This window comes from Luteibacter pinisoli, assembly GCF_006385595.1.
In the GTDB taxonomy this organism is placed as follows: domain Bacteria; phylum Pseudomonadota; class Gammaproteobacteria; order Xanthomonadales; family Rhodanobacteraceae; genus Luteibacter; species Luteibacter pinisoli.
This window is the reverse complement of sequence record NZ_CP041046.1, coordinates 1-455398: the sequence shown is the minus strand read 5'-3', so window position 1 is coordinate 455398 and position 455398 is coordinate 1. Positions and strand designations below refer to the sequence as shown.

412 protein-coding genes, 2 tRNA genes and 6 pseudogenes (1 of these 420 cut by a window edge) are annotated in these 455398 nt (G+C 66.0%); 181 read left to right on the top strand and 239 right to left on the bottom strand.

Annotated elements, in window-relative coordinates:
- On the top strand, positions 1 to 676 hold the 3' portion of the coding sequence (gene tal, locus FIV34_RS02065; RefSeq protein ID WP_139979180.1) for a transaldolase. The gene continues 281 nt to the left of window position 1, outside the view; 676 of the gene's 957 nt are visible here — the last part of the coding sequence; its start codon lies beyond the left edge, outside the window; its stop codon occupies positions 674 to 676.
- Between the two features lie 58 nt (positions 677 to 734).
- Here the strand turns inward: tal and FIV34_RS02060 are convergent, their stop codons facing one another.
- The 7 genes from FIV34_RS02060 to rpoH all read right to left on the bottom strand — a co-directional run bounded on the left by FIV34_RS02060 (position 735) and on the right by rpoH (position 11006).
- A complete protein-coding gene (locus FIV34_RS02060; RefSeq protein WP_139979178.1) occupies positions 735 to 2132 on the bottom strand; it encodes a coniferyl aldehyde dehydrogenase in 1398 nt (465 codons plus the stop codon).
- A 26-nt stretch (positions 2133 to 2158) separates the two neighbouring features.
- On the bottom strand, positions 2159 to 3589 hold the full coding sequence (locus FIV34_RS02055; RefSeq protein WP_139979176.1) for an efflux transporter outer membrane subunit: 1431 nt from the start codon (positions 3587 to 3589) through the stop codon (positions 2159 to 2161).
- Positions 3576 to 4751: an efflux RND transporter periplasmic adaptor subunit gene (locus tag FIV34_RS02050; protein WP_139979174.1), complete on the bottom strand. Its 1176-nt coding sequence runs from the start codon at positions 4749 to 4751 to the stop codon at positions 3576 to 3578. The genes FIV34_RS02055 and FIV34_RS02050 overlap by 14 nt, the downstream gene beginning before the upstream one ends.
- On the bottom strand, positions 4741 to 7944 hold the full coding sequence (locus tag FIV34_RS02045) for an efflux RND transporter permease subunit (protein WP_139979172.1): 3204 nt from the start codon (positions 7942 to 7944) through the stop codon (positions 4741 to 4743). The genes FIV34_RS02050 and FIV34_RS02045 overlap by 11 nt, the downstream gene beginning before the upstream one ends.
- Positions 7945 to 8038: 94 nt before the next feature.
- The gene (locus tag FIV34_RS02040) at positions 8039 to 9409 is read right to left on the bottom strand and encodes a sensor histidine kinase (protein ID WP_139979170.1); all 1371 of its coding nucleotides are present in this window, start codon (positions 9407 to 9409) and stop codon (positions 8039 to 8041) included.
- Positions 9387 to 10067: a response regulator transcription factor gene (locus FIV34_RS02035; RefSeq protein ID WP_139979168.1), complete on the bottom strand. Its 681-nt coding sequence runs from the start codon at positions 10065 to 10067 to the stop codon at positions 9387 to 9389. The genes FIV34_RS02040 and FIV34_RS02035 overlap by 23 nt, the downstream gene beginning before the upstream one ends.
- Before the next feature lie 78 nt (positions 10068 to 10145).
- Positions 10146 to 11006: an RNA polymerase sigma factor RpoH gene (rpoH, locus tag FIV34_RS02030; RefSeq protein ID WP_139979166.1), complete on the bottom strand. Its 861-nt coding sequence runs from the start codon at positions 11004 to 11006 to the stop codon at positions 10146 to 10148.
- Positions 11007 to 11312: 306 nt separating this feature from the next.
- Between rpoH and FIV34_RS21450 the strand changes: the two genes are divergently transcribed.
- Entirely contained in the window at positions 11313 to 11726 is a 414-nt protein-coding gene (locus FIV34_RS21450) for a type II toxin-antitoxin system PemK/MazF family toxin (protein ID WP_139979164.1), read from the top strand.
- A gap of 185 nt (positions 11727 to 11911) precedes the next feature.
- Here the strand turns inward: FIV34_RS21450 and ung are convergent, their stop codons facing one another.
- From ung to FIV34_RS02000, 5 genes are all read right to left on the bottom strand, one after another.
- Complete coding sequence (ung, locus tag FIV34_RS02020) at positions 11912 to 12613, bottom strand: uracil-DNA glycosylase (RefSeq protein WP_139979162.1); 702 nt, start codon at positions 12611 to 12613, stop codon at positions 11912 to 11914.
- Positions 12610 to 13449, bottom strand: a complete 840-nt coding sequence (locus FIV34_RS02015) for a response regulator (protein WP_246058727.1) — start codon at positions 13447 to 13449, stop codon at positions 12610 to 12612. Before FIV34_RS02015 ends, ung begins: the two co-directional genes overlap by 4 nt.
- Before the next feature lie 14 nt (positions 13450 to 13463).
- Complete coding sequence (gene ftsX / locus FIV34_RS02010) at positions 13464 to 14444, bottom strand: permease-like cell division protein FtsX (protein ID WP_139979160.1); 981 nt, start codon at positions 14442 to 14444, stop codon at positions 13464 to 13466.
- Complete coding sequence (gene ftsE / locus FIV34_RS02005; RefSeq protein WP_139979159.1) at positions 14441 to 15118, bottom strand: cell division ATP-binding protein FtsE; 678 nt, start codon at positions 15116 to 15118, stop codon at positions 14441 to 14443. Before ftsE ends, ftsX begins: the two co-directional genes overlap by 4 nt.
- 81 nt (positions 15119 to 15199) lie before the next feature.
- Positions 15200 to 16936: a DEAD/DEAH box helicase gene (locus FIV34_RS02000; RefSeq protein WP_139979158.1), complete on the bottom strand. Its 1737-nt coding sequence runs from the start codon at positions 16934 to 16936 to the stop codon at positions 15200 to 15202.
- Positions 16937 to 17359: 423 nt separating this feature from the next.
- Here FIV34_RS02000 and trxA point away from each other — a divergent pair, with 423 nt between their 5' ends.
- From trxA to FIV34_RS01985, 3 genes are all read left to right on the top strand, one after another.
- Positions 17360 to 17686, top strand: coding sequence for a thioredoxin TrxA (trxA, locus tag FIV34_RS01995; RefSeq protein ID WP_139979157.1), 327 nt, complete (start codon positions 17360 to 17362; stop codon positions 17684 to 17686).
- A gap of 155 nt (positions 17687 to 17841) precedes the next feature.
- A complete protein-coding gene (rho, locus tag FIV34_RS01990; RefSeq protein WP_139979156.1) occupies positions 17842 to 19671 on the top strand; it encodes a transcription termination factor Rho in 1830 nt (609 codons plus the stop codon).
- 183 nt (positions 19672 to 19854) lie between these two features.
- Positions 19855 to 21228 (top strand): glutamate--cysteine ligase, encoded by a 1374-nt coding sequence (locus FIV34_RS01985; RefSeq protein ID WP_139979155.1) that lies wholly within the window; start codon positions 19855 to 19857, stop codon positions 21226 to 21228.
- A gap of 64 nt (positions 21229 to 21292) precedes the next feature.
- On the opposite strand, the gene FIV34_RS01980 is transcribed toward FIV34_RS01985, so the two are convergent.
- Positions 21293 to 22714 (bottom strand): OmpP1/FadL family transporter, encoded by a 1422-nt coding sequence (locus FIV34_RS01980; protein ID WP_139979154.1) that lies wholly within the window; start codon positions 22712 to 22714, stop codon positions 21293 to 21295.
- 229 nt (positions 22715 to 22943) lie between these two features.
- Between FIV34_RS01980 and FIV34_RS01975 the strand changes: the two genes are divergently transcribed.
- Complete coding sequence (locus FIV34_RS01975) at positions 22944 to 23246, top strand: YcgL domain-containing protein (RefSeq protein WP_139979153.1); 303 nt, start codon at positions 22944 to 22946, stop codon at positions 23244 to 23246.
- A gap of 89 nt (positions 23247 to 23335) precedes the next feature.
- Positions 23336 to 26773 carry an ankyrin repeat domain-containing protein gene (locus tag FIV34_RS01970; RefSeq protein ID WP_139979152.1) on the top strand — a complete coding sequence of 1146 codons (3438 nt, stop codon included), beginning with the start codon at positions 23336 to 23338 and terminating at the stop codon, positions 26771 to 26773.
- Between the two features lie 21 nt (positions 26774 to 26794).
- On the opposite strand, the gene FIV34_RS01965 is transcribed toward FIV34_RS01970, so the two are convergent.
- From FIV34_RS01965 to FIV34_RS01930, 8 genes are all read right to left on the bottom strand, one after another.
- Positions 26795 to 28603, bottom strand: a complete 1809-nt coding sequence (locus tag FIV34_RS01965) for a monovalent cation:proton antiporter-2 (CPA2) family protein (RefSeq protein ID WP_139979151.1) — start codon at positions 28601 to 28603, stop codon at positions 26795 to 26797.
- 87 nt (positions 28604 to 28690) lie between these two features.
- On the bottom strand, positions 28691 to 29680 hold the full coding sequence (hemB, locus tag FIV34_RS01960; protein WP_139979150.1) for a porphobilinogen synthase: 990 nt from the start codon (positions 29678 to 29680) through the stop codon (positions 28691 to 28693).
- A gap of 80 nt (positions 29681 to 29760) precedes the next feature.
- On the bottom strand, positions 29761 to 30531 hold the full coding sequence (locus tag FIV34_RS01955) for a heme ABC transporter ATP-binding protein (protein ID WP_139979148.1): 771 nt from the start codon (positions 30529 to 30531) through the stop codon (positions 29761 to 29763).
- Positions 30528 to 31565, bottom strand: a complete 1038-nt coding sequence (locus tag FIV34_RS01950; RefSeq protein WP_246058726.1) for a FecCD family ABC transporter permease — start codon at positions 31563 to 31565, stop codon at positions 30528 to 30530. The genes FIV34_RS01955 and FIV34_RS01950 overlap by 4 nt, the downstream gene beginning before the upstream one ends.
- The gene (locus FIV34_RS01945) at positions 31562 to 32398 is read right to left on the bottom strand and encodes a heme/hemin ABC transporter substrate-binding protein (RefSeq protein ID WP_139979146.1); all 837 of its coding nucleotides are present in this window, start codon (positions 32396 to 32398) and stop codon (positions 31562 to 31564) included. The genes FIV34_RS01950 and FIV34_RS01945 overlap by 4 nt, the downstream gene beginning before the upstream one ends.
- Positions 32395 to 33468, bottom strand: coding sequence for a hemin-degrading factor (locus tag FIV34_RS01940; protein WP_139979144.1), 1074 nt, complete (start codon positions 33466 to 33468; stop codon positions 32395 to 32397). The genes FIV34_RS01945 and FIV34_RS01940 overlap by 4 nt, the downstream gene beginning before the upstream one ends.
- A 12-nt stretch (positions 33469 to 33480) precedes the next feature.
- Positions 33481 to 35796, bottom strand: a complete 2316-nt coding sequence (locus FIV34_RS01935; protein ID WP_170207491.1) for a TonB-dependent hemoglobin/transferrin/lactoferrin family receptor — start codon at positions 35794 to 35796, stop codon at positions 33481 to 33483.
- 146 nt (positions 35797 to 35942) lie between these two features.
- Positions 35943 to 37037: an ABC transporter ATP-binding protein gene (locus FIV34_RS01930; RefSeq protein WP_139985611.1), complete on the bottom strand. Its 1095-nt coding sequence runs from the start codon at positions 37035 to 37037 to the stop codon at positions 35943 to 35945.
- A gap of 228 nt (positions 37038 to 37265) precedes the next feature.
- Between FIV34_RS01930 and glk the strand changes: the two genes are divergently transcribed.
- Entirely contained in the window at positions 37266 to 38303 is a 1038-nt protein-coding gene (gene glk / locus FIV34_RS01925) for a glucokinase (protein WP_139979140.1), read from the top strand.
- Between the two features lie 54 nt (positions 38304 to 38357).
- On the opposite strand, the gene FIV34_RS01920 is transcribed toward glk, so the two are convergent.
- From FIV34_RS01920 to secB, 4 genes are all read right to left on the bottom strand, one after another.
- On the bottom strand, positions 38358 to 38864 hold the full coding sequence (locus FIV34_RS01920) for a hypothetical protein (RefSeq protein ID WP_139979138.1): 507 nt from the start codon (positions 38862 to 38864) through the stop codon (positions 38358 to 38360).
- A gap of 103 nt (positions 38865 to 38967) precedes the next feature.
- The gene (locus tag FIV34_RS01915) at positions 38968 to 41979 is read right to left on the bottom strand and encodes a DEAD/DEAH box helicase (RefSeq protein WP_139979136.1); all 3012 of its coding nucleotides are present in this window, start codon (positions 41977 to 41979) and stop codon (positions 38968 to 38970) included.
- A gap of 121 nt (positions 41980 to 42100) precedes the next feature.
- Positions 42101 to 43138, bottom strand: coding sequence for an NAD(P)H-dependent glycerol-3-phosphate dehydrogenase (locus tag FIV34_RS01910; protein ID WP_139979134.1), 1038 nt, complete (start codon positions 43136 to 43138; stop codon positions 42101 to 42103).
- Positions 43139 to 43144: 6 nt separating this feature from the next.
- Positions 43145 to 43636 carry a protein-export chaperone SecB gene (gene secB, locus FIV34_RS01905; protein WP_139979132.1) on the bottom strand — a complete coding sequence of 164 codons (492 nt, stop codon included), beginning with the start codon at positions 43634 to 43636 and terminating at the stop codon, positions 43145 to 43147.
- Between the two features lie 310 nt (positions 43637 to 43946).
- On the opposite strand from secB, the gene rpmB reads away from it, so the two are divergent.
- Positions 43947 to 44183, top strand: a complete 237-nt coding sequence (gene rpmB, locus FIV34_RS01900; protein WP_139979130.1) for a 50S ribosomal protein L28 — start codon at positions 43947 to 43949, stop codon at positions 44181 to 44183.
- Positions 44184 to 44195: 12 nt separating this feature from the next.
- Entirely contained in the window at positions 44196 to 44360 is a 165-nt protein-coding gene (gene rpmG, locus FIV34_RS01895) for a 50S ribosomal protein L33 (RefSeq protein WP_139979128.1), read from the top strand.
- Between the two features lie 119 nt (positions 44361 to 44479).
- On the opposite strand, the gene FIV34_RS01890 is transcribed toward rpmG, so the two are convergent.
- Positions 44480 to 45673 (bottom strand): DesA family fatty acid desaturase, encoded by a 1194-nt coding sequence (locus FIV34_RS01890; protein ID WP_139979126.1) that lies wholly within the window; start codon positions 45671 to 45673, stop codon positions 44480 to 44482.
- Positions 45674 to 45908: 235 nt separating this feature from the next.
- On the opposite strand from FIV34_RS01890, the gene FIV34_RS01885 reads away from it, so the two are divergent.
- The 5 genes from FIV34_RS01885 to mutM are packed head-to-tail and all read left to right on the top strand — an operon-like array spanning position 45909 to position 50063.
- Positions 45909 to 46640, top strand: coding sequence for an ABC transporter ATP-binding protein (locus FIV34_RS01885; protein ID WP_139979123.1), 732 nt, complete (start codon positions 45909 to 45911; stop codon positions 46638 to 46640).
- The gene (locus tag FIV34_RS01880) at positions 46637 to 47392 is read left to right on the top strand and encodes an ABC transporter permease (protein ID WP_139979121.1); all 756 of its coding nucleotides are present in this window, start codon (positions 46637 to 46639) and stop codon (positions 47390 to 47392) included. The genes FIV34_RS01885 and FIV34_RS01880 overlap by 4 nt, the downstream gene beginning before the upstream one ends.
- Positions 47392 to 48738, top strand: coding sequence for a GldG family protein (locus tag FIV34_RS01875; protein WP_139979119.1), 1347 nt, complete (start codon positions 47392 to 47394; stop codon positions 48736 to 48738). Before FIV34_RS01880 ends, FIV34_RS01875 begins: the two co-directional genes overlap by 1 nt.
- Before the next feature lie 2 nt (positions 48739 to 48740).
- On the top strand, positions 48741 to 49208 hold the full coding sequence (locus FIV34_RS01870; RefSeq protein WP_139979117.1) for a hypothetical protein: 468 nt from the start codon (positions 48741 to 48743) through the stop codon (positions 49206 to 49208).
- 42 nt (positions 49209 to 49250) lie between these two features.
- A complete protein-coding gene (gene mutM / locus FIV34_RS01865; RefSeq protein WP_139979114.1) occupies positions 49251 to 50063 on the top strand; it encodes a bifunctional DNA-formamidopyrimidine glycosylase/DNA-(apurinic or apyrimidinic site) lyase in 813 nt (270 codons plus the stop codon).
- A gap of 10 nt (positions 50064 to 50073) precedes the next feature.
- Here mutM and FIV34_RS01860 read toward each other — a convergent pair whose 3' ends face one another.
- Positions 50074 to 50847: a hypothetical protein gene (locus tag FIV34_RS01860; protein WP_139979111.1), complete on the bottom strand. Its 774-nt coding sequence runs from the start codon at positions 50845 to 50847 to the stop codon at positions 50074 to 50076.
- Entirely contained in the window at positions 50844 to 51497 is a 654-nt protein-coding gene (locus FIV34_RS01855) for a thymidine kinase (RefSeq protein WP_139979109.1), read from the bottom strand. Before FIV34_RS01855 ends, FIV34_RS01860 begins: the two co-directional genes overlap by 4 nt.
- Before the next feature lie 148 nt (positions 51498 to 51645).
- Here FIV34_RS01855 and FIV34_RS01850 point away from each other — a divergent pair, with 148 nt between their 5' ends.
- The 4 genes from FIV34_RS01850 (at position 51646) to FIV34_RS01835 (ending at position 56446) form a co-directional block, all read left to right on the top strand.
- Positions 51646 to 52755 (top strand): DUF262 domain-containing protein, encoded by a 1110-nt coding sequence (locus tag FIV34_RS01850; RefSeq protein ID WP_139979107.1) that lies wholly within the window; start codon positions 51646 to 51648, stop codon positions 52753 to 52755.
- Positions 52752 to 53471 (top strand): HEPN domain-containing protein, encoded by a 720-nt coding sequence (locus FIV34_RS01845; RefSeq protein ID WP_139979105.1) that lies wholly within the window; start codon positions 52752 to 52754, stop codon positions 53469 to 53471. Before FIV34_RS01850 ends, FIV34_RS01845 begins: the two co-directional genes overlap by 4 nt.
- A gap of 72 nt (positions 53472 to 53543) precedes the next feature.
- Positions 53544 to 54332: a hypothetical protein gene (locus tag FIV34_RS01840; protein ID WP_139979103.1), complete on the top strand. Its 789-nt coding sequence runs from the start codon at positions 53544 to 53546 to the stop codon at positions 54330 to 54332.
- A 119-nt stretch (positions 54333 to 54451) separates the two neighbouring features.
- A complete protein-coding gene (locus FIV34_RS01835) occupies positions 54452 to 56446 on the top strand; it encodes a UvrD-helicase domain-containing protein (RefSeq protein ID WP_139979101.1) in 1995 nt (664 codons plus the stop codon).
- A gap of 4 nt (positions 56447 to 56450) precedes the next feature.
- Here FIV34_RS01835 and FIV34_RS01830 read toward each other — a convergent pair whose 3' ends face one another.
- Positions 56451 to 57470, bottom strand: a complete 1020-nt coding sequence (locus FIV34_RS01830) for an AI-2E family transporter (protein WP_139979099.1) — start codon at positions 57468 to 57470, stop codon at positions 56451 to 56453.
- A gap of 51 nt (positions 57471 to 57521) precedes the next feature.
- On the bottom strand, positions 57522 to 58538 hold the full coding sequence (locus FIV34_RS01825; RefSeq protein ID WP_139979097.1) for an AI-2E family transporter: 1017 nt from the start codon (positions 58536 to 58538) through the stop codon (positions 57522 to 57524).
- Between the two features lie 146 nt (positions 58539 to 58684).
- Here FIV34_RS01825 and FIV34_RS01820 point away from each other — a divergent pair, with 146 nt between their 5' ends.
- The 7 genes from FIV34_RS01820 to FIV34_RS01790 all read left to right on the top strand — a co-directional run bounded on the left by FIV34_RS01820 (position 58685) and on the right by FIV34_RS01790 (position 70471).
- Entirely contained in the window at positions 58685 to 59596 is a 912-nt protein-coding gene (locus FIV34_RS01820) for a 5'-nucleotidase, lipoprotein e(P4) family (protein ID WP_139979095.1), read from the top strand.
- A gap of 244 nt (positions 59597 to 59840) precedes the next feature.
- On the top strand, positions 59841 to 60809 hold the full coding sequence (locus tag FIV34_RS01815) for a hypothetical protein (RefSeq protein ID WP_139979092.1): 969 nt from the start codon (positions 59841 to 59843) through the stop codon (positions 60807 to 60809).
- A 17-nt stretch (positions 60810 to 60826) separates the two neighbouring features.
- Positions 60827 to 63436, top strand: coding sequence for a glycerol-3-phosphate 1-O-acyltransferase PlsB (plsB, locus tag FIV34_RS01810; RefSeq protein ID WP_246058725.1), 2610 nt, complete (start codon positions 60827 to 60829; stop codon positions 63434 to 63436).
- Positions 63437 to 63546: 110 nt separating this feature from the next.
- Positions 63547 to 66747, top strand: coding sequence for a dermonecrotic toxin domain-containing protein (locus tag FIV34_RS01805; RefSeq protein WP_139979088.1), 3201 nt, complete (start codon positions 63547 to 63549; stop codon positions 66745 to 66747).
- 53 nt (positions 66748 to 66800) lie between these two features.
- Entirely contained in the window at positions 66801 to 67550 is a 750-nt protein-coding gene (gene ubiE / locus FIV34_RS01800) for a bifunctional demethylmenaquinone methyltransferase/2-methoxy-6-polyprenyl-1,4-benzoquinol methylase UbiE (RefSeq protein ID WP_139979086.1), read from the top strand.
- A 67-nt stretch (positions 67551 to 67617) separates the two neighbouring features.
- Positions 67618 to 69468 carry a M1 family metallopeptidase gene (locus tag FIV34_RS01795; protein WP_139979084.1) on the top strand — a complete coding sequence of 617 codons (1851 nt, stop codon included), beginning with the start codon at positions 67618 to 67620 and terminating at the stop codon, positions 69466 to 69468.
- A 1-nt stretch (position 69469) separates the two neighbouring features.
- Complete coding sequence (locus FIV34_RS01790) at positions 69470 to 70471, top strand: alpha/beta fold hydrolase (protein ID WP_139979082.1); 1002 nt, start codon at positions 69470 to 69472, stop codon at positions 70469 to 70471.
- Between the two features lie 34 nt (positions 70472 to 70505).
- Here the strand turns inward: FIV34_RS01790 and FIV34_RS01785 are convergent, their stop codons facing one another.
- From FIV34_RS01785 to ttcA, 4 genes are all read right to left on the bottom strand, one after another.
- A complete protein-coding gene (locus FIV34_RS01785; protein ID WP_139979079.1) occupies positions 70506 to 71273 on the bottom strand; it encodes a M48 family metallopeptidase in 768 nt (255 codons plus the stop codon).
- Between the two features lie 73 nt (positions 71274 to 71346).
- Entirely contained in the window at positions 71347 to 72255 is a 909-nt protein-coding gene (locus FIV34_RS01780) for a recombination-associated protein RdgC (RefSeq protein WP_139979077.1), read from the bottom strand.
- 76 nt (positions 72256 to 72331) lie between these two features.
- Positions 72332 to 73519: an amino acid aminotransferase gene (locus tag FIV34_RS01775; RefSeq protein WP_139979075.1), complete on the bottom strand. Its 1188-nt coding sequence runs from the start codon at positions 73517 to 73519 to the stop codon at positions 72332 to 72334.
- Positions 73520 to 73554: 35 nt separating this feature from the next.
- Positions 73555 to 74427, bottom strand: a complete 873-nt coding sequence (ttcA, locus tag FIV34_RS01770) for a tRNA 2-thiocytidine(32) synthetase TtcA (protein ID WP_139979073.1) — start codon at positions 74425 to 74427, stop codon at positions 73555 to 73557.
- Between the two features lie 101 nt (positions 74428 to 74528).
- Between ttcA and FIV34_RS01765 the strand changes: the two genes are divergently transcribed.
- Positions 74529 to 74735, top strand: coding sequence for a YdcH family protein (locus FIV34_RS01765; protein WP_139979071.1), 207 nt, complete (start codon positions 74529 to 74531; stop codon positions 74733 to 74735).
- A gap of 14 nt (positions 74736 to 74749) precedes the next feature.
- Positions 74750 to 75334: a GNAT family N-acetyltransferase gene (locus FIV34_RS01760; RefSeq protein WP_139979069.1), complete on the top strand. Its 585-nt coding sequence runs from the start codon at positions 74750 to 74752 to the stop codon at positions 75332 to 75334.
- 3 nt (positions 75335 to 75337) lie between these two features.
- Here the strand turns inward: FIV34_RS01760 and FIV34_RS01755 are convergent, their stop codons facing one another.
- The 4 genes from FIV34_RS01755 to FIV34_RS01740 are packed head-to-tail and all read right to left on the bottom strand — an operon-like array spanning position 75338 to position 79186.
- Positions 75338 to 76357, bottom strand: coding sequence for an HlyD family secretion protein (locus FIV34_RS01755; protein WP_139979067.1), 1020 nt, complete (start codon positions 76355 to 76357; stop codon positions 75338 to 75340).
- 11 nt (positions 76358 to 76368) lie between these two features.
- Positions 76369 to 76566, bottom strand: a complete 198-nt coding sequence (locus FIV34_RS01750) for a DUF1656 domain-containing protein (protein ID WP_139979065.1) — start codon at positions 76564 to 76566, stop codon at positions 76369 to 76371.
- On the bottom strand, positions 76556 to 78682 hold the full coding sequence (locus FIV34_RS01745) for an FUSC family protein (protein WP_139979062.1): 2127 nt from the start codon (positions 78680 to 78682) through the stop codon (positions 76556 to 76558). The genes FIV34_RS01750 and FIV34_RS01745 overlap by 11 nt, the downstream gene beginning before the upstream one ends.
- 12 nt (positions 78683 to 78694) lie before the next feature.
- Entirely contained in the window at positions 78695 to 79186 is a 492-nt protein-coding gene (locus tag FIV34_RS01740) for a MarR family winged helix-turn-helix transcriptional regulator (RefSeq protein WP_139979060.1), read from the bottom strand.
- A gap of 202 nt (positions 79187 to 79388) precedes the next feature.
- On the opposite strand from FIV34_RS01740, the gene FIV34_RS01735 reads away from it, so the two are divergent.
- Complete coding sequence (locus FIV34_RS01735) at positions 79389 to 79919, top strand: hypothetical protein (protein ID WP_139979058.1); 531 nt, start codon at positions 79389 to 79391, stop codon at positions 79917 to 79919.
- Between the two features lie 23 nt (positions 79920 to 79942).
- Here FIV34_RS01735 and FIV34_RS01730 read toward each other — a convergent pair whose 3' ends face one another.
- The 3 genes from FIV34_RS01730 to FIV34_RS01720 all read right to left on the bottom strand — a co-directional run bounded on the left by FIV34_RS01730 (position 79943) and on the right by FIV34_RS01720 (position 82300).
- A complete protein-coding gene (locus FIV34_RS01730; protein ID WP_139979056.1) occupies positions 79943 to 80587 on the bottom strand; it encodes a dihydrofolate reductase family protein in 645 nt (214 codons plus the stop codon).
- 71 nt (positions 80588 to 80658) lie between these two features.
- Positions 80659 to 81555 (bottom strand): SDR family oxidoreductase, encoded by an 897-nt coding sequence (locus FIV34_RS01725; protein ID WP_139979054.1) that lies wholly within the window; start codon positions 81553 to 81555, stop codon positions 80659 to 80661.
- A gap of 1 nt (position 81556) precedes the next feature.
- Positions 81557 to 82300, bottom strand: a complete 744-nt coding sequence (locus tag FIV34_RS01720; protein WP_139979052.1) for an SDR family oxidoreductase — start codon at positions 82298 to 82300, stop codon at positions 81557 to 81559.
- 118 nt (positions 82301 to 82418) lie between these two features.
- On the opposite strand from FIV34_RS01720, the gene FIV34_RS01715 reads away from it, so the two are divergent.
- Positions 82419 to 83330 carry a LysR family transcriptional regulator gene (locus tag FIV34_RS01715; protein ID WP_139985609.1) on the top strand — a complete coding sequence of 304 codons (912 nt, stop codon included), beginning with the start codon at positions 82419 to 82421 and terminating at the stop codon, positions 83328 to 83330.
- Position 83331: 1 nt separating this feature from the next.
- Here FIV34_RS01715 and FIV34_RS01710 read toward each other — a convergent pair whose 3' ends face one another.
- Positions 83332 to 83748: a DUF4156 domain-containing protein gene (locus FIV34_RS01710; RefSeq protein ID WP_139979050.1), complete on the bottom strand. Its 417-nt coding sequence runs from the start codon at positions 83746 to 83748 to the stop codon at positions 83332 to 83334.
- 92 nt (positions 83749 to 83840) lie between these two features.
- Positions 83841 to 86741, bottom strand: coding sequence for a M16 family metallopeptidase (locus tag FIV34_RS01705; RefSeq protein ID WP_139979048.1), 2901 nt, complete (start codon positions 86739 to 86741; stop codon positions 83841 to 83843).
- Between the two features lie 262 nt (positions 86742 to 87003).
- On the opposite strand from FIV34_RS01705, the gene FIV34_RS01700 reads away from it, so the two are divergent.
- The 8 genes from FIV34_RS01700 to FIV34_RS01665 all read left to right on the top strand — a co-directional run bounded on the left by FIV34_RS01700 (position 87004) and on the right by FIV34_RS01665 (position 92389).
- Positions 87004 to 87204 (top strand): hypothetical protein, encoded by a 201-nt coding sequence (locus FIV34_RS01700; protein WP_139979046.1) that lies wholly within the window; start codon positions 87004 to 87006, stop codon positions 87202 to 87204.
- Positions 87205 to 87211: 7 nt separating this feature from the next.
- Positions 87212 to 87676 carry a tRNA (cytidine(34)-2'-O)-methyltransferase gene (locus FIV34_RS01695; protein ID WP_139979044.1) on the top strand — a complete coding sequence of 155 codons (465 nt, stop codon included), beginning with the start codon at positions 87212 to 87214 and terminating at the stop codon, positions 87674 to 87676.
- 51 nt (positions 87677 to 87727) lie between these two features.
- A complete protein-coding gene (locus FIV34_RS01690) occupies positions 87728 to 88396 on the top strand; it encodes a ubiquinone biosynthesis accessory factor UbiJ (RefSeq protein ID WP_139979042.1) in 669 nt (222 codons plus the stop codon).
- Positions 88393 to 90042 (top strand): ubiquinone biosynthesis regulatory protein kinase UbiB, encoded by a 1650-nt coding sequence (gene ubiB / locus FIV34_RS01685; RefSeq protein ID WP_139979040.1) that lies wholly within the window; start codon positions 88393 to 88395, stop codon positions 90040 to 90042. Before FIV34_RS01690 ends, ubiB begins: the two co-directional genes overlap by 4 nt.
- Before the next feature lie 7 nt (positions 90043 to 90049).
- Entirely contained in the window at positions 90050 to 90778 is a 729-nt protein-coding gene (locus FIV34_RS01680) for a pseudouridine synthase (protein ID WP_139979038.1), read from the top strand.
- A gap of 72 nt (positions 90779 to 90850) precedes the next feature.
- Positions 90851 to 91273 carry an alternative ribosome rescue aminoacyl-tRNA hydrolase ArfB gene (arfB, locus tag FIV34_RS01675; RefSeq protein WP_139985607.1) on the top strand — a complete coding sequence of 141 codons (423 nt, stop codon included), beginning with the start codon at positions 90851 to 90853 and terminating at the stop codon, positions 91271 to 91273.
- Complete coding sequence (locus FIV34_RS01670) at positions 91270 to 91857, top strand: 1-acyl-sn-glycerol-3-phosphate acyltransferase (protein ID WP_139979036.1); 588 nt, start codon at positions 91270 to 91272, stop codon at positions 91855 to 91857. The genes arfB and FIV34_RS01670 overlap by 4 nt, the downstream gene beginning before the upstream one ends.
- Positions 91858 to 91894: 37 nt before the next feature.
- Complete coding sequence (locus FIV34_RS01665) at positions 91895 to 92389, top strand: hypothetical protein (RefSeq protein ID WP_139979034.1); 495 nt, start codon at positions 91895 to 91897, stop codon at positions 92387 to 92389.
- A 4-nt stretch (positions 92390 to 92393) separates the two neighbouring features.
- On the opposite strand, the gene FIV34_RS01660 is transcribed toward FIV34_RS01665, so the two are convergent.
- Positions 92394 to 93419 carry a LysR family transcriptional regulator gene (locus FIV34_RS01660; RefSeq protein ID WP_425462905.1) on the bottom strand — a complete coding sequence of 342 codons (1026 nt, stop codon included), beginning with the start codon at positions 93417 to 93419 and terminating at the stop codon, positions 92394 to 92396.
- 137 nt (positions 93420 to 93556) lie between these two features.
- On the opposite strand from FIV34_RS01660, the gene aceB reads away from it, so the two are divergent.
- Together aceB and aceA are read left to right on the top strand one after the other, a co-directional pair.
- Positions 93557 to 95155, top strand: a complete 1599-nt coding sequence (gene aceB / locus FIV34_RS01655) for a malate synthase A (RefSeq protein WP_139979032.1) — start codon at positions 93557 to 93559, stop codon at positions 95153 to 95155.
- A gap of 22 nt (positions 95156 to 95177) precedes the next feature.
- Positions 95178 to 96467 carry an isocitrate lyase gene (gene aceA, locus FIV34_RS01650; RefSeq protein WP_139979030.1) on the top strand — a complete coding sequence of 430 codons (1290 nt, stop codon included), beginning with the start codon at positions 95178 to 95180 and terminating at the stop codon, positions 96465 to 96467.
- A 13-nt stretch (positions 96468 to 96480) separates the two neighbouring features.
- On the opposite strand, the gene FIV34_RS01645 is transcribed toward aceA, so the two are convergent.
- Positions 96481 to 98268 carry a cation:proton antiporter gene (locus tag FIV34_RS01645; RefSeq protein ID WP_139979028.1) on the bottom strand — a complete coding sequence of 596 codons (1788 nt, stop codon included), beginning with the start codon at positions 98266 to 98268 and terminating at the stop codon, positions 96481 to 96483.
- A 318-nt stretch (positions 98269 to 98586) separates the two neighbouring features.
- Between FIV34_RS01645 and FIV34_RS01640 the strand changes: the two genes are divergently transcribed.
- Positions 98587 to 99168 (top strand): DUF6338 family protein, encoded by a 582-nt coding sequence (locus tag FIV34_RS01640; RefSeq protein ID WP_139979026.1) that lies wholly within the window; start codon positions 98587 to 98589, stop codon positions 99166 to 99168.
- 143 nt (positions 99169 to 99311) lie between these two features.
- Here the strand turns inward: FIV34_RS01640 and FIV34_RS01635 are convergent, their stop codons facing one another.
- From FIV34_RS01635 to ubiK, 3 genes are all read right to left on the bottom strand, one after another.
- Entirely contained in the window at positions 99312 to 100256 is a 945-nt protein-coding gene (locus FIV34_RS01635) for an alpha/beta fold hydrolase (RefSeq protein WP_139979024.1), read from the bottom strand.
- Positions 100257 to 100344: 88 nt separating this feature from the next.
- Entirely contained in the window at positions 100345 to 101844 is a 1500-nt protein-coding gene (locus FIV34_RS01630; protein WP_139979022.1) for a YifB family Mg chelatase-like AAA ATPase, read from the bottom strand.
- Positions 101845 to 102026: 182 nt separating this feature from the next.
- The gene (gene ubiK / locus FIV34_RS01625; protein ID WP_139979019.1) at positions 102027 to 102281 is read right to left on the bottom strand and encodes a ubiquinone biosynthesis accessory factor UbiK; all 255 of its coding nucleotides are present in this window, start codon (positions 102279 to 102281) and stop codon (positions 102027 to 102029) included.
- Between the two features lie 179 nt (positions 102282 to 102460).
- Between ubiK and glnK the strand changes: the two genes are divergently transcribed.
- Entirely contained in the window at positions 102461 to 102799 is a 339-nt protein-coding gene (gene glnK, locus FIV34_RS01620) for a P-II family nitrogen regulator (RefSeq protein ID WP_139979017.1), read from the top strand.
- 6 nt (positions 102800 to 102805) lie between these two features.
- Here glnK and FIV34_RS01615 read toward each other — a convergent pair whose 3' ends face one another.
- Positions 102806 to 103357 (bottom strand): CcdC protein domain-containing protein, encoded by a 552-nt coding sequence (locus tag FIV34_RS01615; protein WP_246058724.1) that lies wholly within the window; start codon positions 103355 to 103357, stop codon positions 102806 to 102808.
- Between the two features lie 121 nt (positions 103358 to 103478).
- A complete protein-coding gene (gpmA, locus tag FIV34_RS01610; protein WP_139979015.1) occupies positions 103479 to 104219 on the bottom strand; it encodes a 2,3-diphosphoglycerate-dependent phosphoglycerate mutase in 741 nt (246 codons plus the stop codon).
- Between the two features lie 148 nt (positions 104220 to 104367).
- Here gpmA and FIV34_RS01605 point away from each other — a divergent pair, with 148 nt between their 5' ends.
- Positions 104368 to 105018, top strand: a complete 651-nt coding sequence (locus FIV34_RS01605) for a DUF4097 family beta strand repeat-containing protein (protein WP_139979013.1) — start codon at positions 104368 to 104370, stop codon at positions 105016 to 105018.
- Positions 105019 to 105021: 3 nt separating this feature from the next.
- On the opposite strand, the gene hemF is transcribed toward FIV34_RS01605, so the two are convergent.
- Positions 105022 to 105924 carry an oxygen-dependent coproporphyrinogen oxidase gene (gene hemF / locus FIV34_RS01600; RefSeq protein WP_139979011.1) on the bottom strand — a complete coding sequence of 301 codons (903 nt, stop codon included), beginning with the start codon at positions 105922 to 105924 and terminating at the stop codon, positions 105022 to 105024.
- A gap of 90 nt (positions 105925 to 106014) precedes the next feature.
- Positions 106015 to 106716 carry a YdcF family protein gene (locus FIV34_RS01595; RefSeq protein WP_246058723.1) on the bottom strand — a complete coding sequence of 234 codons (702 nt, stop codon included), beginning with the start codon at positions 106714 to 106716 and terminating at the stop codon, positions 106015 to 106017.
- Between the two features lie 117 nt (positions 106717 to 106833).
- Between FIV34_RS01595 and FIV34_RS01590 the strand changes: the two genes are divergently transcribed.
- Genes FIV34_RS01590 through FIV34_RS01575 form a run of 4 tightly spaced genes read left to right on the top strand, consistent with a single transcriptional unit; the run spans position 106834 to position 111218 of the window.
- A complete protein-coding gene (locus FIV34_RS01590) occupies positions 106834 to 108036 on the top strand; it encodes a beta-ketoacyl-[acyl-carrier-protein] synthase family protein (protein ID WP_246058722.1) in 1203 nt (400 codons plus the stop codon).
- A complete protein-coding gene (locus FIV34_RS01585) occupies positions 108033 to 108833 on the top strand; it encodes a beta-ketoacyl synthase chain length factor (protein WP_139979009.1) in 801 nt (266 codons plus the stop codon). Before FIV34_RS01590 ends, FIV34_RS01585 begins: the two co-directional genes overlap by 4 nt.
- Complete coding sequence (locus FIV34_RS01580) at positions 108830 to 109600, top strand: glycosyltransferase family 2 protein (RefSeq protein ID WP_139979007.1); 771 nt, start codon at positions 108830 to 108832, stop codon at positions 109598 to 109600. Before FIV34_RS01585 ends, FIV34_RS01580 begins: the two co-directional genes overlap by 4 nt.
- A gap of 22 nt (positions 109601 to 109622) precedes the next feature.
- The gene (locus FIV34_RS01575; RefSeq protein ID WP_139979005.1) at positions 109623 to 111218 is read left to right on the top strand and encodes an NAD(P)/FAD-dependent oxidoreductase; all 1596 of its coding nucleotides are present in this window, start codon (positions 109623 to 109625) and stop codon (positions 111216 to 111218) included.
- Between the two features lie 7 nt (positions 111219 to 111225).
- Here FIV34_RS01575 and FIV34_RS01570 read toward each other — a convergent pair whose 3' ends face one another.
- Genes FIV34_RS01570 through FIV34_RS01555 form a run of 4 tightly spaced genes read right to left on the bottom strand, consistent with a single transcriptional unit; the run spans position 111226 to position 113246 of the window.
- Positions 111226 to 111681, bottom strand: a complete 456-nt coding sequence (locus FIV34_RS01570) for a hotdog family protein (protein WP_342777371.1) — start codon at positions 111679 to 111681, stop codon at positions 111226 to 111228.
- Positions 111674 to 112624, bottom strand: a complete 951-nt coding sequence (locus tag FIV34_RS01565) for a lysophospholipid acyltransferase family protein (protein ID WP_139979003.1) — start codon at positions 112622 to 112624, stop codon at positions 111674 to 111676. The genes FIV34_RS01570 and FIV34_RS01565 overlap by 8 nt, the downstream gene beginning before the upstream one ends.
- Entirely contained in the window at positions 112621 to 112929 is a 309-nt protein-coding gene (locus FIV34_RS01560) for an ApeI family dehydratase (RefSeq protein ID WP_139979001.1), read from the bottom strand. Before FIV34_RS01560 ends, FIV34_RS01565 begins: the two co-directional genes overlap by 4 nt.
- A gap of 44 nt (positions 112930 to 112973) precedes the next feature.
- Complete coding sequence (locus FIV34_RS01555) at positions 112974 to 113246, bottom strand: phosphopantetheine-binding protein (RefSeq protein ID WP_139978999.1); 273 nt, start codon at positions 113244 to 113246, stop codon at positions 112974 to 112976.
- Positions 113247 to 113421: 175 nt separating this feature from the next.
- Between FIV34_RS01555 and FIV34_RS01550 the strand changes: the two genes are divergently transcribed.
- Positions 113422 to 114414 carry a chorismate transformation FkbO/Hyg5 family protein gene (locus FIV34_RS01550; protein WP_246058721.1) on the top strand — a complete coding sequence of 331 codons (993 nt, stop codon included), beginning with the start codon at positions 113422 to 113424 and terminating at the stop codon, positions 114412 to 114414.
- Here the strand turns inward: FIV34_RS01550 and glmU are convergent.
- The 12 genes from glmU to queD form a co-directional block, all read right to left on the bottom strand.
- Positions 114411 to 115787: a bifunctional UDP-N-acetylglucosamine diphosphorylase/glucosamine-1-phosphate N-acetyltransferase GlmU gene (gene glmU, locus FIV34_RS01545; RefSeq protein ID WP_139978997.1), complete on the bottom strand. Its 1377-nt coding sequence runs from the start codon at positions 115785 to 115787 to the stop codon at positions 114411 to 114413. The two genes, FIV34_RS01550 and glmU, sit on opposite strands and share 4 nt — an antisense overlap.
- Positions 115788 to 115875: 88 nt before the next feature.
- On the bottom strand, positions 115876 to 116958 hold the full coding sequence (locus tag FIV34_RS01540) for an AsmA family protein (protein WP_139978995.1): 1083 nt from the start codon (positions 116956 to 116958) through the stop codon (positions 115876 to 115878).
- Between the two features lie 103 nt (positions 116959 to 117061).
- Entirely contained in the window at positions 117062 to 117487 is a 426-nt protein-coding gene (locus tag FIV34_RS01535; protein ID WP_139978993.1) for a F0F1 ATP synthase subunit epsilon, read from the bottom strand.
- Positions 117488 to 117530: 43 nt separating this feature from the next.
- Positions 117531 to 118943, bottom strand: coding sequence for a F0F1 ATP synthase subunit beta (gene atpD, locus FIV34_RS01530; RefSeq protein WP_139978990.1), 1413 nt, complete (start codon positions 118941 to 118943; stop codon positions 117531 to 117533).
- Positions 118944 to 119014: 71 nt separating this feature from the next.
- Complete coding sequence (gene atpG, locus FIV34_RS01525; protein WP_139978988.1) at positions 119015 to 119923, bottom strand: F0F1 ATP synthase subunit gamma; 909 nt, start codon at positions 119921 to 119923, stop codon at positions 119015 to 119017.
- 74 nt (positions 119924 to 119997) lie between these two features.
- A complete protein-coding gene (gene atpA / locus FIV34_RS01520; protein ID WP_139978986.1) occupies positions 119998 to 121548 on the bottom strand; it encodes a F0F1 ATP synthase subunit alpha in 1551 nt (516 codons plus the stop codon).
- A gap of 58 nt (positions 121549 to 121606) precedes the next feature.
- Positions 121607 to 122140 (bottom strand): F0F1 ATP synthase subunit delta, encoded by a 534-nt coding sequence (locus FIV34_RS01515; protein WP_139978983.1) that lies wholly within the window; start codon positions 122138 to 122140, stop codon positions 121607 to 121609.
- 2 nt (positions 122141 to 122142) lie between these two features.
- A complete protein-coding gene (locus FIV34_RS01510) occupies positions 122143 to 122613 on the bottom strand; it encodes a F0F1 ATP synthase subunit B (RefSeq protein WP_139978981.1) in 471 nt (156 codons plus the stop codon).
- Positions 122614 to 122694: 81 nt separating this feature from the next.
- A complete protein-coding gene (gene atpE, locus FIV34_RS01505; RefSeq protein WP_139978979.1) occupies positions 122695 to 122982 on the bottom strand; it encodes a F0F1 ATP synthase subunit C in 288 nt (95 codons plus the stop codon).
- An 82-nt stretch (positions 122983 to 123064) separates the two neighbouring features.
- Positions 123065 to 123904, bottom strand: a complete 840-nt coding sequence (gene atpB, locus FIV34_RS01500; RefSeq protein WP_139978976.1) for a F0F1 ATP synthase subunit A — start codon at positions 123902 to 123904, stop codon at positions 123065 to 123067.
- Between the two features lie 3 nt (positions 123905 to 123907).
- Complete coding sequence (locus tag FIV34_RS01495) at positions 123908 to 124237, bottom strand: ATP synthase subunit I (RefSeq protein ID WP_139978974.1); 330 nt, start codon at positions 124235 to 124237, stop codon at positions 123908 to 123910.
- 319 nt (positions 124238 to 124556) lie between these two features.
- Positions 124557 to 124910, bottom strand: a complete 354-nt coding sequence (gene queD / locus FIV34_RS01490) for a 6-carboxytetrahydropterin synthase QueD (protein WP_139985593.1) — start codon at positions 124908 to 124910, stop codon at positions 124557 to 124559.
- A 212-nt stretch (positions 124911 to 125122) separates the two neighbouring features.
- Here queD and FIV34_RS21085 point away from each other — a divergent pair, with 212 nt between their 5' ends.
- A complete protein-coding gene (locus tag FIV34_RS21085; protein WP_211352691.1) occupies positions 125123 to 125740 on the top strand; it encodes a response regulator transcription factor in 618 nt (205 codons plus the stop codon).
- Between the two features lie 60 nt (positions 125741 to 125800).
- Here FIV34_RS21085 and FIV34_RS01480 read toward each other — a convergent pair.
- Positions 125801 to 125877: transfer RNA gene (locus tag FIV34_RS01480), tRNA-Met, on the bottom strand.
- A gap of 140 nt (positions 125878 to 126017) precedes the next feature.
- Here FIV34_RS01480 and FIV34_RS01475 point away from each other — a divergent pair.
- From FIV34_RS01475 to FIV34_RS01440, 8 genes are all read left to right on the top strand, one after another.
- Positions 126018 to 126569 carry an RNA pyrophosphohydrolase gene (locus FIV34_RS01475; protein WP_139978972.1) on the top strand — a complete coding sequence of 184 codons (552 nt, stop codon included), beginning with the start codon at positions 126018 to 126020 and terminating at the stop codon, positions 126567 to 126569.
- Between the two features lie 88 nt (positions 126570 to 126657).
- Complete coding sequence (locus tag FIV34_RS01470) at positions 126658 to 126864, top strand: (2Fe-2S)-binding protein (RefSeq protein ID WP_139978970.1); 207 nt, start codon at positions 126658 to 126660, stop codon at positions 126862 to 126864.
- A 102-nt stretch (positions 126865 to 126966) separates the two neighbouring features.
- Positions 126967 to 127449, top strand: coding sequence for a bacterioferritin (gene bfr / locus FIV34_RS01465; RefSeq protein WP_139978968.1), 483 nt, complete (start codon positions 126967 to 126969; stop codon positions 127447 to 127449).
- Positions 127450 to 127569: 120 nt separating this feature from the next.
- Positions 127570 to 128319, top strand: coding sequence for a DUF6776 family protein (locus tag FIV34_RS01460; protein WP_139978966.1), 750 nt, complete (start codon positions 127570 to 127572; stop codon positions 128317 to 128319).
- The gene (locus FIV34_RS01455; protein ID WP_139978964.1) at positions 128300 to 128728 is read left to right on the top strand and encodes a bactofilin family protein; all 429 of its coding nucleotides are present in this window, start codon (positions 128300 to 128302) and stop codon (positions 128726 to 128728) included. Before FIV34_RS01460 ends, FIV34_RS01455 begins: the two co-directional genes overlap by 20 nt.
- 39 nt (positions 128729 to 128767) lie before the next feature.
- A complete protein-coding gene (erpA, locus tag FIV34_RS01450) occupies positions 128768 to 129151 on the top strand; it encodes an iron-sulfur cluster insertion protein ErpA (RefSeq protein WP_246058720.1) in 384 nt (127 codons plus the stop codon).
- Positions 129152 to 129164: 13 nt separating this feature from the next.
- Positions 129165 to 130151 carry an NAD(+) diphosphatase gene (nudC, locus tag FIV34_RS01445; protein WP_246058719.1) on the top strand — a complete coding sequence of 329 codons (987 nt, stop codon included), beginning with the start codon at positions 129165 to 129167 and terminating at the stop codon, positions 130149 to 130151.
- 46 nt (positions 130152 to 130197) lie between these two features.
- On the top strand, positions 130198 to 131064 hold the full coding sequence (locus FIV34_RS01440; protein WP_139978962.1) for a beta-lactamase induction protein: 867 nt from the start codon (positions 130198 to 130200) through the stop codon (positions 131062 to 131064).
- 9 nt (positions 131065 to 131073) lie between these two features.
- On the opposite strand, the gene FIV34_RS01435 is transcribed toward FIV34_RS01440, so the two are convergent.
- The 7 genes from FIV34_RS01435 to FIV34_RS01405 all read right to left on the bottom strand — a co-directional run bounded on the left by FIV34_RS01435 (position 131074) and on the right by FIV34_RS01405 (position 141293).
- Entirely contained in the window at positions 131074 to 132948 is a 1875-nt protein-coding gene (locus tag FIV34_RS01435; protein ID WP_139978959.1) for an MFS transporter, read from the bottom strand.
- 48 nt (positions 132949 to 132996) lie between these two features.
- On the bottom strand, positions 132997 to 134280 hold the full coding sequence (gene purD, locus FIV34_RS01430; RefSeq protein ID WP_139978957.1) for a phosphoribosylamine--glycine ligase: 1284 nt from the start codon (positions 134278 to 134280) through the stop codon (positions 132997 to 132999).
- Positions 134281 to 134318: 38 nt separating this feature from the next.
- Positions 134319 to 135677 (bottom strand): AMP-binding protein, encoded by a 1359-nt coding sequence (locus tag FIV34_RS01425; RefSeq protein ID WP_139978955.1) that lies wholly within the window; start codon positions 135675 to 135677, stop codon positions 134319 to 134321.
- A 17-nt stretch (positions 135678 to 135694) separates the two neighbouring features.
- Entirely contained in the window at positions 135695 to 136264 is a 570-nt protein-coding gene (gene tsaC, locus FIV34_RS01420; protein WP_139978953.1) for an L-threonylcarbamoyladenylate synthase type 1 TsaC, read from the bottom strand.
- A gap of 1 nt (position 136265) precedes the next feature.
- On the bottom strand, positions 136266 to 138788 hold the full coding sequence (locus FIV34_RS01415) for a DNA topoisomerase I (protein ID WP_139978951.1): 2523 nt from the start codon (positions 138786 to 138788) through the stop codon (positions 136266 to 136268).
- A gap of 96 nt (positions 138789 to 138884) precedes the next feature.
- Positions 138885 to 140024, bottom strand: a complete 1140-nt coding sequence (gene dprA, locus FIV34_RS01410) for a DNA-processing protein DprA (protein WP_139978949.1) — start codon at positions 140022 to 140024, stop codon at positions 138885 to 138887.
- A 114-nt stretch (positions 140025 to 140138) separates the two neighbouring features.
- Complete coding sequence (locus tag FIV34_RS01405) at positions 140139 to 141293, bottom strand: LysM peptidoglycan-binding domain-containing protein (RefSeq protein WP_139978947.1); 1155 nt, start codon at positions 141291 to 141293, stop codon at positions 140139 to 140141.
- Between the two features lie 207 nt (positions 141294 to 141500).
- On the opposite strand from FIV34_RS01405, the gene def reads away from it, so the two are divergent.
- The 3 genes from def to rsmB are packed head-to-tail and all read left to right on the top strand — an operon-like array spanning position 141501 to position 144259.
- A complete protein-coding gene (def, locus tag FIV34_RS01400; RefSeq protein WP_139978945.1) occupies positions 141501 to 142004 on the top strand; it encodes a peptide deformylase in 504 nt (167 codons plus the stop codon).
- A 3-nt stretch (positions 142005 to 142007) separates the two neighbouring features.
- Positions 142008 to 142952 (top strand): methionyl-tRNA formyltransferase, encoded by a 945-nt coding sequence (gene fmt, locus FIV34_RS01395; RefSeq protein ID WP_139978943.1) that lies wholly within the window; start codon positions 142008 to 142010, stop codon positions 142950 to 142952.
- Positions 142949 to 144259 carry a 16S rRNA (cytosine(967)-C(5))-methyltransferase RsmB gene (gene rsmB, locus FIV34_RS01390; protein ID WP_139978941.1) on the top strand — a complete coding sequence of 437 codons (1311 nt, stop codon included), beginning with the start codon at positions 142949 to 142951 and terminating at the stop codon, positions 144257 to 144259. The genes fmt and rsmB overlap by 4 nt, the downstream gene beginning before the upstream one ends.
- Here rsmB and FIV34_RS01385 read toward each other — a convergent pair.
- The gene (locus tag FIV34_RS01385; protein WP_139978939.1) at positions 144229 to 145356 is read right to left on the bottom strand and encodes a glycosyltransferase family 4 protein; all 1128 of its coding nucleotides are present in this window, start codon (positions 145354 to 145356) and stop codon (positions 144229 to 144231) included. The two genes, rsmB and FIV34_RS01385, sit on opposite strands and share 31 nt — an antisense overlap.
- 158 nt (positions 145357 to 145514) lie before the next feature.
- On the opposite strand from FIV34_RS01385, the gene FIV34_RS01380 reads away from it, so the two are divergent.
- The 4 genes from FIV34_RS01380 to FIV34_RS01365 all read left to right on the top strand — a co-directional run bounded on the left by FIV34_RS01380 (position 145515) and on the right by FIV34_RS01365 (position 150147).
- Positions 145515 to 146771: an O-antigen ligase family protein gene (locus FIV34_RS01380; protein ID WP_246058718.1), complete on the top strand. Its 1257-nt coding sequence runs from the start codon at positions 145515 to 145517 to the stop codon at positions 146769 to 146771.
- Positions 146772 to 146774: 3 nt separating this feature from the next.
- Positions 146775 to 147773: a glycosyltransferase gene (locus tag FIV34_RS01375; protein WP_139978937.1), complete on the top strand. Its 999-nt coding sequence runs from the start codon at positions 146775 to 146777 to the stop codon at positions 147771 to 147773.
- A 113-nt stretch (positions 147774 to 147886) separates the two neighbouring features.
- Positions 147887 to 149827, top strand: coding sequence for an ArnT family glycosyltransferase (locus FIV34_RS01370; RefSeq protein WP_139978935.1), 1941 nt, complete (start codon positions 147887 to 147889; stop codon positions 149825 to 149827).
- Entirely contained in the window at positions 149824 to 150147 is a 324-nt protein-coding gene (locus tag FIV34_RS01365; RefSeq protein WP_139978933.1) for a hypothetical protein, read from the top strand. The genes FIV34_RS01370 and FIV34_RS01365 overlap by 4 nt, the downstream gene beginning before the upstream one ends.
- On the opposite strand, the gene FIV34_RS01360 is transcribed toward FIV34_RS01365, so the two are convergent.
- Positions 150122 to 151027: an LpxL/LpxP family acyltransferase gene (locus tag FIV34_RS01360; RefSeq protein WP_139978931.1), complete on the bottom strand. Its 906-nt coding sequence runs from the start codon at positions 151025 to 151027 to the stop codon at positions 150122 to 150124. The two genes, FIV34_RS01365 and FIV34_RS01360, sit on opposite strands and share 26 nt — an antisense overlap.
- Positions 151028 to 151084: 57 nt before the next feature.
- Here FIV34_RS01360 and dtd point away from each other — a divergent pair, with 57 nt between their 5' ends.
- From dtd to FIV34_RS01340, 4 genes are all read left to right on the top strand, one after another.
- Positions 151085 to 151528: a D-aminoacyl-tRNA deacylase gene (dtd, locus tag FIV34_RS01355; protein ID WP_139978929.1), complete on the top strand. Its 444-nt coding sequence runs from the start codon at positions 151085 to 151087 to the stop codon at positions 151526 to 151528.
- Positions 151529 to 151708: 180 nt separating this feature from the next.
- Positions 151709 to 153574, top strand: coding sequence for an RNA polymerase sigma factor RpoD (rpoD, locus tag FIV34_RS01350; RefSeq protein ID WP_139978926.1), 1866 nt, complete (start codon positions 151709 to 151711; stop codon positions 153572 to 153574).
- 99 nt (positions 153575 to 153673) lie between these two features.
- Positions 153674 to 154123, top strand: a complete 450-nt coding sequence (locus FIV34_RS01345) for a helix-turn-helix transcriptional regulator (protein WP_139978924.1) — start codon at positions 153674 to 153676, stop codon at positions 154121 to 154123.
- Between the two features lie 31 nt (positions 154124 to 154154).
- The gene (locus tag FIV34_RS01340) at positions 154155 to 154565 is read left to right on the top strand and encodes a VOC family protein (protein ID WP_139978922.1); all 411 of its coding nucleotides are present in this window, start codon (positions 154155 to 154157) and stop codon (positions 154563 to 154565) included.
- 17 nt (positions 154566 to 154582) lie between these two features.
- Here FIV34_RS01340 and FIV34_RS01335 read toward each other — a convergent pair whose 3' ends face one another.
- From FIV34_RS01335 to FIV34_RS01320, 4 genes are read right to left on the bottom strand one after another with little or no spacing between them, the layout of a single operon-like run.
- Complete coding sequence (locus FIV34_RS01335; protein ID WP_246058717.1) at positions 154583 to 155011, bottom strand: DUF2894 domain-containing protein; 429 nt, start codon at positions 155009 to 155011, stop codon at positions 154583 to 154585.
- Positions 155001 to 155651, bottom strand: coding sequence for an OmpA family protein (locus FIV34_RS01330; protein ID WP_139978917.1), 651 nt, complete (start codon positions 155649 to 155651; stop codon positions 155001 to 155003). Before FIV34_RS01330 ends, FIV34_RS01335 begins: the two co-directional genes overlap by 11 nt.
- Positions 155648 to 157870, bottom strand: a complete 2223-nt coding sequence (locus FIV34_RS01325) for a DUF802 domain-containing protein (RefSeq protein WP_139978915.1) — start codon at positions 157868 to 157870, stop codon at positions 155648 to 155650. The genes FIV34_RS01330 and FIV34_RS01325 overlap by 4 nt, the downstream gene beginning before the upstream one ends.
- Entirely contained in the window at positions 157863 to 158546 is a 684-nt protein-coding gene (locus tag FIV34_RS01320; protein WP_246058716.1) for a DUF3348 family protein, read from the bottom strand. Before FIV34_RS01320 ends, FIV34_RS01325 begins: the two co-directional genes overlap by 8 nt.
- Before the next feature lie 168 nt (positions 158547 to 158714).
- Here FIV34_RS01320 and FIV34_RS01315 point away from each other — a divergent pair, with 168 nt between their 5' ends.
- Positions 158715 to 159245 (top strand): hypothetical protein, encoded by a 531-nt coding sequence (locus FIV34_RS01315; protein WP_139978911.1) that lies wholly within the window; start codon positions 158715 to 158717, stop codon positions 159243 to 159245.
- 34 nt (positions 159246 to 159279) lie between these two features.
- Positions 159280 to 159355, top strand: a tRNA-Ile gene (locus FIV34_RS01310).
- A 128-nt stretch (positions 159356 to 159483) separates the two neighbouring features.
- Here FIV34_RS01310 and FIV34_RS01305 read toward each other — a convergent pair.
- The 3 genes from FIV34_RS01305 to FIV34_RS01300 form a co-directional block, all read right to left on the bottom strand.
- Positions 159484 to 159966 (bottom strand): hypothetical protein, encoded by a 483-nt coding sequence (locus FIV34_RS01305; RefSeq protein ID WP_139978909.1) that lies wholly within the window; start codon positions 159964 to 159966, stop codon positions 159484 to 159486.
- 220 nt (positions 159967 to 160186) lie between these two features.
- Entirely contained in the window at positions 160187 to 160654 is a 468-nt protein-coding gene (locus FIV34_RS21080; protein ID WP_211352689.1) for a LamG domain-containing protein, read from the bottom strand.
- 43 nt (positions 160655 to 160697) lie between these two features.
- Positions 160698 to 162488: an arylsulfatase gene (locus FIV34_RS01300; RefSeq protein WP_211352688.1), complete on the bottom strand. Its 1791-nt coding sequence runs from the start codon at positions 162486 to 162488 to the stop codon at positions 160698 to 160700.
- A 243-nt stretch (positions 162489 to 162731) separates the two neighbouring features.
- Between FIV34_RS01300 and FIV34_RS01295 the strand changes: the two genes are divergently transcribed.
- Complete coding sequence (locus tag FIV34_RS01295; protein ID WP_139978907.1) at positions 162732 to 163586, top strand: bile acid:sodium symporter family protein; 855 nt, start codon at positions 162732 to 162734, stop codon at positions 163584 to 163586.
- A 21-nt stretch (positions 163587 to 163607) separates the two neighbouring features.
- Here the strand turns inward: FIV34_RS01295 and FIV34_RS01290 are convergent, their stop codons facing one another.
- The 4 genes from FIV34_RS01290 to FIV34_RS01275 all read right to left on the bottom strand — a co-directional run bounded on the left by FIV34_RS01290 (position 163608) and on the right by FIV34_RS01275 (position 168413).
- Positions 163608 to 165827 carry an arylsulfatase gene (locus FIV34_RS01290; protein ID WP_246058715.1) on the bottom strand — a complete coding sequence of 740 codons (2220 nt, stop codon included), beginning with the start codon at positions 165825 to 165827 and terminating at the stop codon, positions 163608 to 163610.
- A 276-nt stretch (positions 165828 to 166103) separates the two neighbouring features.
- Positions 166104 to 167288: a hypothetical protein gene (locus FIV34_RS01285; protein ID WP_139978903.1), complete on the bottom strand. Its 1185-nt coding sequence runs from the start codon at positions 167286 to 167288 to the stop codon at positions 166104 to 166106.
- Position 167289: 1 nt separating this feature from the next.
- Positions 167290 to 167712: an ExbD/TolR family protein gene (locus FIV34_RS01280; protein ID WP_170207490.1), complete on the bottom strand. Its 423-nt coding sequence runs from the start codon at positions 167710 to 167712 to the stop codon at positions 167290 to 167292.
- Complete coding sequence (locus FIV34_RS01275) at positions 167709 to 168413, bottom strand: MotA/TolQ/ExbB proton channel family protein (RefSeq protein ID WP_170207489.1); 705 nt, start codon at positions 168411 to 168413, stop codon at positions 167709 to 167711. The genes FIV34_RS01280 and FIV34_RS01275 overlap by 4 nt, the downstream gene beginning before the upstream one ends.
- 177 nt (positions 168414 to 168590) lie before the next feature.
- Between FIV34_RS01275 and FIV34_RS01270 the strand changes: the two genes are divergently transcribed.
- The 7 genes from FIV34_RS01270 to FIV34_RS01240 all read left to right on the top strand — a co-directional run bounded on the left by FIV34_RS01270 (position 168591) and on the right by FIV34_RS01240 (position 176210).
- Entirely contained in the window at positions 168591 to 170234 is a 1644-nt protein-coding gene (locus FIV34_RS01270) for a multicopper oxidase family protein (protein ID WP_139978897.1), read from the top strand.
- A 180-nt stretch (positions 170235 to 170414) separates the two neighbouring features.
- Entirely contained in the window at positions 170415 to 172451 is a 2037-nt protein-coding gene (locus tag FIV34_RS01265) for an alkaline phosphatase family protein (protein WP_139978895.1), read from the top strand.
- 74 nt (positions 172452 to 172525) lie between these two features.
- Positions 172526 to 172960 carry a DUF3617 domain-containing protein gene (locus tag FIV34_RS01260; RefSeq protein WP_139978893.1) on the top strand — a complete coding sequence of 145 codons (435 nt, stop codon included), beginning with the start codon at positions 172526 to 172528 and terminating at the stop codon, positions 172958 to 172960.
- 76 nt (positions 172961 to 173036) lie between these two features.
- Positions 173037 to 173225, top strand: a complete 189-nt coding sequence (locus tag FIV34_RS01255; RefSeq protein WP_170207488.1) for a DUF3606 domain-containing protein — start codon at positions 173037 to 173039, stop codon at positions 173223 to 173225.
- A 202-nt stretch (positions 173226 to 173427) separates the two neighbouring features.
- Entirely contained in the window at positions 173428 to 175008 is a 1581-nt protein-coding gene (locus tag FIV34_RS01250; RefSeq protein ID WP_139978889.1) for a Gfo/Idh/MocA family protein, read from the top strand.
- 384 nt (positions 175009 to 175392) lie between these two features.
- Entirely contained in the window at positions 175393 to 175941 is a 549-nt protein-coding gene (locus FIV34_RS21155) for a P-loop NTPase family protein (RefSeq protein ID WP_246058714.1), read from the top strand.
- Positions 175942 to 175982: 41 nt separating this feature from the next.
- Positions 175983 to 176210 (top strand): DUF3820 family protein, encoded by a 228-nt coding sequence (locus FIV34_RS01240; protein WP_139985569.1) that lies wholly within the window; start codon positions 175983 to 175985, stop codon positions 176208 to 176210.
- A 16-nt stretch (positions 176211 to 176226) separates the two neighbouring features.
- Here the strand turns inward: FIV34_RS01240 and FIV34_RS01235 are convergent, their stop codons facing one another.
- Positions 176227 to 177297, bottom strand: coding sequence for a LacI family DNA-binding transcriptional regulator (locus FIV34_RS01235; RefSeq protein ID WP_246058713.1), 1071 nt, complete (start codon positions 177295 to 177297; stop codon positions 176227 to 176229).
- A gap of 296 nt (positions 177298 to 177593) precedes the next feature.
- On the opposite strand from FIV34_RS01235, the gene FIV34_RS01230 reads away from it, so the two are divergent.
- The 11 genes from FIV34_RS01230 (at position 177594) to FIV34_RS01180 (ending at position 189493) form a co-directional block, all read left to right on the top strand.
- A complete protein-coding gene (locus FIV34_RS01230; RefSeq protein WP_139978887.1) occupies positions 177594 to 178784 on the top strand; it encodes a Gfo/Idh/MocA family protein in 1191 nt (396 codons plus the stop codon).
- A complete protein-coding gene (locus FIV34_RS01225) occupies positions 178781 to 179986 on the top strand; it encodes a nucleoside permease (RefSeq protein WP_139978885.1) in 1206 nt (401 codons plus the stop codon). Before FIV34_RS01230 ends, FIV34_RS01225 begins: the two co-directional genes overlap by 4 nt.
- Positions 179987 to 180002: 16 nt before the next feature.
- On the top strand, positions 180003 to 180875 hold the full coding sequence (locus FIV34_RS01220; protein WP_139978883.1) for a sugar phosphate isomerase/epimerase family protein: 873 nt from the start codon (positions 180003 to 180005) through the stop codon (positions 180873 to 180875).
- A gap of 11 nt (positions 180876 to 180886) precedes the next feature.
- The gene (locus FIV34_RS01215; protein ID WP_139978881.1) at positions 180887 to 182578 is read left to right on the top strand and encodes a GMC oxidoreductase; all 1692 of its coding nucleotides are present in this window, start codon (positions 180887 to 180889) and stop codon (positions 182576 to 182578) included.
- An 11-nt stretch (positions 182579 to 182589) separates the two neighbouring features.
- Positions 182590 to 183180, top strand: coding sequence for a gluconate 2-dehydrogenase subunit 3 family protein (locus tag FIV34_RS01210; RefSeq protein WP_139978878.1), 591 nt, complete (start codon positions 182590 to 182592; stop codon positions 183178 to 183180).
- A 1-nt stretch (position 183181) separates the two neighbouring features.
- A complete protein-coding gene (locus FIV34_RS01205; RefSeq protein ID WP_139978876.1) occupies positions 183182 to 184237 on the top strand; it encodes a sugar phosphate isomerase/epimerase family protein in 1056 nt (351 codons plus the stop codon).
- Positions 184234 to 185145 carry a hydroxypyruvate isomerase family protein gene (locus tag FIV34_RS01200; RefSeq protein ID WP_139978873.1) on the top strand — a complete coding sequence of 304 codons (912 nt, stop codon included), beginning with the start codon at positions 184234 to 184236 and terminating at the stop codon, positions 185143 to 185145. Before FIV34_RS01205 ends, FIV34_RS01200 begins: the two co-directional genes overlap by 4 nt.
- Positions 185142 to 185915 carry a 3-keto-disaccharide hydrolase gene (locus tag FIV34_RS01195; protein WP_246058712.1) on the top strand — a complete coding sequence of 258 codons (774 nt, stop codon included), beginning with the start codon at positions 185142 to 185144 and terminating at the stop codon, positions 185913 to 185915. The genes FIV34_RS01200 and FIV34_RS01195 overlap by 4 nt, the downstream gene beginning before the upstream one ends.
- 83 nt (positions 185916 to 185998) lie before the next feature.
- On the top strand, positions 185999 to 186352 hold the full coding sequence (locus FIV34_RS01190) for a BlaI/MecI/CopY family transcriptional regulator (protein WP_139978870.1): 354 nt from the start codon (positions 185999 to 186001) through the stop codon (positions 186350 to 186352).
- Positions 186352 to 187911 carry a M56 family metallopeptidase gene (locus FIV34_RS01185; RefSeq protein ID WP_139978868.1) on the top strand — a complete coding sequence of 520 codons (1560 nt, stop codon included), beginning with the start codon at positions 186352 to 186354 and terminating at the stop codon, positions 187909 to 187911. The genes FIV34_RS01190 and FIV34_RS01185 overlap by 1 nt, the downstream gene beginning before the upstream one ends.
- Before the next feature lie 31 nt (positions 187912 to 187942).
- The gene (locus tag FIV34_RS01180; protein ID WP_139978866.1) at positions 187943 to 189493 is read left to right on the top strand and encodes a serine hydrolase domain-containing protein; all 1551 of its coding nucleotides are present in this window, start codon (positions 187943 to 187945) and stop codon (positions 189491 to 189493) included.
- Here FIV34_RS01180 and FIV34_RS01175 read toward each other — a convergent pair.
- Entirely contained in the window at positions 189414 to 193880 is a 4467-nt protein-coding gene (locus FIV34_RS01175) for an autotransporter domain-containing protein (RefSeq protein WP_139978864.1), read from the bottom strand. The genes FIV34_RS01180 and FIV34_RS01175 overlap by 80 nt on opposite strands.
- Positions 193881 to 194053: 173 nt before the next feature.
- On the bottom strand, positions 194054 to 194419 hold the full coding sequence (locus tag FIV34_RS01170) for a winged helix-turn-helix transcriptional regulator (RefSeq protein WP_139978862.1): 366 nt from the start codon (positions 194417 to 194419) through the stop codon (positions 194054 to 194056).
- A gap of 59 nt (positions 194420 to 194478) precedes the next feature.
- Here FIV34_RS01170 and FIV34_RS01165 point away from each other — a divergent pair, with 59 nt between their 5' ends.
- On the top strand, positions 194479 to 195276 hold the full coding sequence (locus tag FIV34_RS01165; RefSeq protein WP_139978860.1) for an SDR family oxidoreductase: 798 nt from the start codon (positions 194479 to 194481) through the stop codon (positions 195274 to 195276).
- Between the two features lie 13 nt (positions 195277 to 195289).
- Here the strand turns inward: FIV34_RS01165 and FIV34_RS01160 are convergent, their stop codons facing one another.
- The 12 genes and pseudogenes from FIV34_RS01160 to FIV34_RS01105 form a co-directional block, all read right to left on the bottom strand.
- Positions 195290 to 196270, bottom strand: a complete 981-nt coding sequence (locus tag FIV34_RS01160; RefSeq protein WP_139978858.1) for a J domain-containing protein — start codon at positions 196268 to 196270, stop codon at positions 195290 to 195292.
- Positions 196257 to 197819 carry a glycoside hydrolase family 30 protein gene (locus FIV34_RS01155; protein WP_139978856.1) on the bottom strand — a complete coding sequence of 521 codons (1563 nt, stop codon included), beginning with the start codon at positions 197817 to 197819 and terminating at the stop codon, positions 196257 to 196259. Before FIV34_RS01155 ends, FIV34_RS01160 begins: the two co-directional genes overlap by 14 nt.
- Positions 197820 to 197882: 63 nt before the next feature.
- Positions 197883 to 198322, bottom strand: a pseudogene (locus tag FIV34_RS01150) (SRPBCC family protein).
- Positions 198323 to 198361: 39 nt separating this feature from the next.
- Positions 198362 to 198769, bottom strand: coding sequence for a cupin domain-containing protein (locus tag FIV34_RS01145; RefSeq protein ID WP_139978854.1), 408 nt, complete (start codon positions 198767 to 198769; stop codon positions 198362 to 198364).
- Positions 198770 to 198853: 84 nt separating this feature from the next.
- The gene (locus FIV34_RS01140) at positions 198854 to 199576 is read right to left on the bottom strand and encodes an SEL1-like repeat protein (RefSeq protein ID WP_139978852.1); all 723 of its coding nucleotides are present in this window, start codon (positions 199574 to 199576) and stop codon (positions 198854 to 198856) included.
- Between the two features lie 116 nt (positions 199577 to 199692).
- Entirely contained in the window at positions 199693 to 201120 is a 1428-nt protein-coding gene (locus tag FIV34_RS01135) for an efflux transporter outer membrane subunit (RefSeq protein ID WP_139978850.1), read from the bottom strand.
- Entirely contained in the window at positions 201117 to 202004 is an 888-nt protein-coding gene (locus FIV34_RS01130) for an HlyD family secretion protein (protein WP_139978848.1), read from the bottom strand. Before FIV34_RS01130 ends, FIV34_RS01135 begins: the two co-directional genes overlap by 4 nt.
- Entirely contained in the window at positions 201997 to 202209 is a 213-nt protein-coding gene (locus FIV34_RS01125; RefSeq protein WP_139985563.1) for a DUF1656 domain-containing protein, read from the bottom strand. The genes FIV34_RS01130 and FIV34_RS01125 overlap by 8 nt, the downstream gene beginning before the upstream one ends.
- Before the next feature lie 8 nt (positions 202210 to 202217).
- Positions 202218 to 204254 (bottom strand): FUSC family protein, encoded by a 2037-nt coding sequence (locus tag FIV34_RS01120; RefSeq protein WP_139978846.1) that lies wholly within the window; start codon positions 204252 to 204254, stop codon positions 202218 to 202220.
- 4 nt (positions 204255 to 204258) lie between these two features.
- Positions 204259 to 204720, bottom strand: coding sequence for a MarR family winged helix-turn-helix transcriptional regulator (locus FIV34_RS01115; RefSeq protein WP_139978843.1), 462 nt, complete (start codon positions 204718 to 204720; stop codon positions 204259 to 204261).
- A gap of 30 nt (positions 204721 to 204750) precedes the next feature.
- Positions 204751 to 205116, bottom strand: coding sequence for an MliC family protein (locus FIV34_RS01110; protein ID WP_139978841.1), 366 nt, complete (start codon positions 205114 to 205116; stop codon positions 204751 to 204753).
- Positions 205113 to 205880, bottom strand: coding sequence for a bestrophin-like domain (locus FIV34_RS01105; RefSeq protein WP_170207487.1), 768 nt, complete (start codon positions 205878 to 205880; stop codon positions 205113 to 205115). The genes FIV34_RS01110 and FIV34_RS01105 overlap by 4 nt, the downstream gene beginning before the upstream one ends.
- Before the next feature lie 174 nt (positions 205881 to 206054).
- On the opposite strand from FIV34_RS01105, the gene FIV34_RS01100 reads away from it, so the two are divergent.
- From FIV34_RS01100 to FIV34_RS01085, 4 genes are read left to right on the top strand one after another with little or no spacing between them, the layout of a single operon-like run.
- Positions 206055 to 207056, top strand: coding sequence for a FecCD family ABC transporter permease (locus FIV34_RS01100; RefSeq protein WP_139978837.1), 1002 nt, complete (start codon positions 206055 to 206057; stop codon positions 207054 to 207056).
- 5 nt (positions 207057 to 207061) lie between these two features.
- Complete coding sequence (locus tag FIV34_RS01095; protein ID WP_139985561.1) at positions 207062 to 207838, top strand: ABC transporter ATP-binding protein; 777 nt, start codon at positions 207062 to 207064, stop codon at positions 207836 to 207838.
- A complete protein-coding gene (locus tag FIV34_RS01090) occupies positions 207835 to 208707 on the top strand; it encodes a cobalamin-binding protein (RefSeq protein WP_211352686.1) in 873 nt (290 codons plus the stop codon). Before FIV34_RS01095 ends, FIV34_RS01090 begins: the two co-directional genes overlap by 4 nt.
- A gap of 54 nt (positions 208708 to 208761) precedes the next feature.
- Complete coding sequence (locus FIV34_RS01085) at positions 208762 to 211371, top strand: response regulator (RefSeq protein WP_139978835.1); 2610 nt, start codon at positions 208762 to 208764, stop codon at positions 211369 to 211371.
- A 4-nt stretch (positions 211372 to 211375) separates the two neighbouring features.
- Here FIV34_RS01085 and FIV34_RS01080 read toward each other — a convergent pair whose 3' ends face one another.
- Positions 211376 to 212224, bottom strand: coding sequence for a class I SAM-dependent methyltransferase (locus tag FIV34_RS01080; RefSeq protein ID WP_139978833.1), 849 nt, complete (start codon positions 212222 to 212224; stop codon positions 211376 to 211378).
- 34 nt (positions 212225 to 212258) lie between these two features.
- Entirely contained in the window at positions 212259 to 214169 is a 1911-nt protein-coding gene (locus FIV34_RS01075) for an LTA synthase family protein (RefSeq protein WP_139978831.1), read from the bottom strand.
- 130 nt (positions 214170 to 214299) lie between these two features.
- Here FIV34_RS01075 and FIV34_RS01070 point away from each other — a divergent pair, with 130 nt between their 5' ends.
- A complete protein-coding gene (locus FIV34_RS01070; RefSeq protein ID WP_139978829.1) occupies positions 214300 to 214920 on the top strand; it encodes a YrbL family protein in 621 nt (206 codons plus the stop codon).
- On the opposite strand, the gene FIV34_RS01065 is transcribed toward FIV34_RS01070, so the two are convergent.
- The gene (locus FIV34_RS01065) at positions 214917 to 216614 is read right to left on the bottom strand and encodes an ArnT family glycosyltransferase (RefSeq protein ID WP_139978827.1); all 1698 of its coding nucleotides are present in this window, start codon (positions 216612 to 216614) and stop codon (positions 214917 to 214919) included. The genes FIV34_RS01070 and FIV34_RS01065 overlap by 4 nt on opposite strands.
- A 236-nt stretch (positions 216615 to 216850) precedes the next feature.
- Between FIV34_RS01065 and FIV34_RS01060 the strand changes: the two genes are divergently transcribed.
- From FIV34_RS01060 to FIV34_RS01050, 3 genes are read left to right on the top strand one after another with little or no spacing between them, the layout of a single operon-like run.
- Positions 216851 to 217414, top strand: coding sequence for an RNA polymerase sigma factor (locus FIV34_RS01060; RefSeq protein WP_246058711.1), 564 nt, complete (start codon positions 216851 to 216853; stop codon positions 217412 to 217414).
- Entirely contained in the window at positions 217411 to 218430 is a 1020-nt protein-coding gene (locus tag FIV34_RS01055; RefSeq protein WP_139978825.1) for a FecR family protein, read from the top strand. Before FIV34_RS01060 ends, FIV34_RS01055 begins: the two co-directional genes overlap by 4 nt.
- Positions 218431 to 218457: 27 nt before the next feature.
- On the top strand, positions 218458 to 220935 hold the full coding sequence (locus FIV34_RS01050; protein WP_139978823.1) for a TonB-dependent siderophore receptor: 2478 nt from the start codon (positions 218458 to 218460) through the stop codon (positions 220933 to 220935).
- On the opposite strand, the gene FIV34_RS01045 is transcribed toward FIV34_RS01050, so the two are convergent.
- The 6 genes from FIV34_RS01045 to cyoA (FIV34_RS01020) all read right to left on the bottom strand — a co-directional run bounded on the left by FIV34_RS01045 (position 220923) and on the right by cyoA (FIV34_RS01020) (position 226792).
- Complete coding sequence (locus FIV34_RS01045; protein ID WP_139978821.1) at positions 220923 to 221846, bottom strand: DUF535 family protein; 924 nt, start codon at positions 221844 to 221846, stop codon at positions 220923 to 220925. The genes FIV34_RS01050 and FIV34_RS01045 overlap by 13 nt on opposite strands.
- Before the next feature lie 34 nt (positions 221847 to 221880).
- A complete protein-coding gene (locus FIV34_RS01040) occupies positions 221881 to 222654 on the bottom strand; it encodes an SURF1 family protein (protein ID WP_139978819.1) in 774 nt (257 codons plus the stop codon).
- A complete protein-coding gene (gene cyoD / locus FIV34_RS01035) occupies positions 222651 to 223052 on the bottom strand; it encodes a cytochrome o ubiquinol oxidase subunit IV (protein ID WP_139978817.1) in 402 nt (133 codons plus the stop codon). Before cyoD (FIV34_RS01035) ends, FIV34_RS01040 begins: the two co-directional genes overlap by 4 nt.
- Complete coding sequence (gene cyoC, locus FIV34_RS01030) at positions 223049 to 223624, bottom strand: cytochrome o ubiquinol oxidase subunit III (RefSeq protein ID WP_246058852.1); 576 nt, start codon at positions 223622 to 223624, stop codon at positions 223049 to 223051. Before cyoC (FIV34_RS01030) ends, cyoD (FIV34_RS01035) begins: the two co-directional genes overlap by 4 nt.
- 52 nt (positions 223625 to 223676) lie before the next feature.
- Positions 223677 to 225650, bottom strand: a complete 1974-nt coding sequence (gene cyoB, locus FIV34_RS01025; protein WP_211352753.1) for a cytochrome o ubiquinol oxidase subunit I — start codon at positions 225648 to 225650, stop codon at positions 223677 to 223679.
- Positions 225651 to 225715: 65 nt separating this feature from the next.
- Complete coding sequence (gene cyoA, locus FIV34_RS01020; protein WP_246058710.1) at positions 225716 to 226792, bottom strand: ubiquinol oxidase subunit II; 1077 nt, start codon at positions 226790 to 226792, stop codon at positions 225716 to 225718.
- Positions 226793 to 226929: 137 nt separating this feature from the next.
- On the opposite strand from cyoA (FIV34_RS01020), the gene FIV34_RS01015 reads away from it, so the two are divergent.
- Positions 226930 to 228282 (top strand): MFS transporter, encoded by a 1353-nt coding sequence (locus FIV34_RS01015; RefSeq protein WP_139978810.1) that lies wholly within the window; start codon positions 226930 to 226932, stop codon positions 228280 to 228282.
- Between the two features lie 58 nt (positions 228283 to 228340).
- On the opposite strand, the gene FIV34_RS01010 is transcribed toward FIV34_RS01015, so the two are convergent.
- The 5 genes from FIV34_RS01010 to hmpA all read right to left on the bottom strand — a co-directional run bounded on the left by FIV34_RS01010 (position 228341) and on the right by hmpA (position 232774).
- Entirely contained in the window at positions 228341 to 229327 is a 987-nt protein-coding gene (locus tag FIV34_RS01010; RefSeq protein ID WP_139978807.1) for an NAD-dependent epimerase/dehydratase family protein, read from the bottom strand.
- A 10-nt stretch (positions 229328 to 229337) separates the two neighbouring features.
- Entirely contained in the window at positions 229338 to 229883 is a 546-nt protein-coding gene (locus tag FIV34_RS01005) for a DUF2058 domain-containing protein (protein WP_139978805.1), read from the bottom strand.
- Positions 229884 to 230100: 217 nt separating this feature from the next.
- Positions 230101 to 230646: a fimbrial protein gene (locus tag FIV34_RS01000; protein ID WP_139978803.1), complete on the bottom strand. Its 546-nt coding sequence runs from the start codon at positions 230644 to 230646 to the stop codon at positions 230101 to 230103.
- 235 nt (positions 230647 to 230881) lie between these two features.
- The gene (locus FIV34_RS00995; RefSeq protein WP_139978801.1) at positions 230882 to 231514 is read right to left on the bottom strand and encodes a TMEM175 family protein; all 633 of its coding nucleotides are present in this window, start codon (positions 231512 to 231514) and stop codon (positions 230882 to 230884) included.
- A 78-nt stretch (positions 231515 to 231592) separates the two neighbouring features.
- On the bottom strand, positions 231593 to 232774 hold the full coding sequence (hmpA, locus tag FIV34_RS00990; protein WP_139978799.1) for an NO-inducible flavohemoprotein: 1182 nt from the start codon (positions 232772 to 232774) through the stop codon (positions 231593 to 231595).
- A gap of 153 nt (positions 232775 to 232927) precedes the next feature.
- Between hmpA and norR the strand changes: the two genes are divergently transcribed.
- The gene (gene norR / locus FIV34_RS00985) at positions 232928 to 234475 is read left to right on the top strand and encodes a nitric oxide reductase transcriptional regulator NorR (protein WP_139978797.1); all 1548 of its coding nucleotides are present in this window, start codon (positions 232928 to 232930) and stop codon (positions 234473 to 234475) included.
- Here norR and FIV34_RS00980 read toward each other — a convergent pair.
- Positions 234472 to 235866, bottom strand: a complete 1395-nt coding sequence (locus tag FIV34_RS00980) for a sugar porter family MFS transporter (protein ID WP_139978795.1) — start codon at positions 235864 to 235866, stop codon at positions 234472 to 234474. The two genes, norR and FIV34_RS00980, sit on opposite strands and share 4 nt — an antisense overlap.
- Positions 235867 to 236190: 324 nt before the next feature.
- Here FIV34_RS00980 and FIV34_RS00975 point away from each other — a divergent pair, with 324 nt between their 5' ends.
- The gene (locus FIV34_RS00975; protein WP_139978793.1) at positions 236191 to 236952 is read left to right on the top strand and encodes a GAF domain-containing protein; all 762 of its coding nucleotides are present in this window, start codon (positions 236191 to 236193) and stop codon (positions 236950 to 236952) included.
- Here FIV34_RS00975 and FIV34_RS00970 read toward each other — a convergent pair.
- The 5 genes and pseudogenes from FIV34_RS00970 to FIV34_RS00955 form a co-directional block, all read right to left on the bottom strand.
- The gene (locus tag FIV34_RS00970; RefSeq protein WP_139978791.1) at positions 236949 to 237371 is read right to left on the bottom strand and encodes a VOC family protein; all 423 of its coding nucleotides are present in this window, start codon (positions 237369 to 237371) and stop codon (positions 236949 to 236951) included. The two genes, FIV34_RS00975 and FIV34_RS00970, sit on opposite strands and share 4 nt — an antisense overlap.
- A gap of 56 nt (positions 237372 to 237427) precedes the next feature.
- Positions 237428 to 237829: pseudogene (locus tag FIV34_RS21445) on the bottom strand (methyl-accepting chemotaxis protein); the annotation flags it as partial.
- A gap of 150 nt (positions 237830 to 237979) precedes the next feature.
- Positions 237980 to 238681: pseudogene (locus FIV34_RS21440) on the bottom strand (PAS domain-containing protein); the annotation flags it as partial.
- 162 nt (positions 238682 to 238843) lie between these two features.
- Positions 238844 to 241102 (bottom strand): penicillin-binding protein 1C, encoded by a 2259-nt coding sequence (pbpC, locus tag FIV34_RS00960; RefSeq protein WP_139985552.1) that lies wholly within the window; start codon positions 241100 to 241102, stop codon positions 238844 to 238846.
- 112 nt (positions 241103 to 241214) lie between these two features.
- Complete coding sequence (locus tag FIV34_RS00955; protein ID WP_139978787.1) at positions 241215 to 247238, bottom strand: alpha-2-macroglobulin; 6024 nt, start codon at positions 247236 to 247238, stop codon at positions 241215 to 241217.
- A 330-nt stretch (positions 247239 to 247568) separates the two neighbouring features.
- Between FIV34_RS00955 and FIV34_RS00950 the strand changes: the two genes are divergently transcribed.
- Genes FIV34_RS00950 through FIV34_RS00930 form a run of 5 tightly spaced genes read left to right on the top strand, consistent with a single transcriptional unit; the run spans position 247569 to position 251654 of the window.
- Complete coding sequence (locus FIV34_RS00950; protein WP_139978784.1) at positions 247569 to 248627, top strand: HWE histidine kinase domain-containing protein; 1059 nt, start codon at positions 247569 to 247571, stop codon at positions 248625 to 248627.
- A gap of 40 nt (positions 248628 to 248667) precedes the next feature.
- The gene (locus FIV34_RS00945; protein WP_139978782.1) at positions 248668 to 249096 is read left to right on the top strand and encodes a YciI family protein; all 429 of its coding nucleotides are present in this window, start codon (positions 248668 to 248670) and stop codon (positions 249094 to 249096) included.
- A gap of 19 nt (positions 249097 to 249115) precedes the next feature.
- Positions 249116 to 249556, top strand: a complete 441-nt coding sequence (locus FIV34_RS00940) for a VOC family protein (protein WP_139978780.1) — start codon at positions 249116 to 249118, stop codon at positions 249554 to 249556.
- A 10-nt stretch (positions 249557 to 249566) separates the two neighbouring features.
- Positions 249567 to 250337, top strand: coding sequence for a YciI family protein (locus FIV34_RS00935; protein ID WP_139978778.1), 771 nt, complete (start codon positions 249567 to 249569; stop codon positions 250335 to 250337).
- A gap of 51 nt (positions 250338 to 250388) precedes the next feature.
- On the top strand, positions 250389 to 251654 hold the full coding sequence (locus FIV34_RS00930; RefSeq protein ID WP_246058708.1) for an RNA polymerase sigma factor: 1266 nt from the start codon (positions 250389 to 250391) through the stop codon (positions 251652 to 251654).
- On the opposite strand, the gene FIV34_RS00925 is transcribed toward FIV34_RS00930, so the two are convergent.
- The 6 genes from FIV34_RS00925 to modA all read right to left on the bottom strand — a co-directional run bounded on the left by FIV34_RS00925 (position 251644) and on the right by modA (position 256394).
- Positions 251644 to 252120, bottom strand: a complete 477-nt coding sequence (locus FIV34_RS00925; protein ID WP_139978774.1) for a T6SS immunity protein Tdi1 domain-containing protein — start codon at positions 252118 to 252120, stop codon at positions 251644 to 251646. The two genes, FIV34_RS00930 and FIV34_RS00925, sit on opposite strands and share 11 nt — an antisense overlap.
- Positions 252121 to 252148: 28 nt before the next feature.
- On the bottom strand, positions 252149 to 253300 hold the full coding sequence (locus FIV34_RS00920; RefSeq protein ID WP_139978772.1) for a serine hydrolase domain-containing protein: 1152 nt from the start codon (positions 253298 to 253300) through the stop codon (positions 252149 to 252151).
- Complete coding sequence (locus tag FIV34_RS00915; protein WP_139978769.1) at positions 253297 to 254205, bottom strand: lysylphosphatidylglycerol synthase transmembrane domain-containing protein; 909 nt, start codon at positions 254203 to 254205, stop codon at positions 253297 to 253299. Before FIV34_RS00915 ends, FIV34_RS00920 begins: the two co-directional genes overlap by 4 nt.
- Positions 254206 to 254303: 98 nt before the next feature.
- Positions 254304 to 254969, bottom strand: coding sequence for a sulfate/molybdate ABC transporter ATP-binding protein (locus tag FIV34_RS00910; protein ID WP_139978767.1), 666 nt, complete (start codon positions 254967 to 254969; stop codon positions 254304 to 254306).
- The gene (gene modB, locus FIV34_RS00905; RefSeq protein WP_139978765.1) at positions 254966 to 255640 is read right to left on the bottom strand and encodes a molybdate ABC transporter permease subunit; all 675 of its coding nucleotides are present in this window, start codon (positions 255638 to 255640) and stop codon (positions 254966 to 254968) included. Before modB ends, FIV34_RS00910 begins: the two co-directional genes overlap by 4 nt.
- Before the next feature lie 7 nt (positions 255641 to 255647).
- Positions 255648 to 256394: a molybdate ABC transporter substrate-binding protein gene (modA, locus tag FIV34_RS00900; RefSeq protein WP_139978762.1), complete on the bottom strand. Its 747-nt coding sequence runs from the start codon at positions 256392 to 256394 to the stop codon at positions 255648 to 255650.
- 143 nt (positions 256395 to 256537) lie between these two features.
- Between modA and FIV34_RS00895 the strand changes: the two genes are divergently transcribed.
- The 5 genes from FIV34_RS00895 (at position 256538) to FIV34_RS00875 (ending at position 263385) form a co-directional block, all read left to right on the top strand.
- Positions 256538 to 257524 (top strand): HlyD family secretion protein, encoded by a 987-nt coding sequence (locus FIV34_RS00895; RefSeq protein ID WP_139978760.1) that lies wholly within the window; start codon positions 256538 to 256540, stop codon positions 257522 to 257524.
- Positions 257521 to 258948 carry an efflux transporter outer membrane subunit gene (locus tag FIV34_RS00890; protein WP_139978758.1) on the top strand — a complete coding sequence of 476 codons (1428 nt, stop codon included), beginning with the start codon at positions 257521 to 257523 and terminating at the stop codon, positions 258946 to 258948. Before FIV34_RS00895 ends, FIV34_RS00890 begins: the two co-directional genes overlap by 4 nt.
- A complete protein-coding gene (locus FIV34_RS00885) occupies positions 258945 to 260564 on the top strand; it encodes an MFS transporter (RefSeq protein ID WP_170207486.1) in 1620 nt (539 codons plus the stop codon). Before FIV34_RS00890 ends, FIV34_RS00885 begins: the two co-directional genes overlap by 4 nt.
- Positions 260565 to 260707: 143 nt before the next feature.
- Complete coding sequence (locus FIV34_RS00880) at positions 260708 to 261037, top strand: DUF2946 family protein (RefSeq protein ID WP_170207485.1); 330 nt, start codon at positions 260708 to 260710, stop codon at positions 261035 to 261037.
- 47 nt (positions 261038 to 261084) lie between these two features.
- Positions 261085 to 263385, top strand: a complete 2301-nt coding sequence (locus tag FIV34_RS00875) for a TonB-dependent receptor (protein WP_139978752.1) — start codon at positions 261085 to 261087, stop codon at positions 263383 to 263385.
- 6 nt (positions 263386 to 263391) lie between these two features.
- On the opposite strand, the gene lanKC is transcribed toward FIV34_RS00875, so the two are convergent.
- The 6 genes from lanKC to FIV34_RS00850 all read right to left on the bottom strand — a co-directional run bounded on the left by lanKC (position 263392) and on the right by FIV34_RS00850 (position 272351).
- Positions 263392 to 266064, bottom strand: coding sequence for a class III lanthionine synthetase LanKC (gene lanKC, locus FIV34_RS00870; protein WP_139978750.1), 2673 nt, complete (start codon positions 266062 to 266064; stop codon positions 263392 to 263394).
- 87 nt (positions 266065 to 266151) lie between these two features.
- Positions 266152 to 266283, bottom strand: coding sequence for a hypothetical protein (locus tag FIV34_RS21315; RefSeq protein ID WP_281286826.1), 132 nt, complete (start codon positions 266281 to 266283; stop codon positions 266152 to 266154).
- 145 nt (positions 266284 to 266428) lie between these two features.
- Positions 266429 to 267829 (bottom strand): sensor histidine kinase, encoded by a 1401-nt coding sequence (locus tag FIV34_RS00865; protein ID WP_139978747.1) that lies wholly within the window; start codon positions 267827 to 267829, stop codon positions 266429 to 266431.
- Between the two features lie 12 nt (positions 267830 to 267841).
- Positions 267842 to 269224: a sigma-54-dependent transcriptional regulator gene (locus FIV34_RS00860; protein WP_139978744.1), complete on the bottom strand. Its 1383-nt coding sequence runs from the start codon at positions 269222 to 269224 to the stop codon at positions 267842 to 267844.
- 11 nt (positions 269225 to 269235) lie between these two features.
- Positions 269236 to 271590, bottom strand: coding sequence for an ABC transporter permease (locus tag FIV34_RS00855; protein ID WP_139978742.1), 2355 nt, complete (start codon positions 271588 to 271590; stop codon positions 269236 to 269238).
- Positions 271587 to 272351 (bottom strand): ABC transporter ATP-binding protein, encoded by a 765-nt coding sequence (locus FIV34_RS00850; protein ID WP_139978740.1) that lies wholly within the window; start codon positions 272349 to 272351, stop codon positions 271587 to 271589. Before FIV34_RS00850 ends, FIV34_RS00855 begins: the two co-directional genes overlap by 4 nt.
- A gap of 276 nt (positions 272352 to 272627) precedes the next feature.
- On the opposite strand from FIV34_RS00850, the gene FIV34_RS00845 reads away from it, so the two are divergent.
- The 6 genes from FIV34_RS00845 (at position 272628) to FIV34_RS00820 (ending at position 281714) form a co-directional block, all read left to right on the top strand.
- Positions 272628 to 273374, top strand: coding sequence for a BUD32 family EKC/KEOPS complex subunit (locus tag FIV34_RS00845; protein ID WP_139978738.1), 747 nt, complete (start codon positions 272628 to 272630; stop codon positions 273372 to 273374).
- Between the two features lie 95 nt (positions 273375 to 273469).
- Complete coding sequence (gene bglX / locus FIV34_RS00840; RefSeq protein WP_139978736.1) at positions 273470 to 275647, top strand: beta-glucosidase BglX; 2178 nt, start codon at positions 273470 to 273472, stop codon at positions 275645 to 275647.
- Positions 275648 to 275671: 24 nt separating this feature from the next.
- Complete coding sequence (locus FIV34_RS00835; protein ID WP_139978734.1) at positions 275672 to 276448, top strand: 3-hydroxybutyrate dehydrogenase; 777 nt, start codon at positions 275672 to 275674, stop codon at positions 276446 to 276448.
- 112 nt (positions 276449 to 276560) lie between these two features.
- Entirely contained in the window at positions 276561 to 278231 is a 1671-nt protein-coding gene (locus FIV34_RS00830; RefSeq protein ID WP_139978732.1) for an alpha/beta fold hydrolase, read from the top strand.
- A gap of 17 nt (positions 278232 to 278248) precedes the next feature.
- Positions 278249 to 279907, top strand: a complete 1659-nt coding sequence (locus FIV34_RS00825; protein WP_139978730.1) for an alpha/beta fold hydrolase — start codon at positions 278249 to 278251, stop codon at positions 279905 to 279907.
- A 142-nt stretch (positions 279908 to 280049) separates the two neighbouring features.
- The gene (locus FIV34_RS00820) at positions 280050 to 281714 is read left to right on the top strand and encodes an alpha/beta fold hydrolase (protein WP_170207484.1); all 1665 of its coding nucleotides are present in this window, start codon (positions 280050 to 280052) and stop codon (positions 281712 to 281714) included.
- Between the two features lie 6 nt (positions 281715 to 281720).
- On the opposite strand, the gene FIV34_RS00815 is transcribed toward FIV34_RS00820, so the two are convergent.
- Complete coding sequence (locus FIV34_RS00815) at positions 281721 to 282911, bottom strand: OprO/OprP family phosphate-selective porin (protein ID WP_139978726.1); 1191 nt, start codon at positions 282909 to 282911, stop codon at positions 281721 to 281723.
- Positions 282912 to 283123: 212 nt separating this feature from the next.
- Complete coding sequence (glnA, locus tag FIV34_RS00810; protein ID WP_139978724.1) at positions 283124 to 284536, bottom strand: type I glutamate--ammonia ligase; 1413 nt, start codon at positions 284534 to 284536, stop codon at positions 283124 to 283126.
- Between the two features lie 274 nt (positions 284537 to 284810).
- On the opposite strand from glnA, the gene FIV34_RS00805 reads away from it, so the two are divergent.
- The 4 genes from FIV34_RS00805 to acpA all read left to right on the top strand — a co-directional run bounded on the left by FIV34_RS00805 (position 284811) and on the right by acpA (position 289241).
- Positions 284811 to 285305 carry a YcxB family protein gene (locus tag FIV34_RS00805; RefSeq protein ID WP_170207483.1) on the top strand — a complete coding sequence of 165 codons (495 nt, stop codon included), beginning with the start codon at positions 284811 to 284813 and terminating at the stop codon, positions 285303 to 285305.
- Positions 285302 to 285646: a hypothetical protein gene (locus FIV34_RS00800; protein WP_139978720.1), complete on the top strand. Its 345-nt coding sequence runs from the start codon at positions 285302 to 285304 to the stop codon at positions 285644 to 285646. Before FIV34_RS00805 ends, FIV34_RS00800 begins: the two co-directional genes overlap by 4 nt.
- Positions 285647 to 285719: 73 nt before the next feature.
- Positions 285720 to 287543 carry a family 43 glycosylhydrolase gene (locus FIV34_RS00795; RefSeq protein ID WP_139978718.1) on the top strand — a complete coding sequence of 608 codons (1824 nt, stop codon included), beginning with the start codon at positions 285720 to 285722 and terminating at the stop codon, positions 287541 to 287543.
- 24 nt (positions 287544 to 287567) lie between these two features.
- Entirely contained in the window at positions 287568 to 289241 is a 1674-nt protein-coding gene (gene acpA, locus FIV34_RS00790; protein ID WP_139978715.1) for an acid phosphatase, read from the top strand.
- A gap of 15 nt (positions 289242 to 289256) precedes the next feature.
- Here the strand turns inward: acpA and FIV34_RS00785 are convergent, their stop codons facing one another.
- The 3 genes from FIV34_RS00785 to FIV34_RS00775 are packed head-to-tail and all read right to left on the bottom strand — an operon-like array spanning position 289257 to position 293719.
- Positions 289257 to 290810 (bottom strand): DHA2 family efflux MFS transporter permease subunit, encoded by a 1554-nt coding sequence (locus FIV34_RS00785; RefSeq protein WP_139978713.1) that lies wholly within the window; start codon positions 290808 to 290810, stop codon positions 289257 to 289259.
- 3 nt (positions 290811 to 290813) lie between these two features.
- Positions 290814 to 292208, bottom strand: coding sequence for an HlyD/EmrA/EmrK family protein (locus FIV34_RS00780; RefSeq protein ID WP_139978711.1), 1395 nt, complete (start codon positions 292206 to 292208; stop codon positions 290814 to 290816).
- Positions 292205 to 293719: an efflux transporter outer membrane subunit gene (locus tag FIV34_RS00775; RefSeq protein ID WP_139978709.1), complete on the bottom strand. Its 1515-nt coding sequence runs from the start codon at positions 293717 to 293719 to the stop codon at positions 292205 to 292207. Before FIV34_RS00775 ends, FIV34_RS00780 begins: the two co-directional genes overlap by 4 nt.
- A 130-nt stretch (positions 293720 to 293849) precedes the next feature.
- Here FIV34_RS00775 and FIV34_RS00770 point away from each other — a divergent pair, with 130 nt between their 5' ends.
- Both FIV34_RS00770 and FIV34_RS00765 read left to right on the top strand, forming a co-directional pair.
- Positions 293850 to 294644, top strand: coding sequence for an undecaprenyl-diphosphate phosphatase (locus FIV34_RS00770; RefSeq protein WP_211352685.1), 795 nt, complete (start codon positions 293850 to 293852; stop codon positions 294642 to 294644).
- Positions 294645 to 294658: 14 nt separating this feature from the next.
- Positions 294659 to 296230, top strand: coding sequence for a winged helix-turn-helix transcriptional regulator (locus FIV34_RS00765; RefSeq protein ID WP_170207482.1), 1572 nt, complete (start codon positions 294659 to 294661; stop codon positions 296228 to 296230).
- A 17-nt stretch (positions 296231 to 296247) separates the two neighbouring features.
- Here FIV34_RS00765 and FIV34_RS00760 read toward each other — a convergent pair whose 3' ends face one another.
- The 4 genes from FIV34_RS00760 to FIV34_RS00745 form a co-directional block, all read right to left on the bottom strand.
- Positions 296248 to 298401, bottom strand: a complete 2154-nt coding sequence (locus tag FIV34_RS00760) for a T6SS phospholipase effector Tle1-like catalytic domain-containing protein (RefSeq protein WP_139978703.1) — start codon at positions 298399 to 298401, stop codon at positions 296248 to 296250.
- Between the two features lie 612 nt (positions 298402 to 299013).
- Positions 299014 to 300690, bottom strand: coding sequence for a type IV secretory system conjugative DNA transfer family protein (locus FIV34_RS00755; protein WP_139985550.1), 1677 nt, complete (start codon positions 300688 to 300690; stop codon positions 299014 to 299016).
- A 166-nt stretch (positions 300691 to 300856) separates the two neighbouring features.
- Complete coding sequence (locus FIV34_RS00750; protein ID WP_139978701.1) at positions 300857 to 301987, bottom strand: serine hydrolase domain-containing protein; 1131 nt, start codon at positions 301985 to 301987, stop codon at positions 300857 to 300859.
- A gap of 87 nt (positions 301988 to 302074) precedes the next feature.
- Positions 302075 to 303058, bottom strand: a complete 984-nt coding sequence (locus FIV34_RS00745) for a LysR family transcriptional regulator (protein ID WP_139978699.1) — start codon at positions 303056 to 303058, stop codon at positions 302075 to 302077.
- Positions 303059 to 303255: 197 nt separating this feature from the next.
- Here FIV34_RS00745 and FIV34_RS00740 point away from each other — a divergent pair, with 197 nt between their 5' ends.
- Genes FIV34_RS00740 through FIV34_RS00720 form a run of 5 tightly spaced genes read left to right on the top strand, consistent with a single transcriptional unit; the run spans position 303256 to position 310739 of the window.
- Positions 303256 to 304455, top strand: coding sequence for an efflux RND transporter periplasmic adaptor subunit (locus FIV34_RS00740; RefSeq protein ID WP_139978697.1), 1200 nt, complete (start codon positions 303256 to 303258; stop codon positions 304453 to 304455).
- A 6-nt stretch (positions 304456 to 304461) separates the two neighbouring features.
- Positions 304462 to 307650: an efflux RND transporter permease subunit gene (locus FIV34_RS00735; protein ID WP_139978695.1), complete on the top strand. Its 3189-nt coding sequence runs from the start codon at positions 304462 to 304464 to the stop codon at positions 307648 to 307650.
- Positions 307651 to 307653: 3 nt separating this feature from the next.
- Positions 307654 to 309087, top strand: a complete 1434-nt coding sequence (locus FIV34_RS00730; RefSeq protein WP_139978693.1) for an efflux transporter outer membrane subunit — start codon at positions 307654 to 307656, stop codon at positions 309085 to 309087.
- Positions 309084 to 309857 carry an SDR family NAD(P)-dependent oxidoreductase gene (locus tag FIV34_RS00725; RefSeq protein ID WP_139978691.1) on the top strand — a complete coding sequence of 258 codons (774 nt, stop codon included), beginning with the start codon at positions 309084 to 309086 and terminating at the stop codon, positions 309855 to 309857. Before FIV34_RS00730 ends, FIV34_RS00725 begins: the two co-directional genes overlap by 4 nt.
- A 39-nt stretch (positions 309858 to 309896) precedes the next feature.
- Positions 309897 to 310739 carry a class I SAM-dependent methyltransferase gene (locus FIV34_RS00720; RefSeq protein ID WP_139978689.1) on the top strand — a complete coding sequence of 281 codons (843 nt, stop codon included), beginning with the start codon at positions 309897 to 309899 and terminating at the stop codon, positions 310737 to 310739.
- Here the strand turns inward: FIV34_RS00720 and FIV34_RS00715 are convergent.
- The 9 genes from FIV34_RS00715 to FIV34_RS00675 all read right to left on the bottom strand — a co-directional run bounded on the left by FIV34_RS00715 (position 310726) and on the right by FIV34_RS00675 (position 316528).
- Positions 310726 to 311892, bottom strand: a complete 1167-nt coding sequence (locus FIV34_RS00715) for an AI-2E family transporter (protein ID WP_139978687.1) — start codon at positions 311890 to 311892, stop codon at positions 310726 to 310728. The two genes, FIV34_RS00720 and FIV34_RS00715, sit on opposite strands and share 14 nt — an antisense overlap.
- Complete coding sequence (locus FIV34_RS00710) at positions 311889 to 312206, bottom strand: hypothetical protein (protein ID WP_139978685.1); 318 nt, start codon at positions 312204 to 312206, stop codon at positions 311889 to 311891. The genes FIV34_RS00715 and FIV34_RS00710 overlap by 4 nt, the downstream gene beginning before the upstream one ends.
- Positions 312207 to 312210: 4 nt before the next feature.
- Positions 312211 to 312696 (bottom strand): ABC transporter ATP-binding protein, encoded by a 486-nt coding sequence (locus FIV34_RS00705; RefSeq protein ID WP_139978683.1) that lies wholly within the window; start codon positions 312694 to 312696, stop codon positions 312211 to 312213.
- 25 nt (positions 312697 to 312721) lie between these two features.
- On the bottom strand, positions 312722 to 313144 hold the full coding sequence (locus FIV34_RS00700) for an ElaB/YgaM/YqjD family protein (RefSeq protein WP_139978680.1): 423 nt from the start codon (positions 313142 to 313144) through the stop codon (positions 312722 to 312724).
- A gap of 56 nt (positions 313145 to 313200) precedes the next feature.
- Entirely contained in the window at positions 313201 to 313365 is a 165-nt protein-coding gene (locus tag FIV34_RS00695; protein ID WP_139978678.1) for a DUF1328 domain-containing protein, read from the bottom strand.
- 113 nt (positions 313366 to 313478) lie between these two features.
- Positions 313479 to 314132, bottom strand: coding sequence for a YbhB/YbcL family Raf kinase inhibitor-like protein (locus FIV34_RS00690; RefSeq protein WP_139978676.1), 654 nt, complete (start codon positions 314130 to 314132; stop codon positions 313479 to 313481).
- Positions 314133 to 314183: 51 nt separating this feature from the next.
- A complete protein-coding gene (locus FIV34_RS00685; RefSeq protein ID WP_139978674.1) occupies positions 314184 to 315185 on the bottom strand; it encodes a YheT family hydrolase in 1002 nt (333 codons plus the stop codon).
- Complete coding sequence (locus tag FIV34_RS00680) at positions 315182 to 315982, bottom strand: lysophospholipid acyltransferase family protein (RefSeq protein ID WP_139978672.1); 801 nt, start codon at positions 315980 to 315982, stop codon at positions 315182 to 315184. Before FIV34_RS00680 ends, FIV34_RS00685 begins: the two co-directional genes overlap by 4 nt.
- 36 nt (positions 315983 to 316018) lie before the next feature.
- Positions 316019 to 316528: an Lrp/AsnC family transcriptional regulator gene (locus FIV34_RS00675; protein ID WP_139978670.1), complete on the bottom strand. Its 510-nt coding sequence runs from the start codon at positions 316526 to 316528 to the stop codon at positions 316019 to 316021.
- Positions 316529 to 316667: 139 nt separating this feature from the next.
- Here FIV34_RS00675 and phhA point away from each other — a divergent pair, with 139 nt between their 5' ends.
- Both phhA and FIV34_RS00665 read left to right on the top strand, forming a co-directional pair.
- Positions 316668 to 317555, top strand: coding sequence for a phenylalanine 4-monooxygenase (gene phhA / locus FIV34_RS00670; RefSeq protein WP_139978668.1), 888 nt, complete (start codon positions 316668 to 316670; stop codon positions 317553 to 317555).
- A 69-nt stretch (positions 317556 to 317624) separates the two neighbouring features.
- Positions 317625 to 317870 (top strand): hypothetical protein, encoded by a 246-nt coding sequence (locus FIV34_RS00665; protein ID WP_139978666.1) that lies wholly within the window; start codon positions 317625 to 317627, stop codon positions 317868 to 317870.
- Positions 317871 to 318120: 250 nt separating this feature from the next.
- Here the strand turns inward: FIV34_RS00665 and FIV34_RS00660 are convergent, their stop codons facing one another.
- The 7 genes from FIV34_RS00660 to FIV34_RS20890 form a co-directional block, all read right to left on the bottom strand.
- Complete coding sequence (locus FIV34_RS00660) at positions 318121 to 318828, bottom strand: SGNH/GDSL hydrolase family protein (RefSeq protein WP_139978664.1); 708 nt, start codon at positions 318826 to 318828, stop codon at positions 318121 to 318123.
- 19 nt (positions 318829 to 318847) lie between these two features.
- On the bottom strand, positions 318848 to 319549 hold the full coding sequence (locus FIV34_RS00655) for an RES family NAD+ phosphorylase (RefSeq protein WP_139978662.1): 702 nt from the start codon (positions 319547 to 319549) through the stop codon (positions 318848 to 318850).
- Positions 319546 to 319947, bottom strand: coding sequence for an MbcA/ParS/Xre antitoxin family protein (locus FIV34_RS00650; protein ID WP_139978660.1), 402 nt, complete (start codon positions 319945 to 319947; stop codon positions 319546 to 319548). The genes FIV34_RS00655 and FIV34_RS00650 overlap by 4 nt, the downstream gene beginning before the upstream one ends.
- 50 nt (positions 319948 to 319997) lie before the next feature.
- Positions 319998 to 321731, bottom strand: coding sequence for a DUF885 domain-containing protein (locus FIV34_RS00645; RefSeq protein ID WP_139978658.1), 1734 nt, complete (start codon positions 321729 to 321731; stop codon positions 319998 to 320000).
- A gap of 98 nt (positions 321732 to 321829) precedes the next feature.
- Entirely contained in the window at positions 321830 to 322534 is a 705-nt protein-coding gene (locus FIV34_RS00640; RefSeq protein WP_139978655.1) for a helix-turn-helix transcriptional regulator, read from the bottom strand.
- Positions 322535 to 322603: 69 nt separating this feature from the next.
- Entirely contained in the window at positions 322604 to 323242 is a 639-nt protein-coding gene (locus FIV34_RS00635) for a glutathione S-transferase family protein (protein ID WP_139978653.1), read from the bottom strand.
- A gap of 37 nt (positions 323243 to 323279) precedes the next feature.
- A complete protein-coding gene (locus FIV34_RS20890) occupies positions 323280 to 323456 on the bottom strand; it encodes a hypothetical protein (RefSeq protein ID WP_170207481.1) in 177 nt (58 codons plus the stop codon).
- Between the two features lie 134 nt (positions 323457 to 323590).
- Between FIV34_RS20890 and FIV34_RS00630 the strand changes: the two genes are divergently transcribed.
- Together FIV34_RS00630 and FIV34_RS00625 are read left to right on the top strand one after the other, a co-directional pair.
- Positions 323591 to 324616 carry a class 1 fructose-bisphosphatase gene (locus FIV34_RS00630; RefSeq protein ID WP_139978651.1) on the top strand — a complete coding sequence of 342 codons (1026 nt, stop codon included), beginning with the start codon at positions 323591 to 323593 and terminating at the stop codon, positions 324614 to 324616.
- Positions 324617 to 324638: 22 nt separating this feature from the next.
- Positions 324639 to 325571 carry a patatin-like phospholipase family protein gene (locus tag FIV34_RS00625; protein WP_139978649.1) on the top strand — a complete coding sequence of 311 codons (933 nt, stop codon included), beginning with the start codon at positions 324639 to 324641 and terminating at the stop codon, positions 325569 to 325571.
- Here the strand turns inward: FIV34_RS00625 and FIV34_RS00620 are convergent, their stop codons facing one another.
- Positions 325572 to 326156 (bottom strand): TetR/AcrR family transcriptional regulator, encoded by a 585-nt coding sequence (locus FIV34_RS00620; RefSeq protein WP_139978647.1) that lies wholly within the window; start codon positions 326154 to 326156, stop codon positions 325572 to 325574. It abuts the gene before it with no gap.
- 204 nt (positions 326157 to 326360) lie between these two features.
- On the opposite strand from FIV34_RS00620, the gene FIV34_RS00615 reads away from it, so the two are divergent.
- Positions 326361 to 327788, top strand: coding sequence for a glycoside hydrolase family 19 protein (locus tag FIV34_RS00615; RefSeq protein ID WP_139978645.1), 1428 nt, complete (start codon positions 326361 to 326363; stop codon positions 327786 to 327788).
- Here the strand turns inward: FIV34_RS00615 and FIV34_RS00610 are convergent.
- Together FIV34_RS00610 and FIV34_RS00605 are read right to left on the bottom strand one after the other, a co-directional pair.
- Entirely contained in the window at positions 327785 to 328774 is a 990-nt protein-coding gene (locus tag FIV34_RS00610) for a glycoside hydrolase family 43 protein (protein WP_139978643.1), read from the bottom strand. The genes FIV34_RS00615 and FIV34_RS00610 overlap by 4 nt on opposite strands.
- A 90-nt stretch (positions 328775 to 328864) precedes the next feature.
- On the bottom strand, positions 328865 to 330982 hold the full coding sequence (locus FIV34_RS00605; protein WP_170207480.1) for a TonB-dependent siderophore receptor: 2118 nt from the start codon (positions 330980 to 330982) through the stop codon (positions 328865 to 328867).
- Positions 330983 to 331127: 145 nt separating this feature from the next.
- On the opposite strand from FIV34_RS00605, the gene FIV34_RS00600 reads away from it, so the two are divergent.
- The 3 genes from FIV34_RS00600 to FIV34_RS00590 are packed head-to-tail and all read left to right on the top strand — an operon-like array spanning position 331128 to position 333252.
- Complete coding sequence (locus tag FIV34_RS00600) at positions 331128 to 331445, top strand: hypothetical protein (protein WP_139978638.1); 318 nt, start codon at positions 331128 to 331130, stop codon at positions 331443 to 331445.
- The gene (locus tag FIV34_RS00595; RefSeq protein WP_139978636.1) at positions 331442 to 332989 is read left to right on the top strand and encodes a PepSY-associated TM helix domain-containing protein; all 1548 of its coding nucleotides are present in this window, start codon (positions 331442 to 331444) and stop codon (positions 332987 to 332989) included. The genes FIV34_RS00600 and FIV34_RS00595 overlap by 4 nt, the downstream gene beginning before the upstream one ends.
- Positions 332986 to 333252 carry a DUF3325 domain-containing protein gene (locus FIV34_RS00590; protein WP_139978634.1) on the top strand — a complete coding sequence of 89 codons (267 nt, stop codon included), beginning with the start codon at positions 332986 to 332988 and terminating at the stop codon, positions 333250 to 333252. The genes FIV34_RS00595 and FIV34_RS00590 overlap by 4 nt, the downstream gene beginning before the upstream one ends.
- Here FIV34_RS00590 and FIV34_RS00585 read toward each other — a convergent pair.
- Positions 333233 to 333919 carry a M24 family metallopeptidase gene (locus FIV34_RS00585; RefSeq protein ID WP_139978632.1) on the bottom strand — a complete coding sequence of 229 codons (687 nt, stop codon included), beginning with the start codon at positions 333917 to 333919 and terminating at the stop codon, positions 333233 to 333235. The two genes, FIV34_RS00590 and FIV34_RS00585, sit on opposite strands and share 20 nt — an antisense overlap.
- 21 nt (positions 333920 to 333940) lie before the next feature.
- Positions 333941 to 334996, bottom strand: a complete 1056-nt coding sequence (locus tag FIV34_RS00580; protein ID WP_170207479.1) for a CDP-glycerol glycerophosphotransferase family protein — start codon at positions 334994 to 334996, stop codon at positions 333941 to 333943.
- Positions 334997 to 335061: 65 nt separating this feature from the next.
- On the opposite strand from FIV34_RS00580, the gene FIV34_RS00575 reads away from it, so the two are divergent.
- Positions 335062 to 335829, top strand: a complete 768-nt coding sequence (locus FIV34_RS00575; RefSeq protein ID WP_139978627.1) for a glycosyltransferase family 2 protein — start codon at positions 335062 to 335064, stop codon at positions 335827 to 335829.
- On the opposite strand, the gene FIV34_RS00570 is transcribed toward FIV34_RS00575, so the two are convergent.
- A complete protein-coding gene (locus FIV34_RS00570) occupies positions 335826 to 336893 on the bottom strand; it encodes an NAD(P)H-dependent flavin oxidoreductase (RefSeq protein WP_139978625.1) in 1068 nt (355 codons plus the stop codon). The genes FIV34_RS00575 and FIV34_RS00570 overlap by 4 nt on opposite strands.
- 168 nt (positions 336894 to 337061) lie before the next feature.
- On the opposite strand from FIV34_RS00570, the gene FIV34_RS00565 reads away from it, so the two are divergent.
- Both FIV34_RS00565 and FIV34_RS00560 read left to right on the top strand, forming a co-directional pair.
- Entirely contained in the window at positions 337062 to 338807 is a 1746-nt protein-coding gene (locus tag FIV34_RS00565) for an FAD-binding oxidoreductase (RefSeq protein ID WP_139978623.1), read from the top strand.
- A gap of 146 nt (positions 338808 to 338953) precedes the next feature.
- Entirely contained in the window at positions 338954 to 341158 is a 2205-nt protein-coding gene (locus FIV34_RS00560; protein ID WP_170207478.1) for a TonB-dependent receptor, read from the top strand.
- 102 nt (positions 341159 to 341260) lie between these two features.
- Here the strand turns inward: FIV34_RS00560 and FIV34_RS00555 are convergent, their stop codons facing one another.
- Together FIV34_RS00555 and FIV34_RS00550 are read right to left on the bottom strand one after the other, a co-directional pair.
- Positions 341261 to 341629, bottom strand: a complete 369-nt coding sequence (locus tag FIV34_RS00555; protein WP_170207477.1) for a DUF3052 family protein — start codon at positions 341627 to 341629, stop codon at positions 341261 to 341263.
- Positions 341630 to 341640: 11 nt separating this feature from the next.
- Complete coding sequence (locus FIV34_RS00550) at positions 341641 to 341967, bottom strand: hypothetical protein (protein ID WP_139978617.1); 327 nt, start codon at positions 341965 to 341967, stop codon at positions 341641 to 341643.
- 128 nt (positions 341968 to 342095) lie between these two features.
- On the opposite strand from FIV34_RS00550, the gene FIV34_RS00545 reads away from it, so the two are divergent.
- On the top strand, positions 342096 to 343211 hold the full coding sequence (locus FIV34_RS00545) for an FAD binding domain-containing protein (RefSeq protein ID WP_139978615.1): 1116 nt from the start codon (positions 342096 to 342098) through the stop codon (positions 343209 to 343211).
- Positions 343212 to 343229: 18 nt separating this feature from the next.
- On the opposite strand, the gene FIV34_RS00540 is transcribed toward FIV34_RS00545, so the two are convergent.
- Positions 343230 to 343793, bottom strand: coding sequence for a CGNR zinc finger domain-containing protein (locus tag FIV34_RS00540; protein ID WP_139978613.1), 564 nt, complete (start codon positions 343791 to 343793; stop codon positions 343230 to 343232).
- Positions 343794 to 343904: 111 nt separating this feature from the next.
- On the opposite strand from FIV34_RS00540, the gene FIV34_RS00535 reads away from it, so the two are divergent.
- Positions 343905 to 344774: an alpha/beta fold hydrolase gene (locus FIV34_RS00535; RefSeq protein ID WP_139978611.1), complete on the top strand. Its 870-nt coding sequence runs from the start codon at positions 343905 to 343907 to the stop codon at positions 344772 to 344774.
- Positions 344775 to 344777: 3 nt separating this feature from the next.
- Here FIV34_RS00535 and FIV34_RS00530 read toward each other — a convergent pair whose 3' ends face one another.
- Positions 344778 to 345518, bottom strand: coding sequence for an SDR family oxidoreductase (locus tag FIV34_RS00530; RefSeq protein WP_139978609.1), 741 nt, complete (start codon positions 345516 to 345518; stop codon positions 344778 to 344780).
- A gap of 97 nt (positions 345519 to 345615) precedes the next feature.
- Here FIV34_RS00530 and FIV34_RS00525 point away from each other — a divergent pair, with 97 nt between their 5' ends.
- On the top strand, positions 345616 to 346506 hold the full coding sequence (locus tag FIV34_RS00525; RefSeq protein ID WP_139978607.1) for an AraC family transcriptional regulator: 891 nt from the start codon (positions 345616 to 345618) through the stop codon (positions 346504 to 346506).
- Here the strand turns inward: FIV34_RS00525 and FIV34_RS00520 are convergent.
- Positions 346442 to 347161: a DNA-3-methyladenine glycosylase family protein gene (locus FIV34_RS00520; protein WP_139978605.1), complete on the bottom strand. Its 720-nt coding sequence runs from the start codon at positions 347159 to 347161 to the stop codon at positions 346442 to 346444. The genes FIV34_RS00525 and FIV34_RS00520 overlap by 65 nt on opposite strands.
- Positions 347162 to 347178: 17 nt before the next feature.
- Positions 347179 to 347976: an SDR family NAD(P)-dependent oxidoreductase gene (locus tag FIV34_RS00515; RefSeq protein ID WP_139978603.1), complete on the bottom strand. Its 798-nt coding sequence runs from the start codon at positions 347974 to 347976 to the stop codon at positions 347179 to 347181.
- 120 nt (positions 347977 to 348096) lie between these two features.
- Between FIV34_RS00515 and FIV34_RS00510 the strand changes: the two genes are divergently transcribed.
- Positions 348097 to 349038, top strand: a complete 942-nt coding sequence (locus FIV34_RS00510) for a GlxA family transcriptional regulator (protein ID WP_139978601.1) — start codon at positions 348097 to 348099, stop codon at positions 349036 to 349038.
- On the opposite strand, the gene FIV34_RS00505 is transcribed toward FIV34_RS00510, so the two are convergent.
- The 3 genes from FIV34_RS00505 to dmeF form a co-directional block, all read right to left on the bottom strand.
- Positions 349035 to 351410: a DNA polymerase II gene (locus FIV34_RS00505; protein WP_139978599.1), complete on the bottom strand. Its 2376-nt coding sequence runs from the start codon at positions 351408 to 351410 to the stop codon at positions 349035 to 349037. The two genes, FIV34_RS00510 and FIV34_RS00505, sit on opposite strands and share 4 nt — an antisense overlap.
- An 82-nt stretch (positions 351411 to 351492) precedes the next feature.
- Positions 351493 to 352398: an SDH family Clp fold serine proteinase gene (locus FIV34_RS00500; protein ID WP_139978597.1), complete on the bottom strand. Its 906-nt coding sequence runs from the start codon at positions 352396 to 352398 to the stop codon at positions 351493 to 351495.
- Between the two features lie 358 nt (positions 352399 to 352756).
- Entirely contained in the window at positions 352757 to 353728 is a 972-nt protein-coding gene (gene dmeF / locus FIV34_RS00495) for a CDF family Co(II)/Ni(II) efflux transporter DmeF (RefSeq protein ID WP_139978595.1), read from the bottom strand.
- Positions 353729 to 353791: 63 nt separating this feature from the next.
- Between dmeF and FIV34_RS00490 the strand changes: the two genes are divergently transcribed.
- From FIV34_RS00490 to FIV34_RS00475, 4 genes are all read left to right on the top strand, one after another.
- On the top strand, positions 353792 to 354064 hold the full coding sequence (locus FIV34_RS00490) for a metal/formaldehyde-sensitive transcriptional repressor (RefSeq protein ID WP_139978593.1): 273 nt from the start codon (positions 353792 to 353794) through the stop codon (positions 354062 to 354064).
- Between the two features lie 108 nt (positions 354065 to 354172).
- Positions 354173 to 355408: a flavin monoamine oxidase family protein gene (locus FIV34_RS00485; protein WP_211352684.1), complete on the top strand. Its 1236-nt coding sequence runs from the start codon at positions 354173 to 354175 to the stop codon at positions 355406 to 355408.
- 41 nt (positions 355409 to 355449) lie between these two features.
- Positions 355450 to 356247 carry a hypothetical protein gene (locus tag FIV34_RS00480; RefSeq protein WP_139978589.1) on the top strand — a complete coding sequence of 266 codons (798 nt, stop codon included), beginning with the start codon at positions 355450 to 355452 and terminating at the stop codon, positions 356245 to 356247.
- A gap of 15 nt (positions 356248 to 356262) precedes the next feature.
- Entirely contained in the window at positions 356263 to 357294 is a 1032-nt protein-coding gene (locus FIV34_RS00475; RefSeq protein ID WP_139978586.1) for a hypothetical protein, read from the top strand.
- 16 nt (positions 357295 to 357310) lie between these two features.
- Here FIV34_RS00475 and FIV34_RS20885 read toward each other — a convergent pair whose 3' ends face one another.
- The 6 genes from FIV34_RS20885 to FIV34_RS00450 form a co-directional block, all read right to left on the bottom strand.
- A complete protein-coding gene (locus FIV34_RS20885) occupies positions 357311 to 357466 on the bottom strand; it encodes a hypothetical protein (RefSeq protein WP_170207476.1) in 156 nt (51 codons plus the stop codon).
- Positions 357467 to 357892: 426 nt separating this feature from the next.
- On the bottom strand, positions 357893 to 358546 hold the full coding sequence (locus FIV34_RS00470; protein WP_139978584.1) for a DUF3800 domain-containing protein: 654 nt from the start codon (positions 358544 to 358546) through the stop codon (positions 357893 to 357895).
- Positions 358547 to 358696: 150 nt separating this feature from the next.
- Positions 358697 to 360445 (bottom strand): MOSC and FAD-binding oxidoreductase domain-containing protein, encoded by a 1749-nt coding sequence (locus tag FIV34_RS00465; protein ID WP_139978582.1) that lies wholly within the window; start codon positions 360443 to 360445, stop codon positions 358697 to 358699.
- 82 nt (positions 360446 to 360527) lie between these two features.
- A complete protein-coding gene (locus FIV34_RS00460; protein ID WP_139978580.1) occupies positions 360528 to 362006 on the bottom strand; it encodes an efflux transporter outer membrane subunit in 1479 nt (492 codons plus the stop codon).
- A gap of 13 nt (positions 362007 to 362019) precedes the next feature.
- A complete protein-coding gene (locus FIV34_RS00455; protein WP_139978578.1) occupies positions 362020 to 363516 on the bottom strand; it encodes a DHA2 family efflux MFS transporter permease subunit in 1497 nt (498 codons plus the stop codon).
- Complete coding sequence (locus FIV34_RS00450) at positions 363516 to 364586, bottom strand: HlyD family secretion protein (protein WP_246058707.1); 1071 nt, start codon at positions 364584 to 364586, stop codon at positions 363516 to 363518. The genes FIV34_RS00455 and FIV34_RS00450 overlap by 1 nt, the downstream gene beginning before the upstream one ends.
- Positions 364587 to 364659: 73 nt before the next feature.
- Between FIV34_RS00450 and FIV34_RS00445 the strand changes: the two genes are divergently transcribed.
- Together FIV34_RS00445 and mug are read left to right on the top strand one after the other, a co-directional pair.
- Complete coding sequence (locus FIV34_RS00445) at positions 364660 to 365289, top strand: TetR/AcrR family transcriptional regulator (RefSeq protein WP_139978576.1); 630 nt, start codon at positions 364660 to 364662, stop codon at positions 365287 to 365289.
- Positions 365286 to 365795, top strand: a complete 510-nt coding sequence (gene mug / locus FIV34_RS00440; protein WP_139978574.1) for a G/U mismatch-specific DNA glycosylase — start codon at positions 365286 to 365288, stop codon at positions 365793 to 365795. Before FIV34_RS00445 ends, mug begins: the two co-directional genes overlap by 4 nt.
- Positions 365796 to 365798: 3 nt before the next feature.
- Here the strand turns inward: mug and FIV34_RS00435 are convergent, their stop codons facing one another.
- The 7 genes from FIV34_RS00435 to FIV34_RS20880 all read right to left on the bottom strand — a co-directional run bounded on the left by FIV34_RS00435 (position 365799) and on the right by FIV34_RS20880 (position 370840).
- Positions 365799 to 367529 (bottom strand): sensor domain-containing diguanylate cyclase, encoded by a 1731-nt coding sequence (locus FIV34_RS00435; protein ID WP_139978572.1) that lies wholly within the window; start codon positions 367527 to 367529, stop codon positions 365799 to 365801.
- Positions 367530 to 367654: 125 nt separating this feature from the next.
- A complete protein-coding gene (locus tag FIV34_RS00430; RefSeq protein ID WP_139978570.1) occupies positions 367655 to 368284 on the bottom strand; it encodes a hypothetical protein in 630 nt (209 codons plus the stop codon).
- On the bottom strand, positions 368284 to 368658 hold the full coding sequence (locus FIV34_RS00425; protein WP_139978567.1) for a DUF2750 domain-containing protein: 375 nt from the start codon (positions 368656 to 368658) through the stop codon (positions 368284 to 368286). Before FIV34_RS00425 ends, FIV34_RS00430 begins: the two co-directional genes overlap by 1 nt.
- Positions 368655 to 369410, bottom strand: coding sequence for a hypothetical protein (locus FIV34_RS00420; protein ID WP_139978565.1), 756 nt, complete (start codon positions 369408 to 369410; stop codon positions 368655 to 368657). Before FIV34_RS00420 ends, FIV34_RS00425 begins: the two co-directional genes overlap by 4 nt.
- A 189-nt stretch (positions 369411 to 369599) precedes the next feature.
- Entirely contained in the window at positions 369600 to 369959 is a 360-nt protein-coding gene (locus tag FIV34_RS00415; protein WP_139978563.1) for a toxin-antitoxin system YwqK family antitoxin, read from the bottom strand.
- The gene (locus tag FIV34_RS00410) at positions 369952 to 370527 is read right to left on the bottom strand and encodes a hypothetical protein (protein WP_139978561.1); all 576 of its coding nucleotides are present in this window, start codon (positions 370525 to 370527) and stop codon (positions 369952 to 369954) included. Before FIV34_RS00410 ends, FIV34_RS00415 begins: the two co-directional genes overlap by 8 nt.
- Before the next feature lie 151 nt (positions 370528 to 370678).
- On the bottom strand, positions 370679 to 370840 hold the full coding sequence (locus FIV34_RS20880; protein ID WP_170207475.1) for a hypothetical protein: 162 nt from the start codon (positions 370838 to 370840) through the stop codon (positions 370679 to 370681).
- Positions 370841 to 370970: 130 nt separating this feature from the next.
- Between FIV34_RS20880 and FIV34_RS00405 the strand changes: the two genes are divergently transcribed.
- The gene (locus FIV34_RS00405) at positions 370971 to 371558 is read left to right on the top strand and encodes a nucleotidyltransferase family protein (protein ID WP_139978559.1); all 588 of its coding nucleotides are present in this window, start codon (positions 370971 to 370973) and stop codon (positions 371556 to 371558) included.
- Positions 371559 to 371572: 14 nt separating this feature from the next.
- Here FIV34_RS00405 and cyoD (FIV34_RS00400) read toward each other — a convergent pair whose 3' ends face one another.
- From cyoD (FIV34_RS00400) to cyoA (FIV34_RS00385), 4 genes are read right to left on the bottom strand one after another with little or no spacing between them, the layout of a single operon-like run.
- The gene (gene cyoD, locus FIV34_RS00400) at positions 371573 to 371899 is read right to left on the bottom strand and encodes a cytochrome o ubiquinol oxidase subunit IV (RefSeq protein WP_139978557.1); all 327 of its coding nucleotides are present in this window, start codon (positions 371897 to 371899) and stop codon (positions 371573 to 371575) included.
- A complete protein-coding gene (cyoC, locus tag FIV34_RS00395) occupies positions 371896 to 372516 on the bottom strand; it encodes a cytochrome o ubiquinol oxidase subunit III (protein WP_139985546.1) in 621 nt (206 codons plus the stop codon). Before cyoC (FIV34_RS00395) ends, cyoD (FIV34_RS00400) begins: the two co-directional genes overlap by 4 nt.
- Before the next feature lie 7 nt (positions 372517 to 372523).
- On the bottom strand, positions 372524 to 374521 hold the full coding sequence (gene cyoB / locus FIV34_RS00390) for a cytochrome o ubiquinol oxidase subunit I (protein ID WP_139978554.1): 1998 nt from the start codon (positions 374519 to 374521) through the stop codon (positions 372524 to 372526).
- Positions 374522 to 374558: 37 nt separating this feature from the next.
- Positions 374559 to 375485 carry a ubiquinol oxidase subunit II gene (gene cyoA, locus FIV34_RS00385; protein WP_211352682.1) on the bottom strand — a complete coding sequence of 309 codons (927 nt, stop codon included), beginning with the start codon at positions 375483 to 375485 and terminating at the stop codon, positions 374559 to 374561.
- A gap of 195 nt (positions 375486 to 375680) precedes the next feature.
- On the opposite strand from cyoA (FIV34_RS00385), the gene FIV34_RS00380 reads away from it, so the two are divergent.
- Entirely contained in the window at positions 375681 to 376100 is a 420-nt protein-coding gene (locus tag FIV34_RS00380) for a YidH family protein (RefSeq protein ID WP_211352681.1), read from the top strand.
- Positions 376101 to 376109: 9 nt separating this feature from the next.
- Here FIV34_RS00380 and FIV34_RS00375 read toward each other — a convergent pair whose 3' ends face one another.
- From FIV34_RS00375 to FIV34_RS00355, 5 genes are all read right to left on the bottom strand, one after another.
- On the bottom strand, positions 376110 to 377468 hold the full coding sequence (locus FIV34_RS00375; RefSeq protein WP_139978550.1) for a TolC family outer membrane protein: 1359 nt from the start codon (positions 377466 to 377468) through the stop codon (positions 376110 to 376112).
- Between the two features lie 162 nt (positions 377469 to 377630).
- Positions 377631 to 378086, bottom strand: coding sequence for a hypothetical protein (locus tag FIV34_RS00370; RefSeq protein ID WP_139978548.1), 456 nt, complete (start codon positions 378084 to 378086; stop codon positions 377631 to 377633).
- Between the two features lie 23 nt (positions 378087 to 378109).
- Positions 378110 to 379600, bottom strand: coding sequence for an efflux transporter outer membrane subunit (locus tag FIV34_RS00365; protein ID WP_139978546.1), 1491 nt, complete (start codon positions 379598 to 379600; stop codon positions 378110 to 378112).
- Positions 379600 to 382800: an efflux RND transporter permease subunit gene (locus FIV34_RS00360; protein ID WP_139978544.1), complete on the bottom strand. Its 3201-nt coding sequence runs from the start codon at positions 382798 to 382800 to the stop codon at positions 379600 to 379602. The genes FIV34_RS00365 and FIV34_RS00360 overlap by 1 nt, the downstream gene beginning before the upstream one ends.
- Before the next feature lie 24 nt (positions 382801 to 382824).
- Positions 382825 to 383973 (bottom strand): efflux RND transporter periplasmic adaptor subunit, encoded by a 1149-nt coding sequence (locus FIV34_RS00355; protein WP_139978542.1) that lies wholly within the window; start codon positions 383971 to 383973, stop codon positions 382825 to 382827.
- Positions 383974 to 384142: 169 nt separating this feature from the next.
- On the opposite strand from FIV34_RS00355, the gene FIV34_RS00350 reads away from it, so the two are divergent.
- Positions 384143 to 384640, top strand: a complete 498-nt coding sequence (locus FIV34_RS00350; protein ID WP_139978540.1) for an OsmC family protein — start codon at positions 384143 to 384145, stop codon at positions 384638 to 384640.
- An 11-nt stretch (positions 384641 to 384651) separates the two neighbouring features.
- Here the strand turns inward: FIV34_RS00350 and FIV34_RS00345 are convergent, their stop codons facing one another.
- From FIV34_RS00345 to FIV34_RS00335, 3 genes are all read right to left on the bottom strand, one after another.
- Positions 384652 to 386142, bottom strand: a complete 1491-nt coding sequence (locus FIV34_RS00345) for a hypothetical protein (protein ID WP_139978538.1) — start codon at positions 386140 to 386142, stop codon at positions 384652 to 384654.
- Positions 386143 to 386250: 108 nt separating this feature from the next.
- A complete protein-coding gene (locus FIV34_RS00340) occupies positions 386251 to 386985 on the bottom strand; it encodes an SDR family oxidoreductase (RefSeq protein ID WP_139978535.1) in 735 nt (244 codons plus the stop codon).
- Positions 386986 to 387077: 92 nt separating this feature from the next.
- Positions 387078 to 387932 (bottom strand): NmrA family NAD(P)-binding protein, encoded by an 855-nt coding sequence (locus tag FIV34_RS00335; RefSeq protein WP_139978533.1) that lies wholly within the window; start codon positions 387930 to 387932, stop codon positions 387078 to 387080.
- Between the two features lie 142 nt (positions 387933 to 388074).
- Between FIV34_RS00335 and FIV34_RS00330 the strand changes: the two genes are divergently transcribed.
- Positions 388075 to 388986, top strand: coding sequence for a LysR family transcriptional regulator (locus FIV34_RS00330; RefSeq protein WP_139978531.1), 912 nt, complete (start codon positions 388075 to 388077; stop codon positions 388984 to 388986).
- Between the two features lie 15 nt (positions 388987 to 389001).
- On the opposite strand, the gene FIV34_RS00325 is transcribed toward FIV34_RS00330, so the two are convergent.
- Both FIV34_RS00325 and FIV34_RS00320 read right to left on the bottom strand, forming a co-directional pair.
- Entirely contained in the window at positions 389002 to 389400 is a 399-nt protein-coding gene (locus tag FIV34_RS00325; protein WP_139978529.1) for a hypothetical protein, read from the bottom strand.
- A 117-nt stretch (positions 389401 to 389517) separates the two neighbouring features.
- A complete protein-coding gene (locus FIV34_RS00320) occupies positions 389518 to 390399 on the bottom strand; it encodes a LysR family transcriptional regulator (RefSeq protein WP_211352680.1) in 882 nt (293 codons plus the stop codon).
- Between the two features lie 197 nt (positions 390400 to 390596).
- Here FIV34_RS00320 and FIV34_RS00315 point away from each other — a divergent pair, with 197 nt between their 5' ends.
- Positions 390597 to 391526 carry a pyridoxamine 5'-phosphate oxidase family protein gene (locus FIV34_RS00315; RefSeq protein ID WP_139978525.1) on the top strand — a complete coding sequence of 310 codons (930 nt, stop codon included), beginning with the start codon at positions 390597 to 390599 and terminating at the stop codon, positions 391524 to 391526.
- Here FIV34_RS00315 and FIV34_RS00310 read toward each other — a convergent pair.
- Complete coding sequence (locus tag FIV34_RS00310; protein ID WP_139978523.1) at positions 391504 to 392511, bottom strand: zinc-dependent alcohol dehydrogenase family protein; 1008 nt, start codon at positions 392509 to 392511, stop codon at positions 391504 to 391506. The two genes, FIV34_RS00315 and FIV34_RS00310, sit on opposite strands and share 23 nt — an antisense overlap.
- Positions 392512 to 392623: 112 nt before the next feature.
- Here FIV34_RS00310 and FIV34_RS00305 point away from each other — a divergent pair, with 112 nt between their 5' ends.
- Positions 392624 to 393460: a LysR family transcriptional regulator gene (locus FIV34_RS00305; protein WP_211352679.1), complete on the top strand. Its 837-nt coding sequence runs from the start codon at positions 392624 to 392626 to the stop codon at positions 393458 to 393460.
- A gap of 18 nt (positions 393461 to 393478) precedes the next feature.
- On the opposite strand, the gene FIV34_RS00300 is transcribed toward FIV34_RS00305, so the two are convergent.
- Both FIV34_RS00300 and FIV34_RS00295 read right to left on the bottom strand, forming a co-directional pair.
- Positions 393479 to 393922, bottom strand: coding sequence for a DUF4265 domain-containing protein (locus tag FIV34_RS00300; RefSeq protein WP_139978519.1), 444 nt, complete (start codon positions 393920 to 393922; stop codon positions 393479 to 393481).
- Positions 393923 to 394003: 81 nt separating this feature from the next.
- A complete protein-coding gene (locus FIV34_RS00295; RefSeq protein WP_139978517.1) occupies positions 394004 to 394897 on the bottom strand; it encodes a LysR family transcriptional regulator in 894 nt (297 codons plus the stop codon).
- 161 nt (positions 394898 to 395058) lie between these two features.
- Between FIV34_RS00295 and FIV34_RS00290 the strand changes: the two genes are divergently transcribed.
- The 5 genes from FIV34_RS00290 (at position 395059) to FIV34_RS00270 (ending at position 399925) form a co-directional block, all read left to right on the top strand.
- The gene (locus tag FIV34_RS00290) at positions 395059 to 395847 is read left to right on the top strand and encodes an enoyl-CoA hydratase/isomerase family protein (RefSeq protein WP_139978515.1); all 789 of its coding nucleotides are present in this window, start codon (positions 395059 to 395061) and stop codon (positions 395845 to 395847) included.
- 36 nt (positions 395848 to 395883) lie between these two features.
- The gene (locus FIV34_RS00285) at positions 395884 to 396864 is read left to right on the top strand and encodes an alpha/beta fold hydrolase (protein WP_139978514.1); all 981 of its coding nucleotides are present in this window, start codon (positions 395884 to 395886) and stop codon (positions 396862 to 396864) included.
- Entirely contained in the window at positions 396861 to 397562 is a 702-nt protein-coding gene (locus FIV34_RS00280) for an FMN-dependent NADH-azoreductase (protein WP_139978512.1), read from the top strand. Before FIV34_RS00285 ends, FIV34_RS00280 begins: the two co-directional genes overlap by 4 nt.
- 21 nt (positions 397563 to 397583) lie before the next feature.
- Positions 397584 to 398690 carry an epoxide hydrolase family protein gene (locus tag FIV34_RS00275; protein ID WP_139978510.1) on the top strand — a complete coding sequence of 369 codons (1107 nt, stop codon included), beginning with the start codon at positions 397584 to 397586 and terminating at the stop codon, positions 398688 to 398690.
- 200 nt (positions 398691 to 398890) lie between these two features.
- A complete protein-coding gene (locus FIV34_RS00270; RefSeq protein ID WP_246058706.1) occupies positions 398891 to 399925 on the top strand; it encodes an acyltransferase family protein in 1035 nt (344 codons plus the stop codon).
- Between the two features lie 31 nt (positions 399926 to 399956).
- Here FIV34_RS00270 and FIV34_RS00265 read toward each other — a convergent pair whose 3' ends face one another.
- The gene (locus FIV34_RS00265; RefSeq protein WP_246058705.1) at positions 399957 to 401849 is read right to left on the bottom strand and encodes a CocE/NonD family hydrolase; all 1893 of its coding nucleotides are present in this window, start codon (positions 401847 to 401849) and stop codon (positions 399957 to 399959) included.
- A gap of 45 nt (positions 401850 to 401894) precedes the next feature.
- The gene (locus tag FIV34_RS00260; protein WP_139978504.1) at positions 401895 to 402212 is read right to left on the bottom strand and encodes an EthD family reductase; all 318 of its coding nucleotides are present in this window, start codon (positions 402210 to 402212) and stop codon (positions 401895 to 401897) included.
- Positions 402213 to 402420: 208 nt separating this feature from the next.
- On the opposite strand from FIV34_RS00260, the gene FIV34_RS00255 reads away from it, so the two are divergent.
- The gene (locus tag FIV34_RS00255; protein WP_139978502.1) at positions 402421 to 403278 is read left to right on the top strand and encodes a LysR family transcriptional regulator; all 858 of its coding nucleotides are present in this window, start codon (positions 402421 to 402423) and stop codon (positions 403276 to 403278) included.
- Positions 403279 to 403310: 32 nt separating this feature from the next.
- Here the strand turns inward: FIV34_RS00255 and FIV34_RS00250 are convergent, their stop codons facing one another.
- Both FIV34_RS00250 and FIV34_RS00245 read right to left on the bottom strand, forming a co-directional pair.
- Positions 403311 to 403532, bottom strand: a complete 222-nt coding sequence (locus FIV34_RS00250) for a helix-turn-helix domain-containing protein (RefSeq protein ID WP_139978500.1) — start codon at positions 403530 to 403532, stop codon at positions 403311 to 403313.
- Between the two features lie 8 nt (positions 403533 to 403540).
- Entirely contained in the window at positions 403541 to 404038 is a 498-nt protein-coding gene (locus FIV34_RS00245) for a DUF2975 domain-containing protein (protein ID WP_139978499.1), read from the bottom strand.
- Positions 404039 to 404163: 125 nt separating this feature from the next.
- Here FIV34_RS00245 and FIV34_RS00240 point away from each other — a divergent pair, with 125 nt between their 5' ends.
- A complete protein-coding gene (locus FIV34_RS00240; RefSeq protein ID WP_139978497.1) occupies positions 404164 to 405492 on the top strand; it encodes a pepsin/retropepsin-like aspartic protease family protein in 1329 nt (442 codons plus the stop codon).
- On the opposite strand, the gene FIV34_RS00235 is transcribed toward FIV34_RS00240, so the two are convergent.
- From FIV34_RS00235 to FIV34_RS00205, 7 genes are all read right to left on the bottom strand, one after another.
- The gene (locus FIV34_RS00235) at positions 405479 to 405790 is read right to left on the bottom strand and encodes an EthD family reductase (protein ID WP_211352677.1); all 312 of its coding nucleotides are present in this window, start codon (positions 405788 to 405790) and stop codon (positions 405479 to 405481) included. The two genes, FIV34_RS00240 and FIV34_RS00235, sit on opposite strands and share 14 nt — an antisense overlap.
- A complete protein-coding gene (locus FIV34_RS00230; protein WP_211352676.1) occupies positions 405787 to 406566 on the bottom strand; it encodes an SDR family oxidoreductase in 780 nt (259 codons plus the stop codon). The genes FIV34_RS00235 and FIV34_RS00230 overlap by 4 nt, the downstream gene beginning before the upstream one ends.
- Before the next feature lie 6 nt (positions 406567 to 406572).
- On the bottom strand, positions 406573 to 407103 hold the full coding sequence (locus FIV34_RS00225) for a VOC family protein (protein WP_139978495.1): 531 nt from the start codon (positions 407101 to 407103) through the stop codon (positions 406573 to 406575).
- Positions 407104 to 407156: 53 nt separating this feature from the next.
- Complete coding sequence (locus FIV34_RS00220; RefSeq protein WP_139978493.1) at positions 407157 to 408005, bottom strand: alpha/beta fold hydrolase; 849 nt, start codon at positions 408003 to 408005, stop codon at positions 407157 to 407159.
- Between the two features lie 2 nt (positions 408006 to 408007).
- Positions 408008 to 408832, bottom strand: coding sequence for an oxidoreductase (locus tag FIV34_RS00215; RefSeq protein ID WP_139978491.1), 825 nt, complete (start codon positions 408830 to 408832; stop codon positions 408008 to 408010).
- Positions 408829 to 409683, bottom strand: a complete 855-nt coding sequence (locus tag FIV34_RS00210) for an NAD(P)-dependent oxidoreductase (RefSeq protein ID WP_139978489.1) — start codon at positions 409681 to 409683, stop codon at positions 408829 to 408831. The genes FIV34_RS00215 and FIV34_RS00210 overlap by 4 nt, the downstream gene beginning before the upstream one ends.
- Before the next feature lie 124 nt (positions 409684 to 409807).
- The gene (locus FIV34_RS00205) at positions 409808 to 410446 is read right to left on the bottom strand and encodes an MlaA family lipoprotein (RefSeq protein WP_211352675.1); all 639 of its coding nucleotides are present in this window, start codon (positions 410444 to 410446) and stop codon (positions 409808 to 409810) included.
- A gap of 320 nt (positions 410447 to 410766) precedes the next feature.
- Between FIV34_RS00205 and FIV34_RS00200 the strand changes: the two genes are divergently transcribed.
- Both FIV34_RS00200 and FIV34_RS00195 read left to right on the top strand, forming a co-directional pair.
- The gene (locus FIV34_RS00200) at positions 410767 to 411477 is read left to right on the top strand and encodes a response regulator (RefSeq protein ID WP_139978484.1); all 711 of its coding nucleotides are present in this window, start codon (positions 410767 to 410769) and stop codon (positions 411475 to 411477) included.
- Positions 411477 to 412859, top strand: coding sequence for a sensor histidine kinase (locus FIV34_RS00195; RefSeq protein WP_139978482.1), 1383 nt, complete (start codon positions 411477 to 411479; stop codon positions 412857 to 412859). The genes FIV34_RS00200 and FIV34_RS00195 overlap by 1 nt, the downstream gene beginning before the upstream one ends.
- Positions 412860 to 412885: 26 nt before the next feature.
- On the opposite strand, the gene FIV34_RS00190 is transcribed toward FIV34_RS00195, so the two are convergent.
- Positions 412886 to 413722: a PA0069 family radical SAM protein gene (locus FIV34_RS00190; RefSeq protein ID WP_342777388.1), complete on the bottom strand. Its 837-nt coding sequence runs from the start codon at positions 413720 to 413722 to the stop codon at positions 412886 to 412888.
- A 523-nt stretch (positions 413723 to 414245) separates the two neighbouring features.
- Here FIV34_RS00190 and FIV34_RS00185 point away from each other — a divergent pair.
- A complete protein-coding gene (locus tag FIV34_RS00185) occupies positions 414246 to 414755 on the top strand; it encodes a DUF417 family protein (RefSeq protein WP_139978478.1) in 510 nt (169 codons plus the stop codon).
- 19 nt (positions 414756 to 414774) lie between these two features.
- Here the strand turns inward: FIV34_RS00185 and FIV34_RS00180 are convergent, their stop codons facing one another.
- The 3 genes from FIV34_RS00180 to FIV34_RS00170 form a co-directional block, all read right to left on the bottom strand.
- Positions 414775 to 415314, bottom strand: a complete 540-nt coding sequence (locus FIV34_RS00180) for a carboxymuconolactone decarboxylase family protein (RefSeq protein ID WP_139978476.1) — start codon at positions 415312 to 415314, stop codon at positions 414775 to 414777.
- A gap of 225 nt (positions 415315 to 415539) precedes the next feature.
- Positions 415540 to 416514 carry a zinc-binding dehydrogenase gene (locus FIV34_RS00175; RefSeq protein WP_139978474.1) on the bottom strand — a complete coding sequence of 325 codons (975 nt, stop codon included), beginning with the start codon at positions 416512 to 416514 and terminating at the stop codon, positions 415540 to 415542.
- A gap of 198 nt (positions 416515 to 416712) precedes the next feature.
- A complete protein-coding gene (locus FIV34_RS00170; RefSeq protein ID WP_211352674.1) occupies positions 416713 to 417384 on the bottom strand; it encodes a CGNR zinc finger domain-containing protein in 672 nt (223 codons plus the stop codon).
- A 110-nt stretch (positions 417385 to 417494) separates the two neighbouring features.
- Here FIV34_RS00170 and FIV34_RS00165 point away from each other — a divergent pair, with 110 nt between their 5' ends.
- Genes FIV34_RS00165 through FIV34_RS00155 form a run of 3 tightly spaced genes read left to right on the top strand, consistent with a single transcriptional unit; the run spans position 417495 to position 421815 of the window.
- The gene (locus tag FIV34_RS00165; protein WP_139978472.1) at positions 417495 to 418118 is read left to right on the top strand and encodes a TMEM175 family protein; all 624 of its coding nucleotides are present in this window, start codon (positions 417495 to 417497) and stop codon (positions 418116 to 418118) included.
- A 46-nt stretch (positions 418119 to 418164) separates the two neighbouring features.
- A complete protein-coding gene (locus FIV34_RS00160) occupies positions 418165 to 418878 on the top strand; it encodes an alpha/beta hydrolase (RefSeq protein ID WP_139978470.1) in 714 nt (237 codons plus the stop codon).
- A gap of 24 nt (positions 418879 to 418902) precedes the next feature.
- Positions 418903 to 421815 carry a sensor histidine kinase gene (locus FIV34_RS00155; RefSeq protein ID WP_139978468.1) on the top strand — a complete coding sequence of 971 codons (2913 nt, stop codon included), beginning with the start codon at positions 418903 to 418905 and terminating at the stop codon, positions 421813 to 421815.
- A gap of 17 nt (positions 421816 to 421832) precedes the next feature.
- Here FIV34_RS00155 and FIV34_RS00150 read toward each other — a convergent pair whose 3' ends face one another.
- Positions 421833 to 422459, bottom strand: a complete 627-nt coding sequence (locus tag FIV34_RS00150; protein ID WP_425462904.1) for a response regulator transcription factor — start codon at positions 422457 to 422459, stop codon at positions 421833 to 421835.
- A gap of 566 nt (positions 422460 to 423025) precedes the next feature.
- Here FIV34_RS00150 and FIV34_RS00145 point away from each other — a divergent pair.
- The 4 genes from FIV34_RS00145 (at position 423026) to FIV34_RS00130 (ending at position 426389) form a co-directional block, all read left to right on the top strand.
- The gene (locus tag FIV34_RS00145; RefSeq protein ID WP_139978464.1) at positions 423026 to 423874 is read left to right on the top strand and encodes an alpha/beta fold hydrolase; all 849 of its coding nucleotides are present in this window, start codon (positions 423026 to 423028) and stop codon (positions 423872 to 423874) included.
- Between the two features lie 113 nt (positions 423875 to 423987).
- Positions 423988 to 424761, top strand: coding sequence for an SDR family oxidoreductase (locus tag FIV34_RS00140; RefSeq protein ID WP_139978462.1), 774 nt, complete (start codon positions 423988 to 423990; stop codon positions 424759 to 424761).
- A 58-nt stretch (positions 424762 to 424819) separates the two neighbouring features.
- Positions 424820 to 425791 carry an AraC family transcriptional regulator gene (locus tag FIV34_RS21435; RefSeq protein WP_139978460.1) on the top strand — a complete coding sequence of 324 codons (972 nt, stop codon included), beginning with the start codon at positions 424820 to 424822 and terminating at the stop codon, positions 425789 to 425791.
- Positions 425792 to 425804: 13 nt separating this feature from the next.
- A complete protein-coding gene (locus FIV34_RS00130; protein WP_170207474.1) occupies positions 425805 to 426389 on the top strand; it encodes a helix-turn-helix domain-containing protein in 585 nt (194 codons plus the stop codon).
- Positions 426390 to 426480: 91 nt separating this feature from the next.
- Here FIV34_RS00130 and FIV34_RS00125 read toward each other — a convergent pair whose 3' ends face one another.
- The gene (locus tag FIV34_RS00125; protein ID WP_139978456.1) at positions 426481 to 426984 is read right to left on the bottom strand and encodes an HPP family protein; all 504 of its coding nucleotides are present in this window, start codon (positions 426982 to 426984) and stop codon (positions 426481 to 426483) included.
- A gap of 188 nt (positions 426985 to 427172) precedes the next feature.
- Between FIV34_RS00125 and FIV34_RS21430 the strand changes: the two are divergent.
- The 3 pseudogenes from FIV34_RS21430 to FIV34_RS21420 all read left to right on the top strand — a co-directional run.
- Positions 427173 to 427688, top strand: a pseudogene (locus FIV34_RS21430) (cupin domain-containing protein); the annotation flags it as partial.
- Positions 427662 to 428048 (top strand): annotated as a pseudogene (locus FIV34_RS21425) (helix-turn-helix transcriptional regulator); the annotation flags it as partial. The pseudogenes FIV34_RS21430 and FIV34_RS21425, both read left to right, overlap by 27 nt.
- Before the next feature lie 3 nt (positions 428049 to 428051).
- Positions 428052 to 428141: pseudogene (locus FIV34_RS21420) on the top strand (hypothetical protein); the annotation flags it as partial.
- A gap of 49 nt (positions 428142 to 428190) precedes the next feature.
- Here the strand turns inward: FIV34_RS21420 and FIV34_RS00115 are convergent.
- The 3 genes from FIV34_RS00115 to FIV34_RS00105 all read right to left on the bottom strand — a co-directional run bounded on the left by FIV34_RS00115 (position 428191) and on the right by FIV34_RS00105 (position 430969).
- Positions 428191 to 428727: a carboxymuconolactone decarboxylase family protein gene (locus tag FIV34_RS00115; RefSeq protein ID WP_139978452.1), complete on the bottom strand. Its 537-nt coding sequence runs from the start codon at positions 428725 to 428727 to the stop codon at positions 428191 to 428193.
- 147 nt (positions 428728 to 428874) lie between these two features.
- Positions 428875 to 429804 carry an MBL fold metallo-hydrolase gene (locus FIV34_RS00110; RefSeq protein ID WP_139978450.1) on the bottom strand — a complete coding sequence of 310 codons (930 nt, stop codon included), beginning with the start codon at positions 429802 to 429804 and terminating at the stop codon, positions 428875 to 428877.
- A gap of 49 nt (positions 429805 to 429853) precedes the next feature.
- On the bottom strand, positions 429854 to 430969 hold the full coding sequence (locus FIV34_RS00105; RefSeq protein ID WP_211352673.1) for an NADH:flavin oxidoreductase: 1116 nt from the start codon (positions 430967 to 430969) through the stop codon (positions 429854 to 429856).
- A gap of 130 nt (positions 430970 to 431099) precedes the next feature.
- Between FIV34_RS00105 and FIV34_RS00100 the strand changes: the two genes are divergently transcribed.
- The gene (locus tag FIV34_RS00100; RefSeq protein ID WP_139978448.1) at positions 431100 to 431981 is read left to right on the top strand and encodes a LysR family transcriptional regulator; all 882 of its coding nucleotides are present in this window, start codon (positions 431100 to 431102) and stop codon (positions 431979 to 431981) included.
- Between the two features lie 185 nt (positions 431982 to 432166).
- Positions 432167 to 432661, top strand: coding sequence for a YkgB family protein (locus FIV34_RS00095; RefSeq protein ID WP_139978446.1), 495 nt, complete (start codon positions 432167 to 432169; stop codon positions 432659 to 432661).
- 73 nt (positions 432662 to 432734) lie between these two features.
- Here the strand turns inward: FIV34_RS00095 and FIV34_RS00090 are convergent, their stop codons facing one another.
- The 3 genes from FIV34_RS00090 to FIV34_RS00080 all read right to left on the bottom strand — a co-directional run bounded on the left by FIV34_RS00090 (position 432735) and on the right by FIV34_RS00080 (position 437082).
- Entirely contained in the window at positions 432735 to 433817 is a 1083-nt protein-coding gene (locus FIV34_RS00090) for a PA0069 family radical SAM protein (protein WP_139978444.1), read from the bottom strand.
- 112 nt (positions 433818 to 433929) lie between these two features.
- Positions 433930 to 435594: an MFS transporter gene (locus FIV34_RS00085; protein WP_139978442.1), complete on the bottom strand. Its 1665-nt coding sequence runs from the start codon at positions 435592 to 435594 to the stop codon at positions 433930 to 433932.
- Between the two features lie 12 nt (positions 435595 to 435606).
- Positions 435607 to 437082: a hypothetical protein gene (locus FIV34_RS00080; protein ID WP_246058704.1), complete on the bottom strand. Its 1476-nt coding sequence runs from the start codon at positions 437080 to 437082 to the stop codon at positions 435607 to 435609.
- A gap of 172 nt (positions 437083 to 437254) precedes the next feature.
- Here FIV34_RS00080 and acs point away from each other — a divergent pair, with 172 nt between their 5' ends.
- Both acs and FIV34_RS00065 read left to right on the top strand, forming a co-directional pair.
- On the top strand, positions 437255 to 439195 hold the full coding sequence (acs, locus tag FIV34_RS00070; RefSeq protein ID WP_139978438.1) for an acetate--CoA ligase: 1941 nt from the start codon (positions 437255 to 437257) through the stop codon (positions 439193 to 439195).
- Positions 439192 to 439860, top strand: coding sequence for a response regulator transcription factor (locus FIV34_RS00065; RefSeq protein ID WP_139978436.1), 669 nt, complete (start codon positions 439192 to 439194; stop codon positions 439858 to 439860). Before acs ends, FIV34_RS00065 begins: the two co-directional genes overlap by 4 nt.
- Here FIV34_RS00065 and FIV34_RS00060 read toward each other — a convergent pair whose 3' ends face one another.
- Positions 439861 to 443340 carry a hybrid sensor histidine kinase/response regulator gene (locus FIV34_RS00060; RefSeq protein ID WP_139978434.1) on the bottom strand — a complete coding sequence of 1160 codons (3480 nt, stop codon included), beginning with the start codon at positions 443338 to 443340 and terminating at the stop codon, positions 439861 to 439863.
- Positions 443341 to 443385: 45 nt separating this feature from the next.
- Between FIV34_RS00060 and FIV34_RS00055 the strand changes: the two genes are divergently transcribed.
- Together FIV34_RS00055 and FIV34_RS00050 are read left to right on the top strand one after the other, a co-directional pair.
- Positions 443386 to 444009 (top strand): 4'-phosphopantetheinyl transferase family protein, encoded by a 624-nt coding sequence (locus FIV34_RS00055; protein ID WP_139978432.1) that lies wholly within the window; start codon positions 443386 to 443388, stop codon positions 444007 to 444009.
- Between the two features lie 142 nt (positions 444010 to 444151).
- Entirely contained in the window at positions 444152 to 444895 is a 744-nt protein-coding gene (locus tag FIV34_RS00050; RefSeq protein WP_139978430.1) for a pyridoxine 5'-phosphate synthase, read from the top strand.
- A 54-nt stretch (positions 444896 to 444949) separates the two neighbouring features.
- Here the strand turns inward: FIV34_RS00050 and FIV34_RS00045 are convergent, their stop codons facing one another.
- The 9 genes from FIV34_RS00045 to dnaA all read right to left on the bottom strand — a co-directional run bounded on the left by FIV34_RS00045 (position 444950) and on the right by dnaA (position 455398).
- A complete protein-coding gene (locus FIV34_RS00045; RefSeq protein WP_072323403.1) occupies positions 444950 to 445357 on the bottom strand; it encodes an ExbD/TolR family protein in 408 nt (135 codons plus the stop codon).
- A gap of 5 nt (positions 445358 to 445362) precedes the next feature.
- Complete coding sequence (locus FIV34_RS00040; protein ID WP_072323402.1) at positions 445363 to 445776, bottom strand: ExbD/TolR family protein; 414 nt, start codon at positions 445774 to 445776, stop codon at positions 445363 to 445365.
- Between the two features lie 19 nt (positions 445777 to 445795).
- The gene (locus tag FIV34_RS00035; RefSeq protein WP_139978427.1) at positions 445796 to 446542 is read right to left on the bottom strand and encodes a MotA/TolQ/ExbB proton channel family protein; all 747 of its coding nucleotides are present in this window, start codon (positions 446540 to 446542) and stop codon (positions 445796 to 445798) included.
- Between the two features lie 54 nt (positions 446543 to 446596).
- Complete coding sequence (locus FIV34_RS00030; protein WP_139978425.1) at positions 446597 to 447259, bottom strand: energy transducer TonB; 663 nt, start codon at positions 447257 to 447259, stop codon at positions 446597 to 446599.
- A 192-nt stretch (positions 447260 to 447451) separates the two neighbouring features.
- Positions 447452 to 448750, bottom strand: a complete 1299-nt coding sequence (locus FIV34_RS00025) for a tetratricopeptide repeat protein (protein WP_139978423.1) — start codon at positions 448748 to 448750, stop codon at positions 447452 to 447454.
- 283 nt (positions 448751 to 449033) lie between these two features.
- Positions 449034 to 451475 carry a DNA topoisomerase (ATP-hydrolyzing) subunit B gene (gyrB, locus tag FIV34_RS00020; RefSeq protein WP_139978421.1) on the bottom strand — a complete coding sequence of 814 codons (2442 nt, stop codon included), beginning with the start codon at positions 451473 to 451475 and terminating at the stop codon, positions 449034 to 449036.
- 64 nt (positions 451476 to 451539) lie between these two features.
- Complete coding sequence (gene recF, locus FIV34_RS00015; protein WP_139978420.1) at positions 451540 to 452619, bottom strand: DNA replication/repair protein RecF; 1080 nt, start codon at positions 452617 to 452619, stop codon at positions 451540 to 451542.
- Positions 452620 to 452707: 88 nt separating this feature from the next.
- The gene (gene dnaN, locus FIV34_RS00010; protein ID WP_139978418.1) at positions 452708 to 453808 is read right to left on the bottom strand and encodes a DNA polymerase III subunit beta; all 1101 of its coding nucleotides are present in this window, start codon (positions 453806 to 453808) and stop codon (positions 452708 to 452710) included.
- A gap of 213 nt (positions 453809 to 454021) precedes the next feature.
- Positions 454022 to 455398 (bottom strand): chromosomal replication initiator protein DnaA, encoded by a 1377-nt coding sequence (dnaA, locus tag FIV34_RS00005; RefSeq protein ID WP_139978415.1) that lies wholly within the window; start codon positions 455396 to 455398, stop codon positions 454022 to 454024.

The window sequence follows — 455398 nt, the reverse complement described above, 5'->3', positions numbered from 1 at the left end:
CACCGAAGTGGACGCCCGCCTCTCCTTCGACACCACCGCCTCCATCGCCAAGGCCAAGCGCCTGCTCGGCATGTACAAGGACGTCGGCGTCGACCCGAAGCGCGTGCTGATCAAGCTCGCCTCCACCTGGGAAGGCATCCGCGCTGCCGAGCAGCTGCAGAAGGAGGGCATCAACTGCAACATGACGCTGCTCTTCAGCTTCGAGCAGGCCGTGGCCTCCGCGGAAGCCGGCGCGTTCCTGATCTCGCCGTTCGTCGGCCGCATCTTCGACTGGTACGTGGCCAACACGGACAAGAAGACCTACGCACCGGAAGAAGACCCGGGCGTGCAGTCGGTCCGTCGCATCTACGATTACTACAAGACCCACGGCTACAAGACCATCGTGATGGGCGCCAGCTTCCGCAACATCGGCCAGATCCAGGCCCTTGCCGGTTGCGATCGCCTCACCATCGCGCCGGAACTGCTCAAGCAGCTGGACGAAACCACCGCCGACCTGCCGGTGGCCCTGAAGGACAACGGCAAGAAGGCCGAGCCGCCGGCGGAGAAGCTCACCGAGGCGAAGTTCCGCTGGGGCCATAACGAAGACGCGATGGCCACCGACAAGCTCGCCGAAGGTATCCGCAAGTTCGCCGTCGACCAGCGCAAGCTGGAGCAGCTGCTCGGCGCGAAGCTCTAAGCGTTACGCACTCGCTGCACGATAAAAAGGGCCCCTCGGGGCCCTTTTTTTATGTACTTCAGCGCTTCAGCTTGAATGCAAGCACGCGCTCGATGGCCTTGCCGTACGGCGGCCGTAGCATCGCCGTGATATCGAAGCGCGACTGCCGGTACACCGCGCGCGCATGGCTGAAGGTACGGAAGCCCTCGACGCCGTGGTACGCGCCCATGCCCGACGGGCCAATGCCGCCGAACGGCAGGTTGTCCTGGGTGAGGTGGACCACGGTGTCGTTGATCGTGACGCCACCGGCCACGATGGTGGCCAGCACATGTTCCTGGTCCGCACGGCCGTTGCCGAAGTAGTAGAGGCTCAGGGGGCGCGCGTGCCTGTTCACGTAGGCGATGGCGTCATCCAGGCGGCCATACGGCACGATCGGCAGGATCGGACCGAAGATCTCCTCGCGCAGCACGGCCATGTCGTCCGTCGCATGCAGCACCGCCGTCGGCGGCATGCGTCCGCCGTCGGGCACGTCATCGGCGCGATGCAGCGGACGGACGGTGGCGCCTTTCGCACGCGCCTCCTGCAGATAGCCTTCCAGCCGCGCGCGATGGCGGTCGTTGATGATCGACGTGTAATCGGGATTACCGCGCAACGTGGGGAACATGATGCCGACGTTCCGGGCCAGCGCATCGACGAAGGCATCCACCGAGCCTTCCGGTACCAGCGCATAGTCCGGTGCGACGCAGATCTGCCCGGCGTTGAGCGTCTTGCCGAACAGCAGCCGCCGCGCAGCGAGGTCGAGATCGGCATCGCGACCGATGATCGCCGGCGACTTGCCGCCGAGCTCCAGCGTCACCGGCACCAGGTGCTCGGCCGCGGCGCGCATCACGTGCTTCGCCACCGAGGTGGCGCCGGTGAACAGCAGGTGGTCGAACGGCAGCGCGGAGAAGGTTTCCGCCACCGTCTGGTCGCCGGTGACCACCGCGACTTCGGTCTCGTCGAACGCCTCGGCGATCATCGCCTGCATCAGCGCCGACGAGCACGGCGTGAATTCCGAGGGTTTGATCATCGCGCGGTTGCCCGCGGCAAGGATGCCGGCGAGCGGCGCGAAGGTGAGATTGAAGGGGAAATTCCACGGCGCGATAACGCCGACCACGCCCTTCGGCTGGTAGTCCACCCATGCGCGTGCGCCGAGCAGCGCCAGCGGTGCGGGCGACACGCCGCGGTGGTCGCGGCGCATCCAGCGGCGCACGTGCTGCTTCGCGTGCTTCAGTGGCTCGATCGAGGCGACGATGTCGCTCACCAGCGAACCCTGGCGGGAGCGGTGGCCAAAGTCGGCGCTCAGGGCATCGGCGATATCGTCGGCATGATCGACGAGCGCACCGATCGCCCGGTCCAGGCGATCGATGCGCAACGCGGCGGGCGGGGTGCCGTCACGTTGATGGGCGGCACGCTGGCGGGCAAGGAGTAGGTCCATGCCCCGATCATAAGGGATCGCCGCGATCAGGCCTGGGCGGGTGCCTGCCAGCCGCCGCCGAGGGCCCGGATCAGCGCCACGCTGGCCCGCAGCTGGCGGGTTTCCAGGTCGATGACGCTGCGGCGCGCATCCAGCGCTGCCGTCTGTGCCTGCACCACGTCGAGGTAGCCGACGGCGCCCTCGCGGTAGCGGTTGAGCGACAGGTCCACCGAACGCTGTGCCGCATCGGCGGCGGCCTGCTGGTCCACCAGCGCCGCGCCGAGGTCACGCAGCAGGGTGAGGTTGTCTTCCACCTGGGCGAAGGCATTCAGCACCACGTCGCGGTACTTGGCACCCGCCTCGTCGGTCGCGGCTTTCGCCGATTCCACCGCGGCCTTGCGGCGGCCACCGTCGAACACGTTGAGCAGCACGGTCGGGCCGAGCGCCCAGAAACGGTTCGGCGCCGTGGCGATGTTGCCCCACTGGGCGCTCTGCCAGCCGCCCTGGCCATCCAGCGTGATCTGCGGGAAGAAGGCCGAACGGGCAACGCCCACGCGGGCATTCGCCGCCGCGGTGCGACGCTCGGCGGCGGCCACGTCGGGGCGACGCTGCAGCAACGCGGAAGGCACTTCCAGCGGGATGGTCGGCACCTTCATGGCGTCGTCCTTCGTTTCCAGCGTGAAGCTGGACGCGCTGTCGCCGACCAGCACCGCGATGGCATGCAACACGACCGCACGCTGCGCCTGGGCCTGGGTCAGCTGCGACTTCGCGTTCGACAGCTGGGTCTGCGCACGAGCTACGTCGAGGCCGGAGGCAATGCCGCCTTCGTGGCGCGACTGCGTCAGCTGCAACGCACGCGAGAAGGCGTCGATGCTCTCGGTCAGCACCTTGATCTGCCGATCCTGTCCATGGAGCTGCAGGTAGCTGTCGGCCAGCTGCGCCTGCAGGCTCAGCTGCGCCTGCGCGAGGTCACCCTGCGCCGCCACCTCTTCGGCGGTGCCGGCCGCGACGCTGTCGCGCACGCGACCCCACAGGTCCACTTCGTAATCGAGCTGGCCACCGAGGGTGTACGAGTTGTAGTACGCCGGCGACGTGGCGCCGCGCAGCGGCTTGGTATCGGATTCGCGGTTACGCGTGGCGTTGCCGTTCAGACCGAAGGTCGGGAACAACCCCGCGCGCACCTGCTTCGTGAAGGCTTCCGCTTCCTGGTAGTGGGCATAAGCGGCGGCCAGCGTGGCGTTGTTCTTCAGCAGGCGGCCCTGGAGATCATCCAGGCGGGCGTCGCTGTACAGCGTCCACCACGATGCCTTGTCCAGGTGGTCGGCGGGCTGCGCTTCCACCCACGGCGAATCGGTGTTCGCAAACTGCGGCGCCACCGGCACCTCGGGTGCCTTGTACGTCGGCGCCATGGAGCAGGCCGCGAGACCCATCGACAGCACCAGGCCGGCGACGAGCCGCAAGGATTCAGGCCTTGGCATGGTCGCCGCCTTCCTTCTTCGCCGGGGTGACGCGCACGGTGTCGCCGTTGGCGAGGCCATCGGGCGGGCTTTCGATCAGGCGGTCGCCCTCGGCGATACCCGCCGCGAGCTGCACCGTCTTGCCGAAGTCCTGCGCGATGGTGACGTCCTTGAACGTGACCTTGTTCTGCGCATCGACCACGGCGACGCGCAGGCCGCTGCCGTCGTAGACCAGCGCGCTGGCCGGCACGCGGAACAGCGCGGCATTGGCCGGCAGGTCGAAGGTGACGCTGGCATAGCCGCCCGGGAGCAGCTGGCCGTTTTCGTTGTCCACGGCCACCTGGACCAGCGTGGTACCGCTGGCGGCGTTGATCGACGAGGAGCTGGATTCCACCTTGCCTTCGAAGGTCTTGCCCGGGTATTCCGGCACGGTGAGCTTCACCGTCGCGCCCTGCTTGATCGACGGCGCGTAGTTCTGCGGCACGTTCACGTACATGCGCAGCTTGTGCGTATCGGACACCACGAACAGTTCCTGGCCACCACCGCCGGCATTGATCAGCGCGCCGGTGTCGGTCTCGCGCGCCGTGACCACGCCGTCGAACGGCGCGACCAGCTTCGCGAAGCCCTTGGTCGCCTGGATGCGCTCAAGGTTGGCCTGTGCCGCCTGTGCCAGGGCACGCTTGGCGTCGTAGTCGCCGGTCTTCTCGTCCACTTCCTGCTTGGACACCGAATCCGAGTCGCGCATGGACTGCCAGCGCTTCGCGGTGGTCTGCGCCAGCGCTTCGTTCGCGCGTGCGCTGGCGAGGTCCGCCTTGGCCTGCAGCAGCTGCTGGTCGAGGTCGGGCGTTTCGATTTCACCGAGCACGTCGCCGGCCTTCACCTTCTGCCCGATGTCGTACTTCCACGACTTCAGGTAGCCGCTGGTGCGCGCGTAGATCGGTGCGCGCGCATACGCCTGGAGGCGGCCGGGCAGGTTCAGGTCACCACCGCCCTGACCGCCCTCGGGCTTGACCAGGGTGACGCTGGGGATGGCCTGCTCGTCCGTCCACTGGCGCAGGTTGCGCGACTCGTTGGCGCGCGTGGCGACGCCGGCCACGACGATGGCAAGCACGACGATCGCGGCGATGATGCCGGCGACGCGAAGGCGGCGCGGCTGGGGGGTGTGCAGCGTATCAGGCGACATGGACGGGCTCTCCGGAAGCGTTCGCCGGGGTTTTCGACGTATGGCCACGACGGCCATGGATGATGCTGAAGACCACGGGCACGAACAGCAGCGTGGCCGTGGTAGCGAAGATGAGGCCACCGATGACCGCGCGGCCGAGCGGTGCGTTCTGCTCGCCGCCCTCGCCCATGCCCAGGGCCATCGGCAGCATGCCGATGATCATGGCCAGTGCGGTCATCAGCACCGGGCGGAAGCGGACGAAGCCGCCTTCGGAGGCCGCGAGGAAGGCGTCACCGGTTTCGGCGAGGCGCTCGCGGCAGAAGCTCACCACCAGGATGGAGTTGGCCGTGGCCACGCCCATGCACATGATGGCGCCGGTGAGTGCGGGCACGGACAGCGTGGTGTGCGTGGCGAACAGGATCCAGATGATGCCGGCGATGGCGGCAGGCAGCGCGGTGACGATCACGAACGGATCGGCCCACGACTGGAAGTTCACCACGATCAGCAGGTAGATCAGGACGATGGCACCAAGCAGGCCGAGGATCAGGCCGGTGAAGGCGCTGTTCATCGTCTGCACCTGGCCGAGCAGCGCGGTGCTGGAGGCCTTCGGCAGTTCCTTCGCATGCGCCTCCAGGATCTTCTGGATATCCGCGGCAACGCCGCCCAGGTCGCGATCCTGCGTGGTGGCGAAGATCTCCACCATCGACTGGATGTTGTACTGGCTGGCCACCGTGCTGCTGGTGGTACGCGTGAACGAGGCCAGGCCACCGAGGATCTGCGAACCGGACGCACCGGCGCTGGGACTGATCGGCACGTTGGCCAGGTCAGGCAGCGTATCGATGGCGTACTGAGGCGTCTGCATCACGATGGGGTACGACACGCCGTTCTGCGGGTTCAGCCAGAAGGTGGGAGCGATCTGGCTGGAACCGGCCAGGTTCACGCCCAGGCTGTTGGTCACGTCACGCTCGGTGATGCCCACCTGCTGCGCGCGGCTGCGATCCACGTCCACGTTGAAGGTGGGGCTGGCCTGCGACTGCTGGATACGGGCATCGACCACGCCCGGCACGCGGCGGATCTCGCGCAGCAGCGTGGAGGCGTACTTGAAGTTGGCCGCGACATTGGGACCGCGGATCTGCAGGTCGATCGGCGCGGGCGAACCGAAGTTCAGGATCTGGCTGATGATGTCCGCCGGCGGAAACGAGAACGTCGCGGTCGGGAACAGCCGCGGCAGCTTCTCGCGCAGTTCGCGGACATAGTCGGCGGTCGGCTTGTGGTCTTCCTTCAGGGAGATCTGCAGGTCGCCGTCGGCCGAACTGACCGTACCGGTATTGTTGTACGTGTTGTTGATGCCCGACGAGGACAGGCCCATGTTGTCGACGACGGTGCCAAGCTCATCGGCCGGGATGATCCGGCGCACTTCCTTGGTGATGTCGGCGAACATGTTGGCCGTCTCTTCCACGCGGGTGCCGACCGGCGCACGGACGTGCATCAGGATCTGGCCCGAGTCCACCGACGGGAAGAAGTTCTTGCCGAGCATGGGCACGAGCGCGAACGACGCCACGACGAAGACCAGGAAGCCGATGACGAACGGCTTGCTGTTGCGCAACGCCAGCTCGAGCAGGCCGTGGTAACCCTGGCGAAGCGCTTCGAAACGCTTCTCGAAACCACGCTGGAAGCGGACCAGCGGGTTGCGCGAGACCTTGCCGTGTTCGCCGTGCGGATCATCCAGCGAATGCGGATGGAGCAGGTATTTCGCCATCGTCGGCACCAGGGTGCGCGAGAGGATGAACGAACAGATCATCGAGAACATCACTGCTTCGGCCATCGGCACGAAGAGGAAGCGCGCGACGCCTTCGAGGAAGAACATCGGCACGAACACGATGCAGATGCACAGCAGCGAGACGAAGGCGGGCGTCACGATCTGCGCCGCGCCGTCGAGGATCGCGGTCTCGACGTCCTTGCCGTGCTCCAGGTGCCAGTTGATGTTCTCGATGGTCACCGTCGCATCGTCGACCAGGATACTCACCGCGAGCGCCAGGCCACCCAGCGTCATGATGTTGAGGGTTTCGCCGAAAGCCGACAGCATCGCGATCGCGCCAAGGATCGCCAGCGGGATCGACGTGGCGATGATGACGGTGGAGCGCCAGCTACCGAGGAACAGCAGGATCATGAGGCTGGTCAGCGCCGCGGCGATGACGCCTTCGCGGGCCACGCCGGCAATGGCCCCGCTGACGAACAGCGACTGGTCACCGATGGGGTTGATCTTCAGGTTCTCGGGCAGCGCGTCCTTCATGGACTTCACGCGGTCCTTGATGCCCTGGATGATCGCCAGCGTCGACGCGGAGCCGTTCTTCAGCACGGTCATCAGCACCGAGCGGTTGCCGTCGACGTGCACGATGTTGGTCTGCGGCGGCGAACCGTCGCGGACGTGGGCCACGTCGCGAATGAACACGGTGGCCCCGTTGACGACCTTCACCGGCAGGTTACCCAGCTCGTCGACCACCGAGGGCGAGTTGTTGAGCTGCAGGGTGTACTCGAAATCGCCGATCTTCTGCGTACCCACCGGCGTGATCAGGTTCTGCGCGGCCAGGGCGTTGGCCACGTCCTGCGCCGACAGCCCGCGCGCCTGCAAGGCCGCCGGGTCGATATCGATCTGCACCTGGCGGGTCTTGCCGCCGAACGGGAACGGAATCGCCGCGCCGGCCACCGAGGTGAGCTGCGGGCGGATGATGTTCAGGCCAAGATCCGCCAGGTTCTGTTCCGTCAGGCCATCGCCCGACAAGGCCAGCTGGATGATCGGCACCGTGGACGCGCTGTAGTTGAGGATCAGCGGCGGCGTGGTGCCCGCCGGCAGCTGCTTCAACAGCGTCTGCGCCACCGCCGTCACCTGCGCATTGGCGGTGCGGATATCCACGGTGGGCTGGAAGAAGATCTTGACGATGCCGAAGCCATTGATCGAGTTGGCCTCGATGTGCTCCACGTCGTTCACCGTCGTCGTGAGCACGCGCTCAAACGGCGACGACACGCGGCCGACCATCTGGTCGGGCGGCAGGCCGGTGTACTGCCACACCACCGCGATCACGGGGATCTTGATGTCGGGGAAGATGTCCGTCGGCGTACGCATCGCCGACAGCGGACCGACGATGAGGATCAGCAGGGCGAGGACGACGAAGGTATACGGCCGCGAAAGAGCGATCCGGACGATGCCAATCATGGGGGGACGGTTTCCGAGCGCGATGTTGCGTCGCGGCGAAGTTTGCGCCCGTGCGTTCCTGCGGCGTAGTTAAGATTTATTTAGGCGTATTCGGCTAGACCGCCGGACAGGTCACCGAGAACACCGCGCCACGCTCGTTTCCGCCCACGGCCATCGAGTATCCGTGCAGGCGCACGATGGCGCTGACGATGGCCAGGCCCAGCCCACAGCCCGGTTTCGTCCGCGTCTCGTCGCCGCGGTAGAACCGGCGGAAGACGTGGTCGCGCTCGGCCACGGGGATGCCCGGGCCGGTGTCGGCGATGTCGATGCGCGCGTCGCCCGTGGGGTCCGTCAGCGCCACCATCCGGATGGCACCGCCGTTCGGGGTGAACTTGATGGCGTTGCCCACCAGGTTGGCGAAGGCTTCGAACATCAGCTGCGGGTCGCCGCGCAGCGCGGGCAGCGCGCCGACATCCAGCTCGAACACCTGGTGGCGGTCCTCCGCCAAGGGCGCGTAGAAGTCGTGGACGTTCTTCAGCACCACGCCCAGGTCCATGGTCTCGAAGCAGGCGCTGCGCTGGCGGTCTTCCAGCTCGGACACGCGCAGCAGCGCGCGGAACCGCGCCAGCACCGTGTCGATCTCTTCCACCGCGGCCTCCAGCTGTTCGCCCTCGGCACGGCCGTCGAACTGCTGCTGGATGCGGTAGAGCCGCGTACGCATGCGGGTGAGCGGCGTGCGCAGGTCGTGGGCGATGTTGTCGGTCACGCCCTTCACTTCGCCGAGCAGGCGCTCGATCTCGTCCAGCGTGGTGTTCACCGTGCCGGCGAGCATGTCCACCTCGTCACCGGCCCGCGTCACCGGCAGGCGCACGCTGAGGTTGCCCTCGCGGATCGGCTCCATGGCTTGCTGGATCTGCCGGATGCGGCGCGCGGGGCGGCGCGCGATGAGGATGCCACCGAGCAGGCCGGGCAGCAGGGTGAGCGAGAGCCCCCACAGCGCGCCACGGCGGATGATGGCGCCGAGGCCGTCGATGGTGGCACTTTCCTTCACCACGACCAGGCGCTCGCCATTGGGAAGCGTGCTCGCGAGGCCACGGGAACGGCGCGGCGACTCACCCGGGTGGTCTTCCACCTGCGCGGCCACGGCGCGGACGATGCCGTCCTCGTCCAGCCCCGCCGGGATCTTCGAGATGTTGCCGGCGAGGCGCCGGCCCTGTGCGTCGAACAGGCCCGCCGCCATGAAGCCGGTGGCGTCGATGGCGCTGGCGGCGTCCACCGTGTCGTTGAGGCGGCGCGGGTCCGTGCGCTCGAGATAGTGCACGCGGGCGGCGAGCATGCCGTCCACCACGTTGGTGAGGTAGCGCGAGGATTCCCACTGGACGACGCCCAGCAGCACCACGCACCAGATGGCGAACAGCGCGCCATAGATGAGGATCAGGCGCGAGGTGGCGGAACGCCAGGCGTCAGTCAGTGCGCGCAAGGACATACCCCGAGCCGCGCACCGTACTGATGAGCGGCACCTGGCCCGCGCCGTCGATCTTGCGGCGAAGGCGGCCAATATGGACATCGATCACGTTGGTGCCCGGATCGAAATGGAAACCCCAGACGTGCTCGAAAATCATCTGCCGGGTCACGACCTGGCCCGCGTTGCGCATCAGGAACTCGAGCAGCCGGAATTCGGTGGGGAGGAGCGTGAGCGCCTGGCCGTCGCGCAACGCGTTGTGCTTGACCAGGTCCAGCTCGAGGTCTTCCACCCGCAGGCGCGTTTCGTGCGCCGCGGGCCGGCGGCGGCGCAGCAGCACTTCGGCACGGGCGGCGAGCTCGTCGGGCGAAAAGGGTTTGGTGAGGTAATCGTCGCCACCGGCGCGCAGGCCGCGCACACGCTCGTCCACGTCGGACAGCGCGCTGATCATCAGCACCGGGGTATCCACCGAGCGCTTGCGCAGTTCGGAGACCACGTCGATGCCGTCCATGCCCGGCAGCATGCGGTCGAGGGTGATGATGTCGTAGCCATCGGCCAGCGCGCGGGCCAGGCCCTCGCGGCCGTTCGCCACCCAGTCGGCCTGGAGGCCATGGGCGCCGAGCTCCGCGACGATATCGCGGGCGGTGACTTCGTCATCTTCGATGACCAGGGCCCTGGGCATCCTCTTACTCCACGGTTCGGGACAACGGAAAACGGCCCCACGCGGGGGCCGTTCCGGATCTTACGCCGTTCGTCGCGATCAGGCGGCGATGGCGACGCGCATCTTCTTCATGGCATTCGCCTCGATCTGGCGGATGCGCTCGGCCGAGACGCCGTACTCGTCAGCCAGGTCCTGCAGGGTGGCCTTGTTGTCTTCGGCCAGCCAGCGGCGCTGGATGATGTCGCGCGAGCGGGCATCGAGGTTGGACAGGGCCGAGCTCAGGGCACCCATCTGGTTGCTCGAGGCGTCGGCTTCGGCCAGGTTGTCGTACGGGTCGGCACCTTCGTCGACCAGGAACGCGGCCGGGGCCGGCTTCTCGTCGTCATCGGCGTCGGCCGGGGCTTCAAAGCCCACGTCACGGCCCGACAGGCGCGATTCCATCTCGCGCACGGTGGCTTCCGGCACGCCCAGGTCCTGGGCGACGACGCGCACTTCTTCCGCGTTCATCCAGCCAAGGCGCTTCTTGCTCTTGCGCAGGTTGAAGAACAGCTTGCGCTGGGCCTTGGTGGTGGCGACCTTCACGATGCGCCAGTTGCGCAGGATGAACTCGTGCATTTCGGCACGGATCCAATGCACCGCGAAGCTGACCAGGCGGACGCCCTGGTCCGGATCAAAGCGCTTCACCGCCTTCATCAGGCCGATGTTGCCTTCCTGGATCAGGTCGGAGAGCTGCAGGCCATAACCGTTGTAACCGCGGGCGACATGCACTACGAAACGCAGGTGCGACATCACCAGCTGGCGGGCGGCGTCGAGGTCGGCGTCGTCGTGGAAGCGGCGCGCTAGCGTCTGCTCCTCGTCAAGGCTGAGCACCGGGATGCGATGGACGGCCGCGATGTAGGAATCCAGACTGCCAACGACGCTCGGTAGCCCGTAGTTACGGGTGGCGAGGGCTTGTGACATGTGGAGCCTCCTGAAAGTGTCGGTGCAGGTTAGCAGTCCCATGGTGGGAGTGCTAACCCCTGCCGAAGTTCAAATTGGTTAGCTGTACTCAATGGTACAGAAATAGCCCCGGGATGTCCAGTGGGACCCCAGGGGCGTATTCAGGAGGCAGAAGGGCAACCGGAGTCCCGGCCGCCGGCGAAGCCTGTAGGTGCCCGCCATACAAGGAAAATGGGGGCCAGCCCTCGAAAAAAAAGGGCGTCCGCCTACGCGAGGTAGCCGCCACCACCGGCATTCGCCCTGCGCCCCGGTTCCTACGCTTGCTCCATGCCTTTTCACTACCCACCCCCACCAGGGACCGTGCTGATTTGCCGGTTTCCACCCCCAGGCGCTACCCCCACTGGTGAAATGACGAAGACCCGCCCGGTCATCGTGGTTAGCCGGCGACTGAAGGGCCGACCCGGCCTGGTAAGCATCGTGCCGGTAAGCATGACCGCCCCGCGGCAGGAGGCTCGATGGCATGTGCGCGTTCCCGCCGAGGCCATGCCGCCGGGTTGGGGGGAGCGCGAGGGGAGCCGGTGGGCCAAGTGCGATATGGCGATGGTCGTGAGCCTTGAGCGACTTTCTCAAGCGCGCACACAGGCGAAGCGTGGCGCACCCTTCTCGCCACTATCGCGCGTCGATGAGGCGACGCTCTACGAAATACGTAAGGCTTTGTCGTTCGTGTTCGAACTCAGCTGAAAGCAACCCGTGTGCGCTTGCATGTTGGGCGCCCAACAATTAACTTCAAAGCGTCTGTCGGCGGCAACGCCGATTTCGAAGACCTCAATGCAGTGCTTGGTCGCGATTGAGGCGGGCCGGAACATGATGACAAGTGATCCGGTTGCTACTTAGCCCGCGCGCTTCGGCCGCGGGCTTTTGTCTTTTCAGGCGTGGAGTTCAGCGCGTGGCGGCAGCGACCAGTCGATGGGCGCTTCGCCGCGCGACTCAAGGTAGGCGTTGGCCATGGCGAAGTGCCCGCAGCCCATGAACCCGCGATGCGCGGATAGCGGCGAGGGATGCACGCTGCGCAGGATGCAGTGGCGCTTGCCGTCGATCAGCTGGCCTTTCTTCTGCGCGTGGCTGCCCCAGAGCATGAAGACGAGGCCTTCGCGTTCGCGGTTGAGCGCATCGATGGCCGCGTCGGTGAAGCCTTCCCAGCCACGACCCTGGTGCGACGCCGCCTGCCCGGCTTCCACCGTGAGCACGGCATTGAGCAGCAGGACACCACGATCCGCCCACGGCGTGAGGCAGCCATGGTCCGGACGCGGGATGCCGAGGCAGCTCTCGATTTCCTTGAACATGTTCTGCAGCGACGGCGGGACACGTACGCCCGGCCGCACGGAAAAACTCAGGCCATGCGCCTGATCCGGGCCGTGGTACGGATCCTGGCCGAGGATGACGACACGCACGGCATCGAACGGCGTGTGGCCGAATGCGTTGAAGATATCGGGGCCGGGCGGATAGATGACCTTGCCGTGCGCCTTCTCGTCGCGAAGGAACGCCGACAGCGCCAGCATCTCCGGGCGATCCAGGTAATCGCCGATGCGCTCCTTCCAGGAGCTCTCCAGGCGTACGCGATCGTTCAAGCGTCGGCCTTTCCGCGCAGATGCAGGGCCACGCGAAGCTGGAACAGCAGCTTCGTGATCAGCAGCTTTTCTTCCACGGGTTTTTCGACAAGATCATTCGCACCGGCGCGCAACAGCGCGGCCTGGTTCGCGGGGTTTTCGTCGCCCGTCATGATGAGCGTGGGCAGCTTGCCCTTGCCGTAGCCGAACTCGTTGCGAATGCGCTCCACCAGATCGCCACCGGTGAGCTCGCCCTTGAGGCTGACGTCGGTGAGCACGACATCCGCCCCCATCCGGCCCTCGGCCTTCGCTGCACGCAGGAATTCGATGGCATCTTCCGCGCTGATCACGTGATGCACGGTGAGGCCGTACTTCTCCATCATGCGGCGCGTGGCCAGCGCGACGACGCGGCTGTCTTCCACGTACAGCACTTCGCCTTCGGCGCCGCCTTCCGGCCGTACGTAGCCGCGAATGAATTCCGCGAGCGCGCCGAAGCCGAGCGACTTGTCGAAATAGTCGGTGACGAATTCGCCCAGCTCACGGCGATGCAGGCGCTGCTCCACGTCGCCGGAAACAACGACGATGGGCATGTAGATCTGCGGCGCCGATTCGCGCACGAAACGTGCGAGGTCGAGGCCATCCATGTCCGGAAGGCGCAGCGCCACGGTAACGAAGTCGAACACGCCGCGCTGCAGCTCGGCCTGCGCTTCGGCACCCGTGCTGACGCCAATGATTTCCACGCCGGGCACTTCGGCGGACACCACGCGCGAAATCAGCTGGCGCACGACCTTGGAGCCGTCCACCAGCAGGATGCGCGGCGTAGCGCCGGCGACGCCTGATCCGATATGCGATGCCACCCCCTGGCCTCCCCTTAACCCGCTGCCGCGCGGCGTATCTGGCGTGCGCTGACCAGCCGCGCACCCAGCCACCCGAGAACCGCCGACGCGACCGGCACGGAAAGAAGCAACCACGCCGGCAGGCCGCCGAACGCGACGCTGCCGTCATAGGCCGCGGCCAGGCGGCCGACGGGGCCCGCCATGGCCAACTCGATCGCCACGGCAAGTACCACGGCGAGAATGCCTGCGAGCAGGCCCAGCCAGATGCCGGTGTAGAGATAAGGCCGGCGTACGAACGGCCGGCTGGCGCCGATCAGCAGCAACACGCCGATTTCCTCGGCGCGGCTCTGGATGTCGACGCGGATGGTGTTGCCGACCACCAGCAGTGCCGCGATGCCGAGGAGCAGCGCCAGCATCGTGGTCGCGCGGGCGCCGACGCCGACGATCGCGTCGAGGCGCTGGCGCCAGGCGCCGGTGTCCTGGACCATGTCGACGCCTGGCAGGGCCTTCATCGCTTCAACGAGCCGGCTTGCATCGTCGGCGGAAAGCGTGGGCTTCGGCTGCACCGAAAGCACATAAGGAAGCGGGTTCTCGTCCAGCGACTGCAGGGCGCCGGAGAAGCCCTGCACCTCGGCCAGCTCGGCCAGGCCGTCCTTCGGCGTGCGAATGACGATGTCCTGCACCTCGGGGCGCCCGCGCAGGGCCGACGCCGCCGTTTCGGCCATCGCCGCATTCTGGCCCGGCTTCATGAAGGCACTGATGGTCTGGTTGCGGCCGAGCGCATCGCCCATCCGCTCCACGTTGCCAAGCAGGAGGTAGAACGCGAGCGGCAGGGCCAGGGCCACGCCCATCACGGCCACCGTCAGCAGGGTGCCGAGCGGACGCGAGGCCAGGCGGCGCCAGCTGATCGACAGGCTCCAGGCATGGTGCTCGCGCCAGGCACCGATGTGGCGCGGCGTCGTGCGGCGGGTCTTCTCCGGCTCAGGCGCCTTGCGCGGCTCACGGACGGCGTTCATACCACCTCCGTCGCGGGCACGTCGGCCACCAGCTTGCCGTGGTCGAGGACGACAACGCGTTTCTTCATGCGCTTGATCAGCATCAGGTCGTGGCTGGCGACGAGGACGGCCGTCCCTACGGCCTGGAATTCGGCGAACAGGCCCATGATTTCCATGGCCAGCTGCGGGTCGAGGTTGCCCGTGGGCTCGTCGGCGATGAGCACCGCCGGCTTGGCCACGATGGCGCGGGCGATGCCCACGCGCTGCTGCTCACCCGTGGAGAGGGTACCGGGCAGCTGCTTCTCGTAGCTCAGCAGGCCGACCTTCTCCAGCGCGGCGCGCACGCGGCGCGAGCGCTCGGTCGCCGTCACGCCGGCGATGACCAGCGGCAGTTCGACATTGGCGAAGACACTGCGGTCCATCAGCAGGCGATGGTCCTGAAATACCATGCCCAGCTTGCGGCGGACCCGGGGGATGTCGGCGGAGCGGACGGTGTTGAGCTTCTGCCCGTCGAGGGTGACCACGCCATTGGTGGGCCGCTCGATCATGGCCAGCAGCTTGAGCAGGGTGCTCTTGCCGGCCCCGGAATGCCCGGTGACGAACGCCATCTCGCCGGCGCCCACCTGGAAAGAGACATCCGTAAGGGCCTGGTGGTCGCCCTCGTATCGTTTGCTCACCAGGTCGAAACCGATCACCGCGTTACCCGTTGGTCCGTGAAGCCTAGAGGATAAGGTATGCGGCGGGTATTTGCGGTGGTCGGTTTCGCGGTTCCTGGCTTATCGGCCGCCGAAGATGCGACCCAGGCGACGGAAGAAGCCTTCCTTCTTCACCGGGGCGGCGGCGGGGGCCGGCGTGGCGGCCGGTCGCGAGGCAGCCACATGGCGCGACGGACGGCGGTTCGGGTTGGCGGCGCCCTCGGCGCCGGCCGCGCGCGGCGCAGCCGATGCGCCCGCATCCTGGATCCGCACCGGCGTGCCCTCGGCCCCACCCTCGCGGCTACCGCGGCCACGACCACCACGGCGGCGGCGCTTCTTCGGCGCGGCACCGACGGCGGCCATCGCTTCGGCGGCCGGCAGGTCGGCCACGGTCTCGGCGACGACGACGGTGGTGACCGGCACCTCGGTCGAGGTCACGGCCGGCTTGTCCTGGCGCGGCGGACGACGCTCACGCGTGCCCGAACGCTCACCCTGGCGCGAACCCGAACCCGAACGGGAGCCCGAACGCGGACCACCCCGGCCACCCTTCTCCGGCGGCGCGCCACGGGTCGGCACGTGGCCACCGGTGTCGTTCGGGTCGTCGATTTCATCCTGCACGCCGTCGGCACGCGGACGCGGGGCCGGCATCACCAGCATCCGCGCGTCGATCGACGCCGCGGGGATCTTCTGGTTGATGTAGGTCTCGATGTCCGGCAGGCCCATCGCATAGAGGTCGCAGGCGAAGCTGATGGCGTCGCCCTCGGCGCCCAGGCGCGCGGTGCGGCCGATGCGGTGGACGTAGTCCTCGGCATCCTGCGGCAGGTCGTAGTTGAAGACGTGGCTGACGGCCGGGATGTGCAGGCCGCGGGCGGCCACGTCCGTGGCGACCAGCAGGTCGATCTGGCCGTCCTGGAAACGCTGCAGCAGCTTCTGGCGCTTCACCTGCGGCACGTCGCCGGAAATGGCGCCGACGCGGAAGTTATGGCGCTTCAGGCGATCCGTGATGCGCTCGGCGGCGGCCTTGGTGTTGACGAAGATGATGCTGCGCTCGGCCTTGCTCTCTTCAAGCAGGTTGAGCAGCAGGGGCATCTTCTCTTCCTTGGACGGGAAGTAGACCACCTGGCGGACGCGGTCGGCGGTGACGTTCTCGGTCTCCACGACGAGCTTTTCCGCTTCGTGCATGTGCTCGTAGGCCAGCTCGAGCACGCGATGGCTCAGGGTGGCGGAGAACAGCAGCACCTGGCGCTGCTCACGCGACGGCAGGCGGCGGAAGATGAAGCGCACGTCCTTGATGAAGCCAAGGTCGAACATGCGGTCGGCCTCGTCGATCACCATCACTTCGACGCTGCCGAAACCGAAGACGTCCTGCTTGTAGTAGTCCAGCAGGCGGCCCGGCGTGGCGATGATGATGTCGCAGCCGTCGCGGAGCTGCTGGCGCTGCTTGTCGTAGTCCACGCCGCCGTAGATCAGGGCGCTGCGCAGGCCGGTGGCCTTGCCGATGGTCTGGAAGTCCTTTTCGATCTGGATGGCCAGCTCGCGGGTGGGCGCGATGATCAGGGCGCGCGGGTCGGAATCCTTGCGGCCGGGCTGGGCCGGGTTCTTCAGCAGGCGGTCCATCAGGGCCACGAGGAAGGCGAAGGTCTTGCCGGTGCCGGTCTGCGCCTGGCCCGCCACGTCGCGGCCGGTGAGCGCGACCGGGAGGGTCAGCGCCTGGATGGGCGTGCAGCGGGTGATGCCGGCGGTGGCGAGGCCCTGGTGGAGCAGCGGATGAAGGTCGAGGTTTTCGTAGAAGACGTCGGTAAGTACGGTCTGGGACATGGATGGGCCTGGAATCTTGCGTCGCAGGTACGCGACGCCGTCCCTGCGGCAAGGAATGCACCACGGGACGGGTGGTTGGTCCGGCAGGCGGCACGGGAGGGTCGCGGCTGCCGGTTTGCTAGCCCGGCGGCCTGTCGACGCGCCCGGCGCACGATTGGCCGGAGGCGGGAGGTGGCCGGTACGACGGTTCCCGCTGGCATAGCTGAACCGGCTCGATGAACCGGTTTACCTATGTCAACGGAAACCACCCGCCGGCACCTTGAATAGCTTGAATCGCGCCCCTAGTTGGGTTGGAATGAGGGCCATCGGCTGATATAGCCACGACCTTCGGTTCCGGTTGGACCCGCGACATGGGGCTCCTAAGTGTAGCCGATGCCAGCGTCGCGGTCGTCAACCCCCTTAACACCCCGATTGGAGACCACGGTGAGCGACAAGATCACCCATACGAGCGATGCCGCCTTCTCGAAGGACGTCCTCGAATCCGACACCCCCGTCCTGCTCGATTTCTGGGCGGAATGGTGCGGCCCCTGCAAGGCGATCGCGCCCGCCCTCGAGCAGCTTGCCGATGAGTACCAGGGCAAGGTGAAGATCGTGAAGATCAACATCGACGAGAACCAGCAGACCCCGCGCCAGTTTGGCATCCGCGGCATCCCCACCCTCATGGTGTTCAAGGATGGCAAGGTTGCCGGCACCCAGGTCGGTGCCGTGAACAAGGGCGTGCTCGCCCAGTTCATCGATAAGTCCATCTGATATTTGCTCCACCCCTCCGAGCCACCGCGTGAGGCGCTTTACCTTGCGCCTCACGCGATGCTAGGCTCTAGGCGTTCGCCCCGGGACACCCCGCTGTCCCCCCAGCCGCGAACCCTCCCACCTCTTCTTCCAACGGCGCCCCGTGAGGTTTGCCCGTGTCCGATATCGAAACGAAAGATTCCAACGACGCCAAAGGCGCCGGCGACCAGCCTGCGACCGAGCCGCGTCCCCGCACGCGCCGCAAGGCGCCAGCCGCCGCCGCACCCGCGGTAGAGACGAGCGCCCCGCCGCCGGCTCCCGCGCCTGCCCCGGCGCCCTCCCCGCCCACGCCTCCACCCCTGCCGCCCGCACCGGCGCCGCAGGCGGAGCTCCAGCTCAGCAACAACCACCCGTCCAGCGAAGCGCGCCAGCCGCAGGAGCCCCGTGAGGGCGGCCAGCAGCAGGGCCAGGGCGGTCAAGGCAACCAGGGCCAGGGCAACCAGGGCCAGAACAACACCCAGGGCGGCGGCAACGCCGGCGAGCGCCGTGAGCGTGAAGGCCGCGGCCGTCGCCGCCGCAACGACCGCAACGACCGGCCCGAGCGCAACGACCGCCCGCAGCAGCAACAGCGCCAGGGTGGCGGTGGTGGCAACGGTGGTGGCAACTACCAGCACCAGCGCAATAACAACAATGGCTATCCGGTCGACGACGACGAGAACGCCGACGCCGGCAGCAACGATCGCCTGATCAACCTCACCGAACTCAAGCGCAAGAACTCCATCCAGCTCCTGGAGTTCGCCGAGTCGCTGGGTATCCGCGAGGGCGTCGCCCGCCAGCGCAAGCAGGATGTGGTGTTCAACATCCTCAAGGCCCACGCCCGCTCGGGCGGCGGCATCTGGGCCGAAGGCGTGCTCGAGATCCTGCAGGACGGTTTCGGCTTCCTGCGCTCGGCCGACGAGTCCTACCTGGCCGGCCCGGACGACATCTACGTCTCACCCAGCCAGATCCGCCGCTTCAACCTGCGCACCGGCGATTACATCACCGGACGCGTGCGCCACCCGAAGGAAGGCGAGCGTTACTTCGCCATGCTCAAGGTGGACGACATCAACGGCGACCCGCCGGAAGCGTCGAAGAACAAGCTGCTGTTCGAAAACCTCACCCCGCTGTTCCCGCGCAAGGCGTTCAAGCTCGAGCGCGGCAACGGGTCCACCGAGGACATCACCGGCCGCATCCTCGACCTGGTGGCGCCGATCGGCCGCGGCCAGCGTGGCCTCATCGTTTCCCAGCCGAAATCCGGTAAGACGATGATGCTGCAGAACATCGCGCAGGCCATCCAGTACAACCATCCCGACGTCCACCTGATCATGCTGCTGATCGATGAGCGCCCGGAAGAAGTCACGGAAATCGCCCGCACGGTGCGCGCCGAGGTCATCAGCTCCACCTTCGATGAGCCGGCCGTCCGCCACGTGCAGGTCGCCGAGATGGTCATCGAGCGCGCCAAGCGCCTGGTCGAGCACAAGCGCGACGTCGTGATCCTGCTGGATTCGATCACCCGCCTGGCCCGTGCCTACAACACCGTGGTGCCCAGCTCCGGCAAGGTGCTCACCGGTGGCGTGGACGCCAACGCCCTGCAGCGCCCCAAGCGCTTCTTCGGCGCGGCCCGTAACGTCGAGGAAGGCGGCAGCCTGACGATCATCGCCACGGCGCTGACCGACACCGGCTCCAAGATGGACGAGGTGATCTACGAGGAGTTCAAGGGCACCGGCAACATGGAAGTGCACCTGTCCCGCCGCATCTCGGAAAAGCGCGTTTACCCGGCCATCGACATCAACCGCTCCGGCACCCGCCGCGAAGACCTGCTGATCGAGCCGGACATGCTTGCCAAGATCTGGATCCTGCGCAAGCTGCTCCACCCGATGGACGAACTGGCCGCCATGGAGTTCATGCTCGACAAGATGAAGAACACCAAGTCGAACGACGAGTTCTTCAACTCGATGAAGCGCTGAAGTCCAGTAATGGCACGTTGAGAAGGCCGCCCCTCGGGGCGGCCTTTTTTCTTGCGCCGAAACGCACGCGGGCGTCACCGGCTTTTGTTACGCTCGCCGGCGGGCATGGCACCTTTTCCCGGGCGGCATGCGCCCCCATGTGGGGCGGCTACGGCCCCTGCCGTCCACTGCCAAGGAAGTTTTGTGTCCATTCCCAGCGCCGCCAAGAGCACGCCCATCGGTGACCGGCACGACCTGGTCGCCAACCTCGCCGAGGGCGAAAAGCCGCGCGAAGCCTGGCGCATCGGTACCGAGCACGAAAAGTTCGGCTTCTATACCGACGACCTTACCCCGCCCCCCTTCGAAGGCCCGCGCCCGGGCATCCGCGCCATCCTCGAGGGGCTGGCCGAGCGCTATGACTGGGACATCGCCCGGGAGGGCGAGACGCCGGTCGCGCTGACCAAGGGCAAGGCCAACATCACCCTGGAACCCGCGGGCCAGCTGGAGCTCTCCGGCGCGCCGCTGGTGTCCATCCACGAGACCTGCGACGAAGTCAGCACCCACCTGAAGGAAGTGCGCTCGGTGGCCGACGAGTTCGGCATCGGCTTCCTCGGCATGGGTTTCCAGCCGAAGTGGCGCCGCGACCAGATGCCGTGGATGCCCAAGGGCCGCTACAAGATCATGCGCGAGTACATGCCCAAGGTCGGTTCGCTCGGCCTGGACATGATGACCCGCACCTGCACCGTGCAGGTGAACCTGGACTACGCCACCGAAGCGGACATGGTGAAAAAGTTCCGCGTGGCGCTGGCCCTGCAGCCGATCGCCACCGCACTCTTCGCCAATTCGCCGTTTACCGAAGGCAAGCCGAACGGCTTCAAGTCGTTCCGCTCGCACGTGTGGACGGATACCGACGCGGACCGCACCGGCATGCTCGACTTCGTGTTCGAGGAAGGCTTCGGCTACGAGCGTTACGTCGATTACATCCTCGACGTGCCGATGTACTTCAGCTATCGCGATGGCAAGTACGTCGACCTGTCGGGCCAGGATTTCCGCAAGTTCATGCGTGGCGAACTGCCGGCACTGCCGGGCGTGAAGGCCAACATGAAGGACTGGGCGGATCACCTCACCACGGCTTTCCCCGAGGTGCGCCTGAAGCAGTACCTGGAAATGCGCGGCGCCGATGCCAGCCCGTGGAACCAGCTGTGCGCGCTGCCTGCCTTCTGGGTAGGCCTGCTGTACGACGACGTCGCACTCGACGCGGCGTGGGACCTGGTGAAGGATTTCAGCAAGGCCGAACGCCACGCCCTGCGCGATGGCGTACCGAAGGAAGCGCTGCACCTGAAGTTCCGCAACCACACGATGCGTGAGCTGTCGCTCGAGGCACTGAAGATTGCCGACCACGGTTTGAAGCGTCGCAACGTCGGCCGCCGTTCGGACGGCGCCAACGAATCGATCTACATCGAACCGCTGCTGGAGATCGCGCTGTCGGGCAAGACGCAGGCAGACACCAAGCTCGAGCAGTTCCACGGCAAATGGAACGGCAGCGTGGATCCGGTGTTCAGCGAATACGCCTATTGATCGCATAAAAAAACCTCCCCGTCGCCGGGGAGGTTTTTTTTCAGCACCTGTTCGCGTTAAGCGATCAGAACTGGTACTTGGCCGACAGGCTGAGCAGGTTGCCCTTGTCGTCGTTCTCGCCGACCAGGGTATCGCCCGTTGCGCTGGCGACGCCGTTCATGTGCGCCTTGTTGACGAAGATGTGCGCGTAGCCGGCGTTGATCTCGAACTTCTCCGACACCTTGTAGCCCATACCGAAGGCGAGCCACTTGCGGGTCGAATCCGGCACGCGCGGGGAGCGGGTGTCAGCGTAGGTCGGGGTGGTGTCGATCGCCACACCGCCTCGCAGGGTCAGCTTGTCGCTGAGGTAGTACTCACCACCGACCGAGGCGAACCAGGTATTGCGCCAGTTGTAGGCTTCCGAGGTCGGCGGCTGGTTCGGGTTGGCGTAGGTCACCGTCAGGTTCTTGAACGAATCCCACTTGGTCCACGACAGGTCCATACCCAGGCCGAACTTCTCGTCCTGGTGCCAGAAGCTGGCGGTGGCCACGGCCGGGGTTTCGAAACCGGCGTTGCCGTCGGTGTGGGTAAACGGTGCCTGGCCCTGGAACAGGCTGGCGATCGCCGGGTTGGACAGCAGCGCCGCGGCGTTGGCCGGGACGGTGAAGTTACCGGTGCCTTCCAGGTGATGCTTGATGGCGCTGCGGTAGTTCAGCGCGAAGCGATCCTGCGCGGTGAGCTTCCAGATACCGCCGAGCTGCCAGCCGTAGGCCCAGTCGTCACCCTTGATCTTGGCGACGCCGTCGGTGCCGGCCGGCACGACGGTGTTGATCAGGCGGGCGTAGGTCGGGGCGGCGACGGCGGGAATGGCGCCGGCGGCGACACCCTGCTGCAGCACGCCGAGCGCGGCGCTGTTGTAGTTGATGGCGCTGGTCAGCTCAGCCGTCGTCTTCTGCGCAATGAAGCTGGCGCCGATGGCGAAGTCGTCGGTGACGTCAAACGAGGCCGACAGCGTGGCGTCGTACGACTTGAAGTCGGACTTGATGGCGTTGTAACGGCCCTTCCAGTCGCTGTCGTAGTCGGTCTTGAAGCCGAACGGGGCGGTCAGGCCGAGGCCGATGTGGACGCGGTCGCCCACCTTGGACGCGAAGTACAGCGCCGGGACCGGGATGGTGGTGCCGGCGTCGCCGCCGTTGCCGCCGGAGATCGGGCGGCCCTGCGCGTCCGTGGACGTGCCGTGGAACTTGGTGCTGAAGTTGATGCCGGTGACGTCGGCCTGGAAGGTGTTGCCTTCCAGCAGCGACATGGCGGCCGGGTTGTTCACGATGACGGAGGCATCGTCACCGGCGGCGGCCGAACCGGCGAAAGCGCGGCCCAGGGCCTTGGCGCTGTTTTCCTTCAGCTGGAAGGCGCTGGCGTGAGCGGCCTGCGGAGCCACGAGCGCGCCGGCGATCGCCAGCGAAAGGGCGGCGACGGCCAGCGGGCGGGTGTGAAGTTTGATCTGCATGCGGAGCGGCTCCTGCTTATTGTTCTGACGGGATCGAACGGGGCGGAAAACGGAAAAGTTAGCCGTTTTCATACGCGCGTTTAACAATCTGGGGTGGAACTCTGGACGACTTGACCAAGTTTTTGCAAGTGTCGATGCAACAAACCTGAAACACCCCACACTTTCCGGCCCATCCCCCCGCCCCGGATCCGGTAGACTGGACGACCGAGCCGCCGCGAGACCTGCCGTCATGCACTGCTACGTCTACGCCAGCCTGCGCAAGCCCGACACCTATGTGTGGCTTTCCCGCCGCGAGGGCTTCGATGCCCTGCCCGAACCCCTCGTCCTCCTGCTCGGCGAACTGCGCTTCGTGCTTGAAGTCCAGCTCACCGCCCAGCGCCAGCTCCCGCACGAGGACACTGAGATCGTGCTCAGCCACCTGGCGGACCAGGGCTGGCACCTCCAGGCGCCGCCCAACGAGACCCTCAGCGTCTGCAACCAGCCCAACCTCAATCGCGAGATTGACCCGGATGCCTCGCTCGTCCGTGCCTGAGTTGCCGGAAGTGCACATACGCGAAACGTGGAAGCCGGGTTAACGTCGCGTTACCGCGCAGCCTTTGCGCGGTCCGTATACTCGCGCGCATGGCCAATCCCAAACGTCGTCGACCGCCGCTGATCAAGGCGCTGCCCTGGTTCCTCCCCGCCCTTGCTGCTGTCGCGTGCGCCGGCCTCACTGCCTCACCGCTGGCCCTGATTCCCCTGCTGCTCGCCAACGCGCTGGCCATGGCGGCGGTGTGCCACGCCATTGGGTTTGATCCCGAGCCGAATTACCTGCGCACGGCGCTGCGCCGCGGCTCGGCGTACGTGGTCATGTTCACCATGTACACCTTCCTGGTGTTCGTCCTGGTGGCGTGGCCGCTGCTGAAGCTGACGCAGGCACCGAGCCTGGGTGCGGCACTCCTCCTCGCCGCGACGCTGGTGGTGGCGCTGGGCGCCCTCTGGCGCATGTGGCCGGCGTTCGGGCTGGTGTACCTGTGGGACGACGCCTATCCCGAGACCACGGGCGATGGCTCGTGGATCTTCACGGCCATGGCCCGCTCCTTCAGCTTCGGCCGCCACCTGTCGGCCGAAGAGCGCTTCTTCACCCATTTCGTCCCCGCCGCGCTGGGCCTGCTCGTGCTGGCCTTCTGCGCCGTGGCACTGTCGGGCCTGTACGGCGTGTTCCCGTCGGAAATGCGCATCGCCGCCCTGGCGATCTACGCCGTCGTGCTGTTGCCGGCCTGCTCGCTGCTGATCGCCAACCGCACCCTGCGTGCATTGCTCTGCGACCGCCGCGGCCATATCCGTACCGCGCGCGCCGAAACCCGCCAGGAGCCGGTGATCAACGACGCGCACATCGTGCCGACGCCGGTGCCGATCCCGGAACTGTCGAGCGAAGAGCGCCAGCCGGAAATCCGCGATGGCGCCCTGCTCGCCGCGATTCGCGCCGGTGACGTCGCTCGCGCCGTCGCGCTGGTCGAGGCTGGTGCCAACCCGAATACCGATGCCGAGCCGGGCGATCGCGATCAGCGCCCGGTGCTCACCCTGGCCGCGTTGTCGGCGGATACGCGCCTGCTGCGCGCGCTGATCGCCCGCGGCGCCGAAGTGAACCGCACGCACCACGGTGTCACCGCCCTCATCGCCGCCTGCCGCGATAGCTGGCACGGCCGCCCGGATGCCGTGCTCACCCTGCTGGCCAATGGCGCGAACGCGTCGGCCACGGATGCCGAGGGCAACACCGCGCTGCACGGCGCGGTGCTCAGCGCCGAGCCCACCGTGGCCGCCATGCTGCTCGATGCCGGTGCCACCGTCGATGCGGTAAACGCCGCCGGTGAGACATCACTGACCATCGCCTGCCGGGCAGCGAACTGGGCGCTGGCCCGCTTCCTCCTCGAGCACGGCGCGAAACCCGCGCCTGTCGGTGCCGAGCCGGCACTGGTCGCGGCGGCGGGCATCGCCGATGACGACGCGGAAGGCATCAAGGTGCTGCTGCGGCACAAGGCACCGGTGAACGCGGTCAGCGCCCACGGCCGTACCGCCCTGGTGACGGCCGCGGCCGAAGGCCACGAACAGATCGCACGGGCCCTGCTCCAGGCCCACGCCAACCCCAACCTCGCGGACCGGCATGGCACCACGGCGCTGATGGAGGCCTCGCGCGCGGGCGCCAGCGGCATCGTGCAGATGCTGGCCGAGGCGCAGGCCGACCCGACGCCGCGCGACAGCCACGGCCGCAACGCCCTGACCCTGGCCTGCCAGTCGCCGCGCGCCCAGGCCGCCACCGTGCGCGCCCTGCTCGCCATGGGCGCACAGCCGAAGGAAGCGGCGGCGGACGGCCGTAGCGCACTCGACCACGCCGCCAGCGGCGGCCGCTGGGATTTCGTCGCCCTGCTTGATCCGGGCACGCCGTTGCCGACCTCGCTCAGTGAGTCGGTGCTTCCCGAGGCCGGTGCCGATTCGCCGCTTCACCTGCACGACGCGCTGCGCTTCGGCCACTGGGCGGTGGCCTCCACGTTCTCGGCGAAGGTGCGCGAATGGCCCGCCGCCGAGCTGGCGGCGCTGTACATCGACCTCGCCAGCCCGGGGTTTGATGCCGCGCGCGCGTGGCTGTTCGACCATGGCCTGTCCGCCGAAGCGCGGCTCGCGCCGCCGGCCGACGAACCGGAAGGCACGCTGGGTCGTCGCCTCTTCGACGCCCTGCTTCCGCAGCTCCCGCAGTCCGCCGAGGCGCTGCTCCAGCTGATGCGCGCCGGCGCCACACCGGCGGGCGCGGGCCTGCTTGGCCAGGCCATCTGCCGGCTGGACGGTGCCGACGAACACCTCGCGCTCGCCATGCTCGAGGCGGGTGCCGATCCCTTCGGCGCCGACGCGCGCGGCCGCACCCCGGTGCACATGGCCGCGGCGACGGGCCGTGCCCGCCTGCTTGGCGCGCTGCTCGCACGCGGCCTTGACCCGAACGTGCGCGACGCCGGCGGCCGCACGCCGCTGCACGCCGCGCTGGAACACGATGGCGACGCGCTGCCGCTCGTCCGCCTCCTGGTCACCCACGGCGCCGACCCGGAAGCCGCGGACGTCAACGGCGAGACCCCGTATGGCCTCGGCATCGGCCACGGCGAGGTGGAACGCTGGTTGAGCTGGCCGCTGTGGCCGCTACCGGGCCGCACGCTGGTGGCCGCCGACCTGCCGGCCGCCGCGGCCGCGGGTGATACGCAAGCCGTGGACCGCCTGCTTGAACTCGGCTTCGATGTCGATACGCGCGATGCCCAGGGCGCCACCGCGTTGCTGCGCGCCGCGGGCGCCGGCCAGGTCGACGTGGCCGCACACCTGCTCGATGCCGGCGCCGACCCGGCGGCGAGCGCCGCCTCGGGCGTGACGCCGCTCGCCGCCGCCGTGAACGCACGTCGCGATGCCGTCGTCGAACGCCTGCTCGCACGCGGCGTCGCCGTGGACCAGCGTCTTCCCGGCGAAACCACGGCACTGATGATCGCCGCCGCACTGGGTTATCCCGACATCGTCGAACGCCTGCTTGCCGCAGGCGCGGACACCGCCGCCGAGGATGCGCACGGCCACACCGCGTTGCACGCCGCGGCGCAGTACTGCTTCGGCAGCAGCGACAGCCTGCGTGCGCGTCGCCTGCTCGACCTCGTGATCGGCAAGGGTGCCGACGTGAACAAGGCCGACAAGGACGGCGCCACGCCGCTGCTGCTGTTGCTCGGTGCACACATGCGGCCGGGCACCGTCGCCGATGCGACGCATCTCGGTGCGCTGGTGCCGGTGTTGCTCGATGCCGGCGCGAAGATCGAACACGCGGACCACCGCGGGGTCAGCGCCCTGCATGCCTGCGCGATGCACGCACTGTTGGCGCCGGCACGCGTCCTCCTGCAGCGCGGCGCCAACCGCAACGCGGCCGACGCCTTCGGCCGTACGGCGGGCGACGTCGCACGGCACCTGGGCTACGTGGATATCGCACACGAGCTCGGTGTACGCGCCAACGCGATCCCCAGCGTGCGTCAAACCCTGCGCCAGCCCGCCCAGCCGGACTGAAGCCGCACACGCTCCGGCGGGTTACTTCTCGTCGGAGCGCTCGCGCTCTTCCTGCGCATCGGCTTCGAAAAGGTGCTGCAAGTCGTTCAGCGCATCCTTCGAACTCTGCACCAGCGCCGCGTCATCGTCATAGACCAGGTACTGCGAACGCAGCACCTGCTCGTCGAGCTTGCGGAAGCGGGCGATGCGCGCCTCGACCACCTCGGGTGCCATGTCCAGCGATTCCAGCACGTGCCGCGTCATCATCAGGCTCGAATAGAACGTCTCGCGCACCGGGTCCTCGACACCGATATCCATCAGCCGGAACACGTGCTGGCGGTTGCGCGCGCGGGCCACGATCTTCAGGTGCGGGAACTGGCGACGCACGAGACGCGCGGTACGCAGGTTCGCTTCCGGGTCGTCCGTGGCCAGCACGAACACCTCGGCCTTGTCCGCCTGCGCGGCACGCAGCATCTCGGGTCGGCCCGGATCGCCGAAAAACAGTGACGTGCCACCGAAGCGGCGCGAGGTCTCCACCTGCTCCACCGAGCTTTCCAGCGCGACGAACGGAATGCCCTGCGCGCGCAGCACGCGGGCGACGATCTGGCCCATGCGGCCGAAGCCCGCGATGATGACCCGCGGCGCGTCGGTTTCGATGTGGTCGAATTCACGATCCGGCTTGCGCGCGCGTTCGTGCACCAGCCGCGCGGCCAGCAGCACCAGCAGCGGCGTGAGCGCCATGGAAAGCGAAATCGCCATCACCATCAGGCCGCGCTGCGGCTCGGTGATGATGCGCTGCTGCTGCGCAAGGTTCAGCACGACGAAGGCGAATTCGCCGCCGCTGGCCAGCACGGCGGCCAGGCGCACGGAATCGGCGTTGGTCAGCCCGCCGACCAGTCGCCCCAACGGCACGATCAGCACCGCCTTCACCGCCAGCAGCGCGGCCACAAGGCCGATGACCACCAACGGCTGCGCGTAGAGCAGCTGCAGGTCCACGGACATGCCGACGCTGATGAAGAACAGGCCCAGCAGCAGGCCCTTGAACGGTTCGATATTCGATTCGAGCTCGTGGCGGTATTCCGAATCCGCCAGCAGCAGGCCGGCGAGGAAGGCGCCGAGCGTGCTGGAGATACCGGCCAGCTCCATCAGCCACGCGGTGCCCATGACCACGAGGAGCGCCGTTGCCGTCGACACCTCGGTGCTTTTCGCCCGCGCGACGAAGCGGAACACGTGGCGCAGCACCACCCGGCCGCCGATGATCACGCCGATGATGGCGCCGACGACGCGGACGATACCCATGATGTCCGGCGCATGCGTATCGCGCGCCAGCGCGCCGCCTAGCAGGGGGACGGCGGCGATCAGCGGGATGGCGGCCAGGTCCTGGAACAGCAGGATGGCGAATGCCTGGCGCCCGTAGGCGGTGCCCGCTTCCTTGCGCTCGGCCAGGATCTGCAGGCCAAAGGCCGTGGACGACAAGGCCAGGCTGCCGCCGACGATGACCGCCGCCCGCCAGGTGAGCCCAAAGAGGTAGTAACCGATGGCACCCAGCGCAAGGGCGCAGACGATGACCTGCAAGGTGCCGCTGCCGAACACGGCGCGGCGCATCACCCACAGGCGTGACGGCGACAGCTCCAGGCCGATGACGAACAGCATCAGCACCACGCCGAAATCGGAGATGGTGGCGACGCCCGCCGTATCGGCGACCAGCCCGAGCACCGAAGGCCCGATCACCACGCCCGCCAGCAGGAAGCCGAGCACGGCGCCGAGACGGAAGCGTTTGGTCAGCGGGACGGCAATCACCGTCGCCAGGAGGAAGACGACTGCCGTCTCGAGAAAGTGATGTCCGTCCATCCCATGGCTCCCGAGAATCGAGTCGGGATTATGTCATGGGCCTGTCGACTCAGTTTGGACAAAACACCTGCGTGGCCCGGATGCCGTTCAGCCCTTGAGCCAGCGTGCGACGTCGATCGCGAAATAGGTGAGGATCGCATCCGCCCCGGCACGCTTCATCGCCACCAGCGACTCCAGCACCACGGCCTTTTCATCGAGCCAGCCGTTCTGCGCGGCCGCCTTGATCATCGCGTACTCGCCGCTCACCTGGTAAACGAAGGTCGGCGCGCCGAAGGTTTCCTTCACCCGGCGGACGATGTCCAGGTACGGCAGGCCCGGCTTCACCATCACCGCATCGGCGCCTTCGGCCAGGTCGAGCTCCACTTCTCGCAGGGCCTCGTCGCTGTTGCCGACGTCCATCTGATAGGTGTGCTTGTTGCCCTTGCCCAGGTTGGCGGCGGAACCGACGGCATCGCGGAACGGGCCGTAGAAGCTCGATGCGTACTTCGCCGAATACGCGAGGATCCGCGTGTGGATATAGCCGGCGCTTTCCAGTGCGTCGCGGATCGCGCCGATGCGCCCGTCCATCATGTCCGACGGCGCGACGAAATCCATGCCGGCCTCGGCCTGGGCCAGCGACATCCGGATCAGCGCTTCAACGGTGGGCTCGTTCATCACGTAGCCGTCGTCATCGATCAGGCCGTCCTGCCCGTGCGTGGTGTACGGGTCCAGGGCGACATCACCGATGAGGCCCAGCTCCGGGAAGCGCTTCTTCAGCTCGCGCGTGGCGCGCTGGAACAGGCCCTGCGGGTTCCACGCCTCGCGGGCGTCTTCGGTTTTCACCGAGCCATCCACCGAGGGAAACAGCGCCAGCGCCGGGATGCCCAGGGCCACGCATTCCGCGCCCAGCTTCACCAGTTCGTCGATGGACAGGCGCTCGACGCCCGGCATGGACGGCACCGGCTGGCGCACGCCCTCGCCGTCGACGACGAAGGCGACCATGATCAGGTCGGCGGGGGTAAGGACGGTCTCGCGCATGAGTGCGCGGGAAAAAGCGTCGCGGCGCATGCGGCGCATACGGACGGCGGGAAAGGTCATGGGACGTGCCTGCTCGTGTGGCGATCCGCCCATTTTACGCCCCGCGCGGCGGCGGCGGGGCGGCAGGTCGTCGCAGGGGCTCAGGCGGCGTCGATGCCGAAGGAACGGCCCAGGGCGATACCGTAGATATCCGAGAGCAGCGCCGTATCCATGGCCTCGGCCGGCGGCCCATGGCGCAGCAGGCTCCCGGCCCCGAGCACCGCTACCTCATCCGCATAGCGTGCCGCCAGGTTCAGGTCATGCAGCACGGCGATGACGCCCAGGCCTTGGGCGGCGCAGGCCCTCGCGCGGCGGAGGATGAAATGCTGGTGGGCGATGTCCAGGCCTGCCTCCGGTTCGTCGAGCAGCAGCCACGCGCCGTCACGACCTCCGTCCCCTACCTGGGCGAGCACGCGTGCCAGCTGCACGCGTTGCTGCTCACCGCCGGACAACGCGGTATAGCGACGGTCACGCAGCTCCCAGGCATGCGCGGCACGCAGGGCGCCTTGCGTGATCGCCTCGTCGCGCGTGGCGTCGGCGGCATGCGGGCTGCGCCCAAGCAACACCACTTCGTGCGCCGTGAAACCAAAGCCGAGGTCCACGCGCTGCGAGAGCATCGCGCGACGCCGGGCCAGGGCGCGGGGATCCCATGCCGGCAGGACTTTGCCATCGAGCATCACGCGGCCGCTCGCCAGCGCCACGCGGCCGGCCAGCGCACCCAGCAGCGTGCTCTTCCCGGCGCCATTCGGGCCGACCAGCGCCAACAGGCGCCCCGGGGTGGCGGTGAGCGACACGTCGCGCAGGATCGTCCGTCCTTCGCGAACGACGGCCGCGCGTTCGGCGACCAGATGGCCATGCTTCGATACATTCACGGGACGAACTCCGAGCCGCGGCGGCGCAGGAGCAACCAGAGGAAGAACGGCCCGCCGACGAGGGCCGTCAGCACGCCGATCGGCAACTCGCCCGGGGCGACCACGGTGCGCGCCAGCGCGTCGGCGGCCACGAGCAGGATGGCACCGCCCAGGGCCGACGCCTGCAGCAGGAAGCGGTGGTCGGGGCCGTAGGTCATGCGCAGCAGGTGTGGCACGACCAGGCCGACGAAGCCGATGACGCCGGTAAAGGCCACCGACGCACCCACCGACAGCGCGACGAGGGCGACGAGCAGGGGCTGCAGGCGTTCGGGACGAAAGCCGAGCAACGCGGCCTCGCCTTCGCCGAGCAACAACGCGTTCAACGCTGCCGCCGCACGCGGCAGGCACAGCAGCGGCAGGACGATCCACGGCGCGACGATGGCCAGCCGCGACCAGCTCGCCCCGCCCAGGCTGCCCAGCGACCAGAACGTCAGGTCGCGGAGCTGGTTCTCGGTGGCGAGGTAGGTCAGCAAGCCCACGCCCGCCATGGCGATGGCATTGATCGCCACGCCCGCCAGCAGGAGGTTGGCCACGCCCGGGCGACGACGCCCGATAAGAAACACCAGCGTGGTGGCCACGAGGCCACCGACGAAGGCCGACGCCGCGATGATCCACGAGCCGGCCTGGCCACCGAGCACGATGGCAGCCACCGCGCCGACGGCCGCCCCGGCGGAGACGCCGATCAGGCCCGGGTCCGCGAGCGGATTGCGGAACAGCCCCTGCATCGTGCTGCCGCCGGTCGCCAGCGCGGCACCCACCGCCACCGCGAGCAACAGGCGCGGCAGGCGCAACGAGAGGATGACGTTGTCGTCGCCGCGCGCGGCGGCGCCACCGAGCCAGCGCAGGAGCGCACCGGCGACGTCGGCAGGCGCCACGGCGATGGCGCCGCGCATCAGGCTCCATGTCGCCGTGGCGACGAGCAGCAGCACCAGCATGCCGAGCACCGCCCGGTGGCCGCTGCGGCGCCGCGGCAACGACGCGGCCACGCTATTCACGGATGTGCCCAGCGCGCTTGCAGGGCGGCGGCGCTTTCCGCGGTGCGCGGGCCGAAGCCGAGCAGGGCCTGGCCTCCGACGAAGACGATGCGCTTCGCCTTGCCGGCCGGCGTATCCGCCACGCCCGGCATCGCCAGCACGCCGTCGATGCCACCCACCGCATCGCTGCGTTCCTTCATCAGCAGGATGACATCGGGTGCCATGGCCACGAGCGATTCGGGCGACACCGCCTTGTAGCCCGGCACATCCGAGGCGGCGTTGACGCCACCCGCCAGCACGATGGCGCGATCCGCCGCCGTGTCCTTACCCGCCGCCATCGGGCTGCCCTGCCCCGTCGACATGAGGAACACCGCGCGCGGGTGCGTCGGCATGGCCGCCACGGCCTTCGCTAGCGCCGCAAAACGCGCACTCACCTGCGCTGCCAGCACACCGGCCTCTTTGGCGTGACCGGTGAGCTCGCCGATCCGGCGGATCTTCGCTTCGATATCGGCCGCCGAGCGCGACACCGGCAGCGTCTCCACACGTACGCCCGCGCCGCGTATCTGCTCCATCGCCGTCACCGGCCCCGCATCATGCGTGGCAAGGATGAGGTCGGGGCGCAGGGCGAGTACGCCTTCAGCACTCAGTTGGCGCACATAGCCCACGTCCGGCAGCGCGTGCGCGGCCTCGGGCCACGTACTGGTGCTGTCGACGGCGACCAGTTGATCCTGTGCATGCAGGGCGTAGACGGTTTCGGTGACATCGCCGCCGAGCGACACGATGCGCGTGGCGGCGGTCGCCAGGCAGGGCGCGACCAGGAGCGTCGCGGTGACCAGGAAGCGCCACGCGTTCATGCCGCCACCTCCGCCGTCGCCAGCAAGGCGCGCCAGTCATCCCGCTCGGGAATACCCGGCTTGCGCTTGCTGAATACCTGGACGATCTGCGTGCCGTCGGCCGCATACAGCTCCAGCGAGGTGACGACGCCTTCGGGCACGGGCTTGGTCACCACCCAGCTACTGACGATGGCGTCGGTGCGCAGGTGCAGGTTGAAAGCCGGGTCCATGACGTTGAGCCAGGGGCCGGCCGTGACGATGTTGCTGACCGGACCGGTGTGGATCTGCACGACGCCAGGCGAGCCGACGAACACCATCAACGGCACGGCTTGCGCTGATGCACCGTCGAGCACGGTGCGCATCGCACCGTTATCGAGTTTCGTCGCAAATTCGCTGCCGACAACGCGCAGCGCCTGTGGGCGGGTGACCTTGTGTTTCCTCAACAGCGCGAAGAAATCATGCGGATCACGCAGGGCACGCCAGTGCTCGCGCAACGACTCAACGTCGATCGCCTCGTCAGCCAGCCGCTCGGGAAGCGGCGCTTCGACGCTGACGATGTCGATCAGCGGTGACTGCACGGCCGCCGTGTAGCGATGCAGCAACGCGCGCCACGCCGAACGATTCGTCTCCTCGGTGAGGTACACCTTGTGCACGGCCGTGCCGTCACCGTCGAAGAACTGCAGGCTCTCGAGCTCGCGACCACGTGAGGTTTCCTTGACGGCAAAACCATAGCGCCAATGCTTGAGGAACAGGCGCAGGTCGATGTCCCCGGCCAGCACGATACCCATGGCGCCACCGATGTCGACCTGGTCGTACTGTCCCGTCTTCTCGTGCACGCAGTAGGCATTACGCGTGAGTGCCATCACCTTGCCCAGCGCGGGCAGGTCACGGATCAGCGCGGGCAGCTCGCCTTCCAGGCGGGTCACGCCATCACCGACACGGCTGGCGACGAGCGCGCCTTCGCTGACGCCAAGGCGCAGCGCGGCATCCCGTGCACGCAGGCCGGGTTCGGTTTCGCGAAGGTGGCGATAGCCGTTGAGCAACGCCGGGATGTCGATGCGCGGCGTGCTGGCGGTCTGGATATCCTGCATGGCAAGGCCTCCTCAGAAGGTGTAACGGGCGGATACGACGAGGGCGCGACCCGGCATCGTCAGGCGCTCGATCTGCGCGTTGCGCGCCTGGGCGTCGTCGATGCCGCCGCCGGTGGCGACATTGGTGAGCACGCCGCCATGCAGCGAGCCCCAGTCCCAGTACTTGCGGTCGGCGATGTTGGTGACGCCGGCCATCAGCTCCAGCGGCTCCCACGGCTTCCAGTGCGCGTAGAGATCCAGCGTGGCGTAGCCCGGCGCGCGGAACGTGGTGTCGTCGTCGAGGCGCGACTTGCGCTTCACGCCCTTGCCGATCAGCTCCGCGCCCCAGGCCTTCGCGTCGTACGCGATACCCAGCGTGGCGGTGAGCGGATCGACGCTGTTGAGCGGCGACCAGCCGCCTTCGTAGGTTTTCTTGTCGCCCTTCGACGCGGCGAGGTTGCCCTCCACGCGCCAGCCCTGCAGCGTGTCCGTGAGCGCGCCGAGCATGAGGCCGCCGGAGGCCTCGACGCCCTTGATCGTCGCCTTCGGGAAATTCACCGACTGCATGACGATGAGCAGGTTCTGGTTCACCGCCCACTGCGGCCATTCGCTGCGCGGGAGGGTGAAGCCGCCATAGATGAAGTTGCGGTAACGGTTGTAGTACGCGCTGGCACTGAAGTAGCCCAGGTCGCCATTGCCGCGCACGCCTATCTCGATGCCCTTGCTCGTCTCCGGCTTGAGGTTGGGATTCGGCACGATGCCGTACAGGCGCGCGGTGCCCCAGGCCACGGCGAGTTCGTTGTACAGCGGCGGACGGAAGCCCTGGCTGTAATTGCCGAACAGCTCGACGTTATCGGTGACCGACCAGGTGACGCCCAGCTTCGGCGAGAAGCGGTTTTTTTTCACGTCATCGAGGCCTTCCTGCACGAACGAGCTCTGGTAGTACGGATCGTCCTGGTCCGGCTTGAACGCGTAGTGATCCCAGCGCACCCCGGGGGTAATGCGCAGGCGGCCGTCCATCAGGTCGATCTCGTCCTGCGCGAACACGGCATAACGGTCCGTGTCATTGCGCGGGAAGAAACGCAGCGGGTAGTTCTCCGGCATGTACGGCGAGCTGCTGGAGGTGATGCCCGTGGCGACGTTGGTACCCTGCCCGCCCAGCTGGCCGGTGGGCGTGGTGCGCGATGCTTCCACGCCGTAGGTAATGTGCTGCCGCACGCTGCCCGAGTCGATCGTCTTGCCCAGGGTCAGGTGGCCGCCGAACAGCTTCTCCTGCAGGTCGCTGAGGTACAGGCGATCGTAGGTGGCGGCGCGGCTCGGCACGTTGGCCAGCGTGCGAGTCTGCGACTCAGTCTCGGACTCCTGCCAGTACGCATCCCACTCGAGCGTATCGGCGATGCCTAGGTGGATGGTCGGGAAACGCTGGCCCACCGCCACGCGCTGGCGCGTGGCGCGATCATTCGCCGTGTCGGTCAGCAGTTTCGTGGTGCCTGACTGGCCGACGGCGCTGAGGACGTTGGTATCGACGTTGTTGCGGTAGAAATCCGCCGTGACGCGATCCTCGCGGCCGCTGGCCGCCACATGCACGTACTTCGCCAGCAGGCTGGTGGTGTTCTGGGTCAGCGGATCCGGGCGGGTGCGGGTGAAGTCCTGCGTCGCCACATCGCCCTTGTTGCCGAGGTCATGGCCTTCGATGTGGTTGGCGACGATGACCAGCCCGTTATCCGGGCGGCCGCCGGCCAGGGTCAGCGAGGTGCCGAGCGAACGGTCGGCGCTGTCGTAACGCTCGCGCACGGAGACGTAGGTGTCCTTGCCGTCACGCAGGTAGTCGGCCGGATCCTTCGTGGTGTAACGCACCGTGCCGCCGAGCGAATCCGACGGGTTCAGCGCGGACGCCGGGCCGCGCGAGATCTCCACCGACTTCAGCGTATCCGGATCGACGAAGCTGCGGCCGGCGCGCATGCCGGTGGTCGAGAAACCGAACGAGCTGGACGCCGGCACGCCATCGGTGAGGATGGACACGCGGTTCCCATCGAGGCCACGGATGTTGTAGCTGTCGAGACCCCAGCGCCCGGCCGTGCCGACGACGGACACGCCCGGCTCGTACTTCACGAGGTCGCGGATGTTGGCCACGAGATGGCGGTCCATCTTCTGGCGATCGATGACGGTGACCGTGGCCGGCACGTCGAAGCGCAGCGATGAGCCAATCGCGGTGACGGTGATGCGCGGCAGGTCGTCGGCCGTGGTGGCCGGCGCCGCGGCGGGTGCATCGGCAGCGTGCGCGGCGGTCGCGCAAAACAGTGCCGCGCCGACAGCAGCGGCGAGGAGGTTCTTCCTGGTTGTGAACACGTGGATCGTCCTTCGCTAGGACGCACCGCAACGGCGGTGCGCATCGGGAGCTTGCGAAGGAGGAACGTGCCTCCGGGCTGGCGGCCGGGGTTATCGGGGCGCCTAGCTTATTGCGAATGGATCGCATTCGCAATATAGGAAGATACTCAGACGTCGATACGGTTCGTCGACGCTGGATCGAAGAAATGCAGGCGCTCCTGGTGGAAGCCCAGGCCCACATCCGTACCCGGCTGGATCAGCGACTGCGGCGGTACGCGCGACACCAGTTCGTCGTTGCCATGGCGCATGTTGAGGAACACCTCGTTGCCCACTGGCTCGACGACTTCGACATGCGCGCGCAAACGCTCTTCAATGCCTGCGTGGTCGCCGACGGTGAGGAGGTCTTCGGGGCGCACGCCGACGATCAACGGCTTGTCGACATACGCGGCCAGTGCCGGGGCATCCACGCCGAGCGCGATGCTGCCGTCCTTCATTACCAGGCGCAGTCCATCCTCGCGACGCAGCGTGCCGTGGAACAGGTTCATCGCCGGGCTGCCGAGGAAGCCGGCCACGAAGAGGTTCACCGGCTTGTTGTAGAGATTCATCGGCGTGTCGAGTTGCTGGATGACGCCGCCGTTGAGCACCACGATGCGCTGGCCCAGCGTCATCGCCTCGATCTGGTCGTGGGTGACGTAGACCATCGTGGCGCCGACGCGGCGATGGATCCGGGCGATTTCCACGCGGGTGGACAGACGCAGCTTCGCATCCAGGTTGGACAGCGGCTCATCGAGCAGGAACACCGACGGGTCGCGCACCAGGGCGCGGCCCAGGGCGACACGCTGGCGCTGGCCGCCGGAAAGCGCCGCCGGGCGATGATCCAGGCGCTCGTCCAGGCCGAGCATGTCCGAGGCCGTGGCCACGCGGCGATCAATCTCCGCCTTGTCCACGCCACGCAGGCGCAGGCCAAAGCCGAGGTTCTCGCGCACCGTCATGTGGGGGTAAAGCGCGTAGTTCTGGAACACCATGGCGATGTCGCGGTCCTTCGGGGCCACGTCATTCACCACGCGGTCGCCGATGCTCAGGCTGCCGCCGGTGATCGATTCCAGGCCGGCGATCATCCGCAGCAGCGTGGTCTTGCCACAGCCGGACGGGCCGACGAGGACGAGCAGCTCGCCGTCGGCGATCTCGAAACTCGCTTCCTTCAGGGCCACGTGGCCGTTGGGGTAAACCTTGCGCACCTTGTCGAGGCGGACCGCTGCCATCATCACTCTCCGGAACCAGGCGCCTCGGGCCAGTCAGGCGAAGCCTGCCATTGATCCGGACGATGGAGTATTCTGCCAACGTAATCGTTTACGTCAAAGTGTCGCCTTCCACGGCCCCATCTAGGACTCCCCGGCCGTGTCAATGGAGTGAAGAGCAAACCGTCACTAGACGACAGCCCCCGCAAGAGGCACCCTTGCGGGCTTCCGTGACACGACAGGTTTCCCATCATGGCCAACGTTAGCGCTGCGGCGCCGACCCTGCTCGCCGACCTCGGCGGCACGAACGTCCGGTTTGGTATCGCCCACCCGGAACAGGACAACCCCCTGGTTCAGGAAAGCATCCGCCGCTACCACGTCAAGGATTACGCCTCGCTGGCCGACGCCGCGAAGCAGTATTTCAAGGAAACCGGCCATGAGGCGCAGCGCGCCATCATCGCCGCCGCCGGCCGCATCGATAACGGCGAAACGGTGAAGGTCACCAACAACCCCTGGGCCATTTCCGCGAAGAAACTCGCCGGCGACCTGGACCTGGAGTGGGTGCACCTCGTGAACGACTTTGCCGCGCAGTCGATGGCGGTAATGCTGATGAACGACACCAAGGACGCCGAAGGCCACCAGGACCTGGTGCCGGTCGGCTCGGTTGCCGTCCCGAAAATCGGCGCGAAGGAAGAGCAGACTTTTGTGGTCGTCGGCCCGGGTACTGGCCTTGGCGTGGGCGGCCTGCTGATCCGCGGTGACAAGGTCAGCGTATTGCAGACCGAAGGCGGCCACGCCGGCTTCGCCGCGCACAGCGCCGAAGACATCGAAATCCTGAAGGTGCTGAACCTGCGTTACGGCCGCGTCTCGAACGAGCGCCTGATCAGCGGCGGCGGCCTGGTGAATCTCTACGACGCCATCTGCGAAATCTCCGGCCAGAAGCCTGAAGAAGGCATCACCCCGGAGATCATCACCAAGCGCGCCACCGACGGCACCTGCGCCATGTGCCAGCGCGCCGTCGAGACCTTCGCCGGCATCTTCGGCAGCGTCGCCGGCGACCTGGTGCTGACCCTCGGCGCGTGGGACGGCGTGTACCTCACCGGCGGCATGACCCCGATCCTGCTGCCCTGGATCCAGAAGCATTTCCGCGAGCGTTTCGAGGCCAAGGGCCGCTTCCGCGACACCATGGAAGCCGTGCCCACCCAGGCGATCATGAACCCGGAACCGGGCCTGATCGGCGGTGCCGCCCTCGCCATCGTGGAAGCCGGCGGCACGCCGCTGCGTCGCTGAGCCCCTCCAGGCCGCGCACGGTGCCTTCAGGCACCCTGCGCGGCAGACGCCTCGTCAGGTGTCGGGCGACTCCGGGTGCGGAGTAAGCGAGAGGGTTTCCAGACAGCTCGGCGCCTCCTGCGGAAAGCTGAAAGCCAACTGGCCCCAGTCACCGAAGGCAGACCACACCGTTCGCTGCGGCCCATGCGGTGTGGGTGGCTGGGTGATCACAAGGCCGGGATAGTGCCGTTGCACCTCGGCACGACTGACACAGCGGCCGTCGACTCGCCCCTGCGCCACGATGACGTTGTCGTCGACATCCACCCGGATCTCCGAATCGACGATCGCCACCGTCGACGACAGCCGCAACGCCCCACCCGACCAGCTCGCCACTCCCAGGCCACCCGCCACGTCGCTCACTTTGCGCGCCCGAGCGGGCCGCACGGCGCGGAGTTCGGCACCACCACGCACGCCAGCCGCCGCCATTTCCGATAGCTGACGCCAGAGCGCGGGATCAGCGACTTCTGCAAGTGGAACAGCAGGCGCCTGAGTCGCCAGAGCAACCGCTAACCAACGTTTCATTCTGTCGCTCTTTTGCCAGCGCCCGACGCGCTCGCCGATTATTTCAATCGGTCTGGGCGTCCGTCTTGAGAAACGAGGACATCGTGCGCTTTTTAGTCGACGATCAGGCCGACGGCGCGAGCAACGCGTCGAGGTCGCTTTCGTCGAAGCTCAAGCGTTCGCGCGTGCCGCCGCCTTCGAGTACGGCATCGGCGAGTTCGGCCTTGCGGGCCTTGAGTTCTTCGATGCGTTCTTCGACGGTGCCTGCCGTGATCAGGCGATACACGAAGACCGGCTTGTCCTGCCCGATGCGGTGGGCGCGGTCGCTGGCCTGTGCTTCGGCAGCGGGGTTCCACCACGGGTCGTAGTGGATGACCGTGTCGGCGGCGGTGAGGTTGAGGCCGACGCCACCGGCCTTCAGCGAAAGCAGGAACAACGGCACGTCGCCATCCTGGAAACGCTGCACGGGCTCGGCGCGATCGCGCGTCTCGCCGGTGAGCGTGACGTAGCTGAGGCGGCGGCGGTCAAGTTCGCTGGCGATGAGCTTGAGCATCTCGGTGAACTGACTGAAGAGCAGCACGCGGCGGCCCTCGGCCAGCAGCGCCGGCAGCATGTCCATCAGCAGTTCGAACTTCGCCGACTCGCGCACGCCACGCGCGGCCTCGAGCTTTACCAGGCGCGGATCGCAGCAGACCTGGCGCAGCTTCAGCAGCGCATCGAGCACGACGATGCCGCTGTGCGCGATGCCGCGCTGGGCGATGACCTCGCGCAGCTCTTCGGCCAGCGACAGGCGCAGGCTTTCATAGAGATCGCGCTGGCGCGGCTCCATGACGACGCGGCGGGTGATTTCGGTTTTCGCCGGCAGCTCGGACGCCACCTGGGCTTTCGTGCGACGCAGGATGAACGGTGCGATGCGCCGGTTGAGGCGCTCCTGCACGGCGGTGTCCTGGTGCTTTTCAATCGGTGCGCGGTAATGCCGGCGGAACGCGCCTTCATCACCCAGCAGCCCCGGCACGGCGAGATCGATCTGCGACCACAGCTCGCCGAGGTGGTTTTCCAGCGGCGTACCGGTGAGGCACACGCAACGCGGGATCTTCAGCGCCAGCAACGCGCGGCGCGCCTGCGTGCGCGGGTTCTTCACCTGCTGCGCTTCGTCGAGCACCACCAGCGAGAACGGCTGCTTCTTCAATGTTTCCACATCGCGCGGGAGCAGCGCGTAGGTGGTGAGGATGACGTCGTTCTCGGCCATGCGCGTGAAGGTTTCCGCGCGCTGCGGACCATGCAGTGCAAGCACGCGCAGGCTCGGCGCAAAGCGCGCCACTTCGGACACCCAGTTCGGCACCAGGCTGGTCGGCACCACGACAAGCGCGGGCGCTTCCAGCTGGCCGCTCTGCTTCAGCGCGAGCAGATGCGTGATGAGCTGCAACGTCTTGCCCAGGCCCATGTCGTCCGCGAGGACGCCACCCGTGCCGGCTTCGGCGAGCGCATTCATCCAGCGCAGGCCGTCGCGCTGGTAGCCGCGCAGCTCGGCGTTGAGGCCGTCGGGAATCGCATCGCTCGCGCGTTCACCGGCTTCGCGCAGGCGACGGGTGAAACCGCGCAGGCGCTCCGGTGCTTCGAACGAACCGCCGCTGGGCAGCGCCTGCACCAGCTCTTCAAGGCGGCCGGCCTGCACGCGCGGCAGGTGCAATTGCTGGCGCGGCTTCTCGAGGTATTCGGCGAGCGGCGCCAGCAGGTCGCGCAGTTCTTTCAGGCGCACGGGCACGCGGCGACGATCGTCCACCGGCGCGTACCACACGGAATCTTCCGCCTCGCCCGGCATCGGGCTGAGGCTGAGCTGGTGCTCGGCGAGCGCCTGCGCCACGGCGGGCAGCAGGTTCACGCGGCGACCTTCCACCTCGATACCGATTTCGAGGTCGAACGCGCGGTCGGCGTCGTCTTCGCGGGCCTGGCCATACCAGTGCACCGGGCCTTCGAGCACTTCAAACGGGAAGCTGGGTGCGTAGTCGAGCAGGAAGCCATCGGCTTCGAGCTTCGCGCGCAGCGCCAGCCAGCGGGCCGGCGTATTCACTTCGAGCGCGCCAGCGTAGCCCTTGCCGGGGAACAGCCACGCATCCTCGGGCAAGGTATCGGCCATGTCCCACGGCAGGCCCTCGGTATCCACGGCCGGATTCAGGCCCACGGATTCGAGGTTCTCCATGCTGGCGAGTTCTTCCGCACGACGGCGGGTGATCTCCAGCAGCACGCCATTGCGCACGCGACGCACGAGCGGCTCGCCACCACGGCCCGGCAGGCGCTCGCCCGCGTAGTCGAAGGACAGGCGGCCGTAGGCGAGCGGCGGGGTGCCGGCCGCGAGGCGGGCGTGACGGGTCAGCGCGTGCAGGGTGAGCACCGGGCGCGGCGAGACTTCCGCACGGCGCATTTCGGCGAACACCTGGGGCGCGGGTACGCGCGAGCCCATGCCGGCGTCGCCGATGCTCGTGGCAAACACGGCCGTGCTCTCCGGCGGCAGCGGCGGCAGGTCGAGCCAGGCGCTTTCTACCGGGTCGCTTTCCAGCAGGCCGACCTCGGCATGCTCGGCATCGAGGAACCACAGCGTGCCCACGCGGAACAGGCGCTGGCTGGGTGCCACATCGGGCAGCAGCTTCTGGCCACCATCCTTTTCCACGTTCCAGCGCCACTTGAGCGGGCGCGCCTCGCCACGCGACAGGCGCAGGCCAGCGACGCCACCGAAGAAGCACGGCGCTGCGCCGAGCACGTCGGCCAGCAGCTGGTCGCCCAGCGGGCCGGCGAAGCGGGCGTAGCTGCGGCTCTTGCGCAGGGTCTGCGGCAGGCCAAGCACGGTAGCGGCAAGGCGCTTCTCATCGACGGTGAGAGCGGATTCGGGGAGGTGGCGCGCATCCAGCGGGAGCGGCCGGGTGAACCGGCCATCATCGCCCTGCGTGAGCAGGACAGGGGCGACATCCAGGCGCGCGGCCGGCTCGTGGTCATCATTGATGCCCTCGAGGAAGAAACCCAGGACCGTGCGGTCCGTCGAAGGAGCCTTGGGCGTGATCCCGCCGAGGGCGCGTTGCCACGCCACCGGGAGTTCGCCTGCCGGTGCGGCTCGCCTGCGCTTGTCGTCCGGTTGATGCATCCGTGTCGGTCTCGTCTGCGCGACCAAAACAGGAAGCTTAGCAAAGGCGAGGTGACGTGCCCGTAGGACTTTTTACCCGGGACCGGCCCGGTTCAGCGAGCCGGGCGGCAGGCCGGCGCCCTCAGGCGCGCCGGTTGGCGAACAGGTCCACCGGGTACTCGGCCTTCTGCTCGCGGCCCATGAGCTGGCGCACGCCCTCTTCCGGGGTGACTTCGCCGTGCAGCACGGCGCGGACGGCGGCGGAAATCGGCAGGTCGAGGCCATGGAAACCGGCCAGGCGGGCCACTTCATCGGCCGTCACCACGCTTTCCACCACCTGGCCGATCTGGCGAACGGCCTCCTGCAACGGGATGCCCTTGCCCAGGGCCAGGCCCAGGCGGCGGTTGCGGGAGAGGTCGCCGGTGCAGGTGAGCACCAGGTCGCCGAGGCCCGCCAGGCCCATCAGCGTCTCGGCGCGGGCCCCCAGGGCCACGCCCAGGCGCAGCATCTCGTTCATGCCGCGGGTGATCAGGCCGGCGCGGGCGTTGAGGCCCAGCTCCATGCCGTCGGCCACGCCGGTGGCCACGGCCAGCACGTTCTTCATCGCCCCGCCCAGCTCGGCGCCGAGGATGTCGTTGCCGGTGTAGGCGCGAAAATTCGGAGCGTGCAGCAGGACCGCCAGCTCCTTGCCGAAGGCCTCGTCCGTGGCATGCACGGTGACGGCGCTGGGCAGGCCGGCGGTCACCTCGCGGGCGAACGACGGCCCGGTGACCACCGCGGCCGGGTGGCCGGGCAGCTTTTCGTTGACCAGCTCATGCAGGAAACGGCCCGTGCCCGTCTCGAAGCCCTTGGTGGCCCAGGAAATACGGGCACCGGGGTCGAGCATCGGGATGATCTCGTCCAGCACGGACGCGAAGGCGTGGCTGGGCACCACGATGAGCACGATGCCCGCGCCGCGCACGGCAGTGGCGAGATCGGCCTCGTAGCCCAGTTCCGGCGGGAGATCCAGGTCGGGCAGGTAGCGCAGGTTACGCCGCGCCGAGGCCATCTCGGCCAGGGCGTCGGCGTCACGCCCCCACAGGCGCGTGGGGACGTCGTTGCGCGCCAGCAGGGCAGCCAGTGCGGTGCCCCATGACCCGGCGCCAAGGACGGCGACGGTGGGTCGGGAAGGCGCGGTCACGTGGGCTTAGCTGTTGAGCGTGTGAGTACCGGCGCCTTCGACCTGCTGGCGCTGCTGCTCGGCGTACAGGGCGTCGAAGTTGATCGGCTGCAGGAGGAACGGCGGGAAGCCACCTTCCTGGATCATGGCCGAGACCATCTGGCGACCGTACGGGAACAGCAGGTTCGGGCAGTAGGAGCCGAGGATGCCGTCGCGGTCTTCATCGGTGAAGCCACCGATGCCGAAGATGCCGGCCTGGTGCACTTCGGCCAGGTACGCCGTGCGCTCGCCCAGGGCGCAGGTGAGCGTGAGCGAGAGGACCACTTCGTACAGGTCGTTGCCGAGGTCGACGGCCTTGTGGCCCAGGTTCAGCTGGACCTGCGGCTGGGCTTCCGTCTCACCCATTTCCTGGAAGATCTGCGGGGCGTTGGGGGCTTCGAACGAAGCGTCCTTCACGTAGATCTTCTGCAGCACGAGCTGGGGCTGGCCGGCCTGGCCGTTGGCGGTGATGTCTGCCATGGGTCTGTTCCTCGAAAATTGCGTCGTTGGGTGTGGATTCACGCCAGCGGCGCGAAAGCCGGGATTGTTTCACACAACCCGGGCAAGCGCACATCCGGCTTGCGTGAAGCGGTAGGAATCTGGGAGAATGCCCGGCTTCCCTATGCCAACCCGATTCGTCGGGCAGGTCCGTCACGCGACGCGGGCCTCGAACTGGCGGAAGCGCTCCATCTCCAGCCATCGCGTGGCGCCCCTGTTTCCACGGGTTGCGCTGCTGGGCCGATGCCACCCTGGCCAAAGGGTGGTCTAACAGAATCTATAAGGAGGCCCCATGGCCCGTAGATGCCAAGTCACCAACAAGGGTGTGCAGACCGGTAACAACGTCTCGCACGCGAACAACAAGACCCGTCGCCGCTGGTTGCCGAACCTGCACGAGCGTCGCTTCTGGGTCGCCAGCGAAGGCCGTTGGGTCAAGCTGCGCGTTTCGAATCATGCCCTGCGCACCATCGACAAGAACGGCATCGAAGCCGTGCTGGCCGACCTCCGTGCCCGTGGCGAGAAGATCTAAAGGAGTCTGACAATGGCTGGCAAGCGCGACAAGATTCGCCTGATCTCCTCCGCGGGTACCGGGCACTTCTACACCACGGACAAGAACAAGAAGAACACGCCGGAAAAGATGGAGATCAAGAAGTACGATCCCGTCATCCGCAAGCACGTGATGTACAAGGAAGGCAAGATCAAGTAATTGATCTTCGAAAGACCCGCCGAAAGGCGGGTTTTTTTTCGCCTGCACACCGCGGGCGATGCAAAAAAAAAGACCCGCCGGTGAGGCGGGTCTTTTCGTTTCCGGGCGGGTAGCGAGGATCAGGCGCCGACGGCGGAGTAACCCTTCAGCCGCTGCGCGAACTGCTGCAGCGAACGGATGCCGCTTTCTTCCGCTTCGTGGATCCACTGCTGCAGGGCGTTGAGCGCCTTGTCTGCACCACGCTCTTCCATCAAAGCCACCAGGCGGGCGCGGAAATCGCACACCGTCTGCAGGGCCGGACGATTGGCCAGCGCGGCCTGCATGCGCTCGCGGGCATCGTTGTCGAGCCAGCGGCCGCCGTCAGCCAGCGCACGACGCATGCGGCGCGGAATGGCCTTCATGCGGTCGCCCGCCTGGCCCACTTCCTCGCGCATCGTCGGCAGGATGACGTTGCGGTAGTAGTCCGTGGTGGCCTGGAAACGCAGCGTCAGCACGCCCTTCAGCGTTTCGGCGTCCGGCAGGTGCACGTTCGGGCGGATGTTCAGCGTCGGCGCGACGCGCAGCACCTTCGCCAGGCGAACGGCGCGCAGGGAACAGATCGCCGCCCAGCCAATATCGAACTCCCACTTGCGCAGGGCGAACTTCGCCGAGCTCGGGAAGGCGTGGTGGTTGTTGTGCAGCTCTTCGCCACCGATCCAGAAGCCCCACGGCGAGATGTTCGTCGCGGTGTCGCTGCTTTCGAAGTTGCGGTAGCCCCACCAGTGGCCGATGCCGTTGACGAAGCCGGCGGCCCAGAACGGGATCCAGAGCATCTGGATGGCCCACAGGGCCATGCCGATCACGCCGAACAGCGAGACATTGATGATGGCCATCAGCACGGGCCCCCAGTACGGGTGCTTGCCGAACAGGTGGCGCTCGAACCAGTCTTCCGGCGTACCGCGGCCGTATTTCTCCATGTCGGCCTTGTTGTAGCTGGCCTCACGGTAGAGGGACACACCGTCCAGGAACACCTTCTTGATGCCGAAGATCTGCGGGCTATGCGGATCTTCCTCGGTCTCGACCTTGGCGTGGTGCTTGCGGTGGATAGCCACCCACTCCTTCACGACCATACCGGTGGTCAGCCACCCCCAGAAACGGAAGAAACCGTTGAGGGTCCAGTGGAAATCGACGCCGCGATGGGTTGCGCTGCGGTGGTAGTACAGCGTCACCGTGAAAATGGTGAGCTGGGTGACCACGAGCATATAGACCACCATCTCGCCCCACGTAGCGCGGGTGAGGCCGTTGGCCAGGAAGTCGAGCACCGTGTCGAACATCGAGTCGTTACCGCCAGGGTAGTGAAGGGGATGTACAAGATGCAGTTTATATGCGGCGTTCCATACCCACCAGCACGGGACGCGGCAAATTGTGAAGCCCATGGTTGTGTGTATTGGCGCGCTTTCCGCACAATCGCCCGATGACCGCGACCCGCCCTGTTCAGCCATGTGAAACCGTCCGCGCACGATGCGCGCAGGATCCTGCGCGTTGGGCGCCGATCGGCGATTTAGGCGCATGATGACGCCAGCTTTGCTGAATGTCGCAGGCGTTTCGCGACGCCGCGCTGGCCGCCCCGCCGTCACCGACGTCTCGTTTTCGCTGAACCGGGGCGAAGTGCTCGGCCTGCTCGGGGTCAATGGGGCGGGTAAATCCACCACCCTGCAGATGCTGGCAGGTGCCCTGGCACCCGATTCGGGCACCATTACGCTCGATGGCCGCGACTTTGTGTCAGCGCCCGGCATCGCCCGGCAGCTGATCGGCTGGCTGCCGGAAAGCGCGCCGCTGTGGCCTGAACTCACCGTCGAGGAACACCTGCAGGCCTTTTCGGCCCTGCGTGGCGCCTCGAAGCGTGATGCCCGGGCCGCCGCGGGCCACATCATCAACCGCCTGCAGCTGGGCGACCTGCGCCGCCGCCTCGCCGGCGTGCTGTCGCAGGGCCAGCGCCAGCGCCTTGGCCTGGCCTGCGCCCTCGTCCACGAGCCGGCCCTCCTTATCCTCGACGAGCCCGCCAACGCGCTGGATCCGGTGCAGGTGGGTGAACTGCGCAAGCTGATCCGTGAGCGCGCCGCCGCGGGCACCGCCGTCATTCTCTCCACCCACGTCCTGGGTGAAGTGGTGGCGGTATGCGACCGCGTGGCCATCCTTCACGAGGGCCGCCTGCGCCACGATGCGCCGCTCGCTGGCGAAGCCGGCGGTAAGGCCCTCGAGTCCACGTTCTTCACCATCGCCACGGGAGCGGCCGCATGAGCCTCGCCGCCGTGACCCGCCTCGAACTTCGCCGCCTCGCCGTGCGCCCACTGGCCTGGGCGCTGGCCGCCCTGACCATCGCCTGGCTGGCGTGGACCTTCGTCCTTGGCCTGGGCCAGTTCCTCGGCGCGCAGGTGAAGCTGGCCGCCGTGGCCGACGCCCCGGGGTTCACCGACCTCGTCGCCATCCCCCTGCTGGCCGAGCTGATCAAGCTTTCCTTCCTCGTCGTGCCCCTGATGACGATGTCCCTGCTGGCCGGCGAACGCCGCACGGGCACCCTCGCCCTGCTCGCTTCCACGGGCCTGGCGCCGTGGCGCATCGTCATCGGCAAGTACCTGGCCGTGCTGGCATGGCTGGGACTCTGGCTGCTGGCGACCCTGGCCATGCCGCTGATCGTCGGCACGGGCGGCACCGCCGACTGGGGCAAGCTCGCCGCGGCGACCCTGGGCACCGCGCTTGCGCTGGCCACCCTCGCGGCCATCGGTGTCGCGTGCTCGGCGGCGACCGCCTTCCCCGCCATCGCCGCCGCCATGGCGCTGATCATCACGCTCGCGCTGTGGACCATCGACCGCGGGGCGCAGGCCGCTGGCGTCAGCGGTGGCTTCCTCGACTGGATGGCGATGGCCACGCATTTGCAGAATCTCCTGCGCGGCCTGGTCACCTCGGTGGATGTCGTGTGGTTTCTCCTGATCACGGCGCTCGCGCTGATCCTTGCCATCCGCCGCCTCGGCGCCGACCGGGAGCGCCAGTGATGCGCCGTTTTGATCGCTGGCTCGTCGTGCTGGGGCTGTTCGTTGCCGCAGGCTGCCTGGGCTTCCTGAGTTCGCGCCATGTGTGGACCGCCGACTGGACCCGCGGCGCGCGCGCCAGCCTCGCACCCGAAAGCGTCGCGGTCCTGGCGAAGCTGCCCGGCGAGGTCCAGGTGGTGGGCTACCTCTCGCCCACCGGCCCGCTGCGCGAGCAGACCGCCGCGGTGATCGAACGCTATAGCCGCGCGAAGCACGACCTCGTGCTGTCCTTCGTCGATCCGGACAAGGATCCGGCCGCGTCGCGCCAGCTCGGCATCGCCGGCGACGGCGCCCTGCTCATCCGCTACAAGGGCCGGGAGGAACGCGTCGAAAGCCCGATCAACGAGCGCAACCTCTCCAACGCGCTGGAGCGGCTCGCACGCGGCGCCGATCGCATCGTGGCGTTCGTCACCGGCGATGGCGAGCGGCAGGGCGACGGCATCGCCAATGCCGATCTCGGCGTGTTCATGCGCCAGATGGAGCGTCGCGGCCTGCGCGCCGTGCCGCTGAATTTCAGCCAGACGCAGGGCGTACCCGAGCACACCGACCTGGTGGTGCTGGCCAGCCCGACTTCCGCACTGCCGGCACCGGCCGTGGCGGCGCTGGTCGATTACATCCATGGCGGCGGCAACCTGCTGTGGCTGACCGAGCCGGGAAATGACGACCTGGGCACGGGCGCGCTGGCGGATGTGCTTGGCGTACGCGTGCTGCCGGGCGTACTGGTGGACGGCCAGGGCAGCACGCTCAACGTGAAGGACCCACGCATCGTCGTCGAGGCGGAGTACCCCTTCCACGCGATTACCCGCGCGTTCCGCGACACCACGCTGTTCCCGCAGGTGTCGGCGCTGGCCCAGGTCTCCGACCACGACTGGGCCGTCGTGCCGTTCCTGCGTTCCGGCGCGCGCAGCTGGACCGCGTTTGGCGGCATCGACAACGCCTCGCCTTCCACCATCGCCTTTCATCCGGAAGCTGGTGAACTCAAGGGTCCGCTGGACTTTGGTTTCGCGCTGAATCGTCTCTCGCCCAGCCCCGATAAAAGCGAGCAGCGTGCGGTGGTGATCGGCGACGGCGATTTCCTCTCCAACACCTACGTCGGCAACGGTGGCAACCGCGCCCTCGGCGAGCGGCTGTTCAACTGGCTGCTCGGCGACGACGTGCTGGTGGACCTGCCGGCCCGTGGCGCCCCGGATCGCGTGATCAACGTCTCGCAGGATGGCCTCACGGCGCTCACGTTCGGTTTCCTGGTGGCGCTGCCCGTGTTGCTGCTGGCGGCCGGTGGCTTCATCGCCTGGCGCCGGCGGAGGCGTTGAGCATGCGCGCGCGAATCATCGGCATCGTCGTACTGCTGGCGCTGATCGGTGCGGTGGCGTGGCAGATGCATGCCGACACCGCGGAGCTGCGCGCCCACACGCTCACCAACCTTGACCCCGTCGACGTGAAGCGCATCGACCTGACGATGAAGGGCGTGGCGCCACAGCATTTCGAGCGCAGCGGCGACGGCTGGACCGGCGTCGACCAGGGCCGGCCGGCGGATCTTGCGCTGCTGGCCGAAACGCCCGTGGCCGAATGGAAGCCCGCCAGTGACTTCGACCTTGCCAAGCTGGGCCTGACACCCCCGCTCGCCGTGCTGACCCTCGACGACACCCGCATCGAATACGGCGACATGGCCGCGCTGGGCCGCCAGCGCTACGCCCGCGTCGGCAACCGCATCGCGTTCATTCCCGCGCAGGCCCTGCCGCGCGCCCCGCGCACCAAGGCCCTGCCCACCGACCCGATGTGAGCCGCGCTTGCCCCGGGCGCCGGATAACCCCACATTCCGTGCATGCCCGAATTACCTGAAGTCGAAACCACCCGTCGCGGGATCGCGCCCCATATCGAAGGCCGGCGCGTCACGGGCGTGGTCCTGCGCCGCCCCGACCTGCGCTGGCCGATCCCCCGGGAAGTGGCCGAGCTGCTGCCGGGCCAGGTGGTCGACAGCGTCGATCGCCGGGCGAAATACCTGCTGCTGAACACCAGCGCGGGCACGGCCCTGCTGCACCTGGGCATGTCGGGCATGCTGCGCGTGTTGCCTGCCGATACGCCCATTGCGAAACACGACCATGTCGATATCGCCTTCGATACGGGCAGCGTGCTGCGCTTTACCGATCCACGCCGCTTCGGTGCCTTGCTGTGGCAGATGCCGGGCGAAACGCACGAGCTGCTCGAGGGCATTGGCCCCGAGCCGCTGACCGACGACTTCGATGGCGAGCGCATGTACCAGCTCTCGCGGGGACGCACGGCACCGGTAAAGACCTTCCTGATGGACAACGCGGTGGTCGTCGGCGTCGGCAACATCTACGCCAGCGAAGCGCTGTTCGCGGCAGGTATCGATCCACGCCGCGCGGCGGGCAAGGTATCGCGCGAGCGTTACCTGCGACTCGCGCAGGAAGTGAAGCGCATCCTCGCGCTGGCCATTAACCGTGGCGGCACCACGCTACGCGACTTCCTCGCGCCCGACGGTGCGCCGGGCTACTTCTTCCAGGAACTGTTCGCGTACGGCCGCGCAGGCGAGGCGTGCAAGGTGTGCGGCACGCCGATTCGCGTGGTGACGCTGGGACAGCGGGCGTCGTTCTATTGCCCGCACTGCCAGCGCTGACGCCCGACGATCAATCGGGCCAGCGCATCGCCGCGTGGGAATTGTTGAACGTCGGGTCGGTCTCGTCACCGCTCAGCGCGACGATAAGGCCACCGTTCACGCCATCGACTTCAACGGCCTGCCCGTCTTCGAAATGCGTACCCAGCGCACCGAGGTCGACGAAGCGCTCGGCGAGCGCGCCGGCGTAATCGATCAGGCTGTCGGGCACGTTGGTAAGGCTCACATCGGGGCGGCCGAACTTGCGCATGCCGCGCGTGCGGATCCACGAGCGTCCCGGGGTCGCTTCTGGGCTGCACAGGATCAGCACGTGGTGGCGCGTCGGTGCGCCGCCGTCCACCAGGTAATGCTCACGCCAGGCGGCCGCGTCGAACAGGGTGAGGATCTGCGGGTCGATGACCACGCTGCCACCCACGTCGGTGAGGGCCGCGACCACGCCGAGCGTGTCGCGCAGGTAGTCCAGGCTGTCCTGGTCCGGGAAGCGGCCGCGGATCGCCATGACGTGAGGGGCGGCCTTCGCCTTCGCGTAGGCTTCGGGGCTGTCCTCGCGGAGCAGGTCGCCGAGCGCACCGTCCAGCGGGTAGCCTTCCCAGCGCTTCAGCACGGCGTTCTGGAAGCGGCGCATTTCCACACCCTCCGGAAGGCCCGGGCTGCCGTACTTAATCGAGGGGATGGCCACATCCTCGGGAAAGCTGCCGAACACGAAGAACAGCAGCACGCCGTGCTCGTCGCTGGGCTGCCAGTGGGGGCGCGGCCAGCTGGCGGCGGTAGTCGTCGTCTCGGTCACGCGTCGTTTCCTTCGGTCGGTTCGGTTTCACCCAGCGGCAGCACGGATTGCTGCAGCTCGATACGGCCTTCGCCGGCGGTGATCGTCTTGAACTCCGCGCGGCTCACCGAGACATAGCGGTCGTTGCCGCCGATCTCAACCTGCGGGCCCTGGGTGACGGCGCGGCCGTGTTCATCCACGCGGACCACCATGGTGGCCTTCTTGCCCGAATGGCAGATCGTCTTGATCTCGTCGAGATTGTCCGCCCAGGCCAGCAGGTAGCGACTGCCCTCGAACAGCTCGCCCATGAAATCCGTGCGCAGGCCATAGGCCAGCACGGGGATATGCAGGCGGTCCACCACGTCGGTGAGCTGCCAGACCTGGTTCTTGCTCAGGAACTGGGCTTCGTCCACCAGCACGCAGTGCAGGGGGCCGCGGGCCGCGATATCGCGCTCCACCACGGAAAAGATGTCTTCGTCGCCCGCGAAGCGCATGGCGCGGGCCTGCAGGCCAATCCGCGAGGCGACGATGCCTTCCCCGTAGCGGTTGTCCAGCGCCGGGGTGAGAATCAGGGTCCGCATGCCACGCTCGTGGTAGTTGTGAGCGCTCTGCAGCAGGGTCGTGGTCTTGCCGGCGTTCATCGCCGAATAATAGAAATACAGCTTGGCCATGCCTTGGATTCCAGCTTTCCAGCCACCCATGGTACCGGCCAAGCGTCATGTGGCCTAGCCCAAAAACTGACGCCAGCGCACTAATGCGAGGTATAGCGACTACGGGTAAGCTAGCTCGCCAAACAATCCATCAGGGAGGGGGAACCCCATGGCATCAAAGAAAATATTCAGTCAGGACCAAGAGACGCTCGCTGACGCCCTCTTTCCGTCCGAGCCCGAGGAGGAACTGGAGGAAGCAATACTATCCATTCCCCCGGAAAGGCGCGTCTTGCGTACTGAGCAATACGACTTTTCCGTTTCGACGCTAGTCGCAATGATGGATAAGAAAGAAGTCACGGTCCCGAACTTTCAGCGGCGGTATGTGTGGAGCGACCGCCAAGCCTCTCGCTTGGTAGAGTCGCTCATAATCCAATGCCCCATCCCGGTCATCTATCTCAATCAAGAGAGAGATGAGACATTTTCGGTGATCGACGGCAATCAGCGATTGAATAGCTTGAAGCGATTCCTTGCCGATGAATTTGCCCTCACAGGAATGACTAGTTATCCAGAGCTCAGCGGACTGTACTGCTCACAGCTTGACAAGAGAATCTTCCGACATGTGAACAATCGAGTCCTTCGGTGCACTGTCATCCTCAAAGAGACACATCCCCAGGTCAAGTTCGACGTATTCGAGCGGCTGAATTCCGGTGCCGTCGCGCTAACGCGCCAAGAACTCCGGCACGGCCTCTATTACGGCCCTCTCTTGAAGGCCGCGTCTTCTGTCGCGAAGGAACTGCAACTTCAAGCGCATTTCGGTGGACGCAAAGATAAGCGCATGAAAGCCGAGGAACTCGTAATTCGCTTCTGGGCACTCGTAAGCGGCATTGGCGCCTACGAAAAGCCTCTCGCGACGTTCATATCGAGCTATGCCGAAAACAACCGTAACGTCGCTGACGATAAAATCGAGGAGCTCGTGGATACAATTAGACGAGCTCATGCGAGGGCTGTCGAACTGTTTGGCGCAAGTTCGTTCGCCTATGCCAAGGATGGTCGCGCGAGATTTAATGCCGCAGTATTTGACGCTCAGATGATTTCGTGCTCCCGCCTTACTGAAGCCCGATACATCGAACTTGGCAAGAGAAAAGCGAAGGTCCGAGCCGCATTCGACGCACTTCAGAATGACAATGACTTCTCGCGTAGCGTGACGCTAGCAACGAGCGACAAGGCGGCTTTGCAAGGAAGAATCCACAAAGTTTCAGCGCTTCTGAAAAGCCTATGAGCTACAGGCACAGCAGGGCGCGACGCGCGTTTCAGCTGCAGATAAGTCAGTCATTGACTGAGCTCATGCCTCTGTACAGACACGCCCGGAGTTATGGGGGAGGCGAATCCAGGCTTCTGGCTGCTTACTACGTATTCGCCTTCGCTCAATTTGAACAGTACGTCAAAAGCCTCGTCGAAGACCTCATTGCTGCGATCGTTCATGCGAGCCCTGCTCTTGATCGGGTACCAGACTTGATGCTTGGCTACATTCTTCACAAGAGTGAGAACCTAGGACGCGGTTATCGCAAATTTGGTTTCGCCGAGGACGAAGGCGCGTTGCTCGAATCCGTCGCCGCCGCTGCGCGCAAAGTCGCGCAATGGGGGCAAGCAAGCCAGCTTCAGACTCAGCTCGAAACGGCTTCGTTCCTCGAAAAGAAGAAATACCCATCCCCGAAGAATCTGCCTCAGTTGTTTCGGAGACTTGGCGTGCGGGCAATTTGGCCAGTCATAAACTCCGCCGGGAAGATGAATGGTGAATTGATGCTTACATCGTTGAATGATCTCCGAACTGGGATCGCCCACGAGGGCCGTGTCCCTCCTGGATTCAGCCTCTCCGACTTCAAGGGCCGTATCGACCAAATGGAGCGATTCGTCGCAGCTCTAGATCGAGGCATATCAAAATATTACTGTGGCGTAGTAATGCCAAGATCAGTGTGGAACAGTCAGATGTCATAGGTACGAACGGGCTGATGAGGCCACGCGAGACCGTTTCACAAACCCTCCAATTGACTCAGCAAGGCTCACGCCGTGAAGGCCAAATTCCTAAACATCGACGCTTGGGCCGCAACTCTTGCTTCGGTGACATTCGCTACCACGTGCGTCGCGTTCGCCCTACTGCGCGGCGCCGGCTTTTTGAAACTTAGTGGCACAGCTCCATCGGCCTCGGAACTCAACCTAATTGGTGGCTTTCTTGGCGGGATTTTTGCGCCCCTAGCGCTGTTGTGGGCTGCGCGCTCGTTCTTTCTTCAACGGCAACAGCTGATCGCCACGATGTCAGCGATGACCGAGCAAGCTGAGCTGCTGCGAGCTGCAAATGCAAACCAAATCGCACAGCTTGCAACACTTGAGCATCACCGAGCTGAAGATAAGCGTGCGAATGAGGATCAGACAGCGCCACGTCTTTCGCTCAGGAGTATCACGAATGAATGGTCTGAGGAAAAAAAAGCAACGCGCTTTGCCACAGAAATTATAAACGTCGGATCGCTGGCGCTCGGATACCGGATCCGGATCTATACAAAGGCGCTTGTGGATGGAAAGGCCATCACTGTATTTACGTATGAGACGGCTGTACCGTTACGCCCGGATGAATCCATCGAAATTGATGTTTACTTGAAAATCGCTTCGGAACCAGAGCTTCGGCGGAATGGATTCACATGTGAGGTAGTATCCATGCGGACGGACCAGAGAACAGCGCTCCAGACATTCTCCACTAACGACTTGTTGAATTATTTCGAGCCAGAAACCTTTGAGCCCGTGTCAAAAACGCACAGCTTTCGCCTACCCCCTTTCAGCCGACGCGGCGCGGGCGGACGGTAGCCTGCACGTCCGATGGCCAGCCAACCACCGTCCGATATTCTGCTTGGAGCTCAACGATTCGCCTGCGTCGGCCATTTTTCTTGGTACCATTCTGGCGCCCGTCGCGCTAGCCACCCCTAATGCTTAACCCTCAACAACACGCGGCTGTCGAGTACTGCGACGGCCCCCTCCTCGTGCTCGCTGGCGCCGGTTCCGGCAAGACCCGCGTCATCACGGAAAAAATTTCCCACCTGATCTCGCGCCGCCATCTGGCCGCGGAGAAGATCGCCGCGATCACCTTCACCAACAAGGCGGCGAAGGAAATGCGCGAGCGCGTGGGCAAGCTCATTTCCGACGAGTCGGCACGCGCACTCACGGTGTGCACGTTCCACGCACTCGGCCTGAAGTTCCTGCAGATCGAGCACGAGCGCGCGCAGCTGCGCCGCGGCTTCTCGGTCCTGGACGCGGACGACAGCGCCAACATGATCAAGGAGCTTTCGCCCAAGGGCGTGAAGCCGGACGTGATCCAGGGCATCCGCAACCTCGTGGGCAAGGCCAAGAACGCCGGCATGACCCCCGACGAGGCGATGGCCAGCGCGCGCACGGCGCGCGAGATGGAAGCCGCGTCGATCTACGACCTTTACCAGCGCCGCCTCGCCGCGTTCAACGCGGTGGACTTCGACGACCTGATCCGCCTGCCGCTCAGCATCCTCGAAGGCGATGCGGACGCGCGCGCCATCTGGCAGGAGCGCCTGCGCTACCTGCTGGTGGACGAATACCAGGACACCAATGACGCGCAGTACCGCCTGCTCAAGGCGATTGCCGGGCCGAAGGCACGCTTCACCTGCGTGGGTGACGACGACCAGAGCATCTACGCCTGGCGCGGCGCGAACCCGGAAAACATCGACCAGCTCGGCCGCGATTTCCCGCAGCTGAAGGTGATCAAGCTGGAGCAGAACTACCGCTGCGCCAAGCGCATCCTGCGCGCGGCCAACCAGCTCATCGCCAACAATCCGCACGTGCACGAAAAGAAGCTGTGGAGCGACCACGTCGAAGGGCCGCCCATCCGTGTCATCGAGTGCAAGGACAACGACCACGAGGCGGAAAAGATCGCCTCCATCGCATCGAGCCTGCACGAAAAATTCAAGGACAAGGGCTGCCGCTGGGATGACTTCTGCATCCTGTATCGCGGCAACTTCCAGGCGCGCCCCATCGAAAAGGCGCTGCGCCTCGCCCGCGTCCCGTACCACCTCAGTGGCGCGCTGTCGTTCCTGGACCGCGCGGAGGTGAAGGACATCCTCAGCTACCTGCGCCTGCTCACCAACCCCACGGACGACGCGGCGTTCCTGCGCATCGTCAACGTGCCCAAGCGTGAGATCGGCTCGACGTCGCTGGAGAAACTCGGTGAGATGGCGCAGGCGCGCAACGCCTCGCTGATGGACGCGGCGCGCAGCGACAGCGCGCTGAAGAACATTTCCGCACGCCCGGCCTCGGCGCTGGCCAGCTTCGCCCGCCTGATGGACGAACTGCGCAGCCACGCCGTGCACGAAAGCGCCGCCGACCTCGTGGCCACCGTGATCGAAAAGACCGGCTACGGCGCGCACGTGGCGGCCACGACCACCGACGAGGTACTGCGTGAGCGGCGCATGGGCAACCTGCGCGAGCTGATCGACTGGTTCCGCGCCATGGGCCGTGACGGTGGCCGCACGGGTGATATCGCCCAGCAGCTGGCCCTGCTCAGCCACGCCGACCGCGACGACCCGGGCAACGCGCTGCGGATGATGACGCTGCATTCGGCGAAAGGCCTGGAGTTCCGCTTCGTCTTTATCGTGGGTTGCGAAGACGGCACCCTGCCGCACGAAGGCGCGATCGACGAAGGCCGGCTGGATGAAGAACGCCGGCTGATGTACGTGGGCATCACCCGCGCCAAGGAGATGCTGACGTTGTCGTTCTCGGCGCGCTCGCGCAAATACGGCGAAGTGCTGAACAACGACCCCAGCCGCTTCCTCGACGAACTGCCGGGCGACGACCTGCACTGGGACGGACAGAATCCCGAGGCCGACGCCGAGGTGAAGAAGGAAACCGCCGAATCGCACATGGCGCGCATCCGCGCCATGCTGGCCGGGAACGGCTGATCGCTCAGATCAGCTGTTCGGCCTCGAGCTCGCTCTTCAGGTACGCGTAGTAGATGGGGCCAGCCACCAGGCCGGCGAGGCCAAAGGCCGCCTCGAACACCAGCATCGCGGTCAGCAACTCCCACGTGCGCGCGCGGATCTGGCCGCCGACGATGCGCGCGTTGAGGAAGTACTCCAGCTTGTGCACGACGATCAGGAAGCCGAGGGCGGCAACGCCCACCCAGAGGCTTACCGACAGCGCCGCGATCGTCACCAGGGTGTTGGAGATCAGGTTGCCCACCACCGGCAGCAGGCCGACGACGAAAGTCACCAGCACCAGCGTTTTCGCCAGCGGCACGTGCACGCCGAACAGGGGCAGCGCGATGAGCAGGAAGCCGGCCGCCAGCGCGGTATTGATCGCCGAGATCTTCAGCTGCGCGAAGATGATGTTGTGGAAGGCATCGGCCAGGCGCGAGGCGCGCATGGAAAGCTCGAACGCCAGCGGGCGCGACGGACGGCCACCGCTGCCGTGCGATACCGCCACGATGGCGCCGAGCACGAGTCCGATGAGGATGTGCGCGAACACGCGCGCCGCGGTGGTTCCCATCAGCCGCAGGTCCCCGGAATGCTCGTGCGCCCAGCCCATGCCCTGCGAGCGGAAGTCCGCGAAGCTGTCGGGCAGGTTGGTGGTGATCCACGCGGGCAGCTGCTCGTGCGCCTTGGTCAGCAGGGGCAGCAGCTTTGTGTCCCACAGTTCCTGCGGGTCGCCCAGGTCGCGGCGATAGAAGCTGAGGCCGCCGACGACGATCAGCACGATGGCACCCACCACCACGACCGTGACCACGCCCACGGCAATCAGGCGGGCCCGTTCACCGGGGATGGCGCGGCGGATCAGGGGCGTCATCGCCTCCACCACCTCGTACACCAGCAGGCCGGCGAGCAGCGCGGAGATGAGATGGAGCATGAGCACGCCCCACAGGGCCAGCGCGGCGAGGCCGTAGCTGACGAGGCGAACCACGCGGGAATCGGCCGGCGTGCGGACCATGCGGACACTCCTTTGAAACGTGGGCGGATTCCAGCAGCCGGGCGATGAACGCTAGATCAAGCGTTCCGCTTCCAGTTCAGCCTTGATGTAGGCGTAGAAGATGGGGGCAGCCACGAGGCCGGGCAAGCCGAAGGCCGCTTCGAACACCAGCATGGCCACCAGCAGCTCCCACGCGCGGGCCCGGATCTGCCCGCCGACGATGCGCGCGTTGAGGAAGTATTCGAGCTTGTGGATCAGGATCAGGAAGGCCAGCGCCCCCAGGCCGACGTACAGGCCCACCGAGAGGCCGACGATGGTGATGAAGGTGTTCGAGATCAGGTTGCCGATGACCGGCAGCAGGCCAACGATGAAGGTGATCACGATGAGCGTCTTGGTCAGCGGCAGGTGCTGGCCGAAGAGCGGCAGCACCACCACGAGGAAGATGGCCGTGAAGGCCGTGTTTACGAGCGAGATCTTGATCTGCGCGAACACGATGTTGTGGAAGGCGTCGGCCAGGCGGGCGCAGCGCAGGCCGAGTTCCGCGGCAAACGGACCGATCTGGTGCGTGGGACGCGCGCGACTGAGGGCGACAAAGGCACCCAGGATCAGGCCCAGCAGGATGTGCACGAGCACGCGGGCCGCTTCCTTGCCGGCAAGCTGCAGCGTTACCGCGTGGGAGCGCGCCCATTCGAGGGCGGTGACGCGCAGCGCGTCGACGCTTTCGGGCAGCATGCCGACGATGGCGGGGGGCAACTGCCCACGGGCACGGTCGACCATCGGCATCAGCTTGTTCTGCCACAGGTCCGCCGGGTTGCCGATCTCCATGCGGAAAAAGCTCACCGCGCCGAGGATCAGCAGGGTGAGAAGCCCGACGACCACCACGCCCACCAGGGCGACCGCGAGGATGCGGGCGCGCTCGCCGGATATCCGGCGTCCCATCAGCGGGGCCACGGAGACCACGACCTCGTACACCAGCAACCCCGCCAGCAGTGCGGGAAGCAGGCGCAGGAACATCACCAGCAGGAGCGCGACACCGGCGAGGATGTAGCTGGCGATGCGCACGGCGCGGGTCCGGGTCTCGGCGTCCATGGAGGGCCTTATCGAAGATCAGGCCGCAGTCTGTCAGTACACGGGGTGCACGCGCCATAGGCGTGCCGCCGTCGTCACGCTGTCGTAAACTGCCGCCACAATCGCCGGCCCTCGGGCACAGGCGCCCGATTTACCCAGGGAATCCCATGATCAAGTTCGCCCCGGCTGCGCTCGCCGCCGCCCTCGTCCTCGCTGGCTGCGCCTCCGCGCCGCATGCGCCGGTAGCCGCCGCGCCGGCCGCACAGGCCGCCCCGGCCGCCGAACCGGCGGCGAAGGGTCCCGCCGCGGACGACAACCTGAACGCCGTGCTCTGGGCGCAGACGTCGAACGAACATGACCTGATCTACATCCAGACCTACCGCGACGCGCAGGAGAAACTTCTCAAAGCGAAGGCCGACGCGACGTGGGACGCCCTGGCCAAGGACGACCGCGAAGCGCACCCCGCGCTGAAGGGCCTGAAGCCGGCCGTGGTGCTCGACGTGGACGAGACGGCGCTGGACAACTCGCCGTACCAGGCGCGCCTGATCCGCGCCGGCGGTGAGTACAACGAAGCCGAATGGGCGGCGTGGTGCCAGGAAGGCGTGGCGAAGCCGATGCCAGGCGCCGTCGCCTTCACGAAGTTCGCGGCGGACCACGGCATCGCCGTCATCTTCGTCTCCAACCGCGCGAAAGACCTCAACGACGTGACGCTGGAGAACCTGCGCAAGGCGGGCTTCCCGGTCGCCGGCAAGGAATCCTTCCTCGGCCTGGGCACCTTCGTTGAAGGCTGCGAGCAGGCGGGCACCGAAAAGGGCTGCCGCCGCCAGCTGATCGCCAGCAAGTACCGCGTGCTGATGCAGTTCGGCGACCAGATCGGCGATTTCGCCAACGTCTACGGCAATACGGCCGAGGGCCGCGCCAAGGCCATGGCGCCGTACACGGCCTGGATCGGCGAGCGCTGGTTCGTCCTGCCCAACCCGACGTACGGTAGCTGGGAGCCGGCGCTGTTCGACAACGACTACACCTTGCCGCGCGAAGAACGCCGCCAGAAGAAGATCGGCGCACTACGCACCCAGTAAATTCAGTAGGTTAGGCGTAGTTTTGTGACGTATTGCTTTAGCAATGTCGTCCAACTATCATCTGCCTCGCCAACACCTGCGGTGCCAAAAGCAATGCAGGCAAGGCCATTTCCCTTGCCGGCTTCGGGCCGGATGACCCCGTGAGACCTTCCGTCTCCGGGGTTTTTCTTTATCCGGGGTCACTTGCCGCCCAGCCGCGCGCCTCGTAACCTCGCCTCCCCCGCTCCTCGCGGACGATGAAGCCATGATGCGCAAATTCCCCAAGGCCTGGGCGCTGTTGTTGGTGCTGGCACTGGTTGCGGGATGCAACCGGCACAAGGAAGCGCCGGGCACGCCGGGAGGCGGTTCGCCCGAGGACGCCGTGCGCGAGTCGCTGGAACTGATCCGCGATGGCAAGTTCGACATGTTCTGGCAGCACGCCCTGCCCCCGGCGGATTTCGCCGCGCTGAAGGCTGACTGGCCGCGGCGCAACGCGGCCGAAGAACCGATCAACGACGATGACCGGGCCAAGTTCGAGAACGGCGTGAAACGCCTGACCGAGCCGGATGCCGAAAAAAAGCTCTACGCCGACCTGCGCCCCACGCTCGTGCGCTTCGACCGCGAGTACAAGGACCAGATGCCGTTGCTGACCGGCGTGGCCCAGTCCATGGCGCTGACCGCGATCGAGCAGGCGAAGGACCTCACCATCCCCCAGAAGCGGCAGCTGCGCGAGGCGGTCAACGTCATCGCGCCCTGGGCGCAGACGGTGGCATGGGGTGACCAGGACAAGGCTAAGCAAGCCATCGGCGTCCTGGTGGATGCTTCCCGCAAGGCGCACCTGACCACGCCCGAAGCGCTGCACAGCATGGACTTCAACCAGTCCATGACGGCGTACGCCGCGATGTGGACGGGGCTCAAGGGCTTCTTCAATGTCTACGGGCTGTCCCTCGACAAGACGTTCGAGTCGATCAGCATCGATACGCTGGAAAACACGGGCGGCACCGCCCATGTGACGATCACCTATACGTTGCTGGACAAGCCGATCCAGACCGACGCCACCCTCGTCCTGCTCGATGGCCGCTGGTATGACAGCGACCTGCTGCAGAGCGTGCGCAACCAGCACGTCAAGCTGAATCCGCCTCCGTCCGCACCGGTGCCAGCGCCTGCCAGCACCGCCCCGGCGCCGACCGCCGACCGCGCGGCCGCGCCGGTCGCGGCCGCGAAGCCCCACTAAGGCCGTACAATCCCACGATGTCCGAATTACCGATGAGTGCGGATCCGCACGTCCATGTCGCCCGCTCCCCGTGGTGGTTCAAGCTGCTGGGGCGCCTGCTCGAGCCCTGGGTGCGCATCAAGCGTGATCCGGCCGAGCCGGCCGGGCTGCTCAGGAGCGGTGCGGCGGTGTGCTACGCCATCGAGCGCGACGGTACGTCGGATGCGCTGATCCTTGAGCGCGCCTGCCGCGAGGCCGGCCTGCCCAGCCCGATGCAGTTGCTCGAGCTGCCGGGGCGCCGCCGGCGCTCGGTGTTCTCCCTCAGCCGCCAGCACGGCTGGCTGTTCGGCCGCACGGATTCCCGTGGGCCGAAGGAACCGATCGGGCAGATGATCCGGGCGATCGAGGCCGACCCGGAACGCGATATCCAGGTCATCCCGGTATCGATCTACGTAGGCCGCGCGCCCAACCGCGAAAGCGGCTGGTTCAGCGTGCTGTTTGCCGAGAACTGGCTGGTGGTCGGCCGCTTCCGCCGCATGCTGGCGCTGCTGCTCAACGGCCGCGACACGGTGGTGCATTTCTCCGAGCCGGTGTCGCTGCGCACGGTGCTTTCCGAATCGCAGGGCCTCACCAGCGAGCGGCTGACCCGCAAGATCGCCCGCGTGCTGCGCACCCACTTCCGGCGCATCCGTGCGGCGGTGATCGGCCCGGATCTTTCGCATCGGCGCACGGTGGTGGATGCCGTGCTGAATGCGCAGCCGGTCCGCGATGCCGTGGCCGCCACGGCGAGCAAGGAAAACATCAGCCACGCCAAGGCCGAGCGACGCGCGCGCGACTTCGCCCTGGAAATCGCGGCGGATTACTCGCATCCCGTGGTGCGCTCCACGTCGTTCCTTCTGTCCAACTTCTGGAACAAGCTGTACGACGGCATCGCCATGCATCACTTCGACAAGGTGCGCGCCGCCGCGCCCGGCCATGAAGTGATCTACGTGCCCTGCCACCGCAGCCACACCGACTACCTGCTGCTGTCCTACCAGCTGCATCACTCCGGCGTGGTGCCACCGCATATCGCCGCGGGCGTGAACCTCAACCTCCCGGTCGTCGGCCCGATCCTGCGTCGCGGCGGTGCGTTCTTCCTGCGCCGCAGCTTCAAGGGCAACGCCATGTATTCGGTGGTGTTCAACGAATACCTCGCGCAGCTGGTCGACCGCGGCGTGCCGCTGGAGTACTTCATCGAAGGTGGGCGCTCGCGCACGGGCCGCCTGCTCGCGCCACGCGCCGGCATGCTGGTCATGACGCTGCGCGCCTTCCTCCGTGCGCCGCGCCGGCCCGTGCTTTTCCAGCCGGTGTACATCGGTTACGAAAAGCTGATGGAGGGCAAGTCGTACGTGGGCGAGCTCACCGGCAAGCCGAAGGAAAAGGAATCCCTGCTGGGCCTGATCCGCGGCCTGAAGGTGCTGCGCCAGCGCTACGGGCACGTCACGCTGAACTTCGGTGAGCCGATCCTGCTGACCCCGATGCTCGATGCCGCCGCGCCCGACTGGCGCGAGACCACCTCCGAGGCCGACAGCAAGCCGGAGTGGCTCAACAGCGTGGTGGACGACCTGGCCGAAAAGATCCAGGTCAACATCAACCGCGCCGCGGACGTGAACCCGATCAACCTGCTGGCGCTGGCGATCCTGGCCACGCCCAAGCATGCAATGGCCGAGAACGACCTGCTTGCGCAGCTGGAACTCACCAAGTCGCTTTTCCAGGAGCTCCCCTACTCCGACCGCGTGACGCTGACGGCGATGAATCCGCAGGGCATCATCGCTTACGGCGAGCAGATGCAGTGGATCCGCCGCGTGCGCCATCCACTTGGCGACGTCCTTGTCACGGAGGGCGAGCAGGCGGTGCTGCTGTCCTACTTCCGCAACAACGTGCTGCACCTGAATGCGGCAGCGGCCTGGGTGGCAGCGTGCTTCCTCAACAACCGGCGCATGTCACGTTCGTCGGTGATTCGCCTGGGCAAGATCATCTATCCGTTTATCCAGGGCGAGCTTTTCCTGCCGTGGGATGACGAAGGGTTTGCGAAGCAGGTGCAGGACACCATCGAGTTCTTCGTACGCCGCGGCATCCTTGAGGCCTCGTCGGAAGGCCGCGTGCTCGAGCGGGGCCCGGGCCAGGACGATGGGGCCTACCAGCTGCGCGTGATCGCGCGCAGCATGCTGCAGGCGTTCGAGCGCTACTACATCGCCATCGCGGCGCTGGTGAAGAACGGGCCGCACACCATGTCGGCCGGCGAGCTGGAAACCGCGTGCACGCTGACCGCGCAACGCCTGGGCATGCTCAACGAACTGTCGGCACCCGAGTTCTTCGACAAGGCCCTGTTCCGCGGTTTCATCCAGAAGCTGCGCGAAGCGAAGGTCGTGTGGACCGACGACAACGGCAAGCTCGATTTCGCCGAGGCGCTGGAGGACATGGTGCGCGATGCCAAGGTCATCCTCGCGCGCGAAGTGCGTCATTCGATCCTGAAGATCACGCCGGGCGGCGACAACGAGCGCGACCTCGATGCACGGCCGCCGAGCGATCCGGGCGAAACCACCGCGGAGTCGTTGCACGATCGCCACGTCGCCAACGAACACCAGCGACACCACGGCGAGCACTGACGTCACGGCAGGGGAATCCCCTACACGACCCATCGGTTGGCCACTGACAGACCCGGCCTGATCCCGGCGCTACGTTTTGCGTAGGAGTTTCCCCACGCAAAGGAGAGCGCATGGATGCCATGCCACCGCAGGCGCCGCCTGCACACACGTCGGCCGCCCACGAGGTTGCCGCCACCGCCTTCAACCAGCTGGTCGACATCCACCGGTGGGCCCAGGGCGAGCTAGCCAGCATGCCGGCCCTGCCCACCCAGGCCGATAAGCAGGCGCACGATCCGTTTATCGCTGAACTGCGCGCCTGGTGGTCCGACGAACGCCGCGCGAGGTTCTCGGGCCGCCTGTCCGCCACGCTCGGGCAACTCGCCGTGCTGCGCGGCGAAGATGGCACGCTCGATAGCCGCGCCGTCGGCATGGTGCAAGCGCTGGCATCGTCGCGTGGCGGCGCGCTGCCAGGGCACCTCGAGGTGAGCGAACTGGTATTCGGTCAGGTGCCTTACGCCGGGGCCCTGGTGCTGCAGGACATCGCACAACGCGGCGACGTGCTGCTTTTCACCGCTGACAACGGCTGGGAATCCTTTGCCGATGCCCATGCATTACTTGCCACCGTCGAACAGCGCGCACGCCAGCGCATGGCCGATGACGGCCGGCTCCCCGGCATCTCACTCGCGCAGGTCTACCGCGACGGCCGGGGGCCGTGGGTGTCGATGCGCGCGGTGCAAGGTGAGCCTTTCGACCATTACGTAAGTCGCGTGGCCAGCCTGCAGGAAGCGAAAGTGACGCAGGGCTGGGTCGAGGCGGGCATGGCGGCCGAGGGAGGACGGCAAAGCGGCCGCTTCGCCGACGCGATGGGCCGTGCACTCGACCTCGCGGTGCTGTTCGATATCGAATCCCTGCTGGCCGCACGCCACGCCCGGCTGGTGACTGCCGTGAACGAGGCGCGCCTTGCACAGGTGCCCCGGGACGTGGCGGACGCATGGCGCGAGGCCGAGGACGATTACGCCGACCTGCTACGGGTCACCACCGAACACGACGCGCCACCTCCGGGACTGGTCGAGTACGCTTCCGGCGCGATCACGGCACGCCTGGCCACGATGGGCGTGGTGCAGGCCGCCGAAGAGATCCGCGTACGGGCGGACTATAACGGCGATCTCGCAAGGCGCGCGCAATCACTGCGAACCCTGTTCGAGGGAATGCCGGTGGTCTACTTCAACCTGCTCGACCTGGCTTACCAGAACATCTCCGCGTTCGACAAGGTCCGCTTGCAGGCCGTCGACAGCGAGGGCAAGGAGATTGCCGCGCTGCACGACATGGCAGTCCGTCAACTGATCCGCCGCAGCGACATCGCCACGAACTACCAGGGCCTGCTTCAGGAGCACTTCCGCACTGGCGCCGAAGCGGACACGCGCCGCAACGGCGCGGCTGCCACGTTCCTGGCGCGCATGCGCCTGCATGCCGCGGAGGCCAGGCTGGGCTACTTCCTTCCAGGCGCGCCAAGCATGTTCCTGGACGACCACGCGCAGCGTGGGTTCCGCTGGGTGGAGGCCGTGCTCGACGCCCCGGTAGCGGCGAAGCGCCGCAAAGTGGAAGGCCATGCCATCGTGGCGCGCCACGTCATGTACGAGGGGACACCGGTCAGCGGCATCCTGGAAATCGGCGTGCAGCGTATCGAATCCGTGCCTACCATCGTGCTGTATACACCCGATGCCCCCGATGGACGGGCGTTCCGCGAATTCAGAAGCCGTGGCGAGGCAGCCCGACGGTTTTTCTATAACCCCGCGTTCCGCGAATACCTCCTGGATCGCCTGCCTAACGAGTTCGCGGTGCCGTCGCCTAGCGGCAACACGCGCCGCTTTACCGGCGATACCCGTGCCAACTGGGTGCTCGGCAGCGGCAACGAAGCCGGCTACACGATGACGGCGGCGCCCTTCACACAGGCCGATATCACCGGGGATGTATCCCATGCGCTGGTCGAGGTCGGTGTCCAGCAGGCGGTTCGCAATGTCGCCACCTTCAGCCGTGCGGCGAATGAGGCCGACTGGGCGTGGCTGGTGGGATGGCCGCGCGACCTGATGTTCGACAACCTCGTGGTCAATACCGCCAAGGCCGCACTTTACGCGCCCGCGCATGCCGCACAGGCCGCATGGCGCATGTACGACAACATCAAGGCGGGCGACCACGCGCGCGCCTTCGTCGATTTCACGGACTTCTACGTCGCCTCCCTGGGCGTGGTCTCGCCGCACCTGATCGGGCGAGGTATCGGCCAGGCCATCGTCTCGGCACGCTTCCGCCAGGGCACGCGGCTGGTCGAGGGCACACCGGTACGGCAACCCACCGTGGTGTTCGAAGCGAAATACGAGGCCCATGGCTTGCCCAGAGGCCGTGGCGTCATCGATGCCGACGGGCTGCGGGTCATCGATGGCCAGCGATACCTGCAACACGATGGCAAGACCTACGCCGTTCGCTTTGACGCGGACTACGGCACGTGGCGCCTGGCACGCCCGGGCCGCCCCCAGGGATGGGGCCCCGCCATTGAACGTACGGCGGCGGGCACCTGGGGCTACCACCGGGTCGGTCTGCGCGGCGGCTCGGGGCGGGGCGCCGGCCGCGGCGTGCAGGAAGCCCGGCTGTACGACGACTACACGGCTGAACTGGAGCGCGCCTTCCCCGACCCCGTTGAGCGCGAGCTGGTGACGGCGCGCATGCGCGATGAACTGTCTGGCCGGGCAGGCGGCACGGGCCTGACGCCAACCCAACGCGCCGGCTGGGACCGTGCCAGCTGGCAGGCCCATGCCCGGGCGCGGGACCGTGACCTGGGCCACCCCGCGCAGCGGGCGCCGCTCGACCTCAGCCACCAGGCACCAGGAGCCATCCAGGTCATTGACCCGGCAGCGGCGCCGGCCGAGCTATGGTTCTATGGCAATCGCCCTTTCAGGCACAGCAACCTGATTCGCCGCCTGGGGAACCAGGGGTACGAAAATTACCAGGCGAGCCTGCGTACGGAGTGGCTGGATGCCGGCTTTCACGGCGTGCCCGTCACCACCACTACACCGGCCGGCCGGCTGGCCCAGATCAGCGCGGAAGTCGGCACCCACCTCGCTCCCGGGAGCGCGTTCGCGGTGCGCATCGATCCCCGGTCTCTCCTGGCCCGGCTCCCCCACCTGAATCGCGGCCCGAGCGCGGAACTGGTCTCCGTTCAGACCGGATCAGGACCACGGCTCTACCTGCGCCCTCGAGGCGACAGCCCGGGGAATCTGCATGTGGGCAGAAATGAATTCGACGTGTTCAACCGCCTGCGAGATTACCAGGGCCATTGACGCCCACCGCCCCACGCTCGCGGGCAGGCCCCATCCCCGGTAACATCGGCCGCATGGATACGCAAAAAACCACGCACTTTGGCTTCCGCGAGGTCGCCCTGGCCGACAAGCAGAAGCTCGTCGGCCAGGTCTTCACCTCGGTTGCGGGCAACTACGACCTGATGAACGACCTGATGTCGTTCGGCATCCACCGCCTGTGGAAGCGCCACTTCGTGGCCGTCAGCGGGGTGCGCCGTGGCGACCGCGTGCTCGACCTGGCTGGCGGCACGGGCGACATCGCTGCGCTGCTCAAGCCGGTCGTCGGCGACGAGGGTGAGGTGGTGGTGGGCGACATCAACGCCGCCATGCTCGGCGTCGGCCGCGACCGCCTGACCGACCGCGGCCTGGTTTCGGGCCTGCGCTGGGCGCAGATGAACGCCGAGGCCCTGCCCTTCCCGGACAACAGCTTCGACGCCGTCACCATCGCCTTCGGCCTGCGCAACGTCACCGACAAGGACAAGGCGCTGGCGGACATGCACCGGATCCTCAAGCCGGGTGGCCGTGCCCTCGTGCTGGAGTTCTCGAAGGTGCAGAGCCCGCTGCTTTCGAAACTTTACGACGTGCATTCCTTCAAGATCCTGCCCCGCCTGGGCCGGCTGTTTGCGAATGACGCCGACAGCTACCAGTACCTGGCCGAGTCGATCCGCAAGCACCCGGACCAGGACACCCTGAAGGGCATGATGCTGGCCGCCGGCTTCGGCCACGTCGAGGTGCGCAACCTCACCAGCGGCATCGTCGCGATCCACCGCGCCTACAAGGTCTAAAGGGTCCCCGACGGCGCCGTCCGGCGGCGGGTGGCATACTGGGCACTTCCCTCCACCGGAAGTCCCCATGCGTCTGCTACCCGTTGTCGCCGTCACCATGGCGTTCCCCGTCGCCGCCTTCGCCGCCGATCCGCACTCGTACGCCCAGCCGGACGTGGTCCGGGTGAGCCACCTCGACCTCGACCTCAAGGTGGACTTCGGCAAGAAAGAGCTGGCCGGCAACGCGACGCTGAAGCTGGACTGGAAAGACGCGAAGGCGAAGGACCTGGTCCTCGACACGCGCGACCTGAAGATCGCCAGCGTCGACGCGGTGGATGCCTCGGGCAAGGCCACGACCCTGAAGTTCGCGCTCTCGCCGCGCGACAAGGAGCTCGGCTCCAAGCTGACCATCCAGGCACCGGCCCACCCGGCCAGCGTGCGGATCACCTACACGACCGTGCCGGAAGCGTCGGGCCTGCAGTGGCTCACGCCGGAACAGACGGCGGACAAGAAGCAGCCCTTCATGTTCTCGCAGTCCGAATCCATCCATGCGCGCTCCTGGGTGCCGCTGCAGGATTCGCCTGCCATCCGCTTTACCTACGACGCGCATGTCAGCGCGCCGAAGGACGTGCGCGTGGTGATGAGCGCCATCAACGACGCGAAGCATCCGCTCAATGGCGACTTCACCTTCGACCAGCCACACCCGATCCCGTCGTACCTGCTGGCCATCGCCGCGGGCGACATCGCGGTGAAGGAAACCGGCCCGCGCAGCGCGGTGTATGCGGAGCCCAGCGTGGTCGGCAAGGCCGCGCACGAATTCGAAGACACCGAAAAGCTGATCGCCACCACCGAGCAGCTGTACGGCCCGTACGCCTGGGGCCGTTACGACATCCTCGTGCTGCCGCCGTCGTTCCCGTTCGGTGGCATGGAAAACCCGAACATGACGTTCGCCACGCCCACCGTGCTGGTCGGCGACAAGAGCCTGGTGTCGCTGGTATCGCATGAACTGGCGCACTCGTGGTCCGGCAACCTGGTGACCAGCGCCGCGTGGCGCGATATCTGGCTCAACGAAGGCTTCACCACCTACGTGCAGGGCCGCATCACCGAGGCCGTGTACGGCAAGTCGCTGGCTGACGAAGAAGCCCTGCTCTCCGCACGCGAACTGCAGAAGACCATCGGCGACATGCCGGCTAACACGCAGAAGCTCACGCCGGACGCACGTGGCGTCGGCGCAGACGATTCGCTGTCGTCGGTCGCCTACGACAAGGGCTCGTGGTTCCTGCGTACGCTGGAGCAGCGCTTCGGCCGCGAGACGTTCGACGCTTACCTGAAGGGCTACTTCGCGCACTTCGCTTTCCAGAGCATCGACACCGACACGATGTTTGCGTACCTGAAGGCCAACCTGCTCGACAAGAACCCGGGCAAGATGAGCGAAGCGGAAGCGCGCGCGTGGATCTGGCAGCCGGGTATCCCGAAGGATGCGCCGCTGCCCACCTCGGCTCGCTTCGACAGCATCGACCAGCAGCGCACCGCCTTCCTCGCCAATAAGCTCGACGCCGCCAAGCTCGACGCGAAGGGCTGGAACACGCAGGAGTGGATGTACTTCCTGGACCGCATGCCGGACGTGCCGCCGCTCGACAAGATGAAGGCCCTGGATGCCGCATGGCACCTCACCGGCACGCCTAACGCCGAGATCGGTATGCGCTGGTACGCGCACGCGATCGCCGCGGGCGACAAGGACGTGTGGACCGCTGCCGCCGAGCACATGACCCGCATCGGCCGCCTCTACCTCACCACGCCGGTGTACAAGGCCTTTGCCCGCACGCCGGAAGGCCTCGCGTTTGCGAAGAAGACCTACGCCACGGCGAAGGCCGGTTACCACCCGATGACCCAGCAGGCGGTGGAAGGCATCCTCGCCGGCAAGTCGAAGAAGAAGTGACATGGCGAACACCCCCGCTCCCGTAACACCCTCGACCGCTCGCCCGCTCTGGCAGCGCCTGCTCCTGCGCCGCCTGAAGTTCCTCATCGTGGTGGCCGTGGTGCTCGGTGCCGGCGCGGGCCTGGTCTATCTCCTGGCGCCTCAGCTGCTGGTCAAGGCAGACGCGGCGCGCATGGCGATGCAGGCGCACGTCGACAAGCGAACCGTCGTCGCCGGTGACACCACATGGTCGTACTACGAAGGTGGCCAGGGCCCGACCATCGTGCTGCTGCACGGTTTCGCCGCCAACAAGGAAAACTGGCTGGAGATGGCCAAGGGCCTGACCGACCATTTCCACGTGGTGATCCCGGACCTGCCCGGCTGGGGCGAGTCATCGCGCAACGAAGGCGGCGATTACGGCGTGCCCGCGCAGGCGGCACGGCTGGAGGCCTTCGCCCAGGCGGCGGGCCTGCAGCATTTCCTTCTGGTCGGCCAGTCCATGGGCGGCGCGATCGCCGGCGTCTATGCGGCCGACCACCCGGAGCGCGTCGCTGCGCTCGCGCTGATGAGCTCGCTGGGCCTGACGTTCAAGGAGAACGACTTCGTCCGTGACGTGAAGGCCGGCAAGGATCCGTTCCTCTTCAGCAACCGCGAGGAACTGGAGACGCTGCTGGCACGCATCTTCACCAAGCCACCGCACCTGCCGGGCCGCATCGAAGACGCGCTGATCCGTCGCAACGTGGCCGATCGCGCGTTCATCGAGCGCACCTTCGCCGAGCTGAAGCAGCCGGAGCAGGCCTTCGCGCTGGATCCGGTGCTGGCGAAGCTGCAGATGCCCGTGCTTGGCATCTGGTGCCACGACGACAAGATCATCGACGTGTCGGCGCTGGACACGATGCGCAACGGCCTGAAGAACGCACCGTCCATCGGCGCCACCGTGCTCAACGGCTGCAACCATATGCCGATGCTGGAAAAGCCGGACGAAACCGCGAAGATCATCACCGGCTTCGCGCTCGCGCACTGATCCCGCCCGCTGATCGGGAGACGTCGCCGACGCGTCAGTCGGCGACGTCGGCGATCAGGCGATCAAGCTGCGCTTTCAATCCACTGCCGTGCGCACGCAACCACGTGCGCTGTTCCTTGTGCTCGGGAAGGATGCTTTCCACCCAGTGCCAGAAGCGCGGCGAGTGATTGCGCACTTTCAGATGGCATAGCTCGTGGACGAGCACGTAACGCAGCGCCGCCGGCGGTGCGAGCGCCAGGGCGAGGTCAAGGTTGATGCGGTCGCGCGTATCCAGGCTGCCCCACAGGCTTTTCAGCGGGCGGATGCGTAGCGCGGTGGGTGCCGCATTGATCAGCGGGATGTAGCCCGGCAGCCAGCGCGAGACATCCTTGCGGATCTGCGCTTCGAAGAACGTGGCCAGCAAACCGCGCGCCACCAGCAACTGGCGGTGATGCGGGCCGGGCAGCACCAGGGTGAGGCCACCTTCGTCGTGCTGCACGCGCGGGTACGGGCCTTCGGCCCAGTCCAGGGTGACCTCTTCACCGCGGAACGGAAACTGCGTCGGCACGCCTACCTTCAGCGCCGGCAGCGGCTCGGCATCCATGTGGAATTCGCCGAGCTTCTGCTCCAGCCAGTCCGCGTGATGACGCAGGAACGCCGTCATCTGCGCCACGTGCGTTCCGTTCGGATACGTCAGCCGCGCGCCCTTCGGTGTCACCGTCAGGCGCAAGCGGCGCGCACGCGGGTGGGCCGACTTCAGCACGCGTATCGTGCCGCCCGTCGGCGTCGCCAGTTCCAGCCAGTCGCCTTGCTCTAATGTCATGTTGCCAGTCTCAGAACCGATCCCGACCAACATCCCACTCCGGCGTATCAACCATCGCGACCGGCCCGACGGATCACTCCGGGCGCGGCAGCTTGAACCACTCTTCCATCTTGGCCAGCAGGCGCTCGTACTCCAGCGCCATCAGGGCAAAGTTGGCGTCCATTTCGGCGGCGGCGCTCTCGGGGCTGTCGGTCTGCTCGTCCAGCACCACGTCCGTGAACTTGATTTTACGCAGGATCAGGTCCTCACCAAGTACAAAAGAGATGCGGTCGTCGAAGACCAAACCAAGCTGGAACACCTGTTTTCCCGTGCGCAGGTGCTCCCGGATCTCATCGGTGTCGAGATCCTGCCGGCGGCAGCGGGCGATGGCGCCAGAGGCCGTGGCCGGGTCGCGCAGCTCGCACTCGTCGCCCAGGGCCAGGCCGGCGGGCAGTTCACCGGTGGCGACCCAGTGGGTCATGAGAATCCGCGGCGACTCTTCCGGCGCCAGGGGCACGGCCGGGAAGCTGCCGAGGGCCTCGCGGACTTGGCTCAGGGCATTCTCAGCCGACTTGCGACTGGAGGTATCCAGCACGAACCAGCCGTTCTTCTTGTCGGCGTAAGCCTTCATCCGCGAGCTGCGGACGAACGCGCGGGGGACGAGCTCGTTAAGCACGTCATCCTTGATCTTCTTGCGCTCGCGACCACCGATCTTGCGGCCTTCCTCGTCGACGATCTTCTGCACGCGGTTGGCGACTTCATCGTTGACCACCGAGGACGGCAGCAACTTATCTTCGCTGCCGACGGTGACCATCGTGTTGCGGGCCACGTTATGGGTCAGGCCTTCTTCGTTACGGCCCAGCGGCGATACGAAGCCACGTGCCGACAGCTCCATCGGGCCGACCGGGCGCAGGCGATGCTCCGGCAGTACCTCATCGAGGCGGTCGAGGTCGGTGGCAACGGAATCAGAGAAACGGAAAAGCGTCAGGTTACGAAAAAACATGTATCGATGATTCTCATGCAAAGGGGTGACCGTGGCAGGCGCGAGGCGCCCGCCGGCGGGAAAGTCGATGGGTGGATCAGACCACGCTCTTGATCGCTTCGGCGACCCGGTCAATGTTCCTGTCGTTCAGCGCGGCAACGCAGATGCGGCCGGTGCCGACGGCGTAGATGCCGAACTCGTCGCGCAGGCGGTCCACCTGGGCGCTGGAGAGGCCCGAGTAGGAGAACATGCCGCGCTGGCGTTCGATGAAACCGAAATCGCCGGCACTCGCGAGCCGCTCGACGAGGCCGCGACGCATCGCGCGGATGCGCTCGCGCATCTCGCCCAGTTCGGTTTCCCAGGTGGCGCGCAGGTCGTCGTGGTTCAGCACCGCGGAGACCACGGCCGCGCCGTGCGTCGGCGGGTTGGAGTAGTTGGTGCGGATAACGCGCTTGAGCTGCGACTGCACGCGCACGGCTTCGTCATGCGAGGCGGTGACGATGGACAGCGCACCCACGCGCTCGCCGTACAGCGAGAACGACTTCGAGAACGAGCTGGCGACGAAGAACGGCACGTCGGCTTGCGCGAAAAGGCGCACGGCCACGGCGTCCGCTTCGATGCCATCACCGAAACCCTGGTAGGCGATATCGAGGAACGGCACGAGGCCGTGCGTGCGGACGGCCTCGATCACGCGCTTCCAGTCCGCCTCGGCGAGGTCGACACCGGTGGGGTTGTGGCAGCACGCGTGCAGCACCACGACGGCGCCCTTCGGCAGCGCGGCGAGACCCTTGAGCATGGCGTCCACGTCCACGCCGTGCGTGGCGGCGTCGTAGTACGGGTAGTCGACGACGTTGAAGCCCGCGGACTCGAACAGCGCGCGATGGTTCTCCCAGCTCGGGTTGCTGATCGCCACCGGCACGTCGGGGTTCAGGCGCTTCAGGAAATCGGCACCGACTTTCAGTGCGCCGGTGCCGCCGAGCGCCTGCGCGGTCACCACGCGACGATCCGCGAGCAGCGGCGACGCCGCGCCGAACAGCAGCTTCTGCACGGCGCTGTCGTACAGCGCGATACCGTCGATGGGCAGGTAGCCGCGCGGCAGCTGGGCTTCGAGGCGAGCTTTTTCGGCTTCGCGCACGGCGCGCAGCAGCGGGACGTGGCCGTTGGCGTCGTAGTACACGCCCACGCCGAGGTTCACCTTGTCCGCGCGCGTATCGGCGCCGAAGGCTTCGTTAAGGCCAAGGATCGGATCGCGCGGGGCGAGTTCGACAGCGGAGAACAGGGTCATGATCGTCAGGCCTTGAAGCGGTGGAAGGGAAAGTGTCAGTCGTTGTCGTCGGCGGCGTCGCTACCGCCAAGCCATGCATGCGTGTCAGCGCGCGCCGCGCCTTCGCGTGCGCCGAGGCCCGCGAAGTCGAACAGGTGTCGATCCATCAGCTGCGACGGCGCGATGTTACCCAGCGCCCGGAACATCGTCTCGCTGCGCCCCGGGTGGCTTTTTTCCCAGTCGGCCAGCATGCGCTTGACCACCTTGCGCTGCATGTTTTCCTGCGAGCCACACAGGTTGCAGGGAATGATGGGAAACGCCTTCGCCTCGGCAAAGGCCTCGATGTCATCCTCGCGGCAGTACGCCAGCGGGCGGATGACCACGTGCTTGCCGTCGTCCGACTGCAGCTTGGGCGGCATGGCTTTCAGGCTGCCCTGGTAGAACATGTTCAGGAAGAACGTGCCGAGGATATCGTCGCGGTGGTGGCCCAGCGCGATCTTGGTCACGCCGTTGTCCGACGCCCACTGGTACAGCGCGCCGCGGCGCATGCGCGAGCACAGGCTGCACATCGTCTTGCCCTGCGGGATCACCCGCGTGACGACGCTGTACGTATCCTGCTCGATGATGTGGAACGGGACGCCGCGCCCGGTCAGGTATTCCGGAAGCACGTGCGCGGGGAAATCCGGCTGCTTCTGGTCCAGGTTCACGGCGATCAGCTCGAAGCGCACCGGCGCCTTCGCCTGCAGCGAGAGCAGGATGTCGAGCATGGTGTAGGAGTCTTTGCCGCCGGACAGGCACACCATCACCTTGTCGCCGTCCTCGATCATGCCGTAGTCGGCAATGGCCTGGCCGGCCTGGCGGCGCAGGCGCTTGGCCAGCTTGCCGGCTTCGTAGGTCTGTTTGCGGGTGGTGTCAGGGATGGCGGACATGCTGCGGGGTGCTACGGAAGGGACGAGCCTCCTATTGTAGCCGCTGCGGGCTGCCCCGCCGGGGGGTAAACTTCCCGCTTCCCTCCCCGCCGGCCGTCGCCATGCAGGTTCAGGATTCCACCCAGCTATCCCAGCGCCTCGCCGAGCTCAAGGTAGAGCACCGCGATCTCGACGCTGCGATTGAGCAGCTCGCCCTGGCCATCGGCCGCGACGAGGTCCAGCTCACCCGCCTCAAGAAGCGCAAGTTACTGTTGAAAGACACGATTGCCCGCATCGAAAGCCGCCTGATCCCCGACCTGGACGCCTGAACGGAGCCCTTCGCATGGCCGATCGCCTGGAAAACGCCTGGGTCACCCTGGAACCCATGGCCCTGTCCCACGTGCCCGCCCTGGAGCAGGCCGCCGCCGATGGCAACCTGTGGGACCTCTGGTTCACCACCGTGCCCGCCCCGGGCCAGATGACCGCCTACGTCGAAAAGGCCCTGCGTGGCGAGGTCGAAGGCCGGATGGCGCCATGGGTGGTGCGTGAGAACGCCAGCGGGGACATCGTCGGCACCACGCGCTACTACGACATCACGCCCGACCCCTACCGCCTGGCCATCGGCTATACCTGGTACGCGAAGCGCTGGCAGCGCAGCCATCTGAACACGGCGTGCAAGCACCTGCTGCTGGATAACGCGTTCCAGAACCTGGGCGTGGTGGCGGTGGAATTCCACACCGACGCCTATAACCAGGATTCCCAGCGCGCCATCGAACGGATCGGCGCGAAGCGCGAGGGCATCCTGCGCGCCCACAAGCGCCGCGAAGACGGCTCGCTCCGCGATACCGTCTGCTACAGCATCCTCGCCACCGAATGGGCTGACGTGGACAAGTGGCTCCAGCTCCGCCTCAAGCGGCTGGCAAAGTAGCGTTTACCGCGCCGCGACCTGCTCGGGGTGCGACGGACGCACCACCAGTGTCGCGGTCATGCCGGCCGCCAGCATCGTGCCCTGCGGCAGGTGGTCGGCGTCAATGTGCACGCGCACCGGGACACGCTGGGCCAGGCGCACCCAGTTGAAGGTCGGGTTCACGTCGGCCAGCAGGTCGCTACCGGTCGGGTTGTCGGCATCCGTGATACCGCGGGCGATGCTTTCCACCGAGCCCTTGAGGCGCACGCCGCCGCTCATCAGGCGAATGTCCACCGGATCGCCGATACGCAGGCCCGGCAGCTTGGTTTCTTCGAAGTAGCCGTAGATCCAGTACGAATGGCTGTCGATCAGCGCCAGCCGTGCGGTGCCGGCGCTGGCGTAATCACCCACGCGCACGTCCAGGTTGGTGACGTAGCCATCCACCGGGGCCAGCACCTCGGTGCGGTCCAGGTTGAGCTGGGCGGAAGCGACTTCCACCTGCGCCTGCGCCACGGCCGCCAGCGCCTGTTCCTGCGCGGCGCTCGCCTGCTTCGTGCTCGCCTGCGCGGCCTGCCAGCCGGCCTTCGCGGCATTCGCCGCCGCCATCGCGTTGGCCTTGTCTTCCGCCGAGATCACGTTGTTGATCAGCTTCTGCCGGCGATCGGACTGCGCCTGGTACATCTCGAAGTTGGAGCGGCTTTGCAGCGCGCTCGCGGACGCCGCATTGATGCTCGCACCCGACGCCCGCGCGGCCGCTTCGGCGGCATGCAGGTTGGCCTTCGCCTGGTTCAGCGCGTTCACGTAGCGCGCCTTGTCGACGACGAAGAGCAGGTCGCCCTTCTTCACCGTCTGGTTATCGACCACGCGCACGTCGGTGACCAGCCCGGCGACGTCCGGTGCGATCCGCACGATCTCGGCGCGCACGCGGCCATCGCGGGTCCACGGCGAATACATGTAGTGCTTCCACAACGCGTGCCCGATCAGCGCGGCAACGACGATGACCGCCGCGGTAACGGCGAAACGGATGACGGTAGCGAGTTTCATGACGGCATCACTCAGGTAAGAAACAGCGCAAACGCGCCGAAGACACAGACGAACACGGCCAGGCGAAACAGCGGCGGATGCCACACGAGGCGATAGAGGCCGAAGCGGCCCGCCAGCGTGTCCAGCAGCCACAGCGCCGCGAGGGCCAGGACAAAGAGGACGAGCAGCCCCGGAACCAGGGCGTCGCCGAGCGCGATCTCACGAGGCATGGACGATCTCCTTGGCAAGCGGAGCAGAGGGCATGTACGCGGCGAGGACGGACTCCCCATCGAGCAGCGCCATGCGAACGAGGTGAAGGTGTTCCAGCAGGTGGGCCTGCCCGCTGTGTTCACCCACGCTGGCGATGGCCGTGGCCACCGCATCGCGGGCAAGCAGGTAACCGGCGGGGTCCGGCTTTTCATAGAAGCGCGCCAGCGTGCGCAGCGCTTCCCGCAGGTACGGCAGCAGGGTGGACGGCACGTCGCGGCGCGCCATGTCGTGGCGCAGTTCGATAAGCGCACGGCCGGTTTCATGGACGGCCAGCGCCCACGCGATCAGCGCACGCGAATCCGCGCTGCCCGGCTGGGTCTGCGCGACCACCTGGCTGACCAGGTCGTGGTTCACGCTTTCAAAGCGATGACGCAGGCCCGGCAGCGGCGCCTCCGCGGCCAGCGCCACCTGCCCACGCAGGCGGGCGAGCTGGCGGCGGCGCAGCCAGGCGCTGCCAATGGCCGGCGGAATCACCACGAACGACACCGCCGCGGCACCGAGGCCCACCACCTGGGCGATGGCATCGTTGATGAAGTGCACGGGATCGTACGTCTGCACATTCTTCAACGACAGGATGTACGCCAGGCCCATGGCCCAGCCCAGGCCGAACGAGCCCAGCCGGCGGCTCATCATCATGACCAGGCCGATGGCCAGGAACGGGGCGATACCCGCGACGAGCAAGCCGTAGCCGTCCATCTGGGTCAGCACGAAGAACTCGCAGACGAAGCCAGCCGCCATGCCGCACAGGTAGCCGAGCATGACGATCCAGGTCACGCGCGTGGGATTGGGCGTCGTCGCGAACAGGCCGGCGAACACCGTGGCCAGCAGCATCGCGCTGGAGCCCATGGGCCACGCGCTGCCGATCCAGAACAGGCCGAGCACGAGCATCGTCAGCGTCGTGCGGAACGTCGCCAGGCCGGCGCCGAGCCAGTCGTTGCCGCGATCAAAACGCACGCGTTCCGCGGATCCTCCGATGACGCGCGGTGCCTGCAGCGAGGCCGCTGAATCGACATACGCATGCAGTTCGTCCACAAAGCGCATGAGCAGGGACGCGCCAGTGTCGTAGTCGCGAAGATCCTGCGCATCGTCCATCGTCGCGCGCAGGGTCGGCAAATGGTTGCGCATGGCGGTGCGTGCATCGGCCAGCCGCGGCAACAACACGCGCGCCGCGATGCCCGCTTCCACCGGCACGTGGAGCGCATCGCCAATTGGCGCGTACAGCCGGATCAGCGTCTCGGCGGCGCGATCGCGCTTCGCCCGCTTCAGGCGATTCACCAGGTGATGCAGCGACTGGAAGCTGGTGGAGGCCGCCATGAAGCGCTGGTTGAACAGGCGCAGATGGTTGCTGCGCGAGCGCGCTTCCGCGTCCTCGAAGATCACCGAACTGCGCAGGTCTTCCAGCGCCACGGCGTCACGCACGAAGCGCAGGTGCGCCGTCTCCATGGCTTCGCGCGGCATGCTGCCCTCGGTGGCGCCGCGCACGAATTCGAGGAAATGGGCGAATTGCTCGCGCGCCGAGCGGCGGAGCACGTCGCGCATGCGGCTGGGGAAGACCACGTCGTTCACCACGCCGCTGACCAGCAGGCCGAGCAGCACTTCGGACAAACGGGCCACGGCCGAATCGAACACGCCGGGTGGGTTGTCGATGACGGGCACGGCCACGATGGCGGCCGTGTAACCGCCCAGCACGAACGCGTACGACTTGAAGTTGCGGTAGAGCGTGGCGCCGCCCGCGCAGATGCCGATCCACAGCGAGAGGGCCAGCAGGAACAGGTCGCGTTCCTGCGGGAACGCCGCGACGATGCCCACCGCCGCGGCGGCGCCGCCCACGGTGCCGATGGCGCGGTAAAAGCTCTTCGCCAGCACCATGCCGGACTGCCGGTTGGCAACGATGATCGTGGTCAGCATGGCCGTGGACGGCGCAGGCAGGCCAAAGCGCATGGCCAGCCAGCCGGCGGCGAAGAACGCGATCAGCGTCTTCACCACGAACAACCAGATGGACGCCTCTTCGCGCAGCGTCTCGACCACGACGTGGCGCGTATCAGGCACGGCAGCGGGAGCGACGACGGCGGACATGACGGTGCTCGCTTACTCCCCGAACCCGGCCAGCATTTTTTTCAGCAGGCCCTCGAGGAGGCCCTGCTCGCTGGGGGAAAGATTGCGCGTCTGCCGGTGCAGCAGCGTGACGATGTCCGGGAGGAAGCTCTGGATCAGGTCCAGGCCCGCCGGGGTGAGCTTCAGCTCCACCTTGCGGCGGTCATCCTCGCTGGCCGCACGGGCGATGTAGCCCATGTCGCACAGGCGCGTGGTCAGCCGGGTGACGTTGGCCGATTTTTCGCCAGCGGCGTCAGCCAGTTGCGAGGGGTTGAGCGCGTTGTCCGGGGCGCCGTACAGCATCATCAGGATGTTGTACTCGGGATGGTTCAGGCCGTAGGCCTTCATCACGCCATTGGCCTGGTCGTGCACCTCTTTGTAGATGTGCTTGACCAGGCGCACCAGCACGGCCGGTTCCCGGGGGAAGGCCGGGTACTTGGCGATGGTGTTGTGGATCCGCGCTTCGGTGGGGGCGAACTCGCTCATGGGGTCTGGCCGTTGGCTGGTTACCTCATAAGTATATAGTTCATTTCTGTATATTCAATAAGCAGACGAATAGGGGTGTGACGGTTTTCGGCAAGGCGTTGCGCCGCAACGTCTACGGGCTAAAACGATCCACCCGAAAGGAATTGCGCACGGCCCCAGCACCCCCGATACTTTGCGGCGGGGAAATTCAGGAAGAACCGAAATGACGAAGAACGACGGCCGCGCCTTGGTGCTCGCCTCCGTGATCAGCCTGGCAGCCTGCACCAACGGCCCACCGGTGAAGACCCTACGGACCCCCGAACACGCAGACACCATCACGCTGACTGAACCCACGACCTACACCGTGCTGACCGGCCTCTTTGGGAACGTTCCGTGGAGCTATACGCTCCAACCCGGCACCTACGTCGCCGAGAAGGAAGACAATGCCGGCACCTACTTCCGTGGCCCGGCCGCCTCGGTGGCCGTGCATATGGGCAACGCCAAGGGGCCGACCTGGCCGCATGTCGGTGGCATCTGGGTCCCCCGCAATGGCGCTGCGTCGCCGCGCGCCTACCACTATGGCGGGGATGCCGGTTCGTCCGCCGACGTCGACCAGGTGGGCGGTGCCGTCGGACACCTGTTCCTGGCAGCCGCCAACAAGGCGGAGGCAGGGAAGATCGAGCTGGATCCGATCCCCACCGATCCGGCGTTCGCCACTGCCGTCCGGGCACACCTCCACCCGGCTGCCAGGTAGCGTATCGGGCGCCGCCGGGGGTTCTACCCTCGCGCCAGCACCACGTGCGTCGCACGCTCGGTCGGCACGTGTTCGATGGTCTTGTAGCCCATCGCACGCAGGTCGAGGCCGGCGAACAGGGCTTCGCCCTGCCCCATCACCACGGGGGCGATGGCGAGGTGCATTTCGTCCACGTGGCCGGCTTCGATGTACTGCCTTGCCGTGGCGACGCCGCCGCCGATCTTGATGTCCTTGTCGCCTGCCGCCTCGCGCGCACGGCGCAGGGCTTCCTCGATGCCCTCGGTGACGAAATGGAAGGTGGTGCCGCCTTCCATCTCGATGGAGTCACGCGGATAGCGGGTAAGGATGAATGTGGGGGCGTGGTACGGCGGGTTGTCGCCCCACCAGCCTTTCCATGCGTCGTCCGGCCATTCGCCACGAATCGGGCCGAACATGTTGCGGCCGAGGATGAATGCGCCGAAGCCGTCCATCGCGCGATAGGCGAAGTCGTTATCCGGCCCCGTCTCGCCGCCTTCCTTGCCGACCATCTCGTGGAACATGCGGGTGGGAAAGAACCACTGGAAGATGCTCGGGCCGTTCTCACCCAGCGGGTTTTCCAGGCTCTGGTTCGGACCGGCCGCGTAGCCGTCCATGGACACGTTGAACCCTGCGATGCGCACCTTCGACATAAAAGCTCCCTGAGCGGCTGCGAGGGGGCAGCCGCTCAGGGAGTATAAGCGCCGTCGCGCGTTGTGCGCCGCTAGGCGATGCGCGGCGCCAGCAGCTCGTTGATTCCCGCGCGGTAGAACAGCTCGCGTCGCACGCGGTCGGCCACGCCATTCACGATCTCGGCGCCGTCCTGCGACGGATCCACGTGCACGCGGAAGGGACGCTTGCCGAACGGCATGCCGACGACTTCGACAATCTTTGTAGCAACCTCGCCGGCATCGGCGTCGGCCGGCTCCAGGGCGGCAAGGCCCTTGAGGATGCGGTCGGGCATCCCCGCGTACGGGCCATCCATGTATTCCGCTTCCGTCGTGGCGTCGGCCGGCTTGCCCGAGTGGGCAAAGTGGTTGGTGCCCTTGGTGAACGCACCAGGCACCATGATCGAGGTCTCGATGCCCCAGCGCGTGAGCTCACCGGCGTAGCTGACCGCCAGCGAATCCATGGCCGCCTTCGCGGCGAAATACGGGGCGAGGAATGGCGGCGTGCCACCGCGCGTGCTGCTGGACGAGACCCATAGCAGCAAGCCCCTCCCCTGCTTGCGCATCACCGGCAGGGCGGCGCGATTCACCCGCTGGGTACCAAGCACGTTGACGTCGTAAAGCTGCGCGTACTGCTCGGCGGTGAATGCTTCGGCCGGGCCAAACACCATGTGCCCCGCATTGTGGATGAGCACGTCGAGCCGGCCAGCTTCGCGCAATACGGTGTCGACGGCGGCCTTCGCGGAGTCGTCCGAGGTCACGTCGAGTTCGACGACGCGCAGGTCGACGTTGCGCTCGCGTGCTTCGGCGCGCACGGCATCGGCCTGCGTGGCGTTGCGCCCTGCGATGTCGCGCATGCTCGCGTAGACGGTATGGCCGGCATCGGCCAGGGCGCGCGCCGTGAGCAGGCCAAAGCCGCTCGAGGCGCCCGTGATGAGGATGGTCTGTTTCATGTCAGATGATCCCACCGTTGGCGCGCAGCACCTGGCCGTTGATCCATGCACCGTCGGGACCGGCCAGGAAGGCGACGGCCGCGGCGATGTCGTCGGGGGTACCCAGGCGCTCGAGCGGGGCCAGCCTGGCCAGGCGGTCGACCAGTTCGTCGGACTTGCCGGTGAGGAACAGGTCGGTGGCGGTCGGGCCGGGGGCGACGGCATTCACCGAGATCTGGCGGCCACGCAGTTCGCGCGCCAGCACCACGGTGGCCGCTTCGATCGCGGCCTTGGTCGCGGCATACGGACCGTACGACGGCTGCAGCAGGCCCACCACGCTGGAGGAGAAGTTGATGACGCGACCGCCGTGGCGCAGGCGCTTCGCGGCCTCGCGCATCGTGTTGAAGCTGCCTTTGACGTTCACGTCGAAGAGGCGGTCGAACTCGTCGTCCTTGAACTCGGCCACGGTGGCCAGGTTCATGATGCCGGCATTGTTCACCAGCACGTCCACGCCGCCATACACCTGCTCGGCCGCATCGAACAGGCGGCGGGCATCGGCCGCTTTCGAGACATCGGCCTGGGCGCTGATCGCCTTGCCGCCCGCCGCGACGATCTCATTCACCACCGCTTCGGCGGCCTGGGCGCTGCCGGCGTAATTGACCACCACGGTGAAGCCGTCCTGCGCCAGCCGCTTGGCGACCGCCGCGCCGATACCACGCGAGGCGCCCGTCACGATGGCAACCTGGTTGTTTGCTTGCTCGTTCATTTCGATCCTCCGGTACCGGCGGAGTGCCGGCTTGGAGGGAAGCATGCGCGTTGTCGGCGGAAGGATAATCCGGCTAGATTAGGCTTCTCTATTCGTTCCGGTGGAACAATCCATGACCATGGACCGTTTCGACACCATGCGGCTGTTCGTGAGGATCGTGGAGCGGCGCAGCTTCACGGCCGCCGCGGCGGATCTGGACCTGCCCCGGTCGACCGTCACCCAGGCCATCAAGCGGCTGGAGACCCGGCTGGGGGTGCGCCTGCTCCAGCGCACCACCCGGCAGGTCAGCCCCACCCTGGACGGCGAGGCCTACCACCGCCGTTGCGTGGCCATCCTCGCCGACGTGGAAGACGCCGAAGCCGGCTTCACCGATGCGCGCCCCTCGGGCCTGCTGCGCGTCGACATGCATGGCGTGCTGGCGCGCACCTTCGTGCTGCCGGCACTGCCCGGGTTCCTGGCGGAGTACCCCGGCTTGCGCGTGCATGTAGGCGAAGGCGACCGCTGGGTGGATCTCGTGCGCGAGGGCGTGGACTGCGTGCTGCGCGCAGGGGATCTTTCCGACAGCAGCATGGCCGGGCGCCGCATCGCGATGTTGCGCGAGGTCACGATCGCCAGCCCGGCGTACCTGGAACGGCATGGCGTGCCGCGCACGCCGGACGATCTCGAGGGCCACCAGGCCATCGGCTTCTTCTCAAGCGCATCAGGAGCGACACTGCCGCTGGAATTCGTCGTGGGCGGCACGGTGCGCACCGTGCAACTGCCGTCGACGGTCACCGTGACCGGTGCGGAAACCAACACGGCGCTGGCGAAGCTCGGCCTGGGCCTGACCCAGGTGCCGTACTACAACGTGGCGGGGGATATCGCCGCGGGGCGGCTGGTCGAGGTGCTGCAGGCCTTTCCGCCGACGGAAACACCGGTATCCCTGCTTTACCCACACAACCGGCAGCTCTCGCCGCGCGTGCGTGTGTTCATCGACTGGGTGGCATCCACCTTCGCCGCGCGTGCGGGCGAAGGGGTGCGCATGCTGTGACTCAGTTCTTCAGCGGGACCGTTTCGAAACCGGCCTGTGGCGTCGTGGTCTGCGACGGCGGAGGCGGTGCGTTGTTGCCCTGCGGGCCCACGACGCGGCTACCACAGGTGTAAGCGCCCCAATCCTGCGAACCATCGCGCGGCTCGCCCAGCGGCTTCACCGTATCGGCGCCCAGCTTGGCGGCTTCGTTGCGCGCCAGCACTTCCAGTTCATCGCGCACCTTCAGGTCGCTGCGATCCACCGGGCCAACGCGGCTGGTGACCGAGACGCTCACCTTGCCCTGGTCTTTGCAGCTGCCGACATCGCCGTTCCACGCCGTGCGCACGTTACGCGCCTTGTCGTCGAGCTTGATGCCCCAGTCGCAGGCACTGAGCGCCAGCGTGGCGAGGGGGATGAGGAGAAAGACGGCTTTACGCATGGGTGGCTCCGGGGGGATGTCGCGTTCGGGGCACATGCTAGCCCGATGAAGGCGAAGGCGCGATGAGAATCCTCATCGCGCCTTCGCATCAGTCACTTGCCAGCCGGTTTCGCGGCCGCCGGTGCCGCCTTCGCCGGGGCTTTCGCCGGCGACTTCGCGGGCTTGCCGTCGGCATCGATCACTTCGACGGTGCCCAGGTTCAGGGCGCGCACCGGGGCTTCGATCTGGCGCAGGTCGCCGACGATCACCCAGGTAAGCGCATCCGGCTTCATCACCGCGGACAACGCGGTTTCCGCCGTTTTCTGGTCCACCGCCTCGATGCGCGGCTTCAGCGTCTGCACGTAGTCGTCGGGGCGCCCGTAGATGAGGATGCCGTTCATGGCACCCAGCACGGACGACGCGGTTTCGAAGCTACCGGGCAGGGCACGCACGCGCTGCTCACGAATCTTCGCAATCTCGTCGGCGGTCAGGGGCCGCGAGCCGATCACCTCACGCGCTTCCTTGAGAATCTCCGCAGCAGACTCGGCCGTCTTGTCCGTCTGCACCGGGGCGTACAGCAGCACCGGACGCTGGCCCTGGGCATCGGTCAGGATGCTGCCGGCGCCATAGGCCCAGCGCTTGTCCTCGCGCAGGTTCATGTTGAGGCGCGAGGTGAAGCTGCCGCCGAAGGCCCCGTTGGCGATGCCGAGGGCGAGGGCGTCATCCGCCTTCGTGGAGGGCGCGAGCAGGCCCGCCAGCACGAGCGACTGCGACGCATCGGTGCGGTTGATGAGGTACACGCGCGGCTTGGTCTGCACCGCCACCGTGCCGATGTTCTTCTTCGGCACGGCCGTGGCCGGGGCTTTCCAGTCACCGAACGCGGCATCCAGCTGCGGCAGGATCGCCGCCAGCGTGGTGTCGCCCGCGACGAGGATGCGGACGTTGTCCGGGCGCAGGTAGTCGCGCTGGAACGCGGCCAGGTCCGCCGCCGTCAGCGAAGCAATCGCCTTCTCCGTGCCGCTGCCGGTGAAGGGGATGCCGTAGGCGTGGTTCTTTCCGTATAGCAGCGGCGGCAGCGAACGCAGGGCGATGCCTTCCGGCTCGGTCTTTTCCTGGGCGATGCCGGCGATCCACTGGCCGCGCACGCGCTCGATGTCATCGGCCTTGAACGCCGGGTTGCGGACGATATCGGCGAACAGGTCGAGCGAGGGCTGCAGGTCACTGTTCAGGGCATTCAGCGCGACGCTGCAGGTGTCCAGCGAGCAGCTGGCGCCGACGATGGCGCCGAGGCGCTCCTTGCGACGTGCCACTTCGACGGAATCCAGCGACTTCGTGCTCTCCTCGAGCAGCTGCGAGGTAAAGCTGGCGGTGCCGAGCTTGCGCCCCTGGTCGGCGGCGTAGCCCGCATCGAACAGCAGTTGCACGTGGGTCACCGGGATGGTGTGGCGTTCGGCCAGCACCACTTCGATACCGTTCTTCAGCTTGCCGCGCTGCAGTTTCGGGAACGAGAGGTCCGGGAAGGTATCGACCGACGGCACGCCGCTGGCGCGATCCACCTGGGACTTGGCGACGGTGTAGGTCTTTGCCGCCGGCAGCACGGCCGCGGGTCGGCCGCTCGCATCCGCGAGGCCCTTCACCGCCTTGTCTTCCGCGGCCGGATCGAAGCCGGGTGCCGCGGGAAGGATGGTCAGCGTGTAGCTGCCCTTGCCGAGCCAGGTCTTCGACGTGGAAAGGATCGAGGCCACGGTGGCGGCATCGGCACGCTGGAGGTCTTTCTTGTAGGCCTCGGGATCGTTCCGGTACACCTGGCCTTCGGCGAGGATCACGGCCTTGCCGCCGCGGCCGCCGACCTTCTCCAGGCCACGGACGAAGCCGGCGCGATTGGTGACCTTGGCGCGGGCCAGCTCATCATCGGTCGGCCCCTTGGCGAGGAAGTCGTTCATCACCTCGGCGACGGCGGCTTCCACCTTCTTCGGGTCGACGCCCTTCTTTACGTCCACCTGCAACTGCACCTGGCTGGCCAGGGCAAACGGCGAGATGCCGATGCTGACGTCGTCGGCCAGCTTGTCCTGGTAAACCAGGCGCTGGTACAGGCGCGAGGTCTTGCCGCCGCCGAGCACGGTGGTGGCGAGGTCCAGGCCCACGGCGTCGTCGGTGCCCAGCTGCGGGGCGATCCACGTGCGCACGATGCGGGTCTGTGCCACCTGGTCGTGCTGCACGGCGCGGGTGTCGGCGGCCAGCGGCGTGATCCACGCCTGCTGGCGCGGCACCGGCGGGCCGGCCGGAATGTCACCGAAGTACTTCTCGGCCTTGGCCTTCGCCTGGGCGACGGTGATGTCACCGGCCAGCACCAGGGTGGTGTTAGCGGCGCCGTAGTAATCGTTGAACCACTTCTTCACGTCGGCCAGCGACGCGGCATCCAGGTCGGCCATGGAGCCGATGGTGTCGTGGTGGTACGGGTGGTTCGCCGGATACGTGTTGACGAGGATGTTCTCGTCCACGCGCCCGTAGGGACGGTTTTCGTCCTGGCGCTTTTCGTTCTGGACCACGCCGCGCTGGGTATCCAGTTCCTTCTGGCCGATGGCGCCCAGCAGGTGGCCCATGCGGTCCGATTCCATCCACAGGGCCATGTCGACGGCCGTGGTCGGCACGGTTTCGAAGTAGTTGGTGCGGTCGAACCAGGTGGTGCCATTGAGGTCGGTGGCGCCGGCAGGCTCGAACGGCTTGAAGTACGTGCCCTTGTGGTTCTCCGAGCCGGAGAACATCAGGTGCTCGAAGAGATGCGCGAAGCCCGTCTTGCCTACCGGCTCATCCGCCGACCCCACGTGGTACCAGACGCTGACCGCGACGATGGGCGCCTTGTGGTCTTCGTGCACGACGACGGTGAGGCCGTTGGGCAGCTGGAAGCGGGTGTAGGGGATATCGGGGATGGCGTCGGTGGAGGTGGATGCCGCCGAGGCAGCACCGACGACGGTCATCATCCCTGCGGCTAGCAGGGCGAGGCGTTTCTTCATGCACGGCTCCTCAGGGCCTTCATGGCCCGTCACTCCCTGAGGCTAGCCGTTGCGGTCCATCGGACGCAATGCGCAACAAAACACGTGACCGGACGGTGTCCGCCCGCGGCGCCCGGGTGTCCGCGGACACTGTGGGGAATCAGAACGACCTGACAAACCTCATACGAATCAGCTGATTGCCGCCTCTAAAAGCATGGCACGGGGTTTGCGTTACTAGACACGCCCCGGGGCACCCGCCCCACCCATCAAAGGAACCGATGTCATGAAACACGAACTCCTCGTCCTGCGTAGCCTGCTGGTGGCCTCGATGCTGGTCTGCGGCCTGATCCTCGGCAACATCCTCACCTACCAGGGCAACCCGGTGCAGCTGGCCAGCAAGGGTGTCGTCGGTTCGGCCACGGCCGCCGCCAGCGGTTGCGCCCTGCCCCCGGATGGCATCGTTTGCCCGCGCGCGGCGTCATAATGGGGGCATGCCCCACGTCATCCTGTTTCGCCCCGAGATTCCGCCCAACACCGGTAACGTGATCCGTCTGTGCGCCAACACCGGCGCGACGCTTCACCTGATCCGCCCGCTTGGCTTCGAGCTGGACGACACGCGGTTGCGCCGCGCGGGCCTGGACTACCACGAGTTCGCCCCGGTCGCCGTGCACGACGACCTCGCCACCTGCTTTGCCGCCCTTGGCCAGCCCCGCGTCTTCGCGTTCTCCACGCGTGGCCGCCACCTGCATACGGACGTGACCTACGCCGAGGGTGATGCGCTGCTGTTTGGCTGCGAGACGGCGGGCCTGCCCGACGACGTGCTGGACGCCATCCCGGAACCGCAGCGCATCCGGCTGCCCATGCGCCCGGGCAACCGCAGCCTCAACCTCTCCAACGCGGTGGCGGTGGCGGTGTTCGAGACCTGGCGCCAGGCGGGCTTTGACGGCGCGGGCTAGCCGCGACATCACGGATACGTCGCGTGGAGGGTCACCGGCTACAATCGGTGCATGACCCCCGACCGCTCCCCGGCCGACGCTGGCCCCAACCGCTTCCTGCCCCGCCCCCTGCGCGTCCTTGCCGGCCGTGCCATGGAGGCCGCGCTTAACCGCGCCGTCGATCTCGACCCGGATACCCGCAGCCGCCTCGACGTGCTCGACGGTCGCAGCGTGCAGGTCCATCTTTCCGGCCCCGAGCTGGCGCTTAGGATCAGCGTGGAGAAGGGCCGCCTGCGGGTGGGCCCACCGGAAGATGGCGGGAGCCTGCGCGTCACCGCGTCTCCCGGCAGCCTGCTCGCCATGGCGATGCGCCGCGACGATGACGGCGTGGCCCCCGGCAAGGTCGATATCGCCGGCGACGCGGAACTCGCCCGCCGCCTGGAGCGCCTCGCGCGCCAGTACGCCCCCGACGTGGAGGAAGCCTTCGCCAAGACCTTCGGCGACACCCTCGGCGTGGCGCTGGCCAAGGCCCTGCGCGAAGGACTGGCGCATGCACGCGAGTCCGGCCGGCACCTTGTGGAAGACGGCGCCGACTGGCTGCGCGACGAAGGCCGCGTGGCCGTGGCACCGGGCGAGGTCGACGCCTTCCTCGATGGCGTGGATACCGTGCGCGAACGCACCGAGCGCCTGGAAGCACGCCTTGCCCGGCTGGAGCGCACGCTGAAGGGGAACCGGGCATGACGCCGCTGCGCCTTGTCCCGCGCCTGCTGCGCGTTGCCGCCATCCTGTTGAAGTACCAGCTCGACGAGCTCGTCGAGGGTGCCCACCTTTACCGGCCGTTGAAGCTGGTGCGTCCGTTCTTCCCCGGCACGCCGGTGGATGTGCGCGGACTGCCTCGCGGTGCGCGCCTGCGCCTGGCGCTGACCGAGCTCGGCCCGATCTTCGTCAAGGCCGGACAGGTGCTGTCGACACGCCGCGACCTGGTACCTGCCGACGTCGCCGATGAACTGGCCCTGCTGCAGGACCAGGTGCCGCCGTTCCCCGGCGCGGAAGCACGCGCGATTGTGGAGCGCGAACTGCGTGCCCCGGTCGCGACGCTTTACGCGTCCTTCGACGAAACCCCGCTGGCCTCCGCCTCGATCGCCCAGGTGCATGCGGCGACGCTGCACGACGGCCGCGAGGTGGTGGTCAAGGTGCTTCGCCCCGGCATCGACAAACGCATCGCGCGCGACATCGCCCTGCTGCATTCGCTCGGCGAACTGGCCCAGCGCTGGCACCCCAACGCCGACAAGATCCGCCCGCTGGAAGTGGTGGCGGAAGTGGAGAAGATGCTCGACAACGAGCTGGACCTGCAGCGCGAAGGCGCCAGTGCCAGCCTGCTCCGTCGCAACTTCGCCAGCGGCGTCGACCTCTATGTGCCGGAAGTGATCTGGGACCTGAGCACCCAGGGCGCGCTGACGCTTGAGCGCGTGCGCGGCGTGAGTGCGGATGACATCGCCGCCATCGATGCCGCCGGACTCGATCGCAAGTACCTCGCCGAGAAGGGCGTGCGCCTGTTCTACGAGCAGGTGTTCCGCGACAACTTCTTCCACGCCGACGCGCACCCGGGCAACATCTGGGTGGATACCGCCCGCGTGGACGAGCCGCGCTTCATAGCGCTGGATTTCGGGATCATGGGTTCGCTGCCCGAAGCCGACCAGTACTGGCTCGCCGAGAACTTCATCGCCCTGTTCGAACGCGACTACGCGCGCATCGCGCAGCTGCACGTCGCCGCGGGCTGGATGCCGTCGACCATCCGACTGGATGAGCTCGAAGCGGCCGTGCGTACCGTGTGCGAGCCGTACTTCACGCGTCCGCTCTCGCAGATCTCCATCGCCGAGCTGGTGGTGAAGCTCTTCCAGACGGCGCGCCGATTCGAACTCACCCTGCAGCCGCAGCTGATCCTGCTGCAGAAGACGCTGCTGAACATCGAAGGCGTCGGCCGCATGCTCGATCCGGAGATCGACATCTGGGCCGTGGCGCACCCGGTGCTTCGGCGCATCCTGCGCGAGCGTTACAGCCTGCGCTCCACGCTGCGCGACGTACGCCGCCGCCTGCCGGAGTGGATCCACACCGCGCCCCGCGTGCCGGAGCTGGTGCGCGACGCACTGCGTCAGGTGGCGAGCGGTGAGCGCCGCGAGATCGCGGATCCGCGCGCGTTGCTGCAGGCCCACGAGGAAGCGCGGCGCACCCGCCGCTTGCTGGCCTGCGGGATGCTCGGCTCCTCGCTGCTTATCTGTGCCGCGCTCGTCGGCACGCTGGCGCCGCGTGGCCTGTGGCCGGCGGTGGTCGCCGCCGTGCTCGGCGTCGTGGCCTTCCTGGCCGGCTGGCCGCGCCGGAACGCCTGAACCCCGCATGCTTGAGATTCTTTACCAGGACGACGACATCGTCGCCGTCAACAAGCCCGCAAACCTCGCGGTGCATCGTTCCAAGTTTGTGGGCCCGGATGATGCGTTCCTCATCGACCTGCTCCGCGAGCAGGTCGATGGGCGCCTGCACCTGGCCCACCGGCTGGACCGTGCGACATCCGGCGTCCTGCTCGTTGCCCGCTCATCGGAAGTCGCCAGCCTGCTCGGTGAGCAGTTCATGGGCCGCACGGTGAGCAAGCGGTACCTCGCCGTGGTGCGTGGATGGCCCGACCCCGAAGAAGGCACCATCGACTACGCCCTGCCCGGCTCCCGCGATACCGGCCCACGCCGCGAGGCCAGCACCGACTACCGCCGTCTCGCCACGGTTGAGGTCGACATCCCGCTGGGCCGCTACGACAAGCAACGCTACGCGCTGATGCTGGCCGAACCGCGCACGGGCCGTTTCCGCCAGATCCGCAAGCACTTCGCTCATATCCATCATCCGATCGTCGGCGACAGCCAGCACGGCCGCGGCGACCACAACCGCCTGTTCAAGCAGCACTTCAGTTCGCACCGGCTGTTGCTGCATGCGGAGAGGCTGACGTTTACCCACCCCCGAACGGGCGCCGACCTGGCGATCAGCGCGTCGATCGATGACACGATGCAACGGGTTTTTTCCCGATTCGGCTGGACCGACGCGCTGGGTGCGGTGGGCATCTCAGCGGCTTCGTCCTAGGTCTCTCGCCACCCGCGCAGCTTGCAGCGCGTCATGACCCTTACCGTCACGCTGCTAGAATCCGCTTCCATCATGCTTACCGTCACGCCTTCCATCACGATTTCCGAGACCGAACTGGTCGAGCGCTTCACGCGCGCCGACGGCCCCGGTGGCCAGCACGTCAACCGGACGGAAAGTGCCGTGGAGCTTCGTTTTGACGTCGCCAGCTCGCCCTCGCTGCCGGACGAGGTGCGCGAGCGCCTGCTGGCGCGCCGCGATCGCCGGATGACCGACGCCGGCGTGCTGGTGATCCAGGCGCGCCGCTTTCGCGACCAGGCGCGTAACCGCGACGATGCCCGCGAGCGCCTGGTGGAGATCATCTTTGCGGCGACGCTCGTGCCGAAGAAGCGCCTGGCCACCAAGCCGACGCGCGCCTCGAAAGAGCGCCGCCTGGTAGGCAAGGCCCAGCGCAGCCAGACCAAGCGCACGCGTTCGCGCGACTGGAGCCGCGAGTGAACGGCGAGCCGTCCAGTCTCACGCCGAATGTCCCGCGGCTACCTGACTCACGATTCCGGCGCCTCTGCCGCTGGGCGATAAAGCGCACCGGCTGGCGCCTCGTCGGCGAACTACCGAATGAGAAAAAGCTGATCCTGATCGGCGCACCGCACTCGTCCTATTGGGACGGCGTGTACGGCTTGCTGATGCTCCAGGCCATCCGGCTGGATCTCGGCGTGATGATCAAACGCGAAGTGCTCGACGGCCCGCTCGGCCCCATCGTGCGCTGGCTGCGCCTCATCCCGATCGACCGCAAGGCGGCTACGAACATCGTTGACCAGATGGTCCAGCGCTTCGACGCCAGCGACAAGCTCTGGCTCGGCATCACCCCGGAAGGCACGCGTAAGGCAGTGAAACAATGGAAGTCCGGCTTCCTCCGCATCGCCCGCGCGACCAACGTGGCGATCCAGCCGGTCTTCATCGACTATCCGACGAAGACCTTCACGCTCGGCCCGCTCGTGCACGCCACCGACGATCCCGAGGCCGACATGGCCCGCATCCGCGCCATGTTTGCTGGATATCACGGAAAGCATCGCGACGCCTGATCAGCCAGCGCCATGCATGACGCCGACCCGGTAATCCATGGGCGCTGATATCCCTACACGCAGCGACGAAGAACCCCTACATAATGTTCCGTCGCGTACCGGCATCGTGCTCTCTTTAAGGGAGTCACACCAGATGCGCTTCCCATCGCTACCGCTTCTCCATGCGAAAATTCCGCGAACCTACAGCGGGCTGTCGCGCGAATCTCGTGCGCAAATCGACGGCATAAACGTCCGGAATGTTCGACCTAGCCAGCTTCGCACCCTCGCTGAGGCTCTGCACAAAGAGGGTGCCATCAGCGATGCGCAAAGGCTCGAGCTCTCCATGATCAGGAAACCGTATGCCAGCGAACGCGATGACAGCCCGGTCGACTTTATCGAGAGCATGGAGTCCGGCGCCGTGTTCGCGGCTGCCTTTCAGCGCCATGTGCCCGGGTCGGGTTGCGCCGACTTCTACAAAGGCATGGCTCAGTTTGCGCACTGGCTCGACGATGCATCACGGATTCACCCGCCGATACTGAATGCCTGGGCATAGGCCCTTATCGCTCGGAATGGCCTGACTCATCGTAATCCCGATGCGTCAGCAGCCCCGGCTTGATCAGGTCGATGAACGCCCGCGCCTCCGGACTCAGGAACTTGCCCTTGCGCATCACCACGCCGTAACTGCGCTGCGGAAAATACTGGCGCAGGTTTCGCACGACGAGGCGTTCGCGATCGGCGTCGGTGAGGCAGATGCCGGTGACGATCGAAATGCCCAGCCCCATCGCCACGTATTGCTTGATGACATCCCACCCGCCGACTTCAATCGCCACCGTGTACGGCACGCGCCGCTGCTGGAACACCATGTCCACCAGCCGGAAGGTGGTGAGCCGTTGTGGCGGGAGGATGAGCCCGTAGGGCGAGAGATCTTCCAGGCGGATGGTGTCGCGCGTGGCCAGCGGGTGATCGGGCGGCATGATCAGCATCGGGTCGTAGTGATAGACCGGCGCCCACGCGATGTCATTGGGTACATCGAGCATCGAGCCGATGGCGATGTCGGCTTCGTCCGCGCGTAGCAGGGCCAGGCCATCCTTGCCGGTGACGTTGGCGAGCTGCAGCTGCACGTCCGGGTAGCGTTCGCGATACGCCTTCACCAGGTCCGGCAGAAGGTACTGGATGGTCGAGGAGCCGGCGGCGACGGTGAGCCGGCCCGACTGCTTCCCGCGCGTCTTTGCCGCGAACTCGCGGTCCAGGTTTTCGAAGCCCTCGACGAGCGGCCGGGCCATCTCGTAAAGCGCCTCGCCCGCGTCGGTCAGCGTGATCCGGCGGCGAGTCCGCTCGACAAGGGAGGTGCCAAGCTCGCGCTCCAGTGCCTGGAGCTGCAGGCTCACCGATGGCTGAGACAGGAACAGGGCCTCGGCCGCGCGGCTGAGCGTGCCCAGGCGGGTGATGTAGACGAAGGCCCGCAGTTGCTTGAGGCGGTTGCCCTTGTAGTAGAAGCGCGCCGCCGAGTCGTCGGCACCCTCGGCACGCCCCGATTTCGACCGAGTGGCGGGCTTTTTCGCTGCATTCAGCTTACGAACCACTCGGAAATCCTCAATATCAACGCATACTTGCAACGACTATTAGTTGAGTTAATGATTTGAATTGAAACATATGCTTTGTCAACAGCATGCCGCGCGCCGTAGCGTGAACTCCAGACCTGACGCTGGAGGCAACACCCATGGCAGTCCCCAAGAGCGTGCTCGATCCCCTTGCCGGCGTTCGCCTGAATGGCCCGACGGAGGGCTTTGCCGACGTCCTGACACCGGCCGCGCTCGGGTTCGTCGCGGACCTTCACCGTCGGTTTGACGGCCGCCGGCTCGCCCTGCTGGCCGAGCGCGTCGCTCGCCAGCTTCGCTATGACGCAGGTGAGCTCCCGGATTTCCGGCCCGATACCCGGGCCATCCGTGAAGGCGACTGGTCCGTCGCGCCCATCCCGGCGGCCCTGCAGGACCGCCGCGTGGAAATCACCGGACCGGTCGAACGGAAGATGATCATCAACGCGCTGAACTCCGGCGCGAAGGTGTTCATGGCCGACTTCGAGGATTCGAGCGCGCCGACGTGGGCCAACCAGGTCGATGGCCAGCGCAACCTGCGCGACGCGGTCAACGGCAGCATTGAATTCACCAGTGCCGAGGGCAAGCACTACGCCGTGGTCGACGATCCCGCCGTCCTCGTCGTCCGCCCGCGCGGCTGGCATCTTCCAGAACGGCACGTGGAAGTCGACGGCGACGTCCTCGCCGGCGCCCTGCTCGACTTCGGCCTGTTTGCGTTCCACAACGCGAAGGCCCTGCAGGCACGCGACCGCGGCCCCTACTTTTACCTGCCCAAGCTGCAGTCGATGGAAGAAGCCGCGCTGTGGGATGACGTCATGGCCTACGCCGAGGACGCGCTCGAACTCCCGCACGGATGCATGAAGGCCACGGTGCTGATCGAGACCTTGCCCGCCGTGTTCCAGATGCATGAAATCCTGCATGCGCTGCGCACGCGCATCGTCGGGCTCAACTGCGGCCGCTGGGACTACATCTTCTCGTACCTGAAGACCTTCCGCGCGCACGCCGATCGCCTCCTGCCGGAACGCGGCCAGGTGGTAATGACCGTGCCGTTCCTGAAGGCCTATTCGGAACTGCTGATCCACACCTGCCACCGCCGCGGCGCCTTCGCCATGGGCGGCATGGCGGCGCAGATTCCCATCCGTGGCGACGACGAAGCCAACGAGGCCGCGATGGCCAAGGTGCGTGCCGACAAGCTGCGCGAAGTGACGGCCGGCCACGACGGCACCTGGGTGGCTCACCCCGCGCTCGTCCCCATCGCCCAGGCGATCTTCGACGAGCACATGCCAACGCCCAACCAGCTGCATGTCACCCGTGATGACGTGATCGCGCGGCGCGACGCGCTGATTGCCCCCGCCATGGGCACCGTGACGCGCGCGGGCTTCGACAACAACGTCGAGGTATGCCTGCGCTATACCGCCGCATGGCTGGACGGCCTCGGCTGCGTGCCCATCCACAACCTGATGGAAGACGCCGCGACCGCCGAGATCGCCCGTGCACAGCTGTGGCAATGGCTGCATCACGGCCCCGTGGAGTTCAGCGACCACGCTCTTATCAACTTCGCCCTGTTTGATCAGGTGCTCGCCGCGCACACCCATCGCCTGCGTGAATCGAAGCACCCCGGTGCGGCGCGCGCCACGCAGGCCGCAACGCTCATCAGCGCACTGACGCATGCCTCCGAATTGCGCGACTTCCTCACCCTGCCCGCCTACGAACACCTCGTTTGATGCATTCCCAAGGAGCCCTTCGATGAAGACGCACACCGCCGAACAGATCACGCTGGACTGGAAGAACAACGACCGCTGGAACCGCGTCGAGCGCCCGTACACCGCCGAGGATGTCGTGCGCCTGCGCGGCACCGTGCAGGTGGAATACACCCTGGCCCGCCGTGGTGCCGAGCGCCTGTGGCGCGCGATGAACGAGCGCCCGTACGTGAATGCGCTGGGCGCGCTCACCGGCAACCAGGCCATGCAGCAGGTGAAAGCCGGCCTGCAGGCCATCTATCTTTCCGGCTGGCAGGTGGCGGCGGATGCGAACACCGCCGGCACGATGTACCCCGACCAGTCGCTGTACCCGGTCGATTCCGTGCCTAACGTCGTCCGCAAGATCAACAAGACCCTGCTGCGCGCCGACCAGATCCATCACGCCGAAGGCAAGGATGGGCTGGACTGGTTGGTGCCGATCGTGGCCGACGCGGAAGCTGGCTTTGGTGGCGTGCTGAACGCCTATGAGCTGATGATGCACATGATCGAGGCGGGTGCCGCGGGCGTCCATTTCGAGGATCAGCTGGCCAGCGCGAAGAAGTGCGGCCATATGGGTGGCAAGGTGCTGGTGCCGACGCAGGAAGCCGTGCAGAAGCTGGTCGCGGCCCGCCTGGCCGCCGACGTCGCCGGCGTGCCTACGCTGATCGTGGCGCGCACGGATGCGATGGGCGCGGGCCTGGTGACATCCGACATCGATGAGAACGACCAGCCGTTCCTCACCGGCAAGCGCACGGTCGAAGGCTTCTATGAATCCACCCAGGGCATCGAGCAGGCGATCAGCCGTGGCCTTGCGTATGCGCCGTACGCCGACCTGATCTGGTGCGAAACGTCAACGCCCGACATGGAGGAAGCGCGCCGGTTCGCCGAGGCGATCCACGCGAAGTTCCCCGGCAAGAAGCTCGCGTACAACTGCTCGCCCAGCTTCAACTGGAAGAAGAACCTCGACGAGAAGACCATCGCCAGTTTCCAGAATGACCTGGGCAAGCTCGGCTACGCGTTCCAGTTCATCACCCTGGCCGGCTTCCACGCGCTGAACTACTCGATGTTCCAGCTGGCACGCGGTTATCGCGATCACCAGATGGAAGCCTACGTGGCCTTGCAGGAAGCGGAGTTTGCCGCCGAGAAGGATGGCTACACGGCGGCCAAGCACCAGCGCGAAGTCGGCACAGGCTACTTCGACCGCGTCAACCAGGTGATCTCGGGTTCGCTCAGCTCGCTGTCGGCGCTCTCCGGGTCGACCGAAGAAAGCCAGTTCCACCCGGCGTCGGCGGCCTGACGGCGGCGGACGGTCAGGTCGCCGGCGGCACCAGCGCGACCACCGTCCAACCCGGCCTGGGTTCCAGAACGCGCTGGCCCGTGGCGATCCGGAGATCGCCACGGCCCTCCACGCCAAACAGCAGCACCGCATCCGCGCCGTATTGTTCGACGAAGCGCGGCCAGTCGAAGGCCTCGCTGAGGCGCGTCGCCTTGATCCGCCACCCGGCCTTCAACAGCTCGTGGAAGCGCGAATGGGTCATGTCCTCGGTGAACAGCGCCGGGGCCAGGAGGCTACCGGCGAGCGATACCCGGCCGTGGCTCTCTTCCGGCGAAAGGTTGCGCAGGCGGAACACCTTCTCGCGACCGAATTCCTCGCGGTAGTGCACGCTGACCAGCGAATTCAGTTCGCGATGCGTCGACATGGCCAACAGGTGGCCGACGCCGGCAAGGTCCAGGTTGCGGTCAGCGGCCTGCGATGCCGGGTTGCCGAAGAACGTCGCCAGGCCTTCCATGCGCGCGATCCGGATGCCCTCCCAGTCATCGTCGGCCACGATGACACGCAGGCCTTCCACGGCATGCAACGCACGCGCGACGTCCAGCGCCACTGCGTTGGCGCCGTACACCAGCACGCCACGCGGCTCCGGCTCGGCAACCCGCAGCCAGCGTGCGAGTGGGCGTGCCGTGGCGCCCTGGAACACGACGGTGCCAATGATCATGAGGAAAACGAGAGGTACGAGCGCGTCGGCGCCTGTCATCCCCGTCCCTTGCAGGCGGATGGCGAACAACGCGGACACCGATGCCGCGACGATGCCCCGCGGCGCCACCCAGGCCACCAGGGCGCGCTCGCGCCAGGTCAGGCCGCTGCCGAGACTCGACACCCACACGGACAGCGGCCGGATCACCAGCTGCGCGACGGCGAAAATCAGAAGTCCCGCGACGAGGGTACCCTGCGGCAACGGCCACTGCAGCCGCGCCGCCAGCAGGATGAACAACGTGGACACGAGCAGCGTGGTCAGGTGTTCCTTGAAGTCCATGATGTCGTCGATGTGCACGTCCCGCATGTTGCCCAGCGCGATGCCCATGATCGTCACAGCGAGCAGGCCGGATTCGTGGGCGAAGGCGTTCGCACCGCTGAAGGCCAGAAGCACCGCGGCAAGCGTGCCGAAGTTCTGCAGGTATTCGGGAATCAGGTGGCGGCGAAGCAGGTTGCCGTGGATAAACGCCGCCGCTGCGCCTACCGCGACGCCGCACGCGACGGTGCCGAGGAAGACCTGCAGCGAATGCCCTTCGCGATGCGAGGCGATGGCTTCGTAGACCAGCACGGCAAACAGCGCACCCACCGGATCGATCACGATGCCCTCCCAGCGCAGCACGTTCGCGATGCGTGCATTGGGGCGGACGGTGCGCAACATCGGCGCGATGACGGTGGGGCCGGTGACGCAGGTCAGCGCACCGAACAGGAACGACAGCGCCCAGCCCAGCCCGCCAATGAAGTGCGCGGCGCAGGCGAGCATCCCCAGCGCCAGCACGGCTCCGTAGGTGACGAGGCCCCGGACGGCATGGCCGATGCCCTTCAGCTCATGGAAGCGAAGCGTGAGGCTGCCTTCGAAGAGGATCACGGCGACGGCGAGCGACACCGTGGGGAACAGCAGGTCGCCCATCACCTTGTCCGGCTGGAGGAGCCCCGTGACCGGACCGGCCAGGATGCCGGCCACCAGCAGGAACAGGATGGCCGGCAGGCGCGCCCGCCAGGCAACCCACTGGCACACGAAGCCGATGCCAAGCACCAGGGTCAACAACAAGCCGAGTTCGATACGCATGTAAGCCCCTGGACGCAAAAAAAATCGGCCTGCACCAAAACGGTGGGCCGACAAAAAAATCGTATCGAAGGGGATGTGAATAAAAGGCCGGTCCCGGTGCTGAAGCGGGGGGAGGGAGGGGTATCCAGCACCGGGACAGGGCGGGCGGCCATTAGCAAACCGCCTGGTATAGAATTCTCCGCCTCGCCCACCCCATTTGTCAACCCGTCAGTACATGAAATAAGTATTAACTCTTACGGGGGACGCTGGGCGGCGCTGACCTACGGGCGCCGGACTCATCCTTAGCATGGGAAAGACTTTCCAACTCCGGCCCATCTCATGCCAGAGCTTTCTCGCGAACTGATTGCCCTTCTCCAGTACCTCGCGCCAGGCTTTCTCGTCACCGGCATTTTTTACGGTACGACCTCCCACGAGCGGCCTTCGCAATTTGAGCGCGTCGTCCAGGCGCTGCTGTATACGGTTCTTGTCCAGGCCATCGTCGCCACTGTCCGCGTCGTAGCGATCGCGATGGGCCAGTTCATATCACTCGGTATTTGGACGTCCGAAAGCACCCTCGTCGCGAGCATCAGCGCTGCCTTAGCCGTGGGATTCGTTGCCTGCGCGTGGACGAATCACGACACGATTCATGCACGGCTGCGAAAGTTCGGAGTGACCCAGCGAACTTCTTATCCAAGCGAATGGGTTCAGGTGTTCAACAAAAGTACGCGCTTCGTTATTCTAAATTTGCGAGACGGATCCAGACTCAGCGGATGGCCCGCTGTCTGGCCGGCAAGCCCGGAAAAAGGCCATTTCTACATCACCGAAGGCGTCTGGCTTCGCATGTGCACGGACAATCGTGATTGCGAAGTTGAGGGCATTCTCATCAGCGCCACCGACGTAACGCAAATTGAGTTCCTGTAAGGATAACGACCATGAAACTACCCTGGTTCAAAAAACGAGGCGTCCGCGCCGAGCCTAAAATTCTCGGCCACAACCCTCCCCCGACGTTTCCGCCGCCCGATTGGATCCTCGATCGAAGCGAGCGACTCGCAAAGAAGTGGCGATCAGTGCCCAAGGTCACCGAGAAAGCGGAGCATGAGTGAGGCGATGTCATCCACCTTCTCATCCAGCGCGAAATGCCCCGCGTCCAGCTGGTGGATCTCGGCCTTCGGCAGGTCGCGCCTGAAGGCGTCGCCTCCCGCTGCAACGAATGACGGATCGTGCGTCCCCCACACGACCAGCGTGGGCGGTTGCTTCTCACGAAACCACGCCTGCCACGCGGGATACGACGCGACGTTGTTGCGGTAGTCGTAAAGCAGCGCCTTCTGGATCTCCGCCTGCCCCGGCCGTGTCAGGAAGGCGTACTCATCGACCCATAGGTCAGGGCTGTATCGCTCGGGATGGGCGCTACCGGCGATATGCCGCTGCTTCGCACCCTCGAGCGACGTGAACGCCGCGAACACCTCGGGGTGCGCATCCGGGTTGTCCCAGAATTTGGCGATGTTCGCCCACTTCGCGCCCAGCCCTTCCTTGTAGGCATTCGCATTCTGCAGCACGAGTGCGCGCACGCGCTCCGGGTGCTTCAGCGCGATCCGATAGCCGATGGGGCCGCCGTAGTCCTGCAGGTACATCACGTAACGGTCGACCTTCAGTTTTTCCAGCAGCGCGTTGGTCGACTCGGCCAGATGGTCAAAGGTGTAGGTGTACTGCGACGGCGGCGGCGCATCGCTGTTGCCGAATCCCGGATAGTCTGGGGCGATGAGGTGATACTTCGTGGCCAGCAGGGGAAACAGCGTATCGAACATGCGCGACGATGAAGGGAACCCGTGCAGGAGCACGATGGTCGGCGCATCCTTTGGGCCCGCCTCGCGATAGAACATGCCCACGCCGTCCACGTCGACCTTGTGGTACGTGATGGAGGTCGAGCTCGATGGGAGTGTCACAGGCGCCTCGATGGCGGCGGGCGTGGCGGTAGCCATGGCAAGCACGAGAAGAAACGAAGATGTCATCGCCAGGCTCCCGGATCGTCGTTAACGCGCGGAGCAAAGCATGGGCGCGATGCAGGAGATTGTCGAAACCTGCCTTTCGCGCGACCGTTCAGAACCGGCGGTAATGCATCGCTTCGGCGAGGTGCGACTGCTCCACGCAGCCGGTGCCGCCTTCGAGGTCGGCGATGGTGCGGGCCACGCGCAGGATGCGATGATAGGCGCGTGCCGACGCGCCCAGTTTGTCCAGCGCGGCTTGCAGCCAGTCCCGCTCGGCGGAGCGCAGCGCGCAATCGCGTTCGAGATTCACCACGCTGAGTGCCGCGTTTGGCTGGCCTGCGCGCAGCAGCGCCTTTTCACGAGCGCGCACCACGCGCTTGCGCACGGTGGCACTGTCGTCGTCGTTCGGGCCCCGGTTGGCCGAGAGTTCGGTGATCGACACGCGCGGCACTTCGACACACAGATCGATGCGGTCGAAGAGCGGGCCAGAAATCTTTCCCTTGTAGCGGGCCACCTGGTCGGGGGTGCAGCGGCATTCGTGGAGCGGATCACCCAGGTAGCCGCACGGGCAGGGGTTCATCGCCGCCACCAGCTGGAACTCCGCCGGGAAGGTGGACTGCCGGGCCGCACGGGAAATCACGATCTGGCCGGATTCCAGGGGCTCGCGCAGCACCTCGAGTACGTGCCGGCTGAATTCGGGCAGCTCGTCGAGGAACAGCACGCCATTGTGTGCCAGCGAGATTTCCCCAGGGCGCGGAGACGATCCGCCGCCCACCAGCGCGGCGCCTGAGGCCGTGTGGTGCGGCGCCCGGAACGGGCGGCGGCGCCAGGCTGCAGGATCGACCACTTCCCCGGCCAGCGAGCGGATCGCGGAGCTTTCCAGCGCTTCGGACTCGGTCATCGCAGGCAGGATGCCGGCGAGGCGCTCTGCCAGCATGGTTTTGCCGGTGCCGGGCGGTCCCATGAGCAGCAGGTGGTGCCCACCCGCCGCCGTTATTTCCAGAGCCCGCCGCGCCTGGTGCTGGCCGCGCATGTCGCGCATGTCTGGCATGCCGGTAAGCAGGTCGTCGATATCGGGCGCCGTGGGCGTACCCAGCTCGCCCTGCCCGCTCAGCCACGCGCAGACCTCGGCCAGGCTGTCGGCCAGCAGGATGTCACTTTCGCCAATCAGCGCGGCCTCGGCGGCGTTCGCCCGCGGCACGACGATCCGGCGGCCACAGCGGCGGGCGCGAATCAGCGCAGGCAGGATGCCGGGCACGGGACGCAGCTCGCCGGAAAGGGCCAGCTCGCCAAGGAACTCGCAATCGTCCAGGCGCTCACGCGGCACCTGGGAGCCGGCGGCAAGGATACCCAGCGCGATGGCCAGGTCGAACCGGCCGCCGTCTTTGGGCAGCTCGGCAGGCGCCAGGTTCACCGTAACGCGGCGGTTGGGGTATTCAAAGGCGGTGTTCTGGATGGCGACGCGGACGCGGTCGCGCGCCTCGCGTACCGCCGAATCAGGCAGGCCAACGATGGACGTGGAAGGCAGGCCACCGGACAGGTGGACCTCGACGACGACTTGCGGCGCGGCGACACCTTCCTGCGCGCGCGAAAGAGTGACGGCGAGGCTCATGACGTGGAGTAGCGTAACCGCTTACGGATCGCGACGGGCTGCGAACGGTGGGGATCCATGGTGGACCGGGTTCGCATGACGCACTCCTTTGCGCTGGGCTTTGGGAAATAACCGCCCCCAACCGCTCTCGGGGTGAGGGTGACGGATCAGGGGCGGTCCCGGGACCTTGCGGCCATCCTTGGTTATTGGCCGCTAGGCGTGGCACCAGCCTCCAGGCTGGCGACCCGCTTTTCCAAACTTTCGAGCCTTTCGCGGGTCCGTGCGAGTACCTGGCTCTGAACGTCGAATTCCTCTCGCGTTACGAGATCGAGGCGGCGTAGTCCCTGCGCCAGGATATCTTTGAAGTTGGCGTGCAGATCCTGCCGCGCTTGCGCCAGCCCTGGCGGAACCAACGATGCCAACCGCTCAGCGAGTTGGTCGATACCCTGCACATCCATCCTGCAAACCCCGATGTCGTGGAACCAATTTTAGGTGAACGAAATGTAGGCGCTATCAGCCGACGCCCCTACGTAGTGTAGGGTTTTTCCTACAAAGCACCCAAGACGGCCGCGACACGGGCGTATGGCACAATGGCGGTCCGCGTGCCGCCGGCCGGTGCGCCCCAAGGAGTTCGTACATGAAGCTGGTGGTCGCCATCATCAAGCCGTTCAAGCTGGACGACGTCCGCGAGGCTCTGGCCGACGTAGGCGTGCAGGGCGTGACGGTGACGGAAGTGAAGGGCTTCGGCCGTCAGAAGGGCCATACCGAGCTCTACCGCGGGGCGGAGTACGTCGTGGACTTCCTGCCCAAGATCAAGCTTGAGGTCGCCGTGGCGGATGACCAGCTGGAGCGCGTCGTCGAGGCCATCCAGCAGGCGGCCCGCACCGGCAAGATCGGCGACGGCAAGATCTTCGTCACCTCGCTGGACCAGGTGGTGCGCATTCGCACCGGCGAGCTGGACAACGACGCCCTCTGAGGCCGGTCAGGCCGCCTGGGCCAGCGCCTGCCGCTTGAAGCGGCGGTGGTGGACCAGGATGCCGGCGTAGTACGCCAGGTAGTAGCCCAGGGTCAGCCCGACCACGGCCATGGTCAGCGGGCTGTCGCCCGGTGCCGGGCCATGCGCAGGCGCCGTGCCCGCGTGGAACGCGCTGCCGAGGATCACGAACCGGTAGACCATGCGGCCGACCAGCAGGGCCGTGAGCCCCGCGCCGAGCCACGGGTTCGGCGTGTAGCCATCGGTGTTGCCAGTGCCGATCTCGAAGCGGGTGAGCTTCAGGCCCAGCATGGCGAGGGCGCCGCCCACGATGAGACCGGCCAGGGCCCCCTCGGCCAGGTGGATGCTGACAAACCCTATGGTCATCAGCAGGCAGGCCACCACGGCGAAGATGCCCACGCGCACGGCCATTTTCCGCGTGTGGATCGGCTGGAAGCCGAAATTGCGGCGCACGCGGCGGTAGACCACCCAGAGCATCAGGCCGGCCATGGCGACCGGGACAAGGGCGGGGGTGGACTGAAGGGCGGCCTGGGCAAGCATGGCGGGTCTCGCGTTTGAGGTGTGGGGTTACCTTAGCGTCGAGCCCTGGCGGAGCCCATGAGCAGTCGCCACCCTTATGGGGTGACGACTGTCAGGCGTGGGTCGCACACAGGGTGCGCTCCTACGCCTTGGCCTTGCCCTGGTTGGCGACCGCGGCCATCTTCGCGGCGATCTCGGCCGCATCGCCCAGGTAGTAATGCTTCACCGGCTTCATCTCGGCGTCGAACTCATACACCAGCGGGATACCGTTGGGGATATTGAGCTCGGCGATGTCGTCGTCCGAGATGTTGTCGAAGAACTTCACCAGCGCGCGCATGGAGTTGCCGTGGGCGGCCATGAGCACGTTGTTACCGGCCTTGATGGCCGGCGCCAGCACTTCGTGCCAGTACGGCAGCACGCGGGCCACCGTGTCCTTCAGGCACTCGGTGAGCGGCACGTCGGCAATGCCCTCGTAGCGGGCATCGTCGGCGAACGACATCTCGCCCGGCTTCAGGGCCGGCGGCGGGGTGTCATAGCTGCGGCGCCAGATCTTCACCTGGTCCTCGCCGTACTTCGCCGCCGTCTCGGCCTTGTTGAGGCCGGTCAGGGCGCCGTAGTGGCGCTCGTTGAGCCGCCAGTCGGTCACGACCGGGATCCACATCAGGTCCATCTCGTCCTGCACGTGCCACAGCGTGCGCACGGCGCGCTTCAGGTACGAGGTATGGGCCACGTTGAAGGTGAAGCCGGCATCCTTCAGCAGGCGGCCGGCCTCGCGGGCCTCGGCCACGCCCTGCTCGCTGAGGTCGACATCGGCCCAGCCACTGAAGCGGTTCTCGAGGTTCCAGGCCGACTGGCCGTGGCGGATCATCACAAGCTTGTACATGGCGTCCAACGATGCGAGGGGAAAAAACCGATGGTGGAACGCTGGCCCGGAGGCGTCAACTCCGAGGGCACCCCCTGCCGCAAGTCACGCTAAACCTTGCGACGCCCGGGTGCATCCTATGGGTCCAGTCCACCCGGAGCAGTCCACCATGCGTCTTACCCTGATGTCGGCACTTATCGCCCTTTCCCTCTCCGGCGCCGTCCTGGCCTCCGAAGATGTCAGCAAGGTCAACGGCACGGCCAGCGTCGAGGCCGGCCAGCACGCCGGTAATGTCAGCACGGTCAACGGCTCGGTCCGGATCGGCGACAAGGCCACCGTGGAGAAGGCCAGCACCGTGAATGGCTCCGTCGAGTTGGGCGAAGGCGCGACGGCCAATGTCGTGAAGACCGTGAATGGCGGCGTCAGCCTCAATGAAAACGCCCGCGTCGCCGGCGACCTCAGCAACGTGAACGGCCGGGTCAAGCTTGCGAAGGGCGCCGACGTCAAGGGCCACCTGGAAAACGTCAACGGCGACATCACCCTCGACCACGCGCACGTCGGTAGCGGCATCGAAACGGTGAACTCCGACATCACCATCGGCGACAGCTCGAAGGTGGAAGGCGGCATCCTCGTGAAGAAGCCCAACATGGGCTGGCACAGCGAGAACAACCGCCCGCCGGTCATCACCATCGGGCCGCACGCCGTGGTCACCGGCACCATGACGTTCGAACGCGAAGTGGTGCTCAATGTCAGCGACTCGGCCACCGTCGGCAAGATCGAAGGCGCGACGCCGAAGAAGTTCTCCGGCGCGAACCCGTAACGCTTAAAGCCAGTCGCGCGGCTTGAGGTATTCGGCCAGCTTCGCCTCGGCGCTATCCGGCGCCGGGGTGAAGCCGTACTCGAAGCGAACGCGCGGCGGCAGGCTCATCAGGATGGATTCCGTGCGGCCGCCCGACTGCAGGCCAAACAGCGTGCCGCGGTCGTACACCAGGTTGAACTCCACGTAGCGGCCGCGACGGTAGAGCTGGAACTCGCGCTCACGGTCGCCGTATGGCACGTCGCGGCGCTTCTCCACGATAGGCAGGAAGGCATCGAGGAAGCCCTGGCCGACGTCGCGGGTGAAGTCCATGCAGCGGTCGAAACCGCCTTCATTCATGTCGTCGTAGAACAGGCCGCCCACGCCGCGCGTCTCGCCGCGGTGCTTCAGGTAGAAGTATTCGTCGCACCACTTCTTGTAGCGGTCGTAGACATCCTCACCGTAGGGCGCGCACAGGTCTTTCGCCACGCCGTGCCAGTGGCGCACGTCCTCGTCGAACGGGTAATACGGGGTGAGGTCGAACCCGCCGCCAAACCACCACACCGGCTCGGCGCCGTCGCGCGAGGCCTCGAAGTAACGCACGTTGGCGTGCGTGGTCGGGATGTACGGATTGCGCGGGTGGATCACCAGCGACACGCCCGTGGCAATGAAGCTGCCGCCGACCAGGTCGGGGCGGTGCGCGGTAGCGCTCGGCGGTAACGGCGAGCCGGCCACGCGGGAGAAGTTCACCCCGGCCTGCTCGAACACCGCGCCATCGCGCAAGACACGCGTGCGGCCACCACCGCCGGCGGGCCGCGTCCACGCATCCTCTTCGAAGCGCGCCTCGCCATCGGCCTGTTCCAGGGCGGCGCAGATGCGGTCCTGGAGCCCGCGCAGGAAGGCCTCGGCGATATCGGCTTGTTGGGACATGGTGGCGGGGCGCCTCTGTAGGGATATCGCAAGCTTAGCAAGGCAGCCCGACGGCGCTGCTGCGGCACGCCGCCGCGCGGTCCTGACCGGTCAGGAAAGCCGCGCCACGACGCGCTGGTTGCCCGTGAGCCGGGCCCAGCGCCAGCCGGTGTCGATCCACATCAGGTACCCGGCCTCGAGCGCCATGCGCCTCACATAGCGGTAACCCGGCTCGAGGTCGGGCTCGGCCGCAATCGGCGTCGCGTCGAACGCGAGACGTCGTGCCAGGTAAAGGCAACGCGCGAGGTGGTAGCGGCTGGTCACCAGGCCCACCGAAGGCAGGTGCCCCTCGCCGCCCAGCAGGTCGCGGGCGTGGCGGAGGTTTTCCAGCGAGTCCACGGACGCCTGCTCCAGCACCAGCGGCACCGCCGCCGGCCAGCCGGCGGCTTCGAGCCACTGCCGCCCGGCTTCGGCCTCACTCAACGTGCCGCCGTCGCTCTGCCCGCCAAGCAGCAGCACCTGCCGGGCCAGGCCATCAAAGGCGTTGGCGCGGGCGCGCGTCAGCCGGCCGATGAAATCCGCTTCGGGCTGGCCGTCTACCAGGCGCCGCCCGAACACCAGCAAGGTGTGCGGCACGGGCAGCCGCGTGGCACTGCCGCGGGCGACACGCCAGACCCGGACGAAGTGCGCGATGTAGAGGACGCCAAGGCTCGCGATGAGCGCCAGCAGGGTGACGGCGGCGGCCTGGAGGATGTCGCCGTCACCCAGGTAACGCCAGGGGCCGCGACGCATCGTTTTGGGTAAGCCTGTCATGGCAGTGGCAGCTTCCTCGGGACGGCCAGTCTTGCGGATCGGGCGTAGCCACGCAATCGCTGAACCACCCTGCCGTGTTCACGCGACGCTACGCCGCAAAAAGGATAGGCTGCCGCCATGCCTCATCCCATGTCTCCCTTAGCTGTCCGTGCGTTTACCGCCACCTCCGCACTTGGCCGCGGCCTTGAAGCCCACGCCGCCGCCATCGCCGGCTCACGCGGCGGCCTCGCGCCCAATGATTTCTCCACCACGGCACTGCCCTGCTGGATCGGCCGCGTCGCCGGTGTCGAAGACGAACCCCTTCCCGGCGAGTACGCGCAGTGGGAATGCCGCAACAACCGGCTGGCCTGGCTCACCCTTCGCCAGGATGGCTTTATCGACGCGGTGCGCGCCGCCCGCGAGCGCTACGGCGCATCGCGCGTCGCCGTGTTGCTCGGCACCTCCACCGCCAGCATCGGCGCCACGGAAGAAGGCTACCGCCGCCTTGAAAACGGTGCGATGCCGGACGACCTGCAGCGCCCGGCCATCCATACGCCGCATTCGCTCGCCGGTTTCGTGGCCGACGTCTTTGACCTGGAGGGGCCCTGCCTCACCGTGGCCACGGCCTGCTCCTCGAGCGCGAAGGTGTTTGCGAATGCGGAGCGCATGATCCGCCTGGGCCTCATCGATGCAGCCATCGTCGGCGGTGTCGATACGCTGTGCGACAGCGTGCTGTTTGGCTTCAATTCGCTGGAGCTCGTCTCCGGCGAGCCGTGCCGTCCGTTCGACGCGGACCGCAATGGCATTTCCATCGGCGAGGCCGGTGGCTTTGCACTGATCGAGCGCGCCGTGGAAGGCGATACGTCGCCACTGTTCATCGGTTACGGCGAAGCGAGCGACGCCCATCACATGTCGACGCCGCACCCGGAAGGCCTCGGTGCCGAGCTCGCGCTGCGCGACGCGCTTGCGCGTGCGGGCATCGAAGCGGGCGACGTGGATTACATCAACCTGCATGGCACCGCCAGCCAGAAGAACGACGAAGTGGAAGCCGCCCTCGTGGCACGCAGCTTCCCCGCCACCACGCGCGCCAGTTCCACGAAGGGCTTCACCGGGCACACGCTCGGCGCTGCCGGGATCCTCGAAGCCACGCTGACGCTGCTGGCCATGCGCGATGGCGTGGTGCCGGCCAACCTCGGCGCACGCACGCCGGACCCCCTGTGCGGCCCGCAGATGGCCTGGCAGTCGGAGCAGGCGGATCTGCGCATCGCGCTGAGCAACTCGTTCGGATTTGGCGGCAACAACGCCTGCCTTGCCTTCGCCCGCCAGGGAGCGTCCGCATGAGCGCCGCGCTGACCGTGTGGGTCAAGGGTATCGGCCTGTGGGCACCGGGCACGCCGACCTGGCATGCGTTTCGCGAAGTCGCCACCGGCGAAGCGTCACCCGCCGGGAACGAGCGCCCTGTCGCGGACGTGCTTCCGCCCAACGAACGGCGCCGCGCCCCGGAAAGCGTGCTGCTCGCCGCCGCGGCCGCCGGCCAGGCCGTGGCCATGAGCGGACTGAATGCGGCCGACCTGCCCTGCGTGTTCGCCTCGTCCCATGGCGACCAGGTGATCACCGACTACATGTGCGCCACGCTGGCATCCGCGCCGGCGGAGCTCTCGCCGACCAAGTTCCATAACTCCGTGCACAACGCACCCGCCGGTTACTGGACCATCGCCACGCACTGCCATGCGGCGTCGAGCGCCGTATCCGGTGGCGAAGAAAGCTTCGGCGCGGGCTTGCTCGAAGCGGCGACGCTGGCCGTGGCCGACGACCGCGATGTGCTGCTTGCCAGCTACGACATCGCGGGCACCGGCCCGATCGGCGGCATGACCCTCACCACCGGGGCGTTCGCGTCGGCCCTGGTGCTGTCGCCACGCGCGGACGGTGCCGCCATCCGCCTGGACATCACGCCCGAGCCGGGCAATAGCGCCGGCGAAGCCAGTGGCGATGCATGGATGGATGGCCTGGCGGCCAGCAACCCCTCCTCGCTCGCGGTGCCCCTGTTCCACGCGCTGGCCGCCGCGCATTCCACTGCGCTGCGCGTGCCCGCGGCGCGCGGACTGGACCTGCATATCGACGTGGAAACCGTCCCATGAACGCCGCCGGCGGCCGCTACTGCGTGCTGATTCCCTGCCTCAACGAGGCACAGGCGATCGCGCGCGTGGTCGGCGAGGCGCTGGCGCTGGGCATGCCCGTCATCGTCGTCGACGACGGCTCGGATGACCCCACACCCGACATCGTCGGGGCCATGCCGGTGACCCTGCTCCGCCACGCCACCCGGCGCGGCAAGGGCGAGGCGCTGCGCACCGGCTTCCGCGAGGCCATGCGCCTGGGCTACGACGGGGTGTTCACCATGGACGGCGACGGCCAGCACCTGGCCGGCGACATACCGGCCATGCTTGAAGCCAGCCGGCAACATCCGGGGGCCATCGTCATCGGCGCGCGCCTGCTCGAACGCGAGCAGCAGCCGCCCGGGCGCCGGCGTGCGAACGCCGTGGCCGACTGGGGTATCTCCTGGGCCTGCGGCCGTCCCATCGCCGATACGCAGAGCGGCCAGCGCTTCTACCCGCGCGCCGCGCTTGACCTGGTGGACGTACCGGCGGAGAACTTCGTCTTCGAGGCCGCCGTGCTGATCACGGCGTGCCGGGAACGCGGCGTGGGCGTCGTCTCGGTGCCTATCGCCTCGCGTTACCAGGGCGAATTCCGCATCAGCCACTTCAGCCCGGTGCGCGACGTGACACGCATCACCACCTATACCATCGGCCGTCTGCTTCACTACGGCCATATCGTTTCCAGCTACCGCCGTTCGCGCGCCACGCCCACGATCATCGCCGACGCAACGAACGCCACCACGACCCATTAAGCGCGAGCCAGAAGGTGAAGGGATGAACCACACGCCGCACGACGCCGTCATTCTCGGGGGAGGCCTCGCCGGGCTTTCGCTGGCGATGCAACTCAAACGCGAATACCCGGACATGGATATCGTGGTGCTTGAACGGCACACGCGCCCGCTGCCGGAGGCGGCGTTCAAGGTGGGCGAATCCACGGTGGAAATCGCCGCGCACTACTTCGCCGATACGCTGGGCCTGCTCGACCACCTCGAGTCGGCGCATATCCGCAAGTTCGGCTTCCGCTTCTTCTTCTCCGAAGGCCGCGACGACCTGGCCGACGTGACCGAGCTCGGCGTCAGCGCCGTGCTGCCGACACCCAGTTACCAGATCGACCGCGGCATCCTCGAGAACTACATGCGCGAAGAGGCGCTGCGCCGCGGCATTGACGTGCGCGAAGGCGTCGTCGTGCGGCACCTCGACATCGGCAGTGGCGACGAGCCGCACACCGTGCGCGCCAGCGCCCACGGTGGCGAGAGCGAACTACGGGCACGCTGGCTGCTCGACGCCAGCGGCCGCGCCGGACTCATGCGCCGCAAGCTCGACCTCACCCGTGATAACGGCCACCACGCCAACGCCGTGTGGTTCCGCATCGATGAGCGCCTGGCGATCGATGGCTGGTGCGACGATGGCGAATGGAAGGAGCGCTGCGAGCCACCCGAGCGCTGGCGCAGCACGAACCACCTGGTCGGCCCCGGCTACTGGGCGTGGCTGATTCCGCTGTCGTCGGGCGCGCATTCGGTCGGCATCGTGGCGGATGCCGCGATGCACCCGCTGGACACGATGAACACCTTCGACAAGGCGCTGACGTGGCTGTGGGAACACCAGCCGGTGGTCGCGCGCCAGGTGGAAGCGCGCAAGGACAAGCTGCTCGACTTCGCCTTCTTCCGCCACTTCTCGTACGGCTGTTCGCGGATGTATTCGTCGGACCGCTGGGCACTGACCGGTGAGGCGGGCGCCTTCCTCGATCCGTTCTATTCGCCCGGCAGCGACTTCATCGCGATCAGCAATACGTACATCACCCAGCTGGTCGGCATCGACCGCCGCGGCGAGGCACTCGGCCCGCACGCGCGCCTGTTCGAGCGGCTGTTCTTCTCGTTCTACGACAGCACGCTGCGCATGTATCGCGGCCAGTACAACCTGTTCGGCGACCCGGAAGTGCTGCCGATCAAGGTGATCTGGGATTACGCGTATTACTGGGGCGTGCTGTGCCAGATCGTGTTCCAGAACCGCCTTGGCGATGCGGCCTTCATCAGCCGCATGGGGCCTGAGCTGTCAGCGAGCACCGAGCTCAACATCCAGATGCAGGCGTTCTTCCAGCGCTGGCATGCCGTGTCGGAGAAGCGCAATCGCAAGCTGATGCTCGACCAACGCGACCTCACCTGGTTTGCCGACATGAACCGCACGCTGCATGACGTGCTCGATGACGACGCCCTGGCGGCACGCCTCGACAACAACGTCAACATGATGCGCCTGCTCGCGGCAGGCATTATCGAACGCGCGGCGATCGACCACCCTGCGCTGATGGAAGGGAACGATCACCTGGTGGATATCGAAGGGGCGCGGACGAAGCTGTTCGACCTGGTGGCCTGAGCCCCGCTCAGGCGGGGTGGATGACCGCGACGCGGCCGCTGGCGATCTCGCGGCCGTCGTGCTCGATGCGGAAGGTGTATTGCGCACCACCCACGTCGACCAGCAGGCAGTCGGCGTAAACGTCCAGGCGGCCATCGAGCGTGTCCACCCGATCGACGGCCAGCTTGACGCCACGCAGGCTGACCAGCATGCCCGGGCGGGGTTCGGTGGCGCCGGTGGCTTTCGCGCGCAGGGCCCCGTGCACGGCCGTGGCCTGTGCACCGTACTCGGCAAGGTGAATCGCGTGAAGGCCGCTGTGTCCGCGCAACGGATGCGTCGGCAGCGTGTGCGTGGTGCTGATCGCGTGGATACTGTCGTTGTCGAACGCCATCACGCCGTCCAGCAGGCACATATCGCCCGCGTGCGGCACGAGGTCGACGAAGTCGGCCTTCACGAGCACGGGTTGCGCGACGCCATCAGGCATCGGCGTGTTGCACCGGCGGCGGCGCGGACGCCGAGGCCTCGTCGGCGCCGTCGGCTTCCTGCCAGAAGTCGTAGAAGTTGAACCAGTTGAACGGGTAACGGCGGCAATAGTGCTCGATGCGCGCGGCGTAACTGCCCACGACGTGGTCGAGCGCCTCGGCGCGGTTGGCGCGCGGGATCGAGATGCCATCGGAGAAGGCTTCGAAGATCAGGCGATAGCGATTGCCGCCCTCGTAGATGCCGAAGCACAGCACCACCGGCACCTTCAGCGCCGAGGCGAGCAGCCACGGCCCGACCGGGAACGAAGCCGGCGTGCCGAGGAAGGGCACGGTGCGCGAGGCCTCAAGGCGATGGCCGCGGTCGGCGAGCAGGGCCACCATGCCGCCGTTCGCCGTGCCTTCGCTCATGGCCAGCGCCACGGAGGTGCCGCCCAGCGAGGCATCGATGACGGCCGCGCCGACCTCGGGCGCGAGCGCCTCGAGCAACGCGGTCAGTGCCGGCGTCTTCTGCTTGTCCAGCACGACGCGCAAGGTGACGTCCGGACGGCGCTGGCCCAGCGCGCGCAAGGCCTCGAAGCTGCCCTGGTGGGAGCCGATCAGCAGCACGCCGCTTCCGGTATCGAGGCAGTCGTCCAGGGCTTGCAGGCCGTCTACTTCCACCTTGAAATCGCGCTCGCCGCGAGCCAGGAAAAACATGCGGTCGAACAGCGTCGTGGCGAACATGTGGATGTGGTGGAACACGTCCGCGTTCGTCACCGGGCGATCGAGCACCCGCGCGAGGTAAAGGCGCGATGCCAGGCGCTCGGCGGGCCGGCGCAGGAAGAAATACAGCGCGATGGGCCACAGCAGCACGCGCGCCACCCCGCGACCCAGGCCCAGGCTGACGGTGCGCAGGAGCCAGATGGCCAGGAAGCCACCGCCCTCGCGTTGTTGCCAGTGGCTCATGCGCTGCCCTCCAGCGTGCCGCGGAGCAGCACCTCGTCGCCCCGGCGCACCTGCAGCCGGTAGCGGCGCTCGCCGGCGTCGGTCAGTTCCAGCACGGCGTCCTGTTCGGGCAGCAACGGTGCGACGAACTTGGCATCCACCACCTGGCGCACGGACGCGCCACGCCACGCAGCCAGCGCTTCGGCTGCCTGCTCGAGGATCAGCACGCCGGCCACGATCGGCCGGCCGGGAAAATGGCCGGCAAAGCTCGGGTGATCCGCGGCGAAGCGGAAGGCGTGGGCGTGGGTGCTGGCAGCGTCGGTCATGGTCGTTGCCACGCCCTTGGGTTCAGCGTGGCCTGGACGGCGCGTCAGGCCGCCGCGCGATGCTGTTCGATGTGCTCGGACAGGGTGCGCAGGCTGGTGAAGATGGTGCGGTTGTCGGGGTTATCCGACTTCAGCTGGAAGCCATAGCGCTTCGACACCGCCAGGGCGATCTCCAGCGCGTCAATGGAATCCAGGCCCAGGTCGCCACCGAACAGCGGCGCTTCCGGGTCGATGTCCGCCGCCTTGACCGACTCCAGGTTCAGGCTGGTGACGATCAGTTCGGCCAATTCGTTTTGTGCTTCAGTCTGCGTTGCCATGGTGCTTTCAGGTCCCCGGATCAGTGCCTGCCTCCCCCCGGATGGCAGCGGCGGCGGAGTGTAACACAGGCCTTTTCAGACGCCCGGAGCGTACATTCAGCTGCGTGAAGACGCGGCCACGAATGGGTGGCGGCCGCAGGATATGATGGACCCCAGCGTCTTTACGGAAGCCTCGATGCGCCCAGCCAGTGACATGCGCGAGCACGCCCCGCTCGTCGCCCGCCCGTCGCCCACGGTGACTTACCGCGAACCGCCCACCGGGCCCCTGCCGCCGGGGACGCTGGCCGCGTTCGCCTTCGGCCGCGGTGCCGGCATGGCCCATGGCGACGACGCGCGCTGGCTGAACGTGGCCTTGGAGCCGCTGGGCGAGGGTCTGGTGGAAACGTGGACGGTGGACGGCGACGTCACGCACGGCCGCGAGGGTGACCTGCGCTGGTCGCGCGGTGGCGGCTGGCTCTATGCCGCCGTGGAGTGCCATGAGACGGATCACGGCGGCCCCGCAGGCGCCGCCGAATACGCCTATCGGTTGCTCTCCGCCTTTGTCGCGGCCGCCCCCGAGCGCCACGTGCAGCGCATCTGGAACTACCTCGGTGCGATCAACGCGGGCGCGGGCGACGACGAGCGCTACAAGCAATTCTGCAATGGCCGCATCGCGGGCATGGGCGAGGTCTTCGCCCAGGGCTTCCCCGCCGCCTCGGCGATCGGCCACCACGCCGACCAGGGCCTGCTGCAGGTGTACCTCCTGGCCACCACCCGCGAAGGCACCCGCGTGGAGAATCCGCGACAGGTGAGCGCCTGGCGTTATCCGCGCCAGTACGGTCGCACGCCGCCCAGCTTCGCGCGGGCCACCCTGCTGCCGGCCAACGACGTGCTGGCCATTTCCGGCACGGCGGCCGTGGTGGGCCACGCCTCGGCCCACGCGGGCGACCTCGGCGCGCAGCTGGCGGAGACGCGACGCAACCTCGATGCCCTGCTGGCCGAAGGTGGCCTGCCGGACGGCTTCGATGCACGTGCGCCCCTGAAAGCCTACGTCCGGCATCCCGGCGACGCCGGCGTGGTCCGCGACTTTGCCCGGGCCTGCTGGCCCGAGGCACCGCTGCTGGTGGTCCACGGCGATATCTGCCGCGAAGAGCTGCTCGTCGAAATCGACGGCTGGCGTTACCGCTAGCTCTTCTTCGTCGGCCGATGCCAGCCGTGGATCGTCGCCTGGCGCGCACGCGCGAGGCTCAGCTCGTGGGCCGGCGCATCGCGGGTAATCACCGAACCGGCACCGATCGTCGCGCCGGCGCCCAGGGTGACCGGGGCGACAAGTGAACTGTTCGAGCCCACGAAGACGCCGTCCTCGATGGTGGTTCGACTCTTGTTGACGCCGTCGTAGTTGCAGGTAATGGTGCCGGCGCCGATGTTCACCTTGCTGCCGATGACCGCATCGCCCAGGTACGAGAGATGGTTGGCCTTCGAGCCAGCGGCGATTTTGGCGTTCTTGGTTTCGACGAAGTTGCCGATGTGCACACCCTCGGCCAGCTCGGTGCCTGGGCGCAGCCGCGCGAAGGGGCCGATGGTGCACGGGCCGTGGGTCACGATGCCGTCGATATCGCAATGCGCGAGCACCACGGTGCCCGCGGCGAGCGTCGCGTTGCGCACGCGGGTGAACGGGCCGATGCGGACGTTATCGCCCAGCGACACCTCGCCTTCGAGAATCACGTTCACGTCGATCTCGACATCGTGGCCCGCCGTGACGGTGCCCCGTACATCAAGGCGGGCCGGATCGGCGATGCGCACGCCAGCCACGGCGAGCTGGCGCGCCATGCGCTCGCGATACATCGCTTCCAGGCCGGCAAGCTGCCACGGATCGTTCGCGCCCGACGCATCCACCGGGTCGCAATCGACACAGGCAGCGGGCGTGCCTTCGACGGCGGCCATCTCGAACACGTCGGTGAGGTAGTACTCGCCCTGCGCATTGCTGTTGCCCAGCTGCTGGGTCCACGCGAGCAGGCGCTGCGCGTCGCCCGCGACGATGCCGGTGTTGACCAGGTCGATCGCGCGCTGCGCCGCGCTCGCGTCCTTCTCCTCCACGATGTGGCGCACCCTGCCCTCGGCATCCAGCACCACGCGGCCGTAACCGGCGGGGTTTGCCAGGCGGGTGGCGAGCATGCCCAGGCCGGCGTCGGCGGCGACCAGCGTGGCCAGCACGCTGCTGCGGATGAGGGGCACGTCGCCGTAGAGCACCAGCACGCGGCCTTCCAGCAGACCCTTCGCCTGCAGCGCTTCCAGCGCCGTCCGTACAGCGTGGCCGGTACCGAGGCGCTCGCGCTGCTCGATCCAGCCCAGCGCTGTATCGGCCGAGAAGGCCTCACGCACCTGCTCACCGTTGTGGCCATAGACGACATGGACGCCGGCCGGTTTGAGCGCGCGCGCGGCGGCGATCACGTGGGCCAGCAGCGGCTGGCCGGCGAGGGGCATCAGCACCTTCGCGGACGTGGATTTCATGCGTTTGCCCTCGCCTGCGGCGAGGATCAGGACGTGCAACGGAGGGGACATGGGCGTGCCTGCCAGTTCATCAGGGCCGCACTGTCGCGCGTTTCGGGGCACCGTGCCAAGTACATCCTCCGCACTAACCGTGCGGCGTTCAGTCCTTGTCGTCGGCCGGACGCGGTGTCAGGTGCTCCAGGTTCGGCTTGTAAGCCTCGACGAACGCGTTATGCAGGATGCCGATGATGGCCTCGCTGACCGACATGTTCCGGCTATCGATCGTGCCGGAAATCGGTACGCGCGTGGCGAACTGGTCCTTCGACTGGTTCTTGAACACCTTGGTGACGCCCTCGGCCACGGCCTCGTACGCCAGCTTCAGCGGGTTCTTCTTTTCCTGCACCACGTCCTGCTTCCAGCTGAAGATTTTCAGGTCGTGGAAGATCGGCTTGGCGTACCCGTTCAGCTTTCGGTCCTTCGCCTGCAGCTCCATCACGAAGTCACCTTCCCCGCCGGCGAAATCGAGGCCCGAGTACGCACGGACCAGGTCGTTGGCGCGGACCAGCTTGATGTTGCGGACGGTCAGCTCGTAGCTGAAGTCGCCCGCTTCTTCCAGCGGATCGAACGACGCCTTAGCTTCCAGCGGCGCATCGCCGAGGATGTGCGCGGTGACATTCAGGTGGGCGACGCGCGCACCGCCTTCGCGCTGCACATTGGTCAGGTTGGTGGCCGTGCCGTTGACGTCGGTCATCTTCAGGTCGACCTTGGGGCTCGACACGAAGTTATGGAACGTCACCGTGCCGTTGATGACGTTCAGCTCATCAATGCGGGTCGGCACGATCAGGCGCAGCTGGGCACGCCAGTCCACGCCCTTGCCGGTCTGCGTGTCACCTTCGCCCTTGCCGTCGACGAAGTTGAGCGTCGGTTCGTAGAAATCGACCTTGCCGCGCAGATGGCCACGCGTCAGGGCACGCCAGCTCAGTGAGATGTCCGTCCGCCGCGCGTCGAACAGCGGCACGGGCACCTTGCCGTCCACCTTCGTGATGCGCAGGGCATCCAGCGAGTAGGCCCCACGCCACAGGTGGACATCGATGTCGTCGATGTGGCCTGAGTACGAGCCCATGTGGGCGAGGCGGCCGTTTAACTGGTTGAGGATGATCGTCGGCAGGGCCACGCGTGCGGCCAGGAGCACCACGGCGATGGCGAGGAGGATCCACAGGCTACGGCGGTATCGAACATGCATAACCGGCAGTGTGTCGTTCCCAAGGTCGTCACGGGATGAAGACAGCCAAGAAAAAACCCCGCCGGGGCGGGGTTTTTCCAGGTGCGGCGTGCGTGGCGGGCGCTTAGTGCTTCAGCGTCTTGCGCATCCGCTCCAGGGCCTGCAGCTGGGCCAGGGCCTCGGCCAGCTTGGCCTGGGCCTCGGCGACGTCGAGCTGCTCGCCGCGGTTGGCCAGGGCCGCTTCCGCCTCGTCCTTCGCCTTCAGGGCCGCGGCCTCGTCCAGGTCGGCCGCGCGGGCGGCCGTGTCGGCGAGGATCGTGACCACCTGCGGCTGCACCTCGAGGATGCCGCCGGAGACGTAGAACTGCTGGCGGTCGCCGTTCACGCCGACCACGTCCACGTGGCCCGGCTTCAGGCGGGTGATGAGCGGCGCGTGGCGCGGCGCGATGCCCAGCTCGCCAAGCTCACCGGTGGCGACCACGAGCGTGGCTTCACCGGAGAAGATCTCGGCTTCGGCGCTGACGATGTCGACGCGGATGGTATGGGTCATGGGCTTCTATCCAGTGCGTGGGGGAAAGGGGCGATGAAGGCGCTTACGCGGCCTTCTTCGCACCCATCTCCTCACCCTTCTTGATGGCTTCGTCGATGCTGCCGACCATGTAGAAGGCCTGTTCCGGCAGGTAGTCGAGGTCGCCGTCGAGGATCATCTTGAAGCCGCGGATGGTTTCCTTCAGCGGCACGTACTTGCCCGGCGAACCCGTGAACACTTCGGCCACGTGGAACGGCTGCGAGAAGAAGCGCTCGATCTTGCGGGCGCGCGACACGGCGGCCTTGTCTTCCGGCGAGAGCTCGTCCATGCCCAGGATCGCGATGATGTCCTTCAGCTCCTTGTAGCGCTGCAGGGTGCCCTGGACGCGACGAGCGATGTCGTAGTGTTCCTGGCCGATCACCGAGGCGTCGAGCTGGCGGCTGCTGGAAGCCAGCGGATCCACGGCCGGGTAGATACCCAGCGAGGCGATGTCACGGCTCAGGGTCACCGTCGCATCAAGATGCGCGAAGGTGGTGGCCGGCGACGGATCGGTAAGGTCATCCGCGGGCACGTACACGGCCTGGATCGAGGTGATCGAACCGGTCTTGGTCGAGGTGATGCGCTCCTGCAGGACGCCCATTTCCTCGGCCAGCGTCGGCTGGTAACCCACGGCCGACGGCATGCGGCCGAGCAGCGCGGACACTTCGGTACCGGCCAGCGTGTAGCGGTAGATGTTGTCGACGAAGAGCAGCACGTCCTTGCCCTTGCCCGACTCGTCCTTCTCGTCGCGGAAGTACTCAGCCATGGTCAGGCCGGTGAGTGCGACGCGCAGGCGGTTGCCCGGCGGCTCGTTCATCTGGCCGTACACCATCGCGACCTTATCAAGGACGTTGGAGTCCTTCATCTCGTGATAGAAGTCGTTGCCTTCACGGGTACGCTCACCCACGCCGGCGAACACGGACAGACCCGAGTGCGCCTTGGCGATGTTGTTGATGAGCTCCATCATGTTCACCGTCTTGCCGACGCCGGCGCCGCCGAACAGGCCGACCTTGCCGCCCTTGGCGAACGGGCACATCAGGTCGATGACCTTGATGCCGGTTTCCAGCAGTTCGTTCGCGGCAGCCTGCTCGTCGTACGACGGGGCTTCGCGGTGGATGACCCACTGTTCCTTCTCGCCGATCGGGCCGGCTTCGTCGATCGGGTTGCCGAGCACGTCCATGATGCGGCCGAGCGTGGCGGTACCGACCGGCACCTTGATGCCTTCACCGGTGTTGCGGGCGATCAGGTTGCGGCGCAGGCCATCGGTGGAACCGAGCGCAATCGTGCGCACGATGCCGTCACCGAGCTGCTGCTGCACTTCGAGGGTGATCTCGGTGCCGTCGACCTTCAGTGCGTCATAGACCTGCGGTACCTGGTCGCGCGGGAATTCGACGTCGACGACCGCGCCGATGATCTGAACAACTTTACCCTGGCTCATGGATGTGCTCCGGATGAATCTTCTTTAGGTTCTGTAGCGGCGCCGCTTTCGCGTCGCCTTCGCTTGTTCGATTAAACCGCGGCGGCGCCGCCGACGATTTCCGAGATTTCCTGGGTAATCGCTGCCTGGCGGGCCTTGTTGTAGACCAGCGTCAGCTCACCGATGACCTTGTTGGCGTTGTCCGACGCGGCCTTCATGGCCACCATGCGCGCAGCGTGTTCGCTGGCCAGGTTCTCCAGGGCCGCCTGGTACACCACCGATTCGATGTAGCGCGTCATCAGGTGCTCGAGGACGGTGCGTGCATCGGGTTCGTAGATGTAATCCCAGTCGTGGGTCTGCTCGACCTTCACGCCTTCGGAGGCCGCGCCTTCGGCGTTCTCGAGCTCCTTGGCCACCAGCGTCACCGGCAGCAGGGCTTCGATGGTCGGCTTCTGCACGATCGTGTTCACGAAGTCGTTGTAGACCAGGAAGACGCGATCGAGCTTGTTGTCGCCGTACGCATCGAGGACGACCTTGATCACGCCGATCAGGTCCTCGAGCTTCGGCTTCTCGCCCAGGTGCGTGGCCGAGCCGATCAGGTTCACGCCCTTGATGCGGCGGAAGAACTGCACGGCCTTCTGGCCCACGGCGACGACATCGATCTCCGCGCCCTTGTCCTGCCATTCGCGGATGGTGGTCAGCGTGCGGCGGAACAGGTTGGAGTTGAGGCCGCCGGCGAGGCCGCGGTCCGTCGACACCACGATGAAGCCCACGCGCGCGACGTTCTCGCGCTCGGTGAGGAACGGATGGGTGAAGTCGGTGCTTGCCTGCGCGACGTGCGCGATGACCTTGCGCATCAGGCGTGCGTAAGGACGCGAGGCCTTCATCAGGTCCTGCGCCTTGCGGATCTTCGATGCCGAGACCATTTCGAGCGCGCGCGTCACCTTGCGCATGTTCTGCGTGCTCTTGATCTTGGTTTTGATTTCGCGGCCGCTAGCCATGGCTTACTCGTCTTTGAAAGGTGGCGCCAGCTCGCGGGACGGGCGTTTTCGCCAGCGTCCCGCGCGTTTCGCTCTTACCAGCTACCGGTCTTCTTGAACTCGTCGGCGGCGGCCTTGAAGGTCGCCTCGATGTCCTTGTCCCAGTCACCGGTCTGGTCGATCTTCGCCATCAGGTCGCCGTGGTTCTGGCGCATGAAGGCGTGCAGGCCCTTCTCGAAAGGCAGCACCTTGTTGACCGGCAGGTCGTCGAGGTAGCCCTTCTCGGCCGCATAGACCGACACGCCGAGCTCGGCGATCGACAGCGGGGCGTACTGCGCCTGCTTCATCAGTTCGGTCACGCGCTGGCCACGATCCAGCTGGGCGCGGGTGGCCGCATCCAGGTCCGAAGCGAACTGCGCGAACGCAGCCAGCTCACGGTACTGGGCGAGGGCCAGCTTCACGCCGCCGGACAGCTTCTTGATGATCTTGGTCTGGGCGGCACCACCGACGCGCGACACCGAGATACCGGCGTTGACGGGCGGACGGATACCGGCGTTGAACAGATCGGTCTCGAGGAAGATCTGGCCGTCGGTAATCGAGATCACGTTGGTCGGGACGAACGCCGAAACGTCACCCGCCTGCGTCTCGATGATCGGCAGCGCGGTGAGCGAGCCGGTCTTGCCCTTCACTTCGCCGTTGGTCATCTTCTCGACGTACTCGGCGCTGACGCGCGAAGCACGCTCAAGCAGGCGCGAGTGGAGATAGAACACGTCGCCCGGATAGGCTTCGCGGCCCGGCGGACGCTTCAGCAGCAGCGAGATCTGGCGGTACGCCACGGCCTGCTTGGAGAGGTCGTCGTACACGATCAGCGCGTCTTCACCGCGGTCGCGGAAGTACTCGCCCATGGCGCAGCCGGAATACGGCGCGACGTACTGCAGGGCGGCCGCTTCGGAAGCCGAGGCGACGACGACGATGGTGTTGGCCAGCGCGCCGTTCTCTTCGAGCTTGCGCACGACGTTGGCGATCGAGCTGCGCTTCTGGCCGATGGCGACGTAGATGCACTTAATGCCCGAGTGCTTCTGGTTGATGATCGCGTCGATCGCGACGGCGGTCTTGCCCGTCTGGCGGTCGCCGATGATCAGTTCGCGCTGGCCGCGGCCGATCGGGATCATCGAATCGATGGACTTGTAGCCCGTCTGCATCGGCTGGTCGACCGACTGGCGCCAGATGACGCCCGGGGCCACCTTCTCGACCGGGCTGGTGCCCACGGCGTCGATCGGGCCCTTGCCGTCGATCGGGTTACCCAGCGCGTCGACGACGCGGCCGAGCAGGCCCGGGCCGACCGGCACTTCGAGGATGCGGCCGGTGGTCTTGGCGGCATCGCCTTCGCGCAGGTGCTGGTATTCACCGAGCACCACGGCGCCGACCGAGTCGCGCTCGAGGTTCAGTGCCAGGGCGAAGGTGTTGTTCGGCAGTTCGATCATTTCGCCCTGCATCACATCGGCCAGGCCGTGGATGCGCACGATGCCGTCGGACACGCTGATGATCGTGCCTTCGTTGCGTGCCTCGGCACCGAGCTTGAACTGCTCGATGCGGGACTTGATCAGCTCGCTGATCTCAGACGGATTCAGAGTGGTGCTGGACATGGTCGGTTCCTTGGGTTGCGCCGCTCTCACGGCACCCGGTGGTATGAGAAGCTCGTAATCAGTGCGTCAGCACGCCGGCCAGCCGCTGCAGGCGGCCGCGCGCCGAACCGTCGATGACCTGCTCGCCCGTGTCGATGACGACACCGCCAAGCAACGCCGCATCGACGTGCGTATCCAGTTCGATCTCGCGCTTGAAGCGGCGCTTCAGCGAGGCGCGCAGCTGTTCAGCCTGTGCGGTGTCGAGATCCAGTGCGCTCGTGACCTTGACCTTCAGGGTCGACTCCGACTCACGCTTGTAGTCGTCGTAGAGCGCGGCGATTTCCGGCAACAGCGCCATGCGGCCGTTTTCCGCCAGTTCCGCGAGGAAATGGGCGAACGGCGCATCGGCGGCCATGCCGGGGGGCAGGTGCAGCGCGACCAGCTGGGCCGGCAGCACGCGAGGATCGTTACCGAGGCCGGCAATGCGCGGATCGGCCGCGACAGCCGCGGCGAAATCCAGCGCCGCCAGCCAGTCGGCAAGCGAACCCGACGCGTGCGCCACTTCGAAAGCGGCGCGCGCGTAGGGACGGGCGAGGGTGAGCGCCTGGGCCATGATCAGATCTCGGCAGCGAGCTGGTCGAGCAGGGCCTTGTGGGCCGCCGGGTCGATCTCGCGCTGCACGATCTTCTCGGCACCCTGGACAGCCAGCGCGCCAACCTGCTCGCGCAGCTGCTCACGGGCACGCTGGGCCATCGACGCGATCTCGTCCTGGGCCTGGGCCTTCAGACGGTTGATCTCGCTGGTGGCTTCGGCGCGAGCCTTCTCGAGGATCTGGTTGCCCTGCTGCTGGGCCTTGTCGATGATCTCGGTAGCCTGCAGGCGAGCCTGCTTGATCTCGACGGCGACCTTGGCGTCGGCATCCTTGAGCTCGGCGCGCGCGCGCTCCGCGGCGGCCAGACCCTCGGCCACCTTCTTCTGGCGCTCTTCAATGGCACCGTTGAGCTGGGGCCAGATGAACTTGGTGGTGAACCAGACCAGGATCGCAAAAGAGATCATCTGGCCCAGGAAGGTCATGTTAATTTCCATGATCTCTCCGAAGACTCCGAACGCTTGGGTACTGACGATCGCCGTGGCCCCAGGGGCCACGGCGACAAGACGAACGGCTGATTAGCCGCCGACGGCGGCGCGCACGACACCGACCAGCGGGTTCGAGAACGCGAACAGCAGGGCGACGGCGAGGCCGATGATGAATGCCGCGTCGATCAGGCCGGCGAGCAGGAACATGCGGCCCTGGAGCAGCGGGACCAGTTCCGGCTGGCGAGCAGCCGACTCAAGGAACTTCGAGCCCATGATGGCGATACCGAGGCAGGCGCCGAGCGCACCGAGGCCGATGATCACGCCGATGGCGATGGCGGTCATGCCCTGGACGTGGGCGAGAAGCGATGCGAGTTCCATGGTGTTCTCCTGGGATATACAAATAACGAAAGGTTGGAAACGAAACGATTAAAAACTGAGTTTTTAGCGTCGGGGCGGTGAGTTAGTGATGTTCCCGCGCCGTGGCGATGTAGACGATCGTCAGCATCATGAAGATGAACGCCTGGAGGGCGATGATCAGGATGTGGAAGATCGCCCAGGCCGTGTTGAACACGACGCCAGGCACGAAGCTGATCCAGCTCACCATCAGACCGGCAATCAGCATGAACACCAGTTCGCCGCCGTACATGTTGCCGAACAGTCGCATCGCGAGCGACACAGGCTTCGACAGGGTTTCGACGACGTTGAGAAGGAAATTCGGGATGACCAGGACGAGCTTGGCGATCGGGTTCTCGGCATGGAACGGAGCGGTGAGCAGCTCCTTGCCGAAACCGAAGCCGCCCTTGGCCTTGATGCCGTGGCCGATGACGATGAACAGCACGGCGACCGACAGGCCGACGGTGGTGTTGATGTCGGCGGTGGGCACCATGCGGAAATAGGTGTGATGCGCGGCTTCCGCACCACCGAAGGTGTGCACCAGCCAGCCGGCGAGATCCACCGGGAGCAGATCCATCGCGTTCATGAGGAACACCCACATGAAGATGGACAGCGCCAGCGGCGTCACCGTGCGACGGTCACCGTGGAAGGTGTCCTTCACCTGGGTGTCGACGAACTCGATGGCGAGCTCGACCAGGGCCTGGCCCTTGGACGGCACCCCGGAGGTCGCCTTGCGCGCAAACAGCCAGAACCACAGGCAGAACACCACGCCCAGGCCAAACGAGACCAGGAGGGAGTCGGCACGGAGGTTCCAGAACCAGAAATGATCGGCGCTGAAATTCACCGTCATGTGGTTCAGGTGATGCTGGATGTATTCGGTCAGACCGCCCTGCGGTTCGCTAGCCATGCCTCAACCCTTGAATCTGAATGCAAATACGTTGACCGCGTAAGCCGCCACCAGGCCGACCAGTGTCGGCAAGGGTGGCAGCTTCCATTGAACCAGAATGAGCAGCAGCCCCCCGATAAGAATGATCCAGCGAAGGATCATGCCGACGAGGAACCGCATGAACGTTGCCCCTGCTCCCCCCAGCGCGCTGAACGCTCGCGCGGCAAGCAGCGCGGTAGCGAAAGCGACGATCAGGGCACCTGCAAATGCGCCCAGACCGGCGGCGCGCCCTTGCAGGCAGAAAGCGAGCCCCGCAACCACAGCCACCGCCAGCTGCGTGAATACCACGCGCATGGCTAGGTGACGACCGGCTGCAAGACTGTTGAGCAACGCGAGGCTCCCGTGGTTTCGCTCGAAGGCGGCACCTGCTGGTTCAACGGGCCACGGTTTAATCTGGAAAAGTATACCAGTGCCCTAAACAACCGGACAAGCGACGAAAGTGCATAAGCACCCGCCGGCGCGACGATCCGTCGCGTCGCTGGCGAGGAGCCGGCGGCCATTGCGGTCGCTCGACGCATTCCCGTTGCGATCCCCGTCGGGGAAACGGGAAGGTGCCGGAGTGTAGACCCGCCTGCTGCAGGGCAGCAACCATAATTTGTTGCGATGACAGCTTTCAGGCCGTGTATTCGGCGCCGGAAGTGCAGGTTTCGTGCACTACCACCTTGCAGAGCAACGGCACGTCCGGCCGCAGGTGCTCGAAGATCCAGCGGGCCAGGCTCTCGCTGGTCGGGTTCTCCAGCCCCTCGATGTCGTTGAGGTAGTGATGGTCCAGGCGGTCGTACAGCGGCAGGAAGCGCGCCTTGAGGTCGCCGAAGTCCATCACCCAGCCGAACACCGGGTCCACCGGGCCCTCGACGTGGAGCTCCACGCGGAACGAATGGCCGTGCAGGCGCGAGCACTTGTGCCCCTCGGGCACGTTCGGCAGGCGGTGGGCCGCCTCGATGTTGAAGGTCTTGAAGATACGCATGGGCATGAAAGTTTTACCGTGACTACGCCTAGTGTAGCGGAGCGGCCAAACCTGACCGCCCGCAAGGACCCTTCACGACCCAGTCCACACTTTGGCCGATCCGGGCGCCGGGTTCATGGACTTTTCATGGCTGGACGGTTGCAGTGGTAACTAGATAGGCGGTGCGAGGGGGTGGCCGCCAACGGGCAACGGGTTCACCGAAGGAGGCATCCATGTGCCTTGGCCATGAGTCCATCGACCAGCCGCAGCCCTGCGCGCTGGCCGAAGGAGTATTTTCCGCCCTGCCCTGGCCCTGCGTGGTCTGGCCGGGCTCAGGGGGTCGCGCCGTGATGGTGAATGCGGCATTCCGGCGCGAGTTCGGCATCGGGCGGGGCCGCGCAGGGCCCGGCTGGCTGGAAAACCACCTTTCACCCACGGACCAGCCCGACGAATTCGTCTTCCGCGACCCGCACGCCGCGCCGCGACGGTACCGGGTGACCCGGCAGACGCTCGACCTCGCCCCCACGCCCTTCCAGGCCATCTTCCTCGTGCCGCTGGGCGACGAACCCGAGCCGGCCGGCGCCGAGCCCGAAGCGGGCGCCCTCACCTGCCTCCCACCCGGCGTCACCCTGACCCCGCGCGAATCCCAGGTGCTGGACGGGATCATGCGCGGCAAGCTCAACAAGGTGATCGCCAGCGAGCTGAAGATCAGCCCGAAGACCGTGGAACTGCACCGTTCCAACCTGATGGCCAAGCTGCGCGTGCACAACGTGGTGGAATTGGCCCGCGTGGTGCTGGATACACCGCCGCGCCACGAGGAGACAGCCGAAGCGCCACACGCGGGGCCCTGAGGCGTTCGCACAGGCAAAGAAAAAGCCGCCCAGGTCACCCGGGGCGGCTTTTCTTTTTCCTGGTGGCTAGAGGCGGGCTCGAACCGCCGACCTCAGCATTATGAGTGCCGCGCTCTGACCAGCTGAGCTACCTAGCCATGAAACCTGGTCTTCCGCGGGCTGGCCGCGAAGGCCGGGCAGTTTAATCGGGGCTGGCTCGCTATTCAAGAGGCGCCTTGAAGCGACTTCTCGCGCTGTGGTTGAATCGACCCTAACGCGAAACCTTCGCGGAGGACGAATGATCGACGCAGATGGCTATCGACCGAACGTGGGGATCGTCCTCCTCAACGGTGACGGCCGCCTGTTCTGGGCGCGCCGGGTGAACCGGGATGGCTGGCAGTTCCCCCAGGGCGGCATGCGCAGCGACGAAACCCCGCTGGAAGCGATGTACCGCGAGCTGGAGGAAGAGACCGGCCTGAAGGCGCAGCACGTCGAAGTGCTGGCGGAGACCCGTGGCTGGCTGAAATACCGCCTGCCCAGCCGCTTCGTGCGCCACCACCAGCGGCCCACCTGCATCGGCCAGAAGCAGGTCTGGTTCCTCCTGCGGCTTACCGGCGGCGAGAGCGAGCTGCGCCTGGACGCCTGCGAAAAGCCCGAGTTCGACCTCTGGCGCTGGGTGGATTTCTGGTACCCGGCCAACCACGTGGTCAACTTCAAGCGCCAGGTGTACGAACGCGCCCTGCGCCAGTTCGCCCCCACCGTCGAGACCGTGTGCTGCGTCGAAGTCGGCACCTGCCCCCAGCAGGCCGAACTGCTCCGACTGGCCCGGGAAGCCGCCGGCCAGGGCTGACCCGGCTCCGAGGGGCCGCCTGGAAGCTGAACGATCTTCACAATCGCGCAGTTGACAATCGTTCGCATTCGCGTTCGAATTCGCACCCATGTACATCTGCATGTGCAATGCCGTTACCGATCACGCCATCCGCCGCCTTGCGGCCGAGGGCGTGGAAACCTTTGCCGAGCTCCAGGCCCGCACGGGCTGCTCGGATTGCTGCGGCGCCTGCGAGCCCGAAGCCCGCCAGTGCCTCCGCGAAGCGGTCGCCGATGCGCGCTCGCCGCTGCTGACGTTCCTGCCCGCCACGGCCTGACCCGCCCGCGTCCAACGCGGACGCAAACCGTCTTCATTCTCGTTACGTCATCGCCTTTTGTGGCGACGTATAGTCGTGCCCTGAATCTCAGGGAGACGCGACATGAAGGGCGACGCGAAAGTTATCGAATTCCTCAACAAGGTGCTCTACAACGAGCTGGCCGCCATCAACCAGTACTTCCTGCATTACAGGATGTTCAAGGACTGGGGCTACAACGAGCTGGCCAAGCACGAGTACGAAGAGTCCATCGAGGAAATGAAGCACGCGGACAAGCTCATCGAGCGCATCCTGTTCCTCGACGGCCTGCCGAACCTGCAGCACCTGGGCAAGCTGCGCATCGGCGAGAACGTGGTCGAAGCCCTGCAGGGCGACCTGGACCTCGAGATGATTGCCACGAAGGACCTGCGCGAGGCGATTGCCTACAGCGAAGGCATCCACGATTTCGTCAGCCGCGACCTGTTCAAGTTCATCCTTGGCCAGGAAGAAGAGCACATCGACTGGCTGGAAACCCAGTTCAGCCTGATCGCCGACATCGGCCCCGAGCGCTACATGCTCAGCAAGGTCGGCTCGCTCGACAAGCACTGATCCCGCGAAGGGCCGCCGCAAGGCGGCCTTTTTTCGTTGGGGTGTGCCCGGGTTCCTTGACCATTCTGAAACCGAAGGGCTATACCATCGCCCTTTCACGTTTCTTGCACGGAACCCGCCATGGCGCCACGCCACCCGCCACGCCTTGTCGTGCGCTCGCACGACGCGGGGCGCGAGCGCCGTACCCGGCTGCTGATCGGCGCGGGCTGGCTCGCCAGCGTGGCCCTGGCCGCGGGCCTGGCCTGGGTCCTGGCGCCCACGCACGCACGCCATCCAGGCGCCCTCGCAGCTAGCCCGGGCCAGGCGCCGGCGGATGTCGAGGAACTGCGCCAGACCGTGGCAAACCTCCAGCGCGCCAGCCAGGTGGCGGATATCGCCACGAAAGAGCTCAAGAAGAACCTTGCCGAGCGCGACGAGGAAATCAGCGGCCTGCGTACCGACCTCGCGTTCTACTCGCGGCTGGTCGGCGGCAATGGCCAGCGTGACGGGCTGAAGATCCAGGGCGCCCGGGTTACCGCCGTCGCGGGCATGCCCAACGCCTGGAACCTCGTCGTCACCCTCACCCAGAACGCCCGTCGCGGCGACACGGTGAAGGGCGATCTGAAAGTCGCCGTCGAGGGCATCCAGGGCAACAAGGTCACCACGCTGGAGGGGCCGGCGCTGGGCCAGTCCGCGGCATCCACCGGCGTCGCCTTCTCTTTCAAGTACTTCCAGCAGGTCCAGGCCAGCTTTACCGTGCCCACGGGGTTCAAGCCCACCCGCCTGCGCTTCAGTGCCAGCGCCGACGGTGGTGACGCCACCACCACCACGGTCGCCTGGGCCGATGCCACCCGAACCGACGAGGTCACCGATGTTCAGCAGCAACCGTAAGTCTTCCGCCCCCACCGCAGGCGCGGCAGCGACCAGCCTGGTGGCCCGCGGCGCCACCGTCCGCGGCGACATCCACTTTTCAGGCGCCCTGCACCTGGACGGCACCGTGGAAGGCTCGATCCACGCGGATCCCGGCAGCGAAGGCGTGCTCACCATCAGTGAGACGGGCCGCGTGGTCGGCCGCATCGAGGTGCCGCATGCCGTGGTCAACGGGGGCGTCACCGGCGATATCCACATCGCGGAGCGCCTCGAACTCGCCCCGCAGGCCCGGATCGAAGGTGACGTCCATTACCAGGTGCTGGAAATGGCCGCGGGCGCCCAGGTCAACGGCAAGATGATCCACCGGGGGCCGGTCACGGTGCGCCAGCTGGCCCAGCAGGCGATCGATGCGGCACCGGCCCTGACTTAAAGGCTTGACCTGCCAGCGATCGGCGCCATTATGGTCAGCATGAATAACCCATTCCCCATGGCCCCGACCGGCGCACCGGATTACCGGTCGGCCGGCACGCCGGTGGTCTTCACCGAAGCCGCTGCCCGCAAGGTGCACGAGCTGATCGAAGAGGAAGGCAACCCCGGCCTCAAGCTCCGCGTATACATCAGCGGTGGCGGTTGCTCCGGCTTCCAGTACGGCTTCACCTTCGACGAGGAGCAGGCCGAGGATGACCTCGCCGTCTCGCGCGAGGGTGTCACGCTGGTGGTCGATCCGCTGTCCCTGCAGTACCTCACCGGCGCGGAAATCGACTACGCCGAATCGTTCAGCGGTTCGCAGTTCGTCATCCGCAACCCCAACGCGAAGACGACCTGCGGCTGCGGTTCGTCCTTCAGCGCCTGACCGGCACCGCCGCGTGAGCGTCGAGCAGGAGCGCGACAAGGCCGCCGCCTCACGCGCCCGGGAAAATGTCTTCGCCGGCATCGCGATCGACCGGATGGCCGAACGCCGCGACGATCGCCTGTGGGTTGAGGAAACCGAGCGCGCGCCGGACACGCGCTTCCTGGTCCTGGACACCGAAGGCCAGGCCTTCGTCACCGCCGACGCCGACGCGCCGCAGTGGATGTCACCGGCGATGCGCGACGAGCGCTTCGGCGACGTGCGCTCCACGCTGCTGGGCCTGGCCGATGGCCGCGCGTGGTTCACGCTGGTGCTCGACGAAGCACACGCCGAACTGTTCGCCAGCATGACCGGCGCACGCCGCATGTCGCTGCGCGATGCGGGGCTGTTGTTCGACGCCTTCGACGCCGGCCTGTTCGCTTTCGCCAAGGGCGTCACCCATTGGCAGCGGCAGACGCGCTTCTGCACGCTGTGCGGTTCGCCCACCGTGGTGGTCGCCGCGGGCCATCGCGTCCAGTGCACGAATCCGGATGGGGCGCACCTGCACTTCCCGCGCACCGATGCCGCGATCATCGTCATCGTCGAACACGGCGATGCGTGCCTGCTCGGCCGCCAGCGCGGTTGGCCGGCGGGGCGCTATTCCACGCTGGCCGGCTTCATCGAACCCGGCGAATCGCTGGAAGACGCGGTGAAGCGCGAAGTGCGCGAGGAATCCGGCGTCGAAGTACTGCACGCCACGTACCACTCGTCGCAACCGTGGCCGCTCCCCGCCTCGCTCATGGTCGGCTTCACCGCCGTGGCGAAGAGCCGCGAGATCCGCCTGCGCGATGACGAACTCGAAGATGCGCGCTGGTTCACGGTGGATGACCTCGTGAACGGCATGGCGTCGGGCACCCTCGGTGTGCCACCACCGCTTTCCGTGTCGTATCGCCTCATTGAGCACTGGCTCGCCCTACGCGGCGTCAGCCTCGCCGAAATGGTCGCAAGCGCGCCCAAGGCCTGAGGCTTCGCCTACAATCGGCCTAACATCCTGTTAGTTGCCGCACGCCATGGCCTTACGACTGCTCGCTGTCCTCATTGCCCTCGTCATTGCCTGGAGCGTGCCGCAGCTCGCGCGCTGGCGTGACGAGCGCTGGTTTCGCGGCTGGGTAAGCCGCCTGGCCGACACCTCCGGCCCGGGCCGCGTCGCCATCGTCCTGCTCGTGCCGGTGGTGGCCTGCGCCATCATCGCCGGCATCCTGCGGGCCCTGCCCTTCTTCGACCTGGCCTGGCTGATCTTCGCCGTGCTGGTGCTGGTGTACACGCTGGGCCCCCGTGAAATCGAAGCCGACATCGACGCCATCGTGCGCGCGCCGGATACGCTGCGCCGCGATGAGGCCGTCAACGCGCTGCGCATGGACGCCGAGCCGCTGGCCTGGTTCGCACCCACGCTGGTCGAGGCCACGTTCTACGCCGCGTTGCGCCGCCGCTTCGGCGTCCTGCTGTGGTTCTTCCTGCTGGGCCCCGCGGGCGCCCTGGGCTACCGGCTGGCACAGACGCTGGGCCGCGACGCCTCGCTGGCCCTGGATGCCGCGACACGCACCGCCGCACAGCGCCTGGCCGATGCGCTCGACTGGCTCCCCGCACACCTGATGGTGTTCGCGATGGCGCTGGTCTCGGACTTCGATGCCGTCATGGGTGCGTGGAAAGCCTGGCACCACCAGTCGGGCAGCCCGCGCTCACGCCTGGAGCCGGATTTCCTCGGCGCCGTGGCACGCGCCGGCGTGGATGCCGATGTCGAAGCCGGCGACGGCTACGCCCACGACGTGAGCGACCCGATCGCCGAACTCGAGGATGCGCGCCGCGTCATCCGCCGCGTCCTCGTGGTGTGGCTGGCCGTCATCGCCGTCATCGTGCTGGCAGCGTGGTTCGCCTGACGACCTCCGTCAGGCCTTGTCGCCGCGAAGCTCGCTGACCCGGGCTTCGAGCACCGATGCGCTGGCCGCCCCCGCAGGCAGCGCGGCACCACCCACCAGTTCAACCCGCGACCAGAAGCGTCGCGGCAGCCGTGCACGGCGCAGTGCACCGTCACGCCGGCTGAAGATGCTGCCCCACATGCCGCGCAGGGCCAGCGGCACCACCGGTAGCGGCCGGCGCGCCAGGATGCGGTCGATGCCCGGGCGGAACGCCTGGATCGCGCCGTCGCTGGTGAGCCCGCCCTCCGGGAAGATGCACACCACTTCGCCCGCGGCGAGCGCGGCATCGATCACCTCGAAAGCCTTTTCCATCAGCGCCGGATCTTCGTTGCGGCCGGCGATGGGAATCGCCTTTGCCGTGCGGAAGATGAAGTTCAGCACAGGGATGTTGAAGATCTTGTAGTACATGACGAAGCGCATGGGGCGCCGCACGCAGGCCATCAGGATCAGCGGATCCATGAAACTTACGTGGTTGCACACCACCACGGCGGCACCTTCGTCCGGCACGTTCTTCAGCCCGTCCACGCGCACGCGGTACAGCGTGTTCACTAGCACCCAGGTGATGAAGCGCATCATGAACTCGGGCACGAGCGTGAAGATGTACACAGCCACCGCGATGTTCACCACGCCGGTGACCAGGAAAATCGTCGGCGTATCCAGGCCCGCCGCCGTCAGCCCGATGCCGAAGCCCGACGCGATGCAGATGAGCAGCGCGTTGACGATGTTGTTACCGGCGATGATGCGCGACAGCCGCTCGCGCGGCGCCCGGCTCTGCACGAAGGCAAACAGCGGCACGACATAGAAACCGGCAAACGCACCGATCAGGGTGAGGTCCATCGCCGCGCGCCACGCACCCGGCACGCTGAGGAAGGCATCCCAGGACAACGAGGCGCCAGCGACCACCGCGGGGCGGGCGAAGTACAGGTCGATGGCGAAGACGGTGAGCCCGAACGCACCCATCGGCACGAGGCCGATTTCCACGCGCTTGCGCGAGAGCTTTTCGCACAGCAGCGAGCCGATGCCCGTGCCCAGCGAGAACAGCGTCAGCACCAGCGTATTCACCGAGCCGTCGCCACCGAGCACGTGGCGCGTGTAGTTCGGCAGCTGCGCGATCATCACGGTGCCGAAGAACCAGAACCACGAAATGCCGAGCACTGCGTTGAAGACAGCGCGGTCTTCGTGCGTGAGCTTGAGCACGCGCCAGGTTTCGGAGAACGGATTCCAGTTGAAGCGGAGGTCCGGCGCGGTGGCCGGCGCGATAGGAATGCGCCGCGACACGAAGTAACCGGTGACCGCGATGGCGATGGTGGCCAGCGACGCGGCCAGCGTGCCGTAACCGGCGATCAGCATCAGCGAGTTGCCGACGATCATGCCGATGAGCATGGCCAGCTGCGTACCCGTCTCCACCAGCGCGTTGCCACCGACCAGCTCGCTGCGCTCCAGCGCCTGCGGCAGGATCGAGTACTTGATCGGGCCGAACACCGTGGAGTGCACGCCCATCAGGAACAGCACGACCAGGAGCAGCGACACGTGGTGGGTGTAGAAGCCGACCGCCGCGATGCCCATGGCAGCGATCTCGAACAGCTTCACGAAGCGGATGATGCGTGTTTTCTCAAACTTCTCGGCGAGCTGCCCTGCCGTGGCGGAGAACAGGAAGTACGGCAGGATGAACAGCGCCGGCGCCAGGTTCGTGTAAAGCGATACCTGGCTGTCGGGCAAGGCCATCTGGAAGGCCACCAGCATGACCATCGCGTTGCGAAACGCGTTGTCATTGAAGGCGCCCAGGGCCTGGGTCCAGAAAAACGGCGCGAAACGCCGTTTGCCGAGAAGGGAAAACTGAGACATTCCGTTGGCTATCCTGTCGGTGTCGCCGCAGTGTAGCCGAGCGGTTGTTTATCCGCGCGAGAAGGCCCGGTGGGCAATATCGTGGCGGAAGAACGCATCGGCAAACGTCACCCTTTCGAGCGCGGCGTAGGCGTGCGCCCGGGCCTGGGCGAGGTCGTCGCCGAGGGCGCATACGGTCAGCACGCGCCCACCGGCCGTCACGGCGCGGCCTTCGGCATCGGTGGTGGTGCCGGCGTGGAACACCTTCACGTCCGGGCCGTAGTCGCCGTTGGCGCCACGAATGACATCACCCGCGCGCACCTTGCCGGGATAGCCACCCGCGGCAAGCACCACGCCCAGCGACGGGCGCGGATCCCACTGGGCCTGCACGCGGCCGACGTCGCCGTCGAGCGCCGCTTCCACCAGGTCGACGAGGTCCGACTGCAGGCGCAGCATGATCGGCTGGGTTTCCGGATCGCCAAAGCGGACATTGAACTCGATGACCTTGGCCGCACCGGCCTTGTCGATCATCAGGCCGGCGTAGAGAAAACCGGTGAACGGTGCGCCGTCCGCCGCCATGCCGGCGAGCGTCGGCTCGATGATCTCGCGCATGACCCGCGCCGAGACCTCGTCGGTGACCACCGGTGCCGGTGAGTACGCGCCCATGCCACCGGTGTTCGGGCCCTTGTCGCCGTCGTCGCGGCGCTTGTGGTCCTGGCTGGTGGCCATGGGCAGCGCGCGCTTGCCGTCGGCGATGACGATGAAGCTGGCTTCTTCGCCATCGAGGAATTCTTCGATCACCACGCGCGACGAGGCGTCGCCGAAGGCCTTGTCGCCAAGCATGTCGTTGAGCGCCGCTTCCGCTTCGGACAGCGACATGGCGACGACCACGCCCTTGCCCGCCGCCAGGCCGTCGGCCTTGATGACGATGGGCGCGCCCGTCTGGCGCACGTGGGCGAGCGCCGGCTCGAGGTCGGTGAACACGGCATAGTGCGCGGTCGGGATGGCGTGGCGCGCCAGGAAATCCTTGGCGAAGGCCTTGCTGCCTTCGAGCTGGGCCGCCGCGGCGCGCGGGCCGAAGCAGCGCAGGCCCTCGGCCGTGAAACGGTCGACTACGCCGGCGACCAGCGGTACTTCGGGGCCCACGACGGTGAGGCCGACGCCTTCTGCCTTCGCCAGCGCGACGAGGCCGTCGATATCGGTTACCGCGACGTTCGCGTTGCGAAGGCCCGGCTCCAGTGCCGTGCCGGCGTTGCCCGGGGCCACGATCACCTCGTCGACGCGCGGCGACTGGCCGAGTTTCCAGGCCAGGGCGTGCTCGCGGCCGCCGCTACCGATGACGAGGACTTTCATGGGGATCTCCGGTTCGTGGACCGGCGATTGTAACCGCCCTAGCGCTGGACCAGCGCCAGCAAGGCGCCACGCGGCAGCTTGCCGGTCTCATTGCGCGGCAATGCATCCACCAGGCGTAGGGGGCGAGGCAGGAAGACCGGGTCCATGGCCTCGCGCAAGGCGCCCAGCACGGCTTCCGGGGTCAGGCCAGGGGCAACGGCCAGCCCGGCGATCCGGCGCACGCCAGCGGCGTCTGGCTCGTCCAGCTGGAACAGCACGCCGTCCGTCACGCCGGCGATGGCGAGCAGGCGGCGGTTGAGGTCACCCAGCGACGCACGCTTGCCGGCGATTTCCAGCAGGTCGGTATTGCGCCCGCAGAGGCGGAAGCGACGCCCCTCGCCATGCAGGGTGACGATGTCGGCCAGCGCCATGGGTTCAGCCAGCTGCGGCGCATCGACCAGGGTGCCGTCCGGCTGCGAGTGCAGGGTCACGCCGTCGTAGAGCGACCATTCTTCTTCGGTCGCCGTGCGGCGGCTGGCGAACACGCAGGTTTCGGTCGACCCGAACACTTCGTGCAGGGGTGCACCAAAGCGCTTTTCCGCCTCGATCGCCAGCTCCACCGGCATCGGTGCCGTCGCCGAGACGAACGCGGCCAGCGACGGCAGCTGCACGCCGGACTCCACCAGCGCGCGCAGGTGCACGGGTGTGATCACCAGCACGCGCGGCTCGGGCATCGACGCGAGCGCCGAGGCGACGTCGGCAGGGAAGAACGGACGGCCGGCGTGGACGCTTACTTCGGACATCAGCGGCATCACCACCGACATCTCCATGCCATACATGTGCTGCGGCGGCACGGTGGCCACCACGTCGAAGGGGCTGCCAATGGCCTCGGCCAGCATGCGGATGTTGCCCGCGTTGCTCGCGTGGAAGCTGCCCCACGTCTTGATGTTGGGTTTCGGCTTGCCGGTGGAACCGGAGGTGTAACCGATGGCGACCACGGCATCTGCCGGCACCGAAGGCGGCTCACCGTCGTACGGCGCCACGTCGTCGAGCGCGGGCATCTGCAGGTAACCCTCCGGCGCGGGCGCCAGCGGGAGTTCGCCGATGGCGTAGCAGCCGGGATGGTTGGCCATCACGTCGTCCACCGCATGCGGTGCGCGCGAGGGCGGTAGCAGGTTCACCTGGCCACGCAGGACCAGCGCGGCGAACGCGACCAGGAACGCGTAGCGATCTTCACAGAGGTTGACCGCGCCCACCACGTCCGGCAGCCGTGCGGCCACCTGGTGGACGTGGGCGAGGAAGGTGGCGGCGGAGACGGCACGGCCGTCGCGCCAGGCGACCACGCGCGACGGCGCGCCAGCCAGCAACGGCAACATCGGCGCGCTTTCGCGCCCGGTGGCTTCATAAACGCTTGCCAAGATTCCTACCCCCTTCCTCAAGCGCGGATGATAGCGCCGGTCAGCGCATCACGGATGACCGTGGGGCGGTCCAGGCCACCCAGCGGGGCATCGAGCACGGCGTCGAGCCGCTCGCCGAAATAGCGCGACAGCGTCGCCACATCGCGCGCGGGCGGTTCACCATGGGGATTGGCGCTGGTGGACACCAGCGGCGCCCCGAACGCGCGGCAGAGCGCCGCCGCCGGTTCGTGTGCCGTCACCCGCAGGGCGATGCCCGCGTGGGCGCCAGCCACCCAGTCCGGCACGAGCGCGCTGCGCGGAAACACCCAGGTGTTCGGGCCGGGCCAGGTGGCATGGACCTGGGCCATGACGCCTTCCGGCACCGCACTGAGGTCGATATAGGGCGCCACCTGGGCGAAGTCCGCGGCGATCAGGAGCACGCCCTGCGTGGGCGGACGCTCCTTCAGCGCGAACAGCCGATCGAACGCGTCTCGGTCATGCGGATCACAACCCAGGCCGAATACCGCCTCGGTCGGGTAGGCGAGCACGCCGCCCTTGCGAAGGAGCGCGGCGGCCGCGTCCACGGTCGACAGCTCGAGCCGGCGCATGTCAGCCGGCCGGCGTGGTCTTTACGGCCGCCTTCTTGGTGGCCGCTTTTTTCACAGCCGTCTTCTTGGCCGTGGTCTTCTTCGCCGCTGTCTTCTTCGTGGCGGCCTTCTTGGTCGCGGTCTTCTTGGTGGCCGTCTTCTTCGTCGCCGTCTTCTTGACCGCAGCCTTCTTCTCGGCCGGTGCCTTCTTGGCCGCGGCCTTCTTCGTCGCGCCCTTCTTCGCCGCCTTGCCACCACGCGGCTTCTTCACCGGCGCGGCGGCCAGCAGTTCGGCGCACTCGGCTTCGGTCAGCGTCTTCGGGTCGCGATCCTTCGGGATGCGCGCGTTCTTTTCGCCGTCGGTGATGTACGGGCCGTAGCGGCCGTTCAACACCTGGGTGCCGTTGCCAAAATCGAGGATGGTGCGGTTGGCGATGGCTTCGAGCTTTTCCTGCACCAGCTGCAGCGCACGCGGCAGCTCGATGACGTACGGATCATCTTCCGGCTTCAGCGAGGCATAGGTGCTGCCCTGCTTCACGAACGGACCGAAACGACCCACGCCGACGGTGACATCGTCGCCTTCCTCGGACTTGCCAAGGTTGCGCGGAAGCTTGAACAGCTCCATCGCCTCCTCAAGCGTGATCGTGTGCATGCTCTGGCCGGGGCGCAGGCTCGCATACGTCGGCTTGGCTTCGTCGTCCTTCGTGCCGATCTGCGCGTAGGCGCCGTAGCGGCCCAGGCGGACCGACACCGGCTTGTTCGTCTTCGGGTCGCTGCCGAGTTCGCGAGCGCCGGTGGCTTCGTTGCGGTCGACGCTTTCGGTCTTGTCGTCCACCAGTGTCTTGAATGGCTGCCAGAAGCGCTCGAGCAGCGGCACCCACGCTTCTTCGCCACGGCTCACCGCATCGAGCTCGTCTTCGAGGCGCGCGGTGAAGTCGTAGTCGACGTACTGCTTGAAGTGGCCGGAGAGGAACTGGCTCACCGCGCGGCCCACGTCGGTCGGCTTGAAGCGGCGGCTGTCGAGCATGACGTACTCACGGCTGATCAGCACCTGGATGATGCTGGCGTACGTCGACGGACGGCCGATGCCGTACTCCTCGAGCGCCTTGACCAGGCTGGCTTCGGAGAAGCGCGGCGGGGGCTCGGTGAAATGCTGGTCGGCGACGATCGCGGACACTGGCACCTTGTCGCCCGTGGCCAGGCGCGGCAGGCGGCGTGCCTCGTCGTCGTCCTCGTTCTTCTGGTCGCGGCCTTCCTCGTACACGGCGAGGAAGCCCGGGTCGACGATGGTGGTACCCGTGGCGCGGAAGCCGGAGTCGCCCACCGGGAATTCCACCGAAACGGTGTTCATCGTCGCGTGGACCATCTGGCAGGCGACCGTGCGCTTCCAGATCAGTTCGTAGAGCTTGCGCTGGTCGTCGTTGAGGAAGGACGCCACGCTGCGGGGCAGGCGCATGGCGGACGTCGGGCGGACGGCCTCATGCGCTTCCTGTGCGTTTTTCGACTTCGACTTGTAGACCTGCACGGCCTCAGGCAGGGCGCCTTTGCCGTATTCGCGCGTGATGAGGTCGCGCAGCTCACCGACGGCATCCTCGGAGAGGGCCACCGAGTCGGTACGCATATAGGTGATCAGGCCGACGTTGCCCTCGCTACCGAGGGACACGCCTTCGTACAGGCCCTGGGCCACGCGCATGGTGCGGCTGGTGGAGAAGCCGAGCTTGCGGGCGGCTTCCTGCTGCAGGGTCGAGGTGGTGAACGGCGGGGCCGGGCGGCGCTTGCGCTCGCGGCTGGTCACGTCGCCCACGGTGAACTGGCCGGACGCGGCCTTGTCCAGGGCGGCACGGGCCTTGTGGGCGTCGGCTTCGTTGGTGAGGTCGAACTGCTCGAACTTCTTGCCGTCCAGCTTCACCAGGCGGGCGTCGAACGCTCCGTCCTTGTGGACCAGGTTGGCCTGGATGGTCCAGTACTCGCGGGCCTGGAACGCTTCGATCTCCAGCTCGCGCTCGACAATCATGCGCAGCGCCGGCGACTGCACGCGGCCGGCGGACAGGCCGCGCTGCACCTTGCGCCAGAGCACCGGGGAGAGGTTGAAGCCCACCAGGTAATCCAGGGCGCGGCGCGCCTGCTGGGCGTCGACCAGGTCGTGGGACAGCTTGCGCGGGTTGGCCACCGCTTCCTTGATGGCCTTCGGCGTGATCTCGCTGAACACCACGCGCTGGACGTCCTTGCCTTCGAGCAGGCCGCGTTCGCGGAGGATCTCGCTGATATGCCAGGAGATCGCCTCGCCTTCGCGGTCCAAGTCGGTCGCGAGGTAGATGGAGCTGGCCTTGCTGGCCGCCTTGGCAATCGCGTCGACGTGCTTTTCGTTGCGGTCGATCACCTCGTACGCCATGGCGAAGCCGTGCTCGGGATCAACGGCACCCTCCTTCGGCCTCAGGTCACGAACGTGACCGTAGGACGCCAGCACCTGGAAGTCAGTGCCCAGGTACTTATTGATCGTCTTGGCCTTGGCCGGCGATTCGACGATGAGGAGGTTCTTTGCCATGCGTTAGCGATTCCGAAGTCCGTCAAGGGCAGTGAACCCGAGCGCGTGTCTATATTTAGTTGGAAACACACCACGACGATGCCTGTCAAGCGGCGCTTACCGCACCACGCGCTGGTAACGGTTCCCGGGGAGCGGTGCGACTTCGCCCTCCAGTTCCAGCATCAGGAGCATCGACGACAAGGCCCCAGGGGAGAGGCCGGTGCGGCCCACGAGGGCGTCCAAAAGCACGGGATCGTAACTCATGGCGTCGATGAGGCGGCGATATTCCTCGTCTTCACGCCAGTCGAAGGGCGCTTTTGAGGGCCGGTTCGCAGCCGCCGGGGCAGCCCCGCCCTCCAGCCGGGCCCTCAGTTCCGCCCCCAGTTCCATGGCCGCCGGGCCAAGCGCCGCAAGGATCTCATCGCTGCGCTGGACGAGCCGGGCGCCGTCGGCGATCAGGGCGTGGCAGCCTTCGGCCAGGGGATTATGAATGGACCCGGGCAGGGCAAAGACCTCACGCCCCTGCTCGCCGGCGTGGCGGGCGGTGATCAGGGAGCCGGACTTCAGCCCCGCTTCAATCACCAGCACGCCCAGGCTGAGCCCGGCGATGATCCGGTTACGAAGCGGGAAGTAAGCCGGCAAAGAGGGGGTCCCGGGGGGATATTCGCTGACGATGGCACCGTGTTCGGCGATGCGCCGGGCCAGCGCGCGGTGCTTGCTGGGGTAGACCAGGTCGGGGCCGGTGCCGATCACGGCGATGGTCGGCTCACCGGCATCGAGGGCGCCCGCGTGGGCCACGCCGTCCACGCCGTCGGCCAGGCCGCTGGTGACGAGAAGGCCGCCGGCGGCCAGCTCCGCCGCGAAACGCCGGGCGACTTCAAGGGCCGGCGCCTGGGCCTGGCGGGCGCCCACGATGCCAATCTGCGGCCGGAGCAGCAGCGAGGCATCGCCCTTCACGAACAGGGCTGCCGGCGGGTCGGGAATAGCCTCGAGCTGGGGCGGGAAGTCCTCGTCGGTGCAACAAAGCAGGCGCTGGTCGTCCGCCTTGAGCCAGTCCAGGTCGCGGGCGAGGGCGTCCTCGTCGGGCGACTCGATCCACGCGCGGCCCGCCCCGGACAAGGCTTCGGGGTGGTTGCGCAGCCAGGCCACCAGGCCGGTGGCGCCTCCGCGCATCACCAGGCCCTCGCGAAGCCGGCGAGCGCCGAGGGCGGGGGTACGGATGAGCAGGAGCCAGTCGCGGAGGTCGGAAGAAGTCATGCGAACAGTCTAGAGGGCGGCGACCACGGCCGCGCCCGCGAACGCGTGTCGGCGCGCAGGCATGAAAAAGGGAGGCCTGGGCCTCCCTTTTCCGGTGTTACCTGGTGGGCGCGCTTACTGCGGCAGCACCAGCTTGTCGCCGCGGCGCACCGGGCGCAGGGCATCCATCACCAGCGCATAGCTGACGTGGTCGAAGGTCTTGAACACCATCAGGTGGCCGCCGTACTCGTCCGGCAGCTGGGCCGAACGCGAGGTGCCGCGGCGGTTGTAGTTGCCGCTCACTTCGTCGGAAATCTTCTCGCCCTGGCTCATCACCTGGAAGGTGGTGCCGTTGTCGACGCCATCGGCGCTACCGGCCGAGATGGAGACGACCTGGCGGCTGCCCACGCCGTACGAGGCATCGGTCAGGCCGACGATACGCGGATCCGCCGGCATGGCCTTGGGGGCATGCGGGAAGAAGTACGGATCGTACGGCTTGTCGTCCACCGGCATGAAGCGGTCGCCCTTGCGGATTTCCATCGTCGAATCGACCACCACGAGGCTGGCGATGTCGCCGTTGGTCGCCAGCACTTCGGCCGTGCCGATCACCGAGACCTCGACGCCCGCGTCGGCACCGGTGCCGTTGTGGGTGTCGTGCAGGGTGTCTTCACGCCAGGGGCTGGGCGCCATCGAGACGTCGCTGTCCAGGTCGTCCGCGACGAACGCGCCGTGGTTCGGCTCGTTCAGCGCGTCGTCGTGGCCGGTGTCTTCAGCGTGGTCACGGAAGCGGTGGGTCGGGCGCACGATGGCCCAGCGCTGGCCCGGCGTGGCGCTGTCGAGGTCGCGGGCGTACACCTTGTTGCCCGGCGTGCCGCGCAGCTTGGCGTCTTCGAAACCGACCACGTACGGGGCGTTTTCGACCGAGTCGGCGTCCATGACGCGCATGTCCTTCAGGAACATCCGCAGCTCGGAGAGCGGGATGGCCGCGACCGGCTCGCCTTCCGTGCGGACGCGGGGCTGCAGGCCAACGCGGGCGCCGCCGCCGAACATGCTGAGGTTCAGCACGTCGCCGGGGTAGATGAGGTGCGGGTTGCGAACCTGGGGGTTGGCCTGCCAGATCTCCGGCCACAGCCACGGCTTGCTAAGGAATTTGGCCGAGATGTCCCACAGGGTGTCGCCCTTGCGCACCGTGTAGGTATCGGGCGCATTCGGCCGCAGTTGGGCCGCCGCGGCATAGACAGCCACGGTAAAAAACATGCCGCCCAGCAGCATGGCGAACTTCTTGATCATGGCGGGTTTTCCCCCTTCCCCGGTGCTGTCGCGAGTGTAACCGAATCGTTAACGGGCACAATACGTCACCACGCTCGCCCGGCCCCCGGCGTCAGCGTAGAATGTGGGGGCATCCTACAGGGTCGAAGCGCTTGGTTTTCGCCGACTTGCCCGCAATTTTCCGGGCATGGCGTGCCTCCCCGGCCCGCAACCGTTCAAGGTGACACCGTGTCCACCCTTACCATCCTCGAATTTCCCGATCCGCGCCTGCGCACCGTCGCGGCCCCGGTCACCGTGTTCGACGCCGAACTGAAGCAGTTCGTCGCCGACATGTACGAAACCATGTACGCCGCCAATGGCGTGGGCCTGGCGGCGACGCAGGTCAACGTGCACAAGCGCGTGCTGGTGGCCGACATGAGCGAAGGCGGCGACAAGCCGCTGTGCCTGATCAACGCCGAGATCCTCGAAAAGGACGGCCAGCAGGTGTACCAGGAAGGCTGCCTGTCCTTCCCGGGCATCTATGCCGACGTCACCCGCGCCCTCAAGGTGAAGGTGAAGGCCAACGACGTGGACGGCAACGAGATCATCGTCGAAGCCGAAGGCCCCCTGGCCGTGTGCATCCAGCATGAGATGGACCACCTGGCCGGCAAGGTCTTCGTGGATTACCTCTCGACGCTCAAGCGCAGCATGCTGCTGAAGCGGATGGAAAAGCAGCGCAAGGCCAGCGCCTGACCCATGGCGGTCACTCCCCTGCGCGTGGTGTTCGCCGGAACGCCTGACTTCGCTGTCCCCTGCCTGGAAGCCTGCCGTGCCGCGGGCGTCGAGGTGGTGGCCGTTTACACCCAGCCGGATCGTCCCGCGGGCCGTGGCCGCAAGCTGGCCGCCAGCCCGGTGAAAGAGGCCGCGCTCGCGGCGGGCATCCCCGTCGAGCAGCCGGAATCGTTCAAGGCCGAGGCCGACCGCGAGCGCCTCGCCGCCTACGCACCCGACCTCATGGTGGTGGTCGCCTACGGCCTGATCCTGCCGCGGAAGGTGCTCTCCATCCCGCGCCTGGGCTGCTGGAACGTCCACGCCTCCCTGCTGCCGCGCTGGCGTGGGGCCGCGCCGATCCAGCGCGCCATCCTGGCCGGTGACGACGAAAGCGGCGTCGACCTGATGCAGATGGAAGCGGGGCTGGATACCGGCCCCGTGCTGGTCGAGCGCCGCACCCCGATTGCCGGCGACGATACAGGCGGCAGCCTGCACGACCGGCTGTCGGCGCTCGGCGCCGAGGCGCTGGCCGAGGGCCTGCGCCGGACCATGGCCGGCGAAACACTGGTGCCGCGCGCCCAGCCCAGCGAAGGCGTCGAGTACGCCCACAAGCTGGACAAGGTGGAAGCACGGCTCGATTTCACCCAGCCAGCGCTCGCGCTGGAGCGCAAGGTTCGCGCCTTCGATCCCTGGCCCGTGGCCGAGGGTGATGTCGCTGGCGAGCGCCTGCGGATCTGGGCCGCCCGTGCGGTACCGGGCCGTGCAGGTGCCGAGCCGGGCACCGTGCTGGCGGCGAATCGCGATGGCATCGACATCGCCTGTGCCGACGGCGCCTTGCGCCTCACCGCGGTGCAACGTGCGGGCGGCCGCCGCATCGGCGCTGCGGATTACCTCAACGCCCGGCCGGAGCTGAAGCAGGCATCCTCGTGAGCAAGCCGCCATCGGTCAGGGCCCTGGCCGCCGAGGCACTCGCGAGCATCGCGCTTTCCGGCCATTCGCTACGCGAAGTGGCGGACCGAGCCCTCCCGAAGCTGGCTGACTCACGCGATCGTGCCCTGCTCACCGCCTTACTCAACGAAGGCGCGCGCTGGTGGCCACGCTTCGACGCCGCGATGGACCGCCTCCTCGACAAGCCGATCCGGCGCAACGAGCCGGTGATCCATGCCCTGCTCGTGACCGGACTGGTCCAGCTGGAAACCCTGGAAATGCCGCCGTACGCGGCCGTGGCCGCCACGGTGGAGGCAGCCCGCGAGCTGCGGCGCCCGCGGCTGGCCGGCCTCGTCAACGCCGTACTGCGCCGCTGGCAGCGTGAGCGCGAAACGCTCAACGCCGAACTCGACGCGATCCCGGCCACCCGCCACGCACACCCCGGCTGGCTGGCGAAGGCGATCGCCCGCGACTGGCCCGACCAGGCCGACGCGGTACTCGCTGCCTCCAACCAGGAACCGCCGCTGATGCTGCGCGTGAACCGCCGCCGCGCCACGCGCGAGGCAGTGGCCGCGGCACTGGCCACGGCCGGCCAGGAGGTGGCGCTGCACCCCTGGCTGGCCGATGGCCTCGTCCTGCCGCACAGCACCGATGTCACCCGCCTGCCCGGCTTCAAGGAAGGCCATTTCGCCGTGCAGGACGGCGCCGCCCAAGTGCCCGCCGACCTTCTCGATGTCGCGAACGGCCAGCGCGTGCTCGACGCCTGCGCCGCGCCCGGCGGCAAAGCCTGCCACGTGCTTGAGCGTGCGGATGTGGACCTGCTCGCCGTCGAATACGAAGCGCCGCGCGCGAGTCGGATACGGCAGAACCTGGAAAGGCTTGGCCTGGATGCCACCATCGCGGTGGCCGACGCCGGCGACACGGCAGCCTGGTGGGACGGCACGCCGTTCGACCGGATCATGATCGACGCCCCCTGCTCCGCCACGGGGGTCATTCGCCGCCGGCCCGACGTGCGCCTGCATCGCCGCGCCACGGATATCGATGCGCTGGTGGCCCAGCAGTCGCGCATCCTCGCCGCCTGCTGGGAGACCCTCGCGCCCGGCGGCCGCCTGCTTTACGTCACGTGTTCGCTGCTGCGGCAGGAGAACGAGGGCGTCGTCGGCGCCTTCGTGGAAGGCCGCACCGACGCCACCGTGCTGCCCATCTCCCTGCCCGTGGGCCAGGCGGCGGCCATCGGCTGGCAGATCCTGCCGGGCGACGGCGACCTGGACGGCATGTACTACGCCCTGCTGGAAAGAAGGCCGGCGTAGGCGCGTTCCGTCGCGTCCACGAAATGCACCAGGCCAAAGGACGCTTCAGCGTGCGTGCGCGCCGCGGCCCCCATCGCCGGCAGCGAGCCGCGGTGGTTCCATAGGGTGCGCAACGCCTCGGCGATCGCCTCGCGTCGACGTGCCGGCACGACCCAGCCGTCGATGCCCTGGTGGATGTTTTCGGGCAGGCCGGCGTAGTCACTGACCAGCACCGGCTTGCCCATGGCCATCATCTCGCGGCAGGCGAACGAAATGGTTTCCACGTCCCATGACAGGACGAAGCCGGCATCGAGGGTCGCGACCATCGGCCGGACATCCTCGAGGCGGCCGGTGAAATGCACGAGGTGGCCCAGCCCCAGCGCCTCGATGCGGGCGAGGTCATCGGCACCCGGAAGGCCACCGGCGAGGACGATGCGATAGCGCTCCCGCTCGCCCGGCGGCAGCAGCGCCAGCGCTTCGAGCAGATCCATCCACCCCTTGTAGCGGGCGGTGCCCGCGTTACTGCCGACCAGAAGCGCCTCGCCTTCCGCGGCCGGGGCAAGGCGGGCGGCACGCTCGGCCGCGTCGGCCGCCGTCGGCGCGAAGCGCGCGATGTCCACGCCGTTGAATACGGTGGCAAGCCGGCAACGCGCGTAAGGCGACGCCTCGACCTGGCGGCGCACGTACTCGCACACCGCGATCACCATGTCGGTACCAAAGCGCGCGCGCCAGCGATGGCCCAGGCCGGTCATCGGCTTGGAGTTGTGCTTGGTGAGCACGATGGCGGGGCGCCGCGGAAGGCCACGCACCGCCGCCATCACCAGTCGGTGATCGGCCGATCCGTTGACGTGGATGATGTCGACCTCGTGGGCGCGCAACCACGCGGCGAGCTGGCGCCGGGCGCGGCGGCGTGCCGGCAGCTTGCCCAGGCCATTGGGAAACGGCTGGTCGAGCACCGTCACCCCCTCGATGCCTCGCGCCTCGCGGTTGAGCCGGCTGCCGGGGGGTGCGGCGACGCTTACCGCGTGGCGCGGCGCCAGCCCGCGGGCCAGGGCGGCCACGTACGTCGTATGACCGCCGCCGTCGCCAGCGTGGAAGTTGGTGAAAAGAACCCTCATCGCCGACCTTTGCATTAGCTGAATTGCGGCCGGACCACCGTGCGCCCACGGAGCGGCATCCGCGATCCGTTAAAGTACCATGCCTCGGATACCCGGCCTTCTGGCCCGGGCGCCGAGCTGGCCCGCTCCAGGGCCGTCTATGCAGACCAAGGTGCCGAGTGCTAGAAAAATCCAACGCGTGGCGCCCCTGGATCCTGTCGCTGCTGATCGCCGTCATGCCGCTGTCGTTCGCCGTGCCGCTGAAGGCGAAGGCACTCCCGGCGGCGATCCTGCTTCTGGTCGGGGTGTGGCTGCTGATCACCCGCGCCGAGGTTCGCCAGGCGTACCGCCGGGCGGCCCTGGTCGTGGTCCCGGCCGCGCTCGCATTCGTGTTCTGGCTGGTCAACACGCTGGCCCATGGCATTTCGTTCAGGGAGTTCGACGTCACGTCGCACATCCTTGCGTTCCTGCCCATCGCAGCCTGCTTCGCGGCGCCCCTGCGGCCGATCGTCCTGCGCCTTGGCTTCAGCGCGTCGGCGGGCGCGCTGGGGATCATCTGCATCGAGCAGCACTACATTGAAGGGATCGACCGCGTCTACGGCATCAACAACGGCCTGTGGGGCGCGATCGAGTTCTGCATGTTCATCCTGGTGCTGTCGCTCATCGGCACCGTCCAGGCGCTGCGGGTGGAACTGCGCACCGGGGAGCGCCTGCTGCATGGCGTGTTCGCCGCGCTGGGTATCTACGGTGCCCTGCTTACCCAGAGCCGCGGCCCGCTGCTCGCCTGCATCCCGGTGTTCGTCGCGCTGGTGCTGATGCAGGCCCGCCGCACCGGCCGCTGGCGCCAGGCGCTGGGTGTCCTCGTCCTCGGCATTGGCGTGGCGGCGGTGGCAACGACCACGTTGCACGGCGAGGTCGCCGAGCGCTTCGCCGCAGTGTCGGAAGAGATGTCCACCTACAGCGAGCAGGACGCCACCGGCGCCGTTCGCGAACGTCTGGAAATGTGGCGCAACGCCGGTTCGGCCATCGCGGAAAGGCCGCTGGGCGGCGTCGGCCTGAATCAGTTCGGCGCTTACGCCCGCGGCCGGATCGCTGAAGGCAAAGCCTCCACGTCGATCGAACGCTACGACCACCCGCACAGCGAATACCTGGAGTGGGCTGTCACCGGTGGCCTGCCGGCGCTGGCCCTGTTGTTGCTGCTGTTCGGCAGCGCCCTCTGGTTCTTCGGCAAGCATGCGCTGCACCGCGACAACGGCGTGGCGATGCCCGCCTGCGCGGGGCTGGCCGTCACCGGCATGTACGCGCTGTGCGGCCTCACCGACAATGTGTTTTACCGGGCTATGCCGCACTCGCTTTATTTCTTCCTCACGCTCGGGCTCGCCGTTTACGTCGGCCGCATGCTTTCGCACCGTGCACCATCTGACAGGGGCTACTGAACCATGGCATCGATCAACCTCATTGCCTGGGACAACGGCCGCGGCCTGACCCACGACATCCTTCTTTTCGAGAAGGCCCTGCGCGACCTTGGCCACGACGTCACGGTGACGCGGACGCCGCAGCGTGCCCACGGGTTGCCGTGGCGTGCGTGGGGCGCGCGCCTGGCCATGCGTGCGCGCTGGCTGATGGGCAAGGGCCCGTTTCGCCATGACCTCGGCCTCACCATCGAACACGTCCACCCCGGCTACCTCGCCATGTCCCGGCGCAACGCGTTCATTCCTCATCCGGAATGGCTCAGCCGCCGCGACCGTCGCTCACTGCATCGCTTCGATACCGTCCTGTGCAAAACCGACAGCGCACGCGACGCGTTCCAGGCGATGGGGCTCGCCACGGCGCAGATCGGCTTCATCAGCACCGATTGCCGACGCGAGGGCGTGCCGCGCGACCGCGCGTTCCTGCACCTGGCCGGCGGCAGCCGCATGAAGGGCACCGAGCGCCTGCTTGAGGTGTGGCGCAGGCATCCCGAATGGCCGACGCTGCACGTGTACCAGTCCCCCTCGGTGGCCGCGACCGACCGACCGCCGGCGGCGCCCAACCTCGACCATCAGGTGACGTTCCTGTCCGACATCGAGGACATCCGCCGGTTGCAGAACGCGCACCGATTCCACCTGTGCCTTTCCGAGGCCGAGGGCTGGGGCCATTACATCGTCGAAGCCATGAGCTGCGGCGCCGTCGTCCTGGCCACGGACGGGGCGCCGATGAACGAACTGATCACCGACGAGCACGGCATGCGCGTGGCGGCGCACGAAAACGGCACGCTGAACGCGGCCACGCTGTGGCAGTTCGACGAAGAGGCGCTGGAAGCCTGCGTCGAGCGGATCGTGAAGATGTCCGACGCGGAGGTCGAGGCGCTCGGTACGGCGGCCCGCACGTGGTATGACACGAACCAGGCCGGGTTCCCCCAGCGCCTGGGCCGGGCCATCGACGACCTGCTGCGCTAGGCCGGTGCGCCAGCCCTAGACACGCTGGCGACACCCCGCGCTGTACCACTGGAGTCAGCTTTTCTCCTGATGGTGCGTTTAGAATTCATGATCCTTTAACGGTAACGACGCCCTTGTCCAACAGCGCCTATACCCGGTCGGAACACCTTCGCGCCCTGTGGCCCTGGCTGCCGCTGTGGTCCGTCATGGCCCTGCTGGCCATCTTTTCGCACGGCCCGATGCCCATGTTCTCCACTCGCACCCTCGCGGTGGCGTGGGATATGTGGGCCCACCACCAGTGGCTGGTGCCGCACATCAACGGCGAAGCCTACAGCGAGAAAGTGCCGCTGCTGTTCTGGATGATCCACGCCGGCTGGGCGGTGTTCGGCGTTAGCGACGTGTGGCCGCGCATCCTCGAGGTGATCTTCGGCGGCGCGCAGCTGGTGCTTGCCTCGGTGCTGGCGAGCCGGCTTTTCCCGGCCCGCCCCTGGGTGGCCAAGGCCACGCCGTGGCTGCTGATGGCCTTCGCGTACGCGTTCCTGTTCGGCCTGCAGATCATGTACGAGGTGCTGCTCTGCGCCTGGGTTCTCGGTGCGCTGCTGTGCCTGACGCCGACGGCCACGCGCGCATCGCCGCGCTGGTGGCTGTTCGGCCTGCTGGTGGGCGCGGGCCTGCTGACGAAGGGGCCGGTGATGGTCCTGCACGTGCTGTTCCCGTTCCTGTTGGGGCCGCTGTGGAATGACTGGGCGCGACAGAACAAGGCCCGCTGGTACGGCATGGGTGTCGCGGGGCTGCTGATCGGCTTCGCCCTGCTGCTGGCGTGGGCGATCCCGGCCGGCGAAGCGGGTGGCGAAGCGTATCGCCAGCGCCTGTTCTTCACCCAGACCGCTGGCCGCGTGGTGGATACCCACGCCCAGGACCTGCAGAACCACGCCCGCCCGGCCTGGTACTACCTGCTGTTCCTGCCGGTGATCGTCTTCCCGCTGAGCGGCTGGCTGCGCGGCATCGTGGCGCTGCCCACGGCCCTGTTCCGCAAGCCGATGCGCGCCGGCACCCCGGCCCTGCTGTGGTGCGCGGGTGCCGCCCTGGTGCTGCTGCTCGTATCGATGCTGGCGCACTTCCCGCCGTTGCTCGACAAGGCGCTGATGGTGCTGCTGGTGGCGCCGCTGTTCGTGGCGCTGCTGCGCCAGCCGCTGGAACCGGGCCTGCGTTTCCTGGTGTGCTGGTTGCTGCCCACCTTCCTGGTCTTCTCGCTGATTACCGGTAAGCAGCTGTATTACGTGCTGCCCGAACTGGGTGGCGTCACCATGCTGGTGGCCGCGTGCGTCGCGGACCTGCGCGAGCGCCACCCGACGCTGGCCAACCACTGGGCGCTGGGTACGTGGCCGCTGTCCATCGGCGCCTTCCTGCTGGCGATCGTCCTGTTCGCCATGCCGGCCGTGGTGCCGACGCGCTTCCCCGACAACATCTGGCTGACCGGCATGGCGCCGTACGCCCGCTTCTTCGGCGTCGTCTTCATCGTGCTCGGCGCCCTGCTCCTGCTGCGCGGCCGCGGCGAGATGCGCCGCCTGGCCTTCGCCGGCCTGATCGGCACGGTCGCGCTCAATGCGCTGTTCACGCTGGGCCTGTGGTATCGCTACGACCTCACGCCGGCCTCGCTGTACCTCGCCCAGGCCGATGCGGCCGGGCGCCCCATCGGCAATCTCGGTGTCTCTTACAACGGCCAGTACCACTTCGCCGGCCGGCTCATGCATCCCATCGCCAAGATCAAGCTGCAGCCGGGCATGGCCGCGCCGGCCGATGACGACGACGATGACGTGGTGCACGACGGCGACAGCCTCGACGATTTCGCCCAGCACCACGCCAACGGCCTGATCATCTCGTACGCGAAACATCCGCCCGCCGAGGCCTACCGCTATGCGCGCCTCGTGCAGCCCTCGCGCACCGGCTGGCTGATGATCTGGGACGCACCGACCCTAGCGGCCTTGCAGAAGGGCCGCGTGCCGGCCGAACCCGGCGTGCCGACCCAGCTCTACCCGCTCGATTACTGGCGCACCCGCGCCGCCGTGCGATGAGCGACGACCTCGTCGAACGGCTGCGCGCGCAGGTCGGCGGGGTTCGCGACGGCGCCCTGCTGCGCTTCTCGATCGGCAATGCGCTGCTCGGCGACGGCCAGTACACCGAGGCATCCCACGCGTTCCGCGAAGCGCTGGTGTTCGATCCGACCTATTCGGCGGCGTGGAAGCTGCTGGGCAAGGCGCTGCTGGCGGTGGACGACGAAGAAGGCGCGGCCGCGGCTTGGCGCCAGGGCATCGACGCCGCCACGATGCGTGGCGACGTGCAGGCCAGCAAGGAAATGGCGGTGTTCCTCAACCGGCTGTCGCGGAAGGGCTGACCTTGTACGGGTCCGGCCGGTCGTGGGCCGTATACCGCTTGTAGTGCCACTGGTACTGCGCAAACGCGAGCTCGACGCACTGCTCCACGCCGCGATTCAGCGCCGCGCAGGCCACCTTCGTATCGGCATCGGCTATGCCCTCGGGCGCCGGCAGCACGTGGATGCGAAAACCCCGGCCCTCCGGCAGCCGCTCGGCAAAGCTGAACAGCACGGTGGCGCCGGTTCTCGCGGCCAGCCGCGGCAGCAACACCATGGTCAGCGCATCCACCCCGAAGAACGGCGCGAACTCGCCTTCGCCCTCGCGCGGCTTCTGGTCCGGCAGGATGCCAACCGTGCCGCCCGCACCCAGCCGCTTGAACAGCGTGCGCACGCCCGCGCCGTCCGCCCGCACCTGCTCCGGCGCCAGCTTGCCGCGCACCTTGCGCAGCAGGGCCTCGATGGCCTGGATCCGCGGCGGACGGTAAAGAATCGCCATGGGCGTCTTGCTGCACAGCCAGTAATTGAGCAGTTCCCAGCAGCCCAGGTGGGGCGCGGCGATGATCACGCCCTTGCCCGACGCCAGCGCGGCCTCGAACAGCTCGCCGCCAACCACCTCGCGCACCTGGCCCAGGGCCTTGTCGGAGCCGCCGCCCCAGATGGCGGCGATTTCGGTGGCGCCCTTGCCCTCTTCCTCCATCGTCCGGCGCAGGAGCTCGGCGCGCTCGGCCGCGGCAAGCGCCGGGCGGGTCAGGCGCAGGTTGGTCGCCGTGTAGCGGGCACTGCGCGAGTTCGAGCGCAGCGAGCGGCGGCCGATCCACGCCCCGACGGCATGCACGGTACGCAGGGGAAACAGGCTGACCACGCGCAGCAGGAGGTAAAGGAGGTAAATGTCCGGACGCATTCCCCGGATGGTAACCGCTCCTTTAAGCTTGGCGCCCATCCGCCGCTACAGAACACCATGATTGCACTCATCCAGCGTGTCGAAGCCGCGCGCGTCGAGGTTGACGGGCAGACCGTGGGCGCCATCGGCGCCGGGCTGCTGGCGCTCGTCGCGGTGGAGCCGGCCGATGGCGAGGCGCAGTGCCAGCGCATGCTGGAGCGCCTGCTGGGCTACCGGGTGTTCCCGGACGCCGAGGGCAAGATGAATCTTGGCCTGGCCGAGACCGGCGGCGGCCTGCTCCTGGTCAGCCAGTTCACCCTGGCCGCCGATACCCGCAAGGGCATGCGCCCCAGCTTCACCACGGCGGCGCCGCCGGAGGTTGGCCTGCGCTGGTTCGACCGGCTGGTGGCCCTGGCCCGTGATGCCCACCCCCCGGGGGTGGAAACCGGGCGCTTTGGTGCCCATATGAAGGTACACCTGATTAATGACGGCCCGGTCACCTTCCGCCTGGAGGTGCGCTGAGGCCCCAGCGTGGGGTCTGTGCACTCCTCACCCGTTCCCCATCGCCACGCAAGCGCCCGCCCCGAAAGGTAATCTGGCCCGATTCTTGCGTCCTGTCGATGGAGCCAATCCACTTGAAAACTGGTCAAAAAATCATCAAATGACTATACTGATCGGTTCCTGTAACCCGCGGCGGTCGGCATGACTAACAAAGCTCACGAGCAACAGTCTGAAATCAAGCAGCTCATCTCCAAGGGTCTGGAGCAGGGCTACCTGACGTATGCCGAAATCAATGACCACCTGCCCGACGACATTGTCGATCCGGAGCAGATCGAAGACATCATGGCGGTGCTCAAGGGCGTCGGCATCGAGGTCCACGATTCCGCGCCCGACACCGATACGATCAGCGATGGCGGTGCCCCCGGCTCCGGCACGGACGACGAGTCCGCGGCCGAAGAAGCCGTGGCCCTGCTCTCGGCCGTCGACTCGGAAGTAGGCCGCACCACCGACCCGGTCCGCATGTACATGCGTGAGATGGGTACGGTCGAGCTGCTCACCCGCGAAGGCGAAATCGCCATCGCCAAGCGCATCGAAGAAGGCCTGAACCAGGTCCAGACCGCGCTGTCCTCGTTCCCGCTCACCATCCAGCTGCTGCTTGAGGAATACGACCAGCACCTGGAAGGCAAGCGCCGCCTGAGCGAAATCCTGGCCGGCTTCGCCGACCTGGAAGCCGCCGCTGACGAAGCCCAGGCCGCCGCGGCCGACGCCGACTCGGAAGCGACCGACGCCGACGCCGACAGCGAAGACGAAGAAGTCGAAGGCGCCGCCGAGGAAGAGGAAGCCGGCCCGACCGGTCCGGATCCGGAAGAAGTGAAGCGCCGCATGGAAGAACTGCGTTCGCTGCACGCCAAGTTCCAGAAGTCGGCGCCGAAGGCTGAGATCAACGACAAGAAGGTCGCGAAGATCCGCGAGCAGATGTCGGAAGCGTTCCTCAACCTCAAGCTGCCGTCGGCGCTGATCGACAGCTTCGTGCGCAAGCTGCGCGAAGTGGTGAACGACATCCGTCACCACGAGCGCATCCTGATGGACATCTTCGTCAAGCAGGTGAAGATGCCGCGCGCCGAGTTCCTCAAGAGCTTCCCGTCCAACGAGGGCAACCTCGAGTGGGCTGCGGATCTCTCGCGCAAGCGCCAGAAGTGGTCACCGAACATCAAGAACTTCCGCGAAGCCATCGATGGCGAGCAGGAGAAGCTGGCGCAGATCGAGCGCACGCTGTACCTGCCGCTCACCGACATCAAGGAAATCAACCGCGCCATGTCGGTCGGCGAGGCGAAGGCCCGTCGCGCGAAGAAGGAAATGGTCGAGGCCAACCTGCGTCTCGTCATCTCCATCGCCAAGAAGTACACCAACCGCGGCCTGCAGTTCCTCGACCTCATCCAGGAAGGCAACATCGGCCTGATGAAGGCCGTGGACAAGTTCGAATACCGCCGCGGCTACAAGTTCTCCACGTACGCCACGTGGTGGATCCGCCAGGCCATCACCCGTTCGATCGCCGACCAGGCCCGCACCATCCGTATCCCGGTGCACATGATCGAAACGATCAACAAGCTCAACCGCATCTCCCGCCAGATGCTCCAGCAGTTCGGCCGCGAGCCGACGCCGGAAGAACTGGCCAAGGAAATGGAGATGCCGGAAGACAAGATCCGCAAGGTCCTGAAGATCGCGAAGGAACCGATCTCCATGGAAACGCCGATCGGTGATGACGAAGATTCGCACCTTGGCGATTTCATCGAGGACACCAACGCCAGCTCGCCGGTGGAATCGGCGACGGAAACGGGCCTGATGGAAACCGTGCGCGACGTGCTCGCCGGCCTCACCCCGCGTGAAGCGAAGGTGCTGCGCATGCGCTTCGGCATCGACATGAACACGGATCACACGCTGGAAGAAGTCGGCAAGCAGTTCGACGTCACCCGCGAGCGCATCCGCCAGATCGAAGCCAAGGCCCTGCGTAAGCTGCGCCACCCGAGCCGCTCGGAAACGCTGCGCTCGTTCCTCGATATCGACTGATAGCCGGGACCAGCAACGCGACAGGAAAAACGCCCGCGCAAGCGGGCGTTTTTTTGTGGGCACTTGAGCACGGCTACGCCGGCTGCCACGATCGGCGGCATGGCCAGCCCATCCGATCCGGCGAAACAACTCCGCGACCTTGCGCGGTTGCGTCGCGTGCGCGACCGGATCGACCGCGACTATGCCCAGCCCCTCGACGTGGACGCGCTCGCGCAGGGCGTGCACATGTCGGCCGGGCACCTGAGCCGCCAGTTCAAGGCCGCCTACGGCGAATCGGTGTACAGCTACCTGATGACCCGCCGGATCGAACGGGCCATGGCCCTGCTACGGCGGGGCGATGTCAGCGTCACCGACGCCTGCTTCACCGTGGGTTGTTCGTCCCTGGGCACGTTCAGCACGCGCTTCTCCGAACTGGTCGGCCAGTCGCCGGCGGCCTACAAACGCGAGCAGGGCAACGCGACCGAAGGCATGCCTTCCTGCATCGCCCGCCAGGTCACGCGTCCCGTCAGGAATCAAGAAGCGCCGGTGCCAGCACCCGACCTAGACTGACCTCCCTGACCACCACCGCACGGAGATCCGCATGGACATCACGATCAACGCCAGCTTCCTCGCGCAGAACGACCCGGACGCCGCCCTCGCCTTCTACCGCGACACCCTGGGTTTTGAGGTCCGCAACGATGTCGGCTACGGCGGCAAGCGCTGGATCACCGTCGGCCCGGCGGGCCAGCCGCAGACCTCGATCGTGCTCTACCCGCCGGAGGCCAGCCCGGGCGTGACCGACGCCGAGCGCCAGACCATCGCCGAGATGATGGCCAAGGGAACGTTCGGCATCATCCTGCTCGCCAGCAAGAACCTGGACGCGACGTTTGAGCAACTGCAGGCACGGCAGGCGGATATCGTACAGGAACCGACGGACCAGCCTTACGGCGTGCGTGACTGCGCGGTGCGCGATCCGGCGGGGAATATGATTCGGATCCAGCAGGCGAAGTAGGCGGTAGCGCTGCCTTTTCAACCTTCCGGATTTTTTGGTTTCGGCGTGCGCGGCTTGCGCGGCTTTGCCGGTGCTTTCGGCTTCTTGTTGCCGATGGTCGCGGCGCGGGGCGCGTCTTTTACCGGCGCGGCGGCCACGGCGGCGACGGTCAGTCGCTCCATCCACGAAAGATCGTCGACGTACGACAGGAAGTGCTGCAGGTAACCCGGCGAGAGTTCGCGCATGAGTTCCATCGCGCGATGGACCAGCGCGGCGGAGTTCAGCGGGCCGGTGCTTTCCATTTCGGGGACGTGGATTTCAGCTTGCTGGAGCTGGCTGCGGGTGCGCGTGCGATCCCACAGTTTGCGTACGCGCGCCAGCTCGGCGTCGAGATCGACGGTGGGGCTGTGCTGCTGCGACAGATGGTCGAGCAGCGCACCGAGCGGGCTGGAGGACTTACGGTCCATGCGCCTTCGTGTCCGTGGCGGACTGGCGTGGAATCGGCGCGATCTCCACGCGGCGGTTCTTCGCGCGTCCGGCATCGTCGGCGTTGGAGCTCACCGGCTGCTCCGCACCAAATGCGGCGGCAAACACGGAAGGCGACGGCACGCCATCGGCGATCAACGCACGGGTGACGGTGAGCGAACGCTCGGCCGAGAGCTCCAGGTTATCGGCGAACCGGCGGTTGCCTTCATGCACGGCCTGGTCGTCGGTGAAGCCGCTGACCATGAGGATTTCGTCGCGTGACTTCAGGTACGTGGTGAGCGGACCCGCGAGGGTCTTCAGCAGCTCGCGGCCTTCCGGCTGCAGCTGGTCGGAGTTCAGCGCGAAGAGGACGCTACCGCTGATGCCGATGCGCCCATTGACCAGCGTGACCCGGCCTGAGGCCAGCGGCGCGGCAAGCGCCTGCTCCAGCGAGATGCGCCGATGCTGCTCCTCCTGGCGCTGCTTCGTCTCCTGTTCCAGCTTGCTGGTCAGCTGCAGCTGCATGCCGATCACGCCCACCAGGATCAGGACGAACGCACTCAGCAGCACGGACATCAGGTCGCCGAACGCGGCCCAGATAGGTGCGTTGGCTTCGCCGTCGACGTCGAGCTCTTCGCTCATGCCTTCGCCGCCCCGCCGCGCTTCACGGCCAGCTGCTGCATGTCTTCAAGAATCTGCTTCTGCGATAGGACGCTGAGGTCCACCACCTCGCGCGCCTGCGCCACGTAGTAGGCCAGCTGCTCATCGCTACGGATGAGCGAGCGATCCAGCGCTTCGCCGATGGCCTGCAGGCGCGCCAACAGCGCGTCGTTCGACTGGCCGAAGGACTGCACCGCGCCGCTGAAGGCTTCACCCAGGCTCGCCACGTTCTCGGCGCTGCCGGTGATGCGTTCGGCTACGCCTTCGAGCTTGCCGGTCTCGCCTTCCACGTGTTCGATGAAGCGCGTGCCGACGCGATCAAGCAACTCGGCCGACGTCGTCACCAGGCCATCAATCGCGGTGCGCTGTTCGTTGGAGGCGTGGTTCACGGCGCCGAGCAGCGTCTCGACCGTTTCGAGCAGGCGGCTGCGCTCCTCGAGCATGGCGGTATCGCGCACCATGCTGTCCGACAGCTTCTGGCGCAGCTCGGCCACCACGTCGGCGGCGGCCTTCGGCGCTTCCGAGGCGGCGTCGACCAGGCGCGAGATCTCGGCGATGGTCGCGCTGGCGTGCTGCTGCGACTGGCTGGTGATGTCATTCGCGGTACGCGCCAGCGACTCGCCGATCGCGGCGTGGTGGGTAGCCGTCGCCTCACCCGCCTGCTTCCACTCCGCGGACAGCGCAGCGGACATGCCCTCAAGGGCGCCGGTCCATGCGGCGAGACGCTCGGCGTCGCGCGATTCAAGCGACGCCTGCAGCTCGCCCTGCGCCGCATGCACGGCTGCGACCAGCGCGGTGGCCTGCGCACCGAAGGCGGCCGATGCGGCATCCATCGCCTTCTCGTGGCGAGCGACCAGGGCGTCATTCGTCGCCGCGCTGCTGGCGGCGACGGCTTCGTTCGTGGCGATGCTCTGTGCGGCTATGGCCTCGTTGGCAGCCACGGCGCGATCAACGAGCGCATCGTTCGCCAGCGTGTTGCGCGTGACGATGTCGTCGAGCGATGCCACCTGCTTCGCCAGCGTGCTCGACCACGCGTCGGTCGATGCCTGTGCCGAGGCTTCGAAGCGATCGGCAACGGCGTCGACCATGGTCGTGGCGCGCTGTTCGAAGGCGGCGGTGAAGGCATCCAGTGCGCCGCGCAGGTCCTGTGCCTGCGTTTCATTAGCGGCACGCTGCGTGGCGATCGCATCGTTCCACGCGGAGGTGACACCCGACGACGTCGTGGCGAAGCCGTCTTTCATGCCATCGAGCTGGCGTTCGACGGCCTTGTTGACGCTCTCGTGCAGCGCGGCGGTTTCGCGGGCGATGCCGGCCATCGTCGTTTCGAAGATCGGCTGCAAGGCAGCGCTGGCGGCGCGCGCACTATCCGCGACGCCTGCCTTCAGCGACTGCTCCACCGACGACGCCAGCCGCGCGAACGTGGCCTCGGCCTTCGAGTGGAAGGCGTCCTGGCTGTCGGCGTGGCGCTGGCCGGTGGACGCGTTCTGGGTTTCGATCGTCGCCATCATCGCCTGCAGGCGGTCGATCAAGGCCGGCATCAGTTCGGTCTGCTGCTGCAGCAGGCGGAACGAGGCTTCGCGCTGGTGCGCCTGCGAGAACACACGCAGCGTGCGCAGCGCCTTCGCATCGAGATGCTGCACGGCGAGCAGGCGCTCGCGGCGCGCCAGGGCGGACAGCAGGCCGAGCATGGCCGACGTGGCCACACCGGCGATCGAGGTGCCGAAGGCGAAGCCGAGGCCCTTCACGGGCGCGGCCAGCGAGCCGCGGATGGATTGCAGGTCGGTAGCGCTTTCCAGCGCGATGCCGGTACCGCGCAGCGTCGCCATCATGCCGAGCAAGGTACCGAGCATGCCCAGCAGTACCAGCAGGCCGACGAGGTACGGGGTGAGCGCCGGCAGCGGCAGCGCCACGCGCTCGCCTTCCACGCGCAGGCGCACCGCGTTGCGCAGGCTCGGGTGCAGGCGGTCCAGCCAGCTGCCCAGGCTATCCGGCGTGCCGGACAGCTCGGCCACCGCGGTCTCCAGCGTGCCGGTGGCCTGGCGGTAGCGGTAGAGCTCGATGGCACCGGCGAGGTAGCCCAGCGCCACCAGCGCGGCGATCAGCGCGCCCAGCGGGTTGGAGCCGACGTAGCCGATACCGACCCAGGACACGACCACCAGGCCGGCCACGAACACGGCGAAAGGGAGGAAATTTCTACGCATGACTTACCAGTGATGGGCTTTGCAGGGCTGCGAGCAGGCCTTCCAGCGGTTGAAAACGTACGTCGAGTTCGGCGAGCAGGACATCCTGCATCTCGCGAACGAAGAGATCGATCCAGACGCCCGAGGTGCCCTGGGCCTCCGCGGCGGCCTTCCTGGCTTTCTCGAAGCGGGCCTCCAGCACGGCGGGCACGCCGCCCAGCAGGCGCTGTTCGCGCGGGCTCAGGGCGCCTTCCATCACCGCATCCACCTCGGCCAGCCTGGCCAGCTCGGGAGACGCCGCCGCGAGCTGGTCGCGCAGCTCACCGCGGAGCTTGCCGGTGGTGCCCTGAATCGAGCGTTGCATCATGAGGTAGCGCTCGCGGAAGGCCGAATACTCGATCCGGCTGTCCAGCTCGCCCTCGACCGCGCCCGCCCGGGAGACAGCACGGGCACGGGCCCGGGCCCAGCTGGGTTCGTCCATGAGGGTCTCGACCAGGGCGGCACGGGCGGCCGCCAGGCTGGCTTCCGTCACGGCCTCGCCCGGCTCGGCGCCTTCCGGCAGGGGCGCCACGGCGCCATCCAGGGCCGACGAGAGGGCGAGCGACTGCGTCCAGCTGAGCCACTGGCTCAACCGGTCCGGCAGGAATCCGCCAGGCTGGCCCGCGTCGACCTCCCCCAGGCGCGCCAGGAGGCGCACGAAGGTCGATCCACGGACAGCGGCTCGTGAGTGGCTTGGCGCCATGCTAAGTCGCTAAAAAACGAGAAGTTTACCCTAAGAGCGTTAAGGCCTGCCCCGGGCGGGCTGGCGGGGCCCGATTTCTTGGGATCTAATGCGCCCACGGGGAATCTGAAGGAACACATCGCCATGAAATGGATCATTCGCGTGGGCGTCGTCGCGCTCATCCTGTTCGGCCTGAACAACGTCCTGCATCGCGTCATGCGGAAATACGAGATGCACAAGCTGGACGTCGTCTCGGCAGAGCGGATCGACAAGCTACCAGCCGACCAGCAGCGCACTGCGGCGCTCGCCGTGTACCTCAGCTTCTTCTGGGGCAATACCACCCTGCTGCCTGCCATGTGCAAGGAACAGGGCGTCGATCTCTCCAGCTACTCGCTCGCCTTCAAGGAGCGCTACAGCGACGGCCATTCCCAGGCCCGGGAAGCGCTCACCAGGCTAGGGCATAGCGAGCAGGCGCTTATCGCCGCCGTGGCGTCCACACCGGAGCCGCGCAGCGCCTTCACCGCCATGCTGAAGAAGATTGGCAACGACGTCGGCAAGGGCGACTCGGTGGTTGAAGGCTGCCATGCCCTTGAGCACAAGCAGGCCGACATGCTCGACTTCATGAATTTCCGCGAGATATTCCCTACCGTCTGGCAGCGCACCGAACTCCGCTGAGCCCATTGATTCGGTAAACTCGCGTTCCCGCACGGGGCCTATAGCTCAACGGTTAGAGCAGGGGACTCATAATCCCTTGGTTCCAGGTTCGAATCCTGGTGGGCCCACCATTTCGACGATCAACGAGGGAACTCGCTCGATCAGACTTCGAAGCGAGTCCGTGTGCGTCAGAACACGGCGACGGTCTCGGTATCCAACCCTATTCAGCTCGCCAGCTGCATGGCGGGAGAATCGCCGATCAGGCCCCGCCTGCTTGCCTCTGCTCGATTTCCTTAGCCCGCAGGATCGCCTGCGCGTGCATATTGATCTGCTCTTCCTTCTCGGCGTGGTACGCGGCGTGCGCGTCATTCTGATTCGCCTTGTAACCGCACCAGGCGATCCATGAGAAGCCGGACGCATAGGCAAGCGTCATCAAGCCGGATATCCAATGCTCCCAGCCACCAGCGATGACACCGGTGCGGATCTGTGTGACCGCGATGATGAGGAACAGAAGGACCAGCAGGTAGATAAAGCTCTGCGACCTGGCCCCCGAGCGACGGAGCGCCTCATAAAGGCCCCAATAAAGCAGTGGCATGACGACGACCCCGCCCAGGAACTCCGTTACGGGATGTATCGAGGCCGGAAAGAGATCAGCAATCCAGCCCGTAACGGCAGCGGGTGCCATAAGCAGAATCAGATAAAGCAACGCTCGGCCAGCGTAGTACCAGGTAACGGGGACCATGGTTACCGTTGTGTTTCCTCTCACGTGCCAATCTCCATAGTTGCGTGCGTTTAGGACATTCCGTCTGTGTGGGCCAAGAACGAAATGCCCACGATTAACGGCCGCTCATGGAGAAACTTTAGGGGGCGCGTTCGCGGGCCACGGGAGTCGGGTAAGGTCAACAAAATCAGTAGAGTGGCATAGGCGGTCGAACTATGTGAGATCGCGCATCTGGCCGACCTCATGACACGCAAACATCGACACGATGGATCTCTCCATCGAATCGGAACGGTCGCCGGTCGAAATAATCCGGCGACACCGGTGATCCAAGATCCACGCCCACGCCAAACGTCTCACTGGCCGTGAAGGCCACGGGCACCGTTCGGGCGATGACGACGCGGGCGACTTCCGCGCCGTCCACGCGCAGGATGACGGAAGCCGGCCCCATGGGCTTTGCCGATTCGAACGCCGTGTCGACCGTGATCACATGGTGGCCTTCGGCGAGCGGTTGCACGCTGCGTGCCTGGTAGCGATCAAGCATGAGCATGTTGTACTCGTAAACCAGCTGGCCCTTGTCAAGGAACAGGGTTAGCCCGCCGGAAAAGCCGCCCAGTGCATAGAGAACGCCCGACGCCTTTGGGCCGCAGGTGCAGTCGATTTCCACATGGCTATCCTGCTTGCCCAGCGCCGGCGCCGTGAACTCCGGCATGCGGTTGACCGACCCGTCGAAACGCCAGCGCGTGTAAGGCGACTCAATGCGATCCTTGGGGATGGATCCGTAGCCACAGGCCGGCGCCTACGGGCCAGACGAGGTTATCGCGCGACACCTCCTTGAACAGCGCCTTGAGCTCGTCGAGCTTGTCCGGGTGGGTCGTCGCCAGGTCGTGCGCCTGGCTGAAATCCGTCGCCAGGTGGTACAGCTCCCACGGCTCGCTGAGCATGTCCCATGTCTTCAGGCGCTTCGCGGTGCTGGGCGTATCCCACGGCACGAAGGGCCCGAAGGCGCACGCATACCAGCCATCCGAGTAAATGCCGCGGCTGGCGTTGTTCTCGAAGTACTGCGTGGTCTTGCGCGTGGGCACATCGGCGCTGCCAAACGTGTACGCAAAGCTGATCCCATCCAGCGGCCTCTGCTCAAAGCCATCGACGACATCGGGTGGCAGGATGCCAATGGCATCGTAGATGGTCGGCACCACGTCGTTCACGTGATGGAACTGGCCGCGCAACCGTGCATCGGGGGTGATGCGCGCCGGCCACGCCACGGCAAGGGCATTGCGCGTGCCGCCAAAGTGGCTGGCAACGAGCTTGGTATGGTGGAACGGCGTGCATCCGGCCCAGGCCCAGCCGGCGTGGTACATGTTGTCGGTTCTGGGTGAACCCAGCACGTCGATACCACCCAGCTTGTCCAGCGCCGCCCTCTGTTCGGCCACGGTATTGGGAATGTTGTTCTGTGCGAGCAGCTCGCTGATGCTGCCCTTTTGGCCCTCCGCGCTCGATCCGTTATCGCCAAAGATATAGAGCACCAGCGTGTTCTCGGTCTTGCCGAGGCGGTCCATCTCGTCGAGCACACGCCCGACCTGCGCGTCGACGTGTTCCAGGTAGCCGGCGAACACTTCCATCAGGCGACGCTGGAACGGTCGCTCCTCCTCGGGAATCTCGTCCCAGCCCTGCATCGTGTCGGCACGCGGCGTGAGCATGGCGTCGGAGGGAATCCAGCCGCGCGCCTTCTGCCTTGCGAAGACCCGCTCGCGGTAGGCATCCCAGCCATCATCAAACTTCCCCGCGTACCGATCCGCCCACGCCTTGAAGATGTGGTGCGGTCCGTGCGCGGCACCTGGCGCCCAATACATGAAGAACGGCGCGTCGGTCGCATAGGCTTCGTGCTTACGCAGCCACGCGATCGCCCGTTCGGCCAGGTCTTCGGAGAGGTGGTAGCTCTCGTCGCGAGGGGGTTCCACGGGGTTCGTGTTCTCGTACAGCCGCGGCTCCCATTGCGAGGTTTCGCCGGCGACAAAGCCGTAGAAGTAATCGAAGCCATGTCCGGTAGGCCAGCGGTCGAACGGGCCCATGGCCGTGGTCTGGTCCGCGGGGGTGTTATGCCATTTGCCGAAGGCGCAGGTCTTGTAGCCGTAGTGGCGGAGCACTTCGGCGACGGTCGCGGTGTCCTTGCCGATGACGCCGGTGTAACCATCCCAATCCACCGCGCGTTCCGCAATCGTTCCTGAGTGCACCCGGTGGTGATTGCGGCCGGTAAGGAGCGCGGCGCGCGTCGGCGAACAGATCGACGTGGTGTGGAAGCAGTTGTAGCCCAGGCCTGCCTCGACCACGCGGGTGAAGTTGGGGGTTCGCACCTCTCCGCCAACCGTATCGGCCAGGCCGAAGCCGACGTCATCCAGCAGGATGATCAGGACGTTCGGCGCGTTATCGGGTAGCCGCCTGGGACGCTCCCGCCGCTGATGCGTGGATTCCGCCAGCGTGTAGCCCGCCGTGCTGGCAGTAGGTACCGCCGGAAACGGCAGCGAACGACCATCGTTCGGACTCATGACACCGATCCTTGCGGGGGACTCCGCAAGCTTCACCCGCGACACGCAGCGAAGCCACGGTACTTGCCCGGCATGGCATGCCGTGAAACTACTTACCGGCGGCGCTAGGTAAAACTACGCGGCCGCCACGGGGTGATGTTCGCTTGCGGCCATGCCGCCGCGGGTCAACGCTGGTGGCATTGCGCCACACGGCGAGGCCGTCATGGCGATCGCTAAGAGCAGTGGCTCACGTGAGGACCCGCCATGACGCTCTTTCTTGCCATGAAGCTCCTGATCGTCGCGAGCACGGTGCTGCTTGTCGTGTCGCTATCGCTGTTCGCCCGGCTGCAGGATGTCTTCCACTTCATCCGCCATCCCGAGCTGGGGCTGCGGGCCTTCCTGGCGATGTACATCATCGTGCCGGCGGTCGCCTTGGCCTTCATCGTCCTGTTCGACCTTCGCCCCGGCGTGGAGCTCGCCCTGCTGGTGATCGCGCTCTCGCCGGTGCCGCCGAGGTTGCCCAGCAAGCAGCACAAATCGGGCGCCGAGAACGCGTACGTGACCGGTCTGCTGGTCACCTCCGCGCTGGTGTCCCTGGTCGTCATGCCGGTGGGGCTTCACGTCATGGGCACGTGGTTCGGCCGCGACATCGAGGTATCCACGGCCGGCATCGCGAAGACGCTGGCGATCACCGTGCTCATTCCGCTGATCATCGGCCTGGTGGCGCAGAAGGTGCTGGGCGAGCGATCCGAGCGCGTCGCCCGCATCCTGGCCAGGCTGTCCATGGTGATGCTGGCGGTCGGCGTGCTGGTCGTCTTCGTGATGATCGCGCCAGGCATGTGGGCGCTGGTGGGCCGTGGCACGCTGATCGCGCTTGCCGCCATGGTGGTGATCGGACTGCTGGCGGGTTATGCGTTGGGGGGCCCCTTGCCGGGTAACCGCAGCGCCCTGGCCCTGGCGACGTCCATGCGCCACCCGGGCGTCGCCCTGGGCGTGATCGCCACCACCTTCCCGGACGCACACCCGCCGCTGATGGCGATCATTGTCTTCACCCTGCTGAACGTGATCATCAGCATCCCTTTCCTGAAGCTCGTGCAGCGATCAAGGGGCGCGCCTTGAGCGCTTGAGCCCCGTGGTCGGTTACTCGTGCGCGCCGGCAAACGCCGTATGCATCTGGTGCAACTTCGCTTCGTCATCGGCGGACAGGTTCCGGGGGCCAAGCACGATGTCGACCTTGTCGATCTTTCCGGTGAAGCGGAAGGGGAGCTTGTAATCGCTGGTGACCGGAGAACCCGTGTCGGAACCGACACCGAAGGTATCGATGCCGAAGCGGCCGGCGACGGTGTTCTCGATACGAGCGTGGCCAGCGGCCTTGCCGTTGATGGCGAGGGTGACGTCGCCGCCTTTGCCCAGGCCGCCGCCGTCGTATGCGAACTCGACGGCCACTGTGGATTTGCCGGTGGGAAGCAACACGTCGGAGACGACTTTCGTGCGTTCGCGTTCGAACCAGTTGTACTGGTAGACGAGCCTGCCGTCCTGCACGTAGAGCACGTAGCCCGCCGAGCCACCGCCGGCCGCCACGATCACGCCCTCCCCTCCCTTTTCGGGCAGCTCGATGTCGGCCGTGATCCGGTGCGAGCGGTTCTTGGTGTTGGGTGCCGCGGTCTCGGCAAGGCGTGACGCACCGGCGTAGTACGTGAAGTGCGTACGGTTCGGATCCGAGCCACCCGGCGACGGCTTGGGCACGGCGAGGCGCCCCGCACCGCGGTCATCCAGCGGGTAGACGTGGTTCTTCTCCGCTTCTTCGTCGAAGAGGGCCTTCAACTCGGCAAGCTTGTCGGGGTGCTTGCCGGCGAGGTCCTTGGCTTCGCTGAAGTCTTCATCCAGGTGGTACAGCTCCCAGCGGTCCTTCTCCCAGTGGCCCGGGGCCAGGTCCTGCCGCCACGGCAACGTGTGCTGCGCACAGGCGATCCAGCCCTTGTCGTAGATGGCGCGGTTGGTGAACACCTCGAAGTACTGGCGCTCGCGTACCGGCCGCGCCTTCGCGTCGCCGAACGTCGGGAGGATCGATACACCATCGATCGGCATCTGTTCCACGCCGTTGACTGACACCGGCGCAGGAATCTTCGCCGCGGCATAGATCGTGGGCGCGATATCGATCAGGTGGGAGAACTGGTCACGCACGCCGCCCACATCCCTGATCTGCGCGGGCCACGAAACCACCATGGGGTTACGCGACCCACCGAGATGCGAGGCCACCTGCTTCACCCACTGGAAGGGCGCGTTGCCGGCCCATGCCCATCCCAGCGGGTAGTGCGGCTCGGTGTTCGGCGCGCCGATCTCGTCCATTTTCTTCAGGTTGTCTTCCAGCGATGACGGGACGCCGTTGAGGTTCATCACCTCGTTCAGCGTGCCCTGCGCGCCACCCTCGGAGCTGGCTCCGTTGTCGCCCACGATGTAGAAGACCAGGGTGTTGTCCGCATCGGGAAGCGCTTCGATCGCCTGGATAAGGCGGCCGCATTCGTGGTCGGTGAAGGCGAGGTAGCCGGCGAAGTTCTCCATGAAGCGCGCATAGAGACGTTGTTCGTCGCCACTAAGCGATTCCCACGCCTTCACCCATTCGGGCCGTGGCGTGAGCTCCGTGCCGGGCGGGATCACACCGAGTTCCAGCTGGCGCTTGTAGGTCGCCTCGCGAACGGCATCCCAGCCCGCGTCAAACTTTCCGGTAAATTTTTCGCGCCAGGCCACGGGCGCGTGATGCGGCGCATGGGCGGCGCCCGGCGCGAAGTACATGAAGAGCGGCTTCTGCGGTGCCACCGACTTGGCGTAGCGCATCCAGTTGATCGCGCGATCGGTCATGTCGGTCATGAGGTGGTAGCCCTCTTCGGGCGTCTTGTCCGGCTCCACCGCCACGGTGTTTTCGAACAGCACCGGGTAGTACTGGTGCGTTTCGCCACCGATGAATCCATAGGAATAATCGAAGCCCATGCCGGTGGGCCAACGATCGAACGGACCGGCGACGCTGCTCTCCCAGTCGGGCGTGTTGTGGTTCTTGCCGAACCACGCCGTGCCGTAGCCGTTGCCCTTCAGCACCGCGCCCACCGTCGCCGCGCTGGGTGGAATCATGTTGTTGTAGCTGGGGAAGCCCGTGGCCCACTCGGCCAGGAAGCCCACGCCACAATTATGGTGGTTGCGACCGGTGATGAGCGCGGCGCGCGATGGCCCGCAGATGGCCGTCGTGTGGAAGCGGTTGTAGCGCAGGCCGCGCGCGGCCAGCTTATCCAGCTCCGGCGTCGGTACCGGGCCACCAAACGTGCTGACCTGGCCGAAACCGACATCATCCAGGAGAATGACCACCACGTTAGGCGCGCCGTCGGGTGGCGTGGGTACTGCAGGCCAGTCTTCCTTCGAGTCAACGTAGGTTTTTCCGATGACCCCTTTGAATGGCGGTACCGGTAATGGTAGGTGGCTACGATCGATGCCAGTGGACATGGCTCCTGCTTCCCGTGAGACGGCCGCGGTGACGTGCCAGATGTTTGACTATTCGTCCATCCACGGGAGCCGTCATCGGTTACTTTGCTATGCACCGATCAGTACAACTACGTAGCCAAGGCTATGGTGGCGCGCTACTGGGCGCTACTGGGCGCTACTGAGCACCAGCGAGAAAAACATGACCTGGGCGCCGTTGTACAACTTGAAGAGCAACCGATGGCGCCCGGCAGAGAGTCGAAGGCGCAGCTTGCCCTCGCTCAAGTTGTAGTCGGCGATTTCCCGCCTCATCGACCGCGCATCCACCATGAACCAGGGTTTCACCGGCGCGCCGCCCTTCCAGACCAGCTGGTCGTCTACCCACAGCTTCGCGTCGTCATCGGCCCCGACCCAGGCCCAGATTTCCATGTCGCGATCAAGACTCAGCTCGGTGTATCCGTAGTAGATGGCGCTTTCGGCGGGATCGGGAAGGAACATCGGGTACTCGCTGGCCTGGACGTAGCGCCATGTAAGCGGACCGAACTTGCCCGCGTAGGTGCCATCCAGGTCGACCGCTATTTCGGGCAGCTCCGCATGATCCAGGGGGTGATCGCCGATCGCCTCGAACGGCCCCACCACATACCATGTGTCGACATACACGCGATTGGCATACGTGCCACCGGCGCCCACGCTGCGGCCCCCGGCCGCCCGGACCGGCGCATCAAGCGGCGGGATGGTAGAGAAGCGACCGCGTGGAACGATATCCGCGCCGCGACTGCCACCCGAGGCAACCTCGAACGGCGTCAGGCGGGTGTCTCCTGCCGTGCCGAGTAATCGGGGGCCCCCCGCGCCGCTTTTGGAGGCCGCCCCAGCAGTCGATGCGCCAGCGGGTGAAGCCGCCTGAAGCTCACGTGCCAGCGTGGAGACGATCTGGCTCTTGAGTTGGGCCAGTTGCTCGAGTGCCTGCGCCTCCGTGTGCGGCATCGTCGGTAGCGGCGGCAGGTCGGCGTGCGTTTGCTTCAGGGCCTCGTAGCGCGTCCGCGCTTGCGCCAACGCCGCTTGTGCCGATTCAGCCGGCTGGAGCGGGGGTGGCGTGGGCCCGTGCGACCGCTGCGCGAGGGCGGTCTCGGCCGAGGCCATATCGTTCAGGCGCTGAACCGCCGCGGCCTGGAAGGCTGCGTTGCGGGTCGCATCCACCCGCTTTCGCGCCGCCTCCGGCGAGGGTGGCCGTTGCGCCAGGTAATACACGAGGCCCAGCACGAGGGCGTGCGCCAGGATGGACCAAAGCACATCGCGCGCCGGGTTGTCATGGCGGACGGGGCGATAAGGGTCCCACGACGATCGCGTGGCCATATCAGTCCCGGACGTGGACCGCGAGATTGGTGAGTCCCTCGAACGCACACATGTCCATGACGCTTACGACATCCTGGAACTGTGCGCGACGATCCCCGTCGATGCGAACAATCGCGTGCGTATCGTGGGCCGCCAGATCGCGGAGACGACTCTTAAGCTGCCCTTGCGTTGTCGCAACGCCGTCGACGTAGATGGCTCCGTCACGCGCGACGGTGATGAGCACGCCCGTCGACGACGCCTCGTCGGCGCGAAAGGTCGCTGCCGCCTTGGGAAGATCCACCGGGATGGATCGATTGCGCTGCTTGTCTTCGTTCTGCTTGAAGGTGGTCGCCACCATGAAGAACATCAGCAGGAAGAAAATGCAGTCGATCAAGGCCACCAGGCCGATCTCCGGCTCCTGGTCATCGCCCAGGTCGATCCTCACGGTGTCGCGCCGGCCGTCGTACGTACGAAGTGGGTGCGCAACAAAGCGCCTGCCTGCCGTTCCAGCTCGAGACCAAAGGCAGTGATGCGGTATTTGAAGCCGTGGTAGAAGGCCAACGCCGGAAGCGCGACGCAAAGGCCGGCGGCCGTATTGACCAGCGCCTTGGAGATCCCGCTCGCCAGCAACGCCGGATCAATCGGACCGTTCAGGGCAAGCGCGTGGAAGGCCTCGATCATGCCGGCAACGGTGCCCAGCAGCCCTACGATGGGCGCGACGGTCGCGATGATCGCCAGGGGGTAGATGCGGCGCAGATGTTCGCGAAGCTCGATGGAGGCGATGTCTTCCACCCCTTTGGTGACGCTCACCAGGTCGAGCGAACGATAGGCCAGCATGTAGTGCAGCATGCGCGAAAGCGTGCTCGAGTGGCTGGCGAGCAATGTCTCGGCCTGGTCGAGCTTGCCTTCCTGCCACAGGGCATCCGCCCTGCGCGCCAGGCCCTCGGGGACCACGAACTTCCTGCGGACGTGGCGGACCCGTTCGATCACCACCCATAGTGCGATCACCGACATCGCAAGCAGGACCACGAGGGCTACACCTCCCTCCCTCAACGGGCCGACGCCATCGAATCCCTGCGCATGGGCGGGTGACGCCAGGACCGCCGCAAGCGCAGGGATCATGGTCAAGCCATAGCGTTTGGCCATCGGTGTTTCGTGCATAGGTCGCCTTACCGTTTGTGAAGGTACCAGCGCTGACGTGTCTACTATATCCATAGTAGATAGACAGGCGCAAACGGGGCCGGCCGTGCCCGCCGTGACATGTCTTTGTCATTTAGCGGACCTACGTTGGATTGCTCGACAGGCAACCAACGATAATTTCCCATGGACAATGCTCGACGCCGTTTCCTGGGCGTTGCCGGCGGATTCGCCGGTACGTGCGTCTTGATCGATGCCTTGCGCGTGGCCCAGGCCATGGATATGCCGATGGCCATGCCGATGAAGCAGCGGATGGCCATGCCGGGCCTGGCCGCGCCCAACGTGCCGCTGGTGAACCCTGTGACCATGGCAAAGTTCGTCGATGCCCTGCCGGTGCCACCGATCGCCCTGCCCACGGGCAAGCGTACTCACGCCGCGTTCGGGAGCCGGCCGTTGCCGTTCTACCGCATGCCCATGCGGGCCTTCAGTGCCCGGGTGCACCGGGACCTGCCGCCGACACCGCAATGGGGTTACGCAGGGTCAACACCGGGCCCCACGATCGTGACGCGCCGTGGCGAACCGGTGCTGGTGGAATGGGCCAACGAGCTCCCCACCCGCCATTTCCTGCCTATCGATCACGGTATCCATGGCGCGGAGAAATCCAAGCCAGACGTTCGCACCATCACCCATGTGCACGGTGCGCGCGTGTCCGCGCCGAACGACGGCTGGCCCGAAGACTGGTACGTGCCGGGAAAATCGTTGACCGCCCTCTACCCGGGCGAACAGGACGCCACCACCTTGTGGTACCACGATCACGCCATGGGCATCACGCGGCTGAACATCTATGCCGGCCTGTTCGGCAGCTTCCATGTGCACGACGACGACGAGCGGGCCCTGGGATTGCCTTCGGGCGAGTTCGATATTCCGTTGATGCTCTACGACCGCCTTCTCGCCAGGAGCGGCGCGCTCTACTACCCGGTGTCGGACGATCCCGAGGCGCCCTGGGTGTCGGAATGCCGCGGGGACGCCGTGCTGTGCAATGGCAAGCTGTATCCGTACCTTGACGTGGAGCCGCGCCGCTATCGGTTGCGACTGACCAACGTGGCCAACACCAGCTTCTTCAACCTGTCGCTGTCGCATGGCAAGCCGTTCCAGCAGATTGGCAGCGACCAGGGGTTGCTTGCAGCCCCCACGGATCGCCTGAACATCGAACTCTACCCGGCCGAACGTGCCGAGGTGATCGTCGACTTCAGCGCTTATGCGGGCCAGTCGGTGCAGCTACGCCACCAGGCCGACGGCATCGTCGAATTCCGCGTTCGCGCCAAGGGTCGCCCGGATACCTCGGTGGTACCGGCCGCGTTGCGTCCGGTCCAGCGCATCGATCCTTCCACGGCGGTGCAGGACCGCGTGCTCGCACTGGGCGAGCAGGACGATTCGGGCGGCAATCCGATGACGATGCTGCTCGATGGAAAGATGTGGAGCGATCCCATCAGTGAAAAGCCCAAAAAGGGCACGGTGGAAACCTGGACGTTCGTGAATGTGACGGGCGACGCGCATCCCATCCACCTGCATCTCGTGCGATTCCAGGTCCTGGAGCGCCGTCCATTCGACCTCTTCGCGTGGAACGCCCGGAAGGAACTGAAGTTCACCGGGCCATCGATACCACCGGCCGCGCACGAAGCCGGATGGAAAGACACGGTGCGCTGCGACCCCGGGATGGTCACGCGCATCATCACGCGCTTCGACGGCGAGCCGGGCAAATACGTCTGGCACTGCCATTACCTCGAGCACGAAGACAACGAGATGATGCGTCCCTACGAACTGGTCTGAGCAACGATTGTTCGCAAGATCTTGCGTTGACACGTGAGTGTCATCACACCCTGACGCATTGTCGCCGCCATGCCAACGATTCGTCACATGCGGGGCAGATGCTCACTGCGGTCGACGGGCCACCCATAACCGCGGTCGACAAGCATCAGGGGGAAGACTTCCAGTAGGGAGAAATCGCAAATGGTTACTTGGTTGCGCCGCACGCGGCTCACGCCGTTGTTGATTGGTGCGCTTTCCGTCGGCCTCGGCGGCGTCGTCAGCGCGCAGGACACCACTACGCCCGACCACGATGCGCAGTTCCGCCAGAATGTGCCCGTAGCTCCCTTCAAGCACCAGGCTGGCCCTCCCGGCGGCATCGTCGTACTGCACAAGCCGCCCCACGGCCAGGACAACAGCGGCAATACCGTGACGCCGATCAAGCACGTGATCCTGCTGATTGGCGAAAACCGCACGTTCGACCACGTGTATGGCACCTACACCGCGCCGAAGGGGCAGTCGGTGGACAACCTGTTGTCCAAGGGCATCGTCAATGCCGACGGCACGCCGGGTCCGAACGTGGACCTTGCCACGCAGTTCATGGCCTCGAGCACCGGCAAGTTCGACATGTCGCCGAAGAAGGCCGGCAAGTACAAAACGCTTCCGCAGATGAACACCGGTGGCGCACCCACCGCGGCACCGTTTGCTTCCGCCGCGCAGGCGGAGGCCATCGAGCCGGCCTTGCCCGATGGCACCTACGACATGCTCGCTGCCGGTGGCACGGGCCTGCCCAACGGCGTGGTCGATACCCGTTTCCCGGCGAAGCTCGTCAACGCGCCGGTGGATATGCATGCGTCGATCAGCTACGACGCCTACGCCAACAGCCCCGTGCATCGCTTCTTCCAGATGTGGCAGCAGCTCGATTGCGACACGAAGGCAGCCACCGCCACTAACCCCAGCGGTTGCCGCAACGATCTGTTCCCCTGGGTCGAGACGACCATGGGCGCGGGCAACAACGGCGCGCCGCTGCCGGCGAACTTCAACGACCAGACCACCGGTGAAGGCTCCACCGCCATGCAGTTCCTGAACATGGCCCAGGGCGACGCGCCCTACTTCAAGGAACTGGCCGAGAAATATGCGCTGAGCGACAACTTCCACCAGTCGGTGATGGGCGGCACGGGTGCCAACCACATCATGCTGGGCTTCGGCACCCTGATCTACTACGCCGACGCCAACGGCAACCCGGCCACCCCTCCGGAAAACCAGATCGAGAATCCGGACTCGCAGTTCGGTACCAACAACTGGTGGGTGCAGGACGGCTACGGCGGTGGTTCGTACGTCAATTGCGCCGATGAAAGCCAGCCGGGCGTGAAGCAGGTGAAGAACTACCTGCGCTCGCTGCCGTACCTGACGTTCAAGGGCACGGACTGCAAGGCCAAGGCCTACTACCTGGTGAACAACTACAATCCCGGCTACATGGGTGACGGCACGCCGGCGCCGCTGGGGGCCGACCAGTTCACCATCCCGCCGACCACGCAGGAGAACCTCGCGCTGCTGCTGGAGAAGCACAAGGTGTCCTGGAAGTACTACGGCGAGGGCTTCGGTGGCGGCAAGGAAGACGGCGAGGCCGGCACCTTCTGCAACATCTGCGATCCCTTCCTGTACTCCACCCAGGTCATGACCAACCCGGATCTTCGCGCGAAGAACCAGGACATCAACGACCTCTACGACGACATCCAGAACAACACGCTGCCGGCGGTGTCCATCGCCAAGCCGGACGGCATCCTGGATGGCCATCCGGCTTCGTCGAAGCTGGACCTGTTCGAAGGCTACGTCCGCAAGATCGTCGAGATGGCCAAGGCCAATCCGAAGGTGTGGGATGACACCGTGATCATGGTGACCTTCGATGAAGGTGGTGGCTACTACGATTCCGGTTACATCCAGCCGATCGACTTCTTCGGCGACGGTACGCGCATCCCGCTGCTGGTGGTGTCGAAGTACTCGGTCGGTGGCAAGGTCGTGCACACGTACTACGACCATGTCTCGTTTGACAAATTCGTCGAGGCCAACTGGAACCTGAAGGATCAGATCTCCGCCCGCAGCCGCGACAACCTGCCTAACCCGGTCTCGTTCAAGCAACGTCCGTATGTGCCGGTGAACGCGCCGGCCATCGGCAACCTCATGGACATGTTCAACTTCACCAGGAAGGATGTCAGCGATACCACGGCGATCGCCGACTGATCCCCTGCGGTTCACTCGGTACCGACCCTGCCCGCGAAAGCGGGCAGGGTTTTCGTGTTGAAAGGAGCCAAAGAATGATGAAGCGTTTATCGCCCAGGTTTGCTGCCGCCGCGTGCGTACTTGCCATGACAGCGGCCGCACCTCTCCGCGCGGATCCCGGTGACTTCGGCGCCATGCCCGGGCTGTGGAAGATCCTGGTCCGGCACGTGACCAACGGCAAGGCCGGTGCACCGGAAGTGCACTGGCATTGCGTCGATGAAGGTGCCGATCCCTGGGCCACGTTCGCCGCGTGGACGCCTGCGGTAGGCGAGTGCAGCGCCACGGACCAGCAGCGCCGCAGTACCTCGCTGGCATGGAAGCTCACCTGCAAAGGGGCATCGCCGGCGTCGGCACACGTGGATTTCGACAGCGCCAAGCACTACACCGGCAGCGTGACCATGGAGGGACGCGGCGAGGTGACTCAGGTGGAAGGCGCCCGCTACGCTGCGTGCACCAGTCCGCAGGATTGATGCGTGACACCTCCCGTCGTCACACGTGGATAACCCCGACCCTGTCATAGGTGACCCTCGCCTGAGGGCACCTGTCGTGAACACCCATATCTTCGTGGCCGCACCGGCCGACCTCACAAGGGTCAATGTCTGCCTGCGCTCCGACATCCGCTATTGGACCCGCGTCCTGGGGGTTAGCGAGGAGGCGCTCAGAAAGGCCACCATGAACGTCGGCGACCTTTCGTGGAACGTCCGGGCCGAGCTGCGCAGGAATCGACGCAGGTAGCGGCAATCCCGCGCGAATAGCGCCTCCATCCCGGCGTCTTCCTTCGCCATCCTGTTGCAGCTACCCCATCCAATCCCTTCGCGCCCCTCCGATTGGATCGATTGAATCTCCGCGCAATATGCGATATGAACTCCGACTGCCTTCCTGGGCTCGGGCTTCGCTCCGAGCGATTCCTGATAGCCAAACGGAGATCGCAGCGCATATGTCGGACACACCGAAGCTCGATAACGAGACGCAAGCCGCAGCCACAGGGGAGGCAGCCAGCGACACTCAGGGGAACATCAAGCTCTCCCGCCGCAACTTCCTCGCCGGCACGGCCATCGCCGCGACCGGCTTGTTGATCGTGCCCCGTCATGTGCTGGGCGGCGTCGGCCATACCGCCCCCAGCGACCGACTCAACATCGCTGGCGTGGGTGTCGGCGGCATGGGCGGGAACAATATCCGCGCCCTCGCCAGCCAGAACATCGTCGCCCTGTGCGATGTTGACTGGGGCTACACCGATAAGAATTTCCACAAGATGTTCGCCGACGTGGGGCAGATGCAGGCGAAGCTCGACAAAGCGCCGACAGCCGCCAAGCGGAAGGAACTGCAGGACCGGATCGACCAGACCAGGCTCCTCGCCAAGAAGTACGACTCGATCAAGCGCTACACCGATTTCCGCCGGATGCTCGAGCAGCAGAAAGACATCGACGCGGTCGTCATCGCCACGCCGGACCACCTGCACGCGACCATCGCCAGCGCCGCCATGGCCCTCGGCAAGCACGTGTACGTGCAGAAGCCGCTCACCTGGTCGGTGTTCGAGGCCCGCGAGATGGCCCGCAAGGCCCGGGAAAATCCGAAGCTGGCCACCCAGATGGGCAACCAGGGCCATTCCACCGACGACACGCGCCTGATCCACGAGTACATCGACGCCGGCGCCATCGGCGAAGTGCGTGAGGTCCACGCCTGGACGAACCGGCCGCTTGGCTACTGGCCGCAGGGCGTGCCACGCCCGCAAACCGTACCGGCGCCTTCTGCAACCAGCTGGGACATGGATGCGGTGAACGCGCGGCTCGCCAATGCCATGGCGGGCAACTATCCGAAGCCGCAGGGGCTGGAATGGGATCTCTTCCTGGGCCCTGGCCCCGAGATCGACTACCACCCGCTCTATCATCCGTTCAACTGGCGCGGCTGGGTGGACTGGGGCATGGGCGCCCTCGGCGACATGGGCGCGCACCTGATCGATTCGCCGTTCTGGTCGCTCGACCTCGGCTTCCCGACGTCCATCGAGACTGTCTCGACCCCGTTCAACAACGCTTCGTACCCCACCGGCACCATGACGTACTACGACTTCCCCGCCCGTGGCGAGAAGCCGCCGGTACGGCTGACCTGGTACGACGGCAACCTGCTGCCCCCCGACCTGGAGGCGCTGGGCGCCGGCCAGATGCATGACGGCGGCACGCTCTACGTCGGCTCCAAGGGCAAGCTGGTCCACGAAACCTACGGTGATAACCCGCGCCTGTTGCCGCAGTCGTTGCACGATGCCGTGGGCACGCCGCCCAAGAAGTTCGCCCGCGTCACGACCTCGCACGAGATGAACTGGGCGAATGCGTGCAAGGGCATCGGCAAGACCACGTCGCCCTTCGAGTACGCCGCGCAGCTGACGGAAGTGATGCTGCTCGGCATCGTCGCCCTGCGCACGGGCCATCGCATCGAATACGACGCACAGAACATGCAGGTCACGAACATCCCGGAGGCCAATCAGTTCCTCCGTCGTGAGTATCGCGCGGGCTGGACGCTTTAAGCTCGACCAAGCAAGGTGCTATCTGGAGGCTCCTGATGATGGATCGGATGGCACCTTTCCTGGTTATCGGTACGGTGGTCGTACTTCTCCTCGCACGGTTTTTTCGAGGCGCAAGGCGACCACCGAACCCCAGATTCATCTGTGGCAAGTGCCGCAAGCTCTCTCCCCACAACCATCGCACCATCGGTGCATGGCGCGCAGGCAAAGAGACGTTTTTCTGCGGCGCGTGCCATAGGGCTTGGCTGGCTACGCAGCCTCATCTCCCACCCGAGAGAGCTATGCCGCGCGGGCAGGCCACCGGATGCTTTGGCGTCGTGCTGTGGCTGGTCGCCATACCGGCTATGTTGGCCATCGGTCTGGCCATTCGATAGCAGGTTGCGTGCCGTGATCCATCTTCCATCCCTGGACGAGCTGAGCCAACGGATCTGTATCGTTGGCCCCTCCAGTAGCGGTAAGTCGACGCTTGCCGACGCCATCGGACGCCACGCCGGCCTACCCGTGATCCACCTGGACCAGCTGCACCACCTGCCCCATACGGCGTGGCAGCCGCGTCCGCGCGAGGCGTTTCACGCCCTGCACGACGCCGCGATCGCTCAGGATCGCTGGGTCATCGACGGGAATTACTCGTCCTGCATGCCGCAGCGCATGGCGCGCGCTACGGGGTTCATTCTCCTCGATGTGCCCACCCTGACCAGCTTGCGCCGCTACCTTCACCGAACTCTGTTTGAGCGCCGACGCATCGGCGGCCTTGAGGGCGCGCCCGAGCGTGTCCGCATGGACATGCTGCGCCATATCGTCGTCGCCACGCCGGCTAACCGCGTGCGCTATGGGACCATGTACGATGCGCTCCCTCTGCCGAAGGTGCGGCTGTCTTCCACACGGGCAGTCGATGAGGCCTACGCGTCCTGGCAGCTCGAACGGGAGTGCCCGTAAGAGATCAGCCGGAGCACCGCAATGACCCCGTGGAGTCACCCCTGAAACCCGAAGACCTGAAAACCCTCGTCACGCTTGCCATGCCTTACGGCAAATACAAAGGGCGACTCATCGCCGACCTGCCGGGCGCCTACCTTGCGTGGTATGCCCGCAAGGGCTTCCCGCCGGGGCAGCTGGGCGTGCTGCTGGCCCTGGCGCTGGAGCTTGATCACAACGGACTGAAGGGCCTGCTTGATCCGCTACGGACGGATCGCAAGCCACCTCGCTAGTGCGATAGGCGGTGCATCACCGTAGGTAAGGCCCGGTCGACCCCCGCACCACCAACTCGGCGGATAACACCCGCTTCCGCGTCGGCACTTCGGGCTCGTTGAGCAACTCGATCAGCATGGTCATGGCTTCTCGGCCCAGCGCGTTCTTCGGCTGCGATACCGTGGTCAGCGGCGGCGAGGTGTAGCGGGAATAGCGGATGTCGTCGAAGCCCACCACGGAGACGTCTTCCGGGATGCGCAGGCCATGCGAGATGAGCGCGCGCATCGCGCCAATAGCCATTTCATCATTGGCGCAGAACAGCGCGCTGAAGGACTGGCCTTGCGCGAGGAACATCTCGACGGCGCGCTCGCCGGCTTCGATCGAGAAATCGCCCACGGCCGTGAGGGCGGGGTTTAGCGCGATCTTCGCCCGCTGTAGCGCCAGTTGGTAACCCTGCTCGCGGTCGACGCAGATGGGGCTCGACGCGGGCCCGGCGACGAAGGCGATATCGCGGTGTCCCAGGGTCACCAGGTACTCGACGGCCGTGGCCGCGGCGGCGACGTTATCGACGTAGACGCTCGAGATGGCGCTGTCCTTGACGTACTCGCAGGCGTTGACGAGCGGCAGGCGGCCCTCCATGGGAATCGCCGGCACGCGGTGGAACATGGTGATGATGCCATCGGCTTGCCGGGCCGCGACCATGTCGGCATACGTCTGCTCGCGCACGAGGTTGCTCTGGGTTTCGCCCAGAAGCACCGAGTACCCCTTCTCGAAGGCAACCTGCTCGATGCCGCGGATCACTTCGGAGAAGAACGGGTTGGTGATGTCAGGCAAGAGGGCAATGATCAGTCGCGTCCGCGCGGTGCGCAGATTGCGCGCCAGCGCATTGGGCGTGTAGCCGAGGCGCTTGACCACCTCGTGAATACGCAGGCGGGTTTCCTCGCTCACCATCTCCGGGCGTTGCAGGGCACGCGAAACGGTTGCGACTGAAACTTTCGCGGCGGCGGCAATCTCCTTCACCGTACGCACGCGCACAGGCTGCGCCGCAGCATCGGCGCCTGGCGCCTTACCCGCCTTCGGTTTTCGCCTTGATCCGTCGTCACTCACGCGATTTTCATCCCTCTGCCTGCCCGTGATGCCTCGCCCGACGGCCACCGACCACGCCGCGATTATGCTGCATTGCAATGTAATGGATTACATAAAATCGTTGCAGGTGTCTTTACCTGTCTGATACATATCTTGGCATGTTCAGGCCGCCCTACCCACTGGCGGCCCGGGGAAACCAAGCTACTCCACGCAGCAGACGGGCCTTTCGCCCGGTCGCCACGCGGATGTAATCGAATACATTTTGGGAAGAACATGGCAAGCCAGTCGATATCGACAAGCGCCGGGATAACCGGACCATGAAACTTGGCATGGGCCTCGTCGGCCCCGGCTTCATTGCCGCCCACCATCTGGATGCCGTGCGCCGCCTGGGCAACGTCGAGGTGGTCGGCATCGCCGGCTCCAGCCTCGAATCCGCGACAAAGCGCGCGCGAGAGCTCAACGCCGGGCGCGGCTATGCGGACTACCACGAACTGCTGGCCGATCCGGCCGTGCACGTGGTGCACAACACCACGCCGAACCACCTGCACCGCGAGGTCTCGCTGGCGGCACTGCGCGCCGGCAAGCACGTCATCTCCGACAAGCCGCTGGCCGCGACGATGGAAGAGGCGCGCGAGCTTTACGAAGCCGCACGCGCCGCCAACCTCGCGCATGTCGTCACGTTCAACTATCGCGGCTACCCGCTGGTGCAGCAGGCACGCGCGATGATCGGCAAGGGGAAGATAGGCCCTGCCGTCTTCGTGCACGGTTGCTACCTGCAGGACTGGCTCACCGACGAGCGGGCCTACACCTGGCGCCTCGATCCCAAGCTCGGCGGCGCCAGTTCCGCGCTCGGCGACATCGGCTCGCACTGGTGCGACCTGGCCGAGCATGTCACCGGCGCGCGCATCACCGCCGTGCTGGCGGACCTACACACCGTGGTGCCCGTCCGCGAGGTCCCGGCCACATCGGCCAAGGCCTTCACGGGCAAAGCCACGAAGGGCACGCAGAAGCGCAAGATCACCAGCGAGGATCTCGCCACGGTGCTGTTGCGCTTCGACAACGGCGCGCGCGGCTGCGTCACCGTCGGCCAGGTGCTGCCCGGCCACAAGAACGACCTGCGCCTGGAAGTGAATGGCCGCGAGGCCTCGCTGGCCTGGCGCCAGGAACAGCCCAACGAGCTGTGGATCGGCCATCACGCGAAGCCGAACAAGGTGCTCACGCGCGATCCGGCGCTGCTCGATCCTGCTGCCCGCGCCTACGCCCACCTGCCCGCGGGCCATCCCGAGGCCTGGGCGGACGCGTTCCGCAACGTGATCGCTGACGCCTATGCGTGGATCCAGGGCGGCGCGAAGCCGAAGGCCAAACCGATCGCACTACCCACGTTCGCCGACGGCTACCGCAATAGCCTGGTGGTGGACGCGATGCTCAAGAGCCATGCGGCCGGCGGCCTCTGGCAGCCGGTGGAAGATCCACTCGCACCCACACGTACAACGAGGAAACGCGGATGAAATGGCGCCTTAGAGTCATGATGCTGTTCGAGTTCGGGATCTGGGGCGCGTGGTACGTCACCGTCGGCACCTGGCTTGGCAAGACGCTGCATTTCACCGGCACCGAAATCGGCGCCGTCGCGGGCACCACGGCCGTCGGCGCGATCATCTCGCCGCTGTTCGTCGGGCTGCTCGCCGATCGACTGTTCGACACCCGCCGCGTGCTCACCCTGCTGCACCTGCTGGGTGCGGTCTTGCTTGCCGTCGCCGCGCAGCAGACCACCTTCACGATGGTCTATGTGCCCCTGCTGGCTTATAGCCTCTGCTACATGCCGACGCTGGCGCTCACCGCCTCGCTCGCCATGCGCCATATCAAGTCGCCGCAGGAAGAATTCGGCGCCATCCGCGTGTTCGGCAGCATCGGCTGGATCCTGGTCGGCCTGGCCGTCGGCGCCTGGGGCGTGGAAGCCACGGCCTCCCCGCTGCTGCTGGCCGCCGGCCTTTCGGTGGTGATGGCGGGTTACTGTTTCACCCTGCCGCCGACGCCGCCGTTGGCCCGCAACACCCGCTTCGAAATGCGCCATGTGCTGCCTTTGGAATCGCTGCACCTGCTCCGCGAGCGCTCGATGGCCGTGTTCGCCCTCGCCTCGTTCCTGATCTGCATCCCGCTGCAGTTCTACTACGCGTTCACCAACCTGTTCCTCAATGAGGCCGGTGTGGTCAACGCGGCCGGCAAGATGACCGGCGGCCAGATGTCCGAGCTGTTCTTCATGCTCCTCATCCCCTGGTTCTTCCGCCGCCTGGGCGTGAAGTGGATGCTCGCCGTGGGCATGCTGGCCTGGGTGGTGCGCTACGGCATGTTCGCCTTTGGCGGCTCCGGCGAGCTCATGTGGATGTTGTGGCTTGGCATCGTCCTGCACGGCGTCTGCTTCGACTTCTTCTTCGTGGTGGGCCAGATCTATATCGATCGTGAAGCCCCGCCCGCGCTGCGCGCGGCTACGCAGGGCCTCATCACCTTCCTCACCTACGGCCTGGGCATGTTCGTCGGCTCGTGGCTCTCCGGCGTGGTGGTGGAAACCTACACCCGCAGCGACGGGACGCATGACTGGCACGGCATCTGGGTTGTCGCCGGCGCCTTCGCGGCCTTCGTCTTTGCGCTGTTCGTCTTGCTCTTCAAGGATCGCAAGGTCCCCGCCCCCGCTGCCGTTGTCGGCACCCACTGATTCGGGATAACGCTTCATGATGAATCGCAGGCAATTCCTCGCGCGTTCCGCGCTGTGTGGCACCGTACTGGGGCTCGGCCTCGGCGCGCCAGGGAAACTCCTGGCCGCCGCGTCGAAGGGCAAGGGGCTCGGCATCCAGCTTTACATGGTGCTCGACGCTTACCAGAAGGATCCCACCGGCACCCTGAAGACGCTGAAGTCCATCGGTTACACGGAAATCGAGGCGATCATCACCAGCACGGCGGAAACCCTGCGCGACCAGCTGAAGGACGCCGGCCTGGCCTGCCCCTCCATGCATTTCGATAGCCTCGGCTTCGAGCCGGGCATCAAGGCGGCACACACGCTCGGCTCCCACTACATCGTCAGCAGCATGCTCCCGGCGCTCATGCAGAAGGAGAAGGGCGGCGGCGAGCCGACCTATACGCTCGACGATGCCAAGCGCACGGCCGACTACGCGAACACCCTGGGCGCGAAAGCCAAGGCCGCGGGCCTGCAGTACGCGTACCACAACCACCACGCCGAGTTCACCGACGTGGGCGGCGGCAAGACCTTCTACGACGTGCTGCTCGCGGAAACCGACCCCAAGGTCGTGCAGTTCGAACTGGACTGCGGCTGGGTGCACGCCGGCGGCAAGAATCCCGCGGATTACTTCAAGGCCAACCCCGGCCGCATCCCGCTGATGCACGCGAAGGATTTCCTCCCGGGCAATGCCAAGGATTACCCGGGCGCCGAGCTGGGCCGCGGCACGCTGGATTACAAACCGATCATGGCGGCAGCCGATACCTCTGGACTGAAGCACTGCTTCGTCGAGCAGGAAGGCCCGTTCGCTCGTATGAGCTCGCTTGACGCCGCGCGCGTCGATTACGACTACCTGCGCCCGCTGCGCTGAAGGGAAAAGGCATGGAAAAGAACACATTCGACGCCATCGTCGTCGGTACCGGCGTCAGCGGTGGCTGGGCTGCCAAGGAACTGACCGAGAAGGGCCTGAAGACGCTCGTGCTGGACCGCGGCCCCATGGTCAAGCATCTCGACTACCCCACCGCCATGAAGGCGCCGTGGGAGCTGCCGTACGGCGACGAGCCGACGCAGGAAGATCTCGCCCGCTGGCCCAAGCACACGCGTCCGTCGTTCTACGGCATCACCCAGTCCACCAAGCACTGGTTCGTCGACGACATCGACAACCCGTACGAAGAGACCAAGCCGTTCGACTGGTTCCGTGGCTATCACGTCGGTGGCCGCTCGCTGATGTGGGGCCGCCAGAGCTACCGCCTGAGCGAGATGGATTTCGAGGCGAACGGCAAGGAAGGCGTCGGCGTGGACTGGCCGATCCGCTATGCTGATATCGCGCCGTGGTACGACAAGGTCGAGCATTTCATCGGCGTCAGCGGCAATAACGATCACCTCGCCCAGTTGCCCGACGGCAACTTCCTGCCGCCCATGGACCTCAACTGCGTCGAGAAGGACTTCCAGGGCAAGCTGCAAAGCAAGTTCAACCGCAAGCTGATCATCGGCCGCACCGCCAATCTCTCGGCGCCGCTCAAGCACGACCAGAGCCCGCAGCGCGGCACCTGCCAGTATCGCAACCTGTGCATGCGCGGCTGCCCGTTCGGTGGCTACTTCAGCAGCAACTCGTCCACCCTGCCCTCGGCCGAGCGCACGGGCAACATGACGATGGTGACCAACGCCATCGTGTACGAGCTGATCTACGACAACGACAAGGGCAAGGCCACCGGTGTCCGCGTGCTGGATGCCGAGACCGGCCACCAGACCGAGTACTTCGCGAAAGTGATCTTCATGTGCGCGTCGACCTTCGGCACCGCGCACATCCTGATGAACTCCACCTCGACGCGCTTCCCGAACGGCTTCGGTAACGATAGCGGCGAGCTCGGCCACAACATCATGGATCACACGTTCGGCACGGGCGCGCGCGCCATGGTCGAAGGCCACCTGGACCGCTACTACTCCGGCCGACGCCCCACCGGCTTCTACATCCCGCGTTACCGCAACGTCGGTACCGACAAGCAGAAGTACCTGCGCGGCTTCGGTTTCCAGGGTGGCGCAGGCCGCCAGGACTGGACCCGCCTGGTCGAACAGCATGCCCTCGGCGCGGAACTCAAGGAAGCGGCGCAGGAGCCGGGTCCGTGGTATGTCTCGATGATGGGCTTCGGCGAGATGCTGCCCTCCCACAAGAACTTCGTGAGCCTGGACCGCAACCATAAGGACAAGTACGGCATGCCCGTGCTGAACTTCGATGCCGCGCACCAGGAAAACGAAAAGATGATCGGCAAGGCGATCATCGAGGACGCCATGGAAATGCTGTCGGGCGCGGGCTATCGCGACGTCGGCTCGTTCACGATGAACGCCAACGTCGGCGCCGGCATCCATGAAATGGGTACCGCGCGCATGGGCCGCGATCCGAAGACCTCGGTGCTCAACGGCTTCAACCAGATGCATGCCTGCAAGAACGTCTTCGTGACCGACGGCTCGGCCATGGCATCGTCCGGCTGCCAGAACCCGTCCCTCACTTACATGGCGCTGACCGCACGCGCGGCCAACTACGCCGTGGAAGAACTCAAGCGCGGCAATATCTGAGGATCGACACCATGAATCGTCGCGAATGGTTGAAAAGCATGTCCGCGCTGGCCGTCGGTGCCATCGCGGGCCCGTCGTTGCTGGCGGTATTCGACGCGCACGCCGCGTCGCAGAAGCCCACGGCAAAGCCCGAGTTCTTCAATCCAGCCCAGTACAGCCTGGTCGGTGCGGTGTCGGACATCGTGATCCCGCGCACCGATACCCCGGGCGCGGTCGATGCCGGCGTGCCGCTGTTCATGGACCAGCTGTTCAAGGCGGTTTACGCCAAGCCGGACCAGCAGCGTTACCTCGACGCCATGGCGGCGTTCGACAAGGCGGGCGGCAAGCCGTTCCTCCAGCTCGATGCCGCGCAGCAGAAGGCGCTGGTCACCAAACTGCACGACCAGGCGATTGCCGTACCCAAGGGCGGCAAGCTGCCGCCGGCGGCCGACTTCGTGATGATGACCAAGAAGCTCACGATGCTCGGCTTCTTCCTGTCGCAGCCGGGTTGCACGCAGGTGCTCCAGTACGACCCGGTTCCCGCGGCCTGGCACGCCGACATCCCGCTGTCGCAGGCGGGCAATGGCAAGGCCTGGGCCGTCGAGGCCGAACTGAAGATCTGACATGAAGACACTCAAGGGCCCTGGCATCTTCCTCGCCCAGTTCGCGTCGGACGAGGCACCGTTCAACACGCTGGCCGATATCGCGCGTTGGGCCTCGTCGCTCGGCTTCGTCGGCGTGCAGATCCCCTCCAACGATGCCCGCCTGTTCGATCTTGAGCAGGCGGCTACCAGCAAGACGTATTGCGACGACATCACCGGCATGCTCGCCGAGCACGGCGTGGCGGTAACAGAACTCTCCACGCACCTGCAGGGCCAGCTGGTGGCGTCGCACCCGGCTTACGATCGCCTGTTCGACGGCTTCGCGCCCCCGGCGTTGCGTGGCCATCCGCAGCAGCGCCAGGCGTGGGCGGTGGAGCAGCTCAAGCTCGCCGCCAAGGCCAGCCATAACCTCGGTCTGACCGCACACGCCACCTTCTCCGGCGCGCTGGCGTGGCAGCTGTTTTACCCGTGGCCGCAGCGCCCGGCAGGCCTGGTGGAAGAAGCCTTTGCCGAACTCGGCCGGCGCTGGAAGCCGATCCTCGATGCGTTCGACGAGGTGGGCGTGGATGTCTGCTACGAACTCCATCCCGGCGAGGACCTGCACGACGGTGTCACCTTCGAGCGCTTCCTCGACGCGGTCGACCACCATCCGCGCGCGAACATCCTGTTCGATCCGAGCCACATGGTGCTGCAGCAGATGGACTACCTGCAGTTCATCGACAACTACCACGAGCGCATCCGCGCCTTCCACGTGAAGGACGCCGAGTTCCGTCCGAACGGACGCTCGGGCGTGTATGGCGGTTACCAGAACTGGATCGATCGCCCGGGGCGTTTCCGCTCGCTGGGCGACGGGCAGATCGATTTCGGCGCGATCTTCAGCAAGCTCGCGCAGTACGACTATCCCGGCTGGGCCGTGCTCGAGTGGGAATGCTGCATCAAGGATGCACAGCAAGGCGCGCAGGAAGGGGCACCCTTCATCCGCGACCACATCATCAAGGTGACCGAGCGTGCGTTCGACGATTTCGCGTCGAGTGGCAGTGACCGCGCCTTCAACCGCAGCATCCTGGGGCTCGAATGACCACATCGGACCACTCGCCTGACGCCGGCCGCCGCGCCGCGCTGGGACACCTCGCCACCGCCGCCGCCGCGTTCGGCGCCGCCCCGCTGCTGGCGTCCGCCGAGACGCTTCCCGGCAAACCCGCCGCGGGCAAGGCCGGCCCGGGTCGCCTCAAGCAATCGCTGAGCCGCTGGACCTCCAAGGCGCCGCTGCCAGACCTGTGCAAGCGCCTGAAGAGCCTGGGCTTCGTGGGTGTCGACCTGCTGTACACGGACGAATGGTCCACGGTGACCGACAACGGCCTGACCGTCACGATGGGTTATCCCGCCAGGCGCGATAACTTCATCGAGATGGGCTTCAACGACCCGGCCAACCACGCCCAGTTGCTGAAGGAGCTGGAAGCGACCATCCCGCTCGCGAAGAAGGCGGGCGTGCCCAACGTCATCACCATGTTCGGTAACCGCAAGGCCGGCATCGACGACCGCCAGGCCCTCGACAACTGCATTGCCGGACTGTCGAAGATCGCGCCGCTTGCGGCCGAGAACGGCATCACCGTGTGCGTCGAGCTGCTGAACAGCAAGGTGGACCATCACGGCTACCAGGGCGACAGCACGAAGTTCGGCGCCGAAGTGATGAAGGGCGTGGGTTCGCCCAACGTGAAGCTGCTTTACGACATCTATCACATGCAGATCATGGAAGGCGACGTGATCCGCACCATCCGCGACAACATCCAGTGGATCGGCCATTTCCACACCGGCGGCGTGCCGGGCCGCCACGAAATCGATGGCACGCAGGAACTGAACTACCACGCCGTCGCCAAGGCGATCGCCGACCTGAACTACCAGGGCTACATCGCGCACGAGTTCATGCCCGCGCGGCCCGACTCCTTCGAATCCTTTGCCGAGGCCTTCAAGATATGCACGGTATGACATTCCTGCGCACCAGCGCTGCCACCCTCTTTGTGTTCGCCGTGGGCTCGTCGTCCGCCTGGGCGCAGACGGACCCCAAGGCCACCGAGCAGTGGGATCCGGTGCCCAAGGTGGTCACGCCGGGCAACCCGAACAGCGCGCCGCCCTCCGATGCCGTCGTGCTGTTCGGCGGCAAGGACATCGCCCAGTGGGAAGCCTCCAAGGACCATTCCCCCGCGCACTGGAAGGTCCACGACGGCATCCTTACCGTCGACAAGACCTCGGGCAACATCCAGACCAAGCAGAAGTTCAAGAGCTACCAGCTGCATCTTGAGTGGCAGGTGCCGAAGGACATCACTGGCGAAGGCCAGGGCCGCGGCAACAGCGGCGTGTTCCTCGCTTCCACCGGCCCCGGCGACGAGGGTTACGAAGTCCAGATCATGGATTCGTTCAACAACCCGACGTACGTGAATGGCCAGGCCGGCAGCGTCTACAAACAGTCCGCGCCGCTGGTCAATGCCATGCGCAAGCCGGGCGAATGGCAGACCTACGACATCGTCTGGACCGCGCCCGTGTTCGCCGCCGATGGCTCGGTGAAGTCGCCGGCGTACGTCACGCTGTTCCACAACGGCGTGCTCGTGCAGAACCACACCGAACTCGCGGGTGAAACGTTCTACATCGGCAAGCCGAAGTACAACCCGTACACCGAGGCGCCGATCAAGCTCCAGGCGCACGGCGACCACTCCCAGCCGATCAGCTTCCGGAACATCTGGGTGCGGCCGCTGGACTGATCTACTAAATAGATAGTTGACAAACACGCGTCCCCGGCCTATTTCTACTACAACTGTAGTAGCGATAGTCCGGGGACGTGCGTATGAAGATCTCCCTCACCGACCGCGAAGCGGACATCATGCAGGTGCTGTGGGAACACGGCCCCTCGCTGGTGTCGGAGGTGCGCGAACGCCTGAGCGACACCCTTGCCTACACCACGGTGTTGACCGTGCTGCGCACGCTGCAGGCGAAGGGCTATGTCGGTTACGAGGAAGAAGGGCGCGGACACCGCTACTTCGCCAGCGTGAAGCAACAAGCCGCCCGCAAGAATGCGCTCCAGCACCTGACGGACAAGCTGTTCAAGGGCTCCACGGAGTTGCTGCTCACGCACCTGGTGTCCGAGCAGACCCTTACCCCTGAGCAGATCGCCCGCATGCGCAAACTCCTGAAGCCCTGATGCTTGCCTGGATGATCTACGCCGTCCTGGTCGCCATGGCGCTCAGTGCGGCAGGCCTGATCGCCGAGCAAGCTGCCAAGGCCCGCCGCCTGCCCACGCGCTGGCCGTGGCTGGTCGCCATCGTGGCGTCGTTGCTGCTGCCGGTGGCGATGGTGACGGTGTCGCTCCGCGTACCCGGGCACGTGTCGCCCGAGGCGGTCGCGGCGCCGATACCCCTGCGCGACACGACATCCATCCCCCTGGCATCGGCCGTGATCGACTGGAGTGGCACGAGCGCATACACCTCGTCCACGCCGATCAATACGTTGCTCAAGGACATCTGGCTGGCCACGTCATTCACCCTGATGCTTTTCGTGGGCGCCGGCACGGCGCTTTTCCATCGACGCAAGCGCGACTGGTCTATGGGGCATCTTTGCGGCGTGCCGGTGTTCGTGTCCGACAGCGTCGGGCCCGCGGTAGTAGGGCTGATGCGTTCGCGCATCGTCGTCCCGGCATGGGTGATGCAGGAATCGCCCGACCAGCAGCACTACGTCATGGCCCATGAGCAATCGCACCTGGAAGCGCGCGACCCGTTGCTGGTTGCCTTTTCGCTGGCGCTTCTCATGGCCATGCCGTGGAACCCGTTGCTGTGGTGGCAGTTCCATCGTCTTCGCTGCGCGATCGAAGTGGACTGCGACGCACGCGTACTCCGGGCCGGCGGCGATCTTGGCGACTACTGCGAAACGCTTATCCAGGTAGGACAGAACCAGTCCGAGTTCATCGGCTCGGTCACGGCGATGTCGGAATCCCGATCGTTTCTCGAACAGAGGATACGGATCATGTTGTCGAAGCCGAAGAAGTGGGCAGGCGCTTTCGCCTTCATCCTGATCAGCATCGCGCTCGGCATGGCTGTGTTTGCGGCGCAGGTCACGCCGCCTGCCACCCCTGAACCGACGACCAGCCACGCCATATCGGTCAATCCGGCCCTTCTCGATACCTACGTGGGGGATTACGAGATCAGCGACACGTCGATGATCACGGTAAAGCGCAAGGGCGACGGCCTGACCGTCTCGCCGATCGGCCAGCTGGCGGCCGCGGGCACGATCGATGCCCCGGCGATCAGCGCCACACAGTTTTCCGTGCCGCCCGTCGACGCCACCTTCGACTTCGTCACCGGCGCCGACCACCAGGTCAGCAGCATGATCGTGCGCGTCCACGGGGTGCTCTACGTGAACGCGCCACGCGTCGATGCCGCCAGGGCCGCACACATCCGCGACGCACTCGCCGCCAGGGTCAGGAACCAGGCACCGTACCCGGAAAGCGAGAACGTGCTCCGCCGGGCTCTGGATCCCGACAACAGCACCGGCCTCCGTCCGGAGGCGCGGATGAGTGAACTGCAGCGTGCCTCGCTTAAGGCGTATTTCGCGAAGCTGGGTCCGGTCCAGTCCTATCGCTTCAATGGGGTCACCGACTACGGCTGGGATAGCTACGACGTGCAACACCAGAACGGCGCCGAGCAGGTGTTCTTCCTGGTCGACGAACAGGGCCTCATCGTAAGCAGTGTCGTGCGGCGCCAGTAGCGCGACCCGATCATCCACGAAGAAGGAACGCATGATGCGAAGGATCCAGAAGATCGCTTTGCTGGGCCCGGCTGTGTGCGCGGCGGCGTTTGCGGCCCCCGCATTCGCCAGTTGCCCCATCCCGGCAGCGTCCGCCGGCGGCCCCAGCAACGCCCATACCCGTTACGTCGAGACCCAGCTGCGCCCCGCCATCATCAGGAAGGGCGACAAACCCTTCAGCCTCGCCGAGCACATGGCGCACTACGGCGTGCCCGGCCTCAGCGTCGCCGTGATCCACGATGGCAAGCTGGCATGGGCGCGCGGCTGGGGCGTTCGCGATGTCGTGAGCTGCATGCCCGTCACGCCGGATACCGACTTCCAGGCCGCGTCGATCAGCAAGGTGGTCACGGCCATGCTGGCCCTGCGCATGGCCGAGCAAGGCAGGATCGGCCTGGACCGGAATATCAATGATGCCCTGCGTTCGTGGAGCCTGCCCCGGGATCCGAAGCTCGCACCGAACGGCGTCACGCTACGCCAGTTGCTGAGCCACACGGCCGGGCTGGGCGTGCATGGCTTCACCGGCTACATGCCGGGCGCGCCGCTACCGACGGCCGTGCAGATCCTGGATGGCGTGCCGCCCGCCAATACCCCCGCGGTGCGGAGCGTGCTTCCGGCAGGCGCGCAGTTCGAATACTCCGGTGGCGGCTACGTGGTGACGCAGCTCGCACTCGCCGACGCCAGTGGCCTGCCCTTCGAGACGCTGGTGCAACGCGAGATACTGGGGCCGCTCGGCATGACGCGGAGTGCCTTCGCCATGCCGCCCACACCAGCCATCCTGGCCAATGCGGCCTTTGCCCATGCCAACGGCAGCGTCATTCCCGGTAACTACCGCGTCGATCCGGAACTCGCGCCCGCGGGCCTGTGGACCACGGCGGGCGACCTCGCGAAGCTGGTGATGGACCTGCAAGCCTCCGCCGCGGGCAAGACCGGCCACCGCCTCTCGCCCGCCATGACACGGACGATGATGACCCCGGTGAAGGACAACTGGGGACTCGGTGTCGCTGTGTACCCGTCCGGGATCCCGCGTTTCATGCATGACGGCGTGAACGAGGGATACGAGTCCTACATGGTCGCGTATACCGACAAGGGCGATGGCGTCGTCGCCCTGGCCAACGGCGGCGACGGCCGGCGGGTGATGAGTGACGTCGTCCGGGCCATCGCGACCGATTACGGCATGACCGACATCGCGATACCGGCGACCGAGGAAAAGACGTTGTCGCTCGCCGAACTCTCGAAGGCCGCCGGGAATTTCGTGGGTGGCGGCCTGGCCGTGACGCTCGAGGCGCGTCCGGACGGGCTTTACGCCAGTGTGGGCGGCCCCGTGCCGGAACGACTGATCGCGCTGTCGCCCCGGCGCTTTCGCTCCGAGTCCCTGGCCACCACGGTGGAGTTCACGGCGGACTTTTCGAGCATGACCATGATCGAAGGTCCGCCGCCGATGAAGCTGGTGCGTATGCCGGCGCCTACAGCGCCATCATCCAGTGCGCCGACAGCACCTGCGACTGGTCGCGCTGCCCCTTCTCGTAGTCATAGCCCAACTTGAGCGACGTGCGCGCGGACAACGCGGCATTGAGCCCCAGGTTAAGCACGCCGCTGTAGCGCGACAGGCCGATACCGGCCAGCGGCTGCCACTGCGAGAGACCCACGAAGCTCGCGTCGAACACATCACCGTGCGACGCGAGCGTGCGGCGGAACTGCGCACCCACGGTGAAGTCCACGCCGCGGCCATCCTCAAGGGTCCAGTGGCGCGCGGCACGCAGGCCCGCGCCGGCCTGCCAGCGATCGAGCGTCTGGCCATCCGTGCGCAGGCCGAAGCCATCGGCGCCCTGCTCGGTGAAGCCGCCGCGGTTGATGCTGGCGTACTCGACGTTGACGAACGGCATGACGCGCGTACCGGCCATGTCCAGGTGCAGGCCGGTCTCGCCGTAGGCGACGTTGTAGTTGCCGCTGTAGTTCGTCGACACGCCTGCCGCGCTCGTCCCGAGCAACAGCTGGCGGCTCACGTCCTGCTGGAAGTGGCCGAAGCCCACGCGCCCCTGGGTGTACCAGTTCCCGTTGAGCCATCCGGCGTACAGCATGCCTTCGGTGCTGCGGCTGCGATTGTGGTCGTTGCTCTGGTCGAGCTGCTGCTGCCCCTGGCTCTGGCCAAAGGCAAAGCCGGCCACGCCCGAGCTGCCCACCTGGCGGTCGCTGCCGACCAGCCAGCCATTGAGCTGGAAGCCGACGCCGTCGTAGCCCGCGCGCCCCATGTCGCCACCGACGCTGAGGTTCTGCGTCCACGTGCCGAAGCCGGCCTTCTTGCCCAGTACGTCATCGAAGTGATCCGACAAGGCACGGCCGGAAGCGTCGATGGCCTCAAACGTCATCGCGGCACTGGCGGCATGCAACTGGCCCGACAGGCTCTGCAACGACGCCTGTGCGGCCTGCAGCGTAGGCGCCTGCTGGAAGGCGCCGGCGGCCTGCACGAAGCCCGGCGACACGCTCGCCGTGTCGCCCGTCGCGATCTTGCTGTTGAGCTGGGTGAAAGCGCCCTGCACGCGCTGCGCGCTGTTGAGCGACGCGGAGGTATACGACACACCGTTGCCTGCGGCAGCCGTGGTCACGTTGAGACCGGCGGTGTCGAGCCAGGCGCTGTGGCCGTCGTAGCTGATCGTGTTCGCGGTGAACACGACGCCGGTGTCCTTGACGAGCTGGCCGAACGTACCGGTGAGGCCCTGGGTCGCCGTCAGGACCTCCGTGTGTGCGTTGCTGACGTACCCACTGTCCGCGCCGGTGATCTCCAGCGTGCCGCCCGACAGCGTCGCCGTCCCGGCAACGGCGAGCTTGCTGCCGAGGCTGAGTGCCAGCGTGCCGGTGGATGCCTGGGTGTAGTTGCCACCGATGGCGGCGTCCCCACCATGCACGGCGACCCTGCCGGCATTGATGAGGTTGCCCGCCACGCCAGGAAGTCCCGGGCCCGGGCCCGGCGAACCGGCGATGTCACCGTCCAGGGTGCCTGCCTGGTTAACCAGCACGTTGCCAGGCATGGCATGGTTCGTCCGGATCGTTCCCTTGTTGATCGTCGTGCCGCCGGTATAGGTGTTCTGTCCGTCCAGGAACAGTACGCCTGAACCGTCCTGGGTCAGCGACCCGGTGCCGGAAATCGTCCGGGTCGCCGCGTAGTTCTCGTAGCTGTCGAAAACAAGCGAACCGAAGTTCTGTACGGGTGCGGTCATCGGTACGTAGCCGAAGGTGGCCGCCGGCTGGTTGCCCGTGTTGTCGATTTGCAGGGTGCCGGCCTCGATGATGATGTTCGACGGCGCAAAGCCGCCGATCGGTACGGTGAGCCTTCCGGCGCCTGCCTTGATCATCACATCGTCGTACGGCGCGCCAAGCTGGCCGACGATGCCGCCGGTAAACGTCACGTCGTCGCTGCGGTCGAAGATCACCGTGCCACGGTTGCCGATGACGCCCGTGGTAATCGATCCACTCGTGAAGCCGTCGCCAATCTGGAGCGTGCTTCCTGCACTCACCTGCACCGCACCCGGCGTGAGCTGGCTATTGTCGATGATCCACTTGCCCGGCGAGGTCACGGCCAGCACCCCGGACGAGAAGGTGGTGTTACCCGTCACCGCCTGCGAGTAGCGTTGTACGGAACCCGCGCTCCCGGCCAGTGTCATGGTAGTCAGTGTGCTCGCACCGATGGTGAGGTCACCCTGGATCGAACCCCCGGCGGTGAGCGTGATCTTGTTCGCGGCCGGTGCGAAAAACTGCACATTGCCAATGATGGTGCCAGCGTTGTTAAAGGTGACCGCCCCACTGCTCGCCAGATAGGCGGGCCCGGTTGACTGGACAAGGACAGCGCACGCATTGGATACCGCGCAGTCCCCCGATGCGGTACCCGCAGACTGGATGGTCGACCCGGCGCCGTTCGTGAGCGACCCGCCATTGCTCATGTACACGGCGGTCTTTGCGCTGGAGATCGTCGCGCCGTTGACGTTCATGACATCCGCCTTGTCGCCAAGGTGGATGCCGACGCCCGTCATCGAGTTGATCATGGTGCCTGCGCCGTCGTTGCTGACGCTTCCGCTGTAGTCAAGCTCGACGGCCGTATCCCCACCTTCGATGGAGCCGCCGCTACTGTTCGCCACGGTAGCGCCATCACCACGCAGCAGGACACCGACACGGTTACCCCGGATAAGCCCGCCGTCGTGGTTCAGCACCGTCGGGCTTGCACCGAAGGTGTAATTACTACCGATGGCGTTGTCATTTGTGCCACCGATCACACCCGCGTTGTCCACGACACCGTTGCCCTGCACGAAGATGTTGTTGCCCAGTACGCTCCGCGTGCCCACCTTCAACGTGGCCACGGGATCGATTCCCGCGCGGTCGGCTGCGTTACCGACGATGATGTCACCGGTGCCGAGCTCGCCACCGAGGTCAAGCCTCAACGTGCCCCCCTTTACCTGCGTGCCTCCGGCAAAGGTATTTCGCATACTCATCGATACGGAACCGCTGCCCGTCTTCACGAGGTTACCCGTGCCGCTGATGGTGCCTCCATACACGGTATCGTTGCTGCGATTGAATACGAGGGTCGCGTTGTCGGTGATATCGCCCATCACCGAACCGGACGTGCCGCCGTTTCCGATCTGCAGCGTACCGCCGCTGACCACGGTGCCGCCGCTATAGGTGTTATCGCCTCCCAGGACCAGCGTGCCGGCGTCGGTCTTGACCAGCGTCTGGATGCCCGTAAGCACATTGTTCACGGTCGCCTTGTAGCCTGCGCCGGCCTGCGTGCCATCGCCCACGCGGAAGATGGCCTGCACGTAGCTGGCCTCCGTGCTACCGCTGAGCTGTATCGGATCACCCTGGATGAGGTAGCCATCGGAGGCGAACTGCATGCCGCCCGCGACCACGGCGCCGTTGTCGTTGTTCACGGTGACCGTGCCGGGCGTGCCCTGGAAGATCGCGAACGTGCCGTTGTTGAAATGCGCATTCACGGCACCGCTGGCGTCGGTCCAGCTCGTGTCGGGGCCACCGGCTGTCCACTCGCCGCTGCCGCCGTCGATCACGTTGTTGCCCTTGGGTCCCGCGCCGTCCCAGACGCTGAAGTTCATGCCCCGGGTATCGATCAGGTTCACCTGGTGCGCCACGCCGGTCTGCAGGGCCCAGCTAGTCGAGGCCAGCGAACCGAGGGACAGGCCGTTATCCACCAGGCCGCCGTCGTAGTTGATGAGGCGATGCACGCCCGGGCCGAGGTCACCACCGCCGGCCACGTTGACGTTGAGCGTGCCGGCGAGCGTCAGGTTGCCCTTGACGTTGATGAGGTCGCTGGCCTGGGTGCCGCCAGAGGCCTGGGCGAAGTCGAAGTTGAGCTGCGAGCCTGCATTGAGCTGGGTGGCCGCCGTGAGCGTGAGGTTGCCGTTGATGGTCAGCGTGCCGATGGCACCTTGCTGGCCGGGCGCAAGCGTGGCGTTGCTTCCCACGGTGACGTCACCACCGATAACACCTGCGCCGCCCAGCGTAGCGAGGGGCCCGACGGTCGTCGCGCCTGTTGCCCCGGACTGGTCACCATTAATGTAGAGCGAGCCCGCATTAACTTGCGTTTCGCCCGTATAAGTATTGGTCCCGGTGAACGTCAGCGTACCGTCGCCGCCTTTCGCCACGCCGACCGAGCCGGTGAGATTATCGGCGATGGTGGTGGTCGTGTTGGCAGCTACATCGATCGCCCCGCCACTGTAAGCAGCAGGCGTTCCCGGATTGGTGGGGTTTGTCGGACTGGTAGGCGTGGAGGGCGCCGACGGCGTCGACCTCACGTTGCCTCCCCCACCGCCACCGCCGCAGGCCGACAGGCCCAGGGCCATCATCACGGCCAGGGCGAGCACGCCCGGCTTGTTCCCTTTGCCCACGGCCATCCGACCGGCGGCTCCCGCACCGCACCATGCTTCCATGTATTTTCCCCCTGTGGAGGCCGCATCTTGCCGCAAGGTTTGGTCGCGTGCCAGTGCGCCTGTGGCGGCTACGCTCGTGGCAGATTGCGCCCGTCTAACCCTGCGCAACCGGGATGGAAACCCATGGCTTCCGGGTGATCCGAATGCGTCGGTGAATTGGGCAAGTAGGCGCGTTACTTCTGCGCAGCCTGCCAGCGCAGAAACGCATCCAGCGCGGGGCACAGTGACTGACCCCAGGCGGTGAGGTTGTATTCCACCCGCGGTGGCACTTCGGGGTAGATCACGCGTTCGACCAAGCCATCCTTTTCCATTGTGCGCAGCTGTTGCGCGAGCATCTTCTGCGAGATGCCGGGGATGGCGCGTTCCAGATCCGAGAAGCGCTTTACGTGCCCGCCGAACAGCTGGAAAAGGATTTCCAGCTTCCAGCGCCCCTCGATCAGGGCGAGCGCCTGGCGCGTGAGTGCTGCCGCGCCGAGCGGCGTAGCGACGTCAAACTTACCTTCGGGTAAGCCACCCACGTTTTCGTGCGTTCTTGTCATGGTCCCCAAGTGTATTTCAAGCTGGCTCCATCGGTATGAAACCCCTTTGAGGACTTTTGATGAACGCTCCCTTCCAGATTGACCCGACGGAATTCCACGGCAAGCGCGTGCTCGTGACGGGCGGCACCAAGGGTATCGGCGAGGCGATCGTGCGCCGCATGGTGGCGGCAGGTGCCACGGTCGCGACCACGGCCCGTGGGCCCGATGGCGCGCCGGATGGCGTCGCCCTTTTCATCCAGGCCGACCTTGCCACCACGGCCGGCCGCGAGAAGGTCATCACCGAGGTGATGCAGGCCTGGGGTGGCGTGGACATCCTCGTCTCGAACGTCGGCGGCTCCAGCGCGCCGAACGGCGGGTTCGCCGCCCTCACGCCGGAAGAGTGGCAGCACGCCCTCGACGCCAACCTGCTAGCCGCCGTGGCGATGGATCGCGGCTTCCTGCCCGGGATGGTGGAGCGTGGCCACGGTGCGATCCTGCACATCACCTCCATCCAGCGGAAGCTGCCCCTGTGGGAATCCACGCTGGCCTATGCGGCCGCGAAAGCAGCACTGGCAACCTACAGCAAGGGCTTGTCGCGTGAAGTGGGTCCCAAGGGGGTGCGCGTGAATACCGTTGCTCCCGGCTTTATCGAGACCACCGCCGCCGCGAACATGATCTCGAGCATCGCGCAGCACAGCGGCACGAGCGAGGACGATGCACGCCAGATGCTGATGCAGTCGCTCGGTGGTATCGCCATCGGCCGGCCGGGTACCCCCGACGAAGTGGCCGAACTGGTCGCCTTCGTGATGTCGGACCGCGCGCGGTCCATCCACGGCGCGGAGTACGTGATCGACGGCGGCACGATCCAGACGGTCTGACCGGCCGGGATACTCACATCCCGGCCAGTTGCCCCTTCATGTGCTTCAGCCAGGCCTTGAACTCGCCGCCCGCATCAAGCGTCCGTACGTCCTGCTCGAACGCCATGACCAGCTCGCGCAGGTGCTCGATGCTTGAGGTGAGTACGCGCTTTACGGTCTTTGGCGACACTGACGACGTCGGATCCATGCCGCATCGCGCCACGTAGCCGGCCTTGATGTCAGCAAGCTCCTGGTCAAGGCCGCGAAGCTGGTCTTCGAGGATGGTGTTCCAGCGCCCGAGTCGTTCATCGCTGACCTTGCCCAGCGCCGCGTGGTCGATGTGTTCGAGGTCCTGCTGGATGTCGAGCAGGTCGAGCAGGCTTCGGCTGGCGTAGGCCACGTTCACGCGCTGCATCAGCCCGGCCTTGCGTTCGCGCTCCACCGGATCGCGCTCGCGATCCGGGTGAAGTGCGCTGGCCAGCTTGCGGTAGATGTCCCGGATCGACCGGTGGACTTCGGCTTCTTCGGCCCGGGCACGTTCCTGCGCCGAGCCACGCTTCGGCGTCTTTTTTCGCTTCGCGTGGTACGCCGCACGTGCCGCTTCGCGTTCGCGCTCACCGTCATCGCCGTGTTCACCAGGTCCACCAAGGTGACCGGTCACATCGCCGTCCGGCGACGCGTCGCCACCCTGGGGAGCCCGATAGCGCCGATGCAGTTCTTCGACGGCCACGTCATCGACGGAAGCGAGGACCTGTTCCGCCATGAGTGTGATCAGCTCGGCGATGGTCTGGCGCTCGCCTTTCGTCAGGCCTTTCGTGTCGTAGGCCTGGTCGAGGCGATGCAGCAGCTGGGTACGGACCACATCAAGCTTCGTGCGCAGCGGCATGTAGTCGTTGCCGTAGCGGCGGTTGAAGACGATGCCGAATGCCTCCCACTCCGCCAGCGTGGCGCGACGCTTTTCAATCGCATCGATCAGGCCCTGGAACGCCGCGTCGGCGGGCTTAAGGGCTTTCACGCGACGATCCTGCGTTCAACCAATGCAGCGCGCGGCGAATCCATGCCGCCGCGCGGCTCGGATTCCACACGATCGTGGCCACGCTCTCGGCCGGCATGGCGTAATCAAACTGGTACTGACCCTCGGCGACGGAGACGCGCTTCCCGGTCTTGTTGATGTTGACCAGCACCAGGATGACCGAGCCATCCATCGGATCCACGAAGGCGACGTTGGCAAGCCCCTTGTCGGCATCGGTATCGGTGGACTTCACCCGCAAGGCGCCCGGCATCACGAAGCGGCTGAAATGCGCGATGGCGTAGTACTCGTCATTGCGCGTGACGGCACCCGTCTGCGAATCGATGGTGATGATGCCCTTGCAGGCCGAGCAGCCGCCGAAGTGCGGGCCGTGGCGCTCGTCGAGGGCCAGGTTCCAGTAGATGACACCGCGCGCCCACTGGCGGATGCCGGTAACGAGCAGGTTGCGGGTGAACCACAGCAGCTCGCCGTTGACGTACAACGGCCAGTCACCACCGGTGCATTCGGTGATGTAGGTGTCCTTGTCGGGATGCGCGCGATGCACGCGGCCCTGTTCGAACGGGCTGCCGTCGTAGCAGTGCCAGGCCACGCCATCGACGTAGCGCGCGGCGGCCGGGTCGGCGAGGACGGCGAGCGGCTGCTCAGGCACGGCCCAGTTGTGGTCCCACTCCAGGATGCCTGTCCGCGGCGTGCGCTTCGCCAGCTGCGGACCGAGATATTTGATCACGCGGGCCCGGGTGTCCGGGTTCATGATCATCCCGGGGTAGCTGATCGGCGAGTACAGCGGCTCGTTCTGCAACGTCAGGGCGAAGATGGGAATGCCGCGACTGCGATAGGTGTCGACGTATTTGACGAGGTAGTCGGCATACGCGTTCTCATACTGCGGCAGCAGCTCCCCGCCGTTGAGGTTCTCGTTGGCCTTCATCCACGCCGGTGCGGTCCACGAAGAAGCCACGATGAGCAGGTTGGGGTTGATCGCCAGCGCGTGCTGCACCGCCGGAATCAGGTAGTCCTCCGTGGGCGCCACATTGAAGTGCCGCAGCTGCGGATCCGTCTCGCCGAACGGCATGTCGTCCATCGTGTAGAGGTTCAACGAGAAATCCGAGGCACCGATGGTCAGGCGCATCATGTTCAGGTTGAGGTTCGGCGACGAACCATACAGCTCGGTCATCAGCGCATGGCGCTGTTCGGGAGTCAGCTTGTTCTGGATGAGCCACGCCGAGGCGTCGGTCATCGAGGCACCGAAACCGGTCATGGACTGATAGGTGCTTTTGGTGTCGATGGTGATGTCGGCATCTGACCCATCGCGCGCCGCCAGGGCAAGGTCCGGCTGGGGCGCGAGCGTGAGCCGGTGGTCGGCCGTGCTCACCCACACCTCGGCGGCAGGCAGCGTGGGCTGGGCCGGCACCGCTGGGCGGGCCGCGGCGACACGGCGCGCGAACCGCGGCACGTTGAGCGCCACTACGGAGATCAGGACGATCAGCGCGACGAAGAACACCAGCGCCCGGCCAGCACCCGGCCTGCGTTCATCCATGCTGGCTATCCATCGCGTCGCTCACATTACCTTTTACTTGGATCACGCCGCCCCTTTCCAGGCTCAGCCAGGGATCTCTGGCTCGACCAGCAGGGCCAGCAACTGCAGTGACTCCTGCCAGCCCAGGTAACACATCTCCACGGGAATCGCGTCAGGAATGCCTTCCTGCGTTACTTTCAGTTCGACGCCCACCAGTACGGGAGCGATGGTAACAGTGGTGACCATCTGGCCGGGCAGGTTCGGGTCGTCGAAGACGTCCGTGTAGCGGAGGCCTTGCCCGGGGGTCAGCGCCAGGTACTTGCCGCCGAACGAGTGGCTGTTGCCCGTGGTGAAGTTGGTGAAGGACATCTTGAATGTCCCGCCCACCTGCACGTCCATGTGGTGCACCTTGCAGGTGAAGCCGTGTGGCGGCAGCCATTTCGCCACGGCATCCGGGCTGGTGAAGGCCCGGTACAGCGATCGGGCGTGGTGCGCAGGACGCGCTGAAGGTTGACGGTACCCATGGTTCCACCTCGGTGTGAGAGCAAGCCGTACCGGCAAGCCTACTTCACCAGCTCGATGAGCGGTTTGCCCTTGGGTACCACGTAGGTCGCCAGCTCCGAGGACGTGCCCTTGTCCAGGTTCTTCACGCTATGGGCCACGCCGGCCGGCACCGTCAGGACCTGCCCGACCTTGTACACGGCGGCGGGCTGGCCCTCGAGTTTGTACTCCAGCGTGCCCTTGAGGACGTAGATGATTTCCTCGCCGGGGTGCTTATGGTTCGGCGCGTCCGTGCCCGGCGGGAAATCGACCCGTACCTGGATGGCTTCCCAGCCGGGGGCTGTCAGGTCATGCCGTTGCAGGTCGACGCGATGCAGGGTGCCGAGCGTGGCCTGCTGCGCATGCCCCTGGCCGGCAGAAACGGCGGCTGCGACGAACACAACCGCACCAAAAAGCGCGTGCTTGATCATGGTCTGGGCTCCTCGTGGCGGGTGGTCGCAGCGTAACGCAACGGCGAACACCACGATTGAAGCACCCTGCCCCGGCGGAACGACTTACGGCGTCGTCGCAGGCGGGGTCGCCACCTGCAGCGGGCCCACCGTCACATGCCCCGTCCAGTCCTCGAACACGTTGTTGGCCTGCTTGTCGACGAACTGCACCACGGCGATGGTCGGTGGGCATGACGAAGGCGCCTTGCCTTCGGCGAGATCGCGCACGTCGAGGCCACCTTCCATGCAGTAGCTGTTGCCGCCGCTGCTTTTGAGCTGGGCCATGCCGTCGTGGTAGCGGGTTTCGGCTCGCGGCGCGGCGACGGCGTCGGCGTACGTGCGCTTCATGTCGAGCAGGTAGGCATCGGCGCGACGCCGTTCATCGGGCGTCAGCGTGGCGCTCAACGCCTGCAGCGGCTGGGTGAAACGCGGCGTGTTGCGCTCGGCGGCCAGCGTGAACCACGCGGCGGCCAGCGGGCGGTTCATCGGCTGGTGGTCGCCGTTGAGGGCCATGACGCCAAGCACATACTGCGCGGGCTTGCTGGCCCAGCTGGCGGCTTTTTCAAACAGGCGCTGCGCCGCTTCGAAGTGTTCGGTGCCGTAGTTCTGCGCGCCAACGCAGTAGAAGTAATCGCCGGGCAGGAACTTCTCCATGCCGATGGCGCAGTGCGCATCGGAGAGCTCCTTGTCCGTGACGTGTTCCGGGGCATCCTCGGCGTACGCCGCCGTGCCAGCGATCATCAAAGCAGCGAAGACCAACGCCTTCGCCGCGTGCATCAGGTGCTGCATGTGTCGCTCCATAGCATGTGCTGGCTCCCGGACCAGCCTCCCCGCCGCGTAGATTTAGCACTTCGCGCGTCGCGGTGAAACGACAATATTTTGCGAGCCTGATGTTGCGAGCCCGCTCAGGCGCCGTCGTGCCAGCCGCCGCCCAGTGCGTAGAACAGGTGGATGCGCGCTTGGGAGACCGCTGATTCTGCGTCAGTCAGTGCGGTTTCCGCGGCCACGCGGGTACGTTCCGCATCCAGCGCGCTGAGGTACGGCGTGCGGCCGGCGTGATAAAGATCACCCGCCTGCTTCGACGCGGTCGTCGCTTCGCCGAGCGCCTGGCGCAGCGTGGCTTCGCGGTCCAGCGCGTGGGCGTAGTCGCTCAGCGCCGTCTGTGTTTCCTTCAATGCCTGGATCACGGCCTGGTCGAACGCGGCCAACGCGACGTCGGCGCCTGCCTTCGCCACCTCCACGCGCTCTTTCGCCGAGCGCGTGGGAATCGTCCAGCTGATCAACGGGCCGATGGACCAGTAGCGCGCGGGTGCCTGGCCGTAATCACCGAGCAGGCCGTTCGACCCGGCGCCAGCGCCCAGCGACACACTGGGATAGAGATCCGCTGTCGCCACGCCGATGCGCGCGGTGGCCGCGGCGAGCTTGCGTTCCGCCTCGCGGATGTCGGGCCGACGGCGCAGCAAGGCCATGCCATCGCCCACGGGAATGGGCTGGCTGGGGGCAGGCACGCTGCTGCACGTCTTCGCTGCATCCGGGATATCGCCGGGCACGTGGCCGAGCAACGCCGCGAGGGCGTACTGCGAGGCCTCGTGGCGACGCTGCAACGGCGGCAAGGCAGCGCGGGCGAGATCGAGCTGGGCGGTGGCGCGCGTGACGTCCAGGCGACTGCCCAACCCGGCGTCGAACAGCCGCTTCGCGACCTCGGTGCCGCGCTGCTGCACGTCGACGGTGCGGTTGGCGACGGCGATGTCGTGGGCTGCCTCGCAGATGCCCACGTAGCTGGCGGCCACCTGGGCGGCGACGGTCACCCGGACGACATCGCGCGCGGCCGTGGCGGCGTCGGCATCCGCACTGGCGGCCTCCACGCCGCGGCGCAGCTTGCCGAACAGGTCGAAGTCGTACGAGGCCTCGATGCCAGTGGTCGCCACGTTGAAGGTGGGCAGTTTTTCTTCCTGCAGGTACGACTCGGCGGAGATCAGGGTGCGCTCGGCGGACGCCGACGTTTTCGCGGTGATCTCGTGCTCGGCTTCCGCCGCGGCGAGGAGTGCGCCCGCGCGACGCAGGTTGGCGTCGGCGGTACGCAGGCCGGCGTTCGCCTGGAGTGCCTGGCGCTCCAGGGCGTCGAGGGTCGGGTCGTTGTACAGGTTCCACCAGTCATCACGCAGGGGCGCGGCAGCGTCGATCGACGTACCGTGCGCCGGAAGGAACGCCCCGTTGGCGCGGGCATCGTTCACCATCGCGCCATCGGGCACGGTGTAGTCGGGTCCGACGGTGGCACAGCCCGCAAGCGACGCGGCGATGACGAAGAGGGGGAGAGTGGCGCGCCAGCTCACGACTTCGCCCTCGCGCGGGTCTCCGTGCGGATCGTCACCGTGGCGGTGCGCCCGGCCACCAGCAGCAGGTCGGGCGATGCCTCGTCGATGCTGATGCGCACCGGGATGCGCTGGGCCAGGCGTACCCAGTTGAAGGTGGGATTGATGTCCGGGAGGCCCTGCGTGCTGTTCGCGCGCTCGCGGTCGGCAATACCGGCCGCCACGCTCTGCACGCGTCCGTGAAGCATGGCGTGCTCGCCCATCACCTGGATCGTCACGGCCTGGCCGGGCTTGACGCCATGCAGGCGGGTTTCTTCGAAGTAGCCATCCACGTGGAAGGAGTGGCCATCCACCATCGCGAACGGTGCGTGGCCGGCACTGACGTAGTCACCCACGCGCACGACATGGTCATTGAGCGTGCCGTCGGCCGGCGCCTTTACCAGCGTCCGCGCCAGGTCGAGGCGCGCGGTATCGGCCGCGGTGTCGTCGGCGTGCAGGCGTGCTTCGGCGGCGGCGAGCTTCGACGTTACCTGCTCGGCGGATTCGCGGGCGACGAGATCGCTGACTTCGCGGTTGCGTGCTTCCTCGCGGCGCAGCTCGGCGACGACGGCGCGCTGTTCCTCCACGGCTGCCTCGGCGCGACGCACGGCCAGTTCGAAGCGCGCGCGATCGACGACGAACAGCGGCTGGCCCTGTTTCACCGCATCGTTGTCGTGCACGTACACCTCGGTAACCAGGCCCGACACATCCGGCGACACCTGCACCGTATCGGCGCGGATATGCGCGTCGCGCGTCCATGGCAGATCGTCATACGCGTGCCAGACATGCACGCCGGCACCGATGGCGGCGGCGACCACCACGAGGGTCACCACGGTGGGCAGGATCCTGCGGGCGAGACTAGCCACGGGCCACCTCCGGCAACAGCGCCAGCACGCCGGCCACGGCCAGTACGTAAACAGCGAGGTTGAACAGCGCCGGGTGCCATACCCAGGCGTAGAAGTGCGTCTTGCCGAGGGCGAAGCGCACGAGGCTCTTCACGCCGTAAGCCGCGGCCATGACGGCCAGCAACGTGGGGAGGTACACGCCGTAGAGGCTGAACTCACCGTACAGGGGGATGTTCACTGGGAGAGGATGGGCTGCGTGGGTTGAGGGGAAATGGGTTCGGCCATCGCGACGGGTGGCAGCGCCAGCAAGGCGAGGCGGTAGCGCAGCAGCGCTGCCGCGGCGTCGCCGTGCGCGCCGGCCAGGGCGGCTATCGCGGTATCGATCGTGGTGAGCAGCGCCGCGGGCGGCGGCAGCGACGTACGTGCGGCGAGACACTGCTGGAAATAGAAGTGGCTGGCGTCGAGCACGATGTCGATAAGGTCCGCGCCGCGCGCACGCTGCTCGCGCAGGTCGATCAGGGCCACGCTGACGCGCAGGTCGCGCACGGCGTCGGTATGCGACAGCGGCTTGCCCGTGGTCAGGGCCAGACGCGGCATCCACTGCGCGGTCCGGTCCACCATGCGCGACAGCGCCACGTTGCGCTCCATGCGACGGTCGCTGCGCGACAGCGCGACCTGCTCGCGCCAGTTCGCCACGGCAAGACGCCGCGCGGCAATCTCGGCACCGAAGGGTCGCGTGACCGCACTCCACACGGCGGCGAAGGCCAGGCCACCCAGCGCGGCGAGGCTGCTGTTGGCGTAGTCCTCGAAGTTCGCTGCCGAGTTGTTGTGCAGGGCGATGCCACTGATCGTCTGCGACGTCACCAGCAGGACACCCATGTTGAATGCCGGCCGGCCGGTCAGCGTGCCAACCAGGATCAGTGGCGGCGCCATCGCCAGCGCCACGCCGGCGAACGAGGTCAGCTGGGGGAAGATGTAGAACAGATAGACCAGCCCCGCGACGACGCTGATGGCCTGCCAGAGGAAGAAGCGGCCGATCAGGGCGGCAGGCGCATCGGAGGCGGCGAAGAACGCGGTGGAGACGGCGACCAGTACCACGCCGAACGCCCCACCGGGCCAGCCGCTGTAGAGCCAGGCCGTGGCCGCGATGACGAAGGCCAGCGCGGGCGACAGCGCGGCGTGGATCATCTGCACGTGGTCGTAGAAACGCCGGCTGTCGTCCGGGCCGGCATCGCGGTACGCCAGGGTCGGCGTCACAGGGGCCTTGTCGACAAACGCACGATGCAGGCGAAGGCAGTCCTGCCACAGGTCGACCAGATCGCGCAGGCGCTCCGTCACGTTGGCCACCGGCAACGTGCTCGCGGAAGGCGTGCCCTGTGCGTCGCGCAACGCGGTGATCGCGGCACGCAAATCGTCGCCGTGCCCGGGTGTACCCTCGACGCCCCGCTCCAGCCACGCGATGACGTCCGCCAGGACCACGCCGCACGCCCGGGCCGCTCCGGCCTCCGTCGTCGCCGCGTGTGCCAGCGCGTCTCCCAGCGATGCCACCTGCGGGATTAGCATCGTCATGCGATAGCGCAGCTGCCGCGCTTCGCTCGCTTCGTTGCGGCGCGTGGCGTCGTGGCCGAGGTGGGTAATCAGGCCATCCAGCGAGGCGATGTCACTGAGCAGGTTGAAGCGTAACGGTGGCGTGGTGCGCCGCGCCGGGTCGCGAAGGCGGCGCACGGCCCAGGCGGAAGCGTCTTTCATCAGCGCCGCGACGCGGTCATGGAAGACCGGGCCGACACGATCGGGAAAGAGCACCGTGCTGACCACGCTGGCGCAGACGATGCCGAGCAGGATTTCTTCGGAACGCGCGACCGCCGTATCGAACACGAGGCCCGGCGCGATGATGGCGGAGACGCCGATCAGCGGCGTGGTGTACGAAGCAAGCAGGAAACCGTACGCACTGGGCGTGTTGTCGCGCAGCGAGAGGTAAAGCGCCAGCGCACTCCACGCGCCCATCGCCAGCACCAGCGTCAGCGGTCGCGTCGCGAACAGCGACACCAGCAGCACCGCCATCGTGGCGCCCAGCAGCGTTCCGAACGCGCGATAGATCGACTTCGACCGCGTGGCCCCCGACAACGGATGCGAGACGATGTAAACGCTGGCGAACGACCAGTACGGGTTGGGCAGCGGAATCCGCAACGCGATGTAGAACGCGAGGATCGCGGCAAGGAAGGCTTTCCCCGAATACAGCCATTCGGAGGTCGTGGGCAGGGCGAAGCGCATCGCGTCAGGTCCCGGCGTCGTCCTGGCCGTCGAACACGAGTGCCGCGTTGAGTGCCTCGTGCACGCGCAGGGCGGCACGGACGTCGTCTTCGGACACCCCGGCGAGGATCTCCCGGCGCATATCCACCATGCGCGCTTCCATCTGCACCGCCAGCGCTTCGCCGGCGTCGGTCAGCCACAGCGTTTTCGCGCGGCGGTCCGCGGGGTCGCTTTCGCGACGCACCAGGCCCAGCTCCACCAGCTTGTCCAGCGTGCGCACCAGCGAGGGCCCGGTCACGCCGATCTGCTCGGCCAGGGTCACCTGGTTGATCCCGCCACCCGAGCGGCCCACCAGCAGCATCGGCACCACGGTGGACGAGGTGACGTCGAAGTCGCCCAGGCGCACGTCCAGCATCCGCTGGAAGCGGCGGCTGGTGGCAAGCGCAAGCGTGGTCAGCTGGCGGTGCAGCTTGTCGAGGGGCGTCATGGATAAAAGCATAGCATGCTAATAATTACATTAGCCAGTACCCGGGACTTCCGAGCACGACACAGGCCGCACCTTGCCGGTATCCGGGTCCATGCCCTCGTTGTAGAGGTCGGCGTTGCGGCCCTTGGTCCACCACACCACGGACCCGGCCCCGTAGCGGGCGCCATCGGCGGACATCAGGTTGACCAGGAGAAGCGGTTTGCCGGCGATCGGCACCAGCGCGAAGCTCTGCCCGTTGTCCCCGTTCCAGTAGGTGACCTTGAACGGCTTTCCGGTGGGGCAGCGGTAGGTCGCGACGATCGGGCGCCCGGTGTTTACCTGCGGAATGGCGAGGGTCTGCGCCGCCAGGGGCGGCGTGGGCAGCAAGAGGAGGACAAGGGCAAGGACGGCTTTCATGGCAAGGCGAGCTCCGTGGCGGCCTGCAGCAGCGGCGCGCCGGAGACGCGCAGCAGGCCGGTATAGGGGGATTCCAGCTCCATCACCAGGAAGATCGAACCGGAAAACGCGAGGGCGGCGCAGAACAGGACCACGCGGACGGACGCGTTGTGCATGGCGAACGTGCCCATGCCGATGAAGATCAGGACGATCCAGGCCGTGACCACCACCAGCAGGGGAATCGGTTCGCTCGACTTCTCGTGCTCGGAGGTGAGGATGCGTTGCTGTGCAAGCTGGGCAGTGGCCTCGAGCGCGCGATGCTGGAACCACCACTTGCCTTCGGTATCCGGCTGCAGGGCGAGGATCGACGACTGCAGCCGGGTGATCAGGCTGAGGCTGGTGTGCGGCAGGCGAAACACGATGGTGTCCATCTCGCCATTCGGCGCCACGCGTTCGGTGGCCCGGGCAAGGAACGCACGCACGTCGCTGCGGATCGGCGCGGTCTCCGGGCCATAGCCCGAGAGCGCGCGATCCAGCAGGAGGATGGACGTGGAGACGCCGACGATGTCGTCGTTGGCCCGATCGAACGTCGCCCGGGCGGAGGTCACCATGAAGCCGAGCACCAGCGCCGCCAGGGTGGCCATCATGCTGATGCCGAACTGTGCCGCCTTCTGCGCTTCGTACACCAGGTGGCCTTCCGGCATGCGCCGCGCGATCCAGCCGCCCAGGTACAGGCTGCCACACGCGAACACGAACACCCCCAGCGAGAACAGGATGGCGAACATCGGCGGCACTCCCCATGCGTATGGGCGCATGGTCGCCGTTGCCGCGTGGGCGAGCTTTCGAAATAGCACGGTTTTTTGTGGATTCGACAATCCGCGGGCCACTGCCTATCCTGCCGAGCTATTTGGCGGGAGCGTCGCTGGGTGCAAAGCGCAGCAACATCGCGGGTACCGCGGATGGCCACGTTTGGCGCGGCGGCGCGGCTGTGGGCTGGCCTGCTGGTGCTCTCGGCCGCCATCGTCCTGGCCTCGGTGCTGCTGGGCGGTGACGGCTCCTCCCTGCGCGCGTCCTGGCACGGCCTGGTCACCTCGGCGGATACGCCGATGCACGCCATCGTCCACGAGCTGCGCATCCCGCGGGCCCTGGCCGCCTATGGCGTGGGCGGCCTGCTCGCCCTGTCCGGCTGCCTGATGCAGATCCTGGTCCGCAACCCGCTGGCGGACCCCTACACGCTGGGCCTGTCGGGCGGCGCTGCCGTCGGTGCGCTGGGTGCGATGCTGGCCGGCGCCGGCGCACTGGCGACGGCAGGCGGGGCGGCCGTGGGCGCCCTGTTCGCCTGCGTGGCGGTCTTCGTCCTCGCCCATCGCGACCTGGGCGCCCGGCGGCGCACGGCCCACCGTGACGACGCCACCGACCTGATCCTGACCGGCGTGATGCTGGCTTCCGGTTTCGGCGCCATCGTCAGCATGATGCTGGTGCTGGCCCCCGACCGGAACCTGCGCGGCATGCTGTTCTGGATGATGGGCGACCTCAGCGGCGTCGCCACGCCGTGGCCGCCCCTGCTGTCGATGCTCGCCGCGCTGCTGGTGGTCGCGCCGCTCGGCCGGCAGCTGAACCTCCTGGCCCGTGGTGAAGAATCGGCCAGTGCCCTGGGCGTTCGCCCCAACGCGGTGAAGTCGGCCATCTTCGCCATCGCCTCGCTGGCCACGGCCGTCGCGGTGACCACGGCCGGCACCGTGGGCTTCGTCGGGCTGGTGGTGCCGCATGCCCTGCGCCGCCTGGTCGGTAACGACCAGCGCGTGCTGATCCCGGCCAGCGCCCTGTGCGGCGGCATGCTCGTGGTGGTGGCCGACACGGTGTCGCGGATCATCGCCGATCCGATCCAGCTCCCCGTGGGCGCGGTGATGGCAATCATCGGCGTGCCCACCTTCCTGTTCCTCCTGGTGCGCCGCCGGTGAGCGCGATGCTGACGACGGAAGCGCTGCGCCTGGCCGTTCGCGACCGCCGGCTGGTGGACGCGCTGACCCTGCAGATCGCGCCGGGCCAGGTCTGGTGCGTGCTGGGCCCGAATGGCGCCGGCAAGTCCACCCTGCTGCGCACGCTGGCCGGCCTGCGCGATCCCGATGGTGGACGCGTGCGCCTGGACGGCCGTGACGTCGGCACCTGGAAACCGCTCGAACTCGCGCGACGCCGGGGCTTCCTGCCACAGTCGGTGGTCGACGCCTTCAGCCTCACGGTGCTCGAAGCCGTCACCGCCGCGCGCCATCCGCGCCTGCCCTTCTGGGCCTGGGGTGATGAGGACCTGGCGACGGTGCGCGCCGCGCTGTCGCGCTTTGAACTCGATGAACTCGCCGAGCGCGATATCACCACGCTCTCGGGCGGCGAACGGCAGCGCGTGAACATCGCCGCCCTGTTCGCGCAGGAAGTGGACGTGATGCTGCTCGACGAGCCGCTCTCCTCGCTGGACCTGCACCACCAGATGAAGACGCTGCACGAGCTGGTGCTCGCCTCGCGCGCGGGCCGCTCGGTGGTCTTCACCGTGCACGACATCAACCTCGCCATGCAGCATGCGACGCACGCGGTATTGCTGGACGGACACGGCCGCGCCCTCTCGGGCACGAAGGACACCGTGGTCACCAGCGCCAACCTCAGTGCGGCATTCCACCATCCCATCCACGGCATCACCATCGACGGCGAACTGTTCTTCCGCGCCGCGCGCCTCACGGACACACGCCCATGATCCGCCCGTTCGTCTTCCTCGCCCTGCTGGTGGCCGGTCCGGCCTTCGCCGCCACGAGCATCAGCGTCACTGACGATGCCGGGCGTACCGTCACGCTCCCGGCGCCGGCGCATCGCATCGTCAGCCTCGCGCCGAACATCACCGATACGCTCTACGCGGCAGGTGCCGGCAGCTACGTGGTGGGGACGTCGCGCTTCTCCGAACACCCCGACGCCGCGCGACGCGTGCCGGTGGTCGGCGATGCCACGATGCTTGACCTCGAACGGATCGTCGCGCTGAAGCCGGACCTCATCATGGTATGGAAAAGCGGCACGCCCGCTGCGCAGGTGGACAAGCTCGCCCGCCTCGGCATCCCCATCTATTACTCGGAAACCACGCGCCTGGCCGATATCCCGGCCGCGACACGTCGTTTCGGCAAGCTGGCCGGGACAGAAGCCGTGGCGAACGGGAACGCCACAGCCTTCGCCCAGGCACTGGACGGCCTGCGCAAGGCGTTTGCCGGCAAGAAGCGCCTGAAGGTGTTTTTCCAGGTGTGGGACCGCCCCCTGATGACCGTCGGCCGGGCGCAGATGATTTCCGACGCGCTGGACCTGTGCGGCGGCGACAACCTGTTCAACGACCTGGCCCAGGCGGCGCCCACGGTGGGCCGCGAGGCCGTGCTGGCGCGCAACCCCGACGTGATCATGACCGCCGGCGGCGAGGGCGACTCACTGGCGCCGTGGATGCAGGGCAGCTCGCTGGCCGCGGCGCGACGTGGCAACGTCATGGCCATCGACGCACCGACGTTGGCCCTGCCCTCGCCGTCGATCCTGCCCAGCGTGCGCACCCTGTGCCTGAAGCTGGACGAGGCGCGTAGCCGCACCCCCTAAGCCGCGGGCAGCCTTGAAACTGTCGTCACATATGCCGTGGTTATCTTTCGCCCAATGACCGACGCCCTCCAGCCCGCCACCGACCGCGACATCGCCTGGCTGAACGGGGGCGGTGAAGTTGGCGCACTCATCCGCACCTTCGACTGGGAGCGCACCGGGCTGGGCCCGCTGGCGGCGTGGCCGCAGAGCCTGCGCACGGCCACCAGCCTGCTCCTGCTCTCGCCGGTGCCCATCGTCCTGTTGTGGGGCGAGAAGGGCATCATGATCTACAACGATGCCTATTCCGTGTTCGCCGGCGGCCGCCACCCGCAGCTGCTTGGCTCGGAAGTGCGCCAGGGCTGGGCGGAAATCGCCGACTTCAACGACAACGTCATGCGCGTGGGCCTGGCGGGCGGCACGCTGGCCTACAAGAACCAGCACCTCACCTTGCAGCGCCACGGCAATCCCGAATCCGTATGGATGAACCTGGATTACTCGCCGGTGCTCGATGAGAGCGGTGCGCCGGGCGGGGTCATCGCCATCGTGGTGGAAACCACCGAGCGCGTGCGGGCCGAAGAGCGGCTGCGCCAGAGTGAAGGCCGGTTCCGTGCGCTGGTGAACGCCACCTCGGACATGGTCTATCGCGTGGATGCCTCCTGGCAGCGCCTCAAGGAACTGGACGGCCGCGGCTTTATCGCGAGTACCACCGAACCTTCGGGCCACTGGATGGCCGACTACCTTCCGCCTGACGAACAGACGCGCGTACGTGCCGCGATTGACGCCGCGATCGACGCCAGGGGCATCTTCGAACTCGAACACCGGGTCAAGCGCATCGATGGATCCATCGGCTGGGTCCAGTCGCGCGCCGTACCCGTCCTCGATGAGCAGGGCGATATCGTCGAATGGTTCGGCGCCGCCGGTGATATCAGCCCGCGAAAATCCGCCGAGCAGGCCCTGCGCGAGAACGAATCCCGCCTGAGCTTCCTCGACACGCTCAACGAACAGACCGCAAGAACCACCGACGCTGACGAGATCCTGCGGATCAGCACGCGCCTGGTGGGCGAACACCTGGGCGTCGCCATCTGCGCTTATGCCGACATGGACGACGACCAGGACGGTTTCACGATTCGTGGCGACTGGACCTTGCCCGGCTACGCCAGCATCGTCGGCCGTTACCGGCTTCGCGATTTCGGCACGCTCGCCGTGTCCCGGCTCAGCGAAGGCAAGCCGCTCATCGTCGACGACAACCTGCGGGAGCTGCAGGCCGACGAGTCAGCCGTGTTCCAGGCTATGGGCATCGCCGCCACCATCTGCATCCCGTTGATCAAGGGCGGCAAGCTCACCGCGCTGATGGCCATCCACGATGGCGTGCCACGTCGCTGGCATCTGCGTGAACTCGCGCTGCTCGACGAAGTGACCGAACGCTCGTGGGCGCACATCGCCCGCGTACGCGCCGAGGCCGATGTGCGCGAGGGCGAGCGCCGCTTCCGCGAAGAGCTCGAACACCAGGTGGCCGAACGCACGACCGCGCTGGAGCGGTCGCAGGCGCACATCCGCCAGGTGCAGAAGATGGAAGCGCTGGGCAGCCTCACCGGCGGCATCGCGCACGATTTCAACAACCTGCTCATGGCCGTGCAAGGCAGCCTCGAACTCCTCCGCGAGCGCATGCCGCAGGATCCGCTGCTGCTGCGTCTCGTCGACAACGCACGCGCCGGTGCGGAGCGCGGCAGTTCACTTACCCGGCGCATGCTCGCGTTCGCGCGCCGCCAGGACCTCAAGTCCGAACGCATCGACCTGCGCGCACTGGTGGAAGGCATGACCGAGCTGATGGAACGCTCGCTCGGTGCCACCGTCACCGTGGAAACGCGCTTCGCGCCGGGCCTGCCCGCGGTCGAAGCGGATGCCAACCAGCTCGAATCCGCGCTGCTCAACCTGGCCGTCAACGCGCGCGACGCGATGGACAGCGTGGGCACCATCGTCATCAGTACCGACGAAGCCTGGGTGGGTAACGACGACGAGCGCCTCGCGCCCGGCCACTACGTGCGCCTGTCGCTGGCGGATTCCGGTGCGGGCATGGACGAGCACACCCTCAAGCGTGCGACCGAGCCGTTCTTCACCACCAAGGGCGTGGGCAAGGGCACCGGCCTGGGCCTGTCCATGGCGCATGGCCTCGCCGAGCAGCTCGGCGGCGCGCTGGTGCTGCGCAGCGAGCCTGACAAGGGCACCGCGGCGGAGATCTGGCTGCCCGCCGCCGCCCCGGGGCCCGAACCGATCACGGCCGCCGCCGATACGGGCGTCGACGCGATGAAACCACGTTGCCCCGGTAACCGACGACTCAGCATCATGACCGTGGACGACGATGACCTCGTCCGCGCCACCACCGTGGAGATGCTCGAAGACCTTGGCTATGACGTGGTCGAGGCACGCTCGGGCGCCGAAGCACTGCATCTGCTCGCGCAAGCGCACGTGGATATGCTGATCACCGACCACGCGATGCCGCAGATGACCGGCGCCCAGCTCGCGGCACAGGTGGAGGCGCGCTGGCCCGACCTGCCCGTGATCATGGCTACGGGGTATGCCGACCTGCCCGCCGGCGCGCAGCCCGGCCTGCCGCGCCTCGCCAAGCCGTATTCGCAGGCATCGCTGGCCGAGGCGATTGCCCGCGCCATGCCCTGCGTCGACTGACGGATCAGGCCTTCGCGACGATCAGCCAGGCGGGCGCCCAGCTGTAGTCGTGCACGTGGGTCGTCGCGGCCACCCGGTAGCCTGCGCGGACGAGCTCGTCCTGCCACGCCGATATCGGCTGCTCCCAGTTCGAGGGCGCTGCCGTACGCAACTGGCCAAGCAGCATCGGCGCGAGGAAGCCCCCGGCCACCAGCGCCGCATCATCGCCGTACTCGCTCGCGGCCCGCTCGTAGCGTTGCGCCAGCGAGGCAAAGCGTTCGTCGGCACTGCTGAAGACGGGCACGTCGAACTCGACGATGGCCAGCCGCGTCACGTGGCGGCGCAGTTTCTTCAGCGCCACCAGCCGCTCGCCCGGCGCGATCGACTGCAGGGCGAAGGTCGATTGCGCAAGATCCCAGCGGCGCTCGGGCGCCAGCTGGGCCAGGAAGGCCTGCAAGGTCAGCTGCCATGCCTTGCCCGCGGGCAGGCGCGGACGCAGCGCATCGAGCAGCCCACCGGAGGGCTCGACCACGTCCACCGTGGTCGGCGCCGGCCGGGTCTGGCCCAGGGCGGGCAGCAGGGCGAGCCCGTCACCCACGCCAATGTCGAGCAGGCAGCGCACGCCCAGTTGCTCATAGAGCCGGGCCAGCGTGGCGCTTACCGCGGAATACAGCGACGCGTTGCCGCCGCCGCGGATAAACACCTCGAAGGCCTGCGGGGCGTCATACGCACTCCGCTCGCCGTCGTCGTCGATCAGCGCGCGGGCCAGGGCGTCGGCCATCACCGAGCCTTCCGCCCGCGCCTTCGTCAGCCACGGCGCCGCATGGCCGTGCTCGGCGATGAGGCGGAGGGCATGGGCGAGTGAGGCGGTCATCGGCGCATTCTAGCCAGCGATGACCGCCGCCGCGTTACGGTTTGGCGTCGGCCGCCTTGGGCGCCAGCCGGTAACGCTGATGGCTATACGCCCAGCTCGGCCACAGTGCGTGGGCGAGGGCCACCTTCTCCAGTTTCGGGTCCACCGCCTCGGGATCGAGCTTCTCGCCTTCCACGCCGTAGTGGTACTGCGTAGTGGGCTGGTTGGGACGCAGCACCACCAGGGTGTCGTCCTTCAGGTAACCGTAGTTGTCGCCGTACTGCATGATGGCGCGGTCGGGGTAGCGCTGGGTGAGGTCGGCGCCGAGCATGGGGTGTTCGCTGCTGATGCCGATGAGCGAGAGCAGCGTCGGCGCCAGGTCCACCTGGCTGACGATGTGCTCGTCCTTCTTCACCGGCACGCCCGCGCCAAGGATCAGCGCCGGGATATGGAAGTGGCGCACCGGTACCAGGCTGGCGCCAAACACGCGCGCATCGTGGTCGGCCACGATCAGGAACACGGTGTGGTTCCAGTACGGCGACGTCTTCGCCCGCGCGAAGAACTGGCCGATGGACCAGTCCGCATAACGCACGGCATTGGCGTTGCTCGCCGGTTCGCCTTCGGCCTTGATCCGGCCGGCCGGGTATTCCCACGGCGTGTGGTTCGACACGGAGAACGCCACCGTCAACGTCGGCTTGTCACCATCGTCGAGCAGGCGCTGGTGCAGTTCGTTGAACATGTCCTCGTCGGACGCGCCCCACGAGCCGATAAAGCCCGGCTTGGTCTTGAAGCTCGCGCTGTCCACCACTTCGTTGAAGCCGTTGCCGAAGAAGAACGAACGCATGTTGTCGAAGTGCGCTTCGCCGCCGTAGAGGAAGCGGGTGTGGTAACCGAACGTATCCAGCAAGGCGCCCAGGGTGAAGAAATCACGCTGGCTGCGCGGCAGCTTGAGCACGGCTTCCGCCGGGGTCGGCAGGAAACCGGTCGTCACCGCTTCCAGGCCACGCGCGCTGCGCGTGCCCGTGGCGTACGTGCGCTCCAGCCACCAGCCTTCGTTGGAGAGCTTGTCGAGTTCCGGCGTGTAACCGGCGCCGCCGAGGCTGCCGACAAACTGCGCACCCAGGCTTTCCTCGAGGATGATCACCAGGTTCAGCGGCTTGCCGTCCTGGCGCGTGGCCACCTGCTTGTGCAGCGACGGGTACTGCGGATCCAGCGGCGCGCCGGTGAACCCCGCGGTGTCACGCACGATGCCGTTCATTTCGTCATCGGCCATCTTGCCGTACACCGCCGACGCGGAGCGCTCGTTGCCCAGCGCCAGCGCCGCGTTGAGCACGTTGTACAGCGAGTTCAGCGGCAGCGTATTGACCATGGCATCGTTGGTGAAGGCCACCTGCGATGCATTCAGCGGGCGATGCTGCAAGGTGCCGCGGCCGGCGAGGAACAGCACGCAGAACACCAGCACGGTGGCCACGGGGCGCATCCAGCCACGCACGGCGCGCGCATCCGGGCGGCGCGTCGGCAACAGGCGGAAGCCGATCCACGCGAACAGCGCGAAGACGATGAGGCCGGCACCCACGGAGAGCTTGTAGCCGTTCCAGAGCATCGCCGCGACTTCGTGCGGGCTGGTCAGGTACTCGAAGTACAGGCGGTTCGGGCGCGTGTCGTACTCGATCAGGAACTGCGGGGTGGAGACCTCCAGCAGCACGTACAGCAGCCACCACAGGCGCAGCCACCAGGCCGTGAGGCGGGTGGGCCAGGCGCGATGGCCGAGCCACGGCGAGAGCAGGGCCGGCACAGCGATGACCATGGCCAGCAGGGAGAGGTCGATGCGCCAGCCACCCAGCAGTACCGGCCACAGGCCGCCGGCGTCGTGGACGCGCGTCCATTGCCAGGCCGAAAAGCCAAGGCGGGCGAGGGTCAGGAAGACGAGGACGGCGGCGACGAAACGCCAGATAAGCTTGCGCACGAGGAAAGTCCGGGCTGGGCGCGGCGCAGCGGCCGCGCGGTGACGGGCATGTTACAGCCCAGTCACTTTACACTGTGCGCCTTGTCAGCAACTTACCGCCGCCTTTCGGGCTGCCACGCGAGGATCCCCGATGTTCAGACTGGCCGACGCCACGCCCATCGCCACCGGCCATGTCCGCGAGGTGTACCAGCACCCCGACGACGAGACACTGCTGGTGAAGGTGATCGCCAGCGCATCCATCGAGGCCCGCTGGAACCAGGCCCCCTGGTACCGCCGCATCGCGCGCAGCGGCCCGTACAAGGATTTCGTGCGTGAGTTCCGCGAGTACGTCACCAGCATTTACGTCGGCGGCTACGAGACCTCGCCGATCGCCCGCGTGGTGGGCCTGGAGATGACCGACATCGGCCTCGGCCAGATCGTCGAGAAAGTGCGGACGCCGGACGGCCGGTTGGCGCCCACGCTACACGACTGGGTGAAGGCCGAAGGCTTCACCGAGCGCACCCGGGCCGAGATGGAAGCGTTCTACGACCGGCTGCTCAGCCACGACACCATCGCGGCCGACCTGCATGCATGGAACGTCGTGTACGGCGAGGATTCGCGCGGCGGCCCGCGCCTGGTGATGATCGACGGCTTCGGCGAGAAGAACATCATCCCGCACCAGTCCATGAGCCGCTCGCACAATGCCAAGCGCATGAAACGCAAGTACGACCGCATGCTCAAGCGCACCATCGCCGAAGCCCCGGCGCGCTAGGAACGCACGGCCACGGGCTGCGGCGTGCACGCGGGGCGGGAGGCGTCGGCCGGCAGCAGCACGAAGCGGACACGGTTGGCGACGCCGAGCGGGCGAACCTTGTCGGCCACGACGCAGCTGTCGAGCGCATCGTCGTTGAGGAAGATATAGCGACGGGCCGGGTCGGCCGCCTGCCACGCGCGGGCGGCGGCCAGCTGGTCAGCGGCTTTCCGCGAAAAGCCAAACTCGGCCACCGGCCGCCGTGCCTGCAGCAGGTTTTCCTCGCGCCATGCCACCAGGCCCAGTTCGCCGCCCGGCCCGATGGCCTCGTCGGCGGCGGCCATCACCGCGCGGGCCGACTGGTTCTGATTGAGCAGCGGGTACGTGGCCAGCGGCCACAACGTCCACCCCAGTGCCATGCCACAGAGCAGCGCCGCCACGCCACGGCGGGGGCGGAAGCCCGCGGCCGCCACGAAGAAGCACGCACCCACCGCCATCACCGACACCCACAGCGCCTGGCCGTGGCCGTCCAGCTCATAGCCTTCGGCGAAGCGGCGCGCCACTTTCGGTGCCGCGACCAGCGCCCACGTGCCCGCGGCGGCAAAGACCACGCCGCATGCCACGGTGATCCAGAACGCCACGCGCTGCAGCCAGCGTGTCTTCAGCAGGTCCAGGACGTACGGCGCCATCGCCATCGCCAGCATCGGCAGCATCGGCACGATGTAGATCTCGCGCTTGCCGCGCGGGATGGAGAAGAACACCAGCACAAGCAGGCACCATGCCAGCGGGATCCACACCCGCGGTTCGCGCAGGCGCCAGGCATCGCGCCAGCGCGGCAGCAACACGGGGATGAGCAGCCACGTCGGCAGCCATCCGCGAAGGATCACGCCGAGGAAGAACCACGGCGCCTCCTCGTGCTGCCACGAATCGGCATAGCGCTCGGCGGTCTGCCGGAACAGGATGTCGTTGACGTAGGCGAGGTATTCGGGCGTACGCATGCCGTACGCGGTGGCCAGCATCGGCCCGAGCCAGAGGGCGATGGCCACGAAGAAAGCCAGTGCGCCGGCGGCCCAGCGCCAGCCGTCGCCGCGCGTCAGGGTGACGCCCGGCCAGGCGCGCGCACGGCAGGCCACGTACGGCAGCAGCATCAGCAACGCGATGACGCCCACGCCCTTGGTGATGACGCCCAGCCCCGCGGCAAAGCAGCCCAGCCAGTACATGCGCCAGTTCGGGCCGCGCAGGCAATGCAGCAGGATGCCGGTGTTGGCCAGGGTGATCCAGAACAGGTTCAGCGGATCGATCTGCGCGTGGCGGATCACCTCGATGAACGGCATGGACATGAGCACGATCGTCGCCGCGACCAGGCCGGTGCGGGCATCCCACAGCCGGCGGCCGAGGTGCCATGTCAGCGCCAGCGTGCCCAGGCCCGACACCAGCGAGGTGAGCAGGAAAGCACCCCGCCATTCCCCGGTGAGCCACATCCACGCGGCTTCGGTCCACATCAACATGGGCGGCTTGTCGGAGTAGAGCTCCATGCCCCGGTGCGGGAACAGCCACTGGCCGGATTCGAGCATCTGCCGGGCGATCAGCGCGAAGCGCGGCTCATCCGGCGGCCAGGGGTCACGGAGTCCGATGCCCGCCGCCAGCACGAGGAAGGCGATGAGCATGAACCATGCGAAGTGGCGCAGGGATGTTCGGTCGTCGTTCAAACGCATGCGGCAGGCGGCCCGGAGGATGCCTGCATGCTAAGCCACGACCCATGTCGAAGGCCTTACAGGGGCCTTAGGGGTGCCCGACTTTCGGTGGGCCTGCGCCTGGCGGAACGGAGCCCATTTCAATTTTCCGAAGCTGGGACGTCTAGGGTGTTCGCCGGTGCGGACACCGGGGTGCGTCCCTGCCCGTACGTACTCCGGTTCCGCACCGTGCGACCCTATATCCGGAACACCCCCCAATGAACGCGGTACCCCGACAGATGGACCCATCCGAGGCGACTGGCGCGCCCCGCGGACGACGCGCCGACCAGGTCGTAGCGCTATTTCGCGAGCACAATGCCGCGCTGGTCGCCTTCCTCCGCGCCCGGCTTAACTCGCATGCCGACGCGCAGGAAGTGGCCCAGGAGGTGTACCTGAAGCTGCTCTCGCTGGACGACGCCACGAAAATCGACTCCCCCCGGGCCTTCCTGTTCCGGGCGGCCTCCAACCTCGCCGTGGACCGCCTGCGCATGCGCAACGTCCGCGCCGCGGCTCCGGTGGACCCCGACCAGGACGGCTGGCACGTCACCCCGATCCCCGAGCAGCACGCCTCCGCCGTCCAGCAGTGGCGGGACATGCGCGAAGCACTGGATGAGCTGCCGCCCAAGACCAGCCGCGCCTTCGTGATGCACGTAATCGACGGCCGCGATTTCGCGTCCGTGGCCAAAGAAATGAACCTGAGTGAGCGCATGGTGCGCTACCACGTCGGCCATGCCCTGGCGCATTGCCGTGACCGCAGAGATCGTGCGGAGACCCTTCGATGAACGCTTCGACCTTTGCCCCCGGCCACCGTATCGAGCACACCGCCGCCGAGTGGTGGGCACGCCTGCGCGACCCCACGCTGCCCGACCAGGCCCTGGCCCAGTGGACCGAATGGCTCGAGGCGGACCCCCGCCACGCCGCCGCGTTCGACCGCGCCTGCGCCCTGGCCGAAGAGGCTGCCGCCCTCAAGGGTGACCAGCGCGCCGACCTCGTCGCCCGCTTCGCCCCGCGTGCCCCGGGCGTGCGCCGTGCCCCGCGGCGGATGGGCGTGGCCCTGGCCGCTGGCGTGGCCACGGTGGCGCTGGTGGCGGGCGGCCTGTTCCTCGGCCTGCGTCCGGGCCCGGATGCCGCCCACGCGTACACCAGCGAACGCGCCGCGCACCGGGACATCGACCTGCCCGACGGCTCGAGCATCGAGCTGGGCGGCGCCACGACGATTACCGCCCGTTACGGCCACGACATCCGCGCGATCGACCTGGACGCTGGCGAAGCCTTCTTCCGCGTGGCCCACGCCGAGCGGCCCTTCGTGGTGAACGCCGGCCCGCTGCGCATCCGCGACCTGGGCACCGCGTTCAACGTGCGCCGCACGGGCGATCGCGTCACCGTGGCCGTGACCGAAGGCCGTGTGCGCGTCTCGCCCTCGGCGGACGACACGGACAACGGCACGGTGGAGCTGGGCGCGGGCCGCGAAGTCTCGTTTGACCCTGAGACGCGTGCCATGCGCATCCTCGACATGGACCCGGGCACCGCCACGGCCTGGCGTGAGCACCGCCTGGAGTTCGTGAACGAGCCGCTCTCCTCGGTCCTGGAAAACGTGAACCGCTACAGTGCGCGGCCCATCCGCCTGACCGACCCCGCCCTGTCCCGCCTGACGTTTACCGGCACGGTCCAGGTCGATACCATCGACAGTTGGGTGGCAGCCCTGCCGCGTGTCTTCCCTGTGCGGGTAGACACCTTTGCCGACCACCTTGAGCTTTCACGACAGACATCCATGGCGCGGGGTCCTAAGCCGCGCTGACCCTACCAAGTCTTGGGGCCGCAGGTTTTGCAGCACATCCTTCGCGGGCGCCGGCGCGTAACCACCGGCGCGCTCGCGCTTGCGTTGGTGCTGGCCTTACGGCCGGCCGTGGCTGGCGAAGGGTCGCCCACGGGCGAGGGTGGCTCGACGCTGCCGTTTGCGATTTCCCCGCAGCCGATGGCCACCGCCCTGCTCGCCTGGGGCCAACAGGCTAACGTCCAGGTACTGACCGCCTCCGGCGCCATCGCCAACTGGCGCACCGGCGGTGCCAGCGGCCTGCTCACTCCCGATGCCGCGCTGGATGAACTGCTCGAAGGCACCGACCTGGAGCGCGAGTCGTACGACGCGCATACGGTGGTGGTGCGCCAGCGCCAGCAGGCCGGCAACGCCACGCCCGCGCCAGTCGACAGCTACATCGCCTTCGACCCGCACTCGATCACGCCACTGGCGACGGTGGACGTGCGCGGCATCCTGGCCGACGACGGCTTCAAGGCGGACACCTCGCGCACCACCACGCGCACCGAATCCAACCTGACCGACGTACCGCAATCGGTGAGCGTCGTGACGCGCGAAGTCATCGCTTCACAGCAGGCGGTGAGCATCGGCGACGTCGCGCGTTACGTCGCCGGCGTGCAGTACGTCGATGGCTACGGCGGCTCGCCGTTGTTCCTCATTCGCGGTTTTGACGCGGGTAATGGCATGACGGATGGCATGCCAAATGGCATTGCGCGCACCGAAGACCTGCCGCCACTGATCGGCATCGAGCGCGTCGAAGTGTTGCGAGGGCCCGAAGCCATTCTTGGCGACGCGTCGCAGAACAATAATTTCGGCGGCTCCATCAACGTGGTGATGAAGCGCCCGCAGGCCGACACGGTGCGGACGCTTACCTGGTCCGCTGGTGAGTACGACGGCGCGCGCCTGGGCCTGGATCTCGCCGGCAAGGCCTCGACCGACGGCGCGTGGACCTACCGGCTCGTCGCAGCCGGCCAGGGCGCGGAGCACACGCCGCAAGGACACGGCAACGGACGCGGTGCGTACCTCGCCCCTTCGTTTGCCTGGCAGGGCAGCGATACGCGCGTGATGGGCGGCCTGGAATACGTCGATAACCGCGTGCCCTCGCCCGAGCACACCGTGCTGCTCGGCGCGTCGCTTTCCACCGCGTCGCCCTACCGCGACCTGCCGGAAACCGCGGACGACTATTCGACCTACCGCACCACGCGCGCCGTCTTCGAGTTCGACCACGAGTTCGGTCCCGACTGGAGCTTCCACAGCCAGGGTCAGTACGTGCGCCAGCACAGCGACGGCCGCAACTGGTCGTACACCGCCGGTGGCAATGGCCCGTATCTCGTGCCCGTGTCGCGCACCTTCCGCTACAAGGGCAGTTACTGGACGTGGCAGAACGACCTGCGCACGTCCTTCAGCCATGGCAACACGACGCATACCGTGCTGCTCGGCTTCGACGTGGCGCGCACGCATGCGGGCGACAGCGGCGGTGGCAGCACCGTGGAGACGCTGCAGACCAACGACGTCCAGCTGGATCGCGGCGCACAGATCGTCACCACGCCCATCGCGTTCAACCTGCTGACCGGCGCGCGGATGTCGGAAAAATTCGACTCACTGGTGGCACCGGTGACCACCGTGCAGGACCTGGGTGGTTCGTGGCAGACCAACGCCGGCCTCTACCTGCAGGACCAGGTGGCCATCGGCGAGCGCTGGAACGTGCTCGCCGCCCTGCGCCGCACCACGTATCAGCTGGATACGCACTGGGAAGACGGCCTGCCGCGACGCCAGCGTAAATCGCGCTGGGTGCCGAGGCTGGGCGTGGTCTACAAGCTCACGCCTGCCGTGGCGCTGTATGCCGATACCGCCGTGGGTTTCCAGCCGGATCCGCTGCTGGGCAAGGATGGCCAGCCGCTGCCTGCGGTCACCTCGCGCCAGGTGGAAGTCGGCGGCAAGTTCGATCTGTTCGACCAGCGCGCGCGACTGACGGCGGCGGTGTATCGCATCCGCGTGGACCACAGCGTGGACCTCGTCTCGCCCGAGCCGCCGTTCTTTGCCACCCCCGGCCCGGGCCAGACCAACCGCGGCGTGGAGCTGGAATTCACCGGCAACGTGGCGCCGGGCGTCGACGTGCTGGCCAGCCTGACCGAAACGCGCATCCACAACTACGACGACTCGCGCCCCACCGGCACGCCGAAACACCAGGCGGCCATATGGGGCAGCTACCGCTTTGGCAGCGGCCCGGTGCAGCCGTGGGGCGTGGCGGCCGGCGTCCTGGCACGCAGCCGCAGCTACGGCCGCACGAGCACCGACGGCCAGTACTTCGGCATTCCCGGCCAGGCCAGCGTGGAAACCAACGTCACCCGCTACGGGGAACACTGGCGCGTCACGCTGGGGGTGAAGAACCTCTTCGCCCGCACGCTGTACGCGGTGAACTTCGACGATACGTTCGTGCCGATCCGCCAGGGGCGCACGGTGTTGCTCACCGGCTCCTACGACTTCTGAAACGCCTTCAGCACGACCTCGCAGGCCTCGTGGCGAAACGCGTCGCGGACCGGATTGCCTGACGGCAGGCCCGGCACCGGCACCTCGTAGCAGCCGTCGAGGCCCGCCATGCCGCCATGCCGGCGCCAGAAGCGGTCGTACGCCGCGATGGTGACGCCCGCGCGGCGATCCAGCGGATGCGCGCCGGCGGATACCGCACGAATGCGCTGCACGCCGTAGTGCTTAGCCAGCGCCCGCACCACCGCCATCAGCAACTCGCGCGGATGCAGGCCACCCGAGGAACGGGTGAAGCCCGCGATCGCCGCGCGTCCCAGGTAGGCCCACGAGCCGCGCATCGCACCCAGCAGCAGGCCATCGCTGCCGGCAAAGGTAACGGCGCACGAGGAAATTACTTCCTTGTCGCCGTTCAGGAGGAAAAGACCGAGCTCCCCGCACTGCGCACTCTCCGGTGCACGGGCATGCAGGTACGCCAGCTGGCCGTCACCGAGGGGGAGCGTGGCCAGGCGAACGTCATGCCCCTTGAGCAGGCGCACGCGGAGTCGCTCGGGAAACTCGCGCGCCACGAAGCGGTAATGCGCCTCGATGATCCGCGCCCTCGCTGCCAGGTCGAAGCGGCGCGAGATGTAATGGGGTTGCCAGCGCTCGTAGAGCGTGGGGTTCGCCTCGGCCGCCGCGCGGATATCGCGCGAGCGGCTGACCAGGCGTAGCCAGGCGGCCTGGCGAGGCAGGGTCCGCAGCGTGCGCCAGGCGCGGCGCAGGCGGTTTTCCGTGGGCGGGAACCGATGGCGCTGCAGGGCCCGGCGGCGCAGGTGCTCCAGCAGGAGCCGGAGACCACCGGGCTCGTCGGCGGGCGGCGACCAGCCCAGGGGCAGGTCGTGGAGCGTACGGCTGGTCGAGAGGCGGGACTGCATCACCCCTAGACGTGCCGGCCGTCAAAAATTGAAATTACCGGCGTTTACGCTGTTCACGCCAGACGACCCAGGCACCGACCAGGGTCAGCAGGGCCAGGGCGTACCAGGTCAGGGCGTACTGCAGGTGGTTATCCGGGAAGGCGATGACGGTGAGCCCGCCAACCGGGGCGTCGCTGCCATCCGTGCGGCCCGGGGCCGAGGCGGCATCGGCGTCGACGAAGTACGGTGCGGCGTCCGCCACCCCGACGGCCTGGGTGATGGCACCCACGTCGCGCGAGAACCAGCGCCCGCCGGCCGGGTCGTTTTTCTGCAGGAAGGCGCCCTTGGGCTCCGTGATCCGCAGCAGGCCGGTGATGGTGGTGTGGCCGGTGGGGCCGGTCGGGCAGCTGGCCTTGCCACCGCACCAGGCAGGGGTCACGAAGCCACGGTTGACCAGCACCACCTCGCCGTTATCGCGGCGCAGCGGAGTCATCAGCCACGAGCCCAGGCCCAGCTCGGTGCTGGCCCGCACCCGCACGCTCTTGTCCTGCAGCAAGGTGCCCGCCAGTTTCACCCGGCGGTACTCGTCGCTTTCAGCGGTGACCTGCGGCCACTGGCCGCGGCCCGGGGCATCCACCGGCATGGCATTCACGCGGGCATCCACGCGCGCGATCAGCTCGTGCTTCCACGCGCGGCGATGCACCTGCCAGGTGCCCAGCGCCACGAACGCGGCAAACACCGCCACGCCGAGCAGCGCCAGCAGGCCCCATACGAAGACGCCGCGCGGTGGGCGCGGCGTCTCGTTGTCGTTGGCGACATCCCGGCTCAAGGCAGGTTCTTCACCTGCTGGGTCATGTCGTGCGACATGCCCGGCATCATGTTGGCATTCATGTGGAACATCACCCAGATGGAACCCGAGAGGGTAATCACCACCAGGATCAGCGTGAAGATCAGCGCCAGCATGTTCCAGCCGCCCTGCGACTTCGTATCCATGTGCAGGAAGTAGATCATGTGGACCACGATCTGGATGGCGGCGAACGACAGCAGCACCACCGACAGCGTGCGGGTGTCGGGAATGACCTTGCCCATCACCAGCCAGAACGGGATGGCGGTAAGCACCACGGCCAGGAAGAAGCCGAGCATGTAGCCGCCCAGCGTGCTGTGGCTGACGACTTCGTCGTCGTGGTGGTCGTCGTGGTGATCGTGCGATTCGGCGTGCGCGCTCACGGGAGCACTCCCATCAGGTAGACAAAGGTGAAGACGCCGATCCAGACCACGTCCAGGAAGTGCCAGAACATCGACAGGCACATGATGCGACGCTTGTTGGCGGCAGTCAGGCCATGCTTGCCGACCTGGAACAGCAGCGTGATGAGCCACACGATGCCGAAGGTGACGTGCAGGCCGTGGGTGCCGACCAGGGTAAAGAACGACGACAGGAACGCGCTGCGCTGCGGGCCCGCGCCTTCATGGATCAGGTTGGCGAACTCGTACAGCTCGATGCCGAGGAACGTGGCGCCGAACAGGCCGGTGATGATGAGCCAGGCCATCATCGTGCCGCGGCGGTTCTTCTGCATCTCCAGCACGGCGAAGCCGTAGGTGATCGACGACAGCAGCAGCATGGTGGTGTTGAGCGCCACCAGAGGCAGTTCGAACAGGTCGGCGCCGGACGGACCACCTGCGTAGCTCCGCCCCAGCACGCCGTAGCAGGCGAACAGGCAGGCGAAGATCAGGCAGTCGCTCATCAGGTAGATCCAGAACCCCAGCAGGGTTCCGTTCTCCGGATGGTGGTCCTTGGTCATCCAGAACTGCGTTTCGGTCCCGGCCACGGCCGCGGACGGGTTGGCTTGGATATCAGACATGGGCGGCAAGCTCTTCCGTGCGGGCGGTCTCGGTGCGCTCGACCACGTCGGCGGGGATGTAGTAATCGCGCTTGTAGTTGAACGTGTGCGTGATGGCGCTGACCAGGATGCCGAGGAACGACAGGCCGGCAAGCAGGAACATGTGCCAGATCATCGCGAAGCCGAACACGAAGGCGAACGCGGCGATGATGAAGCCGGCGGCCGTGTTCTTCGGCATGTGGATCGGCAGGTAGCCTTCCGTGCGACGCGTGGCGTTGCGCTCCTTCATGTCCCACCAGGCATCCGCATCGTGGATGAGCGGGGTGAAGGCGAAGTTGTATTCCGGCGGCGGCGACGAGGTGGCCCACTCCAGGGTACGGCCGTGCCACGGATCGCCCGTGACGTCGCGCAGCTTTTCCTTGTTCTTGATCGAGACGAAGATCTGGATCAGGAACGAGCCGATGCCGAGCGCAATCAGGCCCGCGCCGACCGCGGCGATCTGGAACCAGATCTGCAGCGACGGATCCTCGAAGTGGTTCATGCGGCGGGTGACGCCCATGAAGCCCAGCACGTACAGCGGCATGAAGGCGACCCAGAAGCCGACCAGCCAGAACCAGAACGAGCACTTGCCCCAGAACGGATCGAGGCGGAAGCCAAAGGCCTTCGGGAACCAGTAGTTGATGCCGGCGAACAGGCCGAAGATCACGCCGCCGATGATCACGTTATGGAAATGGGCGATCAGGAACAGGCTGTTGTGCAGCAGGAAGTCGGCCGGCGGGACCGCGAGCATCACGCCGGTCATGCCGCCGATGGTGAACGTGACCATGAAGCCGACGGTCCACAGCATGGGCACGTCGAACTTGATGCGGCCGCGGTACATCGTGAACAGCCAGTTGAACAGCTTCGCGCCCGTCGGGATCGAGATGATCATCGTCGTGATGCCGAAGAACGAGTTGACGCTGGCACCCGAGCCCATGGTGAAGAAGTGGTGCAGCCACACCAGGTACGAAAGCACGGTGATCACCACGGTGGCGTACACCATCGAGGCGTAGCCGAACAGGCGCTTCTGGCTGAAGGTGGACACGACCTCGGAGAACACGCCGAACACCGGCAGCACCAGGATGTAGACCTCGGGGTGGCCCCAGATCCAGATCAGGTTCACGTACATCATGGCGTTGCCGCCAAAGTCGTTCGTGAAGAAGTTGGTGCCCGCGTAGCGGTCAAGCGCCAGCAGCACGAGCACCGCCGTCAGCACCGGGAAGGCGGCGACGATCAGCACGTTGGTGCACAGCGAGGTCCAGGTGAAGACGGGCATCTTCATCATGGTCATGCCCGGGGCGCGCATCTTCACGATGGTCGCGATCAGGTTGATGCCGGAGAGGGTTGTTCCCACGCCGGCCACCTGTAGCGACCATATGTAGTAGTCGACACCGACATCCGGACTCTGCGCCAGCCCCGACAACGGCGGGTAGGCCAGCCAGCCGGTGCGGGCGAACTCGCCGACGAACAGCGAGGCCATCACCAGCAGCGCGCCGGAGACCGTCATCCAGAAGCTGAAGTTATTGAGGAACGGGAACGCCACGTCGCGCGCGCCGATCTGCAGCGGCACCACGTAGTTCATCAGGCCCGTCACCAGCGGCATCGCCACGAAGAAGATCATGATCACGCCGTGGGCGGTGAAGATCTGGTCGTAGTGGTGCGGTGGCAGGAAGCCGGGGTTGCCATTGAAGGCGATGGCCTGCTGCAGGCGCATCATCAGTGCGTCGGCGAAGCCGCGCAGCAGCATCACGATGCCCAGCACCATGTACATGATGCCGATCTTCTTGTGATCGATGCTGGTGAACCACTCCTTCCAGAGGTAGCCCCACAGCTTGTACTTGAAGAGCAGGCCCAGGACGACCGCGCCGCCGAGGGCGACGCCCGCGAACGTGGCGAGCAGGATGGGCTCGTGATAGGGGATGGCCTCGATGGTGAGGCGTCCGAAGATCAGTTTAACTAGATCGGGCGTATTCATACCGGACTCGGCAAGCGAAATTCGTTGGGGGCGGCCGCTTAGAGCGGGCGTCCGGCGGGCGTCATGGCTTCACCGGCGGTGCCGCGCGCGGCGCACAGGGCGCCCACGTAGCGGCGGCCGTCGTCGGGCAGTCCGTTGCGCGAACGGGTCGCGGCATCGACCGAGGTCACGTTGTAGGTGCCCACGATGCCCTGCCCGCCGGCCTTGTCCAGCGCCATCATGTCGCTGGAGCACATGCGGTTGGCCTCGACGCAACGGTTGAGGATCCGGTTGTACAGGCCCTCCGCCACGGTGCCGTAGTAGTGCACCGGCTCGCGCTCGCTGGGCTGCTCGAGCTTGAGGTAGTCGTCGCGGTCGAGGGCGTCGCCGCTGGCCTTGGCCTTGGCCACCCACGCGTCGAAGTCACCCTCGGACAGGCTGTGGAGGCGGAAGCGCATGTCGGAGAAGCCGGCGCCGCTGTAGTTGGCCGAGATGCCTTCGAAGTCGCCGGTCTTGTTCATCACGGCGTTGAGCTTGGTCTCCATGCCCGGCATGGCATAGATCATGCCGGCCATGGACGGCACGAAGAAGGCGTTCATCACGTTGGAGGCGGTGATGCGGAATTCGATCGGGCGATCCACCGGGGCGGCCATCTCGTTGACCGTGGCGATGCCCTGCTCCGGGTAGAGGAACAGCCACTTCCAGTCCAGCGCCACCACCTCGACCACCAGCGGCTTGACGCCCGCCGGGACCGGCCGGTTGGTGCCGATCTGGTCAAGCGGACGGTAGGGGTCCAGCTTGTGGGTGCTGGTCCAGGTAACCGCGCCCAGGGCGATGATGATCATCAGCGGTGCCGACCAGACGATCAGCTCCAGCACCGTGGAGTGGTTCCAGTCCGGGTCGTAGTCCCGCTCGGCCGCCTTGCTGCCGGCACGGTACTTCCACGCGAACAGGAGGACCAGGAAGATCACCGGGATGATGATGATCAGCATCAGCACCACGGAGATGAAGATCAGGTCCCGCTGCTGCCGGGCGACATCGCCGGAGGGGGAGAAAAGAACGGCGTCGCAGCCTGACAAAAGCAGGGCCAGGGCGGGGATCATCAATCCGCGCAACATCTTCATGGACATTCGCATGTGGGAGCTACCGTGGGGACCCAAAAAAATACGCTCAATTTCACGTCAGGACCATAGGACACTTTGTCCCATGGCATCCAAGCCAGACGCCCTCTCCGGGGGTATGCTGTCACCAAGCACAGGAAGGGAGCCGTACGATGTCGAGCATTTCACCCGTCCCTCACAACGCCGCCGAGGTCGCCGAACGCGACGTCCGCCGGCAGCACCAGGAAAGCCACGCCGCCGTGGCGCCCAACGAGATCGCCGTGGGCGTGGTGATCGGCCGGGCCTCTGAATATTTTGACTTTTTCACGTACGGCATCGCGTCCGTCCTCGTCTTCCCCACGGTGTTCTTCCCGTTCCTCAACCAGGTCGACGGCATCCTCCTGGCGTTCACGATCTTCTCGTTCGCCTTCATCGCGCGGCCCTTTGGTACCACGCTGTTCATGGCGATCCAGCGACATTTCGGCCGGAGTACCAAGCTGACCGCCTCGCTGTTCCTGCTGGGCACGTCCACCGTCTGCATCGCCTTCCTGCCGGCCAACCACACCGGCGGCTACACGGTCATCTTCATCCTTGGCCTGCTCCGGTTCTTGCAGGGCATTGCGCTGGGCGGCTCCTGGGATGGCCTGCCCTCCCTGCTGGCCCTGAACGCGCCGAAAAACCGCCGTGGCTGGTTCGCGATGCTCGGCCAGTTGGGCGCCCCGGTGGGCTTCCTCATCGCCGGCTCGATCTTCCTGTTCCTCAACACCCAGCTTTCCCATGAGGATTTCATGGACTGGGGCTGGCGCTACCCGTTCTTCGTGGCCTTCGCCATCAACGTGGTGGCCCTGTTCGCCCGCCTGCGCCTGGTCGTCACCGAGGAATACACCCAGGCCATGGAGGAATGGGTGCTCGAGCCGATCGGCACGGTCGACCTGGTCCATGCCCAGGGCTACAACCTGTTCATCGGCGCCTTCGCCGCCCTGGCCAGCTACGCCCTGTTCCACCTGGTGACGGTGTTCCCGCTCAGCTGGATCGCCATCACGCGCTCGCAGGACATCAATAACGTCTTGATCGTGCAGATCATTGGTGCGTTCGTGGCGGTCCTGGCCACGGTGGCGTCGGGCGTCATCGCTGACAAGATCGGCCGCCGCAACACCCTGGGCACCATGGCCGTGCTGATCGGCGTCTTCGCCGTCGCCACCCCCTTCCTGCTCAATGGCGGCCGCTTCGCCCAGGATACGTTCCTGATCCTCGGGTTCGCCCTGCTTGGCCTCTCGTACGGCCAGGCCGCGGGCACGGTCACCTCGAACTTCGAGAAGCGCTTCCGCTACACCGGCGCCGCCCTGACCACCGACTTCGCCTGGCTGGTCGGCGCGGCCTTCGCGCCGCTGGTGGCGCTGGGTGTGTCGCAGCGCTTCGGCCTGGTCGCCGTCAGTGTCTACCTGCTCTCGGGCGTGGTCTGCACGCTGGTCGCGCTACGCATCAACCGGGCGCTGGAGACCGAACGGCCGAAAGCGGCCGTCTGATCCCGCCCCGGCGTGAACACGAAAAGCCCCGCATCCGCGGGGCTTTTTTTCTGCCTGATCAATGGGCTACCGGGTAAGGCCCGTCGGCGAAGACCTCGTCGTGGTACCCCTTGGCGCCAATCGCCAGGGCCATCGGGCTGCGGAACTCCTCGCCCCGGCGCAGGCACGCCAGCACGTGGGCAAAATCGCGCTTCGGCGTCCAACCCAGATCACGCACCGCCCGGCCACTGTCGTAGACCCGGTCCAGCGAGGACAGCAGCTTCCAGCCGCGTGCCGCATACAGGGCGTCCACCTCGGGGAACAGGCGGCGGACGACCGTGGGCGCGTCGCGGCGCAGTTCGGCCACGTCATCGCGGGTGAACGGTGGCGGCGCGGAGACGATGTAGCGGCCAAAGCCCAGCTGGGGCGCCTTCGCCAGGGCCAGCAGGTGGGCTTCGACGATGTCCTCGATGTCGGCCCGGCGATAGAGCAGCTCGTTGGCCTGCATGTTCTGGGTGTTGTACTCGGCACGTACACCGGCGTTGTCATCATCTTCGGGGAAGAATCGCGACGTTCGAAGCACGATCACCGGAAGGCCGTCTTTCCGCGCCACCAGCTCGGCCATGCCTTCGGCGGCGATCTTGGTGGCGCCGTAGATGTTTTTCGGCACCGGCACCACCGCCTCGTCGATCCAGGCCGCGGGCTGTCCCGGGGCGGGGGAAAGCGCCGCGCCAAAGGCGCTGGTGGTACTGGTGAAGACGAAGGCCTCCACGCCATGGGCCACCGCTGCCTCAAGCAGGGCGACGGTGCCGGCCACGTTGGTGTCCACGAACTGGCGCTTGCTGTGCGTGGCAACGTGCGGCTTGTGCAGCGTGGCGCTGTGGATCACCCCGGTGACGCCGGCCATCGCCCCGCGCACAAAGGCCTCATCGGCGATGGACCCCACGTGATCGGTGAACGGGGATGGCTTGATGTCCGCCCCGCGCACCGCCCGGCCGTCGGCCCGTAGCCGGCGGACCAGCGCCTCGCCGAGGTGGCCGGCGCTGCCGGTGACCAGGATCGTCATCGCCCTGCCCTCACCACATCAGGTCGTCGGGCACGACGAACTGCTTGTAGAAGTCGTCCTCGTCGTCGGCCGCCGGCAGCGGCTCGCCTTCCTTGCGGCCGTGGTCGAGCACGATGAGCTCGGGGGCCCGGGCGTGCACGTGGTCGGCGGCCTTGCGCGGAATCAGCTCCACGCCGTCACCCTGGCGCACGATGGCCAGCGCACCCGCGGCCAGCTGGGCACGCTGCGCCTCGCTCACCAGCACGCTGCTGATCCGCTCGCCGTCGGTGAAGCGGTAGGCGATCTCGCCCTCGCGCTTCACCTTCATGGCCTCGACGATCTGGCGCACCTGGGCGCGGAGCTCCTTCGCCCGCGCCTCGGCATTGCGCTCGGCCGCCAGGGCCCGGTCGCGCTCGGCGCGTTCGGCCTGGAGCTGGCGGGCGTCGACCTTGTCTTCCGTCGCTTCCACGGGTGCCTTGCCCTGTCGCTGCTTGGCCTGGTCACGGACGATCTTGGCGGCCTTGTCCTTTTTGACGAGGCCGGCCTTGAGGAGCTGTTCCTGGAGGGGGTTGCGCATAAGAGACCTGCGATGGCGCCTTGGAGACCGCTGATGATACCGCCGTCAGTAGTACTCCACCTCCAGACAAATCGCGTGCCGTTCATCACGACGCTGGCGTACGACGGCAACGCGAACGCAGCCATCGCGACCAGGCAGGCCGCGCGCGGCAAGAGTGTGCGGTTCATGGGTATCCTTTCGGTTCGACCGCCGGGCGTGCCGGCGGTCGAGTCCTTACTTACGGGGCAGCTTCGTAGTTGATCGTGTACTTGACCCGGCCCACGGCATCGCCCGCCGTGATCGCACCGACGCGCTCGAACGACGCCGCGTGATAGATCATCGCGACGTTATCTGCAACGACCTTCTTCACCGGGCTGTCGTTGGTCCAGGCATTGACCTTCAGGCCATTCTCGTCAAACAGGCGGATGTTCACGCCCTTCGCGGTGCCGCCGGTCACGCGTACCAGGCCGGTAGCCGGGTCGACGGTGGCGCCGTCGGCGTCAAACGCAGCCCACACCTTGGTGCCATCGGCGCAGCTGGCTTCGCCGCCGATCTTCAGCTTGAAGCCGGTCTGGCCCACGTTATCGCCGACATTCTTGAAATCGCCAGCGCTCACCGACCCGAGGTCAACCGCGAAATTCGGCAAACCGGTGTCGTTGCCGTCCACGCTGCAAGTCACGTCCGTGATCTTGCCGTTGAACGTGATGGTGCCCGTTTCGGCGAATGCCGACGGCGCCGCCAGGCCCGCGATCAGCAGGGCGGAAGTCACAATCTTGAGGTTCATCCAATCAACCTTTCTTCATAAGTTCGTAGATCAACGGCCCACCATGGACCGCCGGCTCCAGGGCGACAGGGGTCACCCCGCGCGTCACGCAGCCGGGCTCGACTACGCGAGCGCTGAAGAAAGTTTGTCGGATTGCCCCTACAAAGTTATATGGAAGTTTCCTCAAAAATCTGAGTTTCTTTGCCGCTAATCGGCGAGGTGAAAAAACCACCACCCGCACGATTTCTCATGATTTTCAGGGCGCCACTGTGCTACGCCGGCGGATGCTGCCGCGGGCGAACCAGGTGACCACCAGCGGCATGAGCACGAGCGGGAAGTTGCTCGGGCCGGGAACCCATATGGCGAGGATGAAGGAAATCGTCGCCATCAGCGGCAACGCCAGCGTACGGCGATTCATCACCGTAATGTCCTCGGCGGGAACGTCCTCGCGCACATACGGCGGACGGAGCGCCGTGCGGAACAGGCGCCGTTGCAGAAGGCCGGACACGAGCAGGTTGAGCGCGTAGAACATCTCCGGCACGCGGTCGGTGGGGTGCGTACTCATCAGGGCCGACGAGAACGGCATGAAGGCCACGGACATCAGCAGGGCGAGGTTGCGCCAGATCAGCGAGGGGTCGAAGCGTTGCAGCAGTCCGAAGGCGCGATGGTGCGCGGCCCACAGGGCGCCCACCACGACGAAGCTGAGCACGAAGCCGAGGAAGTGCGGCAGCAGGTCCGCCAGCGCCTGCAGCCAGACGCCGTCGCCGTGTCCCTCCGGTTCCGGCACGTGGATCTCGATAACGAGCAGCGTGATGGCGATGGCGAACACCGCGTCCGAAAAGAACGTCAGCCGTTCGAGTTGCTGCTCCTGCCCCTGCCCGTGCGACATACCGGTCCCCACCGTGATGAAGGGTCGATCATCGCCTTGCCGGCAGTGCCGAGGCAACCGCCGGCAAAGCTCGGGGGATCAGTCGAGGGACGCGGCCGGTCCGAAGAACTCGTACTTCGCACGCGCATCGGGCACGCCGAGGTCGCGCAACGCGTTGCGCACGGCCTTCATGAAGGGCTTGGGCCCGAGGAAGTACGCATCCATGGCGTCCGCCGCCGGCAGCCATGTCGCGAGGAGCTCACGGTGGAGGAATCCCGTGGCGTGCGGCGCCGGATCGCCGGCGCGCGGCGCCTCGTAGCAGTAGTAGCGCTTCAGGTTCGGATGGCGTGCGGCCAGGGCGTCGATGGCATCGCGGAAGGCATGCACGCCACCATGGCGGGCCGCGTGGATGAAGTGGACGGGCCGTTCCGTGGCCAGCGCCTGTTCGAGCATCGCCAGGGTGGGCGTGATACCGACACCGCCACTGATCAGCACCAGATCCCGGTCGCTGTCATCGAGGGTGAAGTGCCCGGAGGGCGGGAACAGTTCCACGCTGTCGCCCACCGCCACGCGGTCGTGCAGGTAGTTGGAGACCGCGCCGCCCGGCAGGCGTTTCACGCTGATGCGATAGGTGCTGCCGTCCGGCGCGGCGGACAGCGAGTAGTTGCGGCGATGGTCGTGGCCATCGAAGACCACGCGCAGGCCGATGTACTGGCCGGGGATATGCGCGTAGACCGATCCGCCGTCCTCCGGTGCGAAGCGGAACGAGGTGATCTCGTCGCTCTCCTGGATTTTTTCCACCACGCGAAAGGCGCGGCCGTCTCGCCAGCCACCCGGGGCCTCGGCCTGTGCGCTGTAGATGGCCTCCTCGGCGCCGGCGAGGATCCCCGCCAGCTGGCCGTACGCGGCGGCCCACGCGTCGATCACCGCATCCGTCGCCACCTCGGCACCGAGCACTTCGCGGATGGCCCGCAACAGGCAGGCGCCGACGATGGGGTAATGCTCCGGGCGAATCCGCAGTGACACGTGCTTGTTCACGATCATCGGCACGAGGTCGCCAAGGCCCTCGAGGTGGTCAATGTGCTTCGCGTACATCAGCACGCCGTTGGCGAGGGCACGCGGCTGGTCGCCGGTGAGCTGGTTGGCCTGGTTGAAGTAAGGACGCACCTCGGGGTTTTCGTCCAGGAGGATGCCGTAGAAGTGGGTGGTCAGTGCCTCGCCGCCGGTTTCCAGGAGCGGGACCGTCGCGCGGATGATGGCTTTGTGTTCGGTGGAAAGCATGAGGACCTTCGCTTTGCTGTCGTTGGGGTTGCCCTCTCTTATCCACGGAGCGTGCCAGCGGCCTGCGACCTTTTTGATCAAGCGGTTAGCGGACGACCAGGTCATAATGACCCGCGGCAGTGCCGGGTCGATCCGACCCACCGACGGGTCACTATGACGACATCCACCCACATCCTCGCCTCCCTGCTTCCGCTGGTGGACGACCTCTCGCGCGACCTGCCCGAGGCGGAGCGTTACCGGCGCCTGCTGGAAACGCTGCGCGCGCTGATTCCCTGCGACGCGAGCGCGCTGTTGCGCCTGGAAGGCGACGAACTGGTGCCGCTGGCCGTGGATGGGCTGAGCCTGGACACGCTGGGCCGGCGTTTTCGCGTGGCTGACCATCCGCGCTTCGCCGCGCTGCTGGCGGATGACGAACCGACCCTGTTTCCGTCGGATAGCCCGCTACCGGATCCGTACGACGGCCTGGTCACTGCCGAGCCGCACCTGGACGTACACGACTGCATGGGCTGCCCGCTCAGCGTGGGCGGCCAGGCCTGGGGCCTGGTGACACTGGATGCGCTCGATGCGGGCCGGTTCGGCACCGATGACCTGGCCGCGCTGCGCGCCTTCGCCAGCATGGCGGCAGCGACGGTGGCGGCCGGCGAGCGCATGCGCGGGCTGGAACGCGATGCCGAGCGCGAGCATTCACGTGCGGAGGGCTTCCGCCTGGCGGCTGGCCAGGCCCCGGTGCGCCGGCTCACCGGCCTGAGCCCCGCGTTCCGCCGCCTGGTCGACGATATCGGCACCGTGGCCCATAGCGACCTGACGGTGCTGATCCGCGGTGAAACCGGCACCGGCAAGGAACTGGTGGCACAGGCGATCCACGCGGCATCGGCGCGCGCCGACCGCCCGTTGATCGCGGTGAACTGCGCCGCGTTGCCGGAGCTGCTCCTGGAAAGCGAACTCTTCGGCCACGTGCGCGGCGCGTTTTCCGGCGCCACCGCCGACCGGCGTGGCAAGTTCGAACTGGCCGACCACGGCACGCTGTTCCTCGACGAAGTGGCCGACCTCTCGCTCGGCGCGCAGGCGGCCCTGCTTCGCGTGATGCAAAGCGGGCAACTGCAGCGCGTGGGATCGGACCGCGAGCACCGCGTGGATGTGCGAATCATCGCCGCGAGCAATCGCGATCTCGCCGACGAAGTGCGCGCGGGGCGCTGCCGCGCCGATTTCTACCACCGCATCAGCGTGTACCCGCTGACCGTGCCGCCGCTGCGCGAGCGCGGCAACGACGTGGTGCTGCTGGCGGGCGGGTTTCTTGAAGAGAACCGTGCGCGGCTTGGCGTCAGCGGGCTGCGCCTGTCGCCCGAGGCGCAGGCGTTGCTGCCGGGCTGGTCGTGGCCGGGCAACGTGCGCGAACTGGAGCACACGATCGGCCGCGCGGCGCTGAAGGCGCTGGCGCGCAGCGGGCGCGGCAAGGCGCTGGTGATCGAATCCGGCGACCTCGACCTGTCCGCCGGGCCGATGGCCACGACGACGGATACCGCGACGATGCCCCGGGAAACGAACCCATTGCCGCTTCGCGCGGCGCTGGATCTCTACGAACGCCAGCGCATCGAGCAGGCCCTGTCGCGAAGCGGCGGCAACTGGGCTGCCGCCGCGCGCGAGCTGGGCATGGACCGGGCTAACCTGCGGCGCTCGGCCGCCCGGCTGGGCATCGCTTAGCGGCCGATCTTGCGCAGGGGATTGCCCTTCATCAGGTTGCGCTCGATCTGCTCCAGCGTGACGCCCTTCGTCTCCGGCACCAGCCAGAACGTAAACACGATGAACACCGCATTGAGTGCCGCGTAGAGCCAGAACGTCTGCGCGTTGCCGATGCCGGCCATCAGGCTGAGGAAGGTCACGCCGACGACGAAGTTGGTGGCCCAGTTGGTGAACGTCGAGGCGGCGATGCCGAAGTCGCGGCCCTTCAGCGGCTGCACCTCCGAGCACAGGGTCCAGATCAGCGGGCCGGCCGACATCGCGAAGCCGACGATGAAGAACAGCAGCATGCCGACGGTAAACAGCTGCTCCGCACGCCCGTTGATCCCCAACGCCATCATCGTGCCGACGACGCCCAGGCCCACTGCCATCATGCTGAAACCGGCATACAGGATCGGCTTGCGGCCCAGGCGGTCCACCAGGCCAAACGCGATCAGGGTGGCCAGTACGTTGGTCAGGCCCACGGCGGCGGTAAACCACATCTGCGCGTGGGTGTCGTAGCCCATCTCCTTGAAGATGCGCGGGGCGTAGTACATCACCACGTTCATGCCGGTGAACTGCTGCATGGCCTGCAGCAACATGCCCAGCCCGACCGAGCGGCGGAAGTTACGGTTTTCGCGGAACATGCTCCAGCCGTGCTGCTTCGTCTTCAGCTGCTCCTCGATGTCGGCGAGTTCTTTCTTCACCACGTCGACGTCGCCGCGCAGCTTCGCCAGCACGGCCTGGGCATCATCGCGACGGCCACGCAGCATCAGCCAGCGCGGGCTGTCCGGCAGGAAGAACAGGCCCACCATGAACAGCGCGCCCGGCACCGAGATGACGCCAAGCATCCAGCGCCAGTTGCCGGTGCTGCTGAAGGCGGTGTCGGAGAGGAAGGCGAGCAGGATGCCGGTCGTGATCATCAGCTGGTAGGTGGAGATCATGGCCCCGCGAATGCGCTCTGGCGCCACCTCGGCGAGATAGAGCGGCGCGGTGAACGTCGCCACGCCGATCGCCAGCCCAAGCACGACGCGGGCGGCGATCAGGCTGGGCGCGTTCCAGGCCATGGCGCAGAACAGCGAGCCGGCGATGAACAGCACCGCGCCCAGCATCAGCGAGCGCTTGCGGCCCAGCGCGGCAGACATCCAGCCAGCCGCGAGCGCACCGGCGGCGGCGCCCAGGGTCATGCTGCTCACCACCCATTCGATGATCCGGTCCGTGGCCCCGAAATCCTTCTGGATGAACTGCTGGGCGCCCGAGATCACGCCGATGTCGAGGCCGAACATGAGGCCGGCCAGGGCGGCGAGGATACACGTGGTGACCAGCGCGGCCTTGGGGTGGGCGGCTTCCACCTGTTTTTCGACGGCTACATCCATGACGGGTTCCTGGCATGCAAGGGGATCAAGGCATTGGATGCCGTGGCATGTATTCGCCTTGTCAGTGGCGCGTCGGGCTGGCGTGACGCATGGCAATTTGTGCATATCCGGCAAAATGGGCCGCGCGTCGAAGCATCTAAGGCGCTGATTCGCCGAAAGGTGCGGCTCGTCGACCTCGTCGCCGTGACCACGACGGCGTGGCAGCGGGCCTGCGCGACCACCACTCAAAAGGGTCACTCTCGCCAAGCGCTTTGCGGGACCTGCTGTGTTAGCGTCGACCTGCTATTACTTACGTTTCCTTTCCTTCCGCACCTGTACGCCGCCTTGAGTTACCAGACCGACACCAGCCCGACCGACGATCCCACCCTCACGACACGCGATGCTGCGCGTCTGCTTGGCATTTCCGTAAGCACCGCCCAGAAGTGGATCGAAAGTGGCGCGCTCGCGTCATGGAAAACCCCCGGTGGCCATCGCCGCATGCGCCGCAGCGCCGTGCTGGCGCTGCTTGAGGAGCGCACGGCGCTGGCGGCAGACCCTCTCCAGGCCATGTCGCCCGAGCTGCGCCCGGACCGTTCGGCGTCCTATCCGATGCCGCAGGACGAAGCCGCGCGGTTGCGTGCGGTAGGCCGTACGGGCTTGCTGGATACCCCTGCGGATCCGGCCTTCGACCGGATCACCCGCCTGGCCGGGATGATCGCCGGGACGTCGGTGGCCCTGGTGAGCCTGCTGACCTCCCGTCGGCAGTGGTTCAAGTCGCACCGCGGCACCGACACCACGGAAACCCCGCGCGAGTGGGCCCTCTGCGGTCACGCGATCCTTGGCTCCGACATCATGATGGTGGAGGACGCCCGCGAGGACGCCCGCTTCCGCGATAACCCGCTGGTCACCGGCGAGGAGCACATCGTGTTCTATGCCGGCTGCCCGCTGCGCAGCCCCGATGGCCACGCGCTGGGCACCCTCTGCGTCATCGACCGGGCGCCGCGCCAGCTGGACGAAACGCAGAAGGAAAGCCTGCGCGCCCTGGCGGACATCGCCGAGGACGAAATCCGCCTGTACATGGTGGAGCACGGCCGCCGCTGGGCTTAAGCCGGCGTGGCCCAGGGGTCGTAGCTGCCGAAGTACCACAGGCGACCTTCCGGGTCGCGCGCCGAGTAGGCGGCACCGCCGTACTCCTTCTCTTCGTAATCCTCGACGATCGTGGCGCCGTACGCCTTCGCGTGCTCGTAGTGCGCCTTGATGTCCGCGACGGTGACACAGGGGCACTGCGTTTCGCGGCCGCCGATCTGGTCTGGCTGCACGATGTGTTCGGCGAACTCCGTGCCGGGGATCACCGAGCCGAGCATCACCATCCCGTCGCCATAGGTGAGCTGGGCATGGACGACGATGCTGATGTCGTTATCGTCCGTATACACGGCGTGCTCGCTGAATCCAAACGCACCGCAGAGGAAGCGGATGGCCGCTTTGGCATCGCGGTACCGCAGGCAGGGGATGATCGTGCTGGGCATGGCGTGGCTCCCTGGGTTGGGAGAGCCACGTTACCGCGTTTCCATGACCGGCCGCGTCAAGCCAGTTCGGCGACCGCGCGGCGGACGGTGTCGATGCCGCCGGCCTGGGTGTTCGTGGCCCGGGCCACGTCCGAGACGCGGTCGAGCAGCGTGGTGACCGAGCCGAGGATGTTGCGCATGGCGTCGCCGGCCTCGCCACTGCGTTCGCTGCCTTCGCGCACGCGCTCAAGGGTGTTTTCGATCAGCGCACGGATATCGCGGGCGGAATCGGCGCTGCGCTGCGAGAGCATGCGCACTTCCTGCGCCACCACCGCGAAGCCCTTGCCGTGCACACCCGAGCGGGCGGCTTCGATCGAGGCGTTCAGGGCCAGGATATTGGTCTGGAAGGCGATGGAATCGATCAGGCCGACGATCTCGGCGATATCGCGCGCGCCGGCCTGGATGGCGCCCATGGTGGCGATGACGGCATCGACCATCGCGCCGCCACTGGCCGCCGAACGGCTGGCTTCGTTGGCCAGCGCGTTGGTGGCGCGGGCCTGCTCGGCGATGGCCGGGACGGTGTCGGCCAGTTCGGTCAGGGAGGCGTGCAACGTGCGCGTCGCCCGCGTCTGCGCGGTGACGTCGGTGGCGTACTTCACCACCTTGAACGGCCGCCCGGCCATGTCGAAGATCGGGTTGTAGCTGCCCTGGATCCACACCTCACGGCCGCGACGGTCGACGCGGTGGTAGAGGCCGGAGTCATATTCCCCACGGCCGAGCTTCTCCCAGAAGGCGAGGTAGTCGGCGCTCGAGCGGGCCACGCGGTCGACGAACATGCAGTGGTGCTGGCCAATGACTTCCTCGCGCTCGTAGCCCATGGTCGCCAGGAAGTTGTCGTTGGCGTCCAGGATGTGGCCATCAAGGGTGAAGCTGATCACGGCCTGGGCCTTGTCGATCGCCGAGAGGCGGCCTTCCATGTCGGCCGTGCGCAGGCGCTGCTCGGTCACGTCGGTGGCGAACTTCACCACGCGCACGGGGCGGCCGCGGCGATCCAGCACGGGGTTGTAGCTGGCCTGGATCCACACCTCGCGGCCGCCGGCACCGAGCCGGCGATACAGCCCCACGTCCGGCTCACCGGCACCCAGGCGCTTCCAGAAGGCCGCGTAGTCCGGTGATGCCGCTTCGGCCGGGTCGACGAATAGCCGGTGGTGCTTGCCGACGATGTCGCCGAGCGCGTAGCCCATGGCGTCGAGGAAATTCTGGTTGGCCGTGAGAATGGTGCCGTCGAGGGCAAACTCGATCACCGCCTGCGTCCGGTTCAGCGCGTCCATCTGGCCACGCACGCCCGACCGCCCCGCGCCGAAAAAGGCGCGCAGGCCGCTGCTGATACTGGATGCCATGGTTGTCCCCTGCCTGTGTGTGTCGCCAGGCCCTACTTATCGTCGCAACCGACCCCGGGCTGAACAGTGCGTGCCGAATTTACCCTACGGTTTTCATTCGACCGCGCCGATCCCCAGCTCGCGGGCATCCGAGCTGCCGCGATCATCCACCACGCGGACAAGGAAACGCCCCGTGCGCTCGGGCGTCCACATCAGTACCTGGCCGCCCGGCACGCTGCCGACGTAGGCATCGTCGACGAACCAGTAGAGGGTGCGCACGCCGGCGTCGGTGGTGGCGGTGAGGGCAATTTTTTCCGTGCCGAAGCGCGAGACGCGCACCTGGTAGGTGCTGCCCTTGAGCGGCGACGTGATCCGCGGGGGATCGCCCGGTGGCTGGCCGCCGCCCTGGCAGTCAGGCAACGGGGGCGGCGTGCGGCGAGGCATGCCGGCCTGGGCGAACACGCGCGCCAGGTCCGAGGGCCAGTATTCGTACACCTCGGTATGCGTCGTCTCCGGATCGTACGGCGGGCACGCCGGCTTGCCGCTGCGGTTATCCACCACCACGGGACGATGCACGTTGCTCACCTTGATCGGCGACTTGCCGGGGATGAACCACGTGCTGCCCACCTGCGGACACCACGCGTTGGGCAGGTCGCCGCTGGCCAGGCAGATGGGAATGCGGCGGAGGTTCGGCGGATTGCGACGCACGGGTTCGACCATGCCCGGGCGCTCGGCGCGCAGGGCATCGGCGATACGGAAGAACAACGGCGCGGCGGCATCCACGCCGACGAAGGCCGGATTGCCGGCGCCGTCGAAGTTGCCGATCCACACCACCAGCACGTACGGGCCGAACGCGCCCGCCGTCCACGCGTCGCGGAAGCCCCAGGAGGTGCCGGTCTTCCAGTACACCGGCAGGCGCGAGGGTTGGGCGGCGACGTCGTCGTCGGGGCGCGGATTCTGCCGCAGCATGTCCATCACCATGAAGCTGGCTTCTTCGCTGAGCAGGCGCGTTCCGCCGACGGCCGGCTGGGTGGCCAGCGTGCGCAACGGGCGCAGTTCACCGCGATTGGCCAGCATGGCGTACAGGCCGCCGAGTTCCTGCATGGTGACTTCGCCGCCGCCGAGCACCAGGGCCAGGCCGTAGTGCTGCTCGGTCTGCAGGCGCGAGATGCCGGCATCGCGCAGGAACTGGTAGAGGTTGGGGCTGCCCAGCCGCGCGGCCACCTGGACGGCCGGGATGTTGCGGCTGCGCACCAGCGCCTGGGTGGCGGTGACCGGGCCGAGGAAGCGGCCGTCGAAGTTTTCCGGCGTATACGGACCAAACGCCGACGGCACGTCGCGCAGCACGGTCTCCGGATGCAGGATGCCCTGGTCGAAGCCGAGCGCGTAGATGAAAGGCTTCAGCGTCGAGCCCGGCGACCGCTTTGCCTGGGTGCCATTGACCTGGCCCAGGATCGACGCATCGAAGTAGTCCGCCGAACCGACCATCGCCTTGACGCCCATGTCGCGCGTGTCGATGAGGAGGGCGGCGGCATTCCGAATGCCACGGTTACCCGCGTGCTCGACGTACTGGCGCACCTGGCGTTCGAGGCTGTGCTGCAGGCCGAGGTCCAGCGTGGTGGTCACGCGCATCTCGTCGTCGCCGTCCATGCGCCGTTGCGCGAGCACCTGCTCGACGAAGTGCGGCGCTTCGAACGGCAGTCGCGACAGCGGACGCAGGCGCAGCGGCAGGTCGAACAGGGGTGCTGCTGACGCATCCGCGGGATGGCGCGCGACCCAGCGGGCGAACAGGCGATCGCGCGAGGCCTTGAGCGCCCGGGCGATGACGCCGGTGCCGTTGATCGTGCCGGGCAGGCCACGCGCCGGCTCCTGCGGAATCACCGCCAGCGTGAGGGCCTCCGGCAAGCTCAGGCGCGCCGGCGGCTTGCCGAAATAGGCGAGGCTGGCCGCACCGACACCTTCCACGTTGCGGCCGTACGGCGCCGCGTTGAGATAGGCCTCGAGGATGTCGTGCTTGGAATACTGCAGCTCAAGCTGCACGGCACGCAGGGCCTGCACGAGCTTGCCACCCGGGCTACGCGTGTCCAGGTGCCAGAGCAGGCGCGCCAGCTGCATCGTCACCGTCGAGCCGCCCTGCGGATTGCCATGCCGCACGTAAGTGACCCACGCCCCGCGCAGCAGCCCCCAGGCCGAGACGCCCGGGTGCCAGCGGAACCAGCGGTCTTCGTGCAGCAGCACGCCCTCGACGAGCGCGGGCGAGATGTCGCCCAGCGGCACCCACAGCCGGTAGCGCTCGTCGCTGGCCAAAGTCAGGCGCAGCAGTTGGCCGCGGTCGTCGTAGACCGCGGTGGACGACGGCAGCCAGGCGCGCATGGGGTCGTGCGGCCACAGCCGGCACGCCACCGGCACCGCCGCGACCAGCAACAACGCCACCAGGGCGTTGTGCCAGCGCGGCCAGCGAACGCGGGACAGCCACCTCCTCACGTCAGGGCTTCGACTCCACCGTGAGCTTGCCGCCACCCGGCGCCGTCGCCTGCGTGGCGCGGTCGTACAGCGACTCCACCTGCGCCGGCGGGATCACGAACGAACCGGCATTGGTGGCCTTGATGCGGTAGATGAACTCCTGTACGTCGCTTGACGCGTAGCCGTAGACCACGACGCGATCCTCGCGGACATCGGCGTACTCAGGCTTCCACGTCGAGTTCGGGTTACCGATCGGCGAATGCCAGGCGGGCGTGGTGTCGTCGCTGCCCTCGCCTTCGCCTTCGCTTTCCGCGTCGTCCGTCGCGGCGCCTTCGCTGTCTTCCGTATCGGACGTGGCTTCCGCCGCCGGCGCGGCCGCGGCGTCATCCGGTGCCGGCGGCGCGGCGGTTTCGAGCACGGGCTCGAAGCCGCCGGGCAGCAGGTCCGTGATGGCGATGTTGTCGACGCCATCCGCCTTGGTCGCACGGATGCGCACATGCACGTCCACTTCGTCGCCAACGCTGAGCTTGCTGATCGCATTGCCCTTGGTGTCGGTGTAACTGCGCGTGATTTCCAGGCCATCCTTGCGCACCTGGGTCGACGGCACCCGGTCGAAGCCGGCCTGGGTCACGGCATACCACGCGGTGCTGTCGGCATCGTTGACGAAGCGCAGGCGCTGCGCGGCGGCCGGATAGTGCGCGGCCAGAAGGACGCCCTGCGGCGAACCCACCGGCGTCACCGTACCGTCCTTCGCCACCGAGCCGATCGACAGCTTGTCGACGACCGCACCGCCGTCCTTCGCCCAGGCATCCAGGGCGAGGATGATCATGCCGGACGACAGCGTGTTGTAGTGGCCGTTACCGATCGGACGCACCAGCGTATCCACCACCGACGGCGGCAGGTCCTTCGCCTGTTCGGGGAAGTGCTTCGCCATGAGGTACAGCACCGTGGCATCGCGGATCGCCGAATCGTAGTACTCCGTGTAGCTGTAGGGCTCGTCGGCCGCCTTGCGCAGCAGCAGCTTGCGCGGGCCGGCCATGAGCTCACCGGCGACGCGATCCTGGTGCAGCAGGCGATACGACGCCGCGAGCCACGCCGCGGCCAGGTCGTCCTTCCACGTGGTGGCGTAGGCTTCCTGCAGGCGGCGCTGCACCGAGGCGAGGTCGTTGGTGGTGACCACGCCCTGGCGCGTCAGCAGGTACACCGCGTAGGCGCGCTGGCGCATCTCCGGCAGGCTGTCGCCACTGTCGTCGGACGCGATCTGGCGCAGGGCCTTGTCCGCCGCGTCGAGCATGTCGCGCGGCACGGCCACGCCGCGGTCGCTGGCTTCGACCAGGTAGTGCACCGCGTAGTCGGTGGCGAACACGTGCGTGTCCGGCGTCGCCGTCCACAGCCCGAAGCCGCCCTGCCCGTTCTGGCGCGCGCGCAGCGTGTCGAACAGCGCGGCCACGGTGTCGGCCGGCGGTGCCGAGCCATCCACGTGCTGCGCCGGCTTCACGTCACCGAACTCCGGGCGCTTGCCGAGGATGAGCGCCGGCATCGCCGCACTGATCACCTGCTCGGTGCACGCGTGCGGGAAGTCGACGAGATAGGCGGCGAGGCCGCGCGCCAGCACCACCGGTACGGTGGAGAACGCGGCATCCCGGCGGGCGTAGGCATCGAACATGTCACGCAGGCTGGCGACATCGCTGCGCCCGTGCGCATCCACGTGGCCGAAGGCCAGCTCGGTGCGCATCGCGGAGGCCGGGCGGATCGACACATCCACGCCCTGCTTCGCCGACTTGCCGTTCGCCCCCGCGCTGAACGCGAGGTGCCCCGAGCCGAGCTTGTCCGTGGCGCGGACGCGGAAGATCGCCGCGCCTTCACGCAATTCGCCGAGCTGGAGGGTTCGCGTCGCCTCACCGACCACCTGCAGCTGCGGGCCGACCTTGAGCGACACGGCGACGGGGAGCGTCTTGCCACCCAGCCCGGTGAGGTTATTGGCCACGCCCACGCTGACGTCGGCTTCATCGCCGGGGGCCAGCGTCGTCGGCACGTTGGGCGAGAGCACGAAGTCACCGCGCACCGTCGTCGCCCCTTCGAACGTACCGATACGCTCCGGCGAGACGGCCACCGCCATCACGCGCAGCTTGCCGTTGAAGTAATCCGGCACCTTCCAGGTGAGGTCGCGGGATCCGTCCACGTCGACGATGCCCGACCAGTACGCCACCGGCTTGTCCTGCTTGCGCCGGAACGGATTGAGCTGGCGGCCGATCGCGCCTTCCGCGTCGCCGCCGGGCGCAAGCGCCGTCAGCTTCGTGAAGTCCGGGATAATCAGGTCCAGGATCTGCGTGGTGGACACTTCCAGCATGCGCTTGCGGAAGAAGTACTGCAGCGGATCGCCGAGCTTGTAGTGCGCCACCTGCAGGATGCCTTCGTCCACGGCGAAGACGACGACGCGAGCCGGCGTGCCGGACGTGACATGGAAGGTGATGTCGTCACCCGGCTTCACCAGGTCCGGCGATGCCACGCGAACGGCTTCCTTGCGCGCATCCATGTTCACCGAGAAGGGCACCACGCCGAACGACAGCGGGCTCATGAAGATCTCGTCCGAGGACGGATCGCGCACGTACTGCACGTTGATGTAGCCGTTGCCTTCGAAGTCCGCGGGCACGGTGATGTGCTGCACCGAGCTGGTGGTGTCGGCATGGAACCAGGCGTGTGCGTACACCTTGTCGCGTTCGATCGTGATCAGGCCGCTGCCGGCGTAGGGCGCGCGGATGGCGATATCCACGGCTTCCCCCGGCGCGTAATCCTTCTTCGACAGGGCAAGCTGGAGCTCCGAGTTGCGTTCCAGCGAGCGCGACACGTTGCCGTCGCCGGCGACGGACCAGGCCACCCGATTCACTTCCTTGCCCTCGGCGTTCTTCACCACGAGGGCGAAGTTGCCGGGCTTGTCCGTCGGCAGCGTCACGTCGAGGCCGGCGGCGGGGATGGTCAGCGCGGTTTCCGAGAGGCTGGTTTCGCGTGCCTTCGATTCGTACTTGTAGACACCCGAATCCTGCTTGGTCAGTACCGAGACGTAGCGCGTCTCGACGATGGCCTGCTTCAGGCCGGTCAGCTCCATCCGCTTGGCGGCCGGGTCGATGGCGACCAGGTTGACCTTGCGCACGGCATCGCGCGCGACGTAGTCGAGGTTGTCCGCGGCGCGGTACCCGACCAGCCAGTCATTCGAGGAGACCATGCCCTGGGTGGCCGCGGCGACACTGCGCCCACCTTCGGCCTCATACGCCTTGGCGAGGAAATAGAGCTGGTAGGTGGCGTCCGCGTAGCGCGACAGGTCCAGCGCGAACTCCGCGTGGCCCTTGTCGTCGGTCTTCTGGTCGGCGAGTTTCTCTTCGAATCCGTCCTTGGCGCGGCGGATGTCGTAGAAGTGGTAATCCTTATAGCTCGGGAACGACGGGAAGGCGGGGCGCAGCGTGAGCGAGCCCTCCACGCGGCGGCCTGCCGCCGGCGTGCCGAACAGGTTCTGCACATCCACCATGGCCTTGAGCTGGGCGGGCTTCACCCAGCCTTCGGGGACCACGGTGGAGAGCTTGGCCGAGACCTTCATGCGATCCGGCTGGAATTCCTTGACCTGCACCGTGGTGTCGCCGATCTGCGAGTACGGCTTGCCGTCCTTGGCGATGAACAGGTTCACCGTCCAGTTGCCGGTGGGCGAGGTCTCGGCCGTGGTGTAGTCGAGCTCGGCGAAGCCGGCCTGGTCCATCGAGACGGGCTGCTGGCGCACGGTGGTGCCACGCGGGTCCACGATCTGCGCCACCAGCGGGATGCCGGTGACACTGCGCGTCCAGCTGCTGGCGCGTACCACCAGGCCGATGTGGAACTGATCGCCCGGGCGGTAGATGCCGCGATCGGAGAACAGGTAGCCGGACAGGCGGCCGGCGCTGGCCGGACTGACATCACCGCCAACATCGAAGCGTGAGAAATCCAGCTGGCGGTCGCGCGCGCTCACCGGCAGGAAGGAGAGATCGTCGCCCTGGCGGACCACGAACATCGCCGGTTCCTTCTCCTGGTTGAAGCCCGAGAGGCCCGCGAAATGCGCATGGCCGTCCGCGCCCGTGGACTGGGTGACCAGGGTGGTACCGTTCTTGGCGATCACCGACACCGAGGCGCCCGCGGCAGGCTGGCCGCTGCGGATGGACTGCACGTAGAGGTCCTGGCTGCCATCGGCGGAGCGCTTGGCGATCACGCCCAGGTCCGTAATGACCACGAGGCGCTGGTCGGTCGGCCAGTCGTAAGGAACATAGCCACGCCCCTGGTCGTAGCGCTCACCGGCCTTCGCCGCTTCGGCATCGGGATCACTGCCGGCCTCGCGCTCGGCGGCTTCACGTGCCGCCTTCATCGCGTTCTCGCGCATTTCCTTTTCGCGCGCGGGGTCGTAACCCTGCAGCTTCAGCAGGAACACGCCGCGCTTGCCGCTGGCCAGGTATTTGCCGAGGTCGAAGCCTTCGTAATGCGCCTTGCCCGGGCCTTCGTCGGCAATCGGCAGCCTGGTGACGAAGCGCTCGGTGATGTTTTCTTCGCCGATGCCATACAGCTCCGGCTTCGCATACGTGCCACTACTCAACGACACGAGGTGCTGCAGCTGCTCGGGCAACACGCGGCCCACTTCCACGCGCATGCCGGGCATGTTGCGTGAAACCACCGACACGCGGTGGTCGCCGGACAGCGAGAGCAGCGCGCCATCGGACATGAAGCGGAGCAGGCGCGGGTATTCCGGCACCGGCAGCATCTCGGCGTACGCCTTCGGCATCACGTAGCCGCCGAACGAGGTCATGCCCTTGTCCACGCGCACGTACAGGCGGTCGCCCGGCTGCGCGTGGAAGCGGAAGCTCTGGGTCTCCGACCAGTCGTTCTCGGTCGGCACGACGTCCACCTTCACGGCGGGCCAGTGGCGCAGGTCGGCATCGCTGACCTGGCTGGCGCCGTAGATCTTCGGGTCCTTCGGCACGATCCACGCATGCGCGTGCTTGCCGAGGTCGGTGTCGCTCACCGCGCTGGCGAACTGCATGGTGACGACCTGCTCGGGCTCGTAGCGGTCGTTGTCGACCAGCGTGGCCTGCATCTCGTCGATCTTCAGGCTGTACAGGCCCGGCACGCGCACGGTGGTCTCCACCGCTTTTTCGGTGCCGTCGCCGCCGCGGCTGCTGCGCACGCCGTCGGCCAGCTTCATGCCGACCGAGCCGTCATCGCGCGGCAGCTGCAGGGGCATGGAATGGATGAACGCCTTCAGGCGGTGCTCGTCGTAGGTAACGCTGAACTTGAGGTCGCTGCCGTGCTTCTGGTCGTGCTCGCGCATGTCCAGGGCGATGCGCTTCTCCAGGTCGGCGGCATCCACCGGGTAGTTGAAGGCCAGCCCGATGATGGTCTTGCGGCGGGTGGGGTCCTGCGGGTCCTGGTAGAACTCACCGCTGACGACGCGTGCCGTGAACGGCTGCGTGTTGAAGGTGGCCTGGTCATCGGCCAGCAGGGCCTGCGGCGCGAAGGCCTTGGCCTTGTCGAAGCGCACGTCGAACTTGCGGCCGACCGGCCAGTCGCCGGAGGGCGTGAATACCAGGGTGCGGTCGTCGGTCCATTTCCACTGGCCAGGCTGGCGGGGCTCCAGCGCGATGCCGTCGGTCACCGGCTTGCCGAGTGACTCGATGCGCGCGGCCGAGCCGGAGAAGCGGATCACCAGGGGCTGGATCGTCGGCGGAGTGGCGTCGTAGTCGGTGACCGCGGGCGCGCTGACCTCGAACGTGATCCGGTTGGGCTCCGGCGCCTTCGGCCGGTTCTCCCACCAGTGCCAGCCGAACCAGCCGGCGGCCACCAGCACGAGCACGCCGGCGATGCTGCCTGTGAACTTCAGCGGGTGCTGCCGCGCCACCTTGCCGGTGGCCGGTACCCATGCCGGGGCGGACCACGCCACGTTGCCGAACAGGGGCCGCAGCACCAGGGCCAGCAGCCAGCCAAGGCCGCGCAGCAGGCGCACGGGAAGCATCGCAAGGAAACGCAGGAGATCCATATGCCGTTCCGATCCATGTGACAAAAGGGCGGTGTCCCCGCCGGGGCCCGCGGGCGCGCGCCATCCCGCCCACCCGAAGGTGGCGGCATAACTGGCGGTTGGCCCCGGACATAGCGTGCGCGCTACCCCTGTCGCGCTCGCGGCAGGATTCTGACATATCCCCGGTAGGGTTCGGTCGACGTGCGGGCGAACCGCCTCTTCAATACGAAAAATCTGAAAACGCTTACGTATCGGCCATGCCGTGAACCGGCTCACGGCATGGCACTGCGCCATGCACGCGCACCGCCAAACGCGTTATCGTGAATTGCTTGCATGCGACGGTGACCTTCGATGAGCGAGTACGCCAGCAGCCCGCTTGAACGGGCGATCGCCACCCCGGACCACGAACTGCGCGAATTCCGCGAGCTGGCCGACTTCGCGCCGGTGATGATCTGGCGCGCCGGCGTGGACAAGCGCTGCGACTGGTTCAACAAGCCCTGGCTGGATTACACCGGCCGCTCCATGGAAGAGGAAATGGGCAACGGCTGGGCCGACGGCGTGCACCCTGACGACCTCGACACCTGCCTGGCCACCTACGCCGGTGCCTTCGATGCCCGCCAGCCGTTTTCCATGGAGTACCGGCTGCGCCGCCACGATGGCCAGTACTGCTGGCTGCTCGACAACGGCGCGCCGTTCTATCGGGACGGCCACTTCGCCGGCTACTGGGGTAGCTGCATCGACGTCACGGCCCACCGCGATGCCCAGCGGGCCCAGCGTGTCCTGATCAACGAGCTGAACCACCGGGTGAAGAACACCCTGGCCGTCGTCCAGGCCATGGCCGTGCAGAGCTTCCGCGATGAGCGTCCCGTGGCCGATTCCCTCGCCCGCTTCGAAAGCCGTCTGGTGGCCCTGGCCGGCGCCCACGACCTGCTGATGGTACGGGCCTGGGAAGAGGTGTCCCTGAGCAATGTGGTTGAAGGCACGGTCGCCCCACACGACCCGGACGGTACCCGCGTGCACCTGGATGGCCCGGCGCTGATGCTGGGCCCGGAGGCCGCCGTGTCCGTGGCCATGGCTCTGCACGAGCTGCTGACCAACGCCATCAAGTACGGCGCGCTGTCGGTGCCCGCTGGCAGGGTCGCCCTGCGCTGGGCCCATGTCCCCGAACGCCATGTCCTGCGCATGGAATGGAAGGAAACCGGGGGGCCCACGGTGGAGCCCCCCGCCCGGCGCGGCTTCGGCACCCGCTTCATCGAGCGGGTGCTGGCCACCCAGGCGGGGGGCAGCGCGAAGGTCACTTTTGCCGCGGACGGTGTGCATTGCGTGTTCGAGGCCGATGCGCGCGCCCGGCCCGAAAATTCTTTTCCCCCGCATGTCGATCGGGCCGGCCTTCGTTCGACGTCGTCATAAGAGCCGGAAATCCTTCCGGCCAACGGCCAGGAGAAGGCAGATGCGATGCATGGTGATGGTGAGGGCCCAGGCGGCTTCCGAGGCGGGTGTGATGCCGAGCGAGGCACTGCTTACGGCCATGGGCAACTTCAACGAAGAGCTGGTGCGGGCCGGCGTCCTGCTTGCCGCCGAAGGCCTGCAACCGAGCGCCAGGGGTGCCCGCGTGCGCTTCTCGGGCGACCGCCGTGAGGTCATCGACGGGCCGTTCACCGAGACCCGCGAGCTGATCGCCGGCTTCTGGCTCATCCAGGTCCGCTCGCTCGACGAAGCCATCGAATGGATGAAACGTTGCCCCAACCCGTTCGAGGGCGGGGAATCCGAGATCGAGATCCGCCCCGTGTTTGAAGCCGAGGACTTCGGTGCCGAATTCACCCCTGAAGCACGTGCCCAGGAAGACCGCCTGCGCGCCGAGATAGCCAGCCGTTCCTGAATCCCAAAGGAGACCGACCATGAATATCCAGCCCTATCTGTTTTTCAACGGCACCTGCGAAGAGGCCTTCACCTTTTATGCCAAGGCCTTCGGTGGCGAGATCCTGATGATGCGCCGCTATGAAGAGATGCCGGCCGGGGAAGAGGGTTCCGACGACTCCGAGGAAGGCAAGGCCTTCGGCAAGAAGATCATGCACGCGCGCATCCAGGTGGGCGACGCCATCATCATGGGCTCCGATGCGCACCCGCGTTACGAGTACAAGGGCATGCACGGCTTCCGGGTGAACCTGGGCTTCGACACCGGCAAGGAGGCCGAAGACGTCTTCGCGATCCTCGCCAAGGACGCACAGGAGATCATGATGCCGGTGGCCGAGACCTTCTGGGCCGAGCGCTTCGGGATGTTGACGGACAAGTACGGCACGCCGTGGATGGTGAACGGCGGCGAGCACAAGGGCCCGTGAGGAGGCAGCCATGCATTTCCTGATTGTCCGCAAGGCGGATAGCGACAGCGAAGCCGGCGCACCCGTGACCCGGGAGCTGGTGGACGCCATGGCGGCGTATTGCGACGAGCTTGCCGTGCAAGGCCGTTTCCACGCCGGCGAAGGCCTGAAACCCAGCCGCGATGGCGTACGGGTGCACTTCACCGCGGGACGGGAGCCGGTGCTCACCGACGGGCCGTTCGCCGAGGCGAAGGAGCTGGTCGCCGGCTTCAGCGTCATCGAGGCGGACTCCATGGACGACGCCGTCGCCTGGGTGAAGGGCTGGCCCACGGAGGATGCGAACGGCCATGCCGAGATCGAGCTGCGACCCATCGGCTGCCCCGGTGGCCTGTCGAACTTTGGCGACCCCGCCGAAGACGAGTCCGGGCGTACGCGCTACATCGTGATGCTCAAGGCGAACGCCCGTAGCGAGACGGACTGGAATCCCGGGCCCGAGATCCTCGGCCGCATGGCCGAGGCCAACCGCGCCGGGCACGAGGCGGGCTACCTCATCGCCGGCAACGGCCTGTCGTCCAGCCGGCACGCCAGGCGGGTGCGCTTCAGCAAGGGCCAGCCGCAGGTGTTCGACGGGCCGTTCGCGGAGATCAAGGAGATGGTCGCGGGCTTCTGGGTACTCCGCGTCGACAGCCTCGACGACGTGATCGCATGGACCCGCACCTACCCGTTCCCGGACGGGGACGATGCACGGCTGGAAATCCGTCCGCTCTACGACATGGAAGAACTTCTCGCGCCGCTGGCCTGATGCGGCGGCGCGGCTTGCCTGTCATGGCGGCGGATGGTGTCATCCGTCGCTATGACCGACCACGCCCACCGTGCCATCGATGCGATCTGGAAGATCGAATCGCCACGCCTCATCGCCACGATCACCCGCATGGTGCGCGACCTGGACCTGGCCGAGGAGCTTGCCCAGGACGCGCTGGTGTCGGCACTGGAGCAGTGGCCACGGGATGGCGTGCCGCGCAATCCCGGCGCATGGCTCACCCAGGCGGCAAAACATCGCGCGGTCGACCGCATCCGCCGCGAGCGCATGGCGGGACGCAAGCTCGAAGCGCTGGGCAAGGACATGGAGGGCCTGCTCGAGTCGCACGACGAGGCCCTGATCGACGCGCTCGACGACGACATCGGCGATGACATGCTGCGGCTGATCTTCACTGCCTGCCACCCGGCGCTGTCGGTCGAGGCGCAGGTGGCGTTGACCTTGCGCCTGTTGGGCGGCCTGGCCACCGACGAAATCGCCCGCGCGTTCCTCGTGCCGGAGGCCACGGTGGCGCAGCGCATCGTCCGCGCGAAGCGCACGCTCGCCGGCGAAAGCGTCGTTTACGAGGTGCCGCGTGGTGACGAACTCAACGAACGCCTCGCGGCCGTGCTTCGCGTGGTCTACCTGGTGTTCAACGAGGGCTACGCGGCGACGGCCGGCGAAGACTGGATGCGCCCGGCGCTATGCGAGGAAGCCCTGCGGCTGGGGCGTGTCCTTGCCGGGCTGATGCCCCGCGAGGCCGAGGTACACGGGCTGGTCGCGCTGATGGAAATCCAGGCATCGCGCAGTGGCGCGCGTACGCGTTCGGACGGCGAGCCCATCCTGCTGATGGACCAGGACCGCGGCCGGTGGGATCGCCTGCTGATCGCGCGCGGCCTGGACGCGCTGGAGCGCGCGGAACGGCTCGGCGGCTCGCGCGGGCCGTATGCGCTGCAGGCGGCGATCGCCGCGTGCCACGCACGCGCGCCGCGCGGCGAGGACACGGACTGGCGACGTATCGCCGCGCTCTACGCCGAACTGATCGACGTGCTGCCCTCGCCCATCGTCGAACTCAACCGCGCCGTCGCCGTCTCCATGGCCGACGGCCCCGCCGCCGCACTGGCTATCGTCGACACCCTCGTCGATGAGCCGGTACTGAAGGACTACCACCTCCTCCCCAGCGTCCGCGGCGATCTTCTCTACCGCCTCGGCCAACTCGACGACGCCCGCGACGCCTTCCTGCAAGCCGCCACGATGACTCGCAATGAGCGCGAGAAGGCGTTGCTCCAAGCGCGCGCGGCGGCGTGCGATATCAGTGACTGATATCGATACTGACGTCAGTGCCGTCGGGCACGTTCTCGAGCTGCTTCAGGACCGAGCCGGTGATGTCGAAGTGTTCGCGGATCGGCACCGGGTCGAAGTTTTCCACGACGTATTCGCCTTCTGCGAACACCGGTAGCGTGACGTAGCTGTAGCACTCGCCGTCGTCGCATTCCTTGCCGGCTTCGATCAGTGCCTCGACCAGCGGCGGAAGCAGCCAGTCATCGGCGATGTCTTCGCGCAGCAGCTGATTGAACGCTTCCACGTTATCGGCCACGCGTCCGACTTCCGCCGTGCCGGTGTTCAGCCAGAACACGCCGCCTTCGTCGGCTTCGTAGAACATGTCGCCGAACGCGGTGAACAACAGCGGGGTGAATGCATCGCCGATGCGCCAGCCCCACGAGGTGGCCAGCGCATTGATCGCTTCCTCGTCGGGATGGCAGGTAAGGTCGTCCCAGGTGAGAGACATGGAGGTAGCCTGGATGGGTGGGGTGCGCCTAGTGTAACGCCGGGCTGGCGTCGGCGGCGCGCGTCACCGCTTGCACGAAATCACCGCGGGCTTTGGCCTGTGCGTCGTCCGTCGCAACCGGCCAGGCGGCAAGCTGCACGATAACCAGATGGCGTGCCGGATCCACATGCAGCAACTGACCGAAGATGCCGATGCCTGCGAACGCACCGTTGTCCCACGTCCACCACTGATAGCCGTAGCCACGGCCCGGTACCCCGATATCCGCGTGCTTCGTGGCCGCATCGGCAAGCCAGCCATCCGCCAGCACGGGATGACCACCCGCCACACCGCCATCAAGCAGGAACTGGCCAAGGCGCGCGTAGTCGCCGAGCGTCGCGGACACGCCTGAGCCACCCGCTTCCGTCCCGTCGACATCGTCCTTGAGCCATAGCGCGTCGGCAGCCATGCCATAAGGTCGCCAGATTTTCTCCGACAAGTACGCAGCAAGCGTCTTGCCCGTGGCCCGCTGCACGAGGATGCCGATCAGGTCGGTTTCACCGGTCTTGTAGACCCAGCGCTCGCCCGGTGCGAACTCGCGCGGCAGCGGCGCCATGTACGTCACCAGCAGCGGCTGGCCGGCCACGCGTCGCCCTTCGTACATCTGCGCAACGTCCGAATGCGGATCGCTGTAATCCTCGTTCCAGCGCACGCCGGAAGTCATCGTCAGCAACTGGCGCACCGTGACGTCGCGGTACGCGCCCGCCGACAGCTCGGGGATATAGCGGGTGACGGTGTCATCCAGCGAGTGGATGGCACCGTCGCGCAACGCCGCGCCGACCAGGGTGGAGGTGAACGACTTGGCCACCGAGAACGAGGTCCAGCGCGTCTGCGCGTTGGCACCGAGGCCGTAGCGCTCGAGCCGCACCTTGCCGTCCTGGATCACCAGGATGCCGGCGACGTGATGCGCGGCCATGTAGCTGTCGAGCGTGGTGCCGTCCGCAAAGGCAGGCTGCAACGGCTGGCCGGCCGGCAGCGGGTGTGCGATGCCGTGGTGAACCACGTTGCTGGCGTACTGCGTTTCCATCGCGCGGAAATTCGCTTCGCGCTGCGCCTGGTTCCAGAACAGCACATCGGTGCGACGTGCGTGCGGCGTGGCGCAGCCAGCGAGCAGCGCCAGCGCGATAAGGAGAAAGGATTTCAACGAAGCGTTCCCGCGCGACGGCGGATCTCGAACAGGCCGAAGGCCGCCGACGCGATGATGAAGGGGCCGAAGCCGTAGATGACCCGGTAGGCGAGCAGTGCCGCCAGCACCTGGGCGCGCTGCTCCTGCGGGAAGGCCGCGAGGGTCAGCGCTTCGAACGCACCGATGCCACCAGGCGTGTTGCTGACGATACCGGCGAGCACGGCGCCCACGTAGATGGGCGCGAAGTCCAGGAAACTACCGGCGATCTCGGGCGGCAGCAGCAGGTACATGGTGAGGATGGCGCCGACCATCTCGATGACGCCGATCACGATCTGCGCGGCCGCCGAGCGGGCCGACGGTACGGGCGTGCTGAATTTCCACACCTTCAGTTCATCGTGCTTGCCCGCGAGCCAGTGCAGCAACAGCGCGAAGGCCACCACCAGGCCCACGCCGAGCCAGCGTCCCCAGCCATTGGCGATGGACGGCTCCATCACCAGCGCGATACACGTGAGCGTGGCGAAACCCATGCCCACCGCGAAACCCACCAGCCCGACGACGCGCGCCACATCCGCCGCGCCCACGCCCTGCGTCGACAACATGCGATAGCGCAGCGCGGTGCCGGTAATGGCGTGGAAGCCGAGTGCGTTGCAGATGGCGTGCGTCGTGGCGCCGGAGAAGATCTTCATCTTCATCGAGACCTTGCCCGGCACCACCGTCTCCACCGCGAACACGTCGTACGCCGTCAGGCACGCCCAGCTGGCCAGCGCGGCGCCGATGGAACCGATGACGTGCCAGTGCGGGATACGCGTCAGCGCGTCGCGCACGTCGTGCCAGGCCATCTTCGCGATATAGCGATGCAGCAGGAACGCCGCGCCCAGCACGATGGCCAGGGTCAGCCCGTATTTCAGGGCCCGGGTCGCCATGACCTTGCCCGGGCTGGATTGGCGTGACTCACGCAACGGAACGTCCACAGGGGTCGGGTGGGTTGCCGATGATAGCCGACGCTCACGCGACGGGGTGTTCATGGCACCACCTTGCCGTCGCGGATTTCGAGGGTGTGGCCTCGCAGGGCGTCGACGTCGGCCGGGTCGTGTGTGATCACCAGCAGTTGCAGGTCCAGCCGCTGTTGCAGCGCCAGCAACTCGGCCCGCATGCGCCCACGCAGGGCCGGGTCCAGCGCCGCGAACGGCTCGTCGAGCAGCACCAGCCGCGGCTCGGCCACCAGCGCGCGCGCCAGGGCTACGCGCTGGCGCTGGCCACCGGAGATGCGCGACGGATAGCTATCCGCCTCGGCACCCAGTTCGAACAGGCCCAGCATCTGCTGCACGCGGGCGTCGCGCGAACGGCGTGGCGGATTCAGCCAGCCGGGGCGCAGCGCGAAGCCCACGTTCTGCGCCACGGTGAGGTGCGGGAACAGCGCGTAGTCCTGGAAGACGTAGGCGACACCCCGTTCCCGCGGCGGTATGGCGATACCTGCAGCCGAGTCGTACAAGGTTTGGCCGTCGATGCGGACATGCCCGGTGTCGGGCGTGAACAGGCCGGCCATCGCCCGCAGCGTGAGGCTCTTGCCCGCCCCGGACGCGCCGAACACCACGATGCGCCGCGCGTCGGAGGCGAAGGCCACGTCGAGGTCGAAGTGGCGATCGTCGTCGCGCAGCGCCTTGCGGATGGCGACATCCACGCTCATGGCCGGCTCCGCCGAAGATGATCCGGCGCCAGCCAGCCGGCCAGCAGCAGCGCGACCACGCAGGTCACCGACGTGACGGCCACCATGATCCCCGCGCTACGGTCATCACCGGCCTGTACCGCGGCGTAAATGGCGACCGAGAGGGTCTGCGTCCGCCCGGGCAGGTTGCCGGCGATCATCAGCGTGGCGCCGAACTCGCCCATGGCGCGGGCGAAGGCCAGCAACGCGCCGGCCGTGATGCCGCGCGCCGCCAGCGGCAGTGAGACGCGAAAGAAGACGGCGGCCTCGCGCAGGCCCAGCACGCGGGCCGCGCTTTCCAGCTGCGGATCCACCGCCTCGAACGCCGCACGGGCCGCCTTCTGCACCAGCGGAAAGGCCACCAGCGTGGAGGCGATGACGGCGCCCTGCCAGGTAAACACCAGCTCGATGCCCATGCGCTCCAGCCATGCCCCGAAGACACCACGCCGGCCCAGCAGCACGAGCAGGTAGTAGCCAAGCACCGTGGGTGGCAGCACCAGCGGCAGGGTCAGGATGGAGTCGACCACTTCACGGGCGTGCGAGCGCCAGCGCGACAGCCCGAAGGCCACCGCCACGCCCAGCACGAGGTTGAGCGCGGTCGCCCACAGGGCAACCTTCAGGGTGAGCGCCAGCGGTACCCAGACAGCATCCACGCGCGGCTTACGGTGCCTCGAATCCGAACCCGGCGAGGATCTTGCGCCCGTCGGCCGACTGCACGAAGGCTTCGAAGGCCGCGGCGTCCTTCGGCTGCTTCGAACCGGCCACGACGGCGATGGGGTAGGTGATCGGCTTCGGCGTCGGCACCGTGGCGACGACGCTCACCTTGTCCTTGACGATGGCCGCGTCGGTGGCGAACACGAAGCCCGCGTCCACCTCCCCGCGCACGACGTAATCGAGGCTCTGGCGCACATTCTGCGCCAGCACGCCCTTGGCCGAGATGGCGTCCCAGAGACCCTGCTGCTCGAGCGCCGCCCGGGTGTACCGGCCGACCGGCACCGACGCCGGGTCGCCATACGCCACGCGCGTGACCGCATCGGCCTTGAGATCGGCCGGGCCGTGGATCGCGGCCTTGTTGTCGTGCGGCACGACCAGCACCAGCCGGTTGGCGGCGAAGTCCTTGCGCGTCGCCGCGTCGATGGCGTTGGCGGCGACGGCCTTGTCCATCGCCGCCTGGTCGGCGGAGGCGAAGACGTCGGCCGGGGCACCGCTGGTGATCTGCCGGAGCAGCACATCGGACGCGGCGAAATTCATCACCACGTGGGTGCCCGGGTGCTTCGCCTCGTACGCCTTGCCCACCGCCTGGAAGGCATCCGTCAGGCTGGACGCCGCCGAGACGACCAGGTCGGCCGCGGAGGCGCCGGAGGTGCCGACGAGGAACAACAGCGCGACAAGCGGTCGAAGGCGCATGGGGGCGTTTCCGGCAGTAGGTGTGAACGGGACTATACGCGGCGCGCCGCAGGGCCGAAACCGCCGCCGGCCGGACAAGGATCGCCAAGCCAGCCTCTCGCCACGGTGGCAGCGTGGCCGCATCTGCAGAGGGTGTGGCCCACATGAAACTCGCGTTGCGCATCATCGGCGCCCTGCTCGTGCTCGGCACGCTCGCCGTGCTGTTGCTGGTATGGCTGGACCGTACCGAGACCACCACCGATGCCTACGTGACCGGACGCATCCACCCGGTGGCGCCGCGCGTCACCGGCACGGTCGTGGCGCTGAACGTCGACGACAACCAGCACGTGAAGGCCGGCGATGTCTTGTTGCGGCTTGACACCCGCGACTTCGACGTCCGCGTTGAACAGGCTCGCGCCGACATCAACCGCGCGAAGGGCCAGGTGGCGAGCGCACAGGCGCAGATTGCCGAGGCGGAAGCGGCCATCGTCTCGGCCGACGCCAACGTGCGCAAGACCGGCTTCGACCTGACGCGCGCCAGCGAGTTGGTGAACGAAACCCCGCGCGGCATCTCGAAGCAGGAATACGACGCCGCGCGCGCGGCCTCGGATTCGGCGAAAGCCAGCCGGGCCAGCGCTGAGGCGACCAAGGTGGCCGCCACCGCCGCGGTGGAATCCGCGAAGGCGCAGGTGGCGACCGGCGAAGCCGCGCTGCACGATGCCCAGCTGGCCTACAGCTATACCGATGTCATCGCCCCCGTGAACGGCTATGTCGGCCGGCGCACCGTGGAAGTCGGCGCGCGGGTCAGCGCCGGGCAAACCCTGCTCTCCATCGTGTCGGACCAGGTTTGGGTGGTCGCCAACTACAAGGAAACCCAGCTCCACGGCGTGAAGCGCGGTACCGAGGCGCGCGTCACGGTGGATGCGCTGCCGGGCGTCACTTTCGTCATGCACGTGGACAGCATCTCGCCCGCCTCCGGTTCGCAGTTCGCCCTGCTGCCGCCGGACAACGCCACCGGCAACTTCACCAAGGTGGTCCAGCGCGTGCCGGTGAAGATCCTGTTTTCCGACGAGGACCTGCGGAAGTACCGCGAGCGCCTGCCCCCGGGCCTGTCCACCATCGTGAAGATTCGCACCGGGGACGGTCGGTGAACCTGCGCCTCGCCGCCGTACTGCTGGGCGTGGTCGCGCTGGGCGGCTGCGTGCTCGGCCCGGATTACCAGCGTCCCGGACGTCCCGCGCCCGCGGCATGGCAGCACCCGGCGAGTGGCGATATCGCACTGCCCGACCGCTGGTGGACGGTGTTCGGCGATGACGAACTCAACCACCACGTGGACGCCACGCTCGCCGCCAACCAGGACCTGGCCGGCGCCCTCGCGCGGTATGACCAGACCCGCGCCCTGCTCGGTGTCGCACGCGCCGACGAATTCCCCCAGGTGTCGCTGGATCCGGCCTTCCTGCGCGGACGCACGTCCGGCACCGTCTCCAATGCCCTGCCCGCCCTGGAGACGACGCTGTACCGCGCACCCGTGGACGTCGCCTACGAGGTGGACCTGTGGGGCCGCGTGCGGCGCAGTGTCGAAGCGGCGCAGGCCGATGTGGAGACCAACGCCGATAGCGTGGCCGGGCTGCGCCTGAGCCTGGCCGCCTCGGCGGCATCGACCTATCTTTCGCTGCGCAGCACCGACCGCGACATCGACGTCCTCACCCGCACGGTGGCCCTGCGCGACGACGCGCTGAAACTCGCCGACCGGCGTGCGCATGCGGGCGTGGTGGGCGACCTGGACGTGCTGCGGGCACGCGCGGACCTCTCGCAGACCCAGGCCGACCTGGCCGATGCCCACCGCCGGCGCGACAACTTCGAACACGCGCTCGCCGTCCTCGAGGCACGCGATGCGCCGGACTTCCGCGTGCCGGTGAAGGCGTGGACGCCGGACGTGCCCACGATACCCGCCGGGGTGCCCTCCTCCCTGCTGGTGCGTCGCCCCGATGTCGCCAGCGATGAGCGCGCCCTTGCGGCCGCCAGCGCACGTATCGGCGTGGCCCGGACGGCCTTCTTCCCGTCGGTGCAGCTCAGCGCCTCGGCCGGCTTCTCCAGCAACGACATCGGTGACCTCACGGCACGTGACAGCCGCCTGTGGGGCATCGGCCCGTCGATCCACCTGCCCATCTTCGAGGGCGGCCGTAACCAGGCGCGTCTCGACGCGGCGCAGGCGGCGTATCGCGGGGCTTATGCACGCTGGCGGCAGGACGGCATCGTCGCCTTCCGCGAGGTGCAGGATGCGCTCAGCGATGGCGCCTGGCTCAACGACCGGGGCGCGGCACTCCAGGCGACGGTCGAAGCCGCCACGGCGGCAGCGAAGGTGTCGCGGTCGCGTTATGACCGCGGTTTGGCCGGCTACTTCGAGGTGGTGGATTCCGAGCGCGAAGCCCTCAACAGCCAGCGCGCCGCCATCGCCAACGACCAGCAGCGCCTGCTCACCGCGATCTCGCTGGTGAAGGCGCTGGGCGGCGGATGGAAGGAAGGCGATCCCGTGCCGCGCCAGCCCGAGACCAGCGCCTCGGTGTCACCGTGAATGCGGTGGCGAGCACCGCCGCACCGGCGGCGCCGGCACCACCCACCGCCCAGTTGCCGTGGCTTGGCATCGTGGCCGTGCTGCTCGGCGCGGTGGCTACCACGCTGACCTCGCGCCTTACCTCGATCGGCCTGGCCGATGTGCGTGGCGCCGTGAGCGCGGGGTTCGACGAAGGGGCGTGGATTCCCACGGCGTTCTCCGCCTCGCAGATGTTCATCGGCCCCATCGCCATCTTCCTCGGCCGCGCGTTCAGCCCACGCCGCGTGCTGCTGGCGGGTTGCGTGGTGTACGGCGTCTCGGAATTCCTGATTCCCTTCGCGCCCAACCTGCGCGTCATGGTGCTGCTGCAATGCGTTGCCGGGCTCGGCTCCGGCACGTTCATCCCGCTCACCGCCGCGTTCATCCTCGTTGGCCTTCCAAAAAAACTGTGGCCGTGGGGCCTGGCCGCGTACGCGATGAACATCATCCTCGGCCTCAACGTCGCCAGCTCGCTGGAAGGCTGGTACGTCGAGCATGTGCGCTGGGACTGGATCTTCTGGCAGAACTCGATCCTCGCCGTGCCCATGATGTTCCTCTACTGGTTTGGCCTGCTGCGGCTGCCCATCGACAAGGCCTTCCTGCGCGGCGGCGATTTCCGCGGCATGCTCACCGGCGCCATTGGTTTCACCCTGGTGTTCATCGCGCTGGACCAGGGCGACCGCCTCGACTGGTTTTCCTCGAACTTCGTGATCGGCATGCTGGCGGCGGGGCTGATTGCCCTCGGCCTGTTCCTCCTGCACGAAACCACCCTGCCCGCACCCAGCGTCGATTTCAGGCTGCTGATCCGGCGCAACGTCTTCCTGTGCATCCTGCTGATCACCGCCACGCGTTTCCTGGTGACATCCAGTAACACGCTGGTCGCCAATTTCCTGATCCAGGTGCGCGACCTGCGCCCGCTGGAGGTGGGCAACGCGCTGCTCTGGGTGGCACTGCCCCAGCTGATCATCGCGCCCAGCGTCGCGTGGCTGCTCAACCGCATCGACGCGCGCTTCGCCATTGGCGTGGGTTTTTCCATCGCCACGGCGGGGTTCCTGCTATCCACTGGCATCACCTCGGAATGGGCCGAGGGCGACTTCAAGGTCGCGCTGCTGTTGCAGGCCATCGGCGAGACGCTGGAGCTGACGGCGGTCATCTATTTCTTCGCCCACCACATCGGGCCGGCCGATGGCATCACCTTCGGCGCCATCATCCAGACCGCCCGGCTGTTCGGTGGCGAACTCGGCACGTCGCTGCTGATTTCGTTTACCCGCAAGGCCGAGCAATACCATTCCAACCTGATCGGCCAGCACGTGCTTGGCGACTCGCCACTCACCGAGGCGCGCCTCAACACCTACGCCACCGCCGTGGGCCAGCTCACCCAGGGCACGGGTAGCGCGCAGGCACGGGGCGCGGGGCTGCTCGTGGCGGCGGTGCGACGACAGGCCTATACGCTGTCGATCCTGGACGGGTTCCTGCTCGCCGCGTGCGTCGGCACCGTCGCCGTCCTGATCGTGCTGTGCCTGCGTGAGCCACCCGAGCTGGTGACCCCGCCGGCCGTGCCGCCACTGCCGGACCCGGCCACCGCCCAACGCGCATGAGCCCGGCCGACACCCCGGGGCGACACCGTGCCGCATGCTCCGGAGGGCGGTCCGTGACATTATCCCTGGACCCATGTCCGGGGTTGTATCAAAGGGGACGCCAGGTGCGTCGTGGAGCGGCCAGACAGCGTTGGTTGGGATGGATGGCGATCGTCGCCGTCTGGCTCACTGCGCTTGCCCCCACCGCCTCGCGGATCAATGCGTGGACCTTCCCGGACCTCGGTGCCTGGTGTGAGCCAGGCGCCGCCCCGCACCACGACGGGGGTGCCCAGGGCCACGACGACGGCGACGCCGCCTGCGGTTACTGCACGCTGTTCACGCACAGCCCCGGCATGGCGGGCGCACTCCACGCAGGCGCCGTGCCCCGGCTCGCCTTCGTGTCCGCCATGCCGCAGGTCACCGAGCGCGGGATCACCCCGCGCCCGTTTTTCCCCGTCCACCCCCGAGGTCCGCCGGCCGCCGCGCACGCCTGATCGCCACCGATCCCGCCGTACGCCAACGACCCACGGAACCTGACCCCATGCCTTTCCTTACCACCAAGGGACGCGCACTGGCGCGCGCCATCACGTGCGCCCTCGGCGCAAGCGCGTGTGCCGCGCACGCCACCGACGCGCCCGACTCGCCGCCACCGCGCACCACCAACCTCCACGAAGTGCGTGTGTCGGCGACCCGCCATGGCACCGACGTGGACCCGGACATGCCCGCCGCGGTGGAAACCATCACCCCGGCGAAGCTCAAGCGCCTGAACATCGTGAACACCGAGGATGCGCTGAAGTACCTGCCGGCGTTCGGCATTCGCAAGCGCTTCGTGGGCGATGAAAACGCCACGTTCTCCGTGCGCGGCACCAGCAACCAGCAGAGCGCGCGCGGCCTCGTCTATCTCGACGGCCTGCTGCTGTCCAACCTGCTGGGTAACAACTGGGCCAACCCGCCACGCTGGTCCATGGCTTTTGCCGATAACCTCGCCGGCATCGACGTGATCTACGGCGCGTACTCCGCGTTGTATCCCGGCAACAGCATCGGCGCGACGGTGGTCATGACCACGCGCATGCCGGAGACACTGGAAGTCACCGGTGACGTGCAGGCGTTCACCCAGCACGTCCACACCTACGGCGTGGACCGCGACTATGGCGGCAGCAAGCAGAGCGCGACCATCGGCGACCGCAGCGGCCGCTTCGCCTTCCTCATCGGCGTATCGCACCTGCAGTCCAACGGCCAGCCGCTGGTGTATGCCGTGCAGAACCGCTCGGCGATACCGGGCACGGGTCGCCCTGTGACCGGCGCCATCGAGGACACCGGCGCGAACGGCGTACCGCGCGAGGTGCTCGGCATCAACGCCGAAGGCCAGGAGGCGACGAGCCAGGACGAAGCGCACCTGCGGGCCACCTACGACCTCACCCCGGAGCTCACCGCCGCCGCCACGGTGGGCTACTGGAAGCAGGATCTCTCGCACCGCACGGATACCTTCCTGCGCGATGCCAATGGCCAGCCGGTGTGGTCCGGCCCGGTCAGCATCGACGGGCGCCAGTACACGTTGCCCGCGAACTTCTTTGCACCGGGGACGCGACAGAGCCGCAATTACCTCTACGGCGTGTCGCTGGGCACGCACCGCGAATCCGGCTGGAATGTCGAAGGCAACGTCTCGTACTTCGACATGGACAGGAACCGCGACCGCACCGCGAACGCCGTGACCTACGACGGCACGGGGCTGCTCACCGCGGGCGACGGAAGCCGCTGGCGGACGCTCGACCTGCGCGCCAGCCACACGCCGGACAGCATCGGCCCGAATACCCACACCGTGAGCTTCGGCTACCACTACGACGGTTACCGCCTGGACAACGCAACGTATGCCCTGGCGAACTGGCGCAACGGCGATGCCGGTGCGCTCACCGCTTCCAACGGCGGCAGCACGCAGACCCAGGCGCTGTACGTGCAGGATGCCTGGCAGCTGGCGGAGCGCTGGCGACTCGTGACGGGTGCGCGCTACGAACAGTGGCGCGCCTTCGACGGCACGCGGGCCACCGCCACGGCCAGCACGGGGTATCCGCAGCGGAAGGAGACGCACACGTCGCCGAAGGTCTCGCTGGCGTATGCCGCCACCGACAGCCTGACGCTGCGCCTGTCCGGCGCGCGGGCGTACCGCTTCCCCACGGTGAATGAGCTTTTCCAGGGCACGTTCAACGGCATCAGCCTGGTCAACAACAACCCGAACCTGAAGCCGGAAAACGATCTCTCGCGCGAGCTGTCGGCGGAGTGGTACCGGGCGAATGGGGTAGCGCGTTTCACGCTGTTCCGCAGCGACACGCGCAACACGCTGTTCAGCCAGACCGACACGACGGTGTTCCCCAATGTCACCAGCGTGCAGAACGTCGACCTCGTCCGCACGCGCGGCGCGGAAGCCAGTTACGACGGCACGGGTGTCTTCCTGCCCTGGCTGGACCTGTCGGCGAATGCGGCCTATACGCAGGCCACGACGGTGCGCGATAGCCGCTTCCCGGCGGCGGAAGGCAAGCAGTTCTATCGCATCCCGCGCTGGCGGGCGAACGCGGTGGCGACGATGCACGCCAGCGAAGCGGTGGCGGTGACGCTGGCCGCCCGTTATTCAGGCCGGCAGTACAACACGCTCGACCACAGCGACATCAACCCCGATACCTTCGGCGGCGCGAGTGACTTCCTGACCTTCGACGCGAAGCTCGGCTGGACGGTGAGCCCGCACGTGGAGCTCAGCGTGGGCGTGGACAACCTGACGAACCGCCGCTACTACGTGTACTACCCGTACCCGTCGCGCACGTGGCTGGCCGAGGCAAAGTTCCGCCTCTGACGGTGCTTACGCCGCGACGCGCTGCCCGTGCGTGGCGACAGACAGCGCCTCGTCGAGCATGAAGGACGCCATGCCACCGTGCGCAAGGCGGTGCAGGAAGGCGGCCACGCCCACGTTGCCCGTTGCGAGGTCGCAGCTGATTCGCACCAGCTCGGTGCCGGGCACCGCGAGGTGGGCGCCACGCGGTAGCAGGAAGGGTTCGATACCGCAGGCCACGCGCAGCGCGTGGTCGCGGTAGAGCGCCGCGCGGTCCGGCAGGAAGGCGGCGAGGTCCAGCAGTGTCTCACCCAGGCCGGCCAGGCCATCGAACAGGCCTGGGCGTATCGCGTGCCGACGGAAGAGGTCGCGTTCCGCGGCAAGGATCGCCTCGCGGTAGCGCGCCTCGCCCGTGCCCGCGTAAAGGCGGGCGGCGACGGCGAGCACGCCCGCCGTGCCCTCGCCGAGGTAAGGCAGCACCGTGGCATCCCCGACGCATGCCGGCCACGACGGTACGCCATCGGGGCCGGTCACGGCGTGGCGCAGGTCAAAGTCCATGGCGGCGCACGCCGCGTCGATAAAGCGACCTTCACCGGTGGCGCGGTGCAGGTGGAGCAGGAACAGCGCCACGCCTGAAGCCCCTTCGCCAAGGCCGAGCGGCTGACGCTGGCCATCCGGCCAGTGCAACGCACCGTCGGTGTCATGGGCACACGCCAGCAGGCAGTCACCCGCGTCGATGGCATCGGTGAGGTACGCACGCTCACCCGTCGCATGCCATGCCTTCAGCCGTGCCATGGCCCAGCCCGCCATGCCACTGTCGCGCCCGGCGCGGCGGCGCATCACGCCGTCCAGGGGCGAGGCCTGCAACAGGGACGCGGCAAGCACGTGCTCGCCGGCATCCAGCAGCGCCCACGCAATGCCTGCGTCGCCGCCCATCAGGCCAGCACCACGCTCATCGCCCGCACGAATACCCGCGACCAGCCATGGCAGGAGGTTGGCCGGTGGACGGCGCCCGCTGCGGAGATAACCGTGCAGCACGCCGGCCGCGCCGTGCGCGATGCCGTAGGGGTGGGTGTCAAACACCTCGGGGCCGGCGGGCACGAAGCGATCCGGCCGGGGCTCGGCCGCATGCATGTCCACGTACGCGAAGAGTCGATCGGACACGCCTTCCGCCGGCGCCGGATGGGTGGTGCGGTGGGGCACGGCAACCTCGTCGCGCGACATCGTCGCCACGGCGGCGCACAGCACGGCCATCGCCTCGACGGGATCGGGACGCCGGTCCGGCGTCGCATGGGTCAGCGCGATGACCACGTCGGCAAAGGCCTGCGGATAACCCATGTCGCCGACAAACTGCTGCAGGAAGCGCGGCATGGCGCTGCTATCCAGGCCGACGAGGGCATTCACCGGCGCGCACGCGGCAAACAGGTTCGCGCCAAAGGCGTAGCGGTCCGCGACCATGGCCTGGGCGTGCGTGCCACGCGGCGCATGCGCCGGTGCGAAGCCAGGCGTCCATACGTCGGCGACACGATCCAGGCCATCCTCGATCGCCGTCTCGAGATCGATCAGGCGGACGGCGCCCGACGGCTCGACGATGACGTTGTGGAACGACAGGTCCCCGACCGAGATGCCGGCGGCGTGCACGCGCTGCAACGTGGTCGCGAAGCGGGTGAACACGGCGCAGACGTCGTCGAAGAAGCGGGCGACGTCCGCGCGCGTGGCCGCGGGAAGCAGCGCGGGATAGCGCCGGGCCAGCCACAGCCGCAGCGTGTCGCCTTCAAGCATCTCCTCGGCGAGGAAGCTGTGCTCCCACTCGCGGAAGTGGGCGATGGGGCGAGGCGCCACGGCGAGCGGCGCCAGGCGTCGAAGCAGGCGGAACTCCTTGCGCAGGCTGGCCGTCGCCGCTTCGGCGGCGCCGATGTGCGGCCGCGCCTCCTTGATCACGACACGCCGGCCTTCAAACAGATCGTCGGCCAGGTAGATGCCGCCGGCCGCCGAGAAGGCCATGGCCTTGATCGGGCGGAAACGCCCGCCACCCAGCAACGGCGCCACGTCAGGCGTCGCCTCCGTGCCCAGCGGATCGGTCAGCCAGTCGGGTACCCGGTAGCCCGGCGCGCGGTCGTCCGCTTCGGTGCCGCCGTCGGGCCGGCGCAGCAGCCATTCGCGCCGGCCACTGGCATCGATGCGGTAGTCACTGACGATGCCGCCGTAGCGATAGGAGACGATCGGGCATTCCGGATGGCGGCGGTCGGTAAGCACGTGCGGCCCGGCGTAACCGCCGAGCGCGGCGGCCAGGTCGTCGAGCAGGCGGCGGAACACGCGAAGGTCGGCGGGGTACACCGTGATGAATTTTCCCGCACCGCCACGCGGCCAGCGTTTGCCGTTGATCGCGGCGAGCAGGCGAAGATCGCCGGCGAACTTGAAGGCGGTGTCGTTGGCGACGAGGATCGCCACGGTGATCGCGAGCACCACCCGCGCGGTGGATGCCACCGAGGAGACGTGGATTTTCCAGCCCTGGGTCGGCAGGCGGCAGCCGTCCGGCATGGCCTGGAGCCAGACACCCGACCGATGCAACGCCCAGTGGGCGGGTAGCTGGCGGCGTGCGACCGACTCGAAATCGTCGGGGTCGATGCGATGCCGTGCAAAAGGCTCAAAGAACTCGCGGTCGACGGCGGTGTAGGGCCACAACTGCCGGTATCGCTCCATGGACCTGTCTTCCTCTGGCAGGTGTGCGGGCCCGGCTCCCGCACCAGCCCGGACGCCGGTACGGGGCCTTCGCCTCCCGTTTGCTGGTTACGCGTCGCCCGTGTCGGCAAGGCCAGCCAGGCACCCCGTCCCGCTGTACGAACTGCCCATGTTGGTGTCGATACCGGGTGCGGCGTTGGCGTCGAGCTCAAGGTGCTGCAAAGCAAGGATGGGATGCATGGCCGTTCTCCGTGATCGGTGCGTGCACCCACGGGAAGTGCGGGTGCGGGGCGAATCTAGTGCGGGCCTTGCCGGGGGAACAATCCATGGTGATTGCCGTAAAGGCGCCAGGCGCACCGATATGCGCACTTTTCACCCCGCTCACTCAATTCCGGTCAGTCCGCCTGTCCGGATCCGGACGGGCGCGTCCGCTGGCGGACACCCCCGGGCGGGCGAGTTTGAGCCTGACGGTGGCGACGGCCCCTGGCGCATCGGTGCGATTGGCCAGGGCGACGGTGCCGCCATGCGCTTCGATGATCAGGCGCGTAAGGCTCAGCCCGATCCCGGACCCCTCCGGTTTGGTCGTGAAGAACGGCACGAACAGTGAATCGGTCAGCGGCAGGCCGATGCCGTCGTCGATCAGCCGCACGCACGCTTCCCCGCCCTGGATGAACCAGTCGATATGCACCCCACCGTGATTGAACAGCGCGGACTCCGCCGCATTGCGCAGCAGGTTGACCAGCGCCTGGCCAAGCTGGTCTTCGTCGCCGTCCACGGTAAGCGGGGCATGGCCGACGAGCACGACGGGGACGCGCTGCTCAAGCTGGGCTACGCGTGCGATCGACAGGTCCAGGCGGAACGGTTGCCAGGCCAGCGGCGGAAGACGGGCCAGCCGGCCATAGCCCCCGACGAACCGGGTCAGCGACGCCGAACGCCGGGCGATGGCTTCGAGGCCGTCGTGCAGCTCCTTCTGCGGGATGGCCGCGCCGTGCCGGGCGAGCAGGTTGGAAAGGGTGTCGGCCAGCGAGCCGATGGGGGTGAGCGAGTTGTTCAGTTCGTGGCTCAGCACGCGGATCAGGCGCTGCCAGGCACGGTGTTCTTCTTCGCTTAGGGCCGCGCTGAGGTCATGCAACATCACCAGCGTGTGTTCGCGGCCATCGCTGTACCACGCCGCACGACGCACGGCCCAGCGGCCCGTGGCACACGGGAAGGTGTGGGTCAGGATCGATCCGTCGGCGGACGCCATGGCCTCGCCGAAGCCCCAGGCCGCCGGCTCGGTTCCCACCACCAGCTTGTGCTCCGCGCCCACGAGGCGCCGGGCTGCCGGATTGATCAGGCGAATGCGGCCCTGTTCATCGACGACGATGACCGCGCTGTGCAGCGCGACCAGGGTCTTCCCGAGGAAGCGTGAGGTCTCGGTGCGCGCCAGCCGGCCCTGGCGCAGTTCGTCGGAGAGTTCGTTGACGCCCGCGATCAGCGCCTGCAGGGGATCATGCCCCAGCCTGACATGGCCGCGCAGGCCATAATCACCCTCGCGAAGCGCGCCGAGCAGGTCCGACACCGTGCGCAGGGAATCCAGGATGCGTCGGCCGCCCACCCAACCCACCAGCAGCGAGCCGACGACACCGGCCGCGAGCAGGACGGCCCGCACCCACGGCACCTCGGGTGGCCCGGACGCCAGCGCAAGGCCTGCCATGGCCACGGGCGCCATGAAGCCGATGCCCCACAGCACCACGCCTGCGGCGGGCGACCGGGCAAACGCCAGCGAGGCCTGCCAGCTAGCCAAGGTCGCCCCGGCTCATTCGATAGCCTCGTCCGGGTACCTTGATCGCTGTTTGTCGAGCCGACGGTAGAGCGCCTGGCGCGAAATGCCCAGGGCGTCGGCCGCACGCTGCAGGTTATTCCCGTTGCGGTCCAGCGCGTGGCGAATCAACAGCTGCTCGGCGTCGGTGAGCGTCAGGCAATCAAGGACCAGGGGCGCATCGTCCTGTTGGTGCATGGCCAACGCATTCACGTCGATCTCGGCCGTGGGCGTGATCAATACCGCGCGCTCCACCGCATGCTCCAGTTCGCGGATGTTGCCGGGCCACGCATAGGCGCGCAGGGCGCGTTCGGCCGAAGGCGCGAAGCGCGCGGCGTCACGGCCCAGGCGGCGGCATTCGCGTAACAGGAAATGCCGTGCCAGCGGCACGATGTCTTCCGGCCGCTCACGCAAAGCCGGGAGGCGTACCTGCATGGCGTTGAGGCGGTAGAGCAGATCAAGCCGGAAGCGACCCGCGCGCGCGATGGACTCCAGGTCGGCGTTGGTGGTGGAGATGACGCGCACATCCACGCGCCGGGTCTGGCCCGAACCGCTGCGCTCGAGCTCGCCTTCCTCCAGCACGCGCAGCAGGGTCACCTGCTGGAGCGGGGGAATGGTCGATACCTCCTCCAGCACCAGGCTGCCATGGTGCGCGAGCTCGAAGCGTCCGGGTCGTGCGCCGCTCTCTTCGCCGAACATGTCGTCCGCAAAGCGCGCTTCGGAAAGGCTGCCCATGTCGACCCGGATCAGCGCAGAGGCCGCCCGCGGCGAGCGTGCATGGATGTCGCGCGCCAGCATGGATTTGCCGGTGCCGTTTTCCCCCAGCACCAGCACATGCGATTCGCTGACGGCGATGCGCTCCACCAGTTCCATGACGCGCCGCATCGCCGAGGATTCGGTGGCACAGTAGGCGGCCGATCCCTCGCGATTCAAGGCTGTCTCGGCGCGCAGCCGGCGGTTTTCCTCGCGTGCCTGGTGCAGGTGCACCTGGCTCCACAGGATGTTCAGCAGGCGGCCGCGGTTCCATGGCTTTTCCACGAAGTCCGCCGCGCCGCGCCGCATCGCCTCCACCGCCAGGTTGACGTTTCCCCACGCCGTCATCACCACCAGCGGTACATCGGGTACGAGGCCACGCAGGCGCGTGACCAGTGCCATGCCTTCGTGGCCGGAGGTGGTGTCGGCGCTGTAGTTCAGGTCGACCACCGCGCAGGAGAGGGCCTGGCGCATGGCCACGTCGCACGCCGCCTCGGGGGAGCCGGCTTCGAGCGCCTCGAGTCCTTCATTGCGCAGCAGCATGCACAGCGCCAGGCGCACATCAGGGTGATCGTCAACGACCAGCACGGGTGGATAGGGCGATTTGGGGAGGGTATCGGGGGTCATCGTGGGCGTCCTCACTGCTCACGCAGCACGAGCGATGGCGGGATGGCGGCTGAGCGCAACGCGGGTGGTAGCGATACCGCCGACGTGAGCAGGAGCATCACCGTGGCAACGATGCATACCGCATCCAGGTCGACGCGAGCGCCCTGGGCCAACGCGGCGGGAGGCCACAGGTTGAACGCGAGCGCGGCGGAGAGGCCAAGGATCACGCCGACGGTGGCGCGCGCCACGCCATGCGCAAGGCAAAGGCCGAGCAGGTCCAGCGGGGTGCCGCCGACCGCGGCGCACAGGGCCAGTTCGCGACGCCGCGACGCCACGTGGATTCGCTGCGCGGAATACAGGCCGACCAGGCCCAGGCCGAGCCCCACGCCAGCGAACAGGCTGGCGAGCCAGGTATCCCTCTGGCTCGCCGCGCGTACATCGTTCCACGCGCGACCCAGGGGTCGTGGTGGTTCGATGGCCAGCCATGGCGCGACATCGCGCAGCGCTTCACCCGGGTCGATACCTGCCAGCGCGACGTAGCTCGATGCGTGAACCACCAGATAGTACGAGAGCAGGCTGCGAAAGCTGGCGAATTCGGCCGGCGGCAATTGGGCGAAGGGGACGATGGCCCACGGCCGCGGTGGAAGAGCGGGCCCTGCATCGCGCGTGTTTGCGACGATGCCGACGATACGTAGTGATCGGGTGCCCATGCTGCGCGATACCTTGAGCACCGTGCTGCCCAGCGTGGCGCCGGGAATCCGCGCGAGGAATGCCTGGTTCACCACGACCACGGCGGGTCCGCCCGCTGCATCGCTCGTGGCCAGGTCGCGACCCGCGACCAGATGCATGCCAAGCGCGGCACGCGCACCTGGCGTCTGCACCGCGTACTGCGTGTCGAATGGCACACCGCCGGGTGCGGCAAAGGTGACGTTGAAGTTCGTGCCCACGGGCAGCTGCGTGGTGACGCCTGCACGCAGCGCACCCCGCTCCCCGGCCAGCCGTGCCTCGATGGCCGCCATGGCCTGCGCCACCGGTTTCGCGGAAGTGAAATGCAGCGGGTCGGGACGAAAGCGCGCGGCAGCCGCACCGTCGAGATCGAAACCTGGCGCGACGTCCTGCTGGCGCCAGGTCTGCATGCCGCGGACGACGCACAGCGACAACAACAGCGTAGCCAGGCCCAGTTGTACCTGCACCCAGGCTACGCGGGCGCGTGCCGCCGCGCCCTGCCGCTCCTGGCCGCCTCGCCCTGGCTCACGCAGGCCACCGCCGATCGCGGCGACGACGGTCATGAACAGCGCGACGACGGCGCTGGCAAGGTAAACGCGCCAGCGGATGTCGATCGGCCCTGCATTAACGCGCCACGCATCGGGAATATAGGCCTCGCCCGCAGTCACCAGCGCATGGCCGAGCACCGTGCCCGCCAGCACGCCGGCGACAGCGATGAACCCGGCTTCCGCGGCAGCGGGCGCCCACGATCGCCAGAACCCGGCGCCAAGGGCGCGTCGCAACGCCGTCTCACGGCTGCGCCCCAACGCGCGCGCCATCATCAGGTTGGCGAGGTTGCCGCAGGCGGTGGCTACCACCAGGCCAGCACAACCGAGGAAGAACCACACCGTGGGTGCGGCGGCGGCGGTCAGCGCATCGTCAATCGGCGTGATCCCGAACATCGCCGCCCGCGCCGCACCGTCGCTTGCCGCGGCGGTGGCACGCAGGCGCCCGACCAGGTCGTCGGATGACGCATCGGGTGCCAGTCGTGCCACCGCGAGGAAATTGGGCACGCTGGCCGACGCGCCAGGCACGCCGTGCAGGGGGAGGATGACATCCACGTCGTCGAACAGCCGATAGGCCGCCGGTAACACACCCGCAATGCGCAGCGGCCGGCCATCGACCGTGATCACGCGTCCCGCCACGTGGGGATCGCCAGCAAACCACGCCTGCCAGAGGCGCCACGAGAGCATGACGCCGTCGCCGCCCCCCGGCTTCAGCGTCAGCGCGCCCGCGGCCGGCACGACACCCAGCGTGGGCAGGAAACCGTCGTCCATGCGCTGCATGACCAGCAGGCTGGCATGGGCACCGCTGCGCACGCTGGCCCGTTCCACGCTGCGCGCCAGCCCACGGGAAAGCACGCCCCGGGGCAAGCCCACGGTGTCGTACAGCGTCGCGGACAGGCTGCGTGGCGACGAGGGCCGGACCACTTCACCGTACAGCACGACACTCCCGTGGTGCGTAAAGCCAGGCGGCGCCATCAGCAGTGCATCGACCAGGGCGAACGTCGCGAAGAACGTGCCCACGCCGAGCGCCAGCGTCGCCGCGGCAAGGAGGAAATACCCTGGCTGTCGGGTCAGCGCGTGGAGCGTGCGCCACGAACCGGCGAACACGCGCCTCATGGAAAGATCTCCAGCGTGCGCCGCTCATCGAGCCCCGATTCGGCCTCGTGCTGAAGCTGGCGAAACGTGGCTTCGTCCACCACCCGGCCGTCGAGCAGGCGAACGGTGCGTTCGGCGGCGGCGCTGAAGCGATCGTCGTGGGTCACCATGCAGATGGTCGTGCCTTGCGCATGCAGGCCGCTGAGCAGGGCCATCACCTTTTCGCCGTTGCGCAGATCAAGGTTGCCGGTCGGTTCGTCCGCCAGCAGGATCGCCGGCTCACCCACCACGGCACGCGCCACGGCCACGCGTTGCTGCTGGCCACCGGACAGTTGTCCCGGAAGGTGACGCATGCGGTGGACCATGCCGACGCTGGCCAACGCCTCCGCCGCGCGCTCCATGCGTTCGCGGCGTCCGACGCCCTGTCGAAACGTGAGCGGCAGCGCGACGTTGTCGGCCACCGTCATGTCGGGCACGAGGTTGAAGGCCTGGAAGACAAAGCCCACGTGGGCGTTACGCAGGACGGCGCGCTGCCCGGCGCCTGCATGCGCCGTGGACTCGCCCAGGAAGCGCAACTCGCCGCGTGTCGGGACATCGAGAAGGCCCATGAGCGACAGCAACGTGGTTTTGCCGCAGCCCGAGGGGCCGGCGATGGCCACGAACTCTCCCCGCCCGATGGTCAGGTGGATATCGGTCAGGACATGGTTCTCGATCGCTCCGGCCAGGAACACCTTGCCGACATCGCGCATCTCGATGACCGGGGGAGCCTTTGGGGAACGCATCGCGCCACCTCGTCGCGGAGTGGCCAGAGGGGGATTGGCCTGCCTTGCGACGATAGGCCTGTGTCGTGGTGGCGCAAACGGCGTGCGACAGCTCCCTGGCCACTCTTGCCGAATCAGCTCATTGGCTGCCGGTAACGACCTGTTTGTTAACGAAATCCTTATGGATTTCAAAGCGTATACCGACGGATGGTCGAATAGCTGTACTACAAAGCTTACAATTAGCTTACGGGGGGAGACGTAGCCCGAAGGGGCTGCGGTGTTTTATGGAGTTTGCTCATGGTTCAACAGTTCTCCCTCGGCGGCCGCACCGCCTGGCTCAAGCGCTACGAGCCCGAAAGCTGGCTTCGGCCTGCCCTCGTCCGCCTGTGGAACAGGCTTGCGGCGCGGCTCGACCTGAATGCCCTGCGCTCACCGCCCCGGCGCACGGGCGAAGAGGCCAAGCGCATCGAGTCGCGGCGTATCGAAGCCCTCCGTGCCTGCGGCGCGCCGGTCCCGCGCATCCTCGGCGAAGGCCCGCGCAGCCTCATCCTCAGCGACATGGGCCCGACCCTGGCGCACCGCCTGAAGCGCCTGCCCCGCGCCAACGATGCCGACATCCTTGTCCGCCAGACCGCCCACGCCATCGGCGAACTGCACCGCCACGGCGGTTACCTGGGCCAGGCCTTCGCCCGCAACATCACCGTGGGCGAGCACGGCGTGGGTTTCATCGATTTCGAAGAAGACCCCAGTGAAATCATGAGCCTGGCGCAGGCCCAGGCGCGCGACTGGGTGATGTTCACCACCGGTATCAGCCGCTATTACGTGGGCCGCATGGACGTGCTCTCCGGGCTCATCCGTGAGGAAGCCAGCGGCCTGGCGCCCCAGGTGGTGGTGGAAGTGCACCGCATTGCGCGGAAGCTCTCGTTCCTGGAACGCACCGGCCGGCTTTTCGGCCGCAAGCTGGCCACCACGGGCGCCGCCATCGGCGCGATGCGCAAGGGCTTTGCAGCCATGGGCGCCAATGGCGTAATCGTTTACGTGTAACGTCATTTACGTGCCCACTTGGGGGCCGGATGCCAGTATCCTTCTCGGCCGTGGCGTCCGTCGGGCGCCCGATGCCATTCCCCTAAGGCAAGCCCATGACCCGCAGTCCCCGCATCGAAGCCCTGATCGCCCGCATGACCGTGGAGGAAAAGGTTGGCCAGCTCGGCGTCTTCGCCGATGCCGTCCGCCCGTTCGCCCCGGACATCAACCCCGAAGCCAACGCCCGCGGCGCGGCCGAGGTCCTCGATCAGGTTCGTGCCGGTCGGGTCGGCTCGCTGTTCAATGGCGTGGGCGCGGCGGAGGGCCGCGAGGCGCAGCGCGTGGCCGTGGAAGAAAGCCGCCTGGGCATCCCGCTGATCTTCGGCTCGGACGTCATCCACGGTATGCGTACCGTGTTCCCGATCCCGCTCGGCGAAGCCTCGACGTTCGAGCCTGACCTCGCCGAGCGCACGGCGCGGGCCACGGCGGTGGAAGCCACTGCCGCCGGCATCCACTGGACCTTCGCGCCCGCCGTGGACATCGCGCGCGACCAGCGCTGGGGCCGCGTTGCCGAAGGTGCGGGCGAAGACGTCGTGCTTGGCTGTGCATTTGCCGCAGCACGCGTGCGTGGTTTCCAGGGCAACGACCTGACGGCAGCAGACTCCCTGCTGGCAACGCCGAAGCACTTCGCCGCCTATGGTGCGGTGATGGGCGGCATGGAATACAACCAGGTGGACATCGCGCCGCAGACGCTGCGCGACGTGCACCTGCCGCCCTTCAAGGCCGCGATCGATGCCGGTGCGCTGACCCTGATGAGCGCGTTCAACGACATCAACGGCGTGCCCGCCTCGGCCAACCGCGAACTGATGACCGACATCCTGCGTGGCGAGTGGGGCTTCAACGGCTTCGTCGTCTCCGATTACACGGCGGACATGGAACTGATCGCGCATGGCTTCGCCGAAGACGAGCGCGATGCCTCGCGGCTGGCCTTCATCGCCGGCGTCGACATGAGCATGCAGAGTGGCTTCTACGCCGCCAGCCTGCCTGGCCTGGTCGAAAGCGGCGATGTATCGATGGACGTGCTCGACGAAGGCGTGCGCCGCGTCCTCACCGTGAAGGAAGCCATCGGCCTGTTCGACAATCCGTACCGCTCGCTCGACGCAGCGGCGGAAGCCGACACCTCGAAGAACGCCGAACACGCCGAGCTCGCGCGCGACGCCGCGCGCCGTTCCATCGTCATGCTGAAGAACGATGGCGTGCTCCCGCTGAAGAAGGCAGGCCAGAAGATCGCGCTGATCGGCCCGTTCGGCGCCGACGTGGACAACCTGGAAGGCTGCTGGACGCTGTTCGGCGACAAGCAGCGCCACGTCAGCATCGACACCGGCCTGCGTGCCGCGCTGGCCGATCCGGCCTCGCTGGAGATCGTCGCCGGCAGCGATTTCGAAGCGCCCATCGAGGGTGGCATCGACGCGGCCGTCGCCGCCGCAAAGCGCGCCGACGTGGTGCTTCTCGCCATCGGCGAACCGCAGACCTATTCCGGCGAAGCCCAGGCACGCACGCAGATCATCGTGCCGCCGGCGCAGCAGGCCCTCGCCGAGGCCGTCGTCGCGACGGGCACGCCGGTCGTCGTGCTGCTGAAAAACGGCCGTGCGCTGGCGCTCACCGGCGCCGTGCGCGAGGCCAGCGCCATCCTCGTCACCTGGTTCCTCGGCAGCCAGACCGGTCCGGCGATCGCCGACGTCGTGTTCGGCGACTACAACCCGGCAGGCCGCCTGCCGGTGAGCTTCCCGCAGGACAGCGGCCAGCAGCCGTTCTTCTATAACCACCCGCGCACCGGCCGCCCGGAACTCGCCGACCAGCCGCCGGCGTTCAAGGCGCGCTATCGCGAAGTGACGTTCGAAGCGCTGTACCCGTTCGGCCACGGGTTGAGCTACACCACGTTCGGCTACACGCCGCCCGTGGTGAACGCGCAGGCCGGCTGGAACGACACCATCGTCATCACCGCCACCGTGACCAACACCGGCACGCTGCCCGGCGAAGAAGTGGTTCAGCTGTACATCCACGACCGCGTGGCCAGCCGCGTGCGCCCGGTGCGAGAGCTCAAGGCGTTCCGCAAGATCCTCCTCGCGGCCGGTGCGTCGGAAGAGGTGTCGTTCGAACTCACCCGTGCGGATCTCGCCTTCACCCATCGTGACGGCGTGACCTTCGAGGCCGAGCCGGGTACGTTCGATGTGTGGATCGCGGGTTCGTCCGCACAGGGCGAAGCGGCGTCGTTCGTCCTCAACAAGGCCTGACGGGCCGGTAAGCGGAGCTTGGCCATGCAGGATCTGAGTGGGAAGGTCGCGTTGGTGACGGGTGCGGCCAGTGGCATCGGCCGCGCCATCGCCCAGGCCTATGCGGACGCGGGCGCAAAGGTGGCGGTGGCCGATATCGCCGCCGACAAGGCGCGCGACGCCGCACGAAGCATGGGCCCCGATGCCATCGGCCTGGCCATGGACGTCACGGACGAGGACCAGGTCGAGGAAGGTTTCGCCCAGACGGCGCGTGAACTCGGCCCGGTCGACATCCTCGTCAGCAACGCCGGCATCCAGATCATCTCTCCGATCGTCGATCTCTCCTACGCCGACTGGAAGCGCATGCTGGCCATCCACATGGACGGCGCCTTCCTGACCACGCGCGCCGCCATGCGCCAGATGATCGCTGCCGGGCGCGGCGGTTCCATCATCCTGATGGGCTCGGCGCACTCGCATGTCGCCTCGAAGTTCAAGGCGCCGTACGTCGCTGCCAAGCACGGCCTGCTTGGCCTGGCGCGCGTCATCGCGAAGGAAGGCGCCGCGAACGGCATCCGCGCGAACGTCATCTGCCCCGGCTTCGTGCGCACGCCGCTGGTGGAGAAGCAGATTCCCGAGCAGGCGAAGGAGCTGGGCATCAGCGAAGAGGCGGTCATCCGCGACGTGATGCTGAAGGACACCGTGGACGGCGAATTCACCACGCTCGAGGATATCGCCGACACGGCGTTGTTCCTCGCCGGCTTCGGCTCCAACGCACTCACCGGCCAGTCGCTGCTTGTCAGTCACGGCTGGCACATGGCCTGACCATCCGCCCACACCAGGCACTGGCATTGCCTTAGCAACTCCGAGCAAAACCCCGATACGACCCCGATGCGCACACGCCTAACGTGTGCACCCCATCCATCGGAGTCACCGCATGCCCACGATCCGCCGCGTTGCCAAAGGGTCGGGCAAGCTCGCCGCGCTTTGCCTGCCCCTCTTCCACGCCACACCCGCGCTCGCGGCGCAAAGCGCCGCCATAGTCTGGGGACCCTGCGATGCGCAGTTGGTCGGCGATATCCCCGCACACCTCACCACCCGCCTTGAATGCGGCACGTTTCGTGCCCCACTGGACCATATCCAGCCGGACGGTCGCAGCATCGACGTCGGCGTGGTTCGCGCACGCGCCATGCGTCCCGACCTGCGCGAGGGCGCCATCTTCGTCAACGTAGGCGGACCGGGGAGTAACCCGGCACGCCTGGTCCGCTCCATCGCCGCCACGTGGAGTCGCGAGGACCCGTTCGATGCCGATACCGCCGACAAGGTGCGCCTGGCTGAACGCTTCGACCTGGTCGCCGTGATCCCGCGCGGGCTCGAAGGCGGCCATGTCTATCGTTGCCTTACCGGCTTGCCGCCACGCTTCGCCTTCCTGCCCAGCCATCTCGATGACGCCAACTGGAACCTCGTACTGGACGAAGCGACGGCACAGGCACGCACCTGCGCGGCGCCACCCGAAGCGCGCTACATCAACACCGAGCAGCACGTACACGACATGGACGCCGTGCGCCGCTCGCTCGGCGACGACAAGCTGCACCTCTACGGTATCTCCTACGGCGGGCGCGTCGGCGCGTGGTATGCCGCGACCTACCCTACCCACGTCGGCCGGATGCTGCTCGATTCGAGCATGCGCTTCACGCAGGGCTTCCTCGAAGCCGGGGAACTGATGCGCGCGGCGCTGCGCAAGGATTTCCAGCGCGTGCTGGCGCCCATCGTCGCCGACCCCACGCGCTATGGCCTGCCGGCGGATTCCGCCGCCATCGCCACCTCGCTTCAGGATCTTCCCGGCCGCGCACGCGAGGCGTGGCATCCGTATCTCGATACCCCGCCGCGCGTCGCTGCTGCACTGTGGCTGGCCGACTGGATGCGTGCGAGCGATCCTGGCTCGCGCACACAGCTTGAGGGGCGTATCCGTCGCCAGGTCTTCAGCAGCGATCCTTCGTTGAACGGCGCGATCCGCTGGGCGGCGCTGCAGCTGGCCGACCGCTATTTCGCACCGGTACGCACCGGCCCTGAATTCGGGGCCGGGCAGGATGGCGACTCGGTGCGCCGCGCGGTCGGCTGCAACGACGATGCATGGTCGGCGAATGACGTGGCGATCCGCGAGCATGCCGTGCGCAACGCCGCCCGCGACCTGCACTCCGATGGCGAAGAGATCCTCGAGGAGCTGGTCTGTGCCCGCTGGCCGCATCCGCGCGCCCGCGTGCCCAACCTCGACACCGTCGGGGACGCACCGCGCTTCCTGCTCCTGCAGGCCGAGCATGACCTGGTCACGCCCATCGAAGGCGCACGCGCCCTGCTCGCGCGCTATGCAAACGCCACCCTGCTGGTCGCACGCCGCTCCGCCGTGCATGGCCTGTTCAACTTCACCACGTCCTCGTGCATCGAGCGCACGGCCTCGCGTTACCTCCTCGACGGCACGCTGCCCGATAGCCCCTCGGGCGAGTTGCACTGCGGCGGCGCAACGGAGAGCCCGGTGTCCGCGTTGCCGCACACCACGACGACCACGACACCAACGACGCCGGCGGCCGCGCCGCACGACGAAATCTGACCGATCAGGGAACGATCATGCGAACCATGCTCCTGCCTGTTGCCGTGGCCATCGCCATGGCACTTCCCTGTGCACCCACGCACGCGGTGCCTGCCATGGCGCCCATCACGTGGGCGGCCTGCCCCGCGTCGCTCACCGGAGACTGGCCTGGCCTCGGCGCACGCCTGCACTGTGGCCGCGTACCGATGCCGCTGGATCACATGCGCCCCGATGGGCGCACTATCGATGTACGCGTCGTGCGGATCGCCGCGGCACGGCCCGGCGAACGCAGGGGTGCCATCTTCGTCAATATCGGCGGCCCGGGCGGCCAACCAGCCGCCTACGTCGCCTCCATGGCCGATGCGTTTAGCGAGGTCGACGCGGGCGATCCCGTGCACGGCGACAAGCGCCGCCTCGCCGATCGCTACGACTTCATCGCTGTCATCCCGCGTGGACTAAAAGGCGGGTGGACGTTTGAATGCAGCGTGCCCACGCCGACGATCGCCTTCCTGCCGACGCATCGCGACGATGCCAACTGGTCGCGCGCGCTGGCGGACGCCACGGCCCTGGCCCACGCGTGCTCGAAGCCCGCGGAAGCACCGTACCTCAGCACCGAGCAGCATGTGCGCGACATGGACGCCGTGCGCGCATCGCTCGGCGACCCGGTACTGCACTTCTACGGTATCTCGTATGGGGGCCGCGTAGGGGCGACCTATGCGGCGTTCTTTCCGACACGGATAGGGCGGATGCTGCTCGACTCGACCTTCATGTTCACCGGTAGCTACCGCACGGGCATGTACCTGACCAGCGATGCCGAGCAGGCCGCGTTCGAACGCGACGTGCTCGCGCCCGTGCAGCGCGAGGCGAGCCGCTACGGACAGCCTGACGACGCGGACGCCATCGCGTGGGCCGTGCGCAGCCTGTCCGACCCACTCCGGCCCGCCTGGCACGATCAGATGACGACACCGGCCGCGTTGGCCGCCACCCTGACGATGGATCGCTGGGTGAAGGCGGGCGGCTGGCAAGGCTGGCCTGCGCTGTCGCGACAGGCCGGCATGCGTCGATTCAGCCCCGACCCACGAACCGACACCGCGATGCGCCAGGCGGCGGCCGAGCTTGTCGAGCACGGAACCGACGTACCAGCGGGGGGTGCCGGCCGGGGGCGCGCGCTCCGCAAGCTGTCGCCGTTCATCGACCGGTACGGTGAGTCGGTCAACCAGGCGGTGATGTGCAACGACGAACGCTGGGAAACCGTCACGCCGAAGATCCGCGCGCGTGCCGACCGCGATGCGTTTACCTACCCCTTGCTCGATGGCTCTCAGATCACCGGGCAGCTGACCTGCGCCGCGTGGCCACGCCGTGTGTCGAGGGCGCCAGACTTCGCGATGCTGGACGCGCTGGGATCGTTCGTGATGATCCAGGCCGAGCACGATATCGCCACGCCGCTTGCCGGCGCCCGTGCCCTCCTTCGGCGCTACCCCGCGAGCCGCCTCGTCGTCGCGACGGGCACGGGGCGACACGGACTGCTCGGGCACTCGGCGACGCCGTGCATCGAGCGCGCCGCCGTCGCGTACCTTCTGGACGGTCGCCTCCCGGAAGGCACGGCGCGCGAGACGTCGTGCGCCTTCGTGGAGGCGCCGCTCGCCGATGCGTCCGCCGAGGCATGGAGCGTCGAAGGTGAGCGCGCCATGCGCTGAGGCGACCGCGGATGTTCTTCAGCGAAGGACTACATGGATACGAGTCCTCGTGCACCCTCACACGGGGGTGCACGCCTATACGCGCCGGTGGCTCAACTGATTAGCCTTGCCATCCCTTTCACCACCCATGTCAAGGAAGACTGTGACGCCACACCCAAAGATCCTCGCCAGCGTCATGCTGGCTGCGTTTGCCATCGTGCCAGCCGCGCGCGCCCAGGCCGTGCAACCGGCCCGCATCCAGTGGACGACCTGCGAAGAGGCCGTCGCCGATGCACTGCGTCCGCTCCTCAGCGTCCGCCTGCAATGCGGGACCATGGATGCCCCGATCGACCATCTGCATCCGGACGCCGGCAACACGAAAGTGGGCCTGGTCCGCGTGCTCGCGGAAGACCAGGGCGCCGTTGCCGGTTCGTTTTTTTTCAACTTCGGCGGCCCGGGCGGCAACCCGCGTTCGATCCTGCCGGTGATCGCCGCGATGTGGTCGAAGCAGGAAGCCGATGACCCGATCAGCGGCTACCAGAAAACTTTGTCACGCCACTACGACTTGGTTGCCGTCGTGCCCCGCGGGCTCGCCGGCGGTGACACGCTGGATTGTTTCGAGCATTACGAGGCCACGCCGTTCATCGACCTTGCCAGCGACCAGGGTGACTTCAACTGGCGTTCCACCATGGAGAACGCGAAGGCCCTTGCCTACGCTTGCGCGTCGAATCCGCTCACGCCATATATCAACACCGAGCAGCACGTCTATGACATGGAGCTCGCCCGCCTCTCACTGGGCGAGTCCGCCCTGAACTTCATCGGCTTCTCGTACGGCACCTGGGTCGCATCCTGGTATGCGTCGCTGTTCCCCGACCACGTGGGCCGCATGCTGCTCGATTCGACGATGGACGTCACGGGTTCCTTTGATGACGCGGACGAAGCCTCCCTTGCCGAGCGGCACCGCGACTTCCTCCGCCTTGCGGTGCGCCCCGCGCTCAGCCGCCCGCGCCTGTACGGCATGGGTGACGAAGAGGAAGGCGTGCTTCGGCGCGTCCGCAACATGCCGCCGCGCGCACGTACCGCGTGGGTAGGCCGGATGGGCAACCCGGAAGCACTGACCGCGGCGCTGACGATGTCAGACTGGGTCGCCGCGGTGCCTTTCACGACGTCGCGTGAGCTGCACAAACGCGTCAACGATCACACCTTCAGCACCGACGCGACGATCGACCGCGACGTCAGGGCCGCCGCGCACCAGCTCGCCAGCGCGCTGGGTGATGCCCGCGAGGACACCCCGGAAGGGCCCGACCCCGAACGCTATTCCGTGTTGCTCGCGGTACGTTGCAACGACACGCCGTGGGAGCGCTCGCCGGGCTACTGGTGGGCCATGGCCCGCAGCCGCGTGCAGCGCTACCCGGCCGGCGCATCGAATGAGATGTTCGGTGCACTGGTGTGTTCCCACTGGGACGACCGGCGCACGCGACGTCCGTCACTGGAGCCCATGCACACCGCGCCGCCCTTCCTGATGATCCAGGCGCAACACGACACCGCTACCCCGCTGCCGAGTGCGATACACGTCTTCAACACCTTTGGGAACGCCAACCTCGTTGTCGCCAGCCATATGACGGGCCACGCCATTTTGGGCTCCACGCGCACGCCGTGCGTGGAGCAGGCCGCGGGCCGCTACCTGCTCCACGGTGAACTTCCCGAGCGACGGTTCGTCTCCTGCGAACACGTGCCTGTCGCGACACCGCGCGCCGACGGCCCGGTGAATCCGCTTAGCGTGGACGGTTTGCGCGCCACGCTCGAGACCCTGCTCCGGGATAGCTGACCGGGGTCAGATCATGATCTGCATGCGCACTTCGAAGATATGCGGGTCGATGCGCAGGTCCTTGCGGTCGCTGAAGGCGCGGACGTAGTTGCCCTGCAGCTTCAGGTACTTCGTCAGGTACCAGTTGGCACCCAGCGTCCAGTCATGTTCATTGCCGCCCCTGTTGGGGCCGTCGTCGAGGTCCAGCGTGCTGTAGCGGACCAGCACTTCGACGGCACCCCAGGGGCCCTTGGGGGCAACGTCCGCGACGTTGCCGCCGCTGTAGCCGCGCGACTCACCGGTGACCACCCAGCTGCCGAACGTGTACCAGCCGTGCGCGTCGTAGGCGGGTTTGTCGACCAGCTTCACCTTCGCATCGAGGTATTCGCTCTGCACGGACCAGGGGCCGTGGATCCACAGCTGCTCGGCGCCGCGCCGGTCGATGTAGCTTGCCGGCGCCAGCGTGCCGGAGTCGATCAGGCGCTGCGTGGTCAGGCCGGCTTCGGGCAGTGCGCGCAGGCGTGCCGAGGGCGGATTGTAATGGCCACGACCATCCCAGGTGCCCTCCGGGTTTTCACGCGACACGGAAGCGCCCAGGTGCAGGACGTCGCCCGGCGTGTTCATCGGTGTCCACGCGGCACGGGCGGCCACCATGCGGCCGTCGAGGTCACCCTGCAGGTTGCCACCCTTGTAGTAGCCCAGCTGGACGAGGTACGCCTTGCGGGTCAGTGCCCAGTCCATGCCGATGCGACGGTTCGCGTACACCGCCTGCATCGGCAGCGACGATTCCATGAACGAGGTACTGCCCGTGCTGGTATTGCCTTCAAAGCCCACCGGCGTCTTCATGAAGCCCACGCGCAGCGCGCCGGCGTCCTCACCGAGCACGGCCTTGGTCTGCAGGCGGAAGAACACGTCCAGCCAGGTCTTCGCCTGGAAATCGAAGTTCGCGGTGGCGTCGTACACGCCCTTCTTGCGGATGAAGAAGCCGAACTCCTTGCGACGGTTGGTCTGTGAGTCTTCGTACGTGCCCTTGTCGTTGTCAAAACGGTCGAGGTCGTACTGGTACTTCACGGCCAGGCCCAGGTCCGTGCCGTCAGCGAACACGTAGTGCGTGGGCCAGTTGCTGCGCCAGTCGTAGGTGTTGCGCGGCGCGGCGTCATCGGCCACGGCGCAGGTGCTTCCGGCCAGCGCCAGCACGGCGAGGATGGTCTTCTTCAAGCGGGTACCCCTTCCAACCCACCGCAGTAGCGGCGGCTTCAGCCAAATTAGCAGCCATCGCATGTTCCTGCGTGGCTCATTAGGTCCAGTACGTCACAAAAGTGTCATCTGGGCCATGCTGCATCGGCCGGGAGGGCTCGCGCTTGAGCAAAATTACGCAAAAAAAAAGGGGAGCCGAAGCTCCCCTCCCTTTCCTCACCCCGAGGAAGCGATCAGATCGCGTAGTACATCTGGAATTCCAGCGGGTGGGTGCTCGCACGGTAGCGGGTCACTTCCTGCATCTTCAGCGCGATGTAGCCGTCGATGAAGTCATCCGTGAAGACACCGCCGGCCTTCAGGAAGTCGCGGTCCTTGTCGAGGGCGTTCAGCGCCTCGTCCAGGCTGGCGCACACCTGCGGGATGTTCTTCTCTTCTTCCGGCGGCAGGTCGTAGAGATCCTTGTCGGCCGGTGCACCCGGGTCGATCTTGTTCAGGATACCGTCGAGGCCGGCCATCATCAGGACGGTGAAGGTCAGGTAGCCCGACTGCATCGGGTCCGGGAAGCGGATTTCGATGCGGCGGCCCTTCGGGCTGGCCACGTACGGGATGCGGCACGAGGCCGAGCGGTTGCGCGCCGAGTAGGCGAGCATCACCGGCGCTTCGTAACCCGGCACCAGGCGCTTGTAGCTGTTGGTGGTGGAGTTGGCAAAGGCGTTGATGGCCTTGGCGTGCTTGAAGATGCCGCCGATGTACCACAGGGCGGTCTGCGACAGGCCACCGTAGAGATCGCCCGCGAACAGGTTCTCGCCGTTCTTCGACAGCGACTGGTGGACGTGCATGCCCGAGCCGTTGTCGCCGACGATCGGCTTCGGCATGAAGGTGACCGTCTTGCCGGCCTGGTGGGCGACGTTCTTGATGACGTACTTCATCGTCATCAGTTCGTCGGCCTTCTTCACCAGGGTGTTGAAGCGCACGCCGATCTCGCACTGGCCGGCGTTGGCCACTTCGTGGTGATGCACCTCGACGACCTGGCCCAGCGATTCCAGCACCTTGCACATGTCGGCGCGCAGGTCACCCAGGCTGTCCACCGGGGCAACCGGGAAGTAACCACCCTTCACGCCCGGACGGTGGCCGGTGTTGGTGCCGTCGTACTTGTAACGCGACGACCAGGCGGCTTCTTCGGAGTTGATCTCGTAGAAGACGCGGCCCATGTCGTTCTGCCAGCGGATCGAGTCAAAGATGAAGAACTCGGGTTCCGGGCCGAAGAAGGCGGTATCGGCGATGCCGGTGGACTTCAGGAAGGCTTCGCCGCGCTTGGCGATCGAGCGCGGGTCGCGGCCGTAGGCCTGCATGGTGCTCGGCTCGAGCACGTCGCAATGCAGGATCAGCTGCTTGTGCGCGCTGAACGGATCGAGGTGCGCGGTGTCCGGGTCCGGCATCAGCACCATGTCGGATTCGTTGATGCCCTTCCAGCCCGGGATCGACGAACCGTCGAACATCTTGCCGTCTTCAAACGTGCTCTCGTCAATCGCGTGAGCCGGGAAGGAGACGTGGTGGTGCTTGCCGAGCATGTCGGCGAAGCGCAGGTCGACGAATTCGATTTCCTCGTCCTGGATCAGGTTCAGCACTTTGGAAGCGGCGGACATGGGCAAACCTCGAAAATAGGTGTGGGGCGCAGGGCATTTAGCAATCGCTGTGCCAGTGGCTCCGCAGCGACGGACCGGCCTGGATCAAGCCCCGGCATCATAGAACGGCCGGATGACACCTGCGAACTTGCACCAAGATGGTGCATTCCGAGCTTCGTTGCACCACGCCCGAACCCGTCGGAAGGGCCCGGGCTGCCCGCCCCCTCCCCCAGACGCCTTCCCCTCACTATCCTTCCACCAACGCCACCAAGCCCCCAGGGATCCGCAGGCCCGCATGGAAGACGCCCCGCTAGTCATCCGCCCCCGGTTGCTCAGCTTCGGCGAGCTCCTGCGCGGCGCCATCGGGATCTACCGCTGGTCCGCATCCGGTGTGCTGATCATCCCGTCGATCATCTTCCTCATAACCACCCGCGTCGAACGCACCGGGAGCGCGTGGAACGTGGATTGGCACAGACCCTTGCCTTACATCGCCTATGGCATGGCCGGGATGGTCGCGCTCCAGCTGTGGGGCCTGCATCACCAGTTCAAACGGCAGGCGAAGGACGCCACGTTCTTCACCTTTACCACCAACGGCCTCACCCACGCGACGAACAGTGAGGAGAGCACGATCGCATGGCACGCCGTGCGTAGCGTCTGCGTGTCCGCGCACATGATCTACATCTTCACCAGTCGCTGGAAGGCGTATTACCTGCCGCGCAGCGCCCATGATGCACGCCTGGTGGCCATGGCGCGCGAGGCCGGCGTGACGCTACGCGGGAGCGAGACGTGACCGACACCACGCCACCGGTTCGCGCGACCCTTGACCAGGATGTTATCGACGCCTGGCAGGTTGCGCTGGCGGAATACAAACGCAAGGGTGGATGGGTCTATGCCATCGCCACCGCCTGCGCCCTGGCCTCGGTGGCGTGGTGGATCGCGACGCGACAGCGCCTGGCCATGACCGGCCTCGTCGCCGGCCTTGGCATCGGCGCGATCTACGACGCCCGCGCGCGCCAACACCTGCGCTGCCCTCATTGCGGCCAGCCGCCGATCTACGGTGGAAGGCGCCAGGACGTGCTCACGATGCAATGGTGCCCGCATTGTTATTACTGGCTCCGCAAGCCGTGGTAGCCAGCCACGGGGCTCGGAGCGTAACGCGTATTACGCTGGCACCATCGATATTCCGCTGAAACTGGGATTCCCGATGCCGCGCCTCGTCTCGCTGATCGCTTCGGCCTTTTTTTCCCTGATGCCTCTGGCCTCCGCCGCCACACAACACACGTTCGCCAACCCCCTCGACATCGACTACCGCTACAGCTGGGAGCAGATGAACGAGGGTATCTCGTACCGCACGGGTGCCGATCCGGCCATCGTGCGCTATGGCGATGCGTACTACCTGTTCCAGACCATCGCCGATGGTTACTGGATGTCGAAGGACCTGGTCCACTGGGACTTCGTGAAGCCTGACCACTGGCCGTACGACGGCCACGTGGCACCGGCGACACTGGTAGCGGACGGCAAGCTGTTCCTCATGCAATCGGCGTTCGGGCCGCGGCCGTTGATGGTGTCCACCGCCCCCGCGCATGGGCGCTGGTCGTTCTGGACGCGCAGCCTGCCCTTCATCCCGGGCGCGACGCAGTACGACGAATCCGGAAAGCTGCCGTTCAAGGGCAAGCTGCCGCCGGGCCCGTGGGACCCTGGCCTGTTCCGGGACGACGACGGCAAGGTGTACCTGTACTGGGGCTCGTCCGATACGCTGCCGCTCTACGGCGCGCAACTCGACATGAACTTCGGCTCGACCGAAGGCGAGGGCAAGCGGCTGGCGTTCGTCACCACGCCGGAGGCCTTTATCCACCTGGATCCGGCGAACCACGGCTGGGAGCGTTTCGGGCCCGACCACACGATGGGCGACCAGCCGGCGTACATCGAAGGCTCGTGGATGAACAAGCACGCGGGCCGCTACTACTTCCAGTACGGCGCGCCCGGCACCGAGTACAACGTGTACGGCACTGGCGTGTACATCGGCTCATCGCCGCTCGGCCCGTTTGAATACGCGCCGTACAACCCGGTTGGCTACAAGCCCGGTGGGTTTGTCACCGGCGCGGGCCACGGCTCCACGTTCGACGACGCGTATGGCAATACCTGGAATACCGGTACGTTGTGGCTCGGTGCCAACTGGAAGTTCGAGCGTCGCATCGACATGTTCCCGGCGGGCTGGCACGACGACGGCCAGATGTGGATCGATACGCGCTTCGGTGATTTCCCACAGCGCATGCCCGACCATAAGCTTCGCGACGGCGAGAGCACCTTCACCGGATGGATGCTCCTGTCGTATCGGAAGAAGGCGACCGCATCGTCGACGTTGGTGGGCCATCCGGCATCCCTGCTCACCGACGAAGATCCGCGCACGTTCTGGGTCGCCGCGACGAACGAGCCCGGGCAAACGGTGACGCTTGACCTCGGTGGCACGCCCACCGTCCGCGCGGTGCAGGTCAACTATGCGGACTACCAGTCGGACCGCTACGGCGACGCCCCCGACCTGGTCACGCAGTTCGTGCTGCAGGGTTCGACGGACGGCAGGCACTGGAACGTGCTCGCCGACCTGTCCGCGTCCGATCGCGACCGCCCCAACGCGTACATCGAACTCGACCAGCCAGCGAAGCTGCGCTACATCCGCTACGTGCACAAGCACGTGGGTGCGAAGCATCTTGCGATCTCGGACATCCGCGTGTTCGGCAACGCCGACGGCCCGGCACCGCAGGCACCGCGCGATGTGGTGGCAAAACGGGGCAGCGATACACGCGAGGCGGTGGTTTCATGGAAGCCGGTGCCTGGTGCCGTGGGCTACAACGTGCGCTGGGGCCTGGCGGCGGATCGCCTGCATTCGACCTACCAGCGTTTTGCCGACCAGCCCACATCGTTTACCCTGAGGAGCTTGAACAGGGGCGTTCGCTACGTCGTGGCCGTGGAGGCCTTCGATGAGCACGGCGTCTCCGAACTTTCTCAAACCGTGGAGCTGGCTCCCTGACGGCTCCACCGCACGGTTCCCGCGATGACCAAAAAGCACGATAACGACACCCCCGACGAAGGCCGCCGTCGCCTCCTCGGTGGCATGGCCACGACCGGCGCGATGCTCGCCCTGGGTGGCGCCACGGACGCCGCGAGCGCCGCGACGAAGGCCTCGGCCGCCACGCCCACCGGTGCCGCGCTGGATGCCCTGCTGGAAAAGCACATCCAGAACGTCGTGGTCATCTACGCCGAAAACCGTAGCTTCAACAACCTGTTCGGCAATTTCCCCGGCGTGCTTGATCCGCTCAAGGATGTGCCGGCCGAGCGATACACCCAGCGCGACCGCGACGGCACGCCGCTGAAGACGCTCCCGCCGATCTGGGGTGGCCTCGTGCCCCACGAGCAGACGGTGGACCACCGCACCTACAAGATCGCCGAAAAGGACATCACCGGCCTGCCGAACGCGCCGTGGGCGCTGCACACCGGCGACGGCACGCCGCTGCCGCATGGCGTGGTGACGCGCGACCTCGTCCACGCGTTCTACAACAACCAGCTGCAGATCAACGGTGGCAAGAACGACGGCTTCGTGGCGTGGGGCGACAATGGCGCACTCACCATGGGCCACTACGACGACACCCCCGTGCACCTGCGCCTGTGGCGCCTGGCCGAGCAGTTCACCCTGTGCGACCGCTTCTTCATGGGCGCGTTTGGCGGGTCGTTCCTCAACCACCAGTACCTCGTCGCCGCGCAGCCGCCGTTCTATCCCAACGCGGACAAGAGCCCGGCGCAATTCGGTATCGCCGTCACCGAGAGTGGCAGCGCCACCGACTATCGCCTGAAGATGGACGAGAAGTCGCCGAAGAGCGCGATGGATGGCAAGCCGAAGTTTGCCCACCACAACCAGCTCACCCCGGACTTCTACGCGGTGAACACCATGGGCCCGCCGTACTCGCCGGGTTTCAACGTGGACAGCAAGAACCCGCTGCTGGCCGATGCCACGAGCGCGAATACGCTGGTACCGCAGGTGCACAAGCACATCGGCGACGTGCTTTCGGCGAAGAACGTGGACTGGGCCTGGTACGGCGGTGGCTTCCAGGCCGCGCTGGACGGCAAGGGCGATAGCGATGACGGGATTTTCCCCTCCACGCCAAACTTCCAGGCCCACCACCAGCCGCTGAATTACTTCGTCTCGCTGGCCCCCGGCACCGACGCACGCGCGAAGCACCTGCGCGACGGCGGCCTGGGCGAATCGCCGAAGACGAACAAGTTCCTCGCCGATGTCGTTGCCGGCAAGCTGCCCACCGTCGCGTACTACAAGCCGCAGGGCGACCTGAACATGCACGCCGGTTACTCGGACGTCGAAGCCGGCGACCGCCACATCGGCGCTGTGATCCACCAGCTGCGCCAGAGCCCGCAGTGGAAGCACATGTTGGTGGTCATCACCTTCGACGAAAACGGCGGCTGGTGGGACCACGTGGCACCGCCGAAGGGCGACCGCTGGGGCCCGGGCACGCGCATCCCCGCGCTGGTGGTGTCGCCGTTCGCGAAGAAGGGCCACGTCGAGCACACCATGTACGACACCGGCTCGATCTCGCGCTTCCTCACCCGCCGCTTCAAGCTGGAAAAACTGCCCGGCCTGCAGATGCGCGACGACGCGATGGTGAAAGCCGGTGGCCCGGCCCCCGGCGACCTGACCGAAACGCTCACCTTCGGCTGAGGGAACCGCCCGTGGCTAATGCCCGGGCGTACCGCCGGAAGCGAACGGTGGTTTCGCGAACCAGATGGCGATCATCGCCATGCCGAACATCAGGCCGAACAGCCAGAACACATCGTTGACCGCGAGCGTGGCCGCCTGCAGGTCGACGATGCGGTTCAGGGCCGCGTTCGCCGTCGGGCCCTGCACGCCGAAGGCCTGGAAGCGGTCCAGGTAGGCCTGGGTGGCGCGGTCGCCTGAGACCACGTGCTCGGCCAGCACGGCGTGGTGGTAGGTCGTCCGGTGCGAATACATCGTCGTACTCACCGCCGTCGCGATACTGCCGGCCAGGGTGCGGAAGAAGTTCGACAGGCCTGAGGCGCTCGCTACCTGCTCATCCGGGATGCCGGAAAGGATGATCTGGTTCACCGGGACGAAGAACAATGCCACACCCGCGCCCATCATCAGGCGGGGCAACGCCAGGTCATGGTACGGCGCCGTGGTGTTGAGCGTGGACATCCAGAACGACGCGCCCGCGAAGATGGCGAAGCCCACGGTGTTCAGCAGGCGCAGGTCGAACTTGTGCTGGAACGCGCCGACCAGCGGTGAAAAGAAGATGGCGAGAATGCCGATGGGCGCGACGACGAATCCGGCCCACGTCGCGGTGTAACCCATCACCTCCTGCACCCACATGGGCATCACCACCGTGCCGCCGAAGAACGCGAACATGCCCAGCGACAGGCAGAGGACGCCGACGAGGAAGTTTCGTTTTCCGAGCAGGCGCAGTTCCACCACCGGGTTCTTGTGCATGAGCTCCCAGGCGACGAGGAAGGTCAGGCACACCAGCGAGACAATCGCCAGCACGGTGATGACGTGGGAGGTGAACCAGTCATCGTCGTTGCCGTTGTCCAGCATGAACTGCAGGCAGCCCACGCCCACCGCGAGCAGGAACAGGCCCACGGCGTCGATCGGCACCTTGGCGACCTTCGACTCGCGACCGCGCAGCAGCGTGACCGTGATGATCACCGCGAACAGACCCACGGGAATATTGATGAAGAAGATCCACGACCAGTGGTAGTTGTCGGTGATCCAGCCGCCGAGGATGGGGCCAAACACCGGCGCCACCACCACCGTCATCGCCCATAGCGCCAGCGCGATCGGCCGTCGTTTCGGCGGATAGTTATTGAGCAGCAAGGTCTGCGACAGCGGCACCATCGGCCCCGACACCGCACCCTGCAGAAGCCGGAACAGGATGAGCATCGGCATGCTCTGCGCCAGGCCGCACAGGGCCGAGAACACCACGAACAGCATCACCGAGATGGTGAAGGTGCGCACTTCACCGAAGCGCCGGGCGACCCAACCGGTGAGCGGCTGCATCACCGCGCTCGCCATGGAGTACGCGCTGATCGCCATCGTGCCTTCGTTACTGCTGACACCGAGGTTGCCCGCGATGGTGCGCACCGACACGTTGACGATGGAGATGTCGAGTACCTCCATGAACGTCGCCAGCGCGACGCCGGCGGTCAGCAGCGCCAGCTGCCCGCCGTGCATGGGGGCAAGGCCCCCGCTGCCGTTGCCGTTCTTCGTCGGCATGGATCAGCGGCCGGCTTTGGCCGGCGCGGCTTGCGGCAGGTCGACGGTGTTCGCCCGGATGATCGCCAGCGCATGCGCGTCCGCGTCGTTCATCTCCTGCTCGTAGACGTTGGTGGTGGCGAGCGGCTTGCTGCGCGGAGTCTCGGCCAGGACGCGGCCGTCGCGGTCGTGGGTGTCGACGGTGACGTCGGTGGAGAGGCCGATGCGCAACGGATGCTTGCGCAGGTCTTCCGGGTCGATCGAGACGCGCACCGGCAGGCGCTGGACCACCTTGATCCAGTTGCCGGTGGCGTTCTCGGCCGGCAGCAGCGAGAACGCGCTGCCCGTGCCCGCATTCAGGCCGACGACCTTGCCGTGGAATTCCATATCCGAGTACATGTCGGTGGAGACCTTCACCGGCTGGCCGATGCGGATGTGCTCGAGCTGGGTTTCCTTGAAGTTCGCGTCGATCCACAGATCCTGGAGGGGAACGACGGTGAGCAAATCCTGCCCAGCCTGCACGCGTTGCCCCACCTGCACCTGGCGGCGTGCGGCGTAGCCTTCGATGGGTGAGACGATGGCGTTGCGGCCGCTGTTCACCCACGCATTGCGGAACTGCGAGCGGGCCTGGACCACGGCGGGGTAATTCTCGACCGTGGTGCCGTCGACCTGCGCGTGCGCTGCCGCGGCTTCGCGCTCGGCGGCGTTGAGCGCGGCGAGCGCCTGCTGCATCTGGCGCTTGCCCGTGTCGACTTCTTCCGCGGAAACGGCACGCCGTTCGAGCAGCGGATGACGGCGGTTGTATTCGTCACGCGCCTGTTCGTACTGCGCACGTCGTTGCGGAATCGCCGCGTCGGCCTGGTTGGCTTGCTGCACCTTCGCCTGCGCTTCGCGCACGGCCTGTGCGAGCTGGCCTTCGGCGTTCATCAGCGCCACCTTCGCGTCGACGGGGTCGAGGCGGATCAGCACCTGGCCGGCGTGGACGCGTTCGGTTTCTTCCGCGGCGACTTCAATCACGGTACCGGCGACGCGCGAGGAGATCGTCACCATGTCGCCCTTCACGTAGGCGTCGTCGGTTTTCTCGCGCTGGGTGAACACGAAGATGTACAGCAGAAGCCAGGTGAGGCCGGCGAGGATGAAGACGGCGGCGATCACCGAGAGGATGATCACCTTGCGGCGCTTTTTCTTCGGGTCGTCCTGGTCGTCGTCCTTTTTCTTATCGTCCTTCCCTTCCTTGTCGTCCTTCTTCCCGTCGTCTTCCTTCTCGTCGTCTTTCTCGTCCTTGCCTTCGCCGTGCTCCGACTCCCCATGCGCCGAGGCATCACCGTACTTGTGCAGGTACTTGTAGCGGTACTTGTACGGCAGCGGCGTGCTATCGCCCTCGCCGTCGTTGCGCGGCTCGTCGTGGTCAGGCGTCATCGCGTGGTTTCCTTCGCGGCCGCGGTGGCCGGCAGGGCGGGCAGGTCATCGGCGTGGTAGCCGCCGCCCAGCGCGTGGATCAGGGAGAGGTTTGCGGAAAGCAGCTGGCTGGTGAGCTGCAGGCGGGCGTCACGCTGCTGGTCCACCTGCATGTCGGCGCGCAGCCAGTCGCGGTCGTCGATCAGGCCTTTCGAGCGGCGGTCACCGGCCTTCTGCTGCTGGGCGACGGTGGCGTCGTACTGGCGATCCTGCTGCGTGCGGCGCGCGTCCAGCATCTGCAGCGTCGCCACGCCCTGGGCGACGTCGCCGGCGGCCTGCACCACGGCGCCGTCGTACTGCGCTACCGCCGTGTCGAGCTGCGCCTGCGCGCTTTCCACCTGCGCGAGCAGGCGGCCGCCGCTGAAGATCGGCAACTGGATGGACGGACCGACGCTGGCCAGCGCGAGGTCGGTACGCGTGCCGGAGCCGAGATCCGGATAGGTGCGCAGGAACGCGCCCAGGCCGGTCAGGCTCACGTCGGGGTAGTACGCCTTGCGCGCCTGGTCGATGTTTTTTGATGACGCCTCGATCTGCCAGCGCGCGGCCGCGATGTCCGGCCGGCGCGCCAGCAAGCCGAGCCGTGCATCCGGCGGCAGCTGCACATCGGGCGTGGGCAGCGGCACCGGGTTGAGCGGGCCCAGGTCGGCGGGCGACACGCCGGCGAGTGCGGCGAGCTGGACGAGGTCGAGTTGCGCCGCACCTTCCAGCTGCGCGACGTTGCCGCGCTGCTGGGCGAGCTGGGCATCGGCCTGGTCCAGGTTGGTCGGGTCGTCGAGACCGTGCTTCACGCGCAGCTCGACCAGCGAGCGGTAGTCGTCGGCGCTATGCACCACGTGCCGCGCCACGGCAAGACGCGCCTGCTGGGCCTGCCAGTCGAAGTACGTGTTCACCACGTTGTACTGCAGCGAGGTGGCCGCCGAGGCGCGCTCGGCTTCCGCGGCGCGCGCCTGGCCAACGGCGGCGGATACCGCATCCTTCTGCTTGCCCCACAGGTCCAGGTCCCACGTGGCCAGCGCACCGGCGGCACCACTGTTGCTCCAGCTATGGCCGGGGCTCAGCTGGATGCGCTGCGCGGTGCCGACGCCACCGGGCACCTCGCCCTGCAAGGTGACATCGCTGTAACCGTGGGTACCCGAGAGCAGCCCGCGCACCTGGGGATTGAGTTCGGCCTTCTGCGAGTCAACCGCACGCTGCGCGGCGCGATAGCGTGCCTCGGCCTGTTCGAGGTTCGGCGAGCCGCGCATGGCCATGTCCACGACGCGGTTGAGCTGGGCGTCGCCGTATCGTTTCCACCATGCCGCCTCAGGCCAGCCGGCCTGGCCCGTGGGCAGCCCGGCCAGCGGTACTTCCTCGCGCGGGGTGAACGCCGGCGGCCGCACCGCAGGAGCACAGGCACTGAGGCACAACGCCGCGACGAGCACGGCAACGGGCCGTGCACCGGCCCGGCGGCGCGGGAGAGGGATAGGCGCCATGGCTGGTCCGAATGAATATTTCTTGCGAGTCTCCGCTGAAAATATCAGCGCCTGGCGTGCGCACGGCGTGACGGCCTTCAGGCCGGGCAGGCTAAGCTATGCCGCCGTCCCCCTCTGGAATCATTGCGACGTGAATGACCTGATCAGCGCCATCCTCCTCGGTATTGTCGAAGGGATCACGGAATTCCTGCCCATTTCGAGTACGGGCCACCTGCTGATTGCCGAGCGCTGGCTCGGCGCTCGCTCCGATCTCTTCAATGTCGCCATCCAGGCCGGTGCGATCCTCGCGGTCACGTTCATCTACTGGCGGACGCTGTGGAGCTTCGTGCAGAACTGGCGCCGCCCGGAAACGCGCGATTACCTCGCCAAGCTCAGCGTCGCCTTCCTGATCACGGCCGTGCTCGGGCTGATCGCCACGAAGATGGGTTTCAAGCTGCCTGAAACCATCACCCCGATCGCCTGGGCGCTGATCGTCGGTGGCTTCTGGATGATCCTCGCCGAGCAGGTGGCCTCGAAGCGGCCGGACCAGGTGGCCATCACCTGGCGTGCGGCCATCCTGGTGGGCCTGGCGCAGATGGTCGCCGGTATCTTCCCGGGGACCTCGCGCTCGGCCGCGACGATCTTCATTGCGATGCTGGCCGGCACCACCAACCGTGCGGCCGCCACCGAGTTCGCGTTCCTGGTCGGCATTCCCACCATGTATGCGGCCACCGGCTACGAGCTGCTCAAGACGTTCCAGCACGGCGGTGCCGCCGGTGAAGACTGGACCGGCCTGGGCGTCGCCTTCGTCGTCTCCACCGTCGTCGCCTTCGCCGCGGTGAAGTGGCTGCTGGGTTACATCCGCTCGCACCGGTTCACCCCGTTCGCGGTGTATCGCATCGCGCTCGGCATCGCCCTGCTGCTGTTCCTCCCCGCCGGCGTCTGATCCCGGGGCCTCGCGTGCGTCGCTACCGCCTGCTCGACCTCAGCATCGACCTCGACCGGCAAACGGTGGAGCGCGGCGGTACCCGGCTCGACGTGACGGGGCTCAGCTTCCGCCTCCTCGCCTGCCTGGTGGAGCACGGCGAGCACGTCGTGACGTTTGACCAGCTGATGGAGGCCGTGTGGGCACCCGCGCTGGTCAACGAAGAGACGGTGACGCAGCGGGTGCGCCTGCTGCGCCAGTCGCTGGGGGATGACGCACGCGCGCCGCGTTATATCCGCACCGTGCGCAGCCGCGGCTACCAGCTTGGCGAGCCGCCCATCCCGGACCTCATCGAGCCGCCGCGCCGGCGTCTCGCGGTATGGCCTGCCCTGGCTGCCGTCGTGGTCCTCGGTGCCGCCGCCTTCGGGGCCAGTTTCCTCGCCCGTGAGGAGAAGCCCGCGCCCAGCGCCGAGCAGCAGATCCTCGACCGCGCGCAGTGGTACGCGCGCATGGGCCAGCGCGACAACAATGAGCGCGCGCTGGCCTTGTACGACCGCGCGTTGCATGAAGCACCGGACGATGCCGATGCGCTGTCCGGCGCCAGCCGCACGCGCGCCGCGCGCACCTGCCTGTACAACGGCAGCATCGACGATGCCTCCGATGCCCTGCGCCTCGCGCGGCGCGCCGTGGCGGTCGGCCCGGATAACCCCGGGGCATGGTCGGCGCTGGGTTATGCGCGGGATTGCATGGGCGACGTCGGCGGCGCCATCGCCGCGTACGAAAGTGCCGTGCGGCTGAATCCGGATGACGATGCCACGCGCTCGTCCGCCGCCTACCTTTACCAGGAGCAGGGCCGCCTCGCGGATGCGCTGCACGCCAACCTCGACATGCGTGGCGATCCGTCGCGCGTGCGTTACCGCGAGGTGCAGCTCGCCCGCGAATACGACCTGCTGGGCTTCACGGCGCAGGCCGGGCAACGCTTCCGGCAGGTCTTCGAACTCTCGCCGGACAACGTGTTCGGCAACATCGGCTGGCCGGCCTATCTGTTCGCGCACGGGCGTTTCGACGAAGCCCGGAGCGCGGTCACGGAAGCGCGGCACCGTGACACCGCGCGGCCGGAGCTCGCCATCCTCGATGGCGAGCTTGCCCTGCGACGTGGCGACAAGGCCGCGGCGGCCAACGCGTTCGCGGAAGCGCATGCGCTGCGTCCCGAGGCGTCGCTGCCCGAGACGCTCGCCCTGCTCTACGGCGAAACGCCGCTGGGTGCCGAAGCACTGCAGCAACGCATCATCGCCACGCGCAAGGCCCTGGCCAGTGACCCCTGGCCGGCCAGTCGCTTCGAACTGAGCTGGTTGCTGCAGGCCGCCGGCGACCGTCGCAACGCCATCGCCGCGCTGGATGACGCGGTGGCGATGGGCTGGCGAGACGCGGGTTACCTCCGCGCCTCGCCATTGTTCGCACCCATCGCCGCCGATCCTGCGTTCCAGGATGTCATCGAGAGCATCGACCGGCGCACGCGTGCCGAACGCGACCGCGTCCTCGACGCGACGTGGTGCCCGACGGACCTCCCCTGCCGCACCTCGATCCCTCGCGACATGCCGTTGTGAGGCCTTGAGGGCCTGCTCTACATATTCATCGACATGCCCACCCCCTGCTGCCGCGACATGTCCATGTCATTCACCGCCTGCCGCTGCTCAATCGCCATGTTCACGTCCTGCAATTGCTGGATCACGGCCTGTTCGGGCTGACGTAGCGCCGCGGTCGCTTCCAGGCCGGCCCACCCGGTGCGCGGGTCGGTCAGGTTGTCGCGGAAGGCTTCGAACGCATGGATGGTGGGAATCGTATTGCTACGCTCGTCCTGACCGAACTGCATGTGGGTGACGGCTGAGAGGCCATGGGCTTTCACCGTGACCAACGTCGCCAGACTGAGACGCTCCATTTGGGTCGGGCTGAGGTCGATCCCTTCCTTTTCGTGCAAGGCGGCCAGCAGGTTGTGGATGGAGGCGTGCAGACGATGGTCACGGTGGCTCTCGTTGCGGGGGTCGTTGGGCGGATAGTAGTGGCTGGGGGCATGGGCATCGGCGCGCGCGGGCTCAAGGACGGCTGCAAGGGGCACCTGTAGCGGCAGAACGTCCACATCCAAGTCCACGTCCACGTCCTTGCCCGGCCCGCGCTCCACCTCTACGGCGACTGGTTGGATCTGCGCTGGAGTCTCTGGCACCTGAGAGCCTGCATGGATCGGTTCGTGGCTTTGATTGAGGGAATGGTCCAGAGGAGGCTCGAGATCAGGGGTTTGCTCCTGCTCCAAGGCACGGACGCGCACGATGGGCGCCAAAGGCCTGGGGCCCAACTCCTGGCGGACGCGCTCGTTGATCGTCTGGCCGTCGCGTGCCAGCTGGAGATCGTGCCCGATGTCGGGCGTTGCCGGCCGGGACACGGGCTGGAGGGACGACGCCGGTGTCTTGTCTTGAACGACGTCATAGCCAGACGGCAGGGGAATATTTCCGACCGCGAGATGGCGTTCGAGGTCGAAAGCGTGATTGTCGAAAGGCTTCGGCTCAGGCTGCGCAGTGAGTAAAGGCCGCACCACGGGTTCGATGATGTGCTCGACGGCCAGTATCTCGGGATAGCGCCAGTCGTGAGCAACAAACGCATGCCGCTCGGCAAGCATCGACGCGAAAAAGGGATCCACGGCATCCGGCGGTGCGCACACGACGACGAACCGACAATGTGGCGGCGACAGCTGGGAACCCACCACATCGCGCAGCCCGTCACGATCGTAGACGGTCGTGCGGTACATCAGCGAATGCTCTTCGGAATGATGGATCGCATAACGCGTGGCATCCATCGTCTCTTCCCGAAGTGTCAGCACCGGCTCCGGCAGCAGGGAATTGATGTAGTCGGCCATGTAATTGCCGTTGACCACGGACAACCCGTCGAGGTGGTAGCTGCCACCGATATCGGAATGCGAACCCGGTACCTCGACGCTCCAGAAGCGGCCGTCCTCCGATATCCCCGGCGTCATGATCTGACTGGACGGAAAGAGATTGCGCCGCTCATCGCGCGCCACGATCTGAAAACCCGAAATCACCGAAGGCGGCAGGTGCCTGTCGCGCTGATGTGGTCTGCCCGTGCCGACCGGGTCGAAGAGGCCGACGGCCTGGGCGACGGTGCCCGGCGCTGCGATGGGAGGGCGTGTGAAGGTGATCTGGTCGGGGCCGTCACCATTCGTCGCCTCCTCACGTCCGCGCTCATCCTGGATACCTCGCTGGTGCAGCAGGCGAGTAAAGCCCGCGGCTTCTTCACCCCCACGGCTAAATCCGACCGAAATCACGCGAATGGTTACATGAGGATTTTCGTCAGCCCAATGCCTCGCCTGTTCAAGAAGGGCCTTGTACATCTGTTCAAGTCGGGCGTCATACGTAAAACCTGTAGCCCCGTCGAACAATTTAACGATCGCGTTCTTTTGGGTGCCTGGCCCCGCGACGTACTCAGGCTTAATCCATTCGGGAACGCTATCTCCAAGGAGTTGGTTGTGGATCCAACCCACGTTGGTCATGTGGTCCGAATCGCCATACATATCATTCCCTGTGCCATCAAAGTTGGCGACGAAGATGCGCACATCTCCCTCGCCGGCCTTGCGCAGACTGGGAACAGTGAAATCCCTGGCCACCTGTGGAAGGCTTACGTAAGAACGAACATCGGCCGGGAACGGGGGATGGGAGTGAACATCGTCAGCCAGTTTGCCGTCGGTATAACGACCATGCGATTCCTTCACTGCAATTCTCCTTTAGTACGTCTGCTTGAATGCCCTTACGATTTGATAAGGACCAATGGGGTCCATGAATCCACGATCGATGGAATCCCTGAGCGGTATATACGAGCTCATGTAGACGGATACTTCGCGATCGTCGACGACAAACAGAATGGTTGGCTCTATAAGGAACGCCCTGTCACGGATGTCTTGCGGCGGGACATGGTGCAGATAGACCTGGTCACGAAACACCTTACTCACATCTATCTCTGCGCGATGCCTCTCTCCGTCAGATGACCGCCATTGCACAATGGCTGGGGTAGGGAAGTTACGAAACCCGGCGAACCCTCCGCGAATTTGCTGCACCAGGATTTTGTCCGCTCGGCGCGGAGGTAGAAGATGATCCTCCGGACTATTTATCAGATAGAAGTTCGCATATTCCACCCGGCAACCCCGTGTGTTGAAACACAAGGCAGTCACGTTATGCGAGTCAAACCGAGCGCGCCCTTGCTTGTCCGGCTTGTACAGGGGCGGACCCATCAGGCTTGCGCACCCCGCCGTCACAGCCACAGCCATGGCAATCGCTAATCGCCACGCCCAGGTGCAGAAATGTCTCTCGTGACAGATCGTCATAAACTATGAACCCAGCCGCAGCGTGCGTGGTTCGACCTTCGGCAACAGTCGCTGCATGAAGAACTTCTCCTCGTAATACCGGATCTTGTCGCACATCACCGGATGCGGAATACCTTCGTAGAAGAACACCTCCTTCTTCGCATCCATGGCCTTGAGTTCCTGTGGAAGCATCAACGCCCGTCTCTCATCGGCTTCGCTGCGGCTGACGTCCCGCCCTCGTGTGGTGCTGGTCTTGCGCACGGTGGTGTAACCGAGCATCTCGGAATACTCGTTGGCATCGCGCTGCTCCCGCGGCGTGTAAACAATCTGGAGGGCGTGATTAGTGATCAGCGTGCGGGCCACGTCGGCGCCATACACTGCCTCCAGCTGCGACACACTCTGGATGATCGGCAGCAGGCGCAGGTTGTAGCCGGCGATGAAGGAAACAGCGTGCGCTAGTACGTCGACCCGGCCGATCGCGGTGAACTCATCCATGAGCAGGAGGCACTGGTGCTTCAGCGCCGGGTTCTGCTGCGGAAGCTCCTTCGTGTTGAGCTTGATGAGCTGGCTGAAGAACAGATTGATAATGGTGCGGCATTCGCCCAGCTTATTCGGCTGGATACCGATGTAGATGCTCATTTTCCTGCGCCGAAGATCGGTAAGGAGAAAATCATTGCCGCTCGTGGCTGCATCCATCACCGGGTTGATGAACATGTTCAGGGGCTCGCGAAAGCTACCCATGATCGACGAGAAGGTACGTTCCTCCTGGGAAAGGAGGTTGGCGAACGCGTTCTGTGCCTCATCGCCGAGGAAGGGCGCGGCAGCGAGCTGACGGAGGTGCGCCTTTATCTCTTCCCCCTTGCCCGACGAGAGGCGGAAGATCGCACCCAGCGTGGGCTCCGGCGCCAGCTCGCTGGCAAGCCCGAGCCGTCGTTTCGCGTCACGCTCCTCAAACAGGTACATGGCGAATGCCACGAACGCATTGCGCGCCTGGCTCACCCAGAATTTCTGATCGCCTGAGCCATCGGGATACAGGGTCTCTGCGATTGACATGACATCCGATATCCGGAAGACGCCAGCGGAGACGTAATGAAGCGGGTTCCATCGCGAGGATCGCTGGTCCTCCGCAAAGGGGTTGAACAGATGCACGTCGTGCCCCTGGCGTGCGCGCCATCCGCTGGTGAGGTCGAAGTTTTCCTGCTTGATGTCAAGAACGACGACCGATCCTGCGTAGGTGAGCAGATTCGGAATGACGATACCCACACCCTTACCGCTGCGCGTGGGCGCGGCGAGAATGGCGAATTGCTGGCCCGACATCTGGATAAGGCGATGGCCCATGCGGCCGACGACCAGGCTGGTTTCGCTGGCATCAAACATTCCTTGCCTGGCAAGGTCATTCGCCGTCGCGAAGCGCGCATCGCCGTACAGTGTCTTCTTCGTGCTACGGAACGTGACGAACAGCGCGCCAAGCAGGAGAAGCGCCGGGACGCCGATGCCGAGTGCACCGCCGGCATAGATGCGCCACGCATGCGGCTTCCATGCGGGCTGGCCCAGCACCTCGGTGTAACGCCACCACGTGTCCCATGACGGGGCGGCGTCGACACCGAGGAGCATGAGGGTCAGGTAGCCTGACCCGTAAAGCGCTGCGACTCCCGCAGCCGTGCATGCCACCAGCGTGGCAGCCACCTTTCCAAGGTGCATGTCGGTTGGCGTCCGTTGACGTATGGGGGCGCGATGGTTTGCAGCGGCGGCACGGATTGCAAACAAGGACGATCCGGGCAAGGGAATCGTGTCTAGCAACAGGGACTTGAAGCGTCATCGAGACGATGTCCGTGTTTCTCAAGCACCTTTTCTCATGCGAATCTCCTCAGCGCTTTGGCAAGGCTTTCAGGATCACATCCCGGAACAGCGCCTGCGACTGCGGATGCGCAAATCGCTCATTGAACGCCTGGCTGGTAATCACGGCGACCACGCGGCGCGAGGGCACGACGAAGACATAGTTGCCGCCGTTGCCGCTCATTGCCCACACCGGCGTATCGACGCCATCCACCATGAAGTGGAAGCGCCACCACAGGTAACCGTATTCCGCGTCGTCGCGAGCCTGTGCGTGCGGCGTGAGCATGGCGGTGACCCACGCCGCGGGCAGCACCTGCGTGCCGTTCCAGCGGCCGCCGTCGAGGGCGAGTTCGCCGAACTTCGCCAGGTCGCGGGCCCGATAACGGGTACCGCCGCCGCCCATGCCGATGCCCTCGCTGGATACGTTCCAGTGCGACTCGGTGATGCCGAGCGGCGTTTCCAGCGCCTCGCGGGCAAAGGTGGCCAGCGGCTTCTTCACGGCCCGCTCCACGACGGCCCCCGCGACAAACGCGCCGGCCGTGCAGTACGAGAAGGCCCGCCCGTACGGCGCCTCGGCCGGCCGCTGCACCCACGGCGCGTACCCGCGCACCGGCAGGTTCAGGGCGAAATCCAGCCAGCGGTCGGCGATGTACATCCGCTCTTCGTTGCCGGTGGAGAACTGATTTTCATCATCGCACTCCCAGATCGAGCTCATGGTGAGCAGGTCTTCCAGGGTGATGGACGCGCGCCGCGGGTCGGGGCGGTCGAGCTTCACGTCGGGGAAGAAGGCGTACACCGGCGCGTGGACGTCCTTGATGGCGCCGCGCTGGATCGCCGCCCCGGCCAGCATGGCGGTGAGGCTCTTGGTCGCCGAGCGGACATCGTTCAGGGCATCGGCCGAGCCGTCGTTGAAGTAGCCCTCGTAGACCAGCTTGCCGTGGTCGGCGACCACCACGCTGGTGATCTTCTTATAGGTGCCGTCGGCCATCCGCGCGGGCAGCGTGCCGAGCGTGGCGGTATCCCAGCCCTGGGCGGCGGCGCTGGCCACCGGCCAGCCATCGCCGCGTGAGGCCGGCGTGGTCGAAGGTGGTGCGGGCGGGGCACCGGCGGCCCAGGCGGTGGCCGCGGCGGTGATCAGGAGGAAGGGCAGCAAACGTCGCATCGTGGAGGCTCCAGGTGAGGAGCCTCCAGTGCAGCGCCAGGCGGCATGAAGTGCCTGAAAAACGAATGAAGATTTATGAAGGTGGCGTCAGGCCACGGCGGCGATGGCCGGCATCTTCCGCTTGCGCACGGCTTCCAGCTCGGCCTGCTGCTGCTCCACCAGGCGGCACTGCGGGTCGCTGGTGCGCTGGAACAGTTCGCTCGTCCACTCGATGAAGGCCTGCACGCGGGCGGACAGGTGGCGCTTCTGCGGGTAGACGATCCACAGGTTGGAGCCGGTGGAGATCGTGTCGGTCATGATGATCTCGAGCAGGCCCTTGGAGAGGGCGCAGGCGGCCAGGCAATGCGGCGCCTGGATGATGCCCAGCCCGGCGATGGCGGCCTGGATCACCGACTCGCCGTCATTGATCAGCATGTGTGCGTCGACGTCCACGGCCACGCGGCCGCTGGGCGAATCGAACTGCCACTGGTAGGGCTTGCCCGTGCTCGGGTGGACGAAATTGACCGTGCGGTGGGACTTCAGGTCATCAATGGCGACGGGCTTGCCGTGCCGGGCCAGGTAGGCCGGGGAGGCGCACAGGACATTGCTGAAGTGGCCGATCTTGCGGGCGATCAGGCTGGAATCGGCCAGCTCGCCCATCCGGATGGCGCAATCGAAGCCTTCCTCATTCAGATCGAACGGGAAGTCGCACATGGTCAGTTCGAGGCGGATATCCGGGAAACGAGCCTCGAATTCGGCCAGGTTCGGGATCAGCGCCGCACGCCCGACGGCCGACGACGCCGCCACGCGCAGCTTCCCCGCCGGCTTGGTCCGGGCGTAGCCGAGTGCCTCGGTGGCCTCGCTCAGGTCCGCGAGGATCTCCTTGCATCGGGCGTAGAACGCGCCGCCATCGTCGGTCAACCGCAGCGAACGTGTCGAGCGGAAGAACAACCGTGCGCCCAGGCTTTCTTCCAGCCGGGAAATGGCGCGGCTTACCCCCGATGGGGTCATTTCGAGATGGGTGGCAGCGGCGGAGAAGCTCTTCGCCTCCACCACCCGGACAAACACGCTGATAGCGGAAAAGTCTTCCATCGCCAGCTCCGGGTGCGGATGTATTCGTGACTGAGCGTCACAGCCGGAATGATTGTAGACCCATTTTTCGCTTGACGCGCAAGACCTAGGTTACGCCTCCTGAGACGGACCGGCTTGACCTCAACCTTACTTGAGGTCGGATCCTGCGCCGCCCGAACGCTTTCGGCTCCCCCTACACACACCTTCGGACTTCCCTCATGAAGAAGAAAATCCTGTTCGGTTCGTCCGCCCTGGCCGTGGCCGTGGCGTCCGCCATCTGGCTCGGTTCGCCCTCCACCCACGCGGCGGACAAGCCCGCCGGCATGCCCACGCCCGAGGTCACGGTGGCCCAGGTCCTTCTGCGCCCGGTCTCGGACAGCAGCACCTTCACCGGCCGCATCCAGGCGGTGGACACCATCCAGATCCGTCCGCGGGTGAATGGCTACGTCGACTCGGTGCACTTCCGCGAAGGTGCCGAGGTCAAGAAGGGCGACCTGCTGTTCACGATCGACCCGCGCCCCTACCGCGCGGAAGCCGACCGCCTCGCCGCCAACCTCGCCCAGGCGAAGGCCGAAGCGAAGAACGCCGACGCCAACGCCGCGCGCGGCAGCAAGCTGGTGCAGCAGCACGCCGTATCGCAGGAAGAAGCCGACCGCCTCGACACCGCCGCCGCCAGCGCCAAGGCCCAGGTGGCTTCGGTGCAGGCCGCGCTGGATAACGCCCGCCTCAATCTCTCGTTCACCGAGGTGCGTGCGCCGGTCGACGGCAAGGTCAGCAATGCACAGATCACCGCCGGCAACCTGGTGACCCCGACCGACACGCTCACCAGCGTCGTCACCACGGATCCGATGTACGTCTACTTCGACGTCGACGAGCAGTCCTTCCTGAAGCTGGACCGCCTGCGCCGCCAGAACGGCCACGCGCCGGAAGTGGAGATGGGCCTGGCTGACGAACAGGGCTATCCGCACATCGGCAAGATCGACTTCATCGACAACCAGGTGCGCGCCGGTGCCGGCACGATCCGCCTGCGCGCCGTGTTCCCCAACGCCGATGGCGCCTTCACCCCGGGCCTGTTCGCACGCGTGGAACTGAGCAGCGGTGCCGCGCAGCCGCGCGCCCTCATCGACGACAAGGCCGTGGGCACCGACCTCGGCAACAAGTTCGTCTACGTGCTGGGCAAGGACAAGAAGGTGGAATACCGCCGCGTCTCCACCGGCGCGCTGGTGGATGGCCTGCGCGTGGTCGACACCGGCCTCAGCGCCGAGGACGTCGTCATCGTCAACGGCCTGCAGCGCGTGCGCCCCGGCGTGGAAGTGAACGCCAAGCGCGTCGCCATGGCCTCCCTTGTTCCCGACAACGCGCGCAATGTCGCCAGCCGCCCCGCCGGCGTCGACAGCGTGGCGCAGGCGAAGGACTGATCCACCATGAAAATCGCTCAATTCTTCGTCGAACGCCCGATCCTCGCGGGCGTGCTGTCGGTCATCTTCCTCATCGCCGGCACCATCGCGATGTTCAAGCTGCCGATCAGCGAATACCCGGAAGTGGTGCCGCCCACCGTCGTGGTGAAGGCGACCTACCCCGGCGCCAACCCCAAGACCATCGCTGAAACCGTCGCCACGCCGCTGGAAGAACAGATCAACGGCGTGGAAGGCATGCTCTACACCTCGTCGCAGTCCACCAGCGACGGCGCGATGACCCTCACCGTCACCTTCGCCCTGGGCACCGACCTGGACAACGCGCAGGTGCAGGTGCAGAACCGCGTCGCCCAGGCACAGCCGCGCCTGCCGGAAGAAGTGCAGCGCCTCGGCGTCACCACCACCAAGAGCTCGCCCGACCTGACCATGGTCGTGCACATCACCTCGCCCGACAGCCGCTACGACATGCTTTACCTGTCGAACTACGCGCGCACGCACATCAAGGACCAGCTCGCCCGCCTGGACGGCGTCGGCGACGTGCAGCTGTTTGGTGCGGGTGAGTACAGCATGCGCATCTGGATGAACCCCGAGCAGCTGGCGATCCGCAACCTCACCACCGGTGACGTGGTGAACGCGATCCGCGAGCAGAACATCGAGGTGGCCGCCGGTGCGCTCAACGCCCCGCCCGGCCCGAACAGCAATGCGTTCCAGGTGAACATCAACACGCGCGGCCGCCTCATCAACGAGGAAGACTTCGCCAACATCATCGTGCGCAGCGAAGGCAGCTCGGTCACCCACCTGCGTGACGTCGCGCGCGTGGAGCTGGGCTCGAACAACTACGCCCTGCGCAGCCTGCTGAACAATCGCGAAGCGGTGGCCATCCCCATCTTCCAGCGCCCCGGCTCCAACGCCATCGCCATTTCGGACGAAGTGCGCCAGGCCATGGCCGACCTGAAGAAGGACTTCCCGCAGGGCGTCGATTACTCGATCGTCTACGATCCCACGGTGTTCGTGCGTGGCTCGATCGACGCGGTGGTGCACACGCTGTTCGAGGCGATCGTCCTGGTCGTGCTCGTCGTGATCCTGTTCCTGCAGACGTGGCGCGCCTCGATCATCCCGCTGGTCGCCGTGCCGGTCTCGCTGATCGGTACGTTCGCGGTGATGTACCTCGCCGGCTTCTCGCTCAACGCGCTGTCGCTGTTCGGCCTGGTGCTCGCCATCGGTATCGTCGTGGACGATGCGATCGTCGTGGTCGAAAACGTCGAGCGCCACATCGAACACGGGCTGGACCCGAAGATGGCCACGCGCCAGGCGATGACCGAAGTGACCGGCCCGATCGTCGCGACGGCACTGGTCCTTTGCGCGGTGTTCGTGCCGGCGGCCTTCATCAGCGGCCTCACCGGCCAGTTCTATCGCCAGTTCGCCCTCACCATCGCGATGTCGACGGTGATCTCGGCGTTCAACTCGCTCACCCTGAGCCCGGCGCTCGCGGCCATCCTGCTCAAGGGCCGCGATGAACCGAAAGACCGCCTCACCGTGTGGATGGACCGCTACCTTGGCTGGCTGTTCCGTCCGTTCAACCGCACGTTCGAACGCGCGGCGGACGGTTACGTCGGTGGCGTGAAGAAGATCCTTCGCTTCTCGGCCGTGGTGCTGGTGCTGTATGCCGGTCTCGTCGCCCTGGGCGTGCTCGGCTTTGCAAAAACCCCGACCGGCTTCGTGCCGCCGCAGGACAAGCAGTACCTCGTGGCCTTCGCGCAGCTGCCGGATGCCGCCTCGCTCGACCGTACCGAAGCGGTGATCCGCCGCATGGGCGACATCGCCCTGAAGGACCCGGGTGCGGCCAATGCCGTGCAGTTCCCCGGCCTGTCGATCAACGGCTTCACCAACAGCACCAACTCGGGCATCGTCTTCGTTCCGCTGAAGCCCTTCGAGGAGCGCCGTTCGAAGGACCTCTCGGCCGACGCCATCGCCGCCCGCCTGAACGCACAGTTCGCTTCGATCCAGGATGCGTACATCGCGATCTTCCCGCCCCCGCCGGTGAACGGCCTGGGCACGATCGGCGGTTTCCGCATGCAGATCGAAGACCGTGGCGACCTCGGCTTCGAGGAGATGTTCAAGCAGACGCAGAACGTCATCGCGCAGAGCCAGAAGACGCCGGAACTCGCCCACCTGTTCACCAGCTACCAGGTGAGCGTGCCGCAGTTCGATGCCGACATCGACCGCGAGAAGGCCAAGTCGGAAGGCATCGACCTGAGCGACGTGTTCCAGACCATGGCCGCGTACCTCGGCTCGCTCTACGTGAACGACTTCAACCGCTTCGGCCGCACCTACCAGGTGAACGTCTCCGCGGAACCGTCGTTCCGCCACGAACCGACCGACATTGCCAACCTGAAGACGCGCAACGCCGCGGGCGACCTCGTCCCGCTGGGTTCGTTCGTCACCGTGCGCCAGTCGAATGGCCCGGACCGCGTGCAGCACTACAACGGCTACCCCACCGCCGAGATCAACGGTGGCGCGGCCCCGGGTTACAGCACCGGCCAGGCGCAGGAAGCGATGGAGAAGCTGGTCAAGGCCAACCTGCCGAACGGCATGACCTACGAGTGGACCGAGCTCACCTACCAGCAGATCCTCGCCGGCAATACCGCGGTACTGGTGTTCCCGCTGTCGGTGCTGCTGGTGTTCCTGGTGCTGGCTTCGCTGTATGAAAGCCTGAGCCTGCCGCTGGCGGTGATCCTGATCGTGCCGATGGTGCTGCTCTCGGCGATTGCCGGCGTGATCCTCACCGGCGGTGACAACAACATCTTCACCCAGATCGGCCTGATCGTGCTGGTGGGCCTGGCGTGCAAGAACGCGATCCTGATTGTCGAGTTTGCCCGCGAAGCGGAAATCGAAGGCATGAACCGCATCGACGCGGTGCTGGAAGCCGCACGCCTGCGACTGCGCCCGATCCTGATGACCTCGTTCGCCTTCATCATGGGCGTGGTTCCGCTGGTCACGTCGCACGGCGCCGGTGCCGAAATGCGCCACGCCATGGGTGTGACGGTGTTTGCCGGCATGCTTGGCGTCACGTTCTTCGGCCTGATCTTCACCCCGCTCTTCTATGTGCTGATCCGCGCGTGGAACGAACGCTCCGAGGCACGCCGCGCGGCGCGCCGTGAGCGTCGCCTCCTCGCCCATGCGGCTCGTGAGGCCTGATCCATGAAAACTCTCCTTCGTTCCACGGCGCTTTTCGCGGCCCTCGTCCTCGCCGGTTGTGCGAGCGTGGGCCCCGATTACCACGCGCCGAAAGAAGCCCCGGTGACGCTGCAGGGCGTCGATGCCACCCACCAGAACGCCGCGGATTTCCAGGCGCAGTGGTGGAAGCAGTTTGGTGACCCGACGCTGGATGCCCTCATCCAGCGCGCGGCCACCAACGCGCCGGACCTGAAGATCGCCCTCGCCCGCCTCAACCAGGCGCGCGCGGCGCTCGGTACCGCGAAGTCGCAGCAGATTCCGGATATCGAAACCGGTGTGTCGTACACCCGCAGCCGCGAGCAGCAGCCGGGCTTCACCGACCAGCGCGTCACCACCACGGCGTACCAGGCAGGCTTCGACGCCTCCTGGGAGCTGGACCTGTTCGGCGGCGTGCGCCGTTCGGTGGAAGCCGCCCGTGCGGATGCCGCCGCGGGCGAAGCATCCGTGCAGGACGCGCAGGTCACGTTGTTCGCCGAGGTGGCGCGCAACTACTTCGACCTCCGCGGCACCCAGCTGCGCATCGACGTCGCCAAGCGCGACATCGCCAATCAGCAGGATTCGCTGAAGGTAATTGCGGCGCGCGTGGAGGTCGGCACCGGTGCCGAGCAGGACCTGGCCAGCGCGAAGGCGCGCCTGGCCTCGGTCGAAGCGCAGCTGCCGGTGCTGGAAACGCAGGCCTCGGCGGATCAGTTCCGCCTTGCCGTACTGCTTGGCCAGCGCCCCGGTGAGCTCGACATCGACCTCTCCCCGGCCACGTTCAAGCCGATCGACGTCAGCCTCGCCATCGGTGGCGCGGACGAGGTGCTTGCGCGTCGCCCGGACATCCGCATCGCCGAGCGTGAGCTTGCCGCGGCCAATGCCCGCATCGGCGTGGCGAAGGCCGACTGGTTCCCGCACATCTCGCTGGGCGGCTTCATCGGCTTCCTCGCCGGTCGCAGCAATGACTTCGGCGGCGCCGATTCGCGCGCGTTCTCGCTGGCCCCGAGCATCTCCTGGCAGGGCCTGAACGTGCAGCGTGTCGCTTCCGGTGTAAAGGGTGCGAAGGCCCGCGCCGAAGAAGCGCATGCGAACTACGACCGCACGGTGCTCACCGCGCTGGAAGACGTCGACAACTCGCTGGTCGGTTTCAACCAGCAGCGCGAGCGCGTCGAGAAGCTGCTCGTGCAGGCGAAGGAAAGCCGCCGCGCGGCGGATCTTGCCAAGCTGCGCTACGACGCCGGCCGCACCGACTACCTGGAACTGCTGGATGCCGAGCGCACCCAGCTCTCGGCCGAGGACCAGCTGGCCGAGGCGGAAGCCGCCATCAACGTCCGCGCCGTGCAGCTGTACAAGGCGCTGGGCGGTGGCTGGCAGGCCTGTGGCAACACCGCCTGTAGCGAGGTTGCAAAGGTGCCATGAGCACTGCGAAGGTCCATCGCCTGCCCGTGCGGGCGAAGCGCTCCAGCGCCGTCGTGACCGACCCGCCGCTCAGCCAGCGCATTGCGCTGGTGAGCGGCGCCAACCGCGGCATCGGGCTGGAAGTGGCAAAACAGCTGGCGTCGCTGGGCGTCACCGTGTTCATGGGCATGCGCGAGCCGTCAAAGGGCGACAAGGCCCTTAAGGCCGTGCGTGACCTCGGCGGTGACGCATTCGCGCTAAAGCTCGACGTAACGAAGCCGCGGGACATCGAAGCGGCCATCGCGCATATCGAAGGGCGCTTTGGCCGGCTCGACATCCTCGTCAACAACGCGGGTGGTTACTTCGACCACAAGGGCAACTCGGCCGAGGCCGACCTGGACAACATCCGCGGCGCCCTGGAGGTGAACCTCCTCGGCACCTGGTCGCTCACCGCCGCGGTGCTGCCCCTGATGCGCCGGCATGGTTACGGCCGCATCGTGAATGTCTCCAGCGAATGCGCGGCACGCACGATCTGCGCGGAGAAAGCTCCGGCCTATCGCGTCTCCAAGGCGGCACTCAACGCCTATACCCAGGCGGTGGCCAGGGAGGTGCAGGGCAGCGGCATCCTGATCAACGCGGTGTGTCCGGGCTGGACGGCCACCGACCTGGGTGGCGCGGGCGGCCGCCCGGTGGCGGAAAGCGCCGAGGGTATCGTCTGGGCCGCGCTGGTCAGCGAACTCGAAGCCGGTACCGGCGACTTCTACCGCGACCGCGCCCGCATCGCCTGGTAACCCCACAACCGTTTGCGCGGGGCCAGGCACTCACGCGCTATGAGCGTGAATCCCCTCCCCGCGCGCGGGTTGCTTGGCGATACCGCGGCACGTGACTACAGCGAGAAGCTGCGGCGCTTCAATGCGTTCGCCGCACCGGAGTTGCGTGCGGCCATCGCCGGCCTCGGCCTGCGGCCCGGCATGCGTGTGCTCGACGCCGGCTGCGGCACGGGCGAAGCGCTGGCGTGGCTCGCCGCCGAGGTGGGCCGCCATGGCAATGTCGTTGGCGTGGATCTCTCGAGGGCCCACGTGGAAGCCGCACGCGCCCTGGGTGACGCGGTGCAGGCCGACGTCGCCGCGCTGCCCTTTGCGGCAGGCACGTTCGACCTCATCTGGTCGGTCAACGTCGTCAACCATCTTCGCGCGCCACGCGATGGCGTGCGCGCACTCGCCTCGCTGCTTCGCGACGGCGGACGCCTCGCCCTCGGGCAAAGCTCGTTCCTCCCCGACATGGTGTTTGCCTGGGATGCGCGGCTGGAGCGCGTCGTGAATGAAGCGGTGCGCGCGTACTACCGCGACAAGTACGCCGTGGACGAACGCGGGCTCGCCGCCGTGCGGGCGACGGTAGGGTTGCTTCGCGAGGAAGGCCTGCACGACGTGCGCGCGCAGACGTTTTCCATCGACCGCATTTCGCCCGTGAACCCAGACGACGAGCGCTACATCGCCGGAACGCTGTTCCGCGATTCATGGGGCAGCCGGCTGGCAACGTACATGGACGCCGACGACTACGACGCGATGATGCGGCTATGCGATCCCGTGAATGCGGCGTTCGCACTCAGGCGTCCGGACTTCCATTTCCTGCAGACCTTCACCCTCACCACCGGCACGCTCAGCGCGAAATGATGTGGGCGAACCATTGCCAGCCGCGGAGCTTGGCGGTGACGAGCTTGACGCAGGTGAGCATCGGCACGGCGAGGATCGCGCCGGGAATACCCCAGATCCAGCCCCAGATCAGCAGCCACAGCAGGATCGCCACCGGCGACAGCCGCGAGCGGCGGCCCTGCAGCATCGGCGTGATCATGTTGCCTTCCACCGCCGTGATGCCGGCAAACGTCGCCGCCGGCAGCAGGGCCGGGCCGAGTTCCTGGAAGTGCAGCGCACCGACCACGGCCAGCACGGTGGTCGTCGTGATGGCGCCGACATAGGGGATAAAGTTCGCCACCGTGGCGAAGCAGCCCCACAGCAGCGGGTCCGGCACGCCGTACAGGTACAGCATGGCGGAGGTGACCAGGCCGAGCGTGACGTTGATCGCCGCGGTCAGCAGCAGGTAGCTGGATACCTCCACCTGGATGCTGCGCACGATGCTTACCGTGTGTCGCTTGTAGGCAAAGGTGGGGGATATCTCCACCGCGCGGCGCAGGATCTCGTCGCCATACACAAGGAAGAAGAACACCAGGAGGGCCACGGTCAGCACGCTGGCCAGGATCTTCGGTGCCGTGGAAACGATGTCCCACGCATTGAAGGCAAAGCTGCTCGGCTGCTGGTTGTTGCGCGTCACCGCGCCGCCGACGAGCGTCTGCGTGGCGCGGCTGGCGGCCTCGATCTGCTGGGTCATCGGCTTGATCTTCGGCGCGAAGGCACGCATCGCGTCGGGCGCCTCGTGGAACCAGTTCAACGCCGGCGTGGAAAGCGTCGTCACCGCCGTGACCATGCCCGTGCCGAGCAGGCCCATGACCACCACCGCCGCGAACCAGCGCGGAATACGCCAGCGTGCCGCGGCCGCCACGATCGGGTTCAGCGCCAGGCCGATGAAGCCCGCCAGCACCAAAGGCACCAGCAGGGATTTGGTGATGGCGATGGTGTACAGCAGCGCCAGCAGGATCAGGCCGGTGAGGCCAATGCGAATCGCGCGAAGGTGGCGCGACACGCGGCGCGCGGTGCGCCCGTTGCTGGTCTTGCGCCGGGCGGACGCGGCCACGCTCAGCGTCGAGACCGGGACGCCTGGTGCATTGATGGGGACAGGCGCAGGAAGAGGGTTGGGGGGTGGCTGGTTCACGCGGCCTCGTCGGCGGCATCCGCCGCATCACCGGCCATCTCGCCCAGGAAACTCCCCGCGGCGATCGAGATGATCTTGCCGACGATGTCCGCGGTACCTCCCGCGACGAGGTTGCTCACGCCCGGCACGCCGAGCGGGTTGATCTTGACGCTGCTCAGCAGGAAGCCCGAGCCCGCCGCGAGGCCAAGCACCGTCAGCGGGTGTTCGTAGCCGCGAGCGATCAGCGCCGCCGCCGGTTCGACGGTTTCAACACGTGCCGCGACGACGCGCGCACGCGCCTCGGTCACTTTCGCCATGCTGCTGAAGATACCCATCGTCTCAACCCTTCTCGCGGAGTTCGCTTTCGGCCTTGCCCTGCGCCGCCGCCTGCTTCGCCAGGGTGGCGAGTTCGGCGCGGGTGGCCGGCAGGGTAAGCCAGTGCATGCCGCGGCGGAAGACCAGGATGGACAGCACCAGCAGGATCATCTGGATACCGGCGAGGGCCGCGAGCGCCCAGGCCCACGAACCAAACCACTGGGCCAGGCCCCAGCCGGCCAGCGCCAGCAAGGTGAAGCCAAGCGCCACCGCAAACGTAATGGCCGCCAGGCCCATGAACAGCATCATGACGATGCCACTGCGGGCCAGGCCGATCTCCGCGGCGGCCAGGGCCAACTGCGCGGAGAACAGGTGCTTCAGCCCACGGCCAAGGCGGCGCAGGTCGTCGACCCAAGCCGGCATCGCGAACGACGCGCCACCGGCCGGCGCCGCATCACCCGGCGCCGGTGTCTCCGTCGGGTCCGGCCCTGAGGGTCCGTTATCCAGCATGCATCATCCCCCGGGGCACGCCCACTCAGTTACGCAGGATGCGACCGGCGAGCCAGCCGGCCGCGACGGCCATCGCGATCGACTGTACCGGCTTTTCGCGCACGTACTCGCGGGCGACGTCCAGCCAGTCGTTGGCCTTGTCGACGGCATCGTCGTAGGCCTCCTTGCTGCGCAGTTTGGCTTCTTCGGCCTTCTCGGCGGCGCGGGTGGCGCCGTGGGCGGCACGGTCGGTCGCATTGTGCAGGCCGCTTTCCACGCGATCGGCAGCGCGGTCCACCGCATCCTTCGTGCGGTCGGCGGCGCGATCAACGGCGTCCCGGGTGCGGTCCACCGCGTCGGTCGTCGCCTGCTTCACCCGCTCGGCGCGCTCTTCGATGCGCGCGGCGGCTGCCACGGTGTTGGCCGCGGCAGTGGCGGCGTTAGCGACGTGGTCCTCGGGCTTGTTCATGGTGATCTCCGTTCGCAAAGGCTGGGATAAAAAGGGTCAGGCAGTGGCGCGGCGGGCTAGACGCGAGGGCCGCGACCGCGGAAGAACGAGATGATGGCCAGGATCAGGAAGATGATGAAAAGGATCTTCGCGATGCCTGCGGCCGTACCCGCGATGCCGCCGAAGCCAAAGATGGCCGCGATGATGGCGATGACAAGAAATACGAGGGCGTAGTGCAGCATGGTGGGTCCTCCCTTGGGGTGCGCGTGCCATTTAGGCCCGCGCCCCGCGCATGCTGCGTGAAACGCTGCCCCGTTACTTGTCGATTCGTTCAGCGATCGCGTTCACCTGATCGTCACGCGTGGAACTTGGGGTTCAGCGAATAGGTGCCGGTGATCACGGCCTCATCCACCACGTGGCCCTTGATGACGTCGCGCAGCTCGGCCAGCGAGAAGCCGTTCTCGAGCGCCACCGTGTCAACGTCCAGTGCATACACGTGGAAGTGGTAGTGGTGCACGATGGAGTCGTTCCACGGCGGGCACGGGCCGTCGTAGCCGTGGTAATGGCCTTCCATGTCCGCGTCGCCCTTGAACCACTCGGTGTAGCTGTTCAGGCCCTGCACCGAGCCCGGGGGGCCGACCAGGTCATCCTTGATCTTGCCGTTGCCCTTGCCACGCGCAACGATGCCTTCGCCACATGCGCCTTCGGCCAGCTCACGGCATTCCACCGGGATATTGGCCATCAGCCAGTGGACGAACTCCACGCGTGGCAGGTTCCGCGGCACGTCGCGACCCTCCACGTTGACGTCGTCGGCCTTTGACGGCACGTCGGTGTCGATCACCGCGATGGCAAAGGACTTCGCCTTGTCGGACACCTCGGTCCAGGCCAGGTGCGGGGTGGCGTTGCCCGCCGGACGGATCGGCGGCGTCTCGCCCTTGGCCGGGCCCATGAAGGCGTTCTTTTCCGGAACCGGCTTGCCGTTTTCGATGCTGTCGCTTTTCAGTCGCATGGAGGTCTCCTGGGTGATGCCCAGCGTGGCACCGCCCATGCGAAGGCGAAGTCAGCGGGCGATGGCGTTGAACCGGGCGGCGATGTAATCGTCGGTGAAGCTGGTCATGCCGTAGTCGCGGATGAAACCGCAATGGCCGCCGTACGAGGCGATGTCCAGCTCGACGTTCGGGGGCAGCTCGAGCTGGTCGAAGGCACCCACGGGAATCACCGGGTCGTCGCGCGAGGTGAGGATGGTGGCCGGGATGTGCAGCGCTTTCAGGCGGTCGCCGGCCACCGAGTACCCGTCGAGGTAACTCTCCAGCGAGCCGAAGTCGGTATGCCGCAGCACCAGCGAGCGCGTGAGGTCGCGCATGTTCTGGTTGAGCTCATCCAGCTCGAAATACGTGGCCTGCGGGAAGGCTTCCTGCTTCAGGCGCAGCGAGCGGCGCCACTTGCGCATGAAGTACGCCTGGTAGAACCACGGCGCGTTGCTCTCCAGCGAGAACAGCCCTTCCGCCGGGTCGATGATCGGGCACACCGCCAGCACGTAATCCAGCGGCGTGGCCTGGTTGGACGCCAGCATGGCGGCGCGCAGCGCGAAGTTGCCGCCCAGCGAGAAGCCCGCGACGCAAACCGCTTTTGCCGGGAACATCCGGCAGATTTCGCCCAGCGCCACGACCACTTCGTCGATGCGGCAGGAATGGAACAGCGCCTCGTTCAGGCCGTGGCTGTCGCCGTGGTCGCGGAAGTTCAGGCGGAACACATCCCAGCCGTCTTCGAGCAGGCGGCTGCCGGTCTGCAGCACGTACGTCGAATCCACGCTGCCTTCCCAGCCGTGGAACAGGATGGCCAGGCCGCGTGATTCGGCACCGGTTTCCTGTGCCGTGTAGCGCCCGCTCAGGCGGTCGCCATGGCCCACGTCCACCAGCACTTCGCGCGCGTTGACCTGCACCTTGTGGGCACGTCGCGGCAGCAGCTGGCGGCGGATGCCGCTGGACGAGAGCATGGTCTGGATATGGCCACTGCGCAGTGGCCACGGTGGGTGGAAGTCGGCGCCGCGTGGCAGGCTCATGCCGGCGTATCGGTATCCAGCGCCAGCGCGATGCGCTCGCGGGCCGTATCGGCCATGCGCCGGCGGCCGTCGGCCGAGATGGCCACGGGCTCGAGGAAATGCACTTCGACGTCGAGCGGGGGGCCGCCGAGCAGGCGCAGGATATTGCCGACGAAGCTTTCGTTTTCGCGGAAGCCGGCGTCGATCACCCGGCGGCCGTCGCGGGCAAAGCGCAGCGATACCGGCTGCACCGGCACCTCCGCATCAAGCGCCGCCTGGAAGATCCGCGCATGGAACACGCGCAGCACGCCGTTATGGCCGGTGCCGCCTTCCGGGAACACGGCCACCGAACGGCCGGCACGCAGGCGCTCGACCATCACCGCCATGACCGAGGCCAGGGAATGGTTGTTGCCGCGGCGATGGAAGATGGTGCCGCCACGGGCCGCCATCCAGCCGACCACGGGCCAGCGGGCGATCTCGGCCTTGGCAACGAAGCAGGCGGCGCGCTGGGAATGGACCATGACGATGTCCAGCCACGAGGTGTGGTTGGCCACGAACAGCACCGGGTCGCCCAGCGGCGTGCCCTGGCGCTTCACGCGGAAGCCGAACACCTTCAGCAGCAGGTTCGACCACAGGCGGATGGCGCGGTGGGCGAACGGCTCGCGGCCGTTCTTCATGAACCCGCCGGACCAGCTCAGGATCAGCGCACAGATAAGGACGCCAAAGACGATATGCGCAAGCAGCAGCGGCACGCGCCACACGTAGCGCAGCGGGCGCACGCGGTCGCGTGGGGCGGGATTGGCGGTGGCGGCTTCCATGGAGCGCACAAGATTAACGACGCGGCGGGCCCGCCGCTAGAGTGAACTTAATTTCTTCTTAAGATGCGCGGGTTTGTCGTTGCCCAACGGCAAGGCGGTCGAGGCTTTCACCGTGCGCAGGACGAAGCTGGTGTTGACGTCCGCCACGCCGGCCGCGTTGAGCAGGCGGTCGAGCAGGAACTGCGAGAAGCCGTCGAGGTCGGCCACGTACACCTGGAGCAGGTAGTCCATGTCACCGGTCAGGGCGTGGCAGGCCACCACCTCGTCCCAGTCGTGCACCGTCGCCGAGAAGGCCGCCACGGCCTCGCTCTCGTGCCGGGACAGCTGCACGCGGACGAAGGCCTGCAGCCCGAGGCCGATGGCCCGCGGTTCCAGCCGGGCGCCGTAACCGGCGATGACGCCATCGGCCTCCAGCTTCTGCACCCGGCGCAGGCAAGCGGAGGGCGAGAGGTTGACCTCCGTGGCCAGGTCCGCGTTGCTGATGCGGCCGTTGGCCTGCAGCGTGGCCAGGATGCGCAGATCGGTGCGGTCAAGGGTGCCTTGCATGATTGTTTCGCCGTGAGCCTTATATGAGCAAGATCATTGCACAAATACCCCTCATACGCGCAACAACACAAGCCTCTTGCGCGCCTTCCGGACTATGCTGTTGTCCTGACCCACCGCACCCAAGCCCAGGAGGCCCGCCATGGACACCCCCCGCCGCGTCGAACACCAGCAGACCGACCGCGGATACGTGCCCGTCTACGCGACCGGCACCGTGGAGCAGCCGTGGGCCAACTATTCGCCGACCGACCACGAGGTGTGGAACACCCTGTACCGGCGCCAGCGCGAGCTGCTGCCCGCCTACGCCTGCAAGGAATTCCTCGAGGGCGTCGAGCGCTTCGGTTTTGGTGAAGGCGGCATCCCGCGCTTTGCGGATCTGAACGCCGTGCTCGGCGAAGCTACCGGCTGGGAGATCGTCGCCGTCGAAGGCCTGCTGCCGGACGAGGTGTTCTTCGACCACCTGGCCAACCGCCGTTTCCCGGTGAGCTGGTGGATCCGCCGCCCGGACCAGCTGGACTACCTCTCCGAGCCGGACCTGTTCCACGACCTGTTCGGCCACGTGCCCCTGCTGCTCAACCCGGTGTTCGCCGATTACATGCAGGCCTACGGCAAGGGCGGCATGAAAGCCCATGCCATCGGCCCCGAGGCGCTGATGAACCTCACCCGCCTGTACTGGTACACGGTGGAATTCGGCCTGATCAACACGCCCGAGGGCCTGCGCATCTACGGTGCCGGCATCGTCAGCTCCAAGGGCGAGTCCGTGTATTCCATTGATTCGCCGGCACCCAATCGCATCGGCTTCGGCCTGGAGCGGGTGATGAATACGAAGTACCGGATCGATACCTACCAGCAGACCTACTTCGTGATCGACAGCTTCGACCAGCTGTTCGACGCCACGCGCCCGGACTTCACGCCGATCTATGCGTCGCTGGCCGACGGCACGGCAGTGGCGGCGGCCGAGGTGCTGGACACGGACAAGGTGTTCCAGCGCGGCACCCGCGAGGGGTTCTCTTCGGGTTCAGACAACTGAAACTCAACGATGCCCTAACGATCGCCCCTTTAGGATGTAGCCATACAGGTCACACAGGGCAGGTGCAGCGTGGTTGTCTTCGATATTCCGTTTGAGTCAGTTGGCCCCGGGCTTTGGTTGCTGCAGAAGAATGAAGCCGAGTACGGCGAATTCTGCTCGCGCGACGACGCGCTGGAATGTGCACTCAATGAGGCCCGCCGGATCGAGGCGAGCCGTGCCGGTTCGGATATCTGCCTGAATATCGAAGGGAACGACGGTGTCTGGCGCGCTTTCGACACCTCGATCCGCCCTTACGCGGGACGGATGCGCGCTTAATTCCCTGGGAACATGGAGCAAGCGACAACGGGTCGGCGCAAGCCGGCCCGTTTTTTTGTTGCCTTGTAAAAGCTCCGGGCAATAAAAACCCCGGCAGCCAGGGGAGGAGCTACCGGGGTCGCGTCGGGTCCAGGCTATCAGGGGAAATAGCGGGACCCGGGACAATCGGACAATGGAACCGCCGCTTGCCAACAGGTCGCCTCTCGGCGATCACATACTTAGATAAGGGCGGAGCCGTGAAGTTCCCGTACTACTTCGGGGCTGCGTTTGGGCTCTGTTTAACTTGGGCGGCCGTCGCGTGGTCGACCAGCCAGGGGCCCACCTGCGCGACCCACAGCGCATACCCCTTCAGATTCATGTGCAGGCCGTCGTCGATGAAGAGATCGGGCTTCGGCTTGCCGTTCGCGTCGACCATCGCCGGGGCCACGTCGAGGAACGCCACGCCCTTTTCCTTCATCGCCTGGTCGCGTACCAGCTGGTTCGCCAGGTCGATCTGCGGCAGCAGGTTCACCCGCGCCACGCTGGGCTTGATGGAGATAAAGGCGATGGGCACGTTGGGCTGGTACTCGCGCACCTTGGCCACGAACGCGGTGAAGTCGTCGCGCACCTGCTCGGGGGTGTCGCCGCCCTGCAGGTCGTTGTCACCGGCGTACACCACGATCGCCGCCGGGTGGTACGGCTTGACGATGCGGTCGGCGAAGGCGGTGGCGTCGTCCAGGTCGGAGCCGCCGAAGCCGCGGTTGATCACTTTGTAACCAGGGAAGTCGGTCGCCAGCGTTTTCCAGAAGCGGATCGACGAGCTGCCGATGAAGAGCACGGCGTTCTGCGGCGGCGGGCTGGCCTTGTCGGCCGCCTCGAAGGCCTGGATATCGGGTTCCCACTTGGCGTGGTCGTTGTCCTTGGCGCTGGCGCCGAAGGCGAGGAACAGCAGGGTGAGGAGGATCGTCAGGCGTTTCATCCTCCCGACCGTAACCCGATTAGGGGGCTCGGGACAAACCGGCGCGTTCCACCGGGGTCACCTTGAGCACCGCCGCGATGCGCGTGCCGTTCCACCGGTAGATGAAATGCTCGGCCTGCACGCAGGGCGCGACCACGTCCGGGTAGAACGCCGCCACACACTCGCCGCCATCGTGCCGGGCGCTGTCGTAGACGATGCCGTTGGAGCCCGCGTCGCGCAGCTCGCGGGCCAGGCGGACGCTCGCCGCGTAGGAATCCGGGTCGTGCTCGGCGGCCCAGCCGCCACGGATATCGTGGAAACGCCCGGAGATCGAGGTGCGATAGCAGCGCACCTGCACATCCGTGGGTGGCTCCTTCGTCGCCGCCATGAAGGCTTCGCGGTGGAACACGGTTTCCTCGATCGCGGTGGCCACGGTGTGCGCGGCGTAGAACACGCCCCAGTGGCCATCGGAGAAGCGGCTGCCTTCCGGGGAGATGTGCGCGAAGGCCGCCATCACCGGGCTGCTGCCCGGGCCCACGATGCGCCGTTCCGGCGGCACCAGGCTCAGGGCGCCCATTTCGGCGCGCAGGCGCGGGTTGGTCAGCGATTCGATCTGCATCACGGCGTCGATGTCCGCCGGGTCGGCGATGCGGTCGAACAGGCCCACGGGGGGAAAACGGCTGGAAACGATACGGTAGGCGTGGCTCCAGCGGATCCGGCGGAGCGGTGGCGCGGCGCTCATCCGTTCCAGCCGCGCTGCGCGTCCAGGTACTGGCGGACGACGTAGAGGTCGGCCACATTGCCGGAAAGCATCCGGTCCAGCGCCGAGCGGCCACCAAACAGGGCCGCGTCGTTGGGTTTGCGTACCCAGGCGTCGGCCTGGGCGGTGTCCGGGAAGAGGATCTGCAGGTTTTTCCAGATCCCCAGCAGGTAGCTGATCCGCTCGATGACATCGCGCGACGGCGCGCCATCCTGCTGTTTCTTCCATTTGAAGTAGGTGGACTCCGGCGGATCACCCAGCAGGGTGCGCTGCTCGGCCCCCTTCAGCTTCCAGTGGTCGGCCAGGCTGAAGAAGGCGCGGAGGGCCGGGCCACCAAGGTCGCCGGCCGGCGTGGGTTCGGTTCGGATGGCGTGATGCATCTCAACTTCACCTATGGAGTTGAGACACAGTATACTCCACCTGTGGATACTCAACCAGCGTTGCGGGTGGCGATCCATTCATTGACGTGGCTCTCCAGCACCGGCATCGGCACGCTGCCCAGCGCCAGCACCATGTCGTGGAACGCGCGCAGGTCGAACTTCTCGCCCAGCTGGGTCTCCGCCCGTTCGCGCAGCTCGCGGATCTTCAGGTAGCCCAGCTCGTACGACAGCGCCTGGCCCGGCCAGCTGATGTAGCGGTCCACTTCGTTGGCGATCTCGCGCTGGCTCAGCGCCGTGTTCTCGGTGAGGTAGTCGATCGCCTGCTGGCGGGTCCAGCCGAGGTGGTGGATGCCGGTGTCGACCACCAGGCGGCAGGCGCGCCACATCTGGTAGGTGAGGTAGCCGAAGCGCTCGTAGGGCGTGTGGTAGATGCCCATCTCTTCGCCCAGGTACTCCGAATACAGCGCCCAGCCCTCGCCATACGCGGAGATGTAGCCGTCGCGGCGGAACGCCGGCAGGCCGCTCTGCTCGGCCGACAGCGCCAGCTGCAGCGCATGGCCGGGCATCGACTCGTGCAGGGTCAGCGCCGGCATGTTGAACAGCGGGCGCGACGGCAGGTCGTAGGTGTTCACCAGATAGACGTCCGCGCCACCGCGGCCGGAGGTGTAGTACGGCGCGATATCGGCCGGCACCGGCTTGATCGCGAAGCGCTGGCGCGGCAGCAGGCCAAAGTACTTCGACAGCTGGCCATCCACCTGCTTGGCCACCCACGCGGTGCGCATCAGCAGTTCGTCGGGCGTCTTCGCATAGAACTGCGGATCGGTGCGCAGGAAGGCGAGGAAGGCCGGGAAATCGCCCTTGAAACCGGTTTCCTTCATGACGTCCAGCATGCGCGCGTGCAGGCTCGCCACTTCGCGCAGGCCGATGGCGTGGATCTGGTCCGGCGTCAGTTCCAGCGTGGTGTATTCGCGGATCTGCTGCAGGTACCAGGCCTTGCCGTCGGGCATCGCCTCGGCGGCCAGCGTCGGGCGCGCCTTCGGCAGGTAATCGTTGCGGAAGAAGGTGAGCAGCTTGCCGTACGCCGGGATCACGCCCTTGCTGATGGCCGCGCGGGCCTCGGCGCGCAGCGCGTCGGCGTCCTTCGCCGGCATCGTCGCGGGCATGTGCTTGAACGGCTCGTAGAGCGCGCTGTCCTCGGGGTTCTTCAGCTCGGCCACGGCGGCGATCGAGACGTCGCGGCCCTTGAGCACTTCGCGCGGCACGGTGAAGCCACGCGCCAGGCCCAGGCGCATGTTGGCGATTTCCTGGTCCATCCACGAGGGGATCTGCTTCAGGCGCTCGACGTAAGCGTGGTAGTCCTCGCGCGTGCGCAGGTCGTCGCCATGCATCACATAGCCGACGTCGGACCAGAACGCCGAGTCGCTGTTGAACGGCATCTGCCACTGGCCAAAGCGCTGCGCGGCGGCAAGGTCGAACACCTGCTCGTGGTACACCGCGTAGTCCACGCGTGCTTCGGGGCTGAGCTGGGTCGGGTCGATCCGGTCCAGCTGTGCGAGCACGTCGTTCCAGTAGGCCAGGCGCTTCGCCTGACTGGCGGCGTCCACGGTATCCAGGCGGCCGTCGCCCGGCTGTGCTTCGCCGGAGGTGAGGATCCCGGCCTGCCCGTTACGCCATGCCCATTCCTTCTCGTAAATGCTCTTGAAGGTGTTGTCCGCCGTCTCGCTGGCGTGGGCGGTACCGACGAAGAGGCCGGCGAAGGCAATGGCGCGGATCCAGGGGGTCATGCGGCTTCCGGGGGGGGGACGTGGAAAGCCCCGATGATCGCATTGCCCGCCACGGCCCGCACCCCGCAAACGTCATCCCTGCCACCGGGAAGCGGCGGTTACTCGAGGCCGGCGTAGTACCCGCGGACGGTTTCGAGGAAGGTCTGCAGGTCGCGGCCCGGCACGTCCTCGAAGGTTTCGCCCGATTCGCGGCAGGATTCGATGCGGTCCGGCCGGAAGTTGCGGAAGTCCTGGCGATGCCGGCACCACGTGGTCAGCGTCCAGGCGCCACCCCAGAACGACAGGCACAGTGGCTCGACTTCGCGCGTGCTCGCCCGGCCCTGCGCATCGCGGTACTCAAGGCACAGCACGTGGCGGCGCAGCACCGCGTCGTGCAGCGTGTCGAGCAGGCGGGCGATGCGGCTTTGCTCCGGGTCGCGCCAGATGGGTGCGAAGATTTTCGATTGCGCCGCGCGCTCGCGCAGGTCCGGTGGCAGCACCGCCTCGATCTTGATCAGCGCGGCCTGTGCCTCGCGCGCCAGGCGTTCGCCGGCAAAGGCACGCACGAAGCGCGTACCGGCCACCAGGGCTTCGAGTTCGCCGGCGGAGAACATCAGCGGGGGAATATCCGAGCCCTTGCGCAGCAGGTAGCCGACGCCGGCCTCGCCCTCGATGGGGACGCCGGAGAGCTGGAGGTCCGCCACGTCCCGATAGACGGTGCGCAGCGAGACTTCCAGGGTTTCGGCCAGCTGCCGCGCAGGCAGCGCGGTGCGCCGCCCGCGCAGGGCGTTGATGATGAGGAACAGGCGGTCGGCGCGGCGCATGGCCCCATCATCCCTGTCCGCGCGGCGCGCGGGAAGCGATGGAAGTCACGCCGCGCCATGCCCACGTCCTCAGGCCACGGCCCGCTGCTGGGCGCGCGCAAGCGCTTCGTCCTGGTCCGCCGCGCGCAGGACCGCCGGGCGTACCTTGAGCCGTGCGACGTAAGCCTCGAACACCGGCCGGCGCGTCACCAGCCCAAACGACATCGTGTAATCCAGGGCGTTGGCCCAGAGGATGTCCGCCGCGGTGAAGCGATCGCCGAGCAGCCACGGGCCGGCCTCGAGCTGCTTTTCGATCAGGCCAAGCACGGTGTCGTGGTCGCCGTAGGGGCAGGTACCCGCCGCCGGCACGGCATTCTGCATGTAGCGATCGAGCACCGCGGGCTCGAAGCACGAGCCGTAGAAGGCCAGCCAGCGCAGGTAGGGGCCGCGCAGCGGATCACCCAGGCCCGGCGCCAGCCCCGCTTCCGGGAACAGGTCGGCGAGGTAGGTAAAGATCGCCGGGCGCTCGGTCACCAGCTGGCCATGGTGCGAAATGGCCGGCACCTTGCCCATCGGATTCACCCGGAGGTACGCCGGCTGGCGCTGCTCGCCCGCGGCGAGGTTGAGCACGTGCATGTCGTACTGGGCGCCCAGCTCCTCCAGCAACATCAGGGTGCTGGTGGAGCGGCTCTGCGGGCCATGGTGGAAAACGATGCGGCTGGTGTTCATTCTCTTCCCTCGCGTCTTGGTCAATCGATCGGGTGTTTTATTTCAGTGCCAGGTAACGCCCGGGACGCCAGGCCTCCCGGCGTGGCGTCGGCGTGGCCTTGCTGCGCTTGCCCCGCGGCGGCTCCGGTGCGAAGCGGTACTGGCCATCCATCAGCAGCCCGCGCTGGCCGACGGGCGCGTAAAGCCTGGCGATACGGTCAAGAAAGCGGTTCATGGCGTGCACTCCCCGTTCGATTCGGTAAGGGAGAGTCTGCGCGGGGGCTACTGACAACGTACTGTCAGCAGGCCCCTCTGGCGCCATTCACCCGGCACCCGGACAATGTGTTCTTTCGTGCCCGGGCCCTTGTGATGACGAAACCGATTTCACTGATTCAGTTCCTGATCGAAGAGAAGCGCGACGGACACGTCTATAGCGAGCTAAGCCTGCTGATCGAAGTGGTGGCGCGCGCCTGCAAGCGCATCTCCGTGGCCACCGGCAAGGGCGCCCTCGGCGGCGTGCTTGGCAATGCCGGTTCGGACAACGTGCAGGGCGAAGCGCAGAAGAAGCTCGACGTCATCTCCAACGAGATCCTGCTCGAAGCCAACGCCTGGGGCGGCCACCTGGCGGCCTGCGCGTCGGAAGAAATGGAAGACCCGCAGCCGATCCCCGATGCGTACCCGAAGGGCCACCACCTGCTGCTGTTCGATCCGCTGGACGGCTCCTCGAACATCGACGTCAACGTCTCGGTGGGCACCATCTTCTCGGTGCTGCGCTGCCCGGACGGCGTGACCGAGCCGACCACCACAGACTTCCTGCAGCCGGGCACCGCCCAGGTCGCCGCGGGCTACGTGGTGTACGGCCCGAGCACCCTGCTGGTGCTCACCTTCGGCCACGGCGTGCACGAGTTCACCCTCGATCGCGAGCACGGCAGCTTCGTGCTCAGCCGCCGCGGCATCACCATCCCGGCCGAGACCAGCGAATTCGCCATCAATATGTCCAACCAGCGCCATTGGGAAGCCCCGATGCAGCGCTACATTGGCGAACTGCTGGCCGGCACCGATGGCCCGCGTGGCCGTGACTTCAACATGCGCTGGGTGGCATCGATGGTGGCGGACGTGCACCGGATCATTACCCGTGGCGGCGTGTTCTTCTATCCGCTGGACGCGAAGATCACCGCCAAGGGTGGCACCGGCAAGCTACGCCTGATGTACGAAGCCAACCCCATGGCCTTCATCATCGAGCAGGCGGGCGGCGCGGCCACCACCGGGCGCGAACGGATCATGGACATCGCGCCGACCGGCCTGCACCAGCGCGTGCCGGTGTTCCTCGGCTCGAAGAACGACATCGACATTGCCACCCGCTACCACCTCGAAGCCGACCAGACCCGCGGCTAAGCCCGCCCGAGATCCCGACGACATGATGTCCCGCCACCTTCCCCGCCTGCTGCCACTCCTGGCCGCCACCCTGCTCACCGGCTGCTTCGGCAGCGGTGGCACGGTCAAACCCGACCAGCGCCCCGACACCGCCGTGCCGGTGCTGGCGGCGAAGCCGCGCATCGGCCTCGCCCTCGGTGGCGGGGCGGCGAAGGGCTTTGCCCATATCGGCGTCATCAAGATGCTCGAAGCCAGCGGCATCCACCCGGACGTGGTCTCGGGGACCAGCGCAGGCAGCGTGGTCGGCGCCCTGTACGCCAGCGGCATGGACGCCTTCCAGCTGCAGGAAACGGCCTTCTCGCTGGACGAAGGCCGCATCCGCGACGTGCGCTTCTTCTCCGGCGGCATGGTCCAGGGCCAGGCCCTGCAGGATTACGTGAACGTGCTGGTGAAGCAGCAGCCGATCGAGAAGCTGCACACGCCGTTTGCCGCCGTGGCCACGGTGCTGGAGACCGGCGAGCGTGCCGTCTTCATCAAGGGCAATACCGGCCAGGCGGTACGCGCATCGAGCAGCATCCCGGGCGTGTTCGAGCCGGTGGAGATCAACGGCAAGCACTTCGTCGACGGCGGGGTGGTGAGCCCGGTCCCCGTGGACGCGGCCCGCCAGCTGGGCGCGGACATCGTCATCGCCGTGGATATCTCGGCGCGGCCCGACGGCAACAACCCGGCCAACATGGTGGGCATCGTCGGCCAGTCGATCACGATCATGGGCCGCAAGCTGGCGGAACAGGAGCTCGGCCGCGCCGATGTCGTCATCCGGCCGAAGGTCGGCCAGATCGGGCCGACCGATTTCGACCAGAAGAATGTCGCGATCCTTGAAGGCGAGCGCGCCGCGCTCGCCGCCATCCCGGCGATCAAGGCGAAGATCGCGGAAAAGACGGCTGCCATGGGCAAGCCGCCGGTTCCCGCGAAGTAATCAGCCCGCTTCGATCAGCGCCAACGCCGACTGCCGGCCCACCGTCAGCAGTTCGTCGGACATGCCGGCGTCCGCCACGGCGCGGGATAGCGACAGCGTGCCGACCATGGACGACAACACGGCCGTCGCCAGCAGGCGGCGGCGCTTGCCCCGCACGCTGTCCGGCAGCGTCGACGCAATCAGCTCGACCATGCCATCCACGCCTTCGGTAAAGACCACGCGGGTTTCTTCCGGCCGGCGCGCGAGCTCGCTGGAAAGCGATGCCGCCACGCAACCACTGGCCGGGTTGTCGCGATGGTCCGCCGAGAGATAGCTGTTCACCAGCGCGCGGTAACCCTCGCCGCGTGATGCCGCGACGCCATCGGCCATGCGCTGGGTGGCCGCGGCGGTGCCGCTGGCCACGCATTCGCGCACCAGGTCTTCCTTCGACGGAAAGTGGTTGTAGAACCCGCCCTGGGTCAGGCCGACGTCACCCATCAGGCTGACGACGCCCACCGCATCAATACCGTCGGCCCGGAACCGTTCCGATGCCGCCTCGACAATCCGTTGCCGAGTCTGTTCCTTGTGCCCCTTGTCGTACCGCATGCCCGTTGCCCTGTCACGAGTGCTTGCCCCACTCAGGGTCCATTGTAGCCAATCCTTGCGAATTGAAATATCACGGAATTTCACGCAGGTGTACGCAATATCCGGCGCATTTTTAGGACTTGCCCCAATAGGCCGGGGAGGAGCACCGGGCTAGGTTGTCGTGGTGCCGCGAGGCACATCCCAACGACATCGCAAGGAGGCTCCATGAACGTCTTTTGTCGCCGGGCCGCGCTACCCGCGCTGCTTCTGTTCGCCCTCGCCGCGGCGCCTTCGGCCCACGCCCTCGACTACGATCCGGCCCATGCCTACCCGGCAGGCTGTGTGGTCAGCTGGAAAGAAAACGTGTTTCGCGCCAAGTGGTGGACCGCCGCCGGGCACACGCCCGACGAGCTGGCCAACGCCGCAAACCCCTGGGACTCCTCCTGGGAGCAAGTAGCGGCGGCCACGCCGACGGGCTGCCCGGGTGAACCACCACTGCCGCCCGACCCGGGTCATCCCGGTGAACCGGGACAGCCGGCGAAGGCATGGCTGAGCAAGCTGCTCGCCGATGAAGCCGCACTGGCCGCGGCATTCCCAATGATGGGCCCGGTACGCAGCTCCCTGCGCACGCTGGATAACGCTTCGGTGGAGGCCGTGCAGCCGGGCCGTATGCAGAACCCCGCCAATGTGCGCCGCGTGGAAACCATCCTGGACGCCGCGCGCTTCGAGCATCTCTTCGTCCTGCGTGCGCCGGAGTACACGTATGAGGGATTTCTGAAAAGCATCGCGAAGTTTCCGGCGATCTGCGCCGACCAGGCGACGCCGCAGGAGGCAGAGGCGCTTTGCCGGAAGACCCTCGCCACGATGTTCGCCCACTTCGCCCAGGAAACCGGCGCCCATGAATCATGGCGTCCGGAAGAAGAGTACCGCCAGGGCCTGCACTACGTCCGCGAGATGGGCATGACCGAAGCATCCGATGCGTACAACGGCGAATGCGGGCACGCCACCTGGTCCACCGAGGCGTGGCCGTGCGGCCGCTGGGCCGACGGCCGATTCAAGAGCTACTTCGGCCGTGGCGCGAAGCAGCTGTCCTATCACTTCAACTATGGGCCGTTCTCCGACGCCATGTATGGCGATGTGAACGTGTTGCTCGACGCACCCGAGCGCGTCGCCGATACCTGGCTCAATCTCGCCAGCGCCACCTTCTTCTACGTTTACCCCCAGCCGCCCAAGCCTTCCATGCTCCACATCATCGACGGCACGTGGCAGCCGAACGCGGCGGACATAGCGGATGGCCGCCTGCCCGGCTTTGGTGTCACTACCATGGTGATCAACGGCGGCGTGGAATGCGGCGGTACCGGCCCGGAACACGCGGCGTCGGCCAATCGCATCAGCTACTACCGTGCCTTTGCAGCCACGCTGGGCGTGCCGGTGGATGACGGCGAGACGCTGGGTTGCCGGAACATGCAGGCCTTCACCGAAGCCAGCGCTGCCGCCCTTCCCATCTACTGGGAAAACAACTGGACGACGACGCCGGGCTGCAAGCTGGTGGGCTACCAGACGGCGTTCTCGGCGCTCAAGGAAGGCGATTACGTGCAGTGCGTACGCAAGGCCTTCCCTGATGTCGAGATCATCGACGACCTGGGGGGTTAACGCAGGGTCTTCGGGGTCACGCCATCGAAGGTCATGGTCACCGGCTGGATCGTCCCGTCCTTGTTGAAGACCATCTTCTCGATGCAGACCTCGCGGTGGTTGCCGTCTTTGTCGCCCAGGGGATGGCGGTGGTAGACGATGTACCAGCTGTCATCCTTGGCCACATGGAACACGGAGTGGTGGCCGGCGCCGGTCGCCACTTTCGGATCCTGCTGCAGGATCCTGCCGATGCGCTTGAACGGGCCGGTGGGCGAATCACCGATGGCGTAGGCCACCGAATAATCCGGGCCGGTCCAGCCGCCTTCGGACCACATGAAGTAGTACTTGCCGTTGCGCTTGAACATCAGCGGACCTTCGACGTACTCCGGCGCCGGGGTGATTTCCTTGAACACCGTGCCATCGGCCATCGGCTCCACGCCGGTGAAGTCCGGTTTCAGTTTCACGATATTGGCGTGCTTCCAGCCACCGTAGATCAGGTACCAGGTGCCGTCGTCGTCGTGGAACGCAAACTGGTCGATCGGCTGCGCGCCATTATGGAAGGCGCCGACCAGCGGCTTGCCCAGCAGGTCCTTGTACGGGCCATCCGGCTTGTCGGCCACGGCCACGCCGATGCCACCGAGCTCCTTGTCGCTCTGGATGTCGTTGGCGCCGAAGAAGAAGTAGTACTTGCCGTTGTTCTTGACCACGGCCGGTGCCCACATGGCCTTCTTCGCCCAGGAGACGTCGGCCATGGCGAGCACATTGGGATGTTTCGTCCAGTGCACCAGGTCCGGCGAGGAGAACGCGTCGAACCCGGTCTGCTTCGCGTATTCCAGCGAGGTGGTCGGGTAGATCCAGTAGGTATCGTCGAAGATCGCCGCTTCCGGGTCGGCATACCAGCCCGGGAACACGGGGTTACCCGCGTGGCCCGGCGGCGGTGCGGCCAGCGCTGCGGTGGATACCAGCGCGCCGAACAGCGCGAAACCCAAAGCCTTGCGAATCCCCATCACGATCTCCCCACCCAAACAGGCAAAGGGGGATCGTAACCCGATCGGACGGATGGATGTCCATCCGCCGATCGTCACGTGACCGGATCCTCAGAACCGGTAAGTGGCGCTGCCGACGAGGCTGCGGCGCGGGCCGTAGAAGCAGTCACCGCGGGCCAGGCAGCTCGCGCTGTAGGTCTGGTCGGTGAGGTTCGCGGCATTCACCGAGAATCGCCACGGGCCCTGCGTCCACGCCACCATCGCATCGAACAGGGTCTTCTTCGGCACGCGCAGGGTGCCCGTCTCGTCGTAGTTCACGCCGATGTAGCGTACGCCCGCGCCAAAGCTCAGGCCGTCGCTGTCACCGTCGTTCACGTGGTACACGGCCCACGCCGAGGCCTGGTTCTTCGGCAGGCCCGCCACGATGCTGCCGTCGTCCGGGCGTGCCTTCGTCCAGGTATACGTGCCGATGACGTCGACGTGGTTGGCGATGCGCGTGGAGCCTTCCACTTCCACCCCACGCGTACGCGCACGGCCGGCCTGGATCTGGTTCAGCGGGTTGGCCGGATCCGGTGCGAGGCGGTTTTCTTCGCGCAGGTCGTAATACGTGGCCGTGACCATCATCGGGCTGCCGGTCGGCTGGTACTTCAGGCCCGCTTCGTACTGCTTGCCGCGCAGCGGCTCGTACGGACGGTTGTAGAAGTCCAGGCTATCCAGCGGCTGGAAGGATTCGGTGTAGCTCACATACGGCACGAGGCCGCTGTCGAAGCGATACATCAGCCCGTAGCGGGCCGTGGTGGCGTTATCCACCGAGCGGTCGCCGCCCGTGGTCAGCGTGGCGCGGTCGTGGCGCAGGCCCACCGTGCCGATCCAGTGGTCACCCCAGTTGATCTGGTCCTGCACGTACAGGCCGGTCTGTTTGGACTGGCTGTTGGCGATGGGGAAGATGGCCGGCGCGACGAAGCCATTGCCATACACCGGCGCGTACAGATCGAACGGCACGGCGTCGTAGCCGTTGCCCTGGCGGCTGTCGGTATGCGAACGGCCGGCATCCAGGCCAAACAGCACGCGGTGGTGCATGCCGAGGAAGTCAACATCGGCTTCGGCGTGCGTGTCGGTCACGAGGCGCTTGTGGCGGTTAATCGAGACGTAGCTGTAACGTGCCACGGTGCGCGCGCTGTCATCGAGGAACGGATACGACGGATTCGAATACACGTCCGGATACAGCGAACGGTAGTCGACGTCGTCGTGCGAGTAACGCACGTTCACGTCCACCTTCCACGTATCGTTGAAGCGGTGTTCGAAGAACGAACTGATCGAGCGCTGCTGCGTGTCGTAACGGTCGAAGCCCGGCTCGCTGACGAAGCGATGCGTCGGGATGCGGCCGTTCGGGTTCGGCAGCAGGGTGCCTTCGTGGGGCAGGAAGTTCAGCGAACTGCCGTTGTGGTCGAACTGCAGGTTGGCCAGCAACGTCCAGCGCGTGTTCTCATCCGACGCCCAGGTGATCGACGGGGCGATGCCCTTGCGGTCGTCGGGCACGTGGTCGATCTGCGAGTTCGAATCGCGGTACACGCCGATCAGTCGATACGCCCAGTGCTTGGCCTCGTCGATCGGCCCGGTGAAATCGAACGCCACCTGCTTGCGGGCGTTATTGCCCACCTGCACCTGCACCTCGTGCGATGCGTCGAACTGCGGGCGCTTCGAGGTCAGCGCGATCAGGCCGCCCGTGGTGCCCTGGCCGTACAGCACCGACGACGGGCCGCGGACGATTTCCAGATGGTCGAGGAAGTACGGTTCGGTTCGCGCGTAGGAGTAGCCGAAGGCCTGGCGCAGCCCGTCGAGGTACTGGGTGAACGAGGTGCCGCGCAGGAAGGCGTCGTCACCGCGGCTGTCCACGCCATACGCATCCGCTCGCACGCCGGCCGAGTAGCGCAGCGCATCCTGCACGGTGAGCACGCCCTGGTCGATCATCTGCGTGTTGGAAATCACCGAGATGGCCTGCGGGGTCTCGATGATCGGCGTATCGGTCTTGGTCGCCGACGAGGCGTTGCTGCGGGCGTAGCCGGTATCCACCGCGGTGCCCTGGACGTTCACGGCATCCAGCTGCACGGCCTTGTCGCGCTTGCCCTGGGCCTGGTCGGCCTCGGCCGGGATGTCCTCAGCCAAAACTAAGCCGGGAAGGAGAGCCACGGCAATGAACGCCGTGAGGATTTTTTTGTTGAAGATCATGGGGTTTCCCTCGGAAGGCGGGGGCTCGCAGGCCGTCACCGACTCGTATTTGCGAATGAATCTCATTAAGATGATCACCCAGCCATCGCGTTCGTGCAATCTTGCGAACGGCACGCGTTGGCGGTTATTACGCGCGAGAGAGTCCATGCCCCGTTCCACCGCCACCGGCGCGTCCCCCACGCGCCTCGCCCATGCCCTGGATGTCGCGTCGCGCGTCGTCCTGGCCGCTGCGGGCGGTTACGTCGCCGCCGCGCTGACCACGGCAGGCCTCGCCCGCTGGCTGCCGATCGCCCGCGCCGATGCCGTCATCACCGGCATGCTTTCGTCGTTCGCGGTGTATGCGCTGGTGGCGATCTTCGCGTTCGGCGCCACGCGCGCCACCCGCGTGTGGTTCTGGACCACGGCCTATTGCGTGCCGATGGGGCTCGCTCTCTATCTGTCGATGCATGGCGGTGCGCCATGATGGGCGGGTGGCGCAAGTCGATGGGCTGGCTGCACACCTGGGTTGGCCTGCTGCTGGGCTGGATCCTGTTCCTGGTGTTCGCCACGGGCACGGCGGCGTACTTCCAGGATGAGATCACCCGCTGGATGCAGCCGGAGATCCACGGGCCGCGCGACAGCATCGCCAGCGCCGAGGGCGCGCTGGCCTACATGCAGCAGCACGCGCAGGGCGCCGAGCAGTGGTCCATCCAGCTGCCGACGCACCGCTCGGTCGCGACCATGGGCTACTGGAAGGAGAAAGGCGAAACCTTCCTGCAGTGGCGCGACCATGCCTTCATGGTGGATGGCCGCGGCCACAAGGTCGCGGTGCGCGAAACCACCGGCGGCTGGCTGCTGTACCGCCTGCATTTCGACCTGCACTACGTGCCGGTGCTGTGGGGCCGCTGGATCGTGGGCCTGGCCGCGATGTTCATGCTGGTGGCGATCGTCAGCGGCGTGATCACCCACAAGAAGATCTTCACCGACTTCTTCACCCTACGCTTCGGCAAGGGCCAGCGCTCGTGGCTGGACGGCCACAACCTCAGCGCCGTGTTCGCGCTGCCGTTCCACTTCATGATCACGTACACCGGGCTGGTGACGCTGGCCTCGCAATACATGCCCTGGGGTATCCCGGCCGCGTACGACAAGCCGGCGGAGTACTACCGCGACGCCGTGGGCGTGGAACCGCCGCCGACGCGCTCGGGCACGCCCGGCACCATCGCCCCGCTGGGCGACATGCTGCGCAAGGCGCGCGAGGCGTGGCACGGCGCCGAGCCCGGCTTCGTGTTCATCCCGATCCCGGGCGACGCGAACGCCGTGGTGAAAATCACCCGCGGCACCGGCGAAGACATGGGCACGCGTGGCGAGACGCTCACCTTCGACGCCGCCACCGGCGTGATGCGCACCCCACCGCCCGTCCGCGGCAACGCCGCGCAGACCGAGAGCGTGATGGTCGGCCTGCATGCGGGCCGCTTCGCCCCACCACTGCTGCGCTGGCTGTATTTCCTGTGCGGGCTGGCCGGCACCGCGATGGTCGCCACCGGCCTGGTCTTGTGGACATCGAAGCGTCGCCAGCAGTTGCCCGACCCCGAGCACCCGTACTTTGGCTTCCGCCTGGTCGAACGGCTGAACATCGCCACCATCGCCGGCCTGCCTTTCGGCATCGCCTGCTACTTCCTCGCCAACCGGCTGCTGCCGTTCGCGATGGACCAGCGTCCGGCGTGGGAAGCCAACAGCCTGTTCATCGGCTGGGGCGTGCTCGCCCTGGTGGCCTGCGTGCGCCCGGTGAAACGCGCCTGGGTGGAAACCTTCGCCGTCGCCGCGGCCGGCTTCCTTGCCGTGCCGGTGGTGAACCTGGTGACGACGCATCGCGGCCTGTTTGCCAGCCTGGCCACCGGTGACCTCGTGTTCGCCAGCTTCGACCTCACGATGATCGGTTGCGCACTGCTGCTCGGCTTCTGCGCGTGGAAGGTGCATCACCGCAAGGAAGGCGTGCGCATGCGCCGGAAGAAGGTGGCCCTCGCATGATCCTCCTGTGCCTCCTCGCCGCCCTGGCTGGGTTCGCTGCCCTGAGCATGGGCATGTCGCGCCACCAGCGCGATGTGCTGGGCAAAGCGCTGCCGCGCAAGACGACGCGTGGCCTGAAAGTCGCCGGCTGGGTGTCGCTTGCGTGCGCCTGGGCGTTCGCCACGGCCGGCGAAGGCGCCGCCATGGGCGCCGTCTACTGGCTGGGCGCGCTGACCTTCGCGGCGCTGGTCGTCGCCTTCTCGGTTACCCGCCTGTCGCGCTGAACGCCAGGCGCTCCATCAACAGGTCTTCGTAGAACGCGCCGATCGGCAGCGTCGGATGTGCGATCTGGATTTCCAGGATCCACAGGCCGGGCACCGGCGCGGCATCAAAATCGCCAAGATTTCCCGCCTTGTGTACCGCATGCGGGTAGTCACCCACGCGGTGTCCCTTCGTCGCATGGTTCAGGCGCCAGCCCATCGCCTCGGCTTCCGCGCTGACGTAGTCATACAGCGCGACGCCCGTGACGCCGTCGCGCCAGCGCGCCTCGCCACGGCGGAACAACTCGCGCGATGCATCGGCGCAGGCATGCATCGTCGCGTCGTCGCCCACGACGAAGGTGTCGCCGACGTCACCTTCGTGGCCTTCGAACACGGGCCCCAGGTCGACGAAGAAAAGGTCATTGCTCGCCAGCACCGTATCCGGCGCCGACTTCTGGCGGAACGTCTTCAGCGTGTTCGCGCCGAAGCGAATGATGCTCGGATGCCAGATGCGCTGCATGCCGGCCGCCGCCAGGCGTTCGCCGGCCACCACCGCCGCGTCGGGCTCGCTCATGCCGGGCACGATATGCGCGGCGATATCGCGCAACGCGGCCCACGAGCGATCGCGTGCGGCGAGCATCCGTTCGATGGCGAAGGTTTTACCGGTGTTCTGTGCGGTGGCGGTGGGCATGGTGGGCTCCCGTGGCTGGCGTCATGCACCGTCCGGCAACAAGGGCGGCAGGTCGCGCATGGCCTTGTAGCGGCGGATGAGGTTGAGCGGTTTGCGCGCCAGCACGCCGAACTCGTCGCGCTGGTACGCGGCGACGGCATCGAGCACGCGCTCGCTGGCGTGGCCGTCGTGCGATGGATGGATCTGGTCGGCGTGGGCCTTGATCGCCGCCATCAGTTCAGGCGGGTGGCTGAGGGCGCGATCGATCGCGGCGTCGACGGCGTCGGGTGTCGGCACGTCGAGCATGAACGGGTGTGGCACGCGGTTGGCGATGGTGACGACGGGCTTGTGCATCACCGCGAACTCGTGGATCACCGACGAGGTATCGCACACCAGCACGTCGGCGGCGCGCTCGAGTTCGATGAGCTTGTCCGAGGTGAAGAAGCGCGCGTTATCCGCTTCCAGGCCGCGGTAGGCGGCGAAGAGTTCCTCGCTGCACTTGGGGTGCAGGGTCAGCAGCCACTGGCGGTCACCGCGCGCGATCATCCGGCGCAGCGGCTCGACCATGCCTGGGGCGGCGCTGAGGCGGTGGCTGAAGGTGGAGGCATACATCACCACCGGGCGGCCATCACGCTCAGGGATTGCCGGGTCGCGCGGGGGCGGCGGCTGGATGAACAGCGGGTCGAGCTTGGGCCAGCCGGTTTCGCGCACGGCGAAATAGCGGTGTTCCTTCGCGAGTTCTTCGAACGGCCGGGTGGTGGCCGGGCCTTGGGTGGCGTAGAGGTCGAAGAATCCGCGGATGGCGAAGTGCCCGCGGCCCGGTTCGCGCTTCTCCGCGTTGAAGCCATGGAACACCTGCACCTTGATACCGGGCAGGCGCGGCGACACCCAGTTAGCGGCGCAATACACCGCCTCCGGCTGCAGCGCTTTCGCATCCTTCAGGCGGGTGATGCGTCGCTCACCCGGTACCAGCTGCGCGGCCACCGCGTCCGGCACGATCCAGCCCACGTCCTGCCCGCGCGCCTTCGCGGCGGCGGCCAGCGGCCGCAGGATCGGCAGCGCGTATTCCTCGGTGGCAAACATCAGGCACGCGGCCACGGCAAACCTCGGTCGGGGGCAACGTGGCATTATGGCCCGTCAGCCCTTTTCCTTCCCGTGCTTTCATGACCCAACGGCCCATTTCCCTCTGTGTCATCACCCAGAACGAGGCCGACCGCATCCGCGATTGCCTCGCATCGGCACGCTTCTGCGATGACCTGGTGGTGGTGGATGGGGGCTCCGCCGACGACACTCAGGCCATCGCCCGCAGCATGGGGGCGCGGGTGTTCGAGCACCCCTTCGACGGCTTCCGCAGCCAGAAGGCCTTCGCGGTGGCCCAGGCGAAGAACGAGTGGGTGCTCTGCCTGGATGCCGACGAGCGCGTGGGCGATGACCTGCGCGCGGCCATCGAGAAAGCCTTCGAGGGTGGCTTCGCGGGTGCAGCGGGTTATCGCTTCTACCGGCGCAATGATTTCTTCGGCCGCTTCATGCAACACGGCAACGCCGGTGCCGACAAGGTGCTGCGCCTGTTCGACCGCCGCCAGGGTGGCTGGCGTGGCCCGCGCGAGATCCATGAATCGGTCAGCGTCGACGGCACCGTGAAGATGCTGGACGGGTACCTCGACCACTACCCGTACCGTTCGCTCTCCGAGCTGATGGCCAAGCAGGAGCGCTACGCACACATGATGGCGACGGAAGAATTCGCCGCCGGCAAGCGGGCGACGCTCACGCAGGTCATCGTCAGCCCGATGTGGCGGTTCTTTCGCGGCTACGTGCTGCGCGCCGGCTTCCTCGATGGCTGGCGTGGCATCGTCTATGCGCTGCTGCGCGTCGAGTACGTCCGCCGCAAGTACGTGAAGCTCTACCTGCTGCAGCACGGCCAGAAACCCTAGAGAGGCGCCTGCGCCTCGCTGAGGATCCGCCGGGTGATCGCCTCGGCGCTGCCTTCGCTCGCCAGGTGACCGGCCTGCCCGCTCCATAGCGGCTGGAAATCCCCGCGGCCTTCCTTCTCGGTCGCGGCACGCATCGGTGCCAGCGGGCCTCCGGCCAGCGGGAACGGCAGCGGATCCGTGGAGAGCGGCCCCACCTCGCGCATGATCCGGTTGATCACCCCGCGTGCCGGGCGGCCGGTGAGCACGTTGGTGATCGCCGTGTTGTCGTCGCGGGCCTGTGCCAGCGCGGCCTTGTGCACCGGCACGCTGGTCGACTCGTCGGAGCGCAGGTACGCCGTCCCCACCTGCACGCCGGCGGCGCCCAGGACCAGGGCCGCCGCCATGCCGCGGCCGTCGGCGATGGCGCCGGCCGCGATGACCGGGACATCCACCGCATCCACCAGCTGTGGCAGCAGGGCGAACAGCCCCGGCTGGGTGGCCATGTCATCGGTGAGGAAATTGCCGCGATGGCCGCCCGCCTCGTAGCCCTGGGCAATCACCGCATCCACGCCGCGCTCCGCCAGCCAGCGCCCTTCGGCCACCGTCGTCGCACAGCCCAGGATCTTGGAGCCGGTGGCGCGGACGCGCTCGAGCAGCGCGTGCGACGGCAGGCCGAAGTGGAAGCTGACCACCTCGGGCTTCAGCGATTCGACCATCCGGCACATCGCATCGTCGAAGGGCGCGCGGCCGCCCGCGGCCGCCAGGCTCGACGGGTCCGCCCCGAACTCGGTGAAGTAAGGCGCCAGCCGCGTGAGCCATCGCGCGTTCTCGTCGGCGGTCGGCGTGCGTGGCTGGTGCGAGAAGAAGTTCAGGTTGATCGGCGCCGCCACCGTGCCGCGGAACACCGCCACCTCGGCGGTCGCTTTCTCCACCGTGATGGAGGAGCACGGGATGGACGCCAGCCCGCCGGCCCTGGCCACGGCGATGGCCAGGGCCGAGCCACCCGAGCCGGCCATCGGCGCCAGCAGCAGGGGGTGTTCGATACGGAAGAGGTCGAGCAGGCGGCGGTCGGGCCAGGCAGGCATCACGGGCTCCCGGGGGCGTGGGGAAAGCCACCATGATGCGCCGGTTGGTGGCGTTCCGCTTGTCCCCGCTGCCCCGCGATTCGTCCCCGGGATGGCGTTTTTCCTCCCTGCGCCGGCGACAGCGCGCCGCTGCGGGGGCAGCATCGATGCATCCCACGGAGAACGCTCATGGACCGCCGCACCCTGCTGAAGACTGCCCTTGTCCTGCCCCTGCTGCCGCTCGCGATGAAGGTGGACGCGTTCGTCACCGGCGAAGGCCGCTGGCTCAAGCCCGGCGCGGCGGGCTGGCCGACGGACGCCGACTGGGAGGCGCTGAACCGCCTCGTCGGCGGCCGGCTGTCCATCCCGAAGAACCCGCTGCTCGACCCCGCCACCCGCGAGCAGGCGCTTGCCCATATCGGCAACCAGTTCTACGTGGGCGACCAGCCCGGCCTGACCCAGACCGGAGCGTGGTACCGGGCGTGGACCTCCACCCCCAGCACCCGGGTGCTGGCGGCCGAGAGTGCGCAGGACATCGCCACCGCGGTGACCTGGGCACGGCAGCACCGCGTACGGCTGGTGATCAAGGGCGGCGGGCACAGTTACCTCGGCGCCTCCAACGCGGCCGATTCCCTGCTGATCTGGACCCGGCGGATGAACTCGGTGGACCTGGCTGACGGTTTCGTCCCGCAGGGTGCAAAGGCCGGCACGGCCGGCGTGCCCGTGGCACATGTCGGAGCCGGCGCCATGTGGATCGACGCGTACCATGCCGTCACCACGATGGGCGGCCGCTACATCCAGGGCGGCGGGTGCACGACGGTGGGCTGCGCCGGCTTCACCAACGGCGGCGGCTTCGGCAGCCTGTCGAAGGGCTTCGGCACGGGCGCCTCCAACCTGCTCGAGGCCGAAGTGGTCACGGCGGACGGCAAGGTCCGCGTCGTCAATGCCTTCCAGGACCCGGAGCTGTTCTGGGCCCTGAAGGGCGGTGGCGGTGGCAGCTTTGGCGTGATCACGCGGCTGACCTTCCGCACACACTACCTGCCCCAGCTCGTCGGGATCGTCCGCGGCAGCATCACGGCCGACACCGACGAGGCGTTCACCGCGCTCGTCGCCCAGGTGATGCGCCATTTCCGCGACCACCTGTGCAACCCGAACTGGGGCGAGCAGCTCGAGTTCCATGGCGACCGCCGGGTCGACATCCGCATGCTGTTCCAGGGGCTCGGCGAGGACCAGGCCCAGGCGGCGTGGCAGCCGCTGATTGACTGGGTGGCCGCGCGCAAGGCCTACACCTGGTCGGACGCCTTCTGGATGAAGTCCATGCCGACCCGGCACTTCTGGGACCTGAACTTCTTCCAGGAGCACGGCCTGAAGTGGGCGGTGCCGGACAACCAGCCAGGTACGCCGGCGTACCGCATGGTCTGGGCCGGCGATCAGGAACAGGTCGGCGCCTACATCCATGCTTACACGTCGGCGTGGCTGCCCTCGCGCCTGCTCAAGGAAGGCAACGTGGGCACCCTGGCCACGGCCATCGTCGAGGCATCACGCTCGCAAGGCTTTGCCCTGCATTTCAACAAGGGCCTGTACGGCGCCTCGGACGAGACCCTGGCCCGGGCGCGGGACACCGCCATGAACCCCGAGGTGCTGGACGCGTTCGCCCTGGCCATCATCGCCACCGGCGGCCCGGCGGTGTTCGAGGGCCTGCCGGACGCCCACCGTGACGACGTGAAGGCGCAGCGCAACGAGGAGAACGTCCGCAAGGCCTACGCCCGGCTTACCCAGGTGGCCCCCGGGGCGGGCGCCTACTTCTCTGAGAGCGATTTCTTCCAGAAGGACTACAAGAAGGCCTACTGGGGAACGAACGTCGCCCGGCTGGCGGCGGCCAAACGCACCTACGACCCGGATGGCACGTTCACGGTGCGCAACGGCATCGCCTGAGGCTCGAAAAGCCTTGCGGCAGACGGGGTTGGAGCAAACGACTGCGACAAGCTGTTGCTATGCAACAGCCGTGTAATGCGAGATACTTGAGACCTATTCTCATTTCCATTCGCATTACTGGGCCCTGCTGCCCATCAGGATTTGCCATGTTCGCCTCCTCCCTGCCCCGTCACCGCCTCGCGGCTTCGGTCCGTTTTGCCCTCGTCGGCGCCCTCCTGCTGTCAGCGTCGGCCTACGCCGCCGACACGCCGGACGACCAGCGCAAGCCGCAGGAAAACGCCACGACCCTGTCGGGCGTGCAGGTAAGCGCTGACATGGTCGCCCCCACCGCCGCGTACGCCGGCGGCCAGGTCGCCCGCGGTGGCCGCTTCGGCGTCCTTGGCAACCAGGACGCGATGAATGTCCCGTTCGCACTGACCAGCTACACCGACACCCTGATCCGTGCGCAGCAGGCGCGCACGCTGGGCGACGTGGTCGATAACGACCCGGCCGTGCGTTACGGCTTCGGCTACGGCAACTATTCGCAGCAGTTCACGATCCGTGGCTTCCAGCTGTACAGCGACGACATCGGCTTTGACGGCCTATATGGCCTGCTGCCGCGCCAGCTGCTCGCGCCGGAACTGATCAGCCGCGTCGAAATTTTCAAAGGCGCAAATGCATTCCTCAACGGCATCAGCATCGGCGGCAGCGGTATCGGCGGCGGTATCAACATCGCGCCCAAGCGCGCGGAAGCCGAGCCGATCACCCGGGTCGGCGTCGATTACGGGAGCGACAGCCAGATCGGTGAATCCATCGACATCGGCCGCCGCTGGGGTGCCAACAAGGAATTCGGCCTGCGCGTGAACGCCGTGCACCGCGAAGGCGGCACCGGCATCGACGGCGAAACCCGTCGCCTTACGGCCGCAGCGATCGCGTTTGATTACACAGGCGAGCGCCTGCGCATCACCACCGATGTCGGTTACCAGAAGCAGGACATCATGGGGGGCCGTTCCACCGTGTTCCTCGGGACCGCCACTGAAGTGCCGAGGGCACCATCTGCCCGCACTAACTATGCGCAGCCGTGGTCCGGCTCGTCGCTCGAAGACACGTTTGGCGTCGTTCGCGCGGAGTACGACTTCACGCCCTGGCTGACGGGCTATGTCGCCGCTGGCGCGCATCATGGCAACGAGTTCGGCGATTACGTTAGCCCGACGCTTAGCGACAACAACGGCAACGCTAACGAGTACAGGTTCACTGTCCCCTATATCGCCAACACGGGTACCGGCGAAGCGGGCTTGAATGCCCACTTTGACACGGGCGATGTCACGCACCGCGTCACGCTCGGTTTCTCCGCGCTGTCGACGAATAAGAAGGCTGCCTACGCCGGCGGTGGCTTCTTCGCCACGAATCTCTACAAGCCGACGGCAGCACCGATTCCGGATTACAGCTACGACGTTGGCCCGATCAGTGACCCGAACTACACGGGCCGCACGCAGTTGCGCAGCCTGGCTCTGTCGGACACGATCGGTTTCATGGACGACCGTCTCCAGGTCACCCTTGGCGCGCGTCGCCAGAAGCTTCACGTGATCGGGTATGACTACGGCCAGCCCGGCGCGAAGAACTCGGAGTACGAACAGTACGCGACGAGCCCGGTGGCCGGCGTCAACTTCCGCATCAGTGACCAGTGGGCCGTTTACGCGAACCACATTGAAGCGCTGACGCAGGGCGGCCAGGCCCCCAAGCAAAGCGGTGGCGAGGACGTTCCGAATGCCGGCAAGGTGCTCGCGCCCTTCAAGGCCAAGCAGAACGAAGTGGGTGTGAAGTGGGATGCGGGCAACGTCGGGAGCAGTCTTGGTCTTTACCAGATCAAGCAGCCGAGCGCCGTCTTCAACGCTGCCAACGCCTATGTCCTCGACGGCGAACAGCGCAATCGCGGTATTGAGTGGAATTTCTACGGCGAGCCCGTTACTGGCGTCCGTATCCTCGGCGGCGCGAACTACGTCCAGCCGACGCTGGTCAACACGCAGAGTGGCGTAGACGATGGCCATGACGCCATCGGCGTGCCGCGGTTCCAGGCAAATGCAGGCGTGGAGTGGACTATTCCGAACAGTTCGGATCTGACCTTCAGCGCACGCGCCATCCGTACAAGCAAGCAGTTCGCGGACACAGCCAATAAGCTTCGCGTTCCAGCCTGGACGACGTACGACGCGGGCGCTCGCATCACGCCGATCATCGAGGGCAAGCCCGTTACCTTCAACCTGAGCGTAGAGAACCTGATGAATAAGGGTTACTGGGCTAGCGCAGGTATCGGTAACTACCTGACTCAGGGTGCCCCGCGTACGGTGATGGTCTCTGCGTCGGTAGATCTCTAAGCACGACACCGGTAGGAGCTCACCCTGTGAGCGACATCTTTCGCGACAGAGCCACAGGCCCTGCAGCGTTACCGCGAAAGATGTCGCCCACAGGGTGGGCTCCTACGGTTGGGGCGACGTTGGTTTGAGGCGTAGTGCCGACCAGTCGGCATCGATGGCGATCTGCGCCACGGTGTCGAGGCCGGCACCGAGCGCGACCTCGCGGATGAGGTCGCGACTCAGGTCCACGGCCAGCGTCGAGGTGAGCTTGGGATAGGCCACCCACAGGATCGCGCCGTCCTTCAGCGTCGGCGGCAGCTTTGCCAGCGTCTTATCCAGCGCCTTGCGGTCCGGTGTAAACGCGAGCACTACGTCCGCCTTCGCGGTCGGTGCCGTCGCCGCCTCGACGACCAATCCCTTCGGCGCGGCCACCAGCGCCAGTGTCCTGCCGTTCTTCACCTGCAGCCGCTCGGCGACGGGTTTCTCAGACATGCGCATCAGCCCTAGAGAGTCATGTACGTGATGATGAAACACACGGCCGTGAGCAGGACCATGGCCAGGATGAAGGAAATATCCGCCACGCGCTCCAGCCGGTGCAGGCGCGCCGCGGTCTCTACGCGCAGCGCGAAATAGGCGCTCAGCGTCGCCACCAGGAACAGGATGGCGTCGAAGGAGAGCAGGTCGTCGGCGATGGTGCCGCTCTTGCTCACCGCGCTGGACACGCGCAACAGGCCGATGCCGGTGAGGCAGACACCGACCATGCCCGCGGAGATCGCGCAGACCATGCGGCTGCTGCCTGCGGCGAGCGGTGTCAGCGAGGGGCGGGGCATGGCGGATCCTTGGCGTCCGGCGTTGCCCGATCGTAACGTCAGCGCCGTTTGCCATCCACACAAAACACCAAGCCGCGCCCTTGCGCGGATTGTTACGTTGCCCGGGACCTTACGAAACCGGGACACCCATGCGTATTGGCATCGTCGGCGGATCGCTCGGCGGCTTGTTTGCCGCGGCGCTGCTGCGCGCCGACGGCCACGAGGTGCACGTGTTCGAACGCGCCGAGGGCGGGCTGGCGGGGCGCGGTGCCGGCCTGGTCGCGCAGCACGAGGTGTTTGAGATCCTGCGCCGGCTCGGGACCGAATCCGCCGCGCGCGTGGGCGTGGTCGCTTATGAACGGATCGTCCTGGCCCGCGACGGAACGGTGCTCAGCACCGAACCCACGCCGCAGATGCAGGTCTCCTGGGACGGCCTTTATCGCGCGTTGCGTGCGCATGTGCCGGCGGGCAGCTATCACACGGGCGATGGCGTGGTGCGCGTGGACCAGTCGGCCACCCACGCCTTCGTCGAGCGCGCGTCGGGCGACCGCCTCGCCTTCGATTGCGTGGTCGGCGCCGATGGCATCGGCTCGGTCGTGCGCGCCGTGGTGACGCCCACCCAGCGGGACAACCACTACACCGGTTACGTCGCCTGGCGCGGGCTGCTGCCCGAAGCCGAGGTGCCGGCCATCGCGGCTTCGTCGCTGTTCGACCGTTTTGCCTTTTACTTTTCCCCCAACGGGCAGGCGCTGGGCTACCTGGTGCCCGGGCCGGATGGCGAAATCGCCCCGGGGCGCCGCCGCTATAACTGGGTCTGGTATCGCCAGGCGCCGGGCGCGGAAGGGCTGCGTCGCACGCTGCGCGATGCCGAAGGGCAGGCGCATCCGTTTTCCCTGGCGCGCGGGGAGGTATCCACGGAAGACCGCGACGCCCTGCGCGACGCCGCGCGAAACGACTTGCCGCCCGCGTTCCGCGTGCTGGTGGATGCCGAACCCACGCCCTTCGTCCAGGCCATCTTCGACCATGAAAGCAGCCGCATGGCTTCCGGCCGCATCGCGCTGCTGGGTGACGCGGCCTTCGTGGTCCGGCCACACACGGCCATGGGCGCGGCCAAGGCCGCGGGGGATGCGATGACCCTGGTCGGGGCATTGCGCCGGCTGCCGGTGCGCGAAGCGCTGGTGGCCTATGAGGCCGAACGCCTGCCGGTAGGGCGGCGCATCGCAGCGTATGGGCGCCAGCTCGGCGAATCGCTGCAACCCGCCTGACCTGCCCTGGCGCGCCGCTTACTTCGCCTGGCGCTCGCGGAAACGGCTCACCTTATGCCGGTTGCCGCACAAGGCCATGCTGCACCAGCGGCGGCGGTGCGACTTGGTGCGGTCGTAGAACCACAGGGAGCACTCCTCGTGCTCGCACTCGCGGACGAGGCTGAAGTCGCCCTCGGCCAGCAAGGTGAGGGCTGCTTCGCCCAGCGGCGCCAGCGCACGCCACGACGCATCGCCCTCGTAACGGCGCTCGGTGTGCAGGTGGCCACCGTGCGAGACGAGCGCCATGTGGCTGCTCATCTGCCGGGTGAGGGCATTGAGCTGGGCGATGTCGATGGCGTCGCCGCGCTTGCGTGCCAGCACGGCCTGGCGAACCACCTCACGCAGTTCCACGGCGCGCGCGCCAAGGCCGGCCGAGGCTTCCACCGGGCCGCCGGTCATGCGCGACAGCCAGGCGGCCGTCGCGGCGTCGGACACCAGGTGGTCGACCGATTCACCGTTTTCCATGACCACGGTGTTGATCAGGTCCAGGGCCGGCTGGTCCGCCAGGATCGGAGGGGTCTCGAGCGAGGTCACGGGATTCATGGACAAAGTGTAACCTGTAAATTGGCTATTGACAAGTTACATGGTCGATGTTTAGCCTAGTCGTAACCCTGATAGTTGATTTATTCAGGTTACATCACCGGAGCCGCCGCCATGATCCAGACCACCGATTTCCCCGTCCACCATCGCTTCGTCGACGCCGACGGCGTCCGCGTGTTCTATCGCGAGGCGGGCAACCCCGCCGCCCCGACCCTCCTGCTCGTCCACGGTTTCCCGACCAGCTCCCTGCAGTACCGCGAGTTGTTCAACGAACTGGTGGACCGCTTCCACCTCGTCGCCCCCGACCTGCCGGGCTTCGGTTTCACCGAAGTGCCGGAGAGCCGCGGTTACACCTACACCTTCGACAACCTGGGCAAGACCCTCGAGGCCTTCGTCGATGCGCTGAACCTGCAGAGCTACATCCTCTACGTCTTCGACTACGGCGCACCGTCGGCCTTCCGCCTGGCGGTGGCCAAGCCCGAGCGGCTGACCGGCATCATCAGCCAGAACGGCAACGCCTACCTCGAAGGCCTTGGCGACGGCTGGGCGCCCATCCGCAAGTACTGGGCGGACCCGTCGAAGGAGAACCGCGAGGCCATCCGCGAGGTGCTCTCGCTCGAAGGCATCAAGTGGCAGTACGCCCACGGCGTGCCGGACGAAACCCTGCTCGACCCAATGATGTGGCAGCTGGACTACCTGCTGATGCAGCGCCCGGGCAACAACGACATCCAGCTCGACCTGTTCCTCGACTACCAGCACAACCTCACGAAGTACCCGGACTTCCAGCGCGTGTTCCGCGAGCGCCACGTGCCCACCCTGGTGATCTGGGGCAAGAACGATCCGTTCTTCCTCCCGCCGGGCGCCGAGGCGTATCGCCGCGACAACCCGGATGCCATCGTGGAACTGCTCGACACCGGTCACTTCGCGCTGGAAACGCATGGCAAGCACATCGCCCAGCGCATCCGCGAGGTGTTCGGCAAGTAAGCCTTAGCCGTTGAACACGGCCTCCGCATCCGCGCCAGCCGGGATCCGCACCGGGCTGGCCGGATCGGTGGCCGCACGCCATACCGCTTCGGCGACATCGCTGGAGCGGGTGATATCGCCGGTCTGCGCACGCACGCCTTCGAAGACGCGGGCGGCGAAGTCCGCATAGGCCGGCGGGAAGTCACCGATGCGTTCGCGGGCGTTCTCGCCGAACTTCGTGGTCGGCGCCCTGCCCGGCAACACCACGCGCACACGGATGCCGAACGGTTCCAGCTCCAGCGCCAATGAGCTGCTGAACGCATTCACGGCGGCCTTGCTTGCCGTATACACCGACAACAGCGGCAGCGGCTTCGACGTGACCGACGAGGTCACGTTGACGATGACGCCCGCACCGCGTTCACGGAACTGCGGCAGCACGGCCTGGGTCATCGCGAAGGTGCCGATGGTGTTGGTCTCGAACACATCGCGCGCCACCGCCATGGGCGTGCCTTCCAGCGCATTGAGCATGCCGATGCCGGCGTTGTTCACCAGCACGTCGATCGGGCCGGCGGCGTCCACGGCCTGGCGGATGCTTTCGGCGTCGGTGACGTCCAGCGCGATGATCGACAGGCGGTCCGACGGCGGCAACAGCTCCGCCTGCGGCGTGCGCATCGTGGCGACCACGCGCCAGCCCTTGTCGAGGAAGTAGCGCGCGGTCTCCAGGCCAAAGCCGGACGAGCAGCCGGTAATCAGGACGGTTTGCATGGTGACTCCTGGGACGTGGGGAATAAGCCCACGATAGAGGCCACGCACCGGACGGCCTATAATCAAACGTCCACTATTCGTTCGCAGGAGTCCGGCCGTGACCGATCCCTTTGCTGAAGTCGTGACCCTGCTGCAGCCGGTCATGCGCTACGCCAAGGTCGTCAGCGCGCGGGCACCGTGGCGAGTCAGCCGCCCCGGCACGGGCGAGCCGTTCTATTGCGCCGTGCTGGAAGGCGCATCGCGGCTTACCCTTCCCGGGCGCGAGCCGGTGATCCTGCAGGCGGGCGATTTCGCGCTCATCCCCGCCGCGTTCGACATCCTCACGACAAGCCTTGAGCCGCCGCCCGGTGACGACCCATCGCCCGTGACCTTCGCCGAGGGCCGCGCACGCGTCGGCGATCCGGACGGCCCGGCGGATTACCGCGCCCTCATCGGCCATTGCGCGTTTGGTTCACCGGATGCCGCGTTGCTGGTGTCCTTGCTGCCCGACGTGCTGCACATTCGCGGCGAGCCCCGCCTGGCGGCACTCGTCGGGCTGGTCGGCGAGGAATCCCGCGGCGACCGGCCGGCGCGCGACGTGGTGCTGGAACGCCTGCTGGAAGTGCTCTTCATCGATGCGTTGCGTTCCGCGGGGACGGCGGCACCCACGGGCCTCGTGCGCGGCCTGGCCGACGCGCGCCTCGCGCAGCCGCTGCGGCGGATCCATGAAAGCCCGGCCGAACCGTGGACGGTCGTGCGCATGGCCAGCGAAGCGGCGCTTTCGCGCTCGGCCTTCTTCGAGCGCTTCACCCGCGTCGTCGGCATCGCGCCGATGGAATACCTGCTCACGTGGCGCATGGCCCTCGCGCGCCAGCTGCTGCGCCGTGAGGGTGCCGGCGTGGCCAGCGTCGCCGAACAGGTGGGTTATGGCTCCGCGAGCGCCTTCAGCGTGGCTTTCGCCCGCCACGTCGGCCAGCCGCCGGCGCGCTATGCGCGGGCGGCTGCGTGAGGTCGACGCTGCCGGTTTTCACCGCGGTGTAGAAACCCCACAGCAGGTGCGCCGCGACGGCGCGGTACGGCTTCCAGCGTTCGGCGCGTGCGTAGAGTTCCTTCTCGGTCGGGCGATGTTCCGCGTGGTCGACGAGGCGTACGGCTTCCTGCAACGCGATGTCCGCGGCTGGAAAGAAATCCGTGCGGCCATAGCCACCGATGAGAAACGCTTCGGCCGTCCAGCGGCCGATGCCGAGCAACGCGGTGAGCGTGGCCACGGCTTCGTCATCGTCCTTCGTCGCCAGCGCGGCGAAGTCGATCTCGCCGGCCAGCTCGGCGCGGGCGATGGCCACCGCGTAACGGGCTTTCGGCTTCGACATGCCGAGCTCGCGCATGCGCTCTTCGCCCGCGGCGATGACGCTGGCAGCCGTTACCTCGCCGAGCCCTTCTTCGATGCGCTTCCAGATTGCCGCGGCCGAGGCGACCGACACCTGCTGCTCGGCGACGAGTCGCAGCAGGCCGGCGTAGGCGGCCGGGCGCGAGCGCCACGCGAACGCGGGGGTCACCGCATTCGCAAGGGTGAGCGACGGGTCGACACGACAAAGATCCGCGCGCAGGGCGCGGATCTCGTCGGCGGTGTAGCTATGGCCGTGGGGCCGTTTGGCAGGCTGCATCCGCGCAGCGTATCGCCTCAGGCCACGACGAGGTAGCGCTGGGCCACCGTATCGCTGGAGAGATGCTGCGACATGGCCTGGCGCGCTGCTTCGTACGCCTGCCACTCATCGCCCTGGTGCAGCGACGGGATCGTCACCAGTTCACCGCGATCGAAGCCGACCAGCGCGGCGTCCACCAGATCCTCGGCGCGCATGACGATCGAGGCGGGGAGATTCTCGATCGGCAGGCCGCCGACGTCCCAGAACTCGGTCGCCGTCGCACCCGGCAGCACGGCCTGCACCTGCACGCCCTTGTCGCCGAGTTCGTGCTTCAGCGACTGGCTGAAGGCGAGAAGGAAGGCCTTGCTGCCGCCGTACACGCCGTTGAGGATCTCCGGCGCAATCGCGACGATGGAGGCGATATTGATGATCGCGCCCTTGCCACGTGCCACGAAGCCGGGCGCGGCGGCATAGGTCAGGCGGGTCGGCGCGGTGACGTTGAGGTCGATCAACTTGTGCATGGCATCGATGTCGCTGCCCAGCAGCGGCGTGTGCGTGCCGACGCCGGCGTTGTTCACCAGCATGGTCACGCGGCTGTTATCGCGCAACGTCGCTTCCACCTTCGCAAGGTCCGCCGGGTTGGCGAGGTCCGCCACCAGCACGTCGACGCTGCGGCCCGTGGCGCCGCTGATCTTCGTGGCCAGGGCGTTGAGGCGATCGCGGTCACGGGCGACCAGGATCAGGTCGTAGCCGCGCTCCGCCAGGCGTTCGGCGTAGAGGGCGCCAATGCCCGACGAGGCACCGGTGACAAGGGCAGTTCCGAGGGAAGCGTTCATGAGCGTAGGTCCGGGAATGAGGCGGCGGTGCCGCGGCAGGGACGTACATTGCGCCGCCTCGACGGTGGCTTAAATGACGTATATAGTCATGTTTTATGCCATGCCTCCCGGAGGCCCGCCATGCATCGCATCGGCTACGTACTCTCAGACGATTTCCAGGTCATGGCGCTGGGCACCCAGGCGGTCTTCGAGTTCGCCAACCACGTGCTCGGGCGCGACTACTACGGCATCGAGACGTATTCGCCAGCGGGCGGCGAGATACGTACCTCGCTCGGATTGAAGGTGCTGACCAAGGCGCTGACGCGCCGGACCCAGGCCGACACGTGGATGGTGCCGGGTGTCTACGACCCGATTACCACCCCGGCCGATCCGGCCGTCGTGGCCTTCCTGGCAGGGCCGGCCCAGCGCGCCCGGCGTATCGCCGGCTTGTGCACCGGCGGCTTCGTGCTCGGCGAAGCCGGGTTGCTGGAGAACCGCCGCGCCACCACGCACTGGCTCTTCGTCGAAGCCATGCGTGAGCGCTACCCGTCCACCCATCTCGAGCCGGACCGCATCTTCGTCACCGACGGCCCGGTGTGGACCTCGGCCGGCATGTCGTCGGGCCTCGATCTCGCCATCGGCCTGCTCGAAAGCGACCTGGGCGCCGACGTGGCGCGGGCCGTGGCGCATCGGCTGGTGATGCACCACCGCCGCACCGGCGGACAGACCCAGCATTCCGAGCTGCTCACGCTGGCACCGCGCACGGATCGCATCCAGGAAGCGCTGGAGTACGCGCGCCGCAACCTCACCCAGCCGCTCGGCGTGGAGGAGCTGGCCGAGGTCGCGCATCTCAGCCCTCGCCAGTTCAGCCGCGTATTCACCGCGGAAACCGGCGAATCACCGGCGAAGGCGGTGGAGAAGCTGCGCCTGGAAGCCGCGCGGACGATGATCGAGCAGAGCCGGCATTCGCTGGAGGTGGTCGCGCGCGAAACCGGCTTCCGCGATCGCCGCCACCTGCGCGAGGTATTCGTGCGTGGCTACGGCATCCCGCCGCAGGCGGTGCGCCGCGAGGCGCGCGCCTAGAACAGTTCGGATTGCTGGTTGGTCAGCGCGGCAAGGCTGTCACCCAGCGGCGCGAGGATCGCATCGGCGATCGGCTCCAGCTGGTTGGTGAGGTAGTGCTCGTGGTCGATGCTGCCCAGGCGCGCCTCGACCGGCTCCGGTCCGCCCAGGGTCATCACGTAGCTGATCCAGCCGCCGTTCTGGTACTGCAGCGGACGGCCCAGGCGCGCATTGTGCTCGTCGGCCTGGCGGGCCGCGCGCACCTGCGGCGGCGTGGTGCGATCGTACGAGGCCAGCTTGCCGCGCAGGCGCTTGCGGTAAACGAGCAGGTCGTCGAAGGCGCCAGACTGTAGCTGTCGGACGTAGTCCTTCACGAACTCGGCATACGGCTCGCGACGGAAGATCCGTCCATACAGCTCGCGCTGGAAGCGCTGGGCCAGGGGCGTCCAGTCGCTGCGCACCGTCTCCAGCCCGCGGAACACCAGCTCTTCGCTGCCGTCTTCCTCTTCAACCAGGCCGGCATACCGCTTCTTGCTGCCTAGTTCGCTTCCGCGGATGGTGGGCATGAAGAAGCGTTTGTAGTGCGTGTCGAATTCGATCTCGAGGAAATTATCGACGCCATACGTCGCGGCCAGCGATTCCTTCCACCACTGGTTGATGCGACCGACTAGGTGCTCAGCCACCGCCATCGCTTCGCGCTCGTCGTGCGCGCGGCCCAGCCAGATGAAGATCGAGTCGGTGTCGCCGTAGATGGCTTCGTAGCCTTCCTCTTCCACCAGCTTGCGCGTGGTGCGCATGACTTCGTGGCCGCGCAGCGTGACCGCCGAAGCCAGGCGTGGATCGAAGAAGCGCCCGCCGGAGGCGCCGAGCACGCCGACAAACGCATTCATCAGCAGCTTGAACGCCTGCGACAGCGCCTGGTTACCTTCGCGCTTCGCCTTGTCGCGACTCGCCCAGAGCTGGGTGATGATCCCGGGCAAGCAATGCTTCGTCCGGGAGAAACGCGTGCCATTCGGGCCGGGCACCGTCTTGCTCTCATCCGCTTCGAGGACGCCTTCCGCCAGGCCGATGGGATCGACGAGGAAGGTGCGAATGATCGACGGATACAGGCTCTTGTAGTCGAGCACGAGCACCGAGTCGTAGATGCCCGGCCGCGATTCCATGACGAAGCCGCCGGGATACGACTCACCGTGGCTGCTGCCGATGTTCGGTGCGATATAGCCCTCGCGATGCATGCGCGGGAGATAGTGGTGGCTGAACGCAGCGATCGAGCCGCCGGACTGGTCCGCTGGCAGGCCAGTGGCATTCGCGCGTTCCAGCACGAAGTCGAGCAGGCCGGTCTTCGCGAAGATGCGCGTCACCAGCTCGCAGTCGACGAGGTTGTAACGCGCCAGCGCGGGCTTGTCCTCGCGGAAGCGCCGCTCGATCTCGTCCATGCGGTGGTACGGATCGTCGACGTCCTTGCCCTCGCCGAGCAGGGTCTGGGCCACGCTCTCCAGGCTGAACGAGGGGAACGACCACATCGCCGAGCGCAAGGCCTCGATGCCGTCGATGGCCAGCCGCCCGGGGATCGACGCAAACACGTAGCCCTCGCGACGACCGTGGGCACGCCAGTCGATCGGCTTGCCCGAGCGACCCAGGGCGAGCACCAGGCCATGCTGGTCCGCGCAAGCCTGCAACAGGCGCAGGTCGAACTGCACGAGGTTCCAGCCGATGATCGCGTCGGGGTCATGCTCGCGGAACCAGGCGTTCAGGGCCAGGATCATCGCGGGGCGATCGGCGCAGTAGGTCAGCGCGAAGTCGAGGTCGGCGGCCGGGCCTTCGGGCGGAGCGCCAAGCATGTACACCTGGCGCTGCCCGCAGCCTTCCAGGGCCACCGAGTAAAGCTCGCCCATGGCGCTGGTTTCGATATCCAGTGAGACGACGCGCAAGGTGGGACGGTAGGCCTCGCTGGCCTTGATCCGCGGGTTCACGATCACCGCGTGGTCATCCGACTCACCGGCTTCGATGGTCACCGAGGCGGTAATGAAGCGCTCCATCAGGAAGCGGTCGGTAGGCCGGATGTCCGCTTCGTGCAGATGCACCGCCCGCTCCGAGAGCCGCTTCTCCAGCCGGAGCATGGCCCGGTAGCTCTGGCCGTACAGGCCCACCACCGGCTCCTGGCCCAAGGTCTTCAGCGGCAAGGGCTTCAGCTCGAATGCGCCATCGTTGCGAATGGCGGCCTCCACCTCGGCCACCTGCGACTCACGCGCGAACGCGACCGCCGTCTGCCCCGTGACCAGCACGCAGCGCGGACCCTCCTCCGTCGCCAGCCACAGCTCAAGGTCCACGCCGTTACGCGTGTCACGCCAGTGGCGGGTGAGGATGTAGGCGCGCTGGCCGGGGGAACTCATCCGGCGATTTTACAGGGGCGGCGCGGTGGTGCGGGGGCTCGCGGAGGGGCTGCTGACAGCGTGGTGTCAGCAGCCCCTCACATCAGTGGACCGGCATGGACAACGTGTAGGTCGTTCCGCTGTCGTTAGCGATGATCTTTGCCGTATCGGTGCTGGCGAACGTGTGCGATAGGCCGTGATGAAGCGTCAGCACTAGATCTTGAAGCGTCTGGTCGTCCTCCAGGGCGGTGATGTGCAGACCTGCCGCCGCCGCTCTTTCAGGAGAAATGTGCCGCGCGTGATTGCGGGACGTTGAGTGTTTTCCCAGCAAATCAGACACCTGGTCAAGCTTCCGAGCGCGTGCGATGGGGTCGTCTCCAGCAAACATGCACTTAGAGAGATAGCCGCGCAGCAACTCATCGGACCAGGTCGACGCGTGCTCGCAAGACGTAAGCAACGTTGGCCAGTATTTCCCGAGGATGGCAGACCAAAGCGGAATCGTTGACGGGTCCTCGCTGACCTCACGTCCTGCTCGCGCGAATTCCTCGATCACGCCCTGAGCGGGGAAACCGGAGATCTGCGGATCAACCGGCCCAAGGCTGGACTGCCGACCCATGATGATCTCCTTGCACGACAGGGCCATCAGCGTCCCGCCGGACATGGCTAGCTGCGGCACCAAGGCGCGGATGTCGCCGTCGTACATGGAGTGCAGGTAGTCGATGATCGCCTCGGTAGCGGCGAGGTCTCCACCGGGTGTATGCAAAATGATATCGAGACCGCGGTCGCGCCGAACGCCATGCGAGCAAGTCATGAAACCTGCCTTGTCAGCGTCACAGATGCCGAGATCTGTCACCCAGGAATCGTTCTGCTGGAGCCAGGCCGAGTAGTACACCAGTACGTTCCGACCGGTATGGTCTGCGAGTTTCGTCAGGTACTTTTTCCGTAGTCGGTCGAACCGACTTTCGCCGTCACCATCAAGCTCGGCGAGTGTTTCGTTCCAGTTTGGCATCCGTGCCCTCCTTCTTCGGCCAGTTTGTATGGTTGGAAATCCTGATTCGTCCCCTCCGCCGCTCGGAGATCGGACGGCCCGTCTTGAGCTCCCATATTTCGTCCATGCCACGCTCGATCATGGTCCTGCCAAGGGGGTCGCGTGGCGCTCGGGGGCCGAAGATGTGGTTCGGTTCGCTCATGGTGTTTGCTCTCTCTCGTCGTGTGTTCAACGACGGTAGCAAAGGCCTTCAGCGTGAACAGCACCCTCGGCTGGGGAGCTGCCTCAAACATATGATTAAGCGCAGTTTTTCTGGCCTTTGGCCTGATTCATCCCATCGCGTCCACGTCGGCGGCCACGCCTTCGCCGTGAGCATCTTCTAATTGCTTCGCGCACCAACCCTGTTGACCTCGACGGTGACGTGCACGAGCTCATCGTGGATAGCCAAAGCATCGCGGTAGTACGACGCATCCACAGGAGCGTCCGTCACGAGACTCAGCACCACCGCGTACTTGCCCTTGCCAACGCGCCATACGTGCAGGTCGGTGATCAACGCGTCGTGGGAGTCTTCCGCGATCACTTCGCGGATCTCCGCGACGACGGGCGCATCCATTTCGGCATCGAGCAGCACACGCCCTGTGTCGCGCAGCAAGCCCCAGGCCCACACGGTCACCAGTACGGCGCCCGCCAGGCCCATCACCGGGTCGAGCCAGCGCACGCCCCAGAACATGCCTGCAGCGAGCGCGACGATGGCGAGCACCGACGTGGCGGCGTCGGCCAGCACGTGGATGTAGGCGGAGCGAAGATTCAGGTCGTGGTGGTGGCCGTGATGGTCGTCATGTGCATGCGGCGCGTGGTGGTGGTCGTGTCCGTGGCCATGATGGTGGTGATCGTGCTGGTCACGAAGCAGCCAGGCGCAGACGAGATTGACGCCAAGGCCCACGACGGCAATCGCAATCGCCTGCTCGTAGTGGATGGGCAAGGGATTGAGCAGGCGCTCGAACGACTGAAAGGCCATCAGGCCCGCGACGGCCAACAGGAGGATCGCCGAGGAGTAACCGCCGAGGATCTCAATCTTCCAGGTACCGAACGCAAAGCGCGGATCGGTCGCGAATCGACGGGCGCACGCATAGGCAAATGCGGACAGACCCAGCGCCAGCGCATGCGAGCTCATATGCCAGCCGTCGGCCAGGAGTGCCATGGAGTTGTAATACCAGCCGCCGGCGATCTCGATCACCATCATGGCCGCCGTGAGATACACGGCACGGCGCGTATTGCGCTCCGCCAGCGGGTTGCCTTCATTGAAGGCATGGCTGTGGACAAAGGCCGGCGCGGCCTGGTCAATGGACATGGGATGGCTCACTGGGATAACGTGGCTTCATCCTAATCCATATACCCCTAGGGGGTATACACCATGTCCCATATCAGCCAGAACAAAAGCCGGGTCATCACACGGGTCCGCCGCCTCCGTGGCCAGCTGGATGCCCTCGAGCGGGCGCTCGAAGGCGAGGCCGACTGCCTCGACGTGCTTACCCAGGCGGCGGCCATCCGTGGCGCGTCGCAGGGGCTGATGGTGGAGCTCCTGGGTGATCATCTGCGGCAGCATGTGGTGGCAGAGGATGACGCGTCGGTGCGTGACGCAGAGGCTGAACAGGTGCTGCAGCTGGTGAAGCGCTATCTGGGCTGAGTTCGTACACATCGCGGATGAATTGCCTCGGCTGCCGTATGATCATCGGTAGCCACAGCAGGAGCGAAGCGATCGCCCATGGCACACGACAAGACGTTTGATGTTGACGTGGTGATTATCGGCGGCGGCGCCGCGGGTATTGGCGCGGCACGACGACTTTCCGGACACGGTTTATCGGTGTGTTTGCTTGAAGCCACGCAACGTATCGGTGGCCGCGGTTGGACGCAGGACCTTGAGGGAATTCCCCTCGACATGGGTTGCGGCTGGTTGCATTCGGCGGAGCACAACGCGTGGCGGCAGATTGCCGAAGACGAAGGATGGGACATCGACCGTCGTCCTGCCGCTTGGGATAAATCGCAACCGCACCCGCACTTTTCTGACGACGAACAAAAGGAAGCGCATGCCGCCTTTGCGGCGTGGCACGAACGGCTGATGGCATCGCCACCCGCGTCTGATCGTGCCTCCGATGCGCTTGATCCCACCAGCCGATGGAATGGTTACCTGCAGGCGATGAGCGGCTTCATCAGCGGCGCGCCACTCGAACGCATATCCGCCGAGGACTACAACGCGTACGAGCGCGCGGCCACCGAGCACAACTGGCGCCTCTTCCGCGGCTACGGCACGCTCATCGCATCCCACCTGCCACTCGATGTTGGCTGTCGTCTGGCCACACCGGTGGAAGCGATCGACCTGGACGGCGCAGGTGTCCGGCTGACCACGCCCCAAGGCACGCTGCGTTGCCGCGCCGCCATCCTCACGGCATCCACCAACGTGCTGGCCAGCGACGTCATGCGCCTGCCTGGTGAACTCGATGCCTGGCGCCATGCCGCGACCTGCCTGCCATTGGGCTGCGACGAGAAGGTGCTGTTCCGCATTGATGGTGACGTCGACCTGCCCACGGAGCAGGTGCTGATCGCCGACCCGCACGATCCCGACAGCCCCGTCTTCTATTTCCGTCCGCTCGAACGCCCCGTGGTCGAGACTTTCCTGGGTGGGAGCAGCGCGCACCGCGTTACCGCCGAAGGGCCCGCGGCGGCATTCGACCACCTCCTGGCCGCACTCCGTGGCCTGCTCGGCGGCGAGGCGGCGAGCCACCTGCGCCCCCTCGCCGCGTCGGCCTGGAGCGCCTCGACCTACGTCCGCGGCTCCTACAGCCATGCCCTGCCCACCGAAGCCCGCCAGCGCCAGCAGCTGGCCCGGTCGTTTCGTGAACGCCTGTTCTTCGCCGGTGAAGCCACCCACCCGGATGCCTTTTCCACCGCCCATGGCGCCCTGGAGAGCGGCGAGCGGGCTGCCAATGAAGTGTTGGCTTGCCTGCCACCCCGTGGTGGGCGGATGATCTGACCCGCCGGCGGGGAACCGGACTTCAGGGGACAGGGGACACCATGACACCACCACCATTGCCCGGCACGCGGCCGGGCATGCCGGCGGCCGTGCGTTACGCCGGCATCGCCGTGATCGCGCTCGTTGTCGCGTCGCTGGCCTATGGCATCTACGACTCGGCGGGGCGTGCACGCGTCGAGCGCACCGAGATGCACGACGCCATCGCCCAGGTGAAGGACGCGGCGCTCGGCACGCACGACGCCAGGCCGATGGACGGGGCACCGCAGAGTCCGGTCGCCCAGGTCCTTCTTAAGACGAAGGGGCTGATCCTCGCGCTGTCGAAAAAGATGGACGCCCACGAGGCCGCCATCAACGCACTCCACCTGGATGACGTACTGGCCCCGGCCACGCTCGCCAACCAGCAGAAAGTGCGCGACGGTAAGCTGCGCATCGTGCGCTTTGCGGACGAGAACCGCGGGATCATGACCGACTACCAGGCGTACCTGCAGGACGCACGCGCGCTGTTGGGCGCCTCGCAGGGCAACCGCGAGGGGATGCTTCGCGAGTTTGACGCTGCCGCGGCGCCGCAGACGGCGACCCTGAAGAAAGCGCTTCTGCTGAACATCGAGTTCGCCGACATCGTGGAGAAGGTACTCACACTCGCCGACACGAAGCACGACAAGTTCCATCTCAAGGACGGCCATCTGCAGATCGCCGGGCCGACCTGGGACGAGTACGACGCGCTGCTTACCCGGATGCATGTGCTCCTGCCCAAGCTCGAGGCCGCTGCCAGCAGCCTTGAACAGCTACAGGGCGACATCACCAGGAAACTCAACGACGCCGAGCAGGCCGCGCGCTAAGGGAATGCCCACACCATGACTCATGAACTGAACTCACCACCCGACATGCCGCCACTGCCACCGCCGCCACCGGCTGCGACGAAGCAACCGGCGGTTTTTGCAAGCACGCCCAAGCCCGACCTGTTCGTCCCCGCCTTCGTGGCATGGATGCTGGTGTTCGCGGCCATCCTGCTGTTCCGCGCCGTCCATACCTACGCGGCCGATAAGGGCCTGCCGTTTGCGCTGGGCAGTGCCTCGGCGCCGTTCGTGATGGGCGCGGCCATCGCCGGTATCCTGCGTTTGTTCAAGGTGCGCCGCTTTCGCTTCACCATGACGGTGGCCGTCGCCGTCATCATGGCCGTGAACATCCTCGGCTCGGTCAGCCAGCAGGCCAACTCGGCCGCACGTCGGGAGGACATGCATGACGCGGTCGCGCAAATGCGTGACATGGCCAATGGAAAGACCACCCAGCCCCTCGCCTCGACCGGCCCGCTGGGCCAGTTGATACCGAAGCTCCAGGCGCTGGTGACCGCTGAGCGCCAGCAACAGATGCAGCACCAGGCAGCGCAGCAGGCGCTGACCATCGAGACCGTGCTCGCACCCGAAAGCCTGCTGGACAAGGCGCACATCGCCGACGGCCGCGACCGCCTGATGCGCAGCCTCGCCGAGGACCGCGCCTCCATCAGGGACTATGCGGCCTTCCAGCAGTCGGTGCGTGCGCTATTCGAAGACCTGCCGCCCGCTGAGCGCGCGGGTGCCGTGGCGGGTTTCGACGAGAAGATGCCGCCCCTTGAGGCGGCGATGGACCGTTACCTGCATGTGGAAGAAGACTTCCACATCGCCGCCAACACGGTGCTCAACATCGCCGAGGCCAACATCGGCCGCATCGGGCTCAACAAGGCCACGGGAAACCTGGTGATGCCGCACGACGTCGCCGTGCCGTACAACGAGCAGATCCGGAAGATCCAGGCGATCGCGAAGGAAGAAGCCAGCGCCATGGCCGACCTGCGCAACCTGCAGGCGGCCGGCCAGGCGGACATGAACGACATGGAGCGGCAGCTACGCTAGCTGCCGCTCCGCTCACTCAGTGACGCCAGTTGTCGTCGTGGCAATCGCGATCGCCATGGTGGTCGCAGCGATTGTCGTAATAGCGATGATCGCCGCGGTGCGGATCGATGATGCAACCACTAAGCGACGAGGCCGTCATGACGATGGCAAGCACGAGCATGAGACGTTTCATAGCGTGACTCCGTGGGCGTGCACCAAGTGGCACCCTCGGACGCAGAGTGAGGCGGCGTGGGTGAATGGATCATCGCTAAGAGCGTGCGTGGCGCGTGACTACACGGGCGACGTTCAGGCACCTGTAGGCCCCCAGTCAGGTCGCTGAACGCGACCTCTCCTACGATCATGAGCGAAAGATGCCTTTGACGTTCGAAGGAACTTGCGGTTCAACTTCTCACAGCGCCACCCGCAACATCGAAGGACAAGCAAGAGTCCGGCTAATTACGAACATTCTCAGACACTTATCGACGTCCAAGGGACAACAAAAATGTTGCGGTGCCGGCCGGTCAGACGTATAGTCAAATCTGATCGGCCAACCCGAACTCGTTGATAAGATCCCCTGGGAGCTTCTTCGGATAGACGAATGTTTCTGGTTGGCCACCTTTTAGTAGTAGTGCACGTCGCTCGATAAGAAGAGGTCGTGACACGTTGAGATATTGTGCTCGATCTGGCGCAGGCGGCGATCGTCTCCACGCTCGTACGCCCTCTGAATCGCCCAAGCACAATAATCCGCGATCTGTAGACACGGATCGCTGCTTGCGGGCCAGAAGGTCGTCCGCCACTCCACGCCGTGCAGCAATTTCTGAGCAACGTCGTTGATCGCTCGGCGGAACGCTGAGCGTTCCTTATTGGTGCCAATCGACGCCGCCTGGATCAGCAGATCATCAGGCGACTGCGCGAGATCCCGGCCACAGTGCTGAAAGTGCACGTACCATGCGTACTTGTAGAAAGCATAACGGTCCAACGTCAGGCTTGGAAAAACCTTCGACTTCTCGAGCAATGTGGCGTCGATACGGAAATGCTTCGTCGCGAGGAGCTCATAGACCTGGCTTCGGACTGACTCTGGATCTTTCGTGGCATGGAACTGGTCCGCCTCGACGTTGAGCCCGTTCCATGCGAGTGAACGGCGAAGATCAAGCAGCTCGGTGCCAAGCGAGCAGTCGTCAAGATGCACCGTGCAAAGTACGAAGTATTTCGACGCATGGGGCTTTCGGGCAAATGCCATGCATCCCGCTTCGTCCGCAAAAATGAAACGCACATCGTGTCCTCGCTGTGTCGATTCATCGATAAGAGCACGCAGTCGAAATACGTCCAAATCAGTGCACGGAAACGCCGTGATTCCGTGCTTCTGCTCGCGTCCGACGTGTGTTGGCCATGGCGAATTTCCGTATGTCGCCGGCCATCTGCGCTAGAGATCCACCTGCACATCCCCTCGCGGCTTGCTACAGCAGATAAGTATCCGCCCCGCGGCAGGCAGGTCGGTGGGCTCGATGCTGTAGTCGACGTCGCCGCCGATCAGCGAGGTTTCGCAGCTGTGGCACACGCCGGAACGGCATGACCAGCGCACGGGGACGTCGCAGGCTTCGGCGAGTTCCAGCAGGCTCCCGTAGGTCGGGCTCCAGTGGACGGCAAGGCCGCTGCGGACGAAGGACACCAGCGGAGCGGTGGCGTCCTGCACGGCCGGCGCATGCGGTGGTTTGCTCGCCGTGGCCACGACGCCGGGCTGGAAGCTTTCCTGCGCGCCGAAGAGCTCCGAGACGACGTCGGTATAGGACGCAGCCAGCAGTTGCTCGCGCGCCTGGGTGAGGAAGGCCGTCGGCCCGCAGAGGTAGATGCGCGCATCGGGTGGGATGTGCAGGGCGGTAAGGTGGGCGGCGCTAAGGTGGCCTTCTACGTCGTACGACCCTGTGGCTCGGTCAAGGGCATTGGGCTTGCTGAAACCCAGCAGATGGCATGCACCCGGCACGCGCGCCAGCAAGTGCTGCACCTCATCGGCGAAGGGGTTGTCAGCGCCGTCGCGCGTACCGTAGATCCAGTAGACCGGACGCGTTGACGCCTCCCCGCGTGCGGCCAGCTCATGCAACATCGACAGCAGGGGCGTGATGCCGATACCGGCGCCCCACAGCACCACCGGCTTTGCGTCATCCACCAGGCAGAACGTGCCACGCGCTGCACTGATGCCGATGGTGTCACCCTCCCGCACCTCATCATGCAGGTAGCGGCTACCGTCGCCCGCGCCGCGCTTCACCGAGATGCGGTACCGCCCGGGCACGGACGTATCCGACAACGAGTAGCTGCGGATGATGGGCGACCGCGGCGCAGGCGGTGTGAGGCGAAGGACGATGAACTGCCCCGCCTGCGGCGTCGGGAGCGCCTCCCCATCGCTCGCCTCGAGCAAGAACGAGCGCACCGTCGGTGTTTCATCACGCGTCGCCATCACACGCACCGGCCGGAAGCCGTTCCATGCCGGCGGCGCCGACGCCGGGCCACCCAGCGCCACGTTGCCGCTGCTCGCCGGGTCCGCTGCGAGAAGGTCCGCGAACGAGCCGCGCCAGCCTTTGCTCAGCGCAGGGATCTGCAGTGCGCGCTTGAGCTGCTCGGGCGTTCGCCCCGGCAGGTAAAGCAAGGCGTCAATCTCGGCGACCGTCATGCCGCTACCATCGTGCTCCTTGGTGATGGTGTCGCCCGCACCGATCAGGCCTTCTTCGATCACCCGGAAGTAGAACCCCGGGCGCCGATGCGACACCAGCAGGTTCGCCATGCTCGGCTCGCCCATGCGCATCGCGACGCGATAGCAGGTGACGCGCGGCTGGGTGACTTCGAGCAGCGCCTCGCCGATCCGGTAACGGTCGCCGATGCATACCTCGTTGTCGGGCAGACCATCCACGGTGAGGTTCTCACCGAAGCTGCCGTAGTCCAGGGGCGGGCGCTTGAAGAACGTTTCCCAGTAACGGTACGAGGCCGCCTGGTAGACCATCACCGCACGGTGCTCGCCGCCGTGGCCGGCCAGGTCACCCTGCCCGTCGCCATCGATGTTCAGCCGGCGCACCATCACGCGACCTTCGACGGGCCGCTTCCACACGCCGGTGTGGACGGTCTTGCCCTGCCATTCGATGTCCTGCGGAAGGCCGACATTCACCGCAAGCAGCACGGCCATGGTGGTGCTCTCCGGGGCGCCCTGGGTCCCGCCACGGTACGCCGTCCGCCGGCGGCGTGCCTTGTTGGAAATACCTCCTTCCTTAAGGTGCGGTGGGCGTCGCCTCGCCAGCCCTGCGCAGGAACGCCTTGTCCGAGCGGCCGCCAAGGGCGACCGTGAGCTGCACGGCGTCCAGGTACTGCGCGGTGCGCGCACGGATCTGGCCGATCAGGGCGCGCTGGCGGGCCCGCTGCGCATCCAGCACCGCCAGCACGCTGGCATCACCCGCGCGGAACCCTTCCTGGCTCAGTTGCAGGCTGGCTTCGGCCGCATCGAGCGCCCGGCCCTGCGCCGCGTATTCCTCGGCATCGTGGTCGATGCCCTGCAGCACATCCGCCACCTGGCCCAACGACACCAGCAGCGTCTGCCGGTAATTCGCCAGGGACACCTGGTACGCGTCCACGGACGCCCGACGGTTGGCTTGCAGCGTGCCGCCGTCGAAGATCGGTCCGGTCAGCGCACCGACGATGCCCCATAACGTGCCGACACCTGTGCCCGCACTGGCCTGGGTCAGCGCGCCGGAGAGTTGCAGGTGCGGGTACAGGTCGGCCGTCGCCACGCCGATCGCCGCACTGGCGGCATGCAGCTGGGATTCCGCGGCAAGGATGTCCGGCCGCTGGCGAGCCAGCTCCGACGGCACGCTGAGCGGCAGCGCCGACGGCAGCTTGAAATCCGCGAGGTCAAAGTCAGGCGGCACCCAGTCCGCGGGGCCCTGCCCGGCCAGCACGGACAACGCATGCTTCGCCGTGTCGCGTTGCTGTGCCAGCGGCGGCAGCAGGGTCTCGTCCTGGGCGAGCTGGCTCTGTGCGAGTGCGATGTCACCCCTGGTGGCGCTTCCGTAAGTCTTCGCGCCCTGCACCAGCGCGAGGTTATGCCGATCGGTCACCAGCAGGTCGTTGACCGCGTCGATCTGCGCGCGCGCCGAGGCCAGCTGGATCGCCTGCGTGACGACGTCACCGGTCACCGTCAGGTAAGCCGCATCGAAGCGATGACGCTGGATGTCCGCCGCGGCGGTGGTCTCTTCGATCCTGCGGCGCGTCCCGCCGAACAGGTCGAGATCGAAACTCACCGTCGGCCCCACCGAGTAGACGTTCGACGTGGCACGCCCGGCGCCGAAACCCGTGCGCTGGCGGCCAGCCTGTGCGCCAAAGCCGACCTGCGGTTGCAAGGCGCCACCGGCCGCCGCAATGGCTTCGTCCGCCTGCGCGATGGTCGCGCTTGCCGCGTCCAGATCGAGGTTGCCGTCAATCGCCTTCTTCACCACCGCGTCTAGCCGTGGCGAATGGAACAGCATCCACCAGTCCGCGTCGATCGTCGCATCGAAGTCGACTCGCGGTGCGCCGTCCGCGCGGGGATGATCAAGCTGCTGCTCGGCGCCGGTGTCGTAGTGCGTGGACATCGTATCCCCGGGACGCTGGTAATCCGGCCCGACCATGCACCCGGTAAGCAGTGCCAGCGTCGCGCCACCCAGCACCGCGGCGAGCGCGGTGCGCCGTGCATGGTTCAGTCGTGCGGTTTTCATAGCGTTACCAGGGTTAGTGACCAGCGCGCGGCTGGCGAAAGAAAAGGATCAGGGGGCTCACCACCAGCATCACCACGAGCAACAGCTTGAACTGGCTCACCACGGCGACCATGGCCGCCTGCCCGGTGAGGCCTTCGTTCAATACCGCCAGGGGCGCGCCGCGCATCGCCGCCGATGCATGGGCGAACGCGCCGTAGGGCCGCAGGTTCTCGCCCAGTGCGCTGTGCATGCTTTGCGTGTTGATGAAGAAGTACAGCTGCACCACGGCCACGCCGAGCGTGCTGCCGTACAGGCGCGACAGGTTGAACAACACGGTGCCATGCGCCCGCAGCGTCGGCGCCAGCGTGCTGAAGGAGGCGCGGGTGATCGCCGGCATCAGCACGCCGAGCCCTGCACCTTGCAGGAAGCCGGCGAAGCCGACGGCCCAGCCATCCATCAGCGGCGAGTAGCTCGCCATCCGCAAGTTGCCCAGCGTCACCAGCACCACGCCCGCGACAAGGAACAAGCGGTTGTCGACCTTCGGCGAGATGCGCCACGTCATCAGCAGGCAAGCCATCATGCCGAGGCCACGCGGAATGGTCAGCAGGCCCGCGGCATCGCCGGGATAGCGCAGCAGTTCTTCCAGCATCGGCGAGGTCAGCGCCAGCGTCGGCAGCAGGACGAAGCCGAACGCGAAGTGGATGATCGATCCGAGCGTGAAGTTCGAGTCGCGAAACAGTGCGCGGTCCAGGTAATGATTCTTCCGCGTAAAGATGTGCACCAGGTACACCCAGATACCGAGCGCCGCTGCCACCGCTTCGAGGCGAATTTCCGTCGACGCAAACCACTCCAGCCGTTGCCCGCGATCAAGCAGCATCTGCACGGCGGTCAATGCGATGGATAGCGCCGCCCAGCCGAAGAAGTCGAACGGCGCGCGCGCGGTCACGCGTGTCTCGCGCAGGAACAGCGCGATCACCAGCACGAGGAAGGCCGCCAGCGGGAAGCTCACGTAGAAGATGGCATGCCAGCCCCACGCTTCACTGAGGAAACCGCCGATGGCCGGCCCGCTGAGGATGCCCAGTGTGCCGGTCACCGCCCAGGTCAGGCCGATGCGTCCGTGCCGCAACGGCGGCAGTTCCGAGAGCAGGATGGACATGGACAAAGGCGCCAGCGTGCCGCTGGCCGCACCTTGCAGGATGCGCGCCGCGACAAACTGCAACGGCGTCACCGCCATGACGTCCGCGACGAGGCCGGCGATAAACAACACCAGCGACAACAGGTAAATCGTCTTCCTGCCGAAGCGCGCCGTCAGCCAGTGGGTCAGCGGCATCACCACGGCGCTTGCCGCGATGTACGAGGTAAACACCCAGCCGACCTGGTCGTCGCTCATCGACAAGCCGCCCTGCAGGCGCAGCAGTGCCGCATTCGGGATCGAGATGTTCACCGCCTGCATATAGGTGGCGAGCAGGCCCGCCAGGATCAGCATGCGGTGCTCGCCGGGCGAGTGCACGGCGGGTGCGGCAGCGTTCATTACGGCGCCCTCGCCACGCTTCCGGGCGCGTGGTCGGCCTGGTTCGTGTCGACCGCCACGAGGACGCTGATACCGGAATAGAGCGGCCACTGCGGATCGGCATGGTCGAGCTCGAGGCGCACCGGCAGGCGCTGCACCACCTTCACCCAATTGCCGGTGGCGTTCTCGGGCGGCAGCACGGAGAACTCCGAACCGGTACCCGGGCTCATGCTGACCACGTGCGCGGCGAACGCATGGCCGGGGTAGGCATCCACGTGCAGCGTGGCGGGCTGGCCGGGACGCATGTGGGTCAGGCCGGTTTCGCGAAAGTTAGCTTCCACCCATACGTCGCGGCTGGAGATCAGCGCGAACACCGGCGCGCCCGCACTCACGAAGTCACCGGCCTGGAGGTCGTCCACGCGGGCAACGGTGCCGTCATCGGGGGCGACCACCGTGGTGTACGAAAGATCGAGACGCGCGCGGTCCAGCTGCGACTGGGCTTCGCGCACCGCCGGATGGCGCTCCACCGGGATGTCCGCATCGCCGGCAAGGGCGGCGACCGTGGTGGCGACGTCCTGCTGCTCGGAGGCGATGTGCTGGCGGCTCACCTTGAGGTCGGTCTCGGCACGCTCGTAGGTGGCACGGGAGGCGTAATCGGAGGCGAGCAGCGCCTTCTTGCGCTCGAACTCGCGCTGGTCGAAGTCCGCCGAATCCTTGGCCGACTGCAACTCGGCCAGCTGGCGGCGATACGTAGCCTTCAGCCCTTCGATCTGCAAGCGGGCGCCGCCCAGCTTCGCCTCGGCGGCTTCCACGGCGACGCGGTAGGGTGCCGGGTCGATACGGACCAGCACCTCGCCCTTGTGCACGGCCTGGTTGTCGACCACCGCGACCTCCAGCACCTGGCCGGGGACGCGGGCGTTGATGGCGACCTTGGCCGCCCGGACGAAGGCATCGTCGGTTTCGACATGGCCGGCGCGGGACAGGTGCACCGCGGCGCCGCCGAGCGCCAGCAGCACGGGCAGGCCGATCATCAGCGCCCAGCGCAGGCCGTTTCGCTCCCGGCCGGGGGCCGTTTCCACTTGCTTGCTCATCGCAACCACCTGACGTTGAATTTTGTACTGGATTGCATAATATGGATGGGCAAGACCACGTTCAAGGGTTTTTATGCAAACTGGAATAAAAACGTCCGACACCAAGAAGCGCCCCCGCGGGCGGCCCCGTGCCTACGAGCCGGAAACGGCCCTGCGCCAGGCCGCGGACGCCTTCTGGCGCGCCGGCTACGCCGGGACCTCGCTGGACGACCTCTCCGCCGCCACCGGGATGAACCGCCCCAGCCTCCGCGCCGCCTTCGGTGACAAGCACGAGATCTACGTGAAGGCCTTGCGGGACTACTGGGAGCGGAAGTTCGCCCTGATGGGCGAGGTACTGGCCCCGGGCAAGCCATTGGCGGACACGCTGATGCAGGCCTACGACGCGGCCCTGGACATCTATTTCTCGGGCGAAGGCCAGCCGCGCGGCTGTTTCGTCGTCGGCACGGCGGTCACCGAGGCGCTGGAAGACCCGGAAGTGCGCCAGATCGTCAGCGACGGCTTCATCGGCCTCGATGAGCGCTTCCGCGAACGCATGGCACTGGCCCGCGAGGCCGGCGAGCTGCGAGCCGACGCCGATCCGGAAGCGCTCGCCCTGCTCGCCTCGGCCACCATGCACACCATCGCTATTCGGGCCCGTGCAGGCCGCCCGCGCGAGGAACTGCACGAGCTAGCCCGCAAGGCGGTGAACGCCATCAGCCGATGAGCGAGCTGCTGGAAGACATCATCGCGCCGGGCCTGAAGGTGCTGTTCTGTGGCATCAATCCCGGCCTGCAGGCCGCGGCCACCGGGCACCACTTCGCCGGGCGCTCGAACCGGTTCTGGAAAGTGCTGCATGGCGCCGGGTTTACGCCGACGCTGTTTGCACCGGAGGAGAGTCGTCGGCTGCTTGCGTTTGGTTGCGGGCTTACCGCCGTGGTGAGGCGGCCGACGGCGGGTGCCGATGAACTCGCGGCGGGTGAGTTCGCCTCGGCGGCGGCGCCGTTCATGGCGACGCTTGCGAGGTATACACCGTGGTACGTGGCCTTCCTCGGCAAGCCAGCGTACGCCGCGTTGTCCGGGCTGCGGCAGGTGCCCTGGGGGCGGCAGGCCGCACCGATGCAGGGCTGCAACGTGTGGGTACTGCCGAATCCGAGCGGACGAAACCTCAGTTATTCGCTGGACGAACTGGTGGATGCCTACGCCCAGCTTCGCGATGCAGCGTTTCGCTAATCACTAACGAGTGGCGTGCCGCGCGACGGCACGATGTGCATAGAGCTGATCATCGGCGCGGGCGATCACCTCGTCCACCGATTCGCCCGGCCGCGAGATGGTCCAGCCCAGGCTTAGTGACCACGGCCGGCTGGTGAGGTCACGACCGAGGTGCTCGAGGAAGCTGCCGAGTTCCTCGGCGTGGTCGATGACCACCAGGAATTCGTCGCCGCCCATGCGCACCACGACGTCGTCCGCGCCGGCGCTGTCACGCAGCTGCTGCGCCACGGCGACGAGGATCTCATCGCCCTTGGCGTGCCCTTGGGTGTCGTTGATGGTCTTGAAGTGATCGAGGTCGACGACGACGCAGCCCCACGGACCTCGCGCTTCGTCGCGGCCTTCGAGCTGGACGAGGTAGCGACGATTCATCGCGTGGGTGAGCGGATCACGCGTGGACCATTCGACCAGCGTGCTCTCGTAGCGGCGCTGCTCGGTGACGTCCTGGGCGTGGCCAAGCACGTAGGGCTCGTCGGCATCGTCGTCCAGCACATTCTGGTAACGCCAGTAGCGTAACGAGCCGTCCGCCGCGACGAGCTCGAGGATGCCCATGTCGATATGCTCGGCCTCGATGCGTTTCAGGTAACGATCAAGATGCACGCGGCGCTCGGGCAGCATGAACTCGCGCAGGTTGGCACCGAGCATGTCACCGATGTCACGGCCAAGCGACGCGGCCGCGGCGGGATTGACCGAGAGCACGACGCCGTCGAGGTCGTGGGTGCAGATGAGGCCAAGGGAATACTGGAAGAGTTTGCGGTAGCGACGCTCGCTGGCTTCCAGCGCTAGCGTGGCCTTCTTGCGCTCGGTCACGTCCTGGACGGCGCCGGCCAGGCGCACCGGCTCACCGTTCTCGCGCTCCACGCCGCCGACGGCACGCATCCAGACATGCCGGCCGGTCGCCGTGGTCATCGGGATGGTCATGTCCCAGGGCACGTCCTTGTCCCGCGCGCGGTCCATCGCTTCGGCCAGCTGGGCCTGCACGTCCGGGTCAAAGAAGCTCAGGGCTTCGTCGAGCGAGGGCTCGAAGCCAGGAGGAAGGTCGTGGATGCGGCAGGTCTCTTCGGTCCAGCGCAGCGTCTGGGTTTTCAGATCCAGTTCCCAGCCGCCCACGCCGGCGACACGGCCGGTGCGTTGCAGGAACTGCTGCTTTTCATCGAGCTGGCGTTCGAGCCTGCGTGCGCGCTTGGCTTCGGCCTTGGCCACCTCACGCTGGCGGATCAGGGCGCCGCGCTGTTCCAGCGCCATCGACGCTGCGGAAGCGAGATGGCGCAGCACGCGGATCTGGTCGGGGCGTAGCGTGCGCGGCTCGCGGTCGATGACGCAGAGCGAGCCGAGGTGGGTGCCGTCCGCGAGAGTGAGCGGCACGCCGGTATAGGCGCGGATACCCGGGTCGCCGGTGACGAAGGGATTTTCGACGAAGCGCGGATCAAGCGTGGCGTCGTCAATCTGCACCGTGGCGCCTTCGCGAACCACGTGGTCGCAGAAGGCGTACTGGCGTGGGGTCTCCGTCACGCCCTCCAGCCCGATGTTGGCCTTGAACCACTGCCTGTCGCGATCGATCAGACTGATAAGCGAAATCGGCATACATGTGACTTCGGCGGCGACCCTGACCAGGGCGTCGAAGAAATCTTCGGCATCCGAGTCCAGCACAGCGAGCTTTTGCAGGCGCTCAAGGCGCGCCGCTTCGGTTTGCGGCATGTCCGGCTTCCGTGTTTTTCACAGGCTAGCCAATGATCTCCCGGCGGTGTGAAACCTGGGTCACGGTATGCTCGGAGGGGCGCTAGGACCCGACAGGGTTCTCTGGCGCTTCGCTCAAGCAACGACTAGATGTGTCGCGCCGCCGATAGCTCCTGGTAGGCGTCATTCTGCTCATCCGTGTACCCCAAGAGGCGTCCTTGCATCCGCTCAAGAATGGGCGACCAGCCTTCCCTCCCAGCCAGATCGAGGACTAACAAGTACGCTTCGATACGCCAGGATTCCGCCGAGAGTGCATAGAGAACGTCTCGGCAGGGCCTGCCATGAACGGTGCGGATCACCTGGCGTCGGACGATTTGGCCCGTAGCAACATAGGGCTCAAAGATCGACTCCGGAACTATGCCGTTGCCGACGACGTCCGGCATGTCGTCTGTAAATGCGGCTAACGGCTTTACGCCCGAGCGCATCATCGCCAGCTCTCGCCCCGTGTGGAGCGTATAGGGAAGGGCGTCGAACCAGCGAGCCGTCCTTATCGACGCAATCCGATCACTGGCCTCTCGCGTTACGCCCACGGCAGCCAGCATTTCGTTCAGCAGGCCTGGCGCAACCGGATAACGGAGACCGGGATTCAGGGGATGCATGTCGAGTGCCTGCTCGATGACGGACGTCATCGCGTCGTCGAGTGGCACAGCATCTGAAATTTCGCCGGTGATCGGATCGCTCAGCTCGAGGATAAATCGAGTCATTCGTGCCGTCATCAGTACCACTCGTCCTCGTGAGCCTGAAGCTGCTGTGCTAATTCGTAAGGCGGCATCAGGACACCATTGTCTGTGGGCGTATAGAAGACACCCACGACAATGCGCTTTTCGTCGAAGTCAGGAACGAAGGTATTCATGAAGTCGTCCATCGAGATGGCCGCGGGCTCGCAGTCCTCCCACTCCCCGACGCAACAAAGCCTCGCGTATTCCTCGTGCGGCCACACCTGGAACACCTCGAGCCCGGAGCCATTGCCTGCGAGTACCCAGCCGTCCCTTTGAATGCCCCACAGCTCTTCGTGGCCGACGACTCGCTTGATGAAGTGCTCCACGCGTGCCTCTCGTGAGAGCTTCGATACGGCCTCGATTTCCTTCATAGCGTCCACACCACGGCCAAAGCAACGCCAAGGTCGGCGAGGCTTGTGAGATCGGACGGCCTCAGCTTTGGGCCGCCATCGAAAGCAAACTGCACGTGCTCACAGACAAGGACCTTGCCCTTCAAGGGAGTCTGGTCAGCCCGCCATGTATCGAGCGCTGCCTCGAAGCCGCGACTAAACTCGTGCCACACCTTCGGGTCACCCTGTTGTGCCAGATATCCCCTGGCATCATTACGCGGCGCGTCAATCCAGAATCGGTAGGCATGATCGGCCGCAAGCGGCTCGGAGTCCGCACCATCTGAAGGAGGCTCTGCCGCGTGTTCGGATTCCGAAGTGCGAAAGTAGTTGTCGATATAGAGTGGCACGCCAATCGTCGCTAGCTGCCGAATCAGCGCCGGGTCCAGATAGACCAGGGAGGGAGGGTTTTCGTGAAAGCTCCCGCACCACCAGACGGCCTTGCCTTCGGCGCCGTACCGCGACAGCTCTACGTGCGCTGGCAGAAGCCCGGCGGCGTGAGTGGCGAGGGCGTCCTCCAGCGCCATCCAGACATCGTCTGAGCCGTCGGCATACGTTGGGTATTGCCAACGACGGTACTCGACCGCCGCGCGCGAGCCGCGGGCTGGCCGTTGGATGTGCATGTGCTCACCAGGGATACCGAGAACCGTGTCGAGTGCGGACGGGTCTGCATCGCCGACATCGATACGCAAGACACAGCTGTACTCGTCTGCCGACGATTCGCGTGTGCTTTTCATCCGAAGATCCAAGAGCCGGCCGGCGACTACGGGGTAAGAAGACATGCGGGACATACGCCTATTCCCCGACCGATCGGTTGGATGGGACCATCACTGTCAGCAGCGCAGGGCGGTGCGATCCTCGTAGTCCCTCAGAAAGCGATAGCGCTGATCTGGGGAGGCGTGATTGGCAACCTTTTTGCGATGAGTTCATTCAATAACCCACCAAACGCTTCCGTCAGGGTGGTACTCGACGGATCCAGGCAGCTTCTTACCCATGTCCATCATTCCCTTGCGCTTAGGGGATCCATCGTCGAACCACGATTCGTAGCTGCCATGATATTCGCCGTTCACGACGTGAGCCTCAAGGGTCAGGCGGCCGTCCTCAGCCCATTCCCTGATGACACCTTCAGCCAGGTTGTTTAAAAAGGTCGCCTCGGTGAAGAGGCGACCGTTCGTGTGCCAGATGCGAGCGACACCTTCCCTCTTACCGTCGATCGTCGTCCACTCGCCTCGAAGGCTGCCGTCCTTGTGGAATCGCCTGTGCGTTTCCGTAGTCTTGTCAGTCATGGGTCTGTGATGACGTCGTAAGTGCGGATGGCGGAGAAGGCGGGTTGAGTTCGGGGTGATCGGGCATCTTGCTCCTCCGTACGATGTCGGCAGACTCAGCGAAGTGTCGAAGCGAGCGCGACGCAAGCAGATCCCACTTTTCCCGTGGTGTACCGGGAGAGATCGTTTCAAGGCGGCGATACAGTTCTGCCGCTCGCTCTTCGTCGCCTGATTTGGCAGCGGCGTACGCGGCGATGGCCAGATCCTCGCGCGTGTAAGGCAGCCCCGGGCCAACTGTGTAATCGAGGTCGATCCAGGCGACGAGAGGCCATGCCCAATACCAGTCGCCGCCTTTCGTGCCCTTGATCTTGAGGACAGCGCCGAAGTCTCGGTCCACCTCTCGCCAGTCATTTGTGGCCGCCGCTTCGCCGCCGTCGAGGCGAAGTTCATACGCTTTGAAAACGTAGTTAAGAGAAACCCAGTGGCCACTTGAGATGCCCGCCATGACGAGCACGCAGGCGATTCCCGCCACAAAGCTGGCGATCATGAGGGTAAGGATCGTCAAACGTCGTTTGAGCGTCGGCTTCACGTCGTGAACCCGCGGCCGTTCTGGGCGAGATACGGCCAATCACTGTCTTCCCTGACCATGAGCACTCCCCGCCGAGGCGTCGCCTGGCTGTCCGTGCGCAGGATCTTACGTGCGCGATCTAGCCGCGTCCACGCTTCCCTGGAGCTCGTACCTAGAGCAGGTAAGCAAAGATGTATATCCACCCCAGGACAACGGTGACGACGGCGGCGATCTTCGCCCAGGGCCGTACGCGCGGGGCAGCACCCACGTCATCCTCTCCGAAGAGCGGGATGCGCTTGAAGATGAATATCTTATAGCCAGGCTTCAGTTTCATTTGCCGGGCGCCCCCTCGCCATACCGCTATCCCTGGGCCGGTCTGGTCGCGTGTTGATCACCCTAAGGGGGCCGCTGCCATCGAGCCGTGTTAGCGTTCGCGGCAGATCATAGCTTTTACCGGAACGAACATGCGGGCACGTGGAGAACATGACGCCGTCGTACTGGCCGCGGGGGGAAGCACCCGGCTGGGCAGGCCCAAGCAGCTGCTAACCATCGGCGGGGAGACCCTCCTGCAGCGGACCATCCGCATGGCCAAGGCGACCTGCCCGACACGGCTCCTGGTGGTGCTGGGCGCCCATGCCGAGCAGCTTGCGCCCCTGGTGACGGGGACGACCATCCTCTTCAATCCCACCTGGGAGGAAGGCATGAGCGCGTCCCTGCGCCGGGCCGCCACGGCACTGGCTGGCCGGCCTTACCCTGTCCTCGTGACGGTGGTGGACCAGCCCTGCCTGACCCAGGAGCATCTCGAAAAGCTCTTCGTCTGCTATGACGGCAGCTGCGACGTCGTCTCGGCGTATGACGATGCCCTTGGGCCGCCGGCGCTGCTCCGCCCCGAGACCATGGCTACCGCCTGCTCGCTGCAGGGGGATGCCGGTTTTCGCCGATTATGGGCAGGCAGCCACCCGGCTGCGGTTCGGCGCGATGCCCTGGCCAGGGATATCGACACGCCGGAGGATGTCGCGGAGGCCATCGCCGCCGGGCTTTTGGACGGGTAGCACTCGCTACTCGCTTACGTCGGCATCATGTTCGCGTCCATGTGGTACATCACCCAGACCGAGCCGACGATCGTGATCACCACGATGATCGCGGTGAACAGGAAGGACAGCAGCGTCCAGCCGCCTTCGCTCTTCGCATCCACGTGCAGGAAGCAGGCGACGTGGACGACGATCTGCACCATCGCCGAGACGAAGATGGCGGCAATCGTTGCGCCGGGGCTCGAGAGGGCCCCCGTCATCACCAGCCAGAACGGGATGGCCGTGAGCAGGATGGACAGCGCGGAGCCGATGACCAGGCTGCGCTTGCTGCCATGGCCGTGCGTAGCGACGGATGCGGTCACCGGAGGACTCCCAGCAGGTAGACGAAGGTAAAGACGCCGATCCAGACGATGTCGAGGAAGTGCCAGAACATGGACAGGCACATCACCCGCCGACGGTTCTCGGCCACCAGGCCGCGCTTGCCCAGCTGCATCAGCAGGACAACGAGCCACACCAGGCCGAAGGCCACGTGCAGGCCATGCGTGCCCACCAGGGTGAAGAAGCTGGAGAGGAACGCGCTGCGCTGCGGCCCCGCGCCCTCCGCCATCAGGCTGGCGAACTCATGCAGTTCCACGCCAAGGAAGGCCGCGCCGAGCAGGCCGGTGATCGTCAGCCAGCCGATCGTGCGCCCCAGCCGCCCGGCGTCCATCGCCAGCATGGCCACGCCGAAGGTGATCGACGACGCCAGCAACAGCCCGGTATTCACCGCCACCAGCGAAAGGTCGAACAGCTGCTTTGGTCCCGGGCCGCTGGCGTAGTTGCGGCTGAGCACGCCGTACACGGCGAACAGCGAGGCGAAGATGAGCGCATCGCTCATCAGGTAGATCCAGAACCCGATCATCGTGGCGCCGCCAGGATGGTCGTGCTCGTCGTGGGCCGCATGCCAGGTACGCACCTGCGTACCGGCGGTGACGTTCATCGTCATATCAAACCCCTGCCAGCGCACGCGTCCGCTCACCTTCGGTCGCATCGACCTCGGCGGCCGGGATCACGTAGTCGCGGTTGTAGTTGAAGGTGTGGACGATCGACAGGATGACGATGCCGGCGAAGCTCAGCGCGGCCAGCCACCACATGTACCAGACCATCGCGAAGCCCAGCACCGTGCACAGGCCGGCGATGATCACGCCCATACCCGTATTGCGCGGCATGTGCACCGGCTTGAAGTCGGTCGTCGGGCGGACGTAACCGTGGTCCTTCATGTCCTGCCAGGCATCGAGGTCGTAGACCACCGGCGTGAGCGCGAAGTTATACGCCGGCGGCGGCGACGACGTGCTCCATTCAAGCGTACGGCCGTTCCACGGATCGCCACTCACATCGCGCAGTGCCTTGCGCTTCACGATGCCCACGACGATGCTCATCACGAAGCCGAGGATGCCCACCAGGATGATCACGGCACCGATGGCGGCCACCACGAAGTACGGCCGCAGCGAGACATCATCCAGGTGATTGATACGTCGTGGCACGCCCATCAGGCCGACGATGTAGATAGGGGTCCACGCCACCCAGTAGCCAATGACCCAGCCCCAGAACGCCACCTTGCCCCAGAACTCGTCCATCCGGAAACCGAAGGCCTTGGGGAACCAGTAGGTCATGCCGGCGAACAGTCCGAACACGACGCCGCCGATGATGGTGTTGTGGAAGTGGGCGACGAGGAACAGGGAGTTGTGCAGCACGAAGTCCGCGGCTGGCACGGCCAGCAACACGCCGGTCATGCCACCGACGACGAAGGTAAGCATGAAGGCCACGACCCACATCATCGGCAGCTCGAAACGAATCTCGCCGCGGAACATGGTGAACAGCCAGTTGAACACCTTCGCTCCGGTGGGAATCGCAATCACCATCGTGGCGATGCCGAAGAACGAGTTCACCGACGCGCCCGAGCCCATGGTGAAGAAGTGATGCAGCCACACCAGGTACGACAGCAGCGTAATCACCACCGTGGCGTACACCATCGAGCTGTAGCCGAAGAGGCGCTTGCCGGTAAACGTCGAGGTGATTTCCGAGTAGATGCCGAACGCGGGAAGGACCAGGACATAAACCTCGGGATGGCCCCAGATCCACACCATGTTCCAGTACATCATCGGGCTGCCGCCCAGCTCGTTGGTGAAGAAGTTCGTGCCGGCGTAGCGGTCCAGGATCAGCAGGAAGAAGGCCGCCGTCAGCGCGGGGAAGATCGCGATGGCGAGGATGTTGCTGCACAGCGCCGTCCACGTGAACACCGGCATCTTCATCAACGTCATGCCCGGCGCACGCATCTTGATGATGGTGGCGACCATGTTGATGGCCGATAGCGTGGTGCCGACGCCCGCGATCTCCAGCGACCACAGGTAGTAGTCCACGCCGGAGTCCGGGCTGTACTGCAGCTCGGCCAGCGGCGCGTACGAGAGCCAGCCCGTGCGCGCGAACTCACCGACGAACAGCGAGATCATCACCAGCACCGCGCCCGAGGCGGTCAGCCAGAAACTCAGGTTGTTGAGATAGGGAAACGCGACGTCGCGCGCACCGATCTGCAGCGGCATCACGAAGTTCACGATGCCCACCACTAGCGGAATGGCGACGAAGAAGATCATGATCGTACCGTGCGCGGTGAAGATCTGGTCGTAATGGTGCGCGGCGAGGTAGCCCTGGTTCGCACCGAAGGCCATGGCCTGTTGCGCGCGCATCATCAGCGCATCGGAGAACCCGCGCAGCAGCATGATGATGCCGAGCACGATGTACATGATGCCGATCTTCTTGTGGTCGACGCTGGTGAGCCAGTCGCGCCACAGCCAGCCCCAGAGCCTGAAGTAGCTCAGTGCGGCGACGGCGGCCAGGCCGAGCACGGCCACGGCGATGAACGTGCCGACGAGGATCGGCTCGTGGAGCGGAAGGGCGTCGAGCGAAAGACGCCCGAGCAGCCCGTGGGGCGAGCTTGCATCTAGCATGGTCTATCCGTACGGGGTAAGGGAAAGAGGGGCACGTTCAGTGACCCGTCGCGGGGGCATGCATGTCCATGGTCGTCTCGTCGTGGACACCGCCGTCCTTCGCCGCGTCGACGCGCATCATCTCGTTCTTGCACAGCGTGCCCGGGGCGACGCAGCGGTTCACCGCACGGCGGAAGAGATCCGGCGATACGCCACCGAAGTGCATCACCGGCACCTTTTCGCTCGGCTGGTCCAGCGCGATGTAGCGCTCGGTGGAAAGGGCGTCCGGCGAGGCTTTGACCTTCGCCACCCAGCGATCGAAGCCGGCCTGGTCCACGCCGTGCAGCTGGAAGCGCATATCGGTGTAGCCGGCACCGGTGTAGTTACCGGAGTAGCCCCAGCTGTCGCCCGGCTTGTTGAGCACGGCGTGCAGCATCGATTGCATGCCCGGCATCGCGTAGATCATCCCGGCGAGCGTCGGGGCGTACAGGGTGTTCATCTGGCTGGTGGCGGTGATCGTGAAGCGCACCGGTACGTCCACCGGCAGCGCCAGCTCATTGACCGTGGCGATGCCCTGTTCCGGGTAGATGAACAGCCATTTCCAGTCCATCGCCACCACCTGGATATCCAGGTGCTTCGTGCCGGCGGGGATGGGCCGGCCTGCCGAGAGGCGATCCAGCGGCCGGAAGGGATCCAGCTTGTGCGTCGTTACCCAGGTGATGGCACCGAGGATGCCGATGATCACCAGCGGGATCGTCCACACCACCAGCTCGATGCGGGTGGAGTGGGTGAAGCTGGGATCGTAGGCCTGGGGGTTCCTGCCCTTGCGGTAGCGCAGGGCGAACACCACGATGAGCGCCAGCACGGGGATGACCACCAGCAGCATCAGCCCGGTGGCGACGAGGATGAGGTTGCGCTCCTGGAGGGCGATGTCCCCACCCGGGTTCATCACGACCATGTCGCAGCCGCTGAGGAAGGGGAGCACGGCCGCCGCAGCAGCGCGTCTTGCCCATTTTGTGGCGAAGGTTTGACCAGTCATGGGCGCAAAGGCTAGGCCCATGCCCCCGGATCAGTTTTGACCCTGCGCAGGTTTTGCGGCGTGCTCGGTGCTTGCGACGTTTTGTCCGGCGCATCCCCGGCCTATCTCCGGCGCGCGATCCTGGGCTATACAGGCCGGGCGATGGGCGCCATCGAACTGACACGGGAGACACCGGTGATTCCGCACTACACCGACCACGCGGCCAACGAGCGTACTTACCTGGCCTGGGTGAGAACCGCGATCGCGGTGATGGCTTTTGGCTTCCTGCTGGAACGCTTTGACCTCTTCCTGGCCTTTGCCATGGCCACCGCGCCGCGACCGGCCGTGGCGCTGAATTCCCGGGCGACGGAACTGCTCGGCCTGGGCCTCATCCTGCTGGGCGCATGGATGACCCTGCTCTCCACGCTGCGCTATCGCCGCAACCGCCGGCAGATCGACGACACCGAAACGCACGGCTACACGGATACCGGGCCGCAACGAGCCCTGTCCTGGCTCGTGGTGATCATGGGCGTGTTCCTGGCGGCCTATGTGGCGCGCCAGCTCATCGCCATCGCGGCCTGACGCGCCGGCTTACTGCAGCAGCCGGTTGATCTCCTCGACATCCTTCAGCTCCGCCGCGCCCACGGTGCGCTTCAGCAGCAGCTTGTTGAGGATGAACTGGTGGCGCAGCGCGGTGTACTGGCTGCGGATCTCGGCGAGGATCTGAATCGCCACCACGACGTTGGTCAGGCTCTGCGTGCCGATGTCGTAGCCGGCGCGTAGCGAGGCGAGCGACTTCTTCGCGGCGTCCACGGCTTCGCGGGCGTCGTTGACCTGGCCGATGCCGGCGATGACCAGGTTGTAGTAGTTCATGGCATCGCGCGCCGTCTGCCGGCGCACGGTTTCCAGGTCACCCTGGTCGGCGTCGCGCTGGTGGATCGCCTGGCGCACCTGGGACTGGGTGAGGCCGCCACTGAACAGCGGCACGGCGAGGACGAGGCCCACCGTCGTGCTGCCCGGACCGTAGCCCGCGCCACCGCGGTAGGCGTTGGACCATGCGCCCGCCTTGTCGTAGCCCACCGCGAGGTTGAGCGTCGGCAGGTGGCCGCTACGCGCCGCGTTGATCGAGTGCTCGTCGGCGGTGACCAGCCGGCTGGCCGCGACCACTGACGGGTTCTGGTTCATGGCTTCTTCGACCCACGCATTGGCGTTGTTCGGCGTCGGCGGTTCCATCGGGAGGTCTTCGCGCAAGGTCTTCAGCGTGCCCGGCTCCTTGCCGGTCAGCTGCTGAAGCGCGCGGCGCGCATCCTTCAGCGCGGTCTCGGCATCCACGCGGGACGACTTGATGAACAGGTAGTACGCACGCGACTGGGTGAGTTCGGCCTCGGGCGCGAGGCCCTTCTCGAACAGCACGGTGGCCTGGTCGAACTGCTGCTTGTACGCGTCTTCGTAGGAGCTGAAGACTTCGACCTGGTCCTGCGCCACCAGCACGTTGAAGTACGCCTGGGTGGAACGGACATAGAGGTCCTGCAGCTCGCCCTCGTACGTGGCTTCCTGCGCGTCGGCCGTCGACTTCGCCTGCCGCTCGCGGGCGAACTTGGAGAGGTCGAGCACGGTCTGGTCGAGGGTCAGGGTGAGGTCGCGCTGGCGGCTATGGCCGTTGGCCGACGAGGTGTTGGGCGTGCCGTCCTCGTTGGTGCTGCCGGAGTACGCCGGGTGGAACTGTTGCAGGCTAAGCCCGGCCGATAGCTGCGGCAGCAGCGCGGCGCGGGCCTGCGGTACGCCTTCGGCCACCACCAGGCGGCGCGCATCGGCGCTCTGCAGGACGGGGTCGTTGGCGACGGCCTCGCGATAGATGTCCATCAGGTCTTCGGCCGCGGCCAGGGAAGGCAGGCAACCGGCGATGGCGAGCAAACCAGCCAGGCAACCCGGCAGGGTCTTGGTGCGCATTGGATCATTTCCCCGTAAGGCGCCGAAGCATACGGGGTCGTTAGCAAGGGCTATGCCACCACGCGGAAGTGGCGTGTTGACGGGCGCCGATGGGTGCCGGCGCGGCCGGCGAGCGTGTCCGCGGACAGCGCCGCGCGGACACCGGCGGTCAGTCCCGGAGGATCACACCGGGGCCCAGGTGCTTTCCTCGCGCACCGGCTGGGCCGCGCGCACGCTCAGCTCATACCAGTGCTCCTTCCCCTTGGCGTCGTGGTACTTGCGCAGCACCGGTGCCAGTTCGTTCTCGGCGCACCAGGTGGCGAAGACCTTCCAGGCCGCGTTGTACGGGTGCGTCGGATTACGGATGTCGTAATCCGGCGTCCAGCGGAAGGTCTGCAGGATCAGCGCGACGGTGTTGTTCTGGCCGGCACCGAGTCGCACGGGTTTCACCTCGGCACCGGCCAGGATGCGCGAGGTAAACTCGGTTTTCGCGGTGTCGAAGAATTCCTGCACCTGGCGCAGGTCGCGCTCGCCGCAAGGGCCGTTCGCGCTAGCGCTGCGCTCCAGGTCCTGCAGGCAATCGGCCTTGATGCAGTTCTCGGTGATGCGGAGCATCGAGCCCAGGGTGGGAGCCGGCATGGTCGTGCACCTCTTCGAAGTCGTCAGTGGGTGCCGCTGGCATCGGCCACGGGGGAGGTCCCGGGCGGCGTGGGCTCGTTGCCCCACCCACCGCCGAGGGCACGGATCAGGTTCACCGTGGCGCCTGCCTGCTCGCCACGCAACCGGACCTCGTTGAGCCTCGCTCCCAGCACGACGCGCTCGGCATCCAGGATGTTCAGATAGTCGACGGAACCGTCTTCATATTGCGCTTTCGACAGGCCGAAGGCACGCGTGGACGCGCTCACCGCCTCGCCCTGCACGGCGGTTTGCGCCTGCAGGATGCGCAGGGTGGAAAGCCCGTCCTCGACGTCCCGGAAGGCCACGAGCACCTGGCCGCGGTACTGCGCCACGCTCTCCTCGTAGCGTGCCCGCGCCTGCTCCAGGTTGCCCTTGCGGATGCCGCCGTCGAACAGCGGCAGGTTGATCGCCGTCCCCACCAGCGGGCCAAGCAGGAACGACCGGCTCGACCACTTGAAGACGTTGGACAGGCTCTCCGCTTCGTAGCCACCCGTGCCGGTCAGGATGATCGAAGGAAAATACGCCGCCTTCGCCACGCCGATGCGCGCGTTGGTCGCGGCCATGGCGCGCTCGGCGGCAGACACGTCCGGGCGGCGTTCCAGCAGGCTGGACGGCAGGCCGGGCGGGATGCGCAGCTCAACGGGTTGCAAGGGCGTGGGCGCGAAGGTGAAGTCGGCCGGGGCCTTGCCCAGCAGCACGGCGAGCGCGTGCTCCCGAATCGCCCGGGCGCGGCGGGCCGACATGGCATCGGACTTGGCCGTGGCCAGCTCGGCCTCGGCCTGGGCCCGGTCGAGGTCCGTGGTCTCGCCGGCTTCGAGCCGGTTGGAAACGAATTTCAGGGTTTCCTGGCGTAGCTCGATTGCGCGGTCATACACCGCCAGCTCGGCGTCCAGCTCACGCAGCTGGAAATAGTTCTGGGCGACGTCGGCCTGCAACATCAGCTGCACCGACTGGAACAGGGCCTGCGCCTCCTGGCTCTCGGCGCGCGCGGCGGCGACGGTCGACGCCACGCGGCCAAACAGGTCCACCTCGTAGGCGATGTTCGCCTGCGCACGCCACACCGTCTGCGCGTCCGGGCGCACGCCCGTCGGCGGGACGCCAAGTGACTCGGGCGCGTTCTGCTGCCGGGTGGGGCCGAAGCCGGCCGAGATATCGGGGAAGCGTGCTGCCCCCGCGGTCCGTTCGGCACCGCGGGCTTCCTGTACGCGGGCGGCCGCGGCGGCGAGGCCGGGATTGCCGGCAAGGGCCTGGGTTTCCAGGTCGTCGAGCTGTGCGTCGTTGAATACCTTCCACCATGCACCGCGCGCGGCGGCCTCGGCCGGCAGCGCCGGCTGCCAGGTGCCCGCCGCATCGCTACCCAGCTCCTTGTACGCCACCGGCGCGTGGACGTCGGGGACGGCGTACTTCGGCGCGAGGGAGCACGCCGCGAGGCTGGCGGTGATGACGGCAGCGAGGATCGTGCGTTGGATGCGCATCAGCCTGCCCTCTCCGGAATGGCGTCCTCGATGCCGATGACGCGTCCGTTGCGGCCATGCTTATCTTCCAGCTGGTGGGCACCGGCCAGCATGCGCATCAGCACGTAGAACACCGGTGTCAGCAACAAGCCGAACAAGGTGACGCCGAGCATGCCGAAGAACACGGCGATACCCATGGCATGGCGCGTTTCGGAACCGGCGCCATGCGAGAGCACCAGCGGCACCACGCCCATGATGAAGGCGATGGAGGTCATCAGGATCGGGCGAAGACGCAGGCGGCTGGCTTCGATCGCCGCATCGACAATGCTGCGCCCCTGGATCTCCAGCTCGCGGGCGAACTCAACGATCAGGATGGCGTTCTTCGACGCGAGGCCAACAAGCACCATCAGGCCCACCTGGGTGAAGATATTGTTGTCACCGTTATCCAGCCACACGCCGACCAGCGCGCAGAGCAGGCTCATCGGCACGATGAGGATCACGGCCAGCGGCAGGGTCAGGCTCTCGTACAGCGCGGCCAGCGTGAGGAACACGAGCAGCAGGCTCACGGGGAAGACCACCACCGCCGTGTTGCCGGCGATGATCTGCTGGAAGGTCAGGTCGGTCCATTCCAGCTTGAAGCCGCGTGGCAGGGTTTCCGCGGCGACGCGTTCCACGGCGGCCTGGGCCTGCCCCGAGGAGTAGCCGGGCGCCGGGCCGCCGTTGATATCGGCGGCGAGGTAACCGTTGTAGCGGACCACCGACTCGGGCCCGAACGTAGTGGAGACATTCACCAGCGACGACAGCGGAATCATCGCGCCATCGAGGTTGCGGGTTTTCAGCTGGCCGATGTCTTCCGGATGCGAGCGGAACGGTGCATCGGCCTGCACGCGCACCTGGAACACACGGCCGAAGCGGTTGAAGTCGTTGACGTACTGCGAGCCGAGGAACACCTGCATGGTGTTGAAGACGTCGGTCACCGCCACACCGAGCTGTTTCGCGTTGTCGCGGTCGAGGTCCACCTTCAGCTGCGGCACATCGATCTGGTAGTTGGTGAAGGCCGGCCCGAGCTCGGGCGTCTTCGCGGCCTTGGCGAGGAAGGCCTTGGTCACTTCGTTCAGCGCGGTATAGCCCTGTGCGCCGCGATCCTCGATCTGGAACTTGAAGCCGCCGAGCGTGCCGAGGCCCAGCACGGGCGGTGGTGGGAACACGGCGATATAAGCGCCCTTGATGGCCGCGTACTTCTTGTTCAGCGCCATGGCGATGGCGCCGGCCGATTCACTGGCACCATGGCGGTCCGCGGCGGGTGTCAGCTTAAGGAACATCACCACAGAGCTGGACGAGTTCACGAAGCCGTTGATCGACAGGCCCGGATGCTGCACGGCGTGTTCCACGCCCGGTTGCTCAAGGCCGATCCGGCCCATCTCGCGGGTGATCGCATCCGAGCGGTCCAGCGATGCGCCGTTGGGCAGCTGGGCGATGGCGATGATGTATTCCTTGTCCTGCAGGGGCACGAAGCCGCCCGGCACGATGTGGCCCATGAAGGCCGCGCCCGCCAGCAGGACGAGGTAAACCACGATCATCTTCCACTTGTGGCCGATCACCGCCGCCACGCCATTGCCGTAGTGGTCAGATCCTCGCTGGAAGACGCGGTTGAAGGCGCCGAAGAACCTGCCGAGGACGCGATCCATGCCACGGGTCAGCCAGTCCTTCGGTTCCTCCCTGCCCTTCAGCAACAAGGCGGCCATCGCCGGCGAGAAGGTCAGTGAGTTGAACGCGGAGATCACCGTCGAGATGGCGATGGTCATGGCGAACTGCTTGTAGAACTGCCCGGTGAGCCCCGACATGAAGGCCAGTGGCACGAACACGGCCACGAGCGTCAGCGCGATGGCGACGATCGGTCCGCTCACTTCCTGCATGGCCTGGTACGTCGCGTCGCGCGCTGGCAGGCCGGACTCGATGTTGCGTTCGACGTTCTCCACCACGACGATCGCATCGTCCACGACAATGCCGATGGCCAGCACCATGCCAAACAGCGACAGGACATTGATCGAATAGCCCAGCACAAGCAATAGCGAGAACGTACCGACGATCGACACGGGCACCGCCAGCAGCGGAATCAGCGACGCGCGCCACGTCTGAAGGAACAGGATCACCACCAGCACGACGAGGATCACCGCCTCGATCAGCGTGTGGATCACCGCCTCGATACTGGCGCGGACGAAGGTGGTGGGGTCGTAGACGATGCTGTACTCGACGCCAGGCGGCATATCCGGCTGCAGCTCCTTCATCGCGTCGCGCACGTCCTGCGATACCTGCAGCGAGTTGGCGCCGGGTAGCTGGAAGATCCACAGCGCGGCGGCCTCCTTGTTATCCAGCAGCGCGCGTGAGCCAAACTCGGCGGCGCCCAGTTCCACGCGTGCGACGTCGCGCAGGTGGATCAGCGCGCCGTTCTCGCTCTTGAGCACGATGTCGCGGAACTCGTCCTCGGTTTGCAGGCGGCCCTTCGCATTGATGCTCAGCTGAAGCGGCACTTGCCCCTTCATCGGCGAGCCGCCGATCAGGCCAGCCGCCACCTGGACGTTCTGCTCGCGGATCGCGGCGACCACGTCGGCCGCGGTGATGTTGCGTTCGGCCATCTTCGGCGGATCCAGCCACACGCGCATGGCGTAGTCGCCCGAGCCCTTGATCACCACCTGGCCCACGCCGTTGATGCGCTCCAGGCGCTCCTTCACGTTGATCAGCGCGTAGTTGCGCAGGTAGGTCTGGTCGTAGCGGCTGTCCGGAGAAATCAGGTGGACGACGAGGGTGAGCGTCGGCGACGACTTGATCGTCGTGACACCGAGCAGCTGCACGTCTGGCGGTAAGCGGGGCAACGCCTGCGAGACGCGGTTCTGCACCAGCTGCTGGTCCTTGTCCGGATCGGTGCCGAGGCGGAAGGTGACGGTGAGGGCCATGTTGCCGTCGGCACTGGCCTGGGATTGCATGTAGAGCATGCCTTCCACGCCGTTGATCTGTTCTTCGAGCGGCGCCGCCACCGTGTCCGCCAGCACCTTGGGATTCGCGCCCGGGTAGGAGGCGTAGACCACGACGGAAGGCGGCACCACCTCGGGGTATTCCGAGATCGGCAGCTGGAACATGGCGATGACGCCAGCCAGTAGGACCAGCGTGGAGAGCACCCACGCAAAGATCGGCCGGTCGATGAAAAAGCGGGAGATATTCATGGCGCCTCGCTAGGGCCGGCGGCGTTACCGCGTGGCGACGGGATCGTTCTCACCGGACATCGGCACCACCTTGGGATGCACGACATCCCCTGGGTGCACTCGCTGGAAGCCGCTGACGATGATGCGTTCACCGGGTTTGAGGCCGGTGTCGACGATGCGCAGGCCATCGGCGAGGTTGCCCAGCGTGACTTCGCGGTACTGCGCCTTGCTCTTGTCATCGACGACCAGCACGTATTTCTTGGCCTGGTCGGTGGAGATGGCGCGATCGTCGACGAGGATGGCCGGATGCTGTGCCCCGGCGCCGACGGAGACGCGCGCGAACAGGCCAGGCACCAGCGCCCCATCGGGGTTATCGAAGGCCGCGCGGACGCGGATCGTGCCGGTGGTGTTGTTTAGCTGGTTATCTACCGAAGCGACCTTGCCGGTGCGTGGCGTGCCTTCGTCCGTGGCCAGGCCCAGCCGTACCGTCACCTCGCGCTGGCCGACCTGGCTGAGGTCGCGCAGGTAGGTCTGTTCGTCGACATCGAAGTCCGCATAGATCGGCGAGATCGAGACCAGCGTGGTGAGCGACGGCGAACTGTAGCCGGCGGCGACGATGTTCCCGACCGTGCGTTCCGCGCGCGAGACCTTGCCATCGACGGGCGCGGTGATCGCGGTGTAATCGAGATTGACCTTTGCCTCGGTGAGCGCGGCTTCGGCGGCTTTCACGTCCGCGGTTGCCGTGAGCGATGCGTTGAAGCGGTCGTCGAAGTCGCGTTTGGAAATGGCGTTGCCGGCGAGGAGCTTCTGGGCACGGGCGTAGTCCGCCGTGGTGAATACCGCCCGGGCTTTCGCCGCGGCAACCTGGGCCGAGGCGCGCTCCACGGCGGCGGCATAGGGGCGGGGGTCGATAAGGAAGAGCGGATCGCCCTTCTTCACCGTCTGCCCGTCCTTGAAGTACACCTTCACGATGGTGCCCGGCACCTGGGCGCGGATGTCCACGCGCTCGATGGCCTGCAGGCGCCCGGAGTAGGTCTGCCATTCGGCCACCCGCTTACTGACCACCTCGGCCACGTCCACGTCGGCCGCCTGGCCCGCCGCGTCGGGTGCATGTTTCCCGCAGGCCCCCAAACCGAGGGCGAGCAACAGCGTGACCGCGAGAACCGCAGCCGGAGGGCGACGAGCGTCGTTCATGGGTGTGTCCCCAGTGGCGTAGGCGGACGTGCGTTAGTCTCGGCCTGAGTGTCAGCGCGCTTACCCCGCGGCCGATAGAATCCACCTGCCGTCATTTGGACGCTATCGCATTCATGGACGGTCGGTGCTACTACAGGGGCCGTCCCTTCCCCTCCGCCGCGAGATTCCGATGATCGATTCCAAGCCTGTCCTGATCGAAACCACCGGCGGGGGCGCCTACCAGGTGGCCATCGCCGCGCAGGGCCCCACCTTCTTTGCCGACGAGCCGGAAAGCGTGGGCGGCCTGGCCACCGGGCCGACGCCGTACGAGATGCTGAGCGGCGCGCTGGGCGCGTGCACGGCGATGACGATGCAGATGTATGCGCGTCGCAAGGGCCTGCCCGTGTCGAAGATCCAGATCGCCGTCGCCCACAGTCGCGACCCGGCGTCGGGCCGCGATCGCTTCGACCGGCAGATCTACATCGAGGGGCCGCTCGAGCCCGACCAGACGACGCGCCTGATGGAGATCGCCGAACGCTGTCCGGTGGGCAAGACGCTCAGCGGCGGGGCGGACCTGACGAGTCGCCGGGTGGATGCACCGTGTGGCCGTGCCCACGAACCGCCGCGCGATTGCATGCACGAGCCGGCCATGCTGCGGACGTGCGAGGAGTTTGAGGCGACCGGCTGAGCCGCACCGGCTCAGACGCGGGTCAGCGCGACATCGCCCACGAGGGCGTAGTTGTGCATCGGTCGCTGCGCGCCATCGCTCGCCGTGTAGGCATCGGTATCGCCGGCGGAGTCACGAATGTTGCTTCGGGGGCCACCCGTCCGCCCGGCGATGGACGCCGGCTCGGCAGGGTCGCCCCAGCCCAGGGTCAGCTTCGTTGCCGCTGCGGGAAGCGGCACTTTCAACGTCAGCCTGAGCATGTCGCCAGCGACCACGTTGATGGCGGCGATCAGGTTGTTGTCTGTCGTACTCACGGGAACCACGGCGTTGCTCGCATCACGCAGATCCAGGCCATGGTTGCGCGTCGGTGATACCCAGCTCGTATCCAGCGTGAGGACGCCATCCGGCACGTTGAACAGGACGTAGATCGTGCGTGGGCCGGTCACGATGGCGGCGAGCATGTCCAGCGCCGGGTTGCGCATCGGTACGCCGGCCTGCCGGTCCGTGACGAGCTGCTGGATGGCCCGCGCAAAGTAGCGGCCTTGCCAGCGATGGCTTTCATTGGTCAGGTGCAGCATCGGCTGGCCCTGCGCGGACTCGTCGAAGTAATCGAACAGGTATTGCGGATTGACCATGCGCATCGTCGCGCTGGCCAGGCAGGCATCGCGCTGCGCGAGCGCGATGAAGGGATTGCAAAAAGCGAGGCTGCCGCTGCCGTAGCTGTTATGGCTGCATACCTGGGCCACGAGCCAAAGAGGCCGCCAGGCCTGCTCGGGGATAAGCACCTGGCAGAGCTTCAGCCAGTGCGCGCGCTCGAGTGCCGTGAGTTTTGATTTGTACGACGCGCGCGTTTCGCTACCGCCGGTGGAATCGGCCTCGCCCTGCTGCCATGTCGTGGCCAGCCAGCCGATGGTTCCACCCGTGGTGGCGGCTTCGGCGCGCATCAGCGCGACCATCGCTTGCAGGCGCACCTGGCTGTTCTTCCAGCCCTGGTAACCGCTGAGGTTGGTATCGGCCAGGAAGCTGGCGAAGTAGCCGATGGGCCGGCCACCTTCGGCGCTGGTAAAGGCGCTGTACTGGCTGAATTGTGCGGTGAAGGGCACGCCGGTCCGTGCTGCCGTGTAGTCCACCAGGCCATCCGCGCAGGCGTTCGTGCCGACCTCACCGCCGGTGCCGTGGCCGGTGTTGGATTCCACGAGCGGGATGAAGCTGGTCATCGCCGCCGGATCCGTGCCCGGGCGAACACCCCCATTGAAGGTGACGTTGGCATAGATCTGTTCAAGCGTCAGCGCGGGATTGCCGCCGGTGCCCACGGCGTTGGACTGGCCGTGGAACATGATGAGTTCGCGGCGTGCACGCGTGATGACGCCGGGGGGCGACGTGTCCGCCGCATCGGCGCCGCTGCTGAGCAGCCAGGCCAGGCTCGCCGCGCCGGTGGCGCGGGCCATGCTGGCGGTGCCAAGGGCGGCAAGGCTCTGCCGCAAGAAGTCACGTCGCGAGCCGGAGCGATCGTCCTGCGTCATCGTGGCGCCTCACCTGCGTGGTCCGCGGGAATGCGAGGCTTGATAGTAGGCACGCCAACGCGATGCGCGAATGACGGTTGCCGTCTTCGCGCATCGGTTGTTCAGCATTTACCAGGGAAGCGTCTTGCCCAGGTAGGTGAAGGTACCGGTCGGGCCGTTCGCATCCAGCAGGGCCATCTCGACGCTGGACTTCGCACCCGTGGGCACGTCGATCTCGCCGTTACCGCCATTCATATCCGTCTGCACGTAGCCCGGGTGGATGGCGTTGACCTTGATCGGCGTGTCGCGCAGCTCGTAGGCGAGATGCACGGTCCACGCGTTCACCGCGGTCTTGGAGACGTTGTAGGCCGGGATCTTGAAGCCGTAGATCGACGACGACGGATCGTTATGCAGCGCGAGCGAACCGAGCTGGCTGGAGACGTTGACGATGCGGCCCGCCGGCGATGCCTTGATCAGCGGCAGGAACGCCTTGGTCACTTCCACGACGGCGAAGAGGTTCGTATCGAACGTGTCGCGCCAGGTGTCGACCGTCTGCTCGGACGGGGCCTTGTCCAGCGCATCGAGGAGGATGCCCGCGTTGTTGACCAGGATATCGAGGCGGCCGTAGGTCTCGGTCACTTCGCGTGCCGCTGCCGCGACCGACGCCGGGTCGGCCACGTCAAGCACGATCGGATCGACCGGGAGACCCTCGTCGCGGAGTTTCTTCGCCGCTTCCGCCGTGCGCGCCGCGTCGCGGCCCGCCAGCAGGGTACGAACGCCGGTGGCCGCGATCTGGCGGACCGTCTCGAAGCCGATGCCGCGGGTCGCGCCCGTGACAAGTGCAACCTTCTGTGACTCATTCATTGCCGTGGATCTCCTGCCCGTAGGCCATGGGGTGGGTGCATCCTCTTTCACCTATGGGCGGATTGACGACTATGCAACGGGGCCTGGGTGGCTTATCGAGCGACGAGGGCCGCGATCGCCGCTTCGAGTCCCGTCGTGCCCCTGGTCGCCCCTGCGCCGAAATCAATCCACCCTTCGTTGAAGCCATCGATCATTCGCATGCGTGGCGTTGGGTTTTTCATCCCTTCGCTGGAGAACCGCGCTTCCCAGGTGTCGCGCGGAACCACGCGCGCACGCACGTCTGTACCAAGCGCCTTGGTGAGCGCCGCTGCGATGTCGTTCGGGCTCACTCGCTCGGGGCCTTCGAGCTCGACGATGCGAACGCCTTCGCTGCGCTCGGTGAGCAGGCGCGCAGCCGTTTCGCCGACGTCCTTCGTGGCGACCATGGCGATCTTCCGGTCCAGCGGCGCGAGGTAGCTGTCGATGACGCCATGTTCGCGAGCGGAGGCGATGTCCCATTGTGCGTTTTCGATGAACCAGCCCGCGCGCAGGAAGGTCACCGGCATGGGCAGCCGGCTGAGTACCTGTTCCATGCGGCCCAGGCGCGAGAGCAGGTTCTCCTGCGTGGCGTCGGCGCCGATGGTGGAGAGCGCAACGACGCGGTCGGGGCGCGCGGCGAGGAGGGCGTCATGGATCGACGTGATCGCCGGGTCAGCACTGGTGAGGAAATCGGGGGCCGGGTCGAACTGCGGGGGGAGCAGGATGAAGACCGCTTCCGCGCCCTCGAAGGCTCGGGTAAGCGCGGCGGTATCGCCGAACCCGGCCAGGGCGACGTCCGCGCCACGGGCGGCGAACGGGGCGGCGCGGGCGGCATCGCGCACAACGGCGCGGACGGGCTGGCCAGCGGCGAAGAGGGCATCGGCGAGGGAACCGCCGACCTGACCGGTGAGGCCTGTGATGGCGTACATAGGGTTCTCTCGTTGGGGGACGAAGAGAAGGTAGGGCGTCGCTGGTCGTGACTGAAGCGACATTTAGTCAGTTCTTTCGTGACACTGGATCATCAATGGGCGTGGTAAAACGCTGGCTATCCTCCGTCAGGCACGCCCCGCCATGCCCACCGATTCCCGCCTGCTCGGCAACCTGTCCGTCCTGGTCGCGGTAGTCGATACCGGCAACTTCGCCCGTGCCGCCGAGGCCCTGAACCTCACGCCCTCCGGGGTGAGCCGGGCGGTAAGCCGGCTGGAAACGCGGCTGGGCGTGCGCCTGCTGCATCGGACCACGCGGTCGGTCACGCTGACGGACGAAGGCGAGCGGCTGTATGCGCAGGCCGGTCCGTTGCTCTCCAGCCTCGAGGATGCGGCGCTGTCGGCCGCCGGTGACGCGCAGACCGTACGGGGGCGCCTCCGCGTCAGCCTCGATCCGATGTTCTCCTGGCAGGTGGTTGCACCGCGGCTCCATGAGTTCCTGTCGCGCTATCCCGATCTGCAGATGGAGATCGTGACTCGCGACGAACTCGGCGACCTCATCGCCGAGGGCATCGATGTCTCGGTGCGCTTCTGCGAACCACCGTCGTCCTCCCTCGTCGCGCGCAAGCTGCTCGATACGCGCGTGCTCACCGTTGCCGCGCCCGCGTATCTCGCCGCGAATGGCACGCCGAAGACACCGGCCGACGTGGCAACGCACCGGTGCATCCAGTTCCGCGATCCGGCCACGCGCCGGCCGTTCGACTGGGAGTTCCACCGCCGCGGCAAGGTGCTTGCCGTGCAGACCGAAGGCCCGCTACTGGTCAACGACTCCGGCACGATGTTCTCGGTGTGCCTGGCCGGTGCGGGCATCGCCCAGGTGCTGGCCGTCAGCGTGCGCGATGCGATCGCCGACGGCCGGCTGGTGGAACTGTTTCCCGAGTGGAACGGAGAGACGTTCCCGCTGTACGCGTTCTATCCCTCGCGCCGGCATGCGCCGCCGAAGGTCAGGGCGTTCGTGGATTTCTGTGTCGAGCTTGCAGGTGAGCGAGGCGCCTGAGACGCGTCGCCCGACTCACATCGACAGCGGGCTCATCCGCTGGAGCTGACCCTGCCAGTGGTCGCCTGGGGTATCGAGCCCTATCTGGAGCTCGTCCGTACCCAGAGGCCTCGCCACGAACGGGGCATCCCGCACCGTGTCGCAGAATCCATCCGCGCCCGGTCCGATCTCTGAGCGATAGGCCACGCGGTTACCGTAGTCGGTGAGGCCTGCCATCGTGACGCGACAGTTATAGGGATCGCCAAGGGCAAGGGTGGCCTTCGGCCCGTCGAAGTGGACGGTAAGGATCATCTGTTTCTTGCCCGTCCAGACCATGCCACGCCACGCACCCGTGGGCGGCGTCGCCGAGGCGACCAGCGGAACAAGGAACAGCAACACAGCGGCGGAGATGATCCGCGAGACTTTCGAATGCACAGGCGTTCTTCCCTGGAGTGGCTGACATCGACGGCATGTCCCGGGCGCGAACCTGCGGCCGGGTTGCGCAAGAAATTGTCAGCAGCCCGTGCACTCGTCAACAAGCAAGATCTTGCGCTACGCCAGATGCGGATGGTTTCGCAGATGCTCCGCTAGTAGATCGATGAAATAGCGCACCTTTGATGAACCGTACTTGCTCTCCCGGTGCAGGATATGGATCGGCCACGGTGCTTCCTCGTAGTCGGCAAGGACGACGCGCAGCTTGCCGCTGGCCACCTCCTGGCCCACTTGGTACGAGAGCAATCGGGCCAGGCCCATGCCGGCCACGGCGCCTGCCACCGCGGCATCGTTGCTTGAGACCGTGAGCCGCGGCTTCATCCGTACCGTCGTCGGATCATCGAGCGCGCCGAACTTCCAGTCGACACGGGGCGAGATGCCGGTCGAGGCAATGATGTGGTGTTTCAGCAGATCCGCCGGGTGTTCGGGCGTGCCGTGCTCGGCGAGGTACTCCGGCGAAGCGACCAGCACGCAACGTACCTGGCCCACCCGAAGCGCCCGCAGGCTCGAATCGGGGAGGTGGCCGATGCGCACCGCCACGTCGATGCCTTCGTCGACCAGATTGACCACGCGGTCCAGGAAATACGCGGAGACATCCACCTCGGGGTGCATCTTCAGGTACCGCGCGATGCACGGCATGACGAACCAGCGCCCGAACAACACGGAGGCGGTGACCGAGAGGTTGCCCTTCGGGGTGGCGTTGACGCCGGCGGCGGCCTCGCTCGCTGCGACGATACTGGCCAGGATCTGCCGGGTGTCATCGAGGTAGCGTCGGCCTGCCTCGGTCAGGCGGACATTGCGCGTGGTTCGCGCCAGCAGCTTCACGCCGAGGCTTTCCTCCAGCGCCGCGATGGCCCGGGTGACGGCCGCGGGGGATAGGTCCAGCCGCCGGGAGGCGGAGGCGAAGCTCTCGTCCTCGCCCACCGCCACGAAAACCTTCATAAGGTGAATCTGGTCCATACCCGCGCGCCAGGCGACATAGTGTGCGTCGAGCATACGACATTGTTGCGCGGACTTTGGCTTGGCATTCCTTACCGCGAGCAATGATTCCGCTACGCGCAATAGTCAATTGCGCACAGCCCGGTTCCCGATCACCGAGCCGACCGAGAGAATACGAACACGACAAAGAGGTTCTGGGCATGCGCGAACATCGACAGTTCCATGACGGCGAGCGCGCGGTGCAGCGACGTGCCGGCGAGGAGGCTATCGCCGACCATCGAATCGGGCTCATCCACGACAGCGTCATCGGTGGCGCGCGTCCCTTTATCGCTGCGCAATTCATGGTCGCGCTCGGTAGCGTCGATCCCGCCGGGCGGGTATGGGCGTCTATCCTTTTCGGAAAGCCTGGGTTTGCGCACACCCAGGACGGCAGCGTGATCGAGATCGATATTCCGGCTAGCCGCCGCGACGTTGACGACCCGCTGTGGGGAAATATCCAGGCCAACAAACCTCTAGGCATCCTGTTCATTGAACTGGGCTCGCGGCGACGCTATCGCGTGAATGGGCTGGTGTCCCGCCTGGATGACGAGCGCATATGGATCAGCGTCCGTGAGGCGTTTCCCAACTGCCCGAAGTACATTCAACGACGTCACCTTCGGTCGCTGGATGCGCCGGACGGAATATCACAGTCGGTGACGGGCTCGACCCTCTGTGGCACGGTCGAAGACATCGTCAGGAGTGCCGACACGTTCTTCCTCGCAAGCCACCACGTAGCGGACGGTGCTGACGTCTCTCACCGTGGTGGCGATCGCGGGTTTATCCACGTTGTGGACAAGGGCACACTGCGCTTCCCGGATTATCCAGGGAACAGCCTCTACAACACGCTGGGTAACCTGCAGGTGGATCCGAGAGCGGGTATCTGCATCCCCGATTTCGTCAACGGACGCCTTCTCCAGCTCACGGGCACGGCGTCACTTGAGTGGGATCAGATCGACCCGGGTGACGAGTCGGGAGGTACACGTCGCTTTGTCACGTTCACTGTGGGGGGCTGGATCCTCCGGGATGCGATGCCGAAGGCCGCCTGGGAGTACGGCGATAGTTCACCGTTCAATCCTCCCGTGGTGCCATGACCACCACCTTGCCACCCGCACGCCCACTCTCCACCAGGTTCAGCGCGGCGTTACCTTCCGCCAGCTCGAAGCGCTGGGCCGACAACACCGGGCGCAGCTTCCCTTCATCGGCGAGCTTCGTGGCTTCGGCCATGATCTCGCCGTGGTGTTCGCGGCCCTTGCCGGTAAGCAGCGGCATCAGGGTGAAAACACCGGAGTAAGTCGCTGCGCGGAAGGACAGCGGTGCGAGTGCATGCGTGCCCCAGCCGAGACTGCTGACGACGTGACCACCGTAACGACGTGCGGCGATGAACGCGGCGTCGAGTGTGGCGCCGCCGAGCGTGTCGTAGACCACATCAAAGCCTTCGCCGCCAGTGTGCGTATCGACAACGTCAGCCATCGGCGCGTCGCGATCAATCCACGTCGCACCCAGGCCGGTGATGATGTCCTTCTGCGCCTGGCTGCCGGTGGCGAACACGCGCGCACCACGGGCCACGGCGAGCTGCACCGCCATGCTGCCGACGCCACCCGCGCCAGCGATGACGAGCACGGACTGGCCGGCCTGCACCCTGGCGCGGTCGACCAGGCCTTCCCATGCGGTGATGAAGACGAGCGGCAAGGCGGCTGCTTCAACCAGCGGCATGGCAGACGGTGCATGGGCAAGGAGGCGCGCATCGACCGCGGCGTACTGGGCGAGCGAGCCCTGCACGCCGGCGACGCCACCGGTCATGCCGTACACGGCGTCGCCCGCCTTGAAGCCTTCCACGCCCTGGCCGACGGCTTCCACCCGGCCGGCCATGTCGATGCCGAGGATGGCCGGGGCCGGCTGGCGGGCATGGCCGCCCTGGCCAGCGCGGATCTTGCCGTCGAGCGGGTTGAGGCCGGCGGCGGCGATGCGGACCAGGACTTCGCCCGGGCCAGCGACCGGGCGGTCGACGGTCACGAGGCTGAGGGGCTGGCCAGCGGCCTCAAGGCGCAGGGCGGACATCGTGGCATGCGTGTTCATGGGCATTCTCCGAAGGCGACGGCGCCGCCAATGGGGCTACGTTAGGCCATGCCCTGACGCATGGGAACGCCACAAATTGCACGAAAGGCATGCATAAATGCATGATTCATCCATGGAATGGAGCGACCTGAAAATCTTCCTTGCCGTCGCCCGCGGGGGCACCCTCGGCGCCGCCGCCCGCGACCTTGGCCAGACCCAGCCCACCATGGGCCGGCGGATCCGGGCGCTGGAGGAGGCGTTGGGCACGACGCTGTTCCAGCGTACCAGTGAAGGATTCGTGCTCACCGACGAAGGGGCCGCCGTCCTGGCACACGCCGAACGGATGGAAGCCGAAGCCCTCGGCATCGCCCGGGCGGCGAGTGGGCAAGTCGGCGCGCTCGACGGCGTGTTGCGCGTGTCGTCGTCGGACTGGTTCGGTGCACACGTGCTCACCCAGGCGATAGCGGCCCTCGGCGTGCGCCATCCGGCCATCGTCGTCGAGCTGATCACCGATGCGCGCCTGTTGAGCCTTGCACGACGCGAAGCGGATCTGGTCTTCCGGATCACGCCCTTCGACGAACCGGACATCGCCCAACGGCGACTGATGACCATGCCCTATGCGGCATACACCGCGACAGGCAGCACAGCGCTCGATCGTGTCGTCACGATGGACACCGCTTTCGGCGGCATGCCCGATGTCGCCTGGCTGCGCCAACAACTTCCGGATGCGAGAGTGGCCTTTCGCAGTAACAGCCGTGAGGCACAGGCGCGGGCGTGCGCACACGGCATGGGGATTGCGGTGTTGCCCTGCCCGTTAGGTGATGCGACGCACGGCATCGAGCGGATCGACCTGGGTGAAGCGCCGCCGGGGCGGGACGTGTGGCTGGGGTATCACCGGGATTTGCGGCATTTGCCGAGGTTGCGGGCGTTTGTGGAGGAAGTGTTGGCCATTCCGGTCGCAGCCACGTGAGGCCAAAGCGGCCTCACGTCAATCACCGAATCTCAGGATGGGTTCCTCATAATCCAGAACACCTTTCGCTGCTTCGCCGCCGAGAAAAACCTGAACGTTCGGAACCGCGCTATTCGGAACGGATGCCGCGATAAGTTTCCGATCGGCCCAGCACTCGATCTGGCAACCGAGATTCAGCAGATCCCGAGCGATGCGATCTTTTTCATCTGCGAAGAACAGGACTATCCGCATCAAGGAACACGGTGTTTCACGAGCGACGTGCCGGAGCCAAAGTACGCCTTCTCTCGCATCCACCGAGACGACATCCCCGATGTTTGCATCCGTCGCGAAGAACGGGATGTTGTCCAGCGTGAAGAAACCTTCCATGGGTCCGGGTAACGCCCACACCGATTCCGAGCCGATGCCGGGATAGCCATCGTCGTCCTGCTCTATGTGCAAAAACACCTTGACCCGGTCTTCCATCACTTAGCGTCCCTACTTGGCTCGGTACGTATAGGAAGTCTTTTCACGCGGAAGAAAAGTCGCGATCAGCGGGAACAGGCGCTAGCTCACGCTCCTTGTCTCCAACAGATGGCGGAGAAGCCATTGCGCCGCTGGTCCCAGGCGGGGTTCCATGAGATACGCGCAGCTCATGACAAACCGGAGAGGTGGCTCGAAATCCTCGGGCCAAACGACCTTCAGGCGCCCATGCGCGATGTCGTCCTCCACCATGTGCAACGGCATGGTGCCCCATCCAAGTCCGGCCAACAGCATCGCATGCTTGACGCCCAGATCGGCGAGCCGCCAGTTTCGTGCCGAGAGCACGCCAAGGTCAGGATTCGAGTCCGGAACCGAACCGTCGGTCAGCACCAGCTGCACGTGCTGCTGGAGCGCATGGGTGTTGATCGGCCCCTCCACGGCTGCGAGCGGGTGTTCCGATGAGACGACGGGCACCAGCTCCATAGTGAAAACGGGAAAGCTCTTCATCGCGCCGTCCGTGTAGATGGCGGGGAACAAGCCGATCATGGACGTCCCGTCGAGCACCATCTGCGCGGGAACGCCGAGATTCCGAACACAGATGCGCGGAGGGACCGTCGGGAACTGCTGGGCGAACACCTTCAGTGCGGTCAGAAGCATCGGCATCGGGAACATCGAATTCACGACGATGGACACTTCGCCCTCGAGCCCACTGGCAAGGCTCTCCGCCGACTCCTTGAAGGTATCCGCCTCCTGGGCGATGCGCCGCGCGCGTACCAGCAGGATGCGTCCTGCGTCGGTGAGCGTGGGTCGATACGCCGACCGATCGAAGAGAGGCAGGCCGATCTGTGCCTCAAGCTTCTGGATCCCGTAAGTGACTGCGGAGCGTGCGCGGTTAAGCCTTTTCGCGGCGACTGTGAAACTCCCCTCGTCAACGACGGTGAGGAAGATCTGGATTTGATCAAGTGTGAGCGCATCCATGTTCGAAATTATAGGCAGAGACCGCCTACTTTTCTCCAGTTTTTTCGTGTGGACGGCCGCCCAATAATTGAACGGCAAGCTTCCCGATCAGCCCTGCCAGCGGCAGGACACGGGGGGTCATCTCACCACAATCCGACGTCGCTTTAGCGAAGGAGTCAAAAATGAGTTCGTTCCGTTTCGACCAGCATGGACCTATCGGCAAGCTGATCCTGGTCGGGGATGCCGACAGCCCGCCGGGTGCTGACTTCCCATCATCGTTGCGTGCCGCCGTTCATGCAGCGCAGGAGAGCGACATTCGCGTGCTCCATCTGACGTCCGAGTCCGGCAACTTCGCCGTGGCGGACGATCTGGGCGTAATCGGCGAACACGGGTCGAAGTTCCTCGAAGCCTTCGCCGCCGATATCTTCGCCTCCTTTCGCATGATCGAGGAACTGCCCTTCCCGACTGTCGCCTCGGTGGGCGGCATGGCACTTGGGGGTGGATTCGAGATGCTGCTCGCTTTCGACTTCCTGGTCGTGACGGACTCGGCGGTGCTCCTCTTTCCGGAAGTTTCCGCTGGCCAATTTCCCCTGGCTGGCGGCGTGCAGCGCCTGGCCAATCGAATCGGGAGTGCCCGCGCGACACGCCTGGTCCTCCTCTCGGAACCCATCGCCGGCAAGACGGCCGTCGATCTGGGCATCGCGACCCATGCCGCGGCCGACGGCGAGCTGGAGAAGGTCGCTGACGGGCTCGTCGAGCACCTGGCGACCGGCCCGACCCTCTCCTATGGCAAGGCAAGCGCGCTCATTCGCACATGGTCGTCCGGTGGCGTGACGGCGGCGGACGCCATCACCACCCAGCTCGCCAAGGGCATCCTTGACACCAAGGACGGTGCGGAAGGGATGGCTATAGCGGTAGCCGCGGTGCGCAAGCACCAGCCGGTTCCGAAGATCGAATTCTCCGGCCGATAAGGCCACGACCTGGACTACCGGAAGATGGAAAATCTTATGTCGTTCAAAGATCGCGATAGCTCAATCAAGCAGACCTTCATCGAGACCAACGGCGTCACGCTCAATGTGGTTGAGCAGGGGGAAGGTCCGGCGGTGCTTTTCGTGCACGGTTTCCCCGGAGGATGGCGGGATTGGCGCCGCCAGATGGCCGCTGTAGCGGCGGCTGGCTTTCGCGCAATCGCGCTCGATACGCGCGGCTACGGCGAAACGTCGAAGCCCGACGATCCAGCGCTTTACACGATTTTTTATCACGTCGGGGATCTCGTCGGCATCCTGGCAAAACTAGAGATCAAGCGGGCAACGCTCGTCGGCCATGACTTCGGAGCCTCAGTGGCCTGGAACGCGGCGATGATGCGTCCGGATATCTTCGACGGCGTCTTCGGTCTTGCCGTTCCGCCCGTCCTTCCCAGTGACGGGCCGAGCATGTGGCAGATGCTCAGGGCCTCTGGCAAGGAAGACGCCTTCTACATGTTCCAGCACAGGAAACCGGAGGCTGACCAGGAATGGGCGGATGCGTCCACGACCTATCCTGGTGCGCTGTACTGGATGTCGGGCCTCCCCGATCCGTCTGAAGGCTGGACGCCTATGGACCCGAGCAGGACCATGCAGCGCCCATCGCCGACTGGCATTCCGCCCTTCGCTGACCGCGACGACGCCGAGATCATGATCGCGGGCTTTCAGCGCGATGGCTTCCACGGACCGCTCAATATCTATCGCGCCATGGAGCCGTACTTCGACCAGGCAAAAGCATTTGTCGGGAAGACGATTGAACAGCCGGCCTTCTTCGCATTCGGCACCGAAGACGGCATGCTCAAAATGCGAGGTGGCGTGAAGAAGGAGGACCTGATGGCGAGGCTCCCGAACCTCCACGAGCTTCTTCCGCTCGACGGCGTCGGGCATTGGCCCCAGCTCGAAGCGCCCGAGGCCGTGAATGCGGCGCTCCTCGGCTTTCTCGCGAACGTGGCACCCGCCCCATGAGCACTATCTTCCGTCTCGATTCGAGCATCCGCGCTGTCGGCTCGCAGAGCCGGGCGGTGGCTTCCACGCTTGAGGATGCTGTCCGGGAACAGGTCGGACAACTGGACGTCATCCGGCGGGATGTGGGTGTTTTCCCGCTGCCTGCAACGGCGTGGGCGTTCGCCACGCAGGCTCTGGCGCTGGGCGTGCACTCCGCGCCGAAAGCCCGGGGCGAAAGGACGGCCGACGAGACGACGGCAATGGCCCTGGCGACCGACCTGGCCGACGAAATGCTCGCCGCCGACGCCTACCTCTTCGCCGTCCCACTCTACAATTACGGCGTCTCGCAACACGCCAAGGCATGGATTGACCTATTGATCACGGAGCCGCGCTTCAGCGTCAAGGTACCGTCGCCCATCGCCGGGCGTCCTGCCTATCTGGTAGTGGCGCGTGGTGGTGCCTACGGACCTGGCACGCCAAGGGAAGGATGGGATCACGCGACACCCTGGCTTAGGCGCATCTTCGAAGACGTCTGGGGCTTGAATCTCACGCTCATCGAAGTCGAGTTGACCCTCGCCGATGTGAACCCCGAGATGGCATCACTGCGCGACCTCGCAGCTGCTAGTCTCGGGCAGGCGCACGCCGCCGCGAGGCACGCGGGCGAACAGCTGGCGAAGCAATGGATGGCATCGCCGGCGCACGCGTCGACGCCGGCGTAGACAGCCCACGGATATTCGACGATGAGCACGCGATTCCAGATTCCCATCGACCCGCGAGGCGTGGCGACGCTCATGGATCGGCTTGCCGATACGCGGTGGGCCGATGCGGTCGTCGACGACTGGTCCCAGGGGACCGAACGGCGTTTCCTCGAGGATCTCGTCCGGTTCTGGCGTACCGACTACGACTGGTCCGAGCGCGTCCGTTCATTAAACCGCCTGCCGCATTTCAAGGCGCAGATCGGTGGCTGCGGGATTCACTATCTGCATTTCAGGTCCGGACGCGAAGGCGCCGTACCGCTGATGCTTCTGAACGGGTGGCCATCCAGCTTCATCGAATACGGGAAGATCGTCCCAATACTGATGGCCGGCGCGATCCCGTTCGATATCGTCATACCGACCATGCCGGGTTTCGGGTTTTCCGATCGTCCCCATCAGCCCTATGAATTCGAGTATGCCTCGCTCTTCCCGGAGCTGATGACTTCGCTCGGCTATGGCCGCTTCGCCGTGGCGGGCACGGATATCGGTTCGGGAACGGCCACGCGCATCGCGATCGCGCACCCGGATCGTGTGCTGGCCCTCCATGTTTCCACGGTTGCACCCAAGCCTCGGGGAGGGCGAGCACCGACACAGGCGGAATCCGACTATGACGCTCGCGTTGCCGTCTGGCAGCGCGATGAGGGAGGGTATCAGGCACTTCAGAGTTCGCGCCCACAGACGCTTGCGTTTGCCCTCGCAGATAGCCCGGTCGGACTTGCGTCATGGATCGTGGAGAAGTTCCGGGCCTGGTCGGACTGCGACGGGGACGTCCTGTCCGTCTGGCCGACGGAGACCCTGCTCGACACGATCATGATCTACTGGACGACAAACACGATCGGCTCGTCGATTCGCTACTATTTCGATGCGGCACGCCTCCGTCCCCCGCTTCGGGTTAGTGACTATGTATCCGCCCCGACCGCGGTCGCCATGTGGCCGCGTGATCTCGTACTCGCCCCCCGCGAGCTCGCCGAGGAGCTCTACAACGTCAAGCGGTACACCCTGATGGCAAGGGGTGGCCACTTCCCGGCTTGGGAAGCTGCGGACCTCTACGCCGAGGACCTGGGCGCGATGGCGAAGCTCGTCACGTCGTAGCGACAACCCAGCTGTTGGCCTACGACACCGGCCGCTGCATGCCCTAGAGTGGATGGTTCGTACCGTTATAGAACACACGGCAAGGCATGACCCACTCGCTATTCCCGGACATCCGGGCACCCCAACCTGCCCGCCAGCACTTCCCCGCCCTGGACGGGCTGCGCGGTGTCGCGGCGCTTGCCGTGGTGGTGTTCCATTTCATGGAAATGGTCATCGGCAATTACAGCCAGCTGTTCATCGGCCACGGCTGGCTGGCGGTGGATTTCTTCTTTTGCCTTTCCGGCTTCGTCATCGGCTACGCCTACGACGACCGCATCGGTTCGATGGGGCTGCTGACGTTCGCGAGGGTGCGGCTCATCCGCCTGCATCCGATGGTGGTGTTTGGTTCCGTACTGGGACTCATCGCGCTGTACGCGGATCCCTTCCGCGCCACGCCGCTCAACCTGAGTCCCGGCCAGGTCAGCCTGATCTTCCTGGCATCGGTCTTCCTGATTCCCTACCCGGCCATGCAGGAGCGCAGCTTCTGCCTCTTCAGCCTGAACTCGCCGGCATGGTCCCTGTTCTGGGAATACATCGCGAATATCGTCTATGCGCTGTTCCTTTGCCGACTGGGACGCCGCGGGCTGGTCGTTGCCACGGTGGTGGCGGCCGCCATCCTCTGCGCCGTCGGTTACACGCAGGGGAACCTGTGGGCGGGCTTCAACGGCGAGACGTTCTGGGTCGGCGCGGCGCGCGTGAACTTCTCGTTCCTTGCCGGGCTACTGGTTTATCGGTCCGGGTTACTGATCCGGACGCGGCTGGGATTCACCGTACCGGCCGTACTGCTTGCCCTCGCACTGATGACGCCTTATGCCACCGGTGGGTGGATTCGCGAAGCCGTCGTGATCATGCTCGTGTTTCCCGCCCTGGTGATGATTGGCGCGGGCGTGACACTCAACGAGCGTTCGAAACGCTTCTGCAAGCTCGCCGGGGATATCTCGTATCCGTTGTATACGACGCACTATGCGGTCATCTATGCGTTCGGCAATTACGTCGACACGAGGCATCCGAGTGCGACACAGCTGTCACTCGTTATCGGCGGTGGCGTGATTGGTACCGTTGCCTTTGCTTACATCGTGATGCGGTGCTATGACATTCCGCTACGCGCCTATCTTGGTCACTTGATGCGATTCCCAGAAGGCGGCTTCGCTACGCCATCAGGTAGGCCTCGGCATCGCACCGACCATTCCAACTAGCTGTTGGCATCGGCTACGTTAGGGCCCGCGCTTACTCATGGATAGCGGTTGACGATGGCACGATCGGCAGGAGGACGGCACTCATGCCTTGCATCCCATGCTCGATCGATACAGTCGCCGGACGGTAGTCGCCGGGCTTGGCGAAGAATATGTTTGGAACGTATGTCTGAGGGTTTCGGTCGTAGAGCGGAAATAGCGACGACTGCAGCTGCACCATGATGCGGTGCCCCGGTACAAAGGTGTAATTCACCGTCGGCAAGCGGAATCTGTATTCCTGCACTGCGCCCGAAGGGATTGCGGTCGGATGTTCAAAGCTTCGTCGATATCTTCCCCTGAAGATTGCCAGGCTTATGGGAAGCTGGTATCCGGAGAGCTCGGGTGCGTCGGTGTCGTTCGATGGATACACATCGATGATCTTAACTACGACATCCGTATCGCTACCGGTAGTACTCAAAAAGATGTCGGCGAAAGGCGCTCCCTGAATGCGCACAGCCGCGTCCAGGATCGGCGTCTGATAGCTCAGCACGTCGGGCCGGGTGGATACAAAGCGCTGATCCTGAAGCAGCCACGTTGACCAGCTTGCGTGGTCCCCCATCCGCACCGGAAGAGGCTCGAACGGTACCGGCTTACGTGGATCGGATACGTAGCTGTCGCGGCCGCTTGCCGGACGGCTTCGCGCCAGACCGCGATCCGGCTGAAGATACATGGGCGTGAGCTGGTCAGGACTTGCGCCCGGCCAATCGGTGAATCGTTCCCATTGATCTTCCGCTGGGTTGTAGATAATCACATGGGGCGTAGGATGCGATGGCTTGCGGTCGCGTAAGTACGTGTCGAAGAACGGCAACAGCACCTCGCGGCGAAAATAGTCAGCGGTGTCGCCACTCCACTTCAATGGACCGAGTGCATCGGCACGGCCGTTGATCTGGCTGTGATTCCAAGGCCCCATGGCAAGGTGATTGCTCGCCGCCATGCCCTTCGCCTTCAGTGCCTCCCAACAATGGACGGCCCCGTATATGTCTTCTTGATCCCACAATCCCTGCAGCCACAACGTCGGAACGGAGGAAGGGTGTGCGGCGATGATCTTGTCGAGCGCCTGCCCCTGCCAGAGCGCATCGTAGGAGGGATGGGTCGACAGGCGTTGCCACCACGGAAGGCGGTCGATGCCGTGGGCCACGGCATAGGCTCCAGCCGAGCCAGCATCCAACATCTCCTGATAGTCGTCCCGACCCTTGCGAGGAATGGATTCGCCCTCGCCTTTTGCGCTGGTCTGCTTCGCGAAGTAATCGAACATTTTCTGTCGAAACGCACCGTACTGGAACCAATCATCGCCCATCCAACCATCGATCATCGGACTTTCGGGCGCCGCTACCCTCATTGCCGGATGCGGATGCAGCAGTGCCATAACGACGGCCCAGCCATCGTAGGACGAGCCAATCATGCCAACCCGAGCATTACTTTCCGGGACGTTCTTCACGAGCCAATCGATGGTGTCGTAGGCGTCGGTTGTGTCGTCTGTCGTCGTCGGGTTGAGTGGGCCTATCGGAGGACGGGTCATCACGTACGCGCCTTCGGATCCGTACTTTCCACGCATATCCTGGGCGACAAGGATGTAACCGTTGTCAGCCCATATGCGATCTCCCGGCAAAAGTCGATCACGAAGCCTGGTGCTATTGCCTGACAGGAAGGAACTCGCGCCATAGGGTGTCCGCTCGAGCAACATCGGCGCGGCGGCGGATCCTTGAGGGATCACGATCACTGTGTGAAGCTTCACGCCGTCGCGCATCGGGATCATCACCTCCCTCTTTACGAAGTCTCGGTCGCTGGCGGTTTGTTGCCAATCCTCCGGAATATCGCTACCGATCTGGACTTCGCTTACCTGTGCTACCTGCGCTTCCGCGGCGTGTAAGAACAGCAGTAGAGCCATGGCGGAAAATATCCTGGAAGACATTCGTGTGCCCCGCTATGGTTGTCAAAGAGGTACGGCATGGACGCGTATGGGCAACAAGTCGGTGAACTTGATCACATCCGCCATCACGAACGGTGCTTCTGGCGACGCGAAAGCGGTATGGACGGCTGTCTCGTTACGAAAGACGCACTCGCATATGCATCGAGTTCCAGTGTGAGAGCGGGAAGGGAAGTAGGCCGTGGCACCCAGTAAACCGTACTTCTTCCAGGCACGCAAAACGAGAGGAAGATGGGTTTCTTCATAATAGGCGCGATCAAAACGATCGCTCGGTTCACCTACGTAGGTTACGTAGATCACAATGCGCCGATCGTCATTCGACATATATGGTTCTCCCTCCCATAGCCGTGGATTCGATGCCGCCATGATGCGCCGGCTTCGCATATCTGAGGACTGCCATTTCTGTAGGTTCCTCTTACATTTATGCACAAGCCCGGAGCCGCATACGAGCGAGGTTTCCGATGACCAAATCAGCTTGCCGACCGGACTTAGCTGTTGCATATTTCCTCTACTTTCCGACTAAGGCACTCGCATGGAATGGAGCGACGTCCGCATATTCCTTTCGGTGCTTAGGAGCGGGTCCTATGGTGAAGCCGCACGTCGTCTCGGGGTAAGCCACCCGACCGTGGGGCGGCGTATCAAGGTGCTGGAAAACGAGGCAGGGCAGGCGCTTTTCCGGCGCACCTCTGATGGGCTTGTGCTCACCGATGCCGGCGACGGCATCGTGGCCACCGCGGAGGCGATGGAGCAATCCGCGCTGTCGATGGAGCGTCGGCTTCTGGGGAACCACGAGCGCCTGGAGGGTGTTCTACGTATCGGATGCGCCGAATGGTTCGCCAGCCACGTTCTCGCCTCAGTGTTCATGGAGCTGGTTAGCCAGCATCCCGCCGTCGTGCCCGAGGTTATCGCGGGCTACCGCCTGTCGGATCTCGCTCGTCGCGATGTGGACGTCGCGTTCCGCCTTGTCCCGTTCACCGAGCCAGATGTCGTCCAGCGCCGCCTGATGACCATGCACTACGGGCTTTACGGTTCACCCACGACCGTACAACGCATGACCGACGATCCGGCGTCCGTCGGTCTCATCTTCATGAATGAAGCGCAGTCCCATTTCCCCGATGTTGCGTGGATGCAGGAACACTTTCCCGGGGCTCGTCGCACGTTTTCCAGCACCAGCCGGTCGGTCCAGGCGCAGATGTGCCTCCGAGGTGCTGGCCTGGCGGTCCTGCCGCGCCCGTTGGGAGACGCCACTGCGGGCTTGCTGCGCATCGACGTCGGCGAACCGCCGCCCAACCGGGAGATTTGGGTGGGGTACCACCAGGACCTTAGGCGGATGGACAGGCTGCGCGCGTTGATCCAGCTAACGGACACGATGCTCTCGAACAGCGAGTGAGGCCTCATGCGCCGCGGCCGATCAGGGCAACGTCATGAATCCTCGGGCGCGTCCGGGTCGTAGACCAGGATGTCGCCGGGCTGGCAGTCCAGGTACGCGCAGATAGCTGCGAGGGTCGCGAAGCGGATGCCGCGCACCTTGCCGGACTTCAATAGCGAAAGATTGCTTTCCGTGATCCCCACGTGCGCCGCAAGGTCGCGCGAGCGCACCTTGCGCAGGGCCAACATCAGATCCAGGCGAACGACGATTCCCATGGGGCGCCTTACACAATGCCGCGGCTGTCTTCTTCGAGGCGCTGTGCCTCGTCGAACAGGCGCGCAATGAAGAACAGGATTCCTGCGACGGCCAGGGACAGCACGCGCGCATTGTCGATGCCGACCGTGACCAGGCCATGGCCTCCATGCGCGAGCAGTAAGCCCAGCTGCACCATCGGCGGCAATAACAGATCCGCAACAATGGACAGCAGGTACAGCAGTGCGAAACGACGGAATCTTTGCGTCGTCGACCGTGCGAACAGCTCACCAGCTTCAACCGCACGCAACATCGCCGCCAGGGCGACCAGGCTCAGGACGGCAAGCAAAACCACGGCCGAGCTGGTGATGACGTTCCAAACGTAAGGCAGCTCGGCCCCGCTCACCCGAATGATGCCATTGTCAGGCAGGGCGATTCCGCTGACCACCATCAGCGCCAGCAAGGCACCCGACGCGCACGTCGCCCGACGCAGCCGCCGGGCACGGCGCTGTAAAAGTTGAGTTTTCATTGTGGGATGGCTATTGTTTTCTGTAAAACAGCAATTACTATCTAGTTGACGAATACTAGCCGAGGCGTGGCCCACGAGCAACTGCGGCCCGACGGCGCCCCCCCCCGTCCCACGAGGTCCCTCTTTTGAAGACACATTCCTTCCGCCATCTCATGGCTGTGCTTGCCTGCGCGGGTATGTCCGGTGCCATGGCTGGCCAGGCCGATCCGGTAGCCCAGACCGAGGCAGCGCTCGACGCCTGGCGCATGGATGACGTACGCGCCCTGTTACCAACGCTGCCCGACAACGCCGAGGGCAACTATGTGAGAGGGCTCGTAGCCAATCGCATGAACGACATCGAAGCATCGACGCGCTTTCTGCAGCTCGCGCTACCGGAGCTTGAGCGGACGCATTCACCGCGGGCGGCTAACGCGTTGCTGACCCTATCCGACGATTTCCAGAAAACCTCATCGTATGCGGATCAAGCAAAGGCACTGCGCGAAGCCCTGGAGCATCACGCGAAAGACTTAGGTTCCGATGCCGTGCGCGGCGTAACGGATGTCCTGGCCCTGGCAAGCGCACTCAGCGACTCACCGGCTCAGACAATAACCTTCTCGGGCCCCTCCCGACTGCCCATCCGACGCAATCCCCTCGGGACATTGGATGTCGACGCCGTGGCGAACGGCATCGAGGGGTCGTGGATGTTGGATTCCGGCGCGAACTATCCGGTGGTCAGTGAGACATTCGCCAAGCGCCTCGGCCTCTCGGTCAAGGGTGCGATCGGAGGGATCGGCTCAAGCACCGGCGTCACGGTCCAGAGCAAGGTAGCGATCGTCAGGGAAATCCGCCTGGGCACTGCGACGCTCCGCAATGTAGCCGTGCTCGTGGTCAGCGACGAGCTTTTGCACATCAAACTTCCCACCAAGGAACACCAGATTTCGGCTGCCCTCGGCTTCCCCGTCTTCCAGGCGCTCGGTCAGATCACCTTTCATGGTGACAAGGCCATCTCGATTGGCGCCGCATCCGGTCCCATGGAGGGCGGCGTCCAGATCTACATGGACGGCCTGACGCCGACCGTCATGGCCTCTACGGCAGGGGAGACGGTGCCCCTCGTACTGGACACAGGTGCCAGCGCTACCAGCCTGTCTTCTGCCTATTGGATGACGGTCAAGGATCGCGCGGGCGCCTGGCCTCGCTCACGACAGGCTTCGGGTGGTATGGGCGGGGCGCAAAGCTTCGACACGGTGACCCAGCCTGAGCTGAAGCTCGTCCTTGGCAAGGATGACGTCACGCTCAGGAACGTACGGATCGAGACGGCAAGCCGGTCTGGGCCGGGTGGCCCCCCCATGTTTGGCACGCTGGGCCAGGACGCCTGGGCGGGCGCCGCTGGCTTCACGCTCGATTTCCGCTACATGCGTTTCCGGGTCGACCACGACGGATGGACGCCTGGAAAGATCCCGGTCAGAACTCCGTGAACAGGCTGCGGAGTACGACGGTCGCATCGGTGAAGTTTTTCACATCGTCCATCACGTGCTGCGTTGCAGGGCTCGCTAGTGCGTCGTGTACACCTTGCTCCGAGGAGAAGGTGTACACACCCATGGATATCCAGCTACCGCCTTCGGCGTGCGGGAAGAACGCTTCCGCCGATTGAAGTCCATGCGCCTCCCAGCACGATTTGGCCAGGGCGAAGTGCTCGTTCGCGTAGTAATTCCGGTCGAATCGCACGTCAGCGTTACCCGTGCAGATCACTATCATCTTCGTCGTCTTGCTCACGCGCTGATACCGCCATCGACAAGGATGCCCGAGCCGGTGATATAGGCAGCCCCCGGCCCGACGAGAAAGGCGACGGCATGGGCCACCTCGCGGGTCTTTCCATAGCGGGGGATGGAGAGGCTCGGGAGAATCGAAGCCGCGAGTGGGCCCCCGGCAGGGTTCATGTCCGTGTCGATAGGGCCCGGGCGAACCAGATTGACGGTAATGGCACGAGACCCCAGCTCACGGGCGAGACCGCGCGTGAAGCTTTCCATCGCGGACTTGGTCGCTGCATAGACCGCAATGCCGGCGAACGGCACGGCCAGCCCCGCGTTGCTGCCGATCGTGACGATGCGTCCGCCGTCCGGTATGTGTTTCAGTGCTGCCTGCGTGGTGACGAACACGCCGCGCACGTTGACGTTGAGCTGCAGGTTCATCTCTTCGACCGACTGGTCAAGAAAGGGGCCCGCGATAAGGACACCCGCGTTGTTGACCAGGATGTCGAGACTGCCCAGGTCGGCGACAGTCCGTTCGACCGCAGCGATCGAGGCTTCAGGGCTCGCAGCGTCCGCCTGGATGGCGATGGCATGGCGGCCCAAAGCGCGAATCCCGGCGACGATGGCTTCGGCCTTGTCGGCTGACTTTTCATAGGTGATAGCGACATCCGCGCCGTCTTCGGCCAACTTCAACGCGATGGCTGCACCGATGCCGCGCGCGGCGCCGGTAACTAGCGCCCGCTTACCGGCCAAGGGGAGCGACATATCGTTCATTTCATTTTTCCTGTGGATCATTTCCATGGTTTCTCAGCCCTCGTCCTGCCACCGGCGCAAATCCGTCTGATCGTGGTAGGGCATCCGATCCGGCGTGGTGATGAATTCCATCGTCGTGCCCCACGGCATCCGGCAATAGCAAACCTTGTTGCCCGGGCCTTTTTCCGTCGCATAGGGAATGGCGCGAGGTGCCGTGAGCGGCTCGCCACCCGCTTTCTCGAACCGCGCCACGGACGCGTCGATGTCGTCGGTATAAAGCGCGAAGTGGGTAATGCCGAAGTCGCTGGCACGGATGGGTTGAGCCTGTTCCGGTCCATGCATTTCGAACAGTTCGATGTCGGGACCGGTCCCGATCTTCACCATCGCCTGTGCGCGCACGACGGTGCCGGGATAGGCACCTACCGCCCGCTCGAACTCAGAGCCCTGTCGCGGCGGATCCTGCGGTCCGAACGACTGGTACAGGAGATCGGCGCCGAAGGCCGCGATCAGGAACGCTTTCGCTGCCTCGACATCTGGAACGGTGATGCCGACGTGATTGACGCCGCGGATTTCAGGTGCAGACATGATGGTCTCCGTTTGATTTTTTCAGTTTTGAGCGCAAGGTTTTGAGTCGCGAATCATCTGGACCCAAGAAACGTAATCAGCGCCGCGGCAACGTCATCGGGCCGCTCATCCGCGACATAGTGACCGCACCGCTCGATCGAGCCGCCTGATACGTTGCTCGCGAACTCCCGGAGCATGGGCACCATCCGCGGTCCAAACCGCCGATCTCCGCCCAGGGCAAGAACGGGTATGTCGAGCGGCTGCTTCTTGTATTCCAGCGCCGCGGCGTGATCGGCGGCGAGCGTGCGATACCACTCCATACCGCCGCGTGTCCGCCCGGGAAGCGCCATGGTCTTCGCGAAGATATCGATATCCGCCAGGTCGAAGCTGCTGTGGTCGTAGAACCGCTCTGCCATGAAAGCCGCGACATAGTCGTATTCCCGACCGTGGATCATGCGTTCGGGCAGGTCACGATTCATATGGAAGGAGAAGTGCGAAAGCGTTGCGATGGTCTCCTCCCACGCGCTCCAACCTGGAAGGGGAACATCGAGCACCGCAAGGTGAGTGACTGCGTCCCGGAACAACGCCGCTTGCGGGAGCGCGACCATGCCTCCGATATCGTGTCCGCACACCGCGTAGCGGTCATGGCCGAGCGACCGCATGACCTCATGTGCGTCGCGCGCCATTGTGGCTTTGTCGTAGCCGTCGAGTGGACAATCGGAAAATCCGGCACCTCGCAGGTCCATGGCGACCACGCTGAAATGCCTGGCGAGTAGCGGCATCACGTGATGCCATTCCCACCAGGTCTCAGGCCAGCCGTGGAGCAGGAGGATAGGCGGGCCTTCGCCCCCGGTGACGGCGTTGATCTTTATACCGTTCACCGGAACCAGTTGTTGGGTGAAGCCCGCTAGCGTGGGATACATCGTCACACTCCATCGAAATTGGTTTCGATCGAAACGTCGCGCCACGTGTCGATGTCCTTACGGAACGCGGCAAGCTTCCGTTCGGCAATCCCGTGGGCAATCGGGCCGAGCGGAAGATGCAACGGCGGCTCTTCGGCATCGACGGCCTGCAGGATCACGGCAACCGCCTTATCGGGATCGCCAGCCTGATTACCGTTGTTCGTCTCGCGATACTGACGCCGTGAACTCGCGGCGTATTCCTGCATCTCGTTTGCCGCCACGCTGATCGAGCGGCCTAGGAACTCGGTTCGGAACGGTCCCGGCTCGACCAGCACCACGCGCACGCCCAACGGGCTGAGCTCGCCCGCAAGGGCCTCGGACAAACCTTCGACGGCAAATTTAGTGGCGTTGTAATACCCACCCCCGCCATGTCCTGCGATGCCGGCGCCGGAGGACATGTTGACGATGATCCCGCGTTTCCGCCTGAGGGATGGCAACACGGCGCGCGTCGTCTCGATCAGGCCAAAGACGTTCACCTCGAAGAGGGGACGGTATTCCTCGGGCGTACCCTCTTCGATCGCTCCGAACAGCCCATAGCCGGCGTTGTTGACGAGGACGTCGATGTCTCCGAACGTTTCCAGGGCCTTCGCAACGGCGGTACTCACCGAGGCCGCATGGGTCACGTCGAGCGGCAAGGTGACCATACGTCCATCGAAGGGGCGGGCCATCTCCCGTATGGCTTCGACGTTCCGGGCCGTGGCAATGACCTGATCGCCACGCGCGGCCGCAGCGATCGCCAGTCGCTGTCCAAATCCGCTGGAGCAGCCCGTGATCAGCCACGTCTTCATGCGCTACGCCCCGTATCGGCGATGACGGACCAATCCATCTCGCCAAGGCCGGCTGAAACGACGCTACTCAGGCGTTCGCGGACCACATCGAGCATGGGGACGGTGCAGCCCGTCTCCTTCCCGAGCTCGCTCGCGAGCCGCATATCTTTGAGCGCGAGCTTTGCTTTGAAGCCTGGCTCGAATGATCGCGAAGTAATCTGTGCGCTATAGCTTTCATAAACGCGACCGGTGAAAAGCGTTCCGAGTATCAGCTCGAAGAAGTCGGCGCGGTCGAGACCCACGCCTTCGGTTAGCGCGACACCTTCGACCATGGCTTCGATAGCCATGGCGATCATCATGTTGGCGGCGAGCTTAGCGGCGTTGGCCCGGGCCGGATCTTCGCCGAGTTTCCACACCTTCTTGCTGAGCGCAGCGAGCACAGGCTCGATGACGGCCACCGCATCGGCCTTGCCGGCCGCGAGGATATTGAGCTGCCCGCTTGCCGCGACATTCGGGCGTCCGAGCACGGGTGCCGACACGTAGCCGATCCCCGCATCCTCGTGCAGCCTCGCCAGTTCTCTTGCGAACGCGGCCGAGATCGTTGATGTGACCACATGGATCAATCCGTGCCGGGCGTCTTCTAGCAGGCCTGCGTCAAGCACCACCTCGCGGATCGCGGCGTCATCCGACAACATGGTAAAGACCACATCAGCCTGGACCGCCTCGCGCGGACTGCCGAGAAGTGTCACCCCGGGTAACGCCTCGGCGGCGACGGGACTACGATTCCACGCACGTACCTCATACCCGGCCTTGACCAGGTTGTGAACCATGGCGGAGCCCATGCTGCCGAGACCGATGAATCCGATCTGCATAACGTTCTCTGTAGGAAGGCGGATCGCGCCGATGCCACTAAGCTATCAAGAACAAAAATTGTCGGGCACTGACAAAGCTGCGCATTGAACGTGCAGATATGTTCGGTGGCGATCGCGGATCGGATCAGGGATTCATCGGAAGCCCCGTGGCGGCACGACCTTCGGCCGGTGACTTAGCGGCGCGGATCTCACCGCGGCGGCCGTCTTCAACCAGGGCGCGGCGACGCTCGGCAGCGTTATCGCGCAGGGCGGCGTAATAGTCAGGAGAGTGTTCGAGCCGATCGGTGAGCGGCAAGGCACGCGCCCTGCCATCCACGATGCCGCCCACGGTGGCCACGGCATTCACGCTCGACACCGTATCCGATTGGCTACCCGGCTGGTAAAAGGCGAGCGTCAGGACACGGCCAACGGTATCGCGAACGTTCGACGATCCGAACACCGGCAGCTCCACCGTGTGTCCGGCGCCGATACCCCACACACCGAATGTCTGGCCGAGGTCGGCATCGTGACGCGGCATGCCCCAGCGGCTGGCGATGTCGAAGATACCCGCGACGCCAACCGTGCTGTTGACGACGAAACGTCCCGCGGTGTTGAGCGAGCGCAATACGTTGGCCTGGAGCAGGTCGTTGGCAAAGACCAGCGGCTCCCGAAGGTTCTGCGAGAAATTGCGCACACCGCTCCTGACGGGCCGGGGCAGGTGCGAGTAGCCACGGGCGACCGGGCGTATGACGCCACGATCCAGCGTGCGATTGAAGGCGAACACGGCGCGGTTGATCGGCTCGCCAGGCTTCGGCGTGGACGCTTCGGGTGAAGGCCGGACCCCGTGCGAGCATCCGGATAGGGCGAGGGCCAACGCGGCCCCCGCAACCTTGCTGGCGGGGCGGAGCAGGCGCAGGGAAGATCGGCGGGCAGAGGGCATCGGACGGTCTCGCTAGGGGAGGTCCGATCGAGAGTGCGGGGCGTTTACGTACCGTGTTTCTCCCATGTGCGACTGTCGGGAAATAATGTTTCCCGTCAGAAACAAATGACATGACGGCCGCGTAAGCGGCTATAAAGGCTCACAAGATTCGAAACAGGCCCACCATGCAACGCCTTCTCATCGTGGATGACGACGAGGAAATCCGCTCGCTGCTGCAGCGGTTTTTTCAGCGGAATGGATTCGAAACCGATACGGCGGCATCGGGCAAGGAGTTGGACACCCGCTTTGCGAAGAGCTCGTACGATCTCGTCATCCTCGACGTGATGTTGCCCGACGAGGATGGCTTCAGCCTCTGCAAGAGGATCCGTGCCGCAGGCAGGACGGCGATCATCATGGTGACAGGTGTCGTCGAGGCGACGGACCGCATCGTGGGCCTGGAAATCGGCGCGGATGACTACGTCACCAAGCCGTTTGACGCACGCGAGCTACTCGCCCGCGTCCGGGCGGTGCTTCGCCGAAGCCATGCACCGTCGTTGAAGGCCGCCGGCGATCATTCCCCTACCCTCTGCTTCAGCGGATGGCGCCTGGACATCGTTCGGCGCGAGCTGCGGTCGTCCGACTTTACCCTCACGCCCCTGTCCGGCGGCGAGTTCGAATTACTGGTGGCATTCGCGCAGCATCCACAACGCATTCTCACGCGCGAGCAACTGATCGACATGTCGCGCGGTCCGGCCCACGAGGCGTTCGATCGCAGCATCGACGTGCAGGTCAGCCGACTGCGACGGAAGATCGAAGAAGACCCGGGCGATCCCGAGATTATCCGAACCGTGCGCAACGTGGGCTACATATTCAATGCGCGGGTGGAGCGGCTGTGATGCGTCCGGGCCGATGGGCGTTCGACACGATTGGTCGCTGGTTAGCGCTCAATATCGTCGCGGCCGTGACCATCGCCGCCGGCATGAATGCCGCGTTCGTCGCATTCGCGGGCGTTTGGGCAAAGCCGGGCATCGAGGACATTGGCCTCATCGACCAGGCTGTCGCCGTTGCCCGGGTCGTCGACGCTTCGCCACCGGGGTGGCGACCGCGGCTGGCGGCCTCTGCAAGCAGTTCGGCCTTCCGAACCACATGGCTACCGACGGCCGGCGGTCTCCCCGTACCGATCGCGTCGACCACCTCGCACTCCGTAGGAAGGAAAATCCGTGCGTTGATGGAGCGCCCCACGGCGCAGGTCATCGCGTATGAGCCTGGCGACCTGGACGTCCATGGGCGTCCCGAAACCAGCTGGGGGCTGGCCATCAACCTTTCCGATGGTTCATGGCTGCTTTTCGTCCCGCCGGAGCGTGCCTGGGGCCTCAACCGAAACACCCGAAACGTCCTTACCGGCGTGTTTGAGGTCGTCTGCGGGTTGCTCGTCGCGGCATGGGCCAGCCGCCGCCTCGCACGCCCCATGGAACGTTTCGCCCAACAGGCGCAGCGTTTCGGCGTCGACGTCAACGCGCCACCGGTGCACGTCACGGGCCCGTTGGAGATCCGCCTTGCCGGCCAGGCGTTCAACGACATGCAGGCGCGGGTGCAACGCTACGTGGCCGACCGGACGACCATGCTGGCGGCGATCTCGCACGACCTGCGTGCGCCACTGACGCGCATGCGACTTCGTGGCGAGTTCATCGAAGACGAGGAACAACAGCGAAAGCTGTTTCGTGACGTGGATGAAATGCAGGCGATGGTCGACGCCTCCCTGAGCTTCTTCCGCGATGACAGCGACCCCGAGCCGCCCACCCGATTCAATCTAACCGAACTCGTCGACACCGTGCTTGACGACTTCCGCGATGCCGGTAGCGACGTCGCGTTCCATACCGCTGGCAGCATTGCCTACGTGGGTCGCCCGCTTACCCTTCGTCGCGCCATCGCGAACCTCGTCGACAACGCGGTCAAGTACGGCAGCCGCGCGGCGGTAACGCTTTCAGCCGACAGCGAGTACGTGGAGATGCTGGTCGACGACGAAGGCCCCGGCATCCCCGTTCCGCAGCGCGAGGACGTGTTCCGTCCGTTCTTTCGCCTCGAAAGCTCGCGCAATCGGCAAACCGGCGGCGCGGGCCTTGGCCTATCGGCCGTGCGCTCCGCCGTGCGGGGCCACGGTGGTGAGATCGAACTCGAGACCCGAAAAAGCGGTGGCCTTCGTGTGCGGGTGCGATTGCCGCTTGTTTCCGATATGCCTTTGGATGCCAGTCACGGCACACATGATCGCCTCGGATAGGCAGAACCGATGCCTTGGGGAATGCTCTAGAAAAGCTCCCCCTGCGGCGAATGAATCCGCGGCGGCACGAACTGCGACGTATCCAACACCGTATCCCACGCCCGATGCAGCCCCGCCTTGCGCGAAGCCACCTGCACCCGCTTACGGATGATGTCCGCGAAGATCCCCTGCCCGCGCATGCGCGTGGCGAAGTTCGAGTCGTAGTCCTTCCCGCCATTCATCTGCTGGATCAGGCTAATGATGTGCGCGGCGCGGTCGGGGTAGTGCAGGTCCAGCCATTCGCGGAAGAGCTGCTTCAGCTCGTGCGGTAGACGCACGCAGGTGTAACCGATGGAGTTCGCGCCGTTCGCGGCGGCCCGCTCGATGATGCCTTCGACATCCTTCTCGTTGAGCGCGGGGATGATCGGCGCAACGAGCACGCCCACCGGCACGCCGGCGTCATGCAGCGCCTTCACCGCCTGCAGCCGCCGATGCGGTGCCGAGGCGCGTGGCTCCAGCTTCGAGGCCAGCTTGTTGTCGAGCGAATTGATCGACACGAACACCTGGACCAGGTTCCGCTCGGCCATCGGCGCGAGGATGTCGAGGTCGCGCTCGATCAAAGCGTTTTTGGTCACGATGGTACAGGGATGATGGCACTCATTGAGTAACGCGAGCGCTGCCCGGGTCAGCCGCCAGGTCTTTTCGATGGGCTGGTACGGGTCGGTGTTGCTGCCGATGTTGATCGGCTTGCAGGTGTAGTTCTTCTTGGCCAGCTCGCCACGCAGGGTCTCGGCCAGGTTGGTCTTGGCGAAGAGCTTGGTCTCGAAGTCGAGGCCGGGGGAAAGGTTGAGGTAGCCGTGGGATGGCCGTGCGTAGCAATAGATGCACCAGCATTCTATGACGATCTAAAAAATGTCCACTTCCTCGCACGATCCCGCTGAATAACTCAACGGGATCGTCTGGTCGCCCACGCTATGAGTGAACAGCCCTCGTGCGTAAGCGGCAAGTTGGTACACCCCCGCTTTCATACTTCAAAATTGCGGATAAGTAAGCGGCCCTCGCATGCCAGAGGGCGGCATTCGCCTCTCGAATGAGTCGGTTATGTGGACTGGCACAACGACGCCCAGCATTGGAGCACAATGACGTGCGAGGCGCGGGCGTCAACGTAGAAGGCTGAAGGTATGACTTAGGGAAACCACACCATCCGGAACGCGTCAATTTGAAGCGGCGCTAATAGCAGTTCTGAGCGACGGGGATGACACTCTCATATCGTCACTTTGCTCCATTCGGTTGTTCTCATGATCGGTAGTCGCATCTTAAAGTCGATGCTGCAGCTGTTCCACCGGCAGCCCTGCGTGTAGGTAGCTGGGGGGAATCTTTCCGAAAGATTGAGAAGGAGACGTGATCGTGGACCTCTTACTACGTTTATTGAGCAAGTCCGGGATCCTCAAGAAGGACCTCGATTACCATCTTTTGAGAGGATCGATGGTCGTCATATTCGCGTGGTTCGGATATGGAAAGTGGTTTGAATCGGAGATACGAGGTCTCGCTCCGCTTATCACCCATGGCCCGTTGATTTTCTGGACGATTCCCGTCTTGGGTATCCACGGAACCTCCATCCTTCTTGGAACGTCGGAGTGGACGTTCGGGCTTCTCTTGTTGTTGGGATTCTGGAGCCCGTCGCTCGGCGTCCTAGGAGCGCTTGGCTCCGCCGCAACATTCGTTGCGACCTTTACGATCCTGCCCTTTGTCCCGAATGGATGGGATCAAGCAGCGGGAGGCTTTCCCGCGATGGCGATGAACGCTGCCTTTCTACTGAAAGATCTGGTACTTCTGGTCGTGTCGATCTACTTGCTGAGGCAGGATGTCATTCGGTCGCTCGAGGCGCGCCACGGATCGGGCTTAGCGGCTGTTTAGTCGCCTGGGTGGTGTGCGCCTATGCAGTAAGTGCCGGCGCTGCCGGGAAGTCGACCGGGATCTTCGTAACGGAATGCAGGTAGTTGGTGATCGTCTTGTCACCTACCGCGACGATCACGTCCACCATGTTTTCTTTGGTCCATCCAGCCGAAAAGAAAGCGTCAAGCGCTTCGCTATCGACCTTCCCCCGGTTTTCTACAAGGCTTCGTGTGAAAACGGCCAGCGCGTCGAGCTTCGCATCAAACGTGGCTCGACCGCGGCGCGCTTCCATGATCTGAGCCTCGGTGAGGCCGCTCATCTTTCCTATGGCGGTGTGAGCCGCCAGGCAGTAATCGCATTCGTTGACCTGGCTCACTACCAGATTCACGATCTCTCGGGCTTTGCCGGCAATAGTTGTCCTGGCCCCGTTGAGCGCCAGATAGGTTCCTAATCCGTGCTCTGAGTAGCCGAGCGTGGCGTATAGATTCGGAACGCTACCTATGGTTTTTTGGAGCTTGTCGAAAAGGGCTTGGTTGGCGGGTGAGACGTCATCGCGACTGGGCACTGTGAACGTGTTCATTTTCATCTCCCGGGCTATGCCACATGGTCCCCGCCCGCAGATTCTGAGACATGCACTGAAAGAGCTGTTCAGCGGGGAGGTTGGTCGCAACCTAGCGCTTCAGGCTCCACCTGGCTTCACCCTTTCGGGTCACTGCAGAGGACAGCATTAAAGCAAGCGGTTCGGTCGTACCCAGTTGATCCGGATGCATCAGCTGCTGAACGTCCGCATTGCCCCGCGCACCTCCTAATGCACCACGACCATCTTGCCGCCCGCTAGGTTGGCTTCCATCACACGGTGCGCCTCGTGTATTTCGTCAAAGCCGAAGACGCGGGTCGGGCGAACATCAAGACGTCCGGCCGCAATATCGTCAACAATTTTTTGGAATGGCACGTCTGACACCGGGAAGCCTGGAGTGCCGAAGACAAAGCTGCCGAAGAAGGTCAGATAAACGCCACTCGGCATCTGCAAGAGCGGATTGAACCCATCAATGGGGTCCAGTCCGCCCAGCCATCCGGCGAGGCACACGCGGCCACCGCGGCGCACGATACGAAGCGAGTCCATAAACGTCGAATTGCCAACGAGGTCGAGAACAGCGTCCACGTGGCCGGTTTGGGGGAGGCGTTCGCTAAGGGTTCCGCCTTCGATGGCGGTGGCCTCGACACCTAAACGACTCAAGAGCTCAAATCGAGATTCATTGCGACTCGTCGCGATCACGCGAGCCCCGGCCGCAATAGCCAGCTTCACAGCTGCCTGGCCGAACGAAGAGGTCGCTCCACGCACGAGAAGCGTCTGCCCTTCCTGCAGCTCCAGGTTCCTGAACAGGCATGTCCACGCGGTGGCGAACGTTTCAGGGATTGCCGCAAGGATGTCCCAGGGGAGGTCAGATTCGATGGTAGCGACGTTGGTCACCGGAACCTGGGTCAACTGAGCGTAGCTCCCGCTGATCGTCCGCCCCATTCCGCCCATCAACGCTACCACTTTCGAACCGACGGAGAACTCGCCACCGGGGCATGCTGCGACGACGCCGACGCATTCGATGCCGCTGATCGGAGCGGCTTCAGCCCACTCACCCCGCCTCATATGGATCTCGGCGTGATTGAGGCCAAATGCCTTGACCTCGATGGTCACCTCACCCTTCTTCGGCACGGGGTCAGCAACCTCGCGATAGACCAAGCTCTGCTCGGGGTCACCGTAAGACTCAAGCACGATGGCACGCATAAAGACCTCCTCAATGGCAGCGCGCGCTTGTTCGCTCGCGCAAGTAACCTGTTTGAGGAATTTATAGCAGTTACTTTTCGGTCAAGCAATACACGATCGGGTATCGCTTGTCTTTTATGGCGTGCCGAAACTCATGGCAGCTTGGCCGTGCGACGGGCCAGCAACCCTATCGGGTGAAGCTTCGCCATCGGAGTGGCTTCAAACTCTGTCGCGTATCGCCGTGTTCGACGCAGCGCCCCGCCGATCTCGGTGCGCTGCTTGCTTGGCCCGATTCCCGCAGATACCCATGCTGCACCAGCGCCGCGCGCGACCTCGCGTTCGGTCGACAAAAAGCATCGAACAGTCATGGCCTTGGCAGGCTTTGACGTGCACGAAATCTCCCGACGTAATGAGTTCAGCCATGGCTTGCGCAATGGGAATCATGAGGGTTTCACCCGATCGCCAGCGACGCTGTGATCGCCAGGCCAGCTGCCCGTCGCGATGGTCGACGACGATCTGCCCAAACTGGTCGTCGCGCGCGAGAACGCGGTTCAGCGGGGCGAGTTCATTGATGACGTCGGCGGGGATGGGACGTCCCATATGAGACAGGACGAAGCCTCTGAACCACTCCCTCAGGGCCCGGATCTGGTTGGCGACTGCGTCCAGCTCACCGGGAACACCTTCCGCTCTGAAAGTCTGCAAAACCTGGTCGGGCACCAGTTCGGATTGGCTCAGCCAATCAAGAAGTCCGGCGCCGTCCACGATCCATTCAAAGGGCGTGGTCTGCGGTGTCGCCACCGAATTCAGGAAGTCCAAAGCCTTTGACTCGGCTAAAACAGCAGGTGGCAATGCGGGGTTCATCAGCAACTTCCAGGGGTTTGGGTCAGTCATGCGGGTAACCGCCCTAATATTGCTTGACAAGTTACTTTAAGGCAACTAAGAATAACCGGCATAGAGCATCTATACCGGTTACCAATGCAACGGGGCTCGAGGGCGCGTTCATGACACATGACCAACAAGGAACGGAGCGTCTGAATTTTTTTTCAGACGGCGTATTCGCCATCCTGATCACGATCTTGGTTCTGGAGCTTCACCCGCCACATGAGACGACCTTTCACGCGCTGGCGGCGCTCTGGCCGTCGGGCCTGAGTTATGCGGTCAGCTATCTGTTCCTGGCCATCGTATGGATGAACCATCACCACCTGCTCAAGTACGCCAAGCGCCCGGCCATCCGGCTCGTGTGGGCTAACTTTGCTCACCTATTTACAGTTTCCCTCGTGCCTTTCGCGACCGCTTGGTTGGCGAGCAGCGGACTAGCCGGCACCGCAGTGGCAGCCTATGCCTTCGTGTTCGCTTTGGTGAATCTCACTTACATGGCGCTCTGTGCGGAGACCGTCGACAGACAGGCGGGCTCCTCCGTTCCAACGGAAGCACGTCAGTTTATGCGCAGACGTTCCCTCGTGACCCTTGGACTCTTCCTGTTCGCCGTGGGCGCTGGTTACCTGTACCCGGTTGCAGGGATGGCTGTCATCGCGATTTGCCTGGTCCTTTATGTCCAGCCTGGGTCGGCGCGCGACGCCATTGACGATGCCAAGCCTTCATCTCCTCCCAGTGCACTCCCCTGAACATTCCGGGCATCCCATCCATCACCTCTCGAAGCCGAGAAACCTTATGTCTGATCACGCCAGAAAGCCATCCATCATTCTCGTTCACGGCGCTTGGGCCGATGGCTCGAGTTGGGCAAAAACCATCGTGGATTTAACGATACGCGGGTACGACGTTGTTGCGGCTCCGCTGCCACTTTCGTCTCTCACCGACGATACCAGGGCGTTAGGGCGTGTGATCGAGCGGATAAGTGGCCCAGTGGTGCTGGTAGGGCACGCCTACGCTGGAGCGGTGATATCGAATATCGACCACGACCAGGTCGTGGCGCTAGTTTTCATTGTTGGCCTGGCCCCGGACGCAGGCGAAAGCGTCGGTGATGTCTTCTTCAGAAATCCGCCACACCCCAATGCTCCGACCCTTTCGCCGGATGACGACGGGCGCTTCTGGCTACCAAATGATGCATTCCGGAATGCATTCGCTCAGGATGCCGATGAGAACATGTCGGCCGTTCTGAGCGCGGTGCAACGGCCCATTCATGCCGCCGCCATACAAGAGACGCTGGGTCAGCCCTTATGGAAGAAACGACCGTCGTGGTACCTGGTCGCACAGGGCGACCGTATGATCTCGCCGGAGACCCAGCGATATGTCGGTGCACGCATGGGTGCGGTAATTCACGAGACTGAAGCGGACCACTGCCCCATGATTACATCGCCCGATGACGTCGTTTCGATCATTCGAGCTGCGGCAGGATCTGTCGTACCAAGATCCGATAGCCAGTGAGCCACTTGGGAGCTTATTCCTGAAATGACCGGAGCATCCGCCCGCGCTTTCTTCCTGTTCGCATGTTTCGTTGCGCTGGTAGCACCGTGGGTCTCGGCGACGGCACAGGAGCGGGTTCGGACCGGCGGCATCTCCAATCGGCTGCACATCACGCAGTTTCACCATCGGATGCTACTGGCTGCTGATGGCGCTCCGGGTCGAGTGACGGACATCGCGCAGGATCGCGAGGGCTACCTGTGGATGACGTCTCAGAATGGCCTTTATCGTTTTGACGGCGTGCACTTTGACCAAACGTTGAGCAGGCGGCTGCCGAGCCAGATGATCAAGGGGCTTTTTCTCGACACCGACGGGTCGATGTGGCTCAGCTACTACTTTGGCGGCGTCACTCACGTTTCCGGGGAGCGCATCGAAACCTACAAGAACTCGTTGCCCCCGGGCACGGTGTTCGCGTTCGCCAAGACACCCGATGGCGTGTTGTGGGCAGCCAGTGCCGGTGGTCTCTCCACGTACGCCCATGGCGCGTGGCATCCGGTGGATAGCGAGCACGGATACGACGGAAGTGCCCTTCGTGCGTTGAGCCAATCGAAAGACGGGCGGCTCTGGATCACGACCGTCACTGATCGCTCGTACGTCTTGTCGCTGGGTAGTTCGCATTTCGAACCAGTTGATCAGGACACTGTACGGACACAACTTCGCGGCTTACCGGCGTCCCTACCGGTGTCGCTGCTTGACGCCGATCCCACGCCGTTCATCGACTCCGCGGGTGCGTTGTGGCTTCCATCTGACAAGGGAATACAGCGGTACCGATGGAGCGCCGGTGCGGGCGAACCGCCAGTACGTGAAGACTTTACCCCGGCCGACGGTCTCTCCGACGGTACAGTGAGCGCGTTCTTTGAAGATCGTGACTCGAATATTTGGGTCGCCACCGCCTTGGGTATCGATCAGTTCCGCGAGAGCCGGATCACTCCCCATGAGGTCGATGACCATTTGTTCATGCCTGCCATCGCATTCGATAACGATGGTGACGCGTGGGTGGGCACAACATGGGGGGCATACCGTCTAACCCCTGACTCCACGCGATTTCCGGAATTGGGGCAGTACTTTTCATGCGTGGCACGTGACCGGCTAGGCAATGTCTGGATGGCAGGGCAGTCCGGCCTCTTCCACATCGTCCGTGGAAAGATCAGCCGTATCACAGGGCCAACCGAAGAGCCTTCGGCTGTAACCCGGTACCAGTCCATCGCCGTCGACGGCGCTGGAGCACTGTGGGTCGCGGTATCCGGGCTTGGCCTCTATCGCCGGGACGGAAGCCGCTGGAGTTCTATCAAGGAGATGGCTGGCCTGGCCACAGATCGACTCACAAGGCTCGTATCGGACACCAGGGGCCGGCTGTGGATCGCCTTTGGAGACGGCCACCTGGCGCGTAAGGACGGCGACCACGTGAAGCTATTTGGTCCGGGCGATGGCTTAGCCATCGGCGCCATCGCGGACATGGCGTTGGAGCGAGGTAACGCGCTCGTCGGCGGCGAAAGTGGCTTGGCGCAGATTATCGAAGACCGCTTCGTTTCCCTATATGGTACTGAGCGGCATGCCTTCTCCGGCATAACCGGGATCGTTCAGCTCAAGAACGGCGAACTCTGGCTACAGGCAGACGAAGGTGTCATCCGTATTTCTTCGGAGGAAATGCAACAAGTGGCGGCCCGTCCGGATCACGAGGTCCGCTACGAGGTCTACGACGCCGAGGATGGCCTGATCGGACAGGCCGACAAGGTCAGGCCCCTGCCGTCACTAGCCGAGGGACGGGATGATCGTGTCTGGATTACGACGACCCGGGAGGTTGCGTCAGTCAATACGCGTCATTTGCTCAGAAACCGGACCGTAGCAAAACCTGAGGTATGGACCGTACTCGCAGAGGGCGTTCTATACGAGGCATCTTCGAGAGTGAGCCTTCCGCCGCTGACCAGGAGCATGCGTATCGATTTCGGAGCGCCGACGCTCACCATGCCGGCACGCACCACGTTTCAGGCTCGATTGGTTGGCGTGGACGAAACCTGGCAAAACCTTGGTACGCGGCGCGAGGCGTTCTACACGAATCTCGGTCCGGGGGACTACCAGTTTGAGCTGCAGGTAACCAATGAAGACGGAATGGTTGGTGTGATGGACCATCCCCTGCTTCTTCGCATTCAGCCAGCTTTTTATCAAACCGTCTGGTTTCGCCTCGCAGTTGGCCTTTTTCTCATCGTCGCACTCGCCGTTCTGTACCGGTGGCGCCTCCGGCTTGCAAACCAGCGTTCCAGGATCCAGTTGGAAGAGCGAGAGCGAATTGCACGCGAGGTCCACGATACGCTTCTGCAGAGCATCCACGGGCTTCTATTTACCGTCGAATCGGTCGTCCGCTCGGACGTCATCGGCGAGACGTCCCGGCCGACGCTGAGCCAGGCAGTTGAAAAAGCACGGAAGGTCGCAGCAGAAGGACGAGATCGTGTGAGTGCACTTCGGATGCAAAGTGATGACGCCGAATGCCCGCTAGAAGACTTTATGGAGTTCCTTGATGACAGTGGTGAAGACACCTTCTATGTCACCACCATCGAGGGTCGCATCCGGCGGCTGAAGGTCGCTCCAGGGCAGGAGGTCGTCGCGATCCTCCGTGAAGCGTTACACAATGCTCGGAACCATGCCGACGCCGCTCAGATAAGCCTTCGAATCCGATATGGGTATTGGAACCTGGTCGTAGAAGTAAGGGATGACGGCCGAGGCATTACTCAGGGGTTATTGAAGCTGAGGCAACACCATGGCCATTGGGGAATAACCGGCATGCGCGAACGAGCACGCCAGATAGGCGGGCACCTTGCTTTGGTGACCGAAGAGGGGATCGGTACATGCGTGACCCTGACCGTCCCCGCGCGGCTGATATACCGGCGTCGTTCAACCCATTGACAATCAGCATGCGAGCCCTATTGCGGGTCAAGAAAGCCGCGTCGGATTGCGATTGTGACCGCGTGCGCCCGGTCGTTCGCGCCAAGCTTTGCCAGAATGCTTTTCATGCGTGTCTTTATGGTGTCCTCTGACACGCGCAACACGTCGCCGATGGCACGGTTGGTGAAGCCTTGGGCGACCATTTGGAGTACGAGTAACTCTCTATGTGTTAGCGATTCAAGGCCCTGGTGCGCCGTCACATCCTGCAAGATCTCTGTCGCAAGTACTTTCTTGCCGTCAGCGGCGCCCCTCACCGTGCGCACGATTTCCTCGCTCGAGGAGGTCTTGAGAAGATAGGACATGGCGCCTGACTGGAGGGCCCGTGCGACCCGCGCATCCCCAGGATACGTCGTCAGAACGATGAGGGGAGCGTCCGGGAACTCGCCATGGATGTCTACGATCGCCTGCAGTCCGTCCACAGGCGCCATCTGTAGGTCTATAAGCGTGACGGACGGCCGAAGATCACGAAAACGTGCAACCGCGTCGCTTCCGTCGGACGCCTCACCGACGACTTTCATATCGCGTTCGCGCTCAAGCGTCGAACGAAGCCCCTCCCGCATCATGGGGTGATCGTCAACGATAAGGATACGAATGATGCGGTCCACGGATGCCACAGCGCGCCTCGCGGCTTGGTAGATTCAACTAATTTTGCGCAATCAATGCGCAAGATCCTAACCCCGAAAGGGTAGAAAGCCACGCTGTTTCGGTAAGCAAATAGCGCATGGGTCGAACCAGGTTGTGCCGAACGGGAAAACTTGCTCTCGAAAGGGTGAAGAAGGCAGCCCCCCGTCCCACTACGGTTCGACGGCCTGCCTATGGCAACTCCCGGTCACTGAGAACGTGTGGGGGAAGCCAATGCGGACGTACTACACCTGAAGGCACCCAATGGCCAACTCAATTTCCTCTGCTGCGCTCAGCGATGCCTCCCAATATGCCGTTGGAAGCACTCCGGCCGCCGCCAAAATCCTCATGATGGCATTGCTGGCTCTTGAACTATTCCTTCCGCCATCGACCGCGCAACAGGTGATGTGGGCTACCCCATTCTCCGCGTTGCTACCTGGCGCGATGCCAGCCATCGCCACAGAGCCAAGCTGCCACCTGATCGGCGGTCAGTCCACTTCCTTAGTTTGCCTGACATAGGCGATCGCGTCACCGATCGCCCGGAGGTTCTATGTACCCTGTCACGTATCGTCACATCGACGTCGATGGATTCGAGATTGCGTATCGCGAGGCCGGGCCGCCCGTGGCACCGGCGTTGCTTCTCCTTCATGGGTTCCCGACGTCGAGTCATATGTTCCGCGACCTGATTCCCGCTCTCTGTGGGAACTTTCGCGTGGTGGCACCGGATCTACCGGGCTTCGGACGGTCGGCCATGCCGTTGCGCACGGACTTCGAATATACATTCGAGAACATGGCCCGAATTATCAGCCGGTTCACTGAGCTCGTTGGTCTTCCCCGATTCTCCATCTATGTCTTCGACTACGGATCACCGGTCGGTTTACGTATCGCACTGATGCATCCCGAGCGAATCGACGCAATCGTCAGCCAAAATGGAAACGCGTACTCAGAGGGGCTAAGTGATGGATGGGACCCTATTCGCGCGTACTGGAAGGAACCAACTCAAGAGAACCGTGACGCGCTGCGCGCCTTCCTTTCACCCGAAACGACGTACTGGCAGTACACGCATGGCGTGCCCGATATCTCGCGGATTTCTCCTGACGGATACTCTCTGGACAATTTCTACCTGGCCCGCCCAGGGGCGCACGATGTACAGCTCGACCTTCTTTTGGATTACGCATCAAACGTCGCGCTTTATCCCAAGTTTCAGGAGTACCTTCGCCAGCACAAGCCGCGGGTCCTTGCGATATGGGGTCGCCACGATCCGTTCTTCCTACCCGCCGGCGCGGAAGCCTTCAGGCGCGACGTGCCCGAGGCTGAGGTTCAATTTGTCGAATCGGGCCACTTCGCGCTAGAGAGCCATCATGCCGAGATTGCTCACGCCATCAGATCCTTCCTGTGATTGATGGATTGACTGAAGCCAATATTCACAAACTTTCCAGGGCGATAGATAAACCAGGAAGTCGCCAACTTGCGCGTCCTCATCGCCCTGCTTTTCTCCATGAGGAAGCTTAGATGTCCAAGACCAACGTAGCTATTGTCACAGGTGCGAGCCAGGGAATTGGGAGGGCAACTGCCGTTAGGCTAGCAGCGGACTTTGGCCACCTCGTGCTCGTCGCACGAGGCAAGGACGGGCTCAATGAGACGGCCGATATGGTCGAGCGCGCGGGCGCGTCTGCGCTTGTACTTGTTGAGGACCTGGCGGACGCATCCGCTGCGACCAGAGTGGTCGAGACAACGATTTCGCGCTTCGGGCGCGTGGACGCCCTTCTGAACATTGCCGGCGCCGTGCCGCAGATTGACCTCTTTGACATGGCGGATGAGCAATGGACTGCGGGTACGGAACTCAAGTTGCACGGGGCACGCCGGCTCACGATACAGGCGTGGCCCGCCCTGAAGGCCAGTGGTGGTTCAGTAGTTTTTACCTCTGGCAACAGTGCGCAAGTGCCCAAATCGCCTTATGCGGCAGTCGGTACGATCAACGCTGCCATAGTCGCGCTGGCCAAGGCTTTCGCAGATCGTGGTCTGGTGGACGGCGTGCAGGTTAACAGCGTGATGCCTGGACCCGTGATGACCGGACGCCGAGAGAGCTTCCTTCAGAAGTGGGCGAAGGATCACTCGGTGAGTGTGGAACAGGCCGCATCGACGTTCTTGGCGCACTCGGGGATCCGCCGGTACGGAACGCCCGAAGAGATTGCTGATCTGATGGCCTATCTGGTGTCGCCTTCTGCACGTTGGATGACCGGATCGGCCATTCGGTTGGATGGCGGCGAAGTGCCTGCGGTTTGAAGCGATGACGCGGCGTGATGCGGAAGCGCCTCACGCCTCCGGCAGGTGATCTCGAGGCATGTTGTCTATGTTGGTTCAGAGCGAAGCAACCGAAGTTTGCGATTGGGTCGAGGGGTTACTTCGCATCCTCGACGTAAGAGGGCGCGTGGACGCTCGAATCAACCAGCTCGCGCCTTGCACAGCACGCGTTCCTGCAGCCGGCAATGGGATGCTGCCGTACCACGCGGTTTTGTCGGGCTCCATAATTGTCTCCGATTCATGCTCGCGAGACCAAATAGTCCTCGGCGAGGGCGACATGGTTCTCTTCCCTCACGGGACGCCGCACCAGATTCGCAGCTTGGTAAATGAGCACTCCATGGCAGATAGCTCGATAACAACTGCCTCCGTTGCCTGCTTTCCAAACTCAAAGGTCGACCTGCTTTCCGGACGCTTTATCCTTCCCGCTGCACAAGATTCCATTGTAAGGCGATGTATGCCGCATCGAATTTTTATCACGGCATCGACGCACCTATCATCGGCATCACCTGGCAGGTCCGATGTTGCACGCTTGGTGGAACTGCTATGTGCTGAGGCCGACCATGGGGAAGTCGGAAAGCAACCACTGGTCGACGCCTATTCGAAGGCACTATTTACGTTAGCGATGCGCTATGGAACTAGGAACGATGCGACTCCGCTCGGCCTCCTGGCGCTTGCCGCCGTACCCCGATTGGTTCCAGCGCTGAATGCCCTTGTATCGGAGCCAGGTACGCCCTGGACCCTACCGATGCTGGCCTCGCGCTGCAATATGTCGCGCGCGACGTTTATCCGAAGGTTCCGAACGACCGTCGGCAGGTCCGCTAACGAGCTTCTGGTCGACCTACGCATGGGCCTTGCCGCTCGGCGAATTATGGCCTCCGCTGACTCGCTAAGTGCCATCGCTGAGTCGGTCGGTTACCGCTCTGAAGCTGCATTTAATCGCGCTTTTAAGGGGCACACGGGGTTTACACCATCGGCATGGAGACGAGCCACCGATGCGCCATGGACTATGTAGCCGGAAAATCACCATGGGATACGACATTGCACATGCGGCGAACCAACGTCTCGTCACGTCGTCGAACACCTTAGTGGCACATGCCAGCCGCGGCGATGAGAACGCGTGCAACCCAAACTTCAAAACAGAGAAAGCATCGTGTTCACCGACGATTCCTCCATCTGCGTCTCCGCCGCAAGTGGGAAAGAGGCTGGAACATCGCGCCTCGGTCGCATTGCGCGCATACATTGATATTAACCTAGCAGAGAAATTGCCCTTAACGGCGCTTGGTTCTCTTGTCGGACTAAGCCAAGGCGAGTTTAGCCGACGATTCAAAGCAACGTTTGGGCAGACCCCGCACCAGTACATCCTCGATTTGCGCCTCAACCAGGCTCTAGGCCTTCTTTCGAGAACATCGATGAAGGTAGGTGATATTGCGGCGGAGTGCGGGCTCACCGATCATGCCCACCTCTGCAAATGGTTTAGGCGAAGGCTTCATATGACGCCGCAGCAATGGCGTATGCTCTCGTCGCAGTGCACTGACGCGGAAGTCATGCTCCGTTTACGGCGATACGGATTGTTTGACGTGCACTGGCAACTTGAGACATTGCACTCCTGAATCGATAGAAGCTGGTTGTAAGCCGATGTCGTCAGTCAGCGGGCCCTTTCTCGGGTCAAGCGTGGGTTACCTTCGGCAAAGGACATCACTCTCATACTTTTGCTTGCCGTTTCCAGATGACGTCGCCTAAACGATTGAGCCCTATAACAAGAACTAGTATTACCGCAGTTCGTGTCATCACGCCGCCGAACAGAAGGGCAAATCCGTCTGATGCGGATTGTGCTCCTTGGGAAACAGCAAAGAGTGCGATGCCTGCACTTGGGGGATGGATCGCCCGGAAGGCCCCCATGGCTCCAATGGTAAGGGCCATCGCTGCAGCGCTCGCCATGAGCAAGGACGGGAAGACGTGGGTGACCACCAAGCCGATCGCCGTAGCCAGGAAATTAGCGAGAACGACCGATCGCGGCCGAGCAAAGGCACTCTTGGGGGCCAGGAGCATGAGCATCACGGACGCCCCCATAGGAGCGACCAATGGCGCGCCGTCTGCAACGACGTTGGGCATGATCCCTAGAATGATGGTGCAGATGAACAAGCCGCACGCTAGCCAAACGACGCATAAATTCTTGGCAACTGAGTTGGCGCATTCAACAGACATGATTCGAACCTCCGCGATTAGCCGACCTAGCCGGGGCAGCTGTATTGCATCTGTTATCTAGTTCTTGATCGGCTCTTGGACTGACATGTGTGTTGCGATGGTCACGACATATCGGCCGACACTATGGGATTCGTCCGGGCTTATAATGCTCTAAACACGGACTTCCTATTCGAAGGTTCAGCGCCCTTATGTCGCCACCGCTTGATTGGCTTAGCCGCCTGCTGCAGATGACGCCGGTACGCGGGCAACTCGATCTTCGCTGCCAGTACGGGGCACCCTGGCGTATCGATCAAGATGCGTTTTCCGACGGTGAAATGGCCTATCACATCGTTCTTGATGGCTCGGCGTCATTGGTGGGAGAGAATGGTGAAGAGCTTCAGCGTATTGTCGCAGGCGACATCCTTCTGATCCCGAATGGTGAGGCACACACGTTGCACGATGGGACCGGATCCCGTCCGAGGCCTGCAAAGAGTCGTGTGGCTTCGAACCTGGTCTTCAGTCAGAACGCGGGCCGTGGAGAGCATCTGGATATGTTGTGCGGTCGTTTTGTATTGACGCCCGCGCACGCACGGCTGTTACGCCGGTATCTTCCAAAACGGTTGATCGTGCAGACGCGCAATAGCTCGATCACGACGGAAGCTGACAGTGGCACGGCGTTGATCCGCCTCGTGTCGTTAATGCAGTCCGAAAGTGCCGCCGATCGCCTGGGGGGCCGGGCCATGCTAGATGCATTGTCGACTGCGTTGTTCACGATCACCTTACGCTTTGCCAGTGAATTAGAAGCGGCCCCACCGGGGCTTCTGTCCCTTGCAGGTTTTCCACGGCTCGCTCCGGCTCTCGATGCCATCTTTCATGACCCCGGCCAGGCGTGGACGCTGCCGGTTCTCGCTGCCCGTTGCAATATGTCGCGGGCGACGTTCGTTCGACTGTTCCAAGAAAAGCTCGGTATGTCTGCCAACGATCTTCTCACTGACATCCGAATGATGCTTTCCGCCAATGAGCTGCGAACTGGTAACGCATCCACAGCCGCTATCGCAGAATCTGTAGGCTATCAATCGGAAGCCGCGTTCCAACGAGCGTTCAAGTCACATATGGGAGTTACGCCGTCCCGCTGGCGAAAGCAGTCAATGGCCGGAGAAGGCGGCGAGAGGACATGATTTCGCCTTGATTTGCATGTCCTCTCTACCACTAGGCCGGTGTTGCACTTCATTTGACAGCTGGAAAGTCGATATCGGTGTCGTTGATGCGATTGAAGGTATTCGTGAAGACCGTCAGAGCGATCGCCAGGCTGATATCGACGAGTTGCTCGTACGTGTAACCCGCATCCTTGATCGACGTGAATGCTTCCTGTGGGATCGTACCGGTCGTCTTAACTAGGGTCCGAGCAAAAGTGATCAGGGCATTGCGGCGCTCGTCATCGGTCAACCCGCCGTCTCGGATATTCTTGAGGTCATCTGCGTTAAGGCCCGTCATCTTGCCTAGCAAGCTATGCGCTGCCACACAGTAGTCACAACCCGTTTCGACGCTGACAACTAGTTTGATTGTTTCCTGGTCTTGCTTGCTCAACGTGCCTGCTGCCAGCACGCCTTCGGCTTGGAGCACTGCCTTCAATGCGGCAGGACCGTGGGCACCGATCGCTGCGAACGTGTTAGGGACGCCGCCTGCGGCTTTCTTGATCTGAGCGAAAACTTCGGCAGCAACGCCAGTGGCGGTTTCGATGGCAGGGGTGGGAATGCGCGACATGTCTGGATACTCGGTTGGTTGGTGCGACTAAGATAAGCCGACCGATAAAGCCGATGAATGCGTTCAAGTGTCGATTTTATGCCATATCGTCTCACCATCCTCCCTCGCGAACCGCCTCCGGTACGTAAGACCGGAGGCGGCCGTCCGCTACCTCGCCGGCGCCTCGCGTGCTTCAGCAAGGTGTTGGTACGCCGCGGGAACATTCACCGTGCAGTGCGCCCAGTCGAAGAGGCTGTACTCGCCGTAGTGGTGCATGTCCACGGCTTCGAGGGTCGCTTCGACCGAACGCCCTTCCGCGATCGCCAGGCGGACCGCGCTGTCGAGTTCGCGCAGGTAACGCAGCGGAAACTCGATATCAGCGGGACGCATGGGTCGCCCATGGCCAGGAATAATCGTGGCGTCGTCGGGGAGGAAGTCGCGCACCCGGGTCAGAGTATCGATAGTGTCCTTGTGACGTCCCTCTAGCAGCCAGGGCAACGCCGGCGATGGCGCCTGGATCATGTTTCCAACCCACAGCACCTTCGCAGTGGGTTCCCAGATAACCAGATCGCCCGGCGTCTGCGCGAAGCCAAAGTGGTGCACCTCGACGATCCGGTTGCCCAGGTCGATGCTGACCTTATCCGCTACTGTAAGGTCCGCCGTTCGTGGCTGGACACGCTCGATGCCTTTGTTGCGGCCCATCAGCGTCAGCATGAAGGTGCGGTCGTTCTCAAAGTTTTCATCCATGTACTTCTTGGTCGCCGGATGCTGGATGACGACAGTGCTGTCTGGGAAGAGGAAGTTTCCGTAAGCGTGGTCACCGTGGTAGCTCGTATTTACCAGGAAGCGGATGGGTTTCGACGTCTCGCGTCGAACCAAGCCGATCAGTTGCGATGCGAGGTCGCCATTGAGCATCGATTCCACGACAAGGACGCCTTTGTCGCCGATGACGAAGCCTGCCGTCGTAGCAACGTGGTCCTTGTCGAAGACATCGTCGGGCATCACAGCGAAGACACCGGGGGCGAGTTCTTTCGAGATCAGGGTTACTTGTGCCGCATCCCAGGGAGGTGTTGCGTCGTGTTCATGTGTATCGGTCATGTCTGTTCTCCAGTACGTACGGTGTGATGGACGAGGTGGTGGCGCGGCTTCATCCGTGCCGAAGTGTGAGCTCGCTTTCCTTGATGTCAGCGATCGGTCCAAGGATGGATGCATCGAACGGTCGCAAGGCGCGGCCAGATGCAATGAGCGAGGGCATGTCCGGGTTGGCCAATGCACCGCGCCCCATGGCGACCATGGCGACACCCTGTTTCACCATGTGTGCAGCGCGCTGCAGGTCATGGAGGCCGCCGTTGGCAATAAGGGGGACGTCGCCGGCATAGCGTTTCGCGAGCGCCACCAGGGAGGTATCGGCTCCGTCGAAGGCCGGACGCCATGCCTCGTACTCCGTAACGTGGATGAAGTCCGCGCCCGCCTTTGCAAGGGCGCGGAAAATCACCGCGGCGTCGTCTTCGCCACCGGGCCACTTGGCGTGGAAGTCGTTGACCTTGCCCTGGGAGATACGCACACCTACGGGAAAGCGCTGATCCACGGCTGCCCTGACGCGGCTGATCGTTTCGGTCAACAGGCGCACCCGCTTGATGACATGGCCGCCCCATTCGTCGGCACGCTGGTTAGATGTCTCGGTGAGGAACTGGTCCAGGAGATAGCCATTGGCACCGTGGATTTCCACGCCGTCAAAGCCCGCCAGTGTCGCCGCACGCACGGTGGCCTGGACAAACCCTCCGATCGCCTCGTCGATCTGCCCGGAGGTCATCGCTACCGGGGTGGGGTACTGACCTACGCCCTTGTAGAACGTCAGCTGGGTGCCATTTGGCGAAATCGCGGATGGCCCGACGGTGTGGCTACGATGCGGGTTTCCCTGGCTCAGCGCACCAGCGTGCATCAGCTGTGCGAAGACCCGGCTGCCATGCCTGTGGATGTTGTCGGTGATCGGACGCCACGCCTTGGCCTGATCGTCGTCCGCCAGTCCAGGCTGGTTGAAGTAGCCCTGCGAGAACGATTTGTCGGGGTAGATGCCCTCGGTGATGAGAAGGGCGAAACCGCCCCTGGCAAATCCTTCGTAGTAGCGGACCATGCGTTGGCTGGGATAGCCGTCCGGGGTCGCCGTCACCCGGCTCATCGGAGCGACCGCCAAACGGTTGGGTAGGCTCATGCCCCACATATCGAAGGGCGTTAAGATGGCATCGGCTGGGTGGGTAGTCACGATGGCTATCCTGTTGGGCTAGGGATCATCGGGCGCCTTCTTAGGGCCGTTGGATAACATCCTAGTCAGAATCATCCCCTTGCCTAGCCGCCCGAGATGAGATGCGGCTATATCAAATATGGATATAGTTATGCGTTTATCAGATGTCCGGATCTTCGCGGTGGTCGCCTCATCGAGGAGCCTATCCTCGGCAGCCAGGCAGCTGGCAATCACACCGATGCAGGTATCCCGGCGGATAGCTGCGCTGGAGGAAGAGCTGCGCGTTCGCTTGCTGCAAAGGACAACCCGGTCGGTGTCGTTGACGCCGGAAGGCGAAGCGTTCATCCCCTATGCGACGGCCATGGTCGATGCCGACGAGGGAGCGCGGCTTGAGCTCGGCAGGAATCAGTCCGTCGTCCGCGGGCATATCCGACTGACGGCGCCGTCGGTGTTCGGCCTGGAGGTAGTGCTGCCGGTGGTCAAGGCCATGCTGAGGCAATACCCGGAGATGGATGTAGACCTCGACCTTAGCGATGGCGTTGTCGATATCGTTGCAGGGGGCTACGACATGGCCATCCGGATCGCCCGGTTAAAGGACTCCGACCTCATCGCGCACAGGCTGGCCCCTAACCCCCGCATTCTCTGCGCATCGCCAACCTACCTCGAGAAGCGGGGAACGCCCAGGGTCCTCGCGGACCTCGGCGAGCATGAATGCATCGGGTTAACGCGAGTGGGAAAGTGGCCTTTCGTCGTTGACGGCGGCATTCATCGCATTCAGTATGCGGGCCGCTTCACCAGCAGTAGCGTCGACGCGGCACGCTCCATCGCTCTCGATGCGTCGGGAATTGCAATGCTCACGCGCTGGGATGTACGCAGTCAGCTGGCCTCGGGACGGCTGAGGGAAATACACCTCGATGATGCCGCCATGGAGCAGCTTTACATCTGGGCGATCATGCCATCGCGGCAGCACATTCCCGCTAGGGTGAGGGTGTTCCTGGAAGCGCTGGAGGCGAGCTTGGCTGTGGCCCCGTAGCCGCGATGCCCTCAGTTCGCTATTGATACTTTAGAGCATGATTGTGCGATTTGCTGAGATTAAAAGTATCGCTATACCTTCGTAAAGTACGTTCGTCGCCTAGATCAACCCGAGCGGTACGACTCCGCCTTCGTGGGTTTTGTGTCACGCGACATCGACTGACTTACTTTCACGAAGGACTACCCATGAACGCCTTGCTGCAGCTCCTCACCAAAACCGGCCTGCTCAAAAAAGACCTGGACTACCACTTGCTCCGCGCAGCGATGGTTATCATCTTCGCGTGGTTTGGGTACGACAAATGGTTCGAGTCTGAGATAACTGCGCTCGCTCCGCTGATCCTGCATGGGCCGCTTATCTCTTGGACGATCCCGACGCTTGGCATCCATGGTACGGCCATCTTGCTCGGCACGGCTGAATGGACGTTCGGTACGCTGTTGCTGCTGGGATTCTGGAACAAAAAACTGGGTGTGCTGGGCGCGCTTGGCTCGGTCGCTACCTTCGTTTCCACACTCAGTATTCTCCCGTTCGTACCCGATGGCTGGGATGCAGGCGCAGGCGGTTTTCCCGCCATGGCTATGAATGCCGCCTTCCTTCTGAAGGACCTCGTACTGCTCGTGGTTTCGATCTACCTGCTTCGGGCCGACGTGATCCGCTCGCTTGAGGAACAACGCGGCGTTTAAACGCTCCTGGTTGACGTTATTCGTGCACACGTATCGGCCGCTTCCTGGCGCCCGGGTACGTGTGCACGAGGCGCTAGAAAAGCTCCCCCTGCGGCGAATGAATCCGCGGCGGCGCGAACTGCGACGTATCCAACACCGTATCCCAGGTCCGATGCAGCCCCGCCTTGCGCGAAGCCACCTGAACCCGCTTACGGATGATGTCCGCGAAGATCCCCTGCCCGCGCATGCGCGTGGCGAAGTTTGAGTCGTAGTCCTTCCCGCCATTCATCTGCTGGATCAGGCTGATGATGTGCGCGGCGCGGTCGGGGTAGTGCAGGTCCAGCCATTCGCGGAAGAGCTGCTTCAGCTCATGCGGCAGACGCACGCAGGTGTAGCCGATGGAGTTCGCGCCGTTCGCGGCGGCCCGCTCGATGATGCCTTCGACATCCTTCTCGTTGAGCGCGGGGATGATCGGCGCAACGAGCACGCCCACCGGCACGCCGGCGTCATGCAGCGCCTTCACCGCCTGCAGCCGCCGATGCGGTGCCGAGGCGCGTGGCTCCAGCTTCGAGGCCAGCTTGTTGTCGAGCGAATTGATCGACACGAACACCTGGACCAGGTTCCGCTCGGCCATCGGCGCGAGGATGTCGAGGTCGCGCTCGATCAAAGCGTTTTTGGTCACGATGGTACAGGGATGATGGCACTCATTGAGTAACGCGAGCGCTGCCCGGGTCAGCCGCCAGGTCTTTTCGATCGGCTGGTAGGGGTCGGTGTTGCTGCCGATGTTGATCGGCTTGCAGGTGTAGTTCTTCTTCGCCAGCTCGCCACGCAGGGTCTCGGCGAGGTTGGTCTTGGCGAAGAGCTTGGTCTCGAAGTCGAGGCCGGGGGAGAGGTTGAGGTAGCCGTGGGACGGCCGGGCGTAGCAATAGATGCACCCATGCTCGCAGCCGCGGTACGGGTTGAGCGCCTGGTCGAAGCCGATGTCCGGCGAGTCGTTCCGGCTGATGACCGAGCGGGCCAGTTCCTCCCGGGTTTCCGTCTTCGGCCGGCTGAGGTCCTCCTCCTGGTACCAGCCGTCGTCCTCGGCCACCGCCTGGGTTTTTTCGAACCGCCCCACGGGGTTGGAGGCGGCGCCGCGGCCCTTGTGCGGGCGGATGGTGGGGAGGGGAGTCGACATCGTACAAATGTACACAATGTCCGTCTCAATGTCCGCGATCCGGGGCACCCGCCAGGCACGAAAAAGGCCCGCCCTTTCGGACGAGCCTTTCCCGGCCGGGCCTGCCGCGGGCTCAGTGCTCCAGCGGCACGTCCTTGGTCTCGCGGACGAAGAACAGGCCAATCACCACGGTCATCAGCGCCACGATCACCGGGTACCAGAGGCCGTAATAGATATCCCCCTTCCAGGCCACCAGCATGAAGCCGATCGTCGGTACGAAGCCGCCGAACCAGCCGTTGCCGATGTGGTACGGCAGGCTCATCGAGGTGTAGCGGATGCGGGTGGGGAACATCTCCACCAGCCATGCCGCGATTGGGCCGTAGACCATGGTGACGTAGAGCACCAGGATCGCCAGCAGCACCACCAGCATCGGGTAGTTCGACTGCGTGGGGTCGGCCTTCGCCGGATAGCCGGCGGTCTTCAGCTGGCCATCCACCTTGGCGGTGAAGTCCTTGCTCTGCGCGGTGAACGCCGCCTTCTCGATGCCGGCGCCTTCGAACGACTCGATCACCTCGTCGCCGATCTTCACGGTGGCCAACGTGCCCGCCGGTGCCGCCGCGTTGCTGTACGGGATGCCCTTCTTCGCCAGCACGCTCTTGGCCACGTCGCAGGAGCTGGTGAAGGTGTGCTTGCCGACCGGATCGAACTGGAAGCTGCACGCGTTCGGATCCGCCGTGACCACCACCGGCGCATTCGCCGCGGCGGCTTCAATCGCCGGATTACCGAAGTGGGTGAGGCCCTTGAAGATCGGGAACATCGTCAGCGCCGCGAGCAGGCAACCGGTGAGCACCACCGTCTTGCGCCCGATACGATCGGACAGCCAGCCGAAGACCACGAAGAACGGTGTACCGATAAGCAACGCCGCCGCGATCAGCAGGTTGGCCGTGGTGACGTCGATCTTCAGGCTCTGGGTGAGGAAGTACAGCGAGTAGAACTGGCCCGTGTACCAGACGACGGCCTGGCCGGCGGTGGCACCGAGCAGGGCGAGGATCACCAGGCGCAGGTTCTTCCACTGGCCAAACGCTTCCGTCAGCGGCGCCTTCGACTGCTTGCCTTCGGCCTTCATCTGCTGGAACACCGGCGACTCATGCAGCTGCAGGCGGATGTACACCGACACGCCCACGAGGATCGCCGAGATCAGGAACGGAATGCGCCAGCCCCAGGCATCAAAAGTATCCGGGCCCAGGCCGAGACGCGTGCCGAGGATCACCAGCAGCGAGAGGAACAGGCCAAAGGTCGCCGTGATCTGGATGAAGCTGGTGTACAGGCCACGCTTGCCGTCCGGTGCATGCTCGGCCACATAGGTGGCCGCGCCACCGTACTCGCCGCCGAGGGCCAGGCCCTGCAGCAGGCGCAGCAGGATCAGCAGGACGGGTGCCGCGACGCCTATCGTCGTGTAGCCGGGTAGCACGCCCACCAGGAAGGTGGAGGTACCCATGATGATGATGGTGATGAGGAAGGTGTACTTGCGGCCGATCAGGTCACCGATGCGGCCGAACACGATGGCCCCGAACGGACGCACGGCAAAGCCCGCAGCAAACGCCAGCAACGCGAAGATGAACTGGCTGGTGTCGTTGAGGCCGGTGAAGAACTGCTTGCCGATGGTGGCGGCAAGCGAGCCATACAGATAGAAGTCGTACCATTCGAAGACGGTGCCCAGGCTGGACGCGAAGATCACGCGTTTGTGGCTGGTACCGATGCTGCCGTCGGCACGCATGCCGGATGCGGTGGTGGCCATGAAGACTCTCCGTCAGAACTTGTACATCGCGTTGAGGGTGTACTCGTTGCCGGAATCTGCCTGGCGACCGAGGCCATTGGTGGTGGTCGAGTTGATCTTGGAATGGATCCACTCACCGCTGAAGTCGAACGGTCCGGTGCTGTACTGCAGGCTCAGCGCCTGCTGCGTGCCCTTCAGCAGGCCGGCCGTGTTCGCGGCACGCCAGCGCAGCACGTCGTCCTTGTCCGGCTTGCTCACCGAACCGAACGCGTACAGCGTCCAGTGCTTGTCGAACTTGTAGCCCGCCTGCAGCCACGCGCCCTTGTCCTTGATGTCGCCGAACTGCGAGAGGTCGCCGAACATCTGGCCAATCGCGTTGCCGGTGTACACCGCGCCCTTCAGGATGAAGCTGCCCGGCATCCACATGCCGCCCAGTTCCACCGCGGTGCTCTTGATGTTCGACTTGATCGGCGTGACGGTGTTGCCATCGACGCCGTGCAGGTCCACTCGGCTGTAGTGCGCACCGAGGAAGGCCTGCCAGTCGGTGCCCTTGGCGGTAATGCGCGCCTGGATCTGCGGCTTGAAGCCCGCGTTGCCGGCGGTGAGGAAGTTGGTCGTGGCACCCGGGCCGTTCCAGCTGCCTTCGTAGGCGCCGAGGTCAAAGCGCCACTTGGTGCCTTCCGAACCCTTGTTGAGATCCTGCATCCAGACGATGCCCGGATAACGCCAGCCGATCAGGCCGGTGCCGTAACCCAGCGGGAAGGCGATGTGCGAGAGCGACTGCGGCACGTAATCCAGCGGGAACAGCAGCTGCCACATCTGGCCGATGCGGAAAGTGGTGCCGGTATCGACGTTGCTGATGTCCATGTACGCCTGGCGCAGGCGCTGTTCCGGCTGTGAGCCCGCGTAGGCACCGGTGCCGTTGAAGCCGCCGAAGAAGTCCATCTCGATACGGCCGGAGCCGGTCCAGTTTTCGTTGAACTTCGCGCCGGTGAAATCCAGCCAGAAGCGCGTGTTGCGTACGTCCACGCCGGTGATGGAATTGGCCTTGCCGGTGGCCCCGGGTAGCGGGTACTCCGCGTTCTGGCCATTGCCGTACTGGTAGTTGCCGTCCTGCTTGAAGCCGCTGACGTTGATGAAGCCGTGCAGGGCCAGCGAGACGCCCGGCGTGGTGCCGGTGGTGAAGCTGGGCTTGGTGGGCACCGCGGCCACGGTCTTCTCGACCTTGGTCACCTTCTCTTCGGTGGCCTGCGACTGCGTCTGGGCCGCCTGGGCCGTGGTCGTGGCCTCCGTGGTGGCGGTCTTCTGCTCCTGGATCATGGCTTTGAGCTCAGCCAGCTGTTGCTCCAGCTGGTTGACGCGTTGCTCCAGGGCCGCTTCGCGGCTGGAGGTTTTCTTCGACTTCGACTGGGCGTGTGCGGTGTCCGGCATGGCTGCCATCGGCAGCATGAGCGCACAGGCAACGCTGAAGGCGATGGCCTTACGGCCACCGGAATGCGTGGTCTTCATCAATGGTCTCCCCAACCCTTGGCAGGCCGAGCATGTGACAGTGCCGGCCCGGCATCCATTCGCCAAAGGTCGAACCTCGACCAAAGTCGTAAGGGCGTCGCATCCGCATGCTGCGCCGCGACGTTACACTCAGGGCCCACGCCCCACGAACCTTTGTGACGCAGGAGCCAGCATGTCCGAGATCCACCCCGTCGACCCCGCCTTCGCCGAAAAGGCGCGTATCCGCAAGGATGACTACCAGCGCATGTACGCGGAGTCGGTCCAGGATCCGGACGGCTTCTGGAAGCGGATGAGCGAGCGGCTGGACTGGATTACCCCGCCCACGAAGATCAAGAACGTCTCGTACGACCCGGCCAACCTGCATATCCGCTGGTATGAGGACGGCCAGCTCAACGTGGCGGCGAACTGCCTCGACCGGCACCTGGCCGAGCGCGGCGACAAGACGGCCATCATCTTCGAGGGCGACGATCCCAACGAGACGCGCACCCTGACGTACCGCCAGCTGTACACCGAGGTATGCCAGTTCGCGAACACGCTGAAGAACCTGGGCGTGGAGAAAGGCGACCGCGTGGTCATCTACCTGCCGATGATCCCGGAAGCGGCCGTGGCCATGCTGGCCTGCGCCCGCATCGGCGCCATCCATTCCGTGGTGTTCGGCGGTTTCTCGCCGGATTCCCTGGCCAGCCGCATCGCCGATTCCAAGGCCAAGCTCATCATCACCGCGGACGAAGGGCTGCGGGGTGGCAAGAAGATCCCGCTGAAGGGCAACGTGGACGAGTCGCTGTCCCGCCCGGGCACCAACAGCGTCGAGACGGTGATCGTCGTGCGCCGCACCGGTGGCGCCATCCACATGCAGTCACCGCGCGACCGCTGGTACCACACGCTGATGGAAGGCCAGTCCACGGCATGCGCGCCCGAGCCGATGAACGCGGAAGACCCGCTGTTCACCCTGTACACCTCGGGCTCCACCGGCCTGCCGAAGGGCGTGCTGCACACCAGCGCGGGTTACCTGGTCTACACCAGCCTGACCCACGAGCTGACCTTCGACCTGCGCGAAGACGATATCTACTGGTGCACGGCCGACGTGGGCTGGATCACCGGGCACAGCTACGTGGTCTACGGTCCGCTGGCCAACGGCGCTACCGTGGTGATGTTCGACGGCGTACCGAACTACCCGGACTTCAGCCGCTTCTGGCAGGTGGTCGACAAGCACAAGGTGACGCTGTTCTATACCGCCCCCACCGCCATCCGCGCACTGATGCGCGAAGGCGATGCGCCGGTAAAGGCCACCTCGCGCAAGAGCCTGCGCATCCTGGGCACGGTCGGTGAGCCGATCAATCCCGAGGCGTGGAACTGGTATTACCGCGTGGTCGGTGAAGAACGCTGCCCGATCGTCGATACCTGGTGGCAGACCGAGACCGGTGGCTTCCTGATCACCCCGCTGCCGGGCGCCATCGACCTGAAACCGGGCTCGGCGACGCTGCCGTTCTTTGGCATCAAGCCGGCCATCGTCGATGCCGAAGGCAAGGTGCAGGAGGGCGCGTGCAGCGGCAACCTGGTGATCACCGATTCCTGGCCGGGCCAGATGCGCACGGTGTATGGCGACCACCAGCGTTTCGTCGATACCTACTTCAAGGCCTACCCGGGCAACTACTTCACCGGCGACGGCGCTCGCCGCGACGAAGACGGTTACTACTGGATCACGGGGCGCGTGGATGACGTGATCAACGTCTCCGGCCATCGCATCGGTACGGCCGAAGTGGAGAGCGCGCTGGTGGCGCATCCGAAGGTGGCCGAGGCCGCCGTTGTGGGCTGCCACCACGACATCAAGGGCCAGGGCATCTATGCCTTCGTCACCCTCAATGCCGGCGAAACGGGCAGCGAGGAGCTGAAGAAGGAGCTGGTGGCGGGCGTGCGCAAGGAGATCGGCGCGATCGCCGCACCGGATCACCTGCAGTGGGCGCCGGGCCTGCCGAAGACACGTTCGGGCAAGATCATGCGCCGCATCCTGCGCAAGATTGCCGAGAACGCCCCCGACCAGCTTGGCGATGTGTCGACGCTGGCCGACCCCGGCGTGGTGAAGAACCTCGTGGAAAAAAGACTGATCAAGTGAGCGACGTCCTGATTGCCGATGACCACCCGCTATTCCGCGACGCCTTGCAGCGCGCGGTGATCGCGGCCCTGCCGGATGCCACCGTGCATACGGCGGATAGCGTGCCGGCATTGTTCGCATTGATTGAAACGCTTCCCGAAGCCGACCTGTTGTTGATGGACCTGCACATGCCGGGCGCGCGCGGTTACTCCGCGCTCGCCCACATTCGTGGCCAGTACCCGGGACTGCCGACCATCGTCGTCTCGGGCCATGAAGAAGCGCAGGTGGCACGGCGCGCGCTGGCCCATGGCGCGTCGGCGTACATTCCGAAATCCGCCGCGGTGGATGACATCGTCGAAGCTGTTCGCACAGTGCTCGACGGCGATGTGTGGCTTCCGCACCAGCTGATGGGAGGCACGGTGGAGCTGAAGCCGGACGAGGCGGATGTGGCCGCGCGCGTCGCCTCGCTGACGCCGCAGCAGTTTCGCGTGCTGACGATGATTGCCGAGGGCCTGCTCAACAAGCAGATCGCTTATGACCTTGGCGTTTCCGAAGCCACGGTGAAAGCGCACATGACGGCGATCATGCGCAAGCTTGGTGTATCGAATCGCACGCAGGTGGCCCTGGCGGCTTCGCACCTGGATGTCGAGAAGGAAGCGATTCCCGGAATCACCGAAGGCCTCTGATCAGGCAGCGTGGGTACCGGTGCGTTTCGCCAGGGCGACGAGCATCGCACGGAGCGCCGCGGGTTTCACCGGCTTGTGCAACAGCGGATAGCCGAGTTCGCGTGCGCGACGTTTTAGCTCCGTGCTGCCGTCAGCCGTCACCATGGCGGCCGGCGGCATCGGTGAGACCTGGTCGCCGATGATCTGCAACGCGCCGAGACCATCCAGCTCATCGGTGAGATGGTAGTCGGCAAGAATCAGGTCGACACGCGTATCGCGCAGGATCACCAGCGCAGCTTCGACGTCGGTCGCCACGCGGCAGTCCACGCCCCAACGGCCGAGCAGGGCTTTCATGCCGTCGAGGATGGCTTCGTCGTTGTCCAGGCATAGGACCGTCAGTGGGAGCTGCTCGCCACCCGGGCGAACCACGGTCGCTGCGCGTTTGCGCGCCGTCGCTTCGGCGCGCGGCACGGCGATGCTGAAGCAGCTGCCGTGGCCGACGCGCGAACGCAGGCCAAGGCGATGGCCAAGGATCCCGGAAAGACGATCGCAGATGGAGAGGCCCAGGCCGAGGCCTTTCTCGCCCCAGGGCGACGGCCGCTCGATTCGCTGGAATTCTCCAAAGATGCGCGCCTGCTGTTCCGTCGCGATGCCGGGCCCGCTGTCCCACACTTCAATACGTACATCGTTGCCATCACGACGCACGCCGAGCACGGCGCCACCAGTGCGTGTGTAGCGCAACGCGTTGGAGAGGAAGTTCGCAACGATCCGTCGAAGTAGCTGCGCATCCGAACGCACCGCGACCGACGTCGATACGACGTGCAGTGTCAGGCCGCGCTGTTCGGCGACAACGGCGAACTGCTGTTTCAGTGAGTCGAACAGGTCGGCCAAGGCGAACGGCGCGATCTCGGGTCGGTAGCTGCCGGCGTCGAGTCGAGACACATCAAGCAAGGCATCGAGAAGATCTTCCGCTGCGCGGAACGACGCATCGATGCGTTCCGCCAGCTGCGTGGCTTCGCCATCGAGGCCCGGGTGTTGTCGAAGCGCGGAAGTGAACAGTCGCGCCGCATTGAGTGGCTGCAACAGATCGTGGCTCGCCGCCGCGAGGAAGCGTGTCTTCGATGCGTTAGCCGCTTCCGCTTCGCGACGTGCAATGGCGGTCGCATCGAGCGCTTCGGAAAGCTCGGCGGTGCGATCGGCGACGCGCTGTTCCAGCGTTTCGTTTGCATCGATCAGTGCGAGTTCGGCGTGCTTGTACGCGGTGACGTCGGTGAACGTGGTGACGAAGCCGCCGCCGGGAAGCGCGCGGCCACGCATTTCAATCACGGTACCGTCAGGCCGTACACGTTGGAACAGATGCGGCGAGCCGGCGCGCATGTAGCGGATGCGCTTGCCCACATGCTCGTCGACTTCACCCGGTCCGCACTCGCCATGCTCCGCATTCCAGCGAATGAGATCCGCGACGGGGAGGCCGACGTACACCATGCCCTCGGGGTAATCGAACAGCTCGAGATAACGGCGGTTCCATGCCACCAGTCGCATGTCGCCATCGACCACGCTGATGCCTTGCGACACGTTTTCGAGCGTCGTCGACAACAGCTCGCGGTTGAAGCGCAGCTCCTGCGACGCTTCATCCATCAGCGCCATCGCTTCGGCGATATCCAGGCCCGTGCCACTGAGCGCACCCATGAGGATGCGGCGCGCGCTGGCGGCACCGACCGCGCTGGCGAGAAGGCGTTCGGTGAACTGGATCAGCGGGCGATCCGCGGAGTCGGTGGGGGAGAGCGTCACGCCGTGGCGCTGGCCGTATTCATGGAAGGCGCGCTGGGTGACGCGGTCGCCGACGATGCGACCGGCGATCGTGCCGAGGTCGCGCACCGTCACGCGCCCGCGCCAGTCACCGGCGCCGCTGACACGACGCACGAACGGATCGACAAAGAGCGCCGCATGCAGGCGCTCGGCGACGCTTGGGCGGAAGCGCAGCGAGATAAAAATCAGGCAGGTAATGTTGACCAGCAGGGACCAGAAGGTGCCGTGGGTTACCGGCTCCCAGCCGCTCAAATGGAACAGCTCGTTGGGCTTCAGCCATCCGAAGCCGAACGGGCCGCGGTCCATCCATCCGCTGGCAATCCAGCCGGCGCGCGTCATTGCGGGGAAGAGCAGCGTGTATGCCCACGTGGCAAAACCGGCGATCAGGCCCACGTATACACCGACGCGGCTCGCACCTCGCCAGTACAGCGCCGAGACGATGGCGGGCGCGAACTGGGCGACGGCAGCGAACGAGAGCAGGCCGGTGGCGGCGAGATTCTCCGCGCCGGCGATCACGCGGTAATACATGTACGCCATGGCGGCGAGGCCGACGATGGCGATGCGGCGGATGGCGAGCACGAGGTGCGAGACGTCGCCGCGCTGCTCCAGGCCGAGGCGCGGGATTCGCAGTAGCGCAGGCATCACCAGGTCGTTGCTGATCATCGTCGCGAGCGCGACGGCGGCGACGATGACCATGCCCGTTGCGGCGGAGAAGCCGCCGATGAACGCGATCAGCGCCATCGAATGGTTGCCCAGCGCGATGGGCAGGTTGAGCACCCAGGCATCGACGTGGCCGCTGGTCACGGAGGGCAGGCCGAGGCCGGCACTCACGATGGGCAGCACGCCAAGCGAGATGAGCACCATGTACAGGGGGAACATCCAGCGCGCGCGGCGCAGGTCACGCGGGTCTTCGCATTCGACGACGCCGACCTGGAACTGGCGTGGCAGGCAGAACATCGCGCAGAAGGCGAGGAGGGTTTGCGCGACGAAGCCCGGTGGCAGCGTGCCTTGTTCGACCTGGAGCACGGGCGCGCGGACGGTCTCGACGAGGCCAGGTCCGTGCAACCACGCGTAGAACGCGATGCCGAGGAAGGCGAGCAGTTTCACCAGCGACTCCACGGCGACCGCGAGCATCATGCCGTGGTGGTGTTCGGTGGCGTCGATGTTGCGCGTGCCGAACAGGATGGCAAAGACGGCGAGGAGGGCGGCGCACCACAACGCCGTATCGCCGAACCACCAGCTGGATCCGCCGCCGAGCACGCTGAAGGACATCGCCACGGCTTTGAATTGCAGGGCGATGTACGGAATGATCGCGAACACCGCGATGATCGCGACCAGGGCAGCGAGCCCGTGCGATTTACCGAAGCGCGCGGCGATGAAGTCGGCGATGGAGGTGATGTTGCGCTCGCGCGCCACCAGCACCAGGCGCTCAAGCAGGCCGAAGCCGAACACGAACAGCAGCAGTGGGCCGAGATAGATCGGCAGGTAGGAAAGCCCCGAGCGCGCCGCGGTACCCACCGCGCCGTAGAACGTCCACGACGAGCAGTAAACCGCGAGCGCAAGGCTGTACACCAGCGGGCGCAGGCGCGGCTGGCGTGGGTAGAGTGGGCGGCGGTCGCCAAGGTACGCGATCCCAAACAACAGGCCGACGTACAGCAAGGCCACCAGCAGCAAGAGCCAGCCTGCAATCACGTGTGGGGGTCCCTGTCCGGCACGGGCTCAGGCTAGCATGGGGGAATGCCCTTCGACGTTCCCAACCTTCCCTCCGCCGAGATCCACGTCTGGCGTTTGCCGTGGTCCACCGATGCCGCGGAGGCCGCGCCATTCCGCACGCTGCTGGCCGCCTATGCCGGACCAGGCGCCCCCGAGGTGGCTCGGGGCGAGCACGGCAAGCCGCACTTCCCGGGCGACGCCGGCATGCTCGGTTTCAGCTGGTCGCACAGCCAGGACACCGCGCTGTTCGCCATCGGCCGTGGGCCGGTCGGCTTCGAAGTGGGCGTGGACGTGGAGCGGATCCGGCCGCGGGCACGGGCGCTCGAACTCGCCCGGCGGTTCTTCGCGCCGGCTGAGACGACGTGGCTCGAAGGGCTGCCGGAGGAGCAGGTGCTGGGCGGGTTCCTCGGCTTATGGACGGCCAAGGAGGCCGTACTCAAGGCACACGGCGGTGGGCTGTCATATGGCCTGCATCGCGTGGCCTTTGCGGCGGATGGCTACGACCTGTCTCCCGGCGTTTTCGACGGCGACGTGGGCCCGGCCGAGGCGTGGCAGGTGGCCCCGGTGACACTCGGCGAGAACCTCGTTGGGTCCGTCGCGTGGCGCGGTGAGCCGCGCTCGGTTCGCGTCTTCACATTTCCGGTTTGAACCTTTCCGCATTGGCGTGTGTCTTAGTTGGCGTGTGTGTGTGAGCCGTGGAGTGCGCCACAGGGACGTGGCGAGTTATGCTGAGACGACAGTCATTGCGCACGTCGCGCTTGGCGACGTGCGTTTTTTTTTTGGACCGTCGATGACCCTCCTCAGCGTTAACCTGAACAAGATCGCCGTGCTGCGTAATTCCCGTGGCGGCAACGAACCGGACATCGCCACCGCGGCGAATACCTGCATCGATGCGGGCTGCGGCGGCCTCACCGTCCACCCCCGTCCCGATATGCGCCATGTCACCCCGGCCGACGTTCGCACGTTGGCGGGTTTGCTGCGTGGGCGCGTGGAATACAACATCGAAGGCAACCCCTTCGCCGGCGCCCGCGGTGCCTACCCGGGCCTGATCGAGCTGTGCCGCGAAGTGCGCCCGACCCAGGTGACCCTAGTACCGGACGGCGATGGCCAGATCACCTCGGACCATGGTTTCGACCTGACGAAGGACATCGAAACGCTGAAGCCGGTGGTGGCCGCGTTCCGCGAAATCGGTTGCCGCGTGAGTGTGTTTGTCGACGCCGGCGGTGAAGGTTTCGCCGACGCCGTGGCGATCGGCGTGCAGCGCATCGAGCTTTACACCGGCCCGTATGCGGAGGCCTTCCACCAGGGCGATGCACGCAAGGAGCTGGCGAGTTTCGCCGAGACGGCTCGTCGTGCGCAGCAGGCCGGGCTTGCCGTGAATGCGGGCCATGACCTGAGCCAGGCGAACCTGGGTACGTTCAAGTCGGCGATCCCGGGGCTGGCCGAAGTCTCGATCGGGCATGCGCTGATCGGGGAAGCCCTTTACCAGGGCCTGGCGAACACGGTTCGCTCTTACATCGACATTCTTTCCTAAAAAAAAACCCCGCCGTGAGGCGGGGTTTTTGGTTTTACCGGACAGACCAGATCGTTATTGAGCGTTTACGAAGCCGATCTTGGTCAGGCCCTGGCCCTTAGCGTCGGAAAGCACGCGAGCCACGACCTCGTACTGAACCGCATCATCCGCGTCGATCTGCAGTTCCGGCTGGTTCGACTGCTGGGCGATCACCGCGATCTGGGCGCGCAGGCCCAGTTCGTCAACCGGCGTATCGTTCCAGTACAGCGAGCCATCCTGGCGGATCTGCAGCCGGACGGGATCCGGCGGATTTTCTGGATTGACGATGTTCGGATTCGGCTGCGGCAGATCGATTTTGATCTTATGCGACAGCATCGGAGCCGTGATCATGAAGATGATCAGGAGCACCAGCATCACGTCGACGAGCGGCGTGACGTTGATGTCCGACATCGGGCCACCGGAATTACCTGAGCTGAATGCCATCGTCCTTACTCCTTACCAGTCGACATGAAGCCGACGTGGACCATGCCGGCGTCCTTGGCATCACCAAGGATCTTCTTCACCACCTTGTACTCGGTGGTGCGATCGGCACGGATCTGGAGTTCCGGCTGCGGCGACTTAGCCGCCGCAACCGCAAACTGGGCCTTCAGTTCAGCCTCGCTGACTTCGCCGTCATTGAGGAAGTACGTACCGTCCGGCTTGACCGCGAGATCCATCGGCTCCACCGGGGTGTCATCCTTAACGTTCGGATTAGCCTTCGGCAGATCGATCTGGACCTTATGGGACATCAGCGGTGCCGTGATCATGAAGATGATCAGCAGAACCAGCATCACGTCGACGAGCGGCGTGACGTTGATTTCTGACATCGGCCCACCGGAGTTGCCCCCGCTGCTCATAGCCATGGGTCAATTCCTCTAGCGATTACTTCGTGCCTTCGACACGGGCGCCGGTGGCGAAGAAGTCGTGCAGGTCATGCGCGAATTCGTCGAACTGGGCGTAGGTCAGGCGGTTCGAGCGCATGAAGAAGTTGTACGCAAGCACGGCCGGGATAGCGGTGAACAGACCGAACGCGGTCATGATCAGAGCTTCACCCACCGGGCCAGCGACCTTATCCATCGAAGCCGAACCCGAAGCTGCGATACCGATCAGGGCGTGGTAGATGCCCCACACGGTACCAAGCAGACCGATGAACGGTGCCGACGAACCGACTGTGGCGAGCAGGGTCAGGCCGCCTTCCAGACGCAGGCTCTCGCGAGCCACGGCCTGGCGGAGGGCGCGGTCGATGAATTCCGAACGCGACAGCGATTCGGCGAGACGACCACCAGCAGCCTGCTGGTGATGCGCAACGGCCGAGGCGGCGTCGAGCGCGATCTTCGAGAACGGTTCGCCCTTCGGCTGCTCTTCGAGCATGCGGATGGCTTCCTGGGTCGACGCCGTGTTCCAGAAGCCCTGGATCACCTTGTCGGCGCGCGAACGCACCAGGCTGTTACGGATGAAGTTGGCAACGATGAAGTACCACGAGAGCACGGACATCGCGACCAGCACCACGAACACAATCCAACCAAGAGCGTCGAAGTTGTGAATGAGGTGGTCGAAGCCCATCTGCTTGAGGGCGTCGGCATTGGAGTTACCTGGCGAAGCAGGCTGAGCGGAGGTGTCTTGCAACATAACGCTACCCTTGGGAAGTCAAGCGTGAACTTAAAAGTTATAAGCCGTGGGGGCTTACAGCTGGTTTAGGTTGAACGTAACGGGGACACGTGCATAGCCTTCGACGGCCTGACCGCCTCGCTTGCCCGGGTTGAATCGCCAGTTCCTGGCCGCATCCTGCGCTGCCTTGTCCAGTTCGCGGAAACCGCTCGACTGGTCGATCTGGATGTCTTTGGGCGTACCGTCGACAGCCACGAGGACCAGAAGTACCACCGTACCTTCATGCCGCTGGCGAACCGCCTGCGGCGGATACTTTGGCGGGTTGCGCTGACGGTACGACAGATTTTCGCTCGGCGCGATGTCCGCAGGCGGTGCAGGCGGCGCGGGAGGCGCCGGCGGCGGTGCCGGTTGGGCATTCGTGCTCGCCTCTTCAACAGCCGGCGGCGGCGGAGCCGGCGGCGGCGGTGTCGGTGGCGGCTTCACCTGCTGAATGATTTTCGGCGGCGGTTGCTTTGGGGGCTCCGGCGGCGGCGGCGGGGGAGGCGGGGGCGGCGGCGGCGGTTCGATAAAATCGACCTGCACGACCTTCTCTTTCTGCTTCTCCTGGGACTTCGGCGGCGCCATAGGCGCGACGAGCAACAGGAATGCGAACGAGTGCAGCGCAATGGCAACGGCCAAAGCACTGGTGCGCCCCCAACTGAACGGCGCTTGGCCGGTTGATTCGTTACTTGAGGCCATCAGTCACTATCAAGAGCTAATCAAGCGGAAGTGAGCCCGCTGCTTTCCGGCGTTGGGCAACTCACATGCCCTGAACGCTGGTTTTTGCAAGCGGAAAATATGCAAGTTACACCAGCATATGGCGTTTGTATAGCGCCTGAAGGGAAGATTTATGACGATCCATAAATCCCCCTTCCGGCACTTTACAAGGCCTTACTGGTTACCTGCGTTTTTCAACCAGGCGTTAGCCTTGGCAGACGTTTCAGGGTCCTGCGCCGCGAGCTTCATGTCCGCGATAGCACCCTGCTTGTTCTTCTGACCACGCTTGGCTTCCGCGCGCACCATATAGGCCTGGCCCTTATGCTGCACGCCCTTGCTGATGGCGTCCGTCGCCAGCTTTTCAGCGGCGGCGTATTTGTTTTCCTGGAGCTGCACGCGAGCGGCCTTGAGCGCCGGCTCGCCATTGGTGGCGATAGCCGCGGCCTTGCCGTACGCATCGGCCGCAGCGGCCATGTTGTCCGACGTGATCGCCGCGTCGCCCATGAGCGAGTAGGTTTCCGCGGTGGGCTTGACCACGCCCTTGGCGATGCCGTCCTGAAGGACCGCGGCAGCCTTGCCCGCGTTCTCCTTCTGGCGGCTGTCGTTTTCCTGGCCGTCGATCAGGTAGACCTTGGCGAGGTTCACGTAGAGCTTCTCGTCGTGGAACGCGCCGGCGGCACGGCCCTTCTCGAGCAGCGCGATGGCTTCCGGATACTTCTTCGCCTGGATCAGCGAGGAAGCAGCGTTCTGCATCGCGGTCGGGTCGTTCGGGTTCTTCGCGAGCTCAGCCGAAGCGAGTTCAGCGGCCTTGTCGCCCTGGCCGGTTTCGGCATAGCTGGCGGCGAGGATCTGGTCCCACGAACCCTGCGGCTTCGCGTCCGGCATCGACTTCGCCTTGTTGATGGCGGCGATCGCTTCCGGGTACTTCTCGAGGCGGTAATCGATATTGCCTTCGAGGCCGTAGGAGTCGGCGGTTTCCTTCTTGCCTTCGCTGCGCCATTCCTGCAGCGACTGCAGCGCCGGAGCGTACTGCTCGTCGGCAACGAGGAACTGCGTGTACATGTACTTCAGCTGGAAGTAGGTGTCGTTCGGCATGACGCCGATATCGAGCGCCTGCTTGAGCTGGGCAATGGCGCCCTTAACGTCGCCACTGTTGTACTTGATGTTGGCAAGGCCCTGCAGTGCGAGCGCCTGGGCGTACTTGCTGCTCGTGCCCGAACCATCGGCCAGCGGCGTCAGCAGCTGGACCGCCTTGTCGTTGTCGCCATTGTTGGCGGCATCGAGGCCTTCGTTGATGGCCTTCTGGTCCTTTTCCGATTTCAGGTCGAGCTTGGGTTCCGCGCGAGTGGCGTTCGGATACAACACTTCCTTCTTGGTGTCAGCCTGCTTGTCTTTCGCAACGACAGCGGCGCTGGTGAGAGAAAGTGCGATCGCGGTTGCGAGCGCCATCTTGTTGAAGAAACCCTGTTTCATTGACTGACCTCGGTTTAAGGAGTCGTCGCACGCGGAGTGCTCCGGGGGACTACAGAGGTTACCCTGTTTTTATTCCTAAGAACAAGTCGCAGCGCCACAAAAAAAAATAATCAAAACAATGACTTGTTAGAAGAATGTTTGTACTGACCGATTTAGGGTGATTTTTGGCCCTTGAAATCGGCGTTTCGATCCACCCTACGCGTCCGCACGTGGAGCTTACGAAAACGCCCGGCGATCTTGCGATGGCCGGGCGTTCCGTAGTTTCTGCAGACGAGGGAAATCGTCAGATATCGAGGTTGGCAACCTTCAGCGCGTTCGATTCGATGAAGTCGCGACGCGGCTCGACGGCCTCGCCCATCAGCATCGAGAACATCTGGTCCGCGGCCACCGCGTCTTCGATGCCCACCTGCAGCATGCGCCGGGTTTCCGGATTCACCGTGGTCTCCCACAGCTGCTCCGGATTCATTTCACCCAGGCCCTTGAAGCGCTGGATGGTACGGCCCTTCTTCGCTTCGTCGAGCAGCCAGCCGCGCACGTCCGCGAAGCTGAGCACGCCGCGCGAGCCGTTGCCACGGCGAACGACGGCGCCCGGCTTGAGGCTGAGCTCGGCGAGCTGGCTCGCAATGGAGCCGATGGCGCGGAAGTCGCCGCCATTGAAGAACGCCTGGGTCATGATCCAGGTATGGCTGAGGCCGTGCTGCATGCGCTCGACTTCCACCGCCGCACCCTGCTCGTTGAGTGCCGGGCGGAAACGCAGGGCGTACGTGGGCTTGCCCAGGCCGCTCGCGCTGAGACGCTTGGCGATGCCGTCCAGCCAGGTCTGCATGGTGGCGGCGTCGTTCCAGGCGGCTTCCTGCAGCGGCGCGTGCTCGATCATCGCGGTGAGTGCCGCGGTATCGAAGCGATGCGACAGGCGCGCGATCTGGTCGAGGGCGGCCTGGTAATCGCGCAGCAGCTTCTCGAGCGTTTCGCCGCCGATGCCCGGCGCGCCCTCTTCCGGCTCCAGCGACGCGTTGTCGACGGCGCTCGAAATCAGGAACTCGTTGAGGACGTTGTCGTCCTTGATGTAGAGCTCCTGCTTGCCCTGCTTCACCTTGTACAGCGGCGGCAGGCCGATGTAGACGTGGCCGCGCTCGATCAGCTCCGGCATCTGCCGGTAGAAGAACGTGAGCAGCAGCGTGCGGATGTGGGATCCGTCCACGTCCGCATCGGTCATGATGATGATGCGGTGGTAGCGCAGCTTGTCCGGGTTGTACTCGTCCTTGCCGATACCCGTGCCCAGCGCGGTGATCAGCGTGCCGACTTCGGCCGAGGAGATCATCTTGTCGAAGCGAGCTTTTTCGACGTTGAGGATCTTGCCCTTCAGCGGCAGCACGGCCTGGGTACGGCGATTGCGGCCCTGCTTGGCGGAACCGCCTGCGGAGTCACCCTCGACCAGGAACAGTTCGGACAGCGCGGGATCCTTCTCCTGGCAGTCGGCCAGCTTGCCCGGCAGGCCGGCGATATCCAGCGCGCCCTTGCGGCGGGTCATCTCGCGGGCCTTGCGGGCAGCCTCGCGGGCGCGAGCCGCGTCGACGGCCTTCGAAGCGATGGCCTTGGCTTCGGCGGGATTCTCGAGCAGGAACTCGGCGAGCTTGTCGTTGACGACCTGCTCCACCGCGGTCTTCACCTCGCTGGAGACGAGCTTGTCCTTGGTCTGCGAGGAGAACTTCGGATCCGGCACCTTCACCGAGAGGACGGCAATCACGCCTTCGCGCATGTCGTCGCCGGACAGCGCGACCTTGGCGTTCTTGGCGATGCCTTCTTTTTCGATGTAGTTCTGCAGGGTACGGGTGAGCGCCGCACGGAAGCCCGTGAGGTGGGTACCGCCGTCACGCTGCGGGATGTTGTTGGTGAAGCAGAACATCGTTTCCTGGTAGGCGTCCGTCCACTGCATGGCCAGCTCGACGGTGATGCCCTCGGAGAACGAGCTGAAGCTGATGACCGTGGGATGCAGGGCCGTCTTCAGCTGCGCCAGATGCTGGACGAAGGACTTGATGCCGCCCTCGTACGCAAAGATGTCCTTGCGGTCGTGGCGCTCGTCCACCAGCTCGATGGTGACGCCCGAGTTCAGGAACGCCAGCTCGCGCAGACGCTTGGCGAGGATGTCGTAGTGGAACTCGGTGTTGTTGGTGAAGGTGAGCTTGCTGGGCAGGAAGCGAACCATGGTGCCGCGGCGCGAGGTATCGCGGGTGGGCGCAATCGGCGCCACGGGCTCGCCGTGGGCGTACTGCTGGTTCCATTCCTTGCCGTCGCGCCAGATGGTCAGCCAGAGCTTCTCGCTGAGGGCGTTGACCACGGAGACGCCGACGCCGTGGAGGCCGCCGGAGACTTTGTACGAGTTGGCGTCGAACTTGCCGCCCGCGTGGAGCACCGTCATCACGACTTCCGCCGTGGACCTGCCCTCTTCCGGGTGGGTATCGACCGGGATGCCGCGGCCGTTGTCGGACACGCTGACCGTCTCGTCCTGGTGGATGGTGACCGTGACGTAGTCGCAGTATCCCGCCAGGGCTTCGTCGATGGCGTTATCGACCACCTCGAACACCATGTGGTGCAGGCCGGTACCGTCGTCGGTATCGCCGATGTACATGCCGGGGCGCTTGCGCACAGCTTCCAGGCCCTTTAGGACCTTGATGCTGCCGGAGTCGTAAGCGTTCGTGTTCGTCGGATCGAGAGGTTCGTTCATGCGAGGCCTGGTGATGACGCGGTAGCCCCGGTGCGCGAGACGCAGCGCCGGGCCAGTCGGTCGATTATAGCAAAGCCGTGACGACACCCTGTTCCACGTGGAACACATCGACGGATTGGCCTGAAAGGGCGTGCGGAACCTCGGTGCCGGTCACCAGCACCTGTACGTCGCGGCCCATGAGCTGGGCGACTACCCACTCTTGATGGGTACGATCGAGCTCCGAAGCAAGGTCATCCAGGCACACCACGGGCCATTCGCCACACATCTCGGCGTGGAGCGACGCCTGGCCAAGCAGGCAGGCCAGGGCGCATAGCTTTTCCTGGCCGCGGGACAGGTGCTCACGGAGGGGGGCGTGCTCGAAGGCGATGGTGAAGTCCGCCCGATGGGGCCCCGCCGTGGTGTGGCCCCGGCCCAGGTCGCGGCCGCGGCGCTCCAGCAGGGTGTCTGCGAGCGAACTCGCCTCATCCCAGCCCTGCTTGTAGCGCAGGGTGAACTCACCCAGCTCGGGCAGGACGTTCCCCATGAATCCCTGGATATGCGGCAGCAGGCGCTCGACGTAGCCCACGCGGAAGGCCGACAGGGCCTCACCCGTGCTTGCCAGTTCGGATTCCCAGGGTTCCATGAGACTTGGATCCAGCGGCGGCCCGGCACGAAGCAAGGCGTTGCGTTGCTTGAGAGCCCGCTGATATCGCCGCCACTGATTCACGAACGCATGTTCCACGTGGAACAAACCCCAATCGAGGAACCGACGGCGCTCGTCGGAGGGGCCAGCAATCAGATCGTGTGAGCCCGGCTCGAAGCAGACGACGGCGCATTCCTGCACCAGCCCGCCCAGGGAGACGGCATCGCCATCCACCCTCGCCTGCCAGCGCCCGCTCTCCCTGCCCAGGCCGAGCCGCCTCGTACGCCCTTCCGCTGAACGTACCTCGGCGAAGACCGAAAGCGTGGCTGCGCCGCGCTTCAGCAGGACATCCCGCGAACCCGCTCGAAACGATCGACCGTGTGAGAGCAGATAGGCGGCCTCGAGGATGCTCGTCTTTCCTGCCCCGTTCGCGCCGGTGAAAACGCTGATGCCAGGGGCAGGCGTGATCGAAACGCCCTCAAGGCAGCGCAGACCGGCGATTCGCAGTGACTCGAACTTCATTCCGCGCCTTTACCCATGCCAAAACGAGCGACGCCGGGGTGTCGAAGACATCCCCGGCGTCGTGGCCGAACTTTACCTTGTCGTGCTGTCAGAGGCGAAGCGGCATCACCACGTGGCGAGCTTCATCGTTGCCCTCTTCCTGCAGCAGGCAGCTGGACTGGGCGTCACGCAGGTTCAGGCGAACCTTCTCGCCGCGAAGCGCGCCCAGGGCATCCAGCAGGTAACCCACGTTGAAACCCACGGCCAGGTCGCTGACGGCCGTATCGGCTTCGACTTCTTCCTGGGCTTCTTCCTGCTCGGGGTTGTGCGCCACGATCTTGATGTGGCCCGGCTGGAGTTCCAGCTTCACGCCGCGGTACTTCTCGTTCGAGAGGATCGCAGCGCGCTGCAGGGCGCTACGCAGCACGTCGCGCTCGATCGTGGCGCTCTTGTCGGCGCCGAGCGGGATGACTGCCTCGTAGTCCGGGAAGCGGCCGTCGATCAGCTTCGAGGTGAACGTGACACCGCCCCGGCGAACGCGCAGGTGGTTGCAACCAAACTCGAGCTCTACCGTACCCTCGCCCGCTTCGAACAGGCCGATCAGCTCATTCACGCCCTTGCGGGGAATGATGATCTGGCGGCGAGCCGACACGGAGCTTTCCAGCTTCGTTTCCTTGAGCGCCAGGCGATGGCCATCGGTGGCCACGCAGCGCAGCGTGTGCTCCTGCAGATCGAGCAGCATGCCGTTTAAGTAGTAACGGACGTCCTGGTTCGCCATGGCGAACGCGGTGCGCTCCATCAGGTCGCGCAGGACTTCCTCGGGCAGCGTCACCCGCTCGACCAGCTCGATTTCGTCGACGGTCGGGAATTCCGATGCCGGCAGCGTAGCCAGCGTGAAGCGGCTGCGGCCGGCGTTGAGCGCGATGCGGTCGCTGTTGAGCTTGATGTCGATCTTCGCACCGTCCGGCAGGGCGCGAACGATGTCGAACAGCTTGCGGGCTGGAATTGTGATCTCGCCTTCCTGCACGCCATCAGCGGCCGTGGTGGCCACCATCTCGACTTCAAGGTCGGTACCGGTGAAGGAGACCTCGCTACCGGAGGCGCGAACCAGGAGGTTGGCGAGGACCGGCAGGGTCTGGCGACGCTCGACGACGCCCACGACTTGCTGCAGGGGTTTGAGCAGTACTTCCCTCTGGATGCTGAATTGCATGCGTCCCCTACTCCTGCTTTTAAGTTTTTAAAGATTTATTAGTGGTTGTTGTTAGGCCGGTGGATATCTTGAGAAGTCTGATTTCGCATTAGTAATCAGTACTTTACGTTTTGATATCACTTACCAATCAACGACGGTTTCGTGTGGGTCATCTGTGGATAACTCTAAGGCCTGAAACCGTCCTCAGGTTGCCCACCTATTATCCACAGGTTCTCAGCCAGTCAAGATACGAATCAGCTGTTCCCAGTCCTGGCGCATGCGCACGTCTTTCTCGCAAAAACCGCGGATGGTCCGGCAGGCGTGGAGCACCGTCGTGTGGTCGCGGCCGCCAAACGCCTCTCCAATCTCCGGCAGGCTGTGCTCGGTGAGTTCCTTGGACAGGGCCATGGCCACCTGTCGCGGGCGCGCCAGGGAGCGCACACGGCGCTTGGAGAGCAGGTCGGACAGGCGGACCTGGTAGTAGTCGGCCACCTGCTTCTGGATGTTCGGCACCGTGACGGCCTGCGCATGGGTATTGAGCAGGTCGCGCAGGGTCTCTTCCGCGAAGTCGGTGGTGATGGAGCGGCGATAGAAGTTCGCACGCGCCGCCAGCGTGTTGAGCGCGCCCTCGAGGTCGCGCACGTTCGAGCGGATGCGGCGGGCGAGCAGCATCGCCACGTCCTCCGACAGCGCCATGTCCTTGTCAGCGGCCTTCGACAGAAGGATGGCTGCACGCGTCTCGAAGTCCGGCGGCTCGATCGCCACCGACAGACCCCAGCCCAGGCGCGACTTCAATCGCGGCTCGAGCTTGTCCAGCTCCTTGGGATAGCGGTCACAGGTGAGGATGATCTGCTGCTTCGCTTCGAACAACGCATTGAAGGTGTGGAAGAACTCTTCCTGCGTGGTGTCCTTGCCGGCGAAGAACTGGATATCGTCGATCAGCAGCGCATCCACCGAACGGAAGCGGCGCTTGAAGTCGTCCATGTTCTTCTGCTGCAGCGCTTTCACCATGCCGCTGACGAACTGCTCCGAGCGCAGGTAAAGCACCTTCGCATCAGGATTGTTCTGCAGCAGCAGGTTGCCGGCGGCATGCATAAGATGCGTTTTACCCAGGCCCGTGCCGCCATAGAGAAGAAGCGGGTTGTAGGCGCGGCCGGGATTCATCGCCACCTGCATGGCGGCGGCCTTGCCGAGCTGGTTGGACTTGCCTTCCACGAACGTCTCGAACGTGTAGTGCGGATCCAGGTTGTGCTGGTGCGGCGGTTCCGGTGCGGCGTCGGCAGGACGCGAGGCCTGGCCAGCGGACGATGCCGCAGGCGCGGGCATGCTTGCCGCCACGGACGAGGCCGGTCGGGCCGGTGCCGGGCGACCACCATGCGAACCCACTTCCAGGCGCACGGGCAGGGGGTGGCCCGCCAGGTGCGTGATGATGGTTTCGATCTTGCCCAGGAACTGGCTGCGCACTGCTTCGAGCGAGTACGGGTTGGGCGCGTACAGGTACAGGCCGGTGCCGTCCTCCCTCGCCTGCAAGGGCATGAGCCAGGTATGGACGTCTTCAGGGCTCAATTCGCCATCAAGACGCTCGAGACAGCGCCTCCACAGATCACTCAT

What these genes read in the sequence shown, in the direction of transcription:
- FIV34_RS00515 (WP_139978603.1), bottom strand. Translation starts at nt 347,976, where the DNA reads ATGAACGCTTCCCTCGGAACTGCCCTTGTCACCGGTGCCTCGTCGGGC.
- lanKC (WP_139978750.1), bottom strand. Translation starts at nt 266,064, where the DNA reads ATGGAGCGATACCGGCAGTTGTGGCCCTACACCGCCGTCGACCGCGAG.
- FIV34_RS01760 (WP_139979069.1), top strand. Translation starts at nt 74,750, where the DNA reads ATGGCCGATCGCCTGGAAAACGCCTGGGTCACCCTGGAACCCATGGCC.
- FIV34_RS01110 (WP_139978841.1), bottom strand. Translation starts at nt 205,116, where the DNA reads ATGAAAGCCGTCCTTGCCCTTGTCCTCCTCTTGCTGCCCACGCCGCCC.
- FIV34_RS01775 (WP_139979075.1), bottom strand. Translation starts at nt 73,519, where the DNA reads ATGACCCTGTTCTCCGCTGTCGAACTCGCCCCGCGCGATCCGATCCTT.
- FIV34_RS00550 (WP_139978617.1), bottom strand. Translation starts at nt 341,967, where the DNA reads ATGCCCCGCCCCTCGCTGACACCGCTCGCCGCAGGCAGCAGCCGCATG.
- FIV34_RS01915 (WP_139979136.1), bottom strand. Translation starts at nt 41,979, where the DNA reads ATGCATCAACCGGACGACAAGCGCAGGCGAGCCGCACCGGCAGGCGAA.
- ftsX (WP_139979160.1), bottom strand. Translation starts at nt 14,444, where the DNA reads ATGAACGCCGTCCGTGAGCCGCGCAAGGCGCCTGAGCCGGAGAAGACC.
- FIV34_RS00195 (WP_139978482.1), top strand. Translation starts at nt 411,477, where the DNA reads ATGCGTCCGGGCCGATGGGCGTTCGACACGATTGGTCGCTGGTTAGCG.
- dprA (WP_139978949.1), bottom strand. Translation starts at nt 140,024, where the DNA reads ATGACTTCTTCCGACCTCCGCGACTGGCTCCTGCTCATCCGTACCCCC.
- FIV34_RS00720 (WP_139978689.1), top strand. Translation starts at nt 309,897, where the DNA reads ATGAGCGTGAATCCCCTCCCCGCGCGCGGGTTGCTTGGCGATACCGCG.
- glnK (WP_139979017.1), top strand. Translation starts at nt 102,461, where the DNA reads ATGAAGCTGGTGGTCGCCATCATCAAGCCGTTCAAGCTGGACGACGTC.
- FIV34_RS00445 (WP_139978576.1), top strand. Translation starts at nt 364,660, where the DNA reads ATGCAAACTGGAATAAAAACGTCCGACACCAAGAAGCGCCCCCGCGGG.
- FIV34_RS01460 (WP_139978966.1), top strand. Translation starts at nt 127,570, where the DNA reads ATGGCGCCACGCCACCCGCCACGCCTTGTCGTGCGCTCGCACGACGCG.
- FIV34_RS00230 (WP_211352676.1), bottom strand. Translation starts at nt 406,566, where the DNA reads ATGGAAATGATCCACAGGAAAAATGAAATGAACGATATGTCGCTCCCC.
- FIV34_RS00365 (WP_139978546.1), bottom strand. Translation starts at nt 379,600, where the DNA reads ATGCGCATCCAACGCACGATCCTCGCTGCCGTCATCACCGCCAGCCTC.
- purD (WP_139978957.1), bottom strand. Translation starts at nt 134,280, where the DNA reads ATGAAAGTCCTCGTCATCGGTAGCGGCGGCCGCGAGCACGCCCTGGCC.
- FIV34_RS01880 (WP_139979121.1), top strand. Translation starts at nt 46,637, where the DNA reads ATGAGCCTCGCCGCCGTGACCCGCCTCGAACTTCGCCGCCTCGCCGTG.
- FIV34_RS01220 (WP_139978883.1), top strand. Translation starts at nt 180,003, where the DNA reads ATGATGAATCGCAGGCAATTCCTCGCGCGTTCCGCGCTGTGTGGCACC.
- FIV34_RS00585 (WP_139978632.1), bottom strand. Translation starts at nt 333,919, where the DNA reads ATGCCCACCGCCACCGCACAGAACACCGGTAAAACCTTCGCCATCGAA.
- FIV34_RS00660 (WP_139978664.1), bottom strand. Translation starts at nt 318,828, where the DNA reads ATGAAACGCCTGACGATCCTCCTCACCCTGCTGTTCCTCGCCTTCGGC.
- FIV34_RS00535 (WP_139978611.1), top strand. Translation starts at nt 343,905, where the DNA reads ATGATCCAGACCACCGATTTCCCCGTCCACCATCGCTTCGTCGACGCC.
- glnA (WP_139978724.1), bottom strand. Translation starts at nt 284,536, where the DNA reads ATGTCCGCCGCTTCCAAAGTGCTGAACCTGATCCAGGACGAGGAAATC.
- acpA (WP_139978715.1), top strand. Translation starts at nt 287,568, where the DNA reads ATGACCAAAAAGCACGATAACGACACCCCCGACGAAGGCCGCCGTCGC.
- FIV34_RS00320 (WP_211352680.1), bottom strand. Translation starts at nt 390,399, where the DNA reads ATGAAGGTTTTCGTGGCGGTGGGCGAGGACGAGAGCTTCGCCTCCGCC.
- FIV34_RS00380 (WP_211352681.1), top strand. Translation starts at nt 375,681, where the DNA reads ATGGGCGCCATCGAACTGACACGGGAGACACCGGTGATTCCGCACTAC.
- phhA (WP_139978668.1), top strand. Translation starts at nt 316,668, where the DNA reads ATGGACACCCCCCGCCGCGTCGAACACCAGCAGACCGACCGCGGATAC.
- FIV34_RS00355 (WP_139978542.1), bottom strand. Translation starts at nt 383,973, where the DNA reads ATGAACGACGCTCGTCGCCCTCCGGCTGCGGTTCTCGCGGTCACGCTG.
- FIV34_RS00375 (WP_139978550.1), bottom strand. Translation starts at nt 377,468, where the DNA reads ATGCGCACCAAGACCCTGCCGGGTTGCCTGGCTGGTTTGCTCGCCATC.
- FIV34_RS01765 (WP_139979071.1), top strand. Translation starts at nt 74,529, where the DNA reads ATGCAGGTTCAGGATTCCACCCAGCTATCCCAGCGCCTCGCCGAGCTC.
- FIV34_RS01715 (WP_139985609.1), top strand. Translation starts at nt 82,419, where the DNA reads ATGGACCGTTTCGACACCATGCGGCTGTTCGTGAGGATCGTGGAGCGG.
- FIV34_RS00625 (WP_139978649.1), top strand. Translation starts at nt 324,639, where the DNA reads ATGATGTCCCGCCACCTTCCCCGCCTGCTGCCACTCCTGGCCGCCACC.
- FIV34_RS00930 (WP_246058708.1), top strand. Translation starts at nt 250,389, where the DNA reads ATGACCGACCACGCCCACCGTGCCATCGATGCGATCTGGAAGATCGAA.
- FIV34_RS00145 (WP_139978464.1), top strand. Translation starts at nt 423,026, where the DNA reads ATGTACCCTGTCACGTATCGTCACATCGACGTCGATGGATTCGAGATT.
- FIV34_RS01850 (WP_139979107.1), top strand. Translation starts at nt 51,646, where the DNA reads ATGGCATCAAAGAAAATATTCAGTCAGGACCAAGAGACGCTCGCTGAC.
- FIV34_RS01285 (WP_139978903.1), bottom strand. Translation starts at nt 167,288, where the DNA reads ATGGCCACGCGATCGTCGTGGGACCCTTATCGCCCCGTCCGCCATGAC.
- FIV34_RS00520 (WP_139978605.1), bottom strand. Translation starts at nt 347,161, where the DNA reads ATGCAGCCTGCCAAACGGCCCCACGGCCATAGCTACACCGCCGACGAG.
- FIV34_RS01375 (WP_139978937.1), top strand. Translation starts at nt 146,775, where the DNA reads ATGGCATCGATCAACCTCATTGCCTGGGACAACGGCCGCGGCCTGACC.
- atpE (WP_139978979.1), bottom strand. Translation starts at nt 122,982, where the DNA reads ATGGAACTCGCATCGCTTCTCGCCCACGTCCAGGGCATGACCGCCATC.
- FIV34_RS00685 (WP_139978674.1), bottom strand. Translation starts at nt 315,185, where the DNA reads ATGAGCCTGCCACGCGGCGCCGACTTCCACCCACCGTGGCCACTGCGC.
- FIV34_RS01175 (WP_139978864.1), bottom strand. Translation starts at nt 193,880, where the DNA reads ATGGAAGCATGGTGCGGTGCGGGAGCCGCCGGTCGGATGGCCGTGGGC.
- FIV34_RS00825 (WP_139978730.1), top strand. Translation starts at nt 278,249, where the DNA reads ATGCGAACCATGCTCCTGCCTGTTGCCGTGGCCATCGCCATGGCACTT.
- FIV34_RS01475 (WP_139978972.1), top strand. Translation starts at nt 126,018, where the DNA reads ATGATCGACGCAGATGGCTATCGACCGAACGTGGGGATCGTCCTCCTC.
- FIV34_RS01210 (WP_139978878.1), top strand. Translation starts at nt 182,590, where the DNA reads ATGAATCGTCGCGAATGGTTGAAAAGCATGTCCGCGCTGGCCGTCGGT.
- FIV34_RS00895 (WP_139978760.1), top strand. Translation starts at nt 256,538, where the DNA reads ATGAAACTCGCGTTGCGCATCATCGGCGCCCTGCTCGTGCTCGGCACG.
- FIV34_RS01270 (WP_139978897.1), top strand. Translation starts at nt 168,591, where the DNA reads ATGGACAATGCTCGACGCCGTTTCCTGGGCGTTGCCGGCGGATTCGCC.
- FIV34_RS01085 (WP_139978835.1), top strand. Translation starts at nt 208,762, where the DNA reads ATGACCGACGCCCTCCAGCCCGCCACCGACCGCGACATCGCCTGGCTG.
- glk (WP_139979140.1), top strand. Translation starts at nt 37,266, where the DNA reads ATGGCCAACGTTAGCGCTGCGGCGCCGACCCTGCTCGCCGACCTCGGC.
- FIV34_RS20880 (WP_170207475.1), bottom strand. Translation starts at nt 370,840, where the DNA reads ATGAAACTGAAGCCTGGCTATAAGATATTCATCTTCAAGCGCATCCCG.
- FIV34_RS00090 (WP_139978444.1), bottom strand. Translation starts at nt 433,817, where the DNA reads ATGTCGACTCCCCTCCCCACCATCCGCCCGCACAAGGGCCGCGGCGCC.
- FIV34_RS01585 (WP_139979009.1), top strand. Translation starts at nt 108,033, where the DNA reads ATGAGCGCCGCGCTGACCGTGTGGGTCAAGGGTATCGGCCTGTGGGCA.
- FIV34_RS00830 (WP_139978732.1), top strand. Translation starts at nt 276,561, where the DNA reads ATGCCCACGATCCGCCGCGTTGCCAAAGGGTCGGGCAAGCTCGCCGCG.
- FIV34_RS00730 (WP_139978693.1), top strand. Translation starts at nt 307,654, where the DNA reads ATGAAAACTCTCCTTCGTTCCACGGCGCTTTTCGCGGCCCTCGTCCTC.
- FIV34_RS00850 (WP_139978740.1), bottom strand. Translation starts at nt 272,351, where the DNA reads ATGCGTTCCCCAAAGGCTCCCCCGGTCATCGAGATGCGCGATGTCGGC.
- FIV34_RS01325 (WP_139978915.1), bottom strand. Translation starts at nt 157,870, where the DNA reads ATGCGTAGAAATTTCCTCCCTTTCGCCGTGTTCGTGGCCGGCCTGGTG.
- FIV34_RS00035 (WP_139978427.1), bottom strand. Translation starts at nt 446,542, where the DNA reads ATGTTGCAAGACACCTCCGCTCAGCCTGCTTCGCCAGGTAACTCCAAT.
- FIV34_RS01595 (WP_246058723.1), bottom strand. Translation starts at nt 106,716, where the DNA reads ATGACAGGCTTACCCAAAACGATGCGTCGCGGCCCCTGGCGTTACCTG.
- FIV34_RS02035 (WP_139979168.1), bottom strand. Translation starts at nt 10,067, where the DNA reads ATGCCCAGGGCCCTGGTCATCGAAGATGACGAAGTCACCGCCCGCGAT.
- FIV34_RS00415 (WP_139978563.1), bottom strand. Translation starts at nt 369,959, where the DNA reads ATGACTGACAAGACTACGGAAACGCACAGGCGATTCCACAAGGACGGC.
- FIV34_RS01785 (WP_139979079.1), bottom strand. Translation starts at nt 71,273, where the DNA reads ATGACATTAGAGCAAGGCGACTGGCTGGAACTGGCGACGCCGACGGGC.
- FIV34_RS00855 (WP_139978742.1), bottom strand. Translation starts at nt 271,590, where the DNA reads ATGAGGCGCGTGTTCGCCGGTTCGTGGCGCACGCTCCACGCGCTGACC.
- FIV34_RS00595 (WP_139978636.1), top strand. Translation starts at nt 331,442, where the DNA reads ATGATGGGCGGGTGGCGCAAGTCGATGGGCTGGCTGCACACCTGGGTT.
- FIV34_RS00025 (WP_139978423.1), bottom strand. Translation starts at nt 448,750, where the DNA reads ATGAAACAGGGTTTCTTCAACAAGATGGCGCTCGCAACCGCGATCGCA.
- atpG (WP_139978988.1), bottom strand. Translation starts at nt 119,923, where the DNA reads ATGGCTAGCGGCCGCGAAATCAAAACCAAGATCAAGAGCACGCAGAAC.
- FIV34_RS01790 (WP_139979082.1), top strand. Translation starts at nt 69,470, where the DNA reads ATGGCGAACACCCCCGCTCCCGTAACACCCTCGACCGCTCGCCCGCTC.
- FIV34_RS00330 (WP_139978531.1), top strand. Translation starts at nt 388,075, where the DNA reads ATGCCCACCGATTCCCGCCTGCTCGGCAACCTGTCCGTCCTGGTCGCG.
- FIV34_RS00260 (WP_139978504.1), bottom strand. Translation starts at nt 402,212, where the DNA reads ATGTCGAATGACGATCGGCGCATTGTGATCTACGTAACCTACGTAGGT.
- FIV34_RS00710 (WP_139978685.1), bottom strand. Translation starts at nt 312,206, where the DNA reads ATGGGTATCTTCAGCAGCATGGCGAAAGTGACCGAGGCGCGTGCGCGC.
- FIV34_RS01725 (WP_139979054.1), bottom strand. Translation starts at nt 81,555, where the DNA reads ATGAAACAGACCATCCTCATCACGGGCGCCTCGAGCGGCTTTGGCCTG.
- FIV34_RS01345 (WP_139978924.1), top strand. Translation starts at nt 153,674, where the DNA reads ATGGCCAGCCCATCCGATCCGGCGAAACAACTCCGCGACCTTGCGCGG.
- FIV34_RS00160 (WP_139978470.1), top strand. Translation starts at nt 418,165, where the DNA reads ATGTCTGATCACGCCAGAAAGCCATCCATCATTCTCGTTCACGGCGCT.
- FIV34_RS00915 (WP_139978769.1), bottom strand. Translation starts at nt 254,205, where the DNA reads ATGGCGACCCGGGCCCTGAAATACGGGCTGACCCTGGCCATCGTGCTG.
- FIV34_RS21080 (WP_211352689.1), bottom strand. Translation starts at nt 160,654, where the DNA reads ATGCCGGAGTTCACGGCGCCGGCGCTGGGCAAGCAGGATAGCCATGTG.
- FIV34_RS00835 (WP_139978734.1), top strand. Translation starts at nt 275,672, where the DNA reads ATGCAGGATCTGAGTGGGAAGGTCGCGTTGGTGACGGGTGCGGCCAGT.
- dmeF (WP_139978595.1), bottom strand. Translation starts at nt 353,728, where the DNA reads ATGTCCATTGACCAGGCCGCGCCGGCCTTTGTCCACAGCCATGCCTTC.
- FIV34_RS00370 (WP_139978548.1), bottom strand. Translation starts at nt 378,086, where the DNA reads ATGCCGGCTCCCACCCTGGGCTCGATGCTCCGCATCACCGAGAACTGC.
- FIV34_RS01120 (WP_139978846.1), bottom strand. Translation starts at nt 204,254, where the DNA reads ATGCGCTTCGCCCTGCCCACGACCTCCGAATGGCTGTATTCGGGGAAA.
- FIV34_RS00270 (WP_246058706.1), top strand. Translation starts at nt 398,891, where the DNA reads ATGGAAATGGTCATCGGCAATTACAGCCAGCTGTTCATCGGCCACGGC.
- acs (WP_139978438.1), top strand. Translation starts at nt 437,255, where the DNA reads ATGTCCGAGATCCACCCCGTCGACCCCGCCTTCGCCGAAAAGGCGCGT.
- FIV34_RS00705 (WP_139978683.1), bottom strand. Translation starts at nt 312,696, where the DNA reads ATGCTGGATAACGGACCCTCAGGGCCGGACCCGACGGAGACACCGGCG.
- FIV34_RS01605 (WP_139979013.1), top strand. Translation starts at nt 104,368, where the DNA reads ATGCGTCTTACCCTGATGTCGGCACTTATCGCCCTTTCCCTCTCCGGC.
- FIV34_RS01045 (WP_139978821.1), bottom strand. Translation starts at nt 221,846, where the DNA reads ATGCAGTCCCGCCTCTCGACCAGCCGTACGCTCCACGACCTGCCCCTG.
- FIV34_RS01855 (WP_139979109.1), bottom strand. Translation starts at nt 51,497, where the DNA reads ATGGCCAAGCTGTATTTCTATTATTCGGCGATGAACGCCGGCAAGACC.
- FIV34_RS01815 (WP_139979092.1), top strand. Translation starts at nt 59,841, where the DNA reads ATGATGCGCAAATTCCCCAAGGCCTGGGCGCTGTTGTTGGTGCTGGCA.
- cyoA (WP_246058710.1), bottom strand. Translation starts at nt 226,792, where the DNA reads ATGCGAATGTCCATGAAGATGTTGCGCGGATTGATGATCCCCGCCCTG.
- rpmB (WP_139979130.1), top strand. Translation starts at nt 43,947, where the DNA reads ATGGCCCGTAGATGCCAAGTCACCAACAAGGGTGTGCAGACCGGTAAC.
- FIV34_RS00600 (WP_139978638.1), top strand. Translation starts at nt 331,128, where the DNA reads ATGCCCCGTTCCACCGCCACCGGCGCGTCCCCCACGCGCCTCGCCCAT.
- FIV34_RS00995 (WP_139978801.1), bottom strand. Translation starts at nt 231,514, where the DNA reads ATGTCGCACGGGCAGGGGCAGGAGCAGCAACTCGAACGGCTGACGTTC.
- FIV34_RS01735 (WP_139979058.1), top strand. Translation starts at nt 79,389, where the DNA reads ATGACGAAGAACGACGGCCGCGCCTTGGTGCTCGCCTCCGTGATCAGC.
- FIV34_RS01560 (WP_139979001.1), bottom strand. Translation starts at nt 112,929, where the DNA reads ATGACCGACGCTGCCAGCACCCACGCCCACGCCTTCCGCTTCGCCGCG.
- FIV34_RS00740 (WP_139978697.1), top strand. Translation starts at nt 303,256, where the DNA reads ATGAAGAAGAAAATCCTGTTCGGTTCGTCCGCCCTGGCCGTGGCCGTG.
- aceB (WP_139979032.1), top strand. Translation starts at nt 93,557, where the DNA reads ATGGCAGTCCCCAAGAGCGTGCTCGATCCCCTTGCCGGCGTTCGCCTG.
- FIV34_RS01070 (WP_139978829.1), top strand. Translation starts at nt 214,300, where the DNA reads ATGTTCAGACTGGCCGACGCCACGCCCATCGCCACCGGCCATGTCCGC.
- FIV34_RS00590 (WP_139978634.1), top strand. Translation starts at nt 332,986, where the DNA reads ATGATCCTCCTGTGCCTCCTCGCCGCCCTGGCTGGGTTCGCTGCCCTG.
- FIV34_RS21435 (WP_139978460.1), top strand. Translation starts at nt 424,820, where the DNA reads ATGTTGTCTATGTTGGTTCAGAGCGAAGCAACCGAAGTTTGCGATTGG.
- FIV34_RS00170 (WP_211352674.1), bottom strand. Translation starts at nt 417,384, where the DNA reads ATGACTGACCCAAACCCCTGGAAGTTGCTGATGAACCCCGCATTGCCA.
- FIV34_RS01195 (WP_246058712.1), top strand. Translation starts at nt 185,142, where the DNA reads ATGACATTCCTGCGCACCAGCGCTGCCACCCTCTTTGTGTTCGCCGTG.
- FIV34_RS21450 (WP_139979164.1), top strand. Translation starts at nt 11,313, where the DNA reads ATGCCTTTTCACTACCCACCCCCACCAGGGACCGTGCTGATTTGCCGG.
- FIV34_RS01230 (WP_139978887.1), top strand. Translation starts at nt 177,594, where the DNA reads ATGAAACTTGGCATGGGCCTCGTCGGCCCCGGCTTCATTGCCGCCCAC.
- FIV34_RS01165 (WP_139978860.1), top strand. Translation starts at nt 194,479, where the DNA reads ATGAACGCTCCCTTCCAGATTGACCCGACGGAATTCCACGGCAAGCGC.
- FIV34_RS00095 (WP_139978446.1), top strand. Translation starts at nt 432,167, where the DNA reads ATGAACGCCTTGCTGCAGCTCCTCACCAAAACCGGCCTGCTCAAAAAA.
- FIV34_RS01215 (WP_139978881.1), top strand. Translation starts at nt 180,887, where the DNA reads ATGGAAAAGAACACATTCGACGCCATCGTCGTCGGTACCGGCGTCAGC.
- cyoC (WP_246058852.1), bottom strand. Translation starts at nt 223,624, where the DNA reads ATGACCAAGGACCACCATCCGGAGAACGGAACCCTGCTGGGGTTCTGG.
- FIV34_RS01755 (WP_139979067.1), bottom strand. Translation starts at nt 76,357, where the DNA reads ATGAAACTCGCTACCGTCATCCGTTTCGCCGTTACCGCGGCGGTCATC.
- recF (WP_139978420.1), bottom strand. Translation starts at nt 452,619, where the DNA reads ATGAAGTTCGAGTCACTGCGAATCGCCGGTCTGCGCTGCCTTGAGGGC.
- FIV34_RS01455 (WP_139978964.1), top strand. Translation starts at nt 128,300, where the DNA reads ATGTTCAGCAGCAACCGTAAGTCTTCCGCCCCCACCGCAGGCGCGGCA.
- FIV34_RS00430 (WP_139978570.1), bottom strand. Translation starts at nt 368,284, where the DNA reads ATGACGGCACGAATGACTCGATTTATCCTCGAGCTGAGCGATCCGATC.
- FIV34_RS01830 (WP_139979099.1), bottom strand. Translation starts at nt 57,470, where the DNA reads ATGGTCCGCACGCCGGCCGATTCCCGCGTGGTTCGCCTCGTCAGCTAC.
- FIV34_RS00510 (WP_139978601.1), top strand. Translation starts at nt 348,097, where the DNA reads ATGCATCGCATCGGCTACGTACTCTCAGACGATTTCCAGGTCATGGCG.
- FIV34_RS01315 (WP_139978911.1), top strand. Translation starts at nt 158,715, where the DNA reads ATGAAATGGATCATTCGCGTGGGCGTCGTCGCGCTCATCCTGTTCGGC.
- FIV34_RS01180 (WP_139978866.1), top strand. Translation starts at nt 187,943, where the DNA reads ATGATGCGAAGGATCCAGAAGATCGCTTTGCTGGGCCCGGCTGTGTGC.
- FIV34_RS01825 (WP_139979097.1), bottom strand. Translation starts at nt 58,538, where the DNA reads ATGGACGCCGAGACCCGGACCCGCGCCGTGCGCATCGCCAGCTACATC.
- FIV34_RS01730 (WP_139979056.1), bottom strand. Translation starts at nt 80,587, where the DNA reads ATGTCGAAGGTGCGCATCGCAGGGTTCAACGTGTCCATGGACGGCTAC.
- ubiE (WP_139979086.1), top strand. Translation starts at nt 66,801, where the DNA reads ATGGATACGCAAAAAACCACGCACTTTGGCTTCCGCGAGGTCGCCCTG.
- FIV34_RS00310 (WP_139978523.1), bottom strand. Translation starts at nt 392,511, where the DNA reads ATGAACACGCATGCCACGATGTCCGCCCTGCGCCTTGAGGCCGCTGGC.
- FIV34_RS00050 (WP_139978430.1), top strand. Translation starts at nt 444,152, where the DNA reads ATGACCCTCCTCAGCGTTAACCTGAACAAGATCGCCGTGCTGCGTAAT.
- atpD (WP_139978990.1), bottom strand. Translation starts at nt 118,943, where the DNA reads ATGAGCCAGGGTAAAGTTGTTCAGATCATCGGCGCGGTCGTCGACGTC.
- FIV34_RS01630 (WP_139979022.1), bottom strand. Translation starts at nt 101,844, where the DNA reads ATGAGCCTCGCCGTCACTCTTTCGCGCGCGCAGGAAGGTGTCGCCGCG.
- FIV34_RS01510 (WP_139978981.1), bottom strand. Translation starts at nt 122,613, where the DNA reads ATGGAAATTAACATGACCTTCCTGGGCCAGATGATCTCTTTTGCGATC.
- FIV34_RS01140 (WP_139978852.1), bottom strand. Translation starts at nt 199,576, where the DNA reads ATGCAGCACCTGATGCACGCGGCGAAGGCGTTGGTCTTCGCTGCTTTG.
- erpA (WP_246058720.1), top strand. Translation starts at nt 128,768, where the DNA reads ATGAATAACCCATTCCCCATGGCCCCGACCGGCGCACCGGATTACCGG.
- ttcA (WP_139979073.1), bottom strand. Translation starts at nt 74,427, where the DNA reads ATGTCCGCCATCCCTGACACCACCCGCAAACAGACCTACGAAGCCGGC.
- FIV34_RS00725 (WP_139978691.1), top strand. Translation starts at nt 309,084, where the DNA reads ATGAGCACTGCGAAGGTCCATCGCCTGCCCGTGCGGGCGAAGCGCTCC.
- rpoH (WP_139979166.1), bottom strand. Translation starts at nt 11,006, where the DNA reads ATGTCACAAGCCCTCGCCACCCGTAACTACGGGCTACCGAGCGTCGTT.
- FIV34_RS01190 (WP_139978870.1), top strand. Translation starts at nt 185,999, where the DNA reads ATGAAGATCTCCCTCACCGACCGCGAAGCGGACATCATGCAGGTGCTG.
- FIV34_RS21085 (WP_211352691.1), top strand. Translation starts at nt 125,123, where the DNA reads ATGTGCCTTGGCCATGAGTCCATCGACCAGCCGCAGCCCTGCGCGCTG.
- FIV34_RS00300 (WP_139978519.1), bottom strand. Translation starts at nt 393,922, where the DNA reads ATGGAAGACCGGGTCAAGGTGTTTTTGCACATAGAGCAGGACGACGAT.
- hemB (WP_139979150.1), bottom strand. Translation starts at nt 29,680, where the DNA reads ATGACCTTTCCCGCCGTCCGTATGCGCCGCATGCGCCGCGACGCTTTT.
- FIV34_RS00250 (WP_139978500.1), bottom strand. Translation starts at nt 403,532, where the DNA reads ATGGGAATCGTCGTTCGCCTGGATCTGATGTTGGCCCTGCGCAAGGTG.
- rpmG (WP_139979128.1), top strand. Translation starts at nt 44,196, where the DNA reads ATGGCTGGCAAGCGCGACAAGATTCGCCTGATCTCCTCCGCGGGTACC.
- FIV34_RS00125 (WP_139978456.1), bottom strand. Translation starts at nt 426,984, where the DNA reads ATGTCTGTTGAATGCGCCAACTCAGTTGCCAAGAATTTATGCGTCGTT.
- FIV34_RS01300 (WP_211352688.1), bottom strand. Translation starts at nt 162,488, where the DNA reads ATGAGTCCGAACGATGGTCGTTCGCTGCCGTTTCCGGCGGTACCTACT.
- FIV34_RS01975 (WP_139979153.1), top strand. Translation starts at nt 22,944, where the DNA reads ATGCACTGCTACGTCTACGCCAGCCTGCGCAAGCCCGACACCTATGTG.
- FIV34_RS01870 (WP_139979117.1), top strand. Translation starts at nt 48,741, where the DNA reads ATGCGCGCGCGAATCATCGGCATCGTCGTACTGCTGGCGCTGATCGGT.
- FIV34_RS01080 (WP_139978833.1), bottom strand. Translation starts at nt 212,224, where the DNA reads ATGACCGCCTCACTCGCCCATGCCCTCCGCCTCATCGCCGAGCACGGC.
- FIV34_RS00700 (WP_139978680.1), bottom strand. Translation starts at nt 313,144, where the DNA reads ATGAACAAGCCCGAGGACCACGTCGCTAACGCCGCCACTGCCGCGGCC.
- FIV34_RS00335 (WP_139978533.1), bottom strand. Translation starts at nt 387,932, where the DNA reads ATGTACGCCATCACAGGCCTCACCGGTCAGGTCGGCGGTTCCCTCGCC.
- FIV34_RS01095 (WP_139985561.1), top strand. Translation starts at nt 207,062, where the DNA reads ATGCTGACGACGGAAGCGCTGCGCCTGGCCGTTCGCGACCGCCGGCTG.
- FIV34_RS01570 (WP_342777371.1), bottom strand. Translation starts at nt 111,681, where the DNA reads ATGCCTGATGGCGTCGCGCAACCCGTGCTCGTGAAGGCCGACTTCGTC.
- FIV34_RS01275 (WP_170207489.1), bottom strand. Translation starts at nt 168,413, where the DNA reads ATGGCCAAACGCTATGGCTTGACCATGATCCCTGCGCTTGCGGCGGTC.
- FIV34_RS01700 (WP_139979046.1), top strand. Translation starts at nt 87,004, where the DNA reads ATGAAACACGAACTCCTCGTCCTGCGTAGCCTGCTGGTGGCCTCGATG.
- FIV34_RS00220 (WP_139978493.1), bottom strand. Translation starts at nt 408,005, where the DNA reads ATGTATCCCACGCTAGCGGGCTTCACCCAACAACTGGTTCCGGTGAAC.
- FIV34_RS00295 (WP_139978517.1), bottom strand. Translation starts at nt 394,897, where the DNA reads ATGGATGCGCTCACACTTGATCAAATCCAGATCTTCCTCACCGTCGTT.
- FIV34_RS00425 (WP_139978567.1), bottom strand. Translation starts at nt 368,658, where the DNA reads ATGAAGGAAATCGAGGCCGTATCGAAGCTCTCACGAGAGGCACGCGTG.
- FIV34_RS02050 (WP_139979174.1), bottom strand. Translation starts at nt 4,751, where the DNA reads ATGTCGCCTGATACGCTGCACACCCCCCAGCCGCGCCGCCTTCGCGTC.
- FIV34_RS00945 (WP_139978782.1), top strand. Translation starts at nt 248,668, where the DNA reads ATGCGATGCATGGTGATGGTGAGGGCCCAGGCGGCTTCCGAGGCGGGT.
- FIV34_RS00570 (WP_139978625.1), bottom strand. Translation starts at nt 336,893, where the DNA reads ATGCCTGCCTGGCCCGACCGCCGCCTGCTCGACCTCTTCCGTATCGAA.
- FIV34_RS00970 (WP_139978791.1), bottom strand. Translation starts at nt 237,371, where the DNA reads ATGCCCAGCACGATCATCCCCTGCCTGCGGTACCGCGATGCCAAAGCG.
- hemF (WP_139979011.1), bottom strand. Translation starts at nt 105,924, where the DNA reads ATGTCCCAACAAGCCGATATCGCCGAGGCCTTCCTGCGCGGGCTCCAG.
- FIV34_RS00155 (WP_139978468.1), top strand. Translation starts at nt 418,903, where the DNA reads ATGACCGGAGCATCCGCCCGCGCTTTCTTCCTGTTCGCATGTTTCGTT.
- FIV34_RS00645 (WP_139978658.1), bottom strand. Translation starts at nt 321,731, where the DNA reads ATGACCCCCTGGATCCGCGCCATTGCCTTCGCCGGCCTCTTCGTCGGT.
- FIV34_RS00845 (WP_139978738.1), top strand. Translation starts at nt 272,628, where the DNA reads ATGGTTCAACAGTTCTCCCTCGGCGGCCGCACCGCCTGGCTCAAGCGC.
- FIV34_RS01055 (WP_139978825.1), top strand. Translation starts at nt 217,411, where the DNA reads ATGAACGCTTCGACCTTTGCCCCCGGCCACCGTATCGAGCACACCGCC.
- FIV34_RS00560 (WP_170207478.1), top strand. Translation starts at nt 338,954, where the DNA reads ATGTTCGCCTCCTCCCTGCCCCGTCACCGCCTCGCGGCTTCGGTCCGT.
- FIV34_RS00450 (WP_246058707.1), bottom strand. Translation starts at nt 364,586, where the DNA reads ATGAGCAAGCAAGTGGAAACGGCCCCCGGCCGGGAGCGAAACGGCCTG.
- cyoC (WP_139985546.1), bottom strand. Translation starts at nt 372,516, where the DNA reads ATGAACGTCACCGCCGGTACGCAGGTGCGTACCTGGCATGCGGCCCAC.
- plsB (WP_246058725.1), top strand. Translation starts at nt 60,827, where the DNA reads ATGTCCGAATTACCGATGAGTGCGGATCCGCACGTCCATGTCGCCCGC.
- FIV34_RS01680 (WP_139979038.1), top strand. Translation starts at nt 90,050, where the DNA reads ATGCTTGAGATTCTTTACCAGGACGACGACATCGTCGCCGTCAACAAG.
- FIV34_RS00165 (WP_139978472.1), top strand. Translation starts at nt 417,495, where the DNA reads ATGACACATGACCAACAAGGAACGGAGCGTCTGAATTTTTTTTCAGAC.
- FIV34_RS01640 (WP_139979026.1), top strand. Translation starts at nt 98,587, where the DNA reads ATGCCAGAGCTTTCTCGCGAACTGATTGCCCTTCTCCAGTACCTCGCG.
- FIV34_RS00405 (WP_139978559.1), top strand. Translation starts at nt 370,971, where the DNA reads ATGCGGGCACGTGGAGAACATGACGCCGTCGTACTGGCCGCGGGGGGA.
- ubiK (WP_139979019.1), bottom strand. Translation starts at nt 102,281, where the DNA reads ATGGATGTGCAGGGTATCGACCAACTCGCTGAGCGGTTGGCATCGTTG.
- FIV34_RS00775 (WP_139978709.1), bottom strand. Translation starts at nt 293,719, where the DNA reads ATGGCGCCTATCCCTCTCCCGCGCCGCCGGGCCGGTGCACGGCCCGTT.
- FIV34_RS00860 (WP_139978744.1), bottom strand. Translation starts at nt 269,224, where the DNA reads ATGACCCCCGATACCCTCCCCAAATCGCCCTATCCACCCGTGCTGGTC.
- FIV34_RS00420 (WP_139978565.1), bottom strand. Translation starts at nt 369,410, where the DNA reads ATGAAAAGCACACGCGAATCGTCGGCAGACGAGTACAGCTGTGTCTTG.
- FIV34_RS00500 (WP_139978597.1), bottom strand. Translation starts at nt 352,398, where the DNA reads ATGCCAAACTGGAACGAAACACTCGCCGAGCTTGATGGTGACGGCGAA.
- FIV34_RS00630 (WP_139978651.1), top strand. Translation starts at nt 323,591, where the DNA reads ATGACGAAACCGATTTCACTGATTCAGTTCCTGATCGAAGAGAAGCGC.
- FIV34_RS01365 (WP_139978933.1), top strand. Translation starts at nt 149,824, where the DNA reads ATGAGCGACGACCTCGTCGAACGGCTGCGCGCGCAGGTCGGCGGGGTT.
- FIV34_RS00650 (WP_139978660.1), bottom strand. Translation starts at nt 319,947, where the DNA reads ATGCATCACGCCATCCGAACCGAACCCACGCCGGCCGGCGACCTTGGT.
- FIV34_RS01065 (WP_139978827.1), bottom strand. Translation starts at nt 216,614, where the DNA reads ATGCGTTTGAACGACGACCGAACATCCCTGCGCCACTTCGCATGGTTC.
- FIV34_RS00615 (WP_139978645.1), top strand. Translation starts at nt 326,361, where the DNA reads ATGAACGTCTTTTGTCGCCGGGCCGCGCTACCCGCGCTGCTTCTGTTC.
- dnaA (WP_139978415.1), bottom strand. Translation starts at nt 455,398, where the DNA reads ATGAGTGATCTGTGGAGGCGCTGTCTCGAGCGTCTTGATGGCGAATTG.
- FIV34_RS00140 (WP_139978462.1), top strand. Translation starts at nt 423,988, where the DNA reads ATGTCCAAGACCAACGTAGCTATTGTCACAGGTGCGAGCCAGGGAATT.
- FIV34_RS00955 (WP_139978787.1), bottom strand. Translation starts at nt 247,238, where the DNA reads ATGGATCTCCTGCGTTTCCTTGCGATGCTTCCCGTGCGCCTGCTGCGC.
- FIV34_RS00435 (WP_139978572.1), bottom strand. Translation starts at nt 367,529, where the DNA reads ATGCCGCAAACCGAAGCGGCGCGCCTTGAGCGCCTGCAAAAGCTCGCT.
- FIV34_RS01695 (WP_139979044.1), top strand. Translation starts at nt 87,212, where the DNA reads ATGCCCCACGTCATCCTGTTTCGCCCCGAGATTCCGCCCAACACCGGT.
- FIV34_RS01060 (WP_246058711.1), top strand. Translation starts at nt 216,851, where the DNA reads ATGAACGCGGTACCCCGACAGATGGACCCATCCGAGGCGACTGGCGCG.
- FIV34_RS01575 (WP_139979005.1), top strand. Translation starts at nt 109,623, where the DNA reads ATGAACCACACGCCGCACGACGCCGTCATTCTCGGGGGAGGCCTCGCC.
- FIV34_RS01710 (WP_139979050.1), bottom strand. Translation starts at nt 83,748, where the DNA reads ATGCGTAAAGCCGTCTTTCTCCTCATCCCCCTCGCCACGCTGGCGCTC.
- FIV34_RS01970 (WP_139979152.1), top strand. Translation starts at nt 23,336, where the DNA reads ATGGCCAATCCCAAACGTCGTCGACCGCCGCTGATCAAGGCGCTGCCC.
- FIV34_RS01105 (WP_170207487.1), bottom strand. Translation starts at nt 205,880, where the DNA reads ATGTTCGCCATCCTGTTCTCGCTGGGGGTGTTCGTGTTCGCGTGTGGC.
- FIV34_RS00565 (WP_139978623.1), top strand. Translation starts at nt 337,062, where the DNA reads ATGGACCGCCGCACCCTGCTGAAGACTGCCCTTGTCCTGCCCCTGCTG.
- FIV34_RS01805 (WP_139979088.1), top strand. Translation starts at nt 63,547, where the DNA reads ATGGATGCCATGCCACCGCAGGCGCCGCCTGCACACACGTCGGCCGCC.
- FIV34_RS01360 (WP_139978931.1), bottom strand. Translation starts at nt 151,027, where the DNA reads ATGCGTCCGGACATTTACCTCCTTTACCTCCTGCTGCGCGTGGTCAGC.
- FIV34_RS00030 (WP_139978425.1), bottom strand. Translation starts at nt 447,259, where the DNA reads ATGGCCTCAAGTAACGAATCAACCGGCCAAGCGCCGTTCAGTTGGGGG.
- FIV34_RS01835 (WP_139979101.1), top strand. Translation starts at nt 54,452, where the DNA reads ATGCTTAACCCTCAACAACACGCGGCTGTCGAGTACTGCGACGGCCCC.
- mutM (WP_139979114.1), top strand. Translation starts at nt 49,251, where the DNA reads ATGCCCGAATTACCTGAAGTCGAAACCACCCGTCGCGGGATCGCGCCC.
- FIV34_RS00255 (WP_139978502.1), top strand. Translation starts at nt 402,421, where the DNA reads ATGGAATGGAGCGACGTCCGCATATTCCTTTCGGTGCTTAGGAGCGGG.
- FIV34_RS00040 (WP_072323402.1), bottom strand. Translation starts at nt 445,776, where the DNA reads ATGGCTATGAGCAGCGGGGGCAACTCCGGTGGGCCGATGTCAGAAATC.
- FIV34_RS00950 (WP_139978784.1), top strand. Translation starts at nt 247,569, where the DNA reads ATGAGCGAGTACGCCAGCAGCCCGCTTGAACGGGCGATCGCCACCCCG.
- FIV34_RS01015 (WP_139978810.1), top strand. Translation starts at nt 226,930, where the DNA reads ATGTCGAGCATTTCACCCGTCCCTCACAACGCCGCCGAGGTCGCCGAA.
- FIV34_RS00805 (WP_170207483.1), top strand. Translation starts at nt 284,811, where the DNA reads ATGGAAGACGCCCCGCTAGTCATCCGCCCCCGGTTGCTCAGCTTCGGC.
- FIV34_RS00980 (WP_139978795.1), bottom strand. Translation starts at nt 235,866, where the DNA reads ATGGATGTAGCCGTCGAAAAACAGGTGGAAGCCGCCCACCCCAAGGCC.
- FIV34_RS00305 (WP_211352679.1), top strand. Translation starts at nt 392,624, where the DNA reads ATGGAATGGAGCGACCTGAAAATCTTCCTTGCCGTCGCCCGCGGGGGC.
- FIV34_RS00530 (WP_139978609.1), bottom strand. Translation starts at nt 345,518, where the DNA reads ATGCAAACCGTCCTGATTACCGGCTGCTCGTCCGGCTTTGGCCTGGAG.
- FIV34_RS01435 (WP_139978959.1), bottom strand. Translation starts at nt 132,948, where the DNA reads ATGTCTCAGTTTTCCCTTCTCGGCAAACGGCGTTTCGCGCCGTTTTTC.
- FIV34_RS00350 (WP_139978540.1), top strand. Translation starts at nt 384,143, where the DNA reads ATGATCGATTCCAAGCCTGTCCTGATCGAAACCACCGGCGGGGGCGCC.
- FIV34_RS00100 (WP_139978448.1), top strand. Translation starts at nt 431,100, where the DNA reads ATGCGTTTATCAGATGTCCGGATCTTCGCGGTGGTCGCCTCATCGAGG.
- glmU (WP_139978997.1), bottom strand. Translation starts at nt 115,787, where the DNA reads ATGTCCCCTCCGTTGCACGTCCTGATCCTCGCCGCAGGCGAGGGCAAA.
- atpB (WP_139978976.1), bottom strand. Translation starts at nt 123,904, where the DNA reads ATGGCTAGCGAACCGCAGGGCGGTCTGACCGAATACATCCAGCATCAC.
- FIV34_RS00880 (WP_170207485.1), top strand. Translation starts at nt 260,708, where the DNA reads ATGGCGATCGTCGCCGTCTGGCTCACTGCGCTTGCCCCCACCGCCTCG.
- aceA (WP_139979030.1), top strand. Translation starts at nt 95,178, where the DNA reads ATGAAGACGCACACCGCCGAACAGATCACGCTGGACTGGAAGAACAAC.
- rpoD (WP_139978926.1), top strand. Translation starts at nt 151,709, where the DNA reads ATGACTAACAAAGCTCACGAGCAACAGTCTGAAATCAAGCAGCTCATC.
- FIV34_RS01265 (WP_139978895.1), top strand. Translation starts at nt 170,415, where the DNA reads ATGGTTACTTGGTTGCGCCGCACGCGGCTCACGCCGTTGTTGATTGGT.
- FIV34_RS01335 (WP_246058717.1), bottom strand. Translation starts at nt 155,011, where the DNA reads ATGGACCGTAAGTCCTCCAGCCCGCTCGGTGCGCTGCTCGACCATCTG.
- FIV34_RS01945 (WP_139979146.1), bottom strand. Translation starts at nt 32,398, where the DNA reads ATGAACGCGTGGCGCTTCCTGGTCACCGCGACGCTCCTGGTCGCGCCC.
- FIV34_RS00655 (WP_139978662.1), bottom strand. Translation starts at nt 319,549, where the DNA reads ATGAGCGCCGCGCCACCGCTCCGCCGGATCCGCTGGAGCCACGCCTAC.
- FIV34_RS00555 (WP_170207477.1), bottom strand. Translation starts at nt 341,629, where the DNA reads ATGTCTGAGAAACCCGTCGCCGAGCGGCTGCAGGTGAAGAACGGCAGG.
- FIV34_RS00540 (WP_139978613.1), bottom strand. Translation starts at nt 343,793, where the DNA reads ATGAATCCCGTGACCTCGCTCGAGACCCCTCCGATCCTGGCGGACCAG.
- FIV34_RS01185 (WP_139978868.1), top strand. Translation starts at nt 186,352, where the DNA reads ATGCTTGCCTGGATGATCTACGCCGTCCTGGTCGCCATGGCGCTCAGT.
- queD (WP_139985593.1), bottom strand. Translation starts at nt 124,910, where the DNA reads ATGCGTATCTTCAAGACCTTCAACATCGAGGCGGCCCACCGCCTGCCG.
- modA (WP_139978762.1), bottom strand. Translation starts at nt 256,394, where the DNA reads ATGCGCCTTCGACCGCTTGTCGCGCTGTTGTTCCTCGTCGGCACCTCC.
- FIV34_RS00315 (WP_139978525.1), top strand. Translation starts at nt 390,597, where the DNA reads ATGCGCGAACATCGACAGTTCCATGACGGCGAGCGCGCGGTGCAGCGA.
- FIV34_RS01415 (WP_139978951.1), bottom strand. Translation starts at nt 138,788, where the DNA reads ATGGCAAAGAACCTCCTCATCGTCGAATCGCCGGCCAAGGCCAAGACG.
- FIV34_RS00935 (WP_139978778.1), top strand. Translation starts at nt 249,567, where the DNA reads ATGCATTTCCTGATTGTCCGCAAGGCGGATAGCGACAGCGAAGCCGGC.
- FIV34_RS01115 (WP_139978843.1), bottom strand. Translation starts at nt 204,720, where the DNA reads ATGACGCCCCTCGACAAGCTGCACCGCCAGCTGACCACGCTTGCGCTT.
- FIV34_RS00265 (WP_246058705.1), bottom strand. Translation starts at nt 401,849, where the DNA reads ATGGCTCTACTGCTGTTCTTACACGCCGCGGAAGCGCAGGTAGCACAG.
- FIV34_RS00780 (WP_139978711.1), bottom strand. Translation starts at nt 292,208, where the DNA reads ATGACGCCTGACCACGACGAGCCGCGCAACGACGGCGAGGGCGATAGC.
- FIV34_RS21315 (WP_281286826.1), bottom strand. Translation starts at nt 266,283, where the DNA reads ATGCATCCCATCCTTGCTTTGCAGCACCTTGAGCTCGACGCCAACGCC.
- FIV34_RS01170 (WP_139978862.1), bottom strand. Translation starts at nt 194,419, where the DNA reads ATGACAAGAACGCACGAAAACGTGGGTGGCTTACCCGAAGGTAAGTTT.
- pbpC (WP_139985552.1), bottom strand. Translation starts at nt 241,102, where the DNA reads ATGCGCGCCTGGCTGCCGTCGTCCACCGCGGTCTACGACGACCGCGGC.
- FIV34_RS00475 (WP_139978586.1), top strand. Translation starts at nt 356,263, where the DNA reads ATGACTCATGAACTGAACTCACCACCCGACATGCCGCCACTGCCACCG.
- FIV34_RS00640 (WP_139978655.1), bottom strand. Translation starts at nt 322,534, where the DNA reads ATGCGCCGCGCCGACCGCCTGTTCCTCATCATCAACGCCCTGCGCGGG.
- FIV34_RS00245 (WP_139978499.1), bottom strand. Translation starts at nt 404,038, where the DNA reads ATGAAAACTCAACTTTTACAGCGCCGTGCCCGGCGGCTGCGTCGGGCG.
- FIV34_RS00225 (WP_139978495.1), bottom strand. Translation starts at nt 407,103, where the DNA reads ATGTCTGCACCTGAAATCCGCGGCGTCAATCACGTCGGCATCACCGTT.
- FIV34_RS00085 (WP_139978442.1), bottom strand. Translation starts at nt 435,594, where the DNA reads ATGGCCACCACCGCATCCGGCATGCGTGCCGACGGCAGCATCGGTACC.
- FIV34_RS01745 (WP_139979062.1), bottom strand. Translation starts at nt 78,682, where the DNA reads ATGTCCGCCGTCGTCGCTCCCGCTGCCGTGCCTGATACGCGCCACGTC.
- FIV34_RS01260 (WP_139978893.1), top strand. Translation starts at nt 172,526, where the DNA reads ATGATGAAGCGTTTATCGCCCAGGTTTGCTGCCGCCGCGTGCGTACTT.
- FIV34_RS01205 (WP_139978876.1), top strand. Translation starts at nt 183,182, where the DNA reads ATGAAGACACTCAAGGGCCCTGGCATCTTCCTCGCCCAGTTCGCGTCG.
- FIV34_RS01820 (WP_139979095.1), top strand. Translation starts at nt 58,685, where the DNA reads ATGATCAAGTTCGCCCCGGCTGCGCTCGCCGCCGCCCTCGTCCTCGCT.
- FIV34_RS01010 (WP_139978807.1), bottom strand. Translation starts at nt 229,327, where the DNA reads ATGACGATCCTGGTCACCGGCAGCGCCGGCCACCTCGGCGAGGCGCTG.
- FIV34_RS01225 (WP_139978885.1), top strand. Translation starts at nt 178,781, where the DNA reads ATGAAATGGCGCCTTAGAGTCATGATGCTGTTCGAGTTCGGGATCTGG.
- mug (WP_139978574.1), top strand. Translation starts at nt 365,286, where the DNA reads ATGAGCGAGCTGCTGGAAGACATCATCGCGCCGGGCCTGAAGGTGCTG.
- hmpA (WP_139978799.1), bottom strand. Translation starts at nt 232,774, where the DNA reads ATGCTTTCCACCGAACACAAAGCCATCATCCGCGCGACGGTCCCGCTC.
- FIV34_RS00675 (WP_139978670.1), bottom strand. Translation starts at nt 316,528, where the DNA reads ATGCAAGGCACCCTTGACCGCACCGATCTGCGCATCCTGGCCACGCTG.
- FIV34_RS01875 (WP_139979119.1), top strand. Translation starts at nt 47,392, where the DNA reads ATGCGCCGTTTTGATCGCTGGCTCGTCGTGCTGGGGCTGTTCGTTGCC.
- FIV34_RS01145 (WP_139978854.1), bottom strand. Translation starts at nt 198,769, where the DNA reads ATGATCAAGCACGCGCTTTTTGGTGCGGTTGTGTTCGTCGCAGCCGCC.
- FIV34_RS20885 (WP_170207476.1), bottom strand. Translation starts at nt 357,466, where the DNA reads ATGAAACGTCTCATGCTCGTGCTTGCCATCGTCATGACGGCCTCGTCG.
- FIV34_RS00340 (WP_139978535.1), bottom strand. Translation starts at nt 386,985, where the DNA reads ATGAATGAGTCACAGAAGGTTGCACTTGTCACGGGCGCGACCCGCGGC.
- FIV34_RS00695 (WP_139978678.1), bottom strand. Translation starts at nt 313,365, where the DNA reads ATGCTGCACTACGCCCTCGTATTTCTTGTCATCGCCATCATCGCGGCC.
- FIV34_RS20890 (WP_170207481.1), bottom strand. Translation starts at nt 323,456, where the DNA reads ATGAACCGCTTTCTTGACCGTATCGCCAGGCTTTACGCGCCCGTCGGC.
- FIV34_RS00610 (WP_139978643.1), bottom strand. Translation starts at nt 328,774, where the DNA reads ATGGGGATTCGCAAGGCTTTGGGTTTCGCGCTGTTCGGCGCGCTGGTA.
- FIV34_RS01890 (WP_139979126.1), bottom strand. Translation starts at nt 45,673, where the DNA reads ATGTTCGACACGGTGCTCGACTTCCTGGCCAACGGCCTCACCCGCGCT.
- FIV34_RS00465 (WP_139978582.1), bottom strand. Translation starts at nt 360,445, where the DNA reads ATGGCCGTGCTGCTTGCGGTGAATGTCGGCCTTCCGCAGGACATCGAA.
- FIV34_RS00690 (WP_139978676.1), bottom strand. Translation starts at nt 314,132, where the DNA reads ATGCGACTGAAAAGCGACAGCATCGAAAACGGCAAGCCGGTTCCGGAA.
- FIV34_RS00285 (WP_139978514.1), top strand. Translation starts at nt 395,884, where the DNA reads ATGTCGTTCAAAGATCGCGATAGCTCAATCAAGCAGACCTTCATCGAG.
- FIV34_RS00480 (WP_139978589.1), top strand. Translation starts at nt 355,450, where the DNA reads ATGACACCACCACCATTGCCCGGCACGCGGCCGGGCATGCCGGCGGCC.
- FIV34_RS00490 (WP_139978593.1), top strand. Translation starts at nt 353,792, where the DNA reads ATGTCCCATATCAGCCAGAACAAAAGCCGGGTCATCACACGGGTCCGC.
- FIV34_RS00280 (WP_139978512.1), top strand. Translation starts at nt 396,861, where the DNA reads ATGAGCACTATCTTCCGTCTCGATTCGAGCATCCGCGCTGTCGGCTCG.
- FIV34_RS01540 (WP_139978995.1), bottom strand. Translation starts at nt 116,958, where the DNA reads ATGCATGTTCGATACCGCCGTAGCCTGTGGATCCTCCTCGCCATCGCC.
- FIV34_RS00200 (WP_139978484.1), top strand. Translation starts at nt 410,767, where the DNA reads ATGCAACGCCTTCTCATCGTGGATGACGACGAGGAAATCCGCTCGCTG.
- FIV34_RS00875 (WP_139978752.1), top strand. Translation starts at nt 261,085, where the DNA reads ATGCCTTTCCTTACCACCAAGGGACGCGCACTGGCGCGCGCCATCACG.
- FIV34_RS01000 (WP_139978803.1), bottom strand. Translation starts at nt 230,646, where the DNA reads ATGAACCTCAAGATTGTGACTTCCGCCCTGCTGATCGCGGGCCTGGCG.
- FIV34_RS02060 (WP_139979178.1), bottom strand. Translation starts at nt 2,132, where the DNA reads ATGGACCTACTCCTTGCCCGCCAGCGTGCCGCCCATCAACGTGACGGC.
- FIV34_RS01005 (WP_139978805.1), bottom strand. Translation starts at nt 229,883, where the DNA reads ATGCGCAACCCCCTCCAGGAACAGCTCCTCAAGGCCGGCCTCGTCAAA.
- FIV34_RS01795 (WP_139979084.1), top strand. Translation starts at nt 67,618, where the DNA reads ATGCGTCTGCTACCCGTTGTCGCCGTCACCATGGCGTTCCCCGTCGCC.
- FIV34_RS00910 (WP_139978767.1), bottom strand. Translation starts at nt 254,969, where the DNA reads ATGAGCGTGGATGTCGCCATCCGCAAGGCGCTGCGCGACGACGATCGC.
- FIV34_RS01580 (WP_139979007.1), top strand. Translation starts at nt 108,830, where the DNA reads ATGAACGCCGCCGGCGGCCGCTACTGCGTGCTGATTCCCTGCCTCAAC.
- FIV34_RS01405 (WP_139978947.1), bottom strand. Translation starts at nt 141,293, where the DNA reads ATGATCAAGAAGTTCGCCATGCTGCTGGGCGGCATGTTTTTTACCGTG.
- FIV34_RS00460 (WP_139978580.1), bottom strand. Translation starts at nt 362,006, where the DNA reads ATGAAAACCGCACGACTGAACCATGCACGGCGCACCGCGCTCGCCGCG.
- FIV34_RS00215 (WP_139978491.1), bottom strand. Translation starts at nt 408,832, where the DNA reads ATGAAGACGTGGCTGATCACGGGCTGCTCCAGCGGATTTGGACAGCGA.
- FIV34_RS01495 (WP_139978974.1), bottom strand. Translation starts at nt 124,237, where the DNA reads ATGCGCGTGGTATTCACGCAGCTGGCGGTGGCTGTGGTTGCGGGGCTC.
- FIV34_RS00940 (WP_139978780.1), top strand. Translation starts at nt 249,116, where the DNA reads ATGAATATCCAGCCCTATCTGTTTTTCAACGGCACCTGCGAAGAGGCC.
- secB (WP_139979132.1), bottom strand. Translation starts at nt 43,636, where the DNA reads ATGGCAGACATCACCGCCAACGGCCAGGCCGGCCAGCCCCAGCTCGTG.
- FIV34_RS02000 (WP_139979158.1), bottom strand. Translation starts at nt 16,936, where the DNA reads ATGTCCCAGACCGTACTTACCGACGTCTTCTACGAAAACCTCGACCTT.
- FIV34_RS01980 (WP_139979154.1), bottom strand. Translation starts at nt 22,714, where the DNA reads ATGCAGATCAAACTTCACACCCGCCCGCTGGCCGTCGCCGCCCTTTCG.
- FIV34_RS00620 (WP_139978647.1), bottom strand. Translation starts at nt 326,156, where the DNA reads ATGCGGTACGACAAGGGGCACAAGGAACAGACTCGGCAACGGATTGTC.
- FIV34_RS01780 (WP_139979077.1), bottom strand. Translation starts at nt 72,255, where the DNA reads ATGTTTTTTCGTAACCTGACGCTTTTCCGTTTCTCTGATTCCGTTGCC.
- FIV34_RS01340 (WP_139978922.1), top strand. Translation starts at nt 154,155, where the DNA reads ATGGACATCACGATCAACGCCAGCTTCCTCGCGCAGAACGACCCGGAC.
- FIV34_RS00345 (WP_139978538.1), bottom strand. Translation starts at nt 386,142, where the DNA reads ATGACGCAGGACGATCGCTCCGGCTCGCGACGTGACTTCTTGCGGCAG.
- FIV34_RS01750 (WP_139979065.1), bottom strand. Translation starts at nt 76,566, where the DNA reads ATGCCTCGTGAGATCGCGCTCGGCGACGCCCTGGTTCCGGGGCTGCTC.
- FIV34_RS00545 (WP_139978615.1), top strand. Translation starts at nt 342,096, where the DNA reads ATGCGTATTGGCATCGTCGGCGGATCGCTCGGCGGCTTGTTTGCCGCG.
- FIV34_RS00745 (WP_139978699.1), bottom strand. Translation starts at nt 303,058, where the DNA reads ATGGAAGACTTTTCCGCTATCAGCGTGTTTGTCCGGGTGGTGGAGGCG.
- FIV34_RS00360 (WP_139978544.1), bottom strand. Translation starts at nt 382,800, where the DNA reads ATGAATATCTCCCGCTTTTTCATCGACCGGCCGATCTTTGCGTGGGTG.
- bglX (WP_139978736.1), top strand. Translation starts at nt 273,470, where the DNA reads ATGACCCGCAGTCCCCGCATCGAAGCCCTGATCGCCCGCATGACCGTG.
- FIV34_RS01665 (WP_139979034.1), top strand. Translation starts at nt 91,895, where the DNA reads ATGGGCGCTGATATCCCTACACGCAGCGACGAAGAACCCCTACATAAT.
- FIV34_RS01635 (WP_139979024.1), bottom strand. Translation starts at nt 100,256, where the DNA reads ATGACATCTTCGTTTCTTCTCGTGCTTGCCATGGCTACCGCCACGCCC.
- FIV34_RS00785 (WP_139978713.1), bottom strand. Translation starts at nt 290,810, where the DNA reads ATGCCGACGAAGAACGGCAACGGCAGCGGGGGCCTTGCCCCCATGCAC.
- FIV34_RS01535 (WP_139978993.1), bottom strand. Translation starts at nt 117,487, where the DNA reads ATGACCCATACCATCCGCGTCGACATCGTCAGCGCCGAAGCCGAGATC.
- fmt (WP_139978943.1), top strand. Translation starts at nt 142,008, where the DNA reads ATGGCGGTCACTCCCCTGCGCGTGGTGTTCGCCGGAACGCCTGACTTC.
- arfB (WP_139985607.1), top strand. Translation starts at nt 90,851, where the DNA reads ATGCTTACCGTCACGCCTTCCATCACGATTTCCGAGACCGAACTGGTC.
- FIV34_RS01720 (WP_139979052.1), bottom strand. Translation starts at nt 82,300, where the DNA reads ATGAACGAGCAAGCAAACAACCAGGTTGCCATCGTGACGGGCGCCTCG.
- FIV34_RS00130 (WP_170207474.1), top strand. Translation starts at nt 425,805, where the DNA reads ATGGGATACGACATTGCACATGCGGCGAACCAACGTCTCGTCACGTCG.
- FIV34_RS01705 (WP_139979048.1), bottom strand. Translation starts at nt 86,741, where the DNA reads ATGAAGAAACGCCTCGCCCTGCTAGCCGCAGGGATGATGACCGTCGTC.
- FIV34_RS01930 (WP_139985611.1), bottom strand. Translation starts at nt 37,037, where the DNA reads ATGGCAGCGGTCCGCCTCGACAAGGTGCGCAAGGTTTACCCCAACGGC.
- FIV34_RS00290 (WP_139978515.1), top strand. Translation starts at nt 395,059, where the DNA reads ATGAGTTCGTTCCGTTTCGACCAGCATGGACCTATCGGCAAGCTGATC.
- gpmA (WP_139979015.1), bottom strand. Translation starts at nt 104,219, where the DNA reads ATGTACAAGCTTGTGATGATCCGCCACGGCCAGTCGGCCTGGAACCTC.
- FIV34_RS01555 (WP_139978999.1), bottom strand. Translation starts at nt 113,246, where the DNA reads ATGGCAACGCAGACTGAAGCACAAAACGAATTGGCCGAACTGATCGTC.
- FIV34_RS00455 (WP_139978578.1), bottom strand. Translation starts at nt 363,516, where the DNA reads ATGAACGCTGCCGCACCCGCCGTGCACTCGCCCGGCGAGCACCGCATG.
- FIV34_RS00925 (WP_139978774.1), bottom strand. Translation starts at nt 252,120, where the DNA reads ATGTCTCTCACCTGGGACGACCTTACCTGCCATCCCGACGAGGAAGCG.
- dnaN (WP_139978418.1), bottom strand. Translation starts at nt 453,808, where the DNA reads ATGCAATTCAGCATCCAGAGGGAAGTACTGCTCAAACCCCTGCAGCAA.
- FIV34_RS00680 (WP_139978672.1), bottom strand. Translation starts at nt 315,982, where the DNA reads ATGGAAGCCGCCACCGCCAATCCCGCCCCACGCGACCGCGTGCGCCCG.
- FIV34_RS00045 (WP_072323403.1), bottom strand. Translation starts at nt 445,357, where the DNA reads ATGGCATTCAGCTCAGGTAATTCCGGTGGCCCGATGTCGGACATCAAC.
- FIV34_RS00080 (WP_246058704.1), bottom strand. Translation starts at nt 437,082, where the DNA reads ATGAAGACCACGCATTCCGGTGGCCGTAAGGCCATCGCCTTCAGCGTT.
- FIV34_RS00605 (WP_170207480.1), bottom strand. Translation starts at nt 330,982, where the DNA reads ATGATCTTCAACAAAAAAATCCTCACGGCGTTCATTGCCGTGGCTCTC.
- FIV34_RS00180 (WP_139978476.1), bottom strand. Translation starts at nt 415,314, where the DNA reads ATGAACACGTTCACAGTGCCCAGTCGCGATGACGTCTCACCCGCCAAC.
- FIV34_RS00275 (WP_139978510.1), top strand. Translation starts at nt 397,584, where the DNA reads ATGAGCACGCGATTCCAGATTCCCATCGACCCGCGAGGCGTGGCGACG.
- FIV34_RS01090 (WP_211352686.1), top strand. Translation starts at nt 207,835, where the DNA reads ATGATCCGCCCGTTCGTCTTCCTCGCCCTGCTGGTGGCCGGTCCGGCC.
- FIV34_RS00735 (WP_139978695.1), top strand. Translation starts at nt 304,462, where the DNA reads ATGAAAATCGCTCAATTCTTCGTCGAACGCCCGATCCTCGCGGGCGTG.
- FIV34_RS00110 (WP_139978450.1), bottom strand. Translation starts at nt 429,804, where the DNA reads ATGACCGATACACATGAACACGACGCAACACCTCCCTGGGATGCGGCA.
- tsaC (WP_139978953.1), bottom strand. Translation starts at nt 136,264, where the DNA reads ATGCGCCGGCTCGAGCTGTCGACCGTGGACGCGGCCGCCGCGCTCCTT.
- FIV34_RS00210 (WP_139978489.1), bottom strand. Translation starts at nt 409,683, where the DNA reads ATGCAGATCGGATTCATCGGTCTCGGCAGCATGGGCTCCGCCATGGTT.
- FIV34_RS01200 (WP_139978873.1), top strand. Translation starts at nt 184,234, where the DNA reads ATGACCACATCGGACCACTCGCCTGACGCCGGCCGCCGCGCCGCGCTG.
- gyrB (WP_139978421.1), bottom strand. Translation starts at nt 451,475, where the DNA reads ATGAACGAACCTCTCGATCCGACGAACACGAACGCTTACGACTCCGGC.
- FIV34_RS01740 (WP_139979060.1), bottom strand. Translation starts at nt 79,186, where the DNA reads ATGAGCGAGTTCGCCCCCACCGAAGCGCGGATCCACAACACCATCGCC.
- FIV34_RS01550 (WP_246058721.1), top strand. Translation starts at nt 113,422, where the DNA reads ATGCGCCCAGCCAGTGACATGCGCGAGCACGCCCCGCTCGTCGCCCGC.
- cyoB (WP_139978554.1), bottom strand. Translation starts at nt 374,521, where the DNA reads ATGCTAGATGCAAGCTCGCCCCACGGGCTGCTCGGGCGTCTTTCGCTC.
- FIV34_RS00115 (WP_139978452.1), bottom strand. Translation starts at nt 428,727, where the DNA reads ATGTCGCGCATTCCCACCCCTGCCATCGAAACCGCCACTGGCGTTGCT.
- FIV34_RS01920 (WP_139979138.1), bottom strand. Translation starts at nt 38,864, where the DNA reads ATGAAACGTTGGTTAGCGGTTGCTCTGGCGACTCAGGCGCCTGCTGTT.
- FIV34_RS01155 (WP_139978856.1), bottom strand. Translation starts at nt 197,819, where the DNA reads ATGGATGAACGCAGGCCGGGTGCTGGCCGGGCGCTGGTGTTCTTCGTC.
- FIV34_RS00755 (WP_139985550.1), bottom strand. Translation starts at nt 300,690, where the DNA reads ATGCACCTTGGAAAGGTGGCTGCCACGCTGGTGGCATGCACGGCTGCG.
- FIV34_RS01385 (WP_139978939.1), bottom strand. Translation starts at nt 145,356, where the DNA reads ATGAGGGTTCTTTTCACCAACTTCCACGCTGGCGACGGCGGCGGTCAT.
- FIV34_RS01565 (WP_139979003.1), bottom strand. Translation starts at nt 112,624, where the DNA reads ATGAGCCACTGGCAACAACGCGAGGGCGGTGGCTTCCTGGCCATCTGG.
- FIV34_RS00055 (WP_139978432.1), top strand. Translation starts at nt 443,386, where the DNA reads ATGCCCTTCGACGTTCCCAACCTTCCCTCCGCCGAGATCCACGTCTGG.
- FIV34_RS01330 (WP_139978917.1), bottom strand. Translation starts at nt 155,651, where the DNA reads ATGAGCGAAGAGCTCGACGTCGACGGCGAAGCCAACGCACCTATCTGG.
- FIV34_RS01645 (WP_139979028.1), bottom strand. Translation starts at nt 98,268, where the DNA reads ATGCGTATCGAACTCGGCTTGTTGTTGACCCTGGTGCTTGGCATCGGC.
- FIV34_RS01100 (WP_139978837.1), top strand. Translation starts at nt 206,055, where the DNA reads ATGGCCACGTTTGGCGCGGCGGCGCGGCTGTGGGCTGGCCTGCTGGTG.
- FIV34_RS01885 (WP_139979123.1), top strand. Translation starts at nt 45,909, where the DNA reads ATGATGACGCCAGCTTTGCTGAATGTCGCAGGCGTTTCGCGACGCCGC.
- FIV34_RS01295 (WP_139978907.1), top strand. Translation starts at nt 162,732, where the DNA reads ATGACGCTCTTTCTTGCCATGAAGCTCCTGATCGTCGCGAGCACGGTG.
- FIV34_RS01940 (WP_139979144.1), bottom strand. Translation starts at nt 33,468, where the DNA reads ATGCAGGATATCCAGACCGCCAGCACGCCGCGCATCGACATCCCGGCG.
- FIV34_RS00175 (WP_139978474.1), bottom strand. Translation starts at nt 416,514, where the DNA reads ATGCGTGCCATCGTGCTTGAGTCTTACGGTGACCCCGAGCAGAGCTTG.
- FIV34_RS02040 (WP_139979170.1), bottom strand. Translation starts at nt 9,409, where the DNA reads ATGTCCTTGCGCGCACTGACTGACGCCTGGCGTTCCGCCACCTCGCGC.
- bfr (WP_139978968.1), top strand. Translation starts at nt 126,967, where the DNA reads ATGAAGGGCGACGCGAAAGTTATCGAATTCCTCAACAAGGTGCTCTAC.
- FIV34_RS00575 (WP_139978627.1), top strand. Translation starts at nt 335,062, where the DNA reads ATGACCCAACGGCCCATTTCCCTCTGTGTCATCACCCAGAACGAGGCC.
- FIV34_RS00635 (WP_139978653.1), bottom strand. Translation starts at nt 323,242, where the DNA reads ATGAACACCAGCCGCATCGTTTTCCACCATGGCCCGCAGAGCCGCTCC.
- FIV34_RS01250 (WP_139978889.1), top strand. Translation starts at nt 173,428, where the DNA reads ATGTCGGACACACCGAAGCTCGATAACGAGACGCAAGCCGCAGCCACA.
- FIV34_RS02045 (WP_139979172.1), bottom strand. Translation starts at nt 7,944, where the DNA reads ATGATTGGCATCGTCCGGATCGCTCTTTCGCGGCCGTATACCTTCGTC.
- FIV34_RS01470 (WP_139978970.1), top strand. Translation starts at nt 126,658, where the DNA reads ATGTACATCTGCATGTGCAATGCCGTTACCGATCACGCCATCCGCCGC.
- ubiB (WP_139979040.1), top strand. Translation starts at nt 88,393, where the DNA reads ATGACGCCGCTGCGCCTTGTCCCGCGCCTGCTGCGCGTTGCCGCCATC.
- FIV34_RS01845 (WP_139979105.1), top strand. Translation starts at nt 52,752, where the DNA reads ATGAGCTACAGGCACAGCAGGGCGCGACGCGCGTTTCAGCTGCAGATA.
- FIV34_RS01440 (WP_139978962.1), top strand. Translation starts at nt 130,198, where the DNA reads ATGGCCTTACGACTGCTCGCTGTCCTCATTGCCCTCGTCATTGCCTGG.
- atpA (WP_139978986.1), bottom strand. Translation starts at nt 121,548, where the DNA reads ATGTCCAGCACCACTCTGAATCCGTCTGAGATCAGCGAGCTGATCAAG.
- FIV34_RS00750 (WP_139978701.1), bottom strand. Translation starts at nt 301,987, where the DNA reads ATGCGACGTTTGCTGCCCTTCCTCCTGATCACCGCCGCGGCCACCGCC.
- FIV34_RS01965 (WP_139979151.1), bottom strand. Translation starts at nt 28,603, where the DNA reads ATGGACGGACATCACTTTCTCGAGACGGCAGTCGTCTTCCTCCTGGCG.
- norR (WP_139978797.1), top strand. Translation starts at nt 232,928, where the DNA reads ATGACGACATCCACCCACATCCTCGCCTCCCTGCTTCCGCTGGTGGAC.
- FIV34_RS00505 (WP_139978599.1), bottom strand. Translation starts at nt 351,410, where the DNA reads ATGAGTTCCCCCGGCCAGCGCGCCTACATCCTCACCCGCCACTGGCGT.
- FIV34_RS01515 (WP_139978983.1), bottom strand. Translation starts at nt 122,140, where the DNA reads ATGGCCCAGGCGCTCACCCTCGCCCGTCCCTACGCGCGCGCCGCTTTC.
- FIV34_RS01615 (WP_246058724.1), bottom strand. Translation starts at nt 103,357, where the DNA reads ATGCTTGCCCAGGCCGCCCTTCAGTCCACCCCCGCCCTTGTCCCGGTC.
- FIV34_RS01690 (WP_139979042.1), top strand. Translation starts at nt 87,728, where the DNA reads ATGACCCCCGACCGCTCCCCGGCCGACGCTGGCCCCAACCGCTTCCTG.
- FIV34_RS02055 (WP_139979176.1), bottom strand. Translation starts at nt 3,589, where the DNA reads ATGCCAAGGCCTGAATCCTTGCGGCTCGTCGCCGGCCTGGTGCTGTCG.
- FIV34_RS00795 (WP_139978718.1), top strand. Translation starts at nt 285,720, where the DNA reads ATGCCGCGCCTCGTCTCGCTGATCGCTTCGGCCTTTTTTTCCCTGATG.
- dtd (WP_139978929.1), top strand. Translation starts at nt 151,085, where the DNA reads ATGATTGCACTCATCCAGCGTGTCGAAGCCGCGCGCGTCGAGGTTGAC.
- FIV34_RS01590 (WP_246058722.1), top strand. Translation starts at nt 106,834, where the DNA reads ATGCCTCATCCCATGTCTCCCTTAGCTGTCCGTGCGTTTACCGCCACC.
- FIV34_RS01305 (WP_139978909.1), bottom strand. Translation starts at nt 159,966, where the DNA reads ATGGTCCCCGTTACCTGGTACTACGCTGGCCGAGCGTTGCTTTATCTG.